This window comes from Pantoea sp. SGAir0184 (genome assembly GCF_043544755.1).
Window position 1 is genome coordinate 1 of sequence record NZ_CP028050.1, and the last position, 456,617, is coordinate 456,617.

General features: G+C 57.7%; 414 protein-coding genes, 11 tRNA genes, 7 rRNA genes, 4 pseudogenes and 2 riboswitches (1 of these 438 running past the window's edge). Of the genes and pseudogenes, 258 read left to right on the forward strand and 178 right to left on the reverse strand.

What is annotated here, in order from left to right; all coding sequences use genetic code 11:
* From dnaA to gyrB, 4 genes are all read left to right on the forward strand, one after another.
* Positions 1 to 1,404 (forward strand): chromosomal replication initiator protein DnaA, encoded by a 1,404-nt coding sequence (dnaA, locus tag C1N60_RS00005; RefSeq protein WP_127833471.1) that lies wholly within the window; start codon positions 1 to 3, stop codon positions 1,402 to 1,404.
* Between the two features lie 5 nt (positions 1,405 to 1,409).
* Positions 1,410 to 2,510 (forward strand): DNA polymerase III subunit beta, encoded by a 1,101-nt coding sequence (dnaN, locus tag C1N60_RS00010; protein ID WP_010617831.1) that lies wholly within the window; start codon positions 1,410 to 1,412, stop codon positions 2,508 to 2,510.
* 179 nt (positions 2,511 to 2,689) lie between these two features.
* Positions 2,690 to 3,775, forward strand: coding sequence for a DNA replication/repair protein RecF (gene recF, locus C1N60_RS00015; RefSeq protein WP_222951463.1), 1,086 nt, complete (start codon positions 2,690 to 2,692; stop codon positions 3,773 to 3,775).
* Between the two features lie 17 nt (positions 3,776 to 3,792).
* Complete coding sequence (gene gyrB / locus C1N60_RS00020) at positions 3,793 to 6,201, forward strand: DNA topoisomerase (ATP-hydrolyzing) subunit B (protein ID WP_058758200.1); 2,409 nt, start codon at positions 3,793 to 3,795, stop codon at positions 6,199 to 6,201.
* A 42-nt stretch (positions 6,202 to 6,243) separates the two neighbouring features.
* On the opposite strand, the gene C1N60_RS00025 is transcribed toward gyrB, so the two are convergent.
* Complete coding sequence (locus tag C1N60_RS00025) at positions 6,244 to 6,549, reverse strand: helix-turn-helix domain-containing protein (RefSeq protein ID WP_058758199.1); 306 nt, start codon at positions 6,547 to 6,549, stop codon at positions 6,244 to 6,246.
* Positions 6,546 to 6,899, reverse strand: a complete 354-nt coding sequence (locus C1N60_RS00030; RefSeq protein ID WP_058758198.1) for a type II toxin-antitoxin system RelE/ParE family toxin — start codon at positions 6,897 to 6,899, stop codon at positions 6,546 to 6,548. The genes C1N60_RS00025 and C1N60_RS00030 overlap by 4 nt, the downstream gene beginning before the upstream one ends.
* A gap of 206 nt (positions 6,900 to 7,105) precedes the next feature.
* Between C1N60_RS00030 and yidA the strand changes: the two genes are divergently transcribed.
* From yidA to C1N60_RS00065, 7 genes are all read left to right on the forward strand, one after another.
* A complete protein-coding gene (gene yidA, locus C1N60_RS00035; RefSeq protein ID WP_394521239.1) occupies positions 7,106 to 7,915 on the forward strand; it encodes a sugar-phosphatase in 810 nt (269 codons plus the stop codon).
* A 216-nt stretch (positions 7,916 to 8,131) separates the two neighbouring features.
* A complete protein-coding gene (locus C1N60_RS00040; RefSeq protein WP_058770730.1) occupies positions 8,132 to 8,830 on the forward strand; it encodes a FadR/GntR family transcriptional regulator in 699 nt (232 codons plus the stop codon).
* Positions 8,827 to 9,705, forward strand: a complete 879-nt coding sequence (locus tag C1N60_RS00045) for a 2-dehydro-3-deoxygalactonokinase (RefSeq protein WP_394521240.1) — start codon at positions 8,827 to 8,829, stop codon at positions 9,703 to 9,705. Before C1N60_RS00040 ends, C1N60_RS00045 begins: the two co-directional genes overlap by 4 nt.
* Positions 9,689 to 10,306, forward strand: coding sequence for a 2-dehydro-3-deoxy-6-phosphogalactonate aldolase (locus C1N60_RS00050; RefSeq protein WP_136546220.1), 618 nt, complete (start codon positions 9,689 to 9,691; stop codon positions 10,304 to 10,306). The genes C1N60_RS00045 and C1N60_RS00050 overlap by 17 nt, the downstream gene beginning before the upstream one ends.
* Positions 10,303 to 11,451 (forward strand): galactonate dehydratase, encoded by a 1,149-nt coding sequence (gene dgoD / locus C1N60_RS00055; protein ID WP_021506906.1) that lies wholly within the window; start codon positions 10,303 to 10,305, stop codon positions 11,449 to 11,451. The genes C1N60_RS00050 and dgoD overlap by 4 nt, the downstream gene beginning before the upstream one ends.
* A gap of 244 nt (positions 11,452 to 11,695) precedes the next feature.
* Positions 11,696 to 12,988, forward strand: a complete 1,293-nt coding sequence (locus tag C1N60_RS00060) for an MFS transporter (RefSeq protein WP_278707452.1) — start codon at positions 11,696 to 11,698, stop codon at positions 12,986 to 12,988.
* Between the two features lie 106 nt (positions 12,989 to 13,094).
* Positions 13,095 to 14,357, forward strand: a complete 1,263-nt coding sequence (locus tag C1N60_RS00065; protein WP_278707454.1) for a DUF3748 domain-containing protein — start codon at positions 13,095 to 13,097, stop codon at positions 14,355 to 14,357.
* On the opposite strand, the gene C1N60_RS00070 is transcribed toward C1N60_RS00065, so the two are convergent.
* Positions 14,335 to 14,694, reverse strand: coding sequence for a YceK/YidQ family lipoprotein (locus C1N60_RS00070; protein WP_040679624.1), 360 nt, complete (start codon positions 14,692 to 14,694; stop codon positions 14,335 to 14,337). The two genes, C1N60_RS00065 and C1N60_RS00070, sit on opposite strands and share 23 nt — an antisense overlap.
* 285 nt (positions 14,695 to 14,979) lie before the next feature.
* On the opposite strand from C1N60_RS00070, the gene ibpA reads away from it, so the two are divergent.
* Positions 14,980 to 15,396, forward strand: a complete 417-nt coding sequence (gene ibpA, locus C1N60_RS00075; RefSeq protein WP_010617843.1) for a small heat shock chaperone IbpA — start codon at positions 14,980 to 14,982, stop codon at positions 15,394 to 15,396.
* A 58-nt stretch (positions 15,397 to 15,454) separates the two neighbouring features.
* On the opposite strand, the gene C1N60_RS00080 is transcribed toward ibpA, so the two are convergent.
* From C1N60_RS00080 to C1N60_RS00105, 6 genes are read right to left on the reverse strand one after another with little or no spacing between them, the layout of a single operon-like run.
* On the reverse strand, positions 15,455 to 16,360 hold the full coding sequence (locus C1N60_RS00080) for an EamA family transporter (RefSeq protein ID WP_021506902.1): 906 nt from the start codon (positions 16,358 to 16,360) through the stop codon (positions 15,455 to 15,457).
* 21 nt (positions 16,361 to 16,381) lie between these two features.
* On the reverse strand, positions 16,382 to 16,882 hold the full coding sequence (locus tag C1N60_RS00085; RefSeq protein WP_058775617.1) for a YbaK/EbsC family protein: 501 nt from the start codon (positions 16,880 to 16,882) through the stop codon (positions 16,382 to 16,384).
* 26 nt (positions 16,883 to 16,908) lie between these two features.
* Positions 16,909 to 17,709 (reverse strand): 2OG-Fe(II)-dependent halogenase WelO5 family protein, encoded by an 801-nt coding sequence (locus tag C1N60_RS00090; protein ID WP_159377278.1) that lies wholly within the window; start codon positions 17,707 to 17,709, stop codon positions 16,909 to 16,911.
* A 4-nt stretch (positions 17,710 to 17,713) separates the two neighbouring features.
* The gene (locus tag C1N60_RS00095) at positions 17,714 to 18,424 is read right to left on the reverse strand and encodes a class II glutamine amidotransferase (RefSeq protein ID WP_394521241.1); all 711 of its coding nucleotides are present in this window, start codon (positions 18,422 to 18,424) and stop codon (positions 17,714 to 17,716) included.
* A complete protein-coding gene (locus tag C1N60_RS00100) occupies positions 18,412 to 19,689 on the reverse strand; it encodes an ATP-grasp domain-containing protein (RefSeq protein WP_394521242.1) in 1,278 nt (425 codons plus the stop codon). Before C1N60_RS00100 ends, C1N60_RS00095 begins: the two co-directional genes overlap by 13 nt.
* Positions 19,690 to 19,706: 17 nt before the next feature.
* Entirely contained in the window at positions 19,707 to 21,173 is a 1,467-nt protein-coding gene (locus C1N60_RS00105; protein WP_059010250.1) for a hypothetical protein, read from the reverse strand.
* Positions 21,174 to 21,344: 171 nt separating this feature from the next.
* Here C1N60_RS00105 and C1N60_RS00110 point away from each other — a divergent pair, with 171 nt between their 5' ends.
* A complete protein-coding gene (locus C1N60_RS00110; protein ID WP_058775612.1) occupies positions 21,345 to 22,790 on the forward strand; it encodes an aminotransferase-like domain-containing protein in 1,446 nt (481 codons plus the stop codon).
* Here C1N60_RS00110 and C1N60_RS00115 read toward each other — a convergent pair.
* From C1N60_RS00115 to C1N60_RS00155, 9 genes are all read right to left on the reverse strand, one after another.
* Positions 22,787 to 24,034, reverse strand: coding sequence for a valine--pyruvate transaminase (locus C1N60_RS00115; RefSeq protein WP_394521243.1), 1,248 nt, complete (start codon positions 24,032 to 24,034; stop codon positions 22,787 to 22,789). The two genes, C1N60_RS00110 and C1N60_RS00115, sit on opposite strands and share 4 nt — an antisense overlap.
* 80 nt (positions 24,035 to 24,114) lie before the next feature.
* Positions 24,115 to 25,089, reverse strand: a complete 975-nt coding sequence (ghrB, locus tag C1N60_RS00120; protein WP_058758185.1) for a glyoxylate/hydroxypyruvate reductase GhrB — start codon at positions 25,087 to 25,089, stop codon at positions 24,115 to 24,117.
* Between the two features lie 66 nt (positions 25,090 to 25,155).
* Entirely contained in the window at positions 25,156 to 26,439 is a 1,284-nt protein-coding gene (locus tag C1N60_RS00125; RefSeq protein ID WP_021506893.1) for an MFS transporter, read from the reverse strand.
* 175 nt (positions 26,440 to 26,614) lie between these two features.
* Positions 26,615 to 27,562, reverse strand: a complete 948-nt coding sequence (locus C1N60_RS00130) for a sugar kinase (protein WP_394521244.1) — start codon at positions 27,560 to 27,562, stop codon at positions 26,615 to 26,617.
* Positions 27,563 to 27,572: 10 nt separating this feature from the next.
* Positions 27,573 to 28,322 carry a sugar phosphate isomerase/epimerase family protein gene (locus C1N60_RS00135; protein ID WP_264241085.1) on the reverse strand — a complete coding sequence of 250 codons (750 nt, stop codon included), beginning with the start codon at positions 28,320 to 28,322 and terminating at the stop codon, positions 27,573 to 27,575.
* A gap of 158 nt (positions 28,323 to 28,480) precedes the next feature.
* On the reverse strand, positions 28,481 to 29,506 hold the full coding sequence (locus C1N60_RS00140) for a LacI family DNA-binding transcriptional regulator (protein WP_058770743.1): 1,026 nt from the start codon (positions 29,504 to 29,506) through the stop codon (positions 28,481 to 28,483).
* Positions 29,507 to 29,564: 58 nt separating this feature from the next.
* Entirely contained in the window at positions 29,565 to 30,569 is a 1,005-nt protein-coding gene (locus C1N60_RS00145) for a LacI family DNA-binding transcriptional regulator (protein WP_338670622.1), read from the reverse strand.
* A 157-nt stretch (positions 30,570 to 30,726) separates the two neighbouring features.
* Positions 30,727 to 31,389 carry an OmpA family lipoprotein gene (locus tag C1N60_RS00150; RefSeq protein ID WP_021506888.1) on the reverse strand — a complete coding sequence of 221 codons (663 nt, stop codon included), beginning with the start codon at positions 31,387 to 31,389 and terminating at the stop codon, positions 30,727 to 30,729.
* Between the two features lie 109 nt (positions 31,390 to 31,498).
* Entirely contained in the window at positions 31,499 to 32,059 is a 561-nt protein-coding gene (locus C1N60_RS00155; protein ID WP_058781878.1) for a DNA-3-methyladenine glycosylase I, read from the reverse strand.
* A gap of 187 nt (positions 32,060 to 32,246) precedes the next feature.
* Here C1N60_RS00155 and C1N60_RS00160 point away from each other — a divergent pair, with 187 nt between their 5' ends.
* From C1N60_RS00160 to C1N60_RS00185, 6 genes are all read left to right on the forward strand, one after another.
* On the forward strand, positions 32,247 to 32,936 hold the full coding sequence (locus C1N60_RS00160) for an autotransporter (RefSeq protein WP_394521245.1): 690 nt from the start codon (positions 32,247 to 32,249) through the stop codon (positions 32,934 to 32,936).
* A 78-nt stretch (positions 32,937 to 33,014) separates the two neighbouring features.
* Complete coding sequence (locus tag C1N60_RS00165) at positions 33,015 to 33,692, forward strand: hypothetical protein (protein WP_394521246.1); 678 nt, start codon at positions 33,015 to 33,017, stop codon at positions 33,690 to 33,692.
* A gap of 101 nt (positions 33,693 to 33,793) precedes the next feature.
* Complete coding sequence (gene dnaT / locus C1N60_RS00170; protein ID WP_021506884.1) at positions 33,794 to 34,330, forward strand: primosomal protein DnaT; 537 nt, start codon at positions 33,794 to 33,796, stop codon at positions 34,328 to 34,330.
* Complete coding sequence (dnaC, locus tag C1N60_RS00175; protein ID WP_021506883.1) at positions 34,330 to 35,070, forward strand: DNA replication protein DnaC; 741 nt, start codon at positions 34,330 to 34,332, stop codon at positions 35,068 to 35,070. Before dnaT ends, dnaC begins: the two co-directional genes overlap by 1 nt.
* Positions 35,071 to 35,169: 99 nt before the next feature.
* Positions 35,170 to 36,300 carry an ROK family protein gene (locus C1N60_RS00180; RefSeq protein ID WP_021506882.1) on the forward strand — a complete coding sequence of 377 codons (1,131 nt, stop codon included), beginning with the start codon at positions 35,170 to 35,172 and terminating at the stop codon, positions 36,298 to 36,300.
* 79 nt (positions 36,301 to 36,379) lie between these two features.
* Positions 36,380 to 37,372, forward strand: coding sequence for a LacI family DNA-binding transcriptional regulator (locus C1N60_RS00185; RefSeq protein ID WP_264250098.1), 993 nt, complete (start codon positions 36,380 to 36,382; stop codon positions 37,370 to 37,372).
* 48 nt (positions 37,373 to 37,420) lie between these two features.
* Here the strand turns inward: C1N60_RS00185 and C1N60_RS00190 are convergent, their stop codons facing one another.
* Entirely contained in the window at positions 37,421 to 38,458 is a 1,038-nt protein-coding gene (locus C1N60_RS00190; protein WP_058758174.1) for an acyltransferase family protein, read from the reverse strand.
* Between C1N60_RS00190 and C1N60_RS00195 the strand changes: the two genes are divergently transcribed.
* Entirely contained in the window at positions 38,348 to 38,677 is a 330-nt protein-coding gene (locus tag C1N60_RS00195; protein WP_164861029.1) for a hypothetical protein, read from the forward strand. The two genes, C1N60_RS00190 and C1N60_RS00195, sit on opposite strands and share 111 nt — an antisense overlap.
* 26 nt (positions 38,678 to 38,703) lie before the next feature.
* Here C1N60_RS00195 and C1N60_RS00200 read toward each other — a convergent pair whose 3' ends face one another.
* Positions 38,704 to 39,780 carry an EpsG family protein gene (locus C1N60_RS00200; RefSeq protein ID WP_233210743.1) on the reverse strand — a complete coding sequence of 359 codons (1,077 nt, stop codon included), beginning with the start codon at positions 39,778 to 39,780 and terminating at the stop codon, positions 38,704 to 38,706.
* A gap of 490 nt (positions 39,781 to 40,270) precedes the next feature.
* Here C1N60_RS00200 and C1N60_RS00205 point away from each other — a divergent pair, with 490 nt between their 5' ends.
* Positions 40,271 to 41,014: an alpha/beta hydrolase gene (locus tag C1N60_RS00205; RefSeq protein WP_309785754.1), complete on the forward strand. Its 744-nt coding sequence runs from the start codon at positions 40,271 to 40,273 to the stop codon at positions 41,012 to 41,014.
* A gap of 9 nt (positions 41,015 to 41,023) precedes the next feature.
* Here the strand turns inward: C1N60_RS00205 and C1N60_RS00210 are convergent, their stop codons facing one another.
* Positions 41,024 to 44,212, reverse strand: coding sequence for an ATP-binding protein (locus C1N60_RS00210; RefSeq protein ID WP_394521247.1), 3,189 nt, complete (start codon positions 44,210 to 44,212; stop codon positions 41,024 to 41,026).
* Positions 44,209 to 44,841: a response regulator gene (locus C1N60_RS00215; protein ID WP_058758170.1), complete on the reverse strand. Its 633-nt coding sequence runs from the start codon at positions 44,839 to 44,841 to the stop codon at positions 44,209 to 44,211. Before C1N60_RS00215 ends, C1N60_RS00210 begins: the two co-directional genes overlap by 4 nt.
* Positions 44,842 to 45,240: 399 nt before the next feature.
* Between C1N60_RS00215 and C1N60_RS00220 the strand changes: the two genes are divergently transcribed.
* Positions 45,241 to 45,705: an Rrf2 family transcriptional regulator gene (locus C1N60_RS00220; RefSeq protein WP_211724998.1), complete on the forward strand. Its 465-nt coding sequence runs from the start codon at positions 45,241 to 45,243 to the stop codon at positions 45,703 to 45,705.
* 12 nt (positions 45,706 to 45,717) lie between these two features.
* On the opposite strand, the gene C1N60_RS00225 is transcribed toward C1N60_RS00220, so the two are convergent.
* Positions 45,718 to 46,095 (reverse strand): DUF1360 domain-containing protein, encoded by a 378-nt coding sequence (locus C1N60_RS00225; protein WP_215480707.1) that lies wholly within the window; start codon positions 46,093 to 46,095, stop codon positions 45,718 to 45,720.
* A 233-nt stretch (positions 46,096 to 46,328) separates the two neighbouring features.
* Here C1N60_RS00225 and C1N60_RS00230 point away from each other — a divergent pair, with 233 nt between their 5' ends.
* Entirely contained in the window at positions 46,329 to 46,727 is a 399-nt protein-coding gene (locus tag C1N60_RS00230; RefSeq protein ID WP_058775597.1) for a helix-turn-helix domain-containing protein, read from the forward strand.
* Here the strand turns inward: C1N60_RS00230 and C1N60_RS00235 are convergent.
* The 6 genes and pseudogenes from C1N60_RS00235 to C1N60_RS00260 all read right to left on the reverse strand — a co-directional run bounded on the left by C1N60_RS00235 (position 46,684) and on the right by C1N60_RS00260 (position 52,417).
* Positions 46,684 to 47,532 carry an AraC family transcriptional regulator gene (locus C1N60_RS00235; protein ID WP_394521248.1) on the reverse strand — a complete coding sequence of 283 codons (849 nt, stop codon included), beginning with the start codon at positions 47,530 to 47,532 and terminating at the stop codon, positions 46,684 to 46,686. The two genes, C1N60_RS00230 and C1N60_RS00235, sit on opposite strands and share 44 nt — an antisense overlap.
* 505 nt (positions 47,533 to 48,037) lie before the next feature.
* Positions 48,038 to 48,835 carry a hypothetical protein gene (locus tag C1N60_RS00240; protein WP_394521249.1) on the reverse strand — a complete coding sequence of 266 codons (798 nt, stop codon included), beginning with the start codon at positions 48,833 to 48,835 and terminating at the stop codon, positions 48,038 to 48,040.
* Positions 48,836 to 49,312: 477 nt separating this feature from the next.
* Positions 49,313 to 50,071, reverse strand: coding sequence for a DUF2971 domain-containing protein (locus C1N60_RS00245; RefSeq protein WP_394521250.1), 759 nt, complete (start codon positions 50,069 to 50,071; stop codon positions 49,313 to 49,315).
* A 360-nt stretch (positions 50,072 to 50,431) separates the two neighbouring features.
* Positions 50,432 to 52,107, reverse strand: a pseudogene (locus C1N60_RS00250) (primase-like DNA-binding domain-containing protein); the annotation flags it as partial.
* Between the two features lie 2 nt (positions 52,108 to 52,109).
* A pseudogene (locus tag C1N60_RS00255) lies at positions 52,110 to 52,199 on the reverse strand (DUF5375 family protein); the annotation flags it as partial.
* Complete coding sequence (locus C1N60_RS00260; protein ID WP_394521251.1) at positions 52,196 to 52,417, reverse strand: hypothetical protein; 222 nt, start codon at positions 52,415 to 52,417, stop codon at positions 52,196 to 52,198. The pseudogene C1N60_RS00255 and the gene C1N60_RS00260, both read right to left, overlap by 4 nt.
* Here C1N60_RS00260 and C1N60_RS00265 point away from each other — a divergent pair.
* Positions 52,402 to 52,602, forward strand: coding sequence for an ogr/Delta-like zinc finger family protein (locus C1N60_RS00265; protein WP_394521252.1), 201 nt, complete (start codon positions 52,402 to 52,404; stop codon positions 52,600 to 52,602). The genes C1N60_RS00260 and C1N60_RS00265 overlap by 16 nt on opposite strands.
* A gap of 514 nt (positions 52,603 to 53,116) precedes the next feature.
* Here C1N60_RS00265 and C1N60_RS00270 read toward each other — a convergent pair.
* The 8 genes and pseudogenes from C1N60_RS00270 to xylF form a co-directional block, all read right to left on the reverse strand.
* Positions 53,117 to 54,604, reverse strand: coding sequence for a retron St85 family RNA-directed DNA polymerase (locus tag C1N60_RS00270; RefSeq protein ID WP_394521253.1), 1,488 nt, complete (start codon positions 54,602 to 54,604; stop codon positions 53,117 to 53,119).
* Positions 54,605 to 55,245: 641 nt separating this feature from the next.
* Positions 55,246 to 55,443, reverse strand: a complete 198-nt coding sequence (locus tag C1N60_RS00275; RefSeq protein WP_394521254.1) for a hypothetical protein — start codon at positions 55,441 to 55,443, stop codon at positions 55,246 to 55,248.
* Positions 55,427 to 56,624: pseudogene (locus C1N60_RS00280) on the reverse strand (tyrosine-type recombinase/integrase). Before C1N60_RS00280 ends, C1N60_RS00275 begins: the two are co-directional and overlap by 17 nt.
* Before the next feature lie 161 nt (positions 56,625 to 56,785).
* Positions 56,786 to 56,880 (reverse strand) — tRNA-Sec (locus tag C1N60_RS00285).
* Positions 56,881 to 56,940: 60 nt separating this feature from the next.
* Complete coding sequence (gene xylR / locus C1N60_RS00290; RefSeq protein ID WP_021506871.1) at positions 56,941 to 58,119, reverse strand: D-xylose utilization transcriptional activator XylR; 1,179 nt, start codon at positions 58,117 to 58,119, stop codon at positions 56,941 to 56,943.
* Between the two features lie 93 nt (positions 58,120 to 58,212).
* Positions 58,213 to 59,394 (reverse strand): xylose ABC transporter permease XylH, encoded by a 1,182-nt coding sequence (gene xylH / locus C1N60_RS00295; RefSeq protein ID WP_058758166.1) that lies wholly within the window; start codon positions 59,392 to 59,394, stop codon positions 58,213 to 58,215.
* The gene (locus C1N60_RS00300; protein WP_058758165.1) at positions 59,387 to 60,907 is read right to left on the reverse strand and encodes a xylose ABC transporter ATP-binding protein; all 1,521 of its coding nucleotides are present in this window, start codon (positions 60,905 to 60,907) and stop codon (positions 59,387 to 59,389) included. The genes xylH and C1N60_RS00300 overlap by 8 nt, the downstream gene beginning before the upstream one ends.
* A gap of 27 nt (positions 60,908 to 60,934) precedes the next feature.
* Positions 60,935 to 61,927 carry a D-xylose ABC transporter substrate-binding protein gene (gene xylF, locus C1N60_RS00305; RefSeq protein WP_058758164.1) on the reverse strand — a complete coding sequence of 331 codons (993 nt, stop codon included), beginning with the start codon at positions 61,925 to 61,927 and terminating at the stop codon, positions 60,935 to 60,937.
* Positions 61,928 to 62,285: 358 nt separating this feature from the next.
* On the opposite strand from xylF, the gene xylA reads away from it, so the two are divergent.
* The 3 genes from xylA (at position 62,286) to C1N60_RS00320 (ending at position 66,140) form a co-directional block, all read left to right on the forward strand.
* Entirely contained in the window at positions 62,286 to 63,608 is a 1,323-nt protein-coding gene (gene xylA, locus C1N60_RS00310) for a xylose isomerase (protein ID WP_058775593.1), read from the forward strand.
* 17 nt (positions 63,609 to 63,625) lie between these two features.
* Positions 63,626 to 65,068: a xylulokinase gene (gene xylB / locus C1N60_RS00315; protein ID WP_394521255.1), complete on the forward strand. Its 1,443-nt coding sequence runs from the start codon at positions 63,626 to 63,628 to the stop codon at positions 65,066 to 65,068.
* 139 nt (positions 65,069 to 65,207) lie between these two features.
* Complete coding sequence (locus tag C1N60_RS00320) at positions 65,208 to 66,140, forward strand: GlxA family transcriptional regulator (protein ID WP_058770764.1); 933 nt, start codon at positions 65,208 to 65,210, stop codon at positions 66,138 to 66,140.
* On the opposite strand, the gene C1N60_RS00325 is transcribed toward C1N60_RS00320, so the two are convergent.
* On the reverse strand, positions 66,125 to 67,120 hold the full coding sequence (locus tag C1N60_RS00325) for an acyltransferase (protein WP_394521256.1): 996 nt from the start codon (positions 67,118 to 67,120) through the stop codon (positions 66,125 to 66,127). The genes C1N60_RS00320 and C1N60_RS00325 overlap by 16 nt on opposite strands.
* 204 nt (positions 67,121 to 67,324) lie before the next feature.
* On the opposite strand from C1N60_RS00325, the gene glyQ reads away from it, so the two are divergent.
* Both glyQ and glyS read left to right on the forward strand, forming a co-directional pair.
* Positions 67,325 to 68,236, forward strand: coding sequence for a glycine--tRNA ligase subunit alpha (gene glyQ, locus C1N60_RS00330; protein ID WP_021506863.1), 912 nt, complete (start codon positions 67,325 to 67,327; stop codon positions 68,234 to 68,236).
* Positions 68,237 to 68,245: 9 nt separating this feature from the next.
* A complete protein-coding gene (gene glyS, locus C1N60_RS00335) occupies positions 68,246 to 70,315 on the forward strand; it encodes a glycine--tRNA ligase subunit beta (RefSeq protein ID WP_394521257.1) in 2,070 nt (689 codons plus the stop codon).
* A 51-nt stretch (positions 70,316 to 70,366) separates the two neighbouring features.
* Here the strand turns inward: glyS and selB are convergent, their stop codons facing one another.
* The 7 genes from selB to fdnG form a co-directional block, all read right to left on the reverse strand.
* Entirely contained in the window at positions 70,367 to 72,220 is a 1,854-nt protein-coding gene (selB, locus tag C1N60_RS00340) for a selenocysteine-specific translation elongation factor (RefSeq protein ID WP_394521258.1), read from the reverse strand.
* Complete coding sequence (gene selA, locus C1N60_RS00345; protein ID WP_394521259.1) at positions 72,217 to 73,596, reverse strand: L-seryl-tRNA(Sec) selenium transferase; 1,380 nt, start codon at positions 73,594 to 73,596, stop codon at positions 72,217 to 72,219. Before selA ends, selB begins: the two co-directional genes overlap by 4 nt.
* 8 nt (positions 73,597 to 73,604) lie before the next feature.
* Positions 73,605 to 74,216: a glutathione S-transferase gene (locus C1N60_RS00350; protein ID WP_021506859.1), complete on the reverse strand. Its 612-nt coding sequence runs from the start codon at positions 74,214 to 74,216 to the stop codon at positions 73,605 to 73,607.
* 115 nt (positions 74,217 to 74,331) lie between these two features.
* Entirely contained in the window at positions 74,332 to 75,258 is a 927-nt protein-coding gene (gene fdhE / locus C1N60_RS00355; protein ID WP_058770768.1) for a formate dehydrogenase accessory protein FdhE, read from the reverse strand.
* A complete protein-coding gene (gene fdoI / locus C1N60_RS00360) occupies positions 75,258 to 75,899 on the reverse strand; it encodes a formate dehydrogenase cytochrome b556 subunit (RefSeq protein ID WP_031279592.1) in 642 nt (213 codons plus the stop codon). The genes fdhE and fdoI overlap by 1 nt, the downstream gene beginning before the upstream one ends.
* Positions 75,899 to 76,798 (reverse strand): formate dehydrogenase subunit beta, encoded by a 900-nt coding sequence (fdxH, locus tag C1N60_RS00365; RefSeq protein ID WP_021506856.1) that lies wholly within the window; start codon positions 76,796 to 76,798, stop codon positions 75,899 to 75,901. Before fdxH ends, fdoI begins: the two co-directional genes overlap by 1 nt.
* A 12-nt stretch (positions 76,799 to 76,810) precedes the next feature.
* Complete coding sequence (fdnG, locus tag C1N60_RS00370; protein WP_394521260.1) at positions 76,811 to 79,858, reverse strand: formate dehydrogenase-N subunit alpha; 3,048 nt, start codon at positions 79,856 to 79,858, stop codon at positions 76,811 to 76,813.
* Positions 79,859 to 80,001: 143 nt separating this feature from the next.
* Between fdnG and fdhD the strand changes: the two genes are divergently transcribed.
* Positions 80,002 to 80,832 carry a formate dehydrogenase accessory sulfurtransferase FdhD gene (gene fdhD, locus C1N60_RS00375; protein ID WP_058758153.1) on the forward strand — a complete coding sequence of 277 codons (831 nt, stop codon included), beginning with the start codon at positions 80,002 to 80,004 and terminating at the stop codon, positions 80,830 to 80,832.
* Positions 80,833 to 81,414: 582 nt separating this feature from the next.
* Positions 81,415 to 82,152: a glycosyltransferase family 9 protein gene (locus tag C1N60_RS00380; RefSeq protein WP_394521768.1), complete on the forward strand. Its 738-nt coding sequence runs from the start codon at positions 81,415 to 81,417 to the stop codon at positions 82,150 to 82,152.
* Between the two features lie 51 nt (positions 82,153 to 82,203).
* Here the strand turns inward: C1N60_RS00380 and C1N60_RS00385 are convergent, their stop codons facing one another.
* On the reverse strand, positions 82,204 to 82,977 hold the full coding sequence (locus C1N60_RS00385) for a DeoR/GlpR family DNA-binding transcription regulator (protein ID WP_088516188.1): 774 nt from the start codon (positions 82,975 to 82,977) through the stop codon (positions 82,204 to 82,206).
* 173 nt (positions 82,978 to 83,150) lie between these two features.
* On the opposite strand from C1N60_RS00385, the gene C1N60_RS00390 reads away from it, so the two are divergent.
* A complete protein-coding gene (locus tag C1N60_RS00390; RefSeq protein ID WP_058758150.1) occupies positions 83,151 to 84,491 on the forward strand; it encodes an aspartate aminotransferase family protein in 1,341 nt (446 codons plus the stop codon).
* 92 nt (positions 84,492 to 84,583) lie between these two features.
* On the opposite strand, the gene alsE is transcribed toward C1N60_RS00390, so the two are convergent.
* Genes alsE through C1N60_RS00410 form a run of 4 tightly spaced genes read right to left on the reverse strand, consistent with a single transcriptional unit; the run spans position 84,584 to position 87,338 of the window.
* Entirely contained in the window at positions 84,584 to 85,264 is a 681-nt protein-coding gene (alsE, locus tag C1N60_RS00395) for a D-allulose 6-phosphate 3-epimerase (protein WP_021506849.1), read from the reverse strand.
* A gap of 49 nt (positions 85,265 to 85,313) precedes the next feature.
* Positions 85,314 to 86,576 carry a PTS ascorbate transporter subunit IIC gene (locus C1N60_RS00400; RefSeq protein WP_058758148.1) on the reverse strand — a complete coding sequence of 421 codons (1,263 nt, stop codon included), beginning with the start codon at positions 86,574 to 86,576 and terminating at the stop codon, positions 85,314 to 85,316.
* Between the two features lie 35 nt (positions 86,577 to 86,611).
* Positions 86,612 to 86,878: a PTS sugar transporter subunit IIB gene (locus C1N60_RS00405; protein ID WP_021313417.1), complete on the reverse strand. Its 267-nt coding sequence runs from the start codon at positions 86,876 to 86,878 to the stop codon at positions 86,612 to 86,614.
* 19 nt (positions 86,879 to 86,897) lie between these two features.
* Positions 86,898 to 87,338 carry a PTS sugar transporter subunit IIA gene (locus C1N60_RS00410; RefSeq protein ID WP_021506847.1) on the reverse strand — a complete coding sequence of 147 codons (441 nt, stop codon included), beginning with the start codon at positions 87,336 to 87,338 and terminating at the stop codon, positions 86,898 to 86,900.
* Between the two features lie 312 nt (positions 87,339 to 87,650).
* Here C1N60_RS00410 and C1N60_RS00415 point away from each other — a divergent pair, with 312 nt between their 5' ends.
* The 3 genes from C1N60_RS00415 to C1N60_RS00425 all read left to right on the forward strand — a co-directional run bounded on the left by C1N60_RS00415 (position 87,651) and on the right by C1N60_RS00425 (position 90,592).
* On the forward strand, positions 87,651 to 88,676 hold the full coding sequence (locus C1N60_RS00415) for a LacI family DNA-binding transcriptional regulator (RefSeq protein WP_021506846.1): 1,026 nt from the start codon (positions 87,651 to 87,653) through the stop codon (positions 88,674 to 88,676).
* 158 nt (positions 88,677 to 88,834) lie between these two features.
* Entirely contained in the window at positions 88,835 to 89,452 is a 618-nt protein-coding gene (gene sodA / locus C1N60_RS00420) for a superoxide dismutase [Mn] (RefSeq protein WP_021506845.1), read from the forward strand.
* Positions 89,453 to 89,629: 177 nt separating this feature from the next.
* Positions 89,630 to 90,592: a VirK/YbjX family protein gene (locus tag C1N60_RS00425; RefSeq protein WP_104189546.1), complete on the forward strand. Its 963-nt coding sequence runs from the start codon at positions 89,630 to 89,632 to the stop codon at positions 90,590 to 90,592.
* Between the two features lie 6 nt (positions 90,593 to 90,598).
* Here the strand turns inward: C1N60_RS00425 and C1N60_RS00430 are convergent, their stop codons facing one another.
* The 6 genes from C1N60_RS00430 to priA all read right to left on the reverse strand — a co-directional run bounded on the left by C1N60_RS00430 (position 90,599) and on the right by priA (position 97,588).
* Positions 90,599 to 90,961 carry a YibL family ribosome-associated protein gene (locus tag C1N60_RS00430; RefSeq protein ID WP_021506843.1) on the reverse strand — a complete coding sequence of 121 codons (363 nt, stop codon included), beginning with the start codon at positions 90,959 to 90,961 and terminating at the stop codon, positions 90,599 to 90,601.
* Between the two features lie 149 nt (positions 90,962 to 91,110).
* Entirely contained in the window at positions 91,111 to 92,445 is a 1,335-nt protein-coding gene (gene hslU, locus C1N60_RS00435) for an HslU--HslV peptidase ATPase subunit (protein WP_021506842.1), read from the reverse strand.
* A gap of 11 nt (positions 92,446 to 92,456) precedes the next feature.
* Positions 92,457 to 92,987 (reverse strand): ATP-dependent protease subunit HslV, encoded by a 531-nt coding sequence (gene hslV, locus C1N60_RS00440; RefSeq protein ID WP_125310719.1) that lies wholly within the window; start codon positions 92,985 to 92,987, stop codon positions 92,457 to 92,459.
* 142 nt (positions 92,988 to 93,129) lie between these two features.
* Positions 93,130 to 94,032 (reverse strand): cell division protein FtsN, encoded by a 903-nt coding sequence (gene ftsN / locus C1N60_RS00445; protein WP_072209006.1) that lies wholly within the window; start codon positions 94,030 to 94,032, stop codon positions 93,130 to 93,132.
* A gap of 153 nt (positions 94,033 to 94,185) precedes the next feature.
* A complete protein-coding gene (gene cytR / locus C1N60_RS00450; protein WP_370586247.1) occupies positions 94,186 to 95,190 on the reverse strand; it encodes a DNA-binding transcriptional regulator CytR in 1,005 nt (334 codons plus the stop codon).
* 199 nt (positions 95,191 to 95,389) lie between these two features.
* Complete coding sequence (gene priA / locus C1N60_RS00455; RefSeq protein WP_394521261.1) at positions 95,390 to 97,588, reverse strand: primosomal protein N'; 2,199 nt, start codon at positions 97,586 to 97,588, stop codon at positions 95,390 to 95,392.
* A gap of 276 nt (positions 97,589 to 97,864) precedes the next feature.
* Here priA and rpmE point away from each other — a divergent pair, with 276 nt between their 5' ends.
* The gene (gene rpmE / locus C1N60_RS00460; RefSeq protein ID WP_021506837.1) at positions 97,865 to 98,080 is read left to right on the forward strand and encodes a 50S ribosomal protein L31; all 216 of its coding nucleotides are present in this window, start codon (positions 97,865 to 97,867) and stop codon (positions 98,078 to 98,080) included.
* 77 nt (positions 98,081 to 98,157) lie between these two features.
* Here rpmE and metJ read toward each other — a convergent pair whose 3' ends face one another.
* Positions 98,158 to 98,475, reverse strand: coding sequence for a met regulon transcriptional regulator MetJ (gene metJ / locus C1N60_RS00465; RefSeq protein WP_007885403.1), 318 nt, complete (start codon positions 98,473 to 98,475; stop codon positions 98,158 to 98,160).
* A gap of 279 nt (positions 98,476 to 98,754) precedes the next feature.
* Between metJ and metB the strand changes: the two genes are divergently transcribed.
* From metB to metF, 3 genes are all read left to right on the forward strand, one after another.
* The gene (gene metB, locus C1N60_RS00470) at positions 98,755 to 99,915 is read left to right on the forward strand and encodes a cystathionine gamma-synthase (RefSeq protein WP_394521262.1); all 1,161 of its coding nucleotides are present in this window, start codon (positions 98,755 to 98,757) and stop codon (positions 99,913 to 99,915) included.
* 2 nt (positions 99,916 to 99,917) lie between these two features.
* Positions 99,918 to 102,350 (forward strand): bifunctional aspartate kinase/homoserine dehydrogenase II, encoded by a 2,433-nt coding sequence (locus tag C1N60_RS00475; protein ID WP_021506835.1) that lies wholly within the window; start codon positions 99,918 to 99,920, stop codon positions 102,348 to 102,350.
* 214 nt (positions 102,351 to 102,564) lie between these two features.
* Positions 102,565 to 103,461: a methylenetetrahydrofolate reductase gene (gene metF / locus C1N60_RS00480; protein ID WP_021506834.1), complete on the forward strand. Its 897-nt coding sequence runs from the start codon at positions 102,565 to 102,567 to the stop codon at positions 103,459 to 103,461.
* 76 nt (positions 103,462 to 103,537) lie between these two features.
* Here metF and ppc read toward each other — a convergent pair whose 3' ends face one another.
* Both ppc and argE read right to left on the reverse strand, forming a co-directional pair.
* Positions 103,538 to 106,189, reverse strand: coding sequence for a phosphoenolpyruvate carboxylase (ppc, locus tag C1N60_RS00485; protein WP_031279588.1), 2,652 nt, complete (start codon positions 106,187 to 106,189; stop codon positions 103,538 to 103,540).
* Positions 106,190 to 106,438: 249 nt separating this feature from the next.
* Complete coding sequence (gene argE, locus C1N60_RS00490; RefSeq protein ID WP_021506832.1) at positions 106,439 to 107,587, reverse strand: acetylornithine deacetylase; 1,149 nt, start codon at positions 107,585 to 107,587, stop codon at positions 106,439 to 106,441.
* A 167-nt stretch (positions 107,588 to 107,754) separates the two neighbouring features.
* Here argE and argC point away from each other — a divergent pair, with 167 nt between their 5' ends.
* The 6 genes from argC to oxyR all read left to right on the forward strand — a co-directional run bounded on the left by argC (position 107,755) and on the right by oxyR (position 114,429).
* Positions 107,755 to 108,759 (forward strand): N-acetyl-gamma-glutamyl-phosphate reductase, encoded by a 1,005-nt coding sequence (gene argC / locus C1N60_RS00495; RefSeq protein WP_394521263.1) that lies wholly within the window; start codon positions 107,755 to 107,757, stop codon positions 108,757 to 108,759.
* A gap of 18 nt (positions 108,760 to 108,777) precedes the next feature.
* A complete protein-coding gene (argB, locus tag C1N60_RS00500; RefSeq protein WP_021506830.1) occupies positions 108,778 to 109,554 on the forward strand; it encodes an acetylglutamate kinase in 777 nt (258 codons plus the stop codon).
* 14 nt (positions 109,555 to 109,568) lie between these two features.
* Positions 109,569 to 110,786: an argininosuccinate synthase gene (locus C1N60_RS00505; RefSeq protein ID WP_021506829.1), complete on the forward strand. Its 1,218-nt coding sequence runs from the start codon at positions 109,569 to 109,571 to the stop codon at positions 110,784 to 110,786.
* Between the two features lie 75 nt (positions 110,787 to 110,861).
* Complete coding sequence (gene argH, locus C1N60_RS00510) at positions 110,862 to 112,241, forward strand: argininosuccinate lyase (protein WP_058758137.1); 1,380 nt, start codon at positions 110,862 to 110,864, stop codon at positions 112,239 to 112,241.
* Positions 112,242 to 112,341: 100 nt separating this feature from the next.
* Positions 112,342 to 113,217 carry an Ig-like domain-containing protein gene (locus C1N60_RS00515; RefSeq protein WP_166712457.1) on the forward strand — a complete coding sequence of 292 codons (876 nt, stop codon included), beginning with the start codon at positions 112,342 to 112,344 and terminating at the stop codon, positions 113,215 to 113,217.
* Positions 113,218 to 113,511: 294 nt separating this feature from the next.
* Positions 113,512 to 114,429 (forward strand): DNA-binding transcriptional regulator OxyR, encoded by a 918-nt coding sequence (oxyR, locus tag C1N60_RS00520; protein WP_021506826.1) that lies wholly within the window; start codon positions 113,512 to 113,514, stop codon positions 114,427 to 114,429.
* Here the strand turns inward: oxyR and sthA are convergent.
* Positions 114,412 to 115,812, reverse strand: a complete 1,401-nt coding sequence (sthA, locus tag C1N60_RS00525) for a Si-specific NAD(P)(+) transhydrogenase (RefSeq protein WP_021506825.1) — start codon at positions 115,810 to 115,812, stop codon at positions 114,412 to 114,414. The two genes, oxyR and sthA, sit on opposite strands and share 18 nt — an antisense overlap.
* A gap of 193 nt (positions 115,813 to 116,005) precedes the next feature.
* On the opposite strand from sthA, the gene fabR reads away from it, so the two are divergent.
* A complete protein-coding gene (gene fabR / locus C1N60_RS00530; RefSeq protein WP_031279587.1) occupies positions 116,006 to 116,650 on the forward strand; it encodes an HTH-type transcriptional repressor FabR in 645 nt (214 codons plus the stop codon).
* Positions 116,651 to 116,668: 18 nt separating this feature from the next.
* A complete protein-coding gene (locus C1N60_RS00535) occupies positions 116,669 to 117,025 on the forward strand; it encodes a YijD family membrane protein (RefSeq protein ID WP_021506823.1) in 357 nt (118 codons plus the stop codon).
* Positions 117,026 to 117,059: 34 nt separating this feature from the next.
* On the opposite strand, the gene trmA is transcribed toward C1N60_RS00535, so the two are convergent.
* Positions 117,060 to 118,163: a tRNA (uridine(54)-C5)-methyltransferase TrmA gene (gene trmA / locus C1N60_RS00540; RefSeq protein ID WP_058775573.1), complete on the reverse strand. Its 1,104-nt coding sequence runs from the start codon at positions 118,161 to 118,163 to the stop codon at positions 117,060 to 117,062.
* 112 nt (positions 118,164 to 118,275) lie between these two features.
* Positions 118,276 to 118,457: riboswitch (cobalamin riboswitch) on the forward strand.
* Positions 118,458 to 118,525: 68 nt separating this feature from the next.
* On the opposite strand from trmA, the gene btuB reads away from it, so the two are divergent.
* The 9 genes from btuB to C1N60_RS00585 all read left to right on the forward strand — a co-directional run bounded on the left by btuB (position 118,526) and on the right by C1N60_RS00585 (position 127,192).
* Positions 118,526 to 120,406 (forward strand): TonB-dependent vitamin B12 receptor BtuB, encoded by a 1,881-nt coding sequence (gene btuB / locus C1N60_RS00545; RefSeq protein ID WP_150059713.1) that lies wholly within the window; start codon positions 118,526 to 118,528, stop codon positions 120,404 to 120,406.
* Positions 120,351 to 121,202, forward strand: a complete 852-nt coding sequence (gene murI / locus C1N60_RS00550) for a glutamate racemase (RefSeq protein ID WP_040679621.1) — start codon at positions 120,351 to 120,353, stop codon at positions 121,200 to 121,202. Before btuB ends, murI begins: the two co-directional genes overlap by 56 nt.
* Before the next feature lie 394 nt (positions 121,203 to 121,596).
* Positions 121,597 to 123,138, forward strand: a 16S ribosomal RNA gene (locus tag C1N60_RS00555).
* 74 nt (positions 123,139 to 123,212) lie between these two features.
* Positions 123,213 to 123,289 (forward strand) — tRNA-Ile (locus tag C1N60_RS00560).
* Between the two features lie 149 nt (positions 123,290 to 123,438).
* Positions 123,439 to 123,514 (forward strand) — tRNA-Ala (locus C1N60_RS00565).
* Between the two features lie 198 nt (positions 123,515 to 123,712).
* Positions 123,713 to 126,618, forward strand: a 23S ribosomal RNA gene (locus C1N60_RS00570).
* Positions 126,619 to 126,815: 197 nt separating this feature from the next.
* Positions 126,816 to 126,931, forward strand: a 5S ribosomal RNA gene (gene rrf, locus C1N60_RS00575).
* Together the 16S, 23S and 5S rRNA genes with 4 tRNA genes alongside form the textbook arrangement of a ribosomal RNA operon.
* Positions 126,932 to 127,031: 100 nt before the next feature.
* A tRNA-Asp gene (locus C1N60_RS00580) sits at positions 127,032 to 127,108 on the forward strand.
* An 8-nt stretch (positions 127,109 to 127,116) separates the two neighbouring features.
* Positions 127,117 to 127,192 (forward strand) — tRNA-Trp (locus tag C1N60_RS00585).
* 104 nt (positions 127,193 to 127,296) lie between these two features.
* Here the strand turns inward: C1N60_RS00585 and hdfR are convergent.
* The gene (gene hdfR, locus C1N60_RS00590; protein WP_394521264.1) at positions 127,297 to 128,118 is read right to left on the reverse strand and encodes an HTH-type transcriptional regulator HdfR; all 822 of its coding nucleotides are present in this window, start codon (positions 128,116 to 128,118) and stop codon (positions 127,297 to 127,299) included.
* Positions 128,119 to 128,239: 121 nt separating this feature from the next.
* Between hdfR and C1N60_RS00595 the strand changes: the two genes are divergently transcribed.
* Positions 128,240 to 128,578 (forward strand): DUF413 domain-containing protein, encoded by a 339-nt coding sequence (locus C1N60_RS00595; protein ID WP_021507919.1) that lies wholly within the window; start codon positions 128,240 to 128,242, stop codon positions 128,576 to 128,578.
* Between the two features lie 28 nt (positions 128,579 to 128,606).
* Here C1N60_RS00595 and C1N60_RS00600 read toward each other — a convergent pair whose 3' ends face one another.
* Complete coding sequence (locus C1N60_RS00600; RefSeq protein ID WP_058775137.1) at positions 128,607 to 130,127, reverse strand: YifB family Mg chelatase-like AAA ATPase; 1,521 nt, start codon at positions 130,125 to 130,127, stop codon at positions 128,607 to 128,609.
* Positions 130,128 to 130,455: 328 nt separating this feature from the next.
* Here C1N60_RS00600 and ilvL point away from each other — a divergent pair, with 328 nt between their 5' ends.
* The 6 genes from ilvL to ilvA all read left to right on the forward strand — a co-directional run bounded on the left by ilvL (position 130,456) and on the right by ilvA (position 137,015).
* Positions 130,456 to 130,554 carry an ilv operon leader peptide gene (gene ilvL / locus C1N60_RS00605; RefSeq protein ID WP_071813600.1) on the forward strand — a complete coding sequence of 33 codons (99 nt, stop codon included), beginning with the start codon at positions 130,456 to 130,458 and terminating at the stop codon, positions 130,552 to 130,554.
* A 149-nt stretch (positions 130,555 to 130,703) separates the two neighbouring features.
* The gene (gene ilvG, locus C1N60_RS00610; RefSeq protein WP_021507917.1) at positions 130,704 to 132,350 is read left to right on the forward strand and encodes an acetolactate synthase 2 catalytic subunit; all 1,647 of its coding nucleotides are present in this window, start codon (positions 130,704 to 130,706) and stop codon (positions 132,348 to 132,350) included.
* Entirely contained in the window at positions 132,347 to 132,604 is a 258-nt protein-coding gene (gene ilvM / locus C1N60_RS00615; protein ID WP_008106624.1) for an acetolactate synthase 2 small subunit, read from the forward strand. Before ilvG ends, ilvM begins: the two co-directional genes overlap by 4 nt.
* Positions 132,605 to 132,622: 18 nt before the next feature.
* On the forward strand, positions 132,623 to 133,552 hold the full coding sequence (locus C1N60_RS00620) for a branched-chain amino acid transaminase (protein WP_021507916.1): 930 nt from the start codon (positions 132,623 to 132,625) through the stop codon (positions 133,550 to 133,552).
* A gap of 61 nt (positions 133,553 to 133,613) precedes the next feature.
* Positions 133,614 to 135,464 carry a dihydroxy-acid dehydratase gene (gene ilvD / locus C1N60_RS00625; RefSeq protein WP_136547210.1) on the forward strand — a complete coding sequence of 617 codons (1,851 nt, stop codon included), beginning with the start codon at positions 133,614 to 133,616 and terminating at the stop codon, positions 135,462 to 135,464.
* Between the two features lie 6 nt (positions 135,465 to 135,470).
* Complete coding sequence (gene ilvA, locus C1N60_RS00630) at positions 135,471 to 137,015, forward strand: threonine ammonia-lyase, biosynthetic (RefSeq protein WP_238561384.1); 1,545 nt, start codon at positions 135,471 to 135,473, stop codon at positions 137,013 to 137,015.
* A gap of 1 nt (position 137,016) precedes the next feature.
* Here ilvA and ilvY read toward each other — a convergent pair whose 3' ends face one another.
* Positions 137,017 to 137,898 (reverse strand): HTH-type transcriptional activator IlvY, encoded by an 882-nt coding sequence (ilvY, locus tag C1N60_RS00635; RefSeq protein WP_021507913.1) that lies wholly within the window; start codon positions 137,896 to 137,898, stop codon positions 137,017 to 137,019.
* A gap of 162 nt (positions 137,899 to 138,060) precedes the next feature.
* Between ilvY and ilvC the strand changes: the two genes are divergently transcribed.
* On the forward strand, positions 138,061 to 139,536 hold the full coding sequence (ilvC, locus tag C1N60_RS00640) for a ketol-acid reductoisomerase (RefSeq protein WP_021507912.1): 1,476 nt from the start codon (positions 138,061 to 138,063) through the stop codon (positions 139,534 to 139,536).
* A gap of 279 nt (positions 139,537 to 139,815) precedes the next feature.
* A pseudogene (locus C1N60_RS00645) lies at positions 139,816 to 140,969 on the forward strand (IS481 family transposase).
* A 157-nt stretch (positions 140,970 to 141,126) separates the two neighbouring features.
* Here the strand turns inward: C1N60_RS00645 and C1N60_RS00650 are convergent.
* From C1N60_RS00650 to C1N60_RS00660, 3 genes are all read right to left on the reverse strand, one after another.
* The gene (locus C1N60_RS00650) at positions 141,127 to 142,461 is read right to left on the reverse strand and encodes an MFS transporter (protein WP_150361658.1); all 1,335 of its coding nucleotides are present in this window, start codon (positions 142,459 to 142,461) and stop codon (positions 141,127 to 141,129) included.
* Positions 142,462 to 142,750: 289 nt separating this feature from the next.
* Complete coding sequence (gene yhjD / locus C1N60_RS00655) at positions 142,751 to 143,752, reverse strand: inner membrane protein YhjD (protein WP_058759376.1); 1,002 nt, start codon at positions 143,750 to 143,752, stop codon at positions 142,751 to 142,753.
* 50 nt (positions 143,753 to 143,802) lie between these two features.
* Positions 143,803 to 144,702 carry a LysR family transcriptional regulator gene (locus tag C1N60_RS00660; RefSeq protein ID WP_031279769.1) on the reverse strand — a complete coding sequence of 300 codons (900 nt, stop codon included), beginning with the start codon at positions 144,700 to 144,702 and terminating at the stop codon, positions 143,803 to 143,805.
* 115 nt (positions 144,703 to 144,817) lie between these two features.
* Between C1N60_RS00660 and C1N60_RS00665 the strand changes: the two genes are divergently transcribed.
* Positions 144,818 to 145,576: an SDR family NAD(P)-dependent oxidoreductase gene (locus C1N60_RS00665; RefSeq protein WP_150361659.1), complete on the forward strand. Its 759-nt coding sequence runs from the start codon at positions 144,818 to 144,820 to the stop codon at positions 145,574 to 145,576.
* Between the two features lie 50 nt (positions 145,577 to 145,626).
* Here C1N60_RS00665 and C1N60_RS00670 read toward each other — a convergent pair whose 3' ends face one another.
* Entirely contained in the window at positions 145,627 to 146,475 is an 849-nt protein-coding gene (locus tag C1N60_RS00670; protein ID WP_058780244.1) for a PhzF family phenazine biosynthesis protein, read from the reverse strand.
* A gap of 114 nt (positions 146,476 to 146,589) precedes the next feature.
* Here C1N60_RS00670 and C1N60_RS00675 point away from each other — a divergent pair, with 114 nt between their 5' ends.
* The gene (locus C1N60_RS00675) at positions 146,590 to 147,213 is read left to right on the forward strand and encodes a glutathione S-transferase family protein (RefSeq protein WP_021507906.1); all 624 of its coding nucleotides are present in this window, start codon (positions 146,590 to 146,592) and stop codon (positions 147,211 to 147,213) included.
* Here C1N60_RS00675 and C1N60_RS00680 read toward each other — a convergent pair.
* Positions 147,180 to 148,670: an aminotransferase-like domain-containing protein gene (locus tag C1N60_RS00680; RefSeq protein ID WP_058775178.1), complete on the reverse strand. Its 1,491-nt coding sequence runs from the start codon at positions 148,668 to 148,670 to the stop codon at positions 147,180 to 147,182. The genes C1N60_RS00675 and C1N60_RS00680 overlap by 34 nt on opposite strands.
* A 135-nt stretch (positions 148,671 to 148,805) precedes the next feature.
* Here C1N60_RS00680 and C1N60_RS00685 point away from each other — a divergent pair, with 135 nt between their 5' ends.
* On the forward strand, positions 148,806 to 149,393 hold the full coding sequence (locus C1N60_RS00685; protein ID WP_058759374.1) for a LysE family translocator: 588 nt from the start codon (positions 148,806 to 148,808) through the stop codon (positions 149,391 to 149,393).
* Between the two features lie 277 nt (positions 149,394 to 149,670).
* Here the strand turns inward: C1N60_RS00685 and C1N60_RS00690 are convergent, their stop codons facing one another.
* Positions 149,671 to 151,281: a malate:quinone oxidoreductase gene (locus C1N60_RS00690; RefSeq protein WP_394521265.1), complete on the reverse strand. Its 1,611-nt coding sequence runs from the start codon at positions 151,279 to 151,281 to the stop codon at positions 149,671 to 149,673.
* A gap of 526 nt (positions 151,282 to 151,807) precedes the next feature.
* The gene (locus C1N60_RS00695; protein WP_262265123.1) at positions 151,808 to 152,053 is read right to left on the reverse strand and encodes a DUF1158 domain-containing protein; all 246 of its coding nucleotides are present in this window, start codon (positions 152,051 to 152,053) and stop codon (positions 151,808 to 151,810) included.
* 285 nt (positions 152,054 to 152,338) lie between these two features.
* Between C1N60_RS00695 and mntP the strand changes: the two genes are divergently transcribed.
* The 5 genes from mntP (at position 152,339) to treC (ending at position 157,496) form a co-directional block, all read left to right on the forward strand.
* Complete coding sequence (gene mntP, locus C1N60_RS00700; RefSeq protein ID WP_021507902.1) at positions 152,339 to 152,911, forward strand: manganese efflux pump MntP; 573 nt, start codon at positions 152,339 to 152,341, stop codon at positions 152,909 to 152,911.
* Positions 152,912 to 153,030: 119 nt separating this feature from the next.
* Positions 153,031 to 153,108 carry a stress response protein AzuC gene (gene azuC, locus C1N60_RS00705; protein ID WP_125310475.1) on the forward strand — a complete coding sequence of 26 codons (78 nt, stop codon included), beginning with the start codon at positions 153,031 to 153,033 and terminating at the stop codon, positions 153,106 to 153,108.
* Between the two features lie 190 nt (positions 153,109 to 153,298).
* Positions 153,299 to 154,135, forward strand: a complete 837-nt coding sequence (locus tag C1N60_RS00710) for a fumarylacetoacetate hydrolase family protein (RefSeq protein WP_104094200.1) — start codon at positions 153,299 to 153,301, stop codon at positions 154,133 to 154,135.
* 270 nt (positions 154,136 to 154,405) lie between these two features.
* Positions 154,406 to 155,848, forward strand: a complete 1,443-nt coding sequence (treB, locus tag C1N60_RS00715; RefSeq protein WP_394521266.1) for a PTS trehalose transporter subunit IIBC — start codon at positions 154,406 to 154,408, stop codon at positions 155,846 to 155,848.
* A complete protein-coding gene (treC, locus tag C1N60_RS00720) occupies positions 155,832 to 157,496 on the forward strand; it encodes an alpha,alpha-phosphotrehalase (RefSeq protein WP_127834717.1) in 1,665 nt (554 codons plus the stop codon). Before treB ends, treC begins: the two co-directional genes overlap by 17 nt.
* A gap of 52 nt (positions 157,497 to 157,548) precedes the next feature.
* On the opposite strand, the gene C1N60_RS00725 is transcribed toward treC, so the two are convergent.
* The 6 genes from C1N60_RS00725 to C1N60_RS00750 all read right to left on the reverse strand — a co-directional run bounded on the left by C1N60_RS00725 (position 157,549) and on the right by C1N60_RS00750 (position 165,277).
* Complete coding sequence (locus C1N60_RS00725) at positions 157,549 to 158,334, reverse strand: hypothetical protein (protein ID WP_058759370.1); 786 nt, start codon at positions 158,332 to 158,334, stop codon at positions 157,549 to 157,551.
* A gap of 48 nt (positions 158,335 to 158,382) precedes the next feature.
* Complete coding sequence (locus tag C1N60_RS00730) at positions 158,383 to 159,789, reverse strand: radical SAM protein (RefSeq protein ID WP_222951499.1); 1,407 nt, start codon at positions 159,787 to 159,789, stop codon at positions 158,383 to 158,385.
* A complete protein-coding gene (locus tag C1N60_RS00735) occupies positions 159,789 to 161,063 on the reverse strand; it encodes a glycosyltransferase (protein ID WP_211726973.1) in 1,275 nt (424 codons plus the stop codon). The genes C1N60_RS00730 and C1N60_RS00735 overlap by 1 nt, the downstream gene beginning before the upstream one ends.
* A gap of 13 nt (positions 161,064 to 161,076) precedes the next feature.
* On the reverse strand, positions 161,077 to 162,450 hold the full coding sequence (locus tag C1N60_RS00740; protein ID WP_394521267.1) for a glycosyltransferase family protein: 1,374 nt from the start codon (positions 162,448 to 162,450) through the stop codon (positions 161,077 to 161,079).
* Between the two features lie 400 nt (positions 162,451 to 162,850).
* Positions 162,851 to 164,203: an MFS transporter gene (locus C1N60_RS00745; protein WP_021507894.1), complete on the reverse strand. Its 1,353-nt coding sequence runs from the start codon at positions 164,201 to 164,203 to the stop codon at positions 162,851 to 162,853.
* A 171-nt stretch (positions 164,204 to 164,374) separates the two neighbouring features.
* Positions 164,375 to 165,277, reverse strand: a complete 903-nt coding sequence (locus tag C1N60_RS00750; RefSeq protein ID WP_021507893.1) for a GntR family transcriptional regulator — start codon at positions 165,275 to 165,277, stop codon at positions 164,375 to 164,377.
* Positions 165,278 to 165,412: 135 nt separating this feature from the next.
* Here C1N60_RS00750 and C1N60_RS00755 point away from each other — a divergent pair, with 135 nt between their 5' ends.
* The gene (locus C1N60_RS00755; protein ID WP_394521268.1) at positions 165,413 to 166,441 is read left to right on the forward strand and encodes a zinc-binding alcohol dehydrogenase family protein; all 1,029 of its coding nucleotides are present in this window, start codon (positions 165,413 to 165,415) and stop codon (positions 166,439 to 166,441) included.
* A gap of 8 nt (positions 166,442 to 166,449) precedes the next feature.
* Here the strand turns inward: C1N60_RS00755 and C1N60_RS00760 are convergent, their stop codons facing one another.
* On the reverse strand, positions 166,450 to 167,367 hold the full coding sequence (locus C1N60_RS00760; RefSeq protein ID WP_394521269.1) for a nucleoside hydrolase: 918 nt from the start codon (positions 167,365 to 167,367) through the stop codon (positions 166,450 to 166,452).
* Between the two features lie 107 nt (positions 167,368 to 167,474).
* A riboswitch (Fluoride riboswitch) is annotated at positions 167,475 to 167,549 on the forward strand.
* Positions 167,550 to 167,640: 91 nt separating this feature from the next.
* Between C1N60_RS00760 and crcB the strand changes: the two genes are divergently transcribed.
* Both crcB and C1N60_RS00770 read left to right on the forward strand, forming a co-directional pair.
* Positions 167,641 to 168,018: a fluoride efflux transporter CrcB gene (gene crcB, locus C1N60_RS00765; protein WP_021507890.1), complete on the forward strand. Its 378-nt coding sequence runs from the start codon at positions 167,641 to 167,643 to the stop codon at positions 168,016 to 168,018.
* A 106-nt stretch (positions 168,019 to 168,124) separates the two neighbouring features.
* Entirely contained in the window at positions 168,125 to 168,922 is a 798-nt protein-coding gene (locus C1N60_RS00770; RefSeq protein WP_150059615.1) for a sugar phosphate isomerase/epimerase family protein, read from the forward strand.
* Here the strand turns inward: C1N60_RS00770 and C1N60_RS00775 are convergent.
* The 3 genes from C1N60_RS00775 to C1N60_RS00785 form a co-directional block, all read right to left on the reverse strand.
* Positions 168,919 to 169,524: an alpha/beta hydrolase gene (locus C1N60_RS00775; protein WP_152390333.1), complete on the reverse strand. Its 606-nt coding sequence runs from the start codon at positions 169,522 to 169,524 to the stop codon at positions 168,919 to 168,921. The two genes, C1N60_RS00770 and C1N60_RS00775, sit on opposite strands and share 4 nt — an antisense overlap.
* 11 nt (positions 169,525 to 169,535) lie before the next feature.
* On the reverse strand, positions 169,536 to 170,477 hold the full coding sequence (locus C1N60_RS00780; protein ID WP_058770919.1) for a glutathione S-transferase family protein: 942 nt from the start codon (positions 170,475 to 170,477) through the stop codon (positions 169,536 to 169,538).
* A gap of 98 nt (positions 170,478 to 170,575) precedes the next feature.
* Positions 170,576 to 171,475, reverse strand: a complete 900-nt coding sequence (locus tag C1N60_RS00785) for a LysR family transcriptional regulator (protein WP_058759361.1) — start codon at positions 171,473 to 171,475, stop codon at positions 170,576 to 170,578.
* 184 nt (positions 171,476 to 171,659) lie between these two features.
* On the opposite strand from C1N60_RS00785, the gene C1N60_RS00790 reads away from it, so the two are divergent.
* Positions 171,660 to 172,784 (forward strand): GNAT family N-acetyltransferase, encoded by a 1,125-nt coding sequence (locus C1N60_RS00790; RefSeq protein ID WP_394521270.1) that lies wholly within the window; start codon positions 171,660 to 171,662, stop codon positions 172,782 to 172,784.
* Here the strand turns inward: C1N60_RS00790 and C1N60_RS00795 are convergent.
* Entirely contained in the window at positions 172,781 to 174,613 is a 1,833-nt protein-coding gene (locus C1N60_RS00795) for an ABC transporter ATP-binding protein (RefSeq protein WP_394521271.1), read from the reverse strand. The genes C1N60_RS00790 and C1N60_RS00795 overlap by 4 nt on opposite strands.
* 63 nt (positions 174,614 to 174,676) lie before the next feature.
* Here C1N60_RS00795 and C1N60_RS00800 point away from each other — a divergent pair, with 63 nt between their 5' ends.
* The 3 genes from C1N60_RS00800 (at position 174,677) to C1N60_RS00810 (ending at position 176,080) form a co-directional block, all read left to right on the forward strand.
* On the forward strand, positions 174,677 to 175,171 hold the full coding sequence (locus C1N60_RS00800; RefSeq protein WP_394521272.1) for a GNAT family N-acetyltransferase: 495 nt from the start codon (positions 174,677 to 174,679) through the stop codon (positions 175,169 to 175,171).
* A 158-nt stretch (positions 175,172 to 175,329) separates the two neighbouring features.
* The gene (locus tag C1N60_RS00805) at positions 175,330 to 175,755 is read left to right on the forward strand and encodes an RNase A-like domain-containing protein (RefSeq protein WP_394521273.1); all 426 of its coding nucleotides are present in this window, start codon (positions 175,330 to 175,332) and stop codon (positions 175,753 to 175,755) included.
* Positions 175,712 to 176,080, forward strand: a complete 369-nt coding sequence (locus C1N60_RS00810; protein ID WP_227746446.1) for a contact-dependent growth inhibition system immunity protein — start codon at positions 175,712 to 175,714, stop codon at positions 176,078 to 176,080. The genes C1N60_RS00805 and C1N60_RS00810 overlap by 44 nt, the downstream gene beginning before the upstream one ends.
* Before the next feature lie 140 nt (positions 176,081 to 176,220).
* Here C1N60_RS00810 and C1N60_RS00815 read toward each other — a convergent pair whose 3' ends face one another.
* A complete protein-coding gene (locus tag C1N60_RS00815) occupies positions 176,221 to 177,135 on the reverse strand; it encodes a sugar ABC transporter substrate-binding protein (protein WP_021507882.1) in 915 nt (304 codons plus the stop codon).
* Between the two features lie 435 nt (positions 177,136 to 177,570).
* Here C1N60_RS00815 and C1N60_RS00820 point away from each other — a divergent pair, with 435 nt between their 5' ends.
* The 11 genes from C1N60_RS00820 (at position 177,571) to C1N60_RS00870 (ending at position 190,251) form a co-directional block, all read left to right on the forward strand.
* On the forward strand, positions 177,571 to 178,965 hold the full coding sequence (locus C1N60_RS00820; RefSeq protein ID WP_058775155.1) for an MFS transporter: 1,395 nt from the start codon (positions 177,571 to 177,573) through the stop codon (positions 178,963 to 178,965).
* Between the two features lie 59 nt (positions 178,966 to 179,024).
* Positions 179,025 to 179,324, forward strand: coding sequence for a type II toxin-antitoxin system RelE/ParE family toxin (locus tag C1N60_RS00825; RefSeq protein WP_059013049.1), 300 nt, complete (start codon positions 179,025 to 179,027; stop codon positions 179,322 to 179,324).
* Positions 179,325 to 179,372: 48 nt separating this feature from the next.
* Positions 179,373 to 179,705, forward strand: a complete 333-nt coding sequence (locus C1N60_RS00830; protein WP_058775157.1) for a HigA family addiction module antitoxin — start codon at positions 179,373 to 179,375, stop codon at positions 179,703 to 179,705.
* 91 nt (positions 179,706 to 179,796) lie between these two features.
* Positions 179,797 to 180,960 (forward strand): HD-GYP domain-containing protein, encoded by a 1,164-nt coding sequence (locus tag C1N60_RS00835; protein WP_021507880.1) that lies wholly within the window; start codon positions 179,797 to 179,799, stop codon positions 180,958 to 180,960.
* A gap of 108 nt (positions 180,961 to 181,068) precedes the next feature.
* Entirely contained in the window at positions 181,069 to 181,158 is a 90-nt protein-coding gene (kdpF, locus tag C1N60_RS00840) for a K(+)-transporting ATPase subunit F (protein WP_021507879.1), read from the forward strand.
* Complete coding sequence (gene kdpA, locus C1N60_RS00845) at positions 181,158 to 182,837, forward strand: potassium-transporting ATPase subunit KdpA (protein ID WP_222951509.1); 1,680 nt, start codon at positions 181,158 to 181,160, stop codon at positions 182,835 to 182,837. Before kdpF ends, kdpA begins: the two co-directional genes overlap by 1 nt.
* A 7-nt stretch (positions 182,838 to 182,844) precedes the next feature.
* Positions 182,845 to 184,893, forward strand: a complete 2,049-nt coding sequence (gene kdpB, locus C1N60_RS00850; protein ID WP_021507877.1) for a potassium-transporting ATPase subunit KdpB — start codon at positions 182,845 to 182,847, stop codon at positions 184,891 to 184,893.
* An 11-nt stretch (positions 184,894 to 184,904) separates the two neighbouring features.
* On the forward strand, positions 184,905 to 185,477 hold the full coding sequence (gene kdpC / locus C1N60_RS00855) for a potassium-transporting ATPase subunit KdpC (RefSeq protein ID WP_021507876.1): 573 nt from the start codon (positions 184,905 to 184,907) through the stop codon (positions 185,475 to 185,477).
* A 108-nt stretch (positions 185,478 to 185,585) separates the two neighbouring features.
* Positions 185,586 to 188,261 (forward strand): two-component system sensor histidine kinase KdpD, encoded by a 2,676-nt coding sequence (gene kdpD / locus C1N60_RS00860; protein WP_394521274.1) that lies wholly within the window; start codon positions 185,586 to 185,588, stop codon positions 188,259 to 188,261.
* A gap of 54 nt (positions 188,262 to 188,315) precedes the next feature.
* Positions 188,316 to 188,816, forward strand: coding sequence for a TIGR00645 family protein (locus tag C1N60_RS00865; RefSeq protein WP_021507874.1), 501 nt, complete (start codon positions 188,316 to 188,318; stop codon positions 188,814 to 188,816).
* Positions 188,817 to 189,123: 307 nt separating this feature from the next.
* The gene (locus C1N60_RS00870; protein ID WP_196368259.1) at positions 189,124 to 190,251 is read left to right on the forward strand and encodes a DDE-type integrase/transposase/recombinase; all 1,128 of its coding nucleotides are present in this window, start codon (positions 189,124 to 189,126) and stop codon (positions 190,249 to 190,251) included.
* Between the two features lie 102 nt (positions 190,252 to 190,353).
* Here C1N60_RS00870 and C1N60_RS00875 read toward each other — a convergent pair whose 3' ends face one another.
* Entirely contained in the window at positions 190,354 to 191,283 is a 930-nt protein-coding gene (locus C1N60_RS00875; protein ID WP_021507873.1) for a LysR family transcriptional regulator, read from the reverse strand.
* Positions 191,284 to 191,376: 93 nt separating this feature from the next.
* On the opposite strand from C1N60_RS00875, the gene C1N60_RS00880 reads away from it, so the two are divergent.
* The 4 genes from C1N60_RS00880 (at position 191,377) to C1N60_RS00895 (ending at position 195,420) form a co-directional block, all read left to right on the forward strand.
* A complete protein-coding gene (locus C1N60_RS00880; RefSeq protein WP_394521275.1) occupies positions 191,377 to 192,585 on the forward strand; it encodes an MFS transporter in 1,209 nt (402 codons plus the stop codon).
* 53 nt (positions 192,586 to 192,638) lie between these two features.
* The gene (locus tag C1N60_RS00885; RefSeq protein ID WP_394521276.1) at positions 192,639 to 193,988 is read left to right on the forward strand and encodes a cation:proton antiporter; all 1,350 of its coding nucleotides are present in this window, start codon (positions 192,639 to 192,641) and stop codon (positions 193,986 to 193,988) included.
* Positions 193,989 to 194,014: 26 nt separating this feature from the next.
* A complete protein-coding gene (locus tag C1N60_RS00890) occupies positions 194,015 to 194,362 on the forward strand; it encodes a hypothetical protein (protein ID WP_021507870.1) in 348 nt (115 codons plus the stop codon).
* Positions 194,363 to 194,523: 161 nt separating this feature from the next.
* The gene (locus C1N60_RS00895; protein WP_058770928.1) at positions 194,524 to 195,420 is read left to right on the forward strand and encodes an alpha/beta hydrolase; all 897 of its coding nucleotides are present in this window, start codon (positions 194,524 to 194,526) and stop codon (positions 195,418 to 195,420) included.
* Positions 195,421 to 196,107: 687 nt separating this feature from the next.
* Here C1N60_RS00895 and C1N60_RS00900 read toward each other — a convergent pair.
* Positions 196,108 to 197,025 (reverse strand): bestrophin family protein, encoded by a 918-nt coding sequence (locus tag C1N60_RS00900; protein ID WP_150360782.1) that lies wholly within the window; start codon positions 197,023 to 197,025, stop codon positions 196,108 to 196,110.
* A gap of 253 nt (positions 197,026 to 197,278) precedes the next feature.
* Here C1N60_RS00900 and C1N60_RS00905 point away from each other — a divergent pair, with 253 nt between their 5' ends.
* Positions 197,279 to 197,920 carry a hydrolase gene (locus C1N60_RS00905; protein ID WP_021508093.1) on the forward strand — a complete coding sequence of 214 codons (642 nt, stop codon included), beginning with the start codon at positions 197,279 to 197,281 and terminating at the stop codon, positions 197,918 to 197,920.
* A gap of 1 nt (position 197,921) precedes the next feature.
* Here the strand turns inward: C1N60_RS00905 and C1N60_RS00910 are convergent, their stop codons facing one another.
* On the reverse strand, positions 197,922 to 198,824 hold the full coding sequence (locus tag C1N60_RS00910; protein ID WP_058775167.1) for a LysR substrate-binding domain-containing protein: 903 nt from the start codon (positions 198,822 to 198,824) through the stop codon (positions 197,922 to 197,924).
* A gap of 95 nt (positions 198,825 to 198,919) precedes the next feature.
* On the opposite strand from C1N60_RS00910, the gene C1N60_RS00915 reads away from it, so the two are divergent.
* The gene (locus C1N60_RS00915; protein WP_394521277.1) at positions 198,920 to 199,741 is read left to right on the forward strand and encodes an SDR family oxidoreductase; all 822 of its coding nucleotides are present in this window, start codon (positions 198,920 to 198,922) and stop codon (positions 199,739 to 199,741) included.
* Positions 199,742 to 199,836: 95 nt separating this feature from the next.
* Here the strand turns inward: C1N60_RS00915 and C1N60_RS00920 are convergent, their stop codons facing one another.
* From C1N60_RS00920 to gorA, 3 genes are all read right to left on the reverse strand, one after another.
* Positions 199,837 to 200,640, reverse strand: coding sequence for an acyltransferase (locus C1N60_RS00920; protein ID WP_394521278.1), 804 nt, complete (start codon positions 200,638 to 200,640; stop codon positions 199,837 to 199,839).
* Positions 200,641 to 200,710: 70 nt separating this feature from the next.
* A complete protein-coding gene (locus tag C1N60_RS00925; protein WP_104094180.1) occupies positions 200,711 to 201,643 on the reverse strand; it encodes a nucleoside recognition family protein in 933 nt (310 codons plus the stop codon).
* A gap of 141 nt (positions 201,644 to 201,784) precedes the next feature.
* Positions 201,785 to 203,137, reverse strand: coding sequence for a glutathione-disulfide reductase (gene gorA / locus C1N60_RS00930; RefSeq protein ID WP_058770933.1), 1,353 nt, complete (start codon positions 203,135 to 203,137; stop codon positions 201,785 to 201,787).
* Positions 203,138 to 203,267: 130 nt separating this feature from the next.
* On the opposite strand from gorA, the gene rnz reads away from it, so the two are divergent.
* Positions 203,268 to 204,179 carry a ribonuclease Z gene (rnz, locus tag C1N60_RS00935; protein WP_059012345.1) on the forward strand — a complete coding sequence of 304 codons (912 nt, stop codon included), beginning with the start codon at positions 203,268 to 203,270 and terminating at the stop codon, positions 204,177 to 204,179.
* 3 nt (positions 204,180 to 204,182) lie between these two features.
* On the opposite strand, the gene C1N60_RS00940 is transcribed toward rnz, so the two are convergent.
* Positions 204,183 to 205,025 carry a 23S rRNA (adenine(2030)-N(6))-methyltransferase RlmJ gene (locus C1N60_RS00940; RefSeq protein WP_021508100.1) on the reverse strand — a complete coding sequence of 281 codons (843 nt, stop codon included), beginning with the start codon at positions 205,023 to 205,025 and terminating at the stop codon, positions 204,183 to 204,185.
* A 336-nt stretch (positions 205,026 to 205,361) separates the two neighbouring features.
* Between C1N60_RS00940 and C1N60_RS00945 the strand changes: the two genes are divergently transcribed.
* The 4 genes from C1N60_RS00945 to rsmJ all read left to right on the forward strand — a co-directional run bounded on the left by C1N60_RS00945 (position 205,362) and on the right by rsmJ (position 211,077).
* Complete coding sequence (locus C1N60_RS00945; protein WP_021508101.1) at positions 205,362 to 205,811, forward strand: flagellar basal body L-ring protein FlgH; 450 nt, start codon at positions 205,362 to 205,364, stop codon at positions 205,809 to 205,811.
* A gap of 133 nt (positions 205,812 to 205,944) precedes the next feature.
* Positions 205,945 to 208,047 (forward strand): hypothetical protein, encoded by a 2,103-nt coding sequence (locus C1N60_RS00950; protein ID WP_394521279.1) that lies wholly within the window; start codon positions 205,945 to 205,947, stop codon positions 208,045 to 208,047.
* A 214-nt stretch (positions 208,048 to 208,261) separates the two neighbouring features.
* Positions 208,262 to 210,304 carry an oligopeptidase A gene (gene prlC, locus C1N60_RS00955; RefSeq protein WP_058759342.1) on the forward strand — a complete coding sequence of 681 codons (2,043 nt, stop codon included), beginning with the start codon at positions 208,262 to 208,264 and terminating at the stop codon, positions 210,302 to 210,304.
* A gap of 8 nt (positions 210,305 to 210,312) precedes the next feature.
* Positions 210,313 to 211,077: a 16S rRNA (guanine(1516)-N(2))-methyltransferase RsmJ gene (gene rsmJ, locus C1N60_RS00960; RefSeq protein WP_058770936.1), complete on the forward strand. Its 765-nt coding sequence runs from the start codon at positions 210,313 to 210,315 to the stop codon at positions 211,075 to 211,077.
* A gap of 224 nt (positions 211,078 to 211,301) precedes the next feature.
* Here rsmJ and uspA read toward each other — a convergent pair whose 3' ends face one another.
* Positions 211,302 to 211,739 carry a universal stress protein UspA gene (gene uspA / locus C1N60_RS00965; RefSeq protein WP_021508107.1) on the reverse strand — a complete coding sequence of 146 codons (438 nt, stop codon included), beginning with the start codon at positions 211,737 to 211,739 and terminating at the stop codon, positions 211,302 to 211,304.
* 422 nt (positions 211,740 to 212,161) lie between these two features.
* Between uspA and uspB the strand changes: the two genes are divergently transcribed.
* The gene (gene uspB / locus C1N60_RS00970; protein WP_010618665.1) at positions 212,162 to 212,497 is read left to right on the forward strand and encodes a universal stress protein UspB; all 336 of its coding nucleotides are present in this window, start codon (positions 212,162 to 212,164) and stop codon (positions 212,495 to 212,497) included.
* Positions 212,498 to 212,575: 78 nt separating this feature from the next.
* Here uspB and pitA read toward each other — a convergent pair whose 3' ends face one another.
* On the reverse strand, positions 212,576 to 214,075 hold the full coding sequence (pitA, locus tag C1N60_RS00975) for an inorganic phosphate transporter PitA (RefSeq protein ID WP_021508108.1): 1,500 nt from the start codon (positions 214,073 to 214,075) through the stop codon (positions 212,576 to 212,578).
* 240 nt (positions 214,076 to 214,315) lie between these two features.
* Between pitA and C1N60_RS00980 the strand changes: the two genes are divergently transcribed.
* Both C1N60_RS00980 and C1N60_RS00985 read left to right on the forward strand, forming a co-directional pair.
* A complete protein-coding gene (locus tag C1N60_RS00980; protein WP_394521280.1) occupies positions 214,316 to 215,500 on the forward strand; it encodes a BaiN/RdsA family NAD(P)/FAD-dependent oxidoreductase in 1,185 nt (394 codons plus the stop codon).
* Positions 215,501 to 215,954: 454 nt separating this feature from the next.
* A complete protein-coding gene (locus C1N60_RS00985; RefSeq protein WP_125310628.1) occupies positions 215,955 to 216,305 on the forward strand; it encodes a hypothetical protein in 351 nt (116 codons plus the stop codon).
* Positions 216,306 to 216,378: 73 nt separating this feature from the next.
* On the opposite strand, the gene C1N60_RS00990 is transcribed toward C1N60_RS00985, so the two are convergent.
* The 7 genes from C1N60_RS00990 to C1N60_RS01020 form a co-directional block, all read right to left on the reverse strand.
* Positions 216,379 to 219,384, reverse strand: a complete 3,006-nt coding sequence (locus C1N60_RS00990; protein ID WP_394521281.1) for an autotransporter outer membrane beta-barrel domain-containing protein — start codon at positions 219,382 to 219,384, stop codon at positions 216,379 to 216,381.
* Between the two features lie 82 nt (positions 219,385 to 219,466).
* A complete protein-coding gene (locus C1N60_RS00995; protein ID WP_394521282.1) occupies positions 219,467 to 220,021 on the reverse strand; it encodes a DUF1120 domain-containing protein in 555 nt (184 codons plus the stop codon).
* 15 nt (positions 220,022 to 220,036) lie between these two features.
* Positions 220,037 to 222,442 carry a fimbria/pilus outer membrane usher protein gene (locus C1N60_RS01000; protein WP_394521283.1) on the reverse strand — a complete coding sequence of 802 codons (2,406 nt, stop codon included), beginning with the start codon at positions 222,440 to 222,442 and terminating at the stop codon, positions 220,037 to 220,039.
* Positions 222,443 to 222,454: 12 nt separating this feature from the next.
* The gene (locus C1N60_RS01005; RefSeq protein WP_394521284.1) at positions 222,455 to 223,141 is read right to left on the reverse strand and encodes a fimbria/pilus chaperone family protein; all 687 of its coding nucleotides are present in this window, start codon (positions 223,139 to 223,141) and stop codon (positions 222,455 to 222,457) included.
* A gap of 75 nt (positions 223,142 to 223,216) precedes the next feature.
* On the reverse strand, positions 223,217 to 223,906 hold the full coding sequence (locus C1N60_RS01010) for a DUF1120 domain-containing protein (protein WP_278428113.1): 690 nt from the start codon (positions 223,904 to 223,906) through the stop codon (positions 223,217 to 223,219).
* A gap of 769 nt (positions 223,907 to 224,675) precedes the next feature.
* The gene (locus C1N60_RS01015) at positions 224,676 to 224,852 is read right to left on the reverse strand and encodes a hypothetical protein (protein ID WP_394521285.1); all 177 of its coding nucleotides are present in this window, start codon (positions 224,850 to 224,852) and stop codon (positions 224,676 to 224,678) included.
* A gap of 296 nt (positions 224,853 to 225,148) precedes the next feature.
* Positions 225,149 to 225,751 carry a hypothetical protein gene (locus tag C1N60_RS01020; protein ID WP_394521286.1) on the reverse strand — a complete coding sequence of 201 codons (603 nt, stop codon included), beginning with the start codon at positions 225,749 to 225,751 and terminating at the stop codon, positions 225,149 to 225,151.
* Positions 225,752 to 225,999: 248 nt separating this feature from the next.
* On the opposite strand from C1N60_RS01020, the gene C1N60_RS01025 reads away from it, so the two are divergent.
* Entirely contained in the window at positions 226,000 to 226,626 is a 627-nt protein-coding gene (locus C1N60_RS01025) for a response regulator (RefSeq protein ID WP_058770944.1), read from the forward strand.
* Between the two features lie 2 nt (positions 226,627 to 226,628).
* Positions 226,629 to 230,252, forward strand: a complete 3,624-nt coding sequence (locus tag C1N60_RS01030) for a response regulator (RefSeq protein WP_394521287.1) — start codon at positions 226,629 to 226,631, stop codon at positions 230,250 to 230,252.
* Positions 230,253 to 230,675: 423 nt separating this feature from the next.
* Here C1N60_RS01030 and C1N60_RS01035 read toward each other — a convergent pair whose 3' ends face one another.
* Together C1N60_RS01035 and C1N60_RS01040 are read right to left on the reverse strand one after the other, a co-directional pair.
* Positions 230,676 to 232,079, reverse strand: a complete 1,404-nt coding sequence (locus C1N60_RS01035; RefSeq protein ID WP_394521288.1) for an autotransporter domain-containing protein — start codon at positions 232,077 to 232,079, stop codon at positions 230,676 to 230,678.
* Between the two features lie 148 nt (positions 232,080 to 232,227).
* Complete coding sequence (locus C1N60_RS01040) at positions 232,228 to 235,899, reverse strand: S6 family peptidase (RefSeq protein WP_394521289.1); 3,672 nt, start codon at positions 235,897 to 235,899, stop codon at positions 232,228 to 232,230.
* A 178-nt stretch (positions 235,900 to 236,077) separates the two neighbouring features.
* On the opposite strand from C1N60_RS01040, the gene C1N60_RS01045 reads away from it, so the two are divergent.
* The gene (locus C1N60_RS01045; protein WP_394521290.1) at positions 236,078 to 236,425 is read left to right on the forward strand and encodes a hypothetical protein; all 348 of its coding nucleotides are present in this window, start codon (positions 236,078 to 236,080) and stop codon (positions 236,423 to 236,425) included.
* Here C1N60_RS01045 and C1N60_RS01050 read toward each other — a convergent pair.
* On the reverse strand, positions 236,390 to 236,950 hold the full coding sequence (locus C1N60_RS01050; protein WP_394521291.1) for a hypothetical protein: 561 nt from the start codon (positions 236,948 to 236,950) through the stop codon (positions 236,390 to 236,392). The genes C1N60_RS01045 and C1N60_RS01050 overlap by 36 nt on opposite strands.
* Positions 236,951 to 237,032: 82 nt before the next feature.
* Positions 237,033 to 237,527: a helix-turn-helix domain-containing protein gene (locus tag C1N60_RS01055; RefSeq protein WP_058759336.1), complete on the reverse strand. Its 495-nt coding sequence runs from the start codon at positions 237,525 to 237,527 to the stop codon at positions 237,033 to 237,035.
* A gap of 318 nt (positions 237,528 to 237,845) precedes the next feature.
* Between C1N60_RS01055 and C1N60_RS01060 the strand changes: the two genes are divergently transcribed.
* A complete protein-coding gene (locus tag C1N60_RS01060) occupies positions 237,846 to 238,868 on the forward strand; it encodes an alpha/beta fold hydrolase (protein WP_394521292.1) in 1,023 nt (340 codons plus the stop codon).
* A gap of 20 nt (positions 238,869 to 238,888) precedes the next feature.
* Here C1N60_RS01060 and C1N60_RS01065 read toward each other — a convergent pair whose 3' ends face one another.
* Both C1N60_RS01065 and hemB read right to left on the reverse strand, forming a co-directional pair.
* Positions 238,889 to 239,863 carry a GGDEF domain-containing protein gene (locus C1N60_RS01065; RefSeq protein ID WP_211726996.1) on the reverse strand — a complete coding sequence of 325 codons (975 nt, stop codon included), beginning with the start codon at positions 239,861 to 239,863 and terminating at the stop codon, positions 238,889 to 238,891.
* A 116-nt stretch (positions 239,864 to 239,979) separates the two neighbouring features.
* A complete protein-coding gene (hemB, locus tag C1N60_RS01070) occupies positions 239,980 to 240,957 on the reverse strand; it encodes a porphobilinogen synthase (RefSeq protein WP_031279816.1) in 978 nt (325 codons plus the stop codon).
* A gap of 244 nt (positions 240,958 to 241,201) precedes the next feature.
* On the opposite strand from hemB, the gene C1N60_RS01075 reads away from it, so the two are divergent.
* The gene (locus C1N60_RS01075) at positions 241,202 to 242,329 is read left to right on the forward strand and encodes a DDE-type integrase/transposase/recombinase (protein WP_196368259.1); all 1,128 of its coding nucleotides are present in this window, start codon (positions 241,202 to 241,204) and stop codon (positions 242,327 to 242,329) included.
* Positions 242,330 to 242,673: 344 nt separating this feature from the next.
* Here C1N60_RS01075 and proP read toward each other — a convergent pair whose 3' ends face one another.
* Positions 242,674 to 244,179 (reverse strand): glycine betaine/L-proline transporter ProP, encoded by a 1,506-nt coding sequence (gene proP, locus C1N60_RS01080; RefSeq protein WP_264441887.1) that lies wholly within the window; start codon positions 244,177 to 244,179, stop codon positions 242,674 to 242,676.
* Positions 244,180 to 244,537: 358 nt separating this feature from the next.
* Between proP and C1N60_RS01085 the strand changes: the two genes are divergently transcribed.
* Both C1N60_RS01085 and C1N60_RS01090 read left to right on the forward strand, forming a co-directional pair.
* Positions 244,538 to 245,329 carry a hypothetical protein gene (locus C1N60_RS01085; RefSeq protein WP_058774975.1) on the forward strand — a complete coding sequence of 264 codons (792 nt, stop codon included), beginning with the start codon at positions 244,538 to 244,540 and terminating at the stop codon, positions 245,327 to 245,329.
* Positions 245,322 to 245,792, forward strand: a complete 471-nt coding sequence (locus C1N60_RS01090; RefSeq protein WP_021508122.1) for a hypothetical protein — start codon at positions 245,322 to 245,324, stop codon at positions 245,790 to 245,792. Before C1N60_RS01085 ends, C1N60_RS01090 begins: the two co-directional genes overlap by 8 nt.
* Positions 245,793 to 245,819: 27 nt before the next feature.
* On the opposite strand, the gene C1N60_RS01095 is transcribed toward C1N60_RS01090, so the two are convergent.
* The 3 genes from C1N60_RS01095 to C1N60_RS01105 form a co-directional block, all read right to left on the reverse strand.
* Positions 245,820 to 246,779, reverse strand: a complete 960-nt coding sequence (locus C1N60_RS01095) for a D-2-hydroxyacid dehydrogenase family protein (RefSeq protein ID WP_394521293.1) — start codon at positions 246,777 to 246,779, stop codon at positions 245,820 to 245,822.
* Positions 246,754 to 248,358 (reverse strand): EAL domain-containing protein, encoded by a 1,605-nt coding sequence (locus C1N60_RS01100; RefSeq protein ID WP_058775014.1) that lies wholly within the window; start codon positions 248,356 to 248,358, stop codon positions 246,754 to 246,756. Before C1N60_RS01100 ends, C1N60_RS01095 begins: the two co-directional genes overlap by 26 nt.
* Before the next feature lie 339 nt (positions 248,359 to 248,697).
* Positions 248,698 to 249,774 (reverse strand): AI-2E family transporter, encoded by a 1,077-nt coding sequence (locus C1N60_RS01105; protein ID WP_348880174.1) that lies wholly within the window; start codon positions 249,772 to 249,774, stop codon positions 248,698 to 248,700.
* 208 nt (positions 249,775 to 249,982) lie between these two features.
* On the opposite strand from C1N60_RS01105, the gene C1N60_RS01110 reads away from it, so the two are divergent.
* The 3 genes from C1N60_RS01110 (at position 249,983) to iolB (ending at position 254,166) form a co-directional block, all read left to right on the forward strand.
* On the forward strand, positions 249,983 to 251,206 hold the full coding sequence (locus C1N60_RS01110; protein ID WP_058759329.1) for an MFS transporter: 1,224 nt from the start codon (positions 249,983 to 249,985) through the stop codon (positions 251,204 to 251,206).
* 615 nt (positions 251,207 to 251,821) lie between these two features.
* Complete coding sequence (locus C1N60_RS01115) at positions 251,822 to 253,327, forward strand: CoA-acylating methylmalonate-semialdehyde dehydrogenase (protein ID WP_021507389.1); 1,506 nt, start codon at positions 251,822 to 251,824, stop codon at positions 253,325 to 253,327.
* Between the two features lie 23 nt (positions 253,328 to 253,350).
* Positions 253,351 to 254,166 (forward strand): 5-deoxy-glucuronate isomerase, encoded by an 816-nt coding sequence (gene iolB / locus C1N60_RS01120; protein ID WP_058759327.1) that lies wholly within the window; start codon positions 253,351 to 253,353, stop codon positions 254,164 to 254,166.
* Between the two features lie 120 nt (positions 254,167 to 254,286).
* Here the strand turns inward: iolB and C1N60_RS01125 are convergent, their stop codons facing one another.
* Both C1N60_RS01125 and iolC read right to left on the reverse strand, forming a co-directional pair.
* The gene (locus C1N60_RS01125; RefSeq protein WP_136546530.1) at positions 254,287 to 255,129 is read right to left on the reverse strand and encodes a MurR/RpiR family transcriptional regulator; all 843 of its coding nucleotides are present in this window, start codon (positions 255,127 to 255,129) and stop codon (positions 254,287 to 254,289) included.
* A 417-nt stretch (positions 255,130 to 255,546) separates the two neighbouring features.
* Positions 255,547 to 257,460, reverse strand: coding sequence for a bifunctional 5-dehydro-2-deoxygluconokinase/5-dehydro-2-deoxyphosphogluconate aldolase (iolC, locus tag C1N60_RS01130; RefSeq protein ID WP_021507392.1), 1,914 nt, complete (start codon positions 257,458 to 257,460; stop codon positions 255,547 to 255,549).
* A 545-nt stretch (positions 257,461 to 258,005) separates the two neighbouring features.
* Between iolC and iolD the strand changes: the two genes are divergently transcribed.
* The 3 genes from iolD (at position 258,006) to iolE (ending at position 261,984) form a co-directional block, all read left to right on the forward strand.
* Positions 258,006 to 259,940 (forward strand): 3D-(3,5/4)-trihydroxycyclohexane-1,2-dione acylhydrolase (decyclizing), encoded by a 1,935-nt coding sequence (gene iolD / locus C1N60_RS01135; RefSeq protein ID WP_166720036.1) that lies wholly within the window; start codon positions 258,006 to 258,008, stop codon positions 259,938 to 259,940.
* Between the two features lie 64 nt (positions 259,941 to 260,004).
* On the forward strand, positions 260,005 to 261,018 hold the full coding sequence (locus C1N60_RS01140) for a Gfo/Idh/MocA family protein (RefSeq protein ID WP_394521294.1): 1,014 nt from the start codon (positions 260,005 to 260,007) through the stop codon (positions 261,016 to 261,018).
* A 69-nt stretch (positions 261,019 to 261,087) separates the two neighbouring features.
* On the forward strand, positions 261,088 to 261,984 hold the full coding sequence (gene iolE, locus C1N60_RS01145; protein ID WP_058770955.1) for a myo-inosose-2 dehydratase: 897 nt from the start codon (positions 261,088 to 261,090) through the stop codon (positions 261,982 to 261,984).
* Between the two features lie 110 nt (positions 261,985 to 262,094).
* Here the strand turns inward: iolE and C1N60_RS01150 are convergent, their stop codons facing one another.
* The 3 genes from C1N60_RS01150 to glpD all read right to left on the reverse strand — a co-directional run bounded on the left by C1N60_RS01150 (position 262,095) and on the right by glpD (position 265,081).
* Positions 262,095 to 262,553, reverse strand: coding sequence for a DUF943 family protein (locus tag C1N60_RS01150; protein ID WP_394521295.1), 459 nt, complete (start codon positions 262,551 to 262,553; stop codon positions 262,095 to 262,097).
* Positions 262,553 to 263,392, reverse strand: a complete 840-nt coding sequence (locus C1N60_RS01155; RefSeq protein WP_394521296.1) for a DUF3289 family protein — start codon at positions 263,390 to 263,392, stop codon at positions 262,553 to 262,555. The genes C1N60_RS01150 and C1N60_RS01155 overlap by 1 nt, the downstream gene beginning before the upstream one ends.
* Positions 263,393 to 263,572: 180 nt before the next feature.
* Positions 263,573 to 265,081: a glycerol-3-phosphate dehydrogenase gene (gene glpD, locus C1N60_RS01160; protein ID WP_058759321.1), complete on the reverse strand. Its 1,509-nt coding sequence runs from the start codon at positions 265,079 to 265,081 to the stop codon at positions 263,573 to 263,575.
* Positions 265,082 to 265,308: 227 nt separating this feature from the next.
* Between glpD and glpE the strand changes: the two genes are divergently transcribed.
* The 5 genes from glpE (at position 265,309) to malQ (ending at position 272,054) form a co-directional block, all read left to right on the forward strand.
* A complete protein-coding gene (gene glpE / locus C1N60_RS01165) occupies positions 265,309 to 265,635 on the forward strand; it encodes a thiosulfate sulfurtransferase GlpE (RefSeq protein ID WP_058759320.1) in 327 nt (108 codons plus the stop codon).
* 32 nt (positions 265,636 to 265,667) lie between these two features.
* Complete coding sequence (gene glpG / locus C1N60_RS01170; protein ID WP_125309891.1) at positions 265,668 to 266,492, forward strand: rhomboid family intramembrane serine protease GlpG; 825 nt, start codon at positions 265,668 to 265,670, stop codon at positions 266,490 to 266,492.
* Positions 266,493 to 266,535: 43 nt separating this feature from the next.
* Entirely contained in the window at positions 266,536 to 267,294 is a 759-nt protein-coding gene (locus tag C1N60_RS01175) for a DeoR/GlpR family transcriptional regulator (protein WP_058759319.1), read from the forward strand.
* 240 nt (positions 267,295 to 267,534) lie between these two features.
* The gene (malP, locus tag C1N60_RS01180; protein WP_394521297.1) at positions 267,535 to 269,940 is read left to right on the forward strand and encodes a maltodextrin phosphorylase; all 2,406 of its coding nucleotides are present in this window, start codon (positions 267,535 to 267,537) and stop codon (positions 269,938 to 269,940) included.
* A gap of 56 nt (positions 269,941 to 269,996) precedes the next feature.
* The gene (malQ, locus tag C1N60_RS01185; RefSeq protein ID WP_394521298.1) at positions 269,997 to 272,054 is read left to right on the forward strand and encodes a 4-alpha-glucanotransferase; all 2,058 of its coding nucleotides are present in this window, start codon (positions 269,997 to 269,999) and stop codon (positions 272,052 to 272,054) included.
* 36 nt (positions 272,055 to 272,090) lie between these two features.
* On the opposite strand, the gene nfuA is transcribed toward malQ, so the two are convergent.
* Together nfuA and gntX are read right to left on the reverse strand one after the other, a co-directional pair.
* On the reverse strand, positions 272,091 to 272,666 hold the full coding sequence (nfuA, locus tag C1N60_RS01190) for a Fe-S biogenesis protein NfuA (RefSeq protein WP_021507402.1): 576 nt from the start codon (positions 272,664 to 272,666) through the stop codon (positions 272,091 to 272,093).
* Between the two features lie 58 nt (positions 272,667 to 272,724).
* Complete coding sequence (gene gntX, locus C1N60_RS01195; RefSeq protein ID WP_059011196.1) at positions 272,725 to 273,402, reverse strand: DNA utilization protein GntX; 678 nt, start codon at positions 273,400 to 273,402, stop codon at positions 272,725 to 272,727.
* A 35-nt stretch (positions 273,403 to 273,437) separates the two neighbouring features.
* Here gntX and bioH point away from each other — a divergent pair, with 35 nt between their 5' ends.
* Positions 273,438 to 274,211, forward strand: coding sequence for a pimeloyl-ACP methyl ester esterase BioH (gene bioH / locus C1N60_RS01200; RefSeq protein WP_021507404.1), 774 nt, complete (start codon positions 273,438 to 273,440; stop codon positions 274,209 to 274,211).
* On the opposite strand, the gene C1N60_RS01205 is transcribed toward bioH, so the two are convergent.
* Positions 274,192 to 275,880 (reverse strand): alpha-amylase family glycosyl hydrolase, encoded by a 1,689-nt coding sequence (locus C1N60_RS01205; protein WP_152390370.1) that lies wholly within the window; start codon positions 275,878 to 275,880, stop codon positions 274,192 to 274,194. The genes bioH and C1N60_RS01205 overlap by 20 nt on opposite strands.
* 96 nt (positions 275,881 to 275,976) lie before the next feature.
* Complete coding sequence (locus C1N60_RS01210; RefSeq protein ID WP_132466631.1) at positions 275,977 to 278,307, reverse strand: Tex family protein; 2,331 nt, start codon at positions 278,305 to 278,307, stop codon at positions 275,977 to 275,979.
* A 236-nt stretch (positions 278,308 to 278,543) separates the two neighbouring features.
* On the opposite strand from C1N60_RS01210, the gene C1N60_RS01215 reads away from it, so the two are divergent.
* On the forward strand, positions 278,544 to 279,806 hold the full coding sequence (locus tag C1N60_RS01215) for a hypothetical protein (RefSeq protein WP_211724957.1): 1,263 nt from the start codon (positions 278,544 to 278,546) through the stop codon (positions 279,804 to 279,806).
* Positions 279,807 to 279,859: 53 nt separating this feature from the next.
* A complete protein-coding gene (gene greB / locus C1N60_RS01220) occupies positions 279,860 to 280,366 on the forward strand; it encodes a transcription elongation factor GreB (RefSeq protein ID WP_021507408.1) in 507 nt (168 codons plus the stop codon).
* 102 nt (positions 280,367 to 280,468) lie between these two features.
* Here the strand turns inward: greB and yjbE are convergent, their stop codons facing one another.
* Positions 280,469 to 280,711 (reverse strand): exopolysaccharide production protein YjbE, encoded by a 243-nt coding sequence (yjbE, locus tag C1N60_RS01225; RefSeq protein ID WP_021507409.1) that lies wholly within the window; start codon positions 280,709 to 280,711, stop codon positions 280,469 to 280,471.
* A gap of 510 nt (positions 280,712 to 281,221) precedes the next feature.
* Here yjbE and ompR point away from each other — a divergent pair.
* Together ompR and envZ are read left to right on the forward strand one after the other, a co-directional pair.
* On the forward strand, positions 281,222 to 281,941 hold the full coding sequence (gene ompR / locus C1N60_RS01230; protein WP_001157751.1) for an osmolarity response regulator transcription factor OmpR: 720 nt from the start codon (positions 281,222 to 281,224) through the stop codon (positions 281,939 to 281,941).
* On the forward strand, positions 281,938 to 283,296 hold the full coding sequence (envZ, locus tag C1N60_RS01235; RefSeq protein WP_031279686.1) for a two-component system sensor histidine kinase EnvZ: 1,359 nt from the start codon (positions 281,938 to 281,940) through the stop codon (positions 283,294 to 283,296). The genes ompR and envZ overlap by 4 nt, the downstream gene beginning before the upstream one ends.
* A 133-nt stretch (positions 283,297 to 283,429) precedes the next feature.
* Here envZ and pckA read toward each other — a convergent pair whose 3' ends face one another.
* From pckA to C1N60_RS01255, 4 genes are all read right to left on the reverse strand, one after another.
* Complete coding sequence (gene pckA, locus C1N60_RS01240) at positions 283,430 to 285,049, reverse strand: phosphoenolpyruvate carboxykinase (ATP) (RefSeq protein ID WP_021507411.1); 1,620 nt, start codon at positions 285,047 to 285,049, stop codon at positions 283,430 to 283,432.
* Positions 285,050 to 285,319: 270 nt separating this feature from the next.
* On the reverse strand, positions 285,320 to 286,192 hold the full coding sequence (hslO, locus tag C1N60_RS01245; protein WP_021507412.1) for an Hsp33 family molecular chaperone HslO: 873 nt from the start codon (positions 286,190 to 286,192) through the stop codon (positions 285,320 to 285,322).
* A gap of 25 nt (positions 286,193 to 286,217) precedes the next feature.
* Entirely contained in the window at positions 286,218 to 286,619 is a 402-nt protein-coding gene (gene hslR, locus C1N60_RS01250; RefSeq protein WP_021507413.1) for a ribosome-associated heat shock protein Hsp15, read from the reverse strand.
* A 239-nt stretch (positions 286,620 to 286,858) separates the two neighbouring features.
* Complete coding sequence (locus C1N60_RS01255; protein WP_394521299.1) at positions 286,859 to 289,000, reverse strand: intracellular growth attenuator family protein; 2,142 nt, start codon at positions 288,998 to 289,000, stop codon at positions 286,859 to 286,861.
* A 398-nt stretch (positions 289,001 to 289,398) separates the two neighbouring features.
* Here C1N60_RS01255 and nudE point away from each other — a divergent pair, with 398 nt between their 5' ends.
* Positions 289,399 to 289,965 carry an ADP compounds hydrolase NudE gene (gene nudE / locus C1N60_RS01260; RefSeq protein ID WP_058774993.1) on the forward strand — a complete coding sequence of 189 codons (567 nt, stop codon included), beginning with the start codon at positions 289,399 to 289,401 and terminating at the stop codon, positions 289,963 to 289,965.
* Positions 289,966 to 290,048: 83 nt separating this feature from the next.
* Here nudE and mrcA read toward each other — a convergent pair whose 3' ends face one another.
* Positions 290,049 to 292,598: a peptidoglycan glycosyltransferase/peptidoglycan DD-transpeptidase MrcA gene (mrcA, locus tag C1N60_RS01265; protein ID WP_394521300.1), complete on the reverse strand. Its 2,550-nt coding sequence runs from the start codon at positions 292,596 to 292,598 to the stop codon at positions 290,049 to 290,051.
* A gap of 148 nt (positions 292,599 to 292,746) precedes the next feature.
* On the opposite strand from mrcA, the gene pilM reads away from it, so the two are divergent.
* The 12 genes from pilM (at position 292,747) to trpS (ending at position 302,736) form a co-directional block, all read left to right on the forward strand.
* Positions 292,747 to 293,556 carry a type IV pilus biogenesis protein PilM gene (pilM, locus tag C1N60_RS01270; protein WP_394521301.1) on the forward strand — a complete coding sequence of 270 codons (810 nt, stop codon included), beginning with the start codon at positions 292,747 to 292,749 and terminating at the stop codon, positions 293,554 to 293,556.
* Positions 293,556 to 294,098, forward strand: coding sequence for a PilN domain-containing protein (locus C1N60_RS01275; RefSeq protein WP_127834667.1), 543 nt, complete (start codon positions 293,556 to 293,558; stop codon positions 294,096 to 294,098). The genes pilM and C1N60_RS01275 overlap by 1 nt, the downstream gene beginning before the upstream one ends.
* Positions 294,091 to 294,579, forward strand: coding sequence for a HofO family protein (locus C1N60_RS01280; protein ID WP_394521302.1), 489 nt, complete (start codon positions 294,091 to 294,093; stop codon positions 294,577 to 294,579). The genes C1N60_RS01275 and C1N60_RS01280 overlap by 8 nt, the downstream gene beginning before the upstream one ends.
* Positions 294,569 to 294,949, forward strand: a complete 381-nt coding sequence (locus C1N60_RS01285) for a HofP DNA utilization family protein (protein WP_058759305.1) — start codon at positions 294,569 to 294,571, stop codon at positions 294,947 to 294,949. The genes C1N60_RS01280 and C1N60_RS01285 overlap by 11 nt, the downstream gene beginning before the upstream one ends.
* Complete coding sequence (gene hofQ / locus C1N60_RS01290) at positions 294,891 to 296,150, forward strand: DNA uptake porin HofQ (RefSeq protein ID WP_394521303.1); 1,260 nt, start codon at positions 294,891 to 294,893, stop codon at positions 296,148 to 296,150. The genes C1N60_RS01285 and hofQ overlap by 59 nt, the downstream gene beginning before the upstream one ends.
* A gap of 481 nt (positions 296,151 to 296,631) precedes the next feature.
* Positions 296,632 to 297,153, forward strand: a complete 522-nt coding sequence (gene aroK / locus C1N60_RS01295) for a shikimate kinase AroK (RefSeq protein ID WP_010617392.1) — start codon at positions 296,632 to 296,634, stop codon at positions 297,151 to 297,153.
* A gap of 39 nt (positions 297,154 to 297,192) precedes the next feature.
* Positions 297,193 to 298,281 (forward strand): 3-dehydroquinate synthase, encoded by a 1,089-nt coding sequence (gene aroB / locus C1N60_RS01300; RefSeq protein WP_275027600.1) that lies wholly within the window; start codon positions 297,193 to 297,195, stop codon positions 298,279 to 298,281.
* A 93-nt stretch (positions 298,282 to 298,374) separates the two neighbouring features.
* The gene (locus tag C1N60_RS01305; protein WP_058780176.1) at positions 298,375 to 299,397 is read left to right on the forward strand and encodes an SPOR domain-containing protein; all 1,023 of its coding nucleotides are present in this window, start codon (positions 298,375 to 298,377) and stop codon (positions 299,395 to 299,397) included.
* A gap of 96 nt (positions 299,398 to 299,493) precedes the next feature.
* Entirely contained in the window at positions 299,494 to 300,306 is an 813-nt protein-coding gene (dam, locus tag C1N60_RS01310) for an adenine-specific DNA-methyltransferase (protein ID WP_021507424.1), read from the forward strand.
* 65 nt (positions 300,307 to 300,371) lie between these two features.
* Positions 300,372 to 301,055: a ribulose-phosphate 3-epimerase gene (rpe, locus tag C1N60_RS01315; RefSeq protein ID WP_021507425.1), complete on the forward strand. Its 684-nt coding sequence runs from the start codon at positions 300,372 to 300,374 to the stop codon at positions 301,053 to 301,055.
* Positions 301,039 to 301,716 carry a phosphoglycolate phosphatase gene (locus tag C1N60_RS01320; protein ID WP_104094147.1) on the forward strand — a complete coding sequence of 226 codons (678 nt, stop codon included), beginning with the start codon at positions 301,039 to 301,041 and terminating at the stop codon, positions 301,714 to 301,716. Before rpe ends, C1N60_RS01320 begins: the two co-directional genes overlap by 17 nt.
* A 15-nt stretch (positions 301,717 to 301,731) precedes the next feature.
* Positions 301,732 to 302,736, forward strand: coding sequence for a tryptophan--tRNA ligase (trpS, locus tag C1N60_RS01325; protein ID WP_021507427.1), 1,005 nt, complete (start codon positions 301,732 to 301,734; stop codon positions 302,734 to 302,736).
* Between the two features lie 40 nt (positions 302,737 to 302,776).
* Here trpS and C1N60_RS01330 read toward each other — a convergent pair whose 3' ends face one another.
* The 5 genes from C1N60_RS01330 to nirB all read right to left on the reverse strand — a co-directional run bounded on the left by C1N60_RS01330 (position 302,777) and on the right by nirB (position 308,404).
* Positions 302,777 to 303,223: a hypothetical protein gene (locus C1N60_RS01330; RefSeq protein ID WP_021507428.1), complete on the reverse strand. Its 447-nt coding sequence runs from the start codon at positions 303,221 to 303,223 to the stop codon at positions 302,777 to 302,779.
* A gap of 72 nt (positions 303,224 to 303,295) precedes the next feature.
* The gene (cysG, locus tag C1N60_RS01335; RefSeq protein WP_021507429.1) at positions 303,296 to 304,660 is read right to left on the reverse strand and encodes a siroheme synthase CysG; all 1,365 of its coding nucleotides are present in this window, start codon (positions 304,658 to 304,660) and stop codon (positions 303,296 to 303,298) included.
* A 46-nt stretch (positions 304,661 to 304,706) separates the two neighbouring features.
* Positions 304,707 to 305,510, reverse strand: a complete 804-nt coding sequence (nirC, locus tag C1N60_RS01340; RefSeq protein WP_021507430.1) for a nitrite transporter NirC — start codon at positions 305,508 to 305,510, stop codon at positions 304,707 to 304,709.
* Between the two features lie 30 nt (positions 305,511 to 305,540).
* Complete coding sequence (gene nirD, locus C1N60_RS01345) at positions 305,541 to 305,867, reverse strand: nitrite reductase small subunit NirD (RefSeq protein WP_021507431.1); 327 nt, start codon at positions 305,865 to 305,867, stop codon at positions 305,541 to 305,543.
* Positions 305,864 to 308,404 carry a nitrite reductase large subunit NirB gene (nirB, locus tag C1N60_RS01350; RefSeq protein WP_394521304.1) on the reverse strand — a complete coding sequence of 847 codons (2,541 nt, stop codon included), beginning with the start codon at positions 308,402 to 308,404 and terminating at the stop codon, positions 305,864 to 305,866. The genes nirD and nirB overlap by 4 nt, the downstream gene beginning before the upstream one ends.
* A gap of 235 nt (positions 308,405 to 308,639) precedes the next feature.
* On the opposite strand from nirB, the gene C1N60_RS01355 reads away from it, so the two are divergent.
* The gene (locus C1N60_RS01355; protein ID WP_394517031.1) at positions 308,640 to 309,923 is read left to right on the forward strand and encodes a cytosine deaminase; all 1,284 of its coding nucleotides are present in this window, start codon (positions 308,640 to 308,642) and stop codon (positions 309,921 to 309,923) included.
* Between the two features lie 48 nt (positions 309,924 to 309,971).
* On the opposite strand, the gene tsgA is transcribed toward C1N60_RS01355, so the two are convergent.
* On the reverse strand, positions 309,972 to 311,150 hold the full coding sequence (gene tsgA / locus C1N60_RS01360; protein WP_021507434.1) for an MFS transporter TsgA: 1,179 nt from the start codon (positions 311,148 to 311,150) through the stop codon (positions 309,972 to 309,974).
* Positions 311,151 to 311,411: 261 nt separating this feature from the next.
* Between tsgA and ppiA the strand changes: the two genes are divergently transcribed.
* The 5 genes from ppiA to C1N60_RS01385 all read left to right on the forward strand — a co-directional run bounded on the left by ppiA (position 311,412) and on the right by C1N60_RS01385 (position 314,760).
* The gene (ppiA, locus tag C1N60_RS01365) at positions 311,412 to 311,984 is read left to right on the forward strand and encodes a peptidylprolyl isomerase A (RefSeq protein ID WP_021507435.1); all 573 of its coding nucleotides are present in this window, start codon (positions 311,412 to 311,414) and stop codon (positions 311,982 to 311,984) included.
* Positions 311,985 to 312,084: 100 nt separating this feature from the next.
* Positions 312,085 to 312,255 carry a YhfG family protein gene (locus tag C1N60_RS01370; RefSeq protein ID WP_021507436.1) on the forward strand — a complete coding sequence of 57 codons (171 nt, stop codon included), beginning with the start codon at positions 312,085 to 312,087 and terminating at the stop codon, positions 312,253 to 312,255.
* Positions 312,245 to 312,838, forward strand: coding sequence for a putative adenosine monophosphate-protein transferase Fic (locus tag C1N60_RS01375; RefSeq protein WP_021313655.1), 594 nt, complete (start codon positions 312,245 to 312,247; stop codon positions 312,836 to 312,838). Before C1N60_RS01370 ends, C1N60_RS01375 begins: the two co-directional genes overlap by 11 nt.
* Before the next feature lie 41 nt (positions 312,839 to 312,879).
* On the forward strand, positions 312,880 to 313,455 hold the full coding sequence (locus C1N60_RS01380) for an aminodeoxychorismate synthase component II (RefSeq protein WP_394521305.1): 576 nt from the start codon (positions 312,880 to 312,882) through the stop codon (positions 313,453 to 313,455).
* An 87-nt stretch (positions 313,456 to 313,542) separates the two neighbouring features.
* On the forward strand, positions 313,543 to 314,760 hold the full coding sequence (locus C1N60_RS01385; RefSeq protein WP_059012478.1) for a bifunctional acetylornithine/succinyldiaminopimelate transaminase: 1,218 nt from the start codon (positions 313,543 to 313,545) through the stop codon (positions 314,758 to 314,760).
* Here the strand turns inward: C1N60_RS01385 and C1N60_RS01390 are convergent.
* On the reverse strand, positions 314,757 to 316,832 hold the full coding sequence (locus C1N60_RS01390) for a YccS/YhfK family putative transporter (RefSeq protein ID WP_021507439.1): 2,076 nt from the start codon (positions 316,830 to 316,832) through the stop codon (positions 314,757 to 314,759). The genes C1N60_RS01385 and C1N60_RS01390 overlap by 4 nt on opposite strands.
* Positions 316,833 to 316,890: 58 nt before the next feature.
* Positions 316,891 to 317,523, reverse strand: a complete 633-nt coding sequence (crp, locus tag C1N60_RS01395; RefSeq protein WP_000242755.1) for a cAMP-activated global transcriptional regulator CRP — start codon at positions 317,521 to 317,523, stop codon at positions 316,891 to 316,893.
* A 304-nt stretch (positions 317,524 to 317,827) separates the two neighbouring features.
* Between crp and C1N60_RS01400 the strand changes: the two genes are divergently transcribed.
* Positions 317,828 to 318,232 carry an OsmC family protein gene (locus C1N60_RS01400; RefSeq protein WP_021507440.1) on the forward strand — a complete coding sequence of 135 codons (405 nt, stop codon included), beginning with the start codon at positions 317,828 to 317,830 and terminating at the stop codon, positions 318,230 to 318,232.
* 70 nt (positions 318,233 to 318,302) lie between these two features.
* Here the strand turns inward: C1N60_RS01400 and C1N60_RS01405 are convergent, their stop codons facing one another.
* The 3 genes from C1N60_RS01405 to C1N60_RS01415 all read right to left on the reverse strand — a co-directional run bounded on the left by C1N60_RS01405 (position 318,303) and on the right by C1N60_RS01415 (position 320,471).
* Complete coding sequence (locus tag C1N60_RS01405; RefSeq protein WP_058780169.1) at positions 318,303 to 319,172, reverse strand: phosphoribulokinase; 870 nt, start codon at positions 319,170 to 319,172, stop codon at positions 318,303 to 318,305.
* A 61-nt stretch (positions 319,173 to 319,233) separates the two neighbouring features.
* Entirely contained in the window at positions 319,234 to 319,452 is a 219-nt protein-coding gene (locus C1N60_RS01410) for a YheU family protein (protein WP_021507442.1), read from the reverse strand.
* A gap of 2 nt (positions 319,453 to 319,454) precedes the next feature.
* Positions 319,455 to 320,471 carry a hydrolase gene (locus tag C1N60_RS01415; protein WP_058759291.1) on the reverse strand — a complete coding sequence of 339 codons (1,017 nt, stop codon included), beginning with the start codon at positions 320,469 to 320,471 and terminating at the stop codon, positions 319,455 to 319,457.
* Positions 320,472 to 320,531: 60 nt separating this feature from the next.
* Here C1N60_RS01415 and C1N60_RS01420 point away from each other — a divergent pair, with 60 nt between their 5' ends.
* Entirely contained in the window at positions 320,532 to 321,134 is a 603-nt protein-coding gene (locus tag C1N60_RS01420; protein WP_031279689.1) for a LysE family translocator, read from the forward strand.
* A 1-nt stretch (position 321,135) separates the two neighbouring features.
* On the opposite strand, the gene C1N60_RS01425 is transcribed toward C1N60_RS01420, so the two are convergent.
* The gene (locus tag C1N60_RS01425) at positions 321,136 to 322,116 is read right to left on the reverse strand and encodes a LacI family DNA-binding transcriptional regulator (RefSeq protein ID WP_283341948.1); all 981 of its coding nucleotides are present in this window, start codon (positions 322,114 to 322,116) and stop codon (positions 321,136 to 321,138) included.
* A gap of 235 nt (positions 322,117 to 322,351) precedes the next feature.
* Between C1N60_RS01425 and tauA the strand changes: the two genes are divergently transcribed.
* From tauA to C1N60_RS01450, 5 genes are all read left to right on the forward strand, one after another.
* Positions 322,352 to 323,332, forward strand: coding sequence for a taurine ABC transporter substrate-binding protein (gene tauA / locus C1N60_RS01430; protein WP_040679688.1), 981 nt, complete (start codon positions 322,352 to 322,354; stop codon positions 323,330 to 323,332).
* A 10-nt stretch (positions 323,333 to 323,342) separates the two neighbouring features.
* Positions 323,343 to 324,110: a taurine ABC transporter ATP-binding subunit gene (tauB, locus tag C1N60_RS01435; RefSeq protein WP_394521306.1), complete on the forward strand. Its 768-nt coding sequence runs from the start codon at positions 323,343 to 323,345 to the stop codon at positions 324,108 to 324,110.
* A complete protein-coding gene (gene tauC, locus C1N60_RS01440; RefSeq protein ID WP_394521307.1) occupies positions 324,107 to 324,937 on the forward strand; it encodes a taurine ABC transporter permease TauC in 831 nt (276 codons plus the stop codon). Before tauB ends, tauC begins: the two co-directional genes overlap by 4 nt.
* Positions 324,934 to 325,773, forward strand: coding sequence for a taurine dioxygenase (tauD, locus tag C1N60_RS01445; RefSeq protein ID WP_021507449.1), 840 nt, complete (start codon positions 324,934 to 324,936; stop codon positions 325,771 to 325,773). Before tauC ends, tauD begins: the two co-directional genes overlap by 4 nt.
* A 120-nt stretch (positions 325,774 to 325,893) precedes the next feature.
* On the forward strand, positions 325,894 to 327,048 hold the full coding sequence (locus C1N60_RS01450; protein WP_238561055.1) for an IS481 family transposase: 1,155 nt from the start codon (positions 325,894 to 325,896) through the stop codon (positions 327,046 to 327,048).
* A 226-nt stretch (positions 327,049 to 327,274) separates the two neighbouring features.
* On the opposite strand, the gene C1N60_RS01455 is transcribed toward C1N60_RS01450, so the two are convergent.
* Positions 327,275 to 329,179: an ABC transporter ATP-binding protein gene (locus tag C1N60_RS01455; protein WP_021507450.1), complete on the reverse strand. Its 1,905-nt coding sequence runs from the start codon at positions 329,177 to 329,179 to the stop codon at positions 327,275 to 327,277.
* Between the two features lie 114 nt (positions 329,180 to 329,293).
* Here C1N60_RS01455 and kefG point away from each other — a divergent pair, with 114 nt between their 5' ends.
* From kefG to slyD, 4 genes are all read left to right on the forward strand, one after another.
* The gene (gene kefG / locus C1N60_RS01460; RefSeq protein WP_021507451.1) at positions 329,294 to 329,845 is read left to right on the forward strand and encodes a glutathione-regulated potassium-efflux system ancillary protein KefG; all 552 of its coding nucleotides are present in this window, start codon (positions 329,294 to 329,296) and stop codon (positions 329,843 to 329,845) included.
* Positions 329,845 to 331,647, forward strand: coding sequence for a glutathione-regulated potassium-efflux system protein KefB (gene kefB / locus C1N60_RS01465; RefSeq protein WP_394521308.1), 1,803 nt, complete (start codon positions 329,845 to 329,847; stop codon positions 331,645 to 331,647). Before kefG ends, kefB begins: the two co-directional genes overlap by 1 nt.
* A gap of 44 nt (positions 331,648 to 331,691) precedes the next feature.
* Positions 331,692 to 331,886 (forward strand): YheV family putative zinc ribbon protein, encoded by a 195-nt coding sequence (locus C1N60_RS01470; RefSeq protein ID WP_021507453.1) that lies wholly within the window; start codon positions 331,692 to 331,694, stop codon positions 331,884 to 331,886.
* A gap of 195 nt (positions 331,887 to 332,081) precedes the next feature.
* Positions 332,082 to 332,645: a peptidylprolyl isomerase gene (gene slyD, locus C1N60_RS01475; RefSeq protein WP_021507454.1), complete on the forward strand. Its 564-nt coding sequence runs from the start codon at positions 332,082 to 332,084 to the stop codon at positions 332,643 to 332,645.
* Between the two features lie 55 nt (positions 332,646 to 332,700).
* Here the strand turns inward: slyD and C1N60_RS01480 are convergent, their stop codons facing one another.
* Positions 332,701 to 332,919 carry a SlyX family protein gene (locus C1N60_RS01480; RefSeq protein WP_010616434.1) on the reverse strand — a complete coding sequence of 73 codons (219 nt, stop codon included), beginning with the start codon at positions 332,917 to 332,919 and terminating at the stop codon, positions 332,701 to 332,703.
* A gap of 280 nt (positions 332,920 to 333,199) precedes the next feature.
* Between C1N60_RS01480 and fkpA the strand changes: the two genes are divergently transcribed.
* The 42 genes from fkpA (at position 333,200) to C1N60_RS01690 (ending at position 356,616) form a co-directional block, all read left to right on the forward strand.
* The gene (gene fkpA / locus C1N60_RS01485; protein WP_021507456.1) at positions 333,200 to 334,030 is read left to right on the forward strand and encodes an FKBP-type peptidyl-prolyl cis-trans isomerase; all 831 of its coding nucleotides are present in this window, start codon (positions 333,200 to 333,202) and stop codon (positions 334,028 to 334,030) included.
* Between the two features lie 186 nt (positions 334,031 to 334,216).
* Complete coding sequence (locus C1N60_RS01490; RefSeq protein WP_021507457.1) at positions 334,217 to 334,939, forward strand: helix-turn-helix transcriptional regulator; 723 nt, start codon at positions 334,217 to 334,219, stop codon at positions 334,937 to 334,939.
* A complete protein-coding gene (gene tusD, locus C1N60_RS01495; protein WP_021507458.1) occupies positions 334,939 to 335,325 on the forward strand; it encodes a sulfurtransferase complex subunit TusD in 387 nt (128 codons plus the stop codon). The genes C1N60_RS01490 and tusD overlap by 1 nt, the downstream gene beginning before the upstream one ends.
* Positions 335,325 to 335,684, forward strand: coding sequence for a sulfurtransferase complex subunit TusC (gene tusC, locus C1N60_RS01500; protein ID WP_021507459.1), 360 nt, complete (start codon positions 335,325 to 335,327; stop codon positions 335,682 to 335,684). Before tusD ends, tusC begins: the two co-directional genes overlap by 1 nt.
* 9 nt (positions 335,685 to 335,693) lie before the next feature.
* The gene (gene tusB, locus C1N60_RS01505) at positions 335,694 to 335,981 is read left to right on the forward strand and encodes a sulfurtransferase complex subunit TusB (protein WP_150360735.1); all 288 of its coding nucleotides are present in this window, start codon (positions 335,694 to 335,696) and stop codon (positions 335,979 to 335,981) included.
* Between the two features lie 124 nt (positions 335,982 to 336,105).
* Complete coding sequence (gene rpsL / locus C1N60_RS01510) at positions 336,106 to 336,480, forward strand: 30S ribosomal protein S12 (RefSeq protein ID WP_010616440.1); 375 nt, start codon at positions 336,106 to 336,108, stop codon at positions 336,478 to 336,480.
* Positions 336,481 to 336,576: 96 nt separating this feature from the next.
* Positions 336,577 to 337,047 (forward strand): 30S ribosomal protein S7, encoded by a 471-nt coding sequence (gene rpsG, locus C1N60_RS01515; protein WP_007886246.1) that lies wholly within the window; start codon positions 336,577 to 336,579, stop codon positions 337,045 to 337,047.
* 93 nt (positions 337,048 to 337,140) lie between these two features.
* Positions 337,141 to 339,255, forward strand: a complete 2,115-nt coding sequence (gene fusA, locus C1N60_RS01520; RefSeq protein ID WP_021507461.1) for an elongation factor G — start codon at positions 337,141 to 337,143, stop codon at positions 339,253 to 339,255.
* Positions 339,256 to 339,324: 69 nt separating this feature from the next.
* Positions 339,325 to 340,509 carry an elongation factor Tu gene (gene tuf / locus C1N60_RS01525; protein ID WP_058770981.1) on the forward strand — a complete coding sequence of 395 codons (1,185 nt, stop codon included), beginning with the start codon at positions 339,325 to 339,327 and terminating at the stop codon, positions 340,507 to 340,509.
* A gap of 178 nt (positions 340,510 to 340,687) precedes the next feature.
* Complete coding sequence (bfd, locus tag C1N60_RS01530; protein ID WP_262256935.1) at positions 340,688 to 340,882, forward strand: bacterioferritin-associated ferredoxin; 195 nt, start codon at positions 340,688 to 340,690, stop codon at positions 340,880 to 340,882.
* A gap of 103 nt (positions 340,883 to 340,985) precedes the next feature.
* Positions 340,986 to 341,468 (forward strand): bacterioferritin, encoded by a 483-nt coding sequence (gene bfr / locus C1N60_RS01535; RefSeq protein ID WP_021508213.1) that lies wholly within the window; start codon positions 340,986 to 340,988, stop codon positions 341,466 to 341,468.
* 306 nt (positions 341,469 to 341,774) lie between these two features.
* A complete protein-coding gene (gene rpsJ, locus C1N60_RS01540; protein ID WP_006120582.1) occupies positions 341,775 to 342,086 on the forward strand; it encodes a 30S ribosomal protein S10 in 312 nt (103 codons plus the stop codon).
* A 32-nt stretch (positions 342,087 to 342,118) separates the two neighbouring features.
* Complete coding sequence (rplC, locus tag C1N60_RS01545; protein ID WP_021508214.1) at positions 342,119 to 342,745, forward strand: 50S ribosomal protein L3; 627 nt, start codon at positions 342,119 to 342,121, stop codon at positions 342,743 to 342,745.
* Positions 342,746 to 342,755: 10 nt separating this feature from the next.
* Complete coding sequence (gene rplD, locus C1N60_RS01550) at positions 342,756 to 343,361, forward strand: 50S ribosomal protein L4 (protein ID WP_021508215.1); 606 nt, start codon at positions 342,756 to 342,758, stop codon at positions 343,359 to 343,361.
* The gene (gene rplW / locus C1N60_RS01555; RefSeq protein ID WP_010618574.1) at positions 343,358 to 343,660 is read left to right on the forward strand and encodes a 50S ribosomal protein L23; all 303 of its coding nucleotides are present in this window, start codon (positions 343,358 to 343,360) and stop codon (positions 343,658 to 343,660) included. Before rplD ends, rplW begins: the two co-directional genes overlap by 4 nt.
* A 17-nt stretch (positions 343,661 to 343,677) precedes the next feature.
* Positions 343,678 to 344,499, forward strand: coding sequence for a 50S ribosomal protein L2 (rplB, locus tag C1N60_RS01560; protein ID WP_394521309.1), 822 nt, complete (start codon positions 343,678 to 343,680; stop codon positions 344,497 to 344,499).
* A 16-nt stretch (positions 344,500 to 344,515) separates the two neighbouring features.
* Positions 344,516 to 344,794 (forward strand): 30S ribosomal protein S19, encoded by a 279-nt coding sequence (gene rpsS, locus C1N60_RS01565; RefSeq protein ID WP_001138115.1) that lies wholly within the window; start codon positions 344,516 to 344,518, stop codon positions 344,792 to 344,794.
* A gap of 13 nt (positions 344,795 to 344,807) precedes the next feature.
* Entirely contained in the window at positions 344,808 to 345,140 is a 333-nt protein-coding gene (gene rplV, locus C1N60_RS01570) for a 50S ribosomal protein L22 (protein WP_007891659.1), read from the forward strand.
* Positions 345,141 to 345,157: 17 nt separating this feature from the next.
* Positions 345,158 to 345,856 (forward strand): 30S ribosomal protein S3, encoded by a 699-nt coding sequence (rpsC, locus tag C1N60_RS01575; RefSeq protein ID WP_021508216.1) that lies wholly within the window; start codon positions 345,158 to 345,160, stop codon positions 345,854 to 345,856.
* Between the two features lie 12 nt (positions 345,857 to 345,868).
* Positions 345,869 to 346,279 (forward strand): 50S ribosomal protein L16, encoded by a 411-nt coding sequence (gene rplP / locus C1N60_RS01580; protein ID WP_002438716.1) that lies wholly within the window; start codon positions 345,869 to 345,871, stop codon positions 346,277 to 346,279.
* Entirely contained in the window at positions 346,279 to 346,467 is a 189-nt protein-coding gene (rpmC, locus tag C1N60_RS01585) for a 50S ribosomal protein L29 (protein ID WP_021508217.1), read from the forward strand. Before rplP ends, rpmC begins: the two co-directional genes overlap by 1 nt.
* The gene (rpsQ, locus tag C1N60_RS01590) at positions 346,467 to 346,721 is read left to right on the forward strand and encodes a 30S ribosomal protein S17 (RefSeq protein WP_010618568.1); all 255 of its coding nucleotides are present in this window, start codon (positions 346,467 to 346,469) and stop codon (positions 346,719 to 346,721) included. Before rpmC ends, rpsQ begins: the two co-directional genes overlap by 1 nt.
* 168 nt (positions 346,722 to 346,889) lie before the next feature.
* Positions 346,890 to 347,261 (forward strand): 50S ribosomal protein L14, encoded by a 372-nt coding sequence (gene rplN / locus C1N60_RS01595; protein ID WP_006120590.1) that lies wholly within the window; start codon positions 346,890 to 346,892, stop codon positions 347,259 to 347,261.
* Positions 347,262 to 347,271: 10 nt separating this feature from the next.
* Positions 347,272 to 347,586 (forward strand): 50S ribosomal protein L24, encoded by a 315-nt coding sequence (gene rplX / locus C1N60_RS01600; RefSeq protein WP_021508218.1) that lies wholly within the window; start codon positions 347,272 to 347,274, stop codon positions 347,584 to 347,586.
* 14 nt (positions 347,587 to 347,600) lie between these two features.
* Complete coding sequence (gene rplE, locus C1N60_RS01605; protein WP_013510763.1) at positions 347,601 to 348,140, forward strand: 50S ribosomal protein L5; 540 nt, start codon at positions 347,601 to 347,603, stop codon at positions 348,138 to 348,140.
* Positions 348,141 to 348,154: 14 nt separating this feature from the next.
* Complete coding sequence (rpsN, locus tag C1N60_RS01610; protein ID WP_010618564.1) at positions 348,155 to 348,460, forward strand: 30S ribosomal protein S14; 306 nt, start codon at positions 348,155 to 348,157, stop codon at positions 348,458 to 348,460.
* A 32-nt stretch (positions 348,461 to 348,492) separates the two neighbouring features.
* The gene (gene rpsH / locus C1N60_RS01615; protein WP_021508220.1) at positions 348,493 to 348,885 is read left to right on the forward strand and encodes a 30S ribosomal protein S8; all 393 of its coding nucleotides are present in this window, start codon (positions 348,493 to 348,495) and stop codon (positions 348,883 to 348,885) included.
* Between the two features lie 12 nt (positions 348,886 to 348,897).
* On the forward strand, positions 348,898 to 349,431 hold the full coding sequence (gene rplF / locus C1N60_RS01620; RefSeq protein ID WP_007891676.1) for a 50S ribosomal protein L6: 534 nt from the start codon (positions 348,898 to 348,900) through the stop codon (positions 349,429 to 349,431).
* Between the two features lie 9 nt (positions 349,432 to 349,440).
* A complete protein-coding gene (rplR, locus tag C1N60_RS01625; RefSeq protein ID WP_013510760.1) occupies positions 349,441 to 349,794 on the forward strand; it encodes a 50S ribosomal protein L18 in 354 nt (117 codons plus the stop codon).
* Between the two features lie 14 nt (positions 349,795 to 349,808).
* Positions 349,809 to 350,309 (forward strand): 30S ribosomal protein S5, encoded by a 501-nt coding sequence (gene rpsE, locus C1N60_RS01630; protein WP_010618560.1) that lies wholly within the window; start codon positions 349,809 to 349,811, stop codon positions 350,307 to 350,309.
* A gap of 5 nt (positions 350,310 to 350,314) precedes the next feature.
* Positions 350,315 to 350,494, forward strand: coding sequence for a 50S ribosomal protein L30 (gene rpmD, locus C1N60_RS01635; RefSeq protein WP_013510758.1), 180 nt, complete (start codon positions 350,315 to 350,317; stop codon positions 350,492 to 350,494).
* Positions 350,495 to 350,497: 3 nt separating this feature from the next.
* On the forward strand, positions 350,498 to 350,932 hold the full coding sequence (gene rplO, locus C1N60_RS01640; RefSeq protein ID WP_021508221.1) for a 50S ribosomal protein L15: 435 nt from the start codon (positions 350,498 to 350,500) through the stop codon (positions 350,930 to 350,932).
* 7 nt (positions 350,933 to 350,939) lie between these two features.
* A complete protein-coding gene (gene secY / locus C1N60_RS01645) occupies positions 350,940 to 352,271 on the forward strand; it encodes a preprotein translocase subunit SecY (RefSeq protein ID WP_021508222.1) in 1,332 nt (443 codons plus the stop codon).
* Positions 352,272 to 352,303: 32 nt separating this feature from the next.
* Positions 352,304 to 352,420, forward strand: coding sequence for a 50S ribosomal protein L36 (rpmJ, locus tag C1N60_RS01650; protein WP_071813610.1), 117 nt, complete (start codon positions 352,304 to 352,306; stop codon positions 352,418 to 352,420).
* 146 nt (positions 352,421 to 352,566) lie between these two features.
* The gene (rpsM, locus tag C1N60_RS01655; protein ID WP_021508223.1) at positions 352,567 to 352,923 is read left to right on the forward strand and encodes a 30S ribosomal protein S13; all 357 of its coding nucleotides are present in this window, start codon (positions 352,567 to 352,569) and stop codon (positions 352,921 to 352,923) included.
* Positions 352,924 to 352,939: 16 nt separating this feature from the next.
* Positions 352,940 to 353,329, forward strand: a complete 390-nt coding sequence (gene rpsK, locus C1N60_RS01660; protein ID WP_004160563.1) for a 30S ribosomal protein S11 — start codon at positions 352,940 to 352,942, stop codon at positions 353,327 to 353,329.
* A gap of 33 nt (positions 353,330 to 353,362) precedes the next feature.
* Positions 353,363 to 353,983: a 30S ribosomal protein S4 gene (gene rpsD, locus C1N60_RS01665; protein WP_010618555.1), complete on the forward strand. Its 621-nt coding sequence runs from the start codon at positions 353,363 to 353,365 to the stop codon at positions 353,981 to 353,983.
* 25 nt (positions 353,984 to 354,008) lie between these two features.
* Positions 354,009 to 354,998: a DNA-directed RNA polymerase subunit alpha gene (locus C1N60_RS01670; RefSeq protein ID WP_007891688.1), complete on the forward strand. Its 990-nt coding sequence runs from the start codon at positions 354,009 to 354,011 to the stop codon at positions 354,996 to 354,998.
* Positions 354,999 to 355,038: 40 nt separating this feature from the next.
* Positions 355,039 to 355,425 carry a 50S ribosomal protein L17 gene (rplQ, locus tag C1N60_RS01675; RefSeq protein ID WP_003850180.1) on the forward strand — a complete coding sequence of 129 codons (387 nt, stop codon included), beginning with the start codon at positions 355,039 to 355,041 and terminating at the stop codon, positions 355,423 to 355,425.
* 111 nt (positions 355,426 to 355,536) lie between these two features.
* Entirely contained in the window at positions 355,537 to 355,908 is a 372-nt protein-coding gene (locus tag C1N60_RS01680; protein WP_262256961.1) for a DnaJ family domain-containing protein, read from the forward strand.
* Between the two features lies 1 nt (position 355,909).
* Positions 355,910 to 356,347 (forward strand): Zn(2+)-responsive transcriptional regulator, encoded by a 438-nt coding sequence (gene zntR, locus C1N60_RS01685; RefSeq protein ID WP_021508225.1) that lies wholly within the window; start codon positions 355,910 to 355,912, stop codon positions 356,345 to 356,347.
* Positions 356,348 to 356,397: 50 nt separating this feature from the next.
* On the forward strand, positions 356,398 to 356,616 hold the full coding sequence (locus C1N60_RS01690) for an alternative ribosome-rescue factor A (RefSeq protein WP_021508226.1): 219 nt from the start codon (positions 356,398 to 356,400) through the stop codon (positions 356,614 to 356,616).
* 19 nt (positions 356,617 to 356,635) lie between these two features.
* Here the strand turns inward: C1N60_RS01690 and mscL are convergent, their stop codons facing one another.
* From mscL to def, 5 genes are all read right to left on the reverse strand, one after another.
* A complete protein-coding gene (gene mscL, locus C1N60_RS01695; protein WP_021508227.1) occupies positions 356,636 to 357,046 on the reverse strand; it encodes a large-conductance mechanosensitive channel protein MscL in 411 nt (136 codons plus the stop codon).
* Between the two features lie 108 nt (positions 357,047 to 357,154).
* On the reverse strand, positions 357,155 to 358,531 hold the full coding sequence (trkA, locus tag C1N60_RS01700; RefSeq protein ID WP_021508228.1) for a Trk system potassium transporter TrkA: 1,377 nt from the start codon (positions 358,529 to 358,531) through the stop codon (positions 357,155 to 357,157).
* Between the two features lie 31 nt (positions 358,532 to 358,562).
* Entirely contained in the window at positions 358,563 to 359,849 is a 1,287-nt protein-coding gene (gene rsmB / locus C1N60_RS01705; protein ID WP_262256963.1) for a 16S rRNA (cytosine(967)-C(5))-methyltransferase RsmB, read from the reverse strand.
* A gap of 45 nt (positions 359,850 to 359,894) precedes the next feature.
* Positions 359,895 to 360,839 (reverse strand): methionyl-tRNA formyltransferase, encoded by a 945-nt coding sequence (gene fmt, locus C1N60_RS01710; protein ID WP_058759898.1) that lies wholly within the window; start codon positions 360,837 to 360,839, stop codon positions 359,895 to 359,897.
* Between the two features lie 21 nt (positions 360,840 to 360,860).
* Positions 360,861 to 361,373, reverse strand: coding sequence for a peptide deformylase (gene def / locus C1N60_RS01715; RefSeq protein ID WP_021508231.1), 513 nt, complete (start codon positions 361,371 to 361,373; stop codon positions 360,861 to 360,863).
* Between the two features lie 115 nt (positions 361,374 to 361,488).
* On the opposite strand from def, the gene dprA reads away from it, so the two are divergent.
* The 6 genes from dprA to C1N60_RS01745 are packed head-to-tail and all read left to right on the forward strand — an operon-like array spanning position 361,489 to position 365,275.
* Positions 361,489 to 362,613: a DNA-protecting protein DprA gene (gene dprA, locus C1N60_RS01720; RefSeq protein ID WP_125311338.1), complete on the forward strand. Its 1,125-nt coding sequence runs from the start codon at positions 361,489 to 361,491 to the stop codon at positions 362,611 to 362,613.
* Positions 362,585 to 363,058, forward strand: a complete 474-nt coding sequence (gene smg / locus C1N60_RS01725; RefSeq protein ID WP_031279836.1) for a DUF494 family protein Smg — start codon at positions 362,585 to 362,587, stop codon at positions 363,056 to 363,058. Before dprA ends, smg begins: the two co-directional genes overlap by 29 nt.
* 24 nt (positions 363,059 to 363,082) lie before the next feature.
* Positions 363,083 to 363,631 carry a DNA topoisomerase family protein gene (locus C1N60_RS01730; protein WP_031279837.1) on the forward strand — a complete coding sequence of 183 codons (549 nt, stop codon included), beginning with the start codon at positions 363,083 to 363,085 and terminating at the stop codon, positions 363,629 to 363,631.
* Between the two features lie 2 nt (positions 363,632 to 363,633).
* Positions 363,634 to 364,209 carry an L-threonylcarbamoyladenylate synthase type 1 TsaC gene (tsaC, locus tag C1N60_RS01735; RefSeq protein ID WP_058776573.1) on the forward strand — a complete coding sequence of 192 codons (576 nt, stop codon included), beginning with the start codon at positions 363,634 to 363,636 and terminating at the stop codon, positions 364,207 to 364,209.
* Positions 364,210 to 364,211: 2 nt separating this feature from the next.
* Positions 364,212 to 365,030, forward strand: a complete 819-nt coding sequence (gene aroE, locus C1N60_RS01740) for a shikimate dehydrogenase (RefSeq protein WP_058759901.1) — start codon at positions 364,212 to 364,214, stop codon at positions 365,028 to 365,030.
* Complete coding sequence (locus C1N60_RS01745; RefSeq protein WP_058759902.1) at positions 365,027 to 365,275, forward strand: DUF1488 family protein; 249 nt, start codon at positions 365,027 to 365,029, stop codon at positions 365,273 to 365,275. The genes aroE and C1N60_RS01745 overlap by 4 nt, the downstream gene beginning before the upstream one ends.
* Here C1N60_RS01745 and C1N60_RS01750 read toward each other — a convergent pair.
* Entirely contained in the window at positions 365,251 to 365,805 is a 555-nt protein-coding gene (locus tag C1N60_RS01750) for a gamma carbonic anhydrase family protein (protein WP_150360726.1), read from the reverse strand. The genes C1N60_RS01745 and C1N60_RS01750 overlap by 25 nt on opposite strands.
* A gap of 493 nt (positions 365,806 to 366,298) precedes the next feature.
* On the opposite strand from C1N60_RS01750, the gene C1N60_RS01755 reads away from it, so the two are divergent.
* From C1N60_RS01755 to rrf (C1N60_RS01785), 7 genes are all read left to right on the forward strand, one after another.
* Positions 366,299 to 367,840 (forward strand): 16S ribosomal RNA (locus tag C1N60_RS01755).
* Positions 367,841 to 367,914: 74 nt separating this feature from the next.
* Positions 367,915 to 367,991: transfer RNA gene (locus tag C1N60_RS01760), tRNA-Ile, on the forward strand.
* A 149-nt stretch (positions 367,992 to 368,140) separates the two neighbouring features.
* Positions 368,141 to 368,216: transfer RNA gene (locus C1N60_RS01765), tRNA-Ala, on the forward strand.
* A 197-nt stretch (positions 368,217 to 368,413) separates the two neighbouring features.
* A 23S ribosomal RNA gene (locus tag C1N60_RS01770) occupies positions 368,414 to 371,314 on the forward strand.
* Positions 371,315 to 371,511: 197 nt separating this feature from the next.
* A 5S ribosomal RNA gene (gene rrf / locus C1N60_RS01775) occupies positions 371,512 to 371,627 on the forward strand.
* A gap of 14 nt (positions 371,628 to 371,641) precedes the next feature.
* Positions 371,642 to 371,717, forward strand: a tRNA-Thr gene (locus tag C1N60_RS01780).
* Positions 371,718 to 371,749: 32 nt separating this feature from the next.
* A 5S ribosomal RNA gene (gene rrf / locus C1N60_RS01785) occupies positions 371,750 to 371,865 on the forward strand.
* Positions 371,866 to 372,016: 151 nt separating this feature from the next.
* Here rrf (C1N60_RS01785) and C1N60_RS01790 read toward each other — a convergent pair.
* The 15 genes from C1N60_RS01790 to msrP all read right to left on the reverse strand — a co-directional run bounded on the left by C1N60_RS01790 (position 372,017) and on the right by msrP (position 386,015).
* Complete coding sequence (locus C1N60_RS01790; protein ID WP_058759889.1) at positions 372,017 to 372,778, reverse strand: amino acid ABC transporter ATP-binding protein; 762 nt, start codon at positions 372,776 to 372,778, stop codon at positions 372,017 to 372,019.
* Positions 372,779 to 372,786: 8 nt separating this feature from the next.
* Positions 372,787 to 373,887 carry an amino acid ABC transporter permease gene (locus tag C1N60_RS01795; protein WP_058759888.1) on the reverse strand — a complete coding sequence of 367 codons (1,101 nt, stop codon included), beginning with the start codon at positions 373,885 to 373,887 and terminating at the stop codon, positions 372,787 to 372,789.
* Between the two features lie 15 nt (positions 373,888 to 373,902).
* Positions 373,903 to 375,081 carry an amino acid ABC transporter permease gene (locus C1N60_RS01800; RefSeq protein ID WP_021508165.1) on the reverse strand — a complete coding sequence of 393 codons (1,179 nt, stop codon included), beginning with the start codon at positions 375,079 to 375,081 and terminating at the stop codon, positions 373,903 to 373,905.
* Positions 375,082 to 375,147: 66 nt separating this feature from the next.
* Positions 375,148 to 376,173, reverse strand: coding sequence for an amino acid ABC transporter substrate-binding protein (locus C1N60_RS01805; RefSeq protein ID WP_058759887.1), 1,026 nt, complete (start codon positions 376,171 to 376,173; stop codon positions 375,148 to 375,150).
* A gap of 537 nt (positions 376,174 to 376,710) precedes the next feature.
* On the reverse strand, positions 376,711 to 377,007 hold the full coding sequence (gene fis / locus C1N60_RS01810) for a DNA-binding transcriptional regulator Fis (protein ID WP_003855228.1): 297 nt from the start codon (positions 377,005 to 377,007) through the stop codon (positions 376,711 to 376,713).
* 24 nt (positions 377,008 to 377,031) lie between these two features.
* The gene (dusB, locus tag C1N60_RS01815; protein WP_040679767.1) at positions 377,032 to 377,997 is read right to left on the reverse strand and encodes a tRNA dihydrouridine synthase DusB; all 966 of its coding nucleotides are present in this window, start codon (positions 377,995 to 377,997) and stop codon (positions 377,032 to 377,034) included.
* Positions 377,998 to 378,305: 308 nt separating this feature from the next.
* Positions 378,306 to 379,034 (reverse strand): carbonic anhydrase, encoded by a 729-nt coding sequence (locus tag C1N60_RS01820; protein ID WP_394521725.1) that lies wholly within the window; start codon positions 379,032 to 379,034, stop codon positions 378,306 to 378,308.
* Positions 379,035 to 379,229: 195 nt separating this feature from the next.
* The gene (gene prmA, locus C1N60_RS01825; protein WP_394521310.1) at positions 379,230 to 380,111 is read right to left on the reverse strand and encodes a 50S ribosomal protein L11 methyltransferase; all 882 of its coding nucleotides are present in this window, start codon (positions 380,109 to 380,111) and stop codon (positions 379,230 to 379,232) included.
* 12 nt (positions 380,112 to 380,123) lie between these two features.
* Positions 380,124 to 381,569 carry a sodium/pantothenate symporter gene (panF, locus tag C1N60_RS01830; protein WP_104093876.1) on the reverse strand — a complete coding sequence of 482 codons (1,446 nt, stop codon included), beginning with the start codon at positions 381,567 to 381,569 and terminating at the stop codon, positions 380,124 to 380,126.
* The gene (locus tag C1N60_RS01835) at positions 381,559 to 381,801 is read right to left on the reverse strand and encodes a YhdT family protein (RefSeq protein WP_021508159.1); all 243 of its coding nucleotides are present in this window, start codon (positions 381,799 to 381,801) and stop codon (positions 381,559 to 381,561) included. The genes panF and C1N60_RS01835 overlap by 11 nt, the downstream gene beginning before the upstream one ends.
* A 71-nt stretch (positions 381,802 to 381,872) precedes the next feature.
* A complete protein-coding gene (gene accC / locus C1N60_RS01840; RefSeq protein WP_021508158.1) occupies positions 381,873 to 383,222 on the reverse strand; it encodes an acetyl-CoA carboxylase biotin carboxylase subunit in 1,350 nt (449 codons plus the stop codon).
* 11 nt (positions 383,223 to 383,233) lie between these two features.
* Positions 383,234 to 383,701: an acetyl-CoA carboxylase biotin carboxyl carrier protein gene (accB, locus tag C1N60_RS01845; protein ID WP_058759883.1), complete on the reverse strand. Its 468-nt coding sequence runs from the start codon at positions 383,699 to 383,701 to the stop codon at positions 383,234 to 383,236.
* Between the two features lie 21 nt (positions 383,702 to 383,722).
* On the reverse strand, positions 383,723 to 384,175 hold the full coding sequence (aroQ, locus tag C1N60_RS01850; protein WP_021508156.1) for a type II 3-dehydroquinate dehydratase: 453 nt from the start codon (positions 384,173 to 384,175) through the stop codon (positions 383,723 to 383,725).
* 232 nt (positions 384,176 to 384,407) lie between these two features.
* On the reverse strand, positions 384,408 to 385,010 hold the full coding sequence (msrQ, locus tag C1N60_RS01855; RefSeq protein ID WP_348879855.1) for a protein-methionine-sulfoxide reductase heme-binding subunit MsrQ: 603 nt from the start codon (positions 385,008 to 385,010) through the stop codon (positions 384,408 to 384,410).
* Positions 385,011 to 386,015, reverse strand: a complete 1,005-nt coding sequence (msrP, locus tag C1N60_RS01860) for a protein-methionine-sulfoxide reductase catalytic subunit MsrP (protein ID WP_394521311.1) — start codon at positions 386,013 to 386,015, stop codon at positions 385,011 to 385,013. It abuts the gene before it with no gap.
* A gap of 306 nt (positions 386,016 to 386,321) precedes the next feature.
* Between msrP and csrD the strand changes: the two genes are divergently transcribed.
* The 8 genes from csrD to tldD all read left to right on the forward strand — a co-directional run bounded on the left by csrD (position 386,322) and on the right by tldD (position 398,848).
* The gene (gene csrD / locus C1N60_RS01865) at positions 386,322 to 388,268 is read left to right on the forward strand and encodes an RNase E specificity factor CsrD (RefSeq protein ID WP_059011525.1); all 1,947 of its coding nucleotides are present in this window, start codon (positions 386,322 to 386,324) and stop codon (positions 388,266 to 388,268) included.
* A gap of 311 nt (positions 388,269 to 388,579) precedes the next feature.
* Positions 388,580 to 389,623 (forward strand): rod shape-determining protein MreB, encoded by a 1,044-nt coding sequence (gene mreB / locus C1N60_RS01870; RefSeq protein WP_003855260.1) that lies wholly within the window; start codon positions 388,580 to 388,582, stop codon positions 389,621 to 389,623.
* A gap of 268 nt (positions 389,624 to 389,891) precedes the next feature.
* Complete coding sequence (gene mreC, locus C1N60_RS01875) at positions 389,892 to 390,926, forward strand: rod shape-determining protein MreC (protein WP_021508152.1); 1,035 nt, start codon at positions 389,892 to 389,894, stop codon at positions 390,924 to 390,926.
* Positions 390,923 to 391,411 carry a rod shape-determining protein MreD gene (gene mreD / locus C1N60_RS01880; protein ID WP_031279826.1) on the forward strand — a complete coding sequence of 163 codons (489 nt, stop codon included), beginning with the start codon at positions 390,923 to 390,925 and terminating at the stop codon, positions 391,409 to 391,411. The genes mreC and mreD overlap by 4 nt, the downstream gene beginning before the upstream one ends.
* 8 nt (positions 391,412 to 391,419) lie before the next feature.
* Complete coding sequence (locus tag C1N60_RS01885; RefSeq protein WP_088516100.1) at positions 391,420 to 392,013, forward strand: Maf family protein; 594 nt, start codon at positions 391,420 to 391,422, stop codon at positions 392,011 to 392,013.
* On the forward strand, positions 392,003 to 393,472 hold the full coding sequence (rng, locus tag C1N60_RS01890; RefSeq protein ID WP_021508149.1) for a ribonuclease G: 1,470 nt from the start codon (positions 392,003 to 392,005) through the stop codon (positions 393,470 to 393,472). The genes C1N60_RS01885 and rng overlap by 11 nt, the downstream gene beginning before the upstream one ends.
* A gap of 47 nt (positions 393,473 to 393,519) precedes the next feature.
* The gene (gene yhdP, locus C1N60_RS01895; RefSeq protein ID WP_394521312.1) at positions 393,520 to 397,338 is read left to right on the forward strand and encodes an AsmA2 domain-containing protein YhdP; all 3,819 of its coding nucleotides are present in this window, start codon (positions 393,520 to 393,522) and stop codon (positions 397,336 to 397,338) included.
* A gap of 64 nt (positions 397,339 to 397,402) precedes the next feature.
* The gene (gene tldD, locus C1N60_RS01900) at positions 397,403 to 398,848 is read left to right on the forward strand and encodes a metalloprotease TldD (protein ID WP_394521313.1); all 1,446 of its coding nucleotides are present in this window, start codon (positions 397,403 to 397,405) and stop codon (positions 398,846 to 398,848) included.
* A gap of 326 nt (positions 398,849 to 399,174) precedes the next feature.
* Here the strand turns inward: tldD and aaeR are convergent, their stop codons facing one another.
* Positions 399,175 to 400,092 carry an HTH-type transcriptional activator AaeR gene (gene aaeR, locus C1N60_RS01905; RefSeq protein WP_058771467.1) on the reverse strand — a complete coding sequence of 306 codons (918 nt, stop codon included), beginning with the start codon at positions 400,090 to 400,092 and terminating at the stop codon, positions 399,175 to 399,177.
* A 258-nt stretch (positions 400,093 to 400,350) separates the two neighbouring features.
* Between aaeR and aaeX the strand changes: the two genes are divergently transcribed.
* The 5 genes from aaeX (at position 400,351) to C1N60_RS01930 (ending at position 405,307) form a co-directional block, all read left to right on the forward strand.
* The gene (gene aaeX / locus C1N60_RS01910; protein WP_021508145.1) at positions 400,351 to 400,554 is read left to right on the forward strand and encodes a p-hydroxybenzoic acid efflux pump operon protein AaeX; all 204 of its coding nucleotides are present in this window, start codon (positions 400,351 to 400,353) and stop codon (positions 400,552 to 400,554) included.
* A gap of 8 nt (positions 400,555 to 400,562) precedes the next feature.
* Positions 400,563 to 401,492: a p-hydroxybenzoic acid efflux pump subunit AaeA gene (gene aaeA, locus C1N60_RS01915; RefSeq protein WP_125310645.1), complete on the forward strand. Its 930-nt coding sequence runs from the start codon at positions 400,563 to 400,565 to the stop codon at positions 401,490 to 401,492.
* 11 nt (positions 401,493 to 401,503) lie between these two features.
* Entirely contained in the window at positions 401,504 to 403,456 is a 1,953-nt protein-coding gene (gene aaeB, locus C1N60_RS01920; RefSeq protein ID WP_021508143.1) for a p-hydroxybenzoic acid efflux pump subunit AaeB, read from the forward strand.
* 111 nt (positions 403,457 to 403,567) lie between these two features.
* On the forward strand, positions 403,568 to 405,022 hold the full coding sequence (locus tag C1N60_RS01925) for an NAD-dependent succinate-semialdehyde dehydrogenase (RefSeq protein WP_125310643.1): 1,455 nt from the start codon (positions 403,568 to 403,570) through the stop codon (positions 405,020 to 405,022).
* 15 nt (positions 405,023 to 405,037) lie between these two features.
* Complete coding sequence (locus C1N60_RS01930) at positions 405,038 to 405,307, forward strand: barstar family protein (RefSeq protein ID WP_021508141.1); 270 nt, start codon at positions 405,038 to 405,040, stop codon at positions 405,305 to 405,307.
* A 59-nt stretch (positions 405,308 to 405,366) separates the two neighbouring features.
* On the opposite strand, the gene yhcN (C1N60_RS01935) is transcribed toward C1N60_RS01930, so the two are convergent.
* The 4 genes from yhcN (C1N60_RS01935) to argR all read right to left on the reverse strand — a co-directional run bounded on the left by yhcN (C1N60_RS01935) (position 405,367) and on the right by argR (position 407,320).
* Entirely contained in the window at positions 405,367 to 405,633 is a 267-nt protein-coding gene (gene yhcN, locus C1N60_RS01935) for a peroxide/acid stress response protein YhcN (RefSeq protein ID WP_021508140.1), read from the reverse strand.
* Between the two features lie 103 nt (positions 405,634 to 405,736).
* Positions 405,737 to 406,003 (reverse strand): YdgH/BhsA/McbA-like domain containing protein, encoded by a 267-nt coding sequence (locus C1N60_RS01940; protein WP_021508139.1) that lies wholly within the window; start codon positions 406,001 to 406,003, stop codon positions 405,737 to 405,739.
* Between the two features lie 90 nt (positions 406,004 to 406,093).
* Entirely contained in the window at positions 406,094 to 406,357 is a 264-nt protein-coding gene (gene yhcN, locus C1N60_RS01945; protein WP_021508138.1) for a peroxide/acid stress response protein YhcN, read from the reverse strand.
* 492 nt (positions 406,358 to 406,849) lie between these two features.
* Positions 406,850 to 407,320, reverse strand: a complete 471-nt coding sequence (argR, locus tag C1N60_RS01950) for a transcriptional regulator ArgR (RefSeq protein ID WP_021508137.1) — start codon at positions 407,318 to 407,320, stop codon at positions 406,850 to 406,852.
* Between the two features lie 420 nt (positions 407,321 to 407,740).
* Here argR and mdh point away from each other — a divergent pair, with 420 nt between their 5' ends.
* Positions 407,741 to 408,676, forward strand: a complete 936-nt coding sequence (gene mdh, locus C1N60_RS01955) for a malate dehydrogenase (RefSeq protein WP_021508136.1) — start codon at positions 407,741 to 407,743, stop codon at positions 408,674 to 408,676.
* A gap of 46 nt (positions 408,677 to 408,722) precedes the next feature.
* Here mdh and mscM read toward each other — a convergent pair whose 3' ends face one another.
* From mscM to rsgA, 3 genes are all read right to left on the reverse strand, one after another.
* Positions 408,723 to 412,058 (reverse strand): miniconductance mechanosensitive channel MscM, encoded by a 3,336-nt coding sequence (gene mscM, locus C1N60_RS01960; protein WP_394521314.1) that lies wholly within the window; start codon positions 412,056 to 412,058, stop codon positions 408,723 to 408,725.
* A gap of 17 nt (positions 412,059 to 412,075) precedes the next feature.
* The gene (gene asd / locus C1N60_RS01965; RefSeq protein ID WP_021508134.1) at positions 412,076 to 412,972 is read right to left on the reverse strand and encodes an archaetidylserine decarboxylase; all 897 of its coding nucleotides are present in this window, start codon (positions 412,970 to 412,972) and stop codon (positions 412,076 to 412,078) included.
* Between the two features lie 93 nt (positions 412,973 to 413,065).
* Positions 413,066 to 414,115 (reverse strand): small ribosomal subunit biogenesis GTPase RsgA, encoded by a 1,050-nt coding sequence (rsgA, locus tag C1N60_RS01970; protein ID WP_031279822.1) that lies wholly within the window; start codon positions 414,113 to 414,115, stop codon positions 413,066 to 413,068.
* Positions 414,116 to 414,217: 102 nt separating this feature from the next.
* Between rsgA and orn the strand changes: the two genes are divergently transcribed.
* The 4 genes from orn to C1N60_RS01990 all read left to right on the forward strand — a co-directional run bounded on the left by orn (position 414,218) and on the right by C1N60_RS01990 (position 415,520).
* The gene (orn, locus tag C1N60_RS01975; RefSeq protein ID WP_021508132.1) at positions 414,218 to 414,766 is read left to right on the forward strand and encodes an oligoribonuclease; all 549 of its coding nucleotides are present in this window, start codon (positions 414,218 to 414,220) and stop codon (positions 414,764 to 414,766) included.
* A 236-nt stretch (positions 414,767 to 415,002) separates the two neighbouring features.
* Positions 415,003 to 415,078 (forward strand) — tRNA-Gly (locus tag C1N60_RS01980).
* A gap of 91 nt (positions 415,079 to 415,169) precedes the next feature.
* Positions 415,170 to 415,245: transfer RNA gene (locus C1N60_RS01985), tRNA-Gly, on the forward strand.
* A 199-nt stretch (positions 415,246 to 415,444) separates the two neighbouring features.
* Positions 415,445 to 415,520: transfer RNA gene (locus C1N60_RS01990), tRNA-Gly, on the forward strand.
* A 431-nt stretch (positions 415,521 to 415,951) separates the two neighbouring features.
* On the opposite strand, the gene queG is transcribed toward C1N60_RS01990, so the two are convergent.
* A complete protein-coding gene (gene queG, locus C1N60_RS01995) occupies positions 415,952 to 417,091 on the reverse strand; it encodes a tRNA epoxyqueuosine(34) reductase QueG (RefSeq protein ID WP_394521315.1) in 1,140 nt (379 codons plus the stop codon).
* Between queG and nnr the strand changes: the two genes are divergently transcribed.
* The 15 genes from nnr (at position 417,090) to C1N60_RS02070 (ending at position 435,109) form a co-directional block, all read left to right on the forward strand.
* On the forward strand, positions 417,090 to 418,607 hold the full coding sequence (gene nnr, locus C1N60_RS02000) for a bifunctional ADP-dependent NAD(P)H-hydrate dehydratase/NAD(P)H-hydrate epimerase (protein WP_072217103.1): 1,518 nt from the start codon (positions 417,090 to 417,092) through the stop codon (positions 418,605 to 418,607). The two genes, queG and nnr, sit on opposite strands and share 2 nt — an antisense overlap.
* A 3-nt stretch (positions 418,608 to 418,610) precedes the next feature.
* Positions 418,611 to 419,087 carry a tRNA (adenosine(37)-N6)-threonylcarbamoyltransferase complex ATPase subunit type 1 TsaE gene (gene tsaE, locus C1N60_RS02005; RefSeq protein ID WP_059012451.1) on the forward strand — a complete coding sequence of 159 codons (477 nt, stop codon included), beginning with the start codon at positions 418,611 to 418,613 and terminating at the stop codon, positions 419,085 to 419,087.
* The gene (gene amiB / locus C1N60_RS02010; RefSeq protein WP_394521726.1) at positions 419,087 to 420,742 is read left to right on the forward strand and encodes an N-acetylmuramoyl-L-alanine amidase AmiB; all 1,656 of its coding nucleotides are present in this window, start codon (positions 419,087 to 419,089) and stop codon (positions 420,740 to 420,742) included. Before tsaE ends, amiB begins: the two co-directional genes overlap by 1 nt.
* A 42-nt stretch (positions 420,743 to 420,784) precedes the next feature.
* Positions 420,785 to 422,644 (forward strand): DNA mismatch repair endonuclease MutL, encoded by a 1,860-nt coding sequence (gene mutL, locus C1N60_RS02015; RefSeq protein ID WP_394521316.1) that lies wholly within the window; start codon positions 420,785 to 420,787, stop codon positions 422,642 to 422,644.
* Positions 422,637 to 423,578: a tRNA (adenosine(37)-N6)-dimethylallyltransferase MiaA gene (gene miaA, locus C1N60_RS02020; protein WP_031280158.1), complete on the forward strand. Its 942-nt coding sequence runs from the start codon at positions 422,637 to 422,639 to the stop codon at positions 423,576 to 423,578. The genes mutL and miaA overlap by 8 nt, the downstream gene beginning before the upstream one ends.
* Positions 423,579 to 423,688: 110 nt before the next feature.
* Entirely contained in the window at positions 423,689 to 424,003 is a 315-nt protein-coding gene (gene hfq, locus C1N60_RS02025; protein WP_010618006.1) for an RNA chaperone Hfq, read from the forward strand.
* 80 nt (positions 424,004 to 424,083) lie between these two features.
* Complete coding sequence (hflX, locus tag C1N60_RS02030; RefSeq protein ID WP_021509763.1) at positions 424,084 to 425,364, forward strand: ribosome rescue GTPase HflX; 1,281 nt, start codon at positions 424,084 to 424,086, stop codon at positions 425,362 to 425,364.
* 79 nt (positions 425,365 to 425,443) lie between these two features.
* Complete coding sequence (gene hflK / locus C1N60_RS02035) at positions 425,444 to 426,679, forward strand: FtsH protease activity modulator HflK (protein WP_021509762.1); 1,236 nt, start codon at positions 425,444 to 425,446, stop codon at positions 426,677 to 426,679.
* Positions 426,680 to 426,682: 3 nt separating this feature from the next.
* Positions 426,683 to 427,687 (forward strand): protease modulator HflC, encoded by a 1,005-nt coding sequence (gene hflC, locus C1N60_RS02040; protein WP_021509761.1) that lies wholly within the window; start codon positions 426,683 to 426,685, stop codon positions 427,685 to 427,687.
* A 57-nt stretch (positions 427,688 to 427,744) separates the two neighbouring features.
* Positions 427,745 to 427,945, forward strand: a complete 201-nt coding sequence (locus C1N60_RS02045; RefSeq protein WP_031280157.1) for a DUF2065 domain-containing protein — start codon at positions 427,745 to 427,747, stop codon at positions 427,943 to 427,945.
* Positions 427,946 to 428,120: 175 nt separating this feature from the next.
* Complete coding sequence (locus C1N60_RS02050) at positions 428,121 to 429,419, forward strand: adenylosuccinate synthase (RefSeq protein WP_058759868.1); 1,299 nt, start codon at positions 428,121 to 428,123, stop codon at positions 429,417 to 429,419.
* Between the two features lie 195 nt (positions 429,420 to 429,614).
* Complete coding sequence (nsrR, locus tag C1N60_RS02055) at positions 429,615 to 430,058, forward strand: nitric oxide-sensing transcriptional repressor NsrR (RefSeq protein WP_150360360.1); 444 nt, start codon at positions 429,615 to 429,617, stop codon at positions 430,056 to 430,058.
* A gap of 16 nt (positions 430,059 to 430,074) precedes the next feature.
* Complete coding sequence (gene rnr / locus C1N60_RS02060; protein ID WP_021509757.1) at positions 430,075 to 432,513, forward strand: ribonuclease R; 2,439 nt, start codon at positions 430,075 to 430,077, stop codon at positions 432,511 to 432,513.
* A gap of 137 nt (positions 432,514 to 432,650) precedes the next feature.
* Positions 432,651 to 433,385, forward strand: coding sequence for a 23S rRNA (guanosine(2251)-2'-O)-methyltransferase RlmB (rlmB, locus tag C1N60_RS02065; RefSeq protein ID WP_021509756.1), 735 nt, complete (start codon positions 432,651 to 432,653; stop codon positions 433,383 to 433,385).
* A gap of 95 nt (positions 433,386 to 433,480) precedes the next feature.
* Positions 433,481 to 435,109, forward strand: coding sequence for an isovaleryl-CoA dehydrogenase (locus C1N60_RS02070; RefSeq protein ID WP_394521317.1), 1,629 nt, complete (start codon positions 433,481 to 433,483; stop codon positions 435,107 to 435,109).
* Here C1N60_RS02070 and bsmA read toward each other — a convergent pair.
* Together bsmA and C1N60_RS02080 are read right to left on the reverse strand one after the other, a co-directional pair.
* A complete protein-coding gene (gene bsmA, locus C1N60_RS02075; RefSeq protein ID WP_021509754.1) occupies positions 435,083 to 435,409 on the reverse strand; it encodes a biofilm peroxide resistance protein BsmA in 327 nt (108 codons plus the stop codon). The genes C1N60_RS02070 and bsmA overlap by 27 nt on opposite strands.
* A 55-nt stretch (positions 435,410 to 435,464) precedes the next feature.
* Positions 435,465 to 437,396: a methyl-accepting chemotaxis protein gene (locus C1N60_RS02080; protein WP_394521318.1), complete on the reverse strand. Its 1,932-nt coding sequence runs from the start codon at positions 437,394 to 437,396 to the stop codon at positions 435,465 to 435,467.
* A 159-nt stretch (positions 437,397 to 437,555) separates the two neighbouring features.
* Here C1N60_RS02080 and yjfP point away from each other — a divergent pair, with 159 nt between their 5' ends.
* Positions 437,556 to 438,305 (forward strand): esterase, encoded by a 750-nt coding sequence (gene yjfP, locus C1N60_RS02085; protein WP_021509752.1) that lies wholly within the window; start codon positions 437,556 to 437,558, stop codon positions 438,303 to 438,305.
* Positions 438,306 to 438,356: 51 nt separating this feature from the next.
* On the opposite strand, the gene C1N60_RS02090 is transcribed toward yjfP, so the two are convergent.
* A complete protein-coding gene (locus tag C1N60_RS02090) occupies positions 438,357 to 438,563 on the reverse strand; it encodes a hypothetical protein (protein ID WP_021509751.1) in 207 nt (68 codons plus the stop codon).
* A 386-nt stretch (positions 438,564 to 438,949) separates the two neighbouring features.
* Here C1N60_RS02090 and rpsF point away from each other — a divergent pair, with 386 nt between their 5' ends.
* Genes rpsF through rplI form a run of 4 tightly spaced genes read left to right on the forward strand, consistent with a single transcriptional unit; the run spans position 438,950 to position 440,390 of the window.
* Positions 438,950 to 439,345 (forward strand): 30S ribosomal protein S6, encoded by a 396-nt coding sequence (rpsF, locus tag C1N60_RS02095; protein WP_021509750.1) that lies wholly within the window; start codon positions 438,950 to 438,952, stop codon positions 439,343 to 439,345.
* 6 nt (positions 439,346 to 439,351) lie between these two features.
* On the forward strand, positions 439,352 to 439,669 hold the full coding sequence (gene priB / locus C1N60_RS02100; protein ID WP_031280155.1) for a primosomal replication protein N: 318 nt from the start codon (positions 439,352 to 439,354) through the stop codon (positions 439,667 to 439,669).
* 4 nt (positions 439,670 to 439,673) lie between these two features.
* Entirely contained in the window at positions 439,674 to 439,901 is a 228-nt protein-coding gene (gene rpsR / locus C1N60_RS02105) for a 30S ribosomal protein S18 (RefSeq protein WP_000135199.1), read from the forward strand.
* A 39-nt stretch (positions 439,902 to 439,940) separates the two neighbouring features.
* Positions 439,941 to 440,390, forward strand: coding sequence for a 50S ribosomal protein L9 (gene rplI, locus C1N60_RS02110; RefSeq protein ID WP_021509748.1), 450 nt, complete (start codon positions 439,941 to 439,943; stop codon positions 440,388 to 440,390).
* A gap of 55 nt (positions 440,391 to 440,445) precedes the next feature.
* Here rplI and C1N60_RS02115 read toward each other — a convergent pair whose 3' ends face one another.
* Positions 440,446 to 441,105, reverse strand: coding sequence for an OapA family protein (locus C1N60_RS02115; protein WP_150360361.1), 660 nt, complete (start codon positions 441,103 to 441,105; stop codon positions 440,446 to 440,448).
* Positions 441,106 to 441,289: 184 nt separating this feature from the next.
* Here C1N60_RS02115 and fklB point away from each other — a divergent pair, with 184 nt between their 5' ends.
* On the forward strand, positions 441,290 to 441,910 hold the full coding sequence (gene fklB / locus C1N60_RS02120; protein ID WP_021509746.1) for an FKBP-type peptidyl-prolyl cis-trans isomerase: 621 nt from the start codon (positions 441,290 to 441,292) through the stop codon (positions 441,908 to 441,910).
* Positions 441,911 to 441,944: 34 nt separating this feature from the next.
* Here the strand turns inward: fklB and C1N60_RS02125 are convergent, their stop codons facing one another.
* Positions 441,945 to 443,903, reverse strand: coding sequence for a bifunctional 2',3'-cyclic-nucleotide 2'-phosphodiesterase/3'-nucleotidase (locus C1N60_RS02125; RefSeq protein ID WP_394521319.1), 1,959 nt, complete (start codon positions 443,901 to 443,903; stop codon positions 441,945 to 441,947).
* A 282-nt stretch (positions 443,904 to 444,185) separates the two neighbouring features.
* Between C1N60_RS02125 and cysQ the strand changes: the two genes are divergently transcribed.
* Entirely contained in the window at positions 444,186 to 444,932 is a 747-nt protein-coding gene (gene cysQ / locus C1N60_RS02130; protein WP_136546444.1) for a 3'(2'),5'-bisphosphate nucleotidase CysQ, read from the forward strand.
* A gap of 31 nt (positions 444,933 to 444,963) precedes the next feature.
* Here the strand turns inward: cysQ and C1N60_RS02135 are convergent, their stop codons facing one another.
* Complete coding sequence (locus C1N60_RS02135; protein ID WP_021509743.1) at positions 444,964 to 445,521, reverse strand: YtfJ family protein; 558 nt, start codon at positions 445,519 to 445,521, stop codon at positions 444,964 to 444,966.
* A 313-nt stretch (positions 445,522 to 445,834) separates the two neighbouring features.
* Here C1N60_RS02135 and C1N60_RS02140 point away from each other — a divergent pair, with 313 nt between their 5' ends.
* Positions 445,835 to 446,041 carry a DUF1107 domain-containing protein gene (locus tag C1N60_RS02140; RefSeq protein WP_031280153.1) on the forward strand — a complete coding sequence of 69 codons (207 nt, stop codon included), beginning with the start codon at positions 445,835 to 445,837 and terminating at the stop codon, positions 446,039 to 446,041.
* 56 nt (positions 446,042 to 446,097) lie between these two features.
* On the opposite strand, the gene C1N60_RS02145 is transcribed toward C1N60_RS02140, so the two are convergent.
* A complete protein-coding gene (locus C1N60_RS02145; protein ID WP_150360364.1) occupies positions 446,098 to 447,441 on the reverse strand; it encodes a hemolysin family protein in 1,344 nt (447 codons plus the stop codon).
* 454 nt (positions 447,442 to 447,895) lie between these two features.
* Here C1N60_RS02145 and C1N60_RS02150 point away from each other — a divergent pair, with 454 nt between their 5' ends.
* Genes C1N60_RS02150 through C1N60_RS02160 form a run of 3 tightly spaced genes read left to right on the forward strand, consistent with a single transcriptional unit; the run spans position 447,896 to position 453,758 of the window.
* Positions 447,896 to 449,635 carry an autotransporter assembly complex protein TamA gene (locus C1N60_RS02150; protein WP_031280152.1) on the forward strand — a complete coding sequence of 580 codons (1,740 nt, stop codon included), beginning with the start codon at positions 447,896 to 447,898 and terminating at the stop codon, positions 449,633 to 449,635.
* Complete coding sequence (locus C1N60_RS02155) at positions 449,632 to 453,402, forward strand: autotransporter assembly complex protein TamB (RefSeq protein ID WP_059012326.1); 3,771 nt, start codon at positions 449,632 to 449,634, stop codon at positions 453,400 to 453,402. Before C1N60_RS02150 ends, C1N60_RS02155 begins: the two co-directional genes overlap by 4 nt.
* A 2-nt stretch (positions 453,403 to 453,404) precedes the next feature.
* A complete protein-coding gene (locus C1N60_RS02160; protein ID WP_031280151.1) occupies positions 453,405 to 453,758 on the forward strand; it encodes a gamma-glutamylcyclotransferase family protein in 354 nt (117 codons plus the stop codon).
* 80 nt (positions 453,759 to 453,838) lie between these two features.
* On the opposite strand, the gene ppa is transcribed toward C1N60_RS02160, so the two are convergent.
* The 3 genes from ppa to C1N60_RS02175 all read right to left on the reverse strand — a co-directional run bounded on the left by ppa (position 453,839) and on the right by C1N60_RS02175 (position 455,399).
* Positions 453,839 to 454,369: an inorganic diphosphatase gene (gene ppa, locus C1N60_RS02165; RefSeq protein WP_021509737.1), complete on the reverse strand. Its 531-nt coding sequence runs from the start codon at positions 454,367 to 454,369 to the stop codon at positions 453,839 to 453,841.
* 100 nt (positions 454,370 to 454,469) lie between these two features.
* Positions 454,470 to 454,919: a DUF441 domain-containing protein gene (locus C1N60_RS02170; RefSeq protein WP_021509736.1), complete on the reverse strand. Its 450-nt coding sequence runs from the start codon at positions 454,917 to 454,919 to the stop codon at positions 454,470 to 454,472.
* Between the two features lie 66 nt (positions 454,920 to 454,985).
* Positions 454,986 to 455,399 (reverse strand): lysozyme inhibitor LprI family protein, encoded by a 414-nt coding sequence (locus C1N60_RS02175; protein ID WP_021509735.1) that lies wholly within the window; start codon positions 455,397 to 455,399, stop codon positions 454,986 to 454,988.
* Between the two features lie 172 nt (positions 455,400 to 455,571).
* Between C1N60_RS02175 and C1N60_RS02180 the strand changes: the two genes are divergently transcribed.
* On the forward strand, positions 455,572 to 456,617 hold the 5' portion of the coding sequence (locus tag C1N60_RS02180; RefSeq protein ID WP_058759892.1) for a methyl-accepting chemotaxis protein. It continues 514 nt past the right edge of the window; the window shows 1,046 of its 1,560 coding nt (coding positions 1–1,046); its start codon is at positions 455,572 to 455,574; its stop codon lies beyond the right edge, outside the window.

A 456,617-nucleotide genomic window follows, 5' to 3' on the forward strand; every position in this document is an offset into this window, starting at 1 on the left:
GTGTCACTTACGCTTTGGCAACAGTGTCTTGCCCGTTTGCAGGATGAGCTTCCTGCCACCGAATTCAGCATGTGGATTCGTCCGCTGCAGGCTGAATTGAACGACAATACGCTGGCCTTGTATGCACCAAATCGGTTTGTACTCGACTGGGTTCGGGATAAATATCTCAATAGTATCAATGGGCTGCTGAATGAATTCTGCGGTGCGAACGTGCCGCTGCTGCGTTTTGAGGTCGGTACGCGCCCGGCTGCGCCGGTGGCTGCTACGCAACCCGCCATGGCCAGCAGCGTCAGCGCGCCCGCACCGGCTGAGAATCGTCCGGCACCGGCACAGCCGCTGCGCCCGAGCTGGGATTCGGTTCCGGCACCGGCTGATGTGACCTACCGCTCGAACGTGAATAACCGCCACAACTTCGACAACTTCGTTGAGGGTAAATCCAACCAGCTGGCGCGCGCGGCGGCACGTCAGGTGGCGGATAATCCTGGCGGCGCTTATAACCCGCTGTTCCTGTATGGCGGCACTGGCCTCGGCAAAACGCACCTGCTGCACGCGGTGGGCAATGGCATCATCGCGCGCAAGCCGAATGCCAAAGTGGTTTATATGCACTCTGAACGCTTCGTGCAGGATATGGTGAAAGCGCTGCAGAACAACGCCATCGAGGAGTTTAAGCGCTACTACCGTTCGGTGGACGCGCTGCTGATCGATGATATTCAGTTCTTTGCCAATAAAGAGCGCTCGCAGGAAGAGTTTTTCCACACCTTCAACGCGCTGCTGGAAGGTAATCAGCAGATCATCCTGACCTCGGATCGTTACCCGAAAGAGATCAACGGGGTGGAAGATCGTCTGAAATCACGCTTTGGCTGGGGATTAACCGTGGCGATCGAGCCGCCTGAGCTGGAGACGCGTGTCGCGATCCTGATGAAAAAGGCGGACGAAAACGATATCCGTCTGCCGGGCGAAGTGGCCTTCTTTATTGCCAAGCGTCTGCGCTCTAACGTGCGTGAGCTGGAAGGGGCACTGAATCGCGTGATTGCCAATGCCAACTTTACCGGGCGTGCCATCACCATCGATTTTGTGCGCGAAGCGCTGCGCGACCTGCTGGCGCTGCAGGAAAAGCTGGTAACCATCGACAACATCCAGAAGACGGTGGCCGAGTACTACAAAATTAAAGTGGCGGATTTGCTGTCGAAGCGCCGTTCGCGCTCGGTGGCGCGTCCGCGTCAAATGGCGATGGCAATGGCCAAAGAGCTCACCAACCACAGCCTGCCGGAAATTGGCGATGCGTTTGGTGGCCGTGACCATACCACCGTGCTTCATGCCTGCCGTAAAATCGAGCAGCTGCGTGAAGAGAGCCACGACATCAAAGAAGATTTCTCTAACCTCATTCGAACATTATCTTCCTGACGCATATGAAATTTATTGTTGAACGTGAGCAGTTGCTGAAGCCGCTGCAACAGGTGAGTGGCCCGCTTGGCGGACGCCCGACGCTGCCGATCCTCGGAAATTTACTGCTGCAGGTGAATGAAGGCACGCTGCTGCTGACCGGTACCGATCTTGAGATGGAGATGGTGGCGCGCGTGGCGCTGACCCAGCCGCACGAACCGGGCGCGACGACTGTCCCGGCGCGTAAGTTTCTTGATATTTGCCGTGGTCTGCCTGAAGGCGCAGAGATCAGTCTGACGCTGGAAGGTGACCGCATGCTGGTGCGCTCCGGCCGCAGCCGCTTTTCGCTGTCGACGCTGCCAGCCAGCGACTTCCCGAATCTCGACGACTGGCAGAGCGAAGTGGAATTCACGTTGCCGCAGGCCACGCTCAAACGCCTGATTGAAGCCACGCAATTCTCCATGGCGCATCAGGATGTGCGTTACTATCTCAACGGCATGCTGTTCGAGACCGAAGGCGAAGAGCTGCGCACCGTTGCCACCGACGGCCATCGCCTGGCAGTCTGTTCGATGCCTGTCGGGCAGGCGCTGCCGAACCATTCGGTGATCGTACCGCGCAAAGGTGTGATTGAGCTGGTTCGTCTGCTGGACGGCGGTGAAACGCCGCTGCAGGTGCAGATTGGCAGCAGCAACATTCGTGCGCATGTTGGCGACTTCATCTTTACGTCGAAGCTGGTTGATGGCCGTTTCCCGGATTATCGCCGCGTGTTGCCGAAGAATCCTGACAAAGCGCTGGAAGCGGGCTGCGATCTGCTGAAACAGGCTTTTGCCCGCGCGGCGATCCTGTCGAACGAGAAGTTCCGCGGCGTTCGCATCTATATCACCGAAAATCAGCTGCGCATCACCGCCAATAACCCGGAGCAGGAAGAGGCGGAAGAGATGCTGGATGTGTCGTACAGCGGCACCGAGCTGGAGATTGGTTTTAACGTCAGCTATGTGCTGGATGTGCTGAACGCGCTGAAGTGCGAAAACGTGCGTCTGCTGCTGACGGATTCGGTTTCCAGCGTGCAGATTGAAGATGTAGCCAGTCCGGCTGCGGCCTACGTCGTGATGCCCATGCGCCTGTGATCGTCTGGCGGGCTAACTTACTCGCTATTTTGCACCCGGGCAGTGCTCGCCCCTGGTCACATACTTCAGTATGCTCCCAGGGTCTGTGCGCTGGCCGTGCGCAAACTAGCTTCGCCGTTAACGCCCTCGATTGCAGGGTTAGGTGAACACCACTTCTTAATGCGCAGCTGGATTCGTTCATGGCTTTAACCCGCCTCCTGATTAAAGATTTTCGTAATATCGAGCAGGCCGATCTCACGCTGGCGCCGGGCTTTAATTTTCTCGTGGGCGCCAACGGCAGCGGTAAAACCAGCGTGCTGGAGGCGATTTATACGCTGGGCCACGGCCGTGCATTCCGCAGTTTGCAGGCCGGACGCGTAATTCGTCACGATCAGGACGCGTTTGTATTGCACGGGCGGATTGAAGGCAGCGAGCGCGAGCTGGCGGTCGGCCTGAGTAAAAACCGCGCCGGCGACAGCAAAGTCCGCATCGACGGCAGCGACGGCCACAAAGTCGCCGAGCTGGCGCAGCTGCTGCCGATGCAGCTGATTACGCCAGAGGGGTTTACTTTGCTCAACGGCGGCCCCAAATACCGTAGAGCCTACATCGACTGGGGCTGCTTTCATGCTTATCCCGGTTTCTTTCTGGCCTGGAGCAATATGCGTCGCCTGCTGAAACAGCGCAACGCGGCGCTGCGCCAGGTCGCGCGCTACAGCCAGATCCGGCCATGGGATCAGGAGCTGGTGCCGCTGGCGGAACAGATCAGCGCCTGGCGCGCTGAATACAGCGCAGCCATTGCCAGCGAAATCACCGCCACCTGCAGCCAGTTTTTACCGGAGTTTGCGCTGAGCTTCTCCTTCCAGCGCGGCTGGGACAAAGAGAGCGACTTCGGCGAGCTGCTGGAGCGCAACTTCGAGCGCGATCGTGCGCTCACCTACACCGCCAGCGGTCCGCACAAAGCCGATTTTCGGATTCGTGCTGAAGGCACGCCAGTGGAAGATTTACTCTCACGCGGTCAGTTAAAGCTGCTGATGTGTGCGTTGCGGTTAGCGCAGGGCGAGTACCTGACGCGCAGCAGCGGACGTCGCTGTTTGTACCTGATTGATGACTTCGCCTCCGAGCTGGATGACACCCGTCGTCGCCTGCTGGCGGAACGCCTGAAAGCCACGCAGGCTCAGGTGTTTGTCAGCGCCATTGGTGTCGAGCATGTAATCGATATGAGTGACGAAAAGGGCAAGATGTTCCGCGTGGAACAGGGTAAAATAGCGGTTCAACCTGAAGATTAAATGAGCGAGAAACGTTGATGTCGAATTCTTATGACTCCTCAAGTATCAAAGTCCTGAAAGGGCTTGATGCGGTACGCAAACGCCCGGGTATGTACATCGGCGATACGGATGACGGCACCGGTCTGCATCACATGGTATTCGAGGTCGTGGATAACGCCATCGACGAAGCGCTCGCCGGCCACTGTAGTGATATCGTGGTCACCATCCATGCCGACAACTCTGTCTCCGTACAGGATGACGGCCGTGGTATTCCGACCGGTATCCACCCGGAAGAGGGCGTCTCTGCTGCCGAAGTGATCATGACCGTACTGCATGCCGGCGGTAAGTTTGATGACAACTCTTATAAAGTTTCCGGTGGTCTGCACGGCGTCGGCGTATCGGTGGTGAACGCCCTGTCGCAGAAGCTGGAACTGACCATTCGTCGCGACGGCAAAGTGCATCAGCAAACCTACGTGCACGGTGTGCCGCAGGCGCCACTGGCGGTGACCGGCGATACCGACGCTACCGGTACGCGCGTGCGTTTCTGGCCGAGCCACGATACGTTCACCAACGTCACCGATTTTGAATATGAAATCCTGGCGAAGCGTCTGCGCGAGCTGTCATTCCTTAACTCCGGCGTGTCGATTCGCCTGGAAGACAAGCGCGACGATAAAAACGACCATTACCACTACGAAGGTGGTATCAAAGCGTTCGTTGAATATCTCAACCGCAATAAGAACCCGATTCACCCGAATGTGTTCTACTTCTCCACCGAAAAAGACGGTATCGGCGTCGAAGTTGCGCTGCAGTGGAACGACGGTTTCCAGGAAAACATCTACTGCTTCACCAACAATATTCCGCAGCGCGACGGCGGAACGCACCTTGCCGGTTTCCGCGCGGCGATGACGCGTACGCTCAACGCCTACATGGATAAAGAAGGTTACAGCAAAAAAGCCAAAGTCAGCGCTACCGGTGACGACGCGCGTGAAGGGCTGGTGGCAGTGGTTTCGGTCAAGGTGCCGGATCCGAAATTCTCTTCTCAGACCAAAGACAAGCTGGTCTCTTCCGAGGTGAAATCGGCGGTGGAACAGCAGATGAACGAACTGCTGAGCGAATACCTGCTGGAAAATCCGTCTGACGCCAAAATCGTGGTCGGCAAAATTATCGATGCCGCGCGTGCGCGTGAAGCCGCACGTCGTGCACGTGAAATGACCCGCCGTAAAGGCGCGCTGGACCTGGCGGGCCTGCCGGGCAAGCTGGCGGACTGTCAGGAGCGCGATCCGGCGCTGTCTGAAATCTACCTGGTGGAGGGTGACTCTGCAGGCGGTTCCGCCAAGCAGGGACGTAACCGTAAGAATCAGGCGATTCTGCCGCTGAAAGGTAAAATCCTTAACGTGGAGAAAGCGCGTTTCGACAAAATGCTCTCTTCACAGGAAGTCGCCACGCTGATCACCGCACTGGGCTGCGGTATCGGCCGCGATGAGTACAACCCGGACAAGTTGCGCTATCACAGCATCATCATCATGACCGATGCGGACGTCGATGGTTCGCACATCCGTACGCTGCTGCTGACCTTCTTCTATCGCCAGATGCCGGAAATCATCGAGCGTGGCCACGTCTACATCGCGCAGCCACCGCTGTACAAGGTGAAGAAGGGCAAGCAGGAGCAGTACATTAAAGATGACGACGCGATGGATCAGTATCAGATTGCCATCGCGCTGGACGGCGCAACGCTGCACACCAACGCCAGCGCACCGGCGCTGGGCGGCGAGCCGCTGGAAAGCCTGGTAGCGGAATACAACAGCACCCAGAAGATGATCAAGCGTATGGAGCGCCGCTTCCCGTCTGCGCTGCTGCGCGCGCTGGTTTATCATCCAACCCTGAGCGATCTCAGCGATCAGACAGCAGTGACTGCATGGCTGGAGAGCCTGGTGGCTTACCTGAACGAGCGCGAAGCGCATGGCAGCAGCTATGTGGCACAGGTGCGGGAAAACCGCGAACAGCAGCGCTTTGAGCCGGTGCTGCGCGTGCGTACTCACGGTGTTGATACCGATTATCCGCTGGACAGCGAGTTCATTGACGGCGCGGAATACCGCAAAATCTGTGCACTCGGCGCGCATCTGCGTGGTTTGATTGAAGAGGATGCCTATATCGAGCGCGGCGAGCGCCGTCAGCCGGTTGCCAGCTTCGAGCAGGCAATTGACTGGCTGGTGAAAGAGTCGCGCCGCGGTCTGTCAGTGCAGCGCTATAAAGGTCTGGGCGAGATGAACCCGGATCAGCTGTGGGAAACCACCATGGATCCGGACAGCCGCCGCATGCTGCGCGTCACCATTAAAGACGCCATCGCCGCCGACCAGCTGTTCACCACGCTGATGGGCGATGCGGTTGAACCGCGCCGCGCCTTCATCGAAGAGAACGCGCTGAAAGCCGCCAACATCGATATCTGATATCGCAAAACCCTTCCCAAACGGGAAGGGTTTTTTGTTTTATTAAACGCGCAGAATTCTTCCACCCGAGCCGTCCGGCATTTCAATCAGCAGGCTTAGCTTGCCGCCCATCGCTTCAATGTAGCGCTTAATGGTGATCAGACGCTGATCGGCGCCGCCCTGCTCAATTTGCGTGATACGCGGCTGCTTAACGCCCATCGCTTCCGCAACGGTTCTCTGCGATAACGCTAACTCTTCCCGCAGCAGTTGCAGGCCGGTTTCGAGAATCAGCTCATCTGCCATCAGCTGAATGTCAGCTTGCTCAGCTTCAGTAAACTCACTCTCGATAAATTTTTGTAAGTCGTTCATGAATGATTTTCCTCTGCGTTATTGAGGTAAGCCGTGAACAATTGATCTGCAAGGCATATCATCCGCGCATAAAATTGTTTGTCTCCGGATTTATTGCCAGCACACAAAATGACCGCTTTGCGTTGCGTATCGAATGCGTATAGCGCCCGAATTGGCTGACCAGCGTACTGTATTCTCAGTTCTTTCATGTTGTGGAAGCGTGATCCGTTAACCGTATCGGCATAGGGCCGTGGCAGCAACGGGCCATAATGCTGCAGGTTTAACAGGGCCGCAGCGATGCGTTTTTTCAGTTTGTTGTCCTGTGCCCGCAACCATTCCCGGAAGGTGTCGGTAAAAATGATTTCCCACATAGCGCAATCTCCATATAAGTGATTGCTTATAGTAATTTATAAGCAATCACTTATATGATCAAGCGAGTCAGCAGAAGTAAAACACCAAATGCTCAAACCGGATAATGCTGCACAAAGCATGACAGGCGTTATCTGCCGATTAACTGGTCAATGTGAGCTGAATCGCGCTAGCATTAAAGCCAGACCCTGAATTAACCGAGGACGTTATGGCGATAAAACTGATTGCGATCGATATGGACGGCACGCTGCTGAATCCGCAGCACGAAATCACGGCGGGCGTCAAAGCGGCGATTGGCCGGGCGCGGGATAAAGGTGTGTCGATCGTGCTGGCCACCGGACGCCCGTTTGTTGGTGTGGAGCGCTACCTGATGGAGCTGGATCTGCGTCAGCCGGGGCAGTATTGCATCAGCAACAATGGCGCACTGGCGCACAGCGCGGACAGCGGTGAGGTGATGGCCGAGAAGACGCTTGGCTTTGATGACTATCTCTACCTGGAACAGCTGGCGCGCGACCTTGGGGTACATTTTCAGGCGTTCGACAAATCCTTCCTCTACACGCCAAATAAAGAGATCAGCGAATACACCATCCACGAAGCCAGCCTGACCGGCATTCCGGTACGCTATCGCGCCGTAGAAGAGATGGACCCGGCGACGCGCTTCCCGAAACTGATGATGATCGACAAACCGGAACTACTGGATAAAGCCATCGCCGCCTTACCGGCGCGCGCCCGCGACAGTTATACCATTCTGAAAAGTGCACCTTACTATCTCGAAATCCTTAATCCGCTGGTCAACAAAGGCTACGGCGTAAAAATGCTGGCGGAGAAACTCGGCCTGCAGCCGTCAGAAGTGATGGCGATTGGCGATCAGGAAAACGATCTGGCGATGATTGAATACGCCGGCACCGGCGTGGCGATGGGCAATGCGATTGATTCCGTGAAGCAGATTGCGCAGTTCGTGACCAAGACCAATATGGAAGATGGTGTCGCGCACGCCATAGAAGAGCTAGTGCTGTAACCCTCCTCTGATGCGGGCGGCGTTCTGCTGCCCGTCACTTCTCTGCTGAATTTTTTACTGTCAGTGTGCCGATGGGTTGTCTGTTTTGTGATCCATATTGTAGTACAAACAGTGTATATGGTACTACAATCGCCGCTACAGGATGCGTCAGGGATTGGGCTTTGCACTACGAAAGCAGTAATCTGATTTCTCAAGCCTTTCATGGAATCGAACACGATGACGCAGGAACCACTGAGTAAAACAGAGCGCATCATCCAGACGCTGGGTGAAGAGATTGTTGCGGGAAAATATGTGCCGGGCGCCGCGCTGCCGGCGGAGGCGGAGCTGTGCGAGCGATTTTCAACCTCGCGCAATATTATCCGCGAAGTGTATCGCTCCCTGATGGCTAAACGCCTGATGGAGATGAAGCGCTATCGCGGCGCGTTTGTCACTTCACGTAACCAGTGGAACTATCTCGACAGCGATGTACTGCAGTGGGCGCTGGCGCACGATCACGATCCGCGCCTGATTGCGGCCATGAACGAGGTGCGCGTGCTGGTGGAACCGCAGATTGCGCGCTGGTCGGCCGAGCGGGCAACGTCGACCGATCTGGCGGCGATTGAGCTGGCCTACAACGAGATGGTGGCCAACCACCTCAACCGTGATGCCTTTAACGACGCAGATATCCGCTATCACGAAGCGGTGATGGCCTCGGTGCATAACCCGGTGCTGCAGCAGCTCAATGTGGCGATCAGCCAGCTGCAAAAAGCGGTGTTTGCGCAAACCTACATGGCGGACTCCGGCAACATGCCGCGCACGTTAGCCGAACATAAAGCGCTGTTCGATGCCATTCGTCACCAGGATGGCGATGCGGCGGAACAGGCGGCGAAGGCGATGATTGCCAGCTCAACCGCCCGACTCAAGGAGATTTTGTGACGCGTTATATCGCCATTGACTGGGGCTCCACCAACCTGCGCGCCTGGTATTACCGCGCCGGTGAATGCGTCGATGAGCGCCGTTCGGAAGCGGGCGTGACGCGCCTCGGCGACCGCACGCCTGCTCAGGTGTTTGCCACCATTACCGACGGCTGGCCGGTGGCCGAAGTCCCGGTGATCATGGCCGGTATGGTGGGCAGCAACGCTGGCTGGCTGGCAGTGCCTTATCTCGCCTGTCCGGTGGCGCTCAATGCATTAAGCGATCGCCTGACCTGCGTGGAAGGAAAAGCGTGGATTGTGCCGGGACTGAGCGTCGAACGTGACGACAACTACAACGTAATGCGCGGTGAAGAAACCCAGCTGCTCGGCGCGGTCACGCTGCAGCCCGCGCCGCTGTATGTCATGCCGGGCACGCACGCCAAGTGGGTGCAGATGGAACAGGATCGCGTCATTGATTTTCGCACTGTGATGACCGGCGAGCTGCACCATTTATTGCTGAAGCAGTCGCTGATTGGTGCCGGTTTACCCGTGCAGGAAGCCAGTCCGGACGCGTTCCGGGACGGTTTGCAGATTGGCAGCCACGACCGCTCAATTCTGGCGCGCCTGTTTGAAGTGCGTGCCGCCCACGTGCTCGGCGCGCGCGATCGGCGCCATATCAGTGATTTTCTCTCTGGCCTGTTAATCGGCCATGAAGTGGCGCAGATGACGCAGCAGTTAACGCATAGCCGCCAGCCGATTGTCATTATCGCCGGCAGCGCGCTGGCACAGCGTTATCAGCAGGCGCTGGCCTTTATCGGAACAGATTCAGTCACGCTGGAGGGCGATCGCGCTTTCCAGCACGGAATAAGGAGTATTGCGCATGTCCTGGCCCACTAAACTTCCGCTGATCGCCATTCTGCGTGGCATCACGCCGGATGAAGCTGAAGCGCACGTCGCGGCGTTAATCGACGCCGGTTTCGATGCGATTGAAATTCCGCTCAACTCGCCAGAGTGGGCGAAAAGTATCGGCGCGATGGTGCAAACCTTCGGCGATAAAGCGCTGATCGGTGCCGGCACCGTGCTGCAGGCGACGCAGGTCGATCAGCTGGCGGCGCTCAACAGCAAGCTGGTGGTGACGCCCAATACCGATGCTGCGGTGATTCGCCAGGCCGTGGCGCACGGCATGCTGGTTGCCGCAGGTTGTGCCACCGCCAGCGAAGCCTTCACCGCGCTGCAGGCTGGGGCGCAGGCGCTGAAAATTTTTCCGTCGTCGGCGTTTGGTCCGGGCTACATCAAAGCGCTGAAAGCGGTGCTGCCGCCGGAGGTGCCGGTCTTTGCCGTGGGCGGCGTCACGCCGGAAAACCTGCATGAATTTATCGCCGCCGGTTGCGTCGGGGCTGGCCTGGGCAGCGATCTCTATCGCGCCGGTCAGCCGCTGTCGCGCACCGTGGAGAAGGCCCGCGCATTTATTGCTGCCTATAAGGACGCTGTACAATGAAAATTACGAAACTGACTACTTATCGCCTGCCGCCGCGCTGGATGTTCCTGAAAATCGAAACCGACGAAGGCATCATCGGCTGGGGCGAGCCGGTGATTGAAGGGCGCGCACGCAGCGTCGAAGCGGCGGTGCATGAGCTGTCGGAATATCTGATTGGGCAGGATCCGGCGCGGATTAATGATCTGTGGCAGGTGATGTATCGCGGCGGTTTTTACCGCGGCGGCCCGATTTTAATGAGCGCCATTGCCGGTATCGATCAGGCGCTGTGGGATATTAAAGGCAAAGCGCTGGGCGTGCCGGTGTATCAGTTGCTGGGCGGTCTGGTGCGTGACAGCATCAAAGCCTATAGCTGGGTAGGCGGCGATCGTCCGGCTGAAGTGATTGATGGCATTAAGAAATTACGTGGTATCGGCTTTGACACCTTCAAACTCAACGGCTGTGAAGAGATGGGCATCATCGACAATTCTCGTCAGGTCGATGCCGCTGTTAACACCGTCGCGCAGATCCGCGAAGCCTTTGGCAGTGACATTGAGTTTGGCCTCGATTTCCACGGTCGCGTCAGCGCGCCGATGGCCAAAGTGCTGATCAAAGAGCTGGAGCCGTATCGCCCGCTGTTTATTGAAGAACCGGTGCTGGCCGAGCAGGCAGAATACTATCCGCGCCTGGCGGCGCAGACGCACCTGCCGATTGCCGCAGGCGAACGCATGTTCTCCCGCTTCGAGTTCAAGCGCGTGCTGGAAGCCGGTGGGCTGGCGATTCTGCAGCCGGATCTGTCGCACGCCGGCGGCATCACCGAATGCTACAAAATCGCGGCGATGGCCGAGTCCTACGACGTGGCGCTGGCGCCGCACTGTCCGCTGGGGCCGATTGCGCTGGCTGCCTGTCTGCACGTGGATTTCGTGTCGCGTAACGCGGTGTTCCAGGAGCAGAGCATGGGCATTCACTATAATCAGGGCGCTGAACTGCTCGATTATGTGATAAATAAAGATGATTTTAAAATGGATGACGGCCATTTCTATCCGTTAAATAAACCCGGCCTCGGTGTGGAAATTAATGAAGAGCTGGTGATTGCGCGCAGTAAAAATGCGCCAGACTGGCGTAACCCATTATGGCGCTTTCCGGATGGATCGGTAGCCGAGTGGTAATAACCGTGGTATTGCGCCCGGTCGCTGCGTTTACCGATTTATAACAGCGCCGATTATCAGGCGATTAAACATCTGACTATTTAAACCATGTGCTGAATATATAAGGCACAGGGCAGCGCTCAACCTGTTTTCACCGCGCTGCCAGTTTACCGCTGCTGCGGCTTTTATCTTCGATAACCTTACCCTGCGTTGGCTGCGGCGTGTTTCGGCACGTCCGCCAGCTGACATCTGACGGAGAAACACCATGGATCTCTCTGCTGTTCAGGCGAAACCTACGCGTCGCCGTTATATTACGCTGCTGATGATTTTTATTACGGTAGTCATTTGTTATGTCGATCGCGCTAATTTAGCCGTGGCCTCGGCGCATATTCAGCAGGAATTCGGCATCAGCAAAGCAGAAATGGGGTATGTGTTTTCTGCTTTTGCCTGGTTATATACGCTGTGCCAGATTCCCGGCGGCTGGTTTCTCGATCGCGTAGGTTCACGCCTGACCTATTTTATCGCTATTCTCGGCTGGTCGGTGGCGACGTTATTGCAGGGATTCGCCAGCGGCTTATTATCGCTGATAGGTCTGCGCGCCATTACCGGTATTTTTGAAGCGCCGGCTTTCCCGACCAATAATCGCCTGGTTACCAGCTGGTTCCCGGAACAGGAGCGCGCTTCGGCCGTCGGTTTTTACACCTCCGGTCAGTTTGTCGGCCTGGCGTTTCTCACGCCGCTGCTGATCTGGATTCAGGAACTGCTGAGCTGGCACTGGGTGTTTATCATCACCGGCGGCATTGGCATTGTCTGGTCGCTGGTGTGGATGAGGGTTTACCAGGCGCCGAGCCAGAGCAAAGGCATCAATCAGGCCGAGCTGGATTACATTCGTGCCGGTGGCGCGATGGTCGATGGCGATGCACCCGGCGAGAAAAAAGCACGCGTTAAACTCACTGCGGCCGACTGGAAACTGGTGTTTCATCGCAAGCTGTGCGGCGTGTATCTCGGCCAGTTTGCAGTGACCTCAACGCTGTGGTTTTTCCTCACCTGGTTCCCGAACTACCTGACGCAGGAGAAACATATCGCCGCGCTGACGGCCGGCTTTATGACTACCGTGCCGTTTCTCGCCGCCTTTGTTGGCGTGATCCTCTCCGGGATGGTGGCCGATCGTCTGGTGCGCAGCGGTCGCTCGCTTGGTTTTGCCCGCAAGACGCCGATCATCTGCGGCCTGCTGATCTCCACCTGCATTATGGGCGCAAACTACACCAACGATCCGCTGTGGATTATGGTGCTGATGGCGCTGGCCTTCTTCGGCAACGGGTTTGCGTCCATCACCTGGTCACTGGTCTCGTCACTGGCGCCGGTACGCCTGATTGGCCTGACCGGCGGCATGTTTAACTTTATCGGCGGCCTCGGTGGCATCACGGTACCGCTGGTGGTGGGGTATCTGGCGCAGGATTACGGCTTTGCGCCCGCGCTGGTGTACATCTCCGTCGTTGCGCTGATTGGCGCGCTCTCTTACATCCTGCTGGTGGGGGATGTGCAGCGCGTGGGCTAAGCTTCCGGGTGCGCATGCCTGCGCACCCGCATTAGCTGCTCAGCTTTTGCTTAACTGAACGGCATCACGTAATTTGTCCGGCAACGGTTACATCTGAGGTTGCCCCATGTCAGAAAAACAACTCACCTTTACTCAGCGCCATCATCAGCTGACCAATATCAACGTCTGGACCGCCGACAGCCAGTGGCTGGCATTTGATGTGCGGCCGTCCGGCGCCTCGTTTACCAGCCTGACCATTGAGCGCGTCAACGTGCACAGCGGCGCGGTCGAGGTGCTGTATCAGGCGCGCGATGGCGCGCACGTCGGCGTGGTAACCGTGAGTCCGGATCTGCCGCCGCGCTATGTCTGTATTCATGGGCCAGAGCATCCCGATGCGCACTGGCACTATGACTTTCATCACCGGCGCGGCGTGATTGTTCAGCAGGGCATCGCAGAGAACCTCGACGCCTGCGATATCACCGCGCCCTACACGCCGGGTGCGCTGCGTGGTGGCTCGCACGTGCATGTGTTCAGTCCGGATGGCTCGCGGCTGAGCTTTACCTATAACGATCACGTAATGCATGAGCGCGATGTGCGTGACGACCTGCGCAACGTCGGCGTGGCGGTGCCGCTGCATCCGGTGTGTCCGCCAAAACAGCATCCGCGCGAATATGACGGCAGCCACTACTGCGTGCTGGTGAGCCACACCCGGCGCGATCCACAACCGGGCAGCGATCAGATTGACCGCGCTTATGAAGAGTGCTGGATTGGCGCGCGCGGCTATCAGAAAGCGGACGGCAGCTGGCAGCGCTGGGCCATCGCCTTTATCGGCGATACGCGCAATGCCAGTGGTGAAAAAGTGCCGGAAGTGTTTGTGGTCGATCTGCCTGAGGCGCTGGCGGACTATGCCAGAGCCAGCAATGCGCCGCTGCAGGGCACGACAGAGCAGCTGCCGGCACCGCCGGCTGGCGTGCAGCAGCGGCGCATCACGTACAGTAAAGGGCTGGCGCTGCAGCCGCGCCACTGGTTGCGCGCTGCGCCGGATGGCAGCGCGATCGCCTTTTTGCAGGCTGACGAGCAGGGCATTGTGCAGCTGTGGACGGTCTCACCCAACGGTGGCGCGGCGCGTCAGATCACCTCACTGCGCAGCAGCATTCAGTCTGCTTTCAGCTGGCAGCCGGACGGCGCAGCCATCGCCTTTATCTGTGATAACAGCGTGATGCGTTGTGAGATCGCCAGCGGACAGTGTACGCGCCTTACCGCACGCAGCGCGCAACCGCCGGGCGGCGACGCGGTGGTGTGGTCGCCGGACGGGAAGCAGATCGCCTACATGCGCGAGGTTGACGGCTGGCGACAGCTGTTCTGCGTCAGTGCGATTCCGCCGGCATAGCCGCCGCGGTGGCCAGGCTGGCCTGGGTGCCAGCCATCTTCTCGCTCTGCAGCACGCGTTCGCGCGGCGAATCTTTGGTTTTATCGTCGTCGGCGCGGAAGTAATCCCACGGCAGCAGCAGCGTATCCATCACCGCCGAGAAGGGCAGATCGATCAGCGCCAGCGGTTTAATCGCCCAGCTGGTATTGTCATCGGTCAGCATCTCTGCGCTGGCGCGCGTGCCGGGGTAGTAACCCTGGCTGGCACCGGTATGCGACATCACGCTGGAGCAGCCTGATGTGGCACAGGCGCAGCAGACCAGCAGGCCGGTGAGCGGAAAGCGTTTCATCATTTTCATCATCATCATCCCTACAGTCATGGCATGGCCCTGGCTGGAGTGTGTCACCTGACATCCGCATAACTCTGTGGTTATGTCCTTCCCGTCAGGCGAAGCGTCCCCTGAGTGTATGCCATATCGTCAGAATTGCTGCAAAAAAAAGCGCATTGACCCTTGAAAGCGACCTGAGCGCACCCATCTTTAAGCTACGGTCACGACGCGGTCGCCGACAGGGACACCGACGGGCCGGACAACCTGTCCATGGTGGAAGGTTGCCAAAACTTGCTGATTATCAGGAGTCTTATTATGCGTAACTTTGATCTCTCTCCGCTTTATCGTTCTGCTATTGGTTTCGATCGTCTGTTTAACCTGCTTGAGTCCAACCAAAACCAGGCTAACGGCGGCTACCCTCCGTACAACGTCGAGCTGGTAGACGAAAACCACTATCGCATCACCATTGCCGTCGCCGGCTTTGCGCAGAGCGAACTGGATATCACCGCCCATGACAACATGCTGGTGGTACGCGGCGCCCACCCTGAAGAGCAGCAGGAACGTAAATACCTGTACCAGGGCATCGCAGAACGTAACTTCGAACGCAAATTCCAGCTGGCCGATCACATCGTGGTGCGCGATGCGCGTCTCGAACTGGGCCTGCTGAGTATCGATCTGGAACGCATCGTCCCGGAAGAGGCGAAACCACGCCGGATTGAAATCCTGAAATAAGGCTAACGAAGTAAAGAAAAACGCCGCTGCAACGCGGCGTTTTTTTATGGCTGCATCATCAGGTACGTACCAGCAGGCGCTGGCTCACCATACCGCCAAACACATTCACCAGCAGCCCGAGAATGATCACCGACGCGCCGAGAATCTCCTGCGCCGACAGAGTTTCACCGAGGATCAGCGCGGCGCTGAGAATGCCGACCACCGGCACCAGCAGCGACAGCGGCGCCACGCGCCAGGTTTCGTAGCGGCTGAGCAGATTGCCCCAGATGGCGTAGCCAATGATGGTGGCGAAAAACGCCAGATAGAGCAGCGCCAGCACCGTCTGCAGCGAAATATCCAGCAGGCTGGTGACAATGGCGGATTCGCCCTCGAACCACCACGAACAGGCAAAGAACGGCGCAATTGGTACCAGCGCGCTCCACACCACCAGCGACATCACCGGCACCTTGCGGTTGCGCAGGATAATCTTGTTAGTGATATTGCCCAGCCCCCACGACAGCGCCGCCGCCAGCGTCAGCATCATGGTGGTCAGCGTGATGCCCGCGGTTGTCTGGCCCTCCATACCGGCGGTTGCCAGCATAAACATGCCGAGCGTGGCGACCAGAATGCCGGCGATGTGGTTCCAGCGCAGCTTCTCGGCCAGCAGCAGCGCGCCGAGCAGCAGGGTGAAAAATGCCTGCGCCTGCAGCACCAGCGAAGCCAGCCCGGCTGGCATGCCGAGCTTGATGGCGAGGAACAGAAACGCGAACTGACCAAAGCTGATGGTCATGCCATACACCACCAGCCAGCGCAGCGGAATTGCCGGACGACGCACGAAAAAGATCGCCGGAAACGCCACCAGCGTAAACCGCAGTCCCGCCAGCAAAAAGGGCGGCATGCCCTGCAAACCCAGCTTAATCACCACAAAATTTACGCCCCACGCCACCACGACGCACAGGGCTAACAACATATCTTTCACGGACATACGCATTCCTCAGCGCGGCAATCAGGCGGTTGCCGTCACCGGTGTGGCGATCTCTGCACCGCAGTCGTCGCCGATCAGTCGAAAATAATCATCCACATCCAAAGCTACCGAGCGGTCCAGCGCACCGGCGTTAAACCACAGCGTCCCGACATCACGCAGTCGCGCATCCACGCGCAGCGCCAGTCGGTCATCAAAACTAAACGGCGGCACCGCGCCCATCACACACTGCGTCAGCGCTTGTGCCTGCTCAGGGGTGGCAAACGTCGACTTCTTACCGCCAATGGCACGCGCGGCGTGCTTGAAGTTGATTTTGCAGTCGCCAGGTACGATCGCCAGCAGATAGCGCGGCGCGGCGCCGTCCGGCATGGTGACTTCCAGCACCATGGCTTTGGCCGCCTGCTGGAGATCGTTTCCGCGGATGGCGCTAATCACCTCGGTCTGGCCGATGGCCTCATGCTCCACCACGCGGTAGCGGGCCTGCTGCGCATCCAGCAGCGCAATCACTTTGTCATAGGTTGTCATACTGTCTTCCTCGTCTAAGGCCGGGATTAACTCCAGGCAATGGCGTGCTTCATTTTTTTGTCGGTCAGGCCAAAGAAAAAGCCCATGGTGATGCGCGTGTCGCCTTCAACGCGATCGATTTCATGATAAAACGCGGGATTAAACAGATAGATATCGCCACTGCGCGGCGCGAACTCGCAGGTCTCGCTGCCGGCGATGACGCCGCTCTGGTAGCCCAGCTCGCCGGGCGTTTTAAAGCGCTCGTCTTCCGGCTGCCATTTCTTATTGAAGATGCGCAGCGCGCCGCCAGCGTTGCACTCCTGCAGGCACACGACGCAGCTCAGCTGATGCAGAATGTGCGTCACCGCCAGACCGCTGCCAGCGGCATCGCGCACGATGTTGTCGTTATGCAGCGGATTAGCGACCCCGTCAGCGTGGAAACGCACAATCGAGCCGGCGTAATCACCCAGTGCCGGTTCGGTGGCGGTTTGCAGACTCTCAAGGCGCAGCGCATGCTGCACCCAGTGGTAAATCTGCGCGCGCAGGGCGTGCAGCGAGGCCGGCAGCGCCGGCTGGATGTCGCGCAGTTCGGTGAAATAGTTTTCCGGCGCGGCGGTGTGCTTCGCCAGATACGGGCCGAGCGTGGTCAGCGCGCCATTTGGATAGTGAGAAACCCGTACCTGCTCGCGGCACTGCTGGAGATCAGCCACCACCGCGTTGCGCACCTCTGGCGTGAGGAAATTGCGCAGTACCAGCAGCGGCACGCGCGCGGTGACGATGTCATCCAGCCAGGTGCTTTCGACGAACATGTTGGGGTTAATGACGCGAATCTGATTGAAAATGGCCATGGGTTCACTCTCCAAAAGGAATTTCATGAAGTTCATGGTTGCTCATACGGTGCCATGCTGACGCCGTGCCCAGTGTTGAAACAGGTTCAGAGGAGATAAAGGTGCTGTTGTTCTGCTGACAACGATGCAGGGTGAAATAGTCGGGGTATGGTGTGTCATCAGGATGCCATTGCCACGCCCAGGCCTTCTCGCGGGTGACGAAAATGGCGTTTGCCGCGCTGCCACCCGGCGCCACCCGGGCCATTTTTTCGCGCAGATAGTCGCGGGTGAAATCGGCGGGCGTCACGCGGTCGACGATATATTCCAGATATTCAGCGGAATCAAAGCGCGACTGCGCCATGCCGAGCTGCGCATAGACGGTCGGCAAAAAGCCGTTGTGCATCATGTACCACTGGATGGTGCCGCTGGTGCGCCGCAGCGGATGGGAGAACGCAATGCCCTGGTTTTTGCTGAGCGTGGCGTGACGCACGTGCACCGCCAGAAAGCGGCTGTGCTGCATGCGCGTGACGTCAATGCCAGGCAGTGCTTCGGCAAAGGTGCCGCTGCCATGCAGCGTACGGATCTGACCGTGCTCCAGCCACAGACAGCCCCAGCCGTTGGGATGTTGTTTAATCGGGCCATCGTGCGCGGCGGTTTCACCGCAACTCATGGCGCGTGCGGCGTCCAGTACCGCAGCGGCGTCAAACTGGCCGTGTGCCAGAATCATTCTGCACATAGTAAATCTCTCCGTGAGGTCAAAGCGGGAACAGCAAGAAGGGCGTGAAACACCGCCAGAATTTCGTCGCGGCTGGCGGCAGGCAGACGCAGCGTGGCGAGAATCCCGGCGTGGCGCGTCAGATCGGCGTACAGCGATGAGCGCGGCGAGACCTCCAGCGCCGGTAAGTTGAGCGGCGGTAACAGCTGGCCGCGCTGGTGGTCGGCAATCCAGCGCCCGGCGGCGTCATACTGCAGCCGCTGGCGCAACCGCAGCCGGCCGACGGCCTGTGACGGTGAAGCGAAGTGCAGTTCAGGCAGGCCGCGTCCGGCTTCAACCTGAAAGGCCACCTCGGCCCAGTTGATGCCGGTGACCTCTTCCACCAGGTTCACCACGCCCATGCCGGACAGGCGAAAGCCCATTTCGAGAAAGTGCGGTTCGCCGTTCACCATAATGAAATCAATGTGGAAAGCGCCGCGCCGGTAGCCGAAGGTTTCACAGCAGAAGCTCATCAGGCTGGTGAAGGCGGCGGGCAGCTGCTGCGCCGCCATCGCCACATGGCCGGATTCGTAAAAGCTGATACAGCCGTCGGCCTCGGTATGCTGCTCAATCACCTTCTGGCAGCAGGTCAGCGCTACCGCGTGTCCATTCTCCACCACGCCCTGCAGCGAATATTCGTCGCCGGCCAGCCAGCTTTCGACGATAAAGCCGGTAAAGCCGCGTCCGCCATAGTTCATGGTGTCGAGCAGCCGGGCAATCACCGCATCCAGCTGGCTGGCCTCTTCCACCAGCCAGATGCCCAGTCCGCCGCCGCCGTCGACCGGTTTGATCACGCAGGGATAAAGCAGCGCATCCCGCGCATCGCCAATGCTGAGCGGTGAGGCAAAGAAGCGAAACTCCGGCTGCGGAAAACGCGGCCAGGCTTTGCGCAGCGCCATGCGCTGTGCATATTTATCCGGCGGGATAAAGCCCGGACCGGCATCCGGGCCGGCCAGCAGTTCACGCACCCGACCAGCGCTGGCGTTGTAAGCCTCAAAACCGGCCAGCACCACCTGTGGATGCTCCAGCAGACCGGCGTGCAGACAGGCATTGAGGACATCCCACGGGTTTTCCGGGCGATCGAGACGCACAATCAGATCGAACGGCAGGGCGATGCTGAGCGATTGATAGTCGACAAAATCCCCCATTTCGGCCAGTACAGTAAAATAGCCTTCGCGTTTTGCCACCGCGCAGTAGGGATTTTGCCCGTCGCGCGTGGCACCAATCTGCAGAAAAATCTTTCTCATCGCGTCGCCTTACCGGGTTAACGCCCGGAAATCACTTCAGTAACGATGTCCTGTAACGCACCGTTGTTAACCTGAATCACCGCTTTGTGCGGGTCGAAACGCAACACGCGCGACAGCGCATCGCCGCGTGCGCCGTCCAGCAGCGAACTCACCGCCGCGCTGCGCCAGCAGTGCCGCATCTGCGCCACGCTGAGGCCCGACAGCTGCGTGAGCTGCTGCGCCAGCGCCACATCCTCGCTCTCTCCGCTCAGCAAGGCGCGCACCGCGGCTTCCTCCGGCGCGGCCGGCAGCTGCAGCAGCCAGGCTTTCAGCTGCTGGCCGGCGGCGATAAACGGTGAATAGATCATGCATACCAGCTGGGTTTCACTGAGGCCGAAAGCGTCGAGTGCGAACTGCGCGGCGCGCTGGCGTGCGCGGGCAATCGCGGCATCATCCTGATAGCGCGCGGCCATCTCATCGATCAGCTGCGGCGGAAAGTCCTTCTGCACCATCAGGCCGAGCGCAAAGCGCACATATTCGCGAATGCCTTCGGCGTAGCTGCGCTGCAACAGCGTCTCCGCACGCAGACCGCGAATATGTGCCATTAACGTCGGGTTGCCGCAGTCCGATTCGGAGAAGCTGAACATCAGCTCATCGAAGCGGAAATGCATGAATTCGGTCAGCAGCGCCCAGTGCGCGCCAGCCTCATAAGCGGTGTCCTGATAGATGTTGAAGAACAGCGGGTCGCGCGCCAGCTGCCAGGTAATGCGATGTGCCGGCGTGACCTGGTCAGCGCCGTAAATGTCGGCGAAGTAGCGCGCCGCCACGCCGTCCAGCGTGTGGAGAAAGCCGCTGAAGCCGCGCGATTTATCGGCCATTGGCGCATCAAACAGTTTTGACAGGTGGCGCGCCCACGCAAGGTAAGCGGTCTGTTCCTGCGGCGAATCGCCGGTGATGATCACATCGACGCCGCCATCGTAGTGCGCCGCCAGGCCAAACGAATTCACCATGCTCAGGTTGCAGGCGTTGCAGAAGGTGGAGCGCGCGTCGGCACGGAAGCGGTGACCATTCATCAGCACATCGTCGCGGTTCTGCTGACGCACGCTCTGCGGCATTGGCAAATGGCGATCGAAGGGACGAATCTGCAGCCCGTCGGTCACCAGGCACTCGGTGAACGCGTCATCGTGGATACGCAGCGCGCGATAGACGCGGTCGATGTTTTCCATCACGCTGTCGTTCATGGCGGCATGGCGGTTAGTGCTGATGCGCAGCTGAAACGTGCTGTTGCGCTGTTGCCAGATTAACCCCTGAATGTAACGTACGTAGGCCACCATATAGCTGCTGTCTTTGCCGCCGCCATAGGCCAGCAGTACGCGGTTACGTTCGGGATGGTCGGGATCGGGCAGGGCGGCGAGCAGTCGCTGAGCACAGTGCTGGGCGGAATCGAGAATCGCGGGCGTCAGGTATTCTTCAATTTCACTCATCATCGCGGACAGATTATTCATTTTTCACTTCATCCTTTGGCTAATAAAATCGCCGCTGCCGTGCGGGCGACAACGGGCTGGAAAACGGGCCACGAAGGTGCTGCGTGAAGCTGAATTAACAGATGCAGCCTAAAGTACTTTGAATGTAATCTGATGAATACGCACAGATCAGCACGATATGGGGTGGAACAGATGGCGGGTGAAACGCAGGAACAGGAGAGTCAGAGCAGTCGTTACCGTCAGATCGCTGAGCAGATAAAACAGGCCATTCATAGCGGATCGCTGCCGCCCGACAGCCGTTTGCCGTCGGTGCGCACGCTGGCGACGCAGTATCGCGTCAGCATGACCACTGCCCTGAAAACATTACGCACGCTGGAGGATGAGCACTACGCGGTGGCGCGGCCGAAGTCTGGCTTTTTTGTCGCACCGCGTCCCACAGAGAAAAAAGTGCCGGCGGTATTCAGCGAGCAGCCGCGCGAAGTGGCGCCGCTGGATGAGCAAACTGAACTGCACCTGGCGATGCTGGGATCGGACTGCCGCGTGCGGCTCGATCTGGCCAACGGCGACATCTCGCTCTATCCGGTGAAAAAAATTGGCCTGCTGATGCGGCAGATGGGTTACAGCAAACCGGCGCTGCTCGGTAATACGGTGAAAGGCACCGGCTATGCGCCGCTGAAGGCGGAAATTGCCCGGCGCGCGGTGGATTATGGCTGCAATATCAGCGCCGATGACATCCTGGTCACTAACGGCTGCATTGAGGCGATTTCGCTGGCGCTGCGCGCCACCACGCGGCCGGGCGATATCGTGGCGGTGGAGTCGCCGTGCTACTTCGTGCTGCTACAGATGCTGCACAACCTCAACCTGCGCGTCATTGAAGTGGAAGCCGGGCCGGAGGGTTACGTTAATGTCGCGAAACTCACCGGGCTGTTCCGGCGTAAAGCGGTGCAGGCCTATCTCACCATCAACAATATCAATAATCCGCTGGGCAAAAGCATTCCCAACGAGCACAAGGCGTATATCGCGCGCCAGGCCGATGAGAATGATGTGGTGATCATTGAGGACGATATCTTTGGCGATACGGCTTTCGGCGAGCGCCGACCGTTTCCGATGCGCGCCTTCAGCCCCAATGCCATCCTGTGCAGCGGCTTCTCCAAAACTGTGGCGCCCGGCATCCGTATTGGCTGGGTGCACAGCACCAAGTACATGCGCAAAATCGCCTCGCTGAAGTACACCACCAGCATGGGCACGTCGGTGCTGTCGCAGGCGGCGATTGCCGAACTGCTGCGCAGCGGCGGTTACGATGCGCACCTGCGCAAGCTGCGGCGCGAGCTGAAAAATCAGATCCACCACATGCGCCAGGCGGTGCTGCGCTACTTCCCGGCGGGCACGCGTGTGTCGGATCCAGAGGGCGGTTACGTGCTGTGGGTGGAGATGCCGCAACAGGCGCTGAACGTACGCGCGCTGTTTCTCAAGGCGCGCAACGCGGGCATCGGCATCGCGCCTGGACACATCTTCGCCACCGATCACCGCTACGATCACTGCTTCCGGCTCAACGCCGGTTTTGGCTGGAACGCCGAAGTCGAACAGGCGATTCAGCAGCTGGCGCAGTGGTGCCAGCTGTCGTTAAGCGCGGATTAAGCGTTCCAGACGTTATCCAGCTCTTCCGCCAGAATCTGTACCGCACGCTCAATCTTGTCGCTGTCCGGTACGTAATTCATGCGCATGCACTGATGGGTGTGCAGCCAGGCCTGTTCCAGCCCCGGGAAGAAGAAGTGGCCCGGCACCATTAGCACGCCGCGCGCTTTCAGGCGCTGATACAGCGCTTCGGTGCTGATCGGCAGGTCGCGGAACCACAGCCACAGGAAGATAGCGCCTTCCGGTTTGTGGATCAGGCAGCGATCTTCGCTGATATAGCGGCGAATAATCGCGATAGTTTCGCTAACCTTGGCCTGATAGAACGGTTTAATCACTTCCTGCGACAGGCGCAGCAGATCGCCGCGCACAATCATCTCGGTGGCGATTGCCGGACCGATGCTGCCTGGCGCCAGGCTGATAATACCGTTCATGTTGCCAATCGCGCCGATCGTGCTCTCATCGGCAACGATAATGCCGCAGCGCGCACCTGGCAGGCCCAGCTTCGACAGGCTCATGCACAGAATGGTGTTGGGGTTCCACAGCGGACGTGCTTCGCTAAAGATGATGCCGGGGAACGGCACGCCATAGGCGTTATCGATCAGCAGCGGGACGCCGTGTTGCTGTGCCAGCGCGTCCAGCTGCAGCAGTTCGTGGTCGGTGATCACGTTGCCGGTTGGGTTGGTCGGACGCGACACGCAAATCAGGCCTGTCTCCTCATTCAGCGGCAGATGGTCGAAATCGACGTGATATTTAAACTGGCCTTCCGGCAGCAGCTCAATGTTCGGTTTGGCGGAGATGAACAGATCCTCCTCCAGCCCGGCATCGGCATAACCGAGGTATTCCGGCGCCAGCGGGAACAGCACGCGCTTTTTGCTGCCGTCGGCGCGGCGGCCGGCAAACAGGTTAAACAGGTAGAAAAACGCGCTCTGGCTGCCGTTGGTGAGCGCGATATTTTGTGGCGTTACCGGCCAGCCGAGTTCCTCGCGCAGCAGTGTGGCCAGCGCCTCCAGCAGCAGCGCTTTGCCGCGCGGGCCGTCGTAGTTGCACAGCGCTTCGTTCAGCTTGCCGTCCTGATGCATCTGCAGCAGCAGCTGACTGAAATAATCATTGATGGCCGGAATCTGTGCCGGATTACCGCCGCCCAGCATAATCGTACCAGGCGTACGCAGCCCTTCGCCCATATCTTCCATCAGACGAGAGATGCCGGAATGTTGCGTAAATTTGTCGCCGAACTGAGAAAAAGCCATAGGAGGTAAAAACATTGTTATCAGGGGGAAGACCACCATAGCGCCCGCAACCGGCAGGCGCAATGGCTAAAGCCGTGGGATCAGGCCTGGACCTGCGGGTTAACGCAGTTTTTCTCAACCTTACCGCTCAGCGCGGCGATCAGGTTGTCGACCGCATCGCGCGCCATGCCGTAACGCGTTTCATGCGTGGCGGAGCCAATGTGCGGCAGCGCGACCACGTTCGGCAGCGTGAGGATTTCCGCATCGGCCGGCACCGGCTCGACTTCAAACACATCCAGCCCGGCGGCGTGAATGGTGCCGTCTTTCAGTGCGGCGGTCAGCGCCTGCTCATCGACCACCGGACCGCGTCCGGCGTTGATCAGAATCGCGCTCGGCTTCATCAGTTTCAGCTGTTCCGCACCGATCATATGGTGCGTCTGCTCGGTCAGCGGCAGGCTGATGCAGACAAAATCGCTCTCTTTCAACAGCGTTTCCAGATCGCAGGCGCGCGCGCCAAAGCGGGTTTCCGCCTCTTCATGCTGGCGGCGGGCGTTGTACAGAATGTTCATGCCGAAGCCAAAGTGGGCGCGCTGCGCCAGTGCCAGACCAATGCGGCCCATGCCGAGAATGCCCAGCGTCTTGTGGTGTACGTCGATACCGAAGTGCTCAGCGTCAATACTCTTTTTCCACTCACCGGCTTTGACCCACTTATCCAGCTCGGTGACGCGACGCGCGGTGCTCAGCACCAGCGCCATCATGGTATCGGCCACGGTTTCGGTCAGGACGGTGGGCGTGTGCATCAGCAGAACGTTGCGCTGGTTGAGCGCATCAACGTCAAAGTTGTCATAGCCGACGGAGACGGTAGAACAGGCACGCAGTGCCGGCATGCTGGCCAGCAGCTCATCATTCACTTTGCCGCCGGAGCCCAGCAGACCCTGCGCTGCGGCGAACTGCGCCGCATGCTGTTTCACCGTCTCCGGCGAGACATCTTTCACTTCCGTGACGCTGAAGTGCTGGTCCAGCTTGGCACGCAGGTCATCGGGCAGGCTCTTATACAGAATCACAGCAGGTTTCATTATTTGCTCCCTGTAGAACGTGTGACGGGCGACCTGAGTCGCCCGGAAAAGTCATCGCTTACGCTTTCAGGCGTGCTTCGCCCCGTGAATCGGCGGCGGCGTTTTGTTGGCCGCCGGTTTAACAATCAGCGTCAGCCACACCGACGCCAGTAGCGCAGCACCCATAAAGACATAGGAGGCGGCAGGACTGCCGGTCGCCCCATTAAGATAGCCTACGATCCATGAACCGATGAAGGAACCCAGTGCGCCCATACTGTTAATCAGCGCCATGGCACCGCCGGAAACATTGCGCGGCAGCATCTCCGGAATGATGGCGAAGAACGGGCCATACGGGGCGTACATCGCACCACCGGCAATCACCAGCAGCGCATACGACAGCCAGAAGTTGCTGGAGCCCACCATCCACGAGCCGAGGAACGCCAGTGCGCCAATCAGCAGCAGCGGCCAGACAAACAGCTTACGGTTTTGCGTCTTGTCCGACGCCCACGACACCACCAGCATGGCGATGGTCGCCACCAGATACGGTACCGCCGACAGCCAGCCCGCTTCGACCATGCCCATCTGCGTGCCGTTACGCAGAATCGACGGCAGCCACAGCACGAAACCGTACACGCCGATGCTCCAGGCAAAATATTGCAGGCACAGCAGGATAACGTTGCGGTTGCGGAAGGCTTCGCTGTAGTTGCGCACCGCTTTAATGTTCTCCTGCTCCTTCTGCAGCTGCGCCTGCAGCGCCGCTTTCTCTTCGTCGCTCATCCATTTGGCCTGGGCCGGTTTATCCTGCACCATAAACCACCAGGCAATCGCCCAGATCACCGCCGGGAAGCCCTCGATGATGAACATCTCGCGCCAGCCAAAGGAGTTAATCAGGTAGCCGGACACCACCGACATCCACAGCACCGTCACCGGGTTGCCGAGGATCAGGAAGGTATTCGCACGGGAGCGCTCGGATTTGGTAAACCAGTTGCTGATGTAGATCAGCATCGCCGGCATCACCGCCGCTTCCACCACGCCGAGGACAAAGCGGATGGCGGCCAGCATCGGAATATTGCTGACGATACCGGTCAGCGAGGCGCAGCCGCCCCACAGAATCAGACACCAGAAAATCAGTTTTTTTACGCTGCGGCGCTCGGCATAGACCGCGCCGGGGATCTGAAAGAAGAAGTAGCCAAGGAAGAACAGGGCACCGAGCAGCGATGACATGCCTTTGGTGATACCGAGATCCTCATTTATCCCTGCGGCAGAGGCGAAGCTAAAGTTCGCCCGGTCCAGATACGCCAGACTGTAGGTGATAAACACGATGGGCATGATATACCACCAGCGTTTTGGCGCGATTGTCTGCGATTTCATGGGTGACTCCTCTGGTTGAGGCGGGCGCATTCTGTGGATGCGTCTCGAAATTAGGGTGTAGAGACAGTTTTAGCGTATTGGCACGGCATCGTAGCGGCGCGATTCATCGCGCGTTGTTGACGTTGCGTCCTGCATGTGCGCAATAAATTGCGCCGCTACCGGTCCGTGCGTTTGTTTAATAATCGCCGAGCGCTGCGCGCGTCGGCAGACCTTCGCTGTCGCCGGCAACCTGAATCGCCAGCGAACCAATTTTGTTACCGCGCAGAATCGCCTGCGGCAGCGATTTCCCTTCCAGCAGCGCGCTGATCAGCCCGACCGCAAAGCCATCGCCCGCGCCGACGGTATCCACTACATTCTCCACGTGGATCGGCGCAATCTGACCCTGTTCGCCCGCGGCGGTTTTATACCAGGCGCCGTCGCTGCCGGTTTTGATCACCACTGCCCGCACGCCTTTATCGAGGTAGAAATCCGCGATCGCTTCAGGCTGACGGTAGCCGGTCAGAATCAGCCCCTCTTTTTCACCTGGCAGCACCCAGTCGGCATATTCTGCCAGCAAATTCAGCTGCTTACGCATCTCTTCTTCACTGCGCCACAGCACCGGACGCAGATTAGGATCAAAGGAGATGGTTTTGCCGCGGGCGCGCATCTCTTTCGCCGCATGTTTAGCCAGCGCCAGCGAGCTATCGGAAAGCGCGGCGGCCACGCCGCTCAGATGCAGATGGCGCGCGCTGCCGAAATAGCTTTCGTCGAAATCATCCGGTGACAGGTGGCTGGCGGCGGAGCCTTTACGGAAATACTCCACTTCCGGATCGGAGCCGTCGTCCACGCGCGCTTTGAGCTGAAAGCCGGTGCGATAGCGGTTATCGATGGTCACGCAGCGGTGGTCAACCTGCTCTTTCGCCAGCTGCTGCAGGGTAAAACGGCCGAAGCTGTCGTCGCCGACGCGGCTGACCCAGCCAACCTGCAAACCGAGGCGCGCCAGACCAATCGCCACGTTAAGTTCGGCACCGGCAATGCGCTTCGTGAACTGATCGGCTGCGGCGAGATCGCCGGTTTGCCCGGCAATAAACATCGCCATCGCTTCACCGATGGTGACGACATCCAGCTGAGAAGTCTGTGTCATGATGAACTCCTTACACCGCACGCAGCAGATCGACGTAGTGGCGGGTCACCGCCACTAAATCTGCGCCGGCTAATGGGAACTCAATACCGCGCGGTGCATCGGCCGGCAGCGCCTGCAACAGCGTGCGCCAGCTGTCGTCGGCGTCATCCAGCGCAATGGCGCGGAAGCTGTCACCGTGCGGCACCGCCGCCTTAACATGAATGTAGCTCACGTAGCGACTGAGCTGCGCCGCTGCCTGCAGGGCGTCTTCGCCGGTCCAGCGCCAGTTGCCCATGTCGAAAGTCATATCCAGCGGCAGCGCGGCATCGCAGGCGTGATGGAAGAAGTGCAGCATCGGCGTCAGCTTACTGTCCGGCGTCTGATCGTTTTCGATGACCAGCGTGACGCGCGAGCCGGCCAGCACCTCGACCAGCTGGCGATCGGCCAGCGAGACATAGTGACCCAATGCCAGCTTGAGGCGCTGAGCGCCCAGCAGCTCAGCTTCCTGCAGGAACTGCGCCAGGCGCGGATTGAGCGCACCATCCGCCTGCCACAGCGCTTCCGGCACTGAATAGCTGACGCTGAGCTGATGCTGACGCAGCGCGTCGCTAAGCGTATGCAGCTGGCACAATTCGTCGTCGCTGAACAGCTCGCGGCGGATCTCGACGCCATCGGCACCGGCCGCTTTAATCAGCGGCAGCAGCGCTGCCTGGCCGCCCAGTTCTGCCACCTTGTGCGCGCCGTAGGCGGCCGTGACCACAATAATTTCCGCTTTCGACATCTTTCCTCCAGCCTGTCTCGCTGTATTGCCCGCCGCACCGTTTTGCGCCGGACAGCACGTTAATGTGCTGTAAAAAGCTTAATGGAACCGGTTCCAAAGGAAAGTAGCAGAGTGCGGAATTATGATCCTGCTCACGAAGTGAGCCGTGAAAAGCGGAATTAGCGCAGCGGCTGGCTGGAGCCGCGCACAATCAGTTCGCCGGAGAAAACCTGCTCGCGAATCGGCTGTTCGCTGCCTTCGATACGCGCGATCACCTGCTCCAGCGCGGCATAGCCGATCTGCCAGGTGGGCTGCTTCAGCGTGGTGATGCCGACGCCGGCCAGCGCCGCCCACTCCAGTTCGTCGAAGCCCAGCAGGCCAATGCTCTCGCCCCAGCGCAGCGTCAGACGCTGTAACGCCCGCGCCACCTGTAGCGTCAGCGCACCGTTGGCGGCCATCACCGCGCAGCGTTTGCCCGGATGGCGCTGATGAAACGCCTGCAGCACCTGTTCCAGCTGCGCCGGCTGATGCAACACCACTTCGGCATTCTCCGCCACCACCTGTGGCGCGCTGCTGATGGTGTCAAAGAAGGCGGCGAGACGTTCGCGGCGTGTATTGACGCTGCCGAGCGGCTCACTCAGAAACAACAGCGCTTCGTAGCCGTTATCCAGCAAATGCCGGGTGGCGATGCGGGCGGCCTCCGGGTTGTTGAGCCCGACCACGTCGCAGGCGAAGTCGGGAATTTTGCGGTCAATCAGCACCATCGGCAGCATCGACTGCTGCAGACGGTTGAGCACCTCTTCGTGCATCCCGACTGCATTCACCACAATGCCTTCCACCTGATAGCTGCTGAGCAGCTGCAGGTAGTGCTGTTCGAGGTCAACTTCGTTGTTGGTGTTACACATCAGCAGCGTGAAGCCGCGCGCGCGGCAGGCGGCTTCAATGCCGCTCAGCACATCCACCGAGTAGGGATTGGTGATATCGGCAATGATCAGGCCTATCAGCCGGGTGCGGCCGCGTTTGAGTCCGCGCGCCATCTGGCTGGGGCGGTAGTTGAGGTCGGCAATCGCCTGTTCGATACGGGCTTTCAGATCCGGCGAAAGCAGATGAACTTCGCCATTCAGATAGCGGGAAACGCTGGTTTTACCGGTTTTTGCCGTGCGGGCAACGTCACTGATTGTGGCTCGTGGCGGCCTGGTTTTCATCACATACACCTGATTAATTGCATCAGGCGAAGACTATCACAGCGCGGCACCCGCGCAATCACTGTGCGTCAGAAGTGAGGCGCAGCATTGGCTGCCACAGCGTCTGTAACTGCGCGGGCGGCGCGCCCTCCAGCAGCTGCAGCACCATTTCGGCGACGCGTTCGCCAATCCGCTGCTGTGATGATTGCAGAATCGCGTTGACCGGTTGCGTGATAATCGAGTCATGCGGCAAACCATCGTACACGTACAGGGGAATTGCCTGCGCGCCGCTCAGACGCCCGGCCTGCTGCAGGGCAATCGCTGCGCCTTCGCCGAGCGGGCTGCAGTCGGTGATGATGGCGTCAGGCTGAGTATCGTGCGCCAGCCAGGCGCGGGTTTGCTGATAGCCCGCGCGGCGCGAGGGCGGCAGCGCGGCCATCCAGCCAGCCTGCTGCGCGCAGGGCGTTGCGGGCAGCGCGTCGATAAACCCCTGCCGGCGGTCAAGAATGTAGGTGCTGGGCTCGTTACCGCCGAGATAGGCAATGCGCGTATAGCCCTGCTGCTGGCAGTGCTGTGCCGCCAGTAGCGTTCCGGCATGGTTATCATAATCAAACCAGGCGTAAGGCTGCGGCAGCTGACTGCGCCCCAGCGTAAGAAAGCGAAAACCCTTCTGCTGCAGGCGCTGCAATCGCACATCCTGCGGCGTGGTATGGGTGACAATCAGCGCGTCCAGCACGCCGCTGCGCAGCATGCGCAGCAAATTGCGCTGCTGATCCTGCGGTTTGTCAGGGAGCAACAGCAGATCGATCTCGTGCAGGGCGAGACGCTGATCGAGCGTCAGCAGCATTTCACTGTAGTAGCTGTCGTTGAGTGAGGCATTGCTGACCGGAAACACCAGCCCGACTGCATTGGCACGGCCGGTCTTCAGGCGGCGCGCGGCGGCATTCGGGCGATAACCGCGCCGGTCGGCTTCCTCTTCGATGCGTTTGCGGGTAGCAGCGGCGACATCATCAAACCCATTCAGCGCGCGGCTCACGGTGGTCACAGAGAGGCCAAGGGCGGAGGCGATAGCTTTGAGTGACATGATGGCTTTCCACTGATCAAATTTTGATCACGCTAGCATAAAGTCATCGCTGGCTCTATCGTCCGGCGATGTTTACGCGTTATCTGCTGCTTTACGCGTCAATAAGCGCGTAAAAACGCGTCGAAAGCCGGCCTGCAGCGGCAGACCGGCCTGTGCCTTAGCCCAGCGGACTCAGGGTAATTTCGACGCGACGGTTTTGTGCTTTACCGGCTTCGGTGCTGTTGCTGGCGACCGGGTTATCCGGGCCCATGCCCTGGGTGCGCAGGCGGTTCTGCGCCACGCCCTGCACGATCAGCGCGCTGGCGACGCTTTCTGCACGCTGCTGCGACAGGCGCATGTTCAGCGCGCGCGTGCCGGTGCTGTCGGTAAAGCCGACCACATTGACGGCGGTTTTCGGATACTCTTTCAGCACCATCGCCACGCCGGTCAGCGTATTTGCGCCGGCCGGTTTCAGGTTGGCGCTGCTCGAGTCAAAAGTCACGTTGTTCGGCATGTTCAGCACGATGTTATCACCCTGACGTGTTACGCTGACGCCGGTGCCGCGCATCTTGTCGCGCAGTTTGGCTTCCTGCACATCCATGTAATAGCCGACGCCGCCGCCCAGTGCCGCACCCGACGCTGCGCCAATGAGCGCACCTTTACCGCGATCTTTCTTCGACGAAGAGAGCACGCCCACGCCAGCGCCCAGCACCGCGCCCAGACCCGCGCCGATGCCCGATTTCCCGGCCTGCGATTCGCCGGTATAAGGATTGGTGGTACAACCCGACAGCGCCACGCTGCCGCTCATTAACAAGGCCAGCGCCAGTACACGCTTTTTCATGAAAAAGTCCCTCATACGGAAACGGGGAAAATGCCCCAAAACGGCACTATTATGCCGTTCAATGATGGGGAAATTCGTGAGGCGCAGTCTTAATTTGTAAACTTTTGCCTTAAAGATTATCGGGATGGCAGAAACAGCTGGTTTGATGATCGTTAATCAGCCCGCAGGCCTGTAAAAAAGAGTGGCAGGTTGTAGGCCCGACGAATTTAAAACCACGCTTCTTAAGCGCTTTAGACAGCGCAATGGCCGGTTCGGAGGTGGTTGGCGCCAGTTTATAATCCGCGTAACGGTGCAAAATCGGCTGGTTATCGACAAATGACCAGATAAAGCGGGAAAAGTCTTCGCCGGTGGCCTCCAGTGCCAGCAGCGCTTTGGCATTATTGATGATGGCTTCCAGCTTGCCGCGATGGCGGATCAAACCGCTGTTCTGCAGCAGGCGCAGCAGATCGGCCTCATCCATCAGCGCCACCGCCTGCGGATCAAAATCATGAAACGCCTGGCGGTAGTTCTCGCGCTTTTTCAGCACGGTGATCCATGACAGGCCAGCCTGTTGCCCCTCCAGACACAGCATCTCAAATAAGGCGCGCTTATCGGTCTGCGGCACGCCCCATTCCGTGTCGTGGTACGCCAGATAAAGCGCATCCTGTGTTACCCAGCCACATCGCTGCATTGCATCACTCCCTAAGCATGAGGAAAAAGCGGTCAGTCGCTTGACGTTTGAAAGAATCGATTAATAGTTAATCAATGGGTGCCGATAATAACGTCATGGACGTTCGCGCTGCAACCGGGTGAACGCTTCAGGATGATCATCAATTTCAAGGCCAACCCGATCCCTTCCGGCTCGTCAGGAGTCTTTCATGTGGCAGAACAGTCAGCGGACCGGCCAGCGTCTCCTTGCGCTGGCCTTTAGCGGTGGGTGGCTACTGGTGGCGGCCCTGCCGGCGCACGCGTGGGATCAGGCCAGCGAGAGCAGCGCGCCTGATTACAATGCGATACTTGCCGAAAAAATTTCCAGTAATCATCTGATGTTGACAGAAAACCGCGACAGCGATCTGCTTGATGCCGCGCTCAATCCGCCCGGCGGCGGCATGGCGCTGCACAGCGAAACGGCCAGCGTCGGCAACTCGCCGCTGGTGAACCGCTACTCGGCAGGCTGGAACCTGCCGATGAATGACCGCCTGCGCACCGGTCCGGTGGCGCAGTTTGCCGTCGATGATTCCACTCTCAGCTGCGCCGCCTGCGCGCCGGTTGATCGTAATAACGCCGAACACATCGCTTCACTGGGCTGGCGCGTGGATTCCAGTTTTGGCTGGATATCGCCGTGGGCACAGGTGAGTTACAGCCATCAGCTCAGCTTCGACGGCACGGCCGTGCCGCGCGATCGGCCGGAAGAGATGAACCGGGAAACGAACTGGATTGATGTCAGCGTCGGTGCCCGTCTGCCGCTCGGCCAGAACATGGCGGCGTTCGCCTCCTTCGCCCAGACCGGCGCGGTCAGCAGCGGCGAACAGTTCATTTACAACCTCGGCGTCAGCGCCAGCTTCTGAAGCGGCATGAAATGAGAAGTGGTGCCAGCCAGCAGAAATATAATAAGCGCGCTAATTATTTTCTGATTTGGTATCACAATGCGCGAAAACATTATTCTTATTAGCCGCGAACTGGCGGCCTTTATCATCAGTGGATTGGTGCTGGTCTTTTGTATGGCGATGGTCTACATCGACGTCAACTGGATGAACGATGCACTGCACGAAACCTCTTTCACCGAAGCGACACAGGAGCTGATGCTGGCGGTCATTGCCGCACTGTTCTTCCTCGCCGCCTGGCAACGACCGCAGCAGCGCAGCGCGCTGATTCTGGTCGGTGGCTTCTTCAGCTGCATGCTGATTCGTGAAATGGATTTTCTGTTCGACGTGGTGCAGCACGGCGCATGGCTGTGGTTTGCGCTGGCAACGACCGCGGCCTCGCTGGCGATGGCGCTGCGTCAGCCGCGGCAAATCCTGCCGGGCCTGGCGGCACTGCTGCAGCATCGCAGCTGGCAAATGATGGCCGCCGGGCTGCTGGCGGTGCTGGTGTTCTCGCGGCTGTTTGGCATGCATGAGCTGTGGCAGCAACTGATGCTGGATGGCTATAACCGCGTGGTGAAGAACATGGCGGAAGAGGGCAGCGAGCTGTTTGGCTACAGCCTGTGTCTGGTGGCATCGCTGCGCTATCTGTGGCAAACCCGCCCGGCGCTGGCAGCGGCACGCGCCAGCCGTCGCGTGATCAGCATTGAGGCGGCTGAACCGCACTTCGCTTCGCGCTAAATCCGCGCGGTTTTATGGCGATCCCCGGTGCTAAAACAGGTACACTGACCGCTTAGCACCGGGTCGCCGGTGCACCGGGTGAGTCAACGTCAGGTTTCTTCATGTCAGTCAAAATCTTATCTTCAACGCTGGTGGGGCTGGACGGCTTTTGCCACGATCCCCTCACCACGCTGCAGCAGGCCGATAACGGCACGCTGGCGGTGCTGCACAACAATGTTCCGGCGTTTTACGCGATTACGCCGCAGCGCCTCGCGCACCTGCTGGCGCTGGAAGCAGCGGCGCAGCAGCCGAATGATGTCACGCTGGACGACAGCCTGTTTCACAGCGACGCCGCGCCGATCGCCGTGCCGGTGGGTAAATTTGCCATGTATCCCGGCTGGCAGCCGGACAGCGACTTTCAGCGTCAGGCGGCGATCTGGGGCGTGGCGCTGAGCGAGCCGGTGACCGCCGCAGAGCTGGCGGCTTTTGTCGCCTACTGGCAGGCGGAAGGCCGGCTGTTTCACCATGTACAGTGGCAGCAGAAACTGGCGCGCAGCGTGCAGATGAACCGCGCCGCTAACGGCGGTCAGCCAAAGCGCGATATCACCCAGATCAGCAATACTGATTATGATATTCCCGATGGATTCCGAGGTGAGTAATGAAAACGCCGAACGATCTTTTCAGTCGCCTGAAAAAAATTATGCCCGCGGATGTGCAGCCAAAGTTTAAAAACGGCGCCGAGCTGCTGGCGTGGAATCAGGAGCAGGGCCGGCTGCGCTCAGAAGCGATTGTGCGCGAAAACCGCGCCATGAAGATGCAGCGCATCATGGGCCGCTCCGGCATTCGTGAGTTGCACATGAACTGCTCGTTCGACAACTACCGCGTCGAAAATGACGGCCAGCGCAAGGCGCTCAGTCTGGCGCGTGAATACGCCGCCGGGTTTGAGAACAGCATCGCCAGCTTTGTCTTCTCCGGCCGTCCTGGCACCGGTAAAAACCATCTGGCGGCGGCGATTGGTAACGATCTGATTCTGCGCGGCAAAAGCGTGCTGATTGTCACGGTGGCCGATCTGATGTCGAGCATGAAAGGCACCTTCAGCGGCGGCAGCGACCTGACCGAAGAGCGGCTGCTGCAGGATCTCAGCCATGTCGATCTGCTGGTGATTGATGAGATCGGCATGCAGAGCGAATCGCGCTACGAGAAAGTGATCATCAATCAGATTGTTGATCGCCGTTCGTCGTCAAAGCGGCCGACCGGCATGCTCTCCAACCTCGATCCGGCCGGCATGAACACGCTGCTTGGCGAACGGGTGATGGATCGCATGCGCCTCGGTAATAGCCTGTGGGTGCGTTTTGACTGGGAAAGTTACCGCAGCCGCGTGCGCGGTGACGAGTACTGATACGCGGCAGAAGCGGTAAAAACCCGGTTTTACCGGCGATTAACCGCCGGTGCGGGCTGCTAAACTTACACCTATTACTCTTTGTCAGGTGAGGGTGCGATGAAAGCAGCCGGGAAAGGACCAGCGGTACTTCGACTGAACAACCTCAAGCGGGTGATGACGCAGCTGCGCACCACCCGTATCACTTCCCGCCAGGATCTGGCGCTGGCGCTCGACCTGAGCAAAAACACCGTTTCCCTGATTATCGATGACCTGCTGGCGCAGGGGCTGATTCACGAGCTTGGCCCGGTCAGTGTGGCTGCGGCCGGGCGGCCCAAAATTGAGATCGAACTGCGCGCGGGTCAGCTGAAAAGCGCGGGCATCATGGTGGAGCGCCAGGCGATTCACTGGCGCGTGTGCGACTACTTTTCGCGCGTGGTGGCCGAGCAAACCTGGCGCACCGAAACGGCCGATGCCGACGGACTGCTGCACGAGCTGACGGAAGTGTGTCAGACGCTGCGCGCGGCGCATCCGGCGCTGCTGGGCGTCGCCATCGGTTTTCCCGGCATCATTGATTCTCAGCGCGGGCGGGTGCACTTTTCTGCGCCGCTCGGCTGGCAGGATGTCGATGTGCTGACGCCGCTGCGGCGCGGCGTTGAGCTGCCGCTGCGCATCATGAATAACGTCAAAGCGGCCGCGCTGCTTGCGGTGCAGCAGCTGGAGCTGAATAAAGCGCAAAGCCACTTCTATCTGCGCATCGCCGACGGCGTGGGCGGCGCGCTGGTGGAGCGCGGCGAGGTGTTCAGCGGCAGCAGCTGGACCGCCGGTGAGATCGGCCATCTGAGCGTGCAGCCCAACGGCGCGCGCTGCAGCTGCGGGCGACAGGGTTGTCTGGAGACGCTGGTGAGCCTGCCGGCGATCCAGCAGCAGCTGGCCCGGCGTAAGCCCGGCTTACGCTGGCAGTCTGGCGACAGCGAACCGGAGATCGTGTATGAGCTGATGGCGCAGACCGGCCGCTATCTCGGCCATGCGCTGAGCCAGGTGATGCAGCTGGTCAATCCGGCCAGCATCATCATTGACGGCCCGTGGAATGCGCAACCGGCGTTTGTGCAGGCGGTACAGCAGGCGGCACAGGCCGGCACGCTGGCGTTTACCTTTGCCCATACCGCGCTGCACTTTCTGCCGCAGCGCATCGATCCGGCCAACGGTCTGGCGCTGGCGGTGATTGAGCACTATGAACGAGCGGTATGACCGGCGGAGCAGCGTTTCTTTTTTGACTCGCCAGCGGGCATAATACGTTGATTGACAGGCTCTCTTTGCGGACCGCGCAATGAAAACGCAGCGCATCACTCTGGACGATATTGCGACTCTCGCAGGGGTCACCAAGATGACGGTGAGCCGCTATCTGCGCACGCCGGAAAAGGTCAGGGCGGAAACGGCGGCGAAAATCGCCAGCGTCATGGCCGAAATCGGTTATATCGCTGAGCAGGAAAATACCGCGGCGTCGCGGCACAATCCGCCGCGCATCGGCGTGCTGATCCCCTCATTCAATAATCAAATTTTTGCCGATCTGCTGGCCGGTATCGAATCGGTCACCAGCGCCCACGGCTATCAGACGCTGGTGGTCAACTACGACTACAATCCGCAGCGCGAAGAGGAGCAAATTGCCACGGTACTGGCTTTTAACGTGCAGGGATTGATCCTGACCGAGTCGGTGCACACCGTGCGTGCGGAAAAGTATCTCAACGCGGCCACTATTCCGGTCGCCGAAGTGATGGGACTGAGCGAGACGCGCGGGCGCATTAACGTCGGCTTTGATAATTACCGTGCCGGCTACGACATGACTGCGATGCTGCTGGCCAGCGGCAAACAGCGGGTGATTTATTTTGGCTCGATGTCCGACCGCCGTGACCAGCAGCGCTACGCCGGCTATTGCGATGCCGTGGCGGCGGCCGGATTGCCGGCCGGACGCATCGTTCCGAACAAAGTCTCTTCGGTGTCGATTGGTACTGGCATGATGACGCTGGCGCGCCAGCTCTATCCGCAGATGGATGCCATTCTCTGTACCAACGATGATCTGGCGGTCGGCGTGCTGCAGGAGTGTCAGGCGGCAGGTATTGCAGTGCCGCAGGCGCTGGCGATTGCCGGATTCCACGGACTGGAGATTGGTCAGGCGACAACGCCGCGGCTGGCCAGTGTGATTACACCGCGCTTCGAGATGGGCAAAGTGGCAACGGAAATTGTGCTGAAGAAGATTAACCAGCAGCCCACCATTGAACAGGTGGATTTGCATTATCAGCTGTCGATGGGCGCCACCATTTGAGCGGTGGCGCTTTGGTGCAGGCGCGACGTGCGCCTGCATAATTAACGCTTAGTCGCGTGCAGCGGTGGGCGGCACAATCGACGGCTGAGCGTGATGGGTGCGCTTCAGGAAACGGCTCTCCAGCAAGTTCCACGAGGTGTAAGCCAGCGCCAGCGTCATCACAATCGTCAGCCCCAGGCCAGCAAACGCGTTGGCATCGAACACACCGAAATGCTGCAGCACCTGAATAATCGGCCAGTGATAGAGGTACATGCCGTAAGAGAGATCGCCGTACTGGCTGATTTTAATCTCTTTACACAGGCTGGTGCAGAACAGAATCACTACCGCCGAAAACGCCACCGGCTCAACGATAAACGCGTAATCCGTGCTCTTGAACAGCAGGAACACCACCAGCGACACAATGGTGATCTCTTTCAGGCGGTCAAAGGTTGGCTGATGCACCGCCAGCAGGCTGCCAAAGAAGAAGTAGGACGACAGCGCAATAAACTGCTTGGCCAGCGTATCGGCTTTCGGGCCGCTGTACAGCGCGGTGAAGTAGAAGTACCAGGCGCAGGAGATAATAAAAATCACGCTCCACACTTTCAGCGGGCTTCGCTTCAGCAACGGCACGATAAAGGGCAGCAGCACGTAGAGTGTCAGCTCGGCTTTGATGGTCCACAGTGAACCATCCAGCGGCTGATTGGGATTGTTGGTAAACACGCCCGGCAGCGACGGCTGAATAAAGTTAAGAAACGAGAAGTTGGCGACCAGATATTTAAGGGTTTCTTTATTTTTCAGGAAATCCATCAGCGGCAGGGTAGTAAGACACATGCCAATCACAAAACACATGATGATGGTGAAAATATAAGCCGGCAATATACGTTGCGCGCGCTTAATAAAATAGGACGTCAGAGATTTACTTCTTAAGTAACTTTTTGCAATAAGAAAACCACTTATTGCGAAAAATCCTTTGACGGCAAAATCACTATTGAGAAAATGCGCCAGGAAACGGATATCGGCGTTTCTCGTCACCTCAGCGGAATGCACCAGCATTACGATAAAGGCGAGGGAAAGTCGTACGATGTCAAAATTGTTTTTTTCGTTCATGTCAGCATTCTTTCATTGAGTGACGACGTGCCAGGAAAAGCCATGAAAGACTTTGCATGGTTGCTTCGGAATATTCTTATCACAGGTGTTCTGCGTGAGCAGATGCAATCTATTAGAATTTTAATCCTCATAAAAAGCAAGCAATGTTCAGGACCAGTAAAATATTCGGATTTTCCCTGGATGACGATGAGAAAGGGCTTATTAATGAAAAAACGCTAACCAGTTGGCTAGCGTTATTTCTGGACCTAGCGGAACAGCTGGAAAGTGCGTGACACCTCATAGCCGACAATCGACTGCTTGCTCGATATGGTGTTGTAGTAGAGATAGTACAGCACCATCAGAATGGTGACAGCCACGGCAAGCACCTTCTTCAGCTTCCGGGTTTCCCAGATACACAGCGAAATAAGCACCGGCTCAACCTGCAGCAAATAGTTCGCCAGACGACCACCAGAAGCGTAATCCTGTAGCGCCATCCTCAGGCCACTACCGATGGCAAAAGTGATCACCAGAATGTAATAGGTATTAAACTTTTCCGGGTCGAAATTTTTAATTTTATCGCTCAGCAACATGTAGCTGAAGATAAAGACGAAGCCGATATTCTTCAGGTTCGACAGGGTCAGAATACCCTGTTCCTGGCGAGAATCGGCATCGGCATAGCCCATGGCCCTGTCGCCCAGCGCACCGAGGTGGCTGGAGAGCGCGGCGATCAGCGCTGAACTGCCGAGAAACGCCAGCGGCAGGCTGGCGACCACGATGGCAATTGGGATGTATTTGTTTTTACGCACAATCATCGCCAGCGGAATCAGCAGCGCGACAATCGCGGTGGCGTGGCTGATAAACGACAGGATGAAGGTGGTGATCATGCCAGACTTGCTGCGCCGCGACATGTGCCAGACGAAGCCCATTAAAAACGCCGAACATAAACCGAAGCGAATCTGGTTCATGTCTTTGTTGATAAACAGGTGCGCAGAGTAGACGGCGAGGGCCACCAGCGGCAGCGGTGTCAGCTTACGGAAGTAGTGCGCGTTGACACCAACAGCGATGACCGCGAAGACAAAGATGAAAATGTCCGGATTAGCGGTAAAGATACGTGTCGCGCCGGCAATGGCGTAAATGGCTGGTTCATAACGGAATTCCACGACCGCACGCCAGAAACCTTCGATAATAATTTTATCGATAAACTGGGCATAGAAGTCGCGATACTGGAAGTCATCAAGGCCGGTTCCCAGGCCACGAATACCGCCAAAAGTAAAAAGTACTACAACGGCAACAAAATAAAGCCACGTCCTGATTTGCGCTGTGTTTTCATTTTTACTTAACATGATTTCGACAATAGCGACGAAAGTCAGGCTAAGACTTATGATCCAGTAAATTCCCATGGTCACAGATTCTTATAGTTTAAAATTCACTTATAACATACGGCCTTGTTAACGTAAACATGAGAAAAGTCTAATTTTTCCTGGTCCGATATTATATTGAATAGGTTTTGCCATATTTATTTGCTACGGTTTCCACAGACATTTTTCGATGAGTATGTTTTTTTCATTATCTCGCGGGGAGCCGGAGCGTCACTGAGCGATTTTATCCGTTCGGTTTGACTTTTGTTACTGTTTTTATTCAGGATTTGGAGCCAGTGCGATGAGAGGGTTGCGGATATTTAGCCTGTTTTTTTTACTGTATCTTCCGGCCGCGTTTGCCAATAAGGAAATTCCGATCTGGCCAGGTGAAGTGTCAGCAAATAATAAATTTATTAATTTTAGTAAAAACCCGGCCATTAATAACCGGGCTGTTACCCACGTCGATGCGCCACAAATGATTTATGTTCCGGCAACCGGAAAAAATAATCATGCGGCGGTGCTAATCATTCCCGGTGGGGGTTTTTCTTATATTATGAAAGATCTTGAAGGGCTGGACGTGGCCAACGTGCTCAGCCAGCAGGGCTATGCTTCATTTGTGTTAATTTATCGTCTGCCACACGACGGTTCAGCGCAGTATCGCCAGCAGGCTTTTGCCGATACCCAGCGAGCGCTGCGGCTGATTCGGGCCAATGCGCAGCAGTACCAGGTGGCGCCTGACCGCATTGGCGTGATGGGCTTTTCCGCCGGCGCCTTTCTCGCCGCCAATCTGAGCAACACTCCCGATGAAGCTAACTATCAGGCGGTCGATGCGCAGGATAAGGTGTCGGCGCGCCCGGATTTCAGCGCCCTCATCTATCCGGTGCTGTCGCTGAAACAGGGCGTGACCCACCCAGGCACGCGCGCGGCGCTGTACGGAAAAGATCTCAGTGCCCAGCAAATGGCGCAGCTTTCGCAGGAAGATCGCGTCAGCGCACACACGCCGCCGACTTTTCTGGTGCAGGCGCTGAACGATGGCACCGCCTCACCGCAAAACGCGCTGGGCATGTTCAGCGCCCTGCGGCAGAACAAGGTCAACGTGGAGCTGCATCTGTTCCAGCAGGGCGGTCACGGCTTTGGCACCGGCCAGAAGCAACATCTGCCGGTGCAAAACTGGCTCACCCTGTTCCACGCCTGGCAAAGCAGCCTGGTGAAGCGGTAAGCGGGATGTTTATTGCTTTACAACACGATTGAACGGCAGCCAGCAATCAATGGCCAGCTGTAGCTGCTCGATACGCGTAGTCAGGCCAGCCAGACCCACGCTGAGCAGGTCGCCATCGCGCGCATCGACGCAGGCCTGCTCCAGCTGCTGGCAAAGCTGATTGATATCTGCCGCATAGATAATTTGCGCTGCCCCGGCCAGCCGGTGCAGCGTGCGTGCCAGCGCCGGCCACTGCTGCTGCGCCAGTTCCTGCTGGGCCTGTTGCAAATCGCGCTGATTCTCTTCGCATACCCTGAGCAGCAGTTTTGCCACCATATCGTCATCGTGGTGCACCATGGCGCGCAGCTGCGGCAAAGACAGCAATGCCGGCAGGGCAGCAGGCTGCGCCAGGGCAGCGTTAAGCTGATCCGGATGCAGCGGCTTAAATAGGCACGCATCCATACCAGCCGCGAGGCCGCGTTCGCGCGTCTCAGCCAGTGCACTGCCGGTAAGTCCGATGATTTTGTGACGATAACCACGGCGACGTAACACACTGGTCAGCGTAAAACCATCCATCAGCGGCATATGGCAATCGGTGATTACTGCATCAATCTGCTGTGTTGCGATGATCTCAGCTGCGAGCTCAGGCTGGCCGATCGCGGTAACACGATGCTGCAGCGCTTCCAGCTGACGGGTCAGCAGCAAACAATTCGCCGGATGATCGTCAACCACCAGGATATGCAGTGCCGGCGCGGCGGGCGGTGCATCAGTCGCGCACAGGGTTACCGGCGGCGGTGCGCGACTCGGTAGCGGCAGCGTGACGTGAACCAGGGTGCCTTCACCCGGCTCGCTGTGCAGGCGCATGCTGCCCTGCATCTGTTGCAGCAGCTGCGCGCTGATCACCAGCCCCAGTCCGCTGCCAGTTTGCTGACGACCGGCTGTGGTCTGCGCAAATGGCTGAAACAGCTGCTGTTGCTCCTGTTCGCTGATGCCAATGCCGCTATCCTGCACTTCAATTTCCAGCACCAGTTCGCCAGTGGCGTTTTGCTCACCGCTGAGATACACCGCCACGTTTCCCTGCGGCGTGAATTTAATGGCGTTGCTGATGTAATTGGCGATCACCTGACGCAGGCGCGGCGCATCAACCCAGACTTCAAGATCAGGCAGCGTAGTGTGATAGCTAAGCGTAAGGTTTTTTTCATGCGCCAGCCCCTGATAGAGCTGCAGTACCGGCTGGCACAGGGTCGCGATGCTATGCCACTGCGGTGCCAGCGTCAGCTGCCCGCGCTCAATCTTCGCCATATCCAGAATATCGCCCACCAGGCCGCTTAATGCCTGTGCCGATTGCCATGCAGTCAGCAGCGCCTCGCTGGCACCGGCCTTACGCGCTTCCAGCGCCAGCAGGCCGATGATCGCGTTGACCGGATTGCGAATCTCATGGCTCACGGTAGCAACCCAACGACTTTTGGCCTGATTTTCACGATCGGCACGATCGCGGGCGATCTGCAATTGCCGCTGCGCCCGGCGGCGGCGGCGGATTTCCCGGCCGCGCTGATACACCCAGAGCAGGCAGGCGAGGGAGACGACGGCTGCCACGCCCGCCAGCGCATAAAATGGCGTGCGATACAGTGGCCAGCTGCTGGCCGTCACCTCGGGCGTACCCTGCCAGCGGCTGGTGAGCTGCGAGATCTCACTGGGTAATATTTCATTCAGGGCCTTATTCATGATGCTGAGCAGCTCGGGATCGCCAGCGTGCACGGCGAAACTGATGTGAGCGGGCTGGGTGCCGACGCGCTGGGCAATGCGCATCCGTCCGGAAAAATAGCGTTTGATCAGGTAAGCGGCGCCCAGCTGGTTATGCACCATGCCATCGGCTTTGCCTTCCAACACTTGCTGCATGCCGAGACTGGCGTTGTCCACCAGCTGTAGCTGTACTTCAGGATAGTGTTGCTGCAGCCAGCCTATGACCGGGCTGCCTTTCATTACGCTGATACGTAAGCCCGAGTGCAGCGCGGCGGGTGCACCCGCGGTAGCGGCAGTAATCAGCACAAACGGCGTGTGCAGCCACGGCTGGGTAAAACGGCCAGGCCACTGCGCGTTGTAGGAGAGTGCGGCCACCATGTCGATTTTATGCTGTTGAAGCTGCATCAGGAGCGTGTCTTCGTGATACTCCGGCACGGCGACAAAATTGATACCGGTGCGCAGGTGGATTTGGTGCAGCAGTTCGGCACTGATGCCCTGAAACTGGTTACGCCCATCCAGCAGTGCCAGTGGCGCAAAAAACGGATTAAAACCCACGCGCACGCTGCCGTGCTGCTGTAGCCAGCGCTGTTCAGCAGCCGTAAGTGCCAGCGGTTGCTGCAGACGCCAGATGTCCGGGCGCTGTGTCCACTGGCGTGAGATCGCGCGATGCTGCTCTGCGGGGATCGCCGCGATGACGCGATTTATCGCACGCAGCAATACCGGCCTGCGCTGACTCACCAGTAGCCGACTGGCATCCTGCGCGCGTGGGGCGAGAATGTCGGCCAGCGCCAGCTGATTGAGGTAGTTGCGTTCAATTAAAAAGCTGGCGGAGGTCAGATTATCGAGCACGTAATCCGCCTCGCCGGTCGCCAGCGCCGACAGCGCGACGCGACTGGAGGCATAACGCATGATGTGCGCCTGAGGAAATTGCGCCCGGATTACGCTGTCGCTGAGATAGTGCTGGTCCACCGCCAGTCTGACTGGCGCTGCATAAGGCACCGGCTGCATGGCGCGATCGCGCTGGGTTACCACCACCGGTCGGTTGATCAGCAGATTCTGTGAGGCGTCCAGCTGGGCGTTGGCGGGCACAGTATTCCCGGCTTTGCTAAACAGCATATCAGCCTGGTCGGCAGCGATAGCGGCCAGCGCCGCGTCACGATCGGCATAGCGCAGCATCTCTATCCGCATGCCAAGTGCCTGGCTAATCAGCCGGGCGTAATCAGCAAATACGCCTTCCACGTTTTTTTCCTCGGATGACATATCAAGGAAGGTGAGATAAGGCGGAATATCGGGCGCCCACAGCGCAATGCGCAGCGTGGGCAACTGACGCAATACCTGCCAGTCGTCCTGCGACAGTTGCGGTATCAGCGGTGCCAGCGGTTCCCGCTCCAGCGGAATATAGAGCTGTGGCATCGGCTGCGCCACCGTGGGGCTGCAGCACAGCACCAGTCCGATAAACATCAGCAGACGGATCATGAGGCTTCCATTTGATTGCGGTGTACGAAAGCAAATAAATCACTCATGGTTTTGCAGTGCAGTTTATCCATTAACCGGCTTTTATAAGTGCTGACGGTTTTATTACTGACGCCCATCCGCGCCGCGATGCGCATATTATTCAGGCCCTTAATAATGTGATGAAAAACCTGAAACTCCTGTGGTGACAATGATTCAATCATTTTTTTCTCCGCCAGCGTGCTTTCCTGCTCCATTTGCTGCATAAAACCGCCCAGCGGGAAATAACCGTAACCACGTTGTGTCGCCTGAATAGCAGTGGCGATCTCTGGCATATCGGTTTTTTTACTGACAAAGCCATTGGCGCCGCTGCGCAGGCTCTGCACGGCATACACGTTTTCATTTTTCCCGGAGATAACGATGATTTTTCCTGGAAAACTCTGATCACGCAATGACTTAACCACTTCAATTCCGTCCAGTGACGGCAGGTCGATATCAATGATGACGATATCCGGCTGCTGCTGCTGAATCAGCGTTACCGCTTCCCGGCCATCGGCGCTCTCGGCCAGCACCGTATGTCCATTTTGTTCCAGCAAATAACGAACGGCCATCCGCGCGATCGGATGGTCATCAACCACAACGACCTGAGCCATAGTTAACCTTTTCCTGATGAGTGAATGACAGGTCAAACTTTAGCCGCTCGCTGAATTTTATATATTGCGTATGATCAAGAACAATAAAATAATTATTTGTAGTCTATGTCCTACAGAGTGAATTTAATTTCAAAAAGGAATTTTTTATTCCGCTTAGGGGAGTTTTGTTTCCTGGTGGGAAATATACATTCCGTTTCTGTCACTTAGTTCATTAATTAATTAACTGATGCCCAATCGCCTTTTCATCGTAATGGCTTTTACTGTGGCGGTTTGCCTTTTCCCATTTGGCAGCCTGATTAACGCGGATGACTGGTCAGGGCGTCATCCACGCTCAGCCAGGATAAATTGTTGCCGCCAGCGTGGTTTGCTACAGTAGCGGGAATTTCAGAGGAAACGTCCATGCCACGCGATAACCGCCTGTCCCGCTCGCTGCACGCGCTCATTCATCTTGATCGTCACGTTAAACGCGCCACATCCGATGCCATGGCAAAAATGCTCGGCACCAACCCGGTGGTGGTGCGTCGCATGATGTCAGGGCTGCGTGAAAAGGGGTATCTGGTGTCGGAAAAGGGGCACGGCGGCGGCTGGGAGCTGCGCGCGGACCTGCGCGATATTACGCTGCTGGATGTGTACCAGGCCATCGGCTCACCGGCGCTGTTCAGCATTGGCCCGGCGGCCGATTCTTCGCCCTGCCTGGTGGAACATGCGGTGGACGCCCGGCTTGACCAGGCGCTGGGTGAAGCCGAAGCGCTACTGCTGCAGCGCTTCGGCCAGATTACCGTGGCGGACATCGCCGACGATTACCTGCAAAAAATGGCCAGCCTCGGGCTGGATCCGCACACCTTTCCGCGCTGCAGCGACTAACCCGCGCGGCCGTTAATCCTGCTTCTGCAATTTGATCTGCGCGTCATGCTTCATCACATGCGTGGTGACGGCGGCCTGAAACACTTTAAACATCATACCGCTGACAAACGTGGTCAGCGTCAGCGTGATAAAGGCTGTCATGATCCAGTCGACCAGCGGCCAACCGCTATTCAGCAGCGTCGGGTGGTAAATCAGCATAGCGGCAAACACCACCCAATGGCTCAGGCAATAGAAACAGTGAAACAGATGACCGAGCAAGGCGTGTGTGCGTGCGGTCCAGGCGCGCAAACCGGCAAACAGTTCGGTCTGTGTCATGGTCATCGCGATGCTGGCTGAGGCCAGCGCAATCGCCAGGCACACACCCATGTCAGAGAGTAAAAAGGCATGCATAGATTTTCTCCTTTGTGACGATTGGCGCAGCGGAAAGAACGGCGGCTTATCTTTCATGTAACTTACAATATTACATGATGTGCGCTGACGCAACAGCGTGTTCTCCCCGGCAGAGTAGTGATATGTAAATTGGCGAGTTATCGCTATTTATTGGCTTTATGCGCAAACACAGCCAGTCGTCCTGTTTTTACAATGTCGCAGATTGAGTCGCACCACGGCATCAGGAGGAGAGGATGGATATTCACGCAGCCTTTATGCATCAGCTGATGATGTGGATAGAGGCGAATATTGAACAAAAGCTCATGCTGGAGACGGTCGCGCGGCGGGCCGGTTATTCGCAGTGGCATTTGCAGCGGCTGTTCCGCAGCTATACTGGCGTGGCGCTGGGAGCCTATATCCGTGAACGGAAGCTAACGGCTTCCGTCATCACCCTGCTCAGCAGTAACACGTCGCTGATGCAGATTGCGCTGCAGTTTGGCTTCGATTCACAGCAAACCTACTGCCGTACCTTTCGGCGTATGTTTGACCTGCCGCCCGGCGCGTTTCGCCGCAAATACCGGCACAGCCTGCCACCGATTGACGGTCCGGCTAGCCTGCTGATGCTGCATTCGCAGAGTCGGCTGGCGTCGTAAAGTATTTGCCTGGCGTTGAGCCGAAGGCGGCGCGAAACGCGCTGATATAGCTGCTGACGCTGTCGAAGCCCACCTGCCAGGCAACCTGCTGCACGCTGTGGCCTGCCGCCAGCCCTTCCAGCGATTTCAGCAGGCGCGATACCTGACGATATTTACTCAGGCTCATGCCAACCGCGCTGGACCAGTGGCGACTCAGGCTGCGCGCGCTCAGACCAGCCCACTGCGCCAGCTCCGGCCCGGTGCGTGTATCAGCCGGATCGTCCATCAGCAGGCGTGCAATCTGCCGCAGACGCGGCTCTTCCGGCAGCGGCAGGGTGAGTTCCTGCGGCGTGGATTCGTACAGTTCATCAAGAAACACCTGACCCAGCCGGGTATAGCGTGCGCTGCTCCACAGTTCAGGCTCCAGCACCGCCAGCCGTTCTGCCAGCGGCTCCAGCACGGTGGGGCAGGAGAGCAGCACCGGTCGATCCGGCAGCGGCGCAGCCAGCGCTTCGTCAATCAGTACCGTCCAGCCCAGCACGCGCCCCGGCCCGACAAGGGCATGGTCAAACCACGGCGGAATCCAGCCAACCAGCCGCGGCGGATTAGCAAAAATGCCCGACGAGGTGTTCACCGTCATCAATCCCTGGCGCAGACAAAACAGCTGACCGGCGGCATGACGATGCGTGCGTCGCTCGCGATCCAGCTCCTTAGACAGTGACACGGCAATGACTTTGGGCGCATCCGGCCGCAGCAGCCGCTGGCGCAGTTCTTCCTTACGCGGATCGCCAGAGAACGGAAGGTTGTCGGATGGATGGATGAGCATGGCTGGGCCTGAGTGGTGAGTGGCGGAAGATCACAGGAGTCGCATATGGTTCATAACCCTTTGTATTTATTTTTTTATGAATCATATCTTTCTTCATTATACATATTATTATACACATTTGCTTGAATGAAAAACTATCGATATATAAAACACCTGTGACCGATCTTACATAAAGAAACTTTTTCTTGGAAACACTGTGATACTGTTCACTACACATATTTATATTCAATATTCATATAGTTATGCTGTGAATGGTTGGTGAACAGTGAATACTTTACTGCTCACCGCTACAGGCTTATAGTCTGCTGTGAGCGAGGAGCGGACATGCTATGTGTTCGGTGCATTGCTGAGTGCTGTAATGAGAGTTTGCAAAGAAATAGTACTTTCAAATCACTCTGACTATTTCCATATGATGCAATTTTCCTGTGCTCAATTCGACTTATTTTCTCAAAGAAGCCGGTTTATATCTCTGACATATTTATTAATAGGGAAAGTAACTAGCCATCTAAATAGATGATATGGTTTCAAAATCACTAATATTACCGACTTTAAACTTTTTAAATTTATTCATGTTTACCCCTGGTATTATTGACAATGTCCAATAATAATAACAGAGCAGCCACTTGTATTTATCCCTGATTCTTGGGTCAGTTTCTGATTTATATATTTTATATATATCCTCCATTTCAAGTTTTACTTCTAACTGGTTACCCCCTTCAGTATCTATAAGTTGAGGGGAAAAATGTACCATATAGCTAGAGGCATTTTTAACAATCATAGTGAGGTTGTGTTCGCTCACATCTGGAATAATATCATCATCAATTAATATCCTAGGGTAAACTGCTTTTGTAGATTCCAGTATGTAAGCTTTCTCAAGCGCCTTAGATGATAAAAATGAGAACTTGTATTGCTTGTTAGTTTTTTCAATATGTTGTCCTTGGGATATTCCGCCTCGAATGAACAGGCCTTCAAAACTCAGATGTGCGGACAATACTTTGCAGAAAAATAATATGTTAAAAAAAGAAGTTTCTTTGTTTATATTTTTAGGATGTGTTATGATGATACTATCAGAGAAAAACTTCACTTCTAGTTTGCTTGTATCAATTAATCCATACTCGGAAACACTTTTCAATAATTCTAAAGATGAAGACAGTGCTCTTTCATACCTCCCATGCAGATTAAAACATCCACCGAAGAATTCATCAGATTTGTTTTTATATCCTAGAATATCTAAAAAAGCGCAGTAATAACTCTCACTGTCCAACGTGAAATTATCTATTTCATTCCAGCTATCCAATGCCATGTGATTCGCCTAAGCTTATGAATGTTAATGATTTTAACATATAAATTATATATACATATTCCCATTATGGTATTAATTTACAAAAAATCAATTGGTTTTTTTTGCGTAAAGATTTTGGAGGTTGATATGATCAATAAATGTGGTAGAGAGCCGCTTATGGCACACAGTTGACATTAGTACCAACAACCCGGATCGTCAGTTCAACTGAGCAGAAAAGCTGACAAACTCCGAATAAACACCAGCTGTGACGTTTCGGGCTGGTGTCTGATGTTAACGACATTATAAGTATCTTCATGCGCGGGTATAAGGACTTGCAATGCGTAAAATAAGTTCTATTAAACACTTTGTTATCAACCAAGAAAATTAATTTCTTTACCGAGTTGTAGATTTTAATTAAATTGAAAACGTACACATCAACGTGGGCAGAATGTAATTTCTAATATCTTGAAAGAACGATAAATATTTTGGCGGAAGACATCAACCCAGCCTTATACGAGGGACATTGAACTTGTAAAGATCAGAATGGATGATTTTTGTACTGACACCCATGGATTTTATCTGTAAAGATAAGTTGGAAAAATCTGAATTGGTTAGGCGAGGATCTAAACATACCTCATCAAATAGGGAATTAGGTTCAATGTCGATTTTATATAAACCGTTATATCCTTTGTTGTCATCAATATCATCCACAAGGATTCTTATTTCATTCTCATGGTTAAATTCAGTTCTCTTAACGCATAACAGTTCTGCAAAAATTTTGTTTTGTCCTCCTGAAATCATTGCTGTAAACGTAATAGAGTTCATGAAATTTATGATTTCTGACTTGTCTTTATACTCAACCTTTCCAATGAAATATTTCAAAGCGGCATACCTATCAGTATGTTTATATACTGTTGAGAACAATTTTCTGGCGGTTGTTTTAACTCTCACTCCAGTCTTGTCGTGGCTATATATTCTCCACATAGCATCAGTATCATCGTTTTCTGTCCAGCATTGTCCATACCATGTAAGATTTAAATCTTCGAGAGAGGCACTTACTCCGTTACCGCAATCAACCTCAGTTTTAAGAATGAAATTTTCATATGGGTCATCCCACATGGATGGTCTCACAAGAACTAATTGCTTTTCTGTAATCAAATCTTTGAAGCGGTCAAAACTGAAAATTCTGTAGATAGGAATGTCTAGATTCTTCATATTGATAGTATTATTTTCAAATTTATTATGCATTACCGACATAGTTATCAACCTTTTTAAAAATTATTTCAAACGTTGTGAATTAACTGAGTATTTTAGAGCGTAACAGTGTATAAATATTAGCGATTTTCATTTCAACAATTAATCCCTTTCTGGCTTTTAATCTTAGTGCAGAACTGGCGATACATTCTTAAGCATTACGATTCATCTAAGAAGTTAGCATTCTAATGCATCTTGATATTATGTGTTTTACTTGATTTTTCCTGATAACGCATGGAATGTCCACTCTTGGCACTGAGCGGCCTGATAACGTTTGAGGGTAAAAAGTTTTTTCTTGAAAAACTGTTCACTCTGGCCGGTGTGCAGGTTAAAAAAAGACCGGCTGTTGCCGGTCAGGGTAGTTTATTTTGCTGGAAAGTCATCACACTTTGGCAACCAGTCGCCGTTGCTTTCTTCTTTCAGTGTCAGGTTAGTCTGTATGCCCTGACTGGTTCGTCGTTTGTCGTAATTCAGTCCGTACTCTTTCAGCATGGTCGGCAATCCCTTTCCGAACATCGTCAGGCTCAGGGTGTTCTTGTAGCCGTGTGCTTCCATATAGACCAGATAGGCATGATAGATATATTGGCGAGGCTGGCGCGGAATAATGTTGGCATTACCCATATACATCCCGTCAGCGTCAGGCAATACCTCCAGATAACCGCAGAAATCAAAAGCCGGGTCGGCGTCGCGCTTGATGCTGAGTGCCTCGCTGGAGTTCTGCTGCGACTGGAGCAGCGCGCGGGCGGTCATCGGGTCGCTGAACCGCTGCATAAGTTGACGAACAATCACGGTCAGCTCGCGGGCGATTTTGTCTTTAAGATGCGGGTCGCGCTCCTCTGGCGCAATCTGTTCCGGGAAATGGAGAATAACCCGGCGACGGGAGACGCCGCCGCTGCGGTCGGTGAAGCGCATCGGGTTATTATTCACGGCCAGTATCACCGCCGGAATGTGTGTTGAATACGCATCCCGGTATTTGGGTCAACCGAGACCGCGTCGCCACGGGTGATGGCCTTGAGCCCGGCACCATCGCCGCTCCACTTTTCCTGGTCGGGCAGACGAATCAGTGAGAAGCCAATCAGCGCTGCACGCTCACGCGGAGATTCAAGTGTTTCAATCGTCGCGGAGGTGGCGTTGTCTTCGCCTGCGAGCATAGTCGCAATTTCAGCCAGAATACTTTTGCCGCTTCCACTTGGCCCCGTCACCTCAAGAAAGAGCTGCCAGTCATAGCGGTTCGCCAGCACCATAAACAGCGCGGCGAGAATAACGTCACGTTTGTCAGCGCGGCCACTAGCGGCGCGGTCGAGCCAGCACCAGAAATGTTGTGCATGCGTTTCCAGCGTTTTGCCCACCACCGGCGGGGTGAAATCCACCTCGCACAGAGTGCGCAGCCAGTGCGCCTTGTTGTGCGGGTTGAACGTGCCGGTTTTTGTGCCCAGCACCCCGTTACGGAAGCCAATCAGCCGCCGTGCCGGCGCGCCCTGCTGCGGAACAATCAGTTTCAGGGTCTCCACCACCGACGCAATTTTGCCTGACGAGAAGGGCGCGCGCAGGCGCTGGAAGAGTGCAGCCACATCGCGGGAGAAGTCAGCCGGGGAAATCACTTTTTAGGCTCCGGCTTCATAGCGCGAAAGGAGCTGGCCGTTCGGGTCAACCGCCAGCGCCTCGCCTTAGTGCTTATGCACGCGCATCGCTTTCTCACTGGTGCTCATGGCGGTAAATTCCGCCTCGCTCATGGTGTCGAACGGGCTGGCGACCGGTGGATTAATGGCATCGTAAATCGCCTGGCGCGTGGCATTCTCCCCCTGCTGCATAAATACATCATTCCAGTCACCGAACACCGGCGGCAGCGCGACAATTCTCTCGCAGGCTTTTGCGGCCGCTGCGGCTTTTGTCTGACCGTCACCGTTCAGGTCGCGGTCGGCGGCGAGGACAATCTGACAGGCCGGATACTGGCTGCTGGCAAGGCTCGCCAGAGAAAGGAGGTTGACGGACGACAGCGCCACCATCACGGCTTCGCCGGTCAGGTGATGCACGGTCAATGGTGCTGGCGCTGACACAGGAACAGCCAGGCACAGGCCACGGCGCGGCGATAAAGTGCAGCGCGCAGGACGGGCGGTAACGGCTGTTTCATACCTTTTCCTCCCCGTCGAGCCAGCGCAGGTTGCAGCGTTCGATCACGGCATCGAGCTGATCCGTCATCAGGTAAATCAGGGAAATGAGTTGCAGACGCTCTGCCGGATCGCGGCGGAGGATCACATTGTCCTGTTCCGCTGAAGCGTTCGCAACTTGCCACGCGACTGGCCAAAAAGAGAAAGCAGGCGGAGGACTGGGCCATGTTTCACTGCCCATTCTGTAAACAGCCTGCGCACATGCGCACCAGCCGCTATCTGACGGAAAACCTCAAACAGCGCAATCACCGGTGCACCAGTAGTGAGTGTTCGGCCACCTTCCGTACCACGGAGATGCTCGACGGCATGATATGCAAACCGGCAATGCCGGAAAATCAGGTCTTGCAGGCAGATATTCAGCAGTAATAATTTCCCGAAATCTCCCGATTTATGTGCGCCGGTACTGACTACCGGCTGCGCCCTGCCCCAAAAAATCCCGATATTTTTCCGCAAAATACCCTGCATGCATCAGATGCATTTAACTGCATTTATTTCGCTGTCAGTCGGAACCCCTCCCGCGCCAGTCCCGGCGCGGCCTGAGCCCGGTCATGCATCTGCATTAAAACGCCCTGCAAAGCGGGCAGGCGAGGCGGGGAAAGCACTGCGCGCCAGCATTAAAGTCTTTATTTAATTTCACGGCCCGGGCGGATCGCCGCGCCGCGCGATTTTGTGGGAGTGTCGAAGAGTGGGATAGCGATGTTTGAGGACGTCACGAGCCTCTGATGTGGGGAAATAAAAATCCGGCATAAGGCAGCAGAAATTATCTTCCATAAGCATGTTTTTTTGATTTATATTGGATGAATAATCAATAATTTATTGCGTAAATTATACATCGGATACAATAACGCCATTCTAAAATGGCGTTATAAATGCTAATTCTTTACTTATTTGATAGTTTTTTAATAATTGATGAATATTTAGCTTCTTCAAAAATAAAGCCATATTTTTTGAATGACTGCAAATAATTAAAATGCCCCTTTAAGGCGTTAATTGTCAAAGGAGTCTGATCATTTGATTTTATTGCTTGGTCAAATATTGCTCTAACTCTTCGACGATATGACCTAGGTGGCCTTAATGGGCCATTAATTAAAACGCCAGTGACTGATTGCCTGTTATTATATGAGAGTAGCCTGTGCTTTGAATTATTTAAGCTGAAGCCGAGAGAGTTTATTTTATTTTTTGCGAGGCTAACAAGCTCTTCTATCAAGTGTTTTTTATTGCCGCTAATTGATATGTCGTCAGAATATCGAGTGTATACACAGTCTCTAACTAAAGCTTGGTTTGTCATTATTTCATCGAAATCATACAATATGGCGTTTGATATATTGGGGCTGGTCGGTGCGCCCTGTGGCAAAGTACCATAGAGAGTTGTTAAACCAGCAATAGTGTTAACTATGTGCTCAGATATATTATTTCTTAAAAGGCAGTTCTTTATCATGGTTTTATTAATAGAGCCAAAATAATTCTCAATGTCTATATTTGCAATAAACTTATTGTTTTGATGTGGATAAGCATTATCATGAACACTTATCCCCTTCCTATATGAGAAACAGGAAGAATGAATGTTTAGTCTATTCAAAAAATAATCATTTATCCAGTACTGTGTTATCTTTAGGAATTTCCGTGGGGCTGATATTTTTCTAACGCCACCGCTCTTTTTAGGTATGTCAAAAACCCGATAATATTTATCAGGGTTTTTTATCATTGAGCTTATAAGCCGCGGTGTAAGTCCAATACAAGATGCGATCGTTAAAATACCGTTATTTTCGAAAAGAGGGTTATTCAGCGACTTGAAGGAATAGAAAATTGGAGCAGCGATAATTTTTTTTTCGGGAATGAGGCTGTCACTATCTTTTGAAAGGATGCTAGCCTGACTACTGGACATTGAACCAATTCGTAATTGCTCAAAGATCCGCACCCAAGCCTGTCTTGGGCGGCTGGGCAAGGTCCCGGACGCCCAAGACAGGCTTGGGTGCGGAACCTCTTTTATGTAAGGCCTTAACTGTAAAGACGGCGGTGCGCCGTCCATATTCTTTGTATCAGTAGAGGCTAGCACACCTAATCTAGTAGATTTCTGGCATTTGTCAAGAAGGAAAATACGTAACTTGTCTCTTAGTTTTTTTAAATTTGCTGAAAGTTTTTCATCACCAGATGGGGTTATAGAATATAGTTCGTTTTTAATGGAAACTAATTCTACATAACCAAATTTTTGTAATTCTTTAAGATGCTGTTTCAATGAATCAATGTCAGGTAATGCCCCATTATCTGCTAATATTAATCTTAAATAATATAATATCTCAGATGGAGCCGCAGGTTGAATAATTGAGTTGGCCCATAAAAGTAAGCGAAAGTTTATTGAGTTAGACATTTACCCCCCCAAAAGACCTTTGTTTTTAGAGACGAGCTTCTTATTCCTGATTCGTCTAATTAGGTTGTCAATTTTCTCATTTTCAATATCGGCTATGTCAAATATTTTAATGCTATTATCGTCACAATATTGAAAAACACCTAATGAAAAAAAACGGTCAAGGTTTTTTATTTTGTCATTGCAGATGACAATCAAATCTGGATTTTTAATGTTTTTGGTTATTTTATAATAACTTATTAGGGTTATCTGTGATAGGGTTAATTCATCTAAGACGAATATGATAATGCTATCACATTTTCTATTAATAAAATCTAATTCTGCTATGTGTATATAAACACTTTCTGTATCAGGCAGGGCTTGCTTTCCTCCACCTTCATAAATAACAGCATCTATTTTGCTAAGTTCAGTTTTAAGATTTTTTTATGCAAGAGTCAAATGACTTATCTTCCAAAATATTTGGGTAGCATAAAAAAACATTAAGATCAGAATTAACTAGTTCGTCCTCTAGGACATCTATTATGTTCTCTCTAAGTTCATTTGTAATTGACAAAACGTCACTGGCATAAATTGAAATGTTGAATTGTTTAACATTGGTTTCATTATTTGAACCAATAACGTTTACATTTGATTTTTGAATGTTGCTACTGCTCATTCTTCTGAGTATTTTTTGTTTTATTATTTGACCCAAATGTAAACATGCAAGATTTTTGTTTATTTGATTTATCCCCATCTTTTTTAGATCGAAAGAAGATTTTTGCGATAGCAGTAATAGCCAGCAATCCTATGCCAGAGAATAGCCATTCTTTATTCGCTAAAGCCCAATTAATTATCTCTTGCATTAATCCTATCCCTTTTCAGAATGCAGTCAGCATACCATTGTAACATTTTTCTTCTATTTTGTTCGTAACTGGCATGATTGTAAATGTCACGAATACTGTTTTTATCAACATGTGCTAATTGCATCTCAATCCATACACTATCAAACCCTTGTTCATACAGGATTGTCGACATCGTATGTCTAAAACCGTGACCTGTTGCACGTCCTTTGTAGCCAAGCAACTCAATCACCTGCGACACGCTCTCTTCAGATATAGGTTTACTGCGGTTGTTTCTACCAATAAAAATGTAAGGGTAGTGCCCTGTGATAGGTTTCAGTTGCCTGAACAGCTCAATAAGCTGAGTAGACAGCGGCACAAGATGAGGCCTGCGCATCTTCATCCGCTCCGCTGGGATCTCCCATATTCCTTTATTTAAGTCCACTTCGTCCCATGTAGCAAAGCGCATCTCTTTGGTTCATACACCAGTCAGCATGACAATGTTTGTCGCATTCTTTGTGATTATACTGCTGGTATAGGCCTCTAGATCCCGGGCAAAATGAGATAACTCTTCTGCGGAAAGAAAAAGATAGTGCTTTTGATTTGGTTGGTACTGCTAGAGCAATTGCTAAATCAGGTGCAGGGTTGTATTCAGCACGGCCAGTAATGATCGCATAGCGATAGACCTCGCCGCATCTTTGGCGCACTTTTCTGGTTTTCTCAAGCGCACCACGTTTCTCTATCCGCCGTAATACCTCAAGTAACTCCAAAGGTTTGATCTCACCCATAAGACATTTGCCGATAAAAGGAAAAACATCTTGCTCAAAAGTCTTAATGATTTCGTCACGGTATGCCAGTGTCCTGCGATCGGCTTTGTTTGCATGCCATTCTCGACAAATGGCTTCAAAGGAGTTTTCAGTGGAGAGCTATTGTGCCAGTATCTGGACTTTACGTTCTTCAACTGGATCAGTGCCATTAGCAACTGGTTTACGAGCTATCTCGCGCTTCTCACGGGCTTCTGCAAGGCTAACTAAATCGTAGCTACCAAATGACATCAACCGCGCTTTTCCGGCAAAGCGGAAACGGAAGCGCCAACCCTTTGAGCCGTCTGGATTGATGAGTAATGACAGGCCTTGACCATCGTTCATTGTGTAGGGCTTGTCTTGGGGCTTTGCTCGTTTGATTTGTATGTATGTTAGTGGCATGTGTATAAGTCAAAAATCTGTATAAAAAACCTATACACATCACTATACATATTTTCCGTGGATACAGGGAGAACTTGTCGGACGGTTACGGGTGAGGGATTTGCTATATATTTCTAAAATTATGGATTTTTAGACATTCTCGGATGGCAGCGGAGGAATTTTGGCGGAAGATCACAGGAGTCGAACCTGCCCGGGACCGCTGGCGGCCCCAACCGGATTTGAAATCCGGCCGCCTCACCGGAGACGACGATCTTCCTTTGAAGATGCCGCGCAGTATAGCGGCAATTGGCGGCAAAATCTTGATCGCAGCGGGGCGTTATTGCACCTTCTCGCCGTGATGCTGTCGATACTCCTTTGGCGTAGTGGCGTAGCTTTTCTTAAACACCGAATAGAAGTACTGCAGGGAAGGATAGCCGCACATCTGCGAAATTTCATTAATATTCAATGAAGAGCAGGCCAGCAGTTCACGCGCTTTCTCCAGCTTCTCGCGGTGAATCATGGCGTGAATGGTGTCGCCGGTCTCATCGCGAAAACGTTTTTCCAGATTGGAGCGCGACATGCCAATCGCATCCAGCACCTGTTCGACCTTGATGCCTTTACAGGCGTTAAAGCGGATGTAATGCATTGCCTGAATCACCGCCGGATCGCGCAGCGAGCGAAAATCGGTAGAACGGCGGGCAATGACTTTCACCGGCGGCACCAGAATACGTTGCAGCGGCAGCGTTTGCCGATCGAGCAGACGATGCAACAGCTTGGCGGCCTGATAACCCATCTGGCGCGTGCCCTGGGCCACCGAAGAGAGCGCCACGCGGGACAGATAGCGCGTCAGCTCTTCGTTATCAATGCCGATTACGCTGAGCTTCTCCGGCACCGGAATTTTCAGGTGTTCACAGGCCTGCAGCAAATGACGCGCACGCGCGTCGGTCACCGCGATAATGCCGGTCTGCGGCGGCAGCGTTTGCAGCCAGTCGGCGAGGCGGTTTTGCGCGTGCTGCCAGTTTTCCGGCGCAGTTTCCATCCCCTGATACACCACGCCCTGATAGCGCTCGCGCATCACCAGCTGGCGAAACGCCTGCTCGCGCTCCTGCGCCCAGCGTTTGCCGCTGGCGGCGGGCAGGCCGTAAAACGCAAAGCGATGAATGCCTTTCTCTTTCAGGTGGAGAAAGGCACTCTCCACCAGCGCAGCGTTGTCGGTGGCGATGTAGTGCACCGGCGGATAATCCTGCTGGCGGTGATAAGAGCCACCAACGCCGACAATCGGCACCGGCACATTGCTGAGCAGGCTCTCGATCGAGCTGTCGTCGTAATCCGCAATGACGCCGTCCCCCAGCCATTCGCGGATGTTGTCGATGCGGCAGCGGAAATCCTCTTCAATGAAGATATCCCAGTCGGTTTGCGAAGCCTGCAGATACTCGCCGACCCCTTCCACCACCTGGCGGTCATACACCTTGTTGGCGTTAAATAGCAGCGTAATACGGTAACGTTTTTCGTGCATCGTGGCGCGCTCCCTTAAACCTGTTGCGCATTGCATAGCACGGCGGAAAAGGCAGCAGAAATTGTTTGCGCCACATTGTGATCGCCCACGCGATTACACCCGGCGGCGCGTAGCCGTATCCATCCACACCGCCAGCAGTAAAATCGCCCCTTTAACGATGTACTGCCAGAAGGTCGGCACGTCCATCATGCTCATGCCGTTATCCAGAGACGCCATGATGAAGGCGCCCATCACCGCGCCAGCCACCGAACCGACGCCGCCCGCCAGGCTGGTGCCGCCAATCACGCAGGCAGCGATGGCGTCCAGTTCGGCAATATTGCCCGCCGAGGGCGAGCCAGCACCAAGGCGTGAGCTGAGGATCAGGCCGGCGATAGCCACCATGACGCCGTTGATGGCGAACACCGCCAGCTTGGTGCGCGCCACGTTGATGCCCGACAGGCGCGCCGCATCAATGTTGCCGCCGATGGCGTAAATCCGTCGTCCGAAGGCGGTGCGCGTGGCCATAAACATGCCGCCGAGCAGCAGCAGTGCCAGCAGCAGGACCGGTGTCGGCACGCCGCGGTAATCGTTCAGTAACCAGATGGCACCCAGCACCAGAACAGCGGTAATCGCCTGGCGTGCCACCGTGCCGCTGGCGGCTGGTTGTGATAACCCCAGCTGCTGGCGACGCAGCCGCAGCCGCCATTGCCAGAGAATAAACAGCGCCAGACCGGCGAAGCCGAAGCCAAAGCCAACACCGCCCGGCAAATAGCTTTGCCCGATCTGCGACATCGCCGGCGTTGTTGGCGCTACGGTGGTGCCATCGGTAATACCAACCAGAATGCCGCGAAACGCCAGCATGCCCGCCAGCGTGACGATGAACGAGGGCACTTTACGGTACGCGACCCACCAGCCATTCCAGGTGCCCAGCAACAGGCCAAGCACCAGCGTTACCACGATGGTCAGCGGCAGCGGCCAGCCGAGCCAGACGTCAAAGATGGCTGCGGCACCGCCCAGCAGGCCCATCATCGAACCGACGGAAAGGTCGATCTCCGCCGAGATAATGACAAACACCATGCCCACCGCGAGGATGCCGGTGATGGCGGTCTGGCGCAGCAGGTTAGAGACGTTGCGTGGGCTAAGCCAGGCACCGTCGGTGGTCCAGGTGAAGAACAGAGCGATAAGCACAATCGCTCCCAGCATCACCAGCACCTGCAGATTGAAGCGCGGAAACTTGCCCGGCGCTGGCTTGCCCGGGGTACCGGACAGGCTCTGGCTACTTTCAGTTTTAAGCATAATGTTCGCTCCGCAGGGCAGCTTCCATGACCTGCTCCTGAGTCAGGTTGTCGTTAATCAGATCGGCTTTGATTTGCCCTTCGTGCATCACCAATACGCGGTCACTCAGACCCAGCACTTCAGGCAGTTCGGAGGAGATAACAATCACCGCGATGCCCTGCTGCACCAGCGCGTTAATCAGCAGATAGATCTCCTGGCGAGCGCCGACGTCGATGCCGCGCGTCGGTTCATCCAGAATCAAAATGCGCGGATTGAGCAGCAGGCATTTGGCGAGGATCGCTTTTTGCTGATTGCCACCGCTGAGGCGGCCAATCGCCAGCTCGGGTGAAGAGGTTTTGACACGCAGACGGCGGATAGCATCGTTGATCGCCTGCTGCTCCTGCGCTTCATCCAGCGTGGAGAAGCGATGGCTGTATTGATCCAGCGCGGCCAGCGTGATGTTTTTCCCCACGCCCATCAGTGGCACGATGCCATCTTTTTTCCGGTCCTCCGGCACCATGGCGATGCCATGCGCAATCGCTGCCCGGCAATCGTCGATCTTCACCTGCTGGCCATCAATCCAGATTTCGCCCTGCCAGCGACCGGGCCAGACACCAAACAGGCACTGGACCGTTTCGGTGCGTCCTGCACCCACCAGCCCGGCAATACCGAGAATTTCGCCGCGCTTCAGGCTGAAGGACACATTATTAACGCGGCGCACGTGGCGGTTGACCGGATGCCAGGCAGTAAGGTTTTCCACTTTCAGTACCGTTTCGCCGATCTCGTGCGGCTGGTGCGGATAAAGTGCGGTGAGCTCACGACCCACCATCATCGTGATGATGTCATCTTCACTCAGCCCGGCCGCTGGCCGTGTGGCGATGTGCTGACCATCGCGGATCACACAGATGGTGTCCGAAATTGCTTTGACCTCATTAAGCTTGTGGGAGATGTAGATGCAGGCAATACCGTGCTCGCGCAGGTTAGTGATAATCCCAAGCAGCACTTCGGTTTCCTGTTCGGTGAGCGACGAGGTGGGCTCATCGAGGATTAGCAATCGCACCTGCTTATTCAGCGCCCGCGCGATCTCTACCAACTGCTGCTGGCCGAGGCCGAGCTCGCCAACTTTGGTGGCAGGCGAAACGTTAAGTTTGACCCGCTCCAGCAGCTGCTGGCAGCGCAGCGTCATGGTTTCATCATCGACCATACCGAAGCGACCCAGCTCGGCACCGAGGAAAATGTTCTCCATGACCGTAAGCTGCCGCACCAGCGCCAGCTCCTGATGAATAATCACAATGCCTTTACGCTCGGTGTCGCGGATGGTTTGCGCCTCGATGCGATCGCCGGCAAAGCGAATTTCGCCGTCAAATTCGCCGTGCGGGTAAAGCCCGCACAGCACTTTCATCAGCGTCGATTTGCCCGAGCCGTTCTCACCGCACAGCGACATGACTTCACCGGCTTCGAGCCGCAGGCTGACCGCATCCAGCGCTTTCACCGCGCCGAAGCGCTTGGTGATGTTGTTCATTTCCAGCAGCATCGATCTGCTCCTTCGCGTTTCAGGCGCTTAGAGTTCGCTCTGTTTATGGAAGCCGTCTTTCACCACGGTGCTTTCGATGTTGTCTTTATTGACCGGAATCGGCTTCAGCAGGCGCGACGGCACCTCTTTCAGGCCATTATTCAGCTTGCTGTTGCTGGCGGGCGTTTTGCCGTCGCCCAGTTCCACCGCAATTTTTGCCGCTTCGGTGGCGAGTTCGGTGATGGGTTTGTACACCGTCATGGTTTGCGTGCCGTTCATGATGCGTTTGATGGCGGCGAGATCGGCATCCTGACCGGAAATGGCGACTTTGCCCGCCAGTCCCTGCGCGCTCAGCGCCTGGATGGCCCCACCGGCGGTGGCATCGTTGGAGGCAACGACAGCATCAATGTGGTTGCTGTTAGCGGTCAGCGCGTTTTCCATAATTTTCAGCGCATTCTCTGGCAGCCAGGCATCAACCCACTGATCGCCTACGACTTTGATGCTGCCGTTATCGATGTAAGGTTTTAACACTTTCATCTGGCCGGCACGGAACAGACGCGCGTTATTATCCACCGGCGATCCGCCCATCAAAAAGTAGTTCCCTTTAGGTACCTGTTTAACCAGACTTTCGGCCTGCAGTTCGCCGACCTTTTCATTATCAAACGAGATATAAAAATCGATGTCGGCATTATTAATCATGCGGTCATAAGCGAGGACTTTAATGCCTTCGCGTTTCGCTTCGGCCACCACATTACTCAATACCTGACCGTTATAAGGAATGATGACCAGCACATCGACACCGCGGTTGATCATATTTTCAATCTGTGAGATTTGCGTCTCTTCATTGCCGTTGGCCGACTGGACAAATACTTTGGCCCCAGACTTTTCCGCCTGGCTGACAAAAATGTCCCGGTCTTTCTGCCAGCGTTCCAGACGTAAATCATCGATCGCCATACCGATTTTCACTTCTTTCGCCAGCCCGGCGTGGCTGAACAGGGCCAGTGCAGCGCTGAGGGCTAACAGCGTGTGTCTCATTTTCATCATGGTCATCCTGTAGGTTGAGGCTATTGTCGTTGTAAGGCTATGAACCAGGGCGGATGAATTGTTGCCCCGCGACGTGAACAACATCAATTACTGATTTTTATCCTGCTATTACGTTTTTTTGTTTATTTGTGATTCTTTGAGCGCGATCGAAATTTTACGCGCCCATCTGTTAAATCTTGCAGCGGCGCTGCGCGCCGGCACGCGATGTAATTAAATACATGGATTTGCGAGCTGCCGCACAAATAATAATTATCTTAAGTTCAGTGTGAAATATCGTAATTGAGCTGAACGCTTACGCCTCCGCAAAATAACGCTTCACTGCTGACCATTCGGGTCTGATGCTAAGGAGCACAACATGCACGCTTATTTCGACCAGCTTGAGCGCGTTGGTTATGAAGGGGCCAATACCACTAACGCACTGGCGTTTCGTCATTACAATCCGCAGGAAGTGATTCTGGGTAAAACCATGGCGGAACACCTGCGTTTTGCCGCCTGTTACTGGCACACGTTCTGCTGGAACGGGGCGGATATGTTCGGCGTGGGTGCCTTTGATCGCCCGTGGCAGAAAAATGGCGATGCGCTGCAGCTGGCGAAGCTCAAAGCGGATGTCGCGTTCGAGTTCTTTTACAAACTCAACGTGCCTTATTACTGCTTCCATGATGTCGATGTGTCACCGGAAGGTGATTCGCTGCGCAGCTACCAGGAAAACCTGGCGGTAATGACCGATAAACTGCTGGAAAAACAGCAGGAAACCGGCGTCAGATTGCTGTGGGGCACCGCGAACTGCTTTACGCATCCCCGCTATGCGGCCGGCGCGGCGACCAGCCCGGATCCGGAAATTTTCGCCTGGGCAGCCAGCCAGGTGTGCAGCGCGATGCAGGCGACGCAGACGCTGGGCGGTGAAAACTATGTGCTGTGGGGCGGACGCGAAGGATACGAGACGCTGCTGAATACCGATTTGCGGCAGGAGCGCGAGCAGATCGGGCGCTTCATGCAGATGGTGGTGGAGCACAAGCATAAAATCGGTTTCCAGGGGATGCTGCTGATTGAGCCGAAGCCGCAGGAACCGACTAAACACCAGTACGACTTTGATGTCGCGACGGTCTACGGTTTCCTCCGGCAGTTTGGCCTGGAAAAAGAGATCAAAGTGAATGTGGAAGCCAACCATGCCACGCTGGCGGGTCACTCTTTCCATCATGAAATTGCGACGGCGATTGCACTGGGCATCTTCGGTTCGGTCGATGCCAACCGCGGTGACAGCCAGTGCGGCTGGGATACCGACCAGTTCCCGAACAGCGTCGAAGAAAACGCGCTGGTGATGTACGAGATCCTCAAAGCGGGCGGCTTCACCACCGGCGGCTTAAACTTTGATGCCAAAGTACGGCGCCAGAGCACCGACAAATACGATCTGTTTTATGGCCACATCGGCGCGATGGATACCATGGCGCTGGCGCTGAAAGTGGCGGCACGTATGGTGAGCGATGGTGAGCTGGATAAGCGTGTGGCGCAGCGCTATAGCGGCTGGAATGGTGAGTTCGGCCAGCAAATTCTGAAAGGCGAGTTTTCTCTTGCCTCGCTGGCGGCGCATGCTCAGCAGCAGCAACTCAATCCGCAGCATCGCAGCGGACGTCAGGAGCAGCTGGAAAATCTGGTGAATCACTATTTGTATAATTTCTAATCCATCGGGAGCGAAGCATGGTTATCGGGATCGATTTTGGCACCTCCGGCGTTAAAGTGGCGCTGCTGGATGCGCACGGCCAGGTTCAGGCAACGGCCAGCGCGCCGCTGCAGGTGACGCGTCCGCAGCCGCTATGGAGCGAACAGGATCCCGAAAGCTGGTGGCAGGCCACCGATAGTGCCATGCAGGCGCTGGCGCAGCAGCACGATTTACGCCACGTCAGCGCCATCGGCTTTAGCGGCCAGATGCACGGCGCGACGCTGCTGGACGCCGCGCATCAGGTGTTGCGTCCGGCGATACTGTGGAACGATGGGCGCAGCAGCGCGCAGTGTCACGAGCTGGAGCAGCGTGTGCCATCGTCACGTCAGATTACCGGCAACCTGATGATGCCGGGTTTTACCGCGCCCAAATTGTTGTGGGTACAGCAGCATGAACCGGCGATATTTGCGCAGGTAGCAAAAGTGCTGCTGCCGAAAGATTATCTGCGCTGGCGGATGAGCGGCGATTTCGCCACCGATATGTCAGATGCGGCGGGAACGATGTGGCTGGATGTGGCACAGCGCGACTGGAGCGATGCAATGCTGGCGGCGTGCGGGCTGAACCGCAGCCACATGCCGCAGCTGTTTGAGGGCAACCAGATTACCGGCACGCTGCTGCCGGAAATTGCGGCACGCTGGGGGATGGAGCCGGTGCCGCTGGTGGCCGGCGGCGGCGACAATGCGGCTGGCGCCGTGGGCGTTGGCATGGTTGAGCCAGGACAGGGCATGCTGTCGCTCGGCACCTCCGGCGTCTATTTTCTGGTGAGCGAAGGCTATCTAAGCAATCCGCAACGCGCCGTGCACAGTTTCTGTCATGCGCTGCCGCAGCGCTGGCATCTGATGTCGGTGATGCTGAGTGCCGCCGCCTGTCTGGACTGGGCCGCTGCGCTGACCGGCTGCGACGACGTGCCGCACCTGCTGGCCGAAGCTGAACGCGCCAGCGCGCAGGCCACGCCGGTGTGGTTTTTGCCTTACCTTTCCGGCGAGCGCACGCCGCACAATAATCCGCAGGCACAGGGGGCTTTCTTTGGCCTGACGCACCAGCACGGCCGGCCGGAACTGGCGCGCGCGGTGCTGGAAGGCGTGGGCTTTGCGCTGGCGGAAGGCATGGATGCGGTGCATGAGTGTGGCGTACTGCCCAACGCGGTGATGCTGATTGGCGGCGGTGCGCGCAGCGCGTACTGGCGGCAGATGCTGGCGGACATCAGCGGACTGACGCTGGATTATTGTCACGGCGGCGAGGTGGGACCGGCGCTCGGTGCCGCGCGCCTGGCGCAGCTGGCAGTGGACCCGGCCAGCGAATGGCCGGCACCGGCGTTAGTGCAGCGCCATCAGCCGGACGCCGCGCAGCATCAGGCTTATCAGCCGCGCCGTGCGCGCTTTGCGCAGCTATATCAGCAGCTGTTGCCACTGATGTCCTGATTTGGCTGACGCATGGCCGGATGAGGTCGTAAGGCGTGAGCAGAGTCGGGTATGATGGGAAGAATCGATGAAGATACGTGGCCGGATTTGGCTGCGCATCTTCGCCCATCGTTACCCTTCATCGCCTGAGGAACCCACCATGCCGCAGCCCGTCTATTTTCTTGTCCTGCCGGGCGTCATGGCGCTCGACCTCACCGGGCCGGCAGAGACGCTGCAGCTGGCGGGCGGACATTTTGCGCTGCACTACATCGGCCCGCAGGCGAGCGTCACCTGCTCGACCGGCATGACCATTGCTGATATTGCACCGCTGCCCGCCACGCTACCCGATAACAGTCTGCTGATTGTGCCCGGCGTGTTCGATTCCCGCATCTGGTTCGATACCGGGGCAGCCGGGCAGGCGCGCGACTGGCTGCGCCAGCAACACGGCGCGATTCACACGCGGCGCATTACACTTGTGTGTATTTGCTCCGGCGCGCTGCTCTCCGCGCAGGCTGGCCTGCTGGATGGCGTACAGTGCACCACGCACCATGATGTGTTGCCGCGCCTGAAAGCTGCCGCGCCGGCTGCGCTGGTGAAAGACAACCGCGTATTTGTGGAAGATGCCGGCATCTGGACCAGCGCGGGGATAACTGCGGGTATCGATCTGGCGCTGCACCTGATCAACCGTCTGTGCGGCGCGCGGCAAGCGCTAACGGTGGCGCGGGAGATGGTGGTGTGGTTCCGCCGCTCGGGTGACGATCCGCAACTGTCGCCGTGGCTGCGTTATCGTAATCATCTGCATCCGGCGATTCATCGCGCGCAGGACGCGATGATTGCGCATCCGGAACATGACTGGTCGCTGGGCGCGCTGGCCGAACGTGCCCACGTCAGCGAGCGCCATCTGACGCGCCTGTTTCGCCAGCATCTGGGTATCAGCGTGCGGGAATATCACGAGCAGCTGCGGCTGGTAATTGCGCGCCAGCGCCAGCAGCAAGGGGAGGCGGCGGAGAAAGCGGCGCTGGCCGCCGGCTTCTCCTCGGCACGCCAGCTGCGCCGCGCCCGGCAGCGCTGGGACGATCAGCTCACCAGGTGATGCTTGTCCACGCGTTTTAGCAACATCGCCAGCAGCAGACTGCCCAGCAGGGTTACGCCAAAGACCCACGGCAGATCGAGCCACGGCCGTGACATATCGTCGTAATGATGGGTACGCAGATAGTGAATGAACAGCGCATGGAAACCATAAATCGGCAGCGAATAGCGTGAAATGGTTGCCAGCAGCGGCAGCGGCCGGTGGTTCAGCACATTTTTAAACAGCACCAGCAGGCTTATCGCCGCGATAAACACCAGTGGGCCACAGTAAAGATACCAGGTGTCATTAAACGCGCCGTTAATCTTCAGCATCTGTCTGGTGCCAAGCGCGATACCGATGACGCAGGCGATAAAACTCAGCCCGGCCAGCCAGCTGATGCCGCGCCTGTCGGTATCCATCACGCCAATCGCCCGTCCAAGCAGCGCGTACAGCAGGTAGTAAATCGAGTCGCCGCTGACATACAGATTGACCGGCAGCCAGTGGAACGGCCCCAGCGACTGGCTGACGGTGTTCGGATTGGCGATCACCGCAAGGATCAGCACCAGCAGCGCCACATAGCGCGGCGGCACGTTTTTCACCTGAATCAGCGGAGACAGCAGGTAGATGCCGATAATGGCGAAGAAGAACCACAGATGGTAGAACACCGGCTTCTGCAATAGCTTCAGCAGCGATCGGCCTTCGCTGATCGGCGTCAGCCAGGTGATGTAGGCCAGCGCGACGGCACTGTAGAACAGCAGGCACAGCACAATGCGCAGCAGATGACGGCCCTTCGCGCTGCGTTCGCCAAAGAACAGATAACCGGAAATCATGAAGAACAGCGGCACGCAGACGCGCGAAGCCGAGTTAAGCAGATTGGCGACGTCCCAGCTGGGGCCGGTGACTGCCATCGGTCCGGTGATGTACCAGGTGGTGGTGTGAATGACGATCACCATCAGACAGGCGACCGCGCGTAAGTTATCAATCCAGCAGATTTTTTGCGACATGGCTTCCTCGTGCGTACTCCGTGCGAAGAAGGGTAGCCAGTGCACAGCGGGCCAACAACCCCCGCAGCCTGGATTTCGGAGCTCTCTGTTAACCGCCGCACAACCGCACCCGCCTGCGCCAGGATTTCCGGCTGCACAATGCGCGGTCAAAGGGTATACTGTCGCACTCTTTTTAAATCCACCCGTATCGCGTGCGAATTCAACATGCAAAAGTTTGATACCAAGACCTTTCAGGGCCTGATCCTGACCTTGCAGGATTACTGGGCGCGTCAGGGCTGCACCATCGTCCAGCCGCTGGACATGGAAGTGGGCGCTGGCACTTCTCACCCTATGACTTGCCTGCGTGCTCTCGGGCCAGAGCCGATGGCGAGCGCCTACGTGCAGCCATCGCGTCGTCCCACCGATGGCCGCTACGGTGAAAACCCGAACCGTTTACAGCACTACTACCAGTTCCAGGTGGTGATTAAGCCGAACCCGGACAACCTTCAGGAGCTGTACCTCGGATCGCTGAAAGAGCTCGGTATCGACCCTGGCGTGCATGACATTCGCTTCGTCGAAGATAACTGGGAAAACCCAACGCTGGGCGCCTGGGGACTCGGCTGGGAAGTGTGGCTGAACGGCATGGAAGTCACGCAGTTCACCTACTTCCAGCAGGTCGGCGGCCTGGAGTGTAAGCCGGTGACCGGCGAGATCACCTACGGTCTGGAGCGCCTGGCGATGTACATCCAGGGCGTGGACAGCGTGTACGATCTCACCTGGAGCGACGGCGCGTTCGGCAAAACCACTTACGGTGACGTGTTCCACCAGAACGAAGTGGAGCAGTCGACCTACAACTTTGAGTACGCCGACGTCGATTTCCTGTTCAGCTGCTTCGAGCAGTATGAAAAAGAGGCACAGCAGCTGCTGGCGCTGGAAAAACCGCTGCCGCTGCCGGCCTATGAGCGCATTCTCAAAGCCGCGCACAGCTTCAACCTGCTCGATGCGCGCAAGGCGATCTCGGTCACCGAGCGCCAGCGCTATATCCTGCGTATCCGCACCCTGACGAAAGCCGTGGCGGAAGCCTATTATGCCTCCCGCGAGGCGCTCGGCTTCCCTATGTGCAACCGTAATAAGTAAGAGGCAGCCATGACCGATAAAACTTTCCTGGTGGAAATTGGCACCGAAGAGTTGCCTCCGAAAGCCCTGCGCAGCCTGGCAGAAGCCTTTGCTTCGCACTTTACCGCTGAGCTCGACAGCGCCGGTCTGGCGCACGGCGACGTCAGCTGGTTTGCGGCACCGCGTCGTCTGGCGCTGAAGGTGGCACAGCTGGCGGCCGCGCAGCCCGATCGTGAAGTAGAAAAGCGTGGCCCGGCCGTCGCTGCGGCGTTTGATGCCGAAGGCAAGCCGACCAAAGCGGCAGAAGGCTGGGCACGTGGCAACGGCATCACCGTAGAGCAGGCTGAGCGTCTCAGCACTGACAAAGGCGAGTGGCTGGTGCATCGTGCTGCGGTAAAAGGCGAAAGTGCGCAGGCGCTGCTGCCGGCGATGGTCGCGACCGCGCTGAGCAAGCTGCCGATTCCAAAACTGATGCGCTGGGGTGCCAGCGACGTGCAGTTCGTGCGTCCGGTGCACACCGTGACCCTGCTGCTGGGTGATGAGCTGATTCCGGCCACCATCCTCGGCATTCAGTCCGATCGCGTTATTCGCGGCCACCGCTTCATGGGCGAGCCGGAGTTGACGCTGGACAATGCCGATCAATATCCGCAGCTGCTGCAGGAGCGCGGTAAAGTGATCGCCGATTACGCCACGCGTAAAGCCAAAATCAAAGCCGATGCCGAAGCCGCCGCGCAGCAGCTGGGCGGTAAAGCCGACCTGAGCGACAGCCTGCTGGAAGAGGTGGCTTCGCTGGTGGAGTGGCCGGTGGTGCTGACGGCGAAGTTTGAAGAGAAGTTCCTCGCGGTACCGGCTGAAGCGCTGGTGTACACCATGAAAGGGGATCAGAAATACTTCCCGGTGTACGCCGAAGACGGCCAGCTGCTGCCCAACTTCATCTTCGTCACCAACATTGAATCGCGCGATCCGCAGCAGATCATTGCCGGTAATGAAAAAGTGGTGCGTCCGCGTCTGGCCGATGCCGAGTTCTTCTTCAACACCGACCGCAAAAAGCGTCTGGAAGATAACCTGCCGCGTCTGGAAACCGTGCTGTTCCAGAAAGAGCTGGGTACGCTGCGTGACAAAACCGACCGTATTCAGGCGCTGGCCGGCTGGATTGCCGCGCAGATTGGCGCTGATGTCAATCACGCCACGCGCGCTGGCCTGCTGTCGAAGTGCGACCTGATGACCAATATGGTGTTCGAGTTCACCGACACCCAGGGTGTGATGGGCATGCACTACGCGCGCCACGATGGTGAAGCGGAAGATGTGGCGGTCGCACTTAACGAGCAGTACCAGCCGCGTTTCGCCGGTGACGATCTGCCGTCCAGTCCGGTGGCCTGCGCCGTGGCGATTGCCGATAAAATGGATACCCTGGCCGGTATCTTCGGCATCGGACAGCATCCGAAAGGCGATAAAGACCCGTTTGCGCTGCGTCGTGCCGCGCTGGGCGTGCTGCGTATCATCGTTGAGAAGAACCTGCCGCTCGATCTGCAAACCCTGACGGAAGAAGCGGTGCGCCTGTACGGCAGCAAGCTGAGCAACGCCAACGTGGTTGATGATGTCATCGACTTCATGCTGGGTCGTTTCCGCGCCTGGTATCAGGAAGAGGGCCACAGCGTTGACACCATTCAGGCGGTGCTGGCGCGTCGTCCAACCCGTCCGGCCGATTTCGATGCACGTATGAAGGCGGTTTCGCACTTCCGTACGCTGGAAGCGGCCTCGGCACTGGCGGCGGCTAACAAGCGCGTGTCGAATATCCTGGCGAAAGCCACCGAAACCCTGAACGACAGCGTGCAGGCGTCCCTGCTGAAAGAGAACGCTGAAATTCAGCTGGCGACCTTTGTCACCGCGCTGGGCGACAAGCTGCAGCCATACTTTGCGGAAGGCCGCTATCAGGATGCTCTGGTGGAGCTGGCACAGCTGCGCGAAGCGGTGGATAACTTCTTCGACAACGTCATGGTGAATGCTGATGACGAAGCGGTGCGTATCAATCGCCTGACGCTGCTGGCGCAACTGCGCGAGCTGTTCCTGCAGGTGGCGGACATTTCGCTGCTGCAGTAAGCGATGGGCAGAAGTGAACCGAAGGGACGAGCAATCGTCCCTTTTTTTGTTTCACGCGGCAGAAGGGGTGAACAGGCGCGCGTCGCGCAGCAGGTGATCGTTACCGCGACGGAGGGTAAAGCCGCTGCGGTCAAAGAATTCCAGAATCTGCACCGCGACTTTGCGGCCGGTACCCAGCTGGTTGCGGAAGTCGGCGGCGCTGGTGCTGCCTCCGGCGGCCGCGCGCTGACGAATCAGATCGGCGAAGATCTGGATCTGCGCGCTGCGGTAGTAGCGATCGCGCACGATCGCCGTGATATGGCCGAGACGCGCCGCGGTGAGTAATAAACCGCGAATCTGCTCTTCATCCTGCTGCAGCGCATCGGCAATATCGCGCACCCACAGCGGCTGGTCGCTGAACAGCGGCTCGACCTGCTGCCACAGCGTGGCTTCCTGCGGATTAAAGCGCGGCGCGAAGTCGGGCAGGTGCAGCCAGCCCTGTTTCTGCCGCAGCTCGCCTTGTGCCAGCATCTGATCGATTAATCCCGGCACCAGCGGTGCCGGCGCATGCGGCAGCGCCACACGGCGCAGGCGATCGTAGCCGATGCCCGGCAGCTCCGGATGCTGCTGGTGGAAGGCGCTCAGCGCTTCCCGTAAACGCTGCTGCCAGGCGCTGGCCATGGTGTCGCTCATCAGGCTGGTCCCCAGCCGCACCGGATTCAGCGGCAGCAGCAGCGCGTCCAGCGCCGGCGCAGTGAGCTGGCGCGCCCAGCCGAGCTCGTCATACGCGGCCGGTTGATACGCCAGATGCGCCTGCAGGCTGGCGCTGTCATCGCGCGCCGCGGCCAGCTGCTGTAGCCACTGCAGGTAGTCCGGCTGGCGTTTACCGCGCTTTTTGCTGTCGCACAGCAGTACGCGTCCGCCGCCCAGCGTGTGCTGCGCATTGCTGTCGCGAATAATTATCCGATCGTTTTCCGCCAGCCACAGCGGCTGGCTGAGCACCAGTTCAGCCACATCGTCCGTGAGCTGCGTTAAGCGGCCGGTGACGTGGCTGGCCGCGTGATGCAGATGCACCGGCTGTGAGGCCGTTTTCAGCGGTTGCAGCAGGCGCAGTGCGACGATCAGCCGCTGCGTGCCGGCGGGACGTGGCTGCGCCAGCAGCCAGTCGCCGCGCGTAATCTGTGCCTTCTCCACGTCACCGACGATATTCAGCGCGATGCGCTCGCCCGCCTGCGCGCGCGTCACCGGCTGGTTCTGCGCATGCAGCGCCCGCACGCGCAGCGGCAGGTTCAGGCTGCTGAGCCACAGCGTGTCGCCCACCCTGACTTCACCGCTCAGCGCGGTGCCGGTGACCACCAGCCCGGTGCCTTTCAGCGTGAAAGCGCGGTCGATGGCGAGCCGGAAACGGCGGCCAGGCTCAAACGCCGGTGCGTTCAGGCTGCTGAGGTGCTGGCGCAGCGTTTCAATGCCCTGCTGCGTATGGCTGCTGGTAACAAACTGCGCTGCCGCTGGCCAGCCGAGCTGCTGCGTGAGCTGCGCGACCTGCTGCTGCACCTCCGCGATGCGTGCGGCGTCGACGCGGTCGGCTTTGGTCAGCGCCACGCTCAGCGGCGGCTGTCCGGCGAGGCTCAGCAGCTGTAAATGCTCACGCGTCTGCGGCATCACGCCATCGTCACAGGCCACCACCAGCAGCGCATGATGGATGCCGCCGATGCCGGCCAGCATGTTGGCGAGAAATTTTTCATGGCCAGGCACATCAATGAAGCCCAGCGTGCGGCCATCGGGCTGCGGCCAGTAGGCATATCCGAGATCGATGGTCATACCGCGCCGTTTCTCTTCCGGCAGGCGATCGGCATCAACACCGGTCAGGGCCTGCAACAGCGCGGTTTTACCGTGATCGACATGTCCGGCCGTGGCAATAATCATGGTACTAAGGTCCGTATCAGGGCGGCTTCGTCATCAAGGCAGCGTAAATCCAGCCACAGTTTGCCCTCCTGCAGGCGGCCGATCACCGGGCGTGCCAGCTGGCGCCAGCGCTGCGCCAGGGCGTTGAGCTGGCTGCCGTGACCGTCGCGTGGCGTGAAGGTGATAGCAAAGCTGGGCAGACGTTCGACTGGCAGCGAACCGCTGCCAATTTGCGAGGAACAGGCGGCGATCGCCAGCGAAAAATCGGCGCTGAAGGCGTGCTCCAGCGCCGGCATCAGACGTTCGGCCTGTTGCAGAATATCGTGCGCGCTGCGCGTCAGCAGGCGCAGTGTTGGCAGCGCCTCGTGCAGGGTTTCCGGCTGACGGTAGAGCTGCAGTGTCGCTTCCAGCGCCGCCAGCGTCATTTTATCGACGCGCAGTGCGCGCTTCAGCGGATGCTGTTGCAGCTGGTCAATCAGCGCTTTTTTGCCGACGATAATCCCGGCCTGCGGGCCACCCAGCAGTTTGTCACCGGAGAAACTCACCAGGCTCACGCCGGCCGCAATCAGCTGCTGCGGCATCGGTTCAGGCGGCAACCCGTACGCCGTCATATCCACCAGCGAACCGCTGCCGAGATCGCTGATCACCGGCAGGCCGTGCGCGTCGCCTAACTGCACCAGCTCGGCTTCAGACACGGCATGGGTAAAGCCCTGAATCTGGTAATTACTGGTGTGTACCTTCATCAGCAGGCCGCTATCCCCGGCGATGGCGCCGCGATAATCCTTCAGATGGGTGCGATTGGTGGTGCCAACCTCCACCAATCGGCAGCCCGCCTGGCGCATCACGTCAGGGATACGGAATGCGCCGCCGATCTCCACCAGTTCGCCGCGCGACATAATCACGTCGCGACCCGCTGCCAGGCTGGCCAGCATCAGCAGTACCGCAGCGGCGTTGTTATTGACGATACAGGCAGCTTCGGCGCCGGTTAGCTCGCACAGCAGTGCGCTGACTGCGCGATCGCGATGACCGCGCGCCGCGTCGTCCAGCGCATACTCCAGCGTTACCGGCTGGCGCAGACAGGCACTGACCGCCGCGATGGCGCGATCGCTGAGCTGCGCGCGCCCCAGATTGGTGTGCAGCACGGTGCCGGTCAGGTTAAACACCGGGCGCAGCGCGCTTTGCTGCTGCTGCTGTGCGCGGCGCAGCGCTTCATCCGGCCAGCTGGCGTGCCAGTGCGGTAACGATTGATGTTGCTGAATGTGGTTGCGCGCCTCCTGCTGCATGCCGCGCAGCTGACGCGTGATAAAGGCGGTACCGGATTGTGCCAGCAGCGGCTGCAGCGCCGGATCGCGCAGCAGGCTGTCGATGGCAGGGAGCTGACTGTAGAGGGCTTTCATCACATCACTTAGTGGGTGGGCGGAACCGTACGGGCAAAGCTTTCCCGCTCGAACAGCGTTTCTGCCAGTTTAACCAGCGCCGGGCGATTGACGCACCAGTTGGGCAGCACGCGGCGAAAATTGAGATAGCCCAGGGTGCAGCCGGTAGCGATATCGGCGAGGTTGAGCGTGCCGCTGTTGAGCAACTCGCCCTGTGCGGCGGCGGTTTCCAGCGCGTCGAGGCCGCGCGCGATTTTCTCGCGATTACGTAGCAGCACCTCTTCCGATTGCCGATCGCCGGGACGCATCTGTTCGCGCACGATCATCACCGCCGCATCATTGATGCCGTCGGCCAGCTTCTCCAGCTGGCGGATCTGCAGGGCGCGCAGTGCGTCGTCGGGCAGCAGGGCAGGCGCATCGCCACGCAGCTCAATCACCTGAGCAATGATCGAGGAGTCAAACCAGGTCAGCTGCTGGTCATCTATGAAGGCCGGCACTTTACCCAGCGGATTGTACTGCGGGACGTGGCTGTCAGGCTCCCACGGAGAGTGGTTGACGAATTCAAACACCAGGCCCTTTTCCAGCAGGATCACTGAGATTTTGCGCACAAACGGGCTGGTATAGCTGCCAATCAGTTTCATCGAAGCCTCCGTGTGAATGATCAATTCAGGCAACAGGGATGACGCAGGTGAATAAACCTGGTCGCCATGAATGGCGACCCTACCATGTCCGGCGTCCAATCATGCGCACGTGGCATCAATCCCCGGGAAACATAAACGGATTCAGGCTGCTGCGCGCGAATCCTTCCTGCTCCATGCGGGCATCCAGCACCAGCGAGGCGAGATCGTCGGCCACCGGTTCCAGCGCCGGATCTTTCTCCTGGTATAGCATCTTCAGATAGGTACCGCAGTCGCCGCAGCTTTCGGCTTTCACGGCAGCCTGCTCGCTGTCCAGCGACCAGTAATGCAGATCGCGCGTTTGCTCGCAGTTCGAGCACTTGCTGCGCACCACGTACCACTCGCTTTCGCACAGATTACAGTGCAGATAGCGCAGACCCTGCTGGCCAACGTCCATGTGCACCACGCTGGCGACCGGCACGCTGGCACACACCGGGCAGAACTGACGGTGCTCGCCATATTCGGCCCGCGCTTTGCCGGGGATCATCGCCGCCATCTGCGCCCAGTAAATTGACAGCGCCGCCCAGATGAACGGGGCTTTATCACTGCTGACCTGGGCGAATTCGCCTTCCAGCAGCGCGCTGGCAAGGGTTTCCAGCTCGGTGGACGAGGCCTTCTCCAGATTCTCCAGCACCGCCAGCGCCTGGCCGCTCATCTCTGGCTTCAGCTCGGCGATCAGCGAATGCAGCAGCCGCTGCCAGTGCACATCGCGCGGGTAAGTGTGGATATCCAGCGGCGGTTTGCCCTGCTGCGCGCTCTCTGCCAGCCGCTGATGCAGATCGATCTGCAGCGGATGGTCATACAGCACGATTTCCTGGGCCTGCGCGATCACCGCGGCAAAACGCAGGTAGTCGCCCAGCGGATTTTTCGCCGCCAGATCACGCAACCGCGCCGCACGGCGGCTGTAGAGATTTTTCAGCCGGGGGAAAAGTAACGGCGGAACTTGCTCCGCCGTGTTCTTTTCGCTCTTCTCCAGCTGCTCCTGCGGGATGATGCGAATACTCATCAGGGACGTTTTTCCTGTTGTGTTTGGCGTTGGCGCTGCTCGCGATACCAGCGTGGGTGATGTTTCTTCGCCCACGCGGCCGGTACCCAGCCCTCAACCATGGCGGTAATGGTGCCTTTCACCCACAGGGCGGCATAAATATGCACCATAATCGTCATGATCAGTGCCACAGCCGAGACCGAATGCACCACCAGCGCGGCGCGAATCAGCGGAATGGTGAAGTACCCGGCGAACCAGGGGCGCCAGATGACAATTCCGCTCGCCAGCAGCAAGACTAAGCTGATGATAGCAGCCCAGAACACACACTTCTGCCCGAAGTTGTATTTCCCGGTATCGCCCACCTCTTCATTACGCACGATTTTGCGGATATTTTTCGCCCATACCAGATCGTCGCGCTGGATAAGATTGTGCTTCCAGTAGCGTAAGAACATGATAATAAAGGCTGCAAACATCACCACGCCGACGAACGGGTGCAGAATACGCGCCAGCTGTGGCGTGCCGAGCACGTGCATCAGCCAGTTAAACGACGGGAAAAAGAAACCCAGTCCGCTGAGCGCGGCAAACACAAAACAGAACGCGACAATCCAGTGATTGATGCGTTCCGGCGCGCTGTAGCGCACCAGACGATCGCGCTTTTTCATCATTCGCGCTCCTCTTTTTCATGCAGGTTTTCGTCGTCGTCCTCTTCCACCCGGTTCGGACCGACACCAACGTAGTGGAACACCGCGGCGGCGAAGGTGGCGGCAAAGCCAATAGCAGCCAGCGGTTTCCAGACGCCTTTCCAGAAGGTGACCGCCGGGCTGATGCTGGGGTTGGCTGGCAGGCCGTGATACAGCTGCGGTTTGTCGGCGTGGTGCAGCACGTACATGACGTGGGTGCCGCCGACGCCCGCCGGATCGTACAGCCCGGCGTTGGCATAGCCGCGAGTGTTCAGCTCAGCGACGCGATCGGCAGCCAGCTGCTGCATATCGCTTTTGCTGCCGAAGTGAATCGCCCCGGTCGGACAGGTTTTCACGCACGCCGGTTCCTGACCGACGTTAACGCGATCGACGCACAGCGTGCATTTATACACGCGGTTGTCGTCTTTATTCAGCCGCGGCACGTCAAACGGACAGCCGGCGATGCAGTAGCCGCAGCCAATGCACTGTTCCGACTGAAAATCGACGATCCCGTTCGCGTACTGAATAATCGCGCCTTCCGACGGGCAGGCTTTCAGACAGCCGGGATCGGCACAGTGCATGCAGCCATCCTTGCGGATCAGCCACTCCAGCTTGCCGTTCTCCTCGACTTCCGAGAAACGCATCACCGTCCAGGATTTGGCGGTCAAATCCGCCGGGTTGTCATACACCCCGACGTTATGACCGACCTCGTCGCGAATGTCGTTCCACTCTGAACACGCGACCTGACACGCCTTACAGCCGATGCAGGTGGTGACGTCGATCAGTTTCGCCACTTCCTGCTGATGGTCACGCGCCTGCGGGGCAGGCGTGAAACCATTGGTGGCGGAGCGGCGGATAATGTCTTGCGATTGATAAGCCATATTCGTTCTCCGTTACACCTTCTCGACGTTAATCAGGAACGCCTTAAACTCCGGCGTTTGCGTGTTGGCGTCACCGACAAACGGCGTCAGGGTATTGGCGATAAAGCCTTTTTTCGCCACGCCCTGATAGCCCCAGTGAATCGGGATGCCAATGGTATCGACAGTTTTGCCATCGACGTTGAGCGGCCGCAGACGCTTGGTGACCACCGCTTTGGCTTTGATATAGCCGCGGTTGGAACTCACCTTCACCGTATCGCCCTGGGCGATGCCGAGCTTGTTCGCCAGCTTCTCGCCAATCTCCACAAACTGTTCCGGCTGTGCGATGGCGTTAAGCAACGCGTGTTTGGTCCAGTAGTGGAAATGCTCGGTCAGACGATACGTGGTGCCGACATACGGGAACTGCTCCGCTTTGCCCATCGCCGCCAGATCGTCTTTGAACACGCGCGCGGCCGGGTTGGAGACCACGTCAGGATGCAGCGGGTTGGTGCCGAGCGGCGTTTCAAACGGCTCGTAGTGCTCCGGAAACGGTCCTTCTGCCATTTTGTCGATGGCGAACAGGCGGCCCATGCCTTCCGGCTGCATGATAAACGGCCCGACGTTACTGCCCGGCGCGGCCGTGCTGTAGTCCGGAATATCCATACCGCCCCACTTGCTGCCATCCCATTTGAGGATCTGGCGTTTCGGATCCCACGGGTTGCCCTGCGGGTCGGCGGAGGCGCGGTTATACAGGATGCGGCGGTTCAGCGGCCACGCCCAGCTCCAGTTCAGCGTATTGCCCAGCCCGCTCGGGTCGGTGTTATCGCGGCGCGCCATCTGGTTACCGTCCGGCGTCCAGCTACCGGCGAAAATCCAGCAGCCGCTGCTGGTGCTGCCGTCATCTTTCAGATGGGCAAAGGTGCTGAGCTGCTGGCCTTTTTTCACCAGCAGCGTGCCTTTGTCATCGTAGATGTCCGCCAGCGCCTTGCCGTTGCTCTCCATCGCCACCTCTTCCGAGGCCGGATTGTCGGGCGTCAGGTAGTTCCAGGTCATGTTCAGCACCGGCTCTGGCTGTGCACCGCCTTCGCGCGCATACATCTCACGCAGACGCAGATAGATACCGGAGAGAATTTCACCGTCGTTGAGCGCTTCGCCCGGCGCATCCTGACCTTTCCAGTGCCACTGCAGCCAGCGGCCGGAGTTAACGATTGAGCCGTTCTCCTCGGCAAAGCAGGTTGACGGCAGACGGAACACTTCGGTCTGAATCTGCGCCGGATCGACATCGTTAAACTCGCCGTGGTTTTGCCAGAAGGTCGAGGTTTCGGTGTTGAGCGGGTCGATGGTGACGAGGAACTTCAGCTTCGACAGCGAATCGATCACTTTGCGCTTGTTCGGGAACGACGCCACCGGGTTAAAGCCCTGGCACAGATAGCCGTTAACCTTGCCCTGCGACATCATCTCGAAGTACTGCAGCACGTCGTAGCCTTTGTCCCACTTCGGCAGCCAGTCAAAGCCCCAGCTGTTCTCCGCCTGCGCTTTATCGCCAAAGAAGGCTTTCATCATGCTGACGAAGAATTTCGGGTAGTTGCCCCAGTAATTCACCTGGCCCGGCAGCGTCGGCTTCGGCGTGTTCGCCGCCAGATAGCTGGTGAGATCGGTCTGTTTTTCCGACGGCAGCGTCATATAGCCCGGCAGGCTTTGCGACAGCAGGCCGAGATCGGTCAGACCCTGAATATTGGAGTGTCCGCGCAGCGCATTGACGCCACCGCCGGCCATCCCCATATTGCCCAGCAGCAGCTGAATCATCGCCATGGTGCGAATGTTTTGCGCCCCGACCGAATGCTGTGTCCAGCCCAGCGCATACAGGAACGAGGTGGTGCGGTCGCGCGCGCTGGTTTCACCAATCAGCTCACAGACGTGCAGGAAATCCGCCTTTGGCGTGCCGCAGATGCGCTCGACCATTTCCGGCGTATAACGGCTGACGTGCTGCTTCAGCAGATTCCAGACGCAGCGCGGATGGCTCAGGCTGTCATCGCGTTTGGCAAAGCCGTCGTCGCCCAGCTCGTAGTTCCAGCTGGTTTTGTCATATTTGCGATTGGCTTCGTCGTAGCCGCTGAACAGGCCATCGTCGAAATGGTAATCCTCCCGCACGATCAGGCTGGCATTGGTGTACGCCTGCACATATTCACGCTGGATTTTGTCATTCTGCAGCAGCCACAGCAGCACACCCGACAGGAAGGCAATGTCGGTGCCGGGGCGGATAGGCGTGTAAAAGTCTGCCACCGATGCCGTGCGCGTGAAACGCGGATCGATAACAATCAGTTTGGCTTTGTTGTGAATTTTGGCTTCCATCGCCCAGCGGAAACCGACCGGATGCGCCTCAGCAGCGTTTCCGCCCATCACCACAACCAGATTGGCATTACGGATGTCGACCCAGTGGTTGGTCATCGCACCGCGACCAAATGTTGGAGCAAGACTTGCTACCGTTGGTCCGTGTCAGACGCGTGCCTGGTTGTCGACCGCCAGCATACCGAGCGATCGGGTAAATTTTTGCGTTAAGTAGCCGGTTTCGTTGCTGGAGGCCGAAGCGCACAGCATGCCGGTGGAGAGCCAGCGGTTTACCGTCACGCCGGCGGCGTTCTGCGCGATAAAGTTGGCGTCGCGATCGGCTTTCATCAGCTGCGCGATGCGCGTAAAGGCGTCATCCCAGCTGATGCGCTGCCATTTGTCGGAGCCTGGCGCACGGTATTCCGGATATTTCAGACGGCTGTCGCTGTGGACAAAATCAAGCAGGCCCGCGCCTTTCGGACAGAGCGCGCCGCGGCTCACCGGATGGTCCGGATCCCCTTCGATGTGGAAAATGGTCTCTTTGGCGTTCTTTGCGCCATCGCCGAGGCTGTACATTAACAGGCCACAGCCGACTGAGCAGTAAGTGCAGGTATTACGGGTTTCGCGGGCACGCAGCAACTTATACTGCCGTGTTTCCGCCAGCGCGGCTTCCGGCGTAAAGCCGAGCAGTGCTGCCGTGGTTCCTGCCATACCGCCAGCGCAGATCTTGAAGAATTTTCTTCGGCTGACATTCATGGGTAATCCTTGAGTCGACATTGCTGTAATAATTTTTTTGCGCTGGATGGAGCCGGGGTTCAGAATGGCTCCACGCAGGATTGCGTCAAAAGCGACCTGATATTACCACTACTTTAATGTGGTTGTTATGCGAGACGAGAGAAGTGAAAGCGAAACAGCAAAAAAGTAACCAGAATGTGAATGAGATCGCAGGACTGAGCCAGACCACCGTATGGCAGCGCCACGCGATTACCGAAGCGGAAAGCGACTGGCTGGCGCAGGAAGTGCCGGTGGCGCTGGTCTACAACGGCATTTCACACGTGGTGATGATGGCGACGCCGGATAATCTGCAGGCTTTTGCGCTCGGTTTTTCGCTCTCCGAAGGCATTATTGAGCAACCCGGCGAGATCTATGGCATGGATGTGGTGCCGGGCTGCAATGGGTTCGAAGTGCAGATCGAACTCTCCAGCCGGCGTTTTATGGCGCTGAAGGCGCAGCGTCGCGCCATGGCGGGCCGCACCGGTTGCGGCGTATGCGGGGTGGAGCAGCTGGATCAAATCGGCAAGCCGGTGCAGCCGCTGCCGTTTACGCAGACCTTCGATCTGGCCTGCCTTGATAACGGCCTGGCACAGCTGCGCGATTTCCAGCCCATCGGCAATCTGACCGGCTGTACGCACGCCGCCGCGTGGATGTCGCCGCAGGGCGAACTGCAGGGCGGCTGCGAAGACGTGGGTCGCCACGTGGCGCTGGATAAGCTGCTGGGTCAGCGCAGCCAGCAGCACTGGCAGCAGGGTGCGGTGCTGGTTTCCAGCCGCGCCAGCTATGAGATGGTGCAAAAATCTGCCATGTGCGGCGTAGAGATTCTGTTTGCCGTCTCGGCCGCCACCCAGCTGGCCGTTGAAGTGGCCGAGCGCTGTAACCTGACGCTGGTCGGTTTTTCTAAACCGGGACGCGCCACGGTGTACAGCCATCCGCAGCGTCTGATTAACGGTTGATGTGCGGTACATGCCGGGGATTTCATCGTTCGCGGCGTGCGGCGTACCGGGATGTGTCAGGCAATCTTTTATTACGCTGCGCTTTTCTGGTTAGCCTGCTAAATAATATGCATGCAATAGTTTTTAATGTGACATTCTTTTTGATAGGAATGAAGAAGTTGATGCGCTATCATTAACGTCTCAATCAATAATAATATATCCATTATGGCTTTAATTAAAAAGCTGCGGCAGCTGAATCGCAGGCGTAATTATTTAAAGAAAGAGATTAAATATTCTCTTGATCTTTATTTTGCAGCAAGGAAATGGAAAAAGTCTTGATGCCACAAACAGAATAAACAGGATATCAAATCCATTCTGCTGGTTCGCAATGAAGGTAAAATCGGCGATGCCATTGTTTCTACGTGTTTTCTCAGAGCGCTGTTTGAAGCCGGGTATCGTGTAGATATTCTGGCGGTAAAGGAGAATGAGAGCCTTTTCCGACACAACCCGTATATTCACAACATCTATCTCTCGGAGAGTTTCAGCGATTGTCATCAGCGCGATAAATATGACACCGCCATCGGGAATGAGGTCGTTACCCTTCTGAGAGACAATGCTTACGATTTATTGATCGATACGGCTATCTGGCAAACCGCGCTGTATATGCCCAAAATGATTGCCGATATCAATCCTAAAATGACGCTGGGTTTCAACAAGCCTGGCTGGCTTAAACCTTACGATATCAACATTCAGTTCGATCACCTTAATAACCACGTTAAAAATATCTATCGTGCGGTTCTTGACTATCTTCAGGTTGAGACGGTTGATGGGCTGAATTATGAAATATTTTATCCTGAGCGCATTGATGCCGAAATTCACCAGTCCGGCATGTTTTCCGCTGATGAGCACAATATTTTAATCAATATTTATGCCAGTCATGCCGATCGTGACCTCTCTGAGCAGCAGCTGAATGAGCTAATCGGGGCGATTGTCAGGCACAATGCGGCCACCAATATCGTGGTGCTCGATCACAAAGGCGCGCTGGAACAGGCGTCGCTGTACCCCGCGAAGTTATACCGCGTTCCCTCGCTGTATCACGCTTTCGCTGCGGTTAAGAAAAGTGATTGCGTGATTACTCCCGATACCGCCGTGGTGCATATCTCGGCGGCTTATAACAAAGCCCTGGTTGGCATCTATCAGGACTCAGTGAAAAATAATCAGCTGTGGTCGCCTGGCTACAGTAACGGCCATCAGATATTTTCCGATGAGTTTGTTTTTAAAAATGACGGACGGCTGGTTGAGAAAATAAGCCAAAAAATCCACACGCTGGTTCAGCCATAATCGATGAGGTCACCGTGCCGTCAGTACGGTGACCGTGCATCGGGCAGTTCCTTACACCACCTGCACCGCTAACGCCTGCTGCAGAGCGCTGAGCGCACCGGGCTTTGCCGCGCCGCCGTCGCAAATCAACAGATCGATATCGCCGACAGGGGCGTACTGAGTACGGCTGATCACGCCGAGTTTGCTGTGATCCGCCAGCAGCAGGGTGCGGCTGGCCTGCTGTACCATGGCGTGCGCGATGGCAGCTTCATGCGGATGGAAGCTGCTGGCGCCGTTTCGGGCATCGATGCCGACCGGTGACAGCAGCGCCACGTCGGCGCGATATCGATAAATTTCCCCCACCGTCATTTCTCCCCGCGTCTGCTGCGCGCCGGCCATCATCATGCCGCCCAGCAGCAGTACCTGATTATTCAGGGTTTCATGCTCTTCGGCCGCGCTAAGCGCCAGTGCCGCCTGCAGACTGTTGGTGATGATGGTCAGGCCGGACATGGTGCGCAGCTCTTCAGCCAGCAGCGTGGTGGTGGTGCCGGCATCGAGGAACAGCGTCTGGCCGGGCTGCAGATGTTGTACCGCCGCGGCGGCAATCGCGCGTTTCTCTCTGGCCTGTGCGTTACGGCGCACCTGCAGCGGCGGCTCCGGCGGGCTCTCCAGCGCCACCAGACCGCCATGTACGCGGCGCGCCAGCCCCTGCGCCTCAAGCGAAATGATGTCGCGCCGTGCCGTTTCCCGCGAAATACCCAGCTCTTTGATGATGCGTTCAGTGCTGAGCTGATGTTGCGTGCTCAGCAGCGCGCGGATGCGATGTAAACGGGTTTCCTGCAGCATGACGTTTCCCTGTGGCAGAGCGAAGCTGGGCCTAAGCTTACCTGAGTGTCATCGTGGCGTCATGTGTATTTGGTTGTATTTGTGTATTTGGTTGCATTTTTCACTAAAGCAGGCATGATGTTCGCAGAGATCAGGCTGCAAACACCCCTTTCACCTTCGCAACGGGAGTTACCATGGTTACACGTTCCACCATCATGGATACCAACAGTTTTCGCGCCGAACACGCCGACGCGCTGGATCCGGCCACCCGCACTCTGACGGACAAGCGCAGCAAAGTGCTGGGCGAATCGTATCGTCTGTTTTATCGCAAGCCGGTGCATCTGGTGCGCGGCGAAGGGCAGTATTTGTGGGATGCGGCGGGTAACAAATATCTGGATGTGTATAACAATGTGGCGAGTATCGGCCACTGCCATCCGGCGGTCATTGAGGCGGTGAATCAGCAGATGAAGATGCTGAACACGCACACGCGTTATCTGCACGAGCGCATTCTTGACTACAGCGAAGCGTTGCTGGCGACCACGCCGGAAGCCATCGACCGCGCCATGTATATGTGTACCGGCTCAGAAGCCAACGATTTGGCGATTCGCGTGGCGCGCGCCTGGAGCGGCGGCACCGGCATTATTGTCTCGCAGGAGGCGTACCACGGTACCAGTGATTTGACCTCTGGCGCGTCACCGGCGCTGGGTAGCGGTCAGCCGCTGGCCGCGACCACTCGCCTGGTGCCACCGCCGGATGCTTATCGCGTCGATGCGCCCGACCTCGGGGCATGGTTCGCCGACCAGATTCAGCAGCAGATTGATGACATGAAAGCGCACGGCATTAAATTCGCCGGTTTCCTCGCCGACTCGATCTTCTCCTCCGACGGCGTGCTGCCTAATCCGCGCGGATTCCTGCAGCAAGCGGTGGATGTGGTGCATGCTAACGGCGGCATTTTTATCGCTGATGAAGTGCAGCCCGGCTTTGCCCGTACCGGCGATGCCTTCTGGGGCTTTGCCCGTCACGGCGTGGTGCCGGATGTGGTCACCACCGGTAAGCCGATGGGCAACGGTATTCCGGTTTCCGGCCTGCTGGCGAAAAGCGACGTGCTGGCCGCGTTCAGCGACGAGATCCCTTATTTCAATACTTTTGGCGGCAACCCGGTGGCGATGGCCGCTGCGCAGGCGGTGCTGACGGTGATTCAGGAAGAGGGGCTGCAGGAGCATAGCCGCGTGGTCGGCGCACAGCTGCTGGCGGAGCTGCAGAAGCTGATGGATCGCCATGACTGCATTGGTGATGTGCGCGGTGCCGGGCTGTTTATTGGGTTTGAGCTGGTGCAGGATCGCAGCAGTAAGACGCCGGACAAAGCGCTGGCGCTGGATTTGATCGAGAAACTGCGCGATCACCATGTGCTGACGTCGGTGGCCGGGCCGTACGGCAACGTGCTGAAACTGCGTCCGCCGCTGGCGTTCCAGAGCGGTGATATCGACTGGCTGGTGGGAGCACTGGATAAGTCGCTGACCGAGCTGGGGCGTTAATTATTCAGATTTCAGGTCGCCATGAATGGCAACCCGACTGCATAATGTGCCAGATGCGCGTTGATGCGCATCTGGCATATATTAAAAGGACATCACGCCGCGGCAGTTTCCTGCGCAAAAATCTGCTCCATCTTCTGCCACGCCTGTGCCACATCATCATCGAGATTGAACAGGCCGGAGGTGCCGACAATAAACACGTCGACGCCCGAGGCGGCAATCTGCTTAAAGGTGCGCGCGTTGCACGACCCATCGATTTCGGTCAGATAGTGATAACCGTGCGTTTCCCGCATGGCGATCAGCTGGCGAATTTTGTTCAGCGTTTCCGGAATAAATTTCTGCCCGGCGAAGCCGGGATCGACCGACATCACCGTCACTTTATCCAGCAGATGCGCATATTCACGAATGCTGTCGGCTGGCGTAGCTGGATTCAGCACCACGCCGCAGCGACGGCCAGCCTCTTTAATTTGCGTCAGCAGGCGAAAAATTTTGTTATTCGCCGTCTCCGGATGGAAACTGATAATATCCGCGCCGGCGTCAATGCACATCGGAATAATATCTTCCGGGTGGTTCACCATTAAATGCACATCAATCGGCACATCGGTAATTTTACGCAGGTTCTCAATAAAGAACGGCGACAGCGTAATATTCTTAACATAGCTGCCATCCATAATATCGACATGATAGAACGAGGCGCTGGCGTTCATCGCTTCGATCTGCTCGCGGAAGCGGGTCAAATCCATGCACATCAGGGACGGTGAAAAGCGGGCGTTCATGCTGATTTCCTCATTACGCAAACAGCGCCCGCAGGCGCTGTCTGTGACATCAATGGAAGAACGAAATAATATGGCCGAGCACAATGCCGACGATACCGAAGTCCGCATCACCAAAGGTGGTGGACGCGAAGCCAAGGTCACCCATCAGCGGCAGCAGAATGGCGGGCAGGAAGGAGATCAGCAGCCCCTGGACAAAGGAACCGATGATGGCACCGCGCCGTCCGCCGGTGATGTTGCCGTAGACGCCGGCGGTCGCGCCGCAGAAGAAGTGCGGTACCAGGCCCGGCACAATCACGCTCAGACCGAACAGCGGGCACAGGAACATGCTGATCAGCCCGGCGGCGAAGCTGCACAGGAAGCCGATGATCACGGCGTTCGGCGCGAACGGGAAGACCGTCGGGCAATCCAGCGCCGGTTTTGCGTTGGGCACCAGTTTATCGGCGATGCCTTTGAACGCTGGGACGATCTCGGCAATCACCATGCGTACACCGGCAAGAATGATGTAAACACCTGCAGCAAAGGTGATTGACTGGATAATGGCAAAGACGATGAAGTTCTGGCCGCCGCTCACCTGGCTTTCGGTAAACTCTTTACCGGCGACCAGTACCAGCGCGACAAACAGAATCATCATGGTCAGCGAAATTGCCACGGACGAGTCGCGCAGGAAGTTGAGGGTTTTCGGTACTTTCAGCTCTTCAATTGACGGGCTGCCTTTGCCCACCGCTTTGCCGACCAGCGCCGACAACAGGTAGCCGGTGGAGCCAAAGTGGCCCAGCGCCAGGTCGTCCGAGTTGGTGATTTTGCGGGTGAACGGCTGCAGAATCGCCGGGCATACCACCATCATGGTGCCAAGAATCAGCGAACCGATCAGCACCAGCCAGAAGCCGTGCACGCCGCCCACTGACAGGATCACCGCCAGCATGGCCGACATATACAGCGTATGGTGCCCGGTCAGGAAGATGTATTTCAGCGGCGTGATGCGCGCCAGCACAATATTCACCAGCATACCGAACACCATGATCATCGCGGTTTCGGTACCGTAGTTTTTCTGAGCCAGCGCGGCCATCGCATCGGTATTTGGCACCACGCCCTGAATATTGAACGAGTGCTCGAATAGCTGGCTGAAGATGGTCAGGGTGGCCGCAATTAAGTTGGCCCCGGCGATAAGAATAACAAAACCCATGATGGTTTTTAGCGTACCGGAAATCACATCGGACACCGGTTTCTTTTGCAGTAATAAACCAATCAGGGAAAAAAGGCCGACAAGTATAGCGGGTGTTCCAAGAACATCCTTAATTATAAACTGCAGCATAAATTACTCCGTGTGAGTAAATTTCGTCGGGTCAATTACAGGTTGTCGGCGAGAATTTCTTTAATTCTGGCGTTATCCAGTAAATTGCTCAGGCCAAATACCTGTGCGCTGTGGCTCGACAGCTGGTCAGCGATATCTTTAGCGCTGATGATAATATCGGCCTGCTCGGATTTGGCAGAGGTTAAATCGGTATGACCCACTTCAGCCTCTTTACCCAGCTCCTTAATAATTTTCTTCACGTTCATTTCCACAATGAAACTGCTGCCTAAACCGTTTCCACACACAATCAGTACTTTTTTCATTTTCAGGTTTCTCTGGTGATTAATCTTTAATGACAGCTTCAATCGCTGGCAGGGTCGATGCCGACAGCAATTGCTGCAGGCGGGATTCGTCGCTGAACACCTCAGCCAGCGCGGTGATCATCTGAATATGATCGTCGCCAGACAGGGCGCACAGCATAATAACGACAAACACCGGGTCGTTTTCATCGGCGGCGAAATTCACGCCTTGTTTTACGTGCAGTAGCGACAGGCCGTTTTTGCGCGCACCCTGTTCCGGACGCGCATGCGGCATCGCCAGACCCGGCGCCAGCACATAATAGGGCCCCAGCTCAGCGTGCGAGGTAAAGATCGCATCCAGGTAAGCCGGGGTAATTGCCCCCTCCGCCAGCAGCGGCTCGGCCGATAAACGCACCGCTTCCTGCCAGTCGCTAACGTCGTCTATTACCCGGATATGTTGCGGTGTCAGCCATTGAGTGAGCATCAGTAATTCCTGTTTATTCGTCGATGCGGTGCACTGTAGGTGATTTTATCGCCTGGGTTCTGTGATGTTGCTCGCAAAAGTTAGCGCTAACACGAATGATGTTAAAAACTGTGTTAGCGATAACATTTTTGCGCGCGCGGTTTGTCACGCTGAGACCGGGGTGACATGCTCAGGCCAGCGAAAATCACGCAGCCAATGAGACATGCCCGATTCTGTGGTTTTTAACATGGCACCAATTTGCTTTTGGTTTTAAGCTGCGTGCGGATAAATCGAGCGCTACCCGGAACCAGCAGGGTAGAGACAGGAGAACGCATGACAGAAAAACGACGGCGCAGTACCGGCAAAAGCACGCTGGCCGATGTTGCCCGTTTGGTCGGTGTCAGCGCCATGACGGCGTCGCGCGCTTTGCGTATGCCGGAGAAAGTGTCGCCCGAAATTCGCGCAAGGATCGACGCGGCCGTCGCGGAACTGGCCTATGTGCCCAACGTGCAGGCGCGTAACCTGGCGTCAGCCTCGTCGCGGCTGATCACCATGGTGGTACCCTCATTTGCGACGCCGGGCAGCGCGATTGTGTCAGAGGCGCTGCAGGAGGTGCTGCGGCCGCAGGGCTATAACATGATGCTGGCCGAAGCCAATCACTCGGCGGCGGAGGAGAGCGAGCTGATTGAGATGCTACTCTCTTACAACCCGGCCGCGATGGTGCACTTCAATTTCGACAATGCCGCCGAAGCGCAGCGCCTGCTGAGCAACTCCGGCCTGCCGGTGATGGACATCGGCGGCGTGCATCAGGATTCTGCCGGCATCAGCATCGGCGTGGACTATGCGAAAGCTATTCGTCAGCTGGTAAACAGCCTGGTGGAGCGCGGCTATCGCCATCCCGGCCTGCTGTGCACACAAACGCACAGCACTATTTTCCGTCAGCTGCTTAATGGCTGGCACAGCGGGATGCTGGCGCTGAATCTGGCACCGCACCGCGTGGTGACCTCACCAAAAATGCCCACCTTTGCCGCCGGCCACAGCCTGCTGGCAGAGATCCGTCTCACCTGGCCGGAACTGGACGTCCTGATCTGTACCAGCGATGAAGTGGCGTGCGGTGCCATCATGGCCTGTCACGCAGCCGGCGTCTCGGTGCCCAGCCAGCTCGCGATTGCCAGCATCGGCGGTGGCCCGCTGGCGGCGGTGTGTTCGCCGCCGCTGACCAGCATTGTGCTGCCGTACGAGGAGATGGGACGCATGGCCGGTAAACGCCTGCTGGCGGCGCTCAACGGCGACGAACCGCCTGCCATCAATGAGCTGCCGGTGCAGCTTAAGCTGCGCGCCAGTACGCACAAGGTGTAGCCGTGTGTGCGCACCTTTTGCCAGATTGATCAAATCCTTATCATTACTAAGGCATTGATAACCCTTTTCCGGATCATGATTTTAACTATAATGATCCGACTGCTTATGCGGCACACCAGCAAGGTTGTGCTGCCAAACACTAAATGGAGAGGAAGAACATGAGTTATTCACTGCCATCCCTGCCGTACGCCTACGACGCACTGGAACCGCACTTCGACAAGCAGACGATGGAAATCCATCACACTAAACATCACCAGACCTACGTTAACAACGCCAACGCGGCGCTGGAAGGTACCGAATTCGCAAACCTGCCGGTTGATGAACTGATCACCAAACTGGATCAGCTGCCAGCAGACAAAAAAGGCCCACTGCGTAACAACGCTGGCGGCCACGCTAACCACAGCCTGTTCTGGAAAGGCCTGAAAACCGGCACCACGCTGCAGGGCGACCTGAAAGCGGCAATCGAAAAAGATTTCGGTAGCGTTGAGAAATTCCAGGAAGAGTTCGAGAAAGCGGCTGCGACCCGTTTTGGCTCTGGCTGGGCGTGGCTGGTGAAAAAAGGCGATAAGCTGGCGGTCGTTTCAACCGCTAACCAGGACAACCCACTGATGGGCGAAGCCATCGCTGGCGTGTCTGGTTTCCCAATCATCGGTCTGGATGTGTGGGAGCACGCTTACTATCTGAAGTATCAGAACAAGCGCCCTGACTACATCAAAGCGTTCTGGAACGTGGTGAACTGGGACGAAGCAGCAGCACGTTTCGCCTCGGCAAAATAAGTTCTGGCTTACGCTATGTGAATAACCGGTGCCTGCGTGCACCGGTTTTTTTATCGCCATCCTAAACCGCAGCTCAACAAACACCACGTCATGACCAGGCTAAAGTGGTTATTAACGCGCCGTTGATAATTTGGGGCATACAGTAGCCTTCAGTTATCTCGCGACGTAAAAATAATCATGTCTATTATTACACATTCTGAGCCGGACTCCGTTTCGTCGGCTGCGCTGTTTATACCTTTAGTCAGTGGAAAGCTGCGGCCAAATAAGCTGTGGAATAGCCAGCAATTTCGCCTGAAATTTGCCTTAAGGTCAGCGGTATTTCCACTGACCACCTTTAATTATCTCCATCAGCTGGCCAAACTCTCTTTTCTGCCGCAACTGTTAAACAGCCAGGGCTTACTGCCGGCTAAGCCGCATCGTCCCTATTTGCGCGCCGGTTTCAGCGTGGCGCAGCGTGCGCAGGCGATTCTCGATCATTATCAATTAATGGATAAGCTGGCGAATAATCAGCTGCGCCAGTTGCTGCTGAGCCCGAGCGGTAATCTCCTTGCCCGTTTCGACGGCAAAAACGAGGAGCAGTTTGCGATTTATTGCTGCTCTGGCCATTACGACCGGGAAGGGGAAATTACGCTGCTGCTTAATTATCAGGACATGACGCTGGCCTCGCTGTCATTCTCTATTATTCAGGAACAGCAGCAGCGCACGCTATTAATTGGGGGCTTGCAGGGGCCGCGGAAACATATTTCCAGTGACGTTATTCGCGATGCCACCAAAGCCGCGCACGGCGTATTTCCCAAGCGTCTGCTGATGGAAGCGGTATTTATTCTGGCGGCACAGTGCGGCGTACAGGCCATTACCGCGGTTGGCGATACCACCCATGTTTTCCGCAGTCTGCGCTACCGTCACAGCAAAGGTGATAAATTCTTTGCCAGCTATAGCGAGTTCTGGCTGTCACTGGGCGGGGAAATGCGGGGTGATGAGCTGTTTACGCTGCCGCTGAGCATGGCACGTAAAGATCTGGAAGAGATTGCCAGCAAGAAGCGCGCGGAGTATCGCCGCCGCTATGCCTTGCTGGATACGCTGGCGCAGCAGGTGCTGCAGGCTGCCGGGGCAGAACGCGACGTGGCCCACGCCGCGTAACGGCAATCAGAACGGCTGCTTCGCGTAGCCGGTCATCACCTTCAGCCCCATCTCGCGTCCCAGCGCGGTCATCGGGTGTACCACCACCAGGCCGCGCACGCTTTTCTTCAGCGCGCCCATGTTCGCCTGCTCTTTTTTGGTGATTTCACGGCTGAACGGCAGCTTTTTCAGCTGCTGGGCTTCTTTGCTCAGCTTCTCTTCGCGCACGTTGCGCAGACGCTCAATTTCCTGCACCAGCGTCTCTTTCTCTTTCAGCAGCGCGCCAAGCTTTTCGGCATCGCCCGCTTCCAGCAGCTGCGGTTCTTTGCGATTCAGCGCGTCCAGCTGGTCGCTGAGACGTTTAATCTCGGCTTTTTCTTGTTCTTTCATTGGGAAAACTCATTAAGGAAAACAGGCAAAGGATACATCAAATCCGCCCGCTTTTGCAGCGCAGCGACAACAGAGGCAACGGGATAATCGGGTGCAGCGCGGCGTGCGGGCAAAAAAATACCCAGCGCAAGGCTGGGTATTGACTGGAATTACAGAATGAAGCGGCTGAGATCTTCGTCGGCCACCAGTTCATCCAGATGCTGACCAACGTATTCGGCATCGATGGTGATCGATTCGCCGTGGCGATCGCTGGCGTCGTAGGAGATATCTTCCATCAGACGCTCCAGCACGGTGTGCAGACGACGTGCACCGATGTTCTCGGTGGTTTCGTTCACCTGCCACGCCGCTTCGGCGATGCGACGGATGCCGTCTTCAGTGAATTCAACGTTAACGCCTTCGGTGCCCATCAGCGCTTTGTACTGCACGGTCACGGACGCGTTCGGCTCGGTCAGGATGCGTTCGAAATCATTGACCGTCAGCGCCTGCAGCTCAACGCGAATCGGCAGACGACCCTGCAGCTCCGGAATCAGATCCGACGGGCTGGCCACCTGGAACGCACCGGAGGCGATAAACAGGATATGGTCGGTTTTGACCATGCCGTGTTTAGTGGACACGGTGCAGCCTTCCACCAGTGGCAGCAGATCGCGCTGTACGCCCTCACGTGACACATCCGGGCCCGACGACTGGCCGCCGCGCTTACAGATTTTGTCGATTTCGTCGATGAACACGATACCGTGCTGTTCAACCGCGTCGATGGCATCCTGCTTCAGCTCTTCCGGGTTCACCAGCTTGGCCGCTTCTTCTTCAATCAGCAGCTTCATCGCATCTTTGATTTTCAGCTTACGCGGTTTCTGCTTCTGGCCGCCGAGGTTCTGGAACATCGACTGCAGCTGGCTGGTCATCTCTTCCATGCCCGGAGGCGCCATGATTTCAACGCCCATCGGCGCAGCAGCCAGATCGATCTCAATCTCTTTGTCATCCAGCTGGCCTTCGCGCAGCTTTTTGCGGAACGACTGGCGCGCGGCGGACGGCTCAGCGCTCTGCTCCGGCTGGCCCCAGTTGTTTTTTGCCGGCGGGATTAGCACATCCAGAATGCGATCTTCTGCCATCTCTTCAGCGCGGTATTTGTTTTTCTCGATCGCCTGGCTGCGCACCATCTTGATGGCGGAGTCCGTCAGATCGCGAATAATCGAATCCACTTCTTTCCCGACATAGCCCACTTCGGTGAATTTAGTGGCTTCAACTTTGATGAACGGCGCATTGGCCAGCTTCGCCAGACGGCGGGCGATTTCGGTTTTACCGACGCCGGTCGGGCCGATCATCAGGATGTTTTTTGGGGTCACTTCATGGCGCAGCTCTTCGTCAAGCTGCATGCGGCGCCAGCGGTTACGCAGCGCAATGGCGACCGCTTTTTTGGCGCCGTCCTGGCCGATGATGAAGCGGTTAAGCTCGCTGACAATCTCGCGTGGAGTCATCTCAGACATGGTTTTGGTCCTTACGCCTTAGACGGTAATTCTTCGAAGTTAATGTTGTGGTTGGTGTAGATGCAGATATCACCGGCGATATTCAGCGCTTTGGCTACGATATCGTGCGCACCCATCTCCGTGTTCTCCAGCAGCGCGCGGGCGGCTGCCTGGGCGTAAGGCCCGCCGGAACCGATGGCAATCAGGTCATTTTCCGGCTGAATCACGTCACCGTTACCGCTGATGATCAGCGAGGAGTTCTCATCGGCAACCGCCAGCAGCGCTTCAAGGCGGCGCAGCATCCGGTCAGTACGCCAGTCTTTCGCCAGTTCGACCGCGGCTTTCACCAGATGGCCCTGATGCATCTCCAGTTTGCGTTCGAACAGTTCAAACAGGGTAAAGGCATCTGCGGTGCCGCCAGCAAAGCCCGCGATCACTTTGTCGTTGTAAAGACGACGCACCTTTTTAACATTGCCTTTCATTACGGTATTGCCGAGCGTCGCCTGGCCATCACCGCCGATCACGACCCGGCCGTTGCGTCGTACACTTACTATTGTTGTCACGGGCAGACCCCTTGTTGCAGTGGAAAAAAGACACCGCGCAGCGGGCGCGGCGTATCATGCAACCAGATATGGGGTAATCCTGTGGGGTTTCAACCCCCGGCAATATCTGATGCTGCAAATTGCCGGGGGCGAGCAGGGAGGATTAAGGCAGGGCGAGCGGGATACAGCTGCTGTGGCCGGAGCTGTGCAGGCGCTTCACGGTGCTGTCTGCGCTGCTGCGGTCTTTAAACGGCCCAATCACCACGCGATTCCAGCCGCCGCCAGTCGTGATGCGGCTTTCGAAACCTTCAAACGCCAGACCGGCGCGTACCGATTCCGCCTGATCGGTGCCTTTAAACGAGCCACACTGCACCATCCAGCGCTGGGTGCTCGCTTTCTCTTCCGTTTTGGCTTTGGCGCTCTCCTGCGGCTTCGCCGGCTCGCGAGTGATCGGCGCGGCCTGTTGCTGCTGCTGGCGTGCCGCCTGCTGCTGCAATTCCTGCTGGCGTTGCTGCTGCAACTGTTGCTGACGCTGCTGCTGCTGTAACTGCTGCTGCTGACGCTGCAACTGCTGTTGTTGCTGTTGTGCCTGCTGCTGACGCTGCAGCGTTTGCTGGCGCTGAGCCGGGGTTTGTTCGTTCCACGGCACTTCATTCAGCTGGGTTGGCTGCTGGCGCATATCGGCCTGCATCTGCTCCAGCAGCTGACGCTGTTCGTCGGTCAGCTGGGTTTGCGACTTGATTTCGCCACCGGCAGACGGCTCGGTGGGCGACGGCACGGTCACCTGACGATTTTCCAGCTCTTTGATGTACTTCCAGCGCTCTTCCGGCTTCGGCGGCAGGCCATTACCGTTGGCTTTATGATTCGGAATCACCGGTGTTTCTTCTTTTTTGTGATGCGAGATGAACCATAAACCACCGGCAAAGGTCACCAGCACTGCCACGGCCAGTACTATCATCAGCTTTGAAGTGCCGGAGCCGCCTTTGCTTTTCTTGCTGCGGCCTGCGGGTTTTTTGCGACGCGTCCCTGTTGAACGCCCGCGGCCTACGTAATCTCTCTGTGCCACTTTCGTTCTGATACCCTTCAAAAAAATGCCACTGGGCGTGTAAATGGGGTGTTAATTTTGCCCGGCAAGGAATGCGTCATGTTACTCAAGGGCTGGAACTTTGACCAGCACAGTCTGCCTTCAGAATCTGCTGAAAATGCAGGGTTCCCGCATTCATTTTTCGCGTTTTGCTGCCGGTGCAGTACTGCCGCGGACGCGGAGTTCGGCGTCGAGCAGGCGTGAACCGTTATTGACCCGTTTGCCCTGCAGCTCATCCAGCAGCAGCAGCATCGCTTCGCGGCCAATGGCAAAACGCGGCTGTGCCACGGTGGTCAGGGGCGGATCGTAGTATTGTGCCAGCTCGATATCATCGAAGCCGACCACCGACAGATCCTGCGGAATACGCATTCCCAGCTTACGCGCCTGGTTCATCGCGCCCAGCGCCATCAGATCGCTATGGCAGAACAGGGCTTTCGGCGGCTGCGGCAGGCTCATCAGCTGCTTCAGCGCGCTGGCACCGGCTTCAAAGGTAAAGTCGCCGTGCACAATCAGCGTGGGATCGATGGCGATATTGCTGCGGCGCAGCGCCTGGATGTAGCCCTGCAGCCGATACTGGCTGAGCGGGATATGTTCCGGTCCGGTGATGCAGGCGATCTGCCGATGGCCCAGCTGTAACAGGTGATTCACCGCTTCAAAGGCCGCGGTCAGGTTATCGATATGCACCGTGGGCAGCGCCATCTCCGGCGCGAACTCGTTGCCCATCACCATGGGCGGCAGATTGCGCTGATCTTCAATGCCGGCGTCAAACGGCAGCTGAGAACCCAGCAGTACCATGCCGTCAATCTGGCGCGTCAGCATCAGGTTAAGGAAGGTTTTCTCCTGCTGATCCTGATGCGCGCAGTCACCAATCAGCACCAGATAGCCTTCCTGCGCGGCGGTCACTTCCACGCCGCGGATAATCTCGCTGAAGAAAGGGTCACAGATGTCCGGCACAATCACCAGAATGGTTTGCGTGTCGCCGCGTTTGGCGTTGCGCGCCAGACCGTGCGGCGCATAGCCGACGGCCTGCACCGCCTGTTCTACTTTCTGCCGGGTCGCGGCGGAGACTTTTTCCGGATTCATCAGCGCGCGCGAAACCGTGGCGGTGGAGACGCCAGCCTGCTCGGCCACATCTTTCATGGTGGCTGCCGATGAGGGTTGCTTCTGATCCAACGTTAACTCCTGACGCGGTACAGCGCATAGATATTCACACATAGCCGGCCCAGTGCCGGGACGGGCACTATTGTTAACCCAACGCCGTGTGAGGTTGTTACTTAATTTGCATAAAAATTGTGACTTGTGCGACTTTTTTCGATCTGGCTCGCAGATGTGGCGCGGCTTAACTCTCGGTGGGGTCGATATCCAGCGTCCATTTGACTTTGCGCGCGGCGGGCAGGGTGCTGACCAGCGGCAGTGAACTGCTCAGCAACTGCTGCAGCCGCTTGCGTGACGGATGCTGTAGTAGCAGTTGCCAGCGCCAGCGTCCGCTGCGCTTCGGTGCCAGCGCCGGCACCGGCCCCATCAGCCACATCGCCTCATCTTTGAGCGGGCTGGCTTCCAGCAGGTTACGCAGCTGAGTAAGGAACTCCGCCGCCTGCGCGTTATCAAGATCTTCAGCGCGAAACAGTGCGTGGCTGGTCCACGGCGGCAGCTGCACTGACTGGCGCTCCAGCAGCGTCTGATCGGCAAACGCAAAATAGCCGCGATGCAGCAGCGTTTGCAGCAGTGGATGCTCCGGATGGTGCGTCTGTAGTAACACTTCGCCCTGCTTACCGGCGCGGCCGGCGCGGCCGGCGACCTGCGTGTAAAGCTGGGCAAAGCGCTCGGCGGCACGGAAATCGGCGGAAAACAGCGCGCCATCAACATCCAGCAGCGATACCAGCGTCACGTCCGGGAAGTGATGGCCTTTGGCCAGCATCTGCGTGCCGACCAGAATGCGTGCCCCGCCGCGATGCACATCGGCCAGATGCTGTTCCAGCGCGCCTTTGCGGCTGGTGGTGTCGCGATCGATGCGCGACACCGGTACGCCAGGAAACAGCGTACTGAGCTGCTGCTCCAGCTGTTCCGTGCCCACGCCGACCGGCAGCAGATGGGTAGAACCGCAGCCCGGACACTGATGCGGCAGCGGACGCTGGCTGTCGCAGTGGTGGCAGCGCAGCTGACGATGCTGCTGATGCAGCGTGTAATAACTGTCGCAACGCTGGCACTCCGCCAGCCAGCCGCAGTCGTGGCACATCAGCGCCGGCGAAAAGCCGCGGCGATTGAGAAACAGCAGAACCTGATTATCCGCCTGCAGGTGCTGGCGCATCTTGCCCAGCAGCGCCGGCGCAAGACCGCCTTTCAGCTGCTGTCCCTTGAGATCGATTAGCTGCTGCAGCGCCGGTTTGGCGTTACCGGCGCGTTTGGTCAGGTTGAGCTGGCGATATTTGCCGACACGCACGTTGTGCAGCGTCTCCAGCGCCGGCGTCGCCGATCCCATCACAATCGGCACATCTTCTTCGTGAGCACGGAATACCGCCAGATCGCGCGCCTGGTAGCGCCAGCCTTCCTGCTGTTTGTAGGAGCTGTCGTGTTCTTCATCAATGATGATCACGCCCGGCCGCGCCAGCGGTGTGAACAGCGCGGATCGTGTGCCGATGACGATGGCGGTCTCGCCGCTGCGCGCGCGCAGCCATACCGCCAGACGCTCGCTGTCATTGAGCGCCGAGTGCAGCACATCAATCGGCGCATCGAAGCGTTCACGGAAACGGGCGATAGTTTGCGGCGTCAGGCCAATTTCCGGCACCAGCACCAGCGCCTGTTTACCGCGCGCCAGCACATTCTCCAGCACGCTGAGATAGACCTCGGTTTTACCCGATCCGGTAATGCCTGCCAGCAGCCACGCGGCGTAATGTTCGTCCTCGCTGCGAATGGCGCCCACCGCCATCGCCTGATCGGTATTCAGCCGCAGCCGTTCACCTTTCACCGCGAAACTGGTGCGCCAGTCGTGCTGCTGTGGCGCATGTTCGCGCAGGTCGCACAGCCCTTTGGCACGCAGCGCCTGCAGCGCGGCATCGGTAAAATCCTGCTCGCCGATCTGATGCCGATACAGCGGCCGCTGACGCAACGCCGCCAGCGCCTGCTGCTGTTTCGGCGCGCGCTTCAGGCTTTCCAGCGCCACTTCGCGCCCGGCTTCGTTCACCACCCACTGCCACAGCGGCGCTTCCTGGGCCGGCTTGCCCTGACGCAGCAGCACCGGCAGCGCATGGCTGAGCACTTCTCCGAGCGGAGAGTGATAGTAGCCGGCGGCCCAGTTGAGGATGCGCCACAGCGCGGGTGAGAACAGCGAGCGGTCGTCGAGCAACGCATCAATCTGCTTCAGCTGGGCAAGGGGAAGATCGCTGGTGGCGTGCGTGCTAACCACGATGCCCGTCATTTTCCGGTTGCCGAACGGTACGCTGACGCGCGCGCCGGCCACCGGCTGCGGCGCATCGGCGGGCAGCAGGTAGTCAAACAGGCGAGGCAGCGGAACGGGCAGGGCAACCTGAACAACGGGCATGTCGATCTCTATCCGGTTCTGTAAAAAGGAGAAGTAGTTTACACGCTGGCGTCACCCCCGTCATACTTCAGCGCGCGGCGGCGCTGGCCGCAGGCGTTTCCCCGGCATGGCAGAGCACGGCGCATTGCGCGGATTTGATCAATGCGCTCATTTTCTGTATACTATGCCGCCTTTGATGAGATGACTCGTCAAAGATACACCATTTATTAACCGCGTGTGGTGCTGTGCAGGTTCGCCTGGCACGGAGAGCGACACGGCCTTTTATGAGGTTCTCCCATGAAACAAGGTATTCACCCGAAATACGAAGCTGTGACCATCACCTGCTCTTGCGGCAACGTGATCAACACCCGTTCAACCATGACTGGTACCCTGAACCTGGACGTGTGCGGCAAATGCCACCCGTTCTACACCGGTAAGCAGCGTGTTGTTGACTCTGGTGGTCGTGTTGATCGCTTCAACAAGCGTTTCAGCATCCCAGGCAGCAAGAAATAAGATTATTTGCCGGCGAATCTTCACGATTCGGTTGCAAGAAAAAACCCAGCCTCGGCTGGGTTTTTTTATTTCTGGCCTCAGTATTCCCAGCTGTCGGGATCGATGCCCATCTCACGCATAATCTGTTTTGCTTCTTCCGGAATCTCGTCGCTGCGCTCTTTACGCAGATCAACATCATTCGGCAGCGGTTGCCCGGTGAAGGCATGCAAAAAGGCTTCGCACAGCAGTTCGCTGTTGGTGGCGTGACGCAGATTGTTCACCTGACGGCGGGTACGCTCATCCGTTAAAATCTTCAGCACTTTCAGCGGGATAGAAACTGTAATCTTCTTAACCTGCTCGCTCTTCTTACCGTGTTCAGCGTAAGGGCTGATATATTCGCCGTTCCATTCAGCCATGGGTTACCTTAATCAATAAAAAGTTGAATATGGGGAAATCCGTTGATTATGCCCGATTTTTCGATGCCTGACCGCTTAAACTGCCGGTTTTATGCTTACACATCGCGTTTCACAGGAAAGCGCGCTGAACACCAGGCGATGACGCGTAATTTTAGCGGGTATTGCGGCTTTGCTCAATCTATACGCAAAGACATTTAGATGTCCAGATGTATTGACGTCCAGTTGCGGAATGTTATTCTGTTGCCACTTTTTTATTACACTTCAGGAACAGTAAGCACCATGACGCGTAAACAGGCAACCATCGCAGTACGCAGCGGTTTGAATGATGACGAGCAATATGGCTGCGTTGTCCCACCGATTCACCTCTCCAGCACCTATAACTTCCTCGATTTCAACGAGCCGCGAGCGCATGACTATTCACGCCGTGGTAACCCGACGCGCGATGTGGTCCAGCGCGCGCTGGCTGAGCTGGAAGGCGGCGCGGGCGCGGTGCTGACCAACACCGGGATGTCGGCGATTCATCTGGTGACGACGGTGTTCCTGAAGCCAGGCGATCTGCTGGTGGCGCCGCACGACTGCTACGGCGGCAGCTATCGTCTGTTTGACAGCCTGAGCAAGCGCGGCGCTTACCGCGTGAAGTTTGTCGATCAGGGCGATGAAGCGGCACTGGCGGCGGCGCTGGCGGAAAAACCAAAGCTGGTGCTGGTCGAAAGCCCGAGCAATCCGCTGCTGCGCGTGGTGGACATTGCGGCCATCTGCGCCGCCGCGCGTGCTGCCGGTGCGGTGAGCGTCGTGGACAACACCTTCCTCAGCCCGGCGCTGCAGAACCCGCTGGCGCTGGGTGCCGATCTGGTGATCCACTCCTGCACCAAATATCTCAATGGTCACTCGGACGTGGTGGCCGGTGCGGTCATCGCTAAAGATCCGGCGCTGGTCACGGAACTCGCCTGGTGGGCGAATAACATTGGCGTCACCGGCGCGGCGTTTGACAGCTATCTGCTGCTGCGCGGCCTGCGCACGCTGGCACCGCGCATGGCGGCGGCGCAGCGTAACGCCCTGGCGATTGTTGATTACCTGAAGCAACAACCGCTGGTGAAAAAGCTGTATCATCCGTCTCTGCCAGAGAACGCCGGCCACCAGTTTGCCGCGCGTCAGCAGCGCGGTTTTGGCGCCATGCTCAGTTTTGAACTCGACGCCGATGAGGCGCGGCTGCGCTGCTTCCTGAAGGCGCTGCAGCTGTTTACGCTGGCGGAGTCGCTGGGCGGCGTGGAAAGTCTGATTTCGCACACCGCCACCATGACGCACGCCGGCATGTCGGCGGACGCGCGTGCCGCAGCGGGCATTTCCGACTCGCTGCTGCGTATTTCTGTCGGAATTGAAGATCACGAAGATTTAATCGCCGACCTGGATAATGCATTCAGGATCGCAGCCGAGGGGTAACCATGACGATTTCAGCAGGCGCGGGAACGCCGATCAAGCAGTTGCATAAATTTGGTGGCAGTAGCCTGGCCGACGCGCGCTGTTATCAGCGCGTCGCCGGTATCATGGCCGATTACAGCCAGCCGGGCGACTTAATGGTGGTCTCTGCCGCAGGCAGCACCACTAACCAGCTGATCAGCTGGCTCAAGCTGAGCCAGAGCGATCGCTTATCGGCCCATCAGGTGCAACAGGCGTTACGCCGTTTTCACAGCGAACTGATCGCTGCACTGCTGCCTGCTGAATATGCAGAAACCCTGACCGCAGCCTTCATCCGCGATCTTGAACGCCTGGCGGCGCTGCTCGACGGCGCCATCACCGATGCGGTGTACGCCGAAGTGGTTGGCCACGGCGAAATCTGGTCGGCGCGCCTGATGGCGGCGGTGCTCAGCCAGCGCGATATCGAAGCGGCGTGGCTGGATGCGCGCGACTTCCTGCGTGCCGAACGTGCGGCGCAGCCGCAGGTAGATGAAGGCAAATCCTGGCCGCTGCTGCAGGCGCTGCTGGCGCAGCATCCGCATAAGCGTCTGGTGGTGACGGGTTTTATCAGCCGCAGCGAAGCGGGTGAAACCGTGCTGCTCGGCCGTAACGGCTCTGACTACTCGGCAACGCAGATTGGCGCGCTGGCGGGCGTGAACCGCGTCACCATCTGGAGCGACGTCGCTGGCGTTTACAGCGCGGACCCGCGCAAGGTCTCCGATGCCTGCCTGCTGCCGTTGCTGCGGCTGGATGAGGCCAGCGAGCTGGCCCGACTGGCGGCGCCGGTGCTGCACACGCGTACGCTGCAGCCGGTCTCCAACAGCGACATCGATTTACAGCTGCGCTGCAGCTATCAGCCGGAGCAGGGCTCAACGCGCATTGAGCGCGTGCTGGCGTCCGGCACCGGCGCGCGCATTGTCACCAGCCACGACGATGTCTGCCTGGTTGAGATTCAGATTCCCGATAGCCACGATTTTGCCACCCAGCAGAAAGAGATCGATCTGCTGCTGAAGCGCGCGCAGCTGCGTCCGCTGGCGATGGGTATCCATCCGGATCGTCGCCTGCTGCAGCTGTGTTACACCTCGGAAGTGGTCAACAGCGCCTTTAACCTACTGCAGGACGCGGCGCTGCCCGGTCATCTGCAGCTGCGCGACGGTCTGGCGCTGGTGGCGCTGGTCGGTGCTGGCGTAACGCGTAATCCGCTGCACAGCCATCGCTTCTGGCAGCAGATCAAAGACCAGCCGGTCGAATTCGTCTGGCAGTCAGAAGATCACATCAGCCTGGTAGCGGTGCTGCGCGTCGGACCGACCCAGCACCTGATTCAGGGACTGCACCAGTCGCTGTTCCGCGCCGAGAAGCGCATCGGCCTGATTCTGTTCGGCAAAGGCAATATCGGCTCACGCTGGCTGGAGCTGTTCGCGCGCGAGCAGGAGACGCTGTCGGCGCGTACCGGGTTCGAGTTTGTGCTGGCGGGCGTGGCGGACAGTAGCCGCAGCCTGCTGAGCTATGACGGTCTCGACGCCAGCCGGGCGCTGGCCTTCTTTGATGATGAAGCCGAAGCGCGCGACGAAGAGTCGCTGTTCCTGTGGATGCGCGCGCACCCGTTTGACGATCTGGTGGTGCTGGACGTCACCGCCAGTGATTCGCTGGCGCAGCAGTATCACGATTTTGCCAGCCACGGCTTCCACGTCATCAGCGCCAACAAAGTGGCCGGCGCTGCCAGCGGCCAGAGCTGGCGCCAGGTACGCGATGCCTTCGCCAAAACCGGCCGCCACTGGCTGTATAACGCGACCGTGGGTGCCGGACTGCCGGTCAATCATACGGTGCGCGACCTGCGCGAAAGCGGCGACAGCATTCTGGCGATTAGCGGTATCTTCTCCGGCACGCTGTCGTGGCTGTTCCTGCAGTTTGACGGCACGGTGCCGTTCAGCGAGCTGGTCGATCAGGCGTGGCAGCAGGGCTTAACCGAGCCCGACCCGCGCGTCGATCTCTCCGGTCAGGACGTGATGCGCAAACTGGTGATTCTGGCGCGCGAAGCCGGTTATGACATCGAACCGGATCAGGTGCGGGTTGAATCGCTGGTGCCGTCACAGTGCGAAGGCGAATCCATCGACCACTTCTTCGAAAACGCCGACGAGCTGAACGAGCAGATGCTGCAGCGCTTCGAAGCCGCACAGGAGATGGGGCTGGTGCTGCGCTACGTGGCGCGTTTCGATGCCAACGGTAAAGCGCGCGTCGGCGTGGAAGCGGTGCGTCCGGAGCATCCGCTGGCGGCGCTGCTGCCGTGCGATAACGTGTTTGCCATCGAAAGCCGCTGGTATCGCGACAATCCGCTGGTGATCCGCGGGCCGGGTGCCGGCCGGGATGTCACCGCCGGTGCGCTACAGTCTGATATCAATCGTCTCGCCCAACTGCTGTAAACCTGCTGCGCAGACGGCGTCCGCTGTCTGCGTTTTTCCTTCTGCTTCCCCGTCAGGTGAATCCCTTTCACTTTGGTTGAATATTTGTCACGCCCGGCAAGCAATTTTATGTTGACGCTAAGCTGAAGATCGTTCATTTTGTGCATCTGGACGTCTAAACGTATGGATGTTCGCGGTTCGCAAATTAATCGATATGTGATGATGAGGTAACAGGATGAGTTTCTTTCATGCCAATCAGCGCGAAGCGCTGAACCAGAGCCTGGCTGAGCTGAACGGGCAAATTAATGTCTCTTTTGAGTTTTTCCCGCCCCGCACCAGCGAAATGGAAGCAACCCTGTGGAACTCCATCGACCGCCTGAGCAGCCTGAAACCCAAATTCGTCTCGGTAACTTACGGAGCCAACTCCGGCGAGCGCGACCGCACTCACAGCATCATCAAAGGCATTAAAGAGCGCACCGGACTGGAAGCGGCACCGCACCTCACCTGTATCGATGCGACGCGCGATGAACTGCGCGCCATTGCGCGTGACTACTGGAATAACGGCATTCGCCATATCGTGGCGCTGCGCGGCGATTTACCACCGGGCGGCGGCAAACCGGACATGTACGGCAGCGATCTGGTGTCGCTGCTGAAAGAGGTCGGTGATTTCGACATCTCGGTAGCGGCCTATCCCGAAGTGCATCCGGAAGCGAAGAGTGCGCAGGCGGATCTGATCAACCTGAAGCGAAAAATTGATGCCGGCGCCAGTCGCGCGATCACCCAGTTTTTCTTCGACGTGGAGAGCTATCTGCGTTTTCGCGATCGCTGCGTGGCTACCGGTATTGACGTGGAGATCGTGCCGGGCATTCTGCCGGTCTCCAACTTTAAACAGCTGCAGCGTTTCGCCACCATGACCAACGTGCGCGTACCGGGCTGGATGAACGCCATGTTTGACGGGCTGGATGATGATGCGGAGACGCGCAAAATGGTCGGTGCCAACATCGCCATGGACATGGTGAAAATCCTGTCGCGCGAAGGGGTGAAGGACTTTCATTTCTACACGCTAAACCGCGCCGAGATGAGCTACGCCATCTGCCACACGCTGGGTGTTCGCCCGACGCTGGCGGCATAAGCGTGAAAGGATAAAAAAGAGAAGGGGGCCTCAGGGCCCCCTTCTTGCTGTGCAAGGCGTGATGCGCCGCCAGCCGTTAGCCGGTGTTACGCATGCCGGCCGCGACGCCAGCGATAGTGACCATCAGCGCCTGTTCTACGCGCGCATCAGGTTCATCGCCGCGCTCTTCCTGCGCACGCGCACGCTGCAGCAGTTCCGCCTGCAGCACGTTGAGCGGATCGGTGTAGACGTTACGCAACGCGATGGATTCGGCGATCCACGGCTGGTCCGCCATCAGGTGCGCATCGTTCGCGATGGTCAGCACCGCTTTGATATCGGCATCGAGCTGATCGCGCAGCTGTTTGCCGAGCGGCCACAGCGATTTATCCACCAGACGCTGATCGTAATACTCCGCCAGCCACAGGTCAGCCTTCGAGAACACCATCTCCAGCATGCCGAGGCGCGTGGCGAAGAACGGCCATTCGCTGCACATGGTTTCCAGCTGATCCTGATGGCCTTCGTCCATCGCTTTCTGCAGCGCCGCGCCGGCCCCCAGCCACGCGGGCAGCATCAGGCGGTTCTGCGTCCAGGCGAAGATCCACGGAATGGCGCGCAGCGACTCAACGCCGCCGGTCGGACGCCGTTTCGCCGGGCGCGATCCGAGCGGCAGTTTACCCAGCTCCTGCTCTGGCGTCGCCGAGCGGAAGTAGGGTACGAAGTCCGGATTTTCACGCACATAGCCACGGTACATGGCGCACGAATAGGCTGACAGGCCGTTCATGATCTCCTGCCATTCGCGTTTTGGCTCTGGCGGTGGCAGCAGGTTGGCTTCCAGAATCGCCCCGGTGTAAAGCGACAGGCTGGCGATGGTGACTTCCGGCAGGCCATATTTGAAGCGAATCATTTCGCCCTGTTCGGTCACGCGCAGGCCGCCTTTCAGGCTGCCCGGCGGCTGTGACAGTAGTGCTGCATGCGCCGGTGCGCCACCGCGGCCAATCGAACCGCCGCGTCCGTGGAACAGCGTCAGGGTAATGCCGGCTTTGTCGCAGGTTTTAATCAGCGCATCCTGGGCCTGATACTGCGCCCAGCTGGCTGCCATCACGCCGGCATCTTTTGCCGAGTCGGAGTAGCCAATCATCACCATCTGCTTGCCGTTGATGAAGCCGCGATACCAGTCGATATTCAGCAGCTGGCTCATCACGTCATTGGCGTTGTTGAGGTCGTCGAGGGTTTCAAACAGCGGCGCCACCGGCATTGCGTAAGGGATGCCGGCCTCTTTCAGCAGCAGATGCACCGCCAGTACGTCAGACGGCGTTTTGGCCATCGAAATCACATAGGCGGCAATCGAGCCCTGCGGCGCTTCTGCCGCTACTTTACAGGTATCCAGCACTTCACGCGTGTTGTCGCTGGGCTCCCACTGCCGCGGCAGCAGCGGCCGCTTGGAATTCAGTTCACGGATCAGGAACGCCTGCTTATCGGCTTCTGACCAGCTTTCATAGTCGCCCAGTCCGAGATAGCGCGTCACTTCGGCAATCGCTTCGGTGTGGCGGGTGCTCTCCTGACGGATATCGATGCGCACCAGCGGCACGCCGAAGCACTTCACGCGGCGCAGCGTATCAAGCAGCTGGCCGTTGGCGATGATGCCCATGCCGCACTGCTGCAGCGACTGGTAAATAGCAAACAGTGGCTGCCACAGCTGATCGTTTGAAACCAGCAGATCGGCCGGACGCGGCAGGCGCTCGCCCTTCAGGCGGCGCTCCAGATAGCTCTGGGTGCTCATCAGCTGGCTGCGGATACGCTTCAGAATCACGCGATACGGCTCCAGCGCCTCCGCATCGCCACACAGTTCGCGCACTTCGTCGCTGCACTCGGACATCGACAGCTCCGACACCAGCACGCCGATGTCGCGCAGGAACAGGTCGGCGGCTTTCCAGCGGCTTAGCTGCATCACGTGGCGGGTAATCGGTGCGGTGACGTTCGGGTTACCGTCACGGTCGCCGCCCATCCACGAGGTAAATTTGATGGGCACGAAATCCACCGGCAGCTGGATGCCGAAGCTCTCTTCCACCTGCTGGTTCAGCTCGCGCAGAAACGCCGGCACGCCTTCCCACAGGCTGTTCTCCACCACCGCGAAGCCCCATTTGGCTTCATCTACCGGCGTCGGGCGATATTTACGGATCTCATCGGTGTGCCACGCCTGCGCCACCAGCTGACGCAGGCGGCGCATGACCTGGTTGCGTTCGTAGTCGGTGATGTCACTGTGGTCGAGCTGCTGCAGACAGCTGTTCACTTCGCCCAGCTTGTGGATCAGCGTGCGGCGGGTAATTTCGGTCGGGTGAGCGGTGAGCACCAGCTCCAGCGACAGCTCCTCAATCGCCTGGCGGATGGCCGGCTCGCTGAGATCGCTCTGCTGCTTCAGGCGCTCGAAGGTTTTTTTCAGCAGCTCCGGATGGTTAGCACCGTCGCCGCTGCGCGAAATGGTTTGATACTGTTCTGCCACGTTGGTGAGGTTAAGGAACTGGCTGAACGCGCGTGCCACCGGCAGCAGCTCGTCGTTAGACAGGTTTTGCAGCGTGGAGAGCAGTTCCTTACGATGAGTGTCATTTCCTGCACGGGATGACTTAGAGAGCTTGCGGATGGTCTCCACCCGATCGAGGATGTTCTCTCCCAGTGCATCCTTTATCGTATCCCCGAGCAGTTTGCCGAGCATACTGACATTACTTCGCATTGCGGAATATTGTTCGTTCATGTGACCCTGACACCCTTATCGTCTTAAATATAAAACCTCTATACCCAACGGGCATAACATCGTCTTTTATCTAGCCACGGTTCTTCCTGTTCGTCAATTGACTTAAATTGCCGGTATCGTGCTGCTAACTATCGGAAATTCATCGAATTTAATTGACAGGAGGTGGGATAAGTTATTCTTATTATCAAATCCCGGATAATGACGGGGCAATTTGCTGATTTCGCAGTGAAATGCCCCATCTTTTAATCATCAATGGCAAAAATGCTGCACAACCTGAGTGATAAGCGCATGAGTCGGCTTAATAAATGCGGTATCAATAAACTCGTCTGGCTGATGCGCCTGATTGATGGATCCAGGCCCTAACACCAGCGTCGGGCACAACTGCTGGATAAACGGCGCTTCGGTGCAGTAATTCACCACTTCTGTCGGCACCCCCAGCAGCTTCTCCACCACCTTCACCAGTTCATGATCGGCCGGGCATTCGTAGCCGGGAATCGGCGGATGCAGCTCACCGACAGTCAGACGGCCCGGCCAGCGCGCGCTCACCGGTGCCAGCGCTTCATTGAGTAAACCGTCGAGATCGCTCAGCGTCAGTCCCGGCAGCGGACGGATATCCATATGCAGCTCACAGCAGGCGCAGATGCGGTTCGCCGCGTCGCCGCCGTGGATATGGCCAAAGTTCATGGTCGGATAGGGAATGGCGAAGCCGTCGTGGTGATAGCGCTCTTTCAGCGTATTACGCAGCTGCATCAGCTGAGTAATGGATTCATGCATCAGCTCGATAGCGTTCACGCCGCGCGCCGGATCGCTGGAATGACCGGACTGACCCTGAATGCGGATGGCGTGCGACAGATGGCCTTTGTGGGCGCGCACCGGTTTCAGCGACGTCGGTTCGCCGATGATGGCGCAGTCCGGCCGCAGCTGGGTCGATTCAGAGAAGTATTTCGCGCCGGCCATCGTGGTCTCTTCATCGGCGGTGGCAAGGATGTACAGCGGTTTGCTGAGCTTCGTCACGTCAACGTCACGCAGCGCATCAAGAATAAAGGCAAAGAAGCCTTTCATGTCGGCGGTGCCTAAGCCGTACAGCTTGTTGTCGTGTTCGGTCAGGGTGAAGGGATCGCGCGTCCAGCGGCCGTCGTCATACGGCACGGTGTCGGTATGGCCCGCCAGCAGCAGGCCACCTGCGCCGCTGCCGCTGCGCGCCAGCAGGTTGAATTTGTGGCGCGTACCCGGCACCGGCTGGACTTCCACGCTGAAGCCGAGATCGCGGAACCAGCCCGCCAGCAAATTGATTAAAGTTTCATTGCTCTGATCCAGCGCGCTGTCGGTGGCGCTGATCGACGGTGTTGCAATCAGCTGGCGGTAGAGTTCGATAAAAGGTGGAATTTTTGTCTTCACTGTTGACGGTCCCTGGGTTAGGATGTATCAATATTAATGCATTAATAGTGAATAAAAATACATTAACGTCGTCTGCATGTGAACTGAAAAAAGCTGCAAACGGCATCGTGGGCAACGGGGCAATGCCGCGACCCGATACGTGTGACTGTAATAAGGTATACAGCCTGATGTTGAATACGCTGATCGTTGGTGCCAGTGGTTATGCTGGCGTAGAGCTTGCCACCTACCTGAATCGCCACCCGCATATGAACATAACCGCTTTGGCGGTTTCAGCGCAAAGCCCGGATGCCGGAAAGTTACTCTCCGATCTCCATCCGCAGCTGAAAGGCATCGTCGATTTGCCATTGCAGCCGCTGAGTGATGCCGCAGAGTGGGCCGGCAAGGTCGATGTGGTGTTCCTCGCCACCGCACACGAAGTCAGCCACGATCTGGCCCCGGAATTCCTAAAAGCCGGCTGCGTGGTGTTCGACCTCTCAGGCGCGTTCCGCGTTAATGACGACGGCTTTTATCAACAGTATTACGGTTTCAGCCATCAGCACCAGGCGTGGCTCGACAAAGCCGTTTACGGCCTGGCCGAATGGAACCACGAGCAAATTAAAGACGCGCAGCTGGTGGCGGTGCCGGGTTGCTATCCGACCGCCGCGCAGCTGGCGCTTAAGCCGCTGATTAAGGCTGGCCTGCTTAATCCGGCTCAGTGGCCGGTCATCAATGCCACCAGCGGCGTCAGCGGTGCCGGACGTAAAGCCAGCGTCACCACCAGCTTCTGTGAAGTCAGCCTGCAGCCGTACGGTCTCTTCAATCACCGTCACCATCCGGAGATTGTGGCCCATCTCGGCACGCCGGTGATCTTCACGCCGCATCTCGGTAATTTCCCGCGCGGCATTCTGGAAACCATCACCTGTCGTCTGAACGCCGGCGTGAGCCAGCAGGATGTGGCGGCGGCGTTCCACAGCGCCTACCACGACAAACCACTGGTGCGGCTGTACGACAAAGGCGTACCGGCGCTGAAAGGGGTGGTTGGCCTGCCGTTCTGCGATATCGGCTTTGCCGTGCAGGGCGAGCACCTGATTGTTGTCGCAGCGGAAGACAACCTGCTGAAAGGCGCCTCCTCACAGGCGGTGCAGTGTCTCAATATTCGTTTCGGCTTCCCCGAAACGCTGTCTCTGATTTAACGGACGGATAACCTGACCATGAGCAATCCTCTGATCATTAAGCTGGGCGGCGTACTGCTGGATAGCGAAGAAGCGCTGGCGCGTCTGTTTGATGCCCTGCTGGCGTACCGCACGCAGTATCAGCGTCCGCTGATCATCGTCCACGGCGGTGGCTGCCTGGTGGACGAGCTGATGAAGAAACTGGCGCTGCCGGTGAAAAAGAAGAACGGTTTGCGCGTGACGCCAGCCGATCAGATCGACATTATTACCGGTGCGCTGGCCGGCACCGCCAACAAAACGCTGCTGGCATGGGCGAAGAAGTACGGCATTGGCGCAGTGGGTTTATGCCTCGGCGATGCCGGCCTGGTGAACGTGGCACAGTTCGATGAGGAACTGGGGCATGTTGGCAACGCCACGCCGGGTAATCCGCAGCTGCTCAATACGCTGCTGGATGCAGGCTATATGCCGGTGATCAGCTCGATTGGCATCACCGACGGCGGCGAACTGATGAACGTCAACGCCGACCAGGCCGCGACCGCGCTGGCGGCGACGATCGGTGCCGATCTGGTGCTGCTGTCAGACGTCAGCGGTATTCTCGACGGCAAAGGTCAGCGCATCGCCGAGATGACCGCAGCCAAAGCCGAGCAGCTGATTGCCCAGGGCATTATTACCGATGGCATGATTGTGAAAGTGCATGCGGCGCTCGACGCGGCGCGTACGCTGGGCCGCCCGGTGGATATCGCCAGCTGGCGTCATGCTGAACAGCTGCCAACCCTTTTCAACGGCGTGTCGATTGGCACCCGGATTCTCGCATAATCAAGGATTACGACATGAGCACGCAAAACATCAAAAAAATCGTTCTGGCTTACTCGGGCGGTCTGGATACCTCGGCCATCATTCCCTGGCTGAAAGAGAACTACGGTGGTTGTGAAGTGGTGGCGTTCGTGGCCAACATTGGTCAGGATCCGGCCGATCTGGAAGGCGTAGAGAAGAAAGCGCTGCAGTCGGGCGCGTCTGAGTGCCATGTGGTCGATCTGCGTGAAGAGTTTATCAGCGAATACGTTTACCCGGTGCTGCAGACCGGTGCGCTGTACGAAGGCACCTATCTGCTGGGCACCTCAATGGCGCGTCCTATCATCGCCAAAGCGCAGGTTGAACTGGCGCTGAAAGTGGGCGCAGACGCGCTGTGCCACGGCGCAACCGGTAAAGGCAACGATCAGGTGCGTTTCGAAACCACCTATACCGCGCTGGCACCGCAGCTTAAAGTGGTGGCGCCATGGCGTGAGTGGAACCTGCGTTCGCGTGAAGCGCTGCTGGATTACCTGAAAGAGCGCAATATCCCGACCACCGCGTCGCTGGAAAAAATCTACAGCCGTGATGAGAACGCCTGGCACATATCGACCGAAGGTGGCGTGCTGGAGAGCCCGTGGAACGCGCCAAACAAAGATTGCTGGGTGTGGACCGTCGATCCGCTGGAAGCGCCGGATCAGCCAGAAAACGTCACCGTCAGCGTGGAGAAAGGCCAGGTTGTCGCGGTGAACGGTGAGAAACTGAGCCCGTTCCAGTGTCTGGAAAAACTCAATGCGCTGGGAGCGAAACACGGCGTGGGCCGGATTGATATCGTGGAAAACCGTCTGGTGGGCATCAAATCACGCGGCTGCTACGAAACCCCGGGCGGCACCATCATGGTCAACGCGCTGCGTGCGGTTGAGCAGCTGGTACTGGATCGCGACAGCTTCAAATGGCGTGAGCAGCTGGGTCAGGAGATGTCTTACGTGGTGTATGACGGCCGCTGGTTCGCACCGCTGCGTCAGTCAATCCAGGCCGCTGCCGCATCGCTGGCAGAGCTGGTGAACGGGGAAGTGGTACTGCAGCTGTACAAAGGCCAGGCCACGGCGATCCAGAAAAAATCGGCGAACAGCCTGTACTCAGAAGAGTTTGCCACCTTCGGCGAAGACGAAGTGTACGATCACCGTCACGCGGGCGGCTTTATTCGTCTGTTCTCGCTCTCTTCACGCATTCGCGCGCTGAACGAGCAGAAGAAGTAATACCGGCGGCAGGCGACATATTTTGCAGGGGCGGCTTCGGGCCGCCCTTTGTTTAACAGATTCAGGAGCAAGCAGATGGCACTTTGGGGCGGACGTTTTTCGCAGGCGGCAGATCAACGGTTTAAACAGTTCAACGACTCACTGCGGTTTGACTACCGCCTGGCGGAGCAGGACATCATCGGTTCGGTGGCCTGGTCAAAAGCGCTGGTAACGGTAAACGTGCTGAGCAGTGAAGAGCAGCAGCAGCTGGAAGCCGCGCTGAATGCGCTGCTGGAAGAGGTTCGCGCCAATCCGCAGCAGATTCTGCAGAGCGATGCCGAGGATATTCACAGCTGGGTGGAAGGCAAGCTGATCGACAAAGTCGGCGCGCTGGGCAAAAAGCTGCACACCGGGCGCAGCCGTAACGACCAGGTGGCGACCGATCTCAAACTGTGGTGTAAAACGCAGGTGGCACTGCTGCTGGAAGCCACGCGCGAGCTGCAGTCAGCGCTGGTAGCCACGGCTGAGGCCAATCAGGATGCCGTGATGCCGGGCTACACCCACCTGCAGCGGGCGCAGCCGGTGACGTTTGCCCACTGGTGTCTGGCCTACGTTGAGATGCTGGCGCGCGACGAGAGCCGTCTGCAGGATACGCTGAAGCGGCTGGATGTCAGCCCGCTGGGCTGCGGCGCGCTGGCCGGTACTGCTTATGAGATTGACCGTGAGCAGCTGGCCGGCTGGCTCGGCTTCGCCTCTGCCACGCGTAACAGCCTGGATACCGTGTCCGACCGCGATCACGTGCTGGAGCTGCTGTCTGATGCCTCGATTGGCATGGTGCACCTGTCGCGCTTCGCTGAAGACATGATCTTCTTCAACACCGGTGAAGCCGGCTTTATTGAGCTGTCCGATAAAGTGACGTCGGGCTCATCGCTGATGCCGCAGAAGAAAAATCCGGACGCGCTGGAGCTGATCCGCGGCAAGTGCGGTCGCGTGCAGGGCGCACTGACCGGCATGATGATGACGCTGAAAGGGCTGCCGCTGGCGTACAACAAAGATATGCAGGAAGACAAAGAAGGGCTGTTCGATGCGCTCGATACCTGGCTTGACTGCCTGCATATGTCAGCGCTGGTGCTGGACGGCATTCAGGTGAAGCGTCCGCGCTGTCAGGAAGCCGCCGAGCAGGGTTACGCTAACTCGACCGAACTGGCCGATTATCTGGTAGCCAAAGGCGTGCCGTTCCGCGAAGCGCACCACATTGTCGGCGAAACCGTGGTGGAAGCGATCAAACAAGGCGTCGCGCTGGAAGCATTAAGTCTGGCGCAGCTTAAGCAGTTTAGCGCGGCGATCGGGGAAGATGTTTATCCGGTGCTGTCGCTGCAGTCTTGTCTCGATAAGCGTAACGCGCGCGGCGGCGTGGCACCACAGCAGGTGGCGCTGGCGATCGGCGAAGCGAAGCAGCGCTTAAACCTGGCGTAATGCGCGCCAGGAAATTTCTTTCGTAAAAAAGAGACAATTCTTGATCGGCCTGGCGTGAAGAGTTCTTAAAGTGTGCTCGCAGTTAATTTGGAGAACATAAATGAGCACTTCACGCTTTGGCTACCCTTTCTTTCCTCTGGAGCCGGCCGTTGAAAACCAGGTTCCTGTCACCTTCGATTCCGCCTCGGTGAATGACGGCGGTTTTATTGTCGATGGCGAAATCACCCGCGATACGCGCCCTGCGCTGAACGGCTATGCCGGCCGTGGCGTCACGCTTGAGTGTTACCATCACGGCGAGTTAGTGGGCAGCACGCTCAGCGATGCTCAGACCGGCTACTTCAGTTTTACGCTGCCTGCCGCGCTGGCGGGCGGGAGTCATCAGTTCGTGGCACAGGTGGCGGCAATGCCGCAGAGCGCCAGCGCGCCCTTCACGCTGATCGTCGAAGACGCTGGTTTTGTACCGGTCACGTTAACCGCCATGCACAGCGGCACGCAGTTTATCTGGCCGGAAGAGAGCACTACGCAAACCCAGCCGACTTTTTCCGGTAAAGGCCAGCCCGGCAGCCGGGTTGAGCTGTTTGATAACGATGAGCCGCTCGGCAGTGCGCTGGTCGATAGCGATCACAAATGGACCTTTACGCCGTCTCATGCGCTGGCCGCTGGCGAGCATCAGATCGTGGTGACATGCGGCGCAGGGAATGTCAGTGCGCCGGTCAGCCTGATCGTCGCGGATGATGTTACGGAAGACGTGGCCCGGCCGGAGGCGCTCAGCGGCCTGCATCTGCACGACCTGCTGGCCAGCGTGCCGGTTAACCTGTTCCAGGACGCGGAGCTTAACCCGGACACGCAGCAGTATGAGCTGGTGCTGAATAATGACGATCTGCAGCAGGAGCTGACGCAGTCCGGTATCGTCGGCCACTCCCTGGTGCTGACGGAGCAGGATTTGCAGCAGTTGCTGGGTGATGTGCCACTGTGATGCAGAAGCAAAAAAAAGCGGGCTTTAAGTAGCCCGCCAACCTCTAGCTTCGGAATTACATATAGTTATAGGCACATCATCAAAGGGCTGGCACTCCCGGCCAACTCAGTGATTTCGTGAGCAGGTTGCAGGTGCTGCTCCAGATTGTTGTTGTTGCGTGTGTGCGTTAGCCGCTTTAACAATCTGTGGTCTTAATCAGATGGCCGGTATTATTCCTGTTCACCGCTTGATAGGGCTAATCGTTCATTGCTATTCTATCTATCGCCACGGGCTATCGTGGTTTGGAGGCTATCAATGAACATTCGTGATCTGGAATATCTGGTTTCGCTGGCGGAACATCGCCACTTTCGTCGTGCCGCTGATGCCTGTCATGTCAGCCAGCCGACCCTGAGCGGGCAGATTCGCAAGCTGGAAGATGAACTGGGTGTGATGCTGCTGGAACGGACCAGCCGTAAGGTGCTGTTTACTCAGGCTGGACTGCTGCTGGTGGATCAGGCGCGAACCGTGCTGCGTGAAGTGAAGGTACTGAAGGAGATGGCTAGCCAGCAGGGCGAAACCATGTCCGGGCCGCTGCACATTGGTCTGATTCCGACCACCGGTCCCTATCTGCTGCCGCATATTATTCCGATGCTGCATCAGACCTTCCCGAAACTCGAGATGTATCTGCACGAGGCGCAAACGCAGCAGCTGCTGGCGCAGCTCGACAGCGGTAAGCTCGACTGCGCGATTCTGGCGCTGGTAAAAGAGAGCGAAGCTTTTATTGAAGTGCCGCTGTTTGATGAGCCGATGAAGCTGGCGATCTATCAGGATCACCCGTGGCACGATCGCGATCGCGTGCCGATGTCGGATCTGGCCGGTGAGAAACTGCTGATGCTGGAAGATGGTCACTGTCTGCGCGATCAGGCGATGGGCTTCTGCTTCGAAGCCGGCGCTGATGAAGATACCCATTTCCGCGCGACCAGTCTGGAAACGCTGCGCAACATGGTAGCAGCCGGCAGCGGTATTACTTTGCTGCCGTCGCTGGCGGTACCGAATGAGCGCGTGCGTGATGGCGTGTGCTATCTGCCGTGTTATAAACCGGTGCCGCAGCGCACCATCGCGCTGGTGTATCGTCCGGGATCGCCTCTGCGCAGCCGCTATGAGCAGCTGGCAGAAGCAATTAAAACCCACATGCAGGGTTACCTGGACCGTTCGTTAAAACAGGCGGTTTAAGCCGTTTAACGCCGCCACGCGGTAGGCTTCGGCCATGGTGGGGTAGTTGAAGGTAGTGTTCACGAAATACTCAATCGTGTTACCGCCGTTCTTCTGCTCCATGATGGCCTGGCCGATGTGAATGATCTCCGCCGCACGCTCGCCAAAGCAGTGAATACCCAGAATCTCTTTGGTTTCGCGGTGGAACAGGATCTTCAGGCTGCCGACGTGCATGCCGACAATCTGCGCGCGTGCCAGATGCTTAAACTGTGCACGGCCCACTTCATACGGCACTTTCATCGCCGTCAGCTGCTGTTCGGTTTTGCCGACGGAGCTGATTTCCGGAATGGTGTAAATCCCGGTTGGGATATCTTCAATCAGGTGCGCGGTGGCTTCCCCTTTGATGATCGCCTGCGCGGCAATGCGGCCCTGATCGTAAGCGGCAGAGGCCAGGCTCGGGTAGCCAATCACGTCGCCCACCGCATAGATATGCGGCTGTGCGGTCTGATACATGCTGTTCACTTTCAGCAGTCCACGGCCATCGGCTTCCAGCCCGACGTTTTCCAGCGCCAGTGAATCGGTATTACCGGTACGGCCGTTAGCGTACAGCAGGCAATCGGCTTTGACCTTTTTGCCGGACTTGAGGTGCATGATGACGCCATCGCTGACACCTTCAATCTTCTCAAACTCTTCGTTGTGACGAATCACCACGCCGCTGTTCCAGAAGTGATAAGAGAGCGAATCAGACATCTCCTGATCGAGGAACGCCAGCAGGCGATCGCGGGTGTTGATCAGGTCAACCTTGACGTTAAGACCGCGGAAAATCGACGCATATTCACAGCCAATCACGCCCGCACCATAAATGATGACGTGGCCGGGTTCATGATGCAGGTTGAGGATGGAGTCGGAGTCGTAAATGCGCGGATGGGTAAAATCAACGTCCGCCGGGTGATACGGGCGGGAACCACAGGCGATGACAAACTTCTCTGCGGTTAAGCGCTCGCGCGTGCCGTCTGGCTGTTCCACTTCGATGGTGTTGGCATCAACAAAATGGGCGTCGCCCTGATAAAGCTCACAGCGGTTACGCTCGTAAAAGCCCTGACGCATGGCAGTCTGCTGGCTGATGACGTTCTCAGTATGATTCAGAATGTCGGCGAACGAGGAGCGCAGGAGTCGGGTGTGATCGCTATAGAGAGGGTTTTGATTAAACTCGATGATACGGCTGACAGCGTGACGCAGAGCTTTGGAAGGGATGGTTCCCCAGTGAGTACAACCGCCGCCGATGTTGTGGTAGCGTTCGATCACTGCAATGCGCGCTCCCTGCTTCACCAGCCCCATCGCCGCACCTTCGCCGCCCGGACCGGAGCCAATCACAATGGCATCGTAATCGTAAGACTTTTGCATACCAGTACGTCCTATGTTTCTATACATTTTTACAACGAGATTCTAACATCTCGCCGCGCACATCTGAATTCTAACAGCGTAAATAGGCAAAGTTTGACAATCAGTGAGGTTAACAGGCGGTCACAAACTTTGCGCCGCTGTACGCTGAAAAGTTTGTTATAGTGCCTGCCTGATTACTCACAAGGCCGGGAAAATGGGCGTTCGAGCGCAACAAAAAGAACGTACACGACGTTCACTGATTGAAGCGGCATTCAGTCAGTTAAGTGCAGAAAGGAGTTTTGCCAGCCTGAGTTTACGCGAAGTGGCACGCGAAGCCGGCATTGCACCGACCTCGTTTTACCGTCACTTTCGCGATGTGGATGAACTCGGCCTGACGATGGTCGATGAAAGTGGCCTGATGCTGCGCCAGCTGATGCGCCAGGCGCGCCAGCGCATTGCCAAAGGCGGCAGCATCATTAAAACCTCGGTCGCCACGTTTATGGAGTTCATCGGGAACAATCCCAACGCTTTTCGTCTCTTACTACGCGAGCGCTCCGGCACCTCAGCGGCCTTCCGTGCGGCGGTCGCGCGGGAGATTCAGCATTTTATCGCTGAACTGGCCGACTACCTTGAGCTGGAAAACCGCATGCCGCGCAGCTTTACCGAAGCGCAGGCGGAAGCGATGGTGACGATTGTGTTCAGCGCCGGCGCGGAAGCGCTGGATGTGGATATCGAACAGCGGCGCAAACTGGAAGAGCGTCTGGTGCTGCAGCTGCGAATGATCGCCAAAGGCGCGTATTACTGGTATCGCCGGGAGCAAGAGCGCCTGGCGGTTACCCTGGAAACCCCCGAAGAGTAATGTGATAAGGATAATGAAATGATTGAGCAAAACCCTCGCGATAAAGGAACGCTGTTACTGGCTTTTATCACCGGTTTAGCTATCAACGGCTCCTTTTCGGTGCTGTTCAGCACCTTTGTTCCCTTTTCGATTTTCCCGCTGATCGCCCTTGGCCTTGCCGCGTGGTGTCTGCATCAGCGCTATCTCAACCGCAATATGCCGGACGGCATGCCTTCGCTGGCGGCGGCATTTTTTCTGCTGGGGATCCTGGTGTACAGCGCGCTGGTGCGTGCCGAATATCCGGATATCGGGTCTAACTTCATCCCGACCATTCTGATGGTGGCGCTGGTGTTCTGGATCGCCATGCGCTTCCGCCGCAGCAAGAACAAGCACTGAAAACAATCACGGGAACCGCAGGGTTCCCGTTTTTTTAGGCTTTTCGCGTCAGTAACACACCGCATTCCATATGGTGGGTGTAAGGGAACTGGTCAAACAGCGCCAGCCGCGTGACGGTATGCGTGGCACTCAGTACGCTGAGGTTGTCGCACAGCGTCTGCGGATTACAGGAAATATAGAGAATACGCGGATAGGCCTGCACCATCTTCACCGTCTCGTCATCCAGCCCGCTGCGCGGCGGATCGACAAAGATGGTCTCGCACTGATAGCTATTGAGATCGATGCCTTCCAGACGGTTAAAGCTGCGCACGCCGTTCATCGCCTGGGTAAACTCTTCGGCTGCCATACGAATAATTTGCACGTTGTCGATGTGGTTGGCCGCGATGTTGTACTGCGCCGAAGCCACCGACGGTTTGGCGATTTCCGTCGCCAGTACGCGGCGGAAGTTACGCGCCAGCGCCAGTGAAAAGTTGCCATTGCCACAGTACAGCTCCAGCAGATCGCCGCGCGAATCTTGCGTCACGTCCAGCGCCCACTCCAGCATTTGAATATTCATCGCCGCATTCGGCTGAGTGAAGCTGTTCTCCACCTGACGATAGATCATCTCCTGACCGGCCACCGGCAGGCGCTCATCGACGTAATCGCGATCGAGGCAGATTTTGGTTTTCGTGGCACGGCCAATCAGCTGCACATCAAACCCTTCTGCACGCAGACTATCGCGCAGCGCAGTCGCGGCTTCGGTCCAGTCGGCTTCCAGCTTGCGGTGATACAGCAGCGAGATCACGATCTGGTTGCTGAGGGTGGAGAGATAATCGATCTGGAACAGTTTGAAACGCAGCGCACGATTATCGCGGATCGCGGCGATCAACTTTGGCATCAGCGTATTGATCAACTGGCTGGCCGCCGGAAACTGATCGACGCGGATACGCTGTTTGGTCTCTTGATCGAAGATGATGTGATAAAGATCGTCACCGTCGTGCCAGATGCGGAATTCGGCGCGCATACGATAGTGGCTGACCGGCGAGCGGAACACCTCCACGTCGGGCGCTGCGTAGGGGGCCATCATCGCCTGTAAGCGGCTGACTTTTTCCGCCAGTTGCGCGTCGTATTGTTCTATCGGGAGTTGTTCGGGTGTCATCTTCAATCCTGGTGTTAAGCCTGCCTGCCGGGCGATTGTAGGCATTCACCTGCTGATGTCCAGTCCCGGACAGTGCAGGAAGGCTGGCAGTCTGGATTTCCGGCCTTCTTAAACGTAGACTGCGGCTGCCGGCCTCCTTGAGTTAAAAGGGAATCCAGTGTGAATCTGGAGCTGACGCGCAGCGGTAAAAGAATGTCGTGGTGATCGCAATTGCAGACACTGTCCTGGCGGATGGGAAGTCTTCACCACTTATGATTCCCAGCCCGAAGACCTGCCGGTGTGACGTCGCAACTTCTGAGATCATCGCGTGCTATCGATCCCGGACCTGCGGCATCCTGCTTCGTCTTTTGGATGCTATAACAATGAAAACAACACACGCTTCGCTGTTTGCCTTTAGTGCAACGGCGTTGTCACTCTGGGCGCAATCTGGCTACGCGCAGCAGAATGATGATACGCAAATCGTTACCGCTAACCGGTTTTTGCAGCCGGTTTCCTCCGTTCTCGCGCCGACGACAGTCGTGACCCGCGACGATATCGATCGCTGGCAGGCGAAAAGCCTGACGGACGTCATGCGTCGCCTGCCTGGCGTGGACATCGCGCAGAACGGTGGCCTCGGCCAGTTGAGCTCGCTGTTTGTGCGCGGTACCAACTCCAGCCACGTACTTATACTCATCGACGGTATCCGGCTAAACCAGGCGGGTGTGTCCGGATCGTCTGATTTAAGCCAGATTCCGCTTTCTCTGGTCCAGCGCATCGAATATGTGCGCGGTGCGCGCTCGGCGGTGTATGGTTCCGATGCGATTGGCGGCGTGGTGAACATCATCACCGGTCGTGATAAGCCGGGCACGACGCTGAGCGCGGGCGTGGGCTCGAAAGGCTATCAAAACTATGAAGGTTCTACCCAGCAGCAGCTGGGCGCAGCCACAACGCTGACCATGGCGGGCAACTACACCTATACGCGCGGCTATGATGTAGTGGCAAACCTGCCGGATGTGTATGGCGATCCGGCGCAGAAAGATCGCGATGGCTTCATGAACAAGACACTGTATGGCGCGCTGGAGCACCAGTTCAGTGACGGGCTGAGCGGCTTTGTCCGCGGCTACGGTTTTGACAACCGTACGGCCTACGATGGCACCTACAGCTACGATAACAGTTTCAACATCAACGGATTAAACGATACCCGTCAGCTCTACAGCCAGACCTGGGACAGCGGCCTGCGTTACAGCAACGACATTTATTCGACGCAGCTGATCGCCAGCTACAGCCGCAGCAAAGACTATAACTATGATCCGCGTACAGGCCGCTACGGCCCGTCGACCACGCTGGATGACAGCAAGCAGTACAATGTGCAGTGGGGCAATACGTTGCAGGTGGCGCAGGGCAGCGTAAGCGCGGGTGTGGACTGGCAGAAACAGACCACGGAACCCGGCACCGCTTACGTGGCTGACAGCACCGAACTGCGTAACACCGGCATCTATGCCACCACCCAGCAGCAGCTGGGCAGCGTAACGCTGGAAGGCGCGGTACGCGGTGACGACAACAGCCAGTTTGGCTGGCACGGCACCTGGCAGGGCGGGGCGTCATGGGCGTTTGTTGATGGCTATAGCGTGTTTGCCAATTACGCGACGGCGTATAAAGCGCCTCGTCTCGGCCAGTTGTATGGTTCTTATGGCAACAGCGATCTGAAGCCGGAAGAGAGTAAACAGTGGGAAGCGGGCTTCTCTGGCCTGACCGGGCCGGTAAACTGGCGCGTATCCGGTTATCGTAACGATATCGATAATCTGATTGATAGCGATCCCACCACCTATATCTATTACAACATCGATAAAGCGCGCATTAAGGGCGTAGAAGCCACGGCGTCGTTCGATACCGGTCCGCTTAGCCATCAGATTTCTTACGACTATGTCGATGCGCGCGATGCTGAAACCGATCAACCGCTGGTGCGCCGTGCGAAGCAGCAGGTGAAATACCAGCTCGACTGGACGATTTATGAGTTTGACTGGTCACTGACCTATCATTATCTCGGCGATCGCTATGATACGGATTACAACCACTCCTTTACCCCGCAGCGCGTCAAACTGGGCGGTGTAAGTTTATGGGATCTGGCAGTTTCGTATCCGGTCACATCACAGCTCACCGTTCGTGGTAGAATTGCCAACCTGTTCGATAAAGACTACGAGACAGTGTATGGCTATCAAACTCCAGGAACGGAGTACTATCTCAGCGCCAGCTACAGCTTCTGATCTGCGCCCCACCGTGCTGGTGTTTGACTCCGGCGTCGGTGGGCTCTCCGTCTATGATGAGGTCCGGCAACTGCTGCCGGGCCTGCACTATCTCTATGCCTTCGATAATGCCGGCTTCCCTTACGGTGAAAAAAGCGAAGAGTACATTGTTGAGCGGGTCGTGGCGGTGGTGGAGGCTATCGTGCAGCGCGTGCCGCTGGCGTTAGTGGTCATCGCCTGTAACTCCGCCAGTACTGTATCGCTGCCAGCATTGCGTCAGCGCTTTGAATTCCCGGTCGTTGGCGTCGTGCCAGCGATTAAACCGGCGGCCCGTCTGACGCGTAACGGCGTAGTCGGCCTGCTGGCCACGCGCGGCACGGTGAAACGACCTTACACCCATGAGCTGGTGGCGCAGTTTGCGCGCGAATGTAAAATCGAAATGCTGGGGTCGGCGGAACTGGTCGAACTGGCGGAAGCCAAACTGCACGGAGAAACGGTGTCGCTGGACGATGTGCGTCGCGCAGTACAACCGTGGCTGCGTATGAAAGAGCCGCCGGATACCGTGGTGCTGGGTTGTACCCATTTCCCGCTGTTACGTGAAGAGCTGCAGCAGGTGTTGCCTGATGGCACCCGGCTGGTGGATTCGGGCGCAGCCATTGCACGGCGCACTGCCTGGTTGTTAGAGCACGAAGCGCCTCAGGCGCGTTCCAGCGGACAGAATGTGGCATTTTGTACGCGTATGGATGACGAAGTGGTGCAATTATCACCGGTTTTGCAGCGTTATGGCTTCCCGCTGCTGGAAAAACTGGCGATTTGACGGGCTTTCGCCGAAAAAAACAGCACTCGAAAATTAATTTGCATTTAGCCCTTGTCAGCCCGAAAGAACTCCCTATAATGCGCCTCCACTGACACGGCACAACGGCTTACGAAGCGCCCTGTTAGTGAGGTGGCCCTTAACGGCAACCTTCAGAAAAGCAAAAATAAATGCTTGACTGAGAAAGCGGAAAGCGTAATATACGCATCCCGCGCCGCTTGAGAAATCGCGGCACTGCTCTTTAACAATTTATCAGGCAATCTGTGTGGGCACTCGCAGGATTGATATCAACGTCTCCGGACGTAAAAAATATCAAGTCTTTGCTGAGTGAACACGTAATTCATTACGAAGTTTAATTCACAGAGCATCGCTGCACTCGTTGCAGCAAATCAAACTTAAATTGAAGAGTTTGATCATGGCTCAGATTGAACGCTGGCGGCAGGCCTAACACATGCAAGTCGAACGGCAGCACAGAAGAGCTTGCTCTTTGGGTGGCGAGTGGCGGACGGGTGAGTAATGTCTGGGAAACTGCCCGATGGAGGGGGATAACTACTGGAAACGGTAGCTAATACCGCATAACGTCGCAAGACCAAAGTGGGGGACCTTCGGGCCTCACACCATCGGATGTGCCCAGATGGGATTAGCTAGTAGGTGGGGTAATGGCTCACCTAGGCGACGATCCCTAGCTGGTCTGAGAGGATGACCAGCCACACTGGAACTGAGACACGGTCCAGACTCCTACGGGAGGCAGCAGTGGGGAATATTGCACAATGGGCGCAAGCCTGATGCAGCCATGCCGCGTGTATGAAGAAGGCCTTCGGGTTGTAAAGTACTTTCAGCGGGGAGGAAGGCGGTGAGGTTAATAACCTCGCCGATTGACGTTACCCGCAGAAGAAGCACCGGCTAACTCCGTGCCAGCAGCCGCGGTAATACGGAGGGTGCAAGCGTTAATCGGAATTACTGGGCGTAAAGCGCACGCAGGCGGTCTGTTAAGTCAGATGTGAAATCCCCGGGCTTAACCTGGGAACTGCATTTGAAACTGGCAGGCTTGAGTCTCGTAGAGGGGGGTAGAATTCCAGGTGTAGCGGTGAAATGCGTAGAGATCTGGAGGAATACCGGTGGCGAAGGCGGCCCCCTGGACGAAGACTGACGCTCAGGTGCGAAAGCGTGGGGAGCAAACAGGATTAGATACCCTGGTAGTCCACGCCGTAAACGATGTCGACTTGGAGGTTGTGCCCTTGAGGCGTGGCTTCCGGAGCTAACGCGTTAAGTCGACCGCCTGGGGAGTACGGCCGCAAGGTTAAAACTCAAATGAATTGACGGGGGCCCGCACAAGCGGTGGAGCATGTGGTTTAATTCGATGCAACGCGAAGAACCTTACCTGGCCTTGACATCCAGAGAACTTAGCAGAGATGCTTTGGTGCCTTCGGGAACTCTGAGACAGGTGCTGCATGGCTGTCGTCAGCTCGTGTTGTGAAATGTTGGGTTAAGTCCCGCAACGAGCGCAACCCTTATCCTTTGTTGCCAGCGGTTCGGCCGGGAACTCAAAGGAGACTGCCGGTGATAAACCGGAGGAAGGTGGGGATGACGTCAAGTCATCATGGCCCTTACGGCCAGGGCTACACACGTGCTACAATGGCGCATACAAAGAGAAGCGACCTCGCGAGAGCAAGCGGACCTCATAAAGTGCGTCGTAGTCCGGATTGGAGTCTGCAACTCGACTCCATGAAGTCGGAATCGCTAGTAATCGTAGATCAGAATGCTACGGTGAATACGTTCCCGGGCCTTGTACACACCGCCCGTCACACCATGGGAGTGGGTTGCAAAAGAAGTAGGTAGCTTAACCTTCGGGAGGGCGCTTACCACTTTGTGATTCATGACTGGGGTGAAGTCGTAACAAGGTAACCGTAGGGGAACCTGCGGTTGGATCACCTCCTTACCTGAAGATACCTTCCCGCGAAGTGCTCACACAGATTGTCTGATAGAAAAGTAACGAGCAGAAAAAACCTCTACAGGCTTGTAGCTCAGGTGGTTAGAGCGCACCCCTGATAAGGGTGAGGTCGGTGGTTCAAGTCCACTCAGGCCTACCAGATTTCTTCTCATGCCGCGTTATGTTTCCGGCTCGCATAGTTCACTATGCTTCGCGAAAACATGCCTTGCCTGAGACGAAATCACATTTCCCGTGTGAGAAATGTGACTCCTGGTGAGTGGTAGTAGATGGTCTCTGCAGTGACTGTATGGGGCTATAGCTCAGCTGGGAGAGCGCCTGCCTTGCACGCAGGAGGTCAGCGGTTCGATCCCGCTTAGCTCCACCATTACAGTACTGAAACTTACTTCAGAGTATACCGGCGACGGTGTGCTGCGAAGTATTTGCTCTTTAACAATCCGGAACAAGCTGAAAATTTGAAACGACGCGTCGTATTCATTCTCCGTAATAAGAATGAAATCACGATGCGTTCGGGTCTCTCAAATGCTTGCAGTCTGCAGCGTTGCAAAACGCCTGTGGGTTGTGAGGTTAAGCGACTAAGCGTACACGGTGGATGCCCTGGCAGTCAGAGGCGATGAAGGACGTGCTAATCTGCGAAAAGCGACGGTAAGGTGATATGAACCGCTACAGCCGTCGATGTCCGAATGGGGAAACCCAGTGTGTTTCGACACACTATCGTTAACTGAATACATAGGTTAACGAGGCGAACCGGGGGAACTGAAACATCTAAGTACCCCGAGGAAAAGAAATCAACCGAGATTCCCCCAGTAGCGGCGAGCGAACGGGGAGCAGCCCAGGACCTGAATCAGCTTGTGCATCAGTGGAAGCGTCTGGAAAGTCGCGCGATACCGGGTGACAGCCCCGTACACGAAGATGCATGAGCTGTGAGTCCGACGAGTAGGGCGGGACACGTGGTATCCTGTCTGAACATGGGGGGACCATCCTCCAAGGCTAAATACTCCTGACTGACCGATAGTGAACCAGTACCGTGAGGGAAAGGCGAAAAGAACCCCGGCGAGGGGAGTGAAACAGAACCTGAAACCGTGTACGTACAAGCAGTGGGAGCCTACCTGTTAGGTGACTGCGTACCTTTTGTATAATGGGTCAGCGACTTATATTCTGTAGCAAGGTTAACCGCATAGGGGAGCCGAAGGGAAACCGAGTCTTAATTGGGCGTTAAGTTGCAGGGTATAGACCCGAAACCCGGTGATCTAGCCATGGGCAGGTTGAAGGTTGGGTAACACTAACTGGAGGACCGAACCGACTAATGTTGAAAAATTAGCGGATGACTTGTGGCTGGGGGTGAAAGGCCAATCAAACCGGGAGATAGCTGGTTCTCCCCGAAAGCTATTTAGGTAGCGCCTCGTGAACTCATCTCCGGGGGTAGAGCACTGTTTCGGCTAGGGGGCCATCCCGGCTTACCAACCCGATGCAAACTGCGAATACCGGAGAATGTTATCACGGGAGACACACGGCGGGTGCTAACGTCCGTCGTGAAGAGGGAAACAACCCAGACCGCCAGCTAAGGTCCCAAAGTCATGGTTAAGTGGGAAACGATGTGGGAAGGCACAGACAGCCAGGATGTTGGCTTAGAAGCAGCCATCATTTAAAGAAAGCGTAATAGCTCACTGGTCGAGTCGGCCTGCGCGGAAGATGTAACGGGGCTAAACCATGCACCGAAGCTGCGGCAGCGACACTATGTGTTGTTGGGTAGGGGAGCGTTCTGTAAGCCGCTGAAGGTGTGCTGTGAGGCATGCTGGAGGTATCAGAAGTGCGAATGCTGACATAAGTAACGATAAAGCGGGTGAAAAGCCCGCTCGCCGGAAGACCAAGGGTTCCTGTCCAACGTTAATCGGGGCAGGGTGAGTCGACCCCTAAGGCGAGGCTGAAAAGCGTAGTCGATGGGAAACAGGTTAATATTCCTGTACTTGGTGTTACTGCGAAGGGGGGACGGAGAAGGCTAGGTTATCCGGGCGACGGTTGTCCCGGTTTAAGCGTGCAGGTGTGAAGACCAGGCAAATCCGGTCTTCTTTAACACTGAGGCGTGACGACGAGCCGCCACGGCGGTGAAGTAACTGATGCCCTGCTTCCAGGAAAAGCCTCTAAGCTCCAGGTAACACGAAATCGTACCCCAAACCGACACAGGTGGTCAGGTAGAGAATACCAAGGCGCTTGAGAGAACTCGGGTGAAGGAACTAGGCAAAATGGTGCCGTAACTTCGGGAGAAGGCACGCTGGCGCGTAGGTGAAGGGACTTGCTCCCGGAGCCGAGGCCAGTCGAAGATACCAGCTGGCTGCAACTGTTTATTAAAAACACAGCACTGTGCAAACACGAAAGTGGACGTATACGGTGTGACGCCTGCCCGGTGCCGGAAGGTTAATTGATGGGGTTATCCGCAAGGAGAAGCTCTTGATCGAAGCCCCGGTAAACGGCGGCCGTAACTATAACGGTCCTAAGGTAGCGAAATTCCTTGTCGGGTAAGTTCCGACCTGCACGAATGGCGTAATGATGGCCAGGCTGTCTCCACCCGAGACTCAGTGAAATTGAAATCGCTGTGAAGATGCAGTGTACCCGCGGCAAGACGGAAAGACCCCGTGAACCTTTACTATAGCTTGACACTGAACATTGAGCCTTGATGTGTAGGATAGGTGGGAGGCTTTGAAGCGTGGACGCCAGTCTGCGTGGAGCCAACCTTGAAATACCACCCTTTAATGTTTGATGTTCTAACGTAGGCCCGTAATCCGGGCTGCGGACAGTGTCTGGTGGGTAGTTTGACTGGGGCGGTCTCCTCCCAAAGCGTAACGGAGGAGCACGAAGGTTGGCTAATCCTGGTCGGACATCAGGAGGTTAGTGCAATGGCATAAGCCAGCTTGACTGCGAGAGTGACGGCTCGAGCAGGTGCGAAAGCAGGTCATAGTGATCCGGTGGTTCTGAATGGAAGGGCCATCGCTCAACGGATAAAAGGTACTCCGGGGATAACAGGCTGATACCGCCCAAGAGTTCATATCGACGGCGGTGTTTGGCACCTCGATGTCGGCTCATCACATCCTGGGGCTGAAGTAGGTCCCAAGGGTACGGCTGTTCGCCGTTTAAAGTGGTACGCGAGCTGGGTTTAGAACGTCGTGAGACAGTTCGGTCCCTATCTGCCGTGGGCGCTGGAGAATTGAGGGGGGTTGCTCCTAGTACGAGAGGACCGGAGTGAACGCACCGCTGGTGTTCGGGTTGTCATGCCAATGGCACTGCCCGGTAGCTAAGTGCGGAAGAGATAAGTGCTGAAAGCATCTAAGCACGAAACTTGCCCCGAGATGAGTTCTCCCTGACCCTTTAAGGGTCCTGAAGGGACGTTGAAGACGACGACGTTGATAGGCCGGGTGTGTAAGCGCAGCGATGCGTTGAGCTAACCGGTACTAATGACCCGTGAGGCTTAACCTTACAACGCCAGAGGCGTTTTGGTCTGAGAGACCGAAAGAATTTTCAGCTTTGTTCACCGGATTACGTCCAGTGGATTTTGTGCTGTGACAAGGCGGCACGCGAGACGACGGGAAGGAGCATACACGAGTATGTGACTGAGCGGCGCGAGCGGGGCAACGCAGTCAGAGCGCGAAAGACGCGGACGAAAACAGAATTTGCCTGGCGGCAACAGCGCGGTGGTCCCACCTGACCCCATGCCGAACTCAGAAGTGAAACGCCGTAGCGCCGATGGTAGTGTGGGGCCTCCCCATGCGAGAGTAGGGAACTGCCAGGCATCAATTTAAGACCCCTAATCGGGTCGTGACCTTCCCGGTGACGCGGAAAGGGCGAAATACCTGAAATCAGCGACGGTCTGATATCAGTACAGAATCGGTGGAGCGGTAGTTCAGTTGGTTAGAATACCTGCCTGTCACGCAGGGGGTCGCGGGTTCGAGCCCCGTCCGTTCCGCCACCCTAATTAGGGGCGTAGTTCAATTGGTAGAGCACCGGTCTCCAAAACCGGGTGTTGGGGGTTCGAGTCCCTCCGCCCCTGCCAGAAAATAATCCTTTGCTTCGGCAAAGGATTTTTTTTGCCTGAAATTCGGCACAGGCAAGAGCCTGAGTTTCATTTCTTCCACTCAAACTCCCTCATTTATTGCTTCAGTGAGTCAGGACCGGATATTTAAGCAGCTGACGAATGTGTGCCTGTTGATCGCTATTCTGCAGCCATACCGCATATAACGGTCGCACTGCGACAGGTGTGTCTGGAATAACCATCAAATCACTGTAAATGCCGTGCCAGAAATCAGGTAAAAAAGCGCAGGCTCCCGTGGTATGCAGCAATTCGCGGGTCACATGTGCTGAAGTGGTAGTTAATACCGGTACGTCATCACTGGAAAGATAACTTTCATGCTGATGGAAATCCGCGCCCCACTCGAGTTTGATGTAATCATATTTTTCACGCTTTTCAGTTTTGCGTGCGCGAAAGAGCGCGAGTGAAATATGACCGATCTGCTGACTGGTGAGTTCATCCATTTTTGGCGCTTCGGTGGTGATCAGCAAATCGAGCTGACGTTCATGTAACTGCTTGACCAGCAAATGGCGCTGAGCAATACGTGCTTCCAGATACAGGCTCTCCCGGTTCTCGTATAGCGTCTGCAGCCAGGGCGTAAGATACGCTTCCCAGAGCGATGCACTGGCACCGATTGATAGCTCATGGTGCTGCTGGGTATGCGAAACCTCCTTCTTTGCCATCAGCCAGGTACTCATCAGGCTCTCAGCGTAGGGCAATAAGCGCTCGCCTGCTGAAGTCAGCCGGATATTATTGCGGTGGCGGGTAAAAAGATTAACGCCCAGCTGATTTTCCAGCTGACGGATGCGAAAACTAACGGCAGATTGCGTGAGGTAAAGCGCTTCAGCAGCACGCCCGAAATGACGCGTTCTGCTCACTTCGAGGAAAGTTTTCAGTAATTCCGTATCCACAGCATTCTCCCAAAAAATGTTTGTCGTACTGATTTAAATGTTTTGTTTTACACTCTGTCAAGCCTATCTAATACTCCGCGCCATAAATAGCACGGCCATATGAGAATCAGGAGCGTGTAAGATGGCGGACAGCTTCGCAACAACTAATCGTTTCTTTGATAACAAACATTACCCTCGTGGTTTTTCGCGTCATGGTGACTTCACCATTAAAGAAGCTCAGCTTCTGGAACGCCACGGATACGCTTTCAACGAACTGGATCTCGCTAAGCGCGATCCGGAGACCGAAGAAGAGCGTCTGTTTATTGAAGTCTGTCGTGGTCTGCGTGAGCCGCAGACTGAGGCTGAACGTGTCTGGTCAAAATACACTGCACGTATCAAGCGTCCGAAACGTTTTCATACCTTGTCCGGCGGTAAACCGCAGATGGACACGGTGGAAGACTTCAGCGATAGCGACGATTAACATGACGGGGCTGATTTCAGCCCCGTTGTCATTCCAGGCTTTTATGCAGGTAAATCAGTAAACGATCGATACTGCGATATCCCACCGCCTCCTGCAGATGCTGACGCGTAATCTGCCGTTCACCCGCTAAATCTGCGATGGTTCTCGCCACTTTTAAGATGCGCTGCCACGCACGCACCGATAATCCCAGTGCATTCAGGATCTCCTCCAGCCATTCCGCGTCCTGCTGCTGTAACACACAATCACGGGCGATCTCCGGATTCGACAGCTGCGCATTCACTTTGCCCGCGCGTGCCATCTGTATCGCCCGGGCGGCCAGTACGCGGGCGCGCACCTGCGCGCTGGTTTCGCTGTGCTGCTGCTTCTGGCTGAGTGAGCCGCCCGGTAGCAGCGGAATCTCCAGCGACAGGTCGAAGCGATCCAGAAACGGGCCAGACAGCCGGCTGAGATAGCGCAGCACCTGCTGCGGCGTGCAGCGATTATGATTCCCCTGATAATGGCCCGTCGGGCTGGGATTCATTGCACCAATCAGCTGAAAGCGCGCAGGGAAAGTGACTTTGGCGCGGGAACGGGAAATGGCGATTTCACCGGACTCAATCGGTTCGCGTAACGCATCCAGCGCTTTGCGCTCAAACTCGGGCAGTTCATCAAGAAACAGCACCCCATTGTGCGCCAGCGAAATTTCGCCCGGCCGCGGCAGAGATCCTCCGCCGACCAGCGCATACAGCGATGCGCTGTGATGAGGCGCTCTGAACGGCCGTTTACGCCACTGATGATGTAGCGTACCGCTGCTGACCAGGCTGGCAATCGCGGCGCACTCCAGCGCTTCCTGGTCATCCAGCGGCGGCATAATACCAGGCAGTCGGGTTGCCAGCATGGTCTTACCGGTGCCGGGCGGGCCCAGTAGCAACAGGTTATGGCCACCGGCGGCGGTAATTTCCAGCGCGCGCCGTCCCTGCTGCTGGCCAATAATATCGCTCAGGTCCTGCTGCTCGTGCGGCACCGTTTCAGGCTGGTAATGGGCGACCGTCAGCGCCGTCTGGTTATGCAGGAAAGCGCAGATCTCCACCAGATGCTTGCCCACCAGCGTTTCACCCTGTTGTATCAGGCCGACATCCTGTTGATTCTGCTCCGCTAAGACCATCTGACGTCCGGCCTGCAGCGCTGCCATGGCAGCAGGAATCGCGGCCTGAACGCCACACAGCGCGCCGTTTAGCGCCAGCTCACCCAGGAACTCATAATGGGCCAGCTTATCGCCTGGCAGCTGCTCTGAGGCCGCGAGAATGGCGATAGCGATCGGCAGGTCGTAGCGCCCACCCTCTTTAGGTAAATCTGCTGGCGCGAGATTAATGGTGACGCGCTTCGCCGGAAAGGTGAAACCGCTATTAATAATGGCGCTGCGCACGCGTTCGCGGGCTTCTTTGACGGTGGTTTCCGGCAGACCAACCAGTGTCAATGCTGGCAGACCGTTGCTGATATGCACTTCAATCGTCACCAGTGGAGCCTGCACTCCGAGCGCCGCGCGTGTTAATACTTTCGATAAAGACATAACCGCTCCTTGTTGCCTTTATCCTTACTGAAAAAAAAACACACGGCGACCGCTGAAACTATCATCCTGAAGCGGTATTCAGGAAAATCGCTGCGCTTTTCATCCTGTTCATTAATTTTCGCAGCCAGATCGCAAAAGCAAAATAACGGTTGCGTCGCGGGCGTAATGAATAATTATCACAAATGCGAATAACCTTTTACTTACAAAGCGATAACGCACGTCAGCTGCGCGTGTCATAAAATTTTCCGATGAAAATTATTGTAAATCCCCTGCTAACTATGGTAACTCTGTAGGTATTACTTCGAACTAACGAAAAAACAGACGACACATGAAAGCCCTTCTACAAGTGATTAGCCTAGTCGTGATTAGCGTGGTGGTGATTATTAACCCACCGTGCGGGGCTACGCTTGGAGAAAGAAAGGCTTAAAAATCAAGCCTGGAATTCGAAAAACCCCCGCACCGTAAGGTCCGGGGGTTTTTTTTCGACCAGACGAAATATCAGCGAATCAGCGAGGAACAGATTATGAGCAGTAGCATAAAATTCTGTTGTTCCAGCAGGAATACAGGAGAATAACCATGACAGGTGCACAGTGGGTAGTTCAGGCTTTACGCGCGCAGGGTGTCGACACAGTGTTTGGTTATCCTGGCGGAGCAATCATGCCAGTGTACGATGCGCTCTACGATGGCGGCGTGGAACATCTACTGTGTCGTCATGAACAAGGTGCGGTGATGGCAGCGATCGGTTATGCGCGTGCGACCGGCAAAACCGGGGTTTGCATTGCGACTTCCGGACCGGGCGCCACCAACCTGATCACCGGGCTGGCCGATGCGATGATGGATTCCGTTCCGGTTGTCGCCATCACCGGACAGGTCTCTTCAGCGTTTATCGGTACCGACGCCTTTCAGGAGATCGACGTTCTTGGCCTGTCATTAGCCTGCACTAAACACAGCTTTCTCGTTGAATCGCTGGATGATTTACCCTCGGTGATGGCGGAAGCTTTCGCCATCGCGCAGTCCGGCCGTCCGGGACCGGTGCTGGTCGACATCCCTAAAGATATTCAGATTGCCAGCGGTGACCTGACGCCGCACCTGCTGCCGGTTGAAGAAGCACTGAGCCACTCACCGCAGCACATTGCCGAAGCGCGCGCGCTGATGGCGCAGGCGCAAAAACCGATGCTGTATATCGGCGGCGGTGTCGGCATGGCGCAGGCCGTCCCGGCGCTGCGGGCTATGGCGCAGGAGACCGGCATCCCGATGGTTTCTACCCTGAAAGGCCTGGGCAGCGCCGAAGCCAGCAGCGATCTCTATCTCGGTATGCTCGGCATGCACGGCACCAAAGCGGCCAACCTGGCGGTGCAATCCTGTGATTTGCTGATTGCCGTCGGCGCACGTTTCGACGACCGCGTCACCGGTAAGCTGGATACCTTCGCGCCGCACGCCAGCGTCATTCATATCGATATCGATCCGGCGGAATTAAACAAACTGCGTCGCGCTCACGTTTCACTGCAGGGCGACCTCAACCAGGTGTTGCCGGCGCTGAGCATGCCGCTGCAGATCGACGGCTGGCGTACTGAAGTTAAAGCGATGAACGCGGAGTTCGCGTGGCGTTACGACCATCCCGGCGAGGCGATCTACGCGCCGCTGCTGCTGAAGCAATTGTCAGATCGTAAACCTGACAGCGCGGTGGTAACCACCGACGTTGGCCAGCACCAGATGTGGGCGGCGCAGCACATGCGCTTCAGCGCGCCGGAAAACTTCATCACCTCCAGCGGTCTGGGCACTATGGGCTTTGGGCTGCCGGCTGCGGTGGGCGCGCAGGTTGCCCGTCCGGATGACACCGTTATCTGCGTGTCCGGTGACGGCTCAATCATGATGAATATTCAGGAGCTGGGCACCATCAAGCGTAAGCAGCTGCCGGTAAAAATCCTGCTGCTGGATAACCAGCGTCTTGGCATGGTTCGCCAGTGGCAGCAGCTGTTCTTTGATGGCCGCTATAGCGAAACCATCCTCACCGATAACCCCGATTTCCTCACGCTGGCCAGCGCCTTTGATATTCCGGGCCAGCGCATTAGCCGTAAAGATCAGGTCGACGCCGCGATTGATGCTCTGCTGAACAGTGAAGGTCCTTACTTCCTGCATGTTGCGATTGATGAGCATGAAAACGTCTGGCCACTGGTACCGCCGGGTGCCAGCAACGCAAACATGATGGAGAAAACCGTATGAACCAGCATCAATTGTCTATCGAAGCCCGCTTTCGCCCTGAAATATTGGAGCGCATTTTGCGCGTCGTGCGTCACCGTGGCTTCCAGGTCTGCGCGATGAATATGGCGTCCGCCGTCAATGCGGAGAACATTAATATCGAAATGACCGTTGCCAGCCAGCGCTCTGTCGATTTACTGTCTTCGCAGTTAAGCAAACTTATGGATGTCGCCTGTGTCGAGATCCAGCAACAGACAACACAACAAATCCGCGCCTAGTCGCCAAAGGAAATAACAATGAGTACGAAGAAAGCAGACTTTATCTGGTTCAATGGAGAGATGGTTAAGTGGGAAGACGCCAAGGTTAGCGTTATGTCTCACGCACTGCATTACGGCACCTCTGTGTTCGAAGGCGTTCGCTGCTACGACTCACACAAAGGTCCGGTGGTGTTCCGTCACCGTGAACACATGCAGCGTCTGCACGACTCCGCCAAAATTTACCGTTTCCCGATCAAAGCCAGCGTGGATGAGTTGATGGAAGCGTGCCGCGAAGTCATCCGCGTCAATAAACTGAAGAGTGCCTACATTCGTCCGCTGGCCTTTGTCGGCGACGTGGGCCTCGGCGTTAACCCGCCAGACGGCTTCACCACCGATGTGATCATCGCTGCGTTCCCGTGGGGGGCTTACCTGGGTGCCGAAGCGCTGGAGCAGGGCATCAACGCCATGGTTTCTTCCTGGAATCGCGTGGCGCCAAACACCCTGCCAACCGCGGCGAAAGCGGGCGGTAACTATCTATCTTCCCTGCTGGTTGGCAGCGAAGCGCGCCGCCACGGCTATCAGGAAGGTATCGCGCTGGATACCCAGGGTTATATCTCCGAAGGTGCTGGCGAAAACCTGTTTGAAGTGAAAGACGGCATCCTGTTCACCCCACCGTTCACCTCTTCAGCGCTGCCGGGCATCACCCGCGACGCAATCATCAAGCTGGCGAAGGATCTCGGTATCGAAGTGCGCGAGCAGGTGCTGTCACGCGAATCGCTGTACCTGGCGGATGAAGTGTTCATGTCCGGTACTGCCGCAGAAATCACGCCGGTACGCAGCGTGGACGGCATCCAGGTGGGTGAGGGCAAACGTGGCCCGGTGACCACCAAAATCCAGCAGGCGTTCTTTGGCCTGTTCACCGGCGAAACCGAAGACAAGTACGGCTGGCTGGATCAGGTGAATCCATAACAAGACAGTAACGCGGGTGCAGCAGCGCCCGCGTCATTTTTCAGACTGGAGTAAATAGAGCATGCCTAAGTACCGTTCCGCCACCACCACCCATGGTCGTAATATGGCGGGTGCCCGTGCCCTGTGGCGCGCCACCGGAATGACCGACGACGATTTCGGTAAGCCGATTATCGCCGTGGTTAACTCCTTCACCCAATTCGTACCGGGCCACGTGCACCTGCGCGATCTTGGCAAACTGGTTGCTGAGCAAATCGAAGCCGCGGGTGGTGTAGCCAAAGAGTTCAACACCATCGCGGTGGATGACGGTATCGCCATGGGTCATGGCGGCATGCTGTATTCACTGCCTTCACGCGAGCTGATTGCCGACTCCGTGGAATATATGGTGAACGCCCACTGCGCCGACGCCATGGTATGTATCTCCAACTGCGACAAAATCACCCCCGGCATGCTGATGGCCTCGCTGCGCCTCAACATTCCGGTGATCTTTGTCTCCGGCGGTCCAATGGAAGCCGGTAAAACCAAGCTGTCAGACAAAATCATCAAGCTGGATCTGGTGGACGCGATGATTCAGGGGGCGAACCCGAACGTCAGCGATGCCGACAGCGAGCAGATTGAGCGTTCCGCCTGCCCGACCTGCGGCTCGTGCTCCGGCATGTTCACCGCCAACTCCATGAACTGTCTGACCGAAGCGCTGGGCCTGTCGCAGCCGGGCAACGGCTCGCTGCTTGCAACCCACGCCGATCGTAAAGACCTGTTCATCAACGCCGGCAAGCGCATCGTTAACCTGACCAAACAGTATTACGAGCAGGATGATGCGCGCGTGCTGCCGCGTAACATCGCCAGCAAAGCTGCGTTCGAAAACGCCATGACGCTGGATATCGCCATGGGCGGTTCCACCAATACCGTGCTGCACCTGCTGGCCGCCGCGCAGGAAGGCGAGATCGATTTCAACATTTCCGACATCGATCGCCTGTCACGCAAAGTGCCGCACCTGTGCAAAGTGGCGCCGAGCACACAGAAATATCATATGGAAGATGTGCACCGCGCGGGCGGGGTAATCGGTATTCTTGGCGAGCTGGATCGTGCCGGCCTGCTGCACACCGACGTGCGCAACGTGCTGGGTCTCAACCTGCGCGAAACCCTCGATCAGTACGACATCATGCTGACCAAAGACGAAGCGGTGAAGAAGATGTTCCGCGCCGGCCCGGCGGGCATCCGTACTACCCAGGCGTTCTCACAGGACTGCCGCTGGGATACGCTGGATGACGATCGTCAGGAAGGCTGTATCCGCACGCGCGAACACGCATTCTCTCAGGATGGCGGTCTGGCAGTGCTGTACGGCAACATGGCGGAAGATGGCTGCATCGTGAAAACCGCCGGCGTCGACAAAGAGATCCTCACCTTTAAAGGTCCGGCAAAAGTGTATGAAAGCCAGGACGATGCGGTGGAAGCGATTCTCGGCGGCAAAGTGGTCGCCGGTGACGTGGTGGTGATCCGCTACGAAGGGCCGAAAGGCGGTCCGGGCATGCAGGAAATGCTGTATCCGACCACTTATCTGAAATCGATGGGCCTTGGCAAAAGCTGTGCGCTGATCACTGACGGACGCTTCTCGGGCGGCACCTCGGGCCTCTCCATTGGCCACGCATCGCCGGAAGCGGCGAACGGCGGCACCATCGCGCTGGTTAAAGATGGCGACATCATTGAAATCGATATCCCGAATCGTGGCATTAAGCTGGTGGTACCGGATAACGAACTGCATGCCCGTCGTGAAGAAGAGGAAGCGCGTGGCGAAGCGGCTTATACGCCGCACGGTCGTGTGCGTCAGGTCTCCTTCGCACTGCGTGCTTATGCATCGCTCGCCACCAGCGCTGACAAGGGCGCGGTGCGCGATAAGTCTAAGCTGGGAGGCTAATCTCTGATGGCTGAGTCTCAACCGCTTTCCGCGTCGCCCAATGGCGCGGAGTATCTGCGCGCGGTGCTGCGTGCGCCTGTGTACGAAATTGCCCAGGTGACGCCGCTGCAAAAAATGGAAAAAATTTCGTCGCGTCTTGGCAACACCATTCTGGTGAAGCGCGAAGATCGCCAGCCGGTGCACAGCTTCAAGCTGCGCGGTGCCTACGCCATGATCGCCGGCCTGACGGAAGAGCAGAAAGCGCGCGGCGTGGTTACTGCTTCGGCGGGTAACCACGCGCAGGGCGTGGCGCTCTCGGCCAGCACGCTCGGCATCAAGTCACTGATTGTGATGCCAGTGGCGACGGCGGACATCAAGGTTGATGCAGTGCGCGCGTTTGGCGGTGAGGCTTACCTGTTTGGCGCCAACTTTGACGAGGCAAAAGCCAAAGCGATTGAGCTGGCGGAGCAGCAGGGTTACACCTTCGTGCCGCCGTTTGATCATCCGGCAGTGATTGCCGGACAGGGCACGCTGGCGATGGAGCTGTTGCAGCAGGATGCGCATCTCGATCGCGTGTTTGTGCCGGTAGGCGGCGGCGGCTTAGCGGCGGGTGTGGCGGTACTGATTAAACAGCTGATGCCGCAAATCAAGGTTATCGCGGTCGAGTCGCAGGACTCTGCCTGCCTGAAGGCGGCGCTTGATGCCGGCGAGCCGGTGGATTTGCCGCGCGTCGGGCTGTTTGCCGAAGGCGTGGCGGTCAAGCGTATCGGCAGCGAAACCTTCCGCCTGTGCAAAGAATACCTCGACGACATCATCACCGTGGACAGCGATGCCATCTGCGCAGCGATGAAGGATCTGTTCGAGGATGTGCGAGCGGTGGCGGAGCCTTCCGGCGCGCTGGCGCTGGCGGGCATGAAGAAGTACATCCAGCAGCACGACATCAAAGGCGAGCGGCTGGCGCACGTGCTGTCGGGCGCCAACGTCAACTTCCACGGTCTGCGCTATGTCTCCGAGCGCTGTGAGTTGGGTGAACAGCGTGAAGCGCTGCTGGCGGTCACCATTCCTGAGCAGCAGGGCAGCTTCCTGCGTTTCTGCCAGACGCTGGGCGGTCGTGCGGTAACTGAGTTCAACTACCGTTATGCCGATGCCGACAACGCCTGCATCTTTGTTGGCGTGCGTTTAACGCGCGGCCTTGAAGAGCGCAGCGAGATCATAAGCCAGCTGACTGAAGGCGGCTATCAGGTGGTGGATTTGTCAGACGATGAGATGGCGAAGCTGCACGTGCGCTACATGGTGGGCGGACGCCCGTCAAAACCGCTGCGTGAACGGCTGTTCAGCTTCGAATTCCCGGAAGCGCCGGGCGCGCTGCTGAAGTTCCTGCAGACGCTGGGCGCGCACTGGAATATTTCACTGTTCCACTATCGCAGCCACGGCACCGATTTTGGTCGCGTGCTGGCAGCGTTCGAGATCAACGACAAAGAGCCGGATTTCGACACTCACCTCAACGCACTCGGCTATGAGTGGCACGACGAGGCCAGCAATCCGGCGTTTCGCTTCTTCCTCGCCGGCTAAACTACAGCAGGTGCCAGAAAGCATTAATCAGCGGCTCCCCGAGCCGCTTTTTTTGTACGCATACGCCAAGCTCCAGCGGCGCCACCGACTCGACATTCTCCAGCGTCAGCACGCGATTGCGCACCGGTTCCGGACTGTTTTCCAGCACCACATCCGGCAGCAGCGCGATGCCGCAGCCGAGCGCCACCATCGACACAATCGCCTCATGACCTGACACCGTGGCGTAAATCTGCGGGTTAGCAATGCGGTGGCGGCGAAACCATAAATCAATACCGCGCCGCGCCGGCCCCTGATCCGGCAGGATAAAGGGAATCTGCGACCAGTCCGGCTGTTCCTGCGTCGCCTGGCTGCGCACCGGGCAGGGCAGCGCCGGGGCGATCAGCACCAGCGGGATCAAACCCAGCGGTGTAAAATCGATACTGGCGGGCAGCGACTCCGGCCGGCCGGCGATGGCCAGATCCGCTTCGCCGGACTGCACCATTTCAATGGCATCGGCGGCGTCGCCGGTGGTTAGTTTGATCTCCACCTGCGGATGCTCTGCGCGAAAGCGGTCGAGAATCGGCGGCAGATGGCTGTAGGCGGCGGTTACTGAGCAGAACAGGCGCAGCTCGCCGCTCAGCGACGGACCGTTCAGGTCCATGACATGGCGCAACTGCTGATACTGCAGCAGGGTCTGCTGGGCGAACTGACGCAGCCGCTCGCCGGCTTCGGTCAGCGTCACGGTACGGTTGTCGCGCAGGAACAGCGCGTGTCCGACATCCTCTTCCAGCCGCTGAATCTGGCGTGATAATGTCGACGGGCTGACGTGCATGGCGCGCGCGGTGCGGCCAAAGTGGCAGCTTTCCGCCAGGTGAAGAAACAGTTTCAGGTCTCGTAAATCCATGCGCGTTTTGCCCTCAGCGTGATGTTGCAAATTCTGCAATGTGACGTTGTTAATATATCAATTTAAGCAACAGATTTCCTGTCATATGATGGGGTCATTCGCGGCGCTAAATCCGGCGCCGTTACTGAACAAAAGCAAACACAACATCTGAGCGGAGTACCCATGGCTAACTACTTCAACACATTGAATCTGCGCAATCAGTTAGCGCAGTTAGGCAAATGTCGCTTCATGTCGCGCGATGAATTCGCGGATGGCGCTAGCTTCCTGAAAGGTAAGAAAGTGGTCATCGTCGGCTGCGGCGCGCAGGGCCTGAACCAGGGTCTGAACATGCGTGACTCTGGCCTTGATGTGTCTTACGCACTGCGCGCTGAAGCCATTGCTGAGAAGCGTGCGTCGTTCCGTAAAGCCACCGAAAACGGTTTTAAAGTGGGTACTTACGAAGAGCTGATCCCGCAGGCGGATCTGGTGGTTAACCTGACACCAGACAAGCAGCACTCTGCCGTTGTGCAGGCCGTTCAGCCGCTGATGAAAGACGGTGCCGCGCTGGGTTACTCTCACGGTTTCAACATCGTCGAAGTGGGCGAGACCATCCGTAAAGACATCACCGTGGTGATGGTGGCACCGAAGTGCCCGGGTACCGAAGTGCGTGAAGAGTACAAACGTGGCTTCGGCGTTCCAACGCTGATCGCTGTTCACCCGGAAAACGATCCAAAAGGCGAAGGCATGGCGATTGCCAAAGCCTGGGCTGCAGCCACCGGCGGCGACCGTGCAGGCGTGCTGGAATCGTCCTTCGTGGCAGAAGTCAAATCAGACCTGATGGGCGAGCAGACCATTCTGTGCGGTATGCTGCAGGCCGGTTCACTGCTGTGCTTCGACAAGCTGGTGGCTGAAGGTCACGACGCGGCGTACACCGAGAAACTGATTCAGTTCGGCTGGGAAACCATCACCGAATCGCTGAAGTTTGGCGGCATCACGCTGATGATGGATCGTCTGTCTAATCCGGCAAAAATCCGTGCTTACGCGCTGTCTGAGCAGCTGAAAACCATCATGGCACCGCTGTTCCAGAAGCACATGGATGACATCATCTCGGGTGAATTCTCTTCCGGTATGATGGCTGACTGGGCGAACGACGACAAAAACCTGCTGACCTGGCGTGAAGAGACCGGCAAAACCGCGTTCGAAAATGCCCCGCAGTTCGAAGGCAAAATCGACGAGCAGGAGTATTACGACAAAGGCGTGGTCATGGTCGCGATGGTGAAAGCGGGCGTTGAGCTGGCATTCGAAACCATGGTTGACGCGGGCATCATCGAAGAGTCGGCTTACTATGAATCGCTGCACGAGCTGCCGCTGATTGCCAACACCATCGCCCGTAAGCGTCTGTATGAAATGAACGTGGTAATTTCCGATACCGCAGAATACGGTAACTACCTGTTCTCCTTCGCGGCCGTTCCGCTGCTGAAAGAGTTCATGACCACGCTGCAGCCTGGCGATCTGGGCAAAGCGGTGGAAGGCACGCAGGTGGATAACGCGCAGCTGCGCGACGTGAACGAAGCGATCCGCCAGCATCCAATCGAAGCCGTTGGCCGCAAACTGCGTGGCTATATGACCGACATGAAACGCATCGCCGTCGCGGGCTAAGGCACGCGAGACACAGTTTTCAGCCCAATCAAACCCCGGCTTGCCGGGGTTTTTTTATGTCTTATGTCTGGGGGCAGAAGGGTTTTTCTCACTATTTCCCTCACCCTAGCCCTCTCCCGCTGGCGGGAGAGGGAACCGTTCGGTGCGGGCTGATGTTTCTACACTTATCTATCAACATCGCGCGGACGCTCCCTCTCCCGTCTGTACAGTCCGGGGACATCGTGAACACTTGTTCGGGGACATGGTAGACACTTACAACTAAGGCATAAGAACCCGTTTATGGAGTCGCTTATGCCCTGGGATGCGAGAGATACCATGTCATTACGTACTGAGTTTGTTCTGTTCGCCTCGCAAGACGGGGCGAACATCCGCGAGCTGTGCCGCCGCTACGGCATATCTCCCGCCACCGGCTACAAGTGGCTTCGCCGCTGGGAGGAGGAAGGACCGTCCGGCCTTCAGGACCGCTCCCGCGCGCCCCGTCACTCACCCAGCCGCTCATCTGACGACATCACTGACCTTCTGCGTATGGCGCACGAGCTTCATCAGCACTGGGGGCCCGCAAGATTAAGCGCTGGCTCGAAGACCGCGGGCACGGCATGCCGGCCTTCAGCACCGTCCACAACCTGATGGCCCGCCACGGCCTGCTGCCGGGCGCAGCGCCGGGCGTCCCGGCCACCGGCCGGTTTGAGCATGCGGCCCCGAACCGGCTCTGGCAGATGGATTTTAAGGGCCACTTTCCCTTTGGCGGCGGCCGCTGCCACCCGCTTACCCTGCTGGACGACCACTCCCGGTTCTCGCTGTGCCTGGTGCACTGCGCTGACGAACGGCGTGAGACGGTACAGGAGCAGCTGGTCAGCGTCTTTGAGCGCTACGGCCTGCCGGACCGGATGACGATGGACAACGGCTCGCCGTGGGGCGACACCACCGGCACCTGGACGGCAGTGGAGCTGTGGCTGATGCGCCACGGCATCCGGGTGGGGCACTCGCGGCCGTATCATCCGCAGACGCAGGGCAAGCTGGAGCGCTTTCACCGCAGCCTGAAGGCGGAAGTGCTGCAGGGGAAGTGGTTCGCGGACAGCGGTGAGCTGCAGCGCGCCTTCGACCACTGGCGGACGGTCTACAATCTCGAGCGCCCGCATGAGGCGCTGGAGATGGCGGTGCCGGCGTCGCGCTATCAGCCCTCATCGCGGCAGTACAGCGTCCGCGTAGCGCCACCGGAATACGACGAGGGCGTGATGGTCAGGAAGGTGGATATCAGCGGGAAGCTGAGCGTAAAAGGACTCAGCCTGAAGGCGGGAAAGGCGTTCAGGGGAGAGCGTGTCGGGCTGAAGGAGACGGGGGAAGACGGTTATTACGAGGTGTGGTGGTACAGCACAAAAGTGGGGGTGATCGACCTGAAGAAAAAGTCGATCACCATGGGTAAAGGATGTTAAAAAGTGTTCACTATGTCCCCGAACACCTGTCTGCCATGTCCCCGGACTGTACAGGGAGAGGGCCGGGGTGAGGGCCAGGGTGAGGGACACACCGCACCATCCCCACACCGCCAATAAAAAACCCGGCCGGAGCCGGGTTCTGTCAACATGCAATCAATCACACCGCTTCATACAGCGTCTGATGGCGTGTCTCTTTACAGGCGATCAGCGCGATCAGCGTCAGCACCGCCATGGAGGCCAGATAGAAGCCCACCGCCTGCAAGCCGTAGTTCGCATTCAGCCAGGTCGCAATATAAGGCGCTACCGAGGCACCAAGTATTGACGACAGGTTGTAAGAGAACGACGCACCGGTATAACGAACTTCGGTCGGGAACAGTTCTGGCAGCAGCGCGCCCATCGGGCCGAATGTCAGACCCATAATACTCAGGCCGAGCAGCAGGAAGCCCATCACCAGAATCTGCGAGCCGGAGCCGAGCAGCAGCGGGAACATCAGCGCAAAGGCGATGATCATCAGCGTAATGGTGATCATCGTTTTGCGACGGCCAAAACGGTCCGCCAGCAGGCCGGCAATCGGCACCATCACACCAAAACCGATGACCGCCACCATCAGCATCCACAGGAAGCTGTTACGCGAATAACCGAGACCAGCCGGCGCCGGCGCGGTGCCGTAGCTCATCGAATACACCGTCATAATGTAGAACAGCGTATAGGTCGCCAGCATGATAAACGTGCCAAGAATGGTCGCGGTCATATGCTTGCTCAGCAGCGTACCGATAGGGATCCGCACCTGTTTCTTCTCTTTCTGCACTTTGGCAAACACCGGGCTCTCATGCAGCGATACGCGCACATACAGGCCGATAATCACCAGCACCGCAGAAAGCACAAAAGGCACGCGCCAGCCCCAGTTCATGAACTGCTCATCGGTCAGCAGCCACGAGAGCAGCAGGAACGTGCCGTTGGCAAAGAAGAAGCCAATCGGTGCGCCCAGCTGCGGGAACGAGCCGTACAGCGCACGTTTCTTCGCCGGGGCGTTCTCGGTGGCCAGCAGCGCCGCGCCGCCCCATTCGCCGCCCAGTCCCAGGCCCTGACCAAAACGCGCCAGCGCCAGCAGCAGCGGTGCCGCCACGCCAATGGTCTGATAACCCGGCAGCAGGCCGATCAGTACGGTAGAAACGCCCATGGTCAGCAGCGAGGCAACCAGTGTCGCTTTACGGCCCACGCGGTCGCCAAAGTGACCAAACAGCGCGGAGCCAATAGGGCGCGCAACAAAGGCAATAGCGAAGGTCGCCAGCGATTGCAGTGTGGCAACCGTAGCATCACCCTGCGGGAAGAAGATATGCGGAAAAACGATTACCGCGGCGGTGGCATAGATATAAAAATCGAAGAATTCGATCGCAGTGCCAACCAGCGAGGCAACTACCACTTTACTGCGTGAGTTAACCGGTGTGCCGTCGTGTGGTTGGTCGGGTGTTTCGGAGATGGAGGCTTGCATAACTGTTTCTTAATTGTAAATGTAAACAAAGAATCTTACGCACCTGTTTTGCCGCATTCAATGACGAAAAACCGCGTCACACCGGGCTTTGGCGGCGAAAAAGAGGATAATTTCTGAGTTACGGCAATCGGCGGCGGATGGGAAGGGTAAGCGCGGCTTTTCTGGCGTGATTCTCTGCAAAAGGGCCAAATAAAAGTGACCCTTTAGCGTTTCCTGCTGGTTTTTGCTGCTTTAGTAGCCAGCAGGAAACATTTTTTGCTGTTGCGGCAAATGTAACTGAATTGTCGCGTTAGGCAGAGTGATGCGGCTGCGACATCTCGGGATCATCCTTGTATTTTGCGGTGGCGATCCACGCGGCGCAGAACAGCGTCAGACGCGCGAAAAAGTAGAAGAAGGCCATCAGCCCCAGCACCGATCCAAAGGCGGCACCGGAGGGCGACGTCGCCAGCTTCGGCAGCGTCAGCGTCATAACAAACTTGATCACCTCAAACCCAATCGCCGCCAGCAGTGTTCCGCGCAGCAGCGCTTTTTTGCGCGGCTTATGGCGCGGCAGGATCCAGAAAATCCACAGGAACAGCAGATAGTTGGCGAAGATGGAGATCGACAGCGCGATGATGGTCATCGCCGGCCGCAGCCACTCAATATCGCCCAGCCCCAGCGCATTCACGATCGCCGCCTGCGCTGCGCCGGCAATCGAGGTCAGCGACAGCGTAATCACCAGCGCCAGCATCAGACCCAGCAGCGAAACCAGGTCGCGCAGATACTTCTTCCACCACTTTTCCTGGTCATCGGGCGTGCGTTCCCATACGTCACGCGACTGGGCGCGCACCGCTTCGCGCAGGTTACCCATCCAGTTAATGCCGGAGTAGAGCGCCAGCAGCAAACCGGTCAGGCCCACGGTCGCGCGCTGCTGAATCGCGGTATTCACGGTATTTTTCAGCGTGGTGGCCAGCGTCGGGTCGCTGATGCTGTTAACGATTTTGTTGATCAACTCAGAAAGCAGGTCCTGATTGGACGCCAGCACAAAGCCGACCGCCGCAAAGGAGACCATCAAAATCGGTATCAGCGAAAGAAATGAAAAATAGGTGATAGCCGCACCAAACTGGCTGCCGAGGCGATCGTTAAAGCGCTCCAGCGCGCGCAAAAAGTGCGCCACTGCCGGGATCGCCTGAAACCAGGCGGCAAAGCGTGAGACGCGCCTGATCGAGCCATCCACCGTTTTGTTCCCGGTTTTGATATCAATCAGCGGCTTAGCTTCAGCCGCTGAGGCTTTTGTGGTTTTGTCCGTCATAGACCTTCTGCATCCTGTTCACAGCGAAAATAAAATTATAGCCTGCCCGTTCAGGTCACGTATTCCTGCAGCACCTGACTCAGCCACTCCATAAACACCCGCACGCGGCGCGCCACGTTGCGACGGTGAGGATAGAGCAGGGAAATCGGCATCGGTTTGGCCGGGAAGTGGTGCAGCACTTCGACCAGCTGGCCGGATTCCAGCAGCGGCTGCACGCCAATCGCCGGTACCTGAATAATGCCCAGCCCGGCGATACAGGCGGCGCGATAGGTTTCGGTGCTGTTTACCGTCACCACGCCGCCGGTCTGCACGTAGTGGCACTGTTTGCCATCAAAGTACTCAAAGCCCGGCGAGGGCTGCCCCAGCTGTTGGGTATAGTGCACCATGGCGTGCTGGCCGAGATCGTCCAGCCGCACCGGCATGCCGAAGCGGGAAAGGTAGCCAGGGCTGGCGCAGTTGATCAAGGCGTGCGAGCCAATTTTTCGCGCAATCAGGCCGGAATCTTTCAGTTCGCCAACGCGCAACACGCAGTCAAAGCCCTCGCGAATCACATCAACCTGGCGATCGCTGCTGCTCAGTTCAATCTCCACGCCCGGATAGTGCTGCAAAAACTCCGGCAGGCGCGGCAGGATAAAACCGGTCGCCATTGCCACCGACATATCGACGCGCAGCTTGCCGCTCAGCGTGGCAGGATCGTGCTGGAACAGGCTGTCCATATCATCCAGCATCGACAGCAAATCCAGGCAGCGATCGTAATACACCAGCCCATCCTGGGTGAGATGCACACGGCGCGTGGTACGGTGCAGCAAACGTGTGCCCATCTGGTTTTCCAGCGCCTGCAGCTGGCGGGACACGCTGCCCTTGGGTAAACCCAGACTCTCAGCCGCGCGGGTAAAACTGCCCATTTCTGCCACCCGCACAAACACCTGCATAGCGTGAATTTTATCCATGTTGTTCACCGATTGTTGTTGTTAGTGAAACAGTGCTGTGTATTCCCCTGCGTTTATAGATCAATTATTCGCGAATATCCTTAATCCGTGTTCAATTTTCCAACCGGAGCGAAACATGTCTCATAAAATTGCATTGATTACCGGCGGTAACCGCGGTCTGGGCAAGAATGGCGCGCTAAAACTGGCGGCTAAGGGCGTCGATATTCTGTTTACCTGGCGCGGTCATGCTGAAGAAGCGCAGGCGGTCGTGAAGGAGATTGAGGCGCTGGGCGCGCGTGCGGTGGCGCTGCAGCTGGATGTGGGCGACAGTAAACAGTTCGATGACTTTGCGGCGCGGGTCAAAGCAACGCTGAACGAGACCTGGCAGCGCGATAACTTTGATTATTTAGTGAACAACGCTGGCCACGGTCATTACAAGCTGTTGGCCGAAACCAGTGAAGAGGAGTTTGATGCGCTGGTGAATGTGCATTTTAAAGGGCCGTATTTCCTGACGCAGAAACTGCTGCCGCTGATCGCCGATGGTGGACGCATCCTGAACATTTCCAGCGGTCTGACGCGCATGACGCTGCCGGGTTCAGGCACTTACGCCGCCATGAAAGGGGCGATGGAAGTGCTGACGCGCTATCAGGCGAAGGAGCTGGGCGAGCGCCGCATTCGCGTCAACATTCTGGCACCGGGGGCGATTGAAACCGACTTTGGCGGCGGTCGCGTGCGCGACACCAAAGATCTGAATGCGCATATTGCTTCAGTGACCGCGCTGGGCCGCGTTGGTCTGCCGGATGACATCGGTGATGCCATCAGCGCGATCCTGAGCGACGAAACCGGCTGGATTACCGCCCAGCGTATCGAGGCCTCCGGCGGTCAGGCACTGTAAAAACATCGCGCTGCGACCGGATCGTGTTAACGAACGGAGCAGCGCCCGTTTTACACCTCAATCGTGCCATCAATCAGTGTGAGGGTTTGCCCGCCGATCCAGATTGTCTCACCGGCAAAACGCACCACAATGCGACCGGCACGCTGGATGGCGCTGCCCTGACGCGCACAGTAATCCTGCCGCTGGCCCTGCGCCGCCAGATAGCGTGCCAGACAGGCGTTGGCGCTGCCGGTGACCGGATCTTCGACCAGGCTACCGTTCTCGACCAGCAGCGCGCGCACCTCGTACTGCGCCTCTGCATCCTGCGGCAGCGGTCCAAACAGGGCGATACCGTTCACACCCGCATGCTGCTGCAGCCGCAGTAAATCGTCCGCCTGGGTGACCACCTCCAGCACCGCCTGCGCGCTGCTCATCGGAATCAACAGCCAGCGAATCCCCATATCCGCCACGGCTGGCGTCTGGCTGAGATCGAACGCGTCACTGTGCAGCGCGCTGCTCATCAGCGCATCGCTTAACGGCGTCAGGCTGGCGTCCGGCGCGGCAAAGGCCAGCGTACCGTCAGCGCCAATCTGCACCTCCACCAGGCCCACGCCGCACTCCTGCACAATCTTACCCGCTGTTTTCAGGGGCCAGCCGGCTTCCAGCAAGGCATGCGCGGTGCCAAGCGTGGGGTGTCCGGCAAACGGCAGTTCGCCGCCGGGCGTAAAGATGCGCACACGATAGTCGGCTGTGGCATCCTGTGGTGGCAGCACGAAGGTGGTTTCCGACAGATTGGTCCAGCGTGCGATGGCCGCCAGCTGTGCGTCGCTCAGACCCTGGGCATCCATGATCACCGCCAGCGGATTGCCGCTGAACGCGCCTGTGGAGAACACATCCACTTGTTTAAACGCCACCTGCATGTTTGCTCCTTTCCTCATTGAGGTTGTCTGAAATCCGGATTTACATCCTGCAGATTGCTTAAGGCGTCTAACAGGACTATGAATAGATTAACAATTCTGCCAGCGGAGTCCGCTATGTTAAAAATTCTGGGCCGTAACTCGTCAATCAACGTTCGTAAAGTGCTGTGGCTCTGTTCAGAGCTGGATATTGCCTGGGAGCACGAGCCGTGGGGCGAAGACCCGCAGTCGTTGCACTCACCGCAGTTTATGGCGCTCAATCCCAACGCCATGGTGCCGGTGATCATCGAAGATGACTTCGTGATGTGGGAGTCCAACGCGATTCTGCGCTACCTCGCCAACAGCAACGGCGGTGAATGGCTCTACCCGGATAATCCGCGCGCGCGTGCGCCGGTCGATCAGTGGATGGACTGGCAGGCCACCGAGCTCAACACCTCATGGCGCTATGCTTTTATGTCGCTGGTGCGCAATTCGCCAGCCCATCAGGATCCGCGCCTGCTGGCTGCCGCCATCAAAGGCTGGAGCCACACCATGGGTATTCTTAATCAGCAGCTGGAAAAAACCGGGCGCTACGTCGCGGGCCGAAACTTTACCCTGGCCGATATTCCGGTTGGCCTGGCGGTGAACCGCTGGTTTGAAACCCCGCTCGACCATCCGGACTTTCCTGCCGTGCAAACCTATTACGAGCGCCTGACCGAACGCGAGGGTTACACCACCTGGGGCCGCAACGGTAAGCCCTGATCCTGACCCGGCGCGATACCGGTGATTTCACAGGCCAGCGCGCCGGTGCGTTTCAGTGCCCAGGTGTAACGCTCATCAAACGGATAGCAGCAGGAGAGACGCAGCGCATGGCGATAGCGATCGCTCAGCGAATAGAGCGCGCCCGGCGTGACGCAAATCTGCTCCTGCAACAGGCGATGGAACATCTCCACCGTGTCAACCTTGCCCGGCAGCTCGACCCAAAACACAAAGCCGCCGCGCGGCAGGGTAGCGCGCGTGCCCTGCGGGAAGTGACGGGCAATGATGCCGCGCGCCGCATCCAGATTGGCGGCATAGCGACGCCGCAGCGAACGCAGATGGTGATCATAACCGCCGCTGGCGAGGAATTCGGCCAGCGTTTCGCTCAGCAGTTTTGATTCGGTCATCGACGATACCGCTTTCAGCCGCGCAATCGCCGGGTGGAAGCGGCCGGCAGCCGTCCAGCCCACGCGAAAATCGGGCGCGACGGTTTTGGTAAAGCTGGTGCAGTAAATCACCCAGCCGTCGCGGTCAAAGGCTTTGACCGGTGGCGACAGCGGCCAGTCAAACTGCAATTCGTCATACAGCCCATCTTCCAGCAGCGGAACGTGGTAAGTGTTCACTAACTTCGCGAGACGCTTTTTATTTTCCAGCGGCATCACGTAGCCCAGCGGATTCTGCGCGCCCGGCATGGCGATCAGCGCCTGAATGCGCTGCTCCTGTAGCAGCATCTCCAGCGCATCCAGCGACAGGCCGTTTTGCGGATCGGTGGGGATTTCCAGCGCCTTCAGCCCGAGTGAGGCCAGCAGCGGGAACAAAAAGAAGTAGGTCGGCGATTCAAGCCCGACGCAGTCGCCCGGCTTCGTCACCGCACGCAGCGCCAGCTGCAGCGCTTCCATGCAGCCGTGGGTCAGGGTGATGTCCGCGACAGTCAGATTCAGGCCGGTGTGCAGGCTACGGCGCGCAATCTCCTCCCGTAAGCGCTCACTACCCGGCGGAAGCGCGTAGCGACCAATGATGTCGTTATCGCGGCGAATAAGGGAGGCGGTAATGCGTCCCAGTTTCGCCGCCGGAAACAGCTCACTATCCTGCGGGCAGGCCAGCGAAATATTGGTGTAGTCGGGGTGATTCTGCGCGGCGAACACCTGCTCGATCAGTTCCAGTTTTTGCGTGCTGGGGTCATTAACGCTGGCGCTCATTGGCCTGAGCGGTCGCGTCACCGCGGGCAGCACGCCACGCACGTAGTAGCCCGACTGCGGACGGGCTTCTATCAGGCCGCGATCTTCAAGGATATGCCAGGCACTTAGCACGGTATTGATGCTGACCTGGTGCGACTGTGCCACGCGCCGGATGGCCGGTAGGCGCTTACCCGGCTTCAGCGTGCCCTGATGGATAGATTCGGCAAAACTGTCCGCCAGCTGCTGGTACAGCGTCTGGCCGGATGAGAGAGGAAGGGACACAAAAGCCTCCGCGCGCGATAGGTACAATTTAAAATTGCCTTAACTGTATCCATCACAATAGTGATTTTGTGTCTCTGTTGCCATTGTAATTTGCGCATTAGCATGGTGTTTCGTTGATTCTCAGGGAAACGCACCATGCTCGATCCATCCTTCTTTAGCTACGTTACGGTGATGTCGATTACACCGGGTCCGAACAATCTGTTACTGGCCACGTCCGGCGTCAATTTTGGCTTCCGGCGCACGCTGCCGATGCTGTTTGGCATCCTGCTCGGCTGTGCGTTACAGATGCTGCTGGCGAGCGTGGCGCTGGAGCTGCTGTTGCACTGGATGGCGTCTGTGCGGTTGCCGCTGACGGTGGTGGGATGCAGCTATTTGCTGTGGCTGTCGTGGAAAATCTTCCGCGCCGGTGCGCCGCAGCTGCGCGAACGTCCGCGTCCGATGACCCTGCTGGGCGGCGTGTGTTTCCAGGCGGTGAATCCCAAAGCCTGGCTGATGGTCACCAACGTGGCGCTGATGTACGCCAACAGCAATGGTGTGCTGGCGGTGCTGCTCGGCTTTGCCGCCCTCAACCTGCCGTGCATTTTAATCTGGGCAGCGCTGGGCGATCGGCTGCGCCATCACCTGCAGATTGCGTGGAAACGTCAGGCGTTCAATACGCTAATGGCGCTGTCGCTGGTGGCAACCACCGGCTGGATGCTGTATGACGCGCTGCTGTTGAGCTGATGCCACGGCGTTGGATGGCGCGGTAAGCAGGGGCACAATATGGGGGCTGGTCAGTTAACGAAGCCGTACGACGCACCCTGATGTAGCGGCGCGATTTATCGCGCAATGTGCAATGTATTGTGCCGCTAACAAACGCGCGCTTCCTGGTGAATAAATCCCAGGCTGAACCGTCAGGGATTGCGTCATCCAAAGGGCGACACCGTAATCAAAAAAAGAGGCCGCGATTGCGGCCTCAGTCAGGTCTGTATTTACCGGTTGAAGGGACAGGCGTCGCCGCTTACTTGCCCACCACATGGGCGGTTTCACGGCCTTCGTCGTTGGCAGCTTCCGGCGTGATGACGGGTGCGTAATCCAGCTGCAGCACGCGACTGGTTTCGGCCAGCACCTTCTCGGTCAGCGCCACGTCGCCGTTCAGCTTGCGGCCCCACGATGGGATTACCGCGCGGATTTTGGTTTGCCACTCTGGCGAGCGCATCTGCTCCGGGAACACTTTCGCCATCAGCTCCAGCATAATCGGTGCTGCGGTGGAGGCGCCTGGTGACGCGCCCAGCAGCGCAGAGATCGAGCCGTCGGCCGAGGTGACCACTTCGGTACCGAGACGCAGCACGCCGCCCTCTTTCTCATCATTTTTGATGATTTGCACGCGCTGACCGGCCGTGACCAGCTTCCAGTCTTCCTGTTTTGCCTGCGGCACATAAGCGCGCAGTGCTTCCATACGATCGTCATCGCTTTGCAGCACCTGATCGACCAGATATTTCACCAGATCGAAGCTTTTCAGCCCAACCTGCATCATCGGCAGCAGGTTACTGCTGTTCATCGCGCCGAACATATCCAGCAGCGAGCCCTGCTTGAGGAATTTGGTGGAGAAGGTCGCAAACGGGCCAAACAGCAGCACCTGCTTGCCATCCAGCACGCGGGTATCAACGTGCGGTACCGACATCGGTGGTGCGCCCACGCTGGCTTTGCCGTACACCTTCGCCATGTGCTGCGCCACCACGTCCGGGTTTTCCGTGACGAGGAACGAGCCGCCCACCGGGAAACCGGCGTAGCCTTTTACTTCCGGGATGCCGGTTTTTTGCAGCAGCGGCAGCGCCGCACCGCCGGCACCGATAAACAGCTGGCGCGCGGTCAGCACCCGCGACTCACCGCTGGCGAGGTTGTGCAGGTTTACCTGCCAGCGCCCATCGCTCAGGCGCTTGATATCGCGCACTTCCTGACGCAGACGCAGGCGGAAATGCGCTTTCTTCTCCAGCGCGGCAATCAGCTGACGCGTCACCTCACCGAAGTTGACGTCGGTGCCCATGTCGGTCCAGGTGGCGGCTACTTTCTGTTTGCGGTCGCGCCCGTTCATCACCAGCGGAATCCACTGAGCAATCTGGTCACGGTCTTCGGAATAGTTCATGCCGCGGAACAAGGTGCTTTTCTGCAGCGCCTGGAAGCGTTTGCGCAGGAAGTCCACGTTGGCCTCGCCCCAGACAAAACTCATGTGCGGCGTGCTGTGAATAAAGCTTTGTGGATTACTCAGGTTGCCTTTCTGTACGTGATACGCCCAGAACTGGCGGGAAATCTGGAAGGATTCGTTAATCGCCACCGCTTTGGCAATGTCGATGCTGCCATCCGCTCTTTCGGGCGTATAGTTCAGCTCGGCCAGCGCCGCGTGGCCGGTGCCGGCATTGTTCCAGCCGTTAGAGGATTCGACTGCGACATCATCCAGCCGCTCGACCATCTCAATCGACCAGTCTGGCTCGAGATCCTGCAGCCAGGTGCCTAAGGTAGCACTCATCACGCCTGCGCCGATCAGCAGGACATCTACGTCTTTTCGTTCCTGAAGGTGTGTGCTTTCCATGCCAGCGGCGGCTAGCGCCAGATTTACCGCAGTGTTGCTCATGAGGCGACATCTCCTCTCTGTTGCCCTGAAGCTCAACAGGTTCGCAGGCGAAACAGCCACGCTTTTTGCAAGCGCGTTGCGCTATTTCTCAAAGGTTAAGACTCAGGTTTAAGCCATAGGTGTGATAACGGTTAACTGCACGTTATGCATATGCATTCGAATATAACATTCTCGTATCGGAATTAAACGTTTGTTTATTTTTTAAATGCAGAAATGATTCAGCATAAGAATTAATCAGCCCGACGGCGCTGTCATAAGGGATTTTTATCCCCTAATCAGGCAGTTATAGTAACGTAGTTGTTGCGGCAGTGTGAGGGAAATGGAGAGGGTTGATTTCACACGGTGAGCTGGATCACAAATTAACGCATTGAAAAAGATAGGTTTTAGCGAAATTGATTTTTTATGCGGATTTTATGTTGCCTGATGTTTCGCCAGATCGTGTAAAAATAATGTTACATTTGTGTGACTTTTAATTTGGGCACCGTGTCAGGCGCCCGTCAGAAGAAAAATGCATCACGTACACCGTTCAGCGCAGCTGGAACCAGCGGCGCCAGACGAAGCGGATAATGAAAAACTCAACGGTACCCAGCAGCAAAAACCAGACGCAGAACACTATGGTGTACAGCTGATTCACATCCTGCAGATGCAGAGCCTGCTGCAGCTGTTTTGCCAGCGCCAGGCCAAACGAAGGGGCGGGCAGCAGTAGCGCCGAAAGAAAGCCCAGCAGCAGAATGCCGCCTGGGATGATCAGCGTTTCAAACGGGTTTTTCATCGCATCATTCCAAATCAGTTAGCGCGGGCATTAGCGCATAAAACCGCGGCGCGGTGCAATCCCCGCAGCAGCGCGCGCTAAGAAATTTCTTCTATTCCATCCACTTAGCTACAGAAATAGCGGCAGTTAAGAGTTATAGCCTTTGCTATACTTAAACCCATGATTTTGTTGTCTTTTTTTTAGCGGGTTAGCGTGCTAGACTGCGCGCACTTTTTCATTACTGAACCCGATATGCGGACAAAGTGCAGGCTTAATCGTCTTATTTCACCGCATTGACTGAAAACCATGACATTTATCGCAACCCTGATTCTGGCCTTTGGTATGTCGATGGACGCTTTCGCTGCAGCACTGGGCAAAGGCGCGTCGCTGTATCGTCCGGGTTTCAAAGAAGCATTACGCACAGGGCTGATTTTTGGCGTCATTGAAATGCTGACGCCGCTGGTGGGCTGGGCCATCGGGCTGGCCGCCAGCCACTACATTATGGCGTGGGATCACTGGGTGGCATTTGGTCTGCTGGGCATTCTTGGCGGACGAATGATCATGGAAGGTTTCCGTCAGACGGCCGATGAGCCGTGCGAAGCGCCGCAGCGCCACGGCTTTATGGTACTGGCGCTGACGGCGGTAGCGACCAGCCTTGATGCGCTGGCGGTGGGTGTTGGCCTCGCGTTCCTGCAGGTTAACATTGTGCTCACCGCGCTCACCATTGGTGCGGCTACCACTATCATGGCGACCACCGGAGTGCTGGTCGGCCGCTTTATCGGTCCGGTAATGGGCAAATGGGCAGAAGTGCTGGGCGGCGTGGTACTGATCAGCATTGGCTGCACCATCCTGATTGAGCACTTAGGGCTGTTCCGTTAACGTCTGGCACGATGGGGTGGGCGCGTTTTTGTGATCTGGTTCAAAAATAATTGCGTGAAAAATGCGCGGGCGTTATAATTTTCGCGTAATTCTTCAACAATTTTTGTATCAGGTGCACCATGAAACGTTTTTTCCGCTCCGTGTTTCGCTCTTATGTTGAGACCTTCAAACACGTACCGCCGGGCGCCTTAAACTAAGCGCTCCGCCAGAAACCCTCGATAATCGCGGTCAGGGATCGACCTGTGGTTATCACCCGGCGCCGTTCCCCTCTGCGCACCTCTGTCACCAAAACTCACAAACATTAATTACTTTACCCTCAGGTCATACCGCTTTTCCGTCTGGCTTTTGATAACCTGCGCGCAAATTCTCTATAACATTGAGGCCATCATGCAGCTGTGCAGTTTTTCTCTTATTGACCAGGCAAGAAAAAGTTATGGCATCGTGCAACCCGACGGCGTGATCGATCTCGGTGCGCGGCTGGGCGACAGCTGTCCGGATTTGAAAACTCTGCTGCAGCGCGGTGGCCTGAGTGACCTGCAGGTGTACCTGAGCGAGCCGGTGGACTATGCCTTCAGCGCGATTCGCTTCCTGCCGGTGGTGGAAAACCCAGGCAAAGTCTTCTGCGTTGGTATGAACTATGCCGACAAGCGCCAGGAGTTTGCCGCCACGCTCGACGCGCCGACGCTGTTCGTACGCTTTGCCGATTCGCTGGCAGCACACGAGCAGCCCCTGCTGAAACCGGCGACCACGGCTGAATTTGATTACGAAGGCGAGCTGGCGGTGATCATCGGCAAAGCGGCTTATCAGGTAAAAGCCGCCGATGCGCTGCAGCATGTGGCGGGCTACAGCTGCTTTATGGATGCCACGGTGCGCGACATGCAGTTCACCTGGTTTACCGCAGGCAAAAACTGGCAGCAAACCGGCGGCTTTGGCCCGTGGATGACCACCGCCGACGACATCCCGGACCCGCAGCAGCTGGCGATCAAAACCTGGCTGAATCAGCGTGAAGTGCAGAACGATACCACGGCCAGCATGGTGCATCCGGTGGCGAAGATCATTGAATACATCTCGGCGTTTAGTCCGCTGTCACCGGGCGATGTCATCATCACCGGCTCACCGGGCGGCGTGGGGAAAAAGCGTACGCCACCGCTGTTTATGTTCCCTGGCGATGAGATCGAAGTGGAAATTGAGAAGATTGGTCGTCTGCGCCACCGCATCGTCTGACGTTTTGCTGCGCGGTGGCGAACGTTGCACTGCCACCGCGCTACCGCTTAAATAATTATTCAACAATACGAAATGTCCCGAATTTATATTTAAATGGCGCAGATTTAGTTATCAGGTTAAATAATTATTGTTAAGTTAATTTTCCTGCGATGTATTGCGTAAATATTTTTGTGATCGCCAACTAATTCCCTCGCTTTGCTATAGTTAAAATTAAAAGCAGCGGCGTATTATCGTCCACTGCCGATTCCGGCATGGAAATAAGGGATGATAATGAAAACCATCAGTCGCGAGATCATTAACGATCTCATTGACCGCGTGGGCGGTCGGGAAAATATTCTGTCACTTTCGCACTGTATTACCCGCCTGCGCTTTGTTCTGCAGGATGTCGACAAGGCCGATCCGGAGGCCATCCGCGCCACGCCCGGCGTTAAAGGATGCTTTAATTCTGCCGGACAGTTTCAGGTAATTATTGGAACCGAAGTTGACACTTATTATAAAGCGTTAGTTGAAGCACTAAATATTAGTGAGACCTCTAAGGAGCAGATTAAATCTGCAGCGCGCAGCCAGATGAAATGGCACGAGGCATTATTATCCCATTTTGCTGAGATATTTTTCCCGTTATTACCGGCGTTAATTAGCGGCGGTTTAATTCTCGGTTTCCGTAACGTGCTCGGCGATATTGCCGTGGCGGATGATAAAACCCTGGTGCAGCTCTATCCCGGTGTGAAAGGGTTGTACGATTTCCTCTGGCTGATTGGCGAAGCGATCTTCTTCTATTTGCCGGTGGGGATTTGCTGGTCGGTGGTGCGCAAGCTGGGCGGTACGCCAATCCTGGGGATTGTGCTGGGCATTACGCTGGTTTCACCGCAGCTGATGAATGCGTATCTGATTGGCAGCCAGGTGCCGGAAGTGTGGAACTTTGGCTGGTTCAGCATTGATCGGGTCGGCTATCAGGCGCAGGTGATCCCGGCGCTGCTGGCCGGGCTGGCGCTGGCAAAAATCGAACTGGCGCTAAAACGTATCGTGCCCGCCTATCTGACGCTGGTGGTGGTGCCGGTGTGTGCGCTGCTGCTGTCGGTTTTCCTCGCCCACAGCCTGATTGGCCCATTTGGCCGTCTGATTGGCGACGGCATCGCCTTCGCGGTGCGTCATCTGATGACCGGCAGCTTCGCGCCGATTGGTGCCGCGCTGTTTGGCTTCCTGTATGCGCCGATGGTGATCACCGGCGTGCATCAGACCACGCTGGCGGTTGATCTGCAGATGATTCAGAGCATGGGCGGCACGCCGGTGTGGCCGCTGATTGCGCTGTCCAATATTGCACAGGGTGCTGCGGTGGTCGGCATCATTATCGCTAACAAAGATCGTGCTGAACGCGACCTCACCGTGCCGGCCGCCATTTCAGCGTGGCTAGGCGTAACGGAGCCGGCGATGTACGGCGTCAACCTCAAGTACCGCTACCCTATGCTGTGCGCCATGATTGGCTCTGCGCTGGCGGCGCTGCTGTGCGGCCTCAACGGTGTGATGGCCAACGGCATCGGCGTGGGCGGCTTGCCGGGCATCCTCTCGATTCAGCCACAGTACTGGACGGTTTACTCGCTGGCGATTCTGGTGGCGATACTGGTTCCGCTGCTGCTGACCGTCATCATCACCAAACGTAAAGCGGCAACCGCCATCATCAGCCAGGCCGAGGTGCAACATGAACAGGCACGCTGAATATCCCTGGTGGCGCCAGGCGGTGATCTACCAAATCTATCCCAAAAGTTTTCAGGACAGCGGGGCGCGGGGCACCGGCGATCTCAACGGTGTGATCCAGCGGCTGGATTATCTGCAGCAGCTGGGCGTTGATGCGCTGTGGCTGACGCCGATCTATGTGTCGCCGCAGATCGATAACGGTTACGACGTGGCGGATTACACTGCCATCGATCCCGCCTACGGCACCATGGCCGACTTTGACCACCTGCTGGCGGAGACGCACCGGCGCGGTATGCGCATGGTGCTGGATATGGTGTTCAACCACACCTCGACCGAGCACGCCTGGTTTAAGCGTGCCGAAGCCGGTGAGCAGCCGTACGTCGATTTCTATATCTGGCGCGACGGGGTGCCCGGCACGCCGCCCAATAACTGGCAGTCTAAGTTTGGCGGCAGCGCCTGGGCGTGGAACGAACGGCGTCAGCAATACTATCTGCACCTGTACGCGCCGGAGCAGGCCGATCTCAACTGGGAAAACCCGGCGGTGCGCGAGGCGTTAAAGCAGGTGTGCCATTTCTGGGCGGATCGAGGCGTCGATGGATTGCGGCTTGATGTGATCAACCTGGTGTCGAAGCACCAGGATTTTAGCGACGATCTGCCCGGCCATGACGGGCGGCGCTTTTACACCGATGGTCCGCGCATCCATGACTACCTGCAGGAGTTCAACCGCGATGTGTTCACGCCGCGCGGGCTGATGACGGTGGGGGAAATGTCCTCGACCACGCTGGCCAACTGCCAGCGCTATGCTTCGCTGGCGCAAAACGAGCTGTCGATGACCTTTAACTTCCACCATCTTAAGGTGGATTATCCCCAGGGCGACAAATGGACGCTGGCGGCACCGGACTTTGTTCAGCTCAAGGCAATTTTTGCGGAGTGGCAGCGCGGGATGCACGACGTGGCGTGGAATGCGCTGTTCTGGTGTAACCACGATCAGCCGCGTATCGTCACGCGCTTTGGTGATGAAGGTGCGCTGCGCATCGCCTCGGCAAAATGCTTTGCGATGTTGCTGCACGGCATGCAGGGCACGCCCTATATCTATCAGGGCGAAGAGCTGGGAATGACCAACCCTCATTTTACCCGCATTGAGCAGTATCAGGACATTGAGAGCCACAACATCCACGCTGCGTGGCTGGCGCAGGGCAAGCCGGAGGCGGCAATCCTGGCGATACTGGCCAGCAAATCGCGCGATAACAGCCGTTCGCCGATGCTGTGGGACAGCAGCGCCAATGCCGGCTTCACGCGGGGTGAGCCGTGGATAGGCGTGGCGGATAACTATACGCTGATCAACGCGGCTAACGCGCTGCTCGACAGCAACTCGGTGTTCTATGGCTACCAAACGCTGATTCGGCTGCGTAAGCGTTACGCTATCTTCACCGAGGGTGATTATCAGGATCTGGCACCGCAAGCGTCACACATCTGGTGTTATCGTCGCAATTCGCCGCGTGAAAGCCTGCTGGTGGTGGCGAACCTGAGTCACAGCGCACAGCCGCTGCTGCTGCCGGAAGTTGAAGGCAACTGGCAGGTGCTCATGAGTAATTACAGTGAGGCATCGCCGCCTGGGGCATTGACGCACCTGCGGCCTTTTGAAGCGGTGTATTACTACCAGTCGTAACGGAGAAAACCGGCGGCGCGTTTCAGCAATGAGCAGAACGCGCCGCCTGCACTCACTTCAGCGTGCCGCATTCCGCCACGGCGAGATAATCGGTATACAGCTGCGGCGAACCGGAAAAGGACGCCAGTTGCTTCCACTCTTCATACATCTGTTTGGTATCCCGGTGCGCGCGCGCAAAGTCAGCCGCGCTGGCGGTGGCGATATCAGGCTGCGGATAAAACACATTCAGCGCCGCTTCACTCTCAATCTCCATCATCACCACATAGCCGTCCAGCCGGTTGCCGCTGTGACCTTTCAGCAGATGAAACTTCCAGCCGGGATAATCAACGATACGCGCGGCATTCTGCGCGATGAATTGCTCAAATTCCTGCGGCTGCACGCCCGGTCGCAGCGCCAGATAGTGGGTACCGAGAATGCGCGCGGTGCCGCTGCGGGCATCAAATCGCGGGCCACCCGGCAGCGTACTGTGAGGATTCTCTGCCAGCAGATCGAAATGGGTGAAAATTGTCGGGCGCCGCGCGAAGGTCGCCAGCTGGCGCCACTCGCTGAGCAGCGCGTCCGCGTCAGGATGCAGATGCCAGAAGTGCTCTGCCTCGGCGGTAAGTTCACCGTCATCCTGCATAAAGCGCGCGCGCTGTGCCGCATCTTTCATTTCAAACAGCATCAGGTATTGATCGACGCGCTCGCCGCGCAGACCGCGAAACAGCGTCCAGCGCCAGCCGGGATAGCAGGGGAGATGCACGCCTTTTTCGCGCACGAAGGTTTCAAACTGTTCAGCGGTGACGCCCGCTTCGGTGTCGATGGCGATATAAAAAAAGCTATAAACAGACTGGGACATAACAGGCTCCAGGCACGCCGTCGCGTGCCGTTGAGAGGTAAGGGCGGTTTAGTCGAACTGGGTATTGATGATGGCTTCTACCAGCACGCGGCCGGCGGGGGTGAGCGTGACGTAGCGGCCATTGCTGTGCACTAACTCGCGCTGCTGCAACTCACGCAGCGCACGGGCGATGGTCGGCTGGGCAAACAGGCTGACGCCAAACTTCTGCTGAAACAGCACATCGTCGAGCGGAATCAGCGTTGACAGCGCCATCTTGCAGCCGTTGATGGCCTGCTGATCCGGCGACATACCGCGCACCGAGGCGATCGGCAGCTCACCGTTATCCAGTGCGCGCTGATAATCGGCGTAGTCGGTCAGGTTAATCAGCTCCGCGCCGGCACATTTGGAGCTGCCGCCAAGGCCAATCGCCACTTCCGGTGCCTGCTGGTCGAGATCGGTAATGATCGCTTTCCACTTCTCCGGCGGTGCGCTGCGATGGTGGAAATACATGGTGGGATGTTCAAGGTAATCGCCATCCAGCCACTGCTCGGCCAGCGCGCGCATCTGATACTGCTGACCCAGGCTGGGCATCGCCGCATTCTTACGCTGCCAGGCATTTTCTCCCTCCGCCGATACGCCGGTGCGGCTCTCGGCGAACGGCTTCATGTGCAGCTTGGTGAACACCAGATGCGACAGGTCAAGCGCGCGCGCCTGCTGCAGATCGTCACGCACGTCGTCCACCGTTTGTCCCAGCAGGCCATACATCAGGTCGACGCTGACCAGGGCGAAGCCCAGCTCGCGCGCATCACGAATCACCTTGTAGCAGGCATCCGCGCTGTGCAGGCGACCACAGCCTTTGATCAGGCGGTCTGAGAATGACTGCGCGCCAAACGACAGTTTGCTGAAGCCCAGTTCGCGCAGCTGCGCGAGGAATTCGCGCGTCAGCGTGCCGGGCTCGCCTTCGAAGCGCAGCGTGGCTTCGCGGAAGTTGAAATGGTTGCGGTAAAAATCCATTAAGCGCCGCAGCTCATCCGGTGGCAGCAGCGAGGGCGTGCCGCCGAACAGGTTGAACTCACCCACCGGCACTTCACCCAGTGTCGGCAACTGCGCCAGCCACAGTTTCGCCTCCTGAATATTGCGATCGACGATATCGCGGAACAGCTCAGGCGCGCGCGGCGACTGCGGATTTACAATCACCGTAGGAAACTGGCAAAAGTGGCACTTGTAGCGGCAGGTAGGGATATACGCCCACAGATGAATTTGCGGCGCATGGCTCAGGCTGTGCTGCATGGCGCGGAAAAAATTCGGCAGCGGGAAATCGTCGATATCACCGGGAAATACATGGCAACCAAAAGGATCATGCACAACGTATTCCAGCAAATCGGCGTTTTCCGGCCGGCTAAGCACCTCGCATATGGCCGGGCGAGGATAGTGACGATCGATATCCTGCAGGGATTGCAGCCAGGCAGCACGCATCAGAACACCCCGCCGTTTGCAAAGTAGTTATGCGCCTCACCGGATTCGCGATCTTCGCAGTAATACCAGACAAAGCGGGCGAAATCATTTTCCGTCACCTGGGCAAAGCAGGCCGGCAGCGGCGGTGGCTCGCCAATCTCTGCGCCGACGGCACGACGCAGCGCGGCAAACAGCTCATGGCGGAATTCAAAATAGAGGCGAAACGCCGGGGTTTTGTAGCTGTGAATCGGCAGGAAATCGGTCACGCTCATCTCCAGCATTATGCTGTGAATGCGGTCGAACAGGCGTTCAGCCACCTCTGGCGTGAAGAAATCAATCACCGCGGCATCGTCGCGCAGCAGCGACGGATTCAGCAGCACCGGCAGCACCAGATTTTTTGGCACGTAATCTTTAATCGAGTAGTGCCACGCCTGCTGCGCCTGCTCTGCGCTGACATCGGTGAACGGCGTCAGTGCGGTGAGCGTGGGTCGCACATCTTTCATGATGATGGTGCCGTTATGGCCGTAGGCCACGCCTTCAATCACTTCGTGCAGCAGGTTATCCACCCGGCGGCTGTTGATCTGCACGCGGGAGTTGGGCGCATACACCGGTTTGCCGCCGGCGGCGATCACCTTGATGCCAAAATCCCAGTCGTCTGACAGATGTTCAACAAACTCACCGTTTTTCAGCTGATAAAAAATCTCAATGCCGCCCACTTCATCGTACAGCTGCTTTTCGACGCCAAAGCCTTTGCCGTCCGGAAAGCCGCCAAACAGGGAGAAGGAAGCGTGGCGGCAGCGCAGCGTTTTATCAATCTCCGCATACAGCCGCGGGCGCTCGTGGAAATCCGCGGTTTCGTAGTAGTAGTTACAGGTGCCCAGATCGCCGTTTTGCGCAATCATGGTGCCGACCAGTTCGTCGATCCACAGTGCATCAACGGTGCAGTCCGCATCGGCAGAGAGAATGTAATGTTTGCGCTGAAAACCGCTGGCCTCGTCGCGCAGACCGGCGCGCTGTGAGGCGAAATCCATGCCTTTTTTCCGCGCCGAAGAGACGCCCTGCACCGTCTCCTGCAGCTGATGAATCGTCAGCTGCGGATGCTGCGCGGCAAAGGCTTCAATCAGCGCGACCGAATTATCGGTGGAATTATTATCCACCATGATCACTTCCAGATTATCAAAATTAAACAATCCGCCGGGTGAACGCTGCTGCAATATTGATTCCAGCACCGCGTTAATACGTGCTGCCTCGTTATAAACCGGCAGCACGACAGAAATAAAACAACGGTTATCCATAGTCACTCCTTAACTACACATTAAATATCTGCCGGAAGATGTGATCCGACAGCAGGGATTTTCCTTTCTGATAATTGCGCGTGGCGATGGCGTCGCGGCGCGCGTCATCCTGTAACAAGGCACTGACGCGCTGAATAAAATCGGCATCCGGCAGGCCATCATGGCTGGCGGAAATTGCCATCAGTTCGCCTTCAAAACCGTACTGGCCATATACCTCGTGATAATATTCATAGCGGGTGGCGATATAACAGCGCTGATGGCTAATCGCTTCGCCAATCGGATTGCCGTAGCTGTCGTAATCCCATGCGGTTAAAAACGACACCACATCGCAGGCGTGATAAAGATCCTGAATGGTGGTGGCCTGTGGATTACGCTCCATAAAGTCGTGATTTAACGCGCCAAAAAAGATGACGTAACGCTCCAGCTGGAACCGGCTAATTAATTGCTTTAATGCGTGATAATGCACGCTGTCTTCCAGCGGATCGCCAGCGACCATTAAATAAACGCGCTGTGGCTGATGCTGCGCGATAAGTTCACTGTTCAGCGCATGCAACAGGTGAATATCCCGATCGAGTCGCTTAGCCGGAATAATTCGCGTAGTGCGGGTAATCACCTTGTCCTGCGCCAGCAACCCAAACTGGCGGCGTAAATCTTTGCGCGGATGGCTCGGGTCAAAAGGATAGGTATTACGCATCACCTCGATTTCGACCTGATGTTCGCACCAGGCCGCCAGCTGTGAGGCCAGTGCCTGGTTCAGCGTGACGTAGGTGATATGCGGCGAGGGCTGCGGCCTGACGGCATGTGGCCAGGGCGCGCTGCCGTAACGCGATGAAGTGGATTCGCTGTTCCACATCAGGTCGTGGTCGCGCCACAACACAAACCGGCCGAGCTGTTTTGCGGCGCCGTATTGCGCTATCGCCAGATAGAGCGCGCGGGTAAAAATAATATTATCCGGCAGCGTCCCGTTCTCAATGATTAAATAATTGATATCCAGCGCCTGCCATTTTGCGCACAGCGCGTTTGCCACCGCCTGTGCCATCTTTTCCGTCTGCTGCACCAGGATTTTTTCTGCGGTGGCATCCAGCGTCTGGCTATGATTAATCAGTACGTCATGAATATATTGCAGAAAGGCCGGGTTATAACCTTCCACCTGACGAATCTCATCGTGCCGGACTAATGTAAAATGATGCTTTAGCGAATTAATTTCATTTTCGGAATAGGGACGTCCGAAGTTTCCCTTATCAATTTTTATGTCGTAGCCGATATCAAGAAAGGAGGTGATTCCCTGCTCGCGTAAACGAACGGCAATTTTAGTGGCTTCTACCGTAATACCCGATAATGCCACGGCATCAAAAGAGATAAAAAGGGCCTTGCGTTGTAAATCCATTTGGTCTCCACGCTCATACCTGAACATTAATAGTGACTGAACGGTAAGTTAAATTATCCGGTCAAACTTTGATCTAATCCACAAAAGTTTACTGTGGCTAATTAATTCACCTTCGTTAATGCATTAATGGATAATAATACACTGAGGGTGGTAATTTATAATATTCGTCTTTGAGTTTTGTCTTAAAATAATAACTATTACCGGCGTATTTAGCGGTATATTTTCCTTATTTTGGGCTTAATAGTGCTGGATAGTAATTGCCATCATGCAGTTTAATTTATCTGATCAGACCCGGACTCAGGAGATAACACGGCGGCTGGAAGACATGTGGCGGGCGGATGAAGAAAGGGTGCGCATAACCTGCGCACCCGGAGAAGAGGATTAAGCAGAAACCCTGGTGTTACACCCCATCGGTGATCGGTTTTCTGACCAGCAGCAGGTAAGCCAGCGCGCCGACCACCGTGACGCCCGCACATATCATCAGCGCGAGGCTGAACGATTTGGTGGTATCCAGCACCCAGCCGGTAATTACTGGCGCAAAAGAGGCGAAAACGAAGCTGGCAAAGTTCTGGATACTGCCCACTGATGCCGTCATGCGCGCTGTGACGTTAGCGTGGATCAGGCCCCAGCATGAGGTACCGGCAAAGTGAATGCAGAATAGCGCCATCCCAATCAGCGTCACCGCGCTGGTGGTGTCGGTGGCGCGCGTCACAAAGGTGGTAAAGGCTGCGGAGAGCAGCATGCCGCTGACAATCGACACTTTACGTACTTTCACCGCGTCAAAACCGCGACGCACCAGCGCATCCACCACGTAACCGTTGAGCAGCATGCCCGCCGCGCCGAACAGGAAAGGAATGGCGGCCAGCAGGCCGGTGCTTTTCAGATCCAGATGATAGGTCGACTGCAGATAGCCCGGCAGCCAGGCGATGTACAGCCACGCGGTATAATTGATGCCGCTGAAGCCAATCATCATGCCCCACATGGTGCGCTGCTTAAACAGCCCACGCCACTCGGCGAAACTCAGCGGCTCTTTGCGTGACGCCACGCTGCCCGCCTGCAGATAGTGAATCTCTTCGCCGCTCAGTTTGTTGTTATCCCGGTCGCGATAGGTGAGATACCAGCCAATGGCGAGAAACATGCCCAGCACGCCGATGGTGACAAACATGCCGCGCCAGCCCATCACCAGCATCATTGCCGCCAGAATCGGCGGTGCCACCGACAGACCAATCATCGACGCCGCGTTAAACATCCCCATCGGCATACCACGATCTTTGATGTTGAACCAGTCGTTGATCACCTTCACGCCGCACGGGTTCATCGGCGCTTCGCCAATGCCCAGCCCGATGCGCACCAGCACAAACTGCGTGAAGTTATGCACCAGCCCGGCCGCCGCCTGAAACAGTGACCAGAAGAACATGCCGATGGCCAGCATAATGCGCGGGCCTTTGCGATCGAGCAGCGCGCCGCACGGCAGCTGGGCTAAACCGTAGGCCAGCGAAAACGCCGACAGCAGCACGCCAATCTCGGTGGCCGATAAGCCCAGCTCCTCGCGGATGGTCATGTTGGCCACCGACAGCGAGCTGCGGTCAAGGTAGTTGATGATGGCGGCGAACAGCAGCAACAGCATGGCGGTGATTTGAATCTTACGGATGCGCGGAGAGCGCACCACATCGGCGCGCGCCGGCACATAATCCTGCCCGGCGTGCTCGGGTGCTGGCGCGGTGGTGCCGCCGCGCGTTGATGTATTTTCCATTGCAACCTCCCAGGTTCGGGTACTTATCGTTATCAGTCTTGGGGTTCCTGCGGCAGCGAAACGGGCTGCCCTAAGGGGCTGCCTTCGAGACTAGAAGTAAACCGCGGGAGATGTTGCAAACATGTTTCTGATTCGTGCGGGCGCTTATGCTTTGTGGTTTTTAATCGGTTTTTAATTGTACTGCCGGATAGAGCGAATCATCGAGTGTTTGGCGGTTCTGAGATGCGCATGCAGCGCGCACAGCGCGTCGACATCCTGGCGGCTGATGAGCGCGGTAAGAATCGCCATATGCTCCTCCAGCGCGACAATGTTGCGTTGTTTCAGGTCGCTTTCATCCCACTGATAATGCGAGTGAAAAATCACAGAGATAATTTCCAGTGACTGATTGAAAAACGGGTTGTTGGCGGCGGAGAGAATCAGCGTATGCATCTCTTTATCCAGCGCGGCAAACTGGCGGTAGTTGCTGGCGATGGTGTCGCGCAGCGCGCGATGACGATCCAGCAGATCGCGCGCCTGCACCCAGCGTTCATCACCGGCGGCGAGGTTAAGAAAGCGGGTCAGCGCGTGCGTTTCCAGCATTTCGCGCAGTTCAAACAGCTTTTCGGCGTACTCCTGATCGAATTTCTTCATTCGCCAGTGGCCGCGCTTAACCGGTTCCAGCAGGTTATAGCGCATAAAGCGCAGCAGGAACTCGCGCACCACCACCGGGCTGACCCGCACCTGCTGCGCCAGCTGCAGCTCGGTGAAACTGTCGCCTGGCATCAGCAAGCGCTGGTTAATCAGGTTAAAAAACGCCTGCTCAAACTGCACCGCCTGTTGGTCGATCGGTGGGCTGAGTACGCTAAACCCATCCTCCTCGCAGGGATCGCGCACGATCACGTAGGTCTCAGCCACTTTTTCCAGCACGCCGCGCTGATGCAGATGCTGCAACGTGTGGCGCACCGTGGTGCGGCTGATATTAAACATCTCGGCCAGCGCCGCCTGCGGGGGCAGCGGCGAGCGCACATGGCGGCGGGCAATGGCTTCCAGCATTTGATTGATGACGTTCTGGCGCAGATTCTGGCTTCGGCTCATACGGCCCTCCGATTTTTTATGCATTAAAAACCACACAAAGCCCAAAAAAATCGCGCTGACTCACACTTCGCACAGCGCAACCTCCCGCCGCGGTCGATTTTCGCCATAACTGCGTGAACAGCCCAGGAGGAAACGATGACGAACATGAAAACGCTGGTGGTCGCCGAACCGCGCAGCATGGTGTGGCAGCAGCGCAGCGTACCGACGCCTGGCGCGCACGAAGTCCTGATTAAACCGATTGCCGCCGGCATTTGCGGCACCGATATTCACGCCTGGGCCGGTAATCAGCCGTTTTTCTCCTATCCGCGCGTGCTCGGTCATGAGCTGTGCGGTGAAGTGGTGGCGCTGGGCGCGGCGGCGCAGGGTTTTCAGCCAGGGCAGCGCGTGGCGCTGATTCCTTACGTGGCCTGTCAGCGTTGCGACGCCTGCTTAAGCGGCAAAACCAACTGCTGTGAACAGATTTCAGTGATTGGCGTGCATCAGGACGGGGGTTTTTGCGAGTTTCTCAGCGTGCCGGACACTAATTTGCTGGCGGTTGACGATGTGGCGCCCGAAGCAGCGGCGCTGATTGAGCCCTTTGCCATCAGCGCCCATGCGGTGCGACGCGCGGCGCTGGTCGCCGATGAGCAGGTGCTGGTGGTCGGGGCCGGACCGATTGGCCTGGGCGTCGCGGCGATTGCCGCCGCAGCCGGTGCGCAGGTGGTGGTGGCCGATACCAGCGCTCAGCGGCGCGCGCACGTTGCGCAGCAGCTGCAGCTGGCGACGATCGATCCGCTGGCCGATGATTTTATCGCCGCGCTGCGTGCAGAGTTTGGCGGGCGGCTGGCCGCGAAAGTGATTGACGCCACCGGCAGTCCGGCGGCGATGAACAGCGCCGTGCAGTTGATTCGTCACGGCGGCACCATCGTGTTTGTCGGCCTGCACAAAGGCGATCTGGTGATCCCCGACACCGAGTTTCACAAAAAGGAGACCACGCTGCTGGGCAGCCGCAACGCCACGCGGGAAGACTTCGACAAAGTGCGCGCCCTGATGGCCGGCGGTCAGCTGCGGGCCGATATGATGCTCAACCGCCATTACGACTTCTCGACGCTGGCCGAGACTTTTGAGCCCGGGGTGATCAACAACCCTGAGCTGATCAAAGGCGTCATCCATTTCGCCCGCTAGAGAGAGTGTCAGGCGCGCAGCGTGGCAAAAAAATGTTGCCGTACCGCCTCGGCGTCGACGCCCAGACACAACCGCTGGGCGCGCAGGCCGGCGAATGGATCGTCGCGCGAGGCGAGGGTGCTCACGCGCTGCAGCGTCTGGCCGCGGCTGATGCCTTCGGTCACCACGCGCACCGGCGCTGTCGTCACGCTGAACGCCTGCGGCAGCGCCAGCCATGACAGCGTCAGGGTATCGTGTAGCGCCATGCCATCAAATCCTTCTTTTTGCAGGCTGTAAGCCAGATAAGGCCGGCAGATGGCACTTAACACCGGCTGATTCAGCTGGCGCACTTCCTCTCCGCTGATCAGCACCTTGTGCGTCACATCCAGCGGCAGCATCACCACCGGCAGCGCCGAGGCCAGCACCTGATCGGCGGCATGCGGATCTTTCCAGATATTGAACTCGGCGAACGGCGTCACGTTGCCAGCGTGGCCGTCGGTGCCAAACGCGCCGCCCATGATCACCAGCTCTTTCATCAGCGGAATAATGTCTGGCGCCTGGTTGATGGCGCAGGCGATGTTGGTCAGCGGCCCGATTGCCACCAGGGTAATCGCATGCGGCTGCGCGCGTACGCTGTCGATGATGAACTGTACCGCGCTGTCGGCGGCCTCGCTGTACGGGTTATCGAAGGCATCGCCGAGACCGTCTGCGCCGTGCAGGGTAGCCGGTGCGGAAGGGGCCAGCGCCAGCGGACGCGCACAGCCGCGATACACCGGCGCGCTGATGTTCATCTTTGCACAGAACAGCCGGGCGTTTTTTACCGCCTGGCCAACCGCGACATTGCCAAACACCGTGGTGATGCCCAGCAGCCGCTGCGTGCGCGCCGCATACGCCAGCGCAAAGGCGTCATCCACGCCGATATCAGTATCAAAAATCAGGGTACGCATCGGAATCTCCTCGCTGATGATGTCTGCCACGGTAAAACATAATCGTCCCCGACGATACGCTGACGGCAGGTGAATATTGTCACCTCCGCCGCGCCAGCGTATTATCGTGCCTCTGAGGTGATGGCGTGCCACCTTACCCAACCGCCCTCTGGTTACAGACGGCTGATGACGCCTGACAACTTGCTTATCCCTGCGCGGGAGACGGCGGTGTGTCAGGTGCAGTTTCTGTCCTGCCGCGGCCCTGCGCGTATCTCAATTCAGGAGCTCCAGACTATGCTGAAGTCGCTGTTCGCGGTCATGATCGGTGGTGCCATCGGTTGCACGCTGCGCTGGCTTATTTCTTTGCGTTTCAATACGTTATTCCCCAACCTGCCGCCAGGTACACTGATCGTTAATCTGGTCGGTGGCTTTATTATTGGCGCGGCAATGGCGTGGTTTGTGCGCAATCCGCACATCGATCCCGTATGGAAACTGCTGATCGTCACCGGCCTGTGCGGCGGGCTGACGACCTTTTCGACCTTCTCGGCCGAGATCGTGGTGTTGCTACAATCAGGAAAATACCTGTGGGCAATGTCGAGCGTGATGGTGCATGTCATCGGTTCATTGCTGATGACCTTTGCCGGTTTCGCCGTGGTGAATCTGCTGGGCTAAACGACACGCTTGAAATCACCCTTAAGAGGGGGATACTGATCAGGATGCTGTGCGGGTGGCGCACAGCCTCTGTCACCGCTTTATCCGGACGATTAAGGAGCTGTTGATGTCTGCAAACCCGAAATTCCTTAACCTGGTGCTGTTAAACGGTGAATCGGCGCATAAGCTGCAGGCGGCGCGTGCCGCCGGGTTCGATCAGGTTGAAATATGGCGGGAAGAGGTTACTGAGCACACGGCGGCGCTGGCCGCGCAGCTAAACCTGGGCTTTACCAATCTGCAGGTGCTGCGTGACTTTACCGGCGCGCCGGACAGCGAACGGCTGCAAAAGCGCGCCGAACTGCGTGATTTCATTCGCGTCGCGCAATCGCTGGGCTGCGATACCATTCAGGCGCCGGCGACCACGCGCGAAGACTGCGTTGCGGAGCGCATTGATGAGGATCTGCGCTGGCTGGCCTCGGAAGCCGCGCGTTATAACATGCGCATCATGTATGAGCCGATGGCGTGGTGCAGCGTCGACAATACGCTGCCGCTGGCGTGGCAGCGTTTGCAGCGGCTGGATCAGCCCAATATCGGGCTGGTGGTCGACCTGTTCCACATCTGCGCACGCGGTGGCGATGCCTCTCAGCTCGACGGCATTCCGGCCGACCGCATTTATGAAGTGCAGCTGTGCGATATGGCGCAGATGCCACCGCAGGAAAAGCAGGCGCTGAGCGACTATGCGCGCCATCAGCGCTTACTGCCCGGCGACGGCATCATTGAAGTGGAACGCTTTGTTGATAAGCTGAAAAGTGCAGGCTATCGCGGTCCGGTGGGCATCGAAGTGTTTAACGATCGTCTCAAAGCACAGCCGCCGGAAGCGGCCGCGCGTCAGGCGTGGCAGGCGCTGCAGCGCTACTGGCCTTAATCCTGCAGGCACTGGGCGATGTAGGCCGCTGCCTGCATCGCGCCGTGGCTGGAAATGGTGTGACCGGTGGCGGGTTCATACTGTGCGGTGACCGCGACGCCCGCGCTCTGCAGGCGCTGCGCGGCGGAGACGGTTTCGCTGAACGGAATCACCTCATCGGCTTTGCCGTGAATCAGCAGCGCGGAGGCATGCGGCGGCGGCGTGAGCGGCTCGTCAAAGGCCAGGCGACCAGAAAAGGCCACCACACCAGCCAGCGGATAGCGTCCGGAGGCCAGCGCATCCAGCGCCATGATAGAGCCCTGCGAGAATCCCACCAGAATCACCTTTTGCCACGCGCCGGCCATCGCGTGCTGCGCCATCAACTGCTGCAGCGTGGCGTCAAAGGCGTCGCGCGCAGCCCGTACGCGTGCCGGACGGTTTTCCGGCGTGATGCCGGTCAGGCTGAACCACTGATAGCCCATCGCGTGCTCAAAGGGAAAGGGCGCATCGGGCGCGGCAAATGCCACGTCGGGCAGTAGCGCTGACCAGTGTTGCCCCAGCACCGCCAAATCCGCGCCATTACTGCCGACGCCATGTAAAAACACCACTAACGCTTTTGCCATTGCCCTGCTCCTTAAAAACCGTAGTCCGCCATATCCGGTCCCGCCGGCACGATGCCGTTGGGATTCAGCGCTTTAATCGAATAATAGCCCTGTTTGATGTGGTCGATGTTCACCGTTTGCCGCACGCCGGAGACCGCCAGCACACTCTTCAGGTAACGATCGAGCAGCGGGTAATCGCGCAGGCGGCGCAGGTTGCATTTGAACAGGCCGTGATAGGCGACGTCAAAGCGTATCAGGGTCACGAACAGGCGGATATCGGCTTCGGTCAGTCGTTCACCCAGCAGAAAAGTGCGGCCATCTTTCAGCCGTTGCTCCAGCTCATCAAGCTGCTCAAATACTTCATTAAACGCCTGCTGATAGCTCACCTGGGTGGTGGCGAAACCGGTGCGATAAACGCCGTTATTGAGACGCGGATAGATCGTTGCGTTCAGCGCGTCGATCTCCTGGCGCAGATCCTCAGGGTAGAGATCGAGCCGGTTGTCTGCCAGATCGCCAAAGCCGCTGTTGAACATGCGCAGAATATCCGCCGACTCATTGTTAACAATGGTCTGGGTTTTTTTATCCCACAGCACCGGCACGGTGGCGCGCCCGGTAAAGTCGGCGTCGGCGCGGGTATACAGCTGGTGGAGATACTCAGCGTTGTTCAGCGGGTCGCGATCGGCACCGGGATAATCGCCGAAGCGCCAGCCCTGCGCGCCAAGCTGCGGCTCAACCACCGACACGCTGACAATCTGCTCCAGCCCTTTCAGGCTGCGCGCAATGAGCGTGCGCGAGGCCCATGGGCAGATCAGCGCGACATACAGATGATAGCGATCCGGCTCGGCGGCAAATTCGCTGCTGCCATCGGCGCTAATCCAGTGACGAAAGCTGGAAGTCTGGCGTACAAAGCCACCCTGTTTATCGGTGGCCTGAACCGGATGCCACTCTGCGCTCCACTTACCGTTTACCAACATCGCTCTGCTCCTCTGAAGTGATGTCAGCAGCTTACCGTGCTGCTGTTATGCTGATAATCCGGGCAAAACGGCTTTTATTGTTTCCATAATGGAAGGAATCAGCCGGGCGGATGCAGGCGGAAGTGCTCGGCCAGAAAGTCGATCAGCAGGCGGGTTTTCTGCGCCAGATGGCGCGCGGGCGGATACAGAGCAAACAGGCCCATGGCTGGCGGCGCAAAGTCCTCCAGCAGCGTGACGATTTCGCCCCGCTGCAGCGCCGGTGCAGCGATAAAACCGGGCAGACGCGCAATGCCGAGGCCGGCCAGCGCCGCCTGCAGGCAGGCTTCGGTGTTGGAGAAGCACAGGCGGCCGCGAATCGGCATGCTGACGCTGTCGCCACACGGCGTAACGAACGGCCAGTGCCAGGGATCGCGAAAGTTGGTGTCGCTGATGCACTGATGCGTCGCCAGATCGCGCCAGTGCTGCGGCGTGCCGTGCTGCAGCAGATAGCCGGGCGCGGCGGCGAGGCGAATCGGCACCTCGCCCAGACGGCGCGCAATCAGGCTGCTGTCGTCCAGCTTGCCGATGCGGATCGCCATATCGAAGCCTTCATCGACGATATTCACGGCGCGGTCGGAGAAGTTGACGTCCAGCTCAATCAGCGGATAGTGACGCGCGAACGCCACCAGCACGCTGGCCAGCACCGCGGTGCCGAAGGTGCCGGGTGCGCTAATCTTCAGGCGGCCGGTGGGCGAGCGGGCATTCTCCTGCACCGTGGCATCCAGCGCGTCGAACGCCTCCAGCAGGGTTTTTACCCGCTCATAATAGGCGCGGCCGATCTCGGTGGGCGACAGCGCCCGCGTACTGCGCTTAAACAGCTGCACGCCAAGCTGCTGCTCCAGACGCGACACCAGCTTTGACGCCTGGCCGCTGCTGGTGCCGAGCCGGGCGGCGGCACCGGCAAAACTGCCGACTTCGAGTACGGCGACAAACATGCGATCACAATCAAGACGATCCATGGCATTTCCTGCAAGGAAAAGGGTGAGTATACACAGGCGAAGTGAAAAATCGTGGCACGGGCCGCGACAGCAATGTGCGCAGCATGGCGCAACGACCCGCTTTACATTCAGTGCGCCGCACCTTTCGCACGGCGGCAAAACCTGCTGAACTAGGCATTCGCCTTAAGCTGGCCGGGAGCCACCAATGCCTTTGCTTCACCTGTCATCGCTGGCGGAGATCACCGCTGCCGAATGGGATGCGCTGTTACCTGACAATCAACCTTTTTTGCGTCACGCCTTCCTGCTCGCGCTGGAGGAGAGTGGCAGCGTGCGCGCGGAAAACGGCTGGCAGCCGGATCATCTGCTGTGGCGCGAAGACGGCAGGCTGCGGGCGGCGCTGCCTGGCTACCGTAAACGCAATTCGTGGGGCGAATATGTGTTCGATCACGCGTGGGCCGATGCCTGCCAGCGTGCCGGCATCGCCTACTACCCTAAATTGCTCGGCGCCATTCCGTTCAGCCCGGTGACCGGTGCGCGGCTGCTGGGCGATGAGGCGGCGATTATCCCGATGCTGGAGGCGCTGCCCGATGCGTTGCAGCGGCACGGCTTAAGCGGGGCGCATATCAACTTCACCACGCCGCACGCCAACGCGCTGCTGGCAACCCAGCCGGACTGGCTGGCGCGCCTCGGCGTGCAGTATCACTGGCACAATCGCGGCTACCGCGATTTTCACGACTTTCTCGACACGCTGATGTCGCGCAAACGCAAGCAGCTGCGTAAAGAGCGCGAACAGGTGGCCAGCAGCGGCTTTGCGTTTAACTGGTATCGCGGCGATGACCTGCGTGAAGATCAGTGGGATTTTGTGTATACCTGCTACGCCAACACCTACGCGGTGCGCGGCCAGCGTCCCTATCTGACGCGCTCCTTCTTCAGCCTGCTGGCGGAGCGGATGCCGCAGGCGATTCGCGTGGTGATCGCCACGCTACAGCAGCAGCCCGCCGCCATGGCCTTCTGTCTGGTGGATGACGACACGCTGTATGGCCGCTACTGGGGCTGTCTGGCGGAGTTTGACCGGCTGCACTTCGAGACCTGTTTCTACCAGGGCATGGATTTCGCCATCGCCGAAGGGCTGCAGCGCTTTGATGCCGGTGCGCAGGGCGAGCACAAGCTGGTGCGCGGCTTTGAACCGCAACTCACCCACTCCTGGCACTATCTGTGCCATCCGGGGCTGCGTGATGCGGTCGGGGATTTTCTGCAGCAGGAGCGGGCAGGGGTGCGCGCCTGGGCTCAGGAAGCGCGCGACGCCCTGCCTTACCGGCGCGGTGATTAATCGACGCCGACAAATCCGCCGGTCTGATGCTGCCACAGACGCGCGTACAGCCCGCCGTGCGCCAGCAGTTCGCGATGGTTACCCATCTCAACAATGCCGCCGTTCTCCAGCACCACCAGCCGGTCCATTTTCGCGATGGTCGACAGGCGATGGGCGATGGCGATCACCGTTTTGCCCTGCATCAGCGTCTCCAGGCTCTCCTGAATCGCCGCTTCCACTTCCGAGTCCAGTGCCGATGTGGCTTCATCCATGATCAGAACCGGCGCATCTTTCAGCAGCACGCGGGCGATGGCAATACGCTGGCGCTGGCCGCCAGAGAGTTTGACGCCGCGCTCGCCGACGTGCGCATCCAGCCCGGTACGGCCCTGCGGATCGGAGAGCAGCGGGATAAATTCGTCGGCGCGGGCGCGCACAATCGCCGCCTGCAGTTCGGCTTCGCTGGCATCCGGGCGACCGTACAGCAGGTTTTCGCGAATCGAGCGGTGCAGCAGCGACGTATCCTGGGTGATCATGCCAATCTGACTGCGCAGGCTCGCCTGTGTGACCTGCGCGATGTCCTGATCGTCAATCAGAATGCGCCCGCCGTTGATGTCATACAGCCGCAGCAGCAGGTTCACGAGGGTCGATTTACCGGCGCCGGACGGGCCAATCAGACCGATTTTCTCGCCAGGCTTGATATTGAGATTCAGGCGGTTAATCACCTGGCGGCCGCCGCCATAGTCAAAACGCACATCCTCAAAGCGGATCTGGCCGCGCGTCACCTGCAGCTTTTTCGCCTGCGGCGCATCCTGCACGCTGAGCGGTTGCGCAATGGTATTCAGGCCATCCTGCACCATGCCGATGTTTTCGAAGATGCCGTTCACCACCCACATGATCCAGCCGGACATGTTCACCAGGCGAATCACCAGGCCGGTGGCCAGCGCGATGGCGCCTACGCTGATCAGCGACTGGCTCCACAGCCACAGCGCGAGGCCGGAGGTGCTGACAATCAGCAGGCCATTGAGCGTCGACAGCGTGATATCCATGCTGGTCACCATGCGGCTGGCGTGCTGGGTTTTGTCGGTCTGTTCCTGAATGGCGTCGCGCGCGTAGCGTTTTTCCAGATCGTTATGGGCAAACAGTTTCAGGGTAGCGATGTTGGTGTAACCGTCAACGATAGTGCCCATCAGCTTCGAGCGCGCCTCGGATGACACCACCGAGCGCTGCTTAACGCGCGGCACAAAGAAGCGCAGCGACAGGCTGTACGCCACAATCCAGACGATTAGCGGAATCATCAGGCGCCAGTCGGCTTCCGCGAACAGCACCAGTGAGGTCACGGCGTAAATCACCACGTGCCAGATGGCATCCACCAGCTGAACCGCCGAGTCACGCAGCGAGTTACCGGTTTGCATGATGCGCTGGGCGATACGGCCGGCAAAATCGTTCTGGAAGAAATTGAGGCTCTGCCGCAGCACATAGTTGTGATGCTGCCAGCGAATCATGCTGGTCATGCTGGGGTTAATGCTTTGATGCACCAGCATATCGTGCAGTGCGATCACCACCGGCCGCAGCATCAGCGCCACCGCCGCCATCCACAGCAGAATCGGCCAGTTATCGCTGAACAGCGTGGCGGGCGTGGTGTGATTGACCAGATCGATAATACGGCTGAGATAGCTAAACAGCGCCACTTCGATCAGCGCCTGCGCCAGCCCGACAATCAGCAGCGCGACAAAACTTGGCCACACCTGACGCAGATAATAGAGGTAAAACGGCCACACGCTGGCGGGTGGGGAATCGGTGGGGGCATCCTGAAAAATATTGATAAAACGTTCAAAACGACGATACAACATAAGGCCACTCTTTCCGATCGGTGAGAGTTAACAGCTTAGTGCAACTGAACAGGGATTATCGACATGGATTTGCAGATTCGCGGACGCGAACCGGGCGATGCCGCCGCCTATCAACGTTTATACAGTCATCCCGAGGTGTATCGCTGGACCACGCAGCTGCCGTTTCCCAGCGTCGCCACCTGGCAGAAAAAATTCGAGCGTATGGACAGCGAAGGCTATATCGGTTTTGTGGCAGAGATCGACGGGCAGATGGTGGGCGAGCTGACGCTGTTTACCGAACAGCGGCCGCGTACGCGCCACAGCCTCAGCTTTGGTATTGGCGTCGATCCGGCGTTTAGCGGGCGCGGCATCGGCGAGCGGTTGATCCGCACCGGCATCGACTATGCCTTTAACTGGCTGGGCGTGATTCGCGTTGAGCTGGAAGTGTTTCACGACAACCAGCGCGCGCTGCGTCTGTATCAGCGCCTGGGCTTTGAGCAGGAAGGCGTGAAGCGCAAAGCCTGCCTGCGCGAGGGCGAGTACCACGACATTATCGTCATGGCGATACTGCGCGAGTGATGGTTGCGTCGGCCTGGAACCAGGGTGCCCGGTAACCAGGTCGCCATAAATGGCGCCCCTACAATTTCACAGACTACCTGTAGGGTGCGCATTCATGCGCACCAGGAATCAGGTCGCCATAAATAGCGCCCCTGTGGCGTTTATAGGCTACCCGTACGGTGCGCGTTGCTGCTGTACGCTCTGGTCGCATCAACCTGGCGGTTCATGAAGCGCTAGCGGGCAGCACTGGCGGACACACGCTTGAACGCCATATTGGTAAAACAGCTGAAGAGTTAGTTGCCAGGCTGGAACGCAGGCCCTCTCTTTACGCGACCAGTAGCTTCAGGACAGTGAATGAGGCGGAGCAGCTAATTAGTCGGGTAATCAGGGACAATAGCCACCAGATAGAAATGTGGGTAAAACATCTCCCTCCCGGAATGAATGCCAAAATGGAACTGGAGAGAATTTTTGCCACTCAGACAGGTATCATGATTCGTCGTGGTTCCCCGGACGTTATTCGCTGCTATAGGGTTCGGCTGGTGCTTCGTTTTGAGCAGTGGCATGGAAAACCCTATTTTATTCTTACTGCGTTTCCTAAGGCCTGACATGAACCGTTCAAATTTCAATGAGCTAGGCTGTTTCATTACAATATATTTTGGTCAGGACTATGACCTTATAGATGATAGTGATGAAATCGAGCCAAAAATTGATGCGTTTTTACGCAACGAGCATCCCGCCAGTTGGCAGGGGCTAGCGGCGGATATTGATCTTTTTTTGAGTGAAAGTTCGGATCCAGAAACGACATTCGAAGCGTATTTTCAGGACGAGTTTGATCCTCATTTATGGGGCACCACTGCTGTCGATTTTCTGCATAGGGTACGCACAAACCTACGCAAAGCGCTGGCTGAACAATCCGATCAGCTCAGCTAAGACTGCTGGAAGTGGCCCACCATCTGAACTACGAACCAGATCGCCATAAATGGCGACCCTACAGGTAGCCCGTAGGGTGCGCATTCATGCGCACCAGGCAACCCAGCTCGCCACAATCGCGCCCCGGCAGTGTCCGCCTGCTACTGGCTGCGCTCGACGTATTTTTGCATATTCTCTTTGGTCACCAGCTCGAACGGAATCCACACGTGTGAAGCCACTTTCTCGCCTTTAATCAGCTTCTGCGCCACGTCTACCGAGGTTTTGCCCTGACCGATGGCGTCCTGAAACACCGTCACCTGCATCTTATCCTGCGCCAGAGCCTTCAGGCCGTCCGGCGTGGCGTCGATGCCGCCCACCAGAATCTTTTTATTGCTCTTTGCCAGCGCCATTGCCGCGCCAATCGCCATCTCATCGTTATTGGCCGCGACGATATCGATCGCTTCACCGTTGCCAATCCAGTTGAGCATCAGGTCCATGCCTTCGTTGCGCGCATAATTTGCTGGCTGCTTCTGTACCACTTTCATGCCTGGGTATTTCGCCACCACCTGCTCGACATCTTTGGTGCGCTGCAGCGCGCCGGCATCGGTCAGGTTGCCGATCATGATCGCCACGTTACCTTTATAATTTGCCAGCTTAGCCAGCGCCTCCATTTGCAGCGTGCCGGATTCGCGTTCGTCCGAACCAACAAACACCACGCCGGGCGGCAGGGTTTTATCGCCTGGCGTGCGGTTGACGTACACCAGCGGAATTTTCGCCTGCTGCGCCAGTCTGGTCAGCTGTGGTGTGCTGGCAGAATCCACCGGATCGACGATGATGGCATCCACGCCAGCGCTGATAAAACTCTGCACCTGGTCGGTCTGGCGGCCGACGTCGCCGCGCGCATCTTCAAACTGGGCATCCAGCCCGCGCGCTTTGGCTTCTTTATCAATGGCATGACGAATAATGGTAAGGAAGTTCTGGTCAAAATAGGCCATCGACACGCCGATCTTCTCCGCCAGCGCGGAAGCAGAACTGGTCAGCAGGCCAAGTAACAGTATCGCCTTGAGGGTTTTCATCGCAGACTCCAGAGTAAGCTGTTTATTAGAATAAATTTTTCATTGGTGTTAAAAATGGCTCAATGAAATCATTTTCAGCCTACGAGCCGGCAGCAGAGCTGGCAATCTGCTGCGTGGTAATTTGCTGTGTAGCGCACAATTTGCCCGACGCGCATGGATGCTTTGCCTGCTCATAGTGATCGCGCAAACTCTTTTCTCAGCGCTGGCGCACATTCCGCGGCGAAAGCCAGCACGGATTGAAGATTTTGTGCGCTACCGCACCCGGCTTTGTGTCAGCGACCAAAACCCGCGCCGTTTCGCCGCGCGGATTCCTTCATTCGCACAATGACCAGAGCAACACTGGCTTCCTATAGTTGCTGAACAGGGAAATCTGCGCGGTATTCCTGACCATCATCGCTTCGGGGCAGGATGCTCCTCCATCAAGGAATTCAGCCTATGTTGCAACGCAAAAACCGCAGCCAGAACAGCCATGTGCGTATCTGGATCCTTTGCCTGATTCTGTTCCTGTCAGTGGTCGCTTATGCCGATCGCTCGATCCTGTCGATCTCCGGCTCGGCGATCAAACAGGAGTTTGGCCTGTCGGCGATCCAGCTCGGCCTGATCCTTTCGGCCTTCAGCTGGGCGTATGTTATTGGCCAGATCCCCGGCGGATTGATTCTCGATCGCTTCGGCACCAAAAAGGTCTACGGCGTGACGCTGGCGCTGTGGTCGGTTTCGACCCTGCTGATGGGATTTGTCGGGGAGTTTTCCAGTGGCATGACCATGGCGCTGACGCTGATGTTTGCGCTGCGCTTCGCGCTGGGCCTGATTGAGGCGCCGAGCTTTCCCGCCAACGCCCGCGCAGTCATCATGTGGTTCCCGGGCGCAGAGCGCGGACGCGCATCGTCGCTGTTTGCCTCAGCACAATACTTTGCCGTGGCGATATTCTCACCGCTCTCCGGCTGGCTGGTGTCGCGTTATGGCTGGGAATGGCCATTCTTTGTGCTCGGCGGCATCGGCGTGCTGGCAGTGTTTGTCTGGGCGGGCTATATGCGCAGCCCGCGTCAGCATCCGCACGTTTCCGCCAGCGAGTTACATTACATTGAACAGGGCGGCGCGCTGGTGGATATCGACGCCGCGCAAACGCTGCGCGCACGGCCGCCGGTCAGCAAAGCGATGTTCAAAACATTGCTCACCAACCGCATGCTGTGGTGCGCCTACCTCGGCCAGTATTGCACCATCGCGCTTAGCTACTTCTTCATTACCTGGTTCCCGATCTATCTGGTGCAGGCGCGCGGCATGAACATTCTGGATGCCGGTTTCGCCACCATTGCACCGGCGCTGTTTGGCTTTCTGGGCGGCATCAGCGGTGGCTACATCTCAGATAAGCTGCTGGCGCGCGGCTGGAGCCTGTCGTGGGCGCGCAAAACGCCGTACATCGTTGGCATGCTGATGGCCGCCTCGCTGATTCTGGCGGCGGTGATCCCTTCCAACGCCGGCATTATCGCCATCATGTCGTTTGCCTTCTTCGGCAAAGGCGTGGCGGCGGGCGCGGGCACCTGGACCGTGGTCAGCGATACGGCGCCCAAAGAGGCGGTTGGCCTCGCCGGCGCGATCTTCAACGGCATCGGTAACATGGCGGGCTTTATCACGCCGCTGTTGTTTGGCGTGATCGTTGGCCTGACCGGCAGCTACAGCATTGGCCTGGTGTTCGTCGGCGCGCACTGTGTCGTCGCGGCACTGCTGTTCCTGCTGGTGATGGGCCCGATTGAACGCGTAGGCGATCGGTCTGAGGTTGCCGATCTGGAATCCCGATCGGAAATAAACTATGATGTTAAAAAGTGCACTTGAGCACTGTGCATGAGTGCACTATTTTACCTGCTGGTTCGTAAGACAGGCAGGGAAGCAGGATGGGTTCAATCAGGGCGTTTCGTCAGGCCTGGCTGGCACAATTTTATACCCATGGGACACCGCATGCGCAGATTCCGCGTGCGATTGAATCCGCGCTGGCGCGTAAGCTGGATATCATTCATGCCGCCACTTCGCATCAGGATCTGCGTTCGCCGCCGGGTAACCGTTTTGAAGCGTTGAAGCCGCCGCTGCTGGGTTACTATTCGATTCGGGTTAACGCGCAGTATCGGCTAATTTTCCAGTGGGCAAAAGGCGAAGCCTGGGATCTGTATCTGGATCCGCACCGCTACAAAAAATAGCGCTAACGATCCCTTCTGGCCCGCTACCCGTACCAAAGAGAGCACCTTATGAAACAAGCAATGCGCAAACCCACCAGCGTGGGGGACGTCCTGCAGTATGAATTTCTCGAACCGCTCAACCTCAAAGTGAATGATCTGGCGGAGATGCTGAATGTGCATCGCAACACCGTCAGCGCGCTGGTGAATAACAACCGTAAACTCAGCACTGAGATGGCCTACCGGCTGGCACGGGTTTTCGCCACCTCGATTGAATTCTGGCTTAACCTGCAGCGTCATCTCGATCAGTGGGAAGTGGAAAATGACGCCAGAACGCAGGAGGAGTTAAGCCGTGTCATGACGCTGAGTGCCTTTTTAGCCCAGCGCGGCACGCAGGTTGCCTGAACCTGTCCCGACCAGTCACGCCGCCCTGAAGATTTTTTGCTCAGCTGCCGATATCACTCCTTACCATCCACTGATATTAAGGAGCGATATCGTGATAAAGCTGATTACCGTTGACGAGCTGCGGCCAGGCATGTTTATCCACAAGCTTGAGGTCTGGTGGATCAAGGACAAACGCATTCGCAACCAGATGCTGATCACCGATAAGCGTCAGATCGCCCTGATCCGTAACGAGGGGATCCAGCAGGTATGGATCGATCCCGAGCGGTCGGTGCGCGCGCCTGCCACGCCGCAGCCGAAAAAAGACATTCCGCAGACGCCGTTTTTCCGCGAGATGGATCAGGCGCAGTGCATCTTCAACCAGGGCAAGCCGCAGGTGCTGGCGATGTTCAACGAAGCGCGCATGGGGCAGGGCCTCGATCTTGCCTTTACCCTTGAGCTGGTCGATGAAATTGCCGGATCGATTACCCGCGAGCCAACCGCACTGCTCAGCGTGGCACGGCTGAAAAATCATGACGATTACACTTACCTGCACTCTATGGCAGTGTGCGGTCTGATGATTTCGCTGGGCAAAAAAATGGGGCTGGATGAGCAGCAGCTGCGTCGCGTGGGCATGGGCGGATTGCTGCATGACGTCGGTAAAGCCGCGGTGCCGCTGACCATCCTCAACAAGCCGGATAAGCTCACCGACGAAGAGTTTACGATTATGCGCCAGCATCCAATCGTCGGTGCGCAAATGCTGATGGAAGCCCATGCGGATGAAGATTTGCTGGATATTGCGCTGCATCACCATGAAAAATTCGATGGCAGCGGCTATCCGCATCGGCTGCAGGGCGAAGAGATCTCGCTCTACGCACGCATGGCGGCGGTGTGTGACGTCTACGACGCGGTGACCTCCGATCGCCCGTATCGCAAAGGCTGGACGCCGGCGGAGGCGATGCACAATATGCTGAGCTGGCGCGGCCACTTTGACAGTGCGCTGCTGCACGCGTTTGTGCGCACCATCGGTATTTATCCGGTGGGCTCGCTGGTACGGCTGGCCTCCGGGCGCGTGGCGCTGGTGGTGCAGGCCGGGGAAAAATCGCTGCTGAAGCCCAAAGTGCATGTGTTCTGGTCGCTGCATTCGCAGCGCGAGGTCAAACCGGAAGCGCTGGACCTCGGCGACAGCTTCTGCACCGATACCATCACCGGCGCTGAGGACAGCGGCTTGTGGCACAACGTTGACCTGAATCGCATCTGGGCGCTGGAAAGCGCCTGATCTGCCCGCGTTTTTATACTTTCTTTACGCCCGATCTGCGCCTTTTTACCCCTTCTTTATGCCGCGCCGCGCATGCTTGCTGCACTACCAAATCCTCTGGAGGTTGCTGTGAGTGTGGGCGTGATAGCCGGCATCGTGCTGGTATTTTTATTACTGGGCTACCTGATTTATGCCCTGCTTAATGCGGAGGCATTCTGATGGCGGCGAATGCGTTTTTACTGATTGCGTGCTATCTGCTGGTGCTGATGGTGCTGGCGCAGCCGCTGGGCCGCTTGCTGGCGCTGATGGTGGCGGATAAACCCCTGCTGGCGCGCAGCGAACGCGTGCTGTGGCGTCTGGCCGGCGTTGACGGCGCGGCGATGCGCTGGCCGCACTATCTGCTGGCCATCCTGCTGTTTAACGCGCTCGGCTTTGTGCTGCTGCTGGCGATGCTGATGGGGCAGGGCGCGCTGCCGCTCAATCCTCAGCATCTGCCTGGCCTGAGCTGGGATCTGGCGCTCAATACGGCGATCAGTTTTGTCACCAACACTAACTGGCAGGCGTACGCGGGCGAGAGCACGCTGAGTTACTTCAGCCAGATGGCGGGCTTAACGGTGCAAAACTTCCTCTCGGCGGCAACCGGTATTGCGGTGGCGTTTGCGCTGATGCGCGGTTTTGCCAACCGTTCGCTGGAAACGCTCGGCAACGCGTGGCGCGACCTGACGCGCATCACCGTCTACGTGCTGCTGCCGATTAGCCTGCTGATGGCGCTGTTTTTTGTCAGCCAGGGCAGCATTCAGAACTTTGAACCCTATCATGCCTTCACCACGCTGGAAGGCGCGCAGCAAACGCTGCCGCTCGGGCCGGTAGCCTCGCAGGAAGCGATCAAAATGCTCGGCACCAACGGTGGCGGTTTCTTCAACGCCAACTCGGCGCATCCGTTCGAAAACCCTACGGCACTGACCAACTTTGTGCAGATGCTGAGCATCTTCCTGATCCCGGCCGCGCTGTGCTTTGCCTTTGGTCAGCAGCTGGGCGATCGCCGTCAGGGCCATATGCTGCTGTGGGCCATGAGCATCATGTTTGTGCTGGCGGTGGTCGCGGTGATGTGGGCTGAGCTGCGCGGCAATCCACACTTTCTGGCCCTGGGTGCCGACAGCGCGATCAACATGGAAGGCAAGGAAACACGCTTCGGCATTCTCAACTCCAGCCTGTTTGCGGTGATCACCACTGCGGCGTCGTGCGGTGCGGTAAACGCCATGCATGACTCCTTCACTGCGCTGGGCGGCATGGTGCCGATGTGGCTGATGCAGCTGGGCGAAGTGGTGTTCGGCGGCGTCGGTGCCGGCTTGTACGGAATGCTGCTGTTTGTGCTGCTCGGGGTGTTTATCGCCGGTCTGATGATTGGCCGTACGCCGGAGTACATGGGCAAAAAGATCGATGTGTGGGAGATGAAAATGACCGCGCTGGCGATTCTGGTGACACCGACGCTGGTGCTGCTGGGTACTGCGCTGGCGATGATGACCGAAGCCGGACGCGCCGGTATGGCCAACCCTGGCATTCACGGCTTCAGTGAGGTGCTGTATGCGGTATCGTCGGCGGCCAACAACAACGGCAGCGCCTTCGCCGGTCTCAGCGCCAACACCCCGTTCTGGAACCTGCTGCTGGGCTTCTGCATGCTGGTCGGCCGCTTCGGCATCATCGTTCCGGTGCTGGCCATTGCCGGTTCGCTGGCGGCGAAGAAAATTCAGCCGGTGGGCAACGGCACGCTGCCGACTCACGGCCCGCTGTTTATCGCACTGCTGGTGGGCACCGTGCTGCTGGTAGGTGCGCTGACCTTCGTTCCCGCGCTGGCGCTTGGCCCGGTGGCGGAACATCTGCAACTTATTCAGGGATAACGGAATCATGAGTCGTCAACAACTGGCGCTGTTTGATGCGGCGCTGACGCGCACCGCGATGCTGGATGCGGTGAAAAAACTCGATCCGCGCGTACAGTTTCGCAACCCGGTGATGTTTCTGGTGTGGATCGGCAGCGTGCTCACCTCGCTGCTGGCCATCGGTATGGCGGCGGGGCAGCTGAACGGCAGCGCCGGCTTTACCGCGGCGGTCGCCATCTGGCTGTGGTTTACCGTGCTGTTCGCTAACTTCGCCGAAGCACTGGCGGAGGGGCGCAGCAAGGCGCAGGCCAACAGCCTGAAAGGGGTGAACAAGCACAGCGATGCGAAGAAACTGGCGGAACCGTTTCATGGTGCGCAGTGGCGGCCGGTGGCGGCCGATACGCTGCGCAAAGGCGATGTGGTGCTGGTGGAAGCCGGTGACATCATCCCGTGCGACGGTGAAGTGCTGGAGGGCGGCGCATCGGTCGATGAGAGCGCCATTACCGGCGAATCGGCACCGGTGATTCGTGAATCCGGCGGGGATTTTGCCTCGGTAACCGGCGGGACGCGCATCCTGTCGGACTGGCTGGTGATTCAGTGCAGCGTCAATCCGGGCGAAACCTTCCTCGACCGCATGATCGCCATGGTGGAAGGCGCGAAACGCCGCAAAACGCCCAACGAAATCGCCCTGACCATTCTGCTGGTGTCGCTGACCATTGTGTTCCTGCTGGCGACCGCCACGCTGTGGCCGTTTTCCGCCTGGGGCGGTACGCCGGTTAGCGTGACGGTGCTGGTGGCGCTGCTGGTTTGCCTGATTCCCACCACCATCGGCGGACTGCTGTCGGCGATTGGCGTGGCGGGCATGAGCCGCATGCTGGGAGCCAACGTGATTGCCACCAGCGGGCGCGCCGTGGAGGCTGCCGGTGACGTGGATGTGCTGATGCTGGACAAAACCGGCACCATCACGCTCGGTAACCGCCAGGCGACGCAGTTCCTGCCTGCGCCGGGCGTCAGCGAGCAGCAGCTGGCCGACGCGGCGCAGCTGGCATCGCTGGCCGATGAGACGCCGGAAGGGCGCAGCATCGTGGTGCTGGCGAAGCAGAAATTTAACCTGCGCGAACGCGATCTCAGCAGCATGGGTGCCAGCTTTATCCCGTTCTCTGCGCAGACGCGCATGAGCGGCGTCAACGTGCAGGATCGCCTGATCCGCAAAGGCGCGGTCGACGCGGTACGCCGTCATATCGAAGCCAGCCACGGCAGCTTCCCGGCTGAGGTTAATGCCCGGGTGGAAGAGGTGGCGCGCGCCGGCGGTACGCCGCTGGTGGTGGCCGAAGGCGCGCAGGTGCTGGGCGTGGTGGCGTTAAAGGACATCGTTAAAGGCGGCATTAAGGAACGTTTCGCCGAGCTGCGCAAGATGGGCATCAAAACGGTGATGATCACCGGTGATAACCCGTTAACCGCCGCGGCGATTGCGGCGGAAGCCGGTGTCGATGACTTCCTGTCGGAAGCGACGCCGGAAGCCAAGCTGGCGCTGATTCGTCAGTATCAGGCGGAAGGGCGCCTGGTGGCGATGACCGGCGATGGCACCAACGACGCGCCCGCGCTGGCGCAGGCTGACGTGGCGGTGGCGATGAACTCCGGCACCCAGGCGGCGAAAGAGGCGGGCAACATGGTCGATCTTGACTCCAACCCGACCAAACTGCTGGAAGTGGTGCACATCGGCAAACAGATGCTGATGACGCGCGGTTCGCTTACCACCTTCAGTATCGCCAACGATGTAGCGAAATACTTCGCCATCATCCCGGCGGCGTTTGCCGTGACCTATCCGCAGCTCAATATGCTGAACGTGATGGCGCTGCATTCACCGGCCTCGGCGATTCTGTCGGCGGTGATCTTCAACGCACTGGTGATTGTGTTTTTGATTCCGCTGGCGCTGAAAGGCGTGAGCTATCGGCCGATGAGCGCGGCAGCGCTGCTGCGGCGCAATCTGTGGATTTATGGCGTAGGCGGTTTAGTGGTGCCGTTTATTGGTATTAAAGCGATCGACCTGCTGCTGACGCTGTCGGGCCTGGTGTAAGGAGAAGAGAAATGAGTCAGTTACGTCCGGCTATAGTATTGTTAGTGCTGCTTACCCTGCTGACCGGCGCGGTCTATCCGCTGCTGACCACCGGCCTGGCGCAGTGGTGGTTTCCGTCGCAGGCCAACGGTTCGCTGATTGAGCGCGACGGCGCGGTGCGTGGCTCAGAGCAGATCGGTCAGGCGTTCAGCCAGCCAGGCCACTTCTGGGGCCGTCCATCGGCCACCAGCGACGTGCCTTACAACGCGCAGGCGTCAGGCGGCAGCAACCTTGCCGCCAGTAATCCGGCGCTGGATAAAGCGGTGGCGGAGCGGGTGGCTGCGCTGCGCGCTGCCAATCCGCAGGCGCCGGCAGCGGTGCCGGTGGAGCTGGTAACCGCTTCAGGCAGCGGCCTGGATCCGGACATCTCCCCTGAAGCCGCGCTGTGGCAGGCACCGCGCGTCGCGGCAGCGCGCAACATGACGCTGAAAGACGTCGAGGCGCTGATTGCGCGCAACACCGAGCGTCCGCTGCTGCCGTTTATCGGCGAAGAAACGGTGAACGTGCTGCGGCTGAATATGGCGCTGGATGATTTGCAGGGATAGTTTCAAATCGCGCGAAGAATCGCGCCGCTACAAAAATGTGCACATACCGTAGCGGCGCAATTTATTGCGCAATGCCACATTGGTGCACGCGATAAAAATGGACCTCGCATGAACGACGAATTACCGCGCCCCGATCCCGATGCCCTGCTGCTCAATCACAGCGACAGCCATCGCGGTAAACTGAAAATCTACTTCGGCGCCTGTGCGGGCGTAGGGAAAACCTACGCCATGCTGCAGGAGGCGCAGCGCCTGCGTGCGCAGGGGCTGGACGTGCTGGCTGGCGTGGTCGAAACCCACGGCCGTGAAGAGACCGCCGCGCTGCTGCAGGGACTGGCGGTGCTGGCGCGGCGCGCCACTGGTCGGTCGCGCCATGCGGAATTCGACCTCGACGCCGCGCTGGCGCGCCATCCGGCGGTGATCCTGATGGATGAACTGGCGCACACCAACGTACAGGGCTCGCGCCATCCCAAGCGCTGGCAGGACATTGAAGAACTGCTGGATGCCGGTATCGACGTGATTACCACCGTCAACGTGCAGCATCTGGAGAGCCTGAATGACGTGGTGGGCGGCGTCACCGGCATTCAGGTGCGCGAAACCGTACCTGATCCCTTTTTCGACAGCGCCGATGAAGTGGTGCTGGTGGATCTGCCGCCGGACGATCTGCGTCAGCGGCTGAAAGAGGGCAAAGTGTACGTCGGCGACCGCGCCGAGCGCGCCATCGAAAATTTCTTCCGCAAAGGCAACCTGTTCGCGCTGCGTGAACTGGCGCTGCGCCGCACGGCCGACCGGGTAGACGATCAGATGCGCGCCTGGCGCGATCAGCAGGGGCGCGACAAAGTGTGGCACACGCGCGACGCGATTCTGCTGTGCATCGGTGACGACACCGGCAGTGAAAAGCTGGTACGCACCGCCGCCCGTCTTGCTGCCCGTCTCGGCAGCGAGTGGCATGCGGTGTATGTGGAAACGCCGCGCCTCAACCGACTGCCGGAAGCGCAGAGGCGCGCCATTCTGCGCACGCTGCAGCTGGCGCAGGAGCTGGGCGCGGAGACCGCCACGCTGTCCGATCCGGACGAGGCGCGCGCGGTGCTGCGCTATGCGCGCGAGCACAATCTCGGCAAAATCGTCACCGGCCGCCAGCCGCAGCGGCGCTGGCGACGCGACAGCTTTGCCCAGCGTCTCGGCGAGCTGGGGCCGGAGCTTGACCTGCTGGTGGTGGCGCTGGATGAGCCGGTGCGCGATGTGCCAGCGGCCCTGAGCGGCCAGCGTGCCAGCGGCGAGAAATGGCGGCTGCACCTGCGCGGGTGTCTGATGGCGATCGCGCTGTGCGTGCTGGTGACGCTAATTGGCCGCTGGTGGCTGGTGGAGTTTGATACCGCCAACGCGGTGATGATCTATCTGCTGGCGGTGGTGCTGGTGGCGCTGCGCTTTGGCCGCTGGCCGTCGGTGTTCGCCACGGTAATCAATATTCTGGCCTTCGACCTGGTGTTTGTGGCCCCCACCGGCACGGTGGCGGTATCGGATCTGCAATATCTGGTGACCTTTGCGGTGATGCTGGCGGTCGGGGTGATTGTCGGCAATCTCACCGCCGGCGTGCGCTATCAGGCGCGGGTGGCGCGCTACCGTGAACAGCGCGCGCGCCATCTGTATGAGATGGCGAAATCGCTTGGCAGCGCGCTGACGCCGCAGGATATCGCTGCTACCAGCCAGCGCGTCATTGAGGTGACGCTGCAGGCGCGCAGCCAGCTGCTGCTGCCCGACGAACAGGGTGAGCTGCAGTCGGCGGGTGAAAGCACCATCGGGACGCCGCCCGACCTCGGCATCGCCAAATGGAGCTACAGCAAAGGGCAACCGGCCGGTGCCGGCACCGATACGTTACCGGCGGTGCCGTACCAGATTCTGCCGCTGAAAAGCGGGGCACACTGCCGCGGCCTGCTGGTGGTTGAGCCGGACAACCTGCGCCAGCTGATGATTCCCGAACAGCAGCGGCTGGTGGAGACCTTTACGGTGCTGATTGCCAACGCGCTGGAACGCATGGCGCTGTCGCACAGCGAAGCCGCGTCACGGCTGGCCGCCGAGCGCGAGCAGCTGCGTAATGCGCTGCTGTCGGCGCTGTCCCACGATCTGCGCACGCCGCTGACGGTGCTGTTTGGCCAGGCTGAGATGCTGATGCTGGACCTCGCCAGCGAGCAGTCGAAATATGTTGGCCAGGCCAATCAGATTCGCGAACAGACGCTGAGCACCATCCGGCTGGTGAGTAACATGCTGGATATGGCGCGTATTCAGTCCGGCGGGCTCAACCTGCGCGAAGAGTGGGTGGCGCTGGACGAGGTGATTGGCGGCGCGCTAAGCAGCATGGGACCGGCGCTGAAAGGGCACGACTTTACGCTGGATTTGCCGCCGGAGCTGGTGCTGATCAAAGGCGACAGCGCGATGCTGGAGCGGGTATTTACTAACCTGATCGAAAACAGCCTGAAGTATGCCGGCAATGCCGCGCAGCACGGCATTCGCGCCTGGCGCGATAAAGCGCGGCTGGAGATCGCCGTATGGGATAACGGACCGGGCATTGCGCCGGAAAATCTGACGCGCATCTTTGACAAGTTTGCCCGCGGCGACAAGGAGTCGGCCGTGCCGGGCGTCGGGCTGGGGCTGGCCATCAGCAAAACCATTATTGAGTCGCATCGCGGACGCATCTGGGCGGAAAACCGGCCGCAGGGCGGGGCGGTGTTTCGCCTGTCGCTGCCGCTGCCGGCCGCGCCTGAAATTTCTGAAGAAGCACTGAAATAACTTCACATAAGTTCGGTTATACTCGATAGCTTGTCTGTTGATAAATGGGAACTTATGGAACGTTTTACCGAAAACCTGATGTATGCATCGCGCTGGCTGCTGGCACCGGTTTACATTGGACTTTCGCTGGGGCTGCTGGCGCTGACGGTTAAATTTTTTCAGGAAATTTTTCACCTGCTGCCCAACATTCTCAGCATCGCGGAAAACGATCTGATTCTGCTGCTGCTGTCGCTGGTGGATATGACGCTGGTCGGTGGCCTGCTGGTCATGGTGATGCTGTCCGGCTATGAGAACTTTGTCTCCAAGCTGGATATCGATGAAAGCAAAGAGAAGCTGAGCTGGCTCGGCAAGATGGATTCCGGCTCGCTGAAAAACAAAGTGGCAGCTTCGATTGTGGCGATCTCATCGATTCACCTGCTGCGTATTTTTATGGATGCGCGCAACGTCGCCAACGAAAAGCTGATGTGGTACGTGATTATCCACCTGACCTTCGTGCTGTCGGCCTTTGTGATGGGCTGGCTGGATAATATGTCGAAGGTTGAGAAGAAATCGTGACCTTTACGCACGAGCTGACCCATTGCACCAGGTGCGCATCAATGCGCACCCTGTAAAAACCGCAATGCCCGTAGGGTCGCCATTCATGGCGACCTGGCCAGTTGCACCAGGTGCGCATGAATGCGCACCCTACAAAACCTGCAGTGCCCCGTAGGGTCGCCATTCATGGCGACCTGGCCAGTTGCACCAGGTGCGCATGAAGGTACAAACCGGCCACATGGGTAACACTTTAGACCGGGCACATGGGTAACAGTTATAAACGGCATAGCAGAGGAGACTCACTATGCCCTGGACTGAGACTGTTACCATGCAACGCCTTGAATTCATCCTCGCCTGCCAGGCAGGCGGGGAATCCATGACGCAGCTGTGTCACCGCCACGGCATCAGCCGCAAAACCGGCTACAAGTGGCTCAGCCGCTTTAACCCCGGCGAGCTCTCCTCGCTTGAAAATCTCTCCCGCGCCCGCCATCTCCAGCCCGATAAAATCGCCCCCGACATCGCCGCGCGCCTTGTTCAGTTCCGCCAGCAGCACCCCGACTGGGGGCCAAAAAAAATCCGCCACTGGTTCCTCAGCAACGGCGCTGACTTCATCGTGCCCGCCGCCAGCACCATCGGCGACCTGCTGAAGGCGGCGGGAATGGTGCAGCCGCGGACGCCGCGTAAGCGAACGCCGGGCAACCTGCGCAGTCTCACGACACCCGTGAGGAATAACCACGTCTGGAGCGCTGATTTTAAAGGGCGCTTCCGCCTGAAAGACGGCAGCTGGTGCCGCCCCTTCACGCTCACCGATAACCACAGCCGCTACCTGCTGTCCTGCGAGCCGGGCACGTCGGAGACCACGGTGTTCGTGCGCGGCTGCATGGAAAAGGCCTTCCTAGAAGGCGGGCTGCCCGACGTTATCCGCACCGACAACGGCTCGCCCTTCGTTGCGCCGGGCATCCTCGCGCTGACGCAGCTGAGCGTGTGGCTGATAAAACTGGGGATACAGCCGGAAAGAACCGCGCCGGGCTGTCCGGGGCAGAACGCCCGCCACGAGCGGATGCACCGGTCGCTGAAGGTCGCCATGAGCCATCACGACGTCTTTGGCTCGCTGCCAGAGCAGCAGGCGTGGTGCAGCGGATGGCGGAACGAGTTCAATCAGGAAAAGCCGCATGAGGCGCACGGGCAGCAGCCGCCCGCAAAAATATGGACGCCTTCACCGCGGAAATGGAACGGAAAAGTGCCGGAGGTGGGTTATCCGGAGGGGGCGAAGCTGTACAAAGTCGGTGAAAAAGGCGACCTGAGGCTGAACGGGCGGACCTTCCTGAGCGCAGCGTTACGGGGCGAGTACGTGCGGTTCCTGGAAGTGGACGACGGCATTGACGTCATCCTCTTCGACAGGCTCATCCTTGCGTATTATGACCGGGCAGAAAAGCGTATTATCCGGATCGACTGACCACAAAAAGTGTTACCTGTGTGCCCGGTCTGATCTGTTACCCATGTGCCCGGTCGTACCTGAATGCGCACCCTACAAAAACCTGAATGGCGACCTGGCCCCTTACCGCACCGGCTGCGTGCCGGTCAGCTGCGGCATCACGTCCCTGATCATCGCGAAAAAATGCTGCAGGCGGGCCGGATAATAACTGGCCCACGGGTAGGTCAGCCACACCGGCAGCGGCGGCGCCTGCCAGTCGGGCACCAGCTGCACCAGCGCGCCGCTGGCTAAATCCTCCTGCACCACCCATGACGACACAATCGCGGCGCCCATGCCCGCCAGCGCGGCTTTGCGCACCGCGTACAGGCTATCGCTGGCGAGGCGCGGGGCAATCGCCAGGTTGATCGGCTGGCCGTCGCTGAGACGCTGCAGCGCAATTTCATTACGATAAAAACTGGTCAGCGCCAGCCACGGCAGCTGCGTCAGCTGGGTAACCTCTTTCACCGGCGCATGAGCCGCCAGCAGCGCCGGTGCCGCGACGACAAAGCGCGGCACTTCCGCCAGCAGCACCGCCACCACCGACGGATCGGTGGGCGCGCCGACCTGAATGGCGCAGTCAACGTTTTCACTGACAAAGTCCGGCGTGCGGTCGTTGAGCATCCACTCCACTGCCAGGCGCGGATAGCGCTGCAGATAATCCATCAGCGGTGCAATCAACTGATCCTGACCAAACGCATGCGGCGCACGCACGCGCAGCGTGCCGATCGGGTCGTCATTCGCGCCGGTTAACTCATCTTCCAGCGCGTGCCAGGTCGCCACCAGCTGCCGCGCCTGGGCATAGCAGCGCTCTCCGTCATCGGTGAGTTTCAGCGCATGGGTGGTGCGTAAAATTAGTTTCAGGCCGAGCCGCTGTTCCAGCGCCTGCAGACGGCGACTCACGGTGGGTTGGGTGGTGCCGAGCTGCGCCGCGGCCGCCGATAGCGAGCCGCTTTCAACAATGCGGATAAACGTCTGCATCAGTTCGATGCGGTCAACGCTGGTGAGTGTGCTCATACGTAACATGCATAACAGTTCTGTGTCATAGCAGTCTACCGCGTATGGCCGCAACGCGCTTTAATAAGCGCATTATCACGGGGGAAAACCACTATGTCTGCCATGTCTCAATCTTCTGCCATGCCTGCTGAAACGCTGCCGGCACCGCTGGTGTTTACGCTGGCGGCCGGTGCCGGTCTCAGCGTGGCATCGATTTACTACAGCCAGCCGATGCTGGATATCATCAGTAAACAGTTCAATGTGGGCATTGGCAGCGTCGGTATGGTGCCGATGCTGACCCAGGCCGGTTACGCGCTGGGGATTCTGCTGCTGGCCCCGCTTGGTGACCGCCACGATCGCCGCACCATCATTCTGATTAAAGGCTTGCTGCTGGTCGCCGCGCTGCTGCTGTGCGGCTTTTCCGGCGGTATCAATGCGTTGCTGATCGCCAGCTTTGTTACCGGATTAACCGCTACCGTGGCGCAGGACATTGTGCCAGCGTCAGCGGCGCTGGCACCGGAGCGCAGCCGTGGCAAAACCGTCGGCACGGTGATGACCGGGCTGCTGGTCGGCATTCTGCTGTCGCGCGTGGTGAGCGGCGTGGTGGCGGAGTATCTGGGCTGGCGCACCATGTACATGATGGCGGCGGCGGCGGTGCTGCTGAGCAGTCTGGCGCTGTGGCGCGCGCTGCCGCGCTTTACGCCGGGCACCACGGTGAGCTATCCGCGTCTGCTGCTGTCGCTGGCGCATCTGTGGCAGCATCACCAGACGCTGCGCCGTGCGGCGCTGGCGCAGGGCCTGCTGTCGGTAAGTTTTAGCGCCTTCTGGTCTACCCTGGCGCTGATGCTGAGCGATCGCTTCCATCTCGACAGCGCCGTGGCAGGGGCCTTCGGTCTGGCCGGTGCCGCCGGGGCGCTGGCCGCGCCGCTGGCGGGCAGTTTTGCCGACCGCATCGGCCCGGCGCGTGTCACCCAGTATGGCGCCACGCTGGTGATGGTGTCGTTTGCCCTGATGTTCCTGCTGCCGGTGCTGCCGGTGCCGGCGCAGCTTGGCCTGATTATCCTCAGCACCATCGGCTTTGACCTTGGCGTGCAGGCCACGCTGGTGGCGCATCAGACGCTGGTCTACAGCCTGGCGCCGGAAGCGCGCAGCCGCCTCAATGCGCTGATGTTCACCGTGGTGTTTATCGGTATGGCGACCGGCGCGGCGCTCGGCAGCCTGGCGCTGGCCCATTTCGGCTGGAATGGCGTGGTCAGCCTTGCGACGGCTGCCGCTGTGCTTGCGCTGCTGATTCGTCTCGCCAGTCGCCATCTGCAAAACTAATTCACGATCCTGTGCCAGGCTTAAAGGAGAATGTTATTTAAAAACGGAGCGTTATGAACTTCCTGGCCTGGACCGCCCTTACTGGCGGTCTGCTACTTTTGATGTCACTGGCTTCCGGCTGGATTCACCGGGGGCCGGTGACGTCGTTTGGTCTCTACCTGTTCGCGGGCATTCTGTGCGGCCCGTGGATGCTTAATCTGCTGCAAATCGACATTATCGGCCACGCCGAGCTCGCCGCCCATATCACCGAAATCACCATGGCCGCCTCGCTGTTTATCACCGGGCTCAAACTGCGTCTGCCGATGAGCGCGCACGCGTGGCGCGTCGGGCTGCGGCTGGCATTCCCGGCGATGTTGCTGACCGTCGGCGGCATGGCCTGCCTGATTCACTGGATTACCGGCTTTGGCTGGCCGCTGTCGCTGGCGTTTGGTGCCATTGTTGCCCCGACCGACCCGGTGCTTGCCAGCCTGATCTCTGTTAACGATGCGCGCGATGACGATGCGCTGCGCGTGGCGCTCTCCAGCGAGGCCGGCATGAACGATGGTTCGGCGCTGCCGCTGCTGATGCTGGCGCTGCTGCTAATGCATCCGGGCGCCTTCAGTCTGGAGCTGCTGGGCGGCTGGGCAGCGCGCGATGTGGTGTGGGCGATTGGCGGCGGGCTGGCGATTGGTTATCTGCTCGGCCGGCTGATCGGCCAGCTGGCGACCCATCTGCGCAGCGCGCATCACGACGTGGCGCCCAATGATTTCCTCGCGCTGGCGCTGATCGCCCTGAGCTACGCGGCGGCGCAGTCGGTGGATGCGTCTGGCTTCCTCGCTACTTTTGCAGCAGGCGTCGGCTTACGTCGCGCCGAGCTGCGCGTGACTAAACGCTTTCCACTGGAAGATTTACCGGAAGAGAAGCGCTACCTGCCGGCAGAGGTGCTGGTCAATCCTAACCAGCGTCTGAAGCAGCAGGGCGGCAGCCCGGTAAAATCGGTCGGCCTGGTGGTCGGCGATGCGCTGTCGTTTGGTGATACTATCGAACGCCTGCTGGCGGCAGCGATGATGGTGGTGCTGGGCATCACGCTGGCGCATCACTGGAATCTCACCGGCATCGGCCTGGCGCTGCTGCTGTTTGTGGTGGTGCGGCCGCTGGCGGTATGGCTGACCACCTGGCGCTGCGAAATGCCGTTTATGCGGCGGATGCTGATTGGCTGGCTGGGGATTCGCGGCATCGGCAGTATCAATTATATTGCTTATGCCTGGGTGCATGGCCTGCAGGGCCCGCAGGCGGAACAGATGATGGACATGGCGCTGACGCTGGTGGTGTGCAGCATTGTGCTGCACGGCATCACGGTGACGCCGCTACTGAACTGGCGTACTGCCCGGCAGGCGGCACGCACGCAGCAAGATGAAACGTGATTTTCTGGAAATAACGGGAGCTTATTATGAAAGCATTGCTTATCGCCCTGGTAGGGCTGTCGCTGTCCGCCAGCGCGCTGGCGGATGATACGGATGCCGACGCGCAGGAGAATATCTACGCCAGCCAGCTGTGCCACATTGTTAGCGGGGAGCAGAAAACCGGTGACATGCAGAGCTACACTGAGAAAATGAAGTCACAGCTGGCGGCCAGCCAGTCACCGTCGGCCATGAACAAACCCTCCTTTAACGAGGAAACCGCGCAGGAAGTGGTCAACGGCTGGCTGGAGCTGGGCGAAGAAGAGCGGGCGAAGCTGCGTCACGATCAGCAGCAGTGTGAGCAGACGGTGATGACTCAATTCCAGCAGCAGGATTAATTTTCCGTTCTCTTCGTGAATACGCGCCTTTTCTGGCGCGTTTTTTTATGGCTTTTTTGTACGAAATGCGTACATTATCGCCAGATTGAAACAGGACCTGCATCACATAATGAGACGCCGCCTCCGGGCTGGCGCATTTTCCATACCGGCTACTGGGCAAGATGATTACACGGCGTCGTTTTCTGTTGGCTAGCGGAGCAACCGTACTCTCCATGACGGCGGGCAAACTGTTTGCCCGGGATGACATTATTCCGCTCTGGCCGGACGACCCACCGGGTGGCGGCGGTCCGTCTGGCCTGCTGAAAGTCAGCGCTAACGGTTCATGGACCAATATCGTTTCTCCCGCCATTCAGCGCTTTCGTCCGGAGAATCCCAACGGCGAAGCGGTGATCGTTGCGGCTGGTGGCGGCTACCGTTTTATCGGCATGGGGCGCGAAGCCTGGCCGGTCGCGCGCTGGCTTAATGCCAACGGGTATACTGCCTACGTGCTGAGCTACCGACTGCCGGGTGAAAAGTGGCAGGCCGGCAGAATGGCGCCGCTGCAGGATGCGCAGCGCGCGATTCGCATGGTGCGCGCGATGGAAAACAAGGTGCACCTGCTGGGCTTTTCGGCCGGCGGCCATCTGCTCGGCATGGCGGCAGCGCGGCCTGACTTCGTCACCTATTCACCGCAGGATTCGCTGGATGACATCCGGCCAACCGCAGACAGCGTCGGGCTGATTTACCCGGTTATCACCCTTGAAGCGCCGTATCAGCACACCCGTACTCACCAGATGATCGTGGGCAATGACGCCACGCCGACCCAGGAAGCCAACTGGTCAGTGCAAAATTACGTTACCCGTGCCTATCCGCCAACCTTTCTGGCGCAGGCGGAGGACGATCATACCTCCAACCCCCACAACACTGAGCTGATGCGCGACGCCTGCCGCCGGATGCGCGTGCCGGTTGAGCTGATTGAACTGAGCAGCGGCGGCCATGGCTTTGGCCTCGGTAAAGCCGGCACCCCCGCCGCGCTGTGGGACCAGGCGTATGTCCGCTGGCTGGATAAGCTGGGTTAATTTCTTTACTGGCGCATCAATCGAGGAGCGCTTGCAACGGCGCTGCAATAACCTTCCGCACAAACCGTAGCGGCGCAATTTATTGCGCAAAAAACAGCAGCGCAGCGGTCGGATTAGCGCGATAAATCGCGCCGCTACAATGTGTGCAGGATGATGGTGCAGAAATAAAATGCCGCACGAATCGTAGCGGCGCAATTTATTGCGCAAAAAACAGCGGCGCAGCGGTCGGATTAGCGCGATAAATCGCGCCGCTACGATGCGGTGCGCTCAGCGAGCATGGCGATTGAATCAGCCCGTGCCGTCACGTCAGATTAAAATACCGGTCCCAATCGAGGAGCGCTTGCAACGGCGCTGCAGTAACCCTCCGCACGAATCGTAGCGGCGCAATTTATTGCGCAAAAAAACAGCGGCGCAGCGGTCGGATTAGCGCGATAAATCGCGCCACTACGATGCGGTGCGCTCAGCGAGCATGGCGATTGAATCAGCCCGTGCCGTCACGTCAGATTAAAATACCGGTCCCAATCCAGGAGCGCTTGCAACGGCGCTGCAATAACCTTCCGCACAAACCGTAGCGGCGCAATTTATTGCGCAAAAAAACAGCTGCGCAGCGGTCGGATTAGCGCAATAAATCGCGCCGCTACGATGCGGTGCGCTCAGCGGGCATGGCGATTGAATCAGCCCGTGCCGTCACGTCAGATTAAAATACCTGTCCGGCTGGCTCGCTGCCGGCAGCGGGAAATCGTTGTTCATCGCTTTCAGATTGCGTTCGATATTCACGCACAGCGCATCCAGCGGCAGGTGATTGGGCGCGGTGCCGAACGGATCTTCCAGCTCCTCCGCCAGCGACTCCAGCGACAAAAAGGTGTACGAAATAAACACCGACACCAGCGGCGTCATCAGGTGCAAATCGGCCACCAGCGCGAACGGCAGCAGGGTGCAGAACAGATACACCGTGCGGTGCAGAATCAGGCTGTAGGCGAAGGGAATCGGTGTGCTGGCCAGCCGGTCGCAGCCACCCAGATACGCCGACAGATGATTGAGGTTGTCATCAATACTCTGCCAGACGATATCCGTCACTAATCCCTCATCACGCCGCTGCGCCAGCCATTCGCCCATGCATAACATGATTTGCGAGGTCGGCATCGGATGGCCGAGCACCGCGGCGTGCCACGCGGGCGGCAGCAGCCGCTGCAGATCGGGCTGGGCATCGGTTTTACGCAGCCGGTGTTTCAGGCTCCAGCTAAATGCCAGCTGCAGCCCGATAAACTCCTGCACCTGTTCCGCACGCAGTCCGCGCAGCGTTTTCACCTGGCGCAGCAGCGAGCGCTGAGTAATGTGCATATTGCCCCACAGCGTGCGCGCCTCGATAAAGCGCGCGTAGCTGGCGTTATTGCGAAAGCCAAGAAAGATGGCAATCGACACGCCAATCAGGCTGAACGGTGCGGTGGTCAGGTGAATGCCGAGCGTGGAATACCAGGGATAACCCAGTATGGCGATCACTGACATCAGCAGGTTAAGCGACAGGCGGAACGCAATGCGAGACAGCACTGAGCCGTGCCAGTCAAACAACCGGAGAAACCAGTGTTGATGAGGACGTACGATCATTTTGCGATGGTGTTTTTTATGATTTTGTCGCCACAGATTACGCCCGTCGCAGGCGCAGAATCAACGCCGGTGAGCCGCTGTTTTACCAGCAAAAACGCTGCGCTTTGACTAATTAATCTATTTGAATCAAGCTTCTAAAAACGCTTTGAACAAGTTGTAAAATTCTTTGCGTTATCTCTTTGTCCGCGCTTTCTCTAAAGTTTATTCCAGCAGCACAACACACAAATTTAAAACCACTTTAGAGGAAAATATCATGTCTAAACTCGACCTGCTTGACCCACAGAACTCAACCCTGATCTTCATCGACCACCAGCCACAGATGGCGTTTGGTGTCGCCAATATTGACCGCCAGCAGCTCAAAAATAACACCGTCGCCCTGGCGAAAGCGGGGAAAATTTTCGACGTGCCGGTGATTTACACCTCGGTAGAAACGGAAAGCTTCAGCGGCTACATCTGGCCAGAACTGCTGGCGGTACACCCGGAATCGAAGCCGATTGAGCGTACCTCCATGAACTCCTGGGAAGACGCGAAATTTGTCGAGGCGGTAGAGAAAACCGGCCGCAAAAAACTGATCATCTCGGCGCTGTGGACCGAAGTGTGCCTGACTTTCCCGGCTCTGATGGCGCTGAAAGCCGGTTACGAAGTGTATGTGGTGACCGATACCTCCGGCGGCACCAGTGTTGATGCGCACGAACGTTCCGTGCAGCGCATGGTGCAGGCGGGTGCGGTACCGGTGACCTGGCAGCAGGTGCTGCTGGAGTACCAGCGCGACTGGTCACGCAAAGAGACCTACGATGCAGTGATGGATCTGGTGCGTGAGCACAGCGGTGCCTACGGCATGGGCGTCGACTACGCCTACACCATGGTGCACAAAGCGCCGCAGCGTCAGGGCTGATTCAGCGGTAGTGCGGCAGGCGGGTTTTCAATGCGTCGATAAACAGCCGCAGCGCCATCGACTGATGCCGGTTCGGCGGGAACCACAGCGCGATTCCCGCCGACTGAATGCGCCAGTCGGCCAGCAGCTCCACTAATTTCCCCTGCTGCAGTGCCTCGCTAACGTACAGCGAAGGCACAAACGCAATCCCTGAACCGTTGATGGCCGCGCGCGCCATCAGCGCGTTATTGTCTAACGTCAGCGTACCCGGCACGTCAATCTCCAGACTTTCTTCCGCACTCTGATACTCCCAGCGATAGCGTTTGCCCCCGGGCAGGCGATGACGAATACACTGCTGCTGCAGTAAATCCTGCGGCTGACGCACCGGCGCGTGCGCCGCCAGATAGTCGGGCGAGGCTACGGTAACGAAGGTCAGCGGGCCGCCGAGCGCAATAGCCACCATATCCTGCGGCACATCTTCAATCAGACGGATGCCGGCATCAAACCCGGCGGCGGTGATATCTACCAGCGCGCCCTGAGCGGCGAAATCAAGCTGAATACCGGGATAGCGCGCGCTGAACTCGGGCACTACCTGATCCAGCAGCAGGCCAATCACCACATCGCTGGCGCTGATGCGCAGCGTACCGTACTGCTGCTGGCGGCTCAGGCTGACCTCGTGCAGCACCTCATCCATCTGATTGAGCAGCGGCGCGAGGCGCTGTAATAGCTGCTCACCGGCGTCGGTCAGCGACACGCTGCGTGTGGTGCGCTGAAACAGCTGCACGCCGAGGTTGTGCTCTAGCGTTTTCACCAGGTGGCTGAGCGAAGATCGCTTCAGGCCAAGCAGCTCGGCAGCGCGCCGGAAGCTGCGCTGCTCGCCCAGCGTTTTGATCGCCTGCAGTTCGTGCCATGAAGGGCGTTTCATTGGTGGTATTTCCTCACCAGGTCATGTGCGATTGGGGAGATTATGACCACCAGTAAAGCGATCTATCATCAGGTTTTCAACATGAGGAGCGCAAAATGAAAACCTGGTTAATTACCGGTGCCAGCAGCGGACTGGGCCGACTGATGAGTGAACGTTTACTTGAGCGCGGCGATCGCGTGGTGGCAACGGTGCGCCGCGAGCAGGCGCTGGAAGATTTGCAGCAGCAATATGGCGATCGGCTGCTGGTGATGCGGCTGGATCTGGCCGAAACGGCCAGTATCGCACCGGCCATCGCCACCGCCTTTGCCCGCGTCGGGCGTATTGATGTGGTGGTAAGCAACGCCGCTTACGGTCTGTTTGGCGCGGCGGAAGAGCTCAGCGACGCGCAGATTGCACGCCAGATCGCCACCAATCTCACCGGATCGATCCAGCTGATTCGCGCCGTCATCCCGCATTTGCGCCAGCAGGGCGGTGGCCGCATTGCGCAGATCTCGTCCGAAGGCGGCCAGGTGGCGTATCCCAATTTCAGCCTGTATCACGCCAGCAAATGGGGCATTGAAGGTTTTGTCGAAGCGGTGCGCCAGGAAGTCGTCAGCTTTGGTATTGAGCTGCTGCTGGTGGAGCCGGGCCCGACCGTCACCAACTTCGCCAGCGGGCTGGATATCGCCGCGCCGCTCGACGCCTATCGTGATAACGCATCCGGTCAGTTCCGTCGGGCGATTGAAGCGGGTGACTTTGCTATATTGGGTGATGCCGGAAAATGCGTGGCGGCCACGCTGGCGACGCTGGATCAGGAAACGATGCCGCTGCGGCTGGCGCTGGGCAGCACGGCCTATCAGCACATCGAAGCCGCGCTGGAAGCCCGGCTGGCAGAACTGCGCGCGCAGAGAGCGCTGGCGTTTGGCACGGATGCGTAACTTTGCCGTGTAACCTGGTTGCGCAGACCGTTATTAATGGCGGTCTGCGGCTGGTTAACACGAACTGGCTGACATCGTTGGCCCTTTTATTTACCTTAACCATAAAAACGATTTTTATTTTCGTTTTTAACGATATGCTTCAACAGATATTGGCATTTATCAACAACATTGCGGGCATCTTTAAATCCCTGTTCAATTACGGCAATATTTAATGCATGGTCGTCATGGTTAAACTGCATTGGTTCGGTATCGCACATGTTCCAGTCACGCGTTGTCGCTTCTGTCCAGTGATGAACGCTTTCTCCGGACCAGGCAATATTCTCTTTAAGCATTCTCACTGGGTTCCCGCCCCAGCAGCTATTGGAGTGTATCGTTTTCCCCGCCACCAGACTCATGGCACCAATTACGCTGCCGGAGTGGATTGATGAACCTTTTAAAATCATCGCGTTTTGTCCGATCCACACGTGATCGCCGATATAAATGCTACGGGAATGATTGATGCGCTGATTATCCGCAATGTTATATATCAGATGAGGATCGGCGGTTCGCATCCAGATACCAAAGGCGAGACAACAATGATTGCCAATGATGATATTTTTTTCTTCTGAGAGAATTAGCGTTAACTTTTCATTGAAGTAATTATGTCTGCCAATGAAGCAGACCGAATTTGAGAATGCAATTATTTTAACGATATAGGGTATCGCACTTTGGCTCAAATAAATGATTGAATTATCCGCCCGAAAATCCACTACGGAGTCCTGCAGGACTACGCCCTCCTCACATATCAGAATATTGTTCTTACCATGAAAATTAATCTGGCTATTGATGAGTGTCGGTTCTTTACCGAGAAATTTGTTACCTTCAATAAGCCTGAGCTGCTCTGGATGTAATATTGTCATTTTTCGCTACGTGAGTCGGGATGGCCGCTTTCAAAGCGGCCTGAATCACGTCGATATTAAGCGTTGCGCATCAGAACAGCAGGCTGTGCGCCGTGGCGCGCAGCGCAATGCCGAGCAAAATGCCTGGCACGGCGAAGCGGAACAGGCGTGGAAAACGGCTGGAGAGCCCGAGGAAAATGCCGATGCCGGGCAGATCGAAGGTCTGAATCAGCAGGCCTGCCGAGGCGTTGATGTTGTGCGCACTGTACTGCCCCTGTTCGACCAGACCGGCAACCACGCCGTAATAGGCGGTGCCGCCGGCCAGGCATTTGGTCAGCGCGGGCAGCACATACACCTCGGCGATATGCAGTTTGTGTAACAGCGGTGCCAGCAACTGCGTCAGCAGCTCAATGGCGCCGGCACTCTTCAGGATGCCCACCACCGACAAGGAAAGGATCAGCATCGGCAGCGAACCGAGCGCAAGGCGAATGGCGTCGGCGCCCGAGGTGTTGATGATGGCGATCAGCCCCGGCTTCGCGTCGCTGTTCTCCACGCCCTGATCTTCATCGCGCAGCGCGACGTCGGAAAGTTTACGGGCAAAAAAGTGATAGGTTGAGGCGGCCGCCAGCACGCCGCCGCTGATGGAGAACAGCAGCGCGGCGCTCCAGTTGAGCCCGTCAGGAATCAGCGGATAAAAGGCATTGGCCTGACCCATCGCAAACAGCATCGCCAGCGTGGCCGCCATGTGGCGGTCTGAGGTGCCGCGCTTCTCCATGATCGCCAGCGCGGCGAGCGGTGCGGCAAAGCTGACAAAATTTAACTGGATGAGTGCGAACAGCGCCAGGCCGGTAATCCCCAGCGGCTTCAGTAACGGCGTGGCATGGCGCACGACAAAATCCAGCACGCCCTTCACTTCGAGGTATTTCATGATGAATAGCATCACCACCATGATGGGAATCAGGGTGTAAAGCGCGACGTCGACCGCAGCTTTGCCCGACTCCATAATTATGCTGATGATATTCACGTGCTGACGTCGTCCCGTTACCGCAAAACGCTGGCCGCCGGGCCAGCAAAGCAAAAATCATAGCGGGTATGCGCGCTGTTGAGTAGTCAGCAAACAAAAAAGCCCCCAAACGGGGGCTGCGATGATGGCGCTGAGGCGGTGTTAGCGCATGGTGACGAACTCTTCCGCCGCCGTCGGGTGAATCGCCACGGTGTTGTCGAAGTCTTTTTTGGTGGCACCCATTTTTAGCGCCACCGCAAAGCCCTGCAGCATCTCATCCATGCCGTTGCCGATACCGTGTATACCCACAATCTTCTCCTCCGGCCCCACGCATACCAGCTTCATGCGGCACGGCTGACGGTGCTGGGTTACCGCGGTATACATGGCGGTGAACGACGATTTGTACACTTTCACCTGATCGTCGCCATACTGCTCACGCGCCTGCGGCTCGGTCAGACCGACGGTGCCAATCGGCGGATGGCTGAACACCACGGTGGGAACATTGCTGTAGTCGAGATGTTCGTCCGGCTTGTTGTTGAACAGGCGCTCAGACAGGCGACGGCCTGCCGCCACGGCCACCGGCGTCAGCTCGACCGCACCGGTGTTATCACCTACCGCATAGATGCCTTTAACGTTGGTGTTCTGGAACTTGTCGACCTGAATGTAGCCTTTGTCATTCAGCGCTACACCGGTCACCGCCAGGTTGAGATTATCGGTAGCGGGCTCGCGGCCAATTGCCCATACCAGGCAATCCACCGTCTGCTGCTGGCCGTTTTCCAGCTGCAGCGTCAGGCTGCCGTCAGCATTCCTGATCACCGCTTTCGGGATCGATTCGGTGTGCAGCGTCGGACCTTCCGCCTGCATCACTTCCACCAGCGTCTCAACAATCAGCGGGTCGAAGCTGCGCAGCGGCGCATGCTGACGCACAAACAGGTGAGTTTCTGCGCCCAGCGCATTCACCACGCCGGCCAGCTCTACCGCAATATAGCCTGCGCCTACCACCGCAACGCGTTTTGGCAGCGCCTCCAGCTCAAAGAAGCCGTCGGAATCGATGCCGTACTCTGCGCCCGGCACCTGTGGATGGCTGGGACGACCGCCGGTGGCGATCAGGATATGGTCGGCAGTAATGGTCTCGCCGTTCACTTCCACCGTGTGGGCATCGACAAAGCGCGCGAACCCTTTGATCACTTCTACCTGGTTTTTACCCAGCACGTTGTCGTACGAGGTGTGGATACGGTCGATGTAGGCGCTGCGGTTTTTCACCAGCGTTGACCAGTCAAAGCGATTAACGGTGGTATCAAAGCCGTAATCCGGACCGTACAGGTGAATCGCTTCGGCGATCTGCGCGGCGTGCCACATCACTTTCTTCGGTACACAGCCGACGTTGACGCAGGTGCCGCCCAGCTCTTTCGCTTCGATCAGCGCGCACTTCTGGCCATACATCGCCGCACGGTTAATGGAGGCGATACCGCCGCTGCCGCCGCCAATGGCGAGGTAATCAAAATGTCTGGTCATCCGTTGTGTCCATCTGTTGGAGGAAAACTGGCATAGAGTGTAACGCCGCTTCAGTTACCGGCGCAAAGTTTGCACCTATGTATGTAATAGGGTTGAATGCCGGCAAGGGGTTGGCTCAAAGGAACTTATCATGCACCTGACATTTCTTGGTACCGGCGCGGGCGCGCCCAGCCTGCAGCGCAACGTCACCGCCATTGCGCTGACGCTGTCGAAGCGCGGCGAGACCTGGCTGTTCGACTGTGGTGAAGCGACGCAGCATCAGTTTATGCGATCGGCGCTTAAGCCCGGCAAGCTGGAAAAAATCTTTATTACCCATTTGCATGGCGATCACATCTTTGGCCTGCCGGGTCTGCTCACCAGCCGTTCGATGGCGGGCCTGACCGAGCCGATGACGCTGTACGGTCCGAAAGGATTGCGCCAGTTTGTCGACACTGCGCTCAGCCTGAGTGGCTCTTATACCGGCTATCCGCTGGAGATTGTCGAGATCGAAGCCGGTCCGGTGCTGGATAACGGTGAGTTTCGCGTCACTGCTTATGCGCTAAACCACGTGGTCGAGTGCTATGGCTACCGCATCGAACAGCATGATAAGCCGGGCTTCCTTGACGCACCGCGCCTGAAGGCGGAAGGCGTGCCGCGCGGCCCGTGGTATCAGGATCTGAAACAGGGCAAACGCATCACGCTGGAAGATGGCCGCGAGATCAACGGCGCCGACTATCTTGGCCCGGCCACCAAAGGCAAAGTGCTGGCGATCTTCGGCGATACCGGCCCCACCGAGGTGGCGTTGCAGCTGGCGGCGAACGCCGATGTGATGGTGCATGAAACCACGCTGGAAGCGGCGATGGCGGAAAAAGCCAACGGGCGCGGCCACTCCACGACAGTGCAGGCGGCCAGCGTGGCACAGCGCGCTGGCGCAAAACGCATGATCGCTACGCACTTTAGCTCGCGCTATTTGTCGCAGGATCGGGAAAGGCTGCTGGCAGAGTGCCAGTCGGTTTTTCCGGCCACCGAACTGGCGCATGATTTTGCGATATTTGAGGTGTAGCGCTTATTCCGGCACGATTTGCGTCACGCTGTAGTGACCGGTGCCGGCGGGCACCAGTTTCTGGTGCAGCCACGGCAGCAGCTCTTCCATCTGCGCTTTCAGCTTCCACGGCGGGTTGATGACAATCATCCCGGACGCAGTCATGCCGCGCTGATCGCTGTCCGGACGCACTGCCAGCTCGATCTGCAGAATATTGCGGATGCCGGTGGCTTCCAGATCTTTCAGCATGTGCTTGATCTGCTGGCGCAACACCACCGGATACCACAGCGCATAGACGCCGGTGGCGAAACGTTTGTGACCTTCCTGAATGCCTTTCACCACATCCTGATAATCGCTTTTCATTTCGTACGGCGGGTCGATAAGGATCAGGCCGCGACGGGTCGGTGGCGGCAGTTTGGCCTTCAGCTGCTGATAGCCATCCGCGCGTTCAACGCGGGCGCGCGCATCTTTACTGAACTCACTGCGCAGCAGCGGGTAATCGGTCGGATGCAGTTCGGTGAGCTGCAGCTTATCTTCGTCGCGCAGCAGATGGCGGGCGATCAGCGGCGAGCCAGGGTAATAGCGCAGCGTACCGGTTGGGTTGAGGTTGCGAATCGCCGCCAGATAGGGCTTCAGCAGCGCCGGTGCGTCCGGCTGCTGCCAGATACGCGCAATGCCTTCCAGATATTCGCCGGTACGTTCGGCGTGCTCACCGCTCAGCTGGTAACGTCCGGCACCGGCGTGGGTGTCCAGATAGAGGAAAGGTTTCTCCTTCTCCATCAGGGCGGTGAGGATTAGGCTTTCAACGGTGTGTTTCAGCACGTCGGCGTGGTTGCCGGCATGAAAACTGTGGCGATAACTCAGCATAAAAAAGAGGGGTCCGCGGTTGGATCAATGAAGTCGAATAGATCGTGTGTGGCGCGATTATAGCCGCGCCGCATAAAAATTGCTGACGTTTTACCATCCGCTTAAGTTTTCAGCGCCCGGGTCGCTTTAGCGGAATGCGACCGGTCTGGTAGAGAACTAATTTCACGTAGGGATAATTCGACTCTCGAAATTTTACCGCAGATTAAGTAAGTTAGTAGCCGAAAACGAAGCGGTCGCGAGCGAAATGCCAGGAATGCGTCTCTGGCAAGGAAACTTTTCGGCCATGGCCGTATAATTTTTTGCTTCAAGCATCCTTAATAACTCCTGGTGACAATAATGAAAAAAATGACTGGTATCGCGGTGGCAAGCCTGCTGGCACTGGCCGGCTGCGCGAAACAACAGCCTGTTCATAGCCTGGTAACGCCGCCCGCCGCCGACGCTCAGCCGATGGCTGAATCCGCTGCACGGCCTGACGGCCAGCCGTTTGTAACCGAAGCGCCAGCCCAGCCGGCCGCTGCCTCGTTCGCTGACGATCGCGCCAGCAACATTCAGCAGTGCCGTAAAGAGCTGGATGCGATGCGCCTCTACAGCCAGGCGTCTTACGACAGCTACCAGGCGGAATTCCAGAAAATTGGCGCGCAGACCAACAAATATCTGCAGATTAAAGATTCGATCGGCGCGGATATTAACGATTTAGTCATGCCGCGCTATCAGTTCCAGATCCGTGAACTGTGCTTCCGCATTAAAACCCGTCTGTCACAGCTGATTATTCGCCAGGCCGGTTAACAATAACGGCGCAAGCCGACCCCTTTTTTAACAGCGCGACAACCTCGCGCGGTGGATGGCTTCATCTCAATTAACATATTGAGATGAGGCCTTTTGTTTTCTTAGCGGCAAGGAGCCGCGACTGGAGGTTTTGATGACACAGCGTCATCTGCTGGCGGTGCTGATTAGCGCGGCCTTACTGCTACCCGGACAGGCCGCGTCAGCGGCTGATGATGACATGCTGCGCGCGTTCAGCGAAGCAGCGCGCACCCTGCCGCCGGCACCGGCAGCAAAACCACAGCCACCTGCAAAACCGGCCGCTAAACCGGCGGCGAAAACCGTCAGCAAGGCAGAGAAAAAAGCCGCAACAGCGCCCGATCACAGTGCGGAACTGACGCGTCTGCGCGCGCGCGTGGCGGAGCTGGAAAAGCTGTCTGCGGCACCTGCGGTGAAAGCGGACGATGCGTTAAAGGCGCAGCTGGCTGCCAGCGACAAAAAACTGGCAGCGCTCAGCGCGGAGAAGCAGCAGCAGGAGAAAAACATCGCCACGCTGCAGCAGGCGCTGAAAGAGGCACAGCAGCAGCAAAGCGCCGGCAGCGCCCAGCTGACGAAACAGCTCAGCGACGCGCGCGCGGCGGCCACCCAGAGCGCCGACGCGCTGAAAGCGCTGAAAGCGGAAAACGACAAAGCGCTGGCGGCGTTGCAGGCTGAGAGCAAAAAGCAGCTCAGTGCCCAGCAGGCCGGGAACGATAAAAAACTGGCGGCGCTCAGCGCGGAGAAGCAGCAGCAGGAGAAAAACATCGCCACGCTGCAGCAGGCGCTGAAAGAGGCACAGCAGCAGCAAAGCGCCGGCAGCGCCCAGCTGACGAAACAGCTCAGTGACGCGCGCGCGGCGGCCACCCAGAGCGCCGATGCGCTTAAAGCGCTGAAAGCGGAAAACGACAAGGCGCTGGCGGCGCTGCAGGCTGAAAGCAAACAGCAGCTCAGCGCCCAGCAGGCCGGGAACGACAAAAAGCTGGCAGCGCTCAGCGCGGAGAAGCAGCAGCAGGAGAAAAATATCGCCACGCTGCAGCAGGCGCTGAAAGAGGCACAGCAGCAGCAAAGCGCCGGTAGCGCCCAGCTGACGAAACAGCTCAGCGACGCGCGCGCGGCGGCCACCCAGAGCGTCGACGCGCTGAAAGCGCTGAAAGCCGAAAACGAGAAAACGCTGGCGGCACTGCAGGCTGAGAGCAAAAAACAGCTCAGCGCCCAGCAGGCGGCAAGCGACAAAAAGCTGGCGGCGCTACAGGCAGAAAACGAGAAGGCGCTGGCGGCGCTGCAGGCTGAGAGCAAAAAGCAGCTCAGCGCCCAGCAGGCGGAAAGCGATAAAAAGCTGGCGGCATTACAGGCTGAAACCAAACAGCAGCTCAGCGCCCAGCAGGCTGAGAGCGCCCAAAAACTGGCCGCGCAGCAGACTGCAAGCGACAAACAGCTGAAAGCGTTACAGTCTCAGCAAACGGAAAGCGAGAAGAAGCTCACCGCGCTGCAGACGCAGCAGGCCGAGCGTGAAAAACAACTCGCCGCGCTGGATAGCGAAAAACAGCAGCAGGCGCACAACCTGGCGCAGCTGACGCGGGAACTGGAGGCGGCGAAGCAGCAACCGGCCGCCGCGCCAAAACTTTCTGCCCCGAAAAGCGATGCCGAACGCGATGGCTACACGCTGGGTCAGTTCATCGCCAGCAATGCGGTGGTGCAGCTGCAAATGGTCAAAGACATCGGCCTCAGCATCAGTATGGATCAGCTGATTGCCGGCTTAACCACCCAGCTGCAAAGCGGTGATTCGCTGCTTGATGGCGAAGAGATGGCGCGCCGTTACGCCACCATGCAGGCTTCCATTGGCAAAGGACTGAACGCACTGATTGAAAAAGGTTACGCGCAGCTGGACAAGAAAGTGGCGAAGCGTAAAGCGCTGAAGAAAGATCTCGGCATGCAGTGGTTTGCGGTGAAAAGCGTGAAAGGCAAACTGCTGCCGGACCAGCAGGCGGCGGTCAGCGTCCGCGTTACCACCCTGAGCGGCAAGGTAATCAATGATTTTTCGCATGATCAGGTGCCGTTCAACGACAGCCTGCCGCCACTGTTGCAGGAGGGCATGTCACTGACCGGTAAAGGCGGCGCAGTGGAAGGCTGGGCGCTGGCGAAAGATATTTACGAGCGCGAGCCGCTGCCACCGTGGGTCGCGCCGTATGATGTGATCCATTATCAGCTGACCATCAAATAACCTCTGGCCCGCCGTCTGGCGGGCTTTTTTCAACATTGCGCGCTAGATCGCGTCGCTACTGATACGTGCACTTATTGTAGCGGCGCGATTCATCGCGCGTTTTTCTCTCTGCCCTTGCGGGTGGCATTGATTTTCCCCTCGTCTGGCCGCATGTTAGTAAAATTGCGCCGCGCCCCTGCGCGCGGCCCCACTCCATGATGAAAGGACTGCGCTTATGACCAATCCGTTACTCACGCCTTTTACGCTACCGCCTTTTTCCGCCATCAAACCTGAGCACGTGGTTCCCGCTGTAACTGAAGCGCTGAACGACTGTCGCGCGGCGGTGGAGCGCGTAGTGGCGCAGGGCGCGCCTTACACCTGGGAAAATTTAGTCCAGCCGCTGGCGGAAGTGGACGATCGCCTGGGCCGCATCTTCTCGCCGGTCAGCCATCTCAACTCGGTAAAAAACAGCCCGGAACTGCGCGAAGCCTACGAGCAGACGCTGCCGCTGCTGTCCGAATACAGCACCTGGGTGGGCCAGCACGAAGGCCTGTATCAGGCGTATCGCAACCTGCGTGAGGGCGAGAGCTACGCACAGCTGGATACCGCGCAGAAGAAAGCGGTGGATAACAGCCTGCGCGACTTTGAGCTGTCCGGTATCGGCCTCGATAAACAGAAACAGAAACGCTATGGCGAGATCGCCGCGCGCCTCTCCGAGCTGGGATCGGCTTACAGCAACAACGTGCTGGACGCCACCATGGGCTGGAGCAAACTGATCACCGACGAAGCTGAACTGGCGGGAATGCCGGAGAGCGCACTGGCCGCAGCCAAAGCGCAGGCGGAAGCCAAACAGCAGGAAGGCTGGCTGCTGACGCTGGATATCCCGAGCTATCTGCCGGTGATGACCTACTGCGACAACGCCGCGCTGCGTGAAGAGATGTATCGCGCCTATTCCACCCGTGCCTCCGATCAGGGCCCGAACGCCGGTAAATGGGACAATGGCCCAATCATGGCGGAAGAGCTGGCGCTGCGCCACGAGCTGGCCGAGCTGCTGGGCTTTGACTCGTTCGCCGACAAATCGCTGGCAACCAAAATGGCGGAAAGCCCGTCTCAGGTGATCGACTTCCTGAACGACCTCGCCAAACGCGCGCGCCCGCAGGGTGAAAAAGAGCTGGCGCAGCTGCGTGCCTTCGCCAAAAAAGAGTTTGGCGTGGATGACATGAATCCGTGGGATCTCACCTATTACGGCGAGAAGCAGAAGCAGCATCTGTACACCATCAGCGACGAACAGCTGCGTCCGTACTTCCCGGAATCACGCGCGGTGAACGGTCTGTTTGAAGTGGTGAAGCGTATTTATGGCATCACCGCCAAAGAGCGTACCGATGTGGATGTTTACCATCCGGACGTGCGTTTCTTCGACCTGTTCGACGAGAGCGGCGAGCTGCGTGGCAGCTTCTACCTCGACCTTTACGCGCGCGAGCACAAGCGCGGCGGCGCGTGGATGGATGACTGCGTCGGGCAGATGCGTAAAGCCGATGGCAGCCTGCAGAAGCCGGTGGCGTACCTGACCTGTAACTTCAATCGCCCGGTCCAGGGCAAACCGGCGCTGTTCACTCATGATGAAGTGACCACGCTGTTCCACGAGTTCGGCCACGGCCTGCACCACATGCTGACGCGCATCGAAGCGCCGGGCGTATCCGGCATCAATGGCGTGCCGTGGGACGCGGTCGAGCTGCCGAGCCAGTTTATGGAAAACTGGTGCTGGGAGCCGGAAGCGCTGGCGTTCATCTCCGGCCATTACGAAACCGGTGAGCCGCTGCCGAAAGCGCTGCTGGATAAAATGCTGGCGGCGAAAAATTATCAGGCGGCGCTGTTCATTCTGCGTCAGCTGGAGTTCGGCCTGTTCGATTTCCGTCTGCATACCGAGTTTGATCCGGCGCAGGGCGCGCAAATCCTCGAAACCCTGCGTGAAGTGAAAAAGCAGGTTGCCGTGGTGCCGAGCCCGGAGTGGGGCCGCTTCCCGCACGCCTTCAGCCACGTGTTTGCCGGTGGCTACGCGGCGGGTTACTACAGCTATCTGTGGGCCGACGTGCTGGCTGCCGATGCCTATTCGCGCTTCGAAGAAGAGGGCATCTTCAACCGTCAGACCGGTCAGTCGTTCCTCGACAACATCCTGACGCGCGGCGGTTCCGAAGAGCCGATGGAGCTGTTCAAACGCTTCCGCGGCCGTGAACCGCAGCTGGATGCGATGCTGGAACACTACGGAATTCAGGGATAAGCCTGCTTGTGAAGATCGGTTTAGTGGATGAAACAGGCGCCGGAGACGGCGCCTTATTACATTTGGCGCAGCGCTGGGGGCTGGAGCAGGACGACAGCGCCACGCTGGCGCTGGTGCTGACAGCGCAGCATCTGGAGCTGCGTAAAGTGGACGAGCCGAAGCTCGGCGGCATCTTTGTCGATTTCGTTTCCGGCGCGATGGCGCACCGGCGCAAATTTGGCGGCGGACGTGGCGAAGCGGTGGCGAAAGCGGTGGGCATCAAAGGGGATTATCTGCCCGACGTGGTGGATGCGACGGCGGGGCTGGGACGTGATGCCTTTGTGCTGGCCGCGCTGGGCTGTCGCGTGCGTATGCTGGAGCGTCATCCGGTGGTCGCGGCGCTGCTGGAAGATGGTTTGCGGCGTGGCTATGAAGATGCGGAGATCGGCGGCTGGCTGCGCGAGCGCCTGACGCTGCTGCATGTGGTCAGCCAGCAGGCGCTGAGTGATATCACGCCGGCACCGGACGTGGTGTATCTCGATCCGATGTATCCGCACCGGCAGAAAAGCGCGCTGGTGAAGAAGGAGATGCGGGTGTTTCAGTCGCTGGTGGGGCCGGACGAGGATGCCGATGCGCTGCTCGAACCGGCGCGCCGTCTGGCAAAGAAGCGCATCGTGGTGAAGCGCCCGGATTACGCACCGCCGCTGGCCGGCGTCGCCACCCAATCGGCGGTAGTGACCAAAAGCCACCGTTTCGATATTTATCCGCCGTTGGTTCAGGCGGTGCGGCAATAAAACAGGTCGGCATCAATGCCGACCCTACAGCGTTAATGTTCATTGCAGGTTCGCCATTGATGGCGACCGAATCGCACCACATCCTGCAGGTTCGCCATTGATGGCGACCGAATCGCACCGTATCCTGTAGGGTCGCCATTCATGGCGACCGAATCACGCCGTATCCCTGCAGGGTCGCCATTGAGGGCGACCGAATCCGGTCCCGGCGACCCCACGCCTCGCGGTTATTCCTCTTCCTCGTCGCGCAGCGGCACAATCAGCATATCGATATGCACGGTATTGATCAGCTGGCGCGCCGACGACATCAGCTTGCTCCAGAAATCCTGATGATGGCCGCACACCACCAAATCGACATCGTATTTTTTAATCGCGTCCACCAGCACCTGGCCGAGATCGCCGCTGCCGCTCAGGGTTTCGCTAATCGGGTAACCGGCGTTGGTAGAAAGCTCGCGCAGCGCGGTGTGTGTCTCTTCCGAAATACGCTTCTGCATATCGCCGAGGTTGACGTCAATCAGCCCGGTGTAGAGATCTGAATAGTTCACGTCAACGTGAATCAGCGAGATTTTTGCATCATAAGGACGGGCCAGTGATACCGCTTTATCAACCAGTAACTGGCTTTCCGGGGAAAGGTCTACTGCAATCAGGATGTGTTTATAAGCCATGATAAAACTCCTTTCTCAAGATTCTGGGGGAACCCGAATTTCTGCCGTTCGGCTGGCGTAATCCTTTGCGCGTAACGGCGATGAAGCGCCACCAACCACAATGTCAGCCACGCAGGCGAATAATTGTTATATCCCGAGTATAGCCAGAGTAGGTAGCAAATGCTGCAAACCGAAGCCCGGCTGTGAGTCAGATCATGGGTTATCGCTTTTTTCGCTCGCGCTGAACGAAAATCATCGCTGGAAAAAATTTAAACAGATCTCCTACACTGAAAATGAGGGCCACTCCCGTCCGGGTAGCGCGCTCAGGTCCGCATAACAACAATGCAATTCGATTCATCTGTGGCTGGTTTATTTCCCGTGGGGCGTCTGCAGCTTTTCCCCGCTGCAGGTAACGTCATTGCGGCTCCAGCCGGGAGGGGAACATGATCAGCACTATCGCGCTTTTTTGGGCTCTGTGTGTGGTTTGTCTGGTGAATATGGCGCGTTACTTCTCATCGTTGCGCTCACTGCTGGCGGTGCTGCGCGGGTGCGATCCGTTGCTGTATCAGTATGTTGATGGTGCCGGTTTCTTTACATCCCACGGTCAGCCGAGCAAGCAGGTGCGGCTGGTGCGCTATATCTGGGAGAAACGCTATCGCGATCATCACGACGATGAATTCATTCGTCGCTGCGAGCGGGTGCGCGGTCAGTTTGTTCTGACCAGCGGGCTGTGTTTTCTGGTGGTGGTGAGCCTGATCGCTTTAGCGATTTGGCACTGAGAGGGGGAGCGGGTTCTGTCGCGGCGCGCTGTGTTGTATTCGCAACGCACCACGGCAGAACCGTGCAACGCTGAAGCGTTAAATCAGCTTCAGCGCAATCCAGTACAGCGAGCCAGACAGCAAAATACACACTGGCAGGGTGAATACCCAGGCCATTGCGATATTTTTGATGGTGCGGCTTTGCAGCCCACCGCCATCCACCAGCATGGTACCGGCGACCGACGATGACAGAATGTGCGTGGTCGAAACCGGCATCCCGGTGTAGCTGGCGATACCAATCGACACCGCAGCCGTTACCTGGGCCGACATGCCCTGCGCATACGTCATGCCTTTTTTACCGATCTTCTCGCCGATGGTGGTCGCCACGCGGCGCCAGCCAATCATGGTACCGATGCCGAGCGCCAGCGCGACCGCCACGATAATCCATACCGGCGCATACTCGATGGTGCCGAGCAGATCGCCTTTCAGCTTATTGAGGAAGCGCTTATCGTCGGCGCTGGTCTCCGGCAGCTTAGCGGCTTTGTCCGCGGTGTCGGAGATGCACAGCAGCAGACGACGCATCTGACCGCGCTGGTCAGGCGTGAGATCGCTGTAGCTCTGCAGGTTACCCAGCAGACCCTGCGCACGGTTAATCGCATCGAGCGCACGGGAGCTATCACAATGGAACTCCTGCGGGCCGCCGAGCGACTCTTCCGGCGTCGGCACCGCCGGTGGCGCCATCTGCACGATGTGCGTCAGCGACTGGCCGTGCTGCTGGTAATACTGCTCCAGATGGTTCACCGCATCGCGCGTACGGGTGATGTCATAACCGGAGGCATTCATATTCACCACAAAGCCCGCCGGCGCGACGCCAATCAGCACCAGCATGATCAGGCCGATGCCTTTCTGACCGTCATTGGCACCGTGCGAATAGCTCACGCCAATGGCGGAGACAATCAGCGCGATACGCGTCCAGAACGGCGGCTTTTTCTTGCCGTCGATCTTCTCGCGGTCAGCAGGCGTCATGTGGATGCGAGCCCGTTTTTTGGTGCTGCTCCAGTAGCGACGCAGCAGGAAAATCAGGCCACCCGCAATGATCAGACCAACAATCGGCGACAGAATCAGGGAGAGGAAAATATTGATGACTTTCGGCAGGTTCAGCGCATCCACCACCGACGTGCCGGTCATCAGCGCATTGGTGAGACCAATACCGATGATAGCGCCGATCAGCGTGTGCGAACTGGACGCCGGTAAGCCGAGATACCAGGTACCGAGGTTCCAGATAATCGCCGCCAGCAACATGGAGAACACCATGGCGAGCCCATGCGCCGAACCGACATTCAACAGCAAATCGGTTGGCAGCATATGCACGATGGCATAAGCCACGCTCAAACCGCCGAGCAGCACACCTAAGAAGTTGAACACACCGGCCATCACAACCGCCAGTTGCGCCCGCATCGCACGGGTGTAAATGACTGTAGCGACCGCGTTGGCAGTGTCGTGAAAGCCGTTGATTGCTTCGTAAAACAACACAAACAGCAGAGCAAGAACCAATAACAGGCCGGTGCTTAGGTCAAGACCAGCAAACAGATGTAGCATAAACGTTACGCCATTTTGGAGGACATGAACGCGGCGCATTATCTGCGACAACGTGCGCTATGGGAAAGAAAAATATAGCTCTTTTTTGTCTTAAATTTGTCATCCGGCAGGTAATTAAGGACAAAAAGACCGGAAAATGAGCAAGTTACAATATGACACATTTACGGCTTTTTTTTGACGCTGGCGCGAAAAGCCGCAGATCTCTACAATCAGCGCCTTTCAATCAGGTGGGTTAAGGCCGTGGAAAAATTTGACGTTATCATTATTGGTGCAGGCGCGGCCGGCATGTTCTGCGCGGCACAGGCCGGGCAATTGGGCCGTCGCGTGCTGCTGCTGGATAACGGCAAGAAAGCAGGGCGCAAAATCCTGATGTCCGGCGGCGGCCGCTGCAACTTCACCAATCTCTACACCGAACCGGCGGCGTATCTGTCGCATAATCCGCACTTTTGCAAATCGGCGCTGGCGCGTTATACCCAGTGGGATTTCATCGATCTGGTTAATCGTCACGGCATCGCGTATCACGAGAAAACCCTTGGCCAGCTGTTCTGCGATGACTCGGCGCAGCAGATTGTCGACCTGCTGCTGAAAGAGTGTGAAGCCGGCCAGGTGACGCTGCGGCTGCGCAGCGAAGTGCTGAGCGTGGCGCGCGACGACGACGGTTATACGCTGCAGCTGAATGGCTCGGCGGTTCGCGCGGACAAACTGGTGATCGCCAGCGGTGGTCTGTCGATGCCGGGACTGGGGGCAACACCGTTCGGTTATAAGGTGGCGGAGCAGTTTGGCCTGCGCGTCCATCCAACGCGCGCCGCGCTGGTACCGTTTACGCTGCATAAGCCGCTGCTGGAGCAACTGAACACGCTTTCCGGCGTGGCGCTGCCGACCACCATTACCGCTCAGGACGGCACGCTGTTTAAAGAGGCGATGCTGTTTACCCACCGCGGCCTGTCCGGTCCGGCGGTGCTGCAGATCTCCAGCTACTGGCAGCCGGGCGAGTTTGTCACCGTCAACCTGTCGCCGGAGACCGCGCTGGACGATTTTATCGACGTGCAGCGCACGGCGCATCCCAACCTCAGCCTGAAAAACAGCCTGGCGAAGATCCTGCCGAAGCGGCTGGTGGAAGTGTTGCAGGAGCTGCAGCAGATTCCCGACGTGACGCTGAAGCAGCTTAACAGCAAGCAGCAGAGCGAGCTGGTGACCACGCTGCACCAGTGGCGCGTGCAGCCAAACGGCACCGAAGGCTATCGCACCGCCGAAGTGACGCTGGGCGGCGTGGATACCACGCAGCTGTCGTCAAAGACCATGGAAGCACGTGATGTGCCGGGGCTCTATTTCATTGGCGAAGTGGTGGACGTGACGGGCTGGCTCGGCGGCTACAATTTCCAGTGGGCGTGGAGCTCAGCGTGGGCGTGCGCGCAGGCGGTTTAATTTTTTAATAGTCGAGTGGTTTTTCCCTCACCCTAACCCTCTCCCGCAAGCGGGAGAGGGAACTGACCAGTGCAGTTTGGGAAGAGGGAACTGGGCGGTGCTGGTAGGGGAAGAAGGAACTGGCTGGCGCGCCAGGGTGTAATCGGTCATCTTCAGCCTTTGCCTGCGAGCTTTTCACACTTGCCCCCGCTTCATGCCCCTTATTTTCCCCAGTTACGCACTGCCTTCCCCGCCCGCAGCGGACCGCTCCCTCTCCCGCTTGTGGGAGAGGGCCGGGGTGAGGGCAAACCCAAACCCAAACCCAAACCCAAACGACTAAGAATCTCCCCCATTTGTCAGACTGCACTGACCGGCGCGTAGGCCAGGTCTCATTAACCTTAAACCTGCCAGTCCTTAAAATAGCCTGAGGCCAGCCGGTCAGCACAGGGGAAGCGCAGGGATGAAAGACGCATACATGGATTGGTTCATTCACCACTTTATTCAGCCGCCGCGCCAGGCGCGCGTGCGTTTGCTGGCTTATACCGGCGGGCCGGTGGCCGCGCATCAGCTGGCGAACAGCCTGCCGCGCTGGCTCAATAACGATGTGCAGCACCTGCGACGCGGCATGATGCGCGAGTATCGCGCGCAGATTAACGGCATGGCGCATTTTCCGGCGCTGGTGACGGATTTCAATGACGCGCGCACGCTGGCGCTGGCGGAACTGCAGCCGCAAAAGGGAGGACGTATGCTGGTGATCAGTCCCGGCGCCGGACTGTTCTTTCTGTTTCAGCCGCAGGGCGGTGGACGCGTAGGGCGTGTCGCTTAACGCGCTGCGGTACCCTGTCAGCCAGACAGTGGCACCGCAGCAAAAGGCACGCTGAACGCGTGCCAGATAAGGATCAGAACTGCCAGCGCAGGCCTGCGCTGCCGCTCCACGGTGATGTCAGCTTATCGCCATGGCTCCAGCTGGCGTCCGCATACAGCGCAACATCGCGCGTCAGTGAGACGTTAACGCCCGCGCCCAGCTCCAGACGTTGGCCCGCAAGGTTGCTGTTCATGCGTTGATCGTTAACGCTGACGGCATTATCGCGCACCAGCTCCTGCGCCAGCGCGGCGCGCAGCCACGGCTGCACTTTGCCGCCGTTCTCCAGCGCCATCTCGCGTCCACCGGTCAGGTTCAGCGTTGCCAGGCGCGATCCGCCAGACGCCGCCTTCGCCGCCAGATCGTTACTCAGGCGGTATGCTTTACCCTGCACCCACAGCGAGGAGAACTGCAGTGATGGCTCGGCGAACCAGCCGTTCTGATAGTTAAACTTGCGGCCCAGCTCCAGCGAGGCGCCAAGTCCGGCGGTCTGATAGCTGCCGCTGGCCTTGCTGCCATCAGACATACGCGCGTCGGCGCGGTTGCTGAAGTTGTTGGCTTTCACCACCGCATCGGCGAACCAGCCGTCATTAAGCAGCCAGGTGTGATAGCCACCAATATAGAAACTGTTAATGGTGCCCTGGCTGCCGCCGCTGAAGGCCAGCCGGCTTTTGCTGATGCCGCTGAACACGCCGAGCAGGCGCTGGCCATAACCGGTGGTTTTGGCGCTATCGACGCCCATCGCCACGCCCTGCATCTGCTGGTGCCACGCCACGCCGCTGCGCGCGTTGATACGCCAGTCATTGCCGATGATGCGCGTCCAGGCGCCGCCCTGCGCTGCGCTGTCGCGCACTTCGCCAAGACGGGTACGCAGATTGGTCAGCTCGCTGTACCAGGCGATCGGCGCGGCGTTAAACAGTGCGGTGACTGTGGCGGCGGAAGGCGTTGGCAGTGGCTGCTCGTCCTCATCGTGCTTCTGCGCCAGCACCCAGTCCTGGCCGCGCTGTTCCAGCTGATACTGCCACGCGCCGGCATCCACCACGCCGTGCTCCAGCGTAAAGTGGGCATCGCCGCCACCGGTAGTCACCACCGTCAGCGCCGCGTCGCTTTGCTGCGGTTCGCGCCCGCTGTTACTGATCCCCAGCCGATGATCGCCGCTGGCATTGCCCGCAACACGAATCAGATCGCCCTGCAATGCTGCCAGATCGGTGTTCAGGTGATAGCTGCCGTTGCCGTCCAGCGTCTGCACATCCAGCGTGCTAAAGCCGCTGGCCTGCGGGGCAAAGCTCACGTTGCCGTCGCTGTGCAGCGTATTAAGCGTTGAGCTGGCGCGGAGCTGCCACTGGCTGCTGGCGTCGAGCGTCAGGCTATCGGCGCCCTGAACGCTGCCGCTCAGCTGTGAGGCGTCGCTTAGCGCCAGTGCCACCCGGCTGGCAGCGTCGGCGCGCACGTCGCCTTGCAGCCGTACATGGTTATCCGCATTCAGCGTCACCTCAGACGGCAGCGTGCCGCTCGCCACGTCCAGCAGCGCGTCGCCGCCCTGCAGCTGGCTGCCGTTGGTCAGCGTGATGTCAGCATTGCTGTTGGTCACTTTGATGGCCGCACCCTGCTGGCTGACGATTTGCGTACTGTCGAGCGTTACCGTGCTGCTGTCGCCGTTGCTGTTGGCGTTCACCAGCAAACCCGCCGCATGCTGGCCTGTGGTGCTGAGCGTGCTGTGCTGCAGCTGCATACTGCCCGAGCGCACCCAGGCGCCGTGCGCGCCAGCGCCTTCTGTTTTGACATCCACCTGTTTACCGCTGATCGCCGAGCCCGGATAGGCCAGCAGGCCAGTGGCTGAATCACCGGTGGTGCGCACCTGAGTGTTGGCCAGATTGATGTTGCCGCCGCGCGCGGCAAACACGCCGATGGCGCCGGAGCCATGGGTTTCCACCGTCAGATGCTGCGCATCAACCTGCGCTTCGCTGTACAGACCATAGCTGCCGGCTCCCTGCGTGCTGAGCGCGACATTTTCCAGCGTGGCGTTGCCAAATTGCGCGTGAAACGCGTGTGCGTTGTTGCCCTGGCTGCTGAAGCGACTGTCCTGCGCATGGGCGGAGGCGCTCTCCGAGGCGATCCACAGCGTGTGCGCGTTATCGGCGTGCGTGTTAAAGCTGCCGCCGAGCAGCGTGGCGGTCGAGCGATTGTTGACGTTGACCGCCATACCGCTTTGCGTGTCGACCGTAACGTTATTGAGCAGCACATCGCCGCCCAGCGTATACACGCCGTCACCGGCATCGGTGACGATCTGGCTATCGCTCAGCGTCACGCTGCCGCGTCCGCTGCTGCCCTGCGGGTTATAGATCTCAATGCCGCGATGACGGTCACTGACGTTGATCGCTACCTGACTGCCGTTCAGCGTACCGTTGCCCAGCTCGATTGCCGCACGCGTGCCGGCACCGCTCAGTTCAATAGTCACATCGCTAAGCGCCGCGCGCGCATTGCCGCGTCCGCCACCGCCCAGCGCTAATCCGCCGCCATTTTCACCGCTGGCGCTGATGCGGCTGTCGCGCAGCGTCAGCTGGCCCTGATTGAGGGTAACGCCGGTGGCATCGCGCCCGCGGCTGCTGAGCGTGACATCCGTCAGGGTGACCTCGCTGTCGCCGCTGGCCATCACGCCGGCGCTGCTGTCGCCCAGCGTGCTGATGCTGCCGCCGCGCATCACTAATTGTCCGTCGCTGAGGTTCGCGCCGTGCGCCATCACGCCGTCAGTGGCGAGATGGGCACCATCCAGTTCGATGCGTCCGCCGTTCAGTGCCTGCGCCGCATACAGCAGGCTACCGGTGGTGACGAAGTTCAGGCCAGGCACGGCGGTGGTGAGCAGGCTGCCGGCGCCGCTGGCCAGCAGCGGATAGTCACGCGCGCTGCGTGATTCGTAGCCGCTGGTCGCCGCGACTTTGGCACCGTCGAGCGCCTGCCACGCCGAGGCCGCCTGCGCACCGCTGGCAACCAGCAGCGCCAGCGCGCAGCTGTAAGAGAGAGGGGAAAGTCGGAAGTGTGCCATGTCTGTTCTCCTTTTTATGGCGTAAAAAAACGGGCGCATCAGTGCGCCCGTTGCGGGAATGGCGGAGCGGTGCTGCGCGGGGTTAGTGCAGCAGCTCCAGGGTAAGTCGTGCTTCACTACTGCTGAGCTGGGTGGCGCGCGCCGCGCTCTCCGGCAGCAGCGGCGTGATCTCAACCTGCGCGGTAAAGGTTTTGCCCTGCTGGATCGCGCCACCGCGCACCGCGACAAAAGTCTCACCGGGTTGCAACGCAATGCTGTTGCTGCTGGTGGCCTGCGCATTGCCGCTGCGCATCAGCTCTGCGGGCTGGCCGTCAACGCGGGCATTGAAGAGGCGAATCTTCACGCTGCCGCGTTCGCCATAGCGAAATGCCCCGTTCTGTGCGCGGTCGCCGCGTAGCGCCAGCTTCATTGCCTGGCTGTAGGGGCAGGCCACCGCCAGCGTCAGTTCACGGGTACCGGGCGAGAGCTGACCGGCTCCTGCTTCATCCAGCTGATAGCGGGTCTGGTTGCCAAAATTAATCTCCGGCATGCCCAGCGATAAACTGCACTGGCTGTCCTGCAGCATCGGCGGCAGGCTGGCGAGCGCGTTCTGGCACAGCAGCAGCGCTAACGCCAGCGCTGAAAAAGGGTATTTCATGGGTTTGTTTCCTTATCAGCTACATTGCGCGCTGGCGGTTTCATACAGGCTCGCTTCGGTAGGTTTTGGCGGCAATATCAGGTCGAAACTGCACAGCGTTTCGCCACCGACCTGCACATCCATCCTGCCGCCATCGCCAGCATCCGGAATAAATACCGCACCGTCGGCACCGACAGCAGTTACGAACAGGTTTTGTGGATTAAATACGCTGGCACCGTATGGCAGCGGTTTACCGGCCTTGTCTTTCACATCCACCAGCACGCGGCGAGTGCGCACCACGTCAAAGGCGATATAACTTACTGAGCCGCGCGCGGCGCTGGTTTCCTGCAGCGCATTCACGATATCGACATTCTTTTTCAGGCTGCGCGTATCAATCTGCACATCAGAACGGCGGAAAGTGTTCAGCGACGGAATCACCGCGTAGCCACGGCCATCGGTCCAGGTCGGGCCGCCTGGCGTTTCAATGCGTACGCCACTTTCGTCACCAACTTTGGCGATGCCGAAGGTATCGCTGATGCGATACGGCGACAGCGTAACGCCATGTTTGTGCATTGCCACGCCGCCGCTGGCACGCATCGACCAGCTGGTATTGCCGTCATTGCTATTGCTCAGGCTGCCGCCGAGCTGACTGACCGGCGTCACCATATCCATCGCACCGGTGACGCTGTTGCGCTGGCTGTGGAAATCTCGCTCGCTGCTCAGCGACCAGCTGCGATCCTGGCTCAGGCGATTGCTGTAACGCGTACCGGCACGGCTGCCGTTGCGCTGGCTATGGTTCACGTAGCTGCTGACGGTTTGCGCATCGCCGAACGGGATGTTGAGCGTCATATAAATACGATTGTCCGGCGTGCTGTAGCGGCCGCCGTTATCCCGCGAGGCATTGATGCTCAGATAGGCGCGGTCAAACGATTTCGTCCAGCCCGCGTTCAGGTAGTTGATGCTGTCACCGTCGAAGGTGCGGCTGCGCGCCCACGACAGCGACAGCGAACCGAAATCATCCAGCGCCCAGCCGATACCCGCACCAAGCTGGTCGCGCGCGCGGCCACGGTTATCCTGCTGATTGCGCTGCAGGCTGTCGCTGAGTTCGCGATAGCCGCTGGTTTGCCGGCTGGCATTGAAACTTAAGCTCACCCGTTCACTCAGCTGCTGGCTCAGCGAGGCATCCAGCGCCACGCCGCGATTACCGTGCTGCGCATCGTCCGCCAGCGTGGTTTGCAGACGGGTAATGGTGCTGTCCAGCGGCTGACTGGTCACGCTCGCCGCCACGGCACGCCACGGATTAGAGCCCATCACGCCCGCTGTTAAGGTATTACGCGGCGACAGGCGCCAGCCGCGCGAGGCGGTAGCCAGCCACGGAGCTTCAGCGCTACCGTTTTGCTCCAGTTTACCGATGCCCACCGACAGGCCATTGGCGCTGGCGGCGCTAAGCGGTAGCGAGGCCGCCGGTACGACAAATTCACGCTTTTCACCCTGACTGCCGGTCACGGTCACCTGCAGATCGCTGCGGGTATTCAGCAGTGAGAAGCCTTCAAGCCGGAACGGGCCGGCCGGCACCGTGGTGCTGAACACCAGCGCGCCCGACTGACGCACTTCGACCACCGAGGCGCTGCTGGCGATACCTTCCACCAGACCAGCACCGCCCTGTTTTTCCAAGGACAACTCGGGAAAAAGCTGTATGCCCAGCACCTGGCCGCTGCCAAACAGTGAGTTGACGAGGTTGATCTGACCGGCCTGCAACACTTTCTGTGAGGCTGCCAGCGTGCGCTGTGCGTAGGCCGCCTGGTGGCGCAGTAAGTTTTCCCCGTTAAAGCGCGTCAATGTCTGACGACTGCGCACAATCCAGTCGCTGAAATTCATCCCGGCCTCGCTGTCCAGCTGCATATAGCTAACGCCAGCAAAGCGGCCAGCGGAATCCATATACTGCGCATCGTAATTGAACAGACCGGCGACGCCGCCGTGCTGCCAGTCGCCGCTGTCATCGGCGGCGGCTAACGCCTGCTGCGGCACAATCAGCGTCAGACGCTCTTCACCGGGGTCAGTGTGCAGTTCCGCCTGCGGCCACAGGCTGTTCAGGCTGATGCGTTCACCATCGGGTAAACTTTTGGGCACCACCAGCTTCGCCTGCTGCAGAAAAGCACGATCGATACAAGGTTCACCCTGCTCGTCGAAATGCACGCGAATGCGGCCGCGTTCGCTGCCGTTAACGCGCAGATTGACGGGGTTATCACCGGCCATAAAACGTGGTGCGTCTTTAAAATGGACTGCCAGACGGGGATCGACGCCGCGCGCCTGCAGTGAGGCGAGGTCAAACTCTACCGGCTCTGCACCCTGGGCGGAAATGCTGCCCAGCGCCTGCATCAGGGCGAGGGCCAGTAGGCTGGGACGCAAAATGTGCGGTTTATTTTTATTATGTTGTGGCACGGCTCACCCCGCTTACCGCGTCAGCGGCGCGTCATAGGTATCCACGCTAAAACCCCAGGTGGTGGCGGGGGAAATACGTACCTGCGCAGCGTTGCTGACTTTTTTGCTGCCTTCCGGCTGCAAAGTAAATTGCTGGCCCGGCAGTACATAGTTATTGGGTAATTGCCAGACGGTATTATCCGGCAAGGTTTGTACCGCCTGCGCCAGACGGACTACGTAGGGCGAATCGTTTTTCACCTGCAGCGTATTACCATTAAATTGCCAGCTGAGGCGCTTCCACGGTGACAGATCTTTCTCCAGGCCGGCCGGGCGAATAATCACCGGCAGATTCTGGCGTACCGTCATGCGCACTTCACTTTTCCCTTTTTCCTGCGGCGGAATACCTTCAACCGTCACGCGCTTCAGGCGCTCGGTTTTTAACGAGGCGTTGCTGTTCAACATAAAGCGTACGCGCTGGGTTTTACCCGGTTCGACGCGTGCTGCGGGGGGTGTGACGGTTAGCAGCGTCTGCTGATCGTCGGGAATGTTTTGTAAAGTAGTTAACAACAAAACAGGAAAGTCATCGGTGTTTTTTATATTTAATACCCCCTCACCATCGCGCTCTTCAATGATAACGACTGAAGAGTCCGGTAACACCCCCGTGGCGTGAGTGAAAAAAGATATTGTGCTAAGAAAAATAATCATTGATGATTTTTTCATAGATTTAAAGGACATCATTTCTTCCTGGTTGTACAAAGACGCAAGAAAAGCCGGATTTCTCCGGCTTATAAAAAATTAAAGGTAAACCAGTTCCAGAGTAGCTGAGCCATCCAGTACAATTGGCTTGGTCAGATCAAGTTCTGAGCTTTTGTTAATATATGATTCAACTACGATATCGTAAGAAAAAACTTTTGCTGCTACAGGCACAAGTTCATTAGTCTTGGACATTGAATTCAGCCAGGTTTTGTCAGCTTGAGCCACTAATGCATAACCGTCATTCCATGACGTGCCTTTATTGTCCGTAGAGATAATTTTTGCTGCGGCACCATCAGCCATACCATTTCTTAAAATGGCGCCCCAGCCGCCAATGAGTTTATCATTTGATTTACCAAGGCCCATTGTAGGAAATTGGTCGCTATTAAAAAGTTTTACTCCCTGAGAAGGATATGACCTTTCTTCCCATTCTCCACGACCGGGAACAGTACCTACACGATTATTGGTAACATTTATGGCCATTTTAGCTGGTGAATCACAGGTGATAACTAAGTTACTCGATTTTTGTGAAAGAGTGGTATAGGCATCCTCTTTCAGACTTTCCGGCGAGATAACGCCATAATCAATAACACCACCACCAGCGATGTTGGCTTTACAGGCGATTGGTGCAATAGTGCCTTTAATTGTCAGATCTACACTTTCAGCCATTACGTTTGCACTGGCAGCCAGAACAGCGATCGCACAGGCGGTTTTCATCATGTTTTTCATCATTTCTATTTCCTTTGTTGTGTTGAATGACCTTCTTCCCTGATTGATAAAATGGAGAAGGTTTTGCTGTGAAAACATCAGAAGGTTAATGTCGTTTTCACAAGGTTATTGAATTCAGTATTTAGCCGCTGAAATTACATTCTCTTTCATCCGGCTGTTTTTTATTGCTTTGCATTCAGTGAATGGCTAAGCGATGAGGTTATAGTAATGCTGTTTTTATTTAATTCCCATGCGAATGTTCATCGGTGGTCTGTAGTCCTTGTCTTAATAATTAAACTGAGAATTCTGATGCGCCCGTTTAGACTTTTAATGGTTGTGTGTCAATTAAGACCGGTCTGTAATTTTTATTATCCTGCGAATTAATGGTTGTGTAATTATTTCGCTGCGCTGTTTGGTGCGCGGTGTTATTGCTGCGCTGTCCAGGTGCGCATGAATGCGCACCCTACAAAGTTGTAACGCTTTTGCATTGTGCGGCTTATGGCGCGAGTCCGGCAGCCGCACCGTAGTAGATTGCGCAATGAATTGCGCCGCTACGGTTTGTGCGTGTTGTTATTGCTGCGCCGTCCGGGTGCCAGATTGTTCATTCGCACCGGTTGCAGCGGTTTATGGCTGCACCATTCAGCTGCCCGGTTTCCAGACCGCAGGTTTCGTAGCGGCATTATGGCTGCGCCATTCAGGTGCCCGGTTTCCAGACCGCAGGTGTCGTAGCGGCGCGATTTATCGCGCGAATCCGCCAGCCGCACCGCGGTAGGTTGCGCAATAAATTGCGCCGCTACGGTTGGTGCGTGTTGTTATTGCTGTGCCGTCCGGGTGGCAGATTGTCCAGTCTCACCGGTTGCAGCGATGATATGGCTGCGCCATTCAGCTGCCCGGTTTCCAGGCCGCAGGTGGCGTAGAGGCGCGATTTATCGCGCGAATCCGCCAGCCGCACCGTAGTAGATTGCGCCATGAATTGCGCCGCGACGGTTTGTGCGTGTTGTTATTGCTGTGCCAACCGGATGGCAGATTGTTCATTCGCACCGGTTGCAGCGGTGTTATTGCTGCGCCATTCAGATGCCCGGTTTACAGACCGCAGGTGGCGTAGCGGCGCGATTCATCGCGCGAATCCGTCAGCCGCACCGTAGTAGATAGCGCAATAAATTGCGCCGCTACGATTGGTGCGTGTTATTGCTGCGCTGTCCTGGTGCGCATGAATGCGCACCCTACGGATTCATATACGCTTTGCGACGTGCGCTTTCCTGCTGCTTAAATCGGGCGGCGGCCGGTGCAGGCCAGCATCGCGTTCAGCGTGGGAAACCCGCTGCGCGCCAGGCTGTTGACCTTGCTGCGGCTGATCTCACGCGGGTGCAGGCCCATTTCACGCGCAATGCGTGCTGGCTTCATGCCGCGCAGCAGGGCGCAAATTACGCGTTTTTCGCGTGCCAGCGCATTGCGGCCCGGAGCGGCGTAATCGTAGCGCGACGGTTTGCGTTGCAGCTGCTGGCTCACGCTGCGCTGCAGTACCTCAGCCCGATCGTTTTTGCTCATCACCGTAGAGAACCCGGCGGCCACCAGCGTCTGACGCATTGGCTCGGTCTCTTCATCCAGCAGAATCAGCGTATGACCTTTAAACCACTCGGGAATCAGCAGCAGCTCGGCCAGGCCGGCGGCGTCACGCGGCAGTTCGGTAATCAGTAAATCGGCGTGGTTGAACATCAACTCTTCCGCTACCGTTTCCGGCGCAATCTGCAGCGTTTGTACGCTGCAATCCGTCAGCGGCTGGCACAACTCACGTAAACCGGTCAGCGCAAAATGGCAGCTGAGCGCAATAATGATTCTCTTCGGCTTATTATCACTGCCTGCTTTCACTGGAATCTCCTTTCCCATATTTACGCCCTTACATTTAAATACAACTCATATTGTTCGCAGAGTAATTAATTCGCGATGGTCAGATCTTACGATTAAATTACGCACAGGGATATGGGAATGTTCATCGGTGGTGTGTAGGACGCGACCTACGTTTTGTTATTTGATTGTGGTTGATTCAGGGTTGAATTTATTAGTCTAATAGTCAGGTAATTAACTTTTCTCTTTAAGGTCACGTCAGGAAATAAAACATGGCGAAATTTATTGTCGTCGACGATCATCCTATGGCCCGCATGGCGGTAAGCTTTCTTCTTGAAAAAGAAGGGCATAGCATGGTCGCCGAAACCGATGATGGTTATGAAGCGCTGCAGCTAATCGACCAGCATTATCCGGATATCGTGGTGATGGATATTGATATTCACTCGCTGAACGGCATCGAAGTGGTTAAAGCGCTGCGTGCTAAGAGTTTTCCGGGTATTATTATTATCGTCTCAGGTAAGAATCAGAACTTTTATGCGGTACAGAGTGTGCGCTGCGGAGCGAATGGTTTTATCAGTAAAAAGGACAATTTGCCGGAAATCATCACCGCAATTCGTGCAGCGCAAAGTGGCTATGGTTACTTCCCGCTGGCCGGTATTAATGTGCCGGCGGAAGAGAATCACATCCACTCCGATAAGCAGCTGCTGGAATCGCTGTCGCCGCAGGAATTTCAGGTGTTCACTTATCTGTTGAAGGGGCTGGATAACATGCGCATTGCTAACCGCATGAATCTCAGCAATAAAACCGTTTCAACTTACAAAGGCCGTTTGCTGGAGAAATTGCACTGCAAAAGCCTGCGCGATCTCTTTGCCTTCGCCAATCGTAATCATATGGAGTAGCGATGCTGCGCCTGGTCACTCTGCTTCTGCTGCTGTTGAGCCCGCTGCTGGCCGCCCAGCCGCAGCCCGAAATATTTCAGTTGTTCAGCCGTGACAAGCTGGCACCGATGCATATTGAGTTGAGCGGTGACGAGTGGCGCTGGCTGCGCATTAAACATGAGCTGCGCATCGCGGTGTGGACACCGGAGCTGCCGCCTTACCTGATCTATCAGGAGGCAGCGGGCAGCGGCAACAGCGTGGAAGGGATTTACGCCGATTATCTGCAACTGCTGGCGCGTAATCTTGGCGTGCAGGCGGTGATGGTGCGTTATCCCAGCCAGGCGGCGGCGCAGGCAGCGGTGAAAAGCGGCGCGGCGGACGCCTTGTTTAGCTCACCGGGGCGCGAACTGCACGATGCGGCGGCCTTCAGGGCAACAGACAGTTTTCTCATTAATCGTCCGGTGGTGATCGCCGCGGAGAAGCAGGCCTCACAGCCGGTGCCCTACAATGCACCGCTGCGCCTCGCCATGCGTGAAGGCTTTCTTACCGATGCTCAAATCAAACAGCATTTCCCTGACGCCACCATCGTGCGTTATCCCTCCAGCCAGGCGGCGCTGGCGGCAGTGGCCAGTGGCGAAGCGGACTATGCGCTCGGCAGCCTGCTGGCGGCAGCATTTCTGATTGAGCGCAGCTATGTCAATCAGCTGGCGCTGGCAGCGATTTTGCCGGAAGACGCGCTGTACGGCAGCCGTCTGGTAGTGAAAGCCGATAATCAGCCGCTGTTGCAAGCGCTGAATGCCGCCATCGCGGCTATTCCCGGCGAACAGCATCGGCTAATTTCGCGGCAGTGGACGCAGCGGCCGGACGTCTGGCGTTTGCAGGATCCGCTCAGCCTGACGCCGCGCGAGCAGCAGTGGCTGCAGCAGCATATGCAGGTGAAAGTGGCGTTCAATCCGTTCTCTGCACCGCTGGCGCTGCTGGATGAGCAGGGCGAATTTCAGGGTATCAGCGCCGATCTGCTGCATCTGATCCAGCTGCGCACCGGGTTGTTTTTCACCCCGGTGCCGGCGTATTCGTGGCGTGACGGCGTACAGCAGCTGGAGCATCATCAGGTAGCGATGCTGGCAGCGATGGCGCAGGATGGCGGCCATCAGGAGGCAGTGCGCTTTACCCGGCCTTACCTGAAGGTGCCGCTGGTGCTGCTGGTGCCGGACCAGCCTGATGCGCCGCAGGCGCTCTATCCCGGCATGAAGCTCAGTATCGTCAAAGGCAATCCGGCGCGTCAGGCGCTGCTGGATCGTTTCCCCACGCTGCAGCTGTCTGAAGTGGATAACGCCAGCCTGGCGCTGCAACTGTTGCAGGAGGGCAAGGTCGCCGGGCTGATCGATAACCAGCTGAGCGTGAACACGTTACTGGCGCGCTACGCGCAGCAACCGCTGAAGATCGTGTCGCGTCTGGCGCTGCCGCCGGTGGAGCTGAGCTTTGCCGTCAGCCGCGATCAGCCGGAGCTGCTGAGCATTATTGATAAAGCGCTGGCCGACATTCAGCCGAGCGAAATCTCGCTGATTGCCAGCCGCTGGCAGGGCACACCGCAGACCACGCGCACCACCTGGCAGCTGTACCGCGCGCAGTTTTACGCCATCACTCTGCTGACCGCGCTGCTGCTGATCGCCTGTCTGGCGTGGGTTAACTATCGCGGCAAAGAGGTGAAGCATCGCCGTCGCGCAGAAGCTGACCTGCAGGCTGAACTGCGCTTTCGTGATGCGCTGCTGAATGGCCTGCCAACGCCGGTCTACGTGCTGGATCGCAACTGGAACGTGGTCAGTGCTAACGGTGCGTTTCAGCGCTTTTTTGCCGGCGTCGACGCGCAGCGCCTGAGTTTTTCGCTTTACGATCAGCGCCATCCGCTGTCGCCGCTCATCAGCAAACTCTATCCGCTGATGAGCCCGGAAGCGGTCAACGATCCGGAGCTGGTGGCGCTGGCGCACAACAGTCTGTGGGGCGATACCGCCCAGGATCTGGAAATTGAGATCGAAAACGGCAGCGAAGCGCGCATGGTGCATCACTGGGCGCAGGAGCAGCGTGATGCGCAGGGCAATATTACCGGGCTGATCTGCGGCTGGCAGGATGTCACCGCCTACGAACTGCTGATGCTGGCGCTGCAGGCGGAGAAAAAGGTGGCGGATGAGGCCAACCGCGCCAAGAGTTCGTTCCTCGCCACCATGAGCCATGAGATTCGCACGCCGATCAGCGCCATCATCGGCCTGCTGGAGCTGGAAGGGCGCAAACAGCGCGACAACGAAGCCATTCAGATCGCCTACGAGTCGGCCAACACGCTGCTGGGGCTGATTGGCGATATCCTCGACATGGCCAAGATCGAGAGCGGTCAGCTGGAGCTGATGCCGGAGTGGGTCAGCACCGAGCAACTGGTGCTGCCGGTGGTACGGTTGTTTGACGGCATGGCCAGCGGCAAAAATCTGACGCTGCACTACCACAGCGACACGCCGCCGGGGCTGGAAGTGTTTATCGATGCCGCGCGCTTCCGCCAGGTGATCGCCAATTACATCAATAACGCCATCAAGTTTACCCACGAAGGCGGCGTCGAAGTGCGGGTGATCGGCCATGAGTGGGAAGATGGCTCGCTGGAGCTGGAAATTGAGATCGAAGACAGCGGCGTGGGCATCAGCGCTGTCGACCAGGCCAAACTGTTTCAGCCGTTTGCCCAGACCGAAGAGGGACGCAAGCAGACCGGCACCGGCCTTGGCCTGGTGATCAGCGCCCAGTTGCTGGAGAAGATGCAGGGCACCATGAACCTCAACAGCCAGCCGGGACGTGGCACGCTGATTCAGCTTAACGTGATGATGCCGGCACGCCGGGCGCGCAAGCTGCTGGAGAAAACCCGCGTGGCGCGCAGCCGTGCGCTGCCGCAGCTGAATATTCTGGTGGTCGACGACCATCCGGCCAACCGCCTGCTGCTGCGAAGCCAGCTCAGCGAGCTGGGCCAGCAGATCAGCGAAGCCAGCAGCGGCGAAGAAGCACTGGCGCTGCTGGCGCATCAGGCGTTCGATCTGATTATTACCGACTGCAATATGCCGGGCATGAGCGGCATCGAACTGACGCAGACCCTGCGCCGCAGCGGCAACGCGGTGAAAATTTTTGGTCTGACGGCCAATGCGCAGTCGGACGTGCGCGTGCGCTGCCTGGAAGCGGGCATGAACGCCTGCCTGTTTAAGCCGCTGAAAATTGACAAGCTGGCCGAGCTGCTGAGCAGCAACGAGCCAGCCGCCGAAGTGCCGGCGCTGGATTCGCTGCTGTCGCTCGAATCGCTGCGCGCCATGGTGTATCACGACGATGCGATGGTGGCGAAGATGCTGGCGAAGGTCGGCGAGGAGAGCCGCAACGATATGCAGCAGTGCTGGCGCCATTTTGATGCACAGGACTGGCCGGCGCTGGCTTCATCGCTGCATCGGCTGGGCGGATCGGCGCAGATCATTTACGCCGGCGAGATCGATGATCTGTGCGGGCAGATCGAGCGCGCCTGCCAAAGCGCTGAAGATCAGGAGGTCATCCGCGAAGGGCTTCTGCTGCTGGAAGAGAAGCTGGATACGCTGAACCAGTCGGTAGTGCATTATTTGCAGGCGTCGTGATGGAGTAGTGCGGTAATTGAAATGCGCGATAAATCGCGCCGCTACGGTTTGTGCGACGGGACAGTGCAGAGATCGCATCCGCAGATGGCGCGACTTATCGTGCAGATATCCCTTCCATGTGATGCCGCTGATAACCGCACGGGTTGTAGCGGCGCAATTTATCGCGCATTCCGCCGCGGTGCGGTAATTGAAATTGCGCGATGAATCGCGCCGCTACGGTTCGTGCGACTGGACAGTGCAGAAATCGCATCCGCGATGAATCATGATGGCGTGATTTCTCGCGCAGATATCCCTTCCATGTGATGCCGCAGATAACTGCACGGGTGGTAGCGGCGCAATTTATTGCGCATTCCGCCGCGGTGCGGTAATTAAAATTGCGCGATAAATCGCGCCGCTACAAAAATTTGCATCCTTTTAAATTGTTTAAAACGCCACTTTCACGCCGCTCAGCACATTCCAGTCGCTCACGCCGGGGCGATCCAGCCGCTGCTGCACCTGCAACTGCGTGCCGATCTCCACGTTTTCATGCAGCTGCCAGCTGACGTAACCGCCCAGCTGGGCGCTGTGGCGGGCGCGCTCAATCGGCAAGCCGCGCATATCACCGGCATCCAGCGTATTCTGCCTGCCGCTGTGCCAGACATAACGCGCCTCCAGCCCCAGCTTCACTGACGACAGCGGCTGATAATCATACTTAACACCGCCAGCCAGGCTGTACTGCGGCGTCAGCTGATAGTTCACCTGCGCACCCTGTTGCTCGGTAAAATCAGCAATATGCAACCACTGCACACCGGCTGCGGCCAGCGGCATCAGGCTATGCGCATCCTGCTGCCAGCGCCAGCCCGCTTCTGCACCGATATTGCCGCTAACGGCGCTGATCCGCGCCACTTCACCCTGGGTTTCATGGCGTAAGGTGCCGCGATAATGCGTCAGCCCCAGCGGTATCTCCAGCTGCCAGCCCTCAGGCGGCTGAATGCCGATCAGCGCATTAATGCCCTGGGTTTGCATACGCAGCTGGCTGCGTCCCGACGGCGTATCCGACAGCATAGTCACTACGCCTTTATGCACGCCCGCACTGAAGGCCAGTGGGCTCTGTTCCGCTTCCGGCGTCCAGCGCGCACCCAGCATCCAGCCCTGATAGCGGCTGGTGGCATCGCTATTGCCCTGCGCACTGCGATAGCGCTCGCCGCCGCTATAGCCATAGACAAACAGGTTGTGATGATCATCCAGGCTCATCTGCCGGGCAGCGAAGTGGAAGCGGGTTTGCATGGTGTCGTTGAGGGCATACAGCATGTTGGGTAGGGCGAGATAGGTCGGGATTTGTGGCGCGGGTGTGAGCTGTGGCGGTTCCGGCTCAGGCGGTGGAGGTGGCGGCAATATGACAACTTCGCCACGACCGGGTTCGGGTGCTGGTGTCACGCCTTCCGGTGTATCAATTAACTGAGGAATGCCATTGTCTGGCTCACCGGTCACAACCACGTTTTGTAACCGGTAATACCACAAATGATGGCTGTTGTTGCCGGCCAGCACGCTGCTCCGCACCAGGCCCGAGGTTGCCGGATTGATCTCATCAAACCACGAGCCGCGGGCGATCATTTTCCCAAGCTGTTTAATCCCTTCGCCGGTCTGGCGGCTGGCCTGCGCAAGCAGCGGCAGCTCAGGGATTTCCTGGGTTGATGGACCATGAAAGGATTCCGGTGGGTGCGGAATATTCGCAGCGTTAACGTTATTATTTTGTAATGGTGAAAATGCAGGGTAGCGCTCATCAGCGAATGCAGGAAGGCTATAACAGAACGTACTGATCACCAGCGTCAGCGGGGTAAGTTTCATATTCTCTTCCATGGATGAAAATAGCGAGAATCGCAAACCTAAAGCGACCGACTAACGTGGCAATTAAGTTTTGTCTGGTTTTTTTTCAGAAAAGCATAAAAAAGCCCGGTAAGACATGTCCCGGGCTGATGCGTGATGAGAGCCGCGATTAAAAACTGATTTTCACACCGGCCTGCAGATTCCAGTCGCTGATGCCTTCCTGCGTCAGGCGCTGCTGGCCCTGAAGCTGGGTGTTAAGCTCCAGATTATCCAGCACCTGCCAGCCGGCGTAACCGCTGTACTGCAGGCTGTTGCCGCCGCGTCCGGTGGCGAAGTGCGCCGCCTGCTGGCCGTCACCAATCGCCACCCGATCGCGCTGGCTGATGCGCTGCACGTAGCGCGTTTCCGCGCCCAGCTTCAGCTTCTCGTTGAGGCGGAAGTCGTATTTTACGCCGCCGGAGAGCTGCCACTGCAGCGGATTATCGTAGCTCACCTGTGCGCCGTCGCTGTCGGTGAAATCATTGATATCGAGCCACTGCGCATCCACACCGGCCACCGGCGTTAGCGCATGCGCGCCGGACTGCCAGCGCCAGCCGCTCTCGAGCCCGAGGTTCGCGCCGCGCGCTTTCAGCTGCGTCACGTTACCGCGCAGATCCGTGTTGACGCTGCCGCGGTACTGCATCACGCCAACCGGCACGGCCAGCTGCAGGCCCTGATCGGGCTGCCAGCTCAGTAGCGCACTGGCGCCTAGCGTATCAATGCGGGCGTGACTGTTGCCGTCACGCGCTTCCGGTGTGATGCTCAGGTTGCCTTTATTGACGCCGACACTCAGCGCCAGCGCGGACTGCAACGGGAAGCGGCTGCCAATCATCCAGCCCTGATAGCGGCTGTGGAAATCGTAGCCGTAATCCATAAAGCCGCCCGCACTGTGATAGCGGTCGTCACCGGTGTAGCCGGACACAAACAGATCCGGACGGCCCTCTGCGCCCGCCTGCTGCGCGCTGCTGCTGAACAGCGCTTGCAGATTGTGTGTCACGCTGTGGAAGGCGGCGGGCAGCGAGATGTAGGCCGGCACCTGCGGAATCACCGCCGCGCGTACCTTGCCTGGCTCCGGTTTTGGCTCTGGCTGCGGCACCTGCGGATTTTCCGGTTCCGGTTCCGGCTGCGGTTCTGGCTCGGGTTGCGGTTCAGGCTCCGGCTCCGGCTCCGGCTCCGGCAGGTAAGGTTCACGGTTATCCCCTTCCGCCAGCAGAATGTTTTGCAGACGGTAATCCCAGAACTGATCCCCTTCGCCCGCCACCAGACGCTCATCGCCACTGGCGCGGCCCGGTGCGAAGGCGTACAGACCGTAAGCCCAGGCGCCGCGCGCCACATAGCTGCCGGCCAGCTGGACGCTGTCGGCGTGCGCCTGGCCGCCGACCTGCACCAGCGACACGCCTTCAGTGTTATCCGCTGCGCCGTTGTGGTTGCGATCGCTATCGATCCAGCTGGCCTGCGGTTTTACCGTCAGCCACAGCGGCGCATCGTCCGGCTGTTGTAGATCGCCATCGATCAGCAGGCGATCGCTGGCGTTATTGCGGAACGCGGAGTTCAGCACCAGCGCCGTGTCGCGCCCGTGACGCAGATCGCCAAGGCGCATGGCCGACCAGCTGTCCGGCGCATTGTTCCAGCCCGGTGCCAGCGTGACGTTATCGGCGAGGCTGGCGTGATTGATGACGCCGCCGCCGGAGAGCAGCGTGCCGGCGGCCATGTTCATCGGCGTGTGCAGCTTGCCGCTCACTTCCAGCTCGCCCTGCTGCACCTCAACGCCCTGCTGGTTGCTGACGTCACCGCTCAGCGTCAGCCGGCCGTCACCGCTTTTAATCACGCGGCCCTGGCCACTGATATTGGCGCTGATGGTGGAAGCCAGCTCGCCCAGCGTGCTGACGTACTGCGCGATGTCAGCAATCAGGCTGGAAGCGGTGCCGCTCAGGTTGATGTCGCCGGCCATCGTGGATCGGCCCAGCACGTTAAGCGTGGCCTTGTCGGCCAGCGTGATGTCGCTGGTAACGTGAGCGTGCTCAGCGACGGTTAGCGCGGCGTCATGCGCCACCTGCAGCTGGTTGATGTGATACGTTTTGTCCTGCCAGTCATTGGCAAAGAACACCTTCCCGGCATGCTCAACCTGTTCGCCGCTCAGCGTTAGCACACCGTCGGCCACCGCCAGCTGATTAAGCTGCGCGCCGCCGGCCAGCTGCCAGCGCTGATGGGTGGTCACGTTGAGGTTATCGCGTGAGTCCGCTTCGCCCAGCTCGCCGAGGAACAGGCGGTTATCGCCGGTGAGATCGAGATGCGCCAGCGTCTGACTGCTGTTAACGATGCGCGCGCCGCTGTCATTGTGCAGGATATCGTCGAAGGTCAAATCGTGACCGTTAACGTCCAGCGTACCGCCGCGATAGCCGAAGCGGATGTTGTCAGTGCTTAACTGATCGGCGCTGTTGAGCACCACGGTCGGGCGGCCGCTGAACAGGGTGACGGTGGAGAACGCCTGTTTACGTCCCCGCGCGTCGGCCTGCTGGTCAAGGATGACCGTGCCGTCGCCGACGTTAAGCGCGCCGGGATTGATGCCGCTGGCGTTAACGTGCAGCGTGCCGGCGCCGATTTTGTGCAACGCATCGTCCTGCAGGCCGTTAACCTGCCACAGCACAGTTTTGTCTTTGTCGACCTCAACGCCGCCGCCGACCCAGCTGAAGTTGCCGTCGCCTGCGGCGCGCAGGGTGTAGTCGTTCGAGAAACGCAGCAAGCCCGCGCCGAGGTTGACCGACTGCGCCAGCTCGATGATGCCACCGTCGCCGTTAAAGCGCAGATCTTTGGTGGCATTGAGCTGATCATTGCTGGCTTTGGCGGGTGCGGTTTCTGCCTGAGCCTGATCAAGCCCGTGCCATTGCCAGGTTTTGCCATCCTGCATAATGCTATCACCGCGCCATTCGAGGGTAGTGCCGCCGCTGTCTTCAACATCAGCATCCCTGACGGAATCCAGTACCTCCTGCACATGCTTTCCATTAATTAATTCACTGGCAAAGGAATAATTGTAGGTAGTCCCCCCATAGCCACCAGAATGGACAGCGAACTGTACCCAGCGTTTTTCTACACTGTCCCAGGCAAACACCGGGCTACCGCTATCACCTCCACGGGTACCAATACTTAACAGGGAAAATGAGGGGTGATCAGGTGAAAAAATTCTCCACTTAATGTAGTCCTTATAAAAATTCGTAATGGCGCCGGGTTTAAAGGTTCCACCGGTGTTATAGACGTAGGCGCCATCGATAGGTATCAATTTACCGCTTTCTGGATCGTCGATTTGCTGATAACCCGCACCCAGGCGGGCAAATACGGTATAGCGACTGCGATTCGCTAATAATTCTTCACCGCCGATGTAAGGCGAAGGCGCGCTTTCGACGACCACCTTATTAACCCGCGGTAAATGAAAGTCTCGCGTAGGATCATTATTGTAATTAATGCCACGGTAAGTCGGCGAAAATTTGGCTTTTTTGCCTAAATTCAACGACAGAACATATCGAACATGTTTGGCACCTGTGACAAAAGATGGCGCGATAAATGAGCTGAAACCCTCGTCGCTGACCATGCTAAAGTCCGGCATCGGCACGTCCAGTACATAGCCTTCAAAGGTGCCGTCTTTGCGATAGAGGGGAATATCGGTGGCACCGATAGCATATTTGCCCCGGTTTTCGGCAAAATCGCGGTATTCCTGCACGTCAATGTCATGGCGCATAATCCCGGCATAGGGTGAACCGCTAAGGCACAAGGTACCAATCAGCAGCGCCAGCTGGCTTTTTTTCATGATGTTCATTCCCTGAATGACGAGGAAAATTGAGCGGGCTACTTTATAAGCACATCGGTGCATTCCCCGTTAAGCCTCGTCTCAATCTGCCGGAGAAAAGCCTGAAAATGGCGTGCGGCATGGCGCGGTGAATCTGTTAAGATCGCGGCGTTTTCTTTTTCAGCTGGTCAATAAATCCATGTTAAAAATCAAATCCCTGCTGCCGCTGCTGCTGGTTATCAGTGCGCTGATCTGGTGGCTGATGCCGCATTACAGCGATGAGGACAAGGCTTACTACATCGCGACTTTTTGTACGCTGACCCATGACGGCCGCGATAACAGCGCACAGGCGATGCAGCAGATTATTGAAGGCGGTAATTCGGATTACGCGCTGCAGAAGATTCATTTCCAGTCCGGGCTGGCGGAGCATCTGCAAACGGTGTGGCAGGATTTGTCGCCGCAACAGCAGCAGCAGGCAAGGCAGGACGCGTTTGTCTGCCGCCAGTTGTTTTCAGATAAGCTGCTGCCGGGCCAGCCGGTGCGCTGAGGAATAAAAGGGTTTCACCGGCCGGACAGGCACGGTGCGGCGGAACATCAGCGCGATAAATCGCGCCGCTACAATCTGTGCGGTCGACAGGCACCGAAATGACATTTTGCACGTACCGTAGCGGCGCAATTTATTGCGCAATGCCTGAATGGACACGGTGCACCTCAACATCAGCGCGATAAATCGCGCCGCTACAATCTGTGCGGTCAACAGGCACCCAAATGATATTTCGCACGTACCGTAGCGGCGCAATTTATTGCGCAATGCCTGAATGGACACGGTGCACCTCAACATCAGCGCGATAAATCGCGCCGCTACAATCTGTGCGGCCGACAGGCACCGAGATGATATTTCGCACGTACCGTAGCGGCGCAATTTATTGCGCAATGCCCGGATGGGCACGGTGCGGCGGAACATCAGCGCGATAAATCGCGCCGCTACAATCTGTGCGGTCGACAGGCACCGAAATGACATTTTGCACGTACCGTAGCGGCGCAATTTATTGCGCAATGCCTGAGTGGGCACGGTGCACCTGTGCATCAGCGCAATAAATCTCGCCGCTTCTACTCACGCGCTTATAAATATTTTCCCAAAATATCAGACGTGATTAACGTACCGCACAGCTAATACGCGCTGGAAACTTCCCATTATTTTCGCTTACCGGATTAACAACCTGTTTTTCCTGCTCGCTGCGATTAAACCCGACTTTGCGACACAGCGCGCAGGGATCGTCACTGCTGCGCAACAGGGCTTCGGCAGCATCGCTCAGCTGGCGTTTACGGCAGAATAGCGGCGTGCAGCCCATCACCTGTTTAAACGAGCGGGTAAAGGATTGCTGACTTTCGAAATGGTATTTAACCGCCAGACTGATAATCGGCGTGCGGCTGAATTTCAGCTCATTCACGCAACAAATCAGTTTCTTTTTGCGAATATAACGCGCCAGCGTTTCGTTATGGTAACGGGCAAACAGTTTCTGTAAATACCATTTGGAATAGCCAGATTTCAGTGCAATATCATCAATGCTCAAACGTTGATCCAGGTTGGCCATAATCCATTCGGTCACCGAATCAATCACCCCTTGGTTGTATTTTTGCTGCATCATTATGGTCCTCCAATAACTCGACACAGTGTAATTAAATTAAACTTTTTAAGCACTGTCGTAACGTAAAGTTTTATCAGGAAATGGCTTTTTTATTAATTGTCATCAAGACTGGTCTTGTTTATCGTGAAATTAATCGCCGACATGTTGTGATGATGTTGAATAGTTGCCGTAATTACGGCCGTTATTATTAACGCAAATGGATTATCGCTTTGCGCGGCTTAACAGTTAAAGGTGTGACGGGCGGCGGCACGGCGCATCAATATCCACCGGCGGTTTTCGTGCCAGACTGAGGGTTTTTCCCTGTACAGAAGAGGTCACATGACGTTTCGTTTTCGATTAAAACCGTTACTGAGCGTAGCGCTGACGTCAGCGATGCTGTGCGGCACGCTCAGCGCGCAGGCCGCAGAGGCCGTGTATGGCGAGCAGCTGGAGGGGTTTCACTATCCTTATCCGCTGCAGCATTTTACCTTCTCCTCCCAGCAGCAGTCGCTCAGCATGGGCTATATGGACGTGAAGCCGGCGCAGCAGGCCAATGGTCAGACAGTGGTGCTGATGCACGGTAAAAACTTCTGCGCTGCCACCTGGGAAGACACCATCAACGCGCTGAGCCAGCAGGGCTATCGCGTGATTGCGCCGGATCAGATTGGTTTCTGCACCTCCACCAAACCCGCCCGCTATCAGTACAGCTTCCAGCAACTGGCGCAAAACACCCATCAGCTGTTAGCGCAGCTCGGCGTTGAGAAAGCGGTGATCGTTGGCCACTCGACCGGCGGTATGCTGGCGACGCGTTACGCACTGATGTATCCGCAGCAGACGCAGAAGCTGGTGCTGGTCAATCCGATTGGCCTTGAGGACTGGAAGGCGAAGGGCGCGCCGTGGCGCTCGGTGGATCAATGGTATCAGCGCGAGCTGAAGCTCGACGCGGCGGGCATTAAGAAATATGAGCAGCACACCTATTACAGCGGCCAGTGGAAGCCGGAATATGACAAATGGGTGCAGATGCTGGCCGGGCTGAATAAAGGACCGGGGCATGAGAAAGTGGCGTGGAACTCGGCGCTGATCTACGACATGATTTTCACCCAGCCGGTCTATTACGAGTTTAAAGACCTGAAGGTGCCGACCACGCTGATGATCGGCACGGCCGATGCCACCGCGATTGGCAGCGATATCGCTTCACCGGCGGTGAAAGCGCAGCTCGGCCATTACAATGTGCTGGGCAAACAGGTGGCACAGCTGATTCCCGGCGCGCGACTGATCGAGTTCCCCGGCATGGGGCACGCGCCGCAGATGGAAGCGCCAGCGAAGTTTAATCAGACGTTGATTGACGACCTGGCGCGTTAAGGTGAATGCCCGCGCAGCGGCTATCTGCGCGGCTGCCTTTTCTGATACTTGGCGGCGTACATACGTGCGTCGCTGCTTTCCAGCAGCTGCTCCAGCGATTGCGGCTGCTGCGGATCAAATTCCACGATGCCCGACGAAAACTGCAGCGTGTAACGCCGCTCCAGATCCTGCATCTGTTTATGCAGATAGTGGGCGAAGCGCGCCAGCGTCGCTTCCGCCTCGTCCTGACGAATGCCGTTCAGCAGCACCACAAACTCATCGCCGCCGAGCCGGGCAAAGATATCGGCATGGCGAAAACTCACCTTCATGGCATCGGCAAAGTCCATCAGCGCGCGATCGCCCTCGCGGTGGCCATGCCGGTCATTGATGGCCTTAAAACCGTCGAGATCGAGAAACGTCAGGCTGGCGGGCAGCTGTTTCAGCTGACACTCATTCAGCGCCATCTGACCCAGCGTCATAAAGCCGCGCCGGTTGGTGATTTGCGTCAGCTCATCGGACGTCGCGGTCTGAAACGCCACCAGCTCGGCTTCGGCCATGGCCGCCAGATCGCGCAGCGCGTGCAGATCCTCCGCGTTAAACTGGCGCGCATGATTATCGATGATGCACAGCGTACCGACTTTGGCGCCGGACGGCGTGCGCAGCGGATAGCCCGCGTAGAAACGCACCGGATTGTCTGCATCGGTAACCAGCGGATTATCGCTGAAGCGCGTGTCGGCCAGCGCGTCCTCGACCACCATCACTTCATCCTGCAGGATGGTATGACCGCAAAAAGAGATGTTACGCGCGGTGGTTGGCCGATCAAAACCGTCGCTGGATTTAAACCATTGATAGTCATTCTCCAGCAGACTGACCATCGCGACCGGAACGTCAAACAGACGTCGGGCGAGGCGGGTTAAACGGTCAAAACGCTCTTCTGTGGGTGTGTGCAGAATGTTGAGCGCACGTAACTGGGCCAGACGCTGTGATTCGTCCGCAGGCAGTGCAGGTGCTTTCATCGCGTAACTCTTGTTAATGATGGATGTGTTACAGCAAACCGGATGTCGTGCCCGCGCAGGGGCAGAGAGCACTAAACAACCGCGGCAATGCGCGATTGTTTAGCGTAACGAGAGGATCAGAGCACTTTTTGCTCGGCAAGATCAAGGGCGAAATAGCTGAAAATGAGATCTGCACCGGCACGCTTAATGGCACCTAAGCTCTCCAGCACCACATTACGTTCATCAATGGCGCCCGCCTGAGCGGCAAATTTGATCATCGCGTACTCACCGCTCACCTGGTAAGCCGCCAGCGGCAGCGTGGTGCGCTCGCGGATATCACGCAGAATATCGAGGTAAGCGCCTGCCGGTTTGACCATCAGCGAATCTGCACCTTCCGCTTCATCAATCAGCGACTCGCGAATCGCTTCACGGCGGTTCATCGGGTTCATCTGATAGGTTTTGCGGTCGCCTTTCAGCGCGGTGCCCGCCGCTTCACGGAACGGTCCGTAGAACGACGAGGCGAATTTGGTGGAGTAGGACATGATAGCGGTATCGGTGAAGCCGGCCGCGTCCAGCGCCTGGCGAATCGCTTTCACCTGGCCATCCATTGCTGCTGACGGCGCGATGAAGTCGGCACCGGCCTGCGCAGCAACCACCGCCTGTTTGCCGAGGTTAATCAGCGTCTGGTCATTGTCGACGCCGTGATCGCACAGCACGCCGCAGTGGCCGTGACTGGTGTATTCACAGAAGCAGGTATCGGACATGACAATCATTTCCGGTACCGTGTCTTTGCAGATGCGCGACATGCGCGCCACGAGGCCGTTTTCGTTCCATGCATCGCTGCCGGTGGCATCGGTGTGGTGCGAGATACCGAAGGTCATGACCGAACGGATACCGGCTTTGGCGATGCGTTCGATTTCGTACGCCAGACGTTTTTCCGGAATGCGCATCACGCCCGGCATGGCGTTGATTGGCACGTAATCATCCACGCCTTCTTCAACGAAGATCGGCAGGGCCAGATCGTTCAGGCTGAGGTGGGATTCCTGGAACAGTTCGCGCATCGACGCGCTTTTGCGCAGTCTTCTTGGGCGCTGAATGAGATTGAAATCAGACATGCTCGATTAACTTATGCTGGTGAAAAAAGTGGCGACAGTTTACCCCTTTTCGCCGGGTAGCATGAAGGATTGTGTGCGGTGCGGGCCGGGCGTCGTTGCCGGGCGTCGTTGCCAAGCGTTGTTGCCGGTCGGCATGAAGGTACAAACCGGCCACATGGGTAACACTTTAGACCGGGCACATGGGTAACAGTTATAAACGGCATAGCAGAGGAGACTCACTATGCCCTGGACTGAGACTGTTACCATGCAACGCCTTGAATTCATCCTCGCCTGCCAGGCAGGCGGGGAATCCATGACGCAGCTGTGTCACCGCCACGGCATCAGCCGCAAAACCGGCTACAAGTGGCTCAGCCGCTTTAACCCCGGCGAGCTCTCCTCGCTTGAAAATCTCTCCCGCGCCCGCCATCTCCAGCCCGATAAAATCGCCCCCGACATCGCCGCGCGCCTTGTTCAGTTCCGCCAGCAGCACCCCGACTGGGGGCCAAAAAAAATCCGCCACTGGTTCCTCAGCAACGGCGCTGACTTCATCGTGCCCGCCGCCAGCACCATCGGCGACCTGCTGAAGGCGGCGGGAATGGTGCAGCCGCGGACGCCGCGTAAGCGAACGCCGGGCAACCTGCGCAGTCTCACGACACCCGTGAGGAATAACCACGTCTGGAGCGCTGATTTTAAAGGGCGCTTCCGCCTGAAAGACGGCAGCTGGTGCCGCCCCTTCACGCTCACCGATAACCACAGCCGCTACCTGCTGTCCTGCGAGCCGGGCACGTCGGAGACCACGGTGTTCGTGCGCGGCTGCATGGAAAAGGCCTTCCTGGAAGGCGGGCTGCCCGACGTTATCCGCACCGACAACGGCTCGCCCTTCGTTGCGCCGGGCATCCTCGCGCTGACGCAGCTGAGCGTGTGGCTGATAAAACTGGGGATACAGCCGGAAAGAACCGCGCCGGGCTGTCCGGGGCAGAACGCCCGCCACGAGCGGATGCACCGGTCGCTGAAGGTCGCCATGAGCCATCACGACGTCTTTGGCTCGCTGCCAGAGCAGCAGGCGTGGTGCAGCGGATGGCGGAACGAGTTCAATCAGGAAAAGCCGCATGAGGCGCACGGGCAGCAGCCGCCCGCAAAAATATGGACGCCTTCACCGCGGAAATGGAACGGAAAAGTGCCGGAGGTGGGTTATCCGGAGGGGGCGAAGCTGTACAAAGTCGGTGAAAAAGGCGACCTGAGGCTGAACGGGCGGACCTTCCTGAGCGCAGCGTTACGGGGCGAGTACGTGCGGTTCCTGGAAGTGGACGACGGCATTGACGTCATCCTCTTCGACAGGCTCATCCTTGCGTATTATGACCGGGCAGAAAAGCGTATTATCCGGATCGACTGACCACAAAAAGTGTTACCTGTGTGCCCGGTCTGATCTGTTACCCATGTGCCCGGTCGTACCTGAATGCCGACCCTACAGCGCACCAGGCAACCGCCGAATCCCAACCCGCCGTTACCCGCAGGGCACGCATTCATGCGCACCAGGCCACCGCAGAATCATCACCCGCAGCACACTCGCAGGGCACGCATTGATGCACATCAGGAATCAGCAGAATCACTATTCGCCGTTACCCGTAGGGTGCGCATTGATGCGCACCTGGAAGCATCACCGCAGCACACACATTCTCACGCACCCGGCAACCGCAGAAACAAAACTCCCGCCAGGTGGCGGGAGTGAAGGGCAGATTACTCGTTGATGTCCGGGTGCTGCTGCACCAGGTTTTTCCGCTTCGCCTCAAGGCGGGCGATCTCTTCATCAATATCTTCAATCTTCTGCTCGATATTGTCGTGATGCTCCTGCAGGATCTCACGCGCTTCTTCGAGGTCCGATGCCGCCGGTGTCGCGCCGCGCAGCGGTTTGTTGGCGGTCTCTTTCATGTACAGACCGGTCACCAGACCGACCACCGCCACCACCATCAGATAGTAAGCCGGCATATACAGATTGTTGCTGGCTTCCACCGCCCAGGCGGTCACGGTTGGCGTCAGACCGGCAATCAGAATCGAGATGTTGAAGGCGCTGGCCAGCGCACTGTAGCGAATGTGCGTCGGGAACATCGCCGGCAGTGACGAGGCCATCACGCCGGTGAAGGCGTTGAGGATCACCGCCAGCAGCAGCAGACCGGCAAAAATCAGCCCCAGTACGTTACTGTTGATCAGCATAAAGGCCGGAATCGCACTGAAGAACAGGGCGATACTACCGACGATCACGAACGGACGACGGCCGAAGCGGTCGCTCAGCATGCCCATCACCGGCTGCACAAACAGCATCCCCATCATGATGGCGATGATAATCAGCACGCCGTGATCTTCCGAGTAGTGCAGGTTATGCGACAGATAGCTCGGCATGTAGGTCAGCAGCATGTAATAGGTCACGTTGGTGGCAAGCACCAGACCGATACAGGCCAGCAGGCTTTTCCAGTGTTTGCTGGCGATCTCTTTAAACGACACTTTCGGGCCGTCGCGCAGACCTTCGCGGTCGCCTTGCTCCAGCTTCTCAACATGCTGCTGGAACGCTGGCGTCTCTTCCAGTGCGTGACGCAGATACAGGCCGATAATGCCCAGCGGCAGCGCGAGGAAGAACGGAATACGCCAGCCCCAGTCGAGGAATTTCTGCTCGCCAATCACCGTTGAGATCAGCACCACCACGCCCGCGCCCAGCACGAAGCCGGCAATCGAACCAAAGTCCAGCCAGCTTCCCATGAAACCGCGCTTACGGTCCGGCGAATATTCGGCGACAAAGATTGACGCACCGGTATATTCCCCGCCCACCGAGAAGCCCTGCGCCATTTTCGCCAGCAGCAGCAGTATCGGTGCCCAGATGCCAATCGAGGCGTAAGAAGGGATCAGGCCGATACAGAAGGTACTGATCGACATGATGACAATGGTAATCGACAGGATTTTCTGGCGACCATATTTATCGCCCAGCATGCCGAAGAACAGGCCGCCCAGCGGACGGATCAGGAACGGCACCGAGAAGGTCCCGAGCGCGGCAATCATCTGCACGCCTGGCGAGGCGTCCGGGAAGAACACTTTACCCAGCGCGTAGGCCACAAAGCCATAAACACCGAAATCGAACCATTCCATCGCGTTACCGAGTGACGCGGCGGTAATGGCCTTACGTAAACGAGCGTCATCGATAATCGTGACGTCATCCAGCCCAATAGGTTTTACACGCTTCCTACGTAATTTCATGAGGTTACCCTGTATTGGAATTCAAAAAGTCCTCAACGCTGCGGACTCGGTGGAGCGTTCAGTCCGCGGCGTTGAGAAAATTAAAGCATAGCCGTGAAAGTGGTTTTTTCCCTGGCCTGCCAAAGCAATTATTACTCAGGTAATTATTGCATCCCGCGACAGAGTATACCGTTTAAATGTGATATTTGTCATGTTTCCGCCAATAACTGGCTATTTTTTGGCTAAAACTATGGCCGTTTTGGTCCACAATCGCGGCAAAAAAATTGTCTGAATCGCGACGCAGGCCGCAGCGTAGATGCGCGGGCGAGCGAAAATATCTATACTTGCGCCAGTTTCTCTGCCGGAGATCGGGCGCCGCATGGCACGCTTTGTTTTATTTGCAAAAAGTCTCTGTTTTGACGTTGACCAGCAGGTCCTCTTCCCGGTGCAGTCGCCCGCGCACCGCGTGGCACTGACGCCGCTGCAAACCGCTATTCTGCGGCGCGTGATTGATGCGGATGGCAAACTGGTGCGCAACCAGACCCTGCATGCGCTGTTCCAGCGCGTCCCCAGCGACACTCCGTTCGCCGAACGCCTGACGGCCACCATTGCCGCCATCAATCAGCAGGCGCAGCTGGCACACGCGCCGGGGCCGCTGGTGCATCAGGTGCCGCTGATTGGCTGCGTGCTGGCCGATCAGGTCGATGTGGCGCCGCTGAGCGATGAGCCGGTGGCTGCGCCAGCGGCAGCGGTGGTCAGTCCGCAACCTGCGCCCGCGCCGGCCAGCGTAAAGAAAAAGCGGCCTGTGCTGCGCTGGGTAATCGTTGCGCTGCTGCTGGTGAATGTCGCGCTGGCGCTGCTGGCACGCCAGATGTTTGCGCCTGTGCAGCACGATGCGCTGGATTTCCGGCCGCTGCTGCGCATTCAGAACAGCCAGGTGTTTATCCCCAGCCACCTGAAAGCCGATTCGTGGGTGGTGCAGGACGCGCTGCGCCGCTATCGGCAGTGGCAGCCGCGCCTGCCGGATGGCTCAGCGCCGCCGATGGTGTATATCAACCCGGTGCGCACCCGACTCTTTTCCAGCACCTTCCTGTGCGCCAAACCGATCGCGCAGAAGGACAACGAATGTATTTCATGGATGGTATCAGCGCAGGAGATTCCTGATGCGTAAAGCGATAATCACCACGGCGGTGGTGCTGGCCTTTGTGCTGCCGTGGGCGCTGGCGCTGCTGCTGCGGCCGGCAGAACCGGTACCGGAGTGGTGTGAAGTGCCGTATCGTATTGATCATGAAGGCGCGCCGGCTGGCGCGATTGATGCCACTATTCGCACGCGCTTTAAGGCGGACGGCAGCGGCAGCTCAACGCTGACCGGCACCGTCACGGTACGCGATCGCCACTATCGCCTGCATCGCGTATCCGATACCACCTGGCGCCGCCAGGGCGATTTCATGCTCAGCACCACGCGCAACGTACGTATCCTGGCAGACGACACCGTACCGCCCGCGCTGGCGGCGCAGATCGTGTTTTCGCCAGCGCGCGAGGGCAATAACGATTATTACCAGATGTACCAGCTGCCCAATGGCGACCAGATGATTAATTATGCCGGGCTGCCGCGCCTGTACTGCCACAGCTAACCCCGTTGCTGTCGACGCGCCGGGGGCTTAAAGCAGCGAGCGCAGCGGCGCGCCGTGCAGCCAGCCAGCAATATCTTCCACCGCCTCGCTGAAGTAAGTGCGGTAATTGGTGTCGGCGACGTAGCCCAGATGCGGCGTCGCGAGCACGTTCGGCAGCTGACGCAGCGGATGATCGGCCGGTAGCGGCTCCTGTTCAAAGACATCCAGCCCGGCGCCCGCCAGCTGACCAGACTGCAGTGCGCTGATCATCGCCTGCTGATCGACAATCCCGGCGCGCGAGGTGTTAATCAGCAGCGCGCCCGGCTTCATGTGCGCCAGCGCCGCGCCGTCCAGCAGATGACGGGTGCGCTCACTCAGCACCAGATGAATCGATACCACATCGCTCGCCCTGAGCAGCGCCGGCAGCGAAGCCATCTTCTCTGCGCCGCACGCCGCTGCGCGTGCTTCGCTCAGGTTCTGGCTCCAGGCGCACACGCGCATGCCAAAGGCGCGCGCCACGTTAGCCATCTCACCGCCAATCTTGCCCAGCCCAAGCAGGCCGAGGGTTTTGCCGTGCAGCGCCATGCCCAGCGTATGCTGCCACGCACCGTTGCTGCGCAGCGCCTGGCTCTCCGGCGGAATATGGCGTGCCAGACCGAGCAGCAGCCCCCAGCTCAGCTCCAGCGGCGCCGCGCTGCTACTGGCGGTGCCGCACACCGCAATCAGCCGTTCGGCACAGGCGTGCAGATCGATTGAGGCATTGCGCATGCCGGAGGTGACAATCAGCTTCAGGTTGGGCAGGCGGCCTATCAGCCGGGCGCTGAGTGGCGTGCGTTCGCGCATCACCACCAGAATGTCGGCGTGCGCGATGTGAGCGACCAGTTCATCTTCGTCGGCGTAGTGGCGGTGCAGCGCGCTAGTTTGTACCTGCGGTTGCAGCGATGCCCAGTCGGCCAGCGACAGGGCAACATTTTGATAATCATCAAGAATGATGCAGTTCAGGCTCATGGTGGTCCTCAACGGGAAGCGGTTGGCGCCCCTGCTGATTAAGCCAGGCGCGAAGCTGGTTATTGTCCATCGGACGGGCGTAATAATAGCCCTGAATAAACACCACGCCACGCTGCTGCAGATACTGAAATTGCAACGCGGTTTCTACCCCTTCACCCAGTACCTCGAGCTGCAGCTTGTGGCACAGATTGATGATGGCATCCAGCACCGGGGTTTCGATCTCCAGTCCTTCAATGGCGTTAATAAAGCCGCGGTCAATCTTCAGGTAATCGAGCGGGAAGGTCATCAGATAGGAGAGCGCACAGTGGCCGGTGCCGAAGTCGTCAATCGCCACCTTCATGCCGTGCGACTGCAGATAGCGCAGCTTGCGCGACACCGCGTCGCCGTCCTCGATCAGGCTGCGCTCGGTAAGCTCCAGCGTGATCAGCATCTGTTTGTCACGGATGTTGCGGGCAAAACGCATCATGTCCTGCACAAAATCGGGGTGCTGCAGATGCTCAGCTGCGAGGTTAAAGCCAATGTGGAAGCCCGGTTCAACCTGCCAGCTCTGGATATCTTCCGCCATCATCGCCAGCAAATGCTGGGTCAGCGGCACGATCATGCCTTCCGCTTCGGCATGGCTGATGAAGATATCCGGACGGATCATTTCGCCGTTAGGCCGCTGCCAGCGCATCAGCGCTTCCGCACCGGTGCAGCGCTGAATCCCGGTGCTGTACACCGGCTGATAGTGCACCGTGAACTCACGGTTGCGTATCGCCCGGCGAATTTCATCCGCCCATGAGAGGCGGCGGCGCAGCCAGTTGGCGGTCAGCACCATCAGCAATATCGAAAAGATGGCGGCCATCGGCAGAAAAATAAGCAGCGCCTGACGCCAGGCTTTGATCAGCTCGGCGGCGGGTACCGTCACGCTGACGCTGATTGGATAGCGGCTGGACTCCGCCTGATAGTTAGCGCTGCTGAGGTACAGCAGCTCTGGCTGGTCGTCCGGACCGCTGGCGATGGGGCTGCCGCCGTTGAAGCGCAGGCTCATCTGATAACGGTTCGACTCGCCGATGGCGCGCATGAAGTCCATCAGATACTGGCCATCAATCACCGCCCAGAAACCGCTGCTGTCCGGCAGGTGACGCACGAAAATCACCGCCGGGCGATCCGGTACGCCGGAGGTGCCGCGAATCGACAGGCTCCACCAGGCTTTGCCGGTCACCGGTGGCGGCTGCATCATCATCCCGGCCAGCGTGTCGTGCTGCAGCCCGTAAGCCGACGAGCAGGTGATTTCGCTGCCCTGCAGGGTACCAATCGAGCGGAAGTAGGCGTTAAGGGTGCCGGCCCGCTGCAAATCTTCATCAATATCGGCGCAGCGACGATTCTGGTACTGCCGCAGGCGGGTCACCATGTCCCATGCGCTGTCGCTCATCTTTTCTGCCTGCGTCAGCAGGGCATTGGCGGTGGCAATTTGCTGCTGGCTGACCGTATGGCGCGCCTCAATGGCTGTGCAAAATATGCCCAGCACCAGCGGTAATAACCCGGCACAGACAATCAACAGCCAGCCAAAATCGCGTTGTCGTTTTTGCAGAGGCACCAGACTTTCCTCGGTCGGTTTAAGCAGCATTCAGGGAGCGCGTTACGGCGTCAGCAGCATAACACTTTCCCGCGGCCGTGCATGTTAGCGTTTTGATTTTCCACCAATCTGATACAAGTCAATTATGGTTCGCGCTTTGCGTTTATTGACAATGTTTTGCCGTTACTGGCATTTCCCGGCAGGAAAACGCCTGTGGCACGAGATGAGTAAGAATGTTGCGCCAGAATCATCAGGCATGGCGATGCGCGCTGACGCCATACGGCGGTGGCGTCACTGCGCAGGGAAGCTGCCAGACGATCGGCAAATACCGATTGTCTGGCATCGTGGCGTGGTAAGACGTTACGGGCGCGACGCGGGCCGGTTAGCTTTGACGCGCAGGCGCGGTTTGGGGCGGCCATTACCCAGCATTATCGCCAGCCGGCTGCCGCCCGGCGTGGTTTCCATCAGGATTTTGGTGACGCTGGTCAGCGGCACCGACAGCAGCATCCCGACCGGACCGAGCAGCCAGCCCCAGAAAATCAGCGACAGAAATACCACCAGCGTTGACAGCCCCAGCCCGCGTCCCATCAGGCGCGGTTCCAGCATATTGCCAAACACCATGTGAATGGCACTGAACAGCGCCGCCACCAGCACGGCGTCATACACATCATTCAGCACCAGCGCCTGAATAAACGGCGGCACACCGGCGATAATCGGACCGATATTGGGGATAAAATTGAGGATAAAGGCGACAACGCCCCAGAACAGCGCAAATTTGACGTCCAGCAGCATCAGCACCAGCCACACCGCCAGCCCGGTAATCAGGCTGATCAGCGTTTTCAGTGCCAGATAGTGCGTGACGCCCTTCAGCGCCTTGTGCAATCCGGCGATGCGGATCTGCGGATTCATCATCGCATTGCGCAATTTGTACGGCAGATGGTGCACCTCAAACAGCATGAACACCACGGTCAGAATCAACAGCACCACATTGGTCATGGCACCGGAGAACTGCGCCAGCAGCGTGGTGGCCATGTTCATAATCACATTGGGATCGAGCCGTGCCGCCAGTGCGCTGGTGGAGATATTGATATGAAACTGTGCGGCGAAATGCTGCAGCACCGTCAGCTTCTGTTCCAGCAGGCTGCGGATTTGCGGATAGGTATCGCTGAACTCGCTTACCGAACTGGCCAGCACCCCGACCAGCAGCAGCATCACAATGAAGATCACCGTGATCACCAGCGAGATCGCCACGCCGCGCCGCAGACCCCGGCGCATCAGCAGGGTCACCAGCGGATTAAGCACAATCGCCAGGAAGCTGGCGAGTAAGAAGGGCACCAGAATATCCGACGCGGCACGAATGCCCGCCAGAATAATCACTAACATCGCCAGCTTGACCAGGATGTTCTGGCCAATTTTCTCCTGTGGCTTTTCGTTCATTCCCTCTCCTGAATGGTGGTTCGCTGTGGAAAGTGTAGTTGAACGCCAGTAAGTAATTGTTTGTTTAGGAGTAAGCGAAGCGAACCCGATAAGCACCGCCGGAGATACCGCCATCAGCCCGCCGCTAATCGACGGTGCGCACGGCGAGAAAAGGCGTATAGTAAAGCTTCAGCTATAAAAATTCCGTCAAACACGAGCGCAATCACTCATGCCTGACCAGCCCGCCGCGGCCGAATACAGCCGCTTTCGTCTGAATTTACAGATTCTCTCCATCGTGAAGTTCAACTTCGCCACCTATCTCACCATTGGCCTGCCGCTGGCGGTGCTGCCGGGCTTTGTCCATGACGGCCTGGGCTACAGCGCTTTCTGGGCCGGCGTGGTGATCAGCCTGCAATATGTCGCCACGCTGCTGAGCCGTCCGCATGCCGGTCGCTATGCCGACAGCTGGGGACCCAAAAAAGTGGTGGTGCTTGGGCTGTTTGGCAGCCTGGTGAGCGGACTGTGTATTTTGCTGTCGGCGCTGATAGAGGAGCAGGAAGTGCTCAGCCTCGCGCTGCTATGCCTCGGGCGCGTGCTGCTGGGCGTCGGGCAGAGTTTCTGCGGCACCGGCACCTCGCTGTGGGGCGTGGCGAAAGTCGGCTCGCTGCATATTGGCCGGGTGATCTCCTGGAACGGCATTGTTACCTATGGCGCGATGGCGATTGGCGCACCGCTTGGGGTGATGATCTTTCGCAGCGGCGGCCTGCTGCTGCTCTCCAGCGTGATTATCGCCATCAGCGTGCTGGCGATAGTGCTGGCGCTGCCCCGTGCGCCGGTGAAAGGCAGCAAGGCCAAACCGCTGCCGTTCCGCGCGGTGCTCGGTAAGGTGTACGGTTTTGGCCTGCTGCTGGCGATGGGCTCGGCGGGCTTTGGCGTGATCGCCACCTTTATCACCCTGTTTTATCAGGAGCAGGGCTGGGATGGTGCCGCCTTCGCGCTGACGCTGTTCAGCGCTGCGTTCGTCGGCATGCGCCTGCTGTTTCCCAATGCCATTAATAAACTCGGCGGACTGCGCGTCGCCAGCCTGTGTTTTGCCGTCGAGGCGATTGGCCTGCTGCTGGTGGCGGGCGCGTTCGATCCGTGGATGGCGAAGTTCGGCGCTTTTCTCACCGGCGCCGGTTTCTCGCTGGTGTTCCCGGCGATTGGCGTGGTCGCAGTCAAAGTGGTGCCGCAGCAGAACCAGGGCAGCGCGCTGGCCACATATACCGCTTTTATGGATCTGTCGCTCGGCATCACCGGTCCGATCGCGGGCTTTATCATGAGCTTCGCCGGCGTACAGCTGGTTTATCTGCTGACTGCGCTGCTGGTGGGATTTGCGCTGCTTTGTACCCTGCGGATGATCAAGCGTCAGGCTGGGATGCCAGCCGGGGACGCGGCGTCCAGGTCGCCATAAATGGCGCCCCTAAAGCATGACAGAGCGCGCATTGATGCGCACCGGGCAATCGACGTCGCCAGCACCGTAGGGTGCGCATTGATGCGCACCAGGCAATCCGCTGCGGCACTCACGCATCGGATGGGGGAAACAGGTGAAAAAAAGGCCTCCGACCGAGGCCAACACTAACAAAAGCGTGTCGCTAAGACACAGATAAGGGTTCGTTTCACATCGCATTGTCTGCAGATGCTGCAAAGAAAACATTTATTTCGTTTTAATTGAATTATGAAATAACGGATATTGGATCTGCCTCGCAAAAATTTCATATTTCGTTTCATCCAGCCACGCACCGGCGCTGACCCTCTCGCTGACGGATCGTCCTGATAATCTCCCTGCTGCTGATTACGGGTGCAGGCCGCATCGGCATTGTCATCAGGCCCGCACTTTGCGCCAGTCCGCTAATGCTGACGGAAAAATGCGATCCAGGCCGCTAAAAGTAAATTTTCCAAAAAGAACTATTTGAAAAATTTATTTCACTGTAATAGCTTCATAGCACGCTTTCCGTATTGCCTGATCGGGCGCGACCCAGACTGACCCGCGGCCTGCAGGGACCTTACACATCAAAGAGGCAACGACATGACTATCGTAGGAAACTTTATCGGCGGCAAAATCACGCACAGCGCCAGCAACGAAACCATTCCGGTCTACGATCCGGCGACCGGCAAAGTGATCCGCGAACTGACGCAAAGCACGGCGGCAGAAGTGGCGCAGGCCATTGAGGTCGCCCATGCGGCGTTTCCGGAATGGTCGAAAACGGCGCCGCTGCGTCGTGCCCGCGTCATGTTCAACTTCAAAGCGCTGATGGAAAAACATCGCGATGAACTGGCGGCGCTGATTGTTTCTGAGCACGGTAAAGTCTGGTCCGATGCGCTGGGTGAGCTGACGCGCGGCATCGAGGTGATCGAATTTGCCTGCGGCATTCCGCACCTGATCAAAGGGGAAAACTCACCGAACGTCGGTTCCGGCGTTGACAGCTATTCGCTGATGCAGCCGGTGGGCGTGGTCGCGGGCATTACGCCGTTCAACTTCCCGGCGATGGTGCCGCTGTGGATGTTCCCCATCGCGCTGGCGTGCGGTAATACCTTTGTGCTGAAGCCGCCGGCGCTCGATCCTTCTGCCTCGGTACGCATGGCTGAACTGCTGAAAGAAGCGGGGCTGCCGGATGGTGTGTTCAACGTGGTGCACTCCTCAAACGAAGACGCCGAGCAGCTGTATAAAGATCCTCGCATCGCGGCGGTCAGCTTCGTTGGCTCGTCCGGCGTGGCCGAGCACATCTACAAAACCGCCAGCGCGCATGGCAAACGCGTGCAGGCCTTCGGCGCCGCGAAAAACCACGCCATTGTGATGCCGGATGCCGATCTGGATGCCACTGTGAACGCCATCATGGGCGGTGCTTTCGGTTCTGCCGGGGAACGCTGCATGGCGCTGCCGGTGGTGGTGGCGGTTGGCGACGATACAGCCGATAAACTGATTTCGCGCCTGACGCCGCTGATCAAAGCGCTGCGCGTGGGGCCGGGCATGCAGCAGGGTGCCGAAGAGAATGAAATGGGGCCAGTGGTATCCGCTGCGCACCAGAAGAAAGTGCTGGGCTACATCGACAAAGGTGAGCAGGAAGGCGCGACGCTGGTGGTTGATGGACGCGGCGTGAAAGTCGCGGGCCATGAAGAGGGCTACTACGTTGGCGGTACGCTGTTCGATAACGTCACGCCGGAGATGGTGATTTGGCGCGAAGAGATTTTCGGACCGGTGCTGAGCATCATGCGCGCCAGCGACTTCGACAGCGCGCTGCAGCTGGTGAATAGCCACGAATTTGGTAACGGCAGCGCCATCTTCACCAGCAACGGCCATACTGCCCGTGAATTTGTGCACAACGTGGAAGCGGGCATGGTGGGCGTCAATGTGCCGGTGCCCGTGCCGATGGCGTTCCACAGCTTTGGCGGCTGGAAGCGTTCAGTGTTTGGTGCGCTCAACGTGCACGGTCCGGACGGGGTGCGTTTCTACACCCGCATGAAAACGGCGACCGTGCGCTGGCCGAGCGGTCAGCAGACCGTTTCTGAATTCAGTATGCCAACGCTGGGTTAATGTCGCGCAACAGGAGAAACAGGATGTCACTGATTTCAAAAGTGCAGCAGCCGGACAGCCACGGGCGTATCCAGCACGTGACGCCCGAGAGCGCCGGCTGGGAATATGTGGGCTTTGACGCTTATCTGCTGAAAAAGGGCCAGACGCTGCGGTTAAGCAGCGGCGAGAGAGAGCTGTGCCTGGTGCTGGTGGCCGGTCTGGCGTCGGTGAAAACCCGCGACGCAGAATTCCCTGGCATCGGTAAGCGCCTGTCGCCGTTTGAGCGCACGCCGCCTTACTCGGTTTACGTGCCGCATCATGATGAGGTTGAAGTCACTGCCGACAGCGATCTGGAACTGGCGGTATGCAGTGCGCCGGGCAGTGGCAATCTGCCGGCGCGGCTGATTGCACCGCAGGATGTAGGCGTGGAGCACCGTGGCAAAGGGCGCAACCAGCGCCTGGTGCATAACATTCTGCCGGATAATCAACCGGCCGACAGCCTGCTGGTGGTCGAGGTGTATACCGACGAGGGCGCGACCAGTTCGTACCCCAGCCACAAGCACGATGAGAAGGACAGCCCGGACGAAACCTATCTGGAAGAGACCTATTATCACCGTTTCGATCCTGAGCCCGGTTTCGCCATGCAGCGCGTCTACACCGACGACCGTTCGCTCGACGAGTGTATGGCCCCGTATAACCGCGATGTGGTAACGGTGCCGCGCGGGTATCATCCGGTGGCGACTCTGGCCGGTTACGATAACTATTATCTGAACGTGATGGCCGGGCCGGTACGGCTGTGGAAATTTACCTGGGAAAAGGATCACGCCTGGGTGAACAGTGAGCAGTATCCGCGCCGTTAATCGGGTCTCCGCGCGGTCGCCGGAAATGCGCACCAGGTTAAACGGCACACGCATTCACTGATGCGCACAGATAAAAAAGGCAGCCAGATGGCTGCCTTTGTTCCATTCGGTACCCGGGGTTTATTCGCTGCTGCTGTTATTCAGCGCCAGCGACACCGCCAGGGTTTGCGCCAGGCACAGCGAGGCCACCTGCGAGCGGAAGCCATCCACCTGCGCTTCGCGCACCACAAAACAGACATCGCTGAACGCTGCCAGCGGGCTGACCTGGCTGTCGGTGATGGCGATCTGATGCGCGCCACGTTTAGCGCCCAGCTCCACCAGTTCCACCGCTTCGCGCGCATACGGCGAGTAGCTGATAGCGATGACCACGTCTTTCGGATTCACCATGCTGAGCTGTTCAGTGAACATGCCGCCCAGGCCATCAATCAGAAAAGCGCGACGCTCCAGATGGCGCAGCGCATACACCAGATACGAGGCCACGCTGAACGAGCGGCGCAGACCGATGATGTAGATGTTCTCCGCCTCGTTGAGCATCTTCACCGCTTTGTTCAGCTGGTCGGGATTCGCCTGCATCGCCAGCTGCTGCAGCGCCTGGCTGTTGACCATGGTAAAGACGTTGAGGATCTCCACCGGGCTCTCCGGTGAGCTGGCGCTGTCGTCGGTGGCCGTCTGGCGGAACAGGCGCGCCCGTTCGGTATAGTTCACGGTCTCTTCCATCAGGTGCTGACGAAAGACCTGTTTCATTTCGTTGAAGCCGCTAAAGCCGAATGCGTTGGCGAAGCGGATCAGCGTGGAGGGCGGAACATCCGCCTGCTGGGCGATAGAGGCGACGGTATCAAACGCGATGCTGTTGCTGTTATCAAGGATATAACGAGCCACCTGCTTCAGGCGTTTACTCAGCGTCTCGTAGCGACGACGGATATCGTCCTGTAACAAGGTTAATTGCGTTGGGTTATTGGTCATTACTTCGGCCCGTCAGAAAAGGAAATATGGCTGGATAATGAGCGCTATAGTACCAGATGGATGGAAAATTTCATTTGTTTGACGCTATCGTGAAGGCTATTTCATCGGTTTATGAATTGCCTCACAAAACTCAGGGGGTTGAGGGCTTGCCCTCACCCTAACCCTCTCCCGCAGGCGGGAGAGGGAACAGTCCGGAGCGGTTTATGAGACAGGTCGCAAGGTTTTGCTTCTTCATTCAGTGAGAGAGGGGACAGTCCGGAGCGGTCTGACCGGTCTGACAGGACTGGTACAATGCTTAACGACCTGCCTGAACGGCTCCCTCTCCCGGAGGGAGAGGGCTGGGGTGAGGGCATCCGCGCGCAACACACTAAAAAGCGGCCCGTCAGGCCGCTTCTCAGTACATCCTCTGCAAATCCGTCAGCCGCGCGCGGCGCGCCAGTAGCCAATCAGGCGCAGATAATTGCCTTTCACGGTCTCAATCAGCGCCTTATCATCCAGCTCACCGTTCAGCCACTGGCGTGACGGCTGGCCAAAAATGGTGCGACCCACGGCAAAACCTTTCACCCACGTCGCCTGAGCAGCGGCGGCGAAGCCGGCTTTCAGCTTCTCTTCCGGCGCATCAAGGCCGAGTAACAGAATGCCGCGACAGTGCGGATCCTGCTGCTCAATCAGCTCGCCGATCGCCTGCCAGCTCTCCGCCGTCAGCGGTGGTAGCTTCCACCAGTCCGGCTGCACGCCCAGGCTATAGAAGTGGCTCAGCATGTCGTAATAGTAGGACTCGTTACGGTCCGGGTTGCTCTCCGGCAGAATCACTTCCAGCAGCAACTCGTGCCCGCTTTTGTTACAGCTGCGCCACACGTCAAGAACCAGTTCGTCCTGCTCTTTACGCAGTTCAGCACTGTCATGGGGATGGTAAAACACCAGGCATTTGACGACGTGTTCGGCCGGCCAGTCCACCAGCTGAGAGCCAATATTGCCGTGCTCAAGACGCAGTGGCCGTGAGCTCGGCAGCTCGATGGGCCGCCCAATCCACCAGTGCTTGCCGGTGATGGCGTTGAGCGCTTTCTGGCCGTACGTGGTATCCGCCAGGATACCACTCTTCTCATTGAGACCGGCTTCGTTAGCCGCCTCCTGTGCCGCCTGCAACAGCAGCAGCTTCAGCTGCGGAATGCGCTCCTCGCTGACGCCCGCTTCGCGCGCCATATCGGCCAGCTGTTTACGGTGGTCAAAGGCGAACACATTCAGCTCCGGCCACTGCTGCTTACGCGTGGTAACGCGATGCAGATGATTGAGGCGCGCGTCCAGATCCGGACGTTTCACCGCGTTATCGCGGCTGAGGAAATCGTCCAGCTCCTCTTTGGTTGGCATCGCCGGCGCACAGCCGTGACGGGATACCACCAGCGCGCCACAGGCGTTGGCGTAGCGGCATGCCTGCTCCCAGCTCTCATCGTTGAGCCAGCCGCGCAGCAGGCCCGACATAAACGCATCGCCGGCGCCCAGCACGTTGAGCACCTCAACGCGCACGCCGCTGTGCAGGCGCGTCTGTTCCCAGCTATCGGGAATCTCGCCCTCAAACACCACACAACCCAGCGGCCCGCGTTTGCAGACCAGCGTGGCGCTGCTGGCCTTACGTACATTTTTCAGCGCGGTCAGCGTATCGGTACTGCCACCGGCGATATGGAACTCTTCTTCCGTTCCAACAATCAGATCGAAATAGTGCACCACTTCCTGCAGCTGCTGCGTCACCTGGCCGGATTCAATGAAACGTGTTTCACCGTCACCCAGTGAGGTCAGACCCCATAGCACCGGGCGATAATCGATATCCAGCGCGGTGCGCAGACCGTTGCGCCGGGCAATATCCAGCGCTTTCAGCACCGCCGCCCGCGTGTCCGGATGCGACAGGTGGGTGCCGGTTACCGCCACGGCGCGGGACGAGGTAATGAACTCTTCGCGAATGTCCTCGGGAACCAGCCCCATATCAGCACAGTTGTCGCGATAGAAAATCAGCGGAAAGGTCTCTTCGTCTTTGATGCCGAGAATCACCAGCCCGGTCAGGCGCTGCTTATCGGTAATCAGCCCGTCAGTATTGCAGCCCACGCGCTGCAGTTCTTCACGCAGGAAGCGGCCATTGTGTTCGTCACCGACGCGTGCCAGCATCGCCGACTTCAGCCCCTGAATCGCGGTGCCATAGGCTACGTTGCCGGAAGAGCCGCCGAGGTATTTGTTAAAGCTGGTCATATCTTCCAGGCGCGAGCCAATTTGCTGGCCGTAAAGATCGACGGCGATGCGTCCAATACAAATCACATCAAGCCGCTTCTGTTGTGTACTCATACTGATGGTTTCCTTCTGTGATAAGCAGACACGGCGGGCGCTGCCGCCCACTATCAAGCGCAATGCTTCCGGGGTCTCGGGGTGCCTGACTGGCTATGTGGGCAGTATGAGGAATAAAAATTCCAAACACAATATGAAATGAAACATTCGTCGCGATTTTGTGAGCCAGGTAAAACTCTGGTGCCGCTACCTTTCCCGCCCTTTACGGCTTGCCCGTTTCGCGGGTGCTCTGGCTTGTGAGCCAGCTCGCAGGAAATGATGACGGATGAGAGGAAGCTGCTGACGTGAAATGAAATTTCGTTATGATGGCTGAGGCACAGCAGGCTGTTTCACTTTGCTGTCATCCCGTCCCGTCACCGCCCGCGTTTCAGCGCCGAATTTGATCTTCATCGCAAAATGAAATGTTTCTTCTGTAATCAGGTTCAATGGAAAAAACATTTGTTTATAATCGCCACACGTTTCACTTAGCGTCGGGCGCGTTTTCACCGCCGACCCGAACCGCGTCGTACCCCCTGAGCGGGTACCACATGTAAAGGAAGAAGCATATGGGCACTATCAGACTGACTACCGCACAGGCGCTGGTGAAATTTCTGGATAACCAGTACCTGAACGTTGACGGCGTTGAAACCAAATTCGTGCACGGCATCTTTGCTATTTTCGGCCACGGCAATGTGCTCGGCCTCGGCCAGGCGCTGGAGCAGGACAGCGGCGATTTACAGGTGTATCAGGGCCGTAACGAGCAGGGTATGGCGCACGCTGCCATCGGTTTTGCCCGGCAGTCGCTGCGCCGTCAAATCATTGCCTGTACCTCTTCCGTCGGACCGGGTGCCGCCAACATGATTACCGCGGCAGCCACGGCAACAGCCAACCGGATTCCTCTGCTGCTGCTGCCGGGCGATGTGTTCGCCACGCGCCAGCCGGACCCGGTGCTGCAGCAGATCGAGCAGAGTCACGATCTCAGCATCAGCACCAACGATGCCTTCCGCGCAGTGAGTAAATACTGGGACCGCGTGAGCCGTCCGGAACAGCTGATGACCGCCTGTATCAATGCGCTGCGCGTGCTGACCGATCCGGCGGAAACCGGGGCGGTAACGCTGGCGCTGCCGCAGGATGTGCAGGGCGAAGCCTGGGATTTCCCGGAATACTTCTTCCAGAAACGCGTGCATTTGCTTGACCGGCGTCTGCCGACGGCGGCCCAGCTGGACGCGGCGCTGGCATTGATTGCGCGTAAGCACAAGCCGCTGATTGTAGTGGGTGGCGGCGTGAAATACTCCGATGCCGGTCAGGCGCTGCTGAGCTTTGCCGAGCGTTTCAATATTCCATTTGCCGAAACGCAGGCCGGCAAAGGCACCATCGTTTCCGACCATCCGCTGAACGTGGGCGGCGTGGGTGAAACCGGCTGTCTGGCGGCGAACCTGCTGGCTAAAGAGGCCGATCTGGTGATCGGTATTGGTACGCGCTATACCGATTTCACCACGGCTTCAAAATGGATTTTCCAGCATCCGGAAATCAGCTACCTCAACATTAACGTCAACAACTTCGACAGCTACAAGCTGGATGGCGTGCAGCTGCTGGCGGATGCACGCGAGGGATTAACCGCGCTGGAAGGCGGACTGAACGGCTTTGAGAATCACTGGGGTGGTCAGATTGAACAGGCGCAGAGCAAGCTGCTGAAAGAGACGCAGCGCGTGTACGCCGCCACTTTCAACACCGACGACTTTATTCCGGAAATCGCTGACCACATCGATCGCACCGCGCTGTTCGCCGAGTTTGAGCGTTTGACAAAGTCGGTGCTGACGCAGAGCAGCGTGCTGGGCACCTTAAACGAACAGCTGCCAAAGGATGCGGTGATTGTCGCCGCCGCCGGCAGTCTGCCGGGTGACCTGCAGCGCGTATGGCGCACCAAAGATTACAACGCGTATCACGTTGAGTACGGCTACTCGTGCATGGGTTACGAAGTGAATGCCGCGCTGGGCGTGAAGCTGGCACAGCCGCAGCGCGAAGTCTACGCCATGGTGGGTGACGGCTCGTTCATGATGCTGCACTCCGAGCTGGTCACTTCGATTCAGGAAGGGGCGAAAATCAACGTCATCCTGCTGGATAACATGACCAATGGCTGCATCAACAACCTGCAGATGGAACACGGCATGGACAGTTTCAACACCGAGTTCCGCTTCCGTAATCCGCAGGGCGGCAAGCTGGATGGCGGCTTCGTGCCGGTTGATTTCGCGGCGATAGCCGCCGGCTACGGCTGTAAAACCTACCGTGTCACCACGCTGGAGCAGCTGAAAGCGGCGCTGGAAGATGCGCAGCAGCAGACGGTTTCGACCCTGATTGACATCAAAGTGCTGCCGAAAACCATGGTGCACAAATACTTCAGCTGGTGGCACGTCGGCGTGGCGCAGGCTTCCACCTCAGAGCGGACGCAGCAGGTGGCCGACAAGCTCAATCAGCATATTCAACAGGCGCGTAAGTACTAACCCTTTTCAGGCCGGCGCTGCCCGGCCCGTTTTACCCTACTTATCCGACTCTACAGGTGTAATTATGACGCTCAAACTCGGTGTAATCGGTACCGGCGCAATTGGTCAGGAACATATTCGTCGCTGCAACAACGTGCTGCAGGGCGCAAAAGTGGTGGCGGTTTCAGACATCAATGTGGAAGGTGCGCGCGCGGCGCTGCAGCGGCTGAATATCCAGGCCGAAGTGTATCAGGATGGTCATCAGGTGATTAACTCGTCGGAAGTGGATGCCGTGCTGGTGACCTCGTGGGACCCGACGCATGAAGAGTTTACGCTGGCCGCGATTGCCGCCGGGAAACCTGTGTTCTGCGAGAAGCCGCTGGCACTGAGCGCAGAGGGCTGCCGTCGCATTGTCGACGCCGAGATCGCGCACGGCAAACGTCTGGTGCAGGTAGGCTTTATGCGCCCGTATGATGCCGGCTATCGTGCGCTGAAAAAGGTGATCACCGACGGTGACATCGGCGAGCCGCTGATGCTGCACTGCGCCCACCGTAATCAGAGCGTCGGCGAGAATTACACCACCGACATGGCCATCACCAATACCCTGATTCACGAGCTGGATGTCCTGCGCTGGCTGACCGAGGACGATTACAAAAGCGTGCAGGTGGTGTTCCCGCGCACGACCTCAAAGTCACACGCGAAGCTGAAAGATCCGCAAATCGTGCTGTTTGAAACGCAGAAGGGCATCCGCATCGATGTGGAGATCTTTGTGAACTGCGCGTACGGCTATGACATTCAGTGTGAAGTGGTGGGCGAAGAGGGAATCGCCAGACTGCCGGAGCCGTCGGCCATTCAAATGCGCAAAGATGCCCGCCTTGGCAACGCGCTGCTGACCGACTGGAAAGATCGCTTTATCGACGCCTACGACGTTGAGCTGCAGGCGTTTATCAATGATGTGAAAGCGGGCCAGCTGAGCGGGCCTTCCGCCTGGGACGGCTTTGCCGCGTCGGTGGCTGCCGATGCCTGCCTGAAGGCGCAAACCAGCGGCGCGATTGAGCCCGTTGCCATGCCGCCGCGTCCGGCGTTTTACCAGAAATAATCAGGCGCGTGCGCTAAACCTATCCACGGCAGCGGATTACCGCTGCCTCTCTGTATCAGGGAGCTGAAAATGAACCAAGAGAACGTCAAACTGGCGATTGCGCCGATTGGCTGGACCAACGACGATATGCCGGAACTCGGCAGCGAAAATACTTTCCAGCAAACGGTCAGCGAGATGGCGCTGGCGGGTTTCACCGGTAGCGAAGTGGGCAGCAAGTATCCGCGCGATCCGGCGGTGCTGAAGCCGATGCTGGATATCCGCGGTATGCAGATTTGTAACGCCTGGTTTAGTACCTTTTTTGCCAACGGTGACAAAGCGAAAACCATCGATCAGTTCATCAACCACATGAATTTCCTGCACGCCATGGGCGCGCGCGTGATTGGCTGCTCGGAACAGAGCAAAAGCATTCAGGGCACGTCGCTGCCGGTGCTGGAGCAGAAGCCGGTTTTCACTGACGAAGAGTGGCGCCTGACGGCAGAGGGTTACAACGAACTGGCGGCGATCGCGGCGCAGAAAGGGATGCGCGTGACGCTGCATCATCACATGGGCACCGGCATTCAGACGCCAGCCGAGATCGACCGTTTTATGGCAATGACCAACGATAACGTCGGTCTGCTGTACGACACCGGCCACATTTACTACTCCGAAGGATCACAGCAGGTGATGCTGGATGTGCTGACCCAGCATCTGCCGCGTATTTTCCACGTGCATCTGAAAGATGTACGTGACAGCGTGGTCGCAGAGGTGCGCGCAAACTCGCTGTCGTTCCTCGACGGAGTGAAAAAAGGCACCTTCACCGTACCAGGCGATGGCGTGATCGATTTCAAGCCGGTATTCAAAATCCTTGATGATTACGGCTATAAAGGCTGGATGGTCGTCGAAGCGGAACAGGATCCGGCTATCGCTAACCCATTCGAATATGCGGTGAAAGCCCGTAAATATATTCGTGACAATGCCGGGCTGTAAGTTTGCGTGTTAATTAGCGCAATGAATTGCGCCGCTACGGTAAATTCGGCAGTGACTTTCGTCATTATCGACCGCACACACTGTAGCGGCGCGATTTATCGCGCTATGTATCAATTGCTCTTCTGCAATCGACTAATTTCATTTTCTTTATTCACTGTGTAATCTCCTGAATCCAGTGAGAACATCACGCCACCATCCTGCGTCCGCTGAATTTTCATCAGTAAATTTTTATCCAGACAATTAGCAGGAGGCTGCATTTGCTTAAAACAAATACGGTCTTCTTTTTCCAATGGCTGATATCCTACACCTGATGCATAAAAATAGTAGGTGATGGGGCCATTTTGATTAAAGGCTTTAATATTGTATTTTGACGTTATTTGCGGCTGGTGAATCAACCACCACCTTATTTTCTTATCGTCAGAGTAAGGCAGGTGATCGACGATAATTGATGCAGAATAGTAATCCTGGTGAACGTCAATAACGTTAACTTCCCTGAAGTTCAGGTAGCAATATATGCCACTGGCTAATGCAATAAGCAGAATTAATCCTGCCCATGTCTTCCTGTTCATTAACGGCCGCCTTCAATATCTATCACAGCATCCATGTTCGTCAGAAAAGGACGAAAGCCAAATTTATCACAACGTTGTAAGGTGAACCATATCTTAAAAAACTGAAATTGTCTGAATTTATGCTTGTGAATATCATGCGTATCCAGACCGAAATGATCCTGTCCGCTGAAGCGCATTTTTGCCCTCCAGCGCGCACCATTAACGTCAAGACTCAATATGTCAATTTTGGTAGCATAAACATCATGAACAGTAATGCCTAAACCATTTATTTTATCCATAATTAATGAATCGAACTTTGGCAGGATCGAGTTATTAATGGCAGAATTAATGTCACCTATATTTTTTAATGGCAGACCTTTGATACCATAATCAATATTAACATTGAGCGTATCAATTATGGCTTTGTGTGTACTGTTTATGCTTCTGTCGTTCATAATTTTGTCCCGATATGCCATATCCAGCGACAAATCCCGAAACGGCAGGCCGCTGGAGCGCATAAAATGCTCCAGCATCTTATTTATCAGGAAACGTTGCGGGCCAACAAGCGCGAAAGGTAATGACGTGGTTTGCATCTCAGCAAACAGCAGCCTGGCGCACTCCAGCGGTGAAAGCTTTTCGCCAGGTTTCGCATAAGCACCAGCAAAGCGCGACTGGGGATTATGGAAGGGATGCAGCCGCGTCATGCTCCATGGGTCGACCACATTGGAAATGTGGGTGAGGCCGAATTCGTTTTTCATCCGGCGTTCACAGATATCGCCGTAGCGCATATCGTCAGCGCCATAGTCATTAAACATGCGCTGTGTGGTGAAGATATTGAGCGGAAAAGTGGCTAAAGCCATGCGTGATACTCCCTGTCACTGACGAGTCCGTTAATCCGGTCGCGGATTATTTAGTCAGTAAGTGGAGCGGTGAGAATTGATCTGGTGCAGTGCCTTGTGTGAATAACCTCTCGCCGACACAAAAAGAGAAAAAACAAAAACCCCGCGCGGTGGCGGGGTTGAGGACAATGCTTAAGGCGATTACGAAGCCAGCGACAGCGCCGGTTTCTGGCCGTTTTCCGCCAGCCAGTCGCGGATGCGCGCCTGTTCGGCTTCGCTCAGCCACATACCCTGCTTGGTACGGCGCCAGATGGCGTCGTCCAGCTCGCGCACCCACTCGTGCTTCACCAGGTAACGCAGTTCGGCTTCATAGAATTCGTGGCCAAAGTTTTCACCCAGATCTTCACGGCTCTTCGCGCCTTCCAGCAGCACTTCAGTACGGCTGCCGTAGGTGCGGGCGAAGTGACGCGCCATGCCTTCGCTGATGAACGGATAGCGACGGCGCAGGCTGGCAGCGTAATCTTCACGCGTACCGGAGAAATCACCGCCTGGCAGCACGGCGTTTTTGGTCCACGCCGGACCGGCATCGGGGTAGTATTTCGCCAGTTTCTCCAGCGCATGCTCCGCCAGCTTGCGATAGGTGGTAAGCTTGCCGCCGAACACAGACAGCAGCGGTGCCTGACCGTTGTCATCGTGCACGTCCAGCGTGTAATCACGGGTGATCGCCTGCGGTGAATCGGATTCATCATCGCACAGCGGACGCACGCCGGAGTAGGTCCAGACGATATCGTCGCTGGTCAGTTGCTTTTTAAAGTGCGCGTTATACACCTTCAGCAGGTAGCTGATTTCATTGTCATCGATTTTGACATTTTTCGGATCGCCTTTGTACTCGACGTCGGTGGTACCGATGATTGAAAACTCATCCATCCACGGAATTACAAACACGATGCGGTTATCTTCGTTCTGCAGAATGTAAGCCTGCTTCTCGGTGTGCACGCGCGGCACCACGATATGGCTGCCTTTGATAAGGCGAATACCGTACGGCGATTTCAGCTTCAGGCCATCGTCAAAGAACTGTTTCACCCAGGGACCGGCGGCGTTAACCAGCCCTTTGGCGCGCCAGGTGTAGGTTTTGCCGGTATCGACGTCTTCCGCTTCCACCATCCACAGGCCGGCTTCACGCCAGGCGCGGGTTACGCGGGTGCGGGTGCGCACTTCGCCGCCCTGTTTCACCACTTCCTGCGCGTTAAGCACCACCATGCGCGCATCGTCTACCCAGCAGTCGGAATATTCGAAACCGCGCGTAATTTCAGGCTTCAGGGCCGATTCCGCGCCAAAACGCAGACCTTTACTGCCTGGCAGCGTAGTGCGCTTACCGAGGCGATCGTACATAAACAGGCCCATGCGGATCATCCACGCCGGACGCAGATGCGGGCGGTGTGGCAGACGGAAACGCATCGGGAAGGCGATGTGTGGCGCCATTTTCAGCAGCACTTCACGTTCGGCCAGCGCTTCGCCCACCAGACGGAATTCGTAATGTTCCAGATAGCGCAGGCCACCGTGAATCAGCTTGGAACTGGCAGAGGAGGTTGCACAGGCCAAATCCCGCGCCTCCAGCATCAGCACTGACAGGCCGCGTCCTGCAGCATCCACTGCAATGCCGGCACCGTTGATGCCGCCGCCGATCACGATCAGGTCTTTGGTTTCCACGTCATCTCCTCCGATGTTCGGAATAGTTCTAAAATGTTCGTTTTCGAGCGTAATAATAATCGGAAACCAACATTGACGCCAGCGCTTAACTCAATAAAAACATTCTTGCGTGATATAGCTAACATTTCGGCAGGAAAAAAATCACATATCCACAGTATTTGTCAGGTTATGGCGGCGGCTTATCAGGGTAAACTAACGCCAATTGATGACGAGGTAATGAGAGACCCATGGAAACCTTCGAGTGTATTAACGTCCTGCAGGCTAACGAGCATCTGGCACAGGGAGCGCAACTGGTAGACATCCGCGATCCGCAAAGCTTCGCCATGGGCCACGCCACCGGTGCCCAACATCTGACCAATGACAACCTGGCGACGTTCATTGCCGGCGCCCGGCACGACCAGCCGGTGCTGGTGATGTGCTATCACGGCAACAGCAGTAAAGGCGCGGCGCAGTTCCTGTTAAGCCAGGGCTTTAGCGACGTCTACAGCATCGACGGCGGTTTTGATGCCTGGCGCGCGGCGTTTCCGACGCAGGTCGCCATCGGCAGCCTCTGATTGACCGATTAAAGGAAGGAGAGCACCGCATGATGCGCATCACCCAGTTTAACCAGCCGCGTATGGCGCAGGCGTTTGTCGATTACATGGCGACGCGTGGCGTCACGCTGCGCATTGAGCGCGAAAGCCACTATGTCATTGTGCTGGATGACGACAGCAAGCTGGAGATGGTCGAAAACGAACTCGCGCAGTTCGTGCGCGATCCCAACCATCCACGCTATCAGGCGGCGAGCTGGCACAGCGGTACTACCGACAGCGGTCTGCGTTATGAGCGTGGCAATATCTGGGCAAACATTCGCGAACGCGCGGGCCCGCTCACGCTGACCATCATGATCGCCTGCGTAGCGGTGTTTATCCTGATGCAGATTGTCGGCGACGATGTGGTACTCGGCTGGCTGGCCTGGCCGGCGGATTCCTCCCAGTATTTTCAGGTGTGGCGCTGGTTCAGCCACGCGCTGCTGCACTTCTCGCTGCTGCACATTCTGTTCAACCTGATGTGGTGGTGGTATCTCGGTGGTGCGGTAGAGAAGCGCCTCGGCAGCGGCAAGCTGTTCGTTATCATGCTGATTTCAGCGCTGCTGAGCGGCTGGATGCAGGCGAAATTCAGCGGCGTGCTGTTTGGCGGGCTGTCCGGCGTGGTCTATGCGCTGATGGGCTACTGCTGGCTGCGCGGCGAGCGCGATCCCGAAAGTGGCATTTATCTCGAGCGCGGCCTGATTGGCTTCGCTATTGTATGGCTGGTGATTGGCTGGTACGGCGCCTTTGGCCTGTCGATCGCGAACGCTGCGCACGTCACCGGTTTGCTGGTGGGGCTGGCGATGGCGTTCGTTGATACGCGCAAACGCGCACGTCGCTAGCAGCAGGATAAAAAGAACACGGCCTTGAGCCGAGGAGAGAGATGTGAAGCAGACGCAACGTCATGACGCCATTATCGATCTGGTCCGGCGTCAGGGGTATGTCAGTACGGAAGAGCTGGTGGATCACTTTGAGGTCAGCCCGCAGACTATCCGGCGCGATCTGAACGATCTGGCCGATCAAAACAAAATTCAGCGTCATCACGGCGGCGCGGCGCTGCCTTCCAGCTCGGAAAACACCGCGTGGCAGGATCGCAAAATGATGTGGTCGGCGGAAAAGGCACGCATCGCCGAGCGCGTGGCGAGCCAGATCCCGGACGGTGCCACGCTGTTTATTGATATCGGCACCACGCCGGAAGCGGTGGCGCATGCGCTGCTCAACCACAACAATCTGCGTATTGTCACCAACAACCTTAACGTGGCGATTTTGCTGATGGGCAAGCCGGATTTCCGTGTGATCATCGCCGGCGGTGAAGTGCGCACGCGCGACGGCGGTATCATGGGGGAAGCCACGCTCGATTTTATCTCTCAGTTCCGGCTCGATTACGGCATTCTCGGCATCAGCGGTATTGATATGGACGGTTCGCTGCTGGAGTTCGACTATCACGAAGTGCGCACCAAACGCGCCATTATCGAGAACTCGCGCTGCGTGATGCTGGTGGTGGATCACTCGAAGTTTGGCCGTAACGCCATGGTTAACCTTGGCAACATGAGCCTGATTGATTACCTGTATACCGATCAAACCCCGCCGTTAAGCGTACTGAAGGTGATTGAACAGCACGAAGTGCATCTGGAGCTGTGCTGATTTCCCAGGTGCGCATCAATGCGCACCCTGTGATGCAGCAGGCCATGCTTACCAAACCGCACCCTTAGTGCATTGTGCCGTATTGTAGGGTCGCCATTGATGGCGACCAGGCCGCAGCGGCACGCCTTTTTTCACTGCATCTTCATTTCCCTGTCGCTTTTTTCAGCGTCCCCGGCTTAACTTACTCTTTCAGATTTGCGCTTGCCCGTGTTTACCGTTTCGGATGCAAAGGGATGCACTATGTCGCCGCTAAAATTCAATAAAACCCGCTTTGACGCCGCGCTGACCCGCCAGTGGCAGCAGCTTGGACTGACTTCCGCCCGGCAGATGACGCCGCATCAGCGGTGGCAGGCGCTCAGCCGGGCGCTGATGGAACTGCTCACCGCACAGCCGCCCGTGCCGCCGAAAAGCGCTCAGCGCCACGTTAATTATCTCTCAATGGAGTTTCTGCCCGGCCGGTTGACCGGTAACAACCTGCTCAATCTCGGCTGGTATAACGAGGTGGCCGCCGCGCTGGCAGAGCACCAGGTTGAGCTGAATGAACTGCTGGAGGAGGAGGTCGATCCGGCGCTGGGCAACGGCGGTCTGGGACGGCTCGCGGCCTGCTACATGGATGCGATGGCGACGGTCGGCCAGCCGGCGATGGGGCACGGCCTCAACTATCAGTACGGCCTGTTTCGTCAGTCGTTTGTGGCCGGACAGCAGCACGAAGCGCCCGATGACTGGCAGCGCGATCGCTATCCGTGGTTCCGCCACAACGCCGCGCTGGATGTGCCGGTGGGGCTGGGCGGTAAGGTCAAAAAGCGCGACGACGGCAGCGTCGAGTGGCGTCCGGCACAGCAGCTAATCGGCCAGGCCTGGGATCTGCCGGTAATCGGCTATCGCAACGGCATCACGCTGCCGCTGCGCCTGTGGCAAGCCACCAGCGCGCAGCCGTTTGACCTGACGCTGTTTAACGCCGGGAAGTTCCTGCAGGCGGAGCAGCCAGGCATTGAAGCCGACAAGCTGACCAAAGTGCTCTATCCCAATGACAACCATGCGCCAGGTAAACGTCTGCGGCTGATGCAGCAGTATTTCCAGTGCGCCTGCGCGGTGAGCGACATACTGCGTCGTCACCGGCTGGCGGGCCGTGCGCTGCATACGCTGCCGAATTTCGAAGTGATTCAGCTCAACGATACCCATCCCACCATCGCTATTCCGGAGCTGCTGCGTCTGCTGCTGGATGAGCATGGCCTGAGCTGGGACGACGCCTGGCACATTACCAGCCGCACCTTTGCGTATACCAACCATACGCTGATGCCGGAGGCGCTGGAGCGCTGGCCGGCGAGCCTGCTGCGCGAACTGCTGCCGCGCCATCTGCAAATCATCAAACAGATCAATCGCCAGCTGAAGCAGCAGGTCAAACAGCGCTGGCCGAACGACAGTGCCCTCTGGCACAAGCTGGCGGTGGTGAGCGACGGCGAAGTGCGCATGGCCAATCTGTGCGTGGTGAGCTGTTTCGCCGTCAACGGTGTGGCAGCGCTGCACTCGCAGCTGGTGGTTAACGATCTGTTCCCGGAATATCACCAGCTGTGGCCGCACAAGTTTCATAACGTCACCAACGGCATTACGCCGCGCCGCTGGCTGAAGCAGTGCAACCCCCTGCTGTCCGCGCTGATTGACGACAGCCTGCAGGTGGAGTGGGCCAACGATCTCGACGCGCTGGAATGGCTGGCGCCGCTGGCGAAGAAGAAAAGTTTTCGCCAGCAGTTCCGCACCATCAAGCAGCAAAACAAACTGCGGCTGACGGTGTACATCAAACGCGTGACCGGCATCGATATCAATCCTGACGCGCTGTTTGATGTGCAGATCAAGCGCCTGCACGAATACAAACGCCAGCATCTCAGTCTGCTGCACATCCTGCACTGCTATCGCCAGCTGCGCGATAACCCGGACAATCCCGACTTCGTGCCGCGCGTCTTTCTGTTTGGCGCCAAGGCGGCGCCCGGCTATTTGCTGGCAAAAAACATCATCTGTGCCATCAATAAAGTCGCGGAGGTGATCAACAACGACCCGCTGGTGGGCGATCGCCTGAAGGTGGTGTTTGTGCCGGATTACCGGATTACCGCCGCCGAGCTGATGATTCCGGCAGCCGATCTCTCGGAGCAGATCTCCACGGCCGGTTACGAAGCCTCCGGTACCGGCAACATGAAATTGGCGCTCAACGGCGCGCTGACGATTGGCACGCTGGACGGGGCTAACGTGGAGATTGCCGAGGCGGTCGGTGAGAAAAATATCTTTATCTTTGGCAACACGGTGGATGAGGTAAAAGCACTGAAGGCCGACGGTTATAGTCCGAAGAAACTGCGCAAGCACGATCGCTATCTCGACGGTTTGCTGAAGGAGCTGGAAAAGGGCAAATTCAGCGACGGCGACCGGCAGGTATTTGCGCCGCTGCTGGAGAGCCTGAGCAAACAGGGCGATCCGTGGCTGGTGCTGGCCGATTTCGCCGCTTATATCGCGGCGCAGCAGCGCGTCGAAGCGCTGTGGCGCGATCCGGAAGCGTGGACCAAAGCGGCGATTCTCAACACGGCGCATACCGGCCGCTTCAGTGCCGATCGTTCGATTCGCGATTATCAACAGCGTATCTGGCAGGCGGCGCGCTGAGCCGCCGGAAAATGACGCTGCATGCGTAATGTGCGCACGGCAACGAAGGAGACAACATGGCCATGAAGAAACTGGATCAGGCTGCACGGGATGCCGGTATCGCACTGAGTTTTATCAACAATAAAGGTGAGTCACAGACCATCAGCGACGACACCAAACGCGCGCTGCTGGCGCTGATGGACGCCCCGACGGGCAACGCGCCACCGCTGCCGCCGGTGCTGGTGTTCACGCCGCCCGGGCAGCCTGAACTGACGCCGCAGGGCAGCGACGACTACCGCTGGCAGCTGGTGAGCGAGCAGGGGCAGCACTATGACGGCACGCTGAGCGCGGGAGAAAGCCTGGCGCTGCCGGCAGAACTACCCGAGGGCTACCATCAGCTCACCCTGAGCACTTCACGCCAGCAGTGGCAAACGCGCATTATCATCGCACCGGCGCGCTGTTATCTGCCGCCGGCGCTGGCGCAGGGGGAGAAGCGCTGGGGCGCGCTGGTGCAGCTCTATACGCTGCGCTCGGCGCGTAACTGGGGCATCGGCGACTTTGGCGATCTGATGCAGATGCTGGAGCAGGTCGCCGCTCACGGCGGCGATTTCATCGGTCTCAACCCGCTGCATGCGCTCTATCCGGCGCAGCCGGATCACGTCAGCCCGTACAGCCCGAGCTCGCGCCGCTGGCTCAACGTGCTGTACATCGACATCAATCAAATCGACGAATTCACCCACAGTGACGCCGCCCAGCGCTGGTGGCACAGCGCGCCAACGCGCAAAGCGCTAAAACAGGCGCGCAGCGAAGCGTTTGTCGATTACCGCGCGGTGACGACGCTCAAGCTGACTGCGCTGCGTTTTGCCTGGCAGCACGCGCAGCCGCAGCTGACACAGCAGCCGGCGTTTCAGCAATTTCTTGCGGAAGGCGGCGATGCGCTGCGCTATCAGGCGGCATTTGACGCCATCGTGGCAGCGCGCAGTCAGCAGCATCCCGACGAGTGGGGCTGGGAAAAGTGGCCGTCAGGCTGGCAGCAGGCGCAGCAGCCAGAGGTGCAGCAGTGGTGCGCACAGCACGAGGACGACATTCTGTTCTGGAGCTGGCTGCAGTGGCTGGCGCAGCAGCAGTTCGCCGCCTGCTGGCAGCGTAGCCAGCAGCTGGGGATGGCGGTCGGGTTATATCGCGATTTGGCGGTTGGCGTAGCACAGCACAGCGCGGAAACCTGGCAGGATCCGCAGCTGTATAAGCTGGGCGCGTCGGTGGGCGCACCGCCGGATCCGCTTGGCCCGCTCGGGCAGAACTGGGCGCTGCCGCCGCTCGATCCACATGTACTGCGCGCGCGGGGCTATCAGCCGTTTATCGATCTGCTGCGCGCCAATATGCGCGATTGCGGGGCGCTGCGCATCGATCACGTTATGGCGCTACTGCGTTTGTGGTGGATTCCCTATGGCGAAAGTGCCGATAAAGGCGCGTATGTCGCCTATCCGGTGCACGACCTGCTGGCGATCCTTGCGCTGGAGAGTCAGCGTCAGCGCTGCATGGTGATCGGTGAAGATCTCGGCACCGTGCCGCAGGAGATCGTCAGCCTGCTGCGCGACCGCGGCATTTTTTCGTGGAAGGTGCTGATGTTCGAGTGCGGGGAGGGCGGGCAGTTCCGGCCACCGGCAGCCTATCCGCGCCAGTCGATTGCCAGCGCCAGTACCCATGATTTGCCGACGCTGAGCGGATTCTGGCATGCCGCCGATCTGCAGTTGCGCGAGCAGCTGGGGCTGTTTACTAAACGCAGCATGCTGAAGGCGGCCATCGCCGAACGCGATGGGCAGAGAAAAGCGCTGCTGAAGGCGATGAGCGAGGCGCAAGCCATTGATGCGCGCAGCAAAAACCGCGCCGGCCAGCGTCTGACGCCTGCGCTGAATCAGGGCGTGCACCGCTTTCTGGCGTACACCGACAGCGCCCTGCTGGGGCTGCAGCCGGAGGACTGGCTGGGAATGGAGACGCCGGTCAACGTGCCGGGCACGGTAGCCGAATACCCCAACTGGCGGCGCAAACTGCGCGTACCATTGGAGAAGTTGTTTAGTTACCGGAAAGTGCAGCAGCTGCTGGCGATCGTCAATGAAGGGCGTAAGAAGCCGTAAAACACGCGGCAGCCGGGGTGGCTGCCGCATCTTCTATCAGTAGTAGGAGTGCTCGCCGCGCTGATGCTCGGTGAGATCGCGCACGCCTTTCAGTTCCGGGAAGGCGGCCAGCAGCTCTTTCTCGATGCCGTCTTTCAGCGTCACGTCAATCATCGAGCAACCGTTACAGCCGCCGCCGAACTGCAGAATGGCGTAGCCTTCGTCGGTGATCTCCATCAGCGAGACGCGACCGCCGTGGCTGGCCAGCTGCGGGTTGATCTGCGCCTGCAGCAGATACTCCACGCGCTCAACCATCGGCGCATCGTCCGACACTTTACGCATCTTAGCGTTCGGCGCTTTCAGCGTGAGCTGTGAGCCGAGGTTATCGGTCACGAAGTCGATTTCCGCATCTTCGAGGTACGGCGCGCTCAGCTCATCGACATACGCAGACAGCTTGTCGAACTTCAGTTCGGTATCGGTGGCTTCAACCGCGTCCGGCGGGCAGTAGGAGACGCCGCACTCGGCGGTTGGCGTACCCGGGTTAATAACGAATACGCGAATCTGGGTGCCATCTTCCTGTTTTGACAGCAGTTTTGCGAAGTGCTCTTGCGCAGTATCAGTAATACGGATCATGGCGATTGCTCAATAGTTGACTAAAATACCTGGTTATAATACGCCCAACGCCGACGCTCTACAAGGTACGGCACAGGCATCCTATGTGTACGCTGGCCGCGCCCTGCGCCAGTAATAAGCGGCTGATTTCTCCCACCGTGCTGCCGGTGGTCACCACATCATCGATAAGCAGGATGTGGCGTCCGCGCACCGCCATTTCAAGGCGAAACGCTCCACGCAGATTGCTTTTCCGGGCGCGGGCGCTGAGCGCATGCTGCACCGCACCGTGACGCACCCGGCGCAGCCCTTCGCGGTATTCACAGCCGAGCCAGCGCGCCAGCGGTTTAGCCAGCAGCGCGGCCTGATTATAACCGCGCTGCCAGGCGCGGCGGCGATGCAGCGGCACGCTCAGCACCAGATCGATACGCGGCAACGGCTGCTGGCGGCGCTTTGTTAATAATTTTAACAAAAGCAGCCGCGCCAGCATCACCCTGAGTGCGGTTGCGCGCGAGAATTTGAGCTGCTGCACCCATTCGCTCAGCGGCGGCACATAATCACTCACGCAAGTGAGAGCGTGCCACGGCGGCGGCCGGCGCAGACAGCGTCCGCACGGCTGATCGCCGCTGGCCGGCAGTCCGCAGCAGGGACAGAGCGCCGGCAGCGCCGGTAGCTGACGCAGACATACGCTGCACAGGCCGTGCCGGGCGATCCGCAGCGGCAGACGGCATAGCCAACACAGGGCCGGGATTGCTAGCATAGCGACCTCCTTTTCACTTTTCGGGAGTGTAACCGATGAGTTCGCTTTACTGGCACACCACAGGCACAGGCGATCGCGATCTTGTGCTGCTGCACGGCTGGGGACTGAACGCCGAAGTGTGGCAACACATTGTTCCGCGACTCAGCCCGCATTTTCGTCTGCACCTGGTGGACCTGCCGGGATTTGGCCGCAGCCAGGGATTTGGGCCGCTGAGCCTGGCGCAGATGGCGCAGCAGCTATTACCGCAGTTGCCAGCGCGCGCCGTGCTGCTCGGCTGGTCGCTGGGCGGCTTAGTGGCCAGCCAGCTGGCGCTGAGCCAGCCCGATCGCGTGGCGGCATTGATTAGCGTGGCGTCGTCGCCGTGCTTTACCGCCCGGGATGAATGGCCCGGCATTCAGCCTGAGACGCTGGCGACGTTCCAGCAGCAATTGAGCAGCGATTTCCAACGCACGGTGGAGCGTTTTCTCGCGCTGCAAACCATGGGGACAGAAAATGCGCGTCAGGATGCGCGCCAGCTGAAAGAGGTGGTGCTGTCGCAGCCAATGCCGTCGGTGGCGGTACTGGAAGGGGGATTGAACATTCTGCGCCACGATGATTTGCGCAGCGCACTGGATGGGCTGACGCTGCCCTTCCTGCGTATTTATGGCGCGCTGGATGGCCTGGTGCCGCGCCGCATTGCGCCGCAGCTGGATGCGCGCTGGCCGCATTCGCAGTCGGTTGTCATCGCGAAGGCCGCGCACGCGCCGTTTATTTCGCACCCGGAGGCGTTCTGCCAGCAGGTGCAGCAGTTCATCCACGCAGCCACATAAACTGCCAGGCGGCCAGCACCAGCGGCTGGCTGCCATCCACGCGCTGCCCGCTGATCACATCCTGAAAAGGGCGCGCCTGCGGCAGCGTGGTGCTGATCTCGCGGCTGCTGAGATTGAACACGCACAGTAACCCTTCGTCGCTGTCCGCGGCGTGACGGCGCAGCAGCAGCACCGCGTTGTCGCTCTCCAGCAGCGTCATTGGATTGTCCGGATGGAACGCCGGCTGCCGGGTGCGCAGCTGAATCAGCGCGCTAAGCCGCTCAAACACCTGCTGACGCAGCGGGTTGCCGCCGCTGATTTGCTGTTCGATATCGCGCAGGCTGTACTTCTCACGGTTGATGGCGCGGTTGTGCCCGGCAGCGCGCACGCCCTCGTTGTCATTGCGCGAGCCGAGAATACTTTGAATATAGATGGCGGGCACGCCGGGAAAGGCCAGCAGAATCGCGTGCGCCAGCAGGAAGCGACGCAGGCGCGTGTCGTCATCGTCGGTCTGGTGATTGAGCGCATCCAGATACGTTACGTTGATTTCATACGGGCTGGTGCTGCCGTCCGGGTTGTTTTTATAAGAGACCAGCGCGCCCTCCAGCGCCAGTTCACGCACCAGCGCCACAATCTCGACTTCCGACAAAATTCCGCGTGCCGGATTGAGGCCAATGCCGTCGTGCGAGGCGAGAAAATTGAAGAAGGTGGTGCCGCCATCACCGGGCTCAAGCGTGCTGGCCCACTGGCGCAGCGCGCGCGCCGAGCCGGAGTGAATGGCGTGCAGCACCAGCGGTGGCAGCGAAAACTGGTAAACCATCTGCGCTTCGTCGTGGCCGTTGCCGAAATAGCTGATGTTATCCTGATGCGGCACGTTGGTTTCGGTCACGATCACCGTACCTGGCGCGACTTCGTTGGCGATGGCGCGAAACAGCTTCACCAGCTGATGGGTTTTGGTCAGATGGATACAGCGTGTGCCCGGCGTTTTCCACATGTAGCCCACCGCGTCCAGCCGCACGTAATCCGCGCCTTTGTTGAGATAATCCAGCAGCACACCCACCATGCGGATCAGCACCTGCGGATTGGCGAAGTTGAGATCGATTTGGTCGGCGCTGAAGGTGGTCCAGATAAAGCGCGTGTCGCCGTTAGCGAGGGTAAACGGCGTCAGCAGCGGTGAGGTGCGCGGGCGCGTCACGGCACTGAGATCGGTGGCGGGCGGCATGCTGATAAAGAAGTCGTCCCAGCCGGCATCCTGCGCCAGAAAGTGGCGAAACCACGCGCTGTGCGCCGACATGTGGTTACAGACGAAATCGAACATCAGCCGGGTTTCGCTGTGCAGCGCCGTGATGTGCTGCCAGTCACCGCAAATCGGGTTCACTTTGTGGTAATCGATAACCGAGAAGCCATCGTCGGACGAGTAGGGGAAAAATGGCAGCAGATGCACCAGGCTGAAGGTAGACTGCAGATGCTGCTGATAAAAGCGCGTAAAGCTGGCGAGCGTGGGCTGCTCGGGTTCGCGGAACTGGTCGGCGTAACTGATCAGCACCACGTCTTTTTCATCCCAGTGCGCTTTACGCGGCAGCTTTACCGTGTCGCGCGCCGCGCGGATGTGCGAAAGCAGGCGCTCGCGCGCCGCGACGGGGAAGCTACCTTCATAAATCTCATCGAGCAGGAAGTTGATAATGTCCATCGGATCGCCGGGTTACGCGGAAGGTCATTTTTTCACACGGTTTTTTCAGCGTAGTCCGCCAGGACAATTTATCAACCTCCTGTACTCGCGCGCCGCTTAGCGTTTCTTCCCAAACGCGGCCGCCAGCGCATCGCCCATCGCACTGTTACCGACGCTGGCGCTGGCAGGTTTGCCGCGGCCTTTGGCACCGGCGGCCGGCCGCGCGGCCTCTTTGCCTGCGCCACGGTTGCCGCCGCTGCGCGCGTTGCTCTCACCCGGCTGCTCATCCAGACGCATGGTCAGCGCGATACGCTTACGCTGCAGATCGACTTCCATCACCTTCACTTTGACGATATCGCCGGCTTTCACCACCTGATGCGGATCGTCTACGAATTTGTCCGACAGCGAAGAGATGTGCACCAGGCCGTCCTGATGCACGCCGATATCGACGAACGCGCCGAAGTTGGTCACGTTGGTCACCGCACCTTCCAGCACCATGCCCGGCAGCAGGTCGTTGAGCGTCTCCACGCCTTCGGCAAACTGCGCGGTTTTGAACTCCGGACGCGGATCGCGGCCCGGTTTCTCCAGCTCTTTGATGATATCGGTGACGGTCGGCAGCCCGAAACGCTCATCGGTGAAGTCGCGCGCATTCAGGTCGCGCAGGCTACCCGGATTGCCCATCAGTTCATTCAGCGCCTGTTCCGTAGCGGCGAGAATGCGCTCTACCAGCGGATAGGCTTCCGGATGCACCGTTGAGGCATCCAGCGGATTATCGCCGTGGTTGATGCGCAGGAAGCCGGCGCACTGTTCAAAGGCTTTCGGCCCAAGGCGGCTCACCTTCAGCAGTTGCTGGCGGTTCTGGAAACGGCCGTTTTCGTCACGCCAGCTGACTATGTTCTGCGCCATCATGCGCGTCAGGCCGGCGACGCGCGTCAGCAGCGCCACCGAAGCGGTATTCAGATCGACGCCAACGGCGTTCACACAATCTTCCACCACCGCATCGAGTTTTTTCGCCAGCTGGCTCTGGCTGACATCGTGCTGATACTGGCCAACGCCAATCGATTTCGGGTCAATTTTGACCAGCTCTGCCAGCGGATCCTGCAGACGACGGGCGATAGACACCGCACCGCGCAGCGAAACGTCGAGATCGGGGAACTCCTGCGCCGCCAGTTCGGAAGCGGAATAGACCGATGCTCCGGCCTCACTGACAATCACTTTTTGCGCTTTGATTTGCGGGAACTGCTTCTGTACGTCGAGGAAGAAACGCTCGGTTTCACGTGAAGCGGTGCCGTTGCCGATCGCCACCAGTTCAACCTGATGTTTCGCGCACAGTGCCGCCACCGAGGTTGCGGCTTTGGCCGCCTGGCCGGTATGCGGATAGATGGTATCGGTCGCGACCAGCTTGCCGGTGGCATCGACCACCGCCACTTTGACCCCGGTGCGCAGGCCAGGATCGAGACCCATGGTGGCGCGCATGCCGGCGGGAGCCGCCATCAGCAGATCGTGCAGATTACGGGCAAACACGTTGATCGCTTCGTCTTCCGCCCGTTCGCGGATGGTGCCCATCAATTCGGTTTCGAGGTGCAGCAGGACCTTGATGCGCCAGGTCCAGCTGACCACGGCTTTGCGCCAGCTGTCGGCCGGTGCGTTGTTCAGGCGCAGGCCAAGGTGGTCGGCGATCAGCGTTTCACCGTAGCTTTCGCGCGGTGCTTCATCAAACTGCGGATCAGCGTTGAGCGACAGCTGTAAAATGCCTTCGTTACGGCCACGGAACATGGCCAGCGCGCGGTGCGACGGCACGCTGCTCAGCGCTTCGTGGTGATCGAAGTAGTCGCGGAATTTAGCGCCTTCTTCCTCTTTGCCTTCCACCACGCGCGCAACCAGATGGGCGTTCTTCCACAGGTATTCACGTACTTTCGCCAGCAGCGTGGCGTCTTCGGCGAAGCGCTCCATCAGGATATAGCGTGCGCCATCCAGCGCGGCACGCACATCGGCGACGCCTTTGTCCGCGTCGACATAACGCGCTGCCAGCTGCTCGGGGTCCTGAGACGCATCGTTCCACAGCGTCTCTGCCAGCGGTTCCAGCCCGGCTTCGATAGCGATCTGCCCGCGCGTGCGGCGCTTCTGCTTATAAGGCAGATAGAGATCTTCCAGCTCGGTTTTGTTCAGCGTGCCGTTGATGGCAGTGGCTAATTCCGGCGTCAGTTTGCCCTGGTCATCAATGGATTTCAGAATCGACTGGCGGCGTTCCTCCAGCTCACGCAGATAGCCGAGACGGCTCTCCAGCGTACGCAGCTGGGTATCATCCAGCCCGCCGGTCACTTCCTTACGGTAACGTGCGATAAACGGCACGGTGTTCCCTTCATCCAGCAAGCGAATGGCGGCGTCAACCTGGTCGGCGCGTGCCTTCAGCTCACCTGCGATAATCTGGCTCAGCGAATCTTTCATCATCAGTAACGGTCTTGCTTACACAGGGTTAGAAATAGGGGACAGTTATACGGACTGAGGCCGCAAATTGCCAGCCGCTGACCGGTGAATCCGTCTTTTTCTGAATGCAGCGCGCAACTCAGAGAAACTTAGCCACCTATGTGTTAAACCCCAGCGCAATGGCGTGCCGGTTGCTGCCAGGCTCGCCCCGCCTCTGCCCTATAATCCGTGGCAAACCACGGAAGGAGGGTGAAGCAATGATCAAATTACTGCTGCTGCTGGCCGGACGCGAGCTGCTGGTGCGTTATCGTCTGCTGATTTATGGCCTGGCGCTGTGCGGCGTGCTGCTGGCCGGCATGATCGTGGCGGACGTGCTGGTCGATGGGCATATCAATCTGTCGCTACAGGTGCTGGCACTCTTACTGTCGCTGTCGCTGCTGTTTAACCTGCTGAGCGGCGAGGTGTCGCTGCAGCGCTGGCTCAATCTGCTGTTTTCCCTGATTTTTGTCGGCACGCTGCTGGCCGGCGCGCTGTGGCACGGTGATGAAAGGCAACTGAAGAAACTGCTGCTGACGGTGATGGAAATCTGCCTGTTGTTTAACGGCCTGTTTCGCTGCCTGAGCGCGGCGCTGATTCAGCGCCAGCGCTGGGTGCGACATTTTATGCTGGGCTGCGGCGAGATGGTGCTCAGCGTGGTGCTGTTTTTCAATGACAACCTGCATACCTGCGTGTTGCTGGGCAGCTGGCTGGTACTGTTGCTGCTGTCGTTCAGCCTGACGGTGTGGCGCGTCTGGCGCCAGTGGCAGCGCCTGCCGGCGGGTCAGTCCGTTACGCTGCTGCCGTGGTTTTGTCGCGGCCATCGTCATATCGCGCGGCTCCGGCCGTGGCAGCAGGCCCGCTTTCCGCCGGTCGCCGCGGCATTTCCTCTCTGTGTCCACGTCTGGCAGGCGCAGTCTGAAGCCAGTCAACAGCCGAAGCGCTATGTGATTGACCGTTACATCGGCGTGATTAACGGTGAAGGGCACTTTTGTACCGGCCACGCGGCACTGAGCTTTGGCGAGCGCGGCTACATCAGCCTTTATCCGCAGCAGGAGATCGATCCGCAACCGCACGAGCTGCCGCGTCTGCTGCTGGCCGGACAGATTAACGATCGTCCCGGCCGTTTTCTCCCCTCGCTGGCGGCAGAGATTGCCGACTGGCGCAGCCCGGATTTAACCTTCAGTTTTCAGCACTACAACGGACAGGCGCTCGCCAGCTACTGGCAGGCCAACCGTGGTGACAGCCTGTATAATCTGACGGCAAAAAACTGTTCGACCACCGTGGTGGATGCGCTGGACGTGGCGTTTGAAGGCTATTACGGCCAGCGGCTGCAGCAGGTGTTTGCGCTGCTGCTGCAGCCGGCATTCTGGGGCGCCTGCGTGCTGCGCGAACGGGCAGAAATCATGACCTGGACACCCGGCCTGGTCGCCGATTATGTGCGCCTGATGAAAAAGACGCTGGGTGGCTGTCCGGGCAGGTAATGCTTTGTGATAGCCTCTGTGCAGTGAACAGGGCTGTAACCACGAGTGAAGCGATGAAAACCCAACTGATTACCCGCGAAGGCTATAACAAGCTGCGTGCTGAGCACGACCATCTGTGGAATGAGAAGCGGCCGGAAATCACCCGCATTGTCTCCTGGGCTGCCAGCCTGGGGGATCGCTCTGAAAACGCCGATTACACCTATAACAAGCGCCTGCTGCGCCAGATCGATCGCCGCGTGCGCTATCTGCGTAAATGCCTCGCCGAGCTGAAAATTGTTGATTATGCGCCGCAGCAGGAGGGCAAAGTGTTCTTCGGTGCCTGGGTGGAAGTGGAGAATGAGCAGGGCGACGTGAAGCGTTTTCGCATCGTCGGACCGGACGAGATCTATGGCGATACGGTGAAAGAGTACATCTCCATCGACTCGCCGATGGCGCGCGCGCTGATCAAAAAAGAGGTGGATGACGAGGTGACGGTAAACACGCCGGAAGGACAGAAGGTGTGGTTTGTGAACCGCATTGAGTACGTCACGGAAAGTGAGGAAAAAAGAGGCGGAGAGTAATGGCCTGGTGAAACAAGCCGGGGCGCAACTTATTCTCCGCTGGCGAAAGGGCTGGCAGTATAAGAGGGGGAAGCGCCGCAGCCTTGCCGCGCCAGATAAGCGTTATTTGCCCGGCGTGGTCGCCGTGGTCGTTGAGGTGCTGCTACCGCCGTGATCGCCGCCGCCCATGGTGGCCAGCGCGACGCCGAGCAGGGCTCCCACCGCACCGATGCCGATAGCATCGGAATTACCTTTGGCCGTGGTCGACGCCTGTGCGCCGGCGGCTTCGCCCGCTGGCGTAGCGGCCTGAACCTGTGTGAGGCTGGTGAGTACCAGAGCGCTCAGCAGAACAACGGTTTTTTTCATCTTTCTTCTCCACATGAACTCAGTAAGCAGGTACCGATGCAGTGTCGGAGATCATTTGCGCAGAGGAAAGGGGAGTTTACTGACTGATTTAAATCACTTTATTTAACGCTGGCCTTATTTTGCGCGCGCACTGGCACTGTTCCTAGCGCGGATACGCAGTCAGCGGTGAAAACGCGATATTTTATGCTACTGAGCGCGGCCGCTGGCTTATCCTGCAGGCGAAACTTAAGCCAAATGGCGCGCCCTGCCTGACGGCGGAAGCGGGACGGCCCGGCTGGACCACTCGCCGGCAGAAAACGGCGCTGATTTTCAGACAAGCGCTAAACGGCGTCAAAATCAGTCAGAAAAGCGCGAGCGGAGCCGCAGTTCGCGGTTAAAATTAAAGATAAGCTGCTGTTTAATATGCTTTGTAACAATTTCGGCTAGAATATAAACCATTAATGACTGTCACAGACAGGCATCTTTTTTACACAATATCGGCTCAGGCAATGGCGCCTTTGGGAGTTGAACATGCAAGAGAACTACAAAATTCTGGTCGTCGATGATGATATGCGTCTGCGCGCACTGCTCGAACGCTATCTCACCGAACAGGGCTTTCAGGTGCGCAGCGTCGCCAACGCCGAGCAGATGGATCGTCTGCTGACCCGCGAATCATTCCATTTAATGGTGCTGGATTTAATGCTGCCGGGCGAAGATGGCCTGTCAATTTGCCGTCGTCTGCGTAGCCAGAGTAACCCGATGCCGATCATTATGGTCACCGCGAAAGGTGAAGAGGTCGATCGTATCGTGGGGCTGGAAATCGGCGCCGATGACTACATTCCAAAACCGTTCAACCCGCGTGAGCTGCTGGCGCGAATTCGTGCCGTGCTGCGTCGTCAGGCCAATGAGCTGCCGGGCGCGCCGTCGCAGGAAGAAGCGGTCATCGCCTTCGGTAAGTTCAAACTTAACCTCGGCACGCGCGAAATGTTCCGTGAAGATGAGCCGATGCCGCTGACCAGCGGAGAGTTTGCCGTGCTGAAAGCGCTGGTGAGCCATCCGCGTGAGCCGCTGTCGCGCGATAAGCTGATGAACCTGGCGCGCGGGCGTGAGTACAGTGCGATGGAGCGTTCTATCGACGTGCAGATCTCTCGTCTGCGCCGCATGGTCGAAGAAGATCCGGCGCATCCGCGCTACATCCAGACCGTCTGGGGCCTTGGCTACGTGTTCGTTCCGGACGGCAGTAAAGCATGAGGCGATTGCGCTTCTCACCCCGCAGTTCGTTTGCCCGCACCCTGTTGTTGATCGTTACCTTGCTGTTCGTCAGCCTGGTAACGACCTACCTGGTGGTGCTCAATTTTGCCATTCTTCCCAGCCTGCAGCAGTTCAACAAAGTCCTCGCCTACGAAGTGCGTATGCTGATGACCGATCGGCTGCAGCTGGAAGATGGTACGCAGCTGGAAGTGCCGCCGGCCTTCCGGCGCGAAATTTATCGTGAACTGGGCATCTCGTTGTACACCAACGCGGCGGCGGAAGAGAGCGGGCTGCGCTGGGCGCAGCATTATGAATTCCTCAGTGAACAGATGGCGCAGCAGCTGGGCGGGCCGACCGACGTGCGGGTTGAGGTTAACAAAAACTCGCCGGTGGTCTGGCTGAAAACCTGGCTGTCGCCGGATATCTGGGTGCGCGTACCGCTGACCGAAATCCATCAGGGCGACTTCTCACCGCTGTTCCGCTATACCCTGGCGATTATGCTGCTGGCGATTGGCGGCGCCTGGCTGTTTATCCGTATACAAAACCGACCCTTAGTCGATCTCGAACACGCTGCGTTGCAGGTGGGGAAAGGCATTATTCCGCCACCGCTGCGCGAATACGGTGCTTCGGAAGTGCGTTCGGTGACGCGTGCCTTCAACCAGATGGCGGCGGGCGTGAAGCAGCTGGCCGATGACCGTACGCTGCTGATGGCCGGCGTCAGCCATGATTTACGCACGCCGCTGACGCGCATCCGTCTCGCCACCGAGATGATGGGCGAGGAAGATGGCTACCTGGCCGAGTCGATCAACAAAGATATCGAAGAGTGTAACGCCATCATCGAGCAGTTCATCGATTACCTGCGCACCGGGCAGGAGATGCAAACCGAGCGCGCCGATCTGAATAGCGTGCTGGGCGAAGTGGTGGCGGCGGAGAGCGGCTATGAGCGCGAGATTGAGAATGCGGTGATGGACGCGGAGCTGATGCTGGATATTAACCCGCTGTCGATTAAACGCGCGGTGGCGAATCTGGTGGTTAACGCGGCGCGCTACGGGAACGGCTGGATCAAGGTCAGCAGCGGTCAGGAATTGAATCGCGCGTGGTTCCAGGTGGAGGATGATGGTCCGGGCATTAAGCCGGATCAGTTACAGCATCTGTTCCAGCCGTTTGTACGCGGCGACAGCGCGCGCAGCACCAGCGGCACCGGCCTGGGCCTGGCGATTGTGCAGCGTATTATCGATGCGCATGACGGATCGCTGGAGATTGGCGACAGTGAACGCGGCGGATTACGTATCCGTGCGTGGTTACCGATTCCGGAAAACAGCGCCACGACGGCAGTAAGCAGTAACGTTAGTTAAATTTCCGCACCAACCGTCGCGGCGCAATCTATTGCGCATCCATCAGCGATATTACCGCTGCAGGCATACGCGATAAATCGCGCCGCGACGAAATGTGCCATCGCTAAGCCGCCGTTGTGGCGGCCAGGTTACCTCACAGCTGCGGGCCGGCCTGCACCAGCGCCTTACCGGCATCGTTATCGGTGTACTTCTCGAAATTGGTGATAAAGCGCTGCGCCAGCGCTTCGGCAGCCTGCTGCCAGGCGGCGGCGTCAGGCCAGCTGCGGCGCGGATCGAGAATGGCATCGTCCACCTGTGCCAGCGTGGTGGGCACCTGCAGATTGAACACCGGCAGCGTCACGGTCTCCGCTTCATCCAGCTCACCGGCCAGAATCGCGTTGATGATAGCGCGCGTGTCTTTCAGCGAAATGCGCTTGCCGCTGCCGTTCCAGCCGGTATTCACCAGATAGGCCTGCGCGCCGGACGCCTGCATACGTTTCACCAGCACATCCGAGTACTGCGTTGGATGCAGCGTCAGGAACGCCGCGCCAAAACAGGCGGAGAAGGTTGGGGTGGGCTGCGTCACACCGCGCTCGGTGCCAGCCAGCTTGGCGGTAAAGCCGGACAGGAAGTGGTACTGGGTTTGCTCCGGCGTCAGACGCGAAACCGGTGGCAGTACGCCAAAGGCATCGGCGGTCAGGAAGATGACCTTCTTCGCGTGGCCGGCTTTCGATACCGGCTGCACGATGTTTTCGATGTGCTCGATCGGGTAAGACACGCGGGTGTTTTCCGTCTTGCTGGCGTCGGCGTAATCGACCGTGCCGTCGGCGCGCACCACCACGTTCTCCAGCAGCGCATCGCGGCGAATCGCGCGGTAAATCTCCGGCTCGGCCTGCTCTGACAGATTGATGGTTTTGGCGTAGCAGCCGCCTTCGAAGTTAAAGACGCCGTCGTCGTCCCAGCCGTGCTCATCGTCGCCGATCAGCTGACGATCCGGATCGGTAGAGAGGGTGGTTTTACCGGTACCGGACAGGCCAAAGAACACCGCCACGTCGCCCGCTTTGCCGACGTTGGCCGAGCAGTGCATCGAGGCGATACCCTTCAGCGGCAACAGATAGTTCATGATGGCGAACAGGCCTTTTTTCATCTCGCCGCCGTACCAGGTACCGCCGATCAGCTGCATGCGTTCGGTCAGGTTAAAGGCGACAAAATTCTCGGAATGCAGCCCCTGCGCCTGCCAGTCCGGATTGGTGCACTGCGCTGCGTTCATCACCACGAAATCCGGCGTAAACTCAGCCAGTTCGGCCTCAGTCGGACGGATAAACATGTTTTTGACGAAATGCGCCTGCCACGCCACTTCCATCACGAAACGCACGCTGAGGCGGGTGTCCGGGTTGGCGCCGCAGAAGGCGTCAATCACAAACAGACGCTTGCCGGAAAGCTGTTGCGTGCAGCGATCTTTCAGCGCCTGCCAGGTTTCCTGTGACAGCGGCTGGTTGTCGTTCTTGCCGTTGCCAACATCGTTCCACCACAGCGTGTCACGCGTGGTGTCATCCCGCACGATGTATTTATCTTTCGGCGAACGTCCGGTGAAGATGCCGGTATCCACGGCAATGGCACCGCTCTGCGTCAGGGTGCCGCGCGCGTAACCTTCCAGCTCCGGGCGGGTTTCTTCCTGAAATAACGTGGCGTAATCAGGGTTGTACACCACCTCGGTGGTGCCGCTAATTCCGAGCGTTTCGAGGTCTTGCGATGTCAGGCCGTTAACGCGCATGTGACTGCTCCTTAAATCGGTACTTCATGGCATTTTTTATGAGGGTTTCTGCGTCCTGCTGCGCATAGCCGCACAGGGCAGATCGCGCGCAGTGTACACGTCTGAGCGAGGTGGAAAAGTGAAGAGAGTTAAAAATGCGAGCTGGAACGTGACAAGTAGAGAAATCTGCCACTTATGAAACTAAAGTTAGCGTAAATTAGTTAATTTCCGTGAAAAATCATAGCGCTACGCCGGCGGAAAATACGGGCGGCGTCACCGCCCGTTTGCTGATTAATGCAGTTGATCGCTATTGCCGGAGGGAGCGTTACGAATAGCAGCGATATCCACGGCGTCGTACACATAGTGCGTGCCGCAGTAGTCGCAGTGCATATCAATTTTGCCGTCTTCGACCAGAATCTCATCCACTTCCTCTGGCGGCAGCGTTTTCAGCACTTCACCGCAGCGTTCGCGCGAGCAGGTGCATTTAAAGCTGACCGGCGCCGGATCGTAAACCGTGGCTTCTTCCTGATGATAGAGACGCCACAGTACGTCAGTAGCGGGCAGCTCAATCAGCTCTTCGCTCTTCACGGTTTCGGTTAACGTGGCCAGATGGTTAAAGTCATCCAGGTTGGGCTCCTGCGCGGGCAGCACCTGCAGCAGAATACCGGCTGCGCCTTTCTCGCTGGTGCGAATGAACAGGCGGGTTGGCAGCTGCTCGGAACGCATGAAGTAATCTTCCAGACAGCCCGCCAGCGTATCGGCTTCCAGGCCGACCACGCCCTGATAGCGCTCGCCTTTCTCAGGCGAAATGGTGATCACCAGATAGCCGTTACCCACCATCTGCTTCAGGCTGCTGCCGGCGGCAATCTCCGCATCCTCTTTCAGCCGCGCCACGCCGCGCAGCTCCTGGCGGTTATTTCCGTTGATCACCGCCATGCTCAGCGGGCCATCGCCCTGCAGCTGCACGGTGATGTCGCCGTCAAATTTCAGCGTAGCGGTGAGCAGGCTGGTGGCGACCAGCAGTTCGCCCAGCAGGGTTTTGACCGGCTCGGCGTAGTCGTGGTTCTGCACGATGTCGCGCCAGGTTTGAGATGCGTTGACCAGCTCGCCGCGCACGGCGACGTTTTCAAACAGGTAACGATGCAGTTGATCTTGAACAGACATAAGGTTTCTCTCGTGGGGGCGCGAGTTATTCATCGCCCGACAATTTAAATTTCAGCAGATCGCGGCGCTCTTTTTTATCCGGGCGACGATCGGGATGCGGCATGGTCAGGGCATTCATTTTGCGCGCCAGCGCGTTCTTTTCGCGCTTTTCGATGCTGGCGGCCGTCTCCGCGTACATCTGCTGCGCTTCGCTGGCCGGACGCCGCTGGTCGCCGATGGCGGTGATGATCACCGTGCGCTCATCGTTGCCCTGACGCAGCGTCAGTTCGGCCTGCAGTTCGACCACTTTGCCCGGTTTGCTGCGCTGGCCGTTGTAATGCACTTTGCCGCCTTCAATCATGTCGCGAGCCAGCGCGCGGGTTTTATAGAAGCGCGCGGCCCACAGCCATTTATCAAGGCGGACGCCTTCACTGGTTTTCTCTTTCATTGCGGCTCCTGCTGTTACGCTGCGTCGCGCCGTGTGGCGATCGGTCGCACACGGTCGCATGACGCCGGAAAAATGGATCGGGCCGGTGCCGGATACCCAAAGGTATGGGTACAACGTGATAAATCAAGGGCGAGGTGCCGTTGCGGGCTGCCGATCCATCGCCAATCCCTTAAGCGTAATCGGCATTTTGTTTTCCGCCCTGAAAAACAGGGCGACAGGGTAGCACAGAAGGCGGAGGGTCAGAACAGCGAGCGCACGCTCTGCATAGTGCTGAGGTTGTGGTTAAAGCACTTGTCGTAATACTGCTGAATCTGCGCCATACGCAGGCGGTTGCGGTGGATGCGGCGCAGCGCCAGCAGGCCGTTGCTGACGGCGCTGACAATCAGCACCAGCATCAGCAGCGCGGTGCCCAGATAGCGCCACTGCGCCATGGCGTCGGGCTCGTTGTGCAGGGCGATATGGCGCGTGCCGTTGGCGTCGGTGGTAATGCTGGTAATGATACCGCTGGCGGCAAACGGCGTGTGCAGCAGCATGCCGGACAGGCGCTGCAGTTCGTGCCATTGTGAAGGGGCGTCGAGATCGAACAGCGCCACCGACGGCTGCGGCTGGTTCACCATCTGCCGGCCTTCATCGCTAATGATCAGGAATCCGCCCGGCGGCGGGCTGTTAAGGGTTTCCGCCGCGCGACGCGTCTCCCGCGAGAAGAAGGTCGAGGTGGCGGTGTTCACCAGATTCTCCAGCGCTTCGGCGCTAACCGGACGCAGCAGCACGTTCATGCCGTTGAGCTTGCCAGAATCCGCACGGTGAATCAGCGTATCCCAGTCTTTCGCATTACCGAGGTTGACCAGCGCATTTTTCAGGCGCACGCAGTCCTGCTGCTGGCTGCACAGCTGCTGGGTTTTCAGCACCAGGTCGGAGAAATCATCCAGCAGGATCATGCCTGATTTCTGAATCGCCGACGCCAGCTGCGGGTTAAGTTTCGGGTCGGTGTTGGTTTCCGGATGCAGCTGCTGCGTGGTGGTCTCCAGCAGCGCGGCGGCTTTATCGATGATGTCCGACTGCGGCAGCGGCAGCGGCGCAGCGTTGTTCCAGTAAATCGCCGAGCAGTCGAACGGCATCCAGGCGTAGCTGCGGTTGCTCTGGTAATTGCCCGGGACCGAACACATGCCGGTGCCGCTCACTTTCAGGCTATCGCCAATGTGCAGCGGCAGGGCAGTGAGTTTATCGACGCTGTTCACTTCCACGCTCTCAGTCCCTTTTAACCAGGCGAGGCTGAGTTTGATCGGCATGCTGAGCGGAATCCAGCTCACCAGCATCACCAGCACCAGCAGCGAACCGCACGCCAGCACCAGGTTTTTACGCCAGCGCTGTACCGGGAAGTTGCGGACTTCATCCTGCAGCGACAGGAAGCGCCCCTGGCGTACCACCTGACGATTCAGGTAGATATCCACATCTGTCACCTGGCCCAGGTCGTGCGCCACATAAGGCTGCCAGTGTGCCGGATAGATTAAGTCGATGATGCCGAGCGAAATGTTGCTCTGCTCCTGATTGGATTCGCCAAACAGGCCCCAGCGCTTCGGTGCGCCGCGCAGACAGTGCACATCGCGCAGCCCTTTTTCACCGGGGAATCGATACATAAACCACAGGCTGACAGCAACGATCGCGCCGGCGGGCAGCGCAATCCACAGCATCAGGCTGCCGGGCAGCACCAGACTGAGGAAAAACAGCAGGAAGGCGCAGCAAATGGCGCTCGCTTCACGCGTGCCGTCGGCGCGCGACAGCTGATACTCTTCCGGCGACTCTTTGCGCACCTGTAGCAGCTCGACGTTTTCGCTCTCCTCTTTACGAATCGAAGCGTTGGTCGACATCGGCCGCACCAGCGGTGGCAGCGCCGGTTGTTCCACCGCATAGTTCACCAGCGAGTGGCCGTTGAGCGAGATCACCAACGGCAGGGTCTGGGTACGGATCAGCTCGACGTAGTTTTCTTCAGCGATGTACTGCTCCCACAGCGGCGGCAGATGCACCTCGACTTCATCCAGGTAGTAGCGCCATTTGTGGGGATCGTCAGTGGAGAGGCCGTAACGGGTGATGGAGCGGGTAACGGGATAAACATTATTGCTCTGTGCGGTCAGCGCCAGCGCTTCGGGTTCCCGTGACGATCGGGTCGATCGCCCGCCGCTGTGCTGACGCGCTTTACCCAGCGACGCAATATACTTCTCAACGGCAGCGCGTTCTTCATCGGTGAGTTTACGGCAGGGCGGACTGATAAACGGCAGTGGTTTCGCCAACGGCGGACGATGCCGCATAGCGTACCAGTAGCCGATTCCGGCCACTAACGAACAGGCCAGCATGACAGCCAGAATGACGATAAGAGTGCTCATGCTTTGCTCAATCCAGCCAAAAAACTGCCGTCACGTTTACGATGTGCTCCCGGTAAAACCTGCAATACGAGTCAATTTTGGCGAGCAGAAGTCATTCTGACAAGAGGCAAATGAAACAAAATACCGCGCAAAATCATTGTATTATAAATTTGTTAGATTATTCCTTAACGGAATGGTACTCACAAGCCCCTCAATTAAACATCGGTATTATCCGAATTTGCTGCTACCCCGTTGACTTATTGTGAAAATCTTACTGTGCAGATAACAAGAAGTTGTTAGCGGCAGCGGGCAAATGTATGTCACCATGATTGAACCGCGCTGCGTGTCGCACAATGCTGCGGGCTTCGGTATGCTGACGTCATCGCGTTTCACAAGGCTGTGCTAAGTTTGAGGCTGATATGACCACTCCCCTGAAAAAACCTGACATCCTCAACGTGGAAGCGGTGGCCCGCTCCCGCCTGTTTACCATCGAAGCGGTTGATCTCGCCTTCAGCAACGGTGCGCGTCGCGTCTATGAGCGCATGAAGCCCTCCGATCGTGAAGCGGTGATGATTGTGCCGATCATTGGCGATGACGTGATCCTGATCCAGGAGTACGCCGTCGGACTGGAAACCTATGAGCTGGGCTTCCCGAAAGGTTTAATCGATCCGGGTGAAAGCGTTTTTGAAGCCGCCAACCGTGAGCTGAAAGAAGAAGTGGGCTTTGGCGCGCACCAGCTGGACGCGCTGGGCAAACTCACCATGGCGCCGTCCTATTTCTCCAGCAAGATGAATATCGTGGTAGCTGAAGGGTTGTACGAAGAGAAGCTGGAAGGGGATGAGCCGGAGCCGCTGATTGTACGCCGCTGGCCGCTCAGCAATCTGCTGGCGCTGCTGGAAGAGCCGGATTTTCGCGAGGCGCGTAACGTCAGCGCGCTGTTCATGGTGCGTGAGTGGCTGGTGAAGCAGGGGCGGTTGAGTTATTGAGGACACCTGGCGGCGCAATAAAAGGCGCGGAAAGTCGCACGGGGTAAAAACAAAAAGCCGGGGATTTCCCCCGGCTTTTTTGATCAAAACAGTTCGTGGCTTTCACCGTTGTCCATGATGGTGGTGCCCACATCATGCACCGAATACTCGGTCGGCTGGGTGCCGTTGATGAAGTACTCCTGGCGGGTGTTGCCGCCACCGTTGGCCAGCTTGCCGGTGCCGCGGTCAATGGTCACCGTCACCACACCGTCCGGCGGTGTCAGCGGCTGCACCGGCACACCATCCAGCGCCACTTTCATGTAATCATCCCATGCCGGCTGCGCACTCTTCGCGCCGCCTTCGTAGCCGGAGATCTGATCCGGAATCGCACCCGATACCGTGGTGCGACCCAGCGCGCGCGAATCATCGAAGCCAATCCACACCGACGTCACCACGCCCGGACCATAACCGGAGAACCAGGCGTCTTTGGAACTGTTGGTGGTACCGGTTTTGCCGCCGATATCGTTACGCTTCAGATCGCGACCGGCACGCCAGCCGGTTCCCATCCAGCCCGGTTCACCGAAGATGTTGGAGTTCAGCGCGCTCTTAATCAGGAACGCCAGCGGCGTGTTGATCACGTGCGGCGCATACTGCTGATCGCCGGCCGGCTGCGGCTGAGCGGGTACCTGCTCCAGCTCGGGCTGCGGCACGGTCTGATTCTGCTGCTGATTCGAGGTGGCGACGTTTTCCACGCTCTCTTCATTCAGCGCCACCGACTTTTTGGTGTCGCCATAGATCACCGGCAGATTGCACTGCGGGCAGGCGATCTTCGGCTGCGCCTGGAAAATCACGCCGCCCTGTTCGTTCTCAATCTTCGCGATGAAGTAAGGATCGACCAGGAAGCCACCGTTAGCCATCACCGCATAGCCGCGCGCCACCTGCATTGGCGTGAAGGATGCGGCGCCCAGTGCCAGCGACTCGGTATGGATAATGTTCTGCGCCGGGAAGCCAAAGCGCTGCAGATACTCAGCGGCGTAATCAACGCCCATGGCACGCATCGCGCGCACCATCACCACGTTTTTCGACTCACCCAGCCCCTGGCGTAAACGAATCGGACCCGCATAAGTCGGCGGCGAGTTCTTTGGTCGCCAGTCTGCGCCGGCGCCGGCATCCCAGCGTGAAATCGGCACGTCGTTGAGGATGGAGGCCAGCGTCAGGCCGCGGTCCATGGCGGCGGTATACAGGAACGGCTTGATGTTCGAGCCGACCTGACGCAGCGCCTGGGTGGCACGGTTGAACATACTCTGGTTGAAGTCAAAACCACCGACCAGCGCGCGTACCGCACCGTCTTCCGGATTAAGCGACACCAGCGCCGAGTTCACCAGCGGTACCTGTCCCAGCCACCACGCGTCACCGACTTTGCGTACCCAAATCTGCTGGCCAGCCTGCAGCACCTGAGTGACGCTGCGCGGCGTCGGGCCCTGCAGGGTGTCGGATTTATACGGACGCGCCCAGCGCACGCCGGCTAAAGTCAGCGAAACGCTGCTGCCATCTTTCAGCATGGCGGTGGCTTCGTCGGCGCTGGCGCTGGTGACCACGGCGGCATTCAGCGGACCGTAGACCGGCAGATTTTTCAGCGTATTGACGATGCGGGTGTGATCCCAGCTGGCTTCACCCACTTTCCACAGCACGTTGGTCGGACCGCGATAACCGTGACGCATATCGTACGCCATCACGTTGTTACGCACCGCCTGCTGTGCGGCTTCCTGCAGATGGCGGGTCACGGTGGTATACACCTTGTAGCCATCGTCATAGGCGCTGTCGCCGTAGCGTTTCACCATCTCCTGACGCACTAACTCGGTGAGATACGGTGCAGAGAAGGCAATTTCCGGGCCGTGATAGCTGGCGGTCAGCGGCGTGTTGCGCGCGTCGTTATACTGCTGCTGCGTGATGTAGTTCTGATCCAGCATGCGAGCCAGCACCACATTACGGCGCGCCAGCGCACGGGCGTGTGAATAGAGCGGGTTAAAGGTCGACGGCGCTTTCGGCAGGCCGGCGATCATCGCCATTTCACTCAGCGACAGCTGATCGACCGGTTTACCGAAGTACACCTGCGCCGCCGCACCGACGCCGTAAGCACGATAGCCGAGATAGATTTTATTCAGATACAGCTCAAGGATTTCATCCTTGCTCAGCAACTGCTCAATGCGAATCGCCAGGAAGGCTTCCTTGATTTTACGCATCAGCGTGCGTTCAGGGCTGAGGAAGAAGTTACGCGCCAGCTGCTGCGTAATGGTACTGGCGCCCTGCGAGGCGTGGCCGGAGACCAGCGCGATGCTGGCGGCGCGGAAAATCCCCACCGGATCGACGCCGTGATGCTCATAAAAGCGGCTGTCTTCGGTGGCGATAAACGCTTTGATTAGCTCAGGCGGCATCTGTTGCAGGGTGAGCGGGATACGGCGTTTTTCACCGTACTGGGCGATCAGCTCGCCATCCGCGCTGTAAACCTGCATCGGGGTTTGCAGGCGCACATCTTTCAATGTGTTCACATCAGGCAGCTGCGGCTCTATGTATTTGTACAAACCATAAACCGTGCCGGCTCCCAGCAAAATGCAACACACTGCAAGGATCAATAAATACTTTACGAACTTCACCTGAGAATTCCCATCTGTTGGCGTTTGGGCAGTTTATAAACAATCGCGCGGTAGTATAAAGGCAAGCCTGACGCTTTGATATACCCGTCATTCTTCATGCAATGCGGGTAATCATCCTTTTTCCTGTAACGATAAGGAGATCGCGCGCATGGCTTTTCAGCGCTGGCAAATTGGACTGGACATCCAGAACGGGCAACTCTGCGCCCTTGGCATTGAACGACGCCGTCACGGATGGCAGCTGCGACACTGGTGGCAGCAGCCGCTGCCGCACGATACGTTACGCAACGGCGTGTTGCAAACCTCGCCAGTGTTACAGGAGATGTTGGTGCGCTGGCAGCGTCATTTACCCAGGCGCTACTCACTGCGCGTTGGCCTGCCGCCGCAGCTGGTGCTGCAGCGTACGCTGCCGTTGCCAGAGACCTCACTGCGCGAGCCGGCGCTCAGCCGCTACGTTAACGCGTCCGCATCACGCCTGTTCCCGGTCGAGGCCGCCTCGCTGTCGCTGGATTACCGGCTGGGCGACAGCGCCAGCCAGCTGCACGTCACCGCCGCGCGCCGCGACGTCATCGCCCAGTGGCTGGCGCCGCTGCAGCAGGCCGGACTGCGCCCCGACGTGTTTGAGCTGAGCAGTCTGGCACTGACACAGATCGCCATACGCGTTCCGCTGCGCCCGCATCAGCTGCTGATCCATCCGCTCAGCGACCACTGGCTGTGGACGCTGGCCGGCGAAAATAGCGCCTGCGGCGCGGCGACCGAACCCCTGACGCTCGCCCATCTGCGTGACACCTTTCCCCAGGCACAAACGGTGTTCTGCACCTCACCGCAGGCGTTGCCGGAGGCGGAAGTGCAGCGCTGCAAGCCGCTGGCGCTGCTGCACTATCTGCAACCGCCGCTACCGGAAGAGGCGGGCGCGCTGGCGATTGCGCTTGGCCTGGCGCTGCGCCCGGAGGATTACTGATGCTGGCGGTCAATTTGCTCCCGTGGCGGGCACAGCAGTTGCTGCTACGCCGCCAGCACAGTGTGGCGTTGCTGGTTGTCGTGCTGCTGGTAACGCTGTTACTCACGCTGCTGCTGTGGTGGCGCGCTGAACAGCGGCTCCAGCATGCAGTCCGGCAGCACACCGATATGACCATTCAGCTCCAGCAGATCCAGCAGCGGCTGGCGCAACAGCAAACGCTGATGGCGCAGCGGGATGATCTGTTACGCAGGCAGCAGGCGCAGCAACAGCGGCTGCAGCAGCATCAACGCTGGCAGCAGTTCTGGCAGCAACTGCCCGCACTGATGCCGGAGACGCTGTGGCTGAGTCGCGTGGAGCGGCGTCAGGGGCAACTGGTGCTGGACGGTCTGGCGCAAAGCCTGGCTGATGTCAGCGCGTTCCGCCATCAACTGCAGACGCAACCGCTATTTGCGGCGGTGAAGCAGGGCAGCGTACAGCGTCAGGCGCAGGGAGATTACCGCTTCGCGCTGCGTGCCCGGCTGCAGGAGGCGACCGATGAATGAACTCATCCAGCGCTGGCTGCAGCTGGCACTGACGTGGCGGATAGCCAGCCTGCAGCTGCTGGCGCTGCTGCTACTCGGGCTGGCGTGGCTACTGCTGCTGCGTCCGCAACAGCAGCAATTCAGCACGCTGCAACAGCAGCTGTCACAACTGGCGCAGCAGCACCAGCAACGTCAGCAGCAGCTGGAGGCGCGACCGGCCATCGAACAGCTTCAGGCGGAGATCGCAACGCTGCAGCCAGCCGCAACGGCGGCGTCCGTATCGTTAGAGCAACTGGTGGCGGCGCGCGGCAATCTGCTCGAGGCCTGGCATCCGGACAGCCAGCCACAGCAGCTGGCGCTGCGCCTGAGCTGGCCGCAGTTTCTGCCGCTGTTCAGCGGGCTGGCTGCGACGGCGTTAGCGGTGCCACAGCGTTTTCAGCTGCAAGCGGAGCAGGGCGTGTTACACAGCGAGTTCTGGCTGGAGAGTGACGATGCGGAGTAGCGCACTGGTGTTACTGCTGTGCAGCAGCTGGGCGCTGGCGCGCGATCCGTTCCAGCCGCTGGCTGCCAGCCAGTGTCAGGCGCCCGCTGCCGTACCGCAGGGCTGGCGCTTACAGGGCATCATTGGTCGCGCGCCGCACTTTGTGGCCTGGCTGGTTTCACCGCAGGGCAAACGTCAGCGGCTGAGTGCACCGGCTGCTTTTCCGGTGGCACCGTGGCAGGTGACCCAGCTCAGCGCACATACGCTGGTACTGAGCGCCACGCAGAGCTGTCCGCCGCAGCACATCACATGGGTAATAAAAGGAGGATTTTATGAAAAGGATGACGCTGCTGCTGTGGCTGGCGCTGAGCAGTCCGCTGCACGCCGCTGATCAGCCCCTGAGCCTGGTATTTGATGATGCGCCGGTCGAGCGCATTCTGCAGGCGCTGGCTGACTATCAGCAAACCAACCTGCTGATCGCGCCGGGCGTGGAGGGGCGGCTGTCGCTGCGACTCGATAACGTCGGCTGGGAGCGCGCACTGGCGCTGGTCACGCGGCTGGCGAAACTCACGGTGATCCAGGAGGAGGGTGTGCTGCTGGTCTATCCGGAGAGCTGGCAGCAGCGACAGGCACAGCAGGCACAGGCGGAGCGTGAAGAGAAGCAGCTGCAGGTGCCGCTTGAGCAGCGCACTGTCACGCTGCACTACGCCAGCGCCAGCGATGTCTACCGCAGCCTGCAGGCGGAACGCTCGCTGATGACGCCGCGCGGCAGCGTGACGGTGGATAGCCGTACCAACAGCCTGTTGCTGCGGGACAGCGCGCAGGCGCTGCGCGATACCGAGCGCTGGCTGCAGGCGCTGGATCTGCCGCTGGAGCAGGTGGAGCTGTCAGCGCACATTGTTACCATCAATGAAGAGCATCTGCGCGAGCTCGGCGTCAGCTGGAGCACCGCACCCGGTGATGTCGTCACCGGGGCGCTGCGCAATCCGCAGCTGCTGGTGCCGCTGGCGGTGAGCAATCCGGCGATACGCGCCGGCGTCACGCTCGGACCGATGAGCGGCGAACTGCTTAACCTGGAGCTGAGCGCGCTGGAGCAGGAGAACCAGATTGAAATCATCGCCAGCCCGCGGCTGTTTACCTCGCACCAGCAGACCGCCACCATTAAGCAGGGCACCGAAATTCCCTATGAGGTGAAATCCGGTAACAGCGGCGCGACGGCGATTGAGTTCAAAGAGGCGGTGCTGGGCATGGAGGTGACGCCAGTAGTATTGGGCAACGGGCGTATTCAGCTCACGCTGCGGCTGAGCCAGAACATGCCGGGTCGCAGCCTGACGATGGGGGAAAGTCAGGTGCTGAGCATCGATAAGCAGGAAATCGCCACTCAGGTGACGCTGCGCGACGGTGAAACGCTGGCGCTGGGCGGTATTTTCCAGCAGCAGCGCACCCAGGGCGAAAAGCGCGTGCCGTGGCTGGGCGAGGTGCCGCTGCTCGGCAGTCTGTTTCGTCAGCAGACCGACGAGCGCAAAAAACGTGAGCTGGTGATCTTCATCACGCCGCGACTGGTCAGGGAAGCAGCGCTTACCGCCGGATAAAGCGGAAAATTCGCTCCATATGACCAACTGCGTTGACGCAGGGCAGGAATTAGCATACAAGGTTTAGCGATTTTAAAACGGTGTAACGGAACGCGGCAGGATAACCTTCCGGCGGGTGTCAGTGACAAGCGATACTGACATCGAAAGAAATATGCCCGAATTTTGGGTGGTACAGGACGTCAGCAACGGCACCAATTCCACAGTTTACGCAGGTAAGCTGTCGGGAGCGACAGGCCCAGCCAGCGCACCTGTAGCGCGCACAAGGATGGCAAAAAAGGAAGAGCGTTACCGTCTCGCGAACCACAGACCGGTCCTGTTTGAAGGTCGCCGGGGGCAATTTATTCGGTTGCCAAACGGCCATGAGTGTTGAGATAATTTTCCGTCTGACTCTTGCTAACGCTCATGAGGTCTCAGTTCCTGTCCCGCCAGCAATGTGCTGAACGCGGGGTATCATCAACGAATTCTTAGTAATACCGACAAAATGGCAGAGAAACGCAATATCTTTCTGGTTGGGCCGATGGGTGCCGGCAAAAGCACTATTGGTCGTCAGTTAGCTCAGCAACTCAATATGGAATTTTTCGATTCCGATCAGGAAATTGAGCGACGTACCGGAGCGGATGTAGGCTGGGTATTTGATGTGGAAGGCGAAGCCGGTTTTCGCGATCGTGAAGAGAAAATCATCAACGAGCTGACCGAGAAACAGGGCATTGTCCTGGCGACCGGTGGCGGCTCCGTCAAATCCCGTGAAACCCGTAATCGTCTCTCCGCCCGCGGTGTGGTCGTCTACCTCGAAACCACCATCGAAAAGCAACTTGCCCGCACTCAGCGTGATAAAAAGCGTCCGCTGCTGCAGGTTGACGAACCGCCGCGCGAAGTACTGGAAGCGCTGGCTGGCGAACGTAATCCGCTTTATGAAGAGATCGCTGACGTCACCATTCGCACTGACGATCAAAGTGCAAAAGTTGTCGCCAATCAGATCATCAACATGCTGGAAAAAAATTAATCCAGCACCCTGAGGGCTCAGCAATAGGTATCGGTCATCATGGAGAAGATCACTGTCTCACTGGGGGATCGCAGTTACCCCATCACCATCGCTGCCGGACTGTTTAACGATCCGGCTTCTTTTTGGCCGCTGAAAGCCGGCGACAATGCCATGCTGGTGACGAATCAAACGCTGGCACCGATCTATCTGGACAAACTCGCGACGCTGCTGAGCAACGCCGGGGTGAAAGTGGATCAGGTGATTCTGCCCGACGGTGAGCAGTACAAAACGCTGGCGGTGATGGACGAGGTTTTCACCGCGCTACTGCAGAAGCCGCACGGCCGTGACACCACGCTGATTGCGCTGGGCGGTGGCGTGATTGGCGATCTGACCGGTTTTGCGGCCGCCAGCTACCAGCGCGGCGTACGCTTTATTCAGGCGCCGACCACCTTGCTGTCGCAGGTTGACTCCTCGGTTGGGGGCAAGACTGCGGTGAACCATCCCCTCGGTAAAAACATGATCGGTGCTTTCTACCAGCCGGCTTCGGTGGTGGTTGATACCGACTGCCTCACTACGCTGCCGCCGCGCGAGCTGGCCTCCGGTCTGGCGGAAGTGATCAAATACGGCATCATTCTCGACGGTGAATTTTTCCAGTGGCTGGAGCAGAATCTTGATGCGCTGCTGGCGCTGGATAACACTGCCATGGCTTACTGCATTCGCCGCTGCTGCGAGCTGAAAGCCGACGTGGTGGCGGCCGACGAGCGTGAAACCGGCCTGCGTGCGCTGCTCAATCTCGGTCATACTTTTGGCCATGCGATTGAAGCGCATATGGGTTACGGCAACTGGTTGCACGGTGAAGCGGTTGCGGCAGGCATGGTAATGGCGGCGCGCACTGCTGAGCGTCTGGGTCAGTTCAGCGCTGCCGATACTGACCGCATTATTGCGCTGCTGCAGCGTGCTGGCCTGCCGGTTAACGGCCCGGCCAGCATGACGGCAGAAGCCTATCTGCCGCACATGATGCGCGATAAAAAAGTGCTCGGCGGCGAGCTGCGTCTGGTGCTGCCTCTCGCTATTGGCCGCTCCGAAGTGCGTGGCGGCGTGGCGCATGATATGGTGCTGGCTGCGATTAACGATTGCAAAGTATCTTGATTATCCCCGGACTACGTCGGGCTGCTGTCCGGCGGGGAACAGTGAGCAGTGATGCGGCACGTGGGAAGCGTGCCGTTTTACGGAGGAGGCTAAATGGATGAGTTCAAACCGGAAGACGAGTTAAAACCTGACGCCAGTGACCGCCGTCCCACGCGGCCTCGCAAATCGTCTTCTGCGCCGAAAGCGAAAGTACCGGTTTCCCGTCAGCATATGATGATGGGCATCGGCATTCTGGTGCTGCTGATTCTGGTGCTGGGCATTGGCTCCGCGCTGACCGGCCCGGACGAGAAGAAACCGGCCAGCAACAGCGCCAGCACCGGTAGCGCGGCACCGGCTGGCGGCGGCAGTGAAAAGAATATCGACCTGTCAGGTTCAACCACCATGAGCGGCCAGCAGAATGCCACGCCGTCGGCTGAGGGCAGTGCGCCGCAGAATACCGCCGGTAACGCCGCACCCGCCGGCAGTGACGGCCAGTCAATCTCCATGCCGTCTGTCTCCTCCACGCCGACTCAGGCCGCACCGGTTGACACACCGGCCAACCAGCAGCGCGTAACGCTGCCGGGCGATCTCAATACCGCGCTGAATAATCAGCAGGGTTCCGTTGATGCCGCGGCGCAGGGCGCACAGGGCAACAGTTCGCTGCCTACCGCACCGGCAACGGTCAGCGGCAGCGCTGGCAAAGCGGTCACGCCGCCGGCGGTACGCGCTGAGACGCCACCGCGCAGCCTCGGTGCCAGCAGCAGCCACAAAACCCCGGCTGCCAGCAAACCGGCTGCAGTGAAAGAGAACAAAACGCACACCACCACCGCGCACAACAGCGCACCGGCCAGCAGTGGCGGTGCCAGCAAGTCGCTGCCATCGGGCGGCAACTACACGCTGCAGCTGAGCGGTGCGTCGAAAGAAGCGAGCCTGAACGCCTGGGCGAAGAAACAGAATCTGAGCGGTTATCACGTGTATAAAACCACGCGTAACGGCCAGCCGTGGTACGTGCTGGTGAGCGGCGCTTATGCCACACCGGCCGAAGCCAAACGTGCAGTAGCTTCACTGCCGGCGGAAGTGCGTGCGGCGAACCCGTGGGTTAAACCGCTCAGCCAGGTGAAGAAAGAGAGCCAGTAAGTGATGTGGGGCCGCGCTGCTGCGGCCCCGTTCTAAGCGCAGATCTGCTGTCGGTTTCGCCACAGCCAATAATTAAGATGTAATAGCCACGACAGCATGAAGAAAAATCGCGCTTTCCTGAAATGGGCCGGAGGGAAATACCCGCTGCTTGACGATATCCGTCGTCATCTGCCACAAGGTGATTGTTTAATCGAACCTTTTGTCGGCGCCGGTTCCGTATTCCTCAACACCGATTATGACCGTTATCACCTGGCGGACATCAACGGTGATCTGATCAATCTCTATAATATCGTCAAAACGCGCACCGCCTCGTTTATTGAAGACGCGCGCCAGCTGTTCAGCGCCAGCGGCAATACGGCGGAAACCTATTACGCTCAGCGTACGGCGTTCAACGCCAGCACGGATACCTATCAGCGCGCCGTGCTGTTTCTTTATCTTAACCGCCACGGTTACAACGGCCTGTGCCGTTACAATCTGCGCGGTGAATTTAATGTGCCCTTTGGTCGCTATCGTAAGCCGTACTTCCCGGAAGCCGAACTGTTATGGTTCGCCGAGCGCGCGCAAAAAGCCACCTTTGTCTGTGAATCGTACGATGTTACTCTGGGCAACGCCCCTGCAGGCTCAGTGGTTTATTGCGATCCGCCGTACGCGCCGCTGTCGGCGACGGCTAATTTTACCGCTTACCACACCAACAGCTTTAGCCTGCGCGAGCAGCAGCACCTGGCGGAACTGGCCAGTAAGCTGGCGCAGGAGAGCCGCATCCCGGTACTGATTTCAAACCACGATACCCTGCTGACGCGCGAGTGGTATCAGCATGCGGATTTACACGTAGTTAAAGCCCGGCGTTCCATCAGCCGAAGCATAAGTGGTCGCACTCAGGTTGACGAACTGCTGGCGCTTTTCCGCTAGCCTGTTTCGTCCGCGACCAACGCATCACGCCAGCTCCGGCTGGCGCACAAAATTGGGAGATTCGGATGAAACAATTTTTACTGGCCCCATCAATCCTTGCCGCTGATTTTGCCCGCCTGGGCGAAGATACCGCTAAAGCGCTGGAAGCCGGTGGCGACGTGGTGCATTTCGATGTGATGGACAACCACTATGTTCCCAATCTGACCATGGGGCCAATGGTGCTGAAAGCGCTGCGCGATTACGGCATCACCGCGCCCATCGATGTGCATCTGATGGTCAAACCGGTCGATGCGCTGATCCCGGAATTCGCCAAAGCGGGTGCCAGCTTCATTACTTTCCATCCCGAAGCCAGCGAGCACGTTGACCGTACGCTGCAGCTGATCAAAGAGCACGGCTGTAAAGCCGGTCTGGTGTTCAATCCGGCAACGCCGCTCAGCTATCTCGATTACGTGATGGATAAGCTCGACATCATTCTGCTGATGTCAGTGAACCCCGGCTTCGGCGGCCAGTCCTTTATTCCGGGCACGCTGGATAAACTGCGCGAAGCGCGTCGTCGCATTGACCAGAGCGGTTACCAAATCCGTCTGGAAGTGGATGGCGGCGTGAAGATCGATAACATCGGTCAGATCGCGGCGGCCGGGGCTGATATGTTTGTTGCCGGCTCGGCGATCTTCGGTCATCCGGATTACAAGAAGGTGATCGATGAGATGCGCAGCGAACTGGAGAAAGTTAATGGCTCATTTCACTGATATTCGCGCGCTGGCGTTCGATCTCGATGGCACGCTGGTGCACAGCGCGCCAGGCCTGGCACAGGCGATCGATCTGGCGCTGGCCGATTTGCAGCTGCCGCCCGCGGGCGTTGAGCGCGTTTCAACCTGGATTGGCAACGGTGCGGACATCATGATGGCGCGGGCGCTCAGCTGGGCGCTGGGCCGTGAGCCGCACGCCGACGAGCAGCGCGACGCGCGTGCGCTGTTCGACAAACATTACGCCGCGACGGTGGAAGCTGGCAGTACGCTGTTTCCACAGGTGCAGGAGACGCTGGCTGCGCTGCATGCCAGCGGTCTGCCGCTGGCCATCGTCACCAACAAACCCACACCGTTTGTTGCTCCGCTGCTGCAGTCGCTCGGCATTGCCGACTACTTTTCTCTGATCATCGGCGGCGACGATGTGGTGGTGAAAAAACCACATCCGGCGGCGATTTTCCTCGTTCTCGGCCGTTTCGGCGTGCTTCCAGGACAATTGCTGTTTGTCGGTGATTCGCGCAATGATATTCTCGCTGCCCAGGCGGCGGGCGTGCCAAACGTTGCGATGACCTTCGGCTACAACTACGGTGAGCCGATTGCCACCAGCCAGCCCGATTTAACTCTCGATACTTTTAGCGAACTTTTGCCCGTTCTCGGGCTGTGATTATCAGGACATAACATGAGCAAACCCATCGTTTTCAGCGGCGCCCAGCCTTCCGGTGAACTGACCATTGGCAACTACATGGGTGCGCTGCGTCAGTGGGTGCAGATGCAGGATGATTTCCACTGCATTTACTGCATCGTCGATCTGCACGCCATCACCGTTCGTCAGGACCCGGCCGCGCTGCGCAAAGCCACGCTGGATACGCTGGCGCTGTATCTTGCCTGCGGTATCGATCCGGAAAAAAGCACTATCTTCGTGCAGTCGCACGTACCGGAGCACGCCCAGCTGAGCTGGGTACTGAACTGCTACGCCTACTTCGGCGAACTGAGCCGCATGACGCAGTTCAAGGACAAATCGGCACGTTACGAAGAGAACATTAACGCCGGCCTGTTCGATTATCCGGTGCTGATGGCGGCCGATATTCTGCTGTATCAGACTAACCAGGTGCCGGTCGGCGAAGATCAGAAGCAGCACCTTGAGCTGAGCCGCGATATCGCCGCGCGCTTCAATGCCCTGTACGGCGACGTGTTTAAAATTCCTGAGCCGTTTATTCCGAAGTCCGGCGCGCGCGTGATGTCACTGCTGGAGCCGACGAAGAAGATGTCGAAATCCGATGATAACCGTAACAACGTGATTGGTCTGCTGGAAGACACCAAATCGGTGGTGAAGAAGATCAAGCGCGCAGTGACCGACTCGGAAGAGCCGCCGGTAGTGCGTTACGACATCAAAGAGAAAGCGGGTGTGTCAAACCTGCTGGACATTCTGTCCGGCGTGACCGGTAAGCCGATTGCGCAGCTGGAGCAGGAGTTCGAAGGTAAAATGTATGGTCACCTGAAAGGTGCGGTGGCTGATGCTGTGTCTGAGATGCTGACTGAGCTGCAGGAGCGTTATCACCGCTTCCGCAATGACGAAGCGTTCCTCAACCAGGTGATGCGTGATGGCGCAGCGAAAGCCCGTGCGCATGCCCAGGAAACGCTGAAGAAAGTGTATGACGCCGTAGGCTTCGTGGCGCAGCCATAAGCCGGTTTGCCGGGGCGCGGCACAACGCGCCCCGCAGGCTTTACTTCACCCGATGCAGCGTCAGCTCTGCGCCATCCCAGAATAGCCGCGCATTGCCGTCGGCCAGCACGCTCAGTACCGCGCCCGGTGCCGGTCCCCACGCCTGATTGCCACAGTGCACGTTGAAGCCATAGCGAAAGCTGAAATCACGATCCTGTCCGGCCCCGCTGGCGGCGCTCAGGCGCGGTTTGCCCTGGCAATTGTCGGTCGCCGGATTAATGGCGCGTTCGGCAGTGCCGCGCGTCCAGCTAATCGCATTGGGTTTAAACGCCACGCGCGCGCCCATAAACTGCGGATCGTTTTTGATGTAAATCTGGCCGTTCTCCTTTTTCGGCGTCACGGCAACCACCTGCCATTCGCCCGTGACCGATGACCACGTTACCGGGGCGGCACTCACCGCCACGCTCAGCGGCATCAGCAGCGCCGCGGCCAGAGAAATAATGCGCATGGAAACTCCTTGTGATTGATTTGGCTGCTCAGTCTGGCGGCAAAGCGCAGCGCTGTACAGTATTTTACCGCATCAGAACCAGCGCAGCTGCGTGCGCAGGCTGACCACGCGGCCCACAATGATCAGCGCCGGACTGGCAAACTGCTGTGCCAGGGTCGCCAGCTCCTGCAGCGTGGCGCAGGCGACGCGCTGCTGCGGCGTGGTGCCGTGCTGCACGATAGCCACCGGCATCGCTGCGTCCATCCCGTGCCGTAACAGCTGCTGCTGAATGTCGGCCGCCTGGCTGAGGCCCATATAAAACACCAGCGTCTGCTGCTCCGCCGCCAGTTTGCCCCACTCCATTTCGCCGTGCTGCTGCAGATGGCCGGTGACGAAGCGCACGCTCTGGGCATGGTCGCGGTGGGTGAGGGGAATACCGCTGTAGGCGGCACAGCCGGAGGCGGCGGTGATGCCCGGCACCACGCTGAACGGGATGTTATGCTGCGCCAGCACCTCCAGCTCTTCGCCGCCGCGGCCAAAAATAAAGGGATCGCCGCCTTTGAGGCGCACCACACGCTTGCCGCGCTGCGCCTGCTCCAGCAGCAGCTGGTTGATTTGTTCCTGCGGCACGCAGTGATGGCCCGCCTGCTTACCCACGAAGAGGCGTTCGGCATCGCGCCGCACCAGATTAAGAATCGGCTCCGACACCAGCCGGTCATACACCACCACATCAGCCTGCTGGATAGCCTGCAACCCTTTCAGCGTCAGCAGACCGGCATCGCCCGGCCCGGCGCCGACCAGCACGACTTCGCCCTGCTGCGTCAGCGGCGCCGCAAACAAGGCATCGACCTGCGCGGCAGCGCGTGCCCGATCGCCGTTGGCCAGCGTTTGGGCCAGCCGATCGCTGGCAAAGAAGCGCTCCCAGAAGGCGCGGCGTGGCGCCATGGCGCTAAAATGCTGCTTCACTCGCTCGCGCAGTGAGCCCGCCAGCGCAGCCAGTTCGCCGAGATGCTGGGGCAGCATTGCCTCCAGCTTCTCACGCAGCAGACGCGCCAGCACCGGCGCGCGGCCTCCGGAAGAGACGGCGATCATCAGCGGCGAGCGGTCGACGATCGACGGCATAATGGCGCTGGCCTGCTGCGGCGCATCCACCAGGTTACAGAAGAGGCGGCGCTGTTCGGCGGCGTCAGCCACCTGCTGATTGACGGCATCATCGTTGGTAGCCGCAATCGCCAGCCAGCATTCATCCAGCCAGTCATCGGCAAAGGCGCCGTGCAGTAACGTCACTTTTCCCTGTTGAGCCCACAGCTGAAACGCCGGGGAAAAATCCCGCGCGCCGACGTACAGCTCTGCGCCGGCTTCCAGCAGCAAACGCGCTTTGCGTTCAGCCACATCGCCTGCGCCAACCAGTAAACAACGCTTGCCTTGCAGCCGACAAAACAGCGGAAAGTAATCCATAACGAATCCTGAAAAAAAGCCCGCACGGTGCGGGCTGTGGAAGGGATTATACCGATTTCAGCGGCGAAGCCTGGGCTTGCGTCTGCGGGCGCTGCGCCTGCGGCGTGGCATACCAGTAGCCGAGGCCCATCAGCACCATGCCAGAGAACATATTGCCGAGCGTCACCCACAGCAGGTTGTGGCCGATGCCGCGCAGCGTCAGGTCGGCGCTGTGCTGGCCAAACCACGACAGCGCAAATACCGTCATGTTGGCGATGGAGTGCTCGTAACCGGAGGCGATAAACGCCAGCAGGCACCACCAGATAGCGATGAACTTCGCGGCCCCTTCGCTGCGCACTGCCATCCAGATCGCCAGACACACCAGCCAGTTGCACAGCGCGCCTTTAAAGAACAGCGCCATCGCCGTCTGCGTGGTTTTTGCCAGCGCTACGCTGTGGATCAGCGAGCCGGCGTTCGGCAGCAGCGCACCAGCGGCGTAGTAGTAGAGCAGGGCGACAAACACTGAGCCGATCAGGTTACCCAGCCAGGTTTGCGGCAGCACGCACCACATCTGGCCGTGGCTGATGGTGCCGGCTTTGACGCCCACGGTGAGGAACATGGTATGACCGGTAAATAGCTCGGAACCGGCGATGATGACCAGCGTCAGGGCAATACCGAAGGTGGCGCCCATCAGCAGTGGACGATATGCCGGGTCCGCCAGATTACCGAGGGTGAAGATCAGGATGATCGCCAGGCCAACATAAGCGCCGGCCATCGCCGATCCAATCCAGAAGGCCAGCGGGCTGTGCTGCGCGGTGCGTACAATGCGCGCCGCATTGGCGGCGCAGGTGTTCAGGGTGTCAGAAAACATAGTGACGTCTCATAAAGTGAAGGAATTCTGTCAGGCGCAGACTTCGACCTGGCCGTTGCTGACGCGCACCGCATAGCTCGCCACCGAGCGGCTTTCATCTTCCAGACAAACGCCATCACTCAGGCGAAAACGCTGTTTTTTCAGTGGGCTGGCGACCCACAGCGTGTGCTGGTGTTCGGCGATCAGGCCGCGCGATAACACGCTGGCCTCAGCAAACGGGTCGATGTTGCTCAGAGCGTACAGCTGCGCATCGTCGCGCGGGCGAAAGATGGCGATCTGCTGGCCGTTAACCAGCGCGCACACGCCGGTAGCGGGCAGGATTTGTGTGAGTTCACACACGGTGTACCACTGGCTCATGCGTCAGCCTCCTCGATCAGGGTAATAGCGATGCGCTCCGCCGGACGCGCCGGGCGATGCTGCTCGCGTTCACTGACGTGCTGCACCAGCGGGTCGCGCTGCGGGCTGTTAATAAACGTGGCGAAGTGCGCCTGCTGCTGCGGGTCGTTAACCGTGGCGGTCCATTCACAGCGGACGTCAGCGCGCAGACGCGTCAGCTCCTGCTCCAGCTGCGCGTTAAGGCCGAGCCGGTCGTCGATAATCACGCTGCGCAGATAGTCGATGCCGCCGTCCATGCTCTCCAGCCACAGCGAAGTGCGCTGCAGCCGGTCGCCGGTGCGGATGTAAAACATCATGAAGCGGTCGAGATACTGCAGCAGCGTGTCGCGGTCGAGGTCAGCCGCCAGCAGATCGGCGTGGCGCGGTTTCATGCCGCCGTTGCCGCACACGTACAGGTTCCAGCCTTTTTCGGTGGCGATGACGCCGACATCTTTGCCCTGCGCTTCGGCGCATTCACGGGTACAGCCAGAGACGCCAAACTTCATCTTGTGCGGCGTGCGGATGCCTTTGTAGCGGTTTTCCAGCTCAATGCCGAAGCCGAGGCTGTCGCCAACGCCATAGCGGCACCAGCTGCTGCCGACGCAGGTTTTCGCCATGCGCAGCGCTTTGGCGTAAGCCTGTCCGGTTTCAAAGCCGGCGGCAATCAGCTGTGACCAGATGGCCGGCAGGTCGTCGCGCTGCGCCCCAAACAGGCCGATGCGCTGTGAGCCGGTGATTTTGGTGTAAAGGTTGTACTGCCGCGCCACTTCGCCCAGCGTCATCAGCCCCTGCGGCGTGATTTCACCGCCGGCGGTGCGCGGAATCACCGAGTAGGTACCATCTTTCTGGATATTGCCGAGATAGAGATCGTTGCTGTCCTGCAGCGGCGTGTGCTGCGGCTTGAGGATGTATTCGTTCCAGCAGGAGGCCAGCAGCGATCCGACGGTCGGTTTACACACTTCACAGCCGTAACCCTGGCCATATTTCGCCAGCAGCGCGTCAAACGACTTGATCTCCTCCACGCGGATCAGGTGATACAGCTCCTGGCGCGAATAGGCGAAATGCTCGCACAGGTGATGATTGACTTCGATGCCCTGACGGCTCAGCTCAGCGTTCAGCACCTGCGTAATCAACGGGATGCAGCCGCCGCAGCCGGTACCGGCGCGGGTTTCGGCTTTCAGCGCCGCCACGGTGTGGCAACCCGCCTGCACCGCGTTAACGATATCGCCTTTGCTGACGTCAAAGCAGGAGCAGATTTGCGCGCTGTCCGGCAGCGAATCGACGCCCAGCGCCGGTTTTTCGCCGCTGCCCGCCGGCAGAATCAGCAGCGCCGGGTTTTCCGGTAAGGCGATGCGATTGAGCGCCAGCTGCAGCAGATTGCCGTAGTCGCTGGTGTCGCCCACCAGCACCGCGCCGAGCAGAGTTTTGTTGTCTTCGCTGGCGATCAGGCGCTTATACACGTGCTGCTGTTCATCGAGCCAGATGTAACTGCGCGCGCCCGGCGTGCGGCCATGCGCATCGCCAATGCCGCCGACGTCCACGCCCAGCAGCTTGAGTTTGGCGCTCATATCGGCACCGGCAAAGACGCTGTCACGCCCGACCAGCGCATCGCTGGCGACCTGCGCCATTTTGTAGCCCGGCGCCACCAGACCATAAATCCGATCCTGCCAGGCGGCGCATTCCCCAATCGCGTAGATCGCCGCATCGCTGGTCTGGCAGCGATCGTTGATGGCAACGCCACCGCGCTGGCCGAGCGCCAGGCCGCACTGTTGCGCCAGCTTATCCTGCGGACGAATGCCGGTGGAGAAGACGATGAAGTCGACGTCGAGCGCGCTGCCATCGGCGAACGCCAGCGTTTTACCGCCCTTAGCGTGATGCACAATCTGCCGGGTATTTTTGCCGGTATGGACCTGCACGCCCATCTGTTCGATCTTACGCCGCAGCTGTTCGCCGCCCTGTGTATCCAGCTGTTCCGCCATCAGCACCGGCGCAAACTCAATCACGTGCGTTTCAATGCCGAGATTTTTCAGCGCGCCCGCCGCTTCCAGTCCGAGCAGACCGCCGCCAATCACCGCACCGCGTTTGCTGCGGCGCGCGCAGGCTTCAATGGCGTTGAGATCTTCGATGGTGCGATAGACAAAGCAGTCGCTGCCCTCCGCGCCGGCGATCGGCGGGATCCACGGATAAGAACCGGTGGCCAGAATCAGCGTATCGTAATGCACCGCACGACCGGTGTTGGAGTGAATCAGCTTTTCCTCACGGTTGAGGGTAATGGCGCGCTCGCCGAGCAGCAGATTGACCTGATGCTTTTCGTAGTAGCCTTCGCGCACCAGTGAGAGTTCTTCGGCGGTGTGGTGGGAAAAGTAGGCGGAGAGATGGACGCGGTCATAGGCGACGCGGGGCTCTTCACAGAAAACGGTTATCGCGAACTGCTCAGGGGCGGCTTTGTCGATCAGTTCTTCGATAAAGCGGTGGCCAACCATGCCGTTGCCAATAATAACGACACTGTGCTTGCTCATGCTTGCCTCAAAATTTGCGGGATCTGCGCCTACCTTAGCGCGCTGTTTCTGGCGCTTATTGACGTACATCAACTGCGGCTTTATATACCCATTTAGAGGTATGTTGCTGATTTTACGCGTTTTTATCTAAGTCTTTTATTTGGTTGAAAATTACCCAATGGCGGCAGAAAAGTTGCCAGCGGCGCGGCCGTTTTTCGTGCTAGCTTAAGATGTTGCGTTTTCAGCGGAGAAGGATATGACCCAGCAAGCGTTTAAGTGGATAAACAACCTGCGCCTGGCAGGCCAACCGGGTTTATGGCAGATCGAAATTCGCCACGGCAACATCAGCGCCATTATTCCGCAGCCGCCGCACGCGGCCGCCCAGCCGGATGCGCTGGATGCCGCCGGTGGCCTGGCGAGCGCGCCGTTTATCGAGCCGCATATTCATCTCGACACCACGCAAACCGCTGGCGAACCGGCGTGGAATCAGTCCGGCACGCTGTTTGAAGGCATTGAGCGCTGGGCTGAACGCAAGGCACTGCTCAGCCATGAGGATGTGAAGCAGCGCGCGCGGCAGACGCTGAAGTGGCAAATTGCCAACGGCATTCAGCACGTGCGTACCCACGTGGATGTGTCCGATCCCACGCTGACCGCCTTAACCGCGATGCTGGAGGTGAAAGCGGAGATGGCGCCGTGGATCGATATCCAGATCGTGGCCTTTCCGCAGGAAGGTATTCTTTCTTATCCCAACGGCGAAGCGCTGCTGGAAGAGGCGCTGCGCCTCGGTGCCGACGTCGTGGGCGCGATCCCGCATTATGAATTTACCCGCGAATATGGCGTCGAATCACTGCACAAGGCGTTTGCGCTGGCGCAGCGCTATGACCGGCTGGTGGACGTGCACTGTGACGAGATTGATGATGAGCAGTCGCGCTTTGTCGAGACCGTGGCGGCGCTGGCGCACCGCGAAGGCATGGGCGTCCGCGTCACCGCCAGCCACACCACGGCGATGCATTCGTACAATAACGCCTATACCTCACGGCTGTTCCGCCTGCTGAAGCTGTCGCAGATTAACTTTGTCGCCAATCCGCTGGTGAATATTCATCTGCAGGGACGCTTTGACAGCTACCCGAAACGGCGCGGCGTGACGCGGGTGAAAGAGCTGCTGGAGGCGGGTATCAACGTCTGCTTCGGCCATGATGATGTGTTCGATCCCTGGTATCCGCTCGGCACCGCCAGCATGCTGCAGGTGCTGCACATGGGGCTGCACGTCTGTCAGCTGATGGGCTATGAGCAGATCGACAGCGGTCTGCAACTCATCACGCACAACAGTGCCAAAACCATGCAGCTGGCGGATTATGGCGTGCAGGTAGGCAACGCGGCCAGCCTGATTATTTTGCCTGCTGATAACGGGTTCGATGCGCTGCGCCGTCAGGTGCCGGTGCGCTATTCGCTGCGTAAGGGCGTGCTGGTGGCGGCCACACAGCCGGCAAGCAGTGAAATTTATCTCGGTGCTAGCGAAGCGGTGACGTTCCGGCGTTAAGGGAGCGGGAAGGGGAATAGCGGCGCGAGGCTTCGCGCCGCTCGGGGATCAGGCAGTCTGGTGAGCGTGCTGGCGATGTTTGGTGACAAAGCCGAGCAGCACACACATCACAAACACCACCGCGTACAGCGCGTTCGCGGTGGACAGCGCCGCGTGGGCACCGCCTTTGGCCACGATCGGGCCGGTGACCACGAAGGTCAGCATGGTGCCGACGGTGCCGCAGGTGAGGATGAAGTTCACCAGCTTCGGCGATGACGCTTTGGTCTGCAGCGAGCCCAGCGTGATGATGGTGGTGTAAATGGCGCTGGAGAAGAAGCCAAGCGACATAATGATCCAGTGCAGCATGCTGGCATCGGTGGTTTTCACGAACCAGAACATCAGGCCGGTGGCCAGCAGCGCCAGCACCACCAGAATGCGTTGCAGGTCGAAGAAGCGCAGCAGGAAGCTGAACGCCCACATGCCGACCATATAGGCGGTCCAGAAGTTACCGACCAGCTGACCGGCGGCGGCGATATCCATGCCCATCGATTTGGTGGCGTATTCCGGCACCCAGGAGATGAAGCCGAGCTGGCCGAGGATGTAGCACAGTGCCGCGATCGACAGGAACAGCACGCCGATGCCCCACTTCTCTTTTTCGCCGCCCTGCACCGCGGCTTCGCTCTTCAGTACCGGGAACTCGACCATCAGCGTCAGGATGAAGATCGCCACGTAGATCACGCCAATGCAGGCGTAAACCCAGTACCACGGCAGCGCGCGCGCCAGCAGAATGCCCGCGATAATCGGGAAGATGGTGCCGGCCATGCTAAAGAACGAGTCGGTAAACAGCAGACGGGAACCGCGCTGGCGACCATCGTACAGATGGGTAATCAGGAAGGTGCCGATCGACATGGTGATACCGCTGACCACGCCGAGCACGAACATGCACAGCGAGAACACCGTGAGGTTATGGCTGGTCATCAGCCCGGCCACGGCGAGGATCATCAGCACAAAGCCAAAGATCAGCTGGCGCTTGAGTGGCACAATCACCATCAGCCAGGCGTTCAGGAACACCGCCGCCAGAATACCGGCGTTAAGGAAAGTGAAGGTGTTGCTCATCTCGGAGATGGGCAGCTGGAAATACTGGGCAATATTATCCAGCACCATACCGGTAACGATCACCAGTGCGCCGGTGAGCGCATAGGAGAAAAAGCTGATCCAGGTAAGGCCAATGCGATTACGGTTTGTCATGTTCTGAACCTGTGATGCGCCGACGTGGCAAAAAGTGTCATGAATTGTAAATGGATCTGTGATCGTAATAAACAAGCAGTGAAACGTGCGAGAAATATTTCATTAATAGTGTGATTTTCGTCACGCAAATGATTGCGCGACGGGAAAAGTATGACGATAGCAACATCAGCGTAAATATAGGTAAAACGCTGGCTCTTGTATTACATGCTCTTTACAATCAATCTCGTTTTTGAGCTTGCTCTCCAAGGTAAGGAATCTTTCATGCTTAAACGTACTTTGACAGCGGCGGTTGCCCTGTTAGCGCTCTCTTCTGTATCTGCTTCGGCTCTGGCGGCGAAAGGGGATACGCACGTGCTGCTCACCACCTCTGCGGGCAATATCGAACTTGAACTGGATAATCAGAAAGCCCCGGTTTCAGTAAAAAACTTTGTGGATTACGTGAATAACGGCTTCTACAACAACACCATTTTCCATCGTGTGATCCCGGGTTTCATGATTCAGGGCGGCGGCTTCACGGCGGATATGCAGCAGAAGCAGACCAACGCGCCGATCAAAAACGAAGCGGATAACGGCCTGCGCAACCTGCGTGGCACCATTTCTATGGCGCGTACCGCTGAGAAAGACAGTGCCACCAGCCAGTTCTTCCTGAACGTGGCGGACAACGCTTTTCTTGACCACGGCCAGCGCGACTTCGGCTATGCGGTGTTTGGTAAAGTAGTGAAAGGCATGGATGTGATCGACAAGATCGCCCAGGTGCCGACCAAAGATGTCGGGCCATACCAGAATGTGCCGTCAAAACCGATTGTTATCACTTCCGCGAAAGTCCTGCCGTAATCCCTCTGCGCGCCACCCCTGGGTGGCGCCGTCTGCCGCGCTCCGGCAAAGCTGAAATTTGCTCTTATACTTAGGGCACATCCTGCTTGCCGGAGGCGCTATGAGCAGCAAACTCACCGAAAAACAGAAAATCACGTTGTGGCAGCAAACCCGTGCGGCCAATTATCAGGCCAGCTGCAAACTGGCCGGTTATACGCTGAATGAACCAGCCGTCGAGAGCGCCCAGGCGGACGATCGTCTGGCATCGCTGAGGAGGCAATATGGCGGATAACAGCCTGGCGGTGCGCGATCCCTATTTGTGGCACAACGATGACGTGCTGAAAAACCTGCTGGAAATTCACGACGTGGCGCAGCTGCGTAAAGCCGAGCTGGCATTCAGCGCGGCGCGGCTGGCCACGCTGGCGCTCGGACCGGCCACGCCTGGCCTGCCGCACCTGCGCCACATTCACCGCACGCTGTTTCAGGATATCTACAGCTGGGCCGGCGAACTGCGTACCATCGACATCTGGCGCGACGACACGCCCTATTGCCACTGCGAGTATATCGAGAACGAGGGCAATGCGCTGATGAGCGCACTGGAGGAGGAAGAGGGCCTGTGCGACCTCGACCCGCAGACCTTCGTGGCACGCATCGCGCATTACTACTGTGAAATCTATGTTCTGCATCCGTTCCGTGCCGGTAACGGGCGGGCACAGCGCATCTTTTTCGAACAGCTGGCGCTGCACGCGGGCTATCTGCTGAACTGGGATACGCTGGAGCCTGAAAGCTGGCACCAGGCCATCGTCGCCGGCGTTGGCGGCGATCTCGCGCCGCTCAATGCGCAGTTTGCGAAAGTGGTGAGTCCGGCGCGTTAAAATGCGTAGAATAGCGGCGGTTTTACTGGCCTGAGGGCATTATGCTGCTGCTAATTGATAACTACGACTCCTTTACCTGGAATCTCTACCAGTACTTCTGTGAACTGGGCGCGCAGGTGCGTGTGGTGCGCAACGATGCAATGACGCTGGAAGAGATGACGGCGCTGCCGCTGAGCCATCTGGTGATCTCGCCGGGCCCCTGCACGCCGGATCAGTCCGGCATCTCGCTGGCAGCGATCCGCCACTTTGCCGGACGGCTGCCGATTCTTGGTGTCTGTCTTGGCCATCAGGCGATTGCGCAGGCCTACGGTGCGCAGGTGGTGCGCGCGCGCCAGGTGATGCACGGCAAAACCTCTGCGGTGCAGCACACCGGCCAGGGCGTATTCCGCAACCTGAATAATCCGCTGACCGTCACGCGCTATCACTCGCTGATTGTGGTGCGCGACACGCTGCCGCCGGAGTTTGAAGTCACCGCCTGGAGCCTGCGCGATGGCGTTGCCGATGAGATCATGGGCTTCCGCCATCGTACGCTGCCACTGGAGGGCGTGCAGTTCCATCCGGAGAGCATTCTCAGTGAGCAGGGACATCAGCTGCTGGCGAATTTCCTCAATACGTAACTTCCGTTTGCCATTGCATGATTTTTTATGCATATTTTGTGATTATAATTTCACATCAGCTCAACAAATAACCCGATGAGGTCATCAATGGCAGCGGAAAATCTAGCGGTAAGCCGGGAAACGTTCGATAACGTTATTTTGCCTGTTTATGCACCTGCGCAGTTTGTGCCGGTCAAAGGCAAAGGCAGCCGCGTGTGGGATCAGCAGGGCAAAGAGTATATCGACTTCTCCGGTGGTATCGCGGTCACCGCGCTTGGCCATTGTCATCCGGCGCTGGTGGAAACGCTGAAAAGCCAGGGCGAAACCCTGTGGCACACCAGTAACGTGTTCACCAATGAGCCGGCACTGCGCCTCGCCAGTAAACTGATCGCGGCGACCTTCGCCGAGCGGGTATTCTTCGGTAACTCCGGTGCCGAAGCGAACGAAGCGGCGTTCAAACTGGCGCGCTACTACGCCTGCAAAAAGCACAGCCCGTTCAAAAGCAAAATTATCGCTTTCCACAACGCCTTCCACGGCCGCACGCTGTTCACCGTCTCGGTGGGCGGTCAGCCGAAATACTCCGATGGCTTTGGCCCGAAGCCGGCGGATATCGTCCATGTGCCGTTTAACGATCTGGCCGCGGTGAAGGCGGTAATTGACGACCACACCTGCGCGATTGTGGTGGAGCCGATTCAGGGGGAAGGCGGCGTGATGCCGGCAACGCCGGAATTCATGCAGGGATTGCGTGCGCTGTGCGATCAGCACAACGCGCTGCTGGTGCTGGATGAAGTGCAGAGCGGCATGGGCCGCAGCGGTAAGCTGTTTGCTTACGAACACTATGGTATCAAGCCAGATATCATCACCACCGCTAAAGCGCTGGGCGGCGGTTTCCCGGTGAGCGCGATGCTGACCACCCATGAAATCGCCTCGGTGATGGCGCCGGGCGTGCACGGCACCACCTACGGCGGCAACCCGCTGGCCTGTGCGATTGCCGAAACCGCGCTGGATATCATCAATACGCCCGAGGTACTGAATGGTGTCGACGCGCGCCGTGAGCAGTTTGTCTCGGCGCTGCAGAAAATCAATGAGCAGTTCGACATCTTCAGTGAAATTCGGGGCAAAGGGCTGCTGCTGGGTGCCGTACTCAACGCGCAGCACGCCAGCAAAGCGCGCGATATCCTCAACGCTTCCGCCGCTGAAGGCCTGATGGTACTGACCGCCGGCAGCGATGTGATTCGCTTTGTGCCGTCGCTGGTGATTGAGCCGACCGATATCGCAGAAGGCATGGCGCGCTTTGCCCGGGCGATCGCGAAAGTCCTGAACTAACCTTTCGGCTTCAGCACGCTGAGCCAGCGGCCGTGATGCGGGCGCTGGCTCCACGCCAGTGAAGAAATGGTGTGCATCACATTGAGGTGCTGCAGAATGCGCTTCACATGCTGTTCGACAATCGTCACCGGCCCCTCATTCAGATTCTCCGGCGCTTCCAGAATATTGCTGTCGTTGCCCGGCCCGTCGTAAGCCAGCCGCTGCTGACAGCGCTGCAGCGCGATTTCACAGGACTGCAAATAGCGCTCCGCCAGCTTTGGCGTCAGCATGGTGTGCTCGCGCGCCAGAATGGTCATGGCGTTGATGTGCTCGACGATAAACTGGCTGTGAGTCACCCACAGGCGCATATCTTTCAGATACTGAAAGTTAAAGCCCGGTTCGGTGGACGCCTGGTTGAGCGAGTTAAACAGCGCGTTGTGCGCCTGGTTAACCTTGACGCGCTGATACGCCAGCTTCTCCGGCGCCTGCTCCGGACCGAGCAGCAGGCGCAGCGCCTCCTGATAAGCCTCCAGCGCATCGTGCGCATTATTGCGCAGCAGCCCGCTCTGCCACTGCGGCCATAGCCAGATCATACCGGCGAAGGCAATCAGGCAGCCCATCAGCGTATCCATCATGCGTGGCAGCAGGAACTGCGCGCCATTCAGTGACAGCAGCTGCAGCGAATACACCGCCGTCACCGTAAAGCCAATCATCGACCAGCCATAATATTTACGCGTGATCAGATAGCTGGCGAGCGTGATGACCAGCATGGTCAGCAGGGCAATCGACTCCGGAACAGCAAAGCGCAGCGACGCCGCGGCGATCAGCAAGCCGGCGAAGGTGCCGAGCGCCCGGTGCTGAATGCGCACGCGCGTGGCGCTGTAGCCGTTCTGGCTGACAAACATGATGGTCATCAGAATCCAGTAAGGCTTGGGAATATTGAAGAACAGCGCCAGCGCGCTGCCGAACATTAGCATCACCGCGAAGCGCGCCGCCGTCCGCAGCGCGGCAGATTTCAGCGACAGGTAGCTGCGCAGCGCCGGCAGCAGCGGCAGGCGGCGCTGGCGATCGGCCATCAGGTCGCGGGTGTACAGTGGCTTCTGCGTGCGCAGCACGCGGGCGATGCGGCTGAAATGGTAGAGGCAGAAATTACCGACCGGATTATCCGGGTGCTGCCGGGCAATTTTCTCCAGCGCGCCGAGCGGCTTCTCCATGTGGAAGCGTTCCGGCAGCTGGTGATAGAGAATGGCATCGGCCAGCACGCGCAGCCGTGCCGAAATGATTTTCGCGTTCCAGCGGATCACCGCCTCGGCGTGGCTCTGCTCCACCAGCTTTTGCACCTCTTCCGGCTGGTGCAGGCTGACCGAGATATGTTCCTGCAGATCGAGCGCGACCTGGAAAGCGCGCGTCAGGCGTTTATGGCTGTTATCACGGCTGGCGGACAGCATATGCATCTGCTGGTAGCAGGTGGTGATCAGATCGACCGCTTTCTGCTGGCGCGCCAGTAGCGGCGGCAGCGCTTTTTCCGGATCGGTCAGCTGCGTCAGCAGGGTGTATTTGGCGTCGCAGTAATCGGCCAGCTCGCGGTACAGCAGGCTGAGGGTCTCGCGCATCGGCTGCTCTTTCCACAGCCAGAACCAGAACCAGTTAAACAGCCCGTACCACAGCGTCCCGCCGATATACAGCAGCGGCGGGACCCACATCGGCATACGGCCGACGAGGCTTAAGGTAAAGATGGCGGCGATCAGCGTGCCGGGCAGCAAACGACCATGCAGCGGGCTGATTTCACCGGTCACGCCCACCAACAGCGGCAACACCAGCAGAATCAGCGGCAGCGGCACAGCGTAAGCCGTGAGGTACTGAATCAGAAAACTGCCGCTGGCGAACAGTGCGCCGCCGACAATCAGCCGTTTGAAGAACCGCTTGTGTGGCGTATCCAGACCGGCGATGTTGCAGCAGGCCGGCACCAGGGAGAACAGCAGCCCTTTTTGCAGATCGCCAAACAGCCAGCCGAGCGCCACAGGCAGGCACAGCACCAGCGTTTGCCGCAGCGCATAGTTAACTTCCGGATGATAGATGATTCGACGCCACATCAGCTCATCGTAAACAGAAACGGCGCGATGTTGCCATCACGCCGTAGGTGAGAAGAAATCAGCGGGTGCCGTAAACGACGATGGTTTTGCCGTGTGCAGAGATCAGGTTCTGATCTTCCAGCATTTTCAGGATACGACCCACGGTTTCGCGTGAGCAGCCCACGATCTGACCAATCTCCTGACGGGTGATTTTGATCTGCATACCGTCCGGGTGGGTCATGGCATCAGGCTGTTTCGCCAGGTTGAGCAGCGTTTGCGCGATACGGCCGGTCACATCGAGGAAGGCAAGGTTGCCGACTTTTTCAGATGTTACCTGCAGGCGACGCGCCATCTGCGCCGACAGGCGCATTAAAATATCCGGATTGACCTGAATCAGCTGACGGAATTTTTTGTAGGAAATTTCAGCCACTTCGCAGGCGGTTTTCGCACGTACCCAGGCGCTACGCTCCTGGCCCTCTTCAAACAGGCCGAGCTCACCGATGAAATCCCCCTGATTGAGGTAGGAGAGTATCATCTCTTTGCCTTCTTCATCTTTAATCAGTACCGCGACGGAACCTTTCACGATGTAGTACAGCGTTTCCGCTTTCTCACCCTGATGGATGAGGGTGCTTTTGGATGGATATTTGTGAATATGGCAATGGGACAGGAACCATTCGAGTGTAGGGTCTGTTTGCGGTTTGCCGAGAACCATTCGCTATTATCCTCTGTTGTAATCGTGCCCAAAATACAGGGGGCAGTTTTCCCTGTCAGGCGGTGAAATCGTCCAGCGTTTCCCGTGAGGGACAGTTATTCGGGGGTGGATTCGTAAGCGATGCTTTTGATTCGTCCCGCTTTCGTCTTTCGTGACGAAAATATTTTCAGCACTGTTTGTAGCATAGCTTTTGCAACCTGTCTCCTGTTGTCTCGCTTCAGCAGGTGGGGGATGCGTCTGCATTGCTGTTTGTCAGGTGAAAGCGTACTCTGGCGGCAAAACCGCCGCTTCAGGAGAAAGAATAATGCAGGCACGAGTGAAATGGGTGGAAGGGCTGACCTTTCTCGGAGAATCCTCATCCGGTCATCAGGTATTAATGGACGGCAATTCCGGTGATAAAGCGCCCAGCCCGATGGAGATGGTGTTGATGGCTGCGGGCGGCTGCAGCGCGATTGACGTGGTGTCGATTCTGCAAAAGGGGCGCAACGATGTCGCCGATTGTGAAGTCAAACTGACCTCGGAACGCCGCGAAGAAGCGCCACGCATTTTTACGCATATCAATCTGCATTTTATTGTCAGCGGCAAAGCGCTGAGCGATAAAGCGGTGGCGCGCGCGGTGGATCTGTCCGCGGAGAAGTACTGCTCGGTCGCGATCATGCTGGGCAAGGGCGTCGAGATAACGCACAGCTACGAAGTGGTGGAGCTGTAATCCAGCCGGGAGCGCGGCCCTGCGCTCCCGATCTCAGTTCCTCCCGGCGAAACTGGCGCGTTAGCCTGCGCTATTCAATACGTTTTCCTTCAATCAACCGCTGCACCAGCGGCGTCATGATCAACTCCATCGCCAGTCCCATCTTGCCGCCCGGCACCACCAGCGTATTCATGTGGGAAATAAACGAGCCCTGGATCATCGCCAGTAAATAAGGAAAAGCGATGCCCTCCAGGCCGCGAAAATGGATCACCACAAAGCTCTCATCCAGCGACGGAATCTCACGCGCGGCAAACGGGTTCGAGGTATCCACGGTCGGCACGCGCTGGAAGTTGAGGTGCGTGCGGGAAAACTGCGGCGTGATGTAGTTGATGTAATCTTCCATCGAACGCACCACCGAATCCATCACCGCTTCGCGCGAATGGCCGCGCTCGCTGGTGTCGCGCACCAGTTTCTGAATCCACTCCAGATTAACAATCGGTACCACGCCAACCAGCAGATCGACGTGTTCAGCCACGTTATGTTGCTGCGTCACCACGCCGCCGTGCAGGCCTTCATAGAACAGCACATCGGTGTTTTCCGGCAGCGGCTGCCAGGGCGTAAACGTGCCCGGCACCTGATTCCACGGCACCGCTTCATCGTAGGTGTGCAGATATTTGCGCGACTGGCCGAGTCCGCTCTGGCCATAGTCGCGGAAAGTCTGCTCCAGCAGGCCGAAGTCGTTGGCTTCCGGGCCAAAGTAGCTGATGTGACGCCCGAGGTCGCGCGCCTTACGAATCGCCATGTCCATTTCCGGACGGGTATAGCGATGGAAACTGTCGCCTTCTATTTCCGCCGCGTGCAGATCCAGCTGCTGGAAAATTTTACGGAAGGCGAGACTGGTGGTGGTGGTTCCGGCGCCGCTGGAACCGGTAACGGCTATGACTGGATGCCTGGCTGACATAACAGCGCTCCCTGTGAAGTCCGGCGATGAGCATTGTTACCACGAATTGCCGCCTGACGCATCAGCCGCGAAATTCCCGCCGCGGCATAATATTGACCGATTCATGCAATTCTGACCACACCAGTACCACTTCGCCCTGCTCAAGCTGGCGGCGCACGTCGGCCACTTTCTGCGTCAGGCTGCGCTCCTGCTCGCCATAATCGGTGCCTTCACGCAGCACAAAACTTTCTATCAGGTTTTCCAGCGTTGTCGGGTCGAGTTCTTGCCAGGGAATAATCACAGTTACATATCCAGATAAGTTGAGAGCCAGTCCGGCACGCGCTGCTCCAGCCACATTTTGGGTCGCAGCAGGCTGCCGCCCACGAAGCCGACGTGACCGCCTTGCTGCGTCAGCTGATACTCAATTGTGGCAGACAACTGCTGCGGCTGCGGGATCACCGCATCGGTCATGAAGGGATCGTCTTTAGCATGGATGATCAGCAGCGGCTTGCGCACGCCGGTCAGCAATGGCATGGCGCTGGCGCGCTGATAATAGTCGCGCGCATCAATAAACCCGTGGGCGCGGGCGGTAATCGCATCATCAAACTCACGCAGCCGGCGGAAGGCGCGCAGCTGCGTCAGATCGACCGGCAGCGTGCCCGGCCAGGCGCGCAGTTTGCGCGTGGCGTTTTTCTTCAGCTGGGTCAGCAGGTAGTGCTGATAAAAGCGTGAAAAGCCCACGTCCAGCTTCTGGCTGCACGGCTCCAGCGCCAGCGGCGCGGAAATGGCGACCGCGGCATCCAGCGGGGCCGACGTGCCCTGCAGCCCCAGCAGACAGGCCAGCATATTGCCGCCGAGCGAAACGCCGACCGCGGCAGTCGGCACCGTGCCCCATTCGCGCTGCAGCCAGTGCAGAAAATAGGTCGCATCTTCAGTTTCACCGGAGTGATAGATGCGCTGCAGACGGTTAGGCTCGCCGCTGCAGCCGCGGAAGTGCATGATCACCGCCAGCCAGCCGCGCGCCTGACACGCCTGCATCAGCCCATGGGCATACGGGCTGCGGAAACTGCCTTCCAGCCCGTGGAACAGCACCATGCGCGGCTTGTGACGTGCCTGTGCCGGATCTTCGCTCCACGCCAGATCGACGAAGTCGCCGTCTGGCAGATCGAGGCGCTGCCAGTGCGGGCGCAGCGTGACGCGCCGGCGCAGCAGGCGCGGCAGCAGCGTTTGCAGATGCGCATTGCCGAAGCCGCGCAGCGGGGTAAAGCGCTCGCCGCTCGGGCGATCAAAATAGCCTGGGATAGTACTTGTCTGATGCATAACTCGCTGATAGCTTCGATGGGTTGTTCGCTTTTCTGGGTGAGGAGCACCCGAATATACATGGAACTGAGTCTTTTTTTATCAATGCTGGGCTTTCTCTGGGTCGCGGCCATCACGCCAGGGCCCAATAATATGTTACTTACCGCCTCAGGTGCTAATTTTGGCTTCCTGCGCACCTTTCCACTGCTGATTGGTATCATGATTGGCATGCAGGTGATGTTGCTGATGGTGGCGTTTGGCATCGGCAGCCTGATTCTGCTCTATCCCTCACTGCATCTGGTACTGAAAGTGGCCGGTAGCCTCTACCTGCTGTGGCTGGCGTGGAAAATTGCCACCGCCGAATACGAAACGCTGGAGACCGACGATGCCAGCGTGAAGCAGATGCCTTTCTGGCAGGGCGGGTTACTGCAACTGATCAACCCGAAAGCGTGGCTGATGGCGCTGGGTGCGGTCGCCAGCTTTAGCCTTGCCGGCAGCGCCTATCTGCATTCCGTGGTGGCGATCAGCATCGGCATGGCGCTGGTGAACGTGGTTTCCGGCGTGATCTGGATGGGTTTCGGCTCGCTGATTGGCCGCCTGCTGCGCAGCCCGCGCGCGTGGAAAATCTTCAACCTCGCCATGGGTGCGCTGACCGCAGCCTGCGTGCTGTTGATCTGGCACTGAGTCAGCTGGAGGCGCGCTCAATGCGCGTCCACGGCAGCACTTCATGCACCACTGCCGCCTGGCGCTGACGGATGCGCGCCAGCAGCAGCTGCACGCTGCGCGCACCCATCTGGTTCATCGGCTGGGCAATGGTGGTCAGCGGCGGGTTGATGCTGCTGGTAAACGGAATGCCGTCAAAACCGACCACCGCCAGATCCTCTGGCACGCGCAGTCCGGCCTCCAGAGCAGCGTGAATCACGCCAACCGCCAGCACGTCCGATACCGCAAACACCGCATCCGGCCGCTCTGGCTGCGTTAGCAGTTCGCGCAGCGCCGCGCTGCCCGCTTCGCAGGAGATGTCGCTGGCGTAAGCGACGCCGTGCCAGTCAAGCCCCAGCTGCGTGATGGCCTCGCGATAGCCGCTTTCGCGCTGGTGCGAATAGAGATAGCGCATATCACAGTTGACCAGCGCAATGCGCTGACGCCCTTTGCCGGCCAGATAATGCACCGTGTCATAGGCCGCCTGACGGTTATCGATGGTGACGCTGGAGGCGTTCACCGAGGGATCGTACTCCGCACACTGCACCCACGGCGCATCACCAATCAACTCTTTCAGTCCCTGCAGACAGGCCGCGGCGTCCATGGTGATCACCCCATCTACCACTTTGCCGGCCAGCAGCGCCAGATAGGCGGTTTCGCGCCGCAGCTGTGACGCGGAATTACATAACAGGATGTGATAGCCATGCGCTTCGGCCTCCGCCTCGATGCCCTGCACCACCCGTGAACAGAACGGATTGGTGATATCGGAAATCAGCACCAGCAACATGTTGCTTTGCGCGGTACGCAGCTGGCGCGCCAGCAGGTTGGGCTGGTATTCGCACACATTAATTGCGGCCAGCACCCGTTTACGCGTATCTGGCCGGACGCCAGGATGCTGGTTTAACACCCGTGAAACCGTGGCTTTCGACACGCCCGCGAGGCGCGCAACTTTCTCAATCGACATGGAGGCCAGTACCGCTGTAAAAGGGGGAAAAAATCAAGACGAGATCAATACCACAGTCGGCATGTGAGCGCCTGACATATTTCTTCCGCACCAGCGGTTTTGTATTTGCACTTTTTGCATAGCGTTACCCGATGTTGATCTAAGAACCGATTTTTATTAGGGATAATTTTTAATTCCTTTATGAAATCATTGCTGCTGGCGACACTGCCGTCACGACTCAACATTGGGGTGCATGATGATGGCAGTAACCAAAACAATAAGCGCGGTAGCAGCCGCGTTAGCGCTGATGACCTTTCAGGCGCAGGCGGTCAATGTGACCGTGGCTTATCAGACGTCGGCGGAACCGGCCAAAGTGGCGCAGGCTGACAATACCTTTGCCAAAGAGAGCGGTGCCACGGTTGACTGGCGCAAATTCGACAGCGGCGCCAGCGTCCTGCGCGCGTTAGCCTCGGGCGATGTGCAAATTGGCAACATCGGTTCCAGCCCGCTGGCGGTGGCCGCCACGCAGCAGCTGCCGATTGAAGCTTTCCTGCTGGCTTCACAGCTGGGCAATTCTGAAGCGCTGGTGGTGAAAAAAGGCATCAGCTCGCCCAAAGATTTGATCGGCAAACGCATTGCTGTTCCCTTCATCTCCACCACCCATTACAGCCTGCTGGCCGCGCTGAAACACTGGGGCATCAAACCCACCCAGGTGCAACTGGTCAATCTGCAGCCGCCAGCGATCATTGCTGCCTGGCAGCGCGGTGATATTGACGGCGCTTACGTCTGGGCGCCCGCCGTCAATGAACTGGAGAAAGACGGCAAGGTGCTGACCGACTCGTCGCAGGTCGGGCAGTGGGGCTCACCGACGCTCGACGTCTGGGTGGTGCGCAAGGATTTTGCCCGGCAGCATCCTGAAGTGGTCACCGCTTTTGCCCGTAGCGCGATTGCCGCGCAGCAGGCCTATATCGCCAACCCGGAACAGTGGCTGCAGCAGCCGGATAACCTTAGCAAGCTGTCGCGCCTGAGCGGCGTGCCGGAAAGTGACGTCCCCGGACTGGTGAAAGGCAATACCTACCTGACGGCGCAGCAGCAGGTGGAACAGCTGGGCAAGCCGGTCAACAAGGCGATTGTCGATACCGCACAGTTTCTGAAAGAGCAGGGCAAAGTGCCGGATGCCGCCAGTGACTACAGCAGCTTTGTCACCACGCGCTTTGTTGCCCCCTTAGCCAAATAACGGAGGCCTTATGCTCAGCATCACCCATCTCAACGCACGTTACGCCGGGCAACCGGCGCTGCAGGATATCAATCTGCAGCTGGCCAGCCGCGAATTGCTGGTGGTGCTGGGGCCGTCCGGCTGTGGCAAAACCACGCTGCTGAACTTGATCGCCGGCTTTCTGCCGCTGGAGTCCGGCAGTATCACGCTGGATGGCAAGCCGGTACGCGGACCGGGCGCAGAGCGCGGCGTGGTCTTTCAGAACGAAGGGCTACTGCCGTGGCGTAACGTCATCGATAACGTGGCGTTCGGCCTGCAGCTGGCGGGCATGGCAAAAGCTGAACGGCACGATATCGCCCGCCGTCTGATCCGTAAGGTCGGGCTCGAGGGCGCAGAAAAGCGTTTTATCTGGCAGCTCTCTGGGGGTCAGCGTCAGCGCGTGGGGATTGCCCGTGCGCTGGCCGCTGATCCGCAGCTGCTGCTGTTAGATGAGCCGTTCGGTGCGCTGGATGCCTTCACGCGCGAGCAAATGCAGACGCTGCTGCTGACGTTGTGGCGCGATACCGGCAAGCAGATTCTGCTGATCACCCATGACATCGAAGAAGCCGTCTTTCTCGCCAGCGAACTGGTTCTGCTGTCGCCGGGTCCGGGTCGCGTAGTGGAACGCCTGAAGCTCGACTTTGGCCAGCGCTTCGCCGCAGGCGAGCCGTGCCGCAGCATCAAATCCGATCCGGCATTTATCGAACGACGTGAGTATGTCCTGAACCAGGTGTTCGCGCAGCGGGAGGCGTTTGTATGAGTGCCGTTATTGATGACAAGCGCCGGACGTCCCGCGTTCGTCGCCTGCGCTGGCCGTTTTCCCGCCAGCTGTCGCTGAGCCTGCTGAGCGTGGCCGTGCTGCTGCTGCTGTGGTGGGGCGTGACCGCGCTGGGGCTGATTGCGCCCTTGTTTCTGCCGCCGCCGCAGCAGGTGCTGCATAAGCTGCTGGTTATTGCCGGTCCGCAGGGCTTTATGGATGCCACGCTATGGCAGCACCTTGGTGCCAGCCTGACGCGCATGCTGGTGGCGCTGTTCTTTGCCGCGCTGATCGGCATTCCGGTGGGCATTGCCATGGGGCTTAGCCCGGCGGTGCGCGGGCTGCTCGATCCGCTGATTGAACTCTATCGACCGGTACCGCCGCTGGCCTATTTGCCGCTGATGGTGATTTGGTTTGGCATTGGCGAAACCTCAAAGATTTTACTGATTTATCTGGCAATTTTCGCGCCGGTGACTTTATCCACCCTGGCTGGCGTGAAGAATACGCAGCAGGTGCGGATCCGTGCCGCTCAGGCGCTGGGGGCGACGCGCTGGCAGCTGCTGCGTTTTGTCATTCTGCCCGGTGCGTTGCCGGAGATTCTCACCGGCCTGCGCATTGGTCTTGGCGTGGGCTGGTCCACGCTGGTGGCGGCCGAACTGATTGCCGCGACGCGCGGACTGGGCTTTATGGTGCAGTCGGCTGGGGAGTTTCTCGCCACCGATGTGGTGCTGGCGGGCATCGCGGTGATCGCCCTGATTGCCTTTAGTTTAGAACTGGGTTTACGTGCGCTACAGCGCCGACTGACGCCCTGGAATGGAGAACAGCAATGAACGAACGAGTGAATTTTACCGCGCTGGGTCCGTATATCGGGGCGCAGGTCAGCGATGTCGATCTCAGCCGTCCGCTGAGTGACGCGCAGTTTGAGCAGCTTTACCATGGTCTGTTGCGTCACCAGGTGCTGTTTCTGCGCGATCAGCGCATTACGCCGGAGCAGCAGCGCGCGCTGGCGATCCGCTTCGGCGATCTGCACATTCATCCGGTTTATCCGCATGCCGAGGGCGTGGAAGAGATTATCGTGCTGGATACGCATCAGGATAATCCGCCGGACAACGATAACTGGCATACCGACGTCACCTTTATTCAGACGCCGCCGGCGATCGCTATTCTGGCCTCAAAGCTGCTGCCGGAGAGCGGTGGCGATACGCTGTGGACCAGCGGAATTGCCGCTTACGAGGCGCTGTCAGAGCCGTTCAAACAGCTGCTGAGTGGCCTGCAGGCGGAGCACGACTTTAAGAAATCGTTCCAGGAGTATAAGTACCGTAAGACGGAAGAGGAGCATCAGCGCTGGCAGCAGGCCGTAGCGAAGCATCCGCCGGTGCAGCATCCGGTGATTCGCACCCATCCGGTGAGCGGACGCAAGGCGCTGTTTGTTAATGAAGGTTTTACCACCAGGCTGCTGGGCGTAAGCGAGAAGGAGAGCGAGGCGCTGCTGGGCTATCTGTTTGCGCACGCCACCAAGCCGGAGTTTCAGGTGCGCTGGCGCTGGCAGCCGAATGACGTGGCAATCTGGGATAACCGCGTGACGCAGCATTATGCCAACGCGGATTATTATCCGGCGCGGCGCGTGATGCATCGCGCGACGGTGTTAGGGGATGTGCCGGTGTGATTTCGGAGCGTTGATTGCCCTCACCCCAACCCTCTCCCGCCAGTGTACAGTCCGGGGACATCGTGAACACTTGTTCGGGGACATGGTAGACACTTACAACTAAGGCATAAGAACCCGTTTATGGAGTCGCTTATGCCCTGGGATGCGAGAGATACCATGTCATTACGTACTGAGTTTGTTCTGTTCGCCTCGCAAGACGGGGCGAACATCCGCGAGCTGTGCCGCCGCTACGGCATATCTCCCGCCACCGGCTACAAGTGGCTTCGCCGCTGGGAGGAGGAAGGACCGTCCGGCCTTCAGGACCGCTCCCGCGCGCCCCGTCACTCACCCAGCCGCTCATCTGACGACATCACTGACCTTCTGCGTATGGCGCACGAGCTTCATCAGCACTGGGGGGCCCGCAAGATTAAGCGCTGGCTCGAAGACCGCGGGCACGGCATGCCGGCCTTCAGCACCGTCCACAACCTGATGGCCCGCCACGGCCTGCTGCCGGGCGCAGCGCCGGGCGTCCCGGCCACCGGCCGGTTTGAGCATGCGGCCCCGAACCGGCTCTGGCAGATGGATTTTAAGGGCCACTTTCCCTTTGGCGGCGGCCGCTGCCACCCGCTTACCCTGCTGGACGACCACTCCCGGTTCTCGCTGTGCCTGGTGCACTGCGCTGACGAACGGCGTGAGACGGTACAGGAGCAGCTGGTCAGCGTCTTTGAGCGCTACGGCCTGCCGGACCGGATGACGATGGACAACGGCTCGCCGTGGGGCGACACCACCGGCACCTGGACGGCAGTGGAGCTGTGGCTGATGCGCCACGGCATCCGGGTGGGGCACTCGCGGCCGTATCATCCGCAGACGCAGGGCAAGCTGGAGCGCTTTCACCGCAGCCTGAAGGCGGAAGTGCTGCAGGGGAAGTGGTTCGCGGACAGCGGTGAGCTGCAGCGCGCCTTCGACCACTGGCGGACGGTCTACAATCTCGAGCGCCCGCATGAGGCGCTGGAGATGGCGGTGCCGGCGTCGCGCTATCAGCCCTCATCGCGGCAGTACAGCGTCCGCGTAGCGCCACCGGAATACGACGAGGGCGTGATGGTCAGGAAGGTGGATATCAGCGGGAAGCTGAGCGTAAAAGGACTCAGCCTGAAGGCGGGAAAGGCGTTCAGGGGAGAGCGTGTCGGGCTGAAGGAGACGGGGGAAGACGGTTATTACGAGGTGTGGTGGTACAGCACAAAAGTGGGGGTGATCGACCTGAAGAAAAAGTCGATCACCATGGGTAAAGGATGTTAAAAAGTGTTCACTATGTCCCCGAACACCTGTCTGCCATGTCCCCGGACTGTACACCAGCGGGAGAGGGGGCCGACCGTGCGTAGCAGGTAAGGCGGATTAAGGTTTGTTCCCTCTCCTGTGGGAGGAGGCTGTTCCATCGCGGGAGTAAGGTTTGTTCCCTCTCCCTATGGGAGAGGGTCAGGGTGAGGGCATCATCGCGCACCCTCTATGACATCATCGCGCACCTTTACCCCGCGAGCATCTGCTCCAGCTGCTCCTGCGCCTCCAGCCACGCCATTTCGACTTCTTCCAGCGCCGATTTGCTCTCCGCCTGGCGCTGCAGGGCGGCAGTTAAATCGGCCTTACGGTTTTGCTCGTAAATGGCGCTGTCGGCCAGCTGTGCTTCGGCTTCGCTGAGCTGCGTCTGCCATTTGGCCATCTGCTTCTCCAGCTTTTCGATCTCTTTGCGCAGCGGCTGCGTCTGCGCGCGCAGTTCGGCGTCGCGGCGCTTTTGATCTTTGCGGGACTGCGCGCTGTTGGCGTTGTCCTGCTTTGGCGCGGCATCCTGCTGCGTTTCCTGCTTCTGCAGGTCGCTCAGCCACTGCTGATAATCATCCAGATCGCCCTCGAACACATCCACTTTGCGGTCGTGCACCAGGTAAAGATCGTCGGTGGTCGAACGCAGAAGATGACGATCGTGCGACACCACCACCAGTGCGCCTTCAAAGTCGATCAGCGCTTCGGTCAGCGCCTGGCGCATATCCAAATCGAGGTGGTTGGTCGGTTCGTCGAGCAGCAGCAGATTCGGCCGCTGCCAGACGATCAGCGCCAGCACCAGCCGCGCTTTCTCGCCACCGGAAAAACGCTCAGTGGCTTCGCTGACTTTATCGCCCTGGAAACCAAAGCCGCCCAGGTAGTCACGCAGCTGCTGCTCCAGCGTTTTCGGGGCGATGCGCGCCAGATGCTGCAGCGGCGACTCATCGGCGCGCAGATACTCAAGCTGATGCTGCGCGAAGTAACCCAGCTTGATCCCTTTCGCCAGACCCACTTTGCCCGCAAGCGGCTCCAGCTCGCCCGCCAGCAGTTTGATCAGCGTGGATTTACCGGCGCCGTTACGCCCCAGCAGGCCGATGCGTGAACCCGGCACCAGGTTGAGTTTGATGGCATCCAGAATTACGCGCTCACCGTACCCCGCCGAAACCTGCTCCATTTTCAGGATCGGGTTAGGCAGGCTTTCTGGCGCGCGGAAGCTGAAGCTGAACGGGTTATCGACGTGCGCCGGGGCAATCAGCTCCATACGCTCCAGCATCTTGATGCGGCTCTGCGCCTGTTTGGCTTTGGTGGCCTGCGCGCGGAAGCGATCGATGTACTTTTGCAGGTGCGTGACTTTTTCCTGCTGGCTCTGGTACAGCGCCTGCTGCTGCGCCAGTTTGGCTACGCGCTGACGCTCGAACGAGCTGTAGTTGCCGGTGTATTCGAACATCGTCTGCTGTTCGATATGGATGATTTTGTCCACCACCGGGTCGAGGAAGTCGCGGTCGTGCGAGATCAGGATCAGCGTGCCGGTATAGCTCTTCAGCCAGCGCTCCAGCCAGATCACCGCGTCGAGATCGAGGTGGTTGGTCGGTTCATCGAGCAGCAGCAGGTCGGAACGGCATACCAGCGCCTGAGCAAGGTTGAGACGCATACGCCAGCCGCCGGAGAAATCGCTCACCGGCCGCATTAATTGTTCCTGGCTGAAGCCCAATCCGTGCAGCAGACTGGCGGCGCGTGCGTGTATGCTCCACGCCTGAATAGCGTCCAGCTTGCCGTGCAGCAGCGCAATGGCGTTGCCATCGTCGCGCGCATTGGCTGCCGCTAATTCGGATTCGAGCTGACGATATTCGCGGTCGCCGTCGATAACATATTCCAGCGCGGCTTTACTCAGCGCCGGGGTTTCCTGATTCACCCACGCCAGCGCCCAGTTGCCGGGAAAGGTGACGTTGCCGGCATCACTGCTGATTTCACCCTTCAGCAGTGACAGCAGCGTGGATTTACCGCAGCCGTTTTTACCCACCAGGCCGACTTTTTGCCCCGGGTTAATGGTGGCCGTTGCGTTATCCAGCAGCACATTAGTGCCGCGACGGATTTGTAATGCGGAAAAGACAATCATAAGCGCCGTATCGTCAGAATATGTTAATTTATCGGCAACATAATTCGATAATGTTTGTTGCGTCGAGCATGGTAGCGGAATTCCGCCGCGGTGACGACGCTTTGGAGGGGAACGATGTCGCAGCCGCCCAAAATATTGCTGCTTTACGCCCATCCGGAATCACAGGATTCGATTGCTAATCGGGTTTTGCTGCAGTCGGCTATGGAACTGGACCACGTCACGGTGCACGATTTATACGCCCACTATCCGGATTTCTTTATTGATATTCATTACGAGCAGCAACTGCTGCGCGACCATCAAATCGTGGTGTTTCAGCATCCACTTTATACCTATAGCTGTCCGGCACTGCTGAAAGAGTGGCTGGATCGCGTGCTGTCGCGCGGTTTTGCCAGCGGCCAGGACGGTAATGCGCTGGAAGGTAAATACTGGCGCAGCGTGGTGACCACCGGTGAGCCGGAGACGGCGTATCACCACAGCGGTCTCAATCGTTACCCGATGAGCGACATTATGCGACCGTTTGAGCTGACGGCGCAGATGTGTCGCATGCACTGGCTGACGCCGATGGTGATTTACTGGGCGCGTCGTCAGACACCCGAGGTGCTGCGCAATTTTGCGCGCGCCTATGGCGACTGGCTGGCGTCACCGCTGCCGAACGGAGGAGTGTGATGCAAGGCGAAACGTTACTCACCGCCGGCGTGATTTATCTGGTGGCGGCGGTGCTGGTGGTGCCGATTGCCGCCCGGCTCGGCATTGGTGCGGTGCTGGGCTATCTGCTGGCCGGTATCGCCATCGGTCCGTGGGGGCTGGGCTTCATCAGCGATGTGGACGAGATTCTGCACTTCTCGGAGCTTGGCGTGGTGTTCCTGATGTTTATCATCGGGCTGGAGCTGAACCCGGCCAAGCTGTGGGCGCTGCGGCGCTCTATTTTTGGCGTCGGTGCCGCGCAGGTGCTGGTTTCGGCAGCGATCCTCGGCGTGCTGCTGTGGCTGACCGACTTCAGCTGGCAGGCCGCGGTGATTGGCGGTATTGGCCTGGCGATGTCCTCGACCGCCATGGCGCTGCAGCTGATGCGCGACAAAGGCATGAACCGCAGCGAAGCGGGCCAGCTGGGCTTCTCGGTGCTGCTGTTCCAGGACCTGGCGGTGATTCCGGCGCTGGCGCTGGTGCCGCTGCTGGCCGGCAGCGACAGTGGCCATGTCGACTGGCTCAAGGTGGGCATGAAGGTGCTGGCATTCGCCGGTATGCTGGTGGGCGGACGCTATCTGCTGCGACCGATTTTCCGTTTCATCGCCGCGTCCGGCGTGCGGGAAGTGTTTACCGCCGCCTCGCTGCTGCTGGTACTCGGTTCGGCGCTGTTTATGGATGCGCTGGGCCTGTCGATGGCGCTGGGGACGTTCATCGCCGGTATTCTGCTGGCAGAGAGTGAGTATCGCCACGAACTGGAAGTCGCCATTGAACCGTTTAAAGGGCTGCTGCTCGGGCTGTTCTTTATTTCGGTGGGCATGGCGCTCAACCTCGGCGTGCTTTATACCCACATCCTCGAAATTCTGATCGGCGTGGTGCTGCTGGTGGCGGTGAAAACGCTGGTGCTCTATGTGCTGGCGCGCATTTATGGTCTGCGCAGTTCGGAGCGTCTGCAGTTTGCCGGCGTGCTGAGTCAGGGCGGTGAATTCGCCTTCGTGCTGTTTTCGGCGGCGTCGTCGGCAAAACTGTTCAGTGGCGATCAGCTGCCGCTGCTGCTGGTCACGGTGACGCTGTCGATGATGACCACGCCGCTGCTGATGCAGGGCGTGGATAAGATTCTGGCGCGCCGCTTCAACGAACCGGAAGAGGACGGCGAAAAGCCGTTTGTCGAGGACGATCAGCCCCAGGTGATTGTGGTGGGCTTTGGCCGTTTTGGTCAGGTGGTCGGGCGTTTGCTGATGGCCAACAACAAGCGCATCACCGTGCTGGAGCGCGATATCTCGGCGGTCAGCCTGATGCGCAAATATGGCTACAAGGTTTACTATGGCGATGCCACTGAGCTCGAGCTGCTGCGTGCCGCCGGAGCGGAGAATGCGCAGTCGATTGTCATCACCTGTAACGATCCGGAAGATTCGATGACCATCGTGCACTTGTGCCAGCAGCACTTCCCGCAGCTGGAGATCCTGGCGCGGGCGCGCGGTCGTGTCGAGGCGCATGAGCTGCTGCAGGCGGGCGTCACGCTGTTTTCGCGTGAAACCTTCTCCAGTGCGCTGGAGTTAGGCCGCAAAGCGCTGACATCGCTGGGCATGCATCCGCATCAGGCGCAGCGCGCGCAGCAGCACTTCCGCCGGCTGGATATGCGCATGCTGCGTGAACTGGTGCCGAGCCACGACGACAGCGTGCAGGTTTCACGCGTGCGTGAGGCGCGACGCGAGCTGGAGGACATTTTCCAGCGTGAAATGCAGCATGAAAAACGGCAGTTTGACGGCTGGGATGATGAGTAAGGCTACACTTAACGTATCCGTTCTGATGACGGGCAGGAAAGACTATGCGTAAACGTTTTATTGCCGGTGCGGTCTGTCCGCACTGTCAGGAGAAAGACACGCTGGCGATGTGGCGTGAAAACAATGTCGATGTGGTGGAGTGCGTGAAGTGCGGCCACCAGATGCGTGAGGCGGACAAGCAGGCGCGCGATCAGGTTCGCAGCACTGAGCAAGTGATTGGCATTTTTCATCCGGAGTAGCGCGATGGCGCAGCTTTTTTTAAGCTTAGCCTTACAGCGGTATTGAATTCCGCTACAATCGGCGCCATTAACGCTGAGCAGTATGGTCCAACAGCACTGTTGGCATCCTCAGTACTGAACCTTTCTGGTTGGTTATTGCACGCGAGAATAGACCAATGAGACGGGATTCTTTGTTCTCAACGGTTAGGAGATATCATGAAAGTAGCAAAAGACCTGGTGGTGAGCCTGGCGTATCAGGTTCGTACCGAAGACGGTGTGTTGGTTGACGAGTCACCGGTGAGTGCGCCGTTGGATTATCTGCACGGTCATGGTTCCCTGATTTCTGGTCTGGAAAAAGCGCTGGAAAATCACGCGGTCGGCGACAAGTTTGACGTGCATATCCCGGCAAACGACGCGTACGGCCAGTACGATGACAACCTGGTGCAGCGTGTACCGAAAGACGTGTTCATGGGCGTTGACGAGCTGCAGGTTGGCATGCGCTTCCTGGCAGAAACCGACCAGGGCCCGGTGCCGGTCGAGATCACCGAAGTGGAAGATGAGCACGTGGTGGTTGACGGTAACCACATGCTGGCGGGTCAGAACCTGAACTTCAATGTGGAAGTGGTTGCTATCCGTGAAGCCACGGAAGAAGAGATCGCTCACGGCCACGTTCATGGCGCTGACGGCCATCATCACGATCATGACCACGACCATGGTCACGATCATGAGCACGGTCACGGCGGCTGCGGCGGCCACGGTGGTTGCGGCTGCAACCACTAAGCGTAAAAAGGCCACCTGCGGGTGGCCTTTTTATTGGGCAGCAAAGCGCGCGATATTAATAGTGCGGCGGCGGGGTCTCTTCCGCTTGCGAAGCGACCATGGATGGGGCGGCGGCCTTCACTTTATCCACCAGCAGACGCACCTGCTCACGCAGTTTACTCATTTCCAGCTCGTGCTGAACCACCGTCTGATTGAGCTGCTCAATGGTATGTTCCTGGAAAGCCAGCTTGCTCTCCAGCGCCTCAAGGCGTTGATCCCATTCTGGTTGTTGCATCATCACTCCTCCTGTCGCGGTGCTGCGCGTTGATCTTGTCGGGCGTGATTCTACGGTCTTTCGTGTCAGAATCACCTGATATTTCACCTTCGGCCTGGCGTATGCATTGAATTCCCGCGTTGCGCCTATATCTCTGATGAAACTTCCTGAAGCAAAAAAGGTCGGAGGTTGACCGGGTAATTACACTGTGGGAGTGTTCGCCACTGCCACGTAAAGTTATAGTGTGGGCCACTGTCCGCAATGATTCCCGAGGTTTTGAAGCTTCGGTTTTGGAGAAAGGATGAAATCACTGTTTAAAGTCACATTGTTAGCTACCACCATGGCCGTCGCGCTGAATGCACCGCTGGCAATGGCAGCAGAAACCACTGCGGCACCGGCTGACGCAGCGCAGGCTGCGCCACAGGCGCCGAAAAATGCTGCCTTCAAAAACGAAGACCAGCAGTCAGCCTATGCGCTGGGCGCCTCCCTGGGTCGCTACATGGACAACTCTCTGAAGGAGCAGGAGAAACTGGGTATCAAACTGGACAAAGACCAGCTGATTGCCGGTGTTCAGGATGCGTTTGGCGGCAAGAGCAAGCTGTCTGACGAAGAGATTGAGCAGACGCTGCAGGCGTTTGAAGGCCGCGTGAAAGGGGCCGCTCAGGCGAAGATGGAAAAAGACGCGAAAGAGAATGCCGACAAAGGCACCGCTTACGCGGACAAGTTCGCCAAAGAGAAGGGCGTGAAGAAAACCGAATCTGGCCTGCTGTATCAGGTAGAGAAAGAGGGCAGCGGTGAAACCCCGAAAGACAGCGATACCGTGGTGGTTAACTACAAAGGTACGCTGATTGACGGCACCGAGTTCGACAACTCTTACACGCGCGGCGAGCCGCTGTCGTTCCGTCTGGACGGCGTAATCCCGGGCTGGACCGAAGGTCTGAAGCACGTGAAGAAAGGCGGTAAGATCAAGCTGGTGATCCCACCGAACCTGGCTTACGGCAAAAACGGCGTACCGGGTATTCCGGCCAACTCAACGCTGGTGTTCGATGTTGAGCTGCTCGACATCAAGCCGGCGCCGAAAGCCGATGAGAAAGCGCAGGCTCCGGCCGCTGCTGACAAGAAAGCGCAGTAAGCTGACTTGCACCGCCGCCTTCGGGCGGCGGTTTTGTTTTCGCTCATCCTGAATTTGCGGCGCGATGAGTAAAGCTCTGGCTAAAAACGGCGACATTTGCCAGACTAGCGCCTGCACAATGATCATAAGATGAGTCTGCCCCAATGCTGTCGAGACAGGCTCCAGCCATTTAGGGTAATGTCTTCGATGTCTAATCCATTCAATCCCGGCGAACTGACTGACTTCGATTTACTGGAGCAGCGTCCGTTCGAACAAGCAGACTACGATATTCTTAAATCCTACGAAGCGGTGGTCGACGGTCTGGCGATGCTGATTGGCTCGCACTGCGAAATCGTGCTGCACTCTCTGGAAGATCTTAAATGCTCCGCCGTGCGTATCGCCAACGGCGAACATACCGGCCGCAAAGTGGGTTCCCCGATTACCGATCTGGCGCTGCGCATGCTGCATGATATGCACGGCGCGGAGAGCAATGTGTCCCGCGCCTACTTCACGCGGGCCAAAAGTGGCGTGCTGATGAAGTCGGTAACCATTGCGATTCGTAACCGGCAGCAGCGGGTGATTGGCCTGCTGTGCATCAATATGAACCTGGACGTACCGTTTTCGCAGATTATGTCGACTTTCATGCCGCCGGAAACGCAGCAGGTGGATTCCAACGTCAACTTTGCCAGCTCGGTAGAGGATCTGGTCACCCAGACGCTGGAGTTCACTATTGAAGAAGTGAGCGCCGATCGCAACGTGTCGAATAACGCCAAGAATCGCCAGATCGTCCTCAATCTGTACGAGAAGGGCATTTTCGATATTAAGGACGCCATTAACCAGGTGGCCGATCGCCTCAATATTTCTAAGCACACCGTGTATCTGTATATTCGCCAGTTTAAGAGTGGCGATCTGCAGGGGCAGGATCGCTAATGCGCTACACGCTGCTGGTGACCGGGCCGGCTTACGGCACACAGCACGCCAGTAGCGCGCTGCTGTTTGCCCGTGCGCTGCTGGCGCAGGGACATCAGCTGGAAAGCGTGTTCTTTTACCGCGAAGGCGTGCTGAATGCTAACCAGCTCAGCGCGCCGGCCAGCGATGAAGTGGACATGGTGCGCGCCTGGCAGCAGCTGCGCGACGACAGTGGCGCGGCACTGAATATCTGTGTGGCAGCCGCGTTGCGGCGCGGCGTGACCGATGCGCAGGAGGCAGCGCGCCTGCAGCTGGCGGGCAGCAATCTGCAGCCCGGATTTACCCTTAGCGGCCTGGGCGCACTGGCGGAAGCCGCCCTGAGCTGCGATCGCCTGGTGCAGTTCTGATGAACCGCGTGGCGTTTCTGTTTACGCAGGCTCCGCACGGCAGCAGTGCTGGCCGGGAAGGGCTGGATGCCGTGCTGGCGACCGGCGCGCTGAGTGAGGATATCGGCCTGTTCTTTATTGGCGACGGCGTGCTGCAGCTCAACCGCGATCAGCAGCCGGCGCAGATTCTGGCGCGTGACTATATTGCGACCTTTGGCGTGCTGGCGCTATACGACATCGATCGCTGCTATATCTGTCAGGCGTCACTGCTGGCACGTGGCCAGAGCCTCACGGCAGCGCGCGTGCTGGATGCGCAGCTGCTGGAACCTGCCGCGCTGCGCCAGACGCTGGCAACTTATGACCGTATCCTCCGTTTCTGAGAACTGACCATGCTCTACACCCTGCTGCACTCTCCCTGGCAATGCGATTTCGATAGCCTGCTGCTGCTGTTACAGGAGGGCGATGACGTGCTGCTGTTACAGGATGGTGTGACGGCCGCGCTGGCAGGCAGTGAGAAGCTGCAGCAGCTGCTGGCGTCGCCCGCCACGCTGTGGGTATTAGAAGAAGACGTGATGGCGCGCGGGCTGGCTGCGCAAATTTCGACCAACGTGTCGCGTCTGAACTATACTGGTTTCGTTACGCTGACGACGAAGCATCCACAACAAGTGGCCTGGTGAAGGGTAAAACCTGGTTATTTCTTGACACCCTATGGGCACAGCCCTAAAATTCTGCCTCCTCGTAGTAATACGAGGCGATTTATTACGTGTTTACGAAGCAAAAGCTAAATCCAGGAGCTATTTAATGGCAACAGTTAACCAGCTGGTTCGCAAACCACGCGTTCGTCAGGTTGCTAAAAGCAACGTGCCGGCGCTGGAAGCTTGCCCGCAAAAACGTGGTGTTTGTACTCGTGTTTACACCACTACCCCGAAAAAACCAAACTCCGCACTGCGTAAAGTCTGCCGTGTGCGTTTGACTAACGGTTTTGAAGTCACCTCCTACATCGGCGGTGAAGGTCATAACCTGCAGGAGCACTCCGTGATCCTGATCCGTGGCGGTCGTGTAAAAGACCTGCCAGGTGTGCGTTACCACACCGTTCGTGGCGCGCTGGACTGCTCAGGTGTTAAAGACCGTAAGCAGGCTCGCTCCAAGTACGGCGTGAAGAAGCCAAAGGCTTAATGGTTCTCCGTTAAGTAAGGCCAAACGTTTTAACTTTAATGTCAAAATAAACTCGTAGAGTTTTGGACAATCCTGAATTAACAACGGAGTATTTCCATGCCACGTCGTCGCGTCATTGGTCAGCGTAAAATTCTGCCGGATCCTAAGTTCGGATCAGAGCTGCTGGCTAAATTTGTAAATATCCTGATGGTAGATGGTAAAAAATCTACTGCTGAATCAATCGTCTATACCGCACTTGATACCCTGGCTCAACGTGCTGGTAAAGATGGTCTGGAAGCTTTCGAAGTTGCACTCGAAAACGTACGTCCGACTGTCGAAGTTAAGTCACGTCGCGTTGGTGGTTCAACCTACCAGGTTCCAGTTGAAGTCCGTCCGGTTCGTCGTAATGCCCTGGCAATGCGTTGGATCGTAGAAGCTGCTCGTAAACGCGGTGATAAATCGATGGCTCTCCGCCTGGCGAACGAACTTTCTGACGCTGCAGAAAACAAAGGTACTGCAGTGAAGAAACGTGAAGACGTTCACCGTATGGCTGAAGCCAACAAGGCGTTCGCACACTACCGCTGGTAATCGCCACGTAGTTGTTGTTAAACCAGCGGGCGCTCATTCAGCCAACCCGCTGGGGTCGACTTACATTGAACGTCCGAGAATCAGAGGAATCAAATGGCTCGTACAACACCCATTGCGCGCTACCGTAACATCGGTATCAGCGCACACATTGACGCCGGTAAAACCACTACCACCGAGCGTATCCTGTTCTACACCGGTGTTAACCACAAAATCGGTGAAGTGCACGATGGCGCTGCAACCATGGACTGGATGGCGCAGGAGCAGGAGCGTGGTATTACCATCACCTCTGCAGCGACCACTGCGTTCTGGTCAGGTATGGCGAAGCAGTTTGAGCCGCACCGCATCAACATCATCGACACCCCGGGACACGTTGACTTCACCATCGAAGTAGAACGTTCTATGCGTGTGCTCGACGGCGCAGTAATGGTTTACTGTGCAGTAGGTGGCGTGCAGCCGCAGTCTGAAACCGTATGGCGTCAGGCAAACAAATATAAAGTTCCACGTATCGCGTTCGTTAACAAAATGGACCGTATGGGTGCGAACTTCCTGAAAGTTGTTGGTCAGATCGAATCACGTCTGGGCGCAACTCCGGTTCCACTGCAGCTGGCTATCGGCGCAGAAGAGAACTTCACCGGTGTTGTTGACCTGATCAAAATGAAAGAGATCAACTGGAACGACGCCGATCAGGGTACTACCTTCGTTTACGAAGATATCCGTGCTGAGTTGCAGGAACTGGCTGAAGAGTGGCGTGGCAAGCTGATTGAAGCAGCTGCTGAAGCTTCTGAAGAGCTGATGGAGAAATTCTTTAGCGGTGAAGAACTGTCTGAAGAAGAGATCAAATCTGCTCTGCGTAAGCGCGTACTGAACAACGAGATCATCCTCGTGACCTGTGGTTCTGCATTTAAGAACAAAGGTGTTCAGGCGATGCTGGATGCGGTGGTTGAATATCTGCCAGCACCAACTGACGTTCCGGCGATCAACGGTATCCTGGACGACGGTAAAGATACCCCGGCTGAGCGTCACGCAACTGACGACGAGCCGTTCTCTGCGCTGGCGTTCAAAATTGCCAACGACCCGTTCGTAGGTAACCTGACCTTCTTCCGCGTTTACTCAGGTGTGGTTAACTCGGGCGATACCGTACTGAACTCCGTGAAATCTGCACGTGAGCGTTTCGGTCGTATCGTTCAGATGCACGCCAACAAACGTGAAGAGATCAGCGAAGTTCGCGCAGGCGACATCGCTGCAGCAATCGGTCTGAAAGACGTGATCACCGGTGATACCCTGTGTGATCCATCTAACCCGATCATTCTGGAGCGTATGGAATTCCCTGAGCCGGTAATTTCTATCGCCGTTGAGCCGAAAACCAAAGCTGACCAGGAAAAAATGGGTCTGGCTCTGGGTCGTCTGGCGAAAGAAGACCCGTCATTCCGCGTATGGACTGACGAAGAGTCTAACCAGACCATCATCGCTGGTATGGGTGAGCTGCACCTCGACATCATCGTTGACCGCATGAAGCGTGAATTCAACGTTGAAGCGAACGTCGGTAAACCTCAGGTTGCTTACCGCGAAGCGATTCGCTCTAAAGTTACCGATATCGAAGGTAAACACGCCAAGCAGTCTGGTGGTCGTGGTCAGTACGGTCATGTTGTTATCGACATGTACCCACTGGAGCCGGGTTCGAATCCGAAAGGCTACGAATTTGTCAACGATATCAAAGGTGGTGTGATTCCTGGTGAATACATCCCTGCGGTTGATAAAGGTATCCAGGAGCAGCTGAAGTCTGGTCCACTGGCCGGTTACCCGGTAGTTGATCTGGGCGTGCGCCTGCACTTCGGTTCTTACCATGACGTTGACTCCTCTGAGCTGGCGTTTAAACTGGCCGCTTCTATCGCCTTCAAAGATGGCTTTAAGAAAGCACAGCCGGTTCTGCTTGAGCCAATCATGAAGGTTGAAGTAGAAACCCCAGAAGAGAACACCGGTGACGTTATCGGTGACCTGAGCCGCCGTCGTGGTATGCTGAAAGGTCAGGAATCTAACGCGACTGGCGTTCAGATTCACGCTGAAGTTCCGCTGTCTGAAATGTTCGGATACGCGACTCAGTTGCGTTCTCTGACCAAAGGCCGTGCTTCTTACTCCATGGAGTTCCTGAAGTACGATGATGCGCCGAACAACGTCGCTCAGGCCGTTATTGAAGCTCGTAGCAAATAAGGCTACGGTTTAAAAATTGTGAACTGATGCCTTCATCATTGATGAAGGCATAACGTAAGGATTATCGCCATGGCGAAAGAGCAATTTCAACGTAACAAACTGCACGTAAACGTGGGCACCATCGGTCACGTTGACCACGGTAAAACCACCCTGACTGCAGCCATCACCACCGTTCTGGCTAAAACCTACGGCGGTCAGGCGCGTGCATTCGATCAGATCGATAACGCGCCAGAAGAGAAGGCTCGTGGTATCACCATCAACACCTCTCACGTTGAATATGAAACCCCGACCCGTCACTACGCACACGTTGACTGCCCAGGCCACGCCGACTATGTGAAAAACATGATCACCGGTGCTGCGCAGATGGACGGCGCGATCCTGGTTGTTGCTGCGACTGATGGCCCAATGCCTCAGACCCGTGAGCACATCCTGCTGGGCCGTCAGGTTGGCGTTCCTTACATCATCGTGTTCCTGAACAAGTGTGACATGGTTGATGACGAAGAGCTGCTGGAACTGGTTGAGATGGAAGTTCGCGATCTGCTGTCTCAGTACGACTTCCCAGGCGACGATACCCCAATCGTACGCGGTTCTGCGCTGAAAGCGCTGGAAGGCGACGCTGAGTGGGAAGCGAAAGTCGTTGAGCTGGCTGGTCACCTGGATACTTACATTCCAGATCCAGTACGTGCTATCGATCTGCCGTTCCTGCTGCCAATCGAAGACGTATTCTCAATCTCTGGCCGTGGTACCGTTGTTACCGGTCGTGTTGAGCGCGGCATCGTGAAAGTGGGCGACGAAGTAGAAATCGTTGGTATCAAAGCGACTGCCAAGTCTACCTGTACCGGTGTTGAAATGTTCCGCAAACTGCTGGACCAGGGTCAGGCAGGCGAGAACTGTGGTGTTCTGCTGCGCGGTATCAAGCGTGAAGAGATCCAGCGTGGTCAGGTTCTGGCTAAGCCAGGCACCATCAAGCCACACACCAAGTTCGTATCAGAAGTGTACGTACTGTCTAAAGACGAAGGCGGCCGTCATACTCCGTTCTTCAAAGGCTACCGTCCACAGTTCTACTTCCGTACTACTGATGTGACCGGCAACATCGAACTGCCAGAAGGCGTTGAGATGGTAATGCCAGGCGACAACATCAAAATGACCGTTGAGCTGATCCACCCAATCGCGATGGACCAGGGTCTGCGTTTCGCAATCCGCGAAGGCGGCCGTACCGTTGGCGCGGGCGTTGTTGCTGAAGTTCTCGCTTAATTGCGTTAATAACGGTGGTAACTCCGGTTGCCACCGCAGCATGAAAAAGAGCACTTCGGTGCTCTTTTTTTTTTGCTTTGCATTGACCGGCACGCCTAATCCCACACAAAAGCTACGTTGAAATAAAAACCATTCTCATTTACACTTTGATCGGAAATTGTACTGGAGTGGGCTGTAAATGTACGTCTGTCTGTGTAATGCCGTAAGCGACCGAACCCTGCGTGAAGTTGTCCGCCGTTATCAACCCAAATCGATTCAGCAACTGCGCCAGCTGGTGCCTGTCGGCAAGCAATGCGGCAAGTGTATTCGCGTGGCGCGCGATATTATGGATGATGAAATGCAAAACGTGCCTCTTTACAAAGAGATAGCGTAACTACGCATCCGCTTCGCCTGAATAACCCCAAAAACTGTCGCGTTTTTTTGACTTCTTTTTATCCGCATCTACGCTCTATTTATCTGCAAGCGGAGGAAGCACAATGAAGGGCGACGGCAAAATCATTACTCACCTCAATAAATTGCTGGGAAATGAACTGGTTGCAATCAACCAGTACTTTCTACATGCGCGCATGTTCAAAAACTGGGGCTTAATCCGCCTCAACGATGTTGAATACCATGAATCCATTGATGAAATGAAACATGCGGACAAGTACATCGAACGCATTTTGTTTCTCGAAGGCATTCCTAATCTGCAGGATCTCGGCCGGCTGCGCATTGGTGAAGACGTACCGGAAATGCTGCAGTCGGACCTGACGCTCGAACTGGAAGGGGCGAAAGACTTACGCGAAGCGATTGCGTACGCCGATAAAGTTCATGATTACGTCAGCCGCGACATGATGATCGAGATTCTGGCGGATGAAGAGCACCATATCGACTGGCTGGAAACTGAGCTCGACCTGATTCAGAAACTGGGTCTGCAAAACTATCTGCAGGCCCAGCTGAAAGAAGAGGGCGATAAGTAGCGTTTGCCGTGCCGTTCCACCTGTTGATTGCAGCCCGCCCCGTGCGGGCTTTTTTACCGGAGCGTGCTTTTGCGGTTAAAAACGCAGCATGGGTTGCTTCCTGAACAGATTTGCGTATAATGCGCGGGCCTGCCGATATTGGTGTGGCGCGATTCGAGCAGAATCGCAGGCGATAGCGATTAGTGTATCGCCTGACAATACTCCCGATTGGGGAGTTATATGCTGAACGATTACACTCCCCCATCAATCGTAATGGGTGCGGGTAGTAATTTTTTTCGTTTATAAAATGTTTGGAGCCTTGGTCTCATGTCGAACCAAAGAATCCGTATCCGTCTTAAAGCGTTTGATCATCGCCTGATCGATCAATCAACCGCGGAAATCGTCGAGACTGCCAAGCGCACTGGTGCGCAGGTACGTGGTCCGATCCCGCTGCCGACTCGCAAAGAGCGCTTCACCGTTCTGATCTCTCCGCACGTTAACAAAGATGCGCGTGATCAGTACGAAATCCGCACTCACAAGCGTCTGGTAGACATCGTTGAGCCAACTGAAAAAACCGTTGATGCTCTGATGCGTCTGGATCTGGCTGCCGGTGTTGACGTGCAGATCAGCCTGGGTTAATCAGGTCATCGAGCGATTGAGAGGTTGATACAATGATTGGTTTAGTCGGTAAAAAAGTGGGCATGACGCGCATCTTCACTGAAGAAGGCGTTTCAATCCCAGTAACCGTAATCGAAGTTGAAGCAAACCGCGTTACCCAGGTCAAAGGTCTGGAAAACGATGGTTACCAGGCGATCCAGGTTACCACCGGTGCGAAAAAAGCAAACCGTGTTGGTAAGCCGGAAGCAGGTCATTTTGCTAAAGCTGGCGTTGAAGCTGGCCGTGGTCTGTGGGAATTCCGCACCGAAGGTGAAGAATACTCTGTTGGCCAGAGCATCAGTGTTGAAATTTTCGCTGACGTTAAAAAAGTAGACGTTACCGGTACCTCTAAAGGTAAAGGTTTCGCAGGTACCGTTAAGCGCTGGAACTTCCGTACCCAGGACGCTACACACGGTAACTCCTTGTCTCACCGCGTTCCGGGTTCTATCGGTCAGAACCAGACTCCGGGCAAAGTGTTCAAAGGCAAGAAAATGGCTGGTCAGCTGGGTAATGAGCGCGTAACCGTTCAGAGCCTGGAAGTAGTACGTGTTGACGCTGAGCGCAACCTGCTGCTGGTCAAAGGTGCTGTCCCGGGTGCAACCGGCAGCGACCTGATTGTTAAACCAGCTGTGAAGGCGTAAGGGGATAGCAATGGAATTAGTACTGAAAGACGCGCAGAGCGCGCTGACTGTTTCCGAAACTACCTTCGGTCGTGATTTCAACGAAGCGCTGGTTCACCAGGTTGTTGTTGCTTACGCTGCAGGTGCTCGTCAGGGTACTCGCGCGCAGAAAACTCGTGCTGAAGTAACTGGTTCAGGCAAAAAGCCATGGCGTCAGAAAGGCACCGGCCGTGCGCGTTCAGGTTCTATCAAGAGCCCGATCTGGCGTTCAGGTGGCGTGACCTTCGCTGCGCGTCCACAGGACCACAGTCAAAAAGTTAACAAAAAGATGTACCGCGGCGCGCTGAAAAGCATCCTGTCCGAGCTGGTACGTCAGGACCGTCTGATCGTTGTCGAGTCGTTCTCTGTTGAAGCGCCTAAAACTAAGCTGCTGGTACAGAAACTGAAAGACATGGCGCTGGAAGACGTGCTGATCATCACCGGTGAACTGGATGAGAATCTGTTCCTGGCTGCGCGTAACCTGTACAAGGTTGACGTGCGTGATGCAGCGGGTATCGACCCAGTTAGCCTGATCGCCTTCGACAAAGTCGTTATGACTGCAGAAGCAGTTAAGCAAGTTGAGGAGATGCTGGCATGATCCGTGAAGAACGTCTGCTGAAAGTACTGCGCGCGCCGCACGTATCTGAAAAAGCATCAACCGCGATGGAAAAAACCAATACCATCGTTCTCAAAGTTGCCAAAGACGCGACCAAAGCAGAGATCGTTGCTGCTGTTGAGAAACTGTTCGAAGTAGAAGTGAAAGACGTAAACACCCTGGTTGTTAAGGGTAAAGTTAAGCGTCACGGACAGCGTATCGGTCGTCGTAGCGACTGGAAAAAAGCTTACGTCACCCTGAAAGAAGGCCAGAACCTGGACTTCGTCGGCGGCGCTGAGTAAGTCGGAGGAGAAAGACAATGGCAGTTGTTAAATGTAAACCGACATCTCCGGGTCGTCGTCACGTTGTTAAAGTGGTGAACCCTGAGCTGCACAAAGGCAAGCCTTTTGCCGCGCTGGTTGAAAAAAACAGCAAATCCGGTGGTCGTAACAACAATGGTCGTATCACTACCCGTCATATCGGTGGTGGTCACAAGCAGGCTTACCGTATTGTTGACTTCAAACGCAACAAAGATGGTATCCCGGCAGTTGTTGAGCGTCTTGAGTACGATCCGAACCGTTCTGCGAACATCGCACTGGTTCTGTACAAAGATGGCGAGCGCCGTTACATCCTGGCCCCTAAAGGCCTGAAAGCTGGCGACCAGATTCAGTCTGGCGTTGATGCTGCGATCAAAGCAGGTAACACCCTGCCGATGCGTAACATCCCGGTTGGTTCAACCGTGCACAACGTAGAAATGAAACCAGGTAAAGGCGGTCAGATTGCCCGTTCTGCTGGTGCTTACGTGCAGATCGTTGCGCGTGAAGGTTCCTACGTTACCCTGCGTCTGCGTTCAGGCGAAATGCGTAAAGTCGAAGCTGAATGCCGCGCAACCCTGGGCGAAGTCGGTAACGCTGAGCACATGCTGCGCGTTCTGGGTAAAGCCGGTGCAACCCGTTGGCGTGGTGTTCGTCCTACCGTTCGCGGTACTGCGATGAACCCAGTCGATCACCCGCACGGTGGTGGTGAAGGTCGTAACTTTGGTAAGCACCCGGTAACTCCGTGGGGCGTTCAGACCAAAGGTAAGAAGACCCGTAGCAACAAGCGTACTGATAAATTTATCGTACGTCGCCGTAGCAAATAATTTTAGAGGATAAGCCATGCCACGTTCTCTCAAGAAAGGTCCTTTTATTGACCTGCACTTGCTGAAGAAGGTAGAGAAAGCGGTGGAAAGCGGTGACAAGAAGCCCCTGCGCACTTGGTCCCGTCGTTCAACGATCTTCCCTAACATGATCGGTTTGACCATCGCTGTCCATAATGGTCGTCAGCACGTTCCTGTCTTTGTTTCCGACGAAATGGTCGGCCACAAGCTGGGTGAATTTGCACCGACACGTACTTATCGCGGCCACGCTGCTGATAAGAAAGCCAAGAAGAAATAAGTAGGAGGAAGAGATGGAAACTATTGCTCAACATCGCCATGCTCGTTCTTCTGCTCAGAAGGTTCGCCTTGTTGCTGACCTGATTCGCGGTAAGAAAGTGTCGCAGGCTCTGGATATTCTGACTTACACCAACAAGAAAGCGGCTGTACTGGTTAAGAAAGTCCTGGAATCTGCCATTGCTAACGCCGAACACAACGATGGCGCTGATATCGACGATCTGAAAGTTGCGAAAATTTTCGTAGATGAAGGCCCTAGCATGAAGCGCATTATGCCGCGTGCTAAAGGTCGTGCAGATCGCATCCTGAAGCGCACCAGCCACATTACTGTGGTTGTGTCCGATCGCTGAGACTCTGGAGACTAGCAATGGGTCAGAAAGTACATCCTAATGGTATTCGCCTGGGTATTGTAAAACCATGGAACTCTACCTGGTTTGCGAACACCAAAGAATTCGCTGACAACCTGGACAGCGACTTTAAAGTACGTCAGTTCCTGAACAAAGAACTGGCAAAAGCGTCTGTATCTCGCATCGTTATCGAGCGTCCGGCTAAGAGCATCCGTGTGACCATTCACACCGCTCGCCCGGGTATCGTTATCGGTAAAAAAGGTGAAGACGTTGAAAAACTGCGCACGGTCGTAGCGAACATCGCTGGCGTTCCTGCACAGATCAATATCGCCGAAGTCCGTAAACCGGAACTGGACGCAAAACTGGTTGCTGACAGCATCACTTCACAGCTGGAGCGTCGTGTGATGTTCCGTCGTGCGATGAAGCGTGCTGTACAGAACGCAATGCGTCTGGGCGCTAAAGGTATCAAAGTTGAAGTTAGCGGCCGTCTGGGCGGTGCTGAGATCGCACGTACCGAATGGTACCGTGAAGGTCGTGTACCACTGCACACTCTGCGTGCTGACATTGACTACAACACCTCTGAAGCGCACACCACTTATGGTGTAATCGGCGTTAAGGTATGGATCTTCAAAGGTGAGATCCTGGGTGGTATGGCTGCTGTTGAACAACCGGAACCGGCTGCTCAACCTAAAAAGCAGCAGCGTAAAGGCCGTAAGTAAGGAGAGTCGCTGATGTTACAACCAAAGCGTACGAAATTCCGTAAAGTGCACAAAGGCCGTAACCGCGGTCTGGCGCAGGGTACGGATGTTAGCTTCGGTACTTTCGGTCTGAAAGCTGTTGGCCGTGGTCGTCTGACTGCTCGTCAGATCGAAGCAGCACGTCGTGCTATGACCCGTGCAGTTAAGCGTCAAGGTAAGATTTGGATCCGTGTATTCCCGGACAAACCAATCACCGAGAAGCCGCTGGAAGTGCGTATGGGTAAAGGTAAGGGTAACGTGGAGTATTGGGTTGCCCTGATCCAGCCTGGTAAAGTCCTGTATGAAATGGACGGTGTACCGGAAGAGCTGGCCCGTGAAGCATTCAAGCTGGCAGCAGCAAAACTGCCTATCAAAACCACCTTTGTAACTAAGACGGTGATGTAATGAAAGCAACTGAGCTGCGTGAAAAAAGCGTTGAAGAGCTGAACACTGAGCTGCTTAACCTCCTGCGCGAGCAGTTTAACCTGCGCATGCAGGCAGCATCTGGCCAGCTGCAGCAGACCCATCTGCTGAAGCAAGTTCGCCGTGATGTTGCACGCGTTAAGACTTTACTGACTGAGAAGGCGGCGTAATGACCGATAAAATCCGTACTCTGCAGGGTCGTGTTGTTAGTGACAAAATGCAGAAATCTGCTGTTGTTGCTATCGAGCGTTTCGTGAAGCACCCGATCTACGGTAAATTCATTAAGCGTACGACTAAGCTGCACATCCATGACGAGAACAACGAGTGTGGTATTGGTGACGTGGTTGAAATCCGCGAAACCCGTCCACTGTCCAAGACTAAGTCCTGGACTCTGGTTCGCGTTGTAGAGAAAGCGATTCTGTAATAGAATCCGCTTCCTCTAAAAACAAAATGAACGGCTCTATGGAGCCGTTCATTTTTTCTACCCATCTGCGAGAACCGGTGTTATAATGCCGCGCCCTCAATTATGGGGCTTTTTAACGACCTGAGGTTTGGGTCCCGAAGTAGTAGTTGACATTAGCGGAGCACTAAAATGATCCAAGAACAGACTATGCTGAACGTCGCCGACAACTCCGGTGCACGTCGCGTAATGTGTATCAAGGTTCTGGGTGGCTCGCACCGTCGCTACGCAGGCGTCGGCGATATCATCAAAGTGACCATCAAGGAAGCAATTCCGCGTGGCAAGGTGAAAAAAGGTGATGTCCTGAAAGCGGTAGTGGTGCGCACCAGGAAGGGTGTTCGTCGCCCGGACGGTTCTGTCATTCGCTTCGATGGTAATGCATGCGTTATTCTGAACAATAACAGCGAGCAGCCTATCGGAACGCGTATTTTTGGGCCGGTAACTCGTGAACTTCGTACTGAAAAGTTCATGAAAATTATCTCTCTGGCACCAGAAGTACTCTAAGGAGCGAACAATGGCAGCGAAAATCCGTCGTAACGACGAAGTTATCGTGCTTACCGGTAAAGACAAAGGTAAACGCGGTAAAGTAAAGAATGTCCTGACTTCTGGTAAGGTCATCGTTGAAGGTATCAACCTGGTTAAGAAACACCAGAAGCCGGTTCCGGCTCTGAACCAACCAGGCGGCATCGTTGAAAAAGAAGCTGCTATTCAGGTTTCTAACGTTGCAATCTTCAATGCGGCAACCGGCAAGGCTGACCGTGTAGGCTTTAGATTCGAAGACGGTAAAAAAGTCCGTTTCTTCAAGTCTAACAGCGAAACTATCAAGTAATTTGGAGTAGTACGATGGCGAAACTGCATGATTACTACAAAGACGAAGTAGTCCAGAAACTCATGACAGAGTTTGGCTACAATTCTGTCATGCAAGTCCCTCGGGTCGAGAAGATCACCCTGAACATGGGTGTTGGTGAAGCGATCGCTGACAAGAAACTGCTGGATAACGCAGCAGCTGACCTGGCAGCAATCTCCGGTCAAAAACCGCTGATCACCAAAGCACGCAAATCAGTTGCAGGCTTCAAAATCCGTCAGGGCTATCCGATCGGCTGTAAAGTAACTCTGCGTGGCGAGCGCATGTGGGAGTTCTTTGAGCGTCTGATCACTATTGCTGTACCGCGTATCCGTGACTTCCGTGGTCTGTCCGCGAAGTCTTTCGACGGTCGTGGTAACTACAGCATGGGCGTTCGTGAGCAGATCATCTTCCCAGAAATCGACTACGACAAAGTCGATCGCGTTCGTGGTTTGGATATCACCATTACCACTACTGCGAAATCTGATGATGAAGGCCGTGCTCTGCTGGCTGCCTTTGACTTCCCGTTCCGCAAGTAAGGTAGGGTTACTTAATGGCTAAGCAATCTATGAAAGCACGCGAAGTTAAGCGTGTGAAATTAGCAGACAAGTTCTTCGCAAAACGCGCTGAACTGAAAGCGATCATTTCTGATGTGAACGCATCCGACGAAGACCGTTGGAACGCCGTTCTCAAGCTGCAGAGTCTGCCGCGTGATTCCAGCCCTTCACGTCAGCGTAACCGCTGCCGTCAGACAGGTCGTCCGCACGGTTTCCTGCGGAAGTTTGGGTTGAGCCGTATCAAGGTCCGTGAAGCCGCAATGCGCGGTGAAATCCCGGGTCTGAAAAAGGCTAGCTGGTAATTGTCACCATTTGAATCACGGGAGTAACACAGATGAGCATGCAAGATCCGATCGCGGATATGCTGACCCGTATCCGTAACGGTCAGGCCGCGAACAAAGTTGCGGTCTCTATGCCTTCCTCCAAGCTGAAAGTGGCAATTGCCAACGTGCTGAAGGAAGAAGGCTATATTCAAGATTTTAAAATCGAAGGCGACATCAAGCCGGAACTGGAACTGACTCTTAAGTACTTCCAGGGTAAAGCTGTTGTAGAAAGCATTCAGCGTGTTAGCCGTCCAGGTCTGCGCATCTATAAGAAAAAAGATGAGCTGCCAAAAGTTATGGCCGGTCTGGGCATTGCTGTAATTTCTACCTCTAAAGGTGTCATGACTGATCGTGCAGCGCGCCAGGCTGGTCTTGGTGGCGAAATTATCTGCTACGTAGCGTAATCGGAGGATAAAATGTCTCGTGTTGCAAAAGCACCTGTCGTTGTTCCTGCCGGCGTAGAGGTAAAACTCAACGGTCAGGAAGTTTCGATCAAAGGCAAAAACGGCGAGCTGACTCGTACTATCAACAGTGCTGTAGAAGTTAAGCATGCAGACAACGCCCTGACTTTCGCTCCACGCGAAGGTTATGCGGATGGTTGGGCACAGGCAGGTACTGCCCGTGCGCTGCTGAACGGCATGGTTATCGGTGTTACCGAAGGCTTCACCAAGAAGCTGCAACTGGTTGGTGTTGGTTATCGTGCAGCTGTTAAAGGCAACTCTGTGAGTCTGGCCCTGGGCTTCTCTCACCCGGTTGACCATGCACTGCCGGCCGGCATCACTGCTGAATGTCCAACTCAGACTGAGATCGTGCTGAAAGGCGCTGATAAACAGCTGATTGGTCAGGTTGCAGCTGATCTGCGCGCCTACCGTCGTCCTGAGCCTTACAAAGGCAAGGGTGTTCGTTACGCCGACGAAGTCGTGCGTACCAAAGAGGCTAAGAAGAAGTAAGGTAACACTATGGATAAGAAATCTGCTCGTATCCGTCGTGCGACCCGTGCACGTCGCAAGCTCAAAGAGCTGGGTGCTACTCGCCTGGTGGTACATCGTACCCCGCGTCACATTTACGCACAGGTAATCGCCCCGAACGGTTCCGAAGTTCTGGTTGCTGCTTCTACTGTAGAAAAAGCTATCGCTGAACAACTGAAGTATACCGGTAACAAAGACGCCGCTGCAGCTGTAGGTAAAGCTCTGGCTGAGCGCGCTATCGAAAAAGGCATCAAAGATGTTTCTTTCGACCGTTCCGGTTTCCAATATCATGGTCGCGTCCAGGCACTTGCAGATGCTGCTCGTGAAGCTGGCCTTCAGTTCTAAGGTAGAGGTCTAAGATGGCACACATCGAGAAACAAGCTGGCGACCTGCAGGAAAAACTGATCGCGGTAAACCGTGTCTCTAAAACTGTGAAAGGTGGTCGTATTTTCTCCTTCACCGCTCTGACTGTAGTGGGTGATGGTAACGGCCGCGTTGGTTTTGGTTACGGTAAAGCGCGTGAAGTTCCAGCAGCGATCCAGAAAGCGATGGAAAAAGCTCGTCGCAATATGGTTAATGTCGCGCTGACTCACGGCACCCTGCAGCACCCGGTTAAAGGTGCGCACACGGGTTCTCGTGTGTTCATGCAGCCGGCTTCTGAAGGTACCGGTATCATCGCCGGCGGTGCAATGCGCGCCGTTCTGGAAGTCGCTGGAGTTCATAACGTTCTGGCTAAAGCCTATGGTTCCACCAACCCGATCAACGTGGTTCGTGCAACTATCGACGGCCTGGGCAATATGAAGTCTCCGGATATGGTTGCTGCCAAGCGTGGTAAATCCGTTGAAGAAATTCTGGGGTAATCACGATGGCTAAGACAATCAAAATTACACAAACCCGTAGCTCAATCGGCCGCCTGCCTAAGCACAAAGCCACTCTGGTTGGTCTGGGTCTGCGTCGTATTGGTCACACCGTTGAGCGTGAAGACACGCCAGCTGTACGCGGTATGATCAACGCGATTTCTTACATGCTGAAAGTGGAGGAGTAAGAGATGCGTTTAAACACTCTGTCTCCGGCCGAAGGGTCTAAACACGCTTCCAAGCGTCTGGGCCGTGGTATCGGTTCTGGCCTCGGTAAAACCGGCGGTCGTGGTCACAAAGGTCAGAAGTCTCGTTCTGGCGGTGGCGTACGTCGTGGTTTCGAGGGTGGTCAGATGCCTCTGTACCGTCGTCTGCCGAAGTTCGGCTTCACCTCGCGCAAATCATTCGTGACTGCAGAAGTGCGTCTGTCTGATCTGGCGAAAGTGGAAGGCGGTATCGTCGACCTGAACACGCTGAAAGCAGCTAACATCATCGGTGTACAGATTGAGTTCGCGAAAGTGATCCTGTCTGGTGAAGTATCTGCACCTGTTACGATTCGTGGTCTGCGTGTCACCAAAGGTGCTCGTGCTGCAATCGAAGCTGCTGGCGGTAAAATCGAGGAATAAGTAGCAGATGGCAAAGCAACCGGGATTAGATTTTCAAAGTGCCAAAGGTGGCTTTGGTGAACTGAAGCGCAGACTGTTGTTTGTAATCGGTGCACTGATTGTCTTCCGTATTGGCTCTTTTATTCCAATCCCCGGTATCGATGCCACTGTACTTGCCAAACTGCTTGAGCAACAGCGTGGCACCATCATTGAAATGTTTAACATGTTCTCTGGTGGTGCTCTCAGTCGTGCCTCAATCTTCGCGCTGGGTATTATGCCGTATATTTCGGCCTCTATTATTATCCAGCTGCTGACGGTGGTTCATCCCGCGTTGGCCGAGATTAAGAAAGAGGGTGAAGCTGGTCGTCGTAAGATCAGCCAGTACACTCGCTACGGCACACTGGTTCTGGCTATATTCCAGTCGATCGGTATTGCTACCGGTCTGCCGAATATGCCTGGAATGCAGGGCCTGGTATTAAATCCAGGCTTTGCTTTCTACTTTACCGCTGTTGTAAGTCTGGTTACCGGAACCATGTTCCTGATGTGGCTGGGCGAACAGATTACTGAACGAGGTATCGGTAACGGTATTTCGATCATTATCTTCGCGGGTATTGTTGCGGGTTTACCGCCGGCCATTGGCCATACCATCGAGCAAGCGCGGCAAGGCGACCTGCACTTCCTTCTGTTGCTGTTGGTTGCAGTTCTTGTATTTGCAGTGACGTTCTTTGTTATTTTCGTTGAGCGTGGCCAGCGCCGCATTGTGGTCAACTACGCTAAACGTCAGCAAGGTCGTCGTGTATATGCTGCACAGAGCACACATTTACCGTTGAAAGTGAACATGGCGGGCGTAATCCCAGCCATCTTTGCTTCCAGCATTATCCTGTTCCCGGCGACGATAGCATCCTGGTTCGGGGGCGGTACCGGTTGGAACTGGCTGACAACAATTTCGCTGTATTTGCAGCCAGGACAGCCGCTTTATGTGCTACTCTATGCGACTGCAATCATCTTCTTCTGTTTCTTCTACACGGCGTTGGTTTTCAACCCGCGTGAAACAGCAGATAACCTGAAGAAGTCTGGTGCATTCGTACCGGGAATTCGTCCGGGAGAGCAAACGGCGAAGTACATCGATAAAGTAATGACACGTCTGACCTTAATCGGCGCACTGTATATTACTTTTATCTGCCTGATCCCGGAGTTCATGCGTGATGCCATGAAGGTTCCCTTCTACTTTGGCGGCACCTCGCTGCTGATTGTAGTGGTTGTCATCATGGACTTTATGGCTCAAGTGCAAACTCTGATGATGTCCAGTCAGTACGAGTCTGCATTGAAGAAAGCTAACCTGAAAGGCTATGGCCGTTAATTCAGTAGCTTGAGAAGTTACGGAGAGTAAAAATGAAAGTTCGTGCTTCCGTCAAGAAATTATGTCGTAACTGCAAAATCATTCGTCGCGACGGTGTCGTACGTGTGATCTGCAGCTCCGAGCCTAAGCATAAACAGCGCCAGGGCTGATTAAGTCACATATTTTTCTTGCAAAGTCGGGTTGAGCTGGCTAGATTAGCCAGCCAATCTTTTGTATGTCGATGCGTTTCCATTTGAGTATCCTGAAAACGGGCTTTTCAGCATGGTACGCATTTATTTAATTATAGGAGTGCATAGTGGCCCGTATAGCAGGCATTAACATTCCTGATCAAAAACATACCGTTATCGCATTAACTTCGATCTTCGGTATCGGCAAAACCCGTTCTAAAGCCATCTGTGCTGAAACGGGCATCGCTGAAAATGTTAAGATCAGTGAGCTGTCTGAAGAACAAATTGATCAGCTGCGTGAAGCAGTTGGTAAATTCGTTGTTGAAGGTGATCTGCGCCGTGAAATCACCCTGAGCATCAAGCGTCTGATGGACCTTGGTTGCTACCGTGGTTTACGCCATCGTCGTGGTCTGCCGGTGCGCGGTCAGCGTACTAAGACCAACGCACGTACCCGTAAGGGTCCGCGTAAACCGATCAAGAAATAATCGGGGTGAGTAAATAATGGCAAAGGCACCAGTTCGTGCACGTAAGCGTGTAAGAAAACAAGTCTCAGATGGCGTGGCTCATGTCCATGCGTCTTTTAACAACACCATCGTTACTATTACTGATCGTCAGGGTAACGCACTGGGTTGGGCAACCGCCGGTGGTTCCGGTTTCCGCGGTTCACGTAAATCTACTCCGTTTGCTGCTCAGGTCGCTGCAGAGCGCTGTGCAGAAGCCGTGAAAGATTACGGTATTAAGAACCTGGAAGTTATGGTTAAGGGTCCGGGTCCAGGCCGCGAATCTACTATTCGTGCTCTGAACGCCGCTGGTTTCCGCATCACTAATATTACTGATGTGACTCCGATCCCTCACAACGGTTGTCGTCCGCCGAAAAAACGTCGCGTTTAACGTTCCGTTTTTTAGGTTAGTTGGAGAAAGAAAATGGCAAGATATTTGGGTCCTAAGCTCAAGCTGAGCCGTCGTGAGGGCACTGACTTATTCCTTAAGTCTGGCGTTCGCGCGATTGATTCCAAGTGCAAAATTGAACAAGCCCCTGGTCAGCATGGTGCGCGTAAACCGCGTCTGTCTGATTACGGCGGCCAGTTACGTGAAAAGCAAAAAGTTCGTCGTATCTACGGCGTGCTGGAGCGTCAGTTCCGTAACTACTATAAAGAAGCAGCGCGTCTGAAAGGCAACACCGGTGAAAACCTGTTAGCTCTGCTGGAAGGTCGTCTGGATAACGTAGTTTACCGTATGGGCTTTGGTGCCACTCGTGCAGAAGCACGTCAGCTGGTTAGCCACAAATCTGTAATGGTAAACGGTCGCGTTGTTAACATCGCTTCTTATCAGGTATCTCCGAATGATGTCGTAAGCATCCGTGAGAAAGCCAAAAAGCAATCTCGCGTGAAGGCCGCTCTGGAGCTGGCTGAGCAGCGTGAAAAGCCAACCTGGCTGGAAGTTGATGCGACTAAGATGGAAGGTGTGTTCAAGCGTATTCCTGAGCGTACCGATCTGTCTGCGGACATTAACGAACACCTGATCGTCGAGCTTTACTCTAAGTAAAGCTTAGTACCAAAGAGAGGACACAATGCAGGGTTCTGTGACAGAGTTTCTAAAACCGCGCCTGGTAGATATCGAGCAAGTGAGTTCGACGCACGCCAAGGTGACCCTTGAGCCGTTAGAGCGTGGCTTTGGCCATACTCTTGGTAACGCACTGCGCCGTATTCTGCTTTCTTCCATGCCGGGTTGCGCGGTGACCGAGGTTGAGATTGATGGTGTGCTGCACGAGTACTCCACCAAAGAGGGCGTACAGGAAGATATCCTGGAAATCCTGCTCAATCTGAAAGGGCTGGCGGTAAGAGTTCAGGGTAAAGATGAAGTCATCCTCACTCTGAATAAATCTGGCATTGGCCCTGTGACTGCAGCCGACATTACCCACGACGGTGATGTCGAAATCGTCAAGCCGCAGCATGTGATCTGCCATCTGACCGATGAAAACGCGTCTATTAGCATGCGTATCAAAGTTCAGCGTGGTCGTGGTTATGTGCCGGCTTCTGCCCGAATTCATTCGGAAGAAGATGAGCGCCCAATCGGCCGTCTGTTGGTTGACGCTTGCTACAGCCCTGTAGACCGTATCGCCTACAATGTTGAAGCAGCGCGTGTAGAACAGCGCACCGACCTGGACAAGCTGGTCATCGAAATGGAAACCAACGGCACAATCGATCCTGAAGAGGCGATTCGTCGTGCGGCAACCATCCTGGCAGAACAACTGGAAGCTTTCGTTGACTTACGTGATGTACGTCAGCCGGAAGTCAAAGAAGAGAAACCAGAATTCGATCCGATCCTGCTGCGCCCTGTTGACGATCTGGAATTGACTGTCCGCTCTGCTAACTGCCTCAAGGCAGAAGCTATCCACTACATCGGTGATCTGGTACAGCGTACCGAGGTTGAGCTGCTTAAAACGCCTAACCTGGGTAAAAAATCTCTTACCGAGATTAAAGACGTGCTCGCATCACGTGGTCTGTCTCTGGGCATGCGCCTGGAAAACTGGCCACCGGCAAGCATTGCTGATGAATAACCGGATCGCAGGTTAAGGTTTCACTGAGAAGGATAAGGTCATGCGCCATCGTAAGAGTGGTCGTCAACTGAACCGCAACAGCAGCCATCGTCAGGCTATGTTCCGCAACATGGCTGGTTCTCTGGTTCGTCATGAGATCATTAAGACGACTCTGCCGAAAGCCAAAGAGCTGCGTCGCGTAGTTGAGCCGCTGATTACTCTTGCCAAGACCGACAGCGTAGCTAATCGTCGTCTGGCATTCGCCCGTACTCGTGATAACGAGATCGTGGCAAAACTGTTTAACGAGCTGGGCCCGCGTTTCGCGAGCCGTGCCGGTGGTTACACTCGCATTCTGAAGTGTGGCTTCCGTGCTGGTGACAACGCTCCGATGGCTTACATCGAGCTGGTTGATCGTCCAGAAGCTCAAGCAGAAGCTGCTGCAGAGTAATTTGCAGTAACGTAAAAAACCCGCTTCGGCGGGTTTTTTATTGCCTGTCATTTCTTCCCATTTCCCCTCCATTCGCTATGCTGTTGGCAGACATGCCTGCAGGAGGTTTCTATGTGGCTTATCGATCAGCTGGCTGAGCAACACATCCGCGCCGCGCAGGAAAAGGGTGAGCTGAGCAATCTGCCTGGTGAGGGTGCGCCGCTCACGCTGGACGATGACTGTGGTGTGCCGGCGGAATTGCGCAGTGCCTGGCGACTGCTGAAAAACGCCGGCTATCTCCCACCGGAACTGGAGATGCGCCGCGACGCGCTGGCACTGAGCGATCTGCTTCGCGAACTCGATCCTGATGACTGCGAGGCGCGCGAACTGGCCAAACGCCTGACGCTGCTGGAGATGAAACTGCAGCAGGCTGGCATGAGCACCGATTTTCTGCGTGGCGAATACCGCCCGGCGATCGGTCAGCGGCTACAGCAGGAGAAATAGTATGTATCGCATTGGCCAGCTGGCAAAACTGGCGGACGTGACGCCGGACACCATCCGCTTTTATGAAAAGCAGCAGATGATGGATCATGAGGTACGCACCGAGGGCGGCTTCCGCCTGTACAGCGATAACGATCTGCAGCGCCTGCGTTTTATCCGTTACGGCCGGCAGCTTGGTTTCAGCCTGGAATCGATCCGCGACCTGCTGTCGATCCGCATCGATCCAGAGCATCATACCTGTGAAGAGTCAAAAGCGATCGTGGCGAAACGGCTGGATGAGGTGAACAGTATGATTGGCGAACTGCAAACCATTCAGCGCTCACTGCAACGGCTGGCGGAAACCTGCTGTGGCGACCGGCACAGTAGCGCCTGCTGTTCGATCCTCGAGGCACTGGAAACCGGTGAAGATCCGCATCCTGAAATTTGTTGTAGCAAGGATTGAATTCTGGCGCGCAGGGACTATAGTTGCGCCATCACTAACCGGAGGACGATATGAGTCACTATCAGCATCGAAAAGGCAAAATTAACGATAACGCCCTGGAAGCCCTGTTACACGATCCGCTGTATCGCCAGCGTGTTGAGCGCAATCAGAAGGGGAAAGGCAGCTACCGGCGTAAAGATAAACACGCGAAGGGAGCGAATCAGGAGGCCAGCGGTAAGCAACAGTGTTTACCTCTGGCCTTCTGCTTTAGTGATAAAAAAGCCGCCTGAAACTGGCGGCTTTTATTTATCACACTTTATTATTTTGTTGCTTAAGCAGGTCGCGAATCTCGGTCAGCAGCACTTCTTCATTAGTCGGTTTAGGCGCTGGTTTTTCCACTTCTTTCTTTTTATACAGTTTATTCATTACTTTGATGGCAATGAAGATAGCAAACGCCACGATGATGAAGTCAAATACCGTCTGAATAAAGTTACCGTACTCCATCACCACCGCTGGAATATCGCCCTCTGCTGGCTTGAGTACCCATTTAAACTGCTTAAAGTCGACGCCGCCAATCAGTAAACCGAGCGGTGGCATAATGATGTTCGCAACCAGTGACGATACGATCTTACCGAACGCAGCACCGATGATCACACCGACCGCCAGGTCCACCACGTTGCCGCGCATCGCAAAATCACGAAACTCTTTGAATAAACTCATTGTTATCTCCTTGCCTTGGCCAGTGGCTAAAGTCTAACAAACCTTCGTGTAATTGCCATTATAACAATGGATTAAACACCACTCTCACTGCAGCCCAATCACAACCCGTTACAGGAAGAACGGGCTCGGCTGGAACAGACGCTCAACGTCCGGCACAAACTTTTTGTCGGTGAGGAACATGATCACGTGGTCGCCTTGCTCAATACGCACATTATCATTGGCGATGATCACGTCATCACCACGCACCACCGCGCCGATAATTGTGCCCGGCGGCAGTTTAATATCTTCAATCAGGCGGCCGACCACGCGCGAAGTGGTTTCATCACCGTGGGCAATGGCCTCGATGGCTTCCGCAATACCGCGGCGCAGTGAAGAGACGCCGACAATATCGGCTTTGCGCACGTGGCCAAGCAGCGCAGAAATTGTGGCCTGCTGCGGAGAGATCGCAATGTCGATCACGCTGCCCTGCACCAGATCGACATAGGCGCGACGCTGGATCAGCACCATCACTTTTTTCGCGCCCATCTTTTTGGCCAGCATCGCTGACATGATATTGGCTTCATCGTCGTTAGTGACGGCGATAAACAGATCGACCTGATCGACATGCTCTTCTGCCAGCAGTTCCTGATCCGAAGCATCGCCATAGAACACGATGGTATCCTGCAGATGTTCAGCCAGTTCAGCTGCGCGCTGCTGATTACGTTCAATCAGCTTAACGCTGTACTGCTTCTCCAGCCGCTGCGCCAGGCCAAAGCCGATATTACCGCCGCCGACCAGCATAATGCGTTTATAGGGCTTTTCGAGCCGCTGCATCTCGCTCATCACCGCACGAATATGCTGACTGGCGGCAATAAAAAACACTTCATCGCCAGCTTCGACGATCGTCGATCCCTGCGGGCGGATCGGGCGATCCTGACGAAAAATGGCGGCTACGCGGGTATCGATATGCGGCATGTGCTCACGCAGGATCGACAGCGGATTGCCCACCAGCGGTCCGCCGTAATAGGCTTTGACCACTGCCAGGCTGACTTTGCCCTCGGCAAAATTCACCACCTGTAACGCGCCAGGGTACTGAATCAGCCGATAGATGTTGTCGATCACCAGCTGTTCAGGCGAGATCAAATGGTCGATGGGTACCGCTTCCGGCACGAACAGCTTTTCCGCATCGCGCAGATAATCGGCGGCGCGGATACGGGCAATGCGGTTTGGCGTGTTAAACAGCGAGTAAGCAATCTGACAGGCAATCATGTTGGTTTCGTCAGAGCTGGTCACCGCCACCAGCATATCCGCATCTTCGGCGCCGGCTTCACGCAACACGCGCGGGTGCGAACCATGGCCCTGCACCACGCGCAGGTCAAACTTATCCTGCAGCACGCGTAAGCGTGAGGGATCGCTATCAACCACGGTGATGTCATTGTTTTCGCCCACCAGGTTTTCAGCGAGCGTGCCGCCCACCTGGCCGGCGCCGAGGATAATAATTTTCATGGATACGTTGCTCTTGTCACTGTGCGCTGCACTATTTTTTCATCAGCTTAGCGTAGAAGAAACCGTCGCCGCCATTGATGGCAGGGAAAACCTGCCAGCCGTTAAGTTGCCCATGTGGCAGTGCCTGCGGCACCGCATCGTCATGCGTCGCGAGGAAAGCATCGATCTGCTGCTGGTTCTCCTGCGGCAGCACTGAGCAGGTGGCATAAAGCAGCGTACCGCCCGATTTCAGGCGAGGCCAGATGGCCGCCAGAATCTCACGCTGTAGCGCGGCGAGTTCGTCGATATCGCGATCGCGGCGTAGCCATTTGATATCCGGATGGCGTCGAATAACGCCGGTGGCCGAGCAGGGCGCATCCAGCAAGATGCGGTCGAATTGCTGCTCGTCGCACCAGGCCGCTGGCGTGCGGCCATCGCCCTGACGCACGTCAGCCTGCATCCCCAGACGCTGCAGGTTTTCCGTCACGCGCGACAGGCGCTGCGCATCGATATCCACCGCCATCACGCGGGCCTGCGGCGCAATTTCGAGAATATGGGTGGTTTTGCCGCCGGGCGCAGCGCACAGGTCGAGAATGGTTTCGCCGTTTTCCGGCGCCAGCAGCAGGGCGCAACGCTGAGCAGAGAGATCCTGCACCGTCACCCAGCCCTGCTCAAAGCCTGGCAGCTGACTGACCGGAGCCGGTGCTTCAAGACGCAGCGCATCCGGCGCGTCAGCACTAAACGCATTTTGATTCTGCTGGGTTAATAACGCCAGCCAGGCGTCACGGCTGTGATGCTGACGATTCACGCGCAGCCACATTGGCGGTCGCTGATTGTTTGCTTCCACAATCTGCTGCCACTGCTCCGGCCACGCGGTCTGCAACCGTTTCAGCAGCCAGCCCGGATGCCAGTAACGCTGCGGGCCCTGATTGACCTCCGCCAGCAGTACGTCCCGCTGACGCTGGAACTGACGCAGCACGCCGTTAAGCAAGCCTTTCAGATTTGCCCGCTTCAGTGCTTCAGCCCCGGCCACGGTTTCGGCCAGCGCGGCGTGCGGCGGAACGCGGGTATACAGCAGCTGATACAGGCCCACCATGATCAGATAGTGCAGCACGCGCTGTTTGCCGGTTAACGGCCGCGCCATCAGCTTATTAATCAACGCTTCCAGCTGCGGCAGTGTGCGCGTCACGCCAAAACACAACTCCTGCAGCAGCGCGCCATCGTTGTTTGCCAGCGTTTTTTGCGCAGCGGGCAGAATCGCGCTCAGCGATTCCCCTTTATCCACCACGCGTTCAATCAGTTGCGCGGCAAGGCTGCGCAGGTTGGTCGCTTTTTTCATATTCATTCATCAAACAAAAAGCCCGGCGGAAACCGGGCTGGAGAATCAGGCCAGAACGGTGCCGGGTGTAAACCATTCACGACGCGAATTGAGCAGATCCTGCGCCGCCATGGCTTTTTTGCCGGCAGGCTGCAGTGAGAGCAGATTCAGCACGCCGTCAGCGGTAGCAATCTGGATGCCGTGTTTGTCAGCCTGCAGAATTTCTCCCGGCTGGGCGCTGCGGTGTGGTAACACGCTGGCCTGCCAGACTTTAACCGGCTGATCGTCGATGAGGAAATAACTCACCGGCCACGGATTGAAGGCGCGAATGCACCGTTCCAGCTGAACAGCAGAGAGCGACCAGTCAAGACGTGCCTCTTCTTTGCTGAGCTTTTCCGCGTAAGTTACCAAGGTCTCATCCTGCACTTCGGGCTGCGCGCTGCCGGCGGCCAGCAGACTGAGCGTGGTCAGCATCCCCTGCGGTCCCAGCTGCGCCAGCTTGTCGTAAAGCGATGCGCTGGTATCGTCGGCATTAATCGGGCAGGTTATTTTGTGCAGCATATCGCCGGTATCCAGACCCACGTCCATCTGCATGATGGTCACACCGGTTTCGTTATCGCCGGCCCACAGTGAGCGCTGAATCGGCGCCGCACCGCGCCAGCGCGGCAGCAGCGAGCCATGTACGTTGATGCAGCCAAGGCGCGGCATCGTCAGCACCGCCTGAGGCAGGATCAGACCATAAGCGACGACCACCATCACATCGGCCTGTAGCCCGGCAACCAGCTGCTGATTCTCTTCCGGCTTCAGGGACTTTGGCTGAAACACGGGAATATCATGCGCCTGAGCCAGCACTTTTACCGGGCCCGGCGTGAGTTTGTTGCCACGTCCGGCTGGGCGGTCGGGCTGAGTAAAGACGCCAACCACCTGATGCTCAGAAGCAAGCAGCGCGTCGAGATGACGCGCTGCGAAGTCAGGAGTACCGGCAAAGATGATTTTTAACGGTGCAGACACAGTTCAACCTTCTGTTCGCTCTCAGGATGCGCGCGCATTCTGGCGGGCCAGTTTTTCCAGTTTCTGTTTAATACGCTGACGCTTCAGCGGCGACAGATAATCAATAAACAGTTTACCGTCGAGATGGTCGATCTCATGCTGGATGCAGATCGCCAGCAGACCGTCGGTTTCCAGCTCGAAGCTGTTACCGTCGCGATCCAGCGCGCGCACTTTGACCCGCTCGGCACGCGGCACAAACGCCCGCTGTTCCGGGATCGACAGGCAACCCTCTTCGATACCGGTTTCGCCGCTTTTTTCCAGCAGCTCCGGGTTAATCAGCACCAGGCGCTCTTCGCGGCTTTCAGAAACATCAATCACGATGATGCGCTGGTGAATATCCACCTGCGTCGCCGCCAGACCAATGCCTTCTTCGGCGTACATGGTCTCAAACATATCGTCGACAATACGCTGAACGTCAGCATTCACAGCCGCAACGGGTGCAGCAATTTTGCGAAGGCGATCGTCAGGGAAATGTAATACCTGCAAAACTGACATAAATATCCAGATCTGTATGCGTTAAAGAAAAGATTACTGCCTCATATTGTAGACTTTTTGGGACCTGATTGACAGCATTGTGCCGCATCAGAGCACGGCTGACAGGGAGCGCAGCATGGAACGCAGTGAAAGGATTATCAGGCTGACTTACGTCTGGGGTTTAAGCGGTGAGCGCGCCCGTCAGTTCATCATGGCGCTTCTGGCCGCCAGCCACATTGACGACGCGTGGCTGCAGCAGCACGGGTTGGACGACACGCAGCGGCAACAGTTTCTCGCCCTCTGTCCACGCCAGCTGGAAAAAACGCAGCGCTGGCTGCAACAGGCGCAACATCATCTGATTGCCTGCAGCGACGCACATTATCCCGCCCGGCTGCGGGAAATCAGCCGCTATCCGGCTGCCCTTTATATAGCGGGTGACCTCTCTGCACTCGCGACACCGCAGCTGGCGGTGGTCGGCAGTCGTCACTGTTCGCCGTATGGCAGAGAATGGGGCAGCTGGTTTACCCAGCAGCTGGCGCTAAGCGGTTTGACCATCACCAGCGGGCTGGCGCGCGGTATTGATGGCGTGGCGCATCGTGCCGCGCTGGAAGTGCAGGGCAAAACCCTGGCCGTGCTGGGCAGCGGGCTGAATCATCTCTATCCGAAAAGCCATCAGCCGCTGGCACAGGAGATCATCGCCAGCGGCGGCGCGCTGGTTTCAGAACTGCCGCTGTCGATGGCGCCCCATGCGGTAAATTTCCCGCGGCGTAATCGTATTATCAGCGGCCTGAGTCATGGCGTGCTGGTGGTTGAAGCTTCACTGAAGAGTGGCTCGCTGGTAACGGCGCGGTATGCGCTGGAACAAAACCGTAACGTGTATGCGCTGCCAGGCGCGCTGGGTAATCCTGGCTGTGAAGGCACGCACTGGCTGATTCAGCAGGGTGCGCTGCTGGTGGCGCATCCCAACAATATCCTTGAGGATTTGCATTCTGCCCTGCAATGGTTGCCAGCCAGCATCTCAGAAACAATATATTCACAACTCAGTGATGATGTGCCATTGCCATTTCCCAGCGTGTTGGCTAACGTAGGTGATGAGGTTACACCTGTTGACGTCGTCGCTGAACGTGCCGGCCAACCTGTGCCAGTTATCGCAGCGCAATTGCTGGAGCTGGAGTTAGCAGGATGGATCGCAGCTGTACCCGGCGGCTATGTCCGATTGAGGAGGGCATGCCATGTTCGACGTACTTATGTACTTGTTTGAGACGTATATCCACAACGAGGCTGAAATGCGCGTTGACCAGGATAAATTGACCGATGACTTAACCGATGCCGGTTTTCATCGCGAAGATATCTACAATGCGTTGAATTGGCTTGAGCGGTTAGCGGATTATCAGGATGGCCTGGTCGCGCCAGTATTGCTGGCTAACGATCCGCTCTCCATGCGAATCTACACGGAAGAAGAGAGCCAGCGTTTAGATGCCGAGTGTCGTGGTTTTATTCTGTTCCTGGAGCAAATCCAGGTGCTGAATATGGAAACGCGCGAAATGGTCATCGAACGGGTTATGGCGCTTGATACGCTGGAATTCGATCTGGAAGATCTCAAATGGGTGGTGCTGATGGTGCTGTTTAACATCCCCGGGTGTGAAAATGCCTATCAGCAGATGGAAGAACTGTTATTCGACGTCAATGAAGGTATGCTGCATTAATTTGCGATTAATGCATTCGGTAATATGAGTAAACCAGCACTATTTACCGTGCGTAAACACGATCCCTGCCCCGCCTGCGGGGCAGAATTAGTGATACGTGCCGGCAAACACGGGCCTTTTCTCGGCTGTGTGAATTATCCAACCTGCGACTATATCCGCCCGCTGAAAAGTCAGGGTGATGGCCATATTGTCAAAGTGCTGGAAGGCCATGCCTGCCCGCAGTGTGGTGCGGACAAAGTGCTGCGCCAGGGGCGATTCGGCATGTTTGTCGGCTGTAGCCACTATCCGGAGTGTGATTACACGGAAACCATCGATAAGCCGGACGAAACCGCAATTGCCTGCCCGCAGTGCGCCAGCGGTAAGCTGGTGCAGCGCCGTTCACGCTATGGCAAAACCTTCCACGCCTGCGATCGTTATCCCGACTGCCAGTTCGCGATCAACGCCACGCCGCTGGAAGGTGTCTGCCCCCATTGCCAGTTCCCGTTATTAATAGAAAAGAAAACCGCACAGGGCATGAAGCGCTTCTGCGCCAGCAAACGCTGCGGCAAGCCCATCGCCCAGGATGAAGAGTGATCATGAACCAGAGCCAGCATGCACCCGGAAGCCTCGACTTCTGCATCGAACAACTTCAGCAACAGCAAGTGATTGCTTACCCTACCGAAGCCGTATTCGGCCTTGGCTGCGATCCGGACAGCGAAAGCGCGGTGATGGCCCTGCTGGCACTGAAACAGCGCCCGGTAGAAAAGGGTCTGATTCTGATCGCCGCTGATTATACGCAGCTTGAGCCTTATATTGCCGATCGCGAACTCACCGTGCTGCAGCGCGAACGTATGTTTGCCAGCTGGCCGGGTCCGGTCACCTATGTGGTGCCTGCTTCGCCGCATACGCCGCGCTGGTTAACCGGCCGCTTTGATTCGCTGGCGATTCGCGTCAGCGATCATCCGCAGGTCCAGGCGCTGTGTCGCGGATTTGGCAAGCCGCTGGTCTCAACCAGCGCGAATTTAACCGGTCAGCCGCCGTGCCGCAGCGCCGCCGAAGTGGCAGAGCAGTTTGGCTCGCAGTTCCCGGTGTTGCAGGCGGCCACCGGCGGTCGCCTGAATCCTTCTGAAATCCGCGATGCTATTAGCGGTGAACTCATTCGTCAGGGCTGATTATGGAAAAGTTTGCCGTTTTTGGTCATCCCATCGCCCACAGCAAATCTCCGTTTATTCACGCCGCTTTTGCTGAGCAGACCGGTATTGAACATCCTTACGGACGCATCTGCGCACCGCTGGAAGGGTTCCCGCAGGCGATAGAGGCGTTTTTTGCGGCTGGTGGCAAAGGCGCCAATGTTACGCTGCCGTTTAAACAGCAGGCATGGGAATTCGCGGATGAGCTCAGCGAACGCGCGGCATTATCCGGCGCGGTAAATACCTTAAAGAAGAGAGCCGATGGTTCGATTCTGGGTGATAACACGGACGGCATCGGCCTGCTGAGCGATCTGCAACGGCTGCAGCTGATCCGGCCGGGCGATCGCATTCTGCTGGTGGGTGCGGGCGGCGCGGCGCGTGGGGTGATCCTGCCGCTGCTCTCGACGGGCTGCGCGCTGGTGGTGGTTAACCGCACGGCAGAACGCGCGCAACAGCTGGCTGAGCTTTTCCAGCACAGTGGAGCGATCCAGGCGATGAGTTTTGATCAACTGGCCGGCGAACGTTTTGATCTGATCATCAATGCCACCTCCAGCGGCGTAGCGGGCGACGTGCCGCCGCTGCCGGTTACGCTGATTGATGCGCAGGTGCGCTGTTACGACATGTTTTATCAGCAGGGGCTGACGCCATTTCTGGCGTGGTGCCAGCAGCACGGCACACAGCAGCTGGCGGATGGACTCGGCATGCTGGTGGGTCAGGCGGCGCATGCGTTTCAGCTGTGGCATGGCGTTATGCCGGAGATCGCGCCGGTCATTGATCAACTTAAACAGGCGATGCAGGCATGAATCAGGCAATCCAGTTTCCCGATCGGGAAAGCTGGGACGCAGTCCGGCAGGCGGTGCTGTTCCCGGTCTTGGTGAATGGTATGGGACTGACCTGCGCAATATCGCTGCCGGCGCTGCAGCAGCGCTTTGGTGCCGGAGAGGCGATGGCGCTGTTTAGCGCGCATCGCTGGGATCTGGAGGAAGAGGCCGAGCAGCTGCTCCGGGCGGAGCAGGCCGACGATCAGGGCTGGCTGTGGCTGCCCTGAGCCAGATATTCATCTTTCCAGCCGACATAATTACTGGCCGAATAAAGCAGTCCGGCTATTTCCGCTTCGGTTAGTGGCCGGATCTGCTTCACCGGGCTGCCTAAATAGAGATAGCCGCTTTGCAGGCGTTTACCGGGTGGCACCAGGCTGCCGGCGCCAATCATCACCTCATCTTCGACGATCGCGCCATCCAGCAGGATAGAGCCCATACCCACCAGCACGCGGTTACCAATGGTGCAGCCGTGCAGCATTGCTTTATGGCCCACCGTCACGTCTTCACCGATGATCAATGGAAAGCCGTCTGGGTTACTGCTGGATTTATGCGTAACGTGCAGCACGCTGCCATCCTGGATATTGCTGCGTTTACCAATCACCACTTTATTCACGTCACCGCGGATTGCTACCAGTGGCCAGATGCTGACATCATCAGCCAGCTCGACTTCGCCAACGACCACGCTGCTGCTATCCACCATCACGCGCTCGCCGGTATGAGGAATATGTTGCTTATAAGGGCGCAGGGCTACAGACATTCTATTTCTCCTTTTCTGATGTTTCCCGCTAGCCTGCGGCTTCCGGTGCGGGTAAACAAGCTGATTTTTGCGCGGATCGCTCGCGATCGCAGCGAAAAGAGTGAAAACTCGCCAGTCGATAAAAAAGATCGAAAAAAGGGGTTGTGCAAAAAATCCGGATCCCTATAATGCGCCACCACTGAGACGGCAAAGCGGCAACGCAGACGGCTCAGCAGGGCGTGAAGTGATTCACCCCGCCGGAGAAAAACGCTGAAAAAAGTGTTTGACTCTGAAGGAGGAAAGCGTAATATACGCCACCTCGCGACAGCAGGCCGAGCGCCGCGTCGCACCGCTCTTTAACAATTTATCAGACAATCTGTGTGGGCACTCGCAGGATTGATATCACAAGCCTACGGGCTTTAAAAAATATCAAGTCTTTGCTGAGTGAACACGTAATTCATTACGAAGTTTAATTCACAGAGCATCGCTGCACTCGTTGCAGCAAATCAAACTTAAATTGAAGAGTTTGATCATGGCTCAGATTGAACGCTGGCGGCAGGCCTAACACATGCAAGTCGAACGGCAGCACAGAAGAGCTTGCTCTTTGGGTGGCGAGTGGCGGACGGGTGAGTAATGTCTGGGAAACTGCCCGATGGAGGGGGATAACTACTGGAAACGGTAGCTAATACCGCATAACGTCGCAAGACCAAAGTGGGGGACCTTCGGGCCTCACACCATCGGATGTGCCCAGATGGGATTAGCTAGTAGGTGGGGTAATGGCTCACCTAGGCGACGATCCCTAGCTGGTCTGAGAGGATGACCAGCCACACTGGAACTGAGACACGGTCCAGACTCCTACGGGAGGCAGCAGTGGGGAATATTGCACAATGGGCGCAAGCCTGATGCAGCCATGCCGCGTGTATGAAGAAGGCCTTCGGGTTGTAAAGTACTTTCAGCGGGGAGGAAGGCGGTGAGGTTAATAACCTCGCCGATTGACGTTACCCGCAGAAGAAGCACCGGCTAACTCCGTGCCAGCAGCCGCGGTAATACGGAGGGTGCAAGCGTTAATCGGAATTACTGGGCGTAAAGCGCACGCAGGCGGTCTGTTAAGTCAGATGTGAAATCCCCGGGCTTAACCTGGGAACTGCATTTGAAACTGGCAGGCTTGAGTCTCGTAGAGGGGGGTAGAATTCCAGGTGTAGCGGTGAAATGCGTAGAGATCTGGAGGAATACCGGTGGCGAAGGCGGCCCCCTGGACGAAGACTGACGCTCAGGTGCGAAAGCGTGGGGAGCAAACAGGATTAGATACCCTGGTAGTCCACGCCGTAAACGATGTCGACTTGGAGGTTGTGCCCTTGAGGCGTGGCTTCCGGAGCTAACGCGTTAAGTCGACCGCCTGGGGAGTACGGCCGCAAGGTTAAAACTCAAATGAATTGACGGGGGCCCGCACAAGCGGTGGAGCATGTGGTTTAATTCGATGCAACGCGAAGAACCTTACCTGGCCTTGACATCCAGAGAACTTAGCAGAGATGCTTTGGTGCCTTCGGGAACTCTGAGACAGGTGCTGCATGGCTGTCGTCAGCTCGTGTTGTGAAATGTTGGGTTAAGTCCCGCAACGAGCGCAACCCTTATCCTTTGTTGCCAGCGGCTCGGCCGGGAACTCAAAGGAGACTGCCGGTGATAAACCGGAGGAAGGTGGGGATGACGTCAAGTCATCATGGCCCTTACGGCCAGGGCTACACACGTGCTACAATGGCGCATACAAAGAGAAGCGACCTCGCGAGAGCAAGCGGACCTCATAAAGTGCGTCGTAGTCCGGATTGGAGTCTGCAACTCGACTCCATGAAGTCGGAATCGCTAGTAATCGTAGATCAGAATGCTACGGTGAATACGTTCCCGGGCCTTGTACACACCGCCCGTCACACCATGGGAGTGGGTTGCAAAAGAAGTAGGTAGCTTAACCTTCGGGAGGGCGCTTACCACTTTGTGATTCATGACTGGGGTGAAGTCGTAACAAGGTAACCGTAGGGGAACCTGCGGTTGGATCACCTCCTTACCTGAAGATACCTTCCCGCGAAGTGCTCACACAGATTGTCTGATAGAAAAGTAACGAGCAGAAAAAACCTCTACAGGCTTGTAGCTCAGGTGGTTAGAGCGCACCCCTGATAAGGGTGAGGTCGGTGGTTCAAGTCCACTCAGGCCTACCAGATTTCTTCTCATGCCGCGTTATGTTTCCGGCTCGCATAGTTCACTATGCTTCGCGAAAACATGCCTTGCCTGAGACGAAATCACATTTCCCGTGTGAGAAACGTGACTCCTGGTGAGTGGTAGTAGATGGTCTCTGCAGTGACTGTATGGGGCTATAGCTCAGCTGGGAGAGCGCCTGCCTTGCACGCAGGAGGTCAGCGGTTCGATCCCGCTTAGCTCCACCATTACAGTACTGAAACTTACTTCAGAGTATACCGGCAACGGTGTGCTGCGAAGTATTTGCTCTTTAACAATCCGGAACAAGCTGAAAATTTGAAACGACGCGTCGGTTCATTCTCCGTAATAAGAATGAAATCACGATGCGTTCGGGTCTCTCAAATGCTTGCAGTTCGCAGCGTTGCAAAACGCCTGTGGGTTGTGAGGTTAAGCGACTAAGCGTACACGGTGGATGCCCTGGCAGTCAGAGGCGATGAAGGACGTGCTAATCTGCGAAAAGCGACGGTAAGGTGATATGAACCGCTACAGCCGTCGATGTCCGAATGGGGAAACCCAATGCACTTGTGCATTATCGTTAACTGAATACATAGGTTAACGAGGCGAACCGGGGGAACTGAAACATCTAAGTACCCCGAGGAAAAGAAATCAACCGAGATTCCCCCAGTAGCGGCGAGCGAACGGGGAGCAGCCCAGGACCTGAATCAGCTTGTGCATCAGTGGAAGCGTCTGGAAAGTCGCGCGATACCGGGTGACAGCCCCGTACACGAAGATGCATGAGCTGTGAGTCCGACGAGTAGGGCGGGACACGTGGTATCCTGTCTGAACATGGGGGGACCATCCTCCAAGGCTAAATACTCCTGACTGACCGATAGTGAACCAGTACCGTGAGGGAAAGGCGAAAAGAACCCCGGCGAGGGAGTGAAACAGAACCTGAAACCGTGTACGTACAAGCAGTGGGAGCCTACCTGTTAGGTGACTGCGTACCTTTTGTATAATGGGTCAGCGACTTATATTCTGTAGCAAGGTTAACCGCATAGGGGAGCCGAAGGGAAACCGAGTCTTAATTGGGCGTTAAGTTGCAGGGTATAGACCCGAAACCCGGTGATCTAGCCATGGGCAGGTTGAAGGTTGGGTAACACTAACTGGAGGACCGAACCGACTAATGTTGAAAAATTAGCGGATGACTTGTGGCTGGGGGTGAAAGGCCAATCAAACCGGGAGATAGCTGGTTCTCCCCGAAAGCTATTTAGGTAGCGCCTCGTGAACTCATCCTCGGGGTAGAGCACTGTTTCGGCTAGGGGCCATCCCGGCTTACCAACCCGATGCAAACTGCGAATACCGAGGAATGTTATCACGGGAGACACACGGCGGGTGCTAACGTCCGTCGTGAAGAGGGAAACAACCCAGACCGCCAGCTAAGGTCCCAAAGTCATGGTTAAGTGGGAAACGATGTGGGAAGGCACAGACAGCCAGGATGTTGGCTTAGAAGCAGCCATCATTTAAAGAAAGCGTAATAGCTCACTGGTCGAGTCGGCCTGCGCGGAAGATGTAACGGGGCTAAACCATGCACCGAAGCTGCGGCAGCGACACTATGTGTTGTTGGGTAGGGGAGCGTTCTGTAAGCCGCTGAAGGTGTGCTGTGAGGCATGCTGGAGGTATCAGAAGTGCGAATGCTGACATAAGTAACGATAAAGCGGGTGAAAAGCCCGCTCGCCGGAAGACCAAGGGTTCCTGTCCAACGTTAATCGGGGCAGGGTGAGTCGACCCCTAAGGCGAGGCTGAAAAGCGTAGTCGATGGGAAACAGGTTAATATTCCTGTACTTGGTGTTACTGCGAAGGGGGGACGGAGAAGGCTAGGTTATCCGGGCGACGGTTGTCCCGGTTTAAGCGTGCAGGTGTGAAGACCAGGCAAATCCGGTCTTCTTTAACACTGAGGCGTGACGACGAGCCGCCACGGCGGTGAAGTAACTGATGCCCTGCTTCCAGGAAAAGCCTCTAAGCTCCAGGTAACACGAAATCGTACCCCAAACCGACACAGGTGGTCAGGTAGAGAATACCAAGGCGCTTGAGAGAACTCGGGTGAAGGAACTAGGCAAAATGGTGCCGTAACTTCGGGAGAAGGCACGCTGGCGCGTAGGTGAAGGGACTTGCTCCCGGAGCCGAGGCCAGTCGAAGATACCAGCTGGCTGCAACTGTTTATTAAAAACACAGCACTGTGCAAACACGAAAGTGGACGTATACGGTGTGACGCCTGCCCGGTGCCGGAAGGTTAATTGATGGGGTTATCCGCAAGGAGAAGCTCTTGATCGAAGCCCCGGTAAACGGCGGCCGTAACTATAACGGTCCTAAGGTAGCGAAATTCCTTGTCGGGTAAGTTCCGACCTGCACGAATGGCGTAATGATGGCCAGGCTGTCTCCACCCGAGACTCAGTGAAATTGAAATCGCTGTGAAGATGCAGTGTACCCGCGGCAAGACGGAAAGACCCCGTGAACCTTTACTATAGCTTGACACTGAACATTGAGCCTTGATGTGTAGGATAGGTGGGAGGCTTTGAAGCGCGGACGCCAGTCTGCGTGGAGCCAACCTTGAAATACCACCCTTTAATGTTTGATGTTCTAACGTAGGCCCGTAATCCGGGCTGCGGACAGTGTCTGGTGGGTAGTTTGACTGGGGCGGTCTCCTCCCAAAGCGTAACGGAGGAGCACGAAGGTTGGCTAATCCTGGTCGGACATCAGGAGGTTAGTGCAATGGCATAAGCCAGCTTGACTGCGAGAGTGACGGCTCGAGCAGGTGCGAAAGCAGGTCATAGTGATCCGGTGGTTCTGAATGGAAGGGCCATCGCTCAACGGATAAAAGGTACTCCGGGGATAACAGGCTGATACCGCCCAAGAGTTCATATCGACGGCGGTGTTTGGCACCTCGATGTCGGCTCATCACATCCTGGGGCTGAAGTAGGTCCCAAGGGTACGGCTGTTCGCCGTTTAAAGTGGTACGCGAGCTGGGTTTAGAACGTCGTGAGACAGTTCGGTCCCTATCTGCCGTGGGCGCTGGAGAATTGAGGGGGGTTGCTCCTAGTACGAGAGGACCGGAGTGAACGCACCGCTGGTGTTCGGGTTGTCATGCCAATGGCACTGCCCGGTAGCTAAGTGCGGAAGAGATAAGTGCTGAAAGCATCTAAGCACGAAACTTGCCCCGAGATGAGTTCTCCCTGACCCTTTAAGGGTCCTGAAGGGACGTTGAAGACGACGACGTTGATAGGCCGGGTGTGTAAGCGCAGCGATGCGTTGAGCTAACCGGTACTAATGACCCGTGAGGCTTAACCTTACAACGCCAGAGGCGTTTTGGTCTGAGAGACCGAAAGAATTTTCAGCTTTGTTCACCGGATTACGTCCAGTGGATTTTGTGCTGTGACAAGACGGCACGCGAGACGACGTGAAGGAGCATACACGAGTATGTGACTGAGCGGCGCGAGCGGGGCAACGCAGTCAGAGCGCGGAAGACGCGGACGAAAACAGAATTTGCCTGGCGGCAACAGCGCGGTGGTCCCACCTGACCCCATGCCGAACTCAGAAGTGAAACGCCGTAGCGCCGATGGTAGTGTGGGGCCTCCCCATGCGAGAGTAGGGAACTGCCAGGCATCAAATTTAGTGTGCTGATATGGCTCAGTTGGTAGAGCGCACCCTTGGTAAGGGTGAGGTCCCCAGTTCGACTCTGGGTATCAGCACCAGTTATGGCATGAGTTCGGTTTAAAAGAATTTGCCTGGCGGCAACAGCGCGGTGGTCCCACCTGACCCCATGCCGAACTCAGAAGTGAAACGCCGTAGCGCCGATGGTAGTGTGGGGTCTCCCCATGCGAGAGTAGGGAACTGCCAGGCATCAAACACGAAAGCCCTGAACATCTGTTCAGGGCTTTTTTGTTTTCCGCGGTGACCTTTATCTCAATAAAAGCCCTCAATAAAATCCACAGGCATAAAAAAGCCCCTGCCATGCTGGCAAGGGCTGAATGATGCGGCTAATCGGGTTCGCTTAGTGGATAACCTGCGACAGAAACGCCCGGGTCCGCTCGGATTTCGGATTCGCAAAGAACTCTTCCGGCGGCGCCATCTCCACGATTTCACCGCGATCCATGAAGATCACCCGATCGGCAACCGTACGCGCAAAGCCCATCTCATGCGTCACACACAGCATCGTCATCCCGTCTTCCGCCAGACCGATCATGGTATCCAGCACCTCTTTAACCATCTCAGGATCGAGCGCGGAGGTGGGTTCATCGAATAACATAATCTTCGGCTTCATACACAGCGAACGGGCGATGGCCACGCGCTGCTGCTGTCCACCAGAGAGCTGCCCGGGAAACTTATGGGCATGTTCAGCAATGCGCACGCGCTGCAGATAGTGCATCGCCAGCTCTTCGGCCTCTTTCTTTGGCATCTTGCGTACCCACATCGGTGCCAGCGTGCAGTTCTGCAGAACGGTCAGATGCGGGAAAAGATTGAAGTGCTGAAATACCATGCCGACTTCAGTACGCACGCGTTCAATATTGCGTACGTCATCATTCAGGTGGATGCCGTCTACGACAATCCGTCCCTGCTGATGCTCTTCCAGATGGTTGATGCAGCGAATGGTGGTAGATTTACCGGAACCCGAAGGGCCGCACAGTACGATACGCTCGCGCGGTTTCACCTGCAGGTTGATATCTTTCAGCACGTGGAACTGCCCGTACCATTTGTTCACGTTTTCGAGCGTAATCATCATGGCGTTAGCCGCCGTTGTCATTGTTTGTGTCATGTAAAACCTCAGTGCGATTTACGCCCGGTGTGGAAGCGCTTCTCCAGATACTGGCTATAGCGCGACATGCTAAAACAGAAAATCCAGTAAACCAGTGCAGCGAAGACATAGCCTTCGGTCGACATACCCAGCCATGTAGGGTCGACGGTTGCCTGCTGCACGCTACTGAACAGATCGAACAGGCCGATGATGATCACCAGGCTGGTATCTTTAAACAGCGCGATGATGGTGTTCACCAGACCGGGAATGGTCAGCTTGAGCGCCTGCGGTAAAATCACCAGCGCCTGGGTTTTCCAGTAGCCGAGCGCCAGCGACTCTGCTGCTTCGTACTGGCCTTTAGGCAGGGCCTGCAGCCCGCCACGTACCACTTCGGCGACATACGCCGACTGGAACAGGATCACGCCAACCAGCGCACGCACCAGTTTGTCTATCGTGGTGCCTTCCGCCATAAACAGCGGCAGCATCACTGAAGACATGAACAGCACAGTAATCAGCGGTACGCCACGCCAGAACTCAATGAAAATCACCGACAGGGTGCGTACCACCGGCATTTTAGAGCGACGGCCCAGCGCCAGCAAAATGCCCAGCGGCAGCGCCCCGGCAATGCCGACAGATGCAATAATCAGCGTCAGCGTCAGGCCGCCCCACTGGCGCGTTTCCACGCGATCCAGCCCGAAATAGCCGCCATACAGCAGCAGCCAGACGACGACCGGATAGATCACCGCCCAGCAGGCGATATAGCGGCCGCGGCGCGGCATGGATTTGATAAACATCGGCACAATCGACAGCAGGCCAATCACCAGCGCCAGATTGATGCGCCAGCGCAGCTCATGCGGATAGAGCCCGTACATGAACTGGCCAAAGCGCGCGTGGATAAAGACCCAGCAGGCGCCCGCTTTCGTACAGTCCGCACGGGTTTCGCCAATCCAGTTAGCCTGGAAGATCAACCAGTTCAGCGCCGGCGGGATAACGCTCCAGATAATCCACAGGCTGAGTAACGTGAGCAGCGTATTCAGCCAGCTGGAGAACAGGTTTTTACGCGCCCAGAGCCAGGCTTTACCCAGTGGATTGCCCGACACCGGCGGCGTTTCGTGTGTGGTCACAGACATAATGGTTCCGTTCTCTTAACGCTCAACCAGCGCAATTTTGCGGTTATAGAGGTTCATCAGCAGCGAAATGAGCAGACTGATAATCAGATAAACCGCCATGGTGATGGCAATGGTTTCAATTGCCTGGCCGGTCTGATTCAGTACGGTGCCGGCAAACAGCGACACCATATCCGGATAGCCGATCGCGGCCGCCAGCGAGGAGTTTTTTACGATGTTAAGGTACTGGCTGGTGAGCGGCGGGATAATCACGCGCATCGCCTGCGGAATGATCACCTGACGCAGCGTAACCGGGTTGGGCAGCCCGAGCGAACGTGCCGCTTCGCTCTGACCATGCGGTACTGACTGAATCCCGGCGCGAATCACCTCAGCAATAAAGGAAGAGGTGTAGATCGACAGTGCCAGCGTCAGCGCTGCCAGTTCCGGAATCATGGCAAAGCCACCGCGGAAGTTGAAACCGCGCAGCTCGGGCACATCCCAGTGCGTGGCGGCACCAAACAGCGTATGGGCGATCAGCGGCAGCAGCACAATTAAACCGGCCGCAGCGGGCCAGGTGCGGCGCAGCTGACCGGTTTTCAGCTGATGCTTGCGGTTGAAGCGGAACAGCGCGGCGCTGGCGGCGATGGCAATCGCCAGCGCGATCAGGAATGGCCAGGTGCCGGGTGCATACTCCGGCCACGGTATATACAAACCGCGGTTGCTGACAAAAGCCAGATCGAACGCGTTCAGCGCCTGACGCGGGCCCGGCAGATTGCGCAGCACGGCAAAGTACCAGAAGAAGATTTGCAGCAGCGGCGGGATATTACGGAACGTCTCGATATAAATGGTCGACAGCTTGCGCAGCAGCCAGTTATCCGACAGGCGCGCCAGACCGATGGCGAAGCCGAGGATGGAGGCGAAGACAATACAGAGCGCGGAGACCAGCAGGGTGTTGGTTAACCCGACCATAAACACGCGCGCGTAGGTATCGCCTTCGCTGTAATCGATCAGATGCTGGACGATGCCGAAACCGGCATTGCGCTCAAGAAAGCCAAAGCCGGAGGTGATACCGCGATTGGCAAGGTTGATCACCGTGTTGTGGATCAGATAACCCACCACAGCAAACACCGCCACAATCGCGACAATCTGGTAAAGCCAGGCGCGAACCGTAGGATTACCGAACGAAAAATCCCTTTTCACGGTTGGGCGTTGCGACATGTTAAAACCTCAGTGAAGAATACGCGTGGGCACCGCAGGATGCGGTGCCCGACTGGCAGGAGACAATTAACGCACTGGTGGAGCGTACTGGATGCCGCCCTGGTTCCAGAGCGCATTCTGGCCGCGTGCAATTTTCAGCGCGCTGTCTTTACCAACGTTACGATCGAACACTTCCTGATAGTTGCCAACCTGCTTGATGATGTTGTACGCCCACTTGTTATCGAGCTTCAGGTCTTTACCGAAATCACCCTCTGCGCCCAGCAGGTGTGCCATATCTGGCGTGGTTGGCTTCGCCGCCATCTCATCAACGTTCTTCGAGCTGATGCCCATCTCTTCCGCATTCAGCATGGCGAACAGCGACCATTTCACGATGGTGAACCAGTCATCATCACCGCGACGCACGACCGGGCCCAGCGGCTCTTTTGAAATCACTTCAGGCAGTACGATAAAGTCATCAGGCTTGCCCAGCTTGATGCGCAGCGCATACAGCTGTGACTGGTCAGAAGAGAGGGTATCGCAGCGGCCGCTATCCAGCGCTTTAGCAGACTCATCAGAGCGGTCGAAGGTGACCGGCGTGTACTGCATTTTGTTAGCTTTAAAGTAGTCCGCCACGTTCAGCTCGGTGTCGGTACCGGCCTGGATACACACGGTGGCGCCATCCAGCTCTTTAGCGCTTTTCAGACCTGCTTTCTTGTGGGTCAGGAAGCCGATGCCGTCATAGTAGTTCACGCCAGCGAACAGGAAGCCCATACCGCCGTCGCGTGATGAAGTCCAGGTGGTGTTACGTGACAGAATATCGACTTCGCCTGACTGCAGCGCGGTGAAGCGCTCTTTCGCCGTCAGCGGGGTGTATTTTACTTTGCTGGCATCGCCGAAGACCGCAGCGGCGGCAGCGCGGCACACGTCAACATCGATACCGGTGAATTTACCGCTGGCGTCAGCGTAGGAGAACCCTGGCAGACCATCGCTGATACCGCACTGTATAAACCCTTTTTTCTTAATGGCGTCCAGCGTGGTGCCTGCGTGCGCCTGCTGGGTCACGGCGAACAGCGAGGCGGCAGCAATCAGGGTGGAAAGCATCATCTTTTTCATAAAGCATCCTGTGTGGCGAGATCGTGTGTTGTTATGTTTGCGCGCACTTTACTGTGCGCTTATTTCTTTCTGTGGCGTTTGGCCATCCACGACACTGCAAAGCTGATGCCAGGTTTGCAGGATCCTGAATTCACTGGAAAGATCTTTTAATAAACGGACGTATCCGGAAAGTTGTCGCTACTATCGCGCACCAAAAGGCAGCATGACGAGTCGCCACGATCACAAATAGTGCAAAAAGTTTCACTATATGGAAGCAGTGTGAGCTAACGCTCATGAACAGGTGTACGGCAAAGTGGAATTACCGCTGAAGCGGTTCAGGATCACAAACAAAGCGGGCTGAGGGGCGATCGGAAGGATTTTTTCTGCGCAAAAACAGGGCAGGGCAGCGGCCCTGAGAGAGATGAGCTATCACGCCGGCGATTGCAACTATCGTTACCATTTTGACGATAATCGTTTCACGCGGTGTTAACGCACAAACAGCAGCAACAAAAACGCCAGCCCAAAGGCTGGCGTTATCGCAGCAAGGAACCAGAACGCTTAGTTCATGCCGTATTTTTTCAGCTTCTTACGCAGCGTACCGCGGTTGATGCCCATCATCAGGGCAGCGCGGGTCTGGTTGCCACGGGTATACTGCATCACCATGTCCAACAGAGGCTGCTCGACTTCAGCCAGTACCAGCTCATACAGGTCACTTACATCCTGACCGTTCAGTTGAGCAAAATAGTTCTTCAGTGCCTGTTTAACCGAATCACGCAGAGGCTTTTGCGTCACCTGATCCTGTGAGTTAACGGTAGAAACGGTCAGTACGTCAGAATTTACGCGTTGTTCGAACATAGTTCTTTCAGCTCTTTATTTCGTTTACGCAAGATTTTCGAAGTATGCCTCCAACGCCTCCAGCTGTTCGCTGGCATCCTCTATGGCGTTGAATGTGCGCCGAAACTGGTCGTCAGGGGCACTTTCCTGCAAATACCAGGAAACGTGTTTTCGGGCAATACGGTATCCCTTGCGCTGACCGTAAAAGTCGTGCAGCTCCCGTATGTGTCCAATCAGCATATGCTTCACTTCAGCCAGCGGCTTCGGTGCCAGCAGCTCCCCTGTGTCCAGATAATGCTGGATTTCCCGGAAGATCCACGGTCTTCCCTGAGCAGCGCGTCCCACCATCAGAGCATCGGCTCCGGTGTAGTCGAGCACTGCCCTGGCTTTGTGCGGGTCAGTAATGTCACCATTCGCGATAATCGGAATAGCGACGCTCTGCTTAACTGTCCGAATGCTGTCGTATTCAGCTTGCCCTTCAAACAAACAGGCGCGCGTGCGGCCATGAATGGTCAGGGCCTGAATACCACAGCGTTCAGCCAATTGGGCAATCTCTACACAATTACGATTTTCTTTATCCCAGCCAGTGCGAATCTTTAGCGTAACCGGTACATCGACTGCGTTCACCACCGCACGGAGGATTGACTCCACCAGCTGCGGATGCTGCAGCAGCGCTGAACCTGCCATCTTACGATTCACTTTTTTAGCCGGGCAGCCCATGTTGATGTCGATAACCTGTGCACCGGACGCAACATTAATGCGCGCGGCGGCGGCCATCTCATCGGGATCGCAACCCGCAATTTGCACGGCGCGAATACCGGGCTCGTCACTATGCACCATACGCAAACGTGATTTGTCACTGGCCCAGACTTCCGGGTTCGATGACAGCATCTCGGAGACAGTCATACCGGCGCCGTTGTCATAACACAGGGTGCGAAATGGCTTGTCGGATACTCCGGCCATAGGCGCAGCGATGAGTCGATTACGTAGCTGGTGATGTCCAATGCGCATGAAAAAGAAGTGACCCTAACTGTTCGCAAGGCGGCGTATATTACGCATTTTTTCCGGAAGATGAAAGGCCAAACTTTGAACAATTCGCCGTTTAAGATCAGGGAAATGGGGCTTAGCAGCGGGGTATTCATCATTACTTGTTTAAATTCAGTGCATTACAAAAATACGCTGAAATTGTGAGCAAAAGTTTTTCCAAAAATATGCGCTGAATCACAACATAAAAACCGCCACTTCCGCGAATCGGCAAGAGAAATGGCGGTGATATGATTGAAAAGTGAACGGTTTATTTACGTTTGGTGAGTATTTCGTTACTCAACCACCAGCCGGCCATTGAGCGGCTGCACCGGGCGGCTGTTACCGTGTTCACCCAGCACCGCGCTAAAGGCCTGCAGCTGCTGTGTGGAAGCCGTTACTGGTTGCTTCATCACCAGCCAGCGTACGCCTTCACTGCACGGTGGCGTGGTGAGTGAACCGCTGAAGCGGTAGTAACGGCGATCGGTCGGCAGTAGTGGCGTAATATCGACATCCTGCTGCAGCGTGGCCGGCTGATTGACCTGCGCCGGCAGCGTATCCAGCAGCGTCGTCAGTACCGGATTTGCCGCACCGGCTTCGAACATCACCCCGATGACCGCCAGCTGCTGCTGCTCGTCACTGAATACAAAGTGGCCCTCAAGCGGATAGCGTTTGCCGTCGATCAGGTTTTCGCTCGGAGTATGGAAGTGGAACTGCTTCAGCGCGAAGGTCTCGCCGTCCAGCGTCAGCGTATCGCCCTGCTGCAGGTTGATTTGCACGGTATGGCCGTTGTTAACAATGGCGGCCTGGCGCGCCTGCAGTTCCAGCGTCAGCGCCGGCAGACTGGCATGCAGCGCCTGGCGAATATCAATCGGCGACTGATTCACGCCCTGCTTGCAGACGTGAAAATCAGGGGACAGGTCGCCCCATTGCTGTGGCTGAGCATAATCCCAGGCGGCAGCCTGAACGTGAGCAAAAGGCGCTGCTGCCAGCAGCAGAGCGATCAGTGTGTGTTTGCTTTTCATCATCATTTATTCACTAAGCGATATATCAATGTTATGTGCCGCGCACGGCACGGTTAACAGGGATAGCGCTATCGCCTGGTGCAGCAGTCTACTGATTTCAATGTAAAGAAACGGCAGGAAAACGGGGCTGGCGGGGATTTGAGACAGGTCTCAGGCGGGCAAAATCGGGCCAGCAGTTGCTGGCCCATGCGTCGGTTAGCGGCGCACGCCAGTGATGCGACACCACTCTTCTTTTTCCGCCACGGCGTCCAGCGCAAAGCGCTCCGCATAGGCTTCACACACGCTTTCCGCCTGGCTGGCCAGCACGCCGGACAGACCGAGATGGCCGCCGGCTTTCGGCAGCACGCCAATCAGCGGCGCCAGTTCGCGCAGCGGACCGGCGAGGATATTGGCGACCACCACATCCGCCTGCAGGTTTTCCGGCTGCTGGTGCGGCAGATACAGCGACAGGCGGTCGGCCACGCCGTTGCGCTCCGCGTTATCGCGGCTGGCCTGGATCGCCTGCGGATCGATATCAATGCCGATCGCCCGGTCTGCACCGAGTTTCAGCGCGGCGATGGCCAGAATGCCGGAGCCACAGCCGAAATCGATCACCGTTTTGCCCTGCAGATCGAGACCATCCAGCCAGCTCAGGCACAGCGACGTGGTGGGATGGGTGCCGGTACCAAAGGCCAGACCGGGATCAAGCATCACGTTAACCGCATCCGGATCCGGAACGTCGCGCCAGCTTGGGCAGATCCACAGGCGTTCACCGAAGCGCATCGGATGGAAGTTATCCATCCATTCGCGCTCCCAGTCTTTATCCTCGATCTGTTCGATCTTGTGGCGGAAACCCGATCCCAGCAGCGGATGCTGGCTCAGTTCGGCCACTACATCGTCCATGGCGGTTTCCGCGTCGAACAGGCCAGTCACATCGGTATCGCCCCACAGCCGGGTTTCACCGGGCAGCGGCTCATACACCGGGTTGTCGTGCGTGTCCTGAAAGGTGACCGACACCGCACCGGCGTCCATCAGCGCGTCGCTGAGGGTTTCGGCGTGCTCGCCGGTGCTGTTAATTTTGATTTGAATCCATGGCATAGCTTTTCTCTTTTATTCCAGGGCAGCATCGCGAGCGTCAGGCGCGCTGCCGAACAGATTACCCACCAGGAAGGCCAGCAGGCTTAATGTCAACGATGGCACGATAGGGTGAAAGCCCCACAGTTCGATTTTCAGGCTGGCAAGCAGCGTATAGCATCCGGCTCCCACCACCATGCCACTAATGGCGCCCGCCGCATTGGCGCGCTCCCAGTACAGTCCCAGCACCAGCGGCCACAGAAAGACCGCTTCAAGGCCACCGAACGCCAGCAGGTTGAGCCAGATAATCATATCTGGCGGATTCCAGGCCGCCAGCAGCAGCAGCAGGCCGAGCACAAAGGTGATGGTGCCGGAGAGCAGCCGCAAACGCGCCTCGTTCTCGCTGTGCTGCGGCGCAATGCGCAGGTAAAGATCTTTGATCAGCGTAGCGGACGATTGCAGCAGCTGCGCGTTAATCGTCGACATGATCGCCGCCATTGGCGCCGCGAGGAACACGCCAGCCGCCATCGGTGGCAGCACGGTGATCATCAGCGTCGGGATCACGCGATCCGGAATCGCCAGATCCGGCAGTACCGCGCGACCGAGTGCGCCGGCCAGATGCATACCGAGCATCAGTATCACCACCACGATGGTGCCGAGGATGATACCGCGATGCATCGCTTTGCTGTCTTTGTAGGAGATGCAGCGCACGGCGGTATGCGGCAGCCCAATCACGCCAAAGCACACCAGTACGGCAAACGAACTGAGGAAGGTCGGATTGATGACGTTGCCGACGCCTTCCGGTGACACCAGCTGCGGATCGATGCTACGCAGTTTGGTGACCGCCGTTGCCAGACCGCCCGCCTGGTGGATGACGGCAAACAGCAGCAGGAAGGTGCCAATCAGCATCACCAGCCCTTGCATGGCATCGTTGAGCACGCTGGCGCGAAAGCCGCCGAACGCGGTATACAGCGCGATGGTGCCGCCAAAAATCAGCAGCCCGGTGTCATAAGGAATACCAGCGGCCGTTTCCAGCAGGCGTGCGCCGCCGATGAACTGTACCGTCATGGCACCAATAAACGCCACCAGCAGGCTGATACTGGCCAGCCAGATAAGCAGTGGGCTGCGGTAGCGGCCGTACAGCATGTCATTGAGCGTCACCGCGTTGTAGCGTCGTGCCAGAATCGCGAATTTTTTGCCCAGCACGCCGAGCGACAGCCAGACCGCCGGCACCTGGATCATCGCCAGCAGTACCCAGCCCAGCCCGTATTTATACGCCGCGCCCGGCCCGCCAATAAATGAGCTGGCGCTGATGTAAGTGGTGGTGATGGTCATCGCCAGCACAAAACCGCCCATTGAGCGACTGCCGAGGAAATACTCACTCAGGAAGTTGCCGTGGCGCTGTTTGCGCATGGCAAACACCGACAGCCCGGCAATCAGCACCAGATAGGCCAGCAGTGGCAGAATGATTTCAGTTTCCATCGTGGTCCTCCAGAGACATATCGCGGAACACCACGCGCACCATCAGCCAGCACAGGCCAATGAACAGCACGGGCGCGAACACGCAGGAGAACTCAAACCAGCGCGGTAAACCGGTGAAACCGCTTTGTGTGCCGCCGAGCCATGCGGACACGCCCCAGACGGCGAGGTACGCCAGCGTCAGGTACAGCGACCAGCGCGCCTCTTTATTAGCTTGCAAAAAACGCCCATCCATCATGCAACCTCAAAGGCAACAAAAATGAAAAAGGCCGGTTTAACCGGCCTCTGCATTGCTCTGCGCTGCGCTTACTTCTCGTGCAGGCCGAGTTTCTTCTCCAGATAGTGGATGTTAGTACCACCCTGCTGGAAGTTTTCGTCGGTCATGATGCGCATCTGCAGATCGACGTTAGTCTTGATGCCGTCGATGATCAGTTCCGCCAGCGCATTTTTCATGCGCGCGATAGCCACGTCACGGTTTTCGCCGTAGGTGATCAGCTTACCAATCATTGAGTCGTAATACGGCGGCACGCTGTAGCCGGCATAGATGTGCGATTCCCAGCGCACGCCAAAACCGCCTGGCGCGTGGAAACGGGTGATCTTGCCCGGGCTCGGCAGGAAGGTGTTCGGGTCTTCGGCGTTGATACGGCACTCGACCGCATGACCGCGCACCACCACATCTTCCTGTTTGATGGACAGCGGCTGACCGGCAGCAATACGCAGCTGCTCTTTGATCAGGTCGACGCCGGTGATCATCTCGGTGACCGGATGTTCCACCTGAATACGGGTGTTCATCTCGATGAAGTAGAACTCACCGTTTTCATACAGGAACTCGAACGTACCGGCACCGCGATAGCCGATCTCCACGCAGGCGTTAGAGCAGCGCTCGCCGATGTAGCGACGCAGTTCCGGCGTGATGCCGGGTGCTGGTGCTTCTTCGACCACTTTCTGGTGGCGGCGCTGCATGGAGCAGTCACGTTCGGCCAGATAGATGGCGTTGCCCTGACCATCGGCCAGAACCTGAATCTCGATGTGGCGTGGATTCTCGAGGAATTTCTCCATGTACACCATGTCGTTGTTGAAAGCCGCTTTGGCTTCCGCTTTCGTCATGTTGATGGACTGCTCAAGATCCTTGTCGCTGCGCACAACGCGCATACCGCGACCGCCGCCGCCGCCAGAGGCTTTGATGATCACCGGATAGCCGATGCGCTTAGCGATGGCACGGTTTTTCTCCATGTCGTCGGTCAGCGAACCGTCGGAGCCTGGTACGGTCGGTACGCCGGCTTTTTTCATCGCGTTGATTGCTGACACTTTGTCGCCCATCAGGCGAATGGTGTCGGCTTTCGGACCGATGAAGATAAAGCCAGAGCGCTCAACCTGCTCGGCGAAATCGGCGTTCTCAGAAAGGAAGCCGTAGCCCGGGTGGATCGCAACCGCGCCGGTGATTTCGGCGGCGGAGATCAGCGCCGGGATATTAAGATAACTTTTGACCGACTGCGCCGGGCCGATGCAGACGGTTTCGTCCGCCAGCAGCACGTGCTTCAGATCGCGGTCTGCCGTGGAGTGAACCGCCACAGTCTTGATGCCCAGTTCTTTACAGGCACGCAGAATGCGCAGCGCAATCTCACCACGGTTAGCAATGACAATTTTATCCAGCATGCTTCGCCTCGTTATTCGATGACGACCAGCGGCTCGTCGAATTCAACCGGCTGGCCGCTTTCCACCAGGATCGCCTTCACAACGCCGGATTTATCGGCTTCGATCTGGTTCATCATTTTCATCGCTTCAACGATGCACAGGGTGTCGCCAGCGTTCACTTTCTGACCCACTTCCACAAACGCTTTGGCGTCCGGGCTTGGGGTGCGATAGAAGGTACCGACCATCGGCGAACGCACGATGTGGCCGCTGACTTCAGGTTTAGCCGCTTCTGCAGCGACAGGCGCAGCAGCAGGTGCAACCGCAGCAGCCAGCGCAGGCTGTGGAGCCGGAACAGCATAAGCCTGCTGCATCATAGGGTAACCGACATTGGCAGGTGAACGGCTGATGCGAACTGACTCTTCGCCTTCAGAGATTTCCAGCTCAGCGATGCCGGACTCTTCAACCAGTTCGATCAGTTTCTTAATTTTACGAATATCCATGAGTGTGGTTCCGTACTCTGTTTAATTGGAATGTGACAGGCGTTTTACGGCCGTTTGTAAAGCCCACGAGTAGCCGTCGGCGCCCAGTCCACAGATGACGCCGGCAGATACATCGGAAAGATAGGAGTGATGTCGGAACGGTTCGCGTGCATGCACATTAGAGAGATGCACCTCAATAAAAGGAATGCTAACCGCCAACAGCGCATCGCGCAGGGCAACGCTGGTGTGCGTAAACGCAGCCGGGTTAATGATGATGTAATCGACGTTGCCGCGGGCTTCGTGAATACGATCAATCAGCTGGTATTCCGCATTCGATTGCAGATGACTCAATTTCACATGGTGCTGGTCGGCCTGTTGCGTCAGATCGCTGACAATCTGCGCCAGCGTCGTGTGACCATACTTGTCAGGCTCGCGCGTTCCCAACAGGTTCAGGTTGGGTCCGTTTAACAGCAGTATGTGAAATTTATGCGCCATCTTGCGGCTATCTCCTGCAATCAGTGAGGCATCGCGTAAAATACCGCGACATCCTTCATTTGTCACTCTTCAGAGTGAAAAAGAAGACTTCGCTTGCAATAAAGCCGGGCATTATATCCGTTTCGAGGCAATTCGCAGCAAAATACTGGTCTTATCTGCGAAGTTGATCCGGCGAGGCCCGAAGGCCACACCTTTTAACAGATCTCGCAGCAGGAAAACAACCTTGCGGGGATTATCGGCGCAGAAGTTTACGCAACTTATTGTAACGCCAGCCTAACAGCGCCAGCGCCAGTAGTGCATAAATCCACGGCTGCGGTGACAGCACTTTCACTGACCAAAGATAGTGGACAGGCGCGAGGATCGCGACCAGATAGATGCCGTTGTGCAGCGTTTGCCAGCGGCGTCCCAGTTTGCGCTGGGCGCGCTGAAAAGAGGTGATGGCGAGAGCAAACAGAATAATCCAGCTGATCATGCCCAGTAATAAATACGGGCGCGAGACAATCTCACTGCCGAGTAATCGCAGATGATCGTAGCCCAGTTCCAGCAGATAGTAGCTGGTGAGATGCAGACAGGCCCAGGCAAAGCACCACAGGCCGAGCAGCCGGCGGGTACGAATCAGCAGCGGCTGCTTCAGATAACGCGTCAGCGGGCTCACCAGCAGCGTCGCCAGCATCAGCTTCAGCGCCATGCGACCGGTAAAATGCTGGATATCTTTCGCCGGATCGGCGCTCAGCCAGCCCTGATTTGCCGCCAGAAACAGGTACACCAGCGGCAGAAACGCCGCCAGATGCAGCACCACTTTCAGCAGCGTAACGTGGCGTAATGTCAGGCGCACTCAGTAGTTCTCCCGTAAATCGAGACCGCGATACAGCGAGGCCACCTCTTTAGCATAACCGTTGAACAGCAGCGTCGGCTGGCGTTCCACCTTGAGAATACCGCCCGCACCGATAAAGCGCTCAGTAGCCTGCGACCAGCGCGGGTGGTTGACGTGCGGATTCACGTTAGCGTAGAAGCCATACTCGTTAGCGGCGATCTGGCTCCAGGTGGTAGGCGGACGATCGTGCGTCAGGGTAATTTTGACGATCGACTTAATCCCTTTAAAGCCATATTTCCACGGCACCGTCAGGCGAATCGGCGCGCCGTTTTGCGGCGGCAGCGCTTTGCCGTAAACGCCGGTGCTGAGCAGCGTCAGCGGATGCATCGCTTCGTCCAGCCGCAAGCCTTCAACATAGGGATAATCCAGCCCGCCGCCGATAAAGCGGTCCTTTTGTCCCGGCATCTGATCGGGCGCGTATAACGTCTGGAAGGCGACATAGCGGGCATTGCTGGTGGGTTCAGCCAGCTTCAGCAGCTTGTTGAGTTCGAAGCCTACCCAGGGAATCACCATCGACCAGGCCTCAACGCAGCGCATGCGATAGATACGCTGCTCCATAGCGAAACGTTTGAAGATGTCGTCCATATCCAGCGTCATCGGCTTCGCCACTTCGCCCTCAATGCGCAATTGCCACGGGTCGGTTTTCAGCGTGCCGGCATTGGCGGCAGGATCGGCTTTGTCGAGACCAAATTCGTAGAAGTTGTTGTAGCCAGCGACTTTATCAAACGGCGTCAGTGGCAGGTCCGCCTGCCACTGGGCGGGTTTACTGAACTGCAGATCGCGTCCGGCAGGCGCCGGCGGCCTGTCATTGCCCTTAAACCAGCTCAGCACATCGGCATGTGCGCCGCCGGGCAGACTGGCCGCGGCAGCGCCTAGCCCCAGCGCTTTCAGCACCTGGCGGCGGCGCAGATTAAAAATGCTTTCCGGCGTAACATCGGCTTCGGTAAGGATGTGCGTGCGCTTCATGGCGTTCTCCGGCAAATCGATTAACTGCAGCTAGCATGATCAAACGCTGCCCGGCGCGCCACTTTCGCTGGCAAAATGTGAAATTTCCTGGCCGGTGCGTTCTGTTGAGAATAGGCCGAAAAAGCCGCCCCGGAAGGCAGCGCTGCACACTTTGACGTTATACTCGCGCCGCAGGGTGGCGAAACCCGCCGCCGGGCGGGCGCTGATTTGGATCGGTAATTGTGATAATTTGCTCAGGTTTGCACCAGCGCGGCTGGCGCGAACCGTTGGCTGGCGTTCATAAACCGCAGTGATACAGGCACAGGGATGCGATTAACAACCAAGTTTTCTGCGTTTATTACCTTATTAAGCTTACTGGCGATGTTACTGATGCTGGTAGGCTGCGCTTTTAGTTTTATCTGGCTGTCGCAGCAGCGCGTAGAGAACCGTGTACAGACGCTGGCGACGGAAGTCGATAAAGCGCTGGCAAACCAGTCACCGCAGGAACTGACGCAGTGGCTGACGCGCCTGATGCCCGTCATCAATGCCGAACAGCTGGAACTGCATCACGATGATACCGTGCTGTTCCGCCTCGCGCGTCATGAAAATCCGATGCTGGAAGACGAGCCCAATCGTTTCATTCAACTGGATGTGCCGCTGGTGCACGCGCCGGGCATGGCGCTGCGCGTGGTGGTGCTCGATCCCGCCAAAACCTGGTTCCGCTCGTTCACCGGTGCCTACACGCTGATTATCCTGCTGACGGTGGTGGCGATCATGTCGGCACTGCTGGTGATGACGCACCGCTGGCTTAACCGCCGCTGGCAGCATATGGAGCGGCTGGAGGCGCGCGCGGAGCGTATTCTGGCTGGCGAGCGCGCGCCGCGCAGCGATACCATCGCCGAATGGCCGCCGAAAGCCAGCCGCGCTATCGATCTGCTGCTGGGGGATTTACAGGAAGCCGGTGAGCAGCGTCTGCGTATCGACACCTTAATCCGCACCTTTGCCGCGCAGGATTCGCGCACCGGCCTGAATAATCGCCTGTTTTTCGATAACCAGCTGGCCACGTTGCTGGAAGACCAGGAAGACGTTGGTACGCACGGTGTGGTGATGATGGTGCGGCTGCCGGACCTCGACACGCTACATGAAACCCTCGGACCGACGCTGGTCGATGAATACCTGTTCGACCTGGTGAACATGCTCTCCACCTTCGTGCTGCGCTATCCGGGTGCGCTGCTGGCGCGCTATTTCCGCAGCGACTTTGCCGTACTGCTGCCGCACCGCACTTTGAAAGAGGCCAACAGCATTGCCGACCAGCTGATCAACGCGGTGGATTCATTGCCGCCGATGCGCATGGTGGATCGCGATGATCTGATCCACATTGGCATCAGCGCCTGGCGCAGCGGCGAGTCGGTGTCGCAGGTGATGGAGAATGTCGAACTGGCCACGCGCCGGGCGGCGCTGCAGGGCGGTAACAACTGGTCGGTGGGCGAGGGCAATACGCTGGAGATGGGGCGCGGCAGCGTGCGCTGGCGCACCCTGCTGGAAAACACCGTGAACCGCGGCGGCCCGCGTCTGTACCAGAAACCGGCGGTGCTGCTGGACGGCAAAGTGCATCACCGTGAAATGCTGGCGCGCGTGTTCGACGGCGATAAAGAGGTGGTGTCGGCAGAGTTCATGCCGCTGGTGCTGCAGCTTGGCATGGCCGACAGCTGGGATCGCCAGCTGGTCATGCGTATTGCGGCGCTGTCGGAGGTCTGGCCGGATGAAACGCTGGCGCTGCCGGTGAATATCGATTCGCTGCTGCAACGGCCGTTCCAGCGCTGGCTGCAAAAATTGCTGCTGCAGTGCAGTAAATCGCAAAGAAAACGATTTTTATTTGAACTTGCTGAGGCGGATGTTTGTCAACACATCAATCGCTTAGTGCCGGTTTTCCGTATGCTGACCGCGTTTGGCTGTCGGATTGCGGTAGATCAGGCCGGATTAACGGTGGTGAGTAGCGCTTACATCAAGCAGTTCCCGATTGAGCTGATCAAGCTCGACCCGGGTCTGATTCGCAACATTGAGCGCCGTACAGAAAATCAGCTGTTCGTGCAAAGTTTGCTGGAGGTGTGTAAATCCACGCCCACCAAAGTCTTTGCCGCCGGAGTACGCACGCGCGCGGAGTGGCAAACGCTGGCCGGGCTGGGCGTCGCGGGCGGCCAGGGCGACTTTTTTGCTCCTTCGCTGCCGGTGAACAGTAACGTGAAGAAACACTCGCAACGTTACCGGATTTAGCGCGTCAGCCACAGATACGGCAGCAGGCGGCTATTTTTCGCCTTTATGCCGTGCGCAGCCGGCGCGATCGGCGGCGGGAAATGTTAGATTTTATGTCGGAATTCACCCGCGACCGGCGGGTGAATTTGCGTTTAGAGCGGCAGCTTAGCGCCGTTTAACGCCGGTGTCGGACGGCAGCACCGCCGCGAAAAATTATTCAGCCTGGTTTTTCACCGAAGCAGAACGTTTTTGCGCCTTGTAGCGGCTTCGCGTGGTTGGTAAAGTAGGCGGATTTTATTTTCCGCCCCCAGCTTGCAGGATTATCCCTTAGTATGTTTAAAAAATTTCGTGGCATGTTTTCCAATGACTTGTCCATTGACCTGGGTACCGCGAATACCCTGATTTACGTAAAAGGACAAGGCATCGTGCTGAACGAGCCTTCTGTGGTTGCCATTCGTCAGGATCGCGCCGGCTCCCCAAAGAGCGTAGCGGCTGTTGGTCATGATGCAAAGCAGATGCTTGGCCGTACGCCGGGTAACATCGCAGCTATCCGTCCGATGAAAGATGGCGTTATCGCCGACTTCTTCGTGACTGAAAAAATGCTCCAGCACTTCATCAAGCAAGTGCACAGCAACAGCTTTATGCGCCCCAGCCCACGCGTGCTGGTGTGCGTGCCGGTCGGCGCGACCCAGGTTGAGCGTCGTGCCATCCGCGAATCGGCGCAGGGCGCCGGTGCCCGTGAAGTGTTCCTGATTGAAGAACCCATGGCCGCGGCAATCGGCGCAGGTCTGCCAGTGTCGGAAGCGACCGGCTCGATGGTGGTGGATATCGGTGGCGGTACGACCGAAGTCGCGGTTATCTCCCTGAACGGCGTGGTTTACTCTTCTTCTGTGCGTATTGGTGGCGATCGCTTCGATGAAGCTATCATTAACTACGTGCGCCGTAATTACGGCTCGCTGATTGGTGAAGCCACCGCTGAGCGTATCAAGCATGAAATCGGTTCTGCTTATCCGGGTGACGAAGTGCGCGAGATCGAAGTGCGCGGCCGTAACCTGGCTGAGGGCGTGCCGCGTGGCTTTACGCTGAACTCGAATGAAATCCTGGAAGCGCTGCAGGAGCCACTGACCGGTATCGTCAGTGCCGTGATGGTCGCGCTGGAGCAGTGCCCGCCGGAGCTGGCGTCTGACATCTCCGAGCGCGGTATGGTGCTGACCGGTGGCGGCGCGCTGCTGCGTAACCTGGATCGTCTGCTGATGGAAGAGACCGGTATTCCGGTGGTGGTCGCAGAAGATCCACTGACCTGCGTAGCGCGCGGCGGCGGTAAAGCACTGGAAATGATCGACATGCATGGCGGCGATTTGTTCAGCGAGGAGTAATTCCTCTCCGGCTGAGACCGTGGTCAAATTGCGCAGGGAATAGCGACGATACCCAAAATCAGCACAACGGCAGGACGATGACCATCGCATGCCGCACGGCAGCCTCAGCAGCAGGCACCGGGCAGCAGCGGCACAACGTCGTCACTGCGGTTTGCAGGATGCGGGGTAACTGGCGACGCTGCGCACGACGGCGTATAGCGTCCAGCCCTGGAGGCGTGAGTGCTGACACTCACGCTTCTTCCCTGATGTCGAGGAATTCGCAGAATTTATGAAGCCGATTTTTAGCAGGGGACCTTCCCTGCAGTTGCGCCTGTTTCTGGCCGTGATTGTGGCTATCGCGATTATTGTCGCCGATAGCCGGATCAGCACGTTCTCCCAGATCCGCAACTACCTGGACACGTCGGTCAGTCCATTTTACTTCCTGGCCAACGGGCCACGACAGCTTCTTGACGGCGTTTCCGAAACGCTGGCCTCGCGCCAGCAGCTGGAGCTGGAAAACAAAGCGCTGCGCCGTGAGCTCTTCCTGAAAAACAGTGACCTGCTGATGCTGGGGCAATACAAGCAGGAAAACGCGCGTCTGCGCGAGCTGCTCGGCTCGCCGCTGCGTCAGGATGAGCACAAAATGGTGACCCAGGTGATCTCCACCGGCACCGATCCTTACACCGATCAGGTGATCATCGATAAAGGCAGCGTCAACGGCGTGTATGAAGGCCAGCCGGTGATCAGCGATAAAGGCGTGGTCGGCCAGGTGGTGGCGGTAGGGCAGATGACCAGCCGCGTGCTGCTGATTTGCGATGCCTCGCACGCCCTGCCGATTCAGGTGCTGCGTAACGATATTCGCGTCATCGCCGCCGGTAACGGCTGCAGCGAAGATCTGCAGCTGGAGCATCTGCCGGGCAATACGGATATTCGCGTCGGTGATGTGCTGGTGACGTCGGGCCTGGGCGGACGCTTCCCGGAAGGTTATCCGGTCGGCGTGGTGTCGTCAGTGAAAGTGGATACGCAGCGTGCCTATACCGTGATTCAGGCGCGTCCGACTGCCGGTCTGCAGCGTCTGCGCTACCTGCTGCTGCTGTGGGGTGCGGATAAGAACGGCGACATGCCGATGGCACCGGACGAAGTGCATCGCGTGGCCAACGAACGCCTGATGCAGATGATGCCGCAGGTGCTGCCGCCCGCGGGCGAAATGGGGCCGCCGGCACCCGCCATGATGCAGCAAAATCAGCAGATGGGGCCGCCACAGCCCGCCGCCAGCAGCCGTTCGCAGGGTAATCCGGCGAACTCGCGCGGAGGCCAGCCTTGAGTCGATATCGCAGCCAGGGGCGTTGGGTGATCTGGCTGTCCTTCCTTGTTGCGCTTATCCTGCAAATCATGCCGTGGCCGGATCAGATTTACATGTTCCGGCCATCTTGGCTGTTGCTGATCCTGATCTACTGGGTGCTGGCGCTGCCGCACCGGGTCAACGTGGGCACCGGCTTTTTCCTCGGCGCCATTATGGATCTGGTCGCCGGCTCAACGCTGGGCGTGCGTGCGCTGGCGTTCAGCATTATCGCCTATCTGGTGGCCTTTAAATTTCAGCTATTCCGCAATCTGGCGTTGTGGCAGCAGGCATTAATGGTTATGGTGCTGTCGCTGGCGGTTGATGTGATTGTTTTCTGGGCAGAATTTCTGGTCATCAACGTCTCCTTCCGCCCGGAAATCTTCTGGAGTAGCGTGGTCGACGGTATCCTGTGGCCCTGGCTATTCTTACTGATGAGAAAGATTCGCCGTCAGTTTGCTGTGCAATAAGGAATACAATGATAACCCTCTACCTGGCTTCCGGCTCACCGCGTCGGCGCGAGCTATTAACGCAGCTTGGCCTGCAGTTTGAGCGCCTGATTACCGATGTTGAAGAGCAGCGTCAGCCGGGCGAAGCGGCGGAGTCTTACGTGCGGCGTCTGGCCAGCGATAAGGCGCGGGCCGGCGTGCGGATAGCACCGCAGAATCTGCCGGTGCTGGGCGCTGACACCATCGTGGTGCTGAATGGCGAAGTGCTGGAGAAACCGCGTGATGCGGCGCATGCCGCGCAGATGCTGGGTAAACTGGCCGGGCAAACCCATCAGGTCATGACGGCCGTGGCGCTGGCCGATGCGCAGGGTGAACTGGATTGCCTGGTGACCACAGACGTGACATTCCGCACTATCACGGCAGAGGAAATTTCGCACTATATCGCCAGCGGCGAGCCGATGGATAAAGCCGGCGCGTACGGTATTCAGGGCCTGGGCGGCAACTTTGTGCGCCGCATCAATGGAAGTTATCACGCCGTAGTGGGATTGCCGCTGGTGGAAACCAGCGAACTGCTGAGCCATTTTCAGTCGCTGCGTGCGTTAAGGGGACAAGATGACGGCTGAACTGCTGGTAAATGTGACACCTTCTGAAACCCGTGTTGCCTATATTGACGGCGGCATTCTGCAGGAAATCCATATTGAGCGCGAAGCGCGGCGCGGTATTGTCGGCAATATCTACAAAGGGCGCGTCAGCCGGGTACTGCCGGGCATGCAGGCGGCGTTTGTCGATATCGGCATGGACAAAGCGGCCTTTCTGCACGCCTCAGACATCATGCCGCACACCGAATGCGTGGCGGGTGATGAGAAGAAGAACTTTATCGTGCGCGATATCGCCGAGCTGGTGCGTCAGGGACAGGATTTAATGGTGCAGGTGGTGAAAGATCCGCTCGGCACCAAAGGTGCCCGTCTCACCACCGATATTACGCTGCCGTCGCGCTACCTGGTCTTTATGCCGGGGGCTTCGCACGTGGGCGTCTCACAGCGCATTGAAAGCGAAGCCGAACGTGAGCGGCTGAAAGCGGTGGTTGCCGCTTACTGTGACGATCTCGGCGGCTTTATTATTCGTACCGCCGCAGAAGGCATTGGCGCAGAAGAGCTGGCGCAGGACGCGGCATTTTTAAAGCGCCTGTGGACCAAAGTCAGCGAGCGTAAAAAGCGCAACCAGACGCGCTGCCTGCTGTACGGCGAGCTGGCGCTGGCGCAGCGCGTGCTGCGCGATTTCGCCGGCGCAGCGCTGGATCGCATCCGCGTCGATTCGCGCCTGACCTGCGATCTGCTGGTGGAATTTACCAGTGAATATATTCCGGAGATGGCCAGCAAGCTGGAGCTGTACAACGGCAAGCAGCCGATTTTCGATCTCTATGATGTGGAAAACGAGATTCAGCGCTCGCTGGAGCGCAAGGTGGAACTGAAATCTGGCGGTTACCTGATTATCGACCAGACCGAAGCGATGACCACGGTGGACATTAACACCGGTGCGTTTGTCGGCCACCGCAACCTCGACGAAACCATTTTTAATACTAATATCGAAGCCACGCAGGCGATTGCGCGCCAGCTGCGGCTGCGTAATCTCGGCGGCATTATCATCATCGACTTTATCGACATGAATAATGACGATCATCGCCGGCGCGTGCTGCACTCGCTGGAGAGCGCGCTGAGCAAAGATCGCGTCAAGACCAGCATCAACGGCTTCTCCGCGCTGGGGCTGGTCGAGATGACGCGCAAACGCACGCGCGAAAGCATTGAGCATGTGCTGTGTGCCGATTGCCCGGTGTGCCAGGGACGCGGTTCGCTGAAGACGGTGGAGACCGTGTGCTATGAAATCATGCGTGAAATCGTCCGCGTCCATCACGCTTACGACTCCGACAGCTTCCTGGTGTACGTGTCGCCCGCAGTGGGTGAAGCGCTGAAAAGCGATGAGTCGCACGCGCTGGCCGAAGTGGAAATTTTTGTCGGCAAGCAGGTCAAAGTACAGGTTGAACCGCTCTACACGCAGGAGCAGTTTGACGTCGTCATGATGTAAGTCGTGAGGTTGAACGCCGTAACCCAACGGAAAGCAAGGAGAGGTGTGTGAGGCGGTTGCCGGGGATTTTGTTACTGCTGCTCGCCGCAATCATCGTCATTGTGGCGCTGCTGGTCAGCGGGCTGCGCCTTGTGATGCCGCATCTCAACAGCTATCGCGGCGAGGTGCTGCACACCCTTTCGCGCGTCAGCGGCGTCACCATCGATGCCAGTGAAATTCAGGGAAAATGGGAGAATTTTGGCCCGACCCTGCAGGTGCGCGATCTGCGTATCGACATGGATAAAGATGGCGAGCTGCAGATTGGCCGCGTTACGCTGGCGCTCAATGTGTGGCAGTCGCTGCTGCACTGGCGCTGGCAGTTTCGCGATCTCACCTTCTGGCAGCTGCGGCTGGCAACCAACCGTCCGTTGCTCACCAGCGACGAGCAAAAAAACAGCTTCAAACCGGCCCAAATCAACGATCTGTTCTTACGCCAGTTTGACCATTTCGATCTGCGCGACAGCAGCATCCGTTTTCTCACGCCTTCCGGCCAGCATGCCGAACTGGCGATTCCCCGCCTTACCTGGCTGAACGAGGACAACCGCCATCGCGCCGAAGGCGAAGTGAGCCTGTCCAGCTTCACCGGCCAGCACGGCGTGGTGCAGGTACGGCTCGATCTTAACGATACCAACGGGTTACTCAACGACGGCCGTATCTGGATGCAGGCCGATGACGTGGACGTGCGCCCGTGGATTGGCCGCTGGCTGCGAGATAATACCAGCCTGCAAAGCGCGCGTTTCAGCCTGGCTGCGTGGGTCAACCTGCGCGACGGTGAGGTGTACGCGGGCGATCTGCTGCTGAGCAAAGGCGGCGCACGCTGGCGCGGCGAGCAGGGTGATCATCAACTGCAGGTGGATGGCCTGACCGCGCATCTGGCGCGCTACCAGAATGGCTGGAGCCTGACGGTGCCGCAAACCCGGCTGATGACTGACGGCGTGGCCTGGGATGCCGGCCATATCGCCCTGCTGTGGAAGCCGGAAGATAAACAGATGATCGGCGCGAACAGTGCAGCGGAAGTGCGGGTGCGCGCCACCCGGCTCGATCTGCAGCGTCTGGCACCGCTGGTGCCGCTGTTTGCGCCGCTCTCGCCCACGCTGCTGGACAACTGGCGGGCGCTGCAGCCGCGCGGCTATATCGACGCGCTGGCGCTGGATATTCCGCTGGCGCAGCCGGAGCAGACGCGTTTGCAGGCGCGCTGGCGCGATCTGGCGTGGCAGCACTGGCAGCTTTTGCCGGGCATCAGCAATCTGAGCGGCAGCGCCAGCGGCAGTCTGAACCACGGCCAGCTGGATGTGCAGATGGGCCAGGCGGAAGTGCCGTACGGCGATATGTTCCAGGCGCCGTTACAGATTCAGCAGGTCACCGGCAGGATTAACTGGCTGCGCGATGCTAACGGCCTGACGCTGGATGGCCAGCAGCTGGACGTGCAGGCACGTTCGCTGTGGGCGCACGGCGATTTCCGCTATCAGCAAAATGTCGGTAAAGCGCCGCGCCTCGACATTCTTGCCGGGATTCGCGTCACCGACGCCGGTGATGCCTGGCGCTACTTCCCCGAGCCGCTGATGGGCCACGATCTGACGCAGTATCTCAGCGAAGCGGTCAAAGGCGGCCAGGTGGAGAATGCCACGCTGCTGTTTGCCGGCGATCCGCGTCTTTTCCCGTTTAAGCACCACGACGGCATGTTTGAAGTGGCCGTGCCGGTGCGCAATGCCACCTTCCAGTTCCAGCCAGGCTGGCCGGCGCTGCAAAACCTCGATATCGACCTCGATTTTATCAACGATGGTCTGTGGATGAAGGCGGCGCAAACCCGTCTGGGCGCGGTGGACGCGCGCAACGTCAGTGCGGTAATCCCGGATTACCTGAAAGAGAAGCTGATCATTGACGGTGATTTGAGCGGCGAAGGTAAAGATATCGCCGACTATTTCGCCCGCACGCCGCTCAAATCCACGCTGGGTGCGGCGCTGGAGCAGCTGCAGATTGGCGGCAACGTGCGTGGTTCGCTCAACCTGGATATTCCGCTGGATGGGGAACTGGTGCACGCCAGCGGTAACGTGGTGCTGAATAACAACAGCCTGCACATTAAGCCGCTCAACACCACGCTGAAAAACCTGACCGGACGTTTCCGCTACAACAACGGGAACCTGGAGAGTGAAGAGCTGCAGGCCAACTGGTTCGGTCAGCCCACCGGCGTGCGTTTCAGCACCACGGAAAATCCCGATGATTTTGGCGTTAACGTCAAACTGCTGGGCGACTGGCAGCCGGCGAAACTGGCCATGCTGCCCGCCAGCGTGAGCAGTAAGCTGGGCGGCAGTCTGGCGTGGCAGGGCAATGTCGACATCACGCTGCCGCATCAGGGTGGGGCGCGCTACAAGGTTGATATCAACGGTGACGGCAAGACAGTGAGCAGTCACTTACCTCCACCGCTGGATAAAGAAGCCGGTGAGGCACTGCCTATCGCCATTAATGCCAGCGGCGATTTGCACAGTTTTAACCTCAGCGGCAGCGTGCGTGAGCACCATCGCTTTAACAGCCGCTGGCTGCTGGAGCCGCAGCTGCGCGTCGATCGCGGTATCTGGCTGAATGATGCCAAAAGCACGCCGGCGCTACCGGAGCGGCGCGGGATGGTGCTTAATCTGCCGGCGCTGGACGGCGAAGCCTGGCTGGGGCTGATGACCGGCACGACGGGTTCACGCAATGCGCAGGGCGAGACGGACATCGGCGGCGCACTGCTGCCGGGCGATGTGACATTGCGCACTCCGGCCCTGACGCTCGGCGGCCAGCAGTGGCACGATGTTAATGCCACGGTGACCCAGGGCGCGGGCGGCAGCACGCAGCTGCAGCTGGAGAGCCGCGAAGCGCGCGGCAGCCTGCGAACCGCACAACACGCGCCGTGGCAAATCGACCTGAGCTATCTTTATTACAATCCGCAATGGAGTGATGGTGAAGCGGGCAAGGCCTCCTCGCCGTTCAGCGGGGACAGTGGCATTGATTTCCGCAGCTGGCCAGCGCTGCAGCTCAACTGCGCAGAGTGCTGGCTGCGCGGGCAGAAGTTCGGCCACATTCAGGCCAGGCTCCAGCCGCAGGGAGAGACGTTAGCACTCACTAACGGCAGCGTCGACACCGGCAGCTCGAAGCTCAATGTCGCGGGTGAATGGGTGAACAAAGCGGGCGAGCAGCGCACCTCGCTAAAAGGCAGCCTGAGCGGCAAAAATATCAATGATGCCACCAACTGGTTTGGCATGAACACGCCGCTGCGCGATGCGCCGTTCAAAATTGATTATGACCTGCACTGGCGCTCCGCACCGTGGCAGCCTTCAGAAAAGACGCTGAGCGGCACGCTGAAAACCCATTTCGGCAAAGGGCAGATTGCGGATGTGAACACCGGTCGTGCCGGACAGTTGTTGCGGCTGGTGAGCTTCGATGCCCTGCTGCGTAAGCTGCGCTTCGATTTTAGCGATACCTTTAATGAAGGTTTCTGGTTTGATTCGATCAACGGCACGGCGTGGATTGAAAACGGCGTGATGCGCACCGATAACCTGCTGGTGGATGGCCTCGAAGCGGATATCGCCATGCAGGGCAAAGTAGATCTGGTGCAGCGGCAAATCGACATGGAAGCGGTGGTGGCACCGGAGATCGGCGCCTCGGTTGGCGTGGCCACCGCGTTTGTAATTAACCCGGTGGTCGGCGCGGCGGTTTTTGCCGCCAGCAAGGTGCTGGCACCGTTGTGGAATAAGATTTCGCTGCTGCGCTATCACATCAGCGGACCGCTGGATAAGCCGGAAATCAATGAAGTGCTGCGCAAACCGCGCGAAGCCGATAAGAAGTGAATTTGACGCCGTCGGGGAATTGCCGCAGGCTATGACTATCCGAGCACATAATGAGTGAGAAACGATGACTCTGAATCTGGTAAGTGAGCAGTTACTAGCTGCGAACAGCATTAATCAGCAGGACCTTTTTTCCCTGTTAGGGCAGCTTTCAGAACGTCGTCTGGACTATGCCGATCTCTATTTTCAGTCCAGCTTCCATGAATCCTGGGTGCTGGAAGACAAAATCATTAAAGATGGCTCTTATCATATCGATCAGGGCGTGGGCGTCCGCGCGGTAAGCGGCGAGAAAACCGGTTTTGCCTATGCCGATCAAATCAGCCTCAACGCCCTGCGCCAGTCGTCCGAAGCGGCGCGCAGTATCGTGCGCGAGCAGGGCAATGGCAAAGCGCACGCGCTCTCCGCGGTGCTTAACCGTTCGCTGTACGCGCCGGTCAATCCGCTGGACAGCCTGACGCGCGAAGACAAAATCGCGCTGCTGCACCGGGTTGATAAAGTGGCACGCGCCGCCGATCCGCGCGTGCAGGAAGTGAATGCCAGCCTGAGCGGCGTCTACGAGCAGGTGCTGGTTGCCGCCACCGACGGTACGCTGGCGGCGGATATTCGTCCGCTGGTGCGCCTGTCCATTAGCGTTCAGGTGGAAGATCAGGGTAAACGCGAGCGCGGCGCCAGCGGCGGCGGTGCGCGTACCGGCTACGAATTCTTCCTCGCCGATGAGAGCGGCGACGTACGGGCCGATGTCTGGGCGCGCGAAGCGGTGCGCATGGCGCTGGTTAACCTGTCCGCCGTCGCGGCGCCAGCCGGTACGCTGCCGGTGGTGCTGGGTGCGGGCTGGCCAGGCGTGCTGCTGCACGAAGCGGTGGGCCACGGTCTGGAAGGGGATTTCAACCGCCGCGAGACCTCCGTCTTCAGCGGTAAGCTGGGCCAGCTGGTGGCGTCCGAACTCTGCACCGTGGTTGACGACGGTACCCTGCAAGGGCTGCGTGGTTCGCTGGCGGTGGATGATGAAGGCGTGCCGGGACAGTACAACGTGCTGATCGAAAACGGCGTGCTGAAAGGCTATATGCAGGACAAGCTCAATGCGCGTCTGATGGGCGTGCCGCCTACCGGTAACGGTCGTCGTGAATCCTATGCGCACCTGCCGATGCCGCGCATGACCAACACCTATATGCTGGCGGGCAAATCGACGCCGCAGGAGATCATTGAGAGTGTGGAGTATGGTCTCTATGCCCCTAACTTTGGCGGCGGCCAGGTCGATATCACCTCCGGCAAGTTTGTGTTCTCGACCTCCGAGGCTTATCTGATCGAGAACGGCAAAGTCACCAAACCGGTGAAAGGCGCGACGCTGATCGGCTCCGGCATTGAGGCGATGCAGCAGATTTCCATGGTCGGGAACGATCTGGCGCTGGATAAAGGCGTCGGCGTATGCGGGAAAGAGGGCCAGAGCGTGCCGGTCGGCGTAGGTCAGCCCACGCTGAAGCTGGATAAAATTACCGTGGGCGGAACGGCTTAATAATCATGCTGGTGCGCATCAGTGCGCACCCTGTCAAAACCGCGCAATGGGTTTGTACAATGCTTGTCAGTTATGAGTAAACAGCACGCACACTTTGGTAGCGGCGCAATTTATTGCGCGAAGCATGGATGGGAACGGTGCTGCTAGTAGTACGCGCGATTAATCGCGCCGCTACGAAATCTGCGGTAATTGAATTTGGTACTTAACTGATCGGCATTACGCAATTGTTTTGCCAGGTCACCTTTCAGGGTGACCTGGCATGCATAACTGCCCCGCATTTTCCCGTATGCGCCCTTCAGGCCGACCACACCAGCGCCAGACGGCGGCTAACTTTTGCGGTGCTGCTGATACTGCCTCGCCACCTGCCTGAAATACTCGGTCAGATAATTGATACACACCTGCACCTTGAGCGGCAGCTTATCCTTCTCGGTATAGACGGCATACACCGGGCGCGGCTCCGAGTGATACTGCGGGAACAAAATATCGATCTCCCCGGCGTTGATCTCATCAATCACCCACATCAGCGGTACATAGGCGATACCGCAGCCCGCTTTCAGCCAGCGAATCAGCGTCTGAGAATCATTGGTGACAAAACGCCCCTGCGGCGTCAGGCGCGTCACCAGGCCTTCCGGCGCCACCAGCTCGAAGGTGTTATCCGGGCGCACGCTGTACTCCAGCCAGGAAAAGTTGTCGATTTCAGCCGGCTTTTCCGGCGTGCCGTGCTGGGCCAGGTAGCTCTTCGCCGCGCATACCACCATCGGCATGGCGCCCAGCCGGCGCGAGAACAGGTTGGAATCCTGTAGCTCACCGACGCGTATCACCACATCCAGTCCGTTAGCAATCAGGTCCGGCGCCGGTATGCCGGTCATCAGGTTGACGCTCAGTCCCGGGTATTCGTGCAGCATCTCGCTGGTCATGGCGGAGAGGACATTTTGCGCCATGGTGGTTGAGCAGCCGATGCGTAAAATCCCGATCGGCGTGTTGTTGAAGGCGTACAGCTGTTCGTGTACCTGCGAGGCCTCTGCCAGCATGCGGCGGCAGCCCTGGTAATAAATCTTACCGGCTTCGGTCAGGCCCAGACTGCGGGTGCTGCGGTTAAGCAGTTTCACCTGCAGCTCATCTTCCAGTCTGGCAACAATCTGGCTAATTGACGAGACGCTGAGCTGCAGCTGGCGTGCGGCGGCGGTAAATGAGCCCAATTCAACCACTTTGGCGAAAATGGACATGCCTTTGAGTCGTTCCATTGTTTACTCTGGCTAAAAAGTGATTTAGCTCACAATATGTAGAAAACGTATAGTCAAGCGCGTTACTATACGCACGCTGGGTCTCTTCACCGCACCTGAACACGGCAGTGTTTACCCGATGATACGCTATGATTAGCTCAACGCGGCCTGAATGTTGTCATCAGATTATCCGTCACCCCACTATCATCAACCCGACGTGCCAGAGGGCATGAGGGCAGGTATCGGTGCAATCCGGCAAGGTCGAACTAAGGAACCGAAATGAGTGTGCTTCCGGTATTTGTCGTATTCGGGCTGTCTTTTCCGCCCATCTTCATTGAACTACTGGTTTCGCTGGCGCTGTTCTGGCTGGTGAAACGCGTGCTGACGCCCAGCGGGATTTACGATCTGGTGTGGCACCCGGCACTTTTTAACACAGCGCTGTATTGCTGTGTGTTTTACCTTGTATCCCGTCTATTCGTCTGAGGTTTTAAGTGAAAGCGCTAATAAGAAAAATCGCGCGTTACGCCATTACGCTCCTGCTGGTTATCATCGCTGTTATTATCATCTTCCGCGCCTGGGTGTTCTATACCGAGTCGCCGTGGACGCGTGACGCCAAATTCTCCGCCGACGTGGTGGCGATTTCTCCGGACGTGACCGGACTGATCACCGACGTCCCGGTACACGACAACCAGCTGGTGAAAAAAGGCGATACGCTGTTTATCGTCGACCGTCCGCGCTACCAGAAAGCGCTGGATGAGGCGCAGGCGGATGTCGAATATTACCAGGCGCTGGTTAGTGAAAAACGCCGTGAAGCGGCGCGCCGTAACCAGCTCGGTACCAGCGCGATGTCGCGTGAAGCTATTGAGCAGTCGAATAGCGACCTGCAGACCAGTGAACATCAGCTGGCCAAAGCGGTGGCGACGCGCGATCTGGCGGTGATCGACCTCGATCGCACCACCATCAAAGCACCGTCCGACGGCTGGGTCACCAACCTCAACGTCTACCAGGGTGAATTCATCACGCGCGGCTCGGTGGCCGTGGCGCTGGTGCAGCAGCACTCGTTCTACGTGCTGGCCTACATGGAAGAGACCAAGCTGGATGGCGTGCGTCCCGGCTTCCGCGCGGAGATTACCCCGCTGGGCAGCAACACGGTGCTGCGCGGCACGGTTGACAGCATCGCGGCTGGCGTGACCAACAGCAGCAGCAGCGTTGACAGCAAAGGCATGGCCACCGTGGACTCCAACCTTGAGTGGGTGCGTCTGGCGCAGCGCGTGCCGGTGCGTATTCGCCTCGACGATCAGCCCGGCAACCGCTTCCCGGCGGGGACCACCGCCACCGTGGTGATCACCGGTGACAAAGACCGCCAGACCAAAGTGTCGCCGATGGCGCAGCTGTTCAACCGCCTGCGTGAGTTTGGTTAAGCGGGGGCGATATGATTGAGTTTTTGCGTTTCCCGGTAAAGCTGACCTTCGCGCTGGTGGCAGCGCTGATGATTGGCTTTCACTTCAATCTGGAAACGCCGCGCTGGGCGGTGATGACCGCCGGCATCGTGGCTGGCGGCACCGCCTTTGCCGCGGGCGGCGATCCTTACTCTGGCGCGCTGCGCTACCGTGGCGTTCTGCGTATTATCGGCACCTTTATCGGCTGTATCGCGGCACTCACCATCATGATTGCGACGGTGCGCGCGCCGGTGGTGATGCTGCTGCTGTGCTGCCTGTGGGCCGGCATGTGCGTCTGGCTCTCATCGCTGATTAAAGTCGAAAACTCCTACGCGCTGGGCCTCGCCGGCTACACTGCGCTGATCATCGTGGTGACCGCGGATGCCAGCGGCGGCCTGACGCTGGCGCCACAGTTCGCCGTGGAGCGCTGCAGTGAAATTGTGCTCGGTATCCTTTGCGCCATTCTCGCCGACATGCTGTTTTCTCCGCGCTCGATCAAGAAAGTGATTGATGCGGAAGTGGATGCGCTGCTGGTGGCGCACTACCGCCTGCTGCAGCTGTGCGTGGCGCACGAGGATAAAGAGGAAGTCGACAAAGCCTGGAGCGCGCTGGTGCGCCGCACGACCGCGCTCAACGGCATGCGTAGCCAGCTGCTGATGGAGTCGTCGCGCTGGAGCAACACCAGCCGCCGGTTGCAAATGCTCAACACGTTATCGCTGACGCTGATTACTCAGGCCGCTGAGACCTTCCTGATTCAGAATTCGCGCCCGGATTACATCCCGCCGCAGTATCGCCTGCTGATTGAAAAAGAGGTAACCAGCGTCAGTGACGTACATAAGCGCATGAAGCTGATGCGCCGCGTTATTGGCGTCAGCAGTAAAAGCGTGCCGTTTACCCTGGCCAGCTGGGTCGGCGCAGCAACTGAATATCTGCTGCTGATCAATGGCGTCAAAAGTAACAGCCGTATCACCACGCTGGAGGAGAGCATTCTGCAGCGTGAGGTGGTGATCCAGGCGCGTTCAGCGGAGACGCATCATGCGATGATCAATGGCGTGCGCACCTTTGTCGCCACCGCGCTCGGTTCGCTGTTCTGGCTGTATACCGGCTGGACTTCCGGCAGCGGCTGCATGGTGATGCTGGCGGTGATTACCGCGCTGGCGATGCGTATGCCGAATCCGCTGATGATGGCGAAAGACTTCTTCTACGGCATGGCCTTTGCGGTGCCGCTGGGCATGCTCTACTTCATCTGGGTATTGCCGGGCACCCAGCAGAGTGCCTTGCTGTTGTGTATCGCGATTGGCGCACTCGGCTTTATCGGCGGCATCTTTGTACAGCGGCGGCAGATTGGTACGCTGGGCGCGCTGATCGGCACCATCAACGTGCTGGTGCTGGATAACCCGATGAAGTTTGAGTTCAACGTGTTTCTCGACAACGCGCTCGGCCAGTGGATTGGCAGCTTTGTGGCGATGATGGTGATTTTGCTGATTCGTGACAAATCCAAAGCCCGCACCGGACGCAAGCTGCTGAATCGCTTTATGTATGCTGCGGTGGCCGCGCTGACCACCAATCAGGCGCGCCGGCGGGAAAACCATTTACCGGCGCTTTATCAGCAGCTGTTCCTGCTGCTTAACCTGTTCCCGGGCGATATCGACAAATACCGGATTGCGCTCACGCTGATTATTGGTCATCAGCGCCTGCGCAACGCAGAGGTACCGGTCAATGCCGACCTGTCGGCGTATCACCGCCAGCTGCGCGCCACCGCCGACCGCATTATTGCGGCCAGCAGCGATGATAAACGGCGCTACTACTTTGAGCGCCTGCTGCAGGAGCTGGACGTTTATCAGCAGAAGCTGCAGCACTATGCCGCCCCGGCCAGCGTGACGGAACCGGTGAAACGGCTGTCGATGATGCTGGATAAGTACCAGAACACCCTCATCCAAATCTGAAACTGGCCGCTGCCTGGCGCAGCGGCTGGCCTGATGCCACGCTGACCCTCATTGCCCGATTATTGCCATCTATACTTTCCTGACAGGATGCTTACTGACAGGAGAATAACGATGTCCACTTCCCTGCAACAACACGAACTGTTCAATACTGGCTACTTCGCGGACGGCCAGTGGCACACCGCCAGCAGCACCTTTGATGTCACCAATCCGGCCACCGGCGAGGTACTGGCGCAGGTGGCGAAAGCCGGCAAGGCTGAAACCGAACAGGCGATTGCCGCCGCGCAGCGCGCCTTTCCGGCGTGGCGCGACAAAACCGCCAAACAGCGCAGCGAAATCCTTTATCGCTGGTACCAGCTGATCATCGAGCACAAAAGCTGGCTGGGCCAGCTGATGACCGCCGAGCAGGGCAAACCGCTGCAGGAAGCCGAGGGTGAAGTAGAGTACGCCGCCAGCTTTATTCAATGGTTTGCCGAGCAGGCGAAGCGCGCCAACGGCGAAATTATCCCGCCGGCCAAAGCCGGTTCACGCATTCTGGCGACGCGCGAGCCGATTGGCGTCGTCGCTGCCATCACGCCGTGGAATTTCCCGATGGCGATGCTGACGCGCAAACTCGGCCCGGCGCTGGCGGCCGGCTGCACCGGCATCATCAAGCCGGCCAATAACACCCCGCTCAGCGCCTTTGCGCTGGTGGCGCTGGCACAAAAAGCGGGCGTGCCGGACGGCGTGCTGAACGCGGTAGCCGGCGACACGCACGCCATCAGCGACGCTATTATGGCTTCCCGCGCGGTGCGTAAAATCTCCTTTACCGGTTCCACCGCAGTGGGGAAAACGCTGATGCGGAACGCGGCCGAAACCATGAAGAAAGTCTCGATGGAGCTGGGCGGCAACGCGCCCTATATCGTGTTTGACGATGCCGATATCGACGCGGCGGTGCAGGGGGCTATCGCCAACAAATTCCGCAACGCCGGCCAGGTGTGCGTCAGCGTTAACCGCTTCTATATCCACAACGCAATATACGACCGCTTTGTGCATCAGTTGGCTGAGGCGGTGGGCAAACTAAAAGTGGGCAATGGCGTGGAGCCGGGCGTGGTGGTCGGGCCGCTGATTGAGCCGTCTGCGGTGGAGAAAGTGGCGGAGCATGTCAAAGATGCGCTGAGCAAAGGCGGGAAACTGCTGGTGGGCGGCGAGCGCCATCCGCTGGGCGGCAACTTCTGGCAGCCGACGGTGATTGCCGATGCGCATGAAGAGATGCAGCTGGCGCAGGAAGAGACCTTCGGTCCGGTGGCTGCCTGCTTCCGCTTTGACGATGAAGCTGAGGTAATCGCGCGCGCCAACAACACCGAATACGGTCTGGCGGCTTACTTCTATACGCAGAATCTGCAGCGCGTGTTCCGCGTTTCGGCGGCGCTGGAAGCCGGCATGATTGGGATCAACGAGTGCGCAGTCTCGACCGAGCTGGCGCCGTTTGGCGGCGTGAAAGAGTCCGGGCTGGGACGCGAAGGATCGGTGCTGGGCATGGAAGAGTATCTGGAAGTCAAAGCGCTGCACCTCGGCGGTCTGGCGTAGCGAGAGGATGTCACCATGAGAACCGAGCGTTTCGACTTCAATGAAATCGTCGATCAGGCTCATTTCTATCGTCAGTTTTGCGAACGTTTCGCGCTAGCGGATCGCACCATTCACGATCTGGACGATCTGTGGGAAATGATCATCGGCGAGCAGATCCCGCTGCCGCTGGAAATTGCGTTCATCAATCTGGGGAAAGGGCAGAAACGCCGCTATGGTGCGCTGATATTGCTATTCGATGAGGCAGAAGAGGAGCTGGAAGGCCAGCTCCGCTTTAATGTTCAGTAGCACAACCAAAAAGGGCCCCGGCAGGCGGGGCCAAAGGGTTCGTCAGAATTGACGAGGAATTATTTGTACAGCTCTGCAGTCAGGTGATAGCTGTCACCGGTGCGCGCTTCAATCACTTTATACGCGCTGGCACCCTGCTCATCGGCTTTCTGAGAAAGCTGAGCGCGGTAATCCATAGGTGAGCCGCCTGTTCCGCTAACGGTAATAGTCTGGCCGGTAGATTGCAGATTCTGCGCGGATTCATCCGTTACCAGTTGGGCAGCCGAAGCGCCAAAAGCGAACAGAGAAAGCAGCGTAGCGGTTGCGATGGTTGTTTTGATTTTCATAATTCGTCTCCTCATTAGAATCAACAACCTGCGGCACGAAGAGGGTAAGCGGGTCGTCGATCTTCTCCCGGCGACTGCATAACGCCGGATCGATAGTTAAAGTTTATTTGTACAGTTCAGCCGTCACGTGGAAGGTGTTGTCCTGATTGTTCTCAATGATGCGGTAATGGCTGGCACCCTGAGCATCGGCTTTCTGGGACAGTTCCTGACGGATATTGGTCTGGTCGCCATCGACGCCGCTCACGCTAATGGTCTGATTCAGCGGCTGCAGATTTTCTGCCTGGGTGTTGGTTACCAGGGTAGCAGCACTGGCGCCAAAAGACAGAACGGAAGCCAGACTCAGTACAGCAATAGATAACTTGGTTTTCATGATTCACTCTCCTGAAATGGGGTGGGCAACCTGAGAGGCAAACGCCTCTCAAACGGGTCGCCGTTCACACTGCATCTTGTTCCGGCAAACTTATTTATAAAGTTCCGCGGTTGCGTGGTAGCTGTTGTCGTTATAAGCCTCAACAACGCGATAGGCTTTAGCACCTTGCGCTTCAGCTTTGGCGTTCAGCTGCTGATGGATATCCATCGGTGAGCCGCCAATGCCGCTGACGCTGATGGTGCCGACCGGCTGCAGGTTCGCTGCCTGTTCGGCGTTGATAGAATCTGCGGCGAAAGCACCAAATGACAGGGCAGATAGAACACTCAGGGTGGCGATAGTAGTTTTAACGTTCATGGTATTTTTCCTCGTCTTCTGTTTTTCTCTTTTTGATTTCGTGTGATTTGCATCACGAAAAGAAGTATAGATCTAATCACCCATGAAATTAATATCCCGCTAATAATGATTGGTTGTAATTCTTTATCCTTATGGCACATTTTTATAACGCAAAGTTATTAAAACCGCCTGGATCTTAACCAGGAGGGTGTATTTCCATGCAAAAACAATGATCTGCATCAAATTATCTTTTTGTGCGAAACAATGTGGTTGATCAAGCTGGCTGAGCGCTAAAAGCAAGAGATAACCGCTAAGCACTAATTGTAAAGCAGCGTAAAATAGCGCAAAGGGTTAAGCAGGCGAAAAGGTCGTACCAATACTTTCGCGTATTGAGAACCCGGCGGAATATGGCTAAGCGGTTATTTTGTAAGGTGTTGGCGATAAAACAGCGGGAGAAACGCGGGCGGGCAGGCAAGGTTACCGGCAGGTGAACCGCCGGTAACATACAGGGTTTTATAGTTCCTGTTCGAATAACACCAGCACGGCGTCATACAGCTGTTTCACCGTAAAGGCACGCGCTGGCGTAATAAAGATGGTGTCGTCACCGGCGATGGTGCCGAGAATGCCTTCGGCTTTGCCGAGGGAGTCGAGCAGGCGGGCGATCAGCTGGGCTGCGCCCGGGCTGGTATGAATCACTACCAGCGCATCGTTATAGTCGATATCCAGCACCAGATTCTTCAGCGGGCTGGTGGTGGTGGGCACGCCCAGTTCAGCAGGCAGGCAATACACCATCTCCATTTTGGCGTTACGCGTGCGCACCGCGCCAAACTTGGTCAGCATACGAGAAACTTTTGACTGGTTGATGTTGCCGAAGCCGTCTTCCTGCAGCGCCTGGACAATTTCGCCCTGAGAGCTGAACTTTTCTTCTTTCAGTAAGGCTTTAAACGCCTTTATCAGATCGTCTTGTTTAGATGGGTTTCGCATAAGCTACCAATAAAAGAGGGTTGCAGCAGGCAACAGGCCCGTCGCAGATAAATTATTATGCATTTAGATGAATTTTTATGCAATAAGCGGATGCGTGAATTCACGGCATGCGCGTGTGGGGCGGGCATGATAACAGAGTTTTATCCTGCACCAAAATCGCGCGCTGGCGCGCAAAGCGAAGGTTGCAAAGTTGTTATATTATTGAAGTGGTAACAACAAAACGATGATCATTGCCGTCCATAGTCTTCTGGCTGCGACTGGATCATTCAGGCGACTTCTGAAGTGGAGATGTCTCGGGAGCCGATTGCGGCGTAATGTTATTGCGCGACAGGTGTGTCGCTATCGCCTGAGAAGTTGATTAAACTCGTAACCTGATGGATTTCCGGCATATCTCTGCCCCACCTTAATAAGGAGTTCAGGATGAAAGTTGCCGTTCTCGGTGCAGCTGGTGGTATTGGCCAGGCACTCGCTCTGCTGCTCAAGACCCAATTACCCGCAGGTTCAGCCCTCTCACTGTATGACATTGCCCCGGTGACGCCAGGCGTCGCGGTTGATCTCAGCCACATTCCTACTGCCGTGAAAGTCGAAGGGTTCAGTGGCGAAGATGCCACGCCGGCTCTGCACGGCGCCGATGTGGTGCTGATCTCGGCCGGTGTGGCACGCAAACCTGGCATGGACCGCGCCGATCTGTTTAACGTCAACGCCGGTATCGTGCGTAACCTGATTGAACAGGTGGCGACCACCGCGCCAAAAGCGCTGATTGGCGTCATCACTAACCCGGTAAATACCACGGTGGCGATTGCCGCCGAAGTGCTGAAAAAAGCCGGGGTGTACGATAAAAACCGGCTGTTTGGCGTCTCAACGCTGGATGTGATTCGCGCCAACACCTTTGTCGCTGCCCTGAAGGGCAAACAGCCTACGGAGATTGAAGTGCCGGTGGTCGGCGGGCATTCAGGCGTGACCATTCTGCCGCTGCTGTCGCAGGTTAAAGGCGTCAGCTTCAGCGAGCAGGAGATCGCCGACCTGACGAAACGTATTCAGAATGCCGGTACCGAAGTGGTGGAAGCCAAAGCCGGTGGCGGCTCGGCGACGCTGTCGATGGGCCAGGCGGCTGCGCGCTTTGGTCTGTCGCTGATTCGTGCGCTGCAGGGCGAAGCCAATGTCGTTGAATGCGCCTATGTGGAAGGCGACGGCGAGTACGCGCGCTTCTTCTCGCAGCCGCTGCTGCTGGGCAAAAACGGTATCGCCGAACGCCGTCCGCTCGGGCCGCTCAGTGATTTCGAACAGCAGGCGCTCAACGGCATGCTGGAGACGCTGAAAAAAGATATCGCGCAGGGCGAAGAGTTTGTGAAGTAACCCGCGCGTAAAGAAAAAACGCCCGGCGCATGCCGGGCGTTTTGTTTTACAGGCCACCGGATTTGAAGGTCCGGCTGGCAGCCGAACCGTTGCTGGCGGGCGTTTTGCGCCCCAGCGTTTCCATCCGTACCTGGAACGGCGGGAACGGCATCTCAATGCCATGCTCTTCAAAGCCGCGCAGAATCAGCTGATGCAGCTCATGACGCAGCGGCATACGATGGCCCATCTCCGCCGCGTGCACGCGCAGCTCAAACAGCTGAATGCCCTGCTGCAGATCCACCAGGAACACATCCGGCGCTGGCATATCCAGCACGTAGGTGCAGCGATCGGCCGCCTGCTTCAGGATGGTCGTCACCTCTTCGCTGTTAACGTGGGCCGGTGCCGGAATGGTCAGCACCACGCGCGTCACCGAATCCGACAGCGACCAGTTGACGAACTGCTCGGTGATAAAGGCCTTGTTCGGCACAATAATCTCTTTGCGGTCCCAGTCGGTAATGGTGGTGGCGCGCGTATTGATGCGGGTGATGCTGCCGGTCAAATCGCGAATTGTCACGGTATCGCCGATACGGATCGGTTTCTCAAACAGGATGATCAGGCCGGAGATAAAGTTGGCAAAGATCTCCTGCATCCCAAAGCCCAGTCCCAGACCCAGCGCCGCTACCAGCCACTGCAGTTTTGACCACTCCACGCCAATAATCGAAAAGCCAATCAGACCGCCGACCAGCATCAGCGCGTATTTGGTCAGGGTGGTAATGGCGTAACCGGTACCGGGCGACAGGCTGAGGTGTTGCAGCAGCGCCAGCTCCAGCAGCGCCGGCATGTTGCGCACCAGCTGGGTGGTAATGATAAAGATCAGGATGGCGATCAGCACGGCACCCAGCGTAATGGGCTGTACGCTCTCGACGCCCTGCACCGTGGTGCTGGCATCCCACAGCGGAATGTTGTCGAGGAAGCTGAACGCGGAGTGAATCTCAGACCACAGCACAATCACCGACACCAGCGCAATCAGCGTCAGAATCGAGCGGACCAGCCGCAACGACTGCGCGCTGATCGCATCCAGATCGATAATCGGCTCTTCGACTTCCACGGTATCGGTGCTGACGGCAGACTGCTGCTCTTTTTCCTCTTCGCTGCGCGCGCGGTTGGCCAGCATATCGGCACGACGCTGGCGCGCGCGGTCAAAGGCGATGCGGCGGCGCTGAATCAGCATCCAGCGGCGAATGATGTGGTAAATCACCAGCAGGAAGAACCAGATGCCGACCGAGGTTTCCAGGCGCGCCAGCAGCGCCTGCGCGGTGGCCAGATAGCCAATGCAGGAGGCCAGCGCCGCCACCAGCGGAATGGCGATCATCAGGTTCCACAGAATCCGGTTAACGAAGTTGTCGCCGTCGCCCTCTTTATCTAAATAGAGCGGGATACCGGCGCGTTTCAGGCTGACGGTGACAATGCTCAGCGCCCCGCAGATCAGAATAAAGCACAAGCGCCCCAGCGTGGCGGAGAACTGCGGATCGTCGAGATTGGCGAAAGCAATCAGCAGCATAATCAGCGGTACGATCAGGCCGACCGTCAGCGAGTAATAACGCATGGCGCGCGCGACCCGCGCCTGCGGCCAGCGGAAGTGCACGACAAACAGGCCGTCAGGACGGGCAAAAGCCGCGCTGATCATGAATGCCCACAGCAGCGGCAGGGTGGCAGTGATGCCATCGCCAATCGCCACGGCAAATGGGTAAGGCCAGGCGTGCTGCAGGCCAAAGCCGAGCGCGGCCCACAGCACCGGCAGCGGCACCGCGACCAGAATCGACCAGAAGACGGTGCGCAGCGTCAGGCTGAAGCGGTCCTGCGTCACTTTCCCCACGCGGCTGGCCGCGCGCGCCATAAAGGCGTTGTAGTGACGACGCGTGCTGATGCTAAAGCCCACCAGCAGCATGGCACCGATAATCGGTAGCACCGTTTCGCGGTTGGTGAACATCATCGCCAGCGCTTTGCCCAGCTGGCCCAGCGTATCCAGCGACAGCAGGCGCGTCAGATCGGTGGCGACGTCCAGCGGATATTTCAGGCCAACCGGGCTGACGTCAGCGGTCCAGAACAGATAGCGGTGCGTGGCCTCTTTGACTTCACTCAGCGCGTCCTGCAGCTGCGTATTGGAAACCTTCAGCTTGGTGATTTCCAGAATCAGCGTGTCGCAGCCGGAAATCAGTGAGTTCAGCAGTTCACGCTGGGTTTTCAGCTGGGCATCCAGAATGCGCGTCTGTTCACTGGTGAACGGCGTGCCGTCCGCCTGTTTCTCTTTGCGCAGCGCCTGCTGGCGCTCCAGCAGGTCTTCATAATGCAGCCGCTGCACGCGCAGCTGGCCCATTTCACTGTCGATCTGCTGGGATTTCGGCATCTCCGGCAGGCGCGCCACCTGCGCGCGCAGCGCTTCACCCAGCAGATTCGACACGCCCAGCCACTGTGACTGCTCGCGCAGCGTACTCAGCGCCTGGCGCACCTGCAATGTCTGATTGGTAGCGAGACGCTGCTGCGAGGCCACCAGATCCATACGCTGCGCCTGCTGATTCAGATCGGCGGAGAGCTCGCGGTTAACGCGGAACTGATCGCTGATGGAGGCCGGCAGATCGCCGCTGTTTTCCGCCAGCTGTTCGGTGCGCTCCAGCGCCAGTTCGGCTTCGCGCTGGCGCTGGTTGTTGAGCTGATTGCGCAGCGCCTGCAGATAGTTATCCAGCTGGGTGGCTTTGCGCTGATGCACTTCCGCGCGCATGCGCGCCAGCTCCTGACGGTTATTGGCCGACAGCTGCGCCAGCTCCAGCTCATCGACCCGCGCTTTACTGGCAGCGCTCTCGGTCTGACGCGCATAAATCTGCGCCTGCGCCAGCGGGGTAGCGGCAGCCGCCACGCCCTGTGCGCGCCGTTCGCTTTCGGTCATGGCGCGCCGCGCATCGGTCTGCTGCTGCGGCAGCTGCGACAGAGAATCGCTGATTTCGCGGGCGCGATCCTGCTCCTGCTGCGCCTGGCGGCTCTCCTCCAGCAGCTGGCTGCTAACCTGCAGGATCTCCTGATCCAGCTCGGCATTGCTCATGTTGCTGCGCACTGGCTTGCTGCTGTCAGTCAGCGTGGCGATTTGCTGACGCAGCTCGCGCGCCAGCCGCGGGAAATCATCGATTACCTGCTGATACTGTTTCGCCCGTTCCAGCGAGTCGTCGCGTTCGGACAGGAAGTTAATTGCTGCTTCCAGCGCCTGCACCTGTTCGGCCTGGCTGGGCGAGCTTTTCGCGGATTTCGCCGTTTCCAGATCTTGTTTCAGCTGGCTGGCGGGTGGAACGGTGGCGGCAAAGACGGTGCTGCTGAGCACCAGGCTCAGCAGCAGAAAAAGAGAGGCGCGCACGGCGGTGTTTCCCGGAATTAGTCGATGAGCGGAGCGCTGTCGCCGGGCTGCGGCAGGGCGATAGCCAGCGGCTGACCCAGGCGGGTTTTGCTTTCGGCTTCAAGGCTTTCAGCCAGCTTGACGCGGTTCGGCGCGAACAGGTTGATCACCGTCGAGCCCAGCTTAAAGCGGCCCATCTCCTGACCTTTCAGCAGCACGACCGCGCCATCATGATCGGCCGATGGGTAGCGCCAGCGTTTGATCACCCCTTCGCGCGGCGGCGTCACGGTGCCGGCCCAGACGGTTTCGATGCTGCCGACAATGGTGGCGCCCACGAGGATCTGCACCATCGGGCCGTGATCGGTATCAAAGACGCAGATCACGCGTTCGTTACGGGCAAACAGGTTCGGGATGTTGCGCGCGGTCAGCGGGTTAACCGAGTAGAGATCGCCCGGCACGTAGATCATTTCGCGCAGGATGCCGTTACACGGCATGTGCACGCGGTGGTAGTCGCGCGGCGCAAGGTACGTGGTAACGAACTCACCGTCGACAAATTTTTCCGCCAGATCGTCATTGCCGGCCAGCAGCGCCTGCAGCGAGTAGGTGTGGCCTTTGGCCTGGAAGATCTGATCACCAGCAATACGGCCCAGCTGGCTGATGGCGCCATCCGCTGGCAAGGCCAGCAGCGAAGCGTCCGGATCGATAGGGCGTGCCCCCTCTTTTAACGGGCGTACAAAGAAGTCATTAAAGGTGCGGTAGCTGCCGGTGTGCGGCTTGCTGGCTTCCGCCATATCCACTTTGTAGAACCAGACAAAAATGTCGATGACCGCTTTGGTCAGCCAGCCAGCGCGGCGGCTGGCGCCCCAACCGGCGAGTTCGGTCAGCGCTTTTTTAGGCAGAATGTGATTCAGGCCGAGTTTAAAACGATCAAACACCGTTGCCTCCTGGCTTAATAACGTTTGGTTTACACAAAAGGGGGCGGATTGTAGCAGCGCCCCGGTCAGTTGGCGAATGTGCCGTTGTACCCGTTAATCTTCGCTGGCGGAAAAGTTTTTACGCGTTTTTACCTGCGCCATGCTCTCCAGAATACGGTGGTAGTTATCGAAGCGTGAAATGTCGATGATCCCGTTCTCCACCGCTTCGCGGATGGCGCAGCCTGGGTCGTTGTCGTGCTTGCAGTCGCGGAACTTACAACCGCCGAGAAATTCACGAAATTCGACAAATCCCTGGGTAATTTGTTCCGGCTCCAGATGCCACAAACCGAACTCGCGCACGCCAGGTGAATCGATGACATCGCCGCCGTGCGGGAAGTGATACAGCCGTGAGGCGGTGGTGGTGTGCTGGCCGAGGCCGGACACGTCCGACACATCATTGGTCAGGATCTCATCGCCTGCCAGGTCGAGGCCGAGCAGGTTGTTCAGCAGGCTGGATTTGCCCACGCCCGACTGGCCGGCAAAAATGCTGACCCGGCCGGTGAGCGCCGCTTCCAGATCCTTCAGTCCATCTTTGGCGCGGCTCGATACCATCAGTACGCGATAGCCAATGTGGCGATAGATATCCATCTGCTCATCGACAAACGCCCGCGCGTCGTCATCCAGCAGATCGGTTTTATTCAGTACCAGCAGCGGCTCCACGCCGAGCGTTTCGCTGGCCACCAGATAGCGATCGATAATGTTCAGCGACAGCTCTGGCAGGATCGCCGACACAATTATGATCTGATCAATGTTAGCGGCGATTGGTTTCACGCCGTCATAGAAGTCCGGGCGCGTCAGCACCGTCTGGCGCGGGTGTACGGCTTCAACAATACCTTTGCCGCCGTTTTCACCCGCGGCGCGCCACACCACGCGGTCGCCGGTGACCAGCGAGCGAATGGTGCGGCGGATATTACAGCGATGTACCTCGCCGGCGCTGTCTTCCACATCCGCGTGCATGCCAAAGCGGCTGATCACTACGCCCTCAGAGGCTTCACCAAACAGGCTGTCGTCCGGTTCCGGCTTTTCGTTCCGTTGCTGCAGACGACGCTGATGGTTGGCGCTGACGCGACGTTGTTGACCCTTCGACAATTTATTTTTGCTCACGCATCCTCTCACGCTTTCGCCAGGCTTCGCCCCGCTGGGCAAAACGTCTATGATACACCTTAATTCAGGCTAATGACGACTTTGGCAACAGGCGGGAAATGCATGACAGCGGGAAATGAAAACAATCTGATTTGGATCGACCTGGAAATGACCGGACTGGATCCGGAGCGCGATCGCATTATTGAGATCGCCACCATTGTAACGGACGCCAACCTCAACATTCTGGCCGAAGGTCCGGTACTGGCGGTGCACCAGTCCGATGCGCAGCTGGCGCTGATGGATGACTGGAACGTGCGCACCCACACCAATAGCGGGCTGGTTGCGCGCGTAAAGGCCAGCCAGCATGACGATCGTGCGGCGGAGCAGGCGACGATTGCGTTTCTGCAGCAGTGGGTTCCGGCCAACACCTCACCGATTTGCGGCAACAGCATTGGCCAGGATCGCCGCTTCCTGTTTAAGTACATGCCGGAGCTGGAAGCCTATTTCCACTACCGCTATCTGGATGTCAGCACGCTGAAAGAGCTGGCGCGCCGCTGGAAGCCAGAGATTCTGCCAGGCTTTAAAAAGGCCGGTACGCATCAGGCGCTGGACGACATTCGCGAGTCCATTGCCGAGCTGGCCTACTACCGCGAGCACTTCCTGCAGCTGTAAATCAACGCGGGTGCGCAGGAAAGCAGCAGTTTGCCGATTAAAACAGCAAACGCGCGCAAAGCGCAAAATTTTGCTTTGCAACGCTTGCGGCGGGAAGGATTTCTCGTATAATGCGCACCCCGTACCGGTGAAGAATTTACAACAGGTACGGAGCAGTAAAAGTAACAAATGTTCTGAATCAGGTAGTTCAGTTGCGCTAAGGCGGTCAACGCCGCAGCAGATTGAAAGACAATGATGCGGGAATAGCTCAGTTGGTAGAGCACGACCTTGCCAAGGTCGGGGTCGCGAGTTCGAGTCTCGTTTCCCGCTCCAGAACGTGCAGTAAAAAGTAATGCATCAGAATCAAGGATTTCAGCCGCGTCCAGGCCGTTAACGCCGCAGCGCAATGAAAGACGACGATTATGCGGGAATAGCTCAGTTGGTAGAGCACGACCTTGCCAAGGTCGGGGTCGCGAGTTCGAGTCTCGTTTCCCGCTCCAGTCTCTGTTGCAGTACGCCATCCAAATCACGGATTTAGTCTTTTTGCGGTTGTTGTGACTTAAGAATGCCGGTACATAATCGAGTATTTGAGTTTGCAACAAGGCGGCAACTGAGCGAATCCCTGGGAGCTTACACGAGTAAGTGACCTGGGTGAGCGAAGGCAGCCAACGCCGTGGCAGACTAAAATACGAAGATTATGCGGGAATAGCTCAGTTGGTAGAGCACGACCTTGCCAAGGTCGGGGTCGCGAGTTCGAGTCTCGTTTCCCGCTCCAGATTTTCATATTCACTAAAGTTATTTGCCCCCGGGCACAATCAGACATACAACTGCTGCAGTCGTTTTACCTGTGCGGTTCCGTTTGTTATCTGGAAATTTTGCACGCTGCGTGAGTGCCTGAGATGTCTGCGTCTGTTGCAGTAATCTTACAGGTTATCCACAATGCGCCCGCAACGTGCTGACGGCGTTTTACCCTATCTGCAAAACCGTTTTGAACAGAGTTATCCACAAGCTCTGGACAAGCCCCTGCGCGCAAAACCCGACGTAAATGTTTACAGTAATTATCTAACTCTATGTTTTTTATTGGGTAAATGATATTTCAGACTGTGAATGCCCCTTTTAGACGAAATAACGATCCACGTCACTATTCGGGGAAATAATTTTATTCACAGCATGTGGAAAAGCATAATATCCTGCGCGATTGCTCAATCATGCATCACGCGGTAACCCTTTCTCGACGGCGCGCACCAGCCGCTGCTGCTGTGCCGATTGCACCTCTACCGCCTGCGCCGCGCGCTTTTGCCGCTGTTGCGCTATCGCCCAGTCAATGTGCTCATCCAGCAGCGGATGTTCACCGCGCCGCTGTTCTAATGCCGTGAGATTCTCGGGTGCCCAGGGCGCATTACCCAGCGCCACCGCTACGTTACGCAGCCAGCGCAGATGGCCGATGCGGCGAATGGCGGAGCCTTCCGTGACGCGCAGAAAACGGGCTTCATCCCAGCCGAACAGTTCGACCAGCTGCGGCGCGTGCAGCACCGCGCGCGGCGAAAAATCCTCTTCGTCGGTCAGCTGACCATAGCGATTCCACGGGCAGATCAGCTGGCAGTCGTCACAGCCGTAAATGCGGTTGCCGATCAGCGGACGCAGCGCTTCGGGAATGGCGCCTTCCAGTTCAATGGTGAGATAGGAGATGCAGCGGCGCGCATCGACGACATAAGGTTCGACGATGGCGCCGGTCGGGCAGATGGTCATGCAGGCGACGCAGCGACCGCACTGCTCTTGCTGCGGCTCATCCACCGGCAGCGGGAGATCAATCAGCAGCTCGCCGAGGAAAAACCACGAGCCGGCTTCGCGATTAAGCACCAGCGAATGTTTGCCGGTCCAGCCGAGTCCGGCTTTGACGGCAATCGGCCGCTCCAGAATCGGCGCGGAGTCGACAAACGGACGAAAATTGAGTTCGCCGCAGTGGGCCTGGATTTTTTCTCCGAGCTTTTTCAGTCGATTGCGCAATACTTTGTGGTAATCGCGGCCCAGCGCGTAGCGGCTGACATAACCCAGCTGCGGTTTTTTTAACGTGCTGGCAAACGCGGCTTTGGCCGGAAGATAGTTCATGCGTACGCTGATTACGCGCAGCGTGCCGGGCAGCAGTTCATGCGGACGGGCGCGCATCATGCCGTGACGCGCCATCCAGTCCATCTCGCCGTGATACTGCTTCTCCAGCCACTGCTGCAGTTTCGGCTCTTCGGCGCTCAGGTCGGTATCGCAAATACCCACCTGCTGAAAGCCGAGTTCGCGCCCCCACTGTTTAATCTGTTGAGCGAGCTGTTGAAGATCGAGAGGGTATGACATGAGAGACCAGGCAATTGAAGCAAACGCACGCAGTTTACCACACTCTGTCTGGCCTGCGCAGGCCATGCCGCAACTGGAGTGCGACGCCGCCGATAGCCTGGGCCTGACGCTGTATGAACTGATGCAGCGTGCCGGGCAGGCCAGTTATGAACGGATTCGCCAGCAGTGGCCGCAGGCGCAGCACTGGCTGATTTTATGCGGCCACGGTAATAACGGCGGCGATGGCTACGTGGTGGCGCGGCTGGCGCAGGCCGCCGGGCTGAGCGTGACGCTGCTGGCCTGTGACAGCGAACGTCCGCTGCCGGAAGAAGCACAGCAGGCGCGCGACGGCTGGCTGGCGGCGGGCGGCGTGATTCATGCCGCCGACGCTGCCTGGCCGGAACACATCGACGTAATTGTTGATGCGCTGCTGGGCACCGGGCTGAATCGCGCGCCTGCCGCGCCTTATCAGTCGCTGATCGAACAGATCAATGCGCACGCCGCGCCGGTGTTTGCCGTCGATATCCCTTCCGGGCTGGTGGCGGCGACCGGCACCACGCCAGGGGCGGCGGTCGTGGCGGACTGTACGTTAAGTATGATTGCGCTGAAGCCCGGTCAGCTCACCGGCAAAGCGCGTGACCACGTCGGCGTGCTGCATTGCGCGACGCTTGGTCTGGACGCGTTTCTGGCTGGCGAGCCGGCGCCGATTCATCGCTACGCTGCAGCGGATTTACCGCGCTGGCTGAAGCCGCGTAAAGCCACCTCGCACAAAGGCGATCACGGCCGTTTGCTGGTGGTTGGTGGCGACAGCGGCACGGCCGGCGCGATCCGCATGACCGGCGAAGCGGCGCTGCGCAGCGGTGCCGGGCTTGTGCGGGTGTTAACGCATGAAGATAATATTGGTCCGATTCTCAGCGCACGACCGGAGCTGATGGTGGATGCCCTGAGCGACGCGCGGCTGGACGACGCGCTGGCGTGGGCGGATGTCATCGCCATCGGCCCCGGTCTTGGCCAGCGTGAATGGGCTCAGAAGGCACTGAAAAAGGTGGCACTGAGTGAAAAGCCGATGCTTTGGGATGCTGATGCGCTTAACCTGCTGGCAATCAATGCAGATAACCGTCAGAATCGCATCATTACGCCGCATCCCGGCGAGGCAGCACGCCTGCTCGGGGTGAAAACCGCAGAGATTGAGAGTGACCGCTTACACGCCGCGCAGACCCTGGCAAACCGCTACGGCGGCGTGGTGGTGCTGAAAGGTGCTGGTACGGTAATTGCCAGCGCGACGGGCGACATGGCGATTGCGGATGTCGGCAATGCAGGCATGGCGTCCGGCGGTATGGGCGATGTGCTGAGCGGTATTATCGCCGCCCTGCTGGGCCAGCAGGCCACCCTGTTTGACGCCGCCTGTGCGGGCTGTGTCGCGCACGGTGCCGCGGCGGATGCGGTAGCGCGACAGCGCGGGACGCGCGGCATGTTAGCCACTGATTTGTTCGCACTGCTGTGGCAGTTTGTTAATCCAGAGATGATCCAACAATAAAGCATGAAGACCTGTGTTATTCCTTTGCCCGATGAGGCGGCAACCCTGAATCTGGGTGCGCAACTGGCCCGCGTTTGCAGCAGCGCGGTGGTGATCTATCTGTATGGCGATCTGGGTGCCGGTAAAACCACCTTCAGCCGCGGCTTTTTGCAGGCGCTTGGCCATCAGGGCAACGTCAAAAGTCCAACCTATACGCTGGTTGAGCCCTATCAGCTGGGCGACCGCAGTCTGTACCATTTCGATCTCTATCGCCTCGCCGACCCGGAAGAGCTGGAGTTTATGGGCATCCGTGACTACTTCAGCGGCGACGCGCTGTGCCTGGTTGAGTGGCCGCAGCAGGGCGCGGGTGTGCTGCCAGAGCCGGATCTGGCACTGACGCTAAGCTACGTTGCCAGCGCGCGCGCAGCGGAAATCAGCGCGCATTCGCCGCTGGGCGATACGCTGCTGCAGCAGTTTCAGCAGGGCAGGGAACCGGCATGATGTCACGCGTTACCGGGATGATGCTCGCCCTGCTGTGTCTGTTCTCCTCGTCGGCGCTGGCCGCGACACTATCGGATATCAAAGTCGATAACGGCGACAGCCAGGCGACGGTGACCCTGAGCTTCAACGGCCAGCCGGTGTATGGCTTCTTTCCGCTGCACAACCCGAACCGGGTGGTGCTGGATATTCGCCAGAGCGGCAATATTCAGGGGCTGCCGCTCAACTTTAGCGGCGAAAACATCGTTAAACGGATTCGTAATAGCCAGCCGAAGGATAAGCAAAGCATCCGGCTGGTGTTTGAGCTGACCCAGGCGGCGAAAACGCGCGCCAGTACGCAGCGCGACGGCAATCAGTACCGCGTGGTCTTCACCATCAGCGGCACCCAGCCGGCCAGACGCACCACCGCGGCGGCACCGGTGACGCGTGCGCGCCAGAGCGACAGCGCCACAACCAGCCAGGGCAATCCGTTCAACGCCAATCCGGTGACGGCGGTGACCAGCAGCAACACCACGGTACGTCCGGGCGGTGCTGTCAGCCGTAATGATGCGGTGATCGTGGCGATTGATGCCGGACACGGCGGTCAGGATCCTGGCGCGTCGGGCCAGCACGGCTTACATGAAAAGAATGTCACCATCGCCATCGCGCGGAAGCTCAAGGCGCTGATGGATCAGGACCCGATGTTTAAACCGGTGCTGACGCGTAACGGCGACTACTTTATTTCGGTGATGGGCCGTTCCGAGGTGGCGCGTAAAGAGAACGCTAACCTGCTGGTATCGATTCACGCCGACGCCGCACCGAATCACTCTGCTACCGGGGCTTCGGTTTGGGTGCTGTCCAACCGTCGCGCCAACAGCGAAATGGCTAATTGGCTGGAGCAGAAAGAGAAACAGTCTGAGCTGCTGGGCGGCGCGGGCGATCTGCTGGCGAACAGCCAGGCCGATCCCTACCTGAGCCAGGCGGTGCTGGATCTGCAGTTTGGCCATTCACAGCGCGTCGGCTATGACGTGGCGGTTAAAGTGCTGCAGCAGCTGCGCGGCGTAACGCCGTTGCACAAACGTCTGCCGGAACATGCCAGCCTCGGCGTGCTGCGTTCGCCGGACATCCCTTCTTTACTGGTTGAAACCGGCTTTATCAGTAACGCCGGGGAGGAGCGGCTGCTAGGCAGCAGCGCGTATCAGGAAAAGATTGCCCAGTCGATTTACAAAGGACTGCGTAACTATTTCCTCGCGCATCCGCTGCAATCGGTCCCAAAGGAGGAAAACCGGCCGCTGGATCGCGCACCAGCGGTTAGCGTCGCCAGCAACCCGGCGACCGGCACCGTGCAGTACACCGGTGCTACCCAGCGTCATACCGTGACGCGCGGCGAGACGCTGTCCGGCATCGCCGCGCGATACAGGGTCAGCATGGCGACGCTGCGCGAGCTGAATAACCTGAAGCGCGATGTGGTGTGGGTCGGCCAGCGGCTGAAAGTGCCGGCCGGTTCCGTCGTCAGCAGCGCGGCCAGCCGTCCGGCGCGGCACAAAGTGGTGCGCGGTGATTCGCTGACGGCGATTGCCGCGAAGTACGGCGTCAGCCCGAAAGCCATCATGCAGGCGAATAACATGAAGTCGAGCAACGTGATGCTGGGGCAAAATTTAAAGATTCCACAATCCTGATGAGGGGCTGCGCGCAGCCCATACCTGATAAGGATCACCACCATGCCAATACAGATTTTACCGCCTCAGCTGGCGAACCAGATTGCCGCTGGCGAAGTGGTTGAGCGCCCGGCCTCGGTCGTAAAAGAGCTGGTGGAAAACAGCCTTGATGCCGGAGCGACACGCATTGAGGTCGATATTGAGAAAGGCGGTGCAAAGCTGATCCGCATCCGCGACAACGGCTGCGGCATTGCCAGAGATGAACTGGCGATGGCGCTGGCCCGCCACGCCACCAGCAAAATTGCCTCGCTGGATGATCTGGAGGCGATTGTCAGCCTCGGCTTTCGCGGCGAAGCGCTGGCGAGTATCAGCTCGGTGTCGCGCCTGACGCTGACGTCGCGCACCGCCGATCAGCAGGAAGCCTGGCAGGCCTATGCCGAAGGGCGCGATATGGCGGTGACGGTCAAACCCGCCGCCCACCCGGTGGGAACCTCGCTGGAAGTGCTCGATCTGTTCTACAACACGCCTGCCCGCCGTAAATTCATGCGCACCGAAAAGACCGAGTTCACCCATATTGATGAGGTGATTCGCCGCATTGCGCTGGCGCGTTTCGACGTTGCCATTTCGCTGACGCACAACGGCAAGCTGGTGCGTCAGTATCGCGGCGTGACGCAGGAGGCGCAGCGCGAGCGGCGTCTTGGCGCCATCTGCGGGACACCTTTCATGCAGCACGCGCTGCGCATTGACTGGCAGCACGACGATCTGGCGCTGCGCGGCTGGGTGGCCGATCCGGCGGGGTCGCGTCAGGTTACCGACCTGCAATACTGCTACGTTAACGGTCGCATGATGCGCGACAAGCTGATTAATCACGCCATCCGCCAGGCCTATCAAACCCAGCTCGGTGAGGATCAGCAGCCAGCCTATGTGCTGTATCTGGAGATTGACCCGCACCAGGTGGATGTCAACGTGCATCCCGCCAAGCACGAGGTGCGTTTTCATCAGTCGCGGCTGGTACATGACTTTATCTGGCAGGGTGTGATGAGCGTGCTGCAGGCCAGTCGCAGCGCCGAATTGCCGCTGGCCCATGCCGAAGAGCCGCCGCCGCAGTGGCAGCCGGAAAACCGCCAGGCCGCCGGGACAAATCACTTTGCTCAGCCGGCAACCGGCGCGCGCAGCGGTGGCAGTGCGGCATCCGGCGGCACGGGCGGCCAGTGGCAGCCGAAAGAGCCGGGCTATCGCGCGCGTGAAGGGGCGGTTTATCAGCAGCTGATAAAAACACCGGCGGCGGAGACGCCACGCGTACCGGCCGCTGAACCCGCGCCCGCGCCACGCCCGGCACCCGCGCGTGAAGCGCCGCTGGCCGCCCATATGCAAAGTTTTGGCCGGGTGCTCAGCGTGGTGCGCGAGCGCTATGCGCTGCTGGAGCGCGGGGAGACCTTGCAGCTGCTGTCATTAAGCGTAGCGGCGCGCTGGCTCAAACAGGCCCAGCTGCAACCCGGCGATGAGGGGCTCAAACCGCAGCCGCTGCTGATCCCGGTACGGCTGAAAATCGCTCACGAAGAGTTAAGCGTGATTGCTGCCCAGGCGGCGCTGTTAAGCCAGATGGGCATTGATTTACAACGGGAAGGACAGCATGTGACGCTGCGCGCTGTCCCTTTACCGTTACGAACACAAAATTTACAAATCTTGATTCCAGACCTGTTAGGCTATCTCGCCCGGCAGCAAGAGGTTTCTGCTTCCGCACTGGCCCAGTGGCTGGCGCGACGCGACGATGCGGCAGGACCTCACTGGAATCACTCGCAGGCGATCACGCTGCTGGCAGAGCTCGAACGGCTCTGCCCGCATCTGCTGAAATCGCCGCCTTCAGGTCTGTTACAGACCCTTGAGATTGAGAGCGCGCTAAACGCGTTGAAGCATGAGTGAACTGAACCAGGCTAGCCGGCCAAAGGCAATTTTTTTGATGGGACCGACCGCCTCCGGTAAGACGGCATTAGCCATTGCGCTGCGTCAGCAACTTCCGGTGGAACTTATTAGCGTTGACTCTGCCTTAATCTATCGCGGGATGGATATTGGCACGGCGAAACCGTCGGCACAGGAGTTGGCGCAGGCACCCCATCGCTTGCTGGACATTCGCGACCCGGCGGAGAGCTATTCCGCTGCTGAGTTTCGTCGCGATGCGCTGGCAGAAATGGCGGAGATTACCCAAAAAGGTAAGATTCCGCTGCTTGTTGGTGGAACCATGCTTTACTTCAAAGCGTTGCTGGAAGGATTGTCGCCGCTGCCCTCGGCCGATCCGGAAGTGCGTCAGCGAATAGAGCAAATGGCGGCGGAAAAAGGCTGGGAAGCCCTGCACCGCCAGCTGTGTGAAATCGATCCGGTCGCCGGTAGTCGTATTCATCCGAATGATCCGCAGAGACTTTCGCGAGCACTGGAAGTTTTTTTTATTTCGGGTAAAACTTTAACGGAACTGACAAAAACGGCCGGTGAAGCGTTACCCTACGATGTGTACCAGTTTGCTATCGCTCCGGCGAGCCGCGAACTGTTACACCAGCGCATCGCGTTGCGTTACGACCAGATGTTAGCGTCAGGTTTTGAAGCGGAGGCTCGGGCACTGTTTGCACGAGGTGATTTGCATACGGACATGCCTTCCATTCGCTGTGTTGGTTACCGTCAGATGTGGTCTTATCTGTCTGGCGAAATCGATTACGACGAAATGGTTTATCGGGGAATTTGCGCCACCCGGCAGCTCGCTAAACGCCAGATGACCTGGTTACGTGGCTGGCCCGACGTCCACTGGTTAGACAGTGACGCGCCAGAATTAGCGCGTAATGCGGTGCTTCAGGTTGTTAGTGCGTAGCAGGGATGATTGTGTACAATTGGTCCGTTATCGTGCGCAAATTTTTACGCAGTTTTTCTGAACCACGGTTCACAAAGTAACAAACAACAAGCATATAAGGAAAAGATAGAATGGCTAAGGGGCAATCATTACAAGACCCGTTTTTGAACGCATTGCGTCGTGAACGTGTACCGGTTTCGATCTATTTGGTGAATGGTATTAAGCTGCAGGGACAAATTGAATCCTTTGATCAGTTCGTCATTCTGTTGAAAAACACGGTAAGCCAGATGGTGTATAAGCACGCCATCTCTACAGTGGTTCCTTCTCGTCCGGTTTCGCACCATAGCAACAACGCGGGCGGCAGCGGTGGCAGTAACTACCACCATGGCGGAAGCAACCAGGGCGCTCAGTCGCAGCCACAACAAGACGGCGATAACGCAGAGTAATTCTGCACGGCCGTAAAGCCAGGGCTGGGGAGCGAGTGCGTTTTCCCGTCCTGGTTATTTTATTTTAGCGAGGTTATAGCTTGTTTGACCGTTATGATGCCGGTGAGCAGGCCGTACTGGTACACATCTGGTTCTCCCAAGACAAAGAGCTGGAAGATTTGCAGGAGTTTGAAACTCTTGTCTCTTCTGCGGGCGTCGATGCGCTGCAAGTGATTACCGGCAGCCGTAAAGCGCCACATCCCAAATATTTTGTCGGTGAAGGAAAGGCAGTTGAAATTGCCGATGCGGTGAAAGCGAGTGGAGCATCGGTCGTTTTATTCGATCATGCCTTATCCCCTGCTCAGGAACGTAATCTTGAGCGGCTGTGCGAATGTCGCGTAATCGATCGCACCGGCTTAATTCTCGATATTTTTGCCCAGCGCGCCCGCACCCATGAAGGGAAATTGCAGGTCGAGCTGGCACAGTTACGCCATCTTGCCACCCGTCTGGTGCGCGGATGGACTCACCTTGAGCGGCAGAAAGGCGGTATCGGGCTGCGTGGACCGGGTGAAACCCAGCTGGAAACCGACCGTCGCTTACTGCGCGGCCGCATCAGCCAGATTCTGTCCCGCCTTGAACGCGTGGAAAAACAGCGTGAGCAGGGACGTCAGGCGCGTGCGAAAGCCGATGTGCCGACCGTCTCCCTGGTGGGCTACACCAACGCCGGCAAATCCACCCTGTTCAACGCCATCACTTCAGCCAACGTATATGCTGCCGACCAGCTGTTCGCCACGCTGGACCCGACGCTGCGCCGCCTGAATGTGGCCGATGTCGGCGAAGTGGTGCTGGCGGATACGGTAGGCTTTATCCGTCACCTGCCGCATGACTTAGTGGCGGCGTTTAAAGCCACCCTGCAGGAAACCCGTCAGGCGTCGCTGCTGCTGCACGTGATTGACGCCGCGGATTTGCGCGTCAATGACAACATCGACGCCGTAAACGAAGTGCTGGCAGAGATTGAAGCCGATGAGATTCCGGTGCTGCTGGTGATGAACAAGATCGATATGCTGGATGGCTTTGAGCCGCGTATCGATCGCGACGAAGAGAACCGGCCGACGCGCGTATGGCTGTCGGCGCAGAGCGGTGCCGGTTTGCCGCTGCTGTGGCAGGCGCTGTCCGAGCGCTTAGCCGGTGAAGTGGCGCAGTATGATTTACGTCTGCCGCCGGAAGCGGGCCGCCTGCGCAGCCGCTTCTATCAGCTGCAGGCGATTGAAAAAGAGTGGAATGAAGAAGATGGCTGCGTAGGTTTGCAGGTGCGAATGCCGATTGTTGACTGGCGCCGCTTGTGCAAGCAGGAACCGCAGCTCGCCAGTTATATTGTTTGACCGTTGCCCAACTCATTTACCCCAAGACGTGCCCGGCACGTGGCAGGGTAAACTTATATACAATAAATGGAGTAGAGACATGGCGTGGAATCAGCCCGGAAATAACGGACAGGACCGCGACCCGTGGGGAAGCAGCAATAACCAAGGCGGCAACTCTGGGGGAAATAAAGGAGGTCGCGATCAGGGACCTCCTGATCTGGATGATATCTTCCGTAAGCTGAGTAAAAAACTCGGCGGACTGGGCGGTGGCAAACAGAGCGATAACGGCCAGCGCAGCGGCGGCAGCGGTGGCAAACTGGTTGGCATTGTCGCCGTGGCGGCAGTGGTCATCTGGGCAGCCAGTGGTTTCTACACCATTAAAGAAGCGGAACGCGGGGTCGTGACGCGTTTCGGCAAATTCAGCCATCTGGTTGAGCCTGGCCTCAACTGGAAACCGACCTTTATCGATCAGGTGCGGGCCGTCAACGTCGAAGCGGTGCGTGAGCTGGCGGCATCTGGCGTGATGCTGACTTCGGACGAGAACGTGGTGCGCGTGGAGATGAACGTGCAGTACCGCGTGACCGATCCGGAGCGCTACCTGTATGCGGTGACCAGTGCCGATGACAGCCTGCGTCAGGCTACTGACAGCGCGCTGCGCGGCGTGATTGGCCGCTCGACCATGGACCGTATCCTCACCGAAGGCCGTACCGTCGTGCGTAGCGATACCCAGCGTGAAATCGACGAAACCATTCGTCCTTACAACATGGGTATTACGCTGCTTGACGTCAACTTCCAGGCGGCGCGTCCACCGGAAGAGGTCAAAGCCGCGTTTGACGATGCGATTGCCGCCCGCGAAAACCGCGAGCAGTACGTGCGTGAAGCTGAAGCGTACGCCAACGAAGTGCAGCCGCGTGCTAACGGCCAGGCGCAGCGTATTCTTGAAGAGGCGCGCGCCTACAAAGAGCGGACTGTGCTGGAAGCGCAGGGTGAAGTGGCGCGGTTCGCGCGTCTGCTGCCGGAGTACAAAGCCGCACCGCAGATCACCAAAGAACGTCTCTACATTGAAAGCATGGAGCGCGTGCTCAGCCATACCCGCAAAGTGCTGGTTAACGACCGTGGCAACAGCCTGATGGTGCTGCCGCTGGATCAGCTGATGCGTGGCGGCCAGGCAGGCGGCCAGAGCGGTCAGAACAATGCCAATCTGATGAAGTTACCGTCGTCACCGGGCAGCAATGCCGGCCGCGGCGACACTTCATCCTACAGTCCGGACAGCATCATGGATCAGCGTCGCGCCAATGCGCTGCGTAACGATACCCAGCGCGAAGGGAGGGAGTAATCGATGCGTAAGCCAATCATCGCCGTAATTATTGTTGTTCTGGTGGTGCTGTACGCCTCACTGTTCGTGGTGCAGGAAGGCCAGCGCGGTATCGTGCTGCGCTTTGGTAAAGTGCTGCGTGATGATGAGAACAAGCCGCAGGTGTACGCACCGGGCCTGCACTTCAAGATTCCATTTATTGAAACCGTGAAGTCGCTGGATGCGCGCATCCAGACCATGGATAACCAGGCCGATCGTTTCGTCACCAAAGAGAAGAAAGACCTGATTGTTGACTCTTACATCAAGTGGCGCATCAGCGATTTCAGCCGTTACTACCTCGCGACTGGCGGTGGCGATGTATCTCAGGCGGAAGTACTGCTGAAACGTAAGTTCAGCGACCGTCTGCGTTCAGAAATGGGCCGTCTTGATGTGAAAGATATCGTCACCGACTCGCGTGGCCGTCTGACTACCGACGTACGCGATGCGCTGAACACCGGCAGTGCCGGCAATGACGACGAAGTGCAGACGCCAGCCGCTGACGATGCGATTGCCAGCGCGGCTGCCCGCGTTGAGCGCGAGACCAACAGCAATGAGCCAGCGCCAAACCCGAACAGTATGGCGGCGCTGGGTATTCAGGTGGTCGACGTGCGCATCAAGCAGATCAACCTGCCGACCGAAGTGTCGGACGCGATCTACAACCGTATGCGCGCCGAGCGTGAAGCGGTAGCACGTAGCCAGCGCTCACAGGGTCAGGAAGAGGCGGAAAAACTGCGCGCCCAGGCCGATTATCAGGTAACCCGTACGCTGGCAGAAGCGCAGCGTCAGGCGCTGATCAGCCGTGGTGAAGGGGATGGTGAAGCGGCCAAGCTGTTCGCCGACGCCTTCAGCCAGGATCCTGATTTCTACGCCTTTATCCGCAGCCTGCGTGCCTATGAGAACAGCTTCGCGGACAATCAGGACGTGATGGTGCTGAGCCCGGATAGCGATTTCTTCCGCTATATGAAGGCGCCAACTAACGTCTCGCGTTAATAACTGTTATAACCTTGAGGCCGACACTGATGTCGGCCTTTTTTTTGGGAAAACAGAATGAACACAACCGTCTGGATGGCGCTGGCTTTGGTGCTGGTGCTGGAGGGATTAGGACCGATGCTGCTGCCGCGCCTGTGGCGTCGCATGATTCTGGCGATGACGCAGTTACCGGACCGTATACTGCACCGTTTTGGCGGCGGGCTGGTGGTGGCGGGCGTGGTGATTTACGCCATGCTGAGCACGCACGCGAATGGCTGAGCAAAAATCTGCGCGCTGCCGCACGGCTAAATTGTGTCTGCTGCAGAGCATTGCCCCCAACATGTTGTAGTGATCAAAACTCAGGCAAAAAACAGCGCAATCGTATGCTAAAAGTGCTGAAAGAGTGAAAATCCGATGGTAGAATCCATTTTTAAGCAATCGGTGATTTTAGAAAATGGGTAAGAACGTCGTCGTACTGGGCACCCAATGGGGTGATGAAGGTAAAGGTAAGATCGTAGACCTTCTGACTGAACGCGCGAAATATGTTGTGCGTTACCAGGGTGGCCACAATGCAGGCCATACACTTGTCATCAACGGTGAGAAAACCGTCCTCCACTTAATTCCCTCTGGCATCCTGCGTGAAAACGTCACCAGCATCATTGGTAATGGTGTTGTGCTGTCGCCTGAAGCCCTGATGAAAGAGATGAACGGTCTGGAAGCGCGCGGTGTGCCGGTACGTGAACGTCTGCTGATCTCTGAAGCTTGTCCGCTGATTCTGCAATACCATGTGGCGATGGACCTGGCGCGTGAAAAAGCGCGCGGTGCCAAAGCTATCGGTACCACCGGTCGTGGTATCGGCCCAGCCTACGAAGATAAAGTTGCCCGTCGCGGTCTGCGCGTCAGCGACCTGTTCAACAAAGAAACCTTCGCCGTGAAGCTGAAAGAGATCGTTGATTTCTACAACTTCCAGCTGGTGAATTACTACAAAGAAGATGCAGTAGACTACGATAAAGTGCTGAGCGATGTACTGGCGGTGGCCGACATCCTGACCGGCATGGTCGTCGACGTGTCTGAACTGCTGGACGGCGCGCGTAAGCGTGGCGACCTGATCATGTTCGAAGGCGCGCAGGGTACGCTGCTGGATATCGACCACGGTACCTATCCGTACGTGACGTCGTCCAACACCACTGCTGGTGGCGTGGCGACCGGTTCAGGTATCGGTCCACGCTACGTGGATTACGTGCTGGGCATCGTCAAAGCTTACTCGACCCGCGTTGGTGCCGGTCCATTCCCGACCGAACTGTTTGATGAAACCGGCGAGTTCCTGTGTGAGAAAGGTAACGAGTTCGGTGCCACCACCGGCCGTCGTCGTCGTACCGGCTGGCTGGATGCGGTTGCAGTGCGCCGCGCGGTGCAGATCAACTCCCTGTCCGGCTTCTGCATGACCAAACTGGACGTGCTGGATGGCCTGAAAGAGGTGAAAATCTGCGTCGGTTACCGTATGCCGGATGGCCGCGAGATGACCACCACGCCGCTGGCCGCTGAAGGCTGGGAAGGCATCGAGCCGATTTATGAAACTCTGCCGGGCTGGAGTGAAAACACCTTTGGTGTTAAAACACTGGAAGGCCTGCCGCAGGCAGCACGTGATTACATCAAACGTGTTGAAGAAGTGACTGGCGTGCCGATTGATATTATTTCAACCGGTCCCGACCGTAGTGAGACCATGATTCTGCGCGATCCGTTCGACGCTTAATCACGTTTTGCAGGCCGGACACTGTCCGGCCTTCGTTTATCTGCTCTTTGACTCCGCTCACTTCATTTTTTCCTGCTGGTTTCGGGTGTTGCAGGAAAAAAGCGCTCCGGGTTTTCCACACTGGTTTATCATCAATGTTAATCGAAGCGCTCACGGGCGTTATAACAACAATATCGATGATTCACTGAGGTACATGTGCAGCTAACAAGTTTTACCGATTTCGGTCTGCGCGCCCTGATTTACATGGCGACATTGCCGCAAGGTCAGCAGACCAACATTACCGAAGTCACCGATACCTACGGGGTATCGCGTAACCATATGGTTAAGATCATCAATCAACTGAGCCGGGCAGGCTTTGTTGCCGCGACACGCGGTAAAAACGGCGGAATTCGTTTAGGCATGGACCCGGATAAAATCGTCATTGGCGATGTCGTGAGAAAAATGGAGCCTTTGCAGCTGGTAAACTGTAAAGAGTGTGCGATAAATCCCGCCTGTCGCCTGCGTAGTGCGCTGAATAATGCGGTCCAGCTATTCCTGCAGGAACTGGATAAATATACGCTCGCCGACCTGGTGCAAAACAACGATTCGCTTTACCACATCTTATTGTCCGAACCGCCGGTGGCAATTCCACATAAATGACATCGGAGGAACCGTAATGTCAAAAGATCCCTTTCAGGATAGAGAAGCTGAAAAGTACGAAAATCCTATTCCCAGTCGGGAATTTATCCTCGCGCTATTAGAAAAGCGTGAAAAGCCGGCGAGTCGCGAAGAGATCGCCGAAGAGTTAAACATCACCAGCGAAGATCAGCTTGAAGCGCTGCGTCGCCGCCTGCGCGCCATGGAGCGTGACGGCCAGCTGGTGTTCACCCGTCGCCAGTGCTACGCCCTGCCGGAGCGTCTGGATTTACTGCGCGGCAAAGTGATTGGCCATCGCGATGGCTACGGCTTCCTGCGCGTTGATGGTCAGAAAGATGACTTCTACCTCTCGGCGGAGCAGATGAAGTTCTGCCTGCACGGTGATGTCATCCTCGCCCAGCCGGGCGGCTCCGACCGCAAAGGGCGGCGTGAAGCGCGCGTGGTACGCGTGCTGGAACCGCGCAACAGCCAGATTGTTGGCCGCTACTTCACCGATGCCGGCACCGGCTTCGTGGTACCGGACGACAGCCGTCTGAGTTTTGACATTCTGATCCCGGCGGAAGAGACGCTGAATGCGCGCATGGGATCGGTGGTCGTGGTGGAAATCGTGCAGCGCGCGACGCGCCGCAGCAAAGCCATTGGCAAAATTACTGAAATTCTCGGCGACAACATGGGCACCGGTCTGGCCGTGGATATGGCGCTGCGCACCCATGAAATTCCCCACTCATGGCCGGAAGAAGTCGAGAAAGAGATTTCCAGACTGAAAGAGCAGGTACCGGAATCGGCGAAAAAAGGCCGCGTCGACCTGCGTGAACTGCCGCTGGTGACCATCGACGGTGAAGACGCGCGTGACTTCGATGACGCCGTTTACTGCGAGAAAAAACGCGGCGGCGGCTGGCGCCTGTGGGTGGCGATTGCCGACGTCAGCTATTACGTGCGTCCCGGCACCGCGCTGGATAACGAAGCGCAGCAGCGCGGCACCTCGGTCTACTTCCCGTCGCAGGTGATACCGATGCTGCCGGAGATCCTCTCGAACGGCCTGTGCTCACTCAATCCACAGGTGGATCGCCTGTGCATGGTGTGCGAGATGACCATCTCGGCCAGCGGTAAACTCACCGGCTTCAAACATTACGAAGCGGTGATGAACTCACATGCGCGTCTGACCTACAACAAAGTGTGGAGCATTCTGCAGGGCAACCCGGAGCTGCGTGAACAGTATGCGGCGCAGGTGAAGCACCTCGAAGAGCTGCACCGTATGTATGAGGTGCTGGAAACCGCCCGCGAACAGCGCGGTGGCATCTCGTTTGAAACCGACGAAGCCAAATTCATCTTCAACGCTGAGCGCCGCATTGAGCGCGTGGAGCGCACCGTACGTAACGATGCGCACAAGCTGATTGAAGAGTGCATGATTCTGGCCAACATCGCCTCCGCGCGTTTCGTTGAGAAACATCAGGAGCCGGCGCTGTTCCGCGATCACGATCGCCCGAGCGAAGACAGCATCACCAGCTTCCGTACCGTGCTGGGCGAGCTGGGCCTCAGCCTGCCGGGTGGGTCGAAACCGCAGCCGATCGATTATGCCGATCTGCTGACGCAGATTGCCGACCGTCCGGATGCTGAAATGCTGCAAACCATGCTGCTGCGTTCGATGAAGCAGGCGGTGTACGATCCGGAAAACCGCGGTCACTTTGGCCTGGCGCTGGCGTCGTATGCGCACTTTACCTCGCCGATCCGTCGCTATCCGGATCTGCTGCTGCACCGTGCCATCAAGTACCTGCTGGCTAAAGAGCAGGGCACGGTAAAAGGCAACACCACGCCAACCGGTGGTTATCACTACGATATGCAGCAGATGCTGCAGCTGGGTCAGCACTGTTCGATGACCGAACGCCGTGCCGATGAAGCGACGCGCGATGTGGCCGACTGGCTGAAGTGCGACTTTATGCAGGATCAGGTGGGTAACGTATTCAACGGCGTGATCTCCAGCGTGACCGGCTTTGGCTTCTTTGTTCGTCTCAACGATCTGTTCATTGATGGCCTGGTGCACGTCTCCACGCTGGACAATGATTACTACCGCTTCGATCCGGTGGGCCAGCGTCTGATTGGCGAATCCGGCGGTCGCACTTACCGTCTGGGTGATGCGGTGGAAGTGCGCGTTGACGCGGTGCACATGGATGAGCGCAAGATCGATTTCGCGCTGATCTCCAGCAAACGCGTACCGCGCGGTGAAGGGAAAACCGCGCGCGAGCGTGAGAAGCGTGGCGGCAAGCCACCGGCGAAGCGGCGCCGCGATGCGGGTCGCAAGGGCAACTTTGAGCCGGACGCCGCTTTCCGCGGTGAGAAGCAGCCGGCTGCGGCGAATAAAAGCGAGAAAAAAAGCAAAAAAGTCTCCGAAAAAACCCGTAAAATCGCCGCCGCAACCAAGGCGAAGCGCGCAGTGAAGAAGAAGGCCAGCGAAGCCTGATGGCCTCTTCACCCGCCAGCGGCCAGGTGCGTCAGCGCTGACGCACCTTGCTCAACCTGTTTCGCAGGCTGCGCCCCAACGCGCAGCCTGATTAATGTTCTGTATTCAATGATATACATCCAACCTTGAGCAAAGTAATGAGTGAAATAATTTTTGGCATTCACGCCGTGCAGGCGCTGCTGGAGCGTGATCCCCAGCGTTTTCAGGAAGTCTTTATCCTTAAAGGCCGCGATGACCGCCGCCTGCAGCCGCTGATCGCCGCACTGGAAGCTCAGGGAATTGTGATTCAGCTGGCCAACCGCCAGTGGCTCGACGGCCAGGTCGAAGGCGGCGTGCACCAGGGTATCGTGGCGCGCGTTAAGCCGGGTAAAAACTATCAGGAAGGCGATCTGCCGGATTTGCTGGCTTCACTGGATCAGCCGTTCCTGCTGATTCTGGATGGCGTCACCGATCCGCATAACCTGGGTGCCTGCCTGCGCAGCGCCGATGCGGCGGGTGTGCATGCGGTGATCGTGCCGAAAGACCGTTCGGCACCGCTCAACGCCACGGCGAAAAAAGTCGCCAGCGGGGCGGCGGAAAACGTGCCGCTGATTCGCGTCACCAATCTGGCGCGCACCATGCGTCTGCTGCAGGAGTACAACGTCTGGATCGTCGGCACGGCCGGTGAAGCAGACCACACGCTGTATCAGAGCAAAATGACCGGCGCGATGGCGCTGGTGATGGGTGCGGAAGGAGAGGGCATGCGCCGCCTGACGCGCGAACACTGCGATGAGCTGATCAGCATCCCGATGGCCGGCAGCGTCTCTTCCCTCAACGTTTCAGTGGCCACCGGCGTTTGTCTGTTCGAAGCGGTGCGTCAGCGCCAGGCGTGATCGCCGCCGCAAAACCTCAGCTGTACCAGGCATAACTGCACATCCTCTCCATACTTATAGCCACATCAGTACGGGCAACAGGAGAGGAGAGTGCCATGGCCTGGACCACTCACAGCGTATTCAATCAACCATCTCCGCTCAGCAACAGTAATCTCTTCACCGGCGACAGCGCGCTGTGCGAGGCGGTAGTGCGTGAAGGGGCCGGCTGGGACCGCGAATGGCTGGCGTCCGTCGGCCTGCAGCTCGGTAGCGCGGAGTCACTGGAATTAGGTCGCCTGGCCAATGCGCAGCCGCCGGAGCTGCTGCGTTACGACGCGCGCGGTGAGCGACTCGACGAGGTGCGCTTTCATCCTGCCTGGCATCTGCTGATGCAGGGCGTGTGCGCCAGCCGGTTACATAACCTGAGCTGGCAGCCTGACGTGCAGGGCAGCGCCATGGTGGCGCGCGCGGCGCGTTTCATTCTGCATGCGCAGGTGGAAGCCGGTTCACTTTGCCCGGTAACCATGACTCACGCCGCGATCCCGCTGCTGCAAACCCATCTGCCCGCTCCCTACGCCGACTGGCACGATCGGTTGCTGAGCGATCGGTATGATGCGCATCATCTGCCCGGCAGCCAGAAGCGCGGCCTGCTGATTGGCATGGGCATGACGGAGAAGCAGGGCGGCACCGATGTGCTGAGCAACACCACACGCGCCGAACCGCCTGGCACGCGTACGCCGGGCGAACCCTGGCGCATCACCGGCCACAAATGGTTCTTCTCGGTGCCGCAAAGCGACGCGCACCTGATTCTGGCGCAGACCGCCGCCGGGCTGAGCTGCTTCTTTCTGCCGCGCCTGCTGCCGGACGGCACGCGCAACGCCATTCGTCTTGAACGCCTGAAAGACAAGCTGGGCAACCGCGCCAATGCCAGTGCCGAAGTGGAGTTTCAGGATGCCTTCGGCTGGTTGATGGGTGAGGAGGGCGATGGCGTGCGGCTGATCCTGAAAATGGGCGGTATGACGCGCTTTGACTGTGCGCTCGGCAGCCACGGCCAGATGCGACGCGCGCTGGCGATAGCGCTGCATCACGCCGGTCAGCGCCAGGTGATGGGCAAAAACCTTAGCGATCAGCCGCTGATGCGCGCGGTGCTGGCGCAGCAGGCACTGCAGCTGGAGGGACAAACCGCACTGCTGCTGCGTCTGGCGCGCGCCTGGTCAACGCCAGCCAGCGCGCATGAACGGCTGTATGCACGCCTGTTCACTCCGGCGGCCAAGTTCGTGATCTGCAAAGCCGGTATGCCGTTTGTGGCTGAAGCCATGGAGGTGCTGGGCGGCATTGGCTACTGCGAAGAGAGTGAACTGCCGCGCCTGTATCGCGAGATGCCGGTGAACAGCATCTGGGAGGGCTCGGGTAACGTGATGTGCCTGGATGTGCTGCGTGTACTGGGACGGCATGCAGAGGTGCTTAGCATGCTGCAGGATGAGTTTGATGCGGTGAAGGGCAGCAATCGCCACTTCGATCGCTGCTGGCGTCAGCTGCGGCTGCAGCTCGGCAATCTGCGCGAAGAGCAGGCACGGCAGGTTAGCGACATGCTGATTCGGCTGGCGAGTGCCGCGGTGCTGCTGAAAGCGGCAGAACCGCCGCTGGCAGACAGCTGGTGCGCGCGTTATCTCTCATCGCGCCCGGCGCAGGCGCTGAGTGATGATCTGAACGCACGCTTACTGCAGCGTGCTACTGCCGCCTGAGGGCGCGCCGTACAGAATGGCGGTGGCATACCAGAAGCCAGGCATGGTGGTCTCATCGACCATCAGGATCTGATAGTAAACCGCACCGCTCTGATTGGCGCGTGCAGCGATCGCACGCTGCACATCATCCGGCGAGCCGCGTGAATGGGCGCTGACGGTGCCAAGCTTCGGCAGGCCATAGCTTTGCGCGCGGGTGATCTCCTGCGCCTGAGTGGTGGGCGCTGGCGGGGGTTGTGGCGTGGTGTGCAGTGCGGCACAGCCGCTCAGCAGCAGGCCCAGCAGCAGAATAAGCGTACGCATGGTGGCTCCGGAAAACAGGCAGATGACTCAAGTGTAAGCCATCTGCCCCGGCTCATCAGTCGTTGAGGCGGAAAATACTCACCAGCTGGGTCAGATGATGGCCTTTCTGACTCAGGTGCTGCGCCGTGTGTTCGGACTGGTTAATCATATCGCTGCTCTGATGGGTCGCATGGCTGATGTGGTTCATCGCCAGATTGACCTGACCAATGCCCGCGGCCTGCTCCTGGGCGGCGATATTGATTTCCCCCATCAGGGTTTTCACCTGTTCGATATGGCTGACAATATGGCTCATGGCGTTACGCGTTTGTTCCGAGAGCGCATGGCCAGCGGCCACTTTGTCGATCGAACTGGCAATCAGCCCGTCAATCTCCTTCGCCGCATTGGCGCTGCGCTGCGCCAGTGCACGCACTTCCGCAGCGACGACCGCGAAGCCTTTGCCGTGCTCACCGGCGCGCGCCGCCTCAACCGCAGCGTTGAGCGCCAGAATATTGGTCTGGAAGGCAATCGACTCGATCACGTGGGTAATGTCGGCGATGCTCTGTGAGGCAATGCGAATCTCCGCCATGGTCTCTACCGAGCGCGCCACGGTGCTGCCGCCCTGGCTGACGGTGCTGGCGGCTTCACCGACCAGCGCCATCGCCTGACGCACGTTAGCGGCGGTTTGCGCCACGGTTGCGCCAAACTGCTCCATGCTGGCCGAGGTCTCTTCGACGCTGCTCGCCTGGCGGCCAATCTGCTCGCTGATGCTGGAACTGCTGGCCGCAATGGTGTCGGTGCCGTCGCTGATCTCACGCGCGGCGGCGCGTACCTGGCCTACCACTTTCTCCAGGCCGTCGCCAATGCCGTTAATCGCGCTCACCAGCTGGCCGATCTCGTCGCGGCGCGCTGAGTCGAGGTGCGCCTGCAGATTACCCGCCGCGTACTGCTCGGCCAGATGGATCACCTGCTGCAGCGGCCGGGTAATGGCGCGCCGGCTATACAGCACAAAGCCAATGGCAAAGGCGAGCACCAGCGCCAGGCCAATCAGCATGAACAGATTGCGGCTGTGGGTGATCGGTGCCAGCAGGCTGGCGCGGCTGACTTCACCGGCGATAATCCAGTTCCAGCCCGGCAGTTGCTGCCACGCCAGCAGGCGGGTTTCGCCCTGATGCGCGATCTCCAGCAGGCCGTGCGGCTGCGTCAGGATCTGCTGCTGTACGCTGCGATCCCAGTCCGGCAGCTTGCCTTCGGACTGACGGGCAAACAGATACTGGCCCTGTGCGCTGCCCGGCGTGCCGTTCAGCACGAAGAAGCTGCCGCTGTCGCCGAGACGTCGCGCCAGCACTTTCTCCCGCATCAGCGCGTACTGTTTATCAATCTGCACGCCAACAAACAGAATGGCGATGACTGCGCCGCTGTCGTCCTGCACCGGCTGGTATTGGGTGATATAGCGATGGCCGAACAGCGTCGCCAGGCCGCGATACACTTCGCCCTTATTCACGCTGCGCCACGCCGCGCTGCTGCGATCAAGCTGGGTGCCCACCGCGCGGCTGCCATCCTCTTTCTTCAGTGAGGTCGCGATGCGAATGTAATCCTCGCCGTCGCGCACAAAAATGGTGGAGACTGCACCGGTACGATCGAGAAAATCGTCCACGGCGATCTGATCGAGATTGAGGGTTTTCAGCCCGGCACGCAGCGTCGGCGTGCTGAACGATCCCACCTGAATGCGTGAGCTGTCGTCACGGCTAAATCGCTTAGGTAAAAAGCTCTGAAACAGCCGGGTATAGTTCGCCACTTCTTCCGATAAGGTCGCGTTAAACATCGTGGCCATTTCATTAATGCCGAGCACCTGGTTTTGCATATCGTCGACAGCCAGCTGCTCCAGCTGGCGCGCGGCGTTATGGCTGAGCGTTAACGTCAGGGCAAACAGCACGATTGCCACACTGAAAGACGTCAATACAGACAGCTTAATTCCGAGACTCATGGCGCTGAGAGAGAGACGCTTCATAAAGTACCTTTAATAAATAACTGGAGGGGTACAGGATCAACGGCAAAATGCGGCAAATGTTTAGGGCAGAAATTAATCGAAATAAATGTGATGTAGCTCGCGTTTTGGCCGGCAGCACGTACACTGAGACCAGTGATAATCATTCTCAACGGAGACGGTATGATTGAGTTGGCAACGGAGAACCTGGCGGGCATTGAGTGTATTCACGCGGCACCGGCCGGACAGCGGCTGGCGCGCTTACCCACCATCCTGTTTTATCACGGATTTACCTCGTCGAAAGAGGTGTACAGCTACTTTGCCGTGGCGCTGGCGCAGGCCGGTTTCCGCGTGGTGATGCCGGATGCAGAGATGCACGGCGCACGCTACAACGGCGATACCGACGCGCGCATGACGCACTTCTGGGAGATTTTGCGCCAGAACATCGATGAAGTGCCGCTGCTGGAAGCGGCGCTGCGCGACAACGATTGGGTGGCGGATGAGCGTTTCGCCATTGCCGGCGCCTCAATGGGCGGCATGACCGCGCTGGGCGCGATGGCGCGCTATCCACACCTGCACAGCGTTGCCTGTCTGATGGGCTCCGGCTACTTCATGCAGCTCAGTCAGACGCTGTTCCCGCCGCTGGTGGCGCACACGCCAGAGCAAAAAGCGGCGTTACAGGCGCGGCTGGCCCCGCTGGCGGCCTACGATCCCTGTCAGCAGCTGGCGCAGCTGGCTAACCGTCCGCTGCTGTTATGGCACGGTGAAGCGGATGAAGTCGTACCGTTTGCCGAAACGGTACGGCTGGAAAAGGCGTTGCGCGAGGCGCAGCTCGACAGCCGGCTCACCTTTCTGGCGGAAAAGCAGATCGGGCACAAAATCACGCCGCCAGCGCTCACCGCGCTGGTCAGTTTCTTTAAACATCATTTGTAAACGGAACGGGCTGGCGGCGCGAAGCACGCCAGCCCGGGATAACAGGCCGGACTACAGTTGTGACGACAAGCGGTCGGCGGCGCTGGTGTTCGCGCTGACCGGGTTACCGCCTGGCGCATCCAGCCGGTTAACGTAGACATAGCCTGAAGCCGCTTTGCTGCTGTTACTTCTCATCTGCAGCGCCTGGTCAGCGGAGCTGGCAAGAGCGGGGGTAGACAGGAAGAGACCCAGTAAAGTGGCGATAATGACAGCTTTCATAATCGACTCCTCACTCCAGGGATTTCACTCTCAGGCGCGCTGATTAAGCCAAACCGTTGCGCCTGTAGAGAGTTTAGTTCTTCACCAGTACGACGCCAGATCGTCGTGCTGAACGCCTCGTTCAGGGATTTTGAACAATCTCTGACTAACCTGCTGAATCTCAATCCTTAGCACAAAAGGTGTCCCCGCCTGGCACGACAGCGACAATTTGATGAATTGTGCGCTTGAGTTTCCCCGGCGAGGTCAGTATGATTACGCGTCAATTTTTCAGCTGCATTCAGAGGTGTGTTTCATCTTTTGGGTGATTCGCAACCTATAACGTTCCTTGCTTCCGTGGGCCGCAGCTGACCCTGACAGGAGGCTGAATAATCCGTAAGGAGCTATCGATGCGTCATTACGAAATCGTATTTATGGTCCATCCTGACCAGAGCGAGCAGGTTCCGGGCATGATCGAGCGTTACACTGGTGCTATCACTGGTGCACAGGGCACGATCCACCGTCTGGAAGACTGGGGTCGCCGTCAGCTGGCTTACCCGATCAACAAACTGCACAAAGCACACTACGTTCTGCTGAACGTAGAAGCACCGCAGGAAGTGATCGACGAGCTGGAAACTAACTTCCGCTTCAACGACGCCGTTATCCGCAGCATGGTTATGCGCGTTAAGCACGCGGTAACTGAAGCTTCTCCGATGGTTAAAGCGAAAGACGAGCGTCGTGAGCGCCGCGAAGACTTCGCTAACGAATCGGCAGAAGACTCAGATGCTGGGGATTCTGAAGAGTAATCCACGATGACGGCCAATCGGCTGCGCCTGTCTGGCACCGTGTGCAAGACGCCAGTTCGAAAAGTCAGTCCGTCAGGGATTCCTCACTGCCAGTTCGTGCTTGAGCATCGTTCTGTGCAGGAGGAAGCCGGGTTTCACCGGCAAGCCTGGTGTCAGATGCCGGTGATTATCAGCGGCAGCGCCCATCAGGCGATTACTCAACATATAACGGTCGGCACGCAACTCACACTCGAAGGTTTTATTAGCTGCCATCAGGCACGCAATGGCCAGAGCAAACTTGTGTTACATGCCGAGCAGATTGAATTGATAGATTCTGGAGACTAGCCAAATGGCACGTTATTTCCGTCGTCGCAAGTTCTGCCGTTTCACCGCGGAAGGCGTTCAAGAGATCGATTATAAAGATATCGCAACGCTGAAAAACTACATCACTGAAAGCGGCAAGATTGTTCCAAGCCGTATCACCGGTACTCGTGCAAAATACCAGCGTCAGCTGGCTCGTGCTATCAAGCGCGCGCGTTACCTGTCTCTGCTGCCGTACACTGATCGTCATCAGTAATCGGCAACTGTCCATTAACGACTTTAAGAGGATAAGGTAATGCAAGTTATTCTGCTTGATAAAGTAGCAAACCTGGGCAGCCTGGGTGATCAGGTTAACGTTAAAGCGGGCTACGCTCGTAACTTCCTGGTTCCACAGGGTAAAGCTGTTCCTGCTACAAAGAAAAACGTTGAGTTCTTCGAAGCGCGTCGCGCTGAACTGGAAGCCAAACTGGCTGACGTTCTGGCTGCTGCTAACGCACGTGCAGAGAAAATCAATGCACTGGGCACCGTTACTCTCGCGTCTAAAGCAGGCGACGAAGGTAAACTGTTCGGTTCCATCGGTACCCGCGACATCGCTGATGCAGTTACTGCAGCTGGCGTTGAAGTGGCGAAGAGCGAAGTTCGCCTGCCAAACGGCGTTCTGCGCACCACCGGTGAGCACGAAGTTGACTTCCAGGTTCACAGCGAAGTATTCGCGAAACTGGTTGTGAATGTAGTAGCTGAGTAATTTTTTACTTAGTTTGAAAGCGCCGGCCTTGTGCCGGCGTTTTTGTTTCTGTTGCTTACTGCGCGCGGATAAAGCTGCCGTCCGGCTGGCGGGTAAACAGCACCGGACCGTTACTGCTCTCGACCGTTAAGCCGGTCACCACGCCCTGCGCGTTCTGACGAATCTTCACCTGCTGACCACTCTGCAGCGCGCTCAGCGGCTGCCCATCGCCTTCCACCCGCGCCATGGCAAACACATCATTGACCGGCAGATTGTTGTCACGGAACAGCTGTGCCAGCGTCTGGCCCGAGGCCACGGTATAGCTGTGCCATTCGCCCTGAGCATCACTTTTCGGCGTCGTATTCTGCGGCGGCTGCGCATTGTTATCGTAGATTTCCGCCTGCATCGGCACCTCTTTGCCGCTGCTCTCTGCCGGACGTTCCACCGGATACTGCGGCGTACTGGCAGGCCAGAGAAACGCCAGCAGCATCACCAGCAGGGCAATAACGATACCGCGTCGGTGCAGCGGCGGCAGCGGATCCATCCAGCGTACGTTATCCAGCAGATGCCAGATGCGCTGCAGCACAGCGGGTATACGCGACGGGGTTTCAGAAGCCATTCTTTCCTCCTCCTCGCTGGCGGTCGTGACGCGCCTGTCAGGCAGCCAGCGTTGCAACCGGGAAAATAAGGTACGCGGTGCGCGCGTCCTGCGACGTCGTGGGGCGATTTGGCCCATGGATGCTCTCTTGTTCTATAGTATGGGCAAAGCGGGCGCGAAGTGCCTGCCAGCATTGAAAAATTTGACCTGCATATTGTTTCTCTTTCCCCGGGAAATGTCATCCGCGGCGCGCGAGATTTTACGCCAGCCGCCTGCGCTGTTATGCTGCCGGTTCTATTTTCTCCGGGATTAAGGAAACAAGATGACGACCCCTTCATTTGACAGCGTCGAATCACAAGCAAGTTACGGTATCGGTTTACAGGTTGGTCAGCAGCTGCAAGAGTCTGGACTGCAGGGTCTGCAGCCAGAAGCGCTGCTTGCGGGCCTGCGCGACGCGCTGGAAGGGAACTCACCGGCAGTTCCGGTTGACGTGGTACACCGTGCGCTGCGTGAAGTCCACGAGCGTGCCGAAGGCGTACGTCGTGAGCGCGTCGAAGCCATGGCGGCCGAAGGTCAGCAGTTCCTCGAGCAGAATGCACAGCGTGAAGGCGTGAGCAGCACCGAATCCGGCCTTCAGTTCAGCGTCATCACCCAGGGCGATGGTCCGATCCCATCACGTCAGGATCGCGTACGCGTGCACTACACCGGTAAGCTGATTGACGGCACCGTGTTTGATAGCTCCGTTGCCCGTGGCGAACCGGCTGAATTCCCGGTCAGCGGCGTGATTGCTGGCTGGATTGAAGCGCTGACCCTGATGCCGGTTGGTTCGAAGTGGGAGCTGGCCATTCCGCACAATCTCGCTTACGGCGAGCGCGGCGCGGGTGCCTCTATCCCGCCATTCAGCACCCTGATTTTCGAAGTCGAGCTGCTGGAAATCCTGTAATAAACAGCGGGCGCCGTGTCTGGCGCCCCTGTCACTACTTCTTCTCTGCCTGCTTCTGTAAATCCACCTGCCAGATTGCAAAGCCCGTTTCATCACTGCCGACGGCTTTCATCGGATAATCAGCATACTTCTCAATAAACTGCGTGGCTTTTGCGCCCGGCGCGGTCTCAAAGCGAATATCCAGCGGCGTTGCACTGGCGATCGGTGCCAGCCGCCAGTTGTGATCGGCCTGTGGCTGCACCGCGCCGTGGGCGCGGGTTTCGCTGCTGATGTAGGCGGCCACCACCGAGCGGTTCTCATCCGGCGAGGCAAAGGCGACATACTGCTCGCCGGTACCGGCAAATTTGCCGCCCCAGGCACGGTAATTATTGGTGGCAACGAGGAAGGTCGCTTTGGGATCGATCGGTTTGCCCTGCCAGCGCAGATCCTGAATACGTGATGCCGCCGGGTTAATCAGCTGGCATTCGGCGTCGTAGCGCGCCGGTTGCGTCACATCGATCTGATACTGCACGCCGTCGATCACATCAAAATTGTAGGTGCGGAAATCCCAGTTGATCAGCGACTGCGGCTGACGACGATGCACGTCGATCTGATTAAACTGCGCCGCCGAGCACTCCAGCCACTCTTTCACCTGCGCGCCGCTGACTTTCATCACCACCAGCGTATTCGGGTAGAGATAGAGATCGGCGGCATTACGGAAGGTAAGATCGCCTTTTTCCACTTCAACGTAGCTGGCCGGATCGTTCTTACGGCCGCCGGCTTTAAACGGTGCCGCTGCCGAGAGCACCGGTAAGCGGCCCAGATCGGGATCGCCCTGAATGAAGCGTTCGACGTAAGCACGCTGCGCATTATTGACGATCTGCACGGTGGGATCGTCCTGCACCAGCGACAGATAGCTGTACATCACATCCGCCGACTTGCCGATCGGTTTTGCCACAAATTCACGCGTAGCGCGATGATCGTCGGCCAGCACTTTCACCAGATCGGCATCTTCCGCCGCCAGCGATTTTTTCGCTACCGCATCGTAAACTGGCCGTGCCTCGGCTTTACCCTGGGTCACCTGCCAGTTGCCGCCGTCATTTTTCAGCACCAGGTCAACCACGCCGAGATGATCGCCCCACATGCCGGGCATCACCGCCGGTACGCCGTTAAGCGTGCCCTGAGCGATATCCGCGCCTTTAATCGCCGCAAACTCTTTGCCGGGAAACACCGCGTGCGCATGGCCGAACATGATGGCATTGATACCTGGCACCTGACTGAGGTAATACACCGAGTTTTCCGCCATGGCATGGTACGGCTCACTGCTCAGACCGGAGTGCGGAATAGCGATGATTATTTCAGCACCTTTTGCGCGCATTTCCGGCACATAGCGCTTCGCTGTCTCGGTGATGTCATCAACGCGCACTTTACCCTGCAGATTGTTGCGATCCCACACCATAATCTGCGGTGGTACGAAGCCGATATAGCCGATTTTCAGCGTATGCGGCTTGCCGTCGCGGTCTTTTACCGTGGTTTCTTTAATTAAATAGGGATTAAACAGCGGTTTCCCACTGGTTTCATCGATAACGTTGGCGTTGATGTAGGGAAAACGTGCCCCGGCAATTGCCTGCTGCAGATAGGGCAGGCCGTAGTTAAATTCGTGGTTACCCAGATTGCCTACCGCGTAATCCAGCGTATTAAGGGCTTTATACACCGGATGGATTTCACCCGGCTGCAGGCCTTTGGCCGCCATGTAATCACCCAGCGGGCTGCCCTGAATAATGTCGCCGTTATCCACCAGCACGCTGTTTGCTACTTCGCCGCGCGCCTGCTGGATGAGCGTAGCGGTGCGCACCAGACCAAACTTTTCGGTCGGCGTGTCTTTGTAGTAATCGAAATCCATCATGTTGCTGTGCAGATCGGTGGTTTCCAGAATGCGTAAATCCACCGTGGCAGCCTGTACCGTGGCGGCTGCAACGCACAGTGCCAGTAACGACATGCTCGCTTTGAACATGGCTTGCTCCTTGTTCGCTTTAATGGGCCTCTCAAAATAATGTAAAACCATGACGAATTATCATTTCAATTTGTGATGAGGCTCTGGATTTTGCCTCTTTCCTGCGCAAGCTGACGGAGTGCCTGCCATTCAGCATTGCGCCATAGCCGTCACCGGCGAACTATGGTATTGATAATCAAGGCGAATACCCTGAGCAGTAAACTGCTACAGCGCAACTGCTAAAATATCTGGAGACGGGCTGCCGATGTTTCGCCGGCAGCATCAGCCGAAATGAGGTGAACAATGTTAGAAAAAATTTGCCAGCTGGCGCGAAGCGCGGGCGATGCCATTATGCAGGTCTACGATGGCGCACAACCGCTGGACGTGACGCGTAAATCGGATGATTCACCGGTCACGGCGGCCGATCTGGCGGCACATCAGGTTATCGTGCAGGGCTTAGCGGCGCTGACGCCTGACGTGCCGGTGCTGTCGGAAGAGGATCCACCCGGCTGGGATGTGCGTCAGCACTGGCAGCAATACTGGCTGGTCGATCCGCTCGACGGCACCAAAGAGTTCATCAAGCGTAACGGCGAGTTCACGGTCAATATCGCGCTGATTGAGCACGGCAAACCGGTGCTGGGCGTGGTGTACGCGCCGGCGCTGGGGGTGATGTATTCTGCGGCCGAAGGCAAAGCGTGGAAAGAAGAGGGCGGCCACACCACGCAGATTCACGTGCGTGAAGCGCGACCGCTGCTGGTGGTGGTGAGCCGTTCGCACGCCGATAAAGACGAAGAGCTGAAAGAGTATCTGACCCAGCTGGGCGAGCATCAGACCACCGCTATCGGCTCCTCGCTCAAGTTCTGCCTGGTGGCAGAGGGCAAGGCGCAGCTCTATCCGCGCTTCGGGCCGACCAATATCTGGGATACTGGTGCCGGCCATGCGGTAGCCATTGCCGCTGGCGCGCACGTGCATGACTGGCAGGGCAAAACCCTCGACTACGCGCCGCGCGAGTCGTTCCTGAATCCGGGCTTCCGCGTCTCGCTGTTCTGATACGCTATGCGCGCCACCCGCTGTGGCGCGATCACGCCTGCAGCAGCTGATGGATCAGTTTCATCGCCTGCTGCACTTCATCCTGCGTCAGCGGACCGTCTTTGGCGTAACGCACATGGCCGGTGTTATCCAGAATCACAATCGCCGAACCGCCTTTCTCCAGCTGCCACGCCTTGCGCGCGTTGCCGTTGCTGTCGACAATGAACTGCGACCACGGATACTGCTGTTTATTGCTCTCAATGCTGCTGCGCACAAACATCCCGGTGCCGGGAATGGCATCATCGGTATTAACCACCGTGGTGGTCTGGTAGCGGTCGTGCGGCAGCTGGGCGGCTTTGATGGCTTCAATCAGCGCGGCGTTCTGTTCTTTGGCTGACGAGCGTCCGGCAATATGCAGGATGACCCGCACTTTGCCACTCAGCTGGGCGCTGTTCCAGGGCTGGTAGCGAAACTTCTCCTGCTGATACAGCAGTTCTCCTTTGTCGTTAACGCCGACTGCCGGTACGCGCTCGCCAACCTTAAACGCGTGGGCTGAGGCAAGGCTGGGCAGCAGCAGCGCCAGGGCTATCACGGAATGTGCCAAACGCATGGTAATGCTCCTTAGTGATCCGACCAGTTATTCATGTTTTTGCAATATTAGGCGTGGATGATGCGCCTGTCGCGATGAGATAGCAGCTTTGTAACCCATGCCACAATTCCTTAACCAATGAAGGTTTATACTGGATTTTGTGATCGTTATGACAGAGTTCTCTGTAATGATGTGTCAATTCAGTAAAAAATCCATTTTTTCGGAACATCGGCAAGGAATCATGTTCTATAGTTATGCCTCATTTGCGCTTCAAGGGCTCGTACCGAATTTGGCAACGGCGAAGCGTATTACATCTGTTCAGGAGTTAAACAGCATGAAGATCTTCCAGCGCTATAATCCGCTGCAAATTGCGAAATATGTAAAGACGCTATTTAAAGGAAGGTTGTACATCAAGGATGTTGGCGCGTTTGAGTTCGACAAAGGCAAAGTCATGTTGCCGCGCGTCAAGGATAAACAGCACCTTAGCGTGATGTCAGAAATCAACCGCCAGGTGCTGCGGCTGCAAGCCGAGTACAACTAAGCAAAAGAAAGGGCGCCGCTGGCGCCCTGAATCTTTCTGTAACCGCACGATCACTGCTACGCGGCAGGCCCTTCAGACTCATCCAGCGTACTCTTCGACACATTCAGCACCGGCGGGCGGTCATCAATGCGCGTCACCAGCAGCTGGTCGATGCGGTAGCTGTCGATATCCACCACCTCGAATTTGTAGCCGGAGAATTTGACGAAATCGGTGCGTTTGGGGATCTTACGCAGCATATACATCATGAAGCCGCCGATGGTCTCGTAGTTGCCGGACTGCGGGAACTCGTCAATATCCAGCACGCGCATCACGTCATCAATCGGCGTACCGCCTTCCACCAGCCAGGAATTCTCGTCACGCGCCACAATCTGCTCTTCCAGCCCCTGACCGACCAGATCGCCCATCAGCGTGGTCATCACGTCGTTAAGCGTGATAATCCCGACCACCAGCGCATATTCGTTCATGATCACCGCGAAGTCTTCGCCGGCGGTTTTAAAACTCTCCAGCGCCTCTGACAGCGTCAGCGTATCCGGCACAATCAGCGCCGAACGAATCTGCACGCCGCTGTTAAGCGTCATACTCTGGTTACCCAGCACGCGCAGCAGCAGCTCTTTGGAGTCGACGTAGCCCACGATATGGTCGATATCGCCGTCGCACACCAGAAACTTCGAATGCGGGTGTTGCGCGATTTTGGTTTTCAGGCTGGTTTCGTCTTCGTGCAGATCGAACCACACGATATTTTCACGCGAGGTCATGGACGAAGGCACGGTGCGTGATTCCAGCTCAAACACGTTCTCGATCAGCTCGTGCTCCTGCTTGCGCAGCACGCCGGCCAGCGCGCCCGCTTCTACCACCGCGTAAATGTCATCCGAGGTGATGTCATCTTTACGCACCATCGGCAGCTTAAAGATGCGAAAGAACACGTTGGCCAGGCCATTGAACAGCCATACCAGCGGGCGGAAAACCAGCAGGCAGAAGCGCATCGGATTGATGATGCGCAGCGCGATGGCTTCCGGCGCGATCATGCCGACGCGTTTTGGCGTCAGGTCGGCAAACAGAATAAACAGGCTGGTGACGATGGTGAAGGAGCAGATAAAGCTGAGCTGATCCGCCAGTTCCGGCTCCATAAAGCGGTAGAACAGGCTGCTGAAGGCGGGCGAAAACGCCGCATCGCCGACGATACCGCCGAGAATCGCCACGGCGTTGAGGCCAATCTGTACCACGGTGAAGAACATGCCAGGCTGTTCCTGCATCTTCAGCACGCGCTGCGCGTTGATGTTGCCTTCATCGGCCAGCAGTTTCAGTTTGATCTTGCGGGCAGCCGCCAGCGAGATCTCCGACAGAGAAAAAAATGAACTGATTACGATCAGTAAAAGAATGACAAGCAGGCTATCAAGCATAAAAGATCCGTTGGGTTAATCACTTGTCATTTTTGGCCTGGGCAGCGCGAAGAGGCGTACATCCGGTACTTACCCGTCAAACAGGGCTATCCGTGCCAAAAATGTCTGCGCCAGTTCGACAAAGTCACGTTAACGTCGGGGCAGAAATGCGTGCAGGCGAGGCCTGCTGGTCGCTGATTATAGCAGCAGCGCTATTGCTGCCGCCAGCGGCGTGATTGGCCGGCTCGGATTAATCCGAGTGGCGGCTGGCGGTGCGCAGAAGCGCGGCTTCGTTGTTGTATCGGTACGCACATTTACCGACAATAGCAGTCGATTTGGCTTAGCGGCCGTTTTTACGCAGCCGCTCGCAAAAAAGAGCGGCTATGCTGATGGGTATGCAAGGTGTGGTGATACCCTTTCCACCAGAGTTAACGCCCCTGCGGAATAGGGGCAGGCATTATTAACAGGAGTACGCGTGCCGCGATTTCATGCTTATTGCTTGGCCAGCCTGCTGCTTGCCGCACCTGCTGTTGAGGCAGCCAAAGTGCGACTGCAGCTGGAAGGCCTGACCGGGGAGTTACAGAAAAACGTCAGGGCGCGCTTGTCCACTATCGGCAGTGACGAGGTGTCGAACGACGGCCGTTTCCAGGCGCGCGTGGCTGCCGCGATCAAAGAAGGCTTGCGCGCGCTAGGCTATTACGAGCCGCAGATCGACTTTGAATCACGCCCGGCACCGCCGCAGGGTGGCCGTCCGGTGCTGATTGCCCGCGTCACCGCCGGTGAGCCGGTGAAGATTGGCGGCAGCACCATCGTGGTGGAAGGCGCCGCAAAAGACGATCCTGATTATCAGGCGTGGGTGAAGCAGGGCCGGCCGAAAGTCGGCAGCCAGCTCAATCACGGCGACTACGATAAATTTAAAAACGGCTTCTCCAGCCTGGCGCTGCGTAATGGTTACTTCGACGGTGACTTTAAGCAGAGCCAGCTTGGTGTCTCGGTAGAACGGCGCTTAGCGTTCTGGGATATCGACTACGACAGCGGCCCGCGCTATCGCTTCGGCGATGTCAGCTTTGAGGGCTCGCAAATCAATGAAGCCTATCTGCGCAACCTGGTGCCGTTCAAAAAGGGCGATCCCTACAGCTCACGCGATTTGGCCGAACTCAATCGTCGCCTCTCCGCCACCGGCTGGTTTAATTCTGTCGTCGTGGCACCTGAGTTCGATAAAGGGCGCCAGACCAAAGTGCTGCCGCTCAGCGCCGCCGTGTCGCCGCGCGTGGAGAACACCATCGAAGCCGGTGTCGGTTACTCGACGGACGTCGGACCGCGGCTGAAAGGCACGTGGAAAAAGCCGTGGATCAACGACAGCGGCCACAGCCTGACCTCCAGCGCCTATATCTCCGCGCCGGAGCAGCAGCTTGATCTCAGCTATAAAGTGCCGCTGCTGAAAAGTCCGCTGGAGCAGTACTACACCTTCTCCGGCGGCCTGAAACGCACCGATCTCAACGACACCAAATCGGACACCACCACGCTGGCGATGTCGCGTAACTGGGACAGCAGCTCCGGCTGGCAGCGCGCGGTTAACCTGCGCTGGAGCCTCGACCACTTTACTCAGGGCAGCGTCACCAACACCACCATGCTGCTCTATCCGGGCGTCAGCCTGAACCGCACCCGTTCGCGCGGCGGCCTGATGCCGACCTGGGGCGATTCACAGCGCTATTCGGTAGACGTGTCGGACACCACCTGGGGTTCAGACGTCGACTTCCTGATCCTGCAGGCACAGAACGTGTGGATCCGCACGCTGGGCGAGAAGCATCGCTTTGTGGCGCGCGGTAACCTTGGCTGGATTGAAACTAACGACTTTGAAAAAGTGCCGCCCGATCTGCGCTTCTTCGCCGGCGGTGACCGCAGCATTCGCGGCTACAAATACAAAGATATCTCGCCGCGCGATGACGAAGGCAAACTCACCGGTGCCTCAAAGCTGGCCACCGGCTCGCTTGAGTATCAGTACAATGTTTCTGGCAAATGGTGGGGCGCGGTATTCGTCGACTCCGGTGAAGCGGTCAACGACATCAAGCAGAGTAATGTTAAAACCGGTGCAGGCTTCGGCGTGCGCTGGTCTTCTCCGGTAGGGCCGATCAAGTTTGATATCGCGCGCCCGATTGGTGACGACAAGGAGCATGGATTGCAATTTTATGTAGGACTGGGGCCTGAACTATGAAGCTGTGGAAAAAGGTCCTGATCGGTATCGGTATTTTCCTGCTGGTGCTGCTGGCCAGCGTGGCGTTTCTGGTGGGTACCACGCCCGGATTGCATCTGTTGTTTAAAGGTGCCGATCGCTGGGTGCCGGGCCTGTCGATCAACAAGGTGGAAGGCGGCTGGCGCGATCTGACGCTGAGCGGCGTGAAGTACCAGATGCCGGGCGTCAGCGTGGATGCCGGGCGCTTCCATCTGGCGCTCAACCTCAACTGCCTGCTGCACTCCTCGGTGTGCGTGAACGATATCGCGCTGCAGGATGTCAGCGTGGTGGTCGACAGCAAAAAAATGACGCCCGCCAGTGCGCCGCCGCCGGAAGAGGAGAGCGGCAGCAGCAATCTAAGCACGCCATACCCGATTACGCTGAGCCGGGTCAGCCTGCATAACATCAACGTCAAAGTCGATGACACCGCCATTTCGCTGCTCGACTTCACCAGCGGCCTGCAGTGGCAGGATCGCGCGCTGACGCTCAATCCCACCCATATCCAGAGCCTGCTGATCGCGCTGCCGAAGGCGGCGAAAGTGGCGGACGAACAGGTGGTGCAGCCTAAAGTGCAGCAGCCGCAGCCGGATGAGAAACCGCTGGGCGAAACGCTGCAGGCGATGTTTGCCGAGCCGCTGCTGCCGGCACTGCCGGATTTCCAGCTGCCGCTCGACATCAATGTGCAGCAGCTGTTGGGTGAGCAGTTGCGCATCACTGGCGATACGGATGTGGCGATTACGCGTCTGCTGCTGAAGGCCAAAACTACCGACCGGCATGTGCAGCTGGAGACCTTTGACGTCGACTCGCCGCAGGGACAGATCAACGCCAGCGGCGATGCCCGGCTGGCGGATAACTGGCCGGTCAATTTTGTGCTCAACGGCTCGCTGAATCTCGATCCGATTAAAGGCGAGAAGATCAAACTGAACCTCGCCGGGGCAATGCGCGACGAGCTGAAGCTGGGCCTGAATCTCTCGGGGCCGGTGCGTGCCCAGCTGGACGCCGCCGCGCAGCCGGCGGTCGCCGGTCTGCCGCTGTCGCTCAAACTCACCAGCCCGCAGCTGCGCTGGCCGCTGACCGGTCCGGTGCAGTATCAGGCGGATAATCTCGACTACCAGTTCAGCGGCAAAGCCACCGACTATGTGATGTCGCTGCGCACCGCGGTGAAGGGCGAAGCGGTGCCGCCGGCCACCATTACACTGGACGGTAAAGGCAACGTGCAGCAGTTCAGCCTGGATAAACTTCGCGTGGCGGCGCTGCAGGGCAACATTGACCTTAGCGCGCTGGTGGACTGGAGCAAAGCCATCAGCTGGCGCAGCGAACTGACGCTGGCGGGCATCAATACCGCTAAACAGTATCCTGACTGGCCGGCAAAGCTCGACGGTAAAATCACCACGCGCGGCAGCCTGTACGGCGGTAGCTGGCAGCTTAGCGTGCCGCAGCTGGCGCTGAAGGGCAATGTGAAACAGAACGCGGTGAGCGCCGAAGGCTCGCTGACCGGCAACAGTTACAATCAGTGGAAAATCCCCGGCATTGACATCGCGCTGGGGCGCAACCATCTCGACGTGAAGGGCGAACTGGGCGACGCGCTAAATCTGGATGCCAGTGTCGATGCACCGCATCTGGATAACGCGCTGCCGGGCCTCGGCGGCGTAGCCAAAGGCACCATCAAAGCGCGCGGTACGCTGCAGGCGCCCCAGCTTCTGGCCGATCTTACCGCCAGCGGCCTGCGCTGGCAGCAGTTGCAGATCCGCCGTGTCACGCTGCAGAGCGATGTGAAATCCAGCGATCAGGTCGCCGGTAAACTGCAGCTGCGCGTGGAGCAGCTACAGCAGGACGCGCTTAAGATCGGCCTGCTGACGCTCAACGCCGACGGTAACGAGAAGCAGCATCAGCTGAAACTCAACGTGCAGGGCGAGCCGGTCTCCGGCCAGCTGGCGCTCAACGGCAGCTTTGACCGCCAGACGCAGCGCTGGCAGGGTAATCTCAACAATACGCGTTTTGACACGCCGGTGGGCGAATGGCGCCTGACGCGCGCGATGACGATTGACTACCTGAACAGCAAACAGAGCGCCACCATCGGGCCGCACTGCTGGCAAAACCCCAACGCGCAGCTGTGCGTGCCGGAGCCGATCGAGGCCGGTGCCAGCGGCCATGCGCACGTGGTGCTGAACCGCTTCGATCTGGCGATGGTTAAGCCGTTCCTTACCGATGCCACCCAGCTGAACGGCGTATTCAGCGGTGATGCGCGCGTGAACTGGACCGCCGACGGCGCGCTGCCGACCGGCACGGTATCGCTTAAAGGAAACGGCGTAAAAGTGGTGCAGGATGTGCAGGGGAATAACCTGCCGATCGCCTTCGACACGCTCAACCTGAATGCGGCGCTGCGTAATGGACGCGCGCAGCTCGACTGGCTGATTCACATCGTGAATAACGGTCAGCTGAGCGGCAACGTGCAGATCGCCGATCCGGAGAATCGCCGCCAGCTGTCAGGCAACATCGGCATCAGCAACATTTCGCTGGCGATGCTCAACCCGGCGCTGATGCAGGGCGAGAAGATCAAAGGCAACCTCAACAGCAATCTGCGTCTCGGCGGCACGCTGCAGCAGCCGCAGATCTTTGGTCAGCTGGGGCTGAGCGATGTTGATGTGGACGGCAGCTTTATGCCGGTCGATCTCACTTCGGCCAATCTCAACCTGGTGTTTAACGGCATGAGTTCCACGCTCAACGGCCTGATCCAGACGCAGCAGGGTAACCTCAATCTGGGCGGCAACGCGGACTGGAGCCAGCTGGATAACTGGCGCGCGCGCGTTACTGCGCAGGGCAGCCGTATTCGCGTTACCGTTCCGCCGATGGTGCGGATGGACGTTTCGCCGGACCTGGCGTTTGAAGCCACACCGGCGGCGTTCAACCTTGACGGCAAGGTTGATATTCCGTGGGCGCGCATCACGGTGCAGGAAGTGCCGGAGAGCGCTACCGGCGTGTCGTCGGATGAGGTGATGCTGGATGAGAACCTCAAGCCGATTCAGCCGAAAACCGCCGCGATCCCGATCAACAGCAATCTGGTGATCCACGTCGGCAACGATGTGCGCCTCTCGGCCTTTGGCCTGAAAGCGCGACTCAACGGCGATCTCAAACTGGTGCAGGATAAAACCGGCCTGGGCTTAAACGGACAAATCAATATTCCTTCCGGCCGTTTCCACGCGTATGGTCAGGATCTGATTGTGCGTAAAGGCGAGCTGCAGTTCGCCGGTCCGCCGGATCAGCCGTACGTCAACCTGGAGGCGATTCGTAACCCGGAAGCCACCGAAGATGATGTGACAGCCGGTCTGCGCGTCACCGGGCTGGCCGACGAGCCGAAGGTAGAGGTCTTCTCCGACCCGGCAATGTCGCAGCAGGAGGCGCTGTCTTACCTGTTACGCGGTCAGGGACTCAGCAGCGATGGCGACAGCAACGCCTTAACCTCGGCGCTGGTTGGACTGGGGGTTGCACAAAGTGGTCAGGTTATGGGTAAAATCGGCGAGACCTTCGGCGTCAGTAACCTTGCGCTTGATACCACCGGTGTCGGCGACAGCCAGCAGGTGCAGGTGAGTGGTTATGTGCTGCCGGGTCTGCAGGTAAAATACGGTGTTGGCATATTTGATTCACTGGCGACGCTCACTTTGCGTTATCGCCTGATGCCCAAACTCTATTTGGAAGCCGTGTCGGGTCTCGATCAGGCACTGGATTTGCTCTATCAGTTTGAGTTTTAGCAATGCGAATAATTGTCTACGGCAGTTTACGGCGCAAACAGGGAAATAGTCATTGGATGACCAATGCGCAATGGCTCGGCGACCATCAGATTGAAGGGTTTGCGCTCTACAATCTCGGTCACTATCCGGGCGTGGTTGAGGGGGACGGCACGGTGTACTGCGAAGTGTATCGCATCGACGCCAGCACCCTCGGCGAGCTGGATGCCTTGCGCAGCAAGAACGGCGAGTATAAGCGCCAGCTGATCCAGACGCCCTACGGCAGCGCCTGGCTGTACGTGTATCAGCGTTCGATTGCCGGTCGCACCCGCATCGCGAGTGGCGACTGGTTACGGCGCGATGACGCCGCAGAAGCGTAAATAAAAACACCGCCCAGTGGGCGGTGTTTTTTTATCTGCCGATCGCCATACATAGCGATGCGGCAGCGCTGACAGAAAACTTATTTCTTCTGTGCGCGCTCGAAAGAGGAGATGATTTCAGCTTTAGCCGCTTCCGCGTTGTCCCAGCCGTCAACCTTCACCCATTTGCCTTTTTCCAGATCTTTGTAGTGCTCGAAGAAGTGGGTGATCTGCGCTTTCAGCAGTTCTGGCAGGTCGTTCACATCTTTAATGTGATCGTACTCTTTGCTCAGCTTGGTGTGCGGAACCGCAACCAGTTTGGCATCTTCACCTGATTCGTCGGTCATCTTCAGCACGCCTACCGGACGGCAGCGGATCACTGAACCTGGCTGCAGCGGATACGGGGTTGGCACCAGTACGTCAACCGGGTCACCATCCAGAGACAGCGTGTGGTTGATGTAACCGTAGTTGCACGGATAGAACATGGCGGTAGACATGAAACGGTCTACAAACAGGGCGCCAGACTCTTTGTCCACTTCATATTTGATCGGATCGGCGTTGGCCGGGATCTCGATGACGACATAGATATCTTCTGGCAGATCTTTACCTGCAGGCACCTGGTTCAAACTCATCTGGCTTTCCTTCATTAGTCGTAAGTTGAGTGACGGCTATTATAGCCAACTGACTCTGAAAGTATGCCCCCTTTTTGGCGTTTCGGAATGGTCCAGCAGGCTACTTCGTGGTGACAAACAGCGACACAATCCCTGCCGCGATTAGCGGCCCGACCGGCACACCGCGAAAGAACGCCACACCAATCACCGTGCCAATCAGCAACCCACCAATCACCGACGGCTGCACGCTCATTAAACTGACGCCGCGACCGCCGAGCCAGGCAACAAACACGCCAACGATAATCGCCACAATCGACTGCCAGTTAGCAAAGGATTTCAGCAGCGACGAGGCCGGCAGCGTGCCGCTTGCCAGCGGTGCCATGACGGCCACGGTGAGAATGATGATACCAATCTGGATGCCCTGCTTTTCGACGTAGGGAAAGAACTGTGCCAGCGGCGTGAGCTTAATCACCAGCAGGATGAGAATCGAAATGGTGACGGCGCTGTTGTGGACGAAGTAGCTCAGGATGGCGAGGCAGATAAGTATGAGGGTCGAGGCGTAGGCAGCCATGGTTTCTCCGTGAATAATGGGCCGCTGACCGTGGCCAGCGCTAAGCGTGTTTAACGCCCCCATTTATCAACAATCATCGGGATTGGCGCAACTGCCTTTGTTGATTGATTGCAGCATCAGTGCCTGGTTGCGCACCAGACTGACGCCCTGCGCGCCCACTGACAGCGCCGCCATGGAGCCCTGACTGCTGAGGAAATAGCTGCGGCTGGCATCGGTCCAGCTATCACGGTAGGCCAGCCAGGCGCGCTGCGCATTACGCAGTTTGTCTTTGGGCTCACCGGTTAATTTCTTCATCAGCTGGCTATATTGCGCATTCATCTCTTTGTCCCACGCCTTATTGGCCGTGCTGTAGCACTGCGACATGCCGGCGGTGCTGGACTCTTTATTCAGGCATTGATTGAGCTGCTGATCGATAGGGTTTTGCTGTGCCATTGCCACGCTGGACGCGAACAGACAGGCAAGCGGAAGCCATTTTTTCATCGTTACATTCCTTGCTTTTAGCGCTACGAACTTCAGGAAATCTGAAGCGTAGATGATCGTAATCAGGTTGACCATCAATGAAGGATAAAGTTTCCGCCGGTCACTGCCGATAATCTCTCCGTTTTAGGGCTACTGGATTCTCCCTTTTTTAAAGCGCACGGGAATTATCATGATCACACAGCTATCTATACGCACGGCTTTACTCTCTCTTCTGGCCTTTATGACGCTGCTGCTGCTGGCAGTGAGCGGTATGGGCATCTACGCCATCAATTCCGGCAACCAGTCACTTGACGCCATCAACCGTATTCAGGGCATTGAACTCAACAGCCTGTATCAGAGCAACGCCGATCTGATGCGTGCCCGCGCCAGCGCCGCGCTGGCGGTGCGCAAAATCGAAATCGGCCTGCTGGATGAGGGCGCCACAGTTACTAAACAAGCGCAGGCAGATGTCGCCAGCTCGCAACGCCATCTGACCGCGTTTATTGATGCCGGTACCGTCACCGCGCAGGGCAAAAGCCTCGCCGATGCGGTCGCGGCCGCGTTCAACGCGTATCAAAAAGGTGCCATGGCACCCATGATGGATGCGCTGCAAAAGCAGTATACCGATGAGTATTACCAGGTGCTGGAAGGCAACCTGTCGCAGCTGGCGGCTAACTATTCGAAGGCAGTGAACGACTTCAGCCTGTATGCCGACGAAGTCTCTGCCGCACGTCTGGCGGCAGCGGCGCACAATGAACTGCAGATGAAGATCATGATTGGCGTCGCCGTCGCGCTGACCCTGTTGCTGATTGCGCTGGCCTGGCTGCTGCTGCGTCGCGCGCTGCTGCGTCCGCTGGACGGGGCGATCCAGCATCTGGAGCAAATTGCAGCCGGCGATCTGTCGCAGCCGCTGCCGGCAGCGGCCAATAACGAAATTGGCCGTCTGAACCAGGCGCTGACGGGAATGCAGCTGGCGCTGCGCAACTCGGTCAGCCAGGTGCGTGAAGCCAGCCTGCAGATTGACGTCGGCAGCCGCGAGCTGTCCGCGGGCACGGTGCATCTGTCGCAGCGCACGGAAGAGTCGGCGGCCTCGCTGGAGCAGACTGCCGCCAGCATGGAGCAGCTCACGGCCACCGTCCGGCTTAACGCCAGCAACGCGCAGCAGGCCAATCAGCTGGCCAGTAGCGTGTCCGATACCGCCGACCGCGGCGCGGAAGTGGTGTGCTACGTGATGGAGAA

Excerpts from the sequence above, each read along its gene's own strand:
- C1N60_RS00060 (WP_278707452.1), top strand. The coding sequence starts at position 11,696 with ATGGATCTCTCTGCTGTTCAGGCGAAACCTACGCGTCGCCGTTATATT.
- rpsJ (WP_006120582.1), top strand. The coding sequence starts at position 341,775 with ATGTCGAACCAAAGAATCCGTATCCGTCTTAAAGCGTTTGATCATCGC.
- C1N60_RS00830 (WP_058775157.1), top strand. The coding sequence starts at position 179,373 with ATGAAACAAGCAATGCGCAAACCCACCAGCGTGGGGGACGTCCTGCAG.
- C1N60_RS00135 (WP_264241085.1), bottom strand. The coding sequence starts at position 28,322 with ATGTCGAAAGCGGAAATTATTGTGGTCACGGCCGCCTACGGCGCGCAC.
- treB (WP_394521266.1), top strand. The coding sequence starts at position 154,406 with ATGAAAACCATCAGTCGCGAGATCATTAACGATCTCATTGACCGCGTG.
- metB (WP_394521262.1), top strand. The coding sequence starts at position 98,755 with ATGACGCGTAAACAGGCAACCATCGCAGTACGCAGCGGTTTGAATGAT.
- uspB (WP_010618665.1), top strand. The coding sequence starts at position 212,162 with ATGATCAGCACTATCGCGCTTTTTTGGGCTCTGTGTGTGGTTTGTCTG.
- metJ (WP_007885403.1), bottom strand. The coding sequence starts at position 98,475 with ATGGCTGAATGGAACGGCGAATATATCAGCCCTTACGCTGAACACGGT.
- iolE (WP_058770955.1), top strand. The coding sequence starts at position 261,088 with ATGAACCAAGAGAACGTCAAACTGGCGATTGCGCCGATTGGCTGGACC.
- ilvY (WP_021507913.1), bottom strand. The coding sequence starts at position 137,898 with ATGGATTTACGAGACCTGAAACTGTTTCTTCACCTGGCGGAAAGCTGC.
- C1N60_RS00895 (WP_058770928.1), top strand. The coding sequence starts at position 194,524 with ATGATTACACGGCGTCGTTTTCTGTTGGCTAGCGGAGCAACCGTACTC.
- C1N60_RS00165 (WP_394521246.1), top strand. The coding sequence starts at position 33,015 with ATGCGCGAAAACATTATTCTTATTAGCCGCGAACTGGCGGCCTTTATC.
- C1N60_RS00145 (WP_338670622.1), bottom strand. The coding sequence starts at position 30,569 with ATGTCACTCAAAGCTATCGCCTCCGCCCTTGGCCTCTCTGTGACCACC.
- C1N60_RS01075 (WP_196368259.1), top strand. The coding sequence starts at position 241,202 with ATGCAACGCCTTGAATTCATCCTCGCCTGCCAGGCAGGCGGGGAATCC.
- mdh (WP_021508136.1), top strand. The coding sequence starts at position 407,741 with ATGAAAGTTGCCGTTCTCGGTGCAGCTGGTGGTATTGGCCAGGCACTC.
- C1N60_RS00050 (WP_136546220.1), top strand. The coding sequence starts at position 9,689 with ATGTCCTGGCCCACTAAACTTCCGCTGATCGCCATTCTGCGTGGCATC.
- hflK (WP_021509762.1), top strand. The coding sequence starts at position 425,444 with ATGGCGTGGAATCAGCCCGGAAATAACGGACAGGACCGCGACCCGTGG.
- rpmE (WP_021506837.1), top strand. The coding sequence starts at position 97,865 with ATGAAACAAGGTATTCACCCGAAATACGAAGCTGTGACCATCACCTGC.
- nnr (WP_072217103.1), top strand. The coding sequence starts at position 417,090 with ATGAGAGACCAGGCAATTGAAGCAAACGCACGCAGTTTACCACACTCT.
- cytR (WP_370586247.1), bottom strand. The coding sequence starts at position 95,190 with ATGAAAGATGTGGCCGAGCAGGCTGGCGTCTCCACCGCCACGGTTTCG.
- C1N60_RS00220 (WP_211724998.1), top strand. The coding sequence starts at position 45,241 with ATGCCACGCGATAACCGCCTGTCCCGCTCGCTGCACGCGCTCATTCAT.
- ppc (WP_031279588.1), bottom strand. The coding sequence starts at position 106,189 with ATGAACGAACAATATTCCGCAATGCGAAGTAATGTCAGTATGCTCGGC.
- nudE (WP_058774993.1), top strand. The coding sequence starts at position 289,399 with ATGACCACTCCCCTGAAAAAACCTGACATCCTCAACGTGGAAGCGGTG.
- kdpD (WP_394521274.1), top strand. The coding sequence starts at position 185,586 with ATGAACGACGAATTACCGCGCCCCGATCCCGATGCCCTGCTGCTCAAT.
- C1N60_RS01455 (WP_021507450.1), bottom strand. The coding sequence starts at position 329,179 with ATGATTGTCTTTTCCGCATTACAAATCCGTCGCGGCACTAATGTGCTG.
- C1N60_RS00425 (WP_104189546.1), top strand. The coding sequence starts at position 89,630 with ATGTCTATTATTACACATTCTGAGCCGGACTCCGTTTCGTCGGCTGCG.
- mreB (WP_003855260.1), top strand. The coding sequence starts at position 388,580 with ATGTTTAAAAAATTTCGTGGCATGTTTTCCAATGACTTGTCCATTGAC.
- C1N60_RS00415 (WP_021506846.1), top strand. The coding sequence starts at position 87,651 with ATGACAGAAAAACGACGGCGCAGTACCGGCAAAAGCACGCTGGCCGAT.
- C1N60_RS00410 (WP_021506847.1), bottom strand. The coding sequence starts at position 87,338 with ATGCTCACTCAATGGCTGACACCGCAACATATCCGGGTAATAGACGAC.
- C1N60_RS00155 (WP_058781878.1), bottom strand. The coding sequence starts at position 32,059 with ATGCAGCGATGTGGCTGGGTAACACAGGATGCGCTTTATCTGGCGTAC.
- C1N60_RS00790 (WP_394521270.1), top strand. The coding sequence starts at position 171,660 with ATGCCTTTGCTTCACCTGTCATCGCTGGCGGAGATCACCGCTGCCGAA.
- C1N60_RS00905 (WP_021508093.1), top strand. The coding sequence starts at position 197,279 with ATGTCTAAACTCGACCTGCTTGACCCACAGAACTCAACCCTGATCTTC.
- queG (WP_394521315.1), bottom strand. The coding sequence starts at position 417,091 with ATGTCATACCCTCTCGATCTTCAACAGCTCGCTCAACAGATTAAACAG.
- kefB (WP_394521308.1), top strand. The coding sequence starts at position 329,845 with ATGCAAGGCGAAACGTTACTCACCGCCGGCGTGATTTATCTGGTGGCG.
- tauA (WP_040679688.1), top strand. The coding sequence starts at position 322,352 with ATGATGGCAGTAACCAAAACAATAAGCGCGGTAGCAGCCGCGTTAGCG.
- tauB (WP_394521306.1), top strand. The coding sequence starts at position 323,343 with ATGCTCAGCATCACCCATCTCAACGCACGTTACGCCGGGCAACCGGCG.
- C1N60_RS00025 (WP_058758199.1), bottom strand. The coding sequence starts at position 6,549 with ATGAACGACTTACAAAAATTTATCGAGAGTGAGTTTACTGAAGCTGAG.
- iolD (WP_166720036.1), top strand. The coding sequence starts at position 258,006 with ATGGGCACTATCAGACTGACTACCGCACAGGCGCTGGTGAAATTTCTG.
- C1N60_RS00100 (WP_394521242.1), bottom strand. The coding sequence starts at position 19,689 with ATGAGAAAGATTTTTCTGCAGATTGGTGCCACGCGCGACGGGCAAAAT.
- C1N60_RS00730 (WP_222951499.1), bottom strand. The coding sequence starts at position 159,789 with ATGCGTGCTGCCTGGCTGCAATCCCTGCAGGATATCGATCGTCACTAT.
- C1N60_RS00105 (WP_059010250.1), bottom strand. The coding sequence starts at position 21,173 with ATGAATAATCTGTCCGCGATGATGAGTGAAATTGAAGAATACCTGACG.
- C1N60_RS01060 (WP_394521292.1), top strand. The coding sequence starts at position 237,846 with ATGACGTTTCGTTTTCGATTAAAACCGTTACTGAGCGTAGCGCTGACG.
- metF (WP_021506834.1), top strand. The coding sequence starts at position 102,565 with ATGAGTTTCTTTCATGCCAATCAGCGCGAAGCGCTGAACCAGAGCCTG.
- C1N60_RS00535 (WP_021506823.1), top strand. The coding sequence starts at position 116,669 with ATGATTGAGCAAAACCCTCGCGATAAAGGAACGCTGTTACTGGCTTTT.
- fis (WP_003855228.1), bottom strand. The coding sequence starts at position 377,007 with ATGTTCGAACAACGCGTAAATTCTGACGTACTGACCGTTTCTACCGTT.
- nirC (WP_021507430.1), bottom strand. The coding sequence starts at position 305,510 with ATGTTTTCTGACACCCTGAACACCTGCGCCGCCAATGCGGCGCGCATT.
- C1N60_RS01835 (WP_021508159.1), bottom strand. The coding sequence starts at position 381,801 with ATGGATGGGCGTTTTTTGCAAGCTAATAAAGAGGCGCGCTGGTCGCTG.
- C1N60_RS00040 (WP_058770730.1), top strand. The coding sequence starts at position 8,132 with ATGACGCAGGAACCACTGAGTAAAACAGAGCGCATCATCCAGACGCTG.
- rsmB (WP_262256963.1), bottom strand. The coding sequence starts at position 359,849 with ATGAAAAAAGCGACCAACCTGCGCAGCCTTGCCGCGCAACTGATTGAA.
- orn (WP_021508132.1), top strand. The coding sequence starts at position 414,218 with ATGACAGCGGGAAATGAAAACAATCTGATTTGGATCGACCTGGAAATG.
- aaeB (WP_021508143.1), top strand. The coding sequence starts at position 401,504 with ATGATTGAGTTTTTGCGTTTCCCGGTAAAGCTGACCTTCGCGCTGGTG.
- C1N60_RS01275 (WP_127834667.1), top strand. The coding sequence starts at position 293,556 with ATGCTGGCGGTCAATTTGCTCCCGTGGCGGGCACAGCAGTTGCTGCTA.
- rpe (WP_021507425.1), top strand. The coding sequence starts at position 300,372 with ATGAAACAATTTTTACTGGCCCCATCAATCCTTGCCGCTGATTTTGCC.
- dprA (WP_125311338.1), top strand. The coding sequence starts at position 361,489 with ATGGAACGCAGTGAAAGGATTATCAGGCTGACTTACGTCTGGGGTTTA.
- fkpA (WP_021507456.1), top strand. The coding sequence starts at position 333,200 with ATGAAATCACTGTTTAAAGTCACATTGTTAGCTACCACCATGGCCGTC.
- rpsQ (WP_010618568.1), top strand. The coding sequence starts at position 346,467 with ATGACCGATAAAATCCGTACTCTGCAGGGTCGTGTTGTTAGTGACAAA.
- C1N60_RS00195 (WP_164861029.1), top strand. The coding sequence starts at position 38,348 with ATGCGCCAGGAAACGGATATCGGCGTTTCTCGTCACCTCAGCGGAATG.
- rpsD (WP_010618555.1), top strand. The coding sequence starts at position 353,363 with ATGGCAAGATATTTGGGTCCTAAGCTCAAGCTGAGCCGTCGTGAGGGC.
- C1N60_RS01055 (WP_058759336.1), bottom strand. The coding sequence starts at position 237,527 with ATGATGCAGCAAAAATACAACCAAGGGGTGATTGATTCGGTGACCGAA.
- C1N60_RS00825 (WP_059013049.1), top strand. The coding sequence starts at position 179,025 with ATGGGTTCAATCAGGGCGTTTCGTCAGGCCTGGCTGGCACAATTTTAT.
- tuf (WP_058770981.1), top strand. The coding sequence starts at position 339,325 with ATGGCGAAAGAGCAATTTCAACGTAACAAACTGCACGTAAACGTGGGC.
- tauD (WP_021507449.1), top strand. The coding sequence starts at position 324,934 with ATGAACGAACGAGTGAATTTTACCGCGCTGGGTCCGTATATCGGGGCG.
- C1N60_RS01450 (WP_238561055.1), top strand. The coding sequence starts at position 325,894 with ATGGAGTCGCTTATGCCCTGGGATGCGAGAGATACCATGTCATTACGT.
- C1N60_RS00785 (WP_058759361.1), bottom strand. The coding sequence starts at position 171,475 with ATGGATCGTCTTGATTGTGATCGCATGTTTGTCGCCGTACTCGAAGTC.
- rpsR (WP_000135199.1), top strand. The coding sequence starts at position 439,674 with ATGGCACGTTATTTCCGTCGTCGCAAGTTCTGCCGTTTCACCGCGGAA.
- C1N60_RS00800 (WP_394521272.1), top strand. The coding sequence starts at position 174,677 with ATGGATTTGCAGATTCGCGGACGCGAACCGGGCGATGCCGCCGCCTAT.
- slyD (WP_021507454.1), top strand. The coding sequence starts at position 332,082 with ATGAAAGTAGCAAAAGACCTGGTGGTGAGCCTGGCGTATCAGGTTCGT.
- C1N60_RS01800 (WP_021508165.1), bottom strand. The coding sequence starts at position 375,081 with ATGTCGCAACGCCCAACCGTGAAAAGGGATTTTTCGTTCGGTAATCCT.
- C1N60_RS00185 (WP_264250098.1), top strand. The coding sequence starts at position 36,380 with ATGAAAACGCAGCGCATCACTCTGGACGATATTGCGACTCTCGCAGGG.
- ibpA (WP_010617843.1), top strand. The coding sequence starts at position 14,980 with ATGCGTAACTTTGATCTCTCTCCGCTTTATCGTTCTGCTATTGGTTTC.
- C1N60_RS00270 (WP_394521253.1), bottom strand. The coding sequence starts at position 54,604 with ATGTCTAACTCAATAAACTTTCGCTTACTTTTATGGGCCAACTCAATT.
- yhcN (WP_021508138.1), bottom strand. The coding sequence starts at position 406,357 with ATGAACGTTAAAACTACTATCGCCACCCTGAGTGTTCTATCTGCCCTG.
- msrP (WP_394521311.1), bottom strand. The coding sequence starts at position 386,015 with ATGAAGCGCACGCACATCCTTACCGAAGCCGATGTTACGCCGGAAAGC.
- malQ (WP_394521298.1), top strand. The coding sequence starts at position 269,997 with ATGGCCATGAAGAAACTGGATCAGGCTGCACGGGATGCCGGTATCGCA.
- argR (WP_021508137.1), bottom strand. The coding sequence starts at position 407,320 with ATGCGAAACCCATCTAAACAAGACGATCTGATAAAGGCGTTTAAAGCC.
- ppiA (WP_021507435.1), top strand. The coding sequence starts at position 311,412 with ATGCTTAAACGTACTTTGACAGCGGCGGTTGCCCTGTTAGCGCTCTCT.
- fusA (WP_021507461.1), top strand. The coding sequence starts at position 337,141 with ATGGCTCGTACAACACCCATTGCGCGCTACCGTAACATCGGTATCAGC.
- C1N60_RS01005 (WP_394521284.1), bottom strand. The coding sequence starts at position 223,141 with ATGAAAAAATCATCAATGATTATTTTTCTTAGCACAATATCTTTTTTC.
- tldD (WP_394521313.1), top strand. The coding sequence starts at position 397,403 with ATGACTCTGAATCTGGTAAGTGAGCAGTTACTAGCTGCGAACAGCATT.
- rplP (WP_002438716.1), top strand. The coding sequence starts at position 345,869 with ATGTTACAACCAAAGCGTACGAAATTCCGTAAAGTGCACAAAGGCCGT.
- iolC (WP_021507392.1), bottom strand. The coding sequence starts at position 257,460 with ATGAGTACACAACAGAAGCGGCTTGATGTGATTTGTATTGGACGCATC.
- ilvL (WP_071813600.1), top strand. The coding sequence starts at position 130,456 with ATGAAAGCCCTTCTACAAGTGATTAGCCTAGTCGTGATTAGCGTGGTG.
- tusD (WP_021507458.1), top strand. The coding sequence starts at position 334,939 with ATGCGCTACACGCTGCTGGTGACCGGGCCGGCTTACGGCACACAGCAC.
- def (WP_021508231.1), bottom strand. The coding sequence starts at position 361,373 with ATGTCAGTTTTGCAGGTATTACATTTCCCTGACGATCGCCTTCGCAAA.
- C1N60_RS01305 (WP_058780176.1), top strand. The coding sequence starts at position 298,375 with ATGGATGAGTTCAAACCGGAAGACGAGTTAAAACCTGACGCCAGTGAC.
- ilvC (WP_021507912.1), top strand. The coding sequence starts at position 138,061 with ATGGCTAACTACTTCAACACATTGAATCTGCGCAATCAGTTAGCGCAG.
- C1N60_RS00320 (WP_058770764.1), top strand. The coding sequence starts at position 65,208 with ATGCCGCAGCCCGTCTATTTTCTTGTCCTGCCGGGCGTCATGGCGCTC.
- C1N60_RS00865 (WP_021507874.1), top strand. The coding sequence starts at position 188,316 with ATGGAACGTTTTACCGAAAACCTGATGTATGCATCGCGCTGGCTGCTG.
- tauC (WP_394521307.1), top strand. The coding sequence starts at position 324,107 with ATGAGTGCCGTTATTGATGACAAGCGCCGGACGTCCCGCGTTCGTCGC.
- C1N60_RS01105 (WP_348880174.1), bottom strand. The coding sequence starts at position 249,774 with ATGAACGAAAAGCCACAGGAGAAAATTGGCCAGAACATCCTGGTCAAG.
- cysG (WP_021507429.1), bottom strand. The coding sequence starts at position 304,660 with ATGGATTACTTTCCGCTGTTTTGTCGGCTGCAAGGCAAGCGTTGTTTA.
- C1N60_RS00735 (WP_211726973.1), bottom strand. The coding sequence starts at position 161,063 with ATGGATAACCGTTGTTTTATTTCTGTCGTGCTGCCGGTTTATAACGAG.
- C1N60_RS00665 (WP_150361659.1), top strand. The coding sequence starts at position 144,818 with ATGTCTCATAAAATTGCATTGATTACCGGCGGTAACCGCGGTCTGGGC.
- C1N60_RS00200 (WP_233210743.1), bottom strand. The coding sequence starts at position 39,780 with ATGTTAAGTAAAAATGAAAACACAGCGCAAATCAGGACGTGGCTTTAT.
- C1N60_RS00915 (WP_394521277.1), top strand. The coding sequence starts at position 198,920 with ATGAAAACCTGGTTAATTACCGGTGCCAGCAGCGGACTGGGCCGACTG.
- rplO (WP_021508221.1), top strand. The coding sequence starts at position 350,498 with ATGCGTTTAAACACTCTGTCTCCGGCCGAAGGGTCTAAACACGCTTCC.
- hemB (WP_031279816.1), bottom strand. The coding sequence starts at position 240,957 with ATGTCTGATTTCAATCTCATTCAGCGCCCAAGAAGACTGCGCAAAAGC.
- C1N60_RS00180 (WP_021506882.1), top strand. The coding sequence starts at position 35,170 with ATGAAAGCAGCCGGGAAAGGACCAGCGGTACTTCGACTGAACAACCTC.
- tsgA (WP_021507434.1), bottom strand. The coding sequence starts at position 311,150 with ATGACAAACCGTAATCGCATTGGCCTTACCTGGATCAGCTTTTTCTCC.
- glyQ (WP_021506863.1), top strand. The coding sequence starts at position 67,325 with ATGCAAAAGTTTGATACCAAGACCTTTCAGGGCCTGATCCTGACCTTG.
- C1N60_RS01375 (WP_021313655.1), top strand. The coding sequence starts at position 312,245 with ATGGCGGATAACAGCCTGGCGGTGCGCGATCCCTATTTGTGGCACAAC.
- crp (WP_000242755.1), bottom strand. The coding sequence starts at position 317,523 with ATGGTTCTCGGCAAACCGCAAACAGACCCTACACTCGAATGGTTCCTG.
- C1N60_RS02145 (WP_150360364.1), bottom strand. The coding sequence starts at position 447,441 with ATGCTTGATAGCCTGCTTGTCATTCTTTTACTGATCGTAATCAGTTCA.
- hslR (WP_021507413.1), bottom strand. The coding sequence starts at position 286,619 with ATGAAAGAGAAAACCAGTGAAGGCGTCCGCCTTGATAAATGGCTGTGG.
- C1N60_RS02170 (WP_021509736.1), bottom strand. The coding sequence starts at position 454,919 with ATGGCTGCCTACGCCTCGACCCTCATACTTATCTGCCTCGCCATCCTG.
- yjbE (WP_021507409.1), bottom strand. The coding sequence starts at position 280,711 with ATGAAAAAAACCGTTGTTCTGCTGAGCGCTCTGGTACTCACCAGCCTC.
- xylB (WP_394521255.1), top strand. The coding sequence starts at position 63,626 with ATGGTTATCGGGATCGATTTTGGCACCTCCGGCGTTAAAGTGGCGCTG.
- C1N60_RS02050 (WP_058759868.1), top strand. The coding sequence starts at position 428,121 with ATGGGTAAGAACGTCGTCGTACTGGGCACCCAATGGGGTGATGAAGGT.
- aaeX (WP_021508145.1), top strand. The coding sequence starts at position 400,351 with ATGAGTGTGCTTCCGGTATTTGTCGTATTCGGGCTGTCTTTTCCGCCC.
- C1N60_RS01750 (WP_150360726.1), bottom strand. The coding sequence starts at position 365,805 with ATGTCTGTAGCCCTGCGCCCTTATAAGCAACATATTCCTCATACCGGC.
- bioH (WP_021507404.1), top strand. The coding sequence starts at position 273,438 with ATGAGTTCGCTTTACTGGCACACCACAGGCACAGGCGATCGCGATCTT.
- C1N60_RS00745 (WP_021507894.1), bottom strand. The coding sequence starts at position 164,203 with ATGGAAAATACATCAACGCGCGGCGGCACCACCGCGCCAGCACCCGAG.
- C1N60_RS02135 (WP_021509743.1), bottom strand. The coding sequence starts at position 445,521 with ATGCGTTTGGCACATTCCGTGATAGCCCTGGCGCTGCTGCTGCCCAGC.
- C1N60_RS00885 (WP_394521276.1), top strand. The coding sequence starts at position 192,639 with ATGAACTTCCTGGCCTGGACCGCCCTTACTGGCGGTCTGCTACTTTTG.
- accC (WP_021508158.1), bottom strand. The coding sequence starts at position 383,222 with ATGCTGGATAAAATTGTCATTGCTAACCGTGGTGAGATTGCGCTGCGC.
- C1N60_RS01065 (WP_211726996.1), bottom strand. The coding sequence starts at position 239,863 with ATGAAAGCACCTGCACTGCCTGCGGACGAATCACAGCGTCTGGCCCAG.
- C1N60_RS00160 (WP_394521245.1), top strand. The coding sequence starts at position 32,247 with ATGTGGCAGAACAGTCAGCGGACCGGCCAGCGTCTCCTTGCGCTGGCC.
- C1N60_RS01690 (WP_021508226.1), top strand. The coding sequence starts at position 356,398 with ATGAGTCACTATCAGCATCGAAAAGGCAAAATTAACGATAACGCCCTG.
- C1N60_RS00875 (WP_021507873.1), bottom strand. The coding sequence starts at position 191,283 with ATGAGCACACTCACCAGCGTTGACCGCATCGAACTGATGCAGACGTTT.
- aroE (WP_058759901.1), top strand. The coding sequence starts at position 364,212 with ATGGAAAAGTTTGCCGTTTTTGGTCATCCCATCGCCCACAGCAAATCT.
- C1N60_RS01025 (WP_058770944.1), top strand. The coding sequence starts at position 226,000 with ATGGCGAAATTTATTGTCGTCGACGATCATCCTATGGCCCGCATGGCG.
- C1N60_RS00225 (WP_215480707.1), bottom strand. The coding sequence starts at position 46,095 with ATGCATGCCTTTTTACTCTCTGACATGGGTGTGTGCCTGGCGATTGCG.
- dnaN (WP_010617831.1), top strand. The coding sequence starts at position 1,410 with ATGAAATTTATTGTTGAACGTGAGCAGTTGCTGAAGCCGCTGCAACAG.
- C1N60_RS01925 (WP_125310643.1), top strand. The coding sequence starts at position 403,568 with ATGTCCACTTCCCTGCAACAACACGAACTGTTCAATACTGGCTACTTC.
- C1N60_RS01885 (WP_088516100.1), top strand. The coding sequence starts at position 391,420 with ATGATAACCCTCTACCTGGCTTCCGGCTCACCGCGTCGGCGCGAGCTA.
- C1N60_RS01680 (WP_262256961.1), top strand. The coding sequence starts at position 355,537 with ATGTGGCTTATCGATCAGCTGGCTGAGCAACACATCCGCGCCGCGCAG.
- C1N60_RS01380 (WP_394521305.1), top strand. The coding sequence starts at position 312,880 with ATGCTGCTGCTAATTGATAACTACGACTCCTTTACCTGGAATCTCTAC.
- dusB (WP_040679767.1), bottom strand. The coding sequence starts at position 377,997 with ATGCGCATTGGACATCACCAGCTACGTAATCGACTCATCGCTGCGCCT.
- C1N60_RS02125 (WP_394521319.1), bottom strand. The coding sequence starts at position 443,903 with ATGTTCAAAGCGAGCATGTCGTTACTGGCACTGTGCGTTGCAGCCGCC.
- rplI (WP_021509748.1), top strand. The coding sequence starts at position 439,941 with ATGCAAGTTATTCTGCTTGATAAAGTAGCAAACCTGGGCAGCCTGGGT.
- C1N60_RS00390 (WP_058758150.1), top strand. The coding sequence starts at position 83,151 with ATGGTTACACGTTCCACCATCATGGATACCAACAGTTTTCGCGCCGAA.
- rpmD (WP_013510758.1), top strand. The coding sequence starts at position 350,315 with ATGGCTAAGACAATCAAAATTACACAAACCCGTAGCTCAATCGGCCGC.
- C1N60_RS01155 (WP_394521296.1), bottom strand. The coding sequence starts at position 263,392 with ATGGCTTTAGCCACTTTTCCGCTCAATATCTTCACCACACAGCGCATG.
- C1N60_RS00870 (WP_196368259.1), top strand. The coding sequence starts at position 189,124 with ATGCAACGCCTTGAATTCATCCTCGCCTGCCAGGCAGGCGGGGAATCC.
- C1N60_RS01420 (WP_031279689.1), top strand. The coding sequence starts at position 320,532 with ATGGAACTGAGTCTTTTTTTATCAATGCTGGGCTTTCTCTGGGTCGCG.
- C1N60_RS01095 (WP_394521293.1), bottom strand. The coding sequence starts at position 246,779 with ATGAGCCTGAACTGCATCATTCTTGATGATTATCAAAATGTTGCCCTG.
- rplV (WP_007891659.1), top strand. The coding sequence starts at position 344,808 with ATGGAAACTATTGCTCAACATCGCCATGCTCGTTCTTCTGCTCAGAAG.
- selB (WP_394521258.1), bottom strand. The coding sequence starts at position 72,220 with ATGATTATTGCCACGGCCGGACATGTCGATCACGGTAAAACCGCGCTG.
- rnr (WP_021509757.1), top strand. The coding sequence starts at position 430,075 with ATGTCAAAAGATCCCTTTCAGGATAGAGAAGCTGAAAAGTACGAAAAT.
- fdoI (WP_031279592.1), bottom strand. The coding sequence starts at position 75,899 with ATGAAAAAGCGCGATCGTCTGGTGCGCTACAGCGCGCCGGAACGCATC.
- nfuA (WP_021507402.1), bottom strand. The coding sequence starts at position 272,666 with ATGATCCGTATTACTGATACTGCGCAAGAGCACTTCGCAAAACTGCTG.
- kdpB (WP_021507877.1), top strand. The coding sequence starts at position 182,845 with ATGAGTCGTCAACAACTGGCGCTGTTTGATGCGGCGCTGACGCGCACC.
- ilvG (WP_021507917.1), top strand. The coding sequence starts at position 130,704 with ATGACAGGTGCACAGTGGGTAGTTCAGGCTTTACGCGCGCAGGGTGTC.
- nirB (WP_394521304.1), bottom strand. The coding sequence starts at position 308,404 with ATGAGCAAGCACAGTGTCGTTATTATTGGCAACGGCATGGTTGGCCAC.
- C1N60_RS02045 (WP_031280157.1), top strand. The coding sequence starts at position 427,745 with ATGAACACAACCGTCTGGATGGCGCTGGCTTTGGTGCTGGTGCTGGAG.
- C1N60_RS01390 (WP_021507439.1), bottom strand. The coding sequence starts at position 316,832 with ATGTGGCGTCGAATCATCTATCATCCGGAAGTTAACTATGCGCTGCGG.
- C1N60_RS01415 (WP_058759291.1), bottom strand. The coding sequence starts at position 320,471 with ATGCATCAGACAAGTACTATCCCAGGCTATTTTGATCGCCCGAGCGGC.
- C1N60_RS02090 (WP_021509751.1), bottom strand. The coding sequence starts at position 438,563 with ATGAAAGCTGTCATTATCGCCACTTTACTGGGTCTCTTCCTGTCTACC.
- C1N60_RS00475 (WP_021506835.1), top strand. The coding sequence starts at position 99,918 with ATGACGATTTCAGCAGGCGCGGGAACGCCGATCAAGCAGTTGCATAAA.
- C1N60_RS00990 (WP_394521281.1), bottom strand. The coding sequence starts at position 219,384 with ATGGCACACTTCCGACTTTCCCCTCTCTCTTACAGCTGCGCGCTGGCG.
- aaeR (WP_058771467.1), bottom strand. The coding sequence starts at position 400,092 with ATGGAACGACTCAAAGGCATGTCCATTTTCGCCAAAGTGGTTGAATTG.
- C1N60_RS00215 (WP_058758170.1), bottom strand. The coding sequence starts at position 44,841 with ATGGCTCAGGTCGTTGTGGTTGATGACCATCCGATCGCGCGGATGGCC.
- oxyR (WP_021506826.1), top strand. The coding sequence starts at position 113,512 with ATGAACATTCGTGATCTGGAATATCTGGTTTCGCTGGCGGAACATCGC.
- C1N60_RS01030 (WP_394521287.1), top strand. The coding sequence starts at position 226,629 with ATGCTGCGCCTGGTCACTCTGCTTCTGCTGCTGTTGAGCCCGCTGCTG.
- rnz (WP_059012345.1), top strand. The coding sequence starts at position 203,268 with ATGCACCTGACATTTCTTGGTACCGGCGCGGGCGCGCCCAGCCTGCAG.
- xylA (WP_058775593.1), top strand. The coding sequence starts at position 62,286 with ATGCACGCTTATTTCGACCAGCTTGAGCGCGTTGGTTATGAAGGGGCC.
- proP (WP_264441887.1), bottom strand. The coding sequence starts at position 244,179 with ATGAAATTACGTAGGAAGCGTGTAAAACCTATTGGGCTGGATGACGTC.
- csrD (WP_059011525.1), top strand. The coding sequence starts at position 386,322 with ATGCGATTAACAACCAAGTTTTCTGCGTTTATTACCTTATTAAGCTTA.
- prlC (WP_058759342.1), top strand. The coding sequence starts at position 208,262 with ATGACCAATCCGTTACTCACGCCTTTTACGCTACCGCCTTTTTCCGCC.
- mntP (WP_021507902.1), top strand. The coding sequence starts at position 152,339 with ATGACATTTATCGCAACCCTGATTCTGGCCTTTGGTATGTCGATGGAC.
- selA (WP_394521259.1), bottom strand. The coding sequence starts at position 73,596 with ATGAAAGCCCTCTACAGTCAGCTCCCTGCCATCGACAGCCTGCTGCGC.
- C1N60_RS00740 (WP_394521267.1), bottom strand. The coding sequence starts at position 162,450 with ATGGATTTACAACGCAAGGCCCTTTTTATCTCTTTTGATGCCGTGGCA.
- dnaC (WP_021506883.1), top strand. The coding sequence starts at position 34,330 with ATGAAAACGCCGAACGATCTTTTCAGTCGCCTGAAAAAAATTATGCCC.
- ghrB (WP_058758185.1), bottom strand. The coding sequence starts at position 25,089 with ATGAAACCTGCTGTGATTCTGTATAAGAGCCTGCCCGATGACCTGCGT.
- envZ (WP_031279686.1), top strand. The coding sequence starts at position 281,938 with ATGAGGCGATTGCGCTTCTCACCCCGCAGTTCGTTTGCCCGCACCCTG.
- C1N60_RS00755 (WP_394521268.1), top strand. The coding sequence starts at position 165,413 with ATGACGAACATGAAAACGCTGGTGGTCGCCGAACCGCGCAGCATGGTG.
- C1N60_RS00260 (WP_394521251.1), bottom strand. The coding sequence starts at position 52,417 with ATGGGCAGTGAAACATGGCCCAGTCCTCCGCCTGCTTTCTCTTTTTGG.
- gntX (WP_059011196.1), bottom strand. The coding sequence starts at position 273,402 with ATGCTAGCAATCCCGGCCCTGTGTTGGCTATGCCGTCTGCCGCTGCGG.
- fdxH (WP_021506856.1), bottom strand. The coding sequence starts at position 76,798 with ATGGCTTATCAATCGCAAGACATTATCCGCCGCTCCGCCACCAATGGT.
- C1N60_RS01425 (WP_283341948.1), bottom strand. The coding sequence starts at position 322,116 with ATGTCGATTGAGAAAGTTGCGCGCCTCGCGGGCGTGTCGAAAGCCACG.
- C1N60_RS00815 (WP_021507882.1), bottom strand. The coding sequence starts at position 177,135 with ATGAAAACCCTCAAGGCGATACTGTTACTTGGCCTGCTGACCAGTTCT.
- C1N60_RS00685 (WP_058759374.1), top strand. The coding sequence starts at position 148,806 with ATGCTCGATCCATCCTTCTTTAGCTACGTTACGGTGATGTCGATTACA.
- hslU (WP_021506842.1), bottom strand. The coding sequence starts at position 92,445 with ATGTCTGAGATGACTCCACGCGAGATTGTCAGCGAGCTTAACCGCTTC.
- argH (WP_058758137.1), top strand. The coding sequence starts at position 110,862 with ATGGCACTTTGGGGCGGACGTTTTTCGCAGGCGGCAGATCAACGGTTT.
- C1N60_RS01790 (WP_058759889.1), bottom strand. The coding sequence starts at position 372,778 with ATGACACAAACAATGACAACGGCGGCTAACGCCATGATGATTACGCTC.
- C1N60_RS00090 (WP_159377278.1), bottom strand. The coding sequence starts at position 17,709 with ATGGCCATTTTCAATCAGATTCGCGTCATTAACCCCAACATGTTCGTC.
- C1N60_RS00695 (WP_262265123.1), bottom strand. The coding sequence starts at position 152,053 with ATGAAAAACCCGTTTGAAACGCTGATCATCCCAGGCGGCATTCTGCTG.
- dam (WP_021507424.1), top strand. The coding sequence starts at position 299,494 with ATGAAGAAAAATCGCGCTTTCCTGAAATGGGCCGGAGGGAAATACCCG.
- tusB (WP_150360735.1), top strand. The coding sequence starts at position 335,694 with ATGCTCTACACCCTGCTGCACTCTCCCTGGCAATGCGATTTCGATAGC.
- trkA (WP_021508228.1), bottom strand. The coding sequence starts at position 358,531 with ATGAAAATTATTATCCTCGGCGCCGGCCAGGTGGGCGGCACGCTCGCT.
- rplE (WP_013510763.1), top strand. The coding sequence starts at position 347,601 with ATGGCGAAACTGCATGATTACTACAAAGACGAAGTAGTCCAGAAACTC.
- C1N60_RS01355 (WP_394517031.1), top strand. The coding sequence starts at position 308,640 with ATGACCCAGCAAGCGTTTAAGTGGATAAACAACCTGCGCCTGGCAGGC.
- yidA (WP_394521239.1), top strand. The coding sequence starts at position 7,106 with ATGGCGATAAAACTGATTGCGATCGATATGGACGGCACGCTGCTGAAT.
- xylR (WP_021506871.1), bottom strand. The coding sequence starts at position 58,119 with ATGCACGAAAAACGTTACCGTATTACGCTGCTATTTAACGCCAACAAG.
- C1N60_RS01745 (WP_058759902.1), top strand. The coding sequence starts at position 365,027 with ATGAATCAGGCAATCCAGTTTCCCGATCGGGAAAGCTGGGACGCAGTC.
- C1N60_RS00230 (WP_058775597.1), top strand. The coding sequence starts at position 46,329 with ATGGATATTCACGCAGCCTTTATGCATCAGCTGATGATGTGGATAGAG.
- C1N60_RS00515 (WP_166712457.1), top strand. The coding sequence starts at position 112,342 with ATGAGCACTTCACGCTTTGGCTACCCTTTCTTTCCTCTGGAGCCGGCC.
- hslO (WP_021507412.1), bottom strand. The coding sequence starts at position 286,192 with ATGTCTGTTCAAGATCAACTGCATCGTTACCTGTTTGAAAACGTCGCC.
- hflC (WP_021509761.1), top strand. The coding sequence starts at position 426,683 with ATGCGTAAGCCAATCATCGCCGTAATTATTGTTGTTCTGGTGGTGCTG.
- nirD (WP_021507431.1), bottom strand. The coding sequence starts at position 305,867 with ATGAGCCAGTGGTACACCGTGTGTGAACTCACACAAATCCTGCCCGCT.
- C1N60_RS01930 (WP_021508141.1), top strand. The coding sequence starts at position 405,038 with ATGAGAACCGAGCGTTTCGACTTCAATGAAATCGTCGATCAGGCTCAT.
- C1N60_RS00065 (WP_278707454.1), top strand. The coding sequence starts at position 13,095 with ATGTCAGAAAAACAACTCACCTTTACTCAGCGCCATCATCAGCTGACC.
- C1N60_RS00595 (WP_021507919.1), top strand. The coding sequence starts at position 128,240 with ATGGCGGACAGCTTCGCAACAACTAATCGTTTCTTTGATAACAAACAT.
- C1N60_RS00725 (WP_058759370.1), bottom strand. The coding sequence starts at position 158,334 with ATGTCCCAGTCTGTTTATAGCTTTTTTTATATCGCCATCGACACCGAA.
- rplD (WP_021508215.1), top strand. The coding sequence starts at position 342,756 with ATGGAATTAGTACTGAAAGACGCGCAGAGCGCGCTGACTGTTTCCGAA.
- C1N60_RS01285 (WP_058759305.1), top strand. The coding sequence starts at position 294,569 with ATGCGGAGTAGCGCACTGGTGTTACTGCTGTGCAGCAGCTGGGCGCTG.
- C1N60_RS00300 (WP_058758165.1), bottom strand. The coding sequence starts at position 60,907 with ATGCTGCTGGAAATGAACAACATCACCAAGCGCTTCGGCGCGGTGAAA.
- C1N60_RS00600 (WP_058775137.1), bottom strand. The coding sequence starts at position 130,127 with ATGTCTTTATCGAAAGTATTAACACGCGCGGCGCTCGGAGTGCAGGCT.
- rpsF (WP_021509750.1), top strand. The coding sequence starts at position 438,950 with ATGCGTCATTACGAAATCGTATTTATGGTCCATCCTGACCAGAGCGAG.
- recF (WP_222951463.1), top strand. The coding sequence starts at position 2,690 with ATGGCTTTAACCCGCCTCCTGATTAAAGATTTTCGTAATATCGAGCAG.
- C1N60_RS00900 (WP_150360782.1), bottom strand. The coding sequence starts at position 197,025 with ATGATCGTACGTCCTCATCAACACTGGTTTCTCCGGTTGTTTGACTGG.
- C1N60_RS01015 (WP_394521285.1), bottom strand. The coding sequence starts at position 224,852 with ATGGCGCAATCTACTACGGTGCGGCTGGCGGATTCGCGCGATAAATCG.
- C1N60_RS02080 (WP_394521318.1), bottom strand. The coding sequence starts at position 437,396 with ATGAAGCGTCTCTCTCTCAGCGCCATGAGTCTCGGAATTAAGCTGTCT.
- C1N60_RS00085 (WP_058775617.1), bottom strand. The coding sequence starts at position 16,882 with ATGACAACCTATGACAAAGTGATTGCGCTGCTGGATGCGCAGCAGGCC.
- C1N60_RS00770 (WP_150059615.1), top strand. The coding sequence starts at position 168,125 with ATGTCTGCAAACCCGAAATTCCTTAACCTGGTGCTGTTAAACGGTGAA.
- cysQ (WP_136546444.1), top strand. The coding sequence starts at position 444,186 with ATGTTAGAAAAAATTTGCCAGCTGGCGCGAAGCGCGGGCGATGCCATT.
- C1N60_RS00115 (WP_394521243.1), bottom strand. The coding sequence starts at position 24,034 with ATGGCTTTTTCTCAGTTCGGCGACAAATTTACGCAACATTCCGGCATC.
- aroQ (WP_021508156.1), bottom strand. The coding sequence starts at position 384,175 with ATGGCGCATAAATTTCACATACTGCTGTTAAACGGACCCAACCTGAAC.
- C1N60_RS01040 (WP_394521289.1), bottom strand. The coding sequence starts at position 235,899 with ATGAAAAAAAGCCAGCTGGCGCTGCTGATTGGTACCTTGTGCCTTAGC.
- C1N60_RS00400 (WP_058758148.1), bottom strand. The coding sequence starts at position 86,576 with ATGCTGCAGTTTATAATTAAGGATGTTCTTGGAACACCCGCTATACTT.
- C1N60_RS00985 (WP_125310628.1), top strand. The coding sequence starts at position 215,955 with ATGGATTGGTTCATTCACCACTTTATTCAGCCGCCGCGCCAGGCGCGC.
- murI (WP_040679621.1), top strand. The coding sequence starts at position 120,351 with ATGGCTATCAAACTCCAGGAACGGAGTACTATCTCAGCGCCAGCTACA.
- tsaE (WP_059012451.1), top strand. The coding sequence starts at position 418,611 with ATGAAGACCTGTGTTATTCCTTTGCCCGATGAGGCGGCAACCCTGAAT.
- rpsL (WP_010616440.1), top strand. The coding sequence starts at position 336,106 with ATGGCAACAGTTAACCAGCTGGTTCGCAAACCACGCGTTCGTCAGGTT.
- C1N60_RS00780 (WP_058770919.1), bottom strand. The coding sequence starts at position 170,477 with ATGTTGGTAAACGGTAAGTGGAGCGCAGAGTGGCATCCGGTTCAGGCC.
- C1N60_RS02115 (WP_150360361.1), bottom strand. The coding sequence starts at position 441,105 with ATGGGCCAAATCGCCCCACGACGTCGCAGGACGCGCGCACCGCGTACC.
- C1N60_RS00650 (WP_150361658.1), bottom strand. The coding sequence starts at position 142,461 with ATGCAAGCCTCCATCTCCGAAACACCCGACCAACCACACGACGGCACA.
- trmA (WP_058775573.1), bottom strand. The coding sequence starts at position 118,163 with ATGACACCCGAACAACTCCCGATAGAACAATACGACGCGCAACTGGCG.
- bfd (WP_262256935.1), top strand. The coding sequence starts at position 340,688 with ATGTACGTCTGTCTGTGTAATGCCGTAAGCGACCGAACCCTGCGTGAA.
- ompR (WP_001157751.1), top strand. The coding sequence starts at position 281,222 with ATGCAAGAGAACTACAAAATTCTGGTCGTCGATGATGATATGCGTCTG.
- rplW (WP_010618574.1), top strand. The coding sequence starts at position 343,358 with ATGATCCGTGAAGAACGTCTGCTGAAAGTACTGCGCGCGCCGCACGTA.
- C1N60_RS01140 (WP_394521294.1), top strand. The coding sequence starts at position 260,005 with ATGACGCTCAAACTCGGTGTAATCGGTACCGGCGCAATTGGTCAGGAA.
- gorA (WP_058770933.1), bottom strand. The coding sequence starts at position 203,137 with ATGACCAGACATTTTGATTACCTCGCCATTGGCGGCGGCAGCGGCGGT.
- C1N60_RS00760 (WP_394521269.1), bottom strand. The coding sequence starts at position 167,367 with ATGCGTACCCTGATTTTTGATACTGATATCGGCGTGGATGACGCCTTT.
- pckA (WP_021507411.1), bottom strand. The coding sequence starts at position 285,049 with ATGCGCGTTAACGGCCTGACATCGCAAGACCTCGAAACGCTCGGAATT.
- rlmB (WP_021509756.1), top strand. The coding sequence starts at position 432,651 with ATGAGTGAAATAATTTTTGGCATTCACGCCGTGCAGGCGCTGCTGGAG.
- C1N60_RS01280 (WP_394521302.1), top strand. The coding sequence starts at position 294,091 with ATGAATGAACTCATCCAGCGCTGGCTGCAGCTGGCACTGACGTGGCGG.
- C1N60_RS00710 (WP_104094200.1), top strand. The coding sequence starts at position 153,299 with ATGCAGCTGTGCAGTTTTTCTCTTATTGACCAGGCAAGAAAAAGTTAT.
- C1N60_RS01370 (WP_021507436.1), top strand. The coding sequence starts at position 312,085 with ATGAGCAGCAAACTCACCGAAAAACAGAAAATCACGTTGTGGCAGCAA.
- mscL (WP_021508227.1), bottom strand. The coding sequence starts at position 357,046 with ATGAGTTTATTCAAAGAGTTTCGTGATTTTGCGATGCGCGGCAACGTG.
- C1N60_RS01400 (WP_021507440.1), top strand. The coding sequence starts at position 317,828 with ATGCAGGCACGAGTGAAATGGGTGGAAGGGCTGACCTTTCTCGGAGAA.
- C1N60_RS00430 (WP_021506843.1), bottom strand. The coding sequence starts at position 90,961 with ATGAAAGAACAAGAAAAAGCCGAGATTAAACGTCTCAGCGACCAGCTG.
- ilvD (WP_136547210.1), top strand. The coding sequence starts at position 133,614 with ATGCCTAAGTACCGTTCCGCCACCACCACCCATGGTCGTAATATGGCG.
- ppa (WP_021509737.1), bottom strand. The coding sequence starts at position 454,369 with ATGAGTTTGAACCAGGTGCCTGCAGGTAAAGATCTGCCAGAAGATATC.
- C1N60_RS00920 (WP_394521278.1), bottom strand. The coding sequence starts at position 200,640 with ATGACAATATTACATCCAGAGCAGCTCAGGCTTATTGAAGGTAACAAA.
- C1N60_RS01045 (WP_394521290.1), top strand. The coding sequence starts at position 236,078 with ATGTTAAAAATCAAATCCCTGCTGCCGCTGCTGCTGGTTATCAGTGCG.
- rpsK (WP_004160563.1), top strand. The coding sequence starts at position 352,940 with ATGGCAAAGGCACCAGTTCGTGCACGTAAGCGTGTAAGAAAACAAGTC.
- amiB (WP_394521726.1), top strand. The coding sequence starts at position 419,087 with ATGTCACGCGTTACCGGGATGATGCTCGCCCTGCTGTGTCTGTTCTCC.
- malP (WP_394521297.1), top strand. The coding sequence starts at position 267,535 with ATGTCGCCGCTAAAATTCAATAAAACCCGCTTTGACGCCGCGCTGACC.
- C1N60_RS00095 (WP_394521241.1), bottom strand. The coding sequence starts at position 18,424 with ATGTGCAGAATGATTCTGGCACACGGCCAGTTTGACGCCGCTGCGGTA.
- C1N60_RS00385 (WP_088516188.1), bottom strand. The coding sequence starts at position 82,977 with ATGCTGCAGGAAACCCGTTTACATCGCATCCGCGCGCTGCTGAGCACG.
- rpsC (WP_021508216.1), top strand. The coding sequence starts at position 345,158 with ATGGGTCAGAAAGTACATCCTAATGGTATTCGCCTGGGTATTGTAAAA.
- C1N60_RS00660 (WP_031279769.1), bottom strand. The coding sequence starts at position 144,702 with ATGGATAAAATTCACGCTATGCAGGTGTTTGTGCGGGTGGCAGAAATG.
- miaA (WP_031280158.1), top strand. The coding sequence starts at position 422,637 with ATGAGTGAACTGAACCAGGCTAGCCGGCCAAAGGCAATTTTTTTGATG.
- C1N60_RS02140 (WP_031280153.1), top strand. The coding sequence starts at position 445,835 with ATGAAGATCTTCCAGCGCTATAATCCGCTGCAAATTGCGAAATATGTA.
- aroK (WP_010617392.1), top strand. The coding sequence starts at position 296,632 with ATGGCAGAGAAACGCAATATCTTTCTGGTTGGGCCGATGGGTGCCGGC.
- C1N60_RS01405 (WP_058780169.1), bottom strand. The coding sequence starts at position 319,172 with ATGTCAGCCAGGCATCCAGTCATAGCCGTTACCGGTTCCAGCGGCGCC.
- kdpC (WP_021507876.1), top strand. The coding sequence starts at position 184,905 with ATGAGTCAGTTACGTCCGGCTATAGTATTGTTAGTGCTGCTTACCCTG.
- sodA (WP_021506845.1), top strand. The coding sequence starts at position 88,835 with ATGAGTTATTCACTGCCATCCCTGCCGTACGCCTACGACGCACTGGAA.
- C1N60_RS00325 (WP_394521256.1), bottom strand. The coding sequence starts at position 67,120 with ATGTCGCAAAAAATCTGCTGGATTGATAACTTACGCGCGGTCGCCTGT.
- C1N60_RS00265 (WP_394521252.1), top strand. The coding sequence starts at position 52,402 with ATGTTTCACTGCCCATTCTGTAAACAGCCTGCGCACATGCGCACCAGC.
- secY (WP_021508222.1), top strand. The coding sequence starts at position 350,940 with ATGGCAAAGCAACCGGGATTAGATTTTCAAAGTGCCAAAGGTGGCTTT.
- kdpA (WP_222951509.1), top strand. The coding sequence starts at position 181,158 with ATGGCGGCGAATGCGTTTTTACTGATTGCGTGCTATCTGCTGGTGCTG.
- fabR (WP_031279587.1), top strand. The coding sequence starts at position 116,006 with ATGGGCGTTCGAGCGCAACAAAAAGAACGTACACGACGTTCACTGATT.
- rng (WP_021508149.1), top strand. The coding sequence starts at position 392,003 with ATGACGGCTGAACTGCTGGTAAATGTGACACCTTCTGAAACCCGTGTT.
- C1N60_RS00750 (WP_021507893.1), bottom strand. The coding sequence starts at position 165,277 with ATGAGCCGAAGCCAGAATCTGCGCCAGAACGTCATCAATCAAATGCTG.
- xylH (WP_058758166.1), bottom strand. The coding sequence starts at position 59,394 with ATGCTTAAAACTGAAAGTAGCCAGAGCCTGTCCGGTACCCCGGGCAAG.
- crcB (WP_021507890.1), top strand. The coding sequence starts at position 167,641 with ATGCTGAAGTCGCTGTTCGCGGTCATGATCGGTGGTGCCATCGGTTGC.
- priB (WP_031280155.1), top strand. The coding sequence starts at position 439,352 with ATGACGGCCAATCGGCTGCGCCTGTCTGGCACCGTGTGCAAGACGCCA.
- rpsE (WP_010618560.1), top strand. The coding sequence starts at position 349,809 with ATGGCACACATCGAGAAACAAGCTGGCGACCTGCAGGAAAAACTGATC.
- C1N60_RS00795 (WP_394521271.1), bottom strand. The coding sequence starts at position 174,613 with ATGTTGTATCGTCGTTTTGAACGTTTTATCAATATTTTTCAGGATGCC.
- C1N60_RS01110 (WP_058759329.1), top strand. The coding sequence starts at position 249,983 with ATGCCTGACCAGCCCGCCGCGGCCGAATACAGCCGCTTTCGTCTGAAT.
- ilvA (WP_238561384.1), top strand. The coding sequence starts at position 135,471 with ATGGCTGAGTCTCAACCGCTTTCCGCGTCGCCCAATGGCGCGGAGTAT.
- C1N60_RS01490 (WP_021507457.1), top strand. The coding sequence starts at position 334,217 with ATGTCTAATCCATTCAATCCCGGCGAACTGACTGACTTCGATTTACTG.
- C1N60_RS00910 (WP_058775167.1), bottom strand. The coding sequence starts at position 198,824 with ATGAAACGCCCTTCATGGCACGAACTGCAGGCGATCAAAACGCTGGGC.
- sthA (WP_021506825.1), bottom strand. The coding sequence starts at position 115,812 with ATGCAAAAGTCTTACGATTACGATGCCATTGTGATTGGCTCCGGTCCG.
- C1N60_RS01470 (WP_021507453.1), top strand. The coding sequence starts at position 331,692 with ATGCGTAAACGTTTTATTGCCGGTGCGGTCTGTCCGCACTGTCAGGAG.
- C1N60_RS02155 (WP_059012326.1), top strand. The coding sequence starts at position 449,632 with ATGAAGCTGTGGAAAAAGGTCCTGATCGGTATCGGTATTTTCCTGCTG.
- kefG (WP_021507451.1), top strand. The coding sequence starts at position 329,294 with ATGTCGCAGCCGCCCAAAATATTGCTGCTTTACGCCCATCCGGAATCA.
- C1N60_RS00030 (WP_058758198.1), bottom strand. The coding sequence starts at position 6,899 with ATGTGGGAAATCATTTTTACCGACACCTTCCGGGAATGGTTGCGGGCA.
- C1N60_RS00350 (WP_021506859.1), bottom strand. The coding sequence starts at position 74,216 with ATGAAACTGATTGGCAGCTATACCAGCCCGTTTGTGCGCAAAATCTCA.
- fdhE (WP_058770768.1), bottom strand. The coding sequence starts at position 75,258 with ATGAGTATTCGCATCATCCCGCAGGAGCAGCTGGAGAAGAGCGAAAAG.
- C1N60_RS01730 (WP_031279837.1), top strand. The coding sequence starts at position 363,083 with ATGAGTAAACCAGCACTATTTACCGTGCGTAAACACGATCCCTGCCCC.
- zntR (WP_021508225.1), top strand. The coding sequence starts at position 355,910 with ATGTATCGCATTGGCCAGCTGGCAAAACTGGCGGACGTGACGCCGGAC.
- bfr (WP_021508213.1), top strand. The coding sequence starts at position 340,986 with ATGAAGGGCGACGGCAAAATCATTACTCACCTCAATAAATTGCTGGGA.
- C1N60_RS00810 (WP_227746446.1), top strand. The coding sequence starts at position 175,712 with ATGGAAAACCCTATTTTATTCTTACTGCGTTTCCTAAGGCCTGACATG.
- mreC (WP_021508152.1), top strand. The coding sequence starts at position 389,892 with ATGAAGCCGATTTTTAGCAGGGGACCTTCCCTGCAGTTGCGCCTGTTT.
- C1N60_RS01150 (WP_394521295.1), bottom strand. The coding sequence starts at position 262,553 with ATGAACAGGAAGACATGGGCAGGATTAATTCTGCTTATTGCATTAGCC.
- rplC (WP_021508214.1), top strand. The coding sequence starts at position 342,119 with ATGATTGGTTTAGTCGGTAAAAAAGTGGGCATGACGCGCATCTTCACT.
- bsmA (WP_021509754.1), bottom strand. The coding sequence starts at position 435,409 with ATGCGTACGCTTATTCTGCTGCTGGGCCTGCTGCTGAGCGGCTGTGCC.
- rplN (WP_006120590.1), top strand. The coding sequence starts at position 346,890 with ATGATCCAAGAACAGACTATGCTGAACGTCGCCGACAACTCCGGTGCA.
- C1N60_RS00205 (WP_309785754.1), top strand. The coding sequence starts at position 40,271 with ATGATTTATGTTCCGGCAACCGGAAAAAATAATCATGCGGCGGTGCTA.
- C1N60_RS01820 (WP_394521725.1), bottom strand. The coding sequence starts at position 379,034 with ATGAAAAGCAAACACACACTGATCGCTCTGCTGCTGGCAGCAGCGCCT.
- C1N60_RS01085 (WP_058774975.1), top strand. The coding sequence starts at position 244,538 with ATGGCACGCTTTGTTTTATTTGCAAAAAGTCTCTGTTTTGACGTTGAC.
- C1N60_RS00190 (WP_058758174.1), bottom strand. The coding sequence starts at position 38,458 with ATGAACGAAAAAAACAATTTTGACATCGTACGACTTTCCCTCGCCTTT.
- tsaC (WP_058776573.1), top strand. The coding sequence starts at position 363,634 with ATGAACCAGAGCCAGCATGCACCCGGAAGCCTCGACTTCTGCATCGAA.
- rpmJ (WP_071813610.1), top strand. The coding sequence starts at position 352,304 with ATGAAAGTTCGTGCTTCCGTCAAGAAATTATGTCGTAACTGCAAAATC.
- C1N60_RS01215 (WP_211724957.1), top strand. The coding sequence starts at position 278,544 with ATGATCAAATTACTGCTGCTGCTGGCCGGACGCGAGCTGCTGGTGCGT.
- C1N60_RS01795 (WP_058759888.1), bottom strand. The coding sequence starts at position 373,887 with ATGTCTGTGACCACACACGAAACGCCGCCGGTGTCGGGCAATCCACTG.
- C1N60_RS01805 (WP_058759887.1), bottom strand. The coding sequence starts at position 376,173 with ATGAAAAAGATGATGCTTTCCACCCTGATTGCTGCCGCCTCGCTGTTC.
- yhcN (WP_021508140.1), bottom strand. The coding sequence starts at position 405,633 with ATGAAAATCAAAACAACCATCGCAACCGCTACGCTGCTTTCTCTGTTC.
- C1N60_RS00070 (WP_040679624.1), bottom strand. The coding sequence starts at position 14,694 with ATGAAAATGATGAAACGCTTTCCGCTCACCGGCCTGCTGGTCTGCTGC.
- C1N60_RS01385 (WP_059012478.1), top strand. The coding sequence starts at position 313,543 with ATGGCAGCGGAAAATCTAGCGGTAAGCCGGGAAACGTTCGATAACGTT.
- smg (WP_031279836.1), top strand. The coding sequence starts at position 362,585 with ATGTTCGACGTACTTATGTACTTGTTTGAGACGTATATCCACAACGAG.
- rplB (WP_394521309.1), top strand. The coding sequence starts at position 343,678 with ATGGCAGTTGTTAAATGTAAACCGACATCTCCGGGTCGTCGTCACGTT.
- hofQ (WP_394521303.1), top strand. The coding sequence starts at position 294,891 with ATGAAAAGGATGACGCTGCTGCTGTGGCTGGCGCTGAGCAGTCCGCTG.
- azuC (WP_125310475.1), top strand. The coding sequence starts at position 153,031 with ATGAAACGTTTTTTCCGCTCCGTGTTTCGCTCTTATGTTGAGACCTTC.
- C1N60_RS00820 (WP_058775155.1), top strand. The coding sequence starts at position 177,571 with ATGTTGCAACGCAAAAACCGCAGCCAGAACAGCCATGTGCGTATCTGG.
- C1N60_RS01480 (WP_010616434.1), bottom strand. The coding sequence starts at position 332,919 with ATGCAACAACCAGAATGGGATCAACGCCTTGAGGCGCTGGAGAGCAAG.
- C1N60_RS00995 (WP_394521282.1), bottom strand. The coding sequence starts at position 220,021 with ATGAAATACCCTTTTTCAGCGCTGGCGTTAGCGCTGCTGCTGTGCCAG.
- C1N60_RS00080 (WP_021506902.1), bottom strand. The coding sequence starts at position 16,360 with ATGTCCGTGAAAGATATGTTGTTAGCCCTGTGCGTCGTGGTGGCGTGG.
- treC (WP_127834717.1), top strand. The coding sequence starts at position 155,832 with ATGAACAGGCACGCTGAATATCCCTGGTGGCGCCAGGCGGTGATCTAC.
- C1N60_RS00880 (WP_394521275.1), top strand. The coding sequence starts at position 191,377 with ATGTCTGCCATGTCTCAATCTTCTGCCATGCCTGCTGAAACGCTGCCG.
- dgoD (WP_021506906.1), top strand. The coding sequence starts at position 10,303 with ATGAAAATTACGAAACTGACTACTTATCGCCTGCCGCCGCGCTGGATG.
- fklB (WP_021509746.1), top strand. The coding sequence starts at position 441,290 with ATGACGACCCCTTCATTTGACAGCGTCGAATCACAAGCAAGTTACGGT.
- C1N60_RS00245 (WP_394521250.1), bottom strand. The coding sequence starts at position 50,071 with ATGTCGGTAATGCATAATAAATTTGAAAATAATACTATCAATATGAAG.
- rplX (WP_021508218.1), top strand. The coding sequence starts at position 347,272 with ATGGCAGCGAAAATCCGTCGTAACGACGAAGTTATCGTGCTTACCGGT.
- C1N60_RS01090 (WP_021508122.1), top strand. The coding sequence starts at position 245,322 with ATGCGTAAAGCGATAATCACCACGGCGGTGGTGCTGGCCTTTGTGCTG.
- C1N60_RS00110 (WP_058775612.1), top strand. The coding sequence starts at position 21,345 with ATGGCGGGTGAAACGCAGGAACAGGAGAGTCAGAGCAGTCGTTACCGT.
- C1N60_RS00240 (WP_394521249.1), bottom strand. The coding sequence starts at position 48,835 with ATGGCATTGGATAGCTGGAATGAAATAGATAATTTCACGTTGGACAGT.
- C1N60_RS01940 (WP_021508139.1), bottom strand. The coding sequence starts at position 406,003 with ATGAAAACCAAGTTATCTATTGCTGTACTGAGTCTGGCTTCCGTTCTG.
- yhjD (WP_058759376.1), bottom strand. The coding sequence starts at position 143,752 with ATGACGGACAAAACCACAAAAGCCTCAGCGGCTGAAGCTAAGCCGCTG.
- accB (WP_058759883.1), bottom strand. The coding sequence starts at position 383,701 with ATGGATATTCGTAAAATTAAGAAACTGATCGAACTGGTTGAAGAGTCC.
- gyrB (WP_058758200.1), top strand. The coding sequence starts at position 3,793 with ATGTCGAATTCTTATGACTCCTCAAGTATCAAAGTCCTGAAAGGGCTT.
- argB (WP_021506830.1), top strand. The coding sequence starts at position 108,778 with ATGAGCAATCCTCTGATCATTAAGCTGGGCGGCGTACTGCTGGATAGC.
- priA (WP_394521261.1), bottom strand. The coding sequence starts at position 97,588 with ATGCCCGTTGTTCAGGTTGCCCTGCCCGTTCCGCTGCCTCGCCTGTTT.
- C1N60_RS00670 (WP_058780244.1), bottom strand. The coding sequence starts at position 146,475 with ATGCAGGTGGCGTTTAAACAAGTGGATGTGTTCTCCACAGGCGCGTTC.
- C1N60_RS02175 (WP_021509735.1), bottom strand. The coding sequence starts at position 455,399 with ATGAAAAAATGGCTTCCGCTTGCCTGTCTGTTCGCGTCCAGCGTGGCA.
- rpsH (WP_021508220.1), top strand. The coding sequence starts at position 348,493 with ATGAGCATGCAAGATCCGATCGCGGATATGCTGACCCGTATCCGTAAC.
- C1N60_RS01670 (WP_007891688.1), top strand. The coding sequence starts at position 354,009 with ATGCAGGGTTCTGTGACAGAGTTTCTAAAACCGCGCCTGGTAGATATC.
- C1N60_RS01255 (WP_394521299.1), bottom strand. The coding sequence starts at position 289,000 with ATGAGCACTCTTATCGTCATTCTGGCTGTCATGCTGGCCTGTTCGTTA.
- C1N60_RS01205 (WP_152390370.1), bottom strand. The coding sequence starts at position 275,880 with ATGGACATTATCAACTTCCTGCTCGATGAGATTTATGAAGGTAGCTTC.
- rplQ (WP_003850180.1), top strand. The coding sequence starts at position 355,039 with ATGCGCCATCGTAAGAGTGGTCGTCAACTGAACCGCAACAGCAGCCAT.
- glpE (WP_058759320.1), top strand. The coding sequence starts at position 265,309 with ATGGAAACCTTCGAGTGTATTAACGTCCTGCAGGCTAACGAGCATCTG.
- rplF (WP_007891676.1), top strand. The coding sequence starts at position 348,898 with ATGTCTCGTGTTGCAAAAGCACCTGTCGTTGTTCCTGCCGGCGTAGAG.
- C1N60_RS00275 (WP_394521254.1), bottom strand. The coding sequence starts at position 55,443 with ATGCAAGAGATAATTAATTGGGCTTTAGCGAATAAAGAATGGCTATTC.
- C1N60_RS02160 (WP_031280151.1), top strand. The coding sequence starts at position 453,405 with ATGCGAATAATTGTCTACGGCAGTTTACGGCGCAAACAGGGAAATAGT.
- rpsG (WP_007886246.1), top strand. The coding sequence starts at position 336,577 with ATGCCACGTCGTCGCGTCATTGGTCAGCGTAAAATTCTGCCGGATCCT.
- uspA (WP_021508107.1), bottom strand. The coding sequence starts at position 211,739 with ATGGCTTATAAACACATCCTGATTGCAGTAGACCTTTCCCCGGAAAGC.
- C1N60_RS00505 (WP_021506829.1), top strand. The coding sequence starts at position 109,569 with ATGAGCACGCAAAACATCAAAAAAATCGTTCTGGCTTACTCGGGCGGT.
- C1N60_RS00690 (WP_394521265.1), bottom strand. The coding sequence starts at position 151,281 with ATGAGCAACACTGCGGTAAATCTGGCGCTAGCCGCCGCTGGCATGGAA.
- mutL (WP_394521316.1), top strand. The coding sequence starts at position 420,785 with ATGCCAATACAGATTTTACCGCCTCAGCTGGCGAACCAGATTGCCGCT.
- C1N60_RS00890 (WP_021507870.1), top strand. The coding sequence starts at position 194,015 with ATGAAAGCATTGCTTATCGCCCTGGTAGGGCTGTCGCTGTCCGCCAGC.
- pitA (WP_021508108.1), bottom strand. The coding sequence starts at position 214,075 with ATGCTACATCTGTTTGCTGGTCTTGACCTAAGCACCGGCCTGTTATTG.
- C1N60_RS01010 (WP_278428113.1), bottom strand. The coding sequence starts at position 223,906 with ATGATGAAAAACATGATGAAAACCGCCTGTGCGATCGCTGTTCTGGCT.
- alsE (WP_021506849.1), bottom strand. The coding sequence starts at position 85,264 with ATGAACGCCCGCTTTTCACCGTCCCTGATGTGCATGGATTTGACCCGC.
- hfq (WP_010618006.1), top strand. The coding sequence starts at position 423,689 with ATGGCTAAGGGGCAATCATTACAAGACCCGTTTTTGAACGCATTGCGT.
- rpsN (WP_010618564.1), top strand. The coding sequence starts at position 348,155 with ATGGCTAAGCAATCTATGAAAGCACGCGAAGTTAAGCGTGTGAAATTA.
- iolB (WP_058759327.1), top strand. The coding sequence starts at position 253,351 with ATGTCACTGATTTCAAAAGTGCAGCAGCCGGACAGCCACGGGCGTATC.
- rpmC (WP_021508217.1), top strand. The coding sequence starts at position 346,279 with ATGAAAGCAACTGAGCTGCGTGAAAAAAGCGTTGAAGAGCTGAACACT.
- C1N60_RS00945 (WP_021508101.1), top strand. The coding sequence starts at position 205,362 with ATGAAAAAAATGACTGGTATCGCGGTGGCAAGCCTGCTGGCACTGGCC.
- tusC (WP_021507459.1), top strand. The coding sequence starts at position 335,325 with ATGAACCGCGTGGCGTTTCTGTTTACGCAGGCTCCGCACGGCAGCAGT.
- C1N60_RS00940 (WP_021508100.1), bottom strand. The coding sequence starts at position 205,025 with ATGCTGAGTTATCGCCACAGTTTTCATGCCGGCAACCACGCCGACGTG.
- greB (WP_021507408.1), top strand. The coding sequence starts at position 279,860 with ATGAAAACCCAACTGATTACCCGCGAAGGCTATAACAAGCTGCGTGCT.
- C1N60_RS01125 (WP_136546530.1), bottom strand. The coding sequence starts at position 255,129 with ATGACCAATAACCCAACGCAATTAACCTTGTTACAGGACGATATCCGT.
- C1N60_RS00150 (WP_021506888.1), bottom strand. The coding sequence starts at position 31,389 with ATGAAAAAGCGTGTACTGGCGCTGGCCTTGTTAATGAGCGGCAGCGTG.
- yjfP (WP_021509752.1), top strand. The coding sequence starts at position 437,556 with ATGATTGAGTTGGCAACGGAGAACCTGGCGGGCATTGAGTGTATTCAC.
- glyS (WP_394521257.1), top strand. The coding sequence starts at position 68,246 with ATGACCGATAAAACTTTCCTGGTGGAAATTGGCACCGAAGAGTTGCCT.
- C1N60_RS01210 (WP_132466631.1), bottom strand. The coding sequence starts at position 278,307 with ATGAAAGATTCGCTGAGCCAGATTATCGCAGGTGAGCTGAAGGCACGC.
- C1N60_RS00125 (WP_021506893.1), bottom strand. The coding sequence starts at position 26,439 with ATGAAATCGCAGACAATCGCGCCAAAACGCTGGTGGTATATCATGCCC.
- C1N60_RS00130 (WP_394521244.1), bottom strand. The coding sequence starts at position 27,562 with ATGACACAGACTTCTCAGCTGGATGTCGTCACCATCGGTGAAGCGATG.
- argC (WP_394521263.1), top strand. The coding sequence starts at position 107,755 with ATGTTGAATACGCTGATCGTTGGTGCCAGTGGTTATGCTGGCGTAGAG.
- C1N60_RS00620 (WP_021507916.1), top strand. The coding sequence starts at position 132,623 with ATGAGTACGAAGAAAGCAGACTTTATCTGGTTCAATGGAGAGATGGTT.
- ilvM (WP_008106624.1), top strand. The coding sequence starts at position 132,347 with ATGAACCAGCATCAATTGTCTATCGAAGCCCGCTTTCGCCCTGAAATA.
- C1N60_RS01115 (WP_021507389.1), top strand. The coding sequence starts at position 251,822 with ATGACTATCGTAGGAAACTTTATCGGCGGCAAAATCACGCACAGCGCC.
- pilM (WP_394521301.1), top strand. The coding sequence starts at position 292,747 with ATGGCTTTTCAGCGCTGGCAAATTGGACTGGACATCCAGAACGGGCAA.
- C1N60_RS00235 (WP_394521248.1), bottom strand. The coding sequence starts at position 47,532 with ATGCTCATCCATCCATCCGACAACCTTCCGTTCTCTGGCGATCCGCGT.
- rpsS (WP_001138115.1), top strand. The coding sequence starts at position 344,516 with ATGCCACGTTCTCTCAAGAAAGGTCCTTTTATTGACCTGCACTTGCTG.
- C1N60_RS00140 (WP_058770743.1), bottom strand. The coding sequence starts at position 29,506 with ATGAAAACCAGGCCGCCACGAGCCACAATCAGTGACGTTGCCCGCACG.
- C1N60_RS00210 (WP_394521247.1), bottom strand. The coding sequence starts at position 44,212 with ATGATCCGTCTGCTGATGTTTATCGGACTGGTGCTGTGCTGCAGCCCC.
- C1N60_RS00675 (WP_021507906.1), top strand. The coding sequence starts at position 146,590 with ATGTTAAAAATTCTGGGCCGTAACTCGTCAATCAACGTTCGTAAAGTG.
- aroB (WP_275027600.1), top strand. The coding sequence starts at position 297,193 with ATGGAGAAGATCACTGTCTCACTGGGGGATCGCAGTTACCCCATCACC.
- C1N60_RS02070 (WP_394521317.1), top strand. The coding sequence starts at position 433,481 with ATGGCCTGGACCACTCACAGCGTATTCAATCAACCATCTCCGCTCAGC.
- C1N60_RS01330 (WP_021507428.1), bottom strand. The coding sequence starts at position 303,223 with ATGCGCATTATTTCTCTGGCCGCGGCGCTGCTGATGCCGCTGAGCGTG.
- C1N60_RS01320 (WP_104094147.1), top strand. The coding sequence starts at position 301,039 with ATGGCTCATTTCACTGATATTCGCGCGCTGGCGTTCGATCTCGATGGC.
- xylF (WP_058758164.1), bottom strand. The coding sequence starts at position 61,927 with ATGAAAATGAGACACACGCTGTTAGCCCTCAGCGCTGCACTGGCCCTG.
- dnaT (WP_021506884.1), top strand. The coding sequence starts at position 33,794 with ATGTCAGTCAAAATCTTATCTTCAACGCTGGTGGGGCTGGACGGCTTT.
- btuB (WP_150059713.1), top strand. The coding sequence starts at position 118,526 with ATGAAAACAACACACGCTTCGCTGTTTGCCTTTAGTGCAACGGCGTTG.
- C1N60_RS00405 (WP_021313417.1), bottom strand. The coding sequence starts at position 86,878 with ATGAAAAAAGTACTGATTGTGTGTGGAAACGGTTTAGGCAGCAGTTTC.
- prmA (WP_394521310.1), bottom strand. The coding sequence starts at position 380,111 with ATGCCATGGATTCAAATCAAAATTAACAGCACCGGCGAGCACGCCGAA.
- C1N60_RS00775 (WP_152390333.1), bottom strand. The coding sequence starts at position 169,524 with ATGGCAAAAGCGTTAGTGGTGTTTTTACATGGCGTCGGCAGTAATGGC.
- rplR (WP_013510760.1), top strand. The coding sequence starts at position 349,441 with ATGGATAAGAAATCTGCTCGTATCCGTCGTGCGACCCGTGCACGTCGC.
- glpG (WP_125309891.1), top strand. The coding sequence starts at position 265,668 with ATGCGCATCACCCAGTTTAACCAGCCGCGTATGGCGCAGGCGTTTGTC.
- C1N60_RS00950 (WP_394521279.1), top strand. The coding sequence starts at position 205,945 with ATGACACAGCGTCATCTGCTGGCGGTGCTGATTAGCGCGGCCTTACTG.
- C1N60_RS01035 (WP_394521288.1), bottom strand. The coding sequence starts at position 232,079 with ATGAAACTTACCCCGCTGACGCTGGTGATCAGTACGTTCTGTTATAGC.
- panF (WP_104093876.1), bottom strand. The coding sequence starts at position 381,569 with ATGGAAACTGAAATCATTCTGCCACTGCTGGCCTATCTGGTGCTGATT.
- trpS (WP_021507427.1), top strand. The coding sequence starts at position 301,732 with ATGAGCAAACCCATCGTTTTCAGCGGCGCCCAGCCTTCCGGTGAACTG.